Origin of the sequence: Haloquadratum walsbyi C23, from assembly GCF_000237865.1 — an archaeon.
Classification (GTDB): Archaea; Halobacteriota; Halobacteria; order Halobacteriales; family Haloferacaceae; genus Haloquadratum; species Haloquadratum walsbyi.
The window spans coordinates 2,473,826-2,935,198 of the sequence record NC_017459.1 but is presented as its reverse complement, the minus strand read 5'-3'; the positions used below and the strand labels follow the sequence as shown (position 1 = coordinate 2,935,198).

Genomic DNA, 461,373 nt, shown 5'->3' with positions numbered 1-461,373 from the left:
TATATTGGAATCAAAGTAGGAATGATAAGATAATACGAGACCGAGACAGGTGGGTATTTGTGAACTACTTGCTCAGAGTTATGTTCCGTGACTCCAGCTATCAAGATATTCTGATTGCGTTTGAGTCAGTGAATCGATGTCGACTCCCTCGGCTTCGAGTTTAATCTCCGCGACCTCACGGTCAAGTTCATCTGGGACATTATGAACACCAGCATCGTATGATGACTTATTTTCGATAAGTTCACGAACACAAACTGCTTGAATGCCGAATGACTGATCCATTACCTCAGCTGGATGACCAAGTGCAATTGGTGCTGCGAGGTTGACTAATCGTCCTTCTGCAAGCACGTTGAGACGGCGTCCGTCAGCCAGTTCATATGCTTGCACACCGTCACGAGCCTCATACGTGTCAATAGCAAGCTCTGAGAGCTCCTCGAGATTAATTTCAACGTCAAAGTGACCTGCATTTGCAAGAATAGCACCGTCACTCATCACTTCGAAATCTTCCTGTGTGATAACATCACGATTTCCAGTCGTTGTGACAAAGACATCACCACGAGTGGCTGCTTCATTCATTGGCATCACTTCATATCCTTCCATGTGTGCTTCCAGCGCCCGCCGAGGCTCGACCTCGGTCACAATCACATTCGCGTTCTGCCCAGCAGCCTTTTGTGCGACGCCTTTTCCACAGTAGCCGTAACCAGCAACGACGACATTCTTGCCAGCATACGAGAGATTCGTCGTCATTGCAATTGTGGCGAGTGCTGACTCACCGGTCCCATGGACATTATCAAACAATCGCTTCATCGGGGTATCATTGACTGCAAATACAGGATATTGAAGTTCATCATCTTCATCCATCGCTCGCAATCGATGCACTCCGGTCGTTGTTTCCTCTGCACCCCCGATAATTGTATCAAGGAGATCGGGATGATCTTCATGAATTGCATAAACCATATCCATCCCATCATCGATGGTGATTGTCGGCTCATGTGCAACGACAGCCTCAATTGCGTCATAATACGCTTCTTCATCAACACCACGTTTCGCGTATGAAGTGACGTTTTCATTCGAATCCAGTGCAGCGCTCACATCATCATGCGTTGATAATGGATTACAACCGGTAATCGCGACCTCAGCCCCGCCTAGCGCGAGCAACTCAACAAGATTCGCTGTCTTTGCTTCGACATGCATCGCCATGCCGATTGTCTCCCCAGCAAGTGGCTTTGTTTCGGCAAACCGTGCCCGCAATTCCTGCAGAATTGGCATATGTTGCAGCGTCCACTCCATCTTCCGACGTCCCTCTGTTCGTGTGCTTTCAACATCGACATCAGTGTCAGCGTCAAGTTGTGCACTGAGAGGGGAATACGCGCTCATGTCTTAATTATAGATGAGAATAGTCAAAACGCTACCGACCGAGGATTAATTTTGCATTTAATGCTGGAGAAAATAAAGAAAACAGCGAGAGTTCGATGGGTCACCTACTTTGTGACTTAACCGCACATGCTCGCTTACTATTCTAGCTGTTTGACATATTGATGAACCACGCATTCATCTTCAGAAAGTGTAAACTGTACCATTCCACATCGGGTCAATTTCTACAGACAACTGAACGTATTCGGTAGTGATTATCATCGACACGACCTCGTGATTGAACCGTTCCACAGTTTCTGAGAACAACTCTGTAAGTCTATTTTGGATAATAATACCTTGTGGCAACACTTCAAGTATCACACAATGCGATATATTTGATCTATAATAATATAATCTTGATGTAAAAAGAATCACGACATTCGTTGGATAAGTGACTGAGCTTGTGTTTCTGCAGTCTCGACGACTGCATCAACATCAATCGTCTGTATTTCTCGATTCTGCATCAATACAGTCCCATCACAGACGGTATGTTTGACATCACTTCCGCGAGCCGCGTATGCAAGATGACTGATGATATTATGCGTTGGTGTAAGATGTGGGGAGTCCAAATCAACGACAATAAGATCAGCAACAGCCCCTTCTTTTATCTGCCCGCCAGGGAGTCCAAGTGCATCTGCACCACCTGCTGTTGCCATGTGAATTGCTTGTGCGGCTGGAACTGCAGCAGCATCATCAGCCCCAATTTTCCCGAGCATCGCAGCATCGCGAAGTTCATCAAACATATCAAGATCGTTATTTGACGCAGCCCCGTCTGTTCCGAGTGCAACAGTCACCCCAGCGTCAAGTAGTGCAGGAATGGGTGCGATTCCAGATGCGAGTTTCATATTTGAGGCTGGACAGTGAACGAGAGACGCGCCTGCTTCTGCAAGTTGATCGATTTCATCCGTTTCAAGATGAACGCCATGAGCAAGGAAATCTGATGAAGAGAGCATGTCAAGTCCTGAAGCATATGTCAATGGTCGTTTATTATGATTATCTACAATTGGATCGACCTCAGACCGTGTTTCATTCGCATGATAATGAATTGGAATATTATCCTGCCGTGCTTCGCTGACAGCCTCCTGAAGATATTCCTCTCCCACAGTAGTCAATGAGTGTGGCATGAATGCTGTTTGAATTCGATCATCAGCAGCCCCATCATATGCTTGTGCAACCTCAAGACCCTTATTGAGATCATTACGAGCAGCCTCATCGTCTTTGCCTGCAGTTACAATGCCATGACCGACTCGAGCACGCACACCAGCGTTCTTAATGGCTGCAACAACCTCAGGTACGTGAAAATACATATCTGCAAAGGCTGTGGTTCCTGATCTAATCATCTCGACGATTGCAAGTTCTGTCCCAGCACGAACGCCTGTAGGCGTCATTTCAGCCTCTGCAGGCCAAATGTCCTCGCGTAACCACGCTTGAAGCGGCTTGTCATCAGCGTATCCTCGAAGTAACGTCATCGCAGCATGTGTGTGCGCATTGACTAACCCAGGCATCACAACACATCCTGCTGCATCAAGTGTCTGGATTATCTCATCGTCAGCGTCTCTTTGCTGTGCTGAAACGGGATCTTCATCGATATTAGTAATCTTACCAGTTATACAATTAACACGTATATTGGCTTCGATAATCCCAGGATCCTGTCCTAATTGGAGTACATGTCCTCCAGTTATAATAAGTGTCTCAGTCGTCATATATTATTCTTATACTACCCCGATTATCAGTCCACGGACATCGAGATGATTGAACTATCGATATATTATATCACGATATCTTATAGATGGATTCGATTTGGCTGAAAAGAAAGGTTCGAAGCCGGTTGATAACAGAGATAACTGAGTAGAGAAAGTTCATTTCAGATAAATCCACTCAGGCGTTTGGTCCTGTTCTGCATCCGAGTTACACAGCAAGAACGAAAGTGCTAGGTTTCAGGCTAGTGAGGCTCTGATTATGCGCATTGCCGTCCCGAATAAGGGCCGTTTACACGATCCCAGTGTCACCTTGCTTGAACGAGCTGGACTCCATGTTGAGGGGGCAGCAGAAAGAAAGCTGTATGCCGATACTGTTGATCCTGACGTCCGGTTGCTCTTCGCTCGTGCTGCGGACATTCCACAGTATGTGCGCGATGGGGCTGCCGCCGTCGGTATCACTGGCCGTGATCAGGTCATTGAGTCCGGGTGTGACCTTATCGAACTTGTTGATCTTGAATTCGGTCGGTGTCAACTTGTATTAGCTGCTCCTGAAGACGGAGCATTGAGTAGCCCTGCAGATGTCGCAGGTGGGAGTGTCGCAACAGAATTCCCGCGAGTGACGCGTCAGTATTTGAAAGATAATGCAGTTGACGCTGAGATTGTTGAAGTGACAGGAGCGACTGAGTTAACCCCGCACGTTGAGATGGCAGACGCTATTGTTGATATAACCTCAACAGGAACGACGCTTCGTATGAATGGACTCACAGTTATTGATGAGGTACTTGAGTCTTCAGTCCGACTTTATGCACATCCAGAGCGGGTTGACGACTCAAAAGTCGAACAATTAGTTACGGCATTTAATTCAGTGCTTGCTGCTGAAGGAAAGCGATATCTAATGATGAACGCTCCACAAGATCGACTTGATGCAGTGCGTGAGGTTATCCCTGGGCTTGGGGGTCCAACAGTAATGGATGTCGCTGGCGAAGATACTGTTGCAGTTCACGTTGTGGTAGATGAACGCGATGTCTTCGAAATTGTGAGTAAACTCAAGACTGTCGGAGCATCTGGCATCCTTGTCACCGAGATTGAGCGATTGGTTGAATAATCTTGAGCATATAGAGCCGCTTTCTGATACAGTGTGATACCAATAGTACACGATCCAATGATGCTGACGACGCTATATCTTAATCTTACCTGCTCTCTTGATCGCTCCATCAAGAGAGGGGCTTAGCGCCCGCGAATACTCCATTTGTAGGGTTTATCTTAAGATGTTTTTTACCCTGGAAGGCTTCCAATAAGGGCGAAAATACCGAAAAGAACTGCAGCAAGAATAACACTGACCACAAAATGAATGAGTGTAATATATGCACTCATCGTAATTGATCGCTCATAGAATGTCCGAATAACTGCCCAATCAAGTATGATAGCTGATATAAGTCCGATAAATGAGTTAATATCGAACGTTGTCACAATAACAGCAATAAGTGCTGGAACAGCCCCAATAACGAACGCATTTCGTATTGGGACGTCCCCAAGAACGTTCCGTGCGGCAATATGTCCGGTGATGCTAAGAAACAATGCAAACGATGCGACTGTGCCGGCGATTCGAATTGGACTGGCGGTTACCTGCAGAGTCGAGATCACAAACGCCCCGAATCCATCTAATTGAATAGGCAGTGCTACCACTTTCGATGTTATCGTGATCAATTGAGAACACAATTGAGTAATCGATATGGATATTGCCTGCTTCAACAGAGACCAAACAGCTAAGATGATATTCATTGATACTCGCTAAGATGAGAATCACAATGATAGATAATTCGATGTTTTGAAGCATTGAATCTCACAGACAACATCAATACTAACAATGTAAATGAAAAGCATCATAAGGATAATAACAGATATCATAAATACACTGTCATAAGTTGATTAGAATCCAATCGAATAGACACTTGTATTAACCAGCTAAACCGAGTTCGTCCAATCGGGAGAGAATAACATCAACAGCCTCACGTGCATCATCAGGCTCTTTTCCACCCGTAATCACGAGTTTTCCCGATCCGAATAATAATGCCACAACAGCTGGGTTATCAAGTCGGTATACAAGCCCGGGAAACTGTTCTGGCTCATATTCAATATTCTCTAATCCAAGTCCAATAGCGATTGCATTAAGATTCAAATCTTCTCCAAGATCTGCAGATGTCACAATGTTTTGTACGGTGATGTCTGGATTGTCGGAGACAGGAATCCGGAGGTCACGAAGTTTGTCAAACACAATATGGAGACTTTCACGGACGTCAGTAGTTGACTTTGCCCCGGTGCAGACAATCTTCCCAGATCGAAAAATAAGAGCAGCAGACTTCGGCTTTTGTGTTCGATAGACTAATCCTGGAAACTGTTCTGGGTCATAATCTGCCCCCTCAAGATCCATTGCCACACTCTGAAGATCAAGTTCTTGCCCGATTCCCGTCGAGGCAACAACATTTTCAATATTGATTGTATCCTTCGGATCAGTCATCACTGATTTAAAAATCGTATTTAAGGATTAAAAAGATTGGTGAGAGGTTCAGACTCTACCACATGCGTCATAATTAATCCTTTGAGTCATGCGGTATCGAGGTAATCGGCAAATATTCTTTAACCACCGAAGAAATAGCTGCCGGGAGGGCTGGAATAATTGATTCATTCGATGACCGGACAGTTTGATCACCAACCCGTAATGCAAGGAGTCGAGCTTCCCCTCCAGTATTACTAAAATGATATAAGTATCGACGGCGGCATTCGTCAATCGCTAATACAGCTACCATAGATATCTCCTCACCAGCTGACACATCAACAGTTGTTAAGATGCTAACCTCTCCAGCCGGGCTGACGCAATGTGAATTACATGTCGGGCATTCCCCTGGATGATGTTGACGACCAAGATATTGATATGATTCGCCACAATCATAACATTGGATTATTTCTGAAGCGGTACTCACGGACTTGTCACCTCCTCTGCGGCTTCAAGTATCTCTCGGTATCGATTCCGTATTGTCACCTCACTCACATCAGCTGCGTTGGATATCTCAGACTGTGTCAGTCTGTCATTGCAAAGTTGTCCCGCTGCATATAGGGCACTTGCGGCAATTCCGACAGGATGTTTTCCACTATGCACGCCTTTCTCTGTTGCTTGTTGGGTAAGCGCCCGAGCGCGACGTTCGGTTTCGTCATTGCACTCAATCGCGGATGCAAATCGACCAATATATTCAATTGGATTAGTCGGTGGAATCTGCAAATCGAGTTCCCGTATAATATATCGATATGTCCGCTTTATTTCGAGTGCTGGAACTCGACTAACTGAAGCGAGTTCATCAATACTCCGTGCAACCCCATCAATGCGCGAGGCGGCATATAGAACTGCTGTTGCGACCCCCTCTATTGACCGACCGGGCAGCAAATCCGCATCAAGCGCGCGACGATAAATCATACTTGCCGTTTCACGTGTTGTTTCATGAATGCCTAATGCTGAGGACATCCGATCGATCTCACCAAGAGCGTGCTTCAGATTCCGATCCTTCGAATCTTGCGTTCGAATCCGCTCATTCCATGTCCGTAGTCGCTTAAGCTTGCGTCGTTTCTCTGCAGAGACCGACTGTCCATATGCGTCTTTATTCTGCCAGCCAATATTTGTTGAGAGCCCTTTATCATGCATCAGCGCTGTTGTTGGCGCCCCAACACGTGATTTTTGATTACGCTCCTTGGCGTTGAACCCCCGCCATTCGGGCCCCCGATCAATCTCATCTTCAGTGATAACAAGTCCACACGCCGAACAAATCGTCTCAGGACTATCGGCACTTGCGACGGTATCACCACCACACTCCGGACAAACAATCTGTTCGTCTATTACTTTTGCACTCGTCGAATTAAACTCATCTTCTACTTGAGTGATAGCCACTTCTGTGTCACCTGTTCGTCTCGTCATTGTGGGCTTTGTCGACACATCACCCTCGTTACTGCGCTCATCGTTATTATCTTGCTCGGTGTCGGCTGTCTCCTCCTCAGTATCGCTGCTCGTCCCAGTTTCTGTCTGATTCGTGACTGGCGCGTTATTTGTATACATTTGAATATCCTCCACCGGAGTAAATCTTTGAAACTACTAAAAATTTCTGTAGCGGCTAAAAGTAACCAATTCTAGTTACATAATGTCACGACCGATTGAGACACCTGTCGCGGACCGAACGATAATCACGTCTGATACACACAAGGAAGTATGTACTATCTCGAACTCGTTGGAGAAGCGAGTGATGAGACTCTTGGCATCGCTGAGGCTGAGCATGCAGCCGCTTCAGCGGTTACCCGCGTAGGTCCTGGACTTGCAATAGCAGATGAAATTAGACATAATCGCGTTCAGAAGCTTGGATATACTCATCATATCTCCACCCTCATTGGACAGACTGATGCAACTCAAGAAAGCGCTATTACTCTGCTACAAGCGGCATTTTCTGATGATAAATGTGGCAATGACAGACATAAAGAACACGTGACTGGACCTGAGATGACCTCTACACGTGATCAGTCCCTTCCGACAGTCGCCGTTTGTGCAAGAAACGTCCGGTCAACGGCTCATATCAGCACCACCTCAATTGAACGTGCACTTGGTAATGTGCTTGTTAATCATGGGTACGATATTGATCTTGAGGATCCAACATACGAACTTCGAGCCTGCTTTGCTGATGACATCTGTCTGCTTGGCTGGGCAGTTGACAGCCCCATGACTAACTTTGATTCCCGTTCTCCAACAAACCGTCCGTTTTTCCAACCAGGAAGCATGGCGCCGAGAGACGCTCGTGCATGCGTCAATCTCGCTGCTGGTCCAACACTTCCTGACGCAACGGTGCTTGATCCGATGGTTGGAACAGGTGGGATGCTCATTGAGGCTGGTCTAATCGGAGCTACTGTCATTGGATCTGATGTACAATCAAAGATGGCAGTCGGTGCGGCGGAGAATCTTGAGCGGTGTCTTTCGACACAACCGTGGCATATATTCAAATCAGATGCAACTGAACTCCCAATCTTGAATGAAACCATCGATGCTGTTATTTTCGATGCACCTTACGGCCGTCAATCAAAGATTGCAGCCGATAGACTCAGTGATCTTGTCGCTGGCGCGCTCGCAGAAGCAATTCGAGTTGCTCCACGATGTGTAATTATTGGTGATCGGTCATACGATGACATCGCGACCGTGGTAGGATGGACGGTTACAGCACGATTTGAACGTCGTGTTCATCGATCACTTACTCGACATGTTCACGTACTCAGACGTGCCAACACAGACGATAACTCTGAATATGATATCGGAGATATCAATTATTGATTGTTTTTTCGTGCAACAATTGATTCACCTGCACGCACTTTCTGACCATCTGTAATAAGAAGATCATCAGCAGTATATCCTGGCGGGAGTACCACGTCAACACGTGATCCAAAATCGATGTGTCCAATCCGCTGTGCGCGATCGATTGACATTCCATTATCAATATATGGATGGATCCGTCGTGCAACAGCACCAGCAATAAGTGATATTTCAGCGGGTCCATCTGAGGTCGTGACTGCAATATCAACGCGCTCATTTCTTGTTGAGTCTTTCATGAATGCTGGACGGTGAGCCCCCTCCCGATGCGTGCACTGTGTAACCTCTCCATCGATTGGTGCGCGTGCAACGTGGACATCGGTCACATTCAAGAAAATACCAATTCGAATCTGCTCGCCTTCCTCTCGAATAACAGTTATACGACCCTCGGCGGGAGCCACAATACCCGGACCAGAGGGTTGTCGAGATGGATCACGGAAAAACCATAAAATGGCACCACCAATCAGTAATGCGACTGCACCAACAGGTGGGATAATGACACCAATTACACCCGCAAATATGAATACTGGAATGGCATATCGACGAACACCAGGGGCAAATCGATTCGAGAGTACTGATAAAATTAACACGGTAATCAAATTATACTCGATTTCCTGACGTCTGAGCCTCGGATATCTCTGCTGTTTCATCAAGCGTTGACTGTCCACTTGCCCATGCAGTCAAAAGATGAGTCAGATGTAGTCTGTCTTCACCACCCTCAGCAAGGTCACGATCAACAGCGCCGGCTAATCGATGAAGCCGGATGACATTTGCAGTTCCGTATGTCTCAGGGTAGGTGTTCGCAACAGAAAGCAGCTCTCTGAGAAGTTCCTGTCCGTTGAATCCCTCATCGTCAAGCAGGGTGGTTATTTGATCGCGAGCGTCACTGATGTCTTGAGCGGCAGCAGTATCAAGAATTTCTTGGAACGTGTCCTCATAACCAACGTCCGCAATCGCCTCTTGAGCAGCATCTGTTGTGATTGCTCCGTCACCTTCGATTGCAGCGTGCTGTGCTGCTAAGATTGCATATCGAAGGTCACCATCGGCTTTTGAGGCAATGAGTGTCACTGCCATTTCATCAGTTTCAACCCCCTCAGCAGCGGCGATATCAGTTACAACCGATTCAATCTCATCAGCTGTCGGTGCCCGAATAGGAACTGGAAAGCATCGTGAGCGGATTGGCGGAATAAGCGTTGTCGGTTGACGAGTGGCAATAATAAACTGGGTATTTTTATGATACCGCTCCATAACACGACGAAGTGCTTGCTGGAAATCTTCACGAATTGTCTCAGCGTTATCCAGCAGGACGGTCTTATATGTACCGGAGGCTGGTTGGTACGACGCGAGTTCTTGCATTACATGTGATATCATGTCTCGCTTTGACCAGTCACGCTTGTACTTATTCCCTTTATTCCCACGACGATATTGCTTTGAGAAGGCAGTTTGTCCCTGAAGAAACCGTTCAAACCGCGGATCCTCTCGAATTTGCTTTTTATTTCGATTAAAGAAATCTGCAACATTGATCTCAATCAGATCGGCGTCTGGGTCTGTATGCACCTCATGTGTGAATGCTCGAACAGCTGCTGTCTTCCCGACACCTGGTGGTCCCTGAATAATGAGATTCATTGGCTCATCAGTTATTTGGGTTAGTCGGTCTCGGGCACTTGCCTGCGGTAATTCAGTGAGTGCGGGCGCATGACGCTCTATCCACAACGGTGCCTGCATCATCTATCTATTTGCGACCATCAGGTATGAAACCCGCTATTCTCCGCGCACTCGATACCACACACGCTCTCCAATTGCGTGATCTAACTCAGATTTATTTATCGTGTTAATATCAATGTCAACATCAAGCCGACCTAAGAACAAATCACGGACCGCCATAGTCACTGTCAATTTCTGATTTTCCTCCGTTCCTTGCATTGGTTTCACAGTAACGATACAGTGTCCATCTTGTGTTTCAATTGCGACAATCGTGCCGACAGACCACCGGTCAGTATCATGTGAGGGTGGCTGTGCGTGAATCCGATCATATTCCATGCTGAAATATAATTGCTGGTGCTGGTATAAGCAGCAATAAGAACATTTGTTATCTTATATCGTAATATGAACCTGACACCTGACGATCGACTCCTAACCCCTGAGTTCGTATTCTAGCACTCTCAACTACAACTCCACGTACGGACGTGGATATACCGACACCCATCGTCTGGTGAACTGCCTCAGGGTCTAATGACCGCGACGCGATTTGCAAATTAATTCTCAATTCTGGAGGCAAGCGGTCTCTATTCGTGATTCTCAGGGAGCGTGAGACGGTGAATATGTGGTTTATATGTGAGCGGTGAAAATTGCTATACTAAGATTTCTACCGGCTGATTTTGGACCCCGGTAAGTCAGAAGAAGAAGATTCTAGCAGAGTGATAGTAATCCTCAAACGCTATCAAATCGCTGTGCACTTGGTGCACAGCTATCTTAGTCCGTTATTTTCTTGCTACGTCTTAGTTTTCAAAGGTTCTCTAAGCCATTAAGTCCTGAGGCATTTTTCTGCGTGGATTAAATTCATTAACCTGAGTAAGCAGCGATTCGACACGGGTTTACTTCGGCAGCAAATAATAAGTATAACTAATGCGTGCGACGTTCCTCGGGACTGGTGGAGCCGTACCGACAACAGAACGGGGACCAAGTGCATTTTTCGTTGAACGCAATGGTGAGCGACTGTTATTTGACTGTGGTGAGGGCACACAGCGACAGATGATGCGATTTGGGACTGGATTCAGTCTTTCACATATCTTTGTGACTCATCTTCATGGTGATCATATCCTCGGAATTCCTGGTCTCATCCAAACACTTGATTTTAATGACCGAACAGATGCACTTGCAATTCATGGACCTCCTGGGTCAAAGCCACATCTACGCCACTTGGTCGAAACTGCCGGCTACCGACCTGGGTATCCAATCAATATCCGCGAGATCCGACCGGGAACCGTAGCTGTTGATACAGAGGAATACATAATTCGTAGCTTTGAAACATCACACCGCGGTGTCACATCAATTGGATATGCACTCATTGAATCGGATCGTAAGGGTCGATTTAATCGTGACCGAGCAGAATCGCTTGGTGTTCCTGTTGGTCCGAAATTTGGTCGGTTACATGACGGCGAGTCTGTTAAATTAGCTGATGGAAGTATTGTTCATCCTGAACAGGTTGTCGGTGATTCGCGACCAGGTCGCCGAGTCGTCTACACTGGGGACACACGTCCGACTGAAACGACTGTTGAGGCTGCGAATAATGCAGATTTGCTTGTTCATGATGCGACCTTTGCCGCCGACCGGGCATCTCGAGCTAAACAGACAGGTCACTCAACAGCACAGGAGGCAGCGCAAATTGCAACGCGTGCAGATGCACGACGACTTGCACTTACACATGTCTCATCACGGTATGCTGGTGACGTTACGCCACTTGAATCGGATGCAACAGCTGCATTTGATGGACAGCAGGCGTTCGTTCCTGATGATGGGTATACACTTGATATTCCTTTTCCCGATGCTGACGATAATCATCTGTCCGATAATATACCATGACTAACTTTGAGCGTTCACTCTCGTCTGTGAGCCAAGTTACACTCAAAATTCTGAAGTTTCTGGTTTTATGACGGATTTACAAGGATTAAGAGGGCTCCAATGAAATGTGAGCTCTACACAGATATTAATGAATTTGTTTCGATCTGTTGATACATACAGCATGAACTGACACTCATATCAAAGCTATAAATAATTGTGTGCACGTCGACTCATATTTTATCAAATCGGTTTTGAGGAAGGGTTAATATATCAGCGGACCAGCGGTGATTAGTTTTTGCTGTCGTGATCAGCGTGGCATATATATCTGCACACGATGAATTGTACTTGTGAACGACCGGACGAGCGCACTCGACTCACTCGTCTTCGGCGTGGATATCCAAAGCGGCGATGTCCGCGGCGATGCGCCTTCATACGCTGTCGTTGCTTTCGATGGCGAGCATGTTGACCGCGATGTTGTTTCATATCGAAAACTATCTCGGCTTATTGACCGTGAGGAACCAGCTATTATCGCAACCGACAATATGTATGAGTTGGCGGCCGATAAGGATGAATTGGTTCACTTCTTGCGGTCATTACCCGCTGAGACAACGCTCGTGCAGGTAACCGGTGCGGAACGACCTGAGCCTCTTTCTCGTGTCGCTTCGCGCCATGGTGTTACATACGGCAAAAAGCCAATGAAAGAGGCTGAAGCGGCAGCTCGTCTTGCAGCCGCAAACGTCGGTCAGGAGGTTTCAGCATTTGGTGATACAACAACGGTGAAAGTTTCCCGTGGACGTTCCACCGGAAAAGGCGGTTGGAGCCAGGATCGATATACGCGCCGGATTCATGGTTCTGTCAAGCGGCGCTCTCGTGAGGTTCAAAACCGACTTCAACAGGCAAATCTTGAGTTTGAGTCTGAAATAACAGAAAAATACGGTGGGTATGCAAACGCTGTTTTTACTGTTTCAGCTCCGCCTGAGGAAATTCCCGTTTCCGCTGGGCGGTCTGGTGACACGCGCATTGAGATTGAACGAGAGCGTCAAGATGGAATTGAATTTGACCCACTTGCTGAGCGTCGTGATCCTGTCGTCGTTGGGATTGACCCTGGAACAACGACTGCTGCTGCAGTTGTCGGACTTGATGGGACAATATTTGATGTGTATTCATCACGAACAGCTGACACTGCTGCGGTGATTGAGTGGCTTATTGAACGTGGTCGTCCAATTGTTGTTGCTGCGGATGTTACACCAATGCCTGAGACTGTTGAGAAATTCCGGCGTAGCTTCGATGCTGCGGCGTGGACACCGGCAACCGACCTTCCAGTAGATGAAAAACTTCATCGTACGCGGGATGCCGTCTATGATGATGATCATCAACGAGATGCTCTTGCTGCGGCATTATTTGCAGCTGATAACCATGCTGATCAGTTTGAACGCGTTATACAGAAGACACCACGCGATGTTGATCGTGGTGAAGTAATCGCCCGTGTTGTTGCTGGTAAAGAGTCTGTTGAGGCTGTATTGCGTGATCTTGATGAGGATGATACGACTGATGACGATGAAACCGATCACGAAACGCGTGAACTCACTGAAGAAGAACGCGAAATCAAGCGCCTTCGCCGACGCGTTGACCGGCTTGAGTCACATGTTGAGAGTCTTGAGGACACAATTGATGAGCGAGATGCGACAATTGAGTCATATGAAGAAGAGCTTTCAGAAGCAAAGCGTGAGGAGCGACGACAAGCTCGAGAGCGCCGTGAGGTCAAGCGACTTGAGCGTGAGAATAACCGTCTCGAACGCCGTGTTGAAACAGTAGAATCAGAAAAAGACGACCTCAATCAAAAATTACGACGTCTCAAGCATCTTTGGAAACTTGATCATTCGAACTTTAGTGATGTTGATACCGATGGTGATCTTGTGCCGGTGAAAATCATTGAACAATTCACTACTGATGCAGTCATTCGGACCGATGAACAGTATGGGCTTGCGTCAGGTGACGTTGTGTACCTTCGTGATGCATCTGGTGCTGGTCAGTCAACTGCTGAGCGGTTAGTGGCGACCGACCCACGCATTGTGCTTCGCTCCGGTGGCAACCTTTCTGAAGTAGCTGATCGTGTGCTCTTCGAAAATGAAGTCCCAGTTGCGCCTGTGGATGATGTTGCGATTCAAGAGGTTGATGAACTTGCTGTTGCTCGTGAATCAGATATTGAAACGGCAATTGAGGATTGGGAGCGCCGTGCAGCAGAACGTCGTCGCGAGCGAAAAGCATCAATGGTCGATCAGATTATCTCTGAACACCGCGCAGAAACACAAACACAGAGCGGTCAGTAGTGTCTCTCCGATATCTGTCAGCAAGAGGGTTATATCACTCTGAGGAATCTATTTAATTTAATCTTTCCAATATATACTAACCTGTGACACTTTTCGAAGAGAGACTTAATTGAATACGGGTGCTAATCCCCCGTTCTCAGGGAACGAGCGAAGCGAGTGAGTAGGGCGGGGATACAGCACCGTTATCAGTTATCAGTTATTCATACAGTTTAATCGATACAGATATTCTCCTGCTTGTCATAATTAATAATACGATACTTCCTATGCTTCTGACGGTGTTCAAGCGCAACAAAAAGCGCGCACTGTCGATTGTGGGCGAGTATCCACAGGTAGGAGTGGTTCACTTCGAACCGCCCCTGAAGGGAAATCGCCTGCAGAGTCTGGAATCCCTGTGCCCACGCTGGGTATACATTCCGACGCAGAAACAGGAAGTGTCCTCAACAAGCGAGGGGCGAGCAGTCCCGAGCGCAGTAGAGCAGAGTAATTGACTTCTGATACACTAACCCTCATTTTTATTTGACGAGGTGACACCGAGCACACGCAACTGAACTCATTGGGGTTACGTCCCGAGGCAGCCGCCTTGAGCTGTCTGTATATTGAGAATCAACCCCGTGGATTCTGCGTTAAATCTGCAGTATGCGTCAGGAGAGCAGAATACCTCAGGGTTCGCCTAATCTTAATGCAAGTTAGCGCTTGATGCTGGCATCTGTCCCACTTGTTTCAACTCGGTGTGGAGCATCTGGCTGCCCAATCACATAGTAGCATATGAATCCAATAAATGGCAGAATAAATGTGATAATTGTCCAAGTAAGTGCTGCATCACTTTCTCGACCATTCGCATCAAGATACACCCATCCAGGGAGAATAACATGTGCAACCAGGAAATACAGCGCGAATAGACTAAAGTATAGAAGTGATCGAAGATCAGTGGTGGTTGTCCATAGCACAATGAGTGGGAGGAATGCGGCGAACACCATCACACCAAGCACAACCATTGGTGACCGAGTTGTTGCCATGAGTTATCATTTTAAACTTCAACATATTCGGAGTTACGATACTATGTGCCAATGATATGTGAGGGAACGTGCATTGATGCTCGACCCCGAGATGCGTCAGTGATACTGGTTAATAATCAATATCGGCATCAGAACGCATATATCGATATCACAACACCGAATATGTATGGATACGGACGCATACGAGTCAATTACACGAAATACCGCTGAGGTGGTCACAAACGAAGAGATACACGCACTTGCGGAATCGCCAGAGAATAGGCGCGCGTACGTCGGATATGAACCATCTGGTGTTCTCCACGTTGGACATATGCTCACAGCGAACAAGCTTATTGAATTACAATCAATTGGGTTTGATATTATTGTTCTTCTTGCGGATGTTCATGCTTATCTCAACGGGAAGGGAACATTTGCAGAGATCCGAGAGACTGCATCGCAGATGCGTGAACAGTTTATTGCATATGGACTCGACTCAAATCAGACTGAATTTATCTTAGGATCATCATTCCAATTTGATGAAGAATACATCTTAGATCTTCATGCTCTTGAGGCCGAAACCTCGCTTGCACGCTCAAATCGAGCAATGGCAGCAATCAAAGGCGATGAGACAGCAACAGTTGCACATGCAGTCTATCCATTGATGCAAGCGCTTGATATCGTGTATTTGGATGTTGATCTCGCGATTGGTGGAACCGAACAACGGAAAGTGCACATGCTAGCTCGTGATACGCTTCCAAGTATTGATGCAGACGCTCCGGCGTGTCTTCATACCCCACTTATTGCAGATTTGACGACTGGCATTGGTAAAATGTCCTCCTCGTCTGGTGTTTCAATTTCGATAGAGGACGATACAACGACACTCACAAAAAAGATTGAAAGCGCATACTGTCCACCTACCGCCACTCCTGACCCATCTAGTGAGGGCGAGTCAAGATATAATCCCGTGCTCCAGTTGTTCGAATATCACGTATTCCCGCGATTCGACGATGTGGTCATCGAGCGCCAAGAAAAGCACGGTGGAGACCTCAGTTATGAAACATATGATTCGCTTGAAGTAGATCTTGAATCTGGTGATCTTCATCCTGCAGATGCAAAAGAAGCGCTTGCCGCATATCTTGATACACTCATTGAGCCTGGTCGGGCAAAAGTACGCGACGAGCGAAAGTGAACTCCCCCGACAACAGCAACGCCGAAGGCGGGGCTTCCAAGGAAAGTTCCTCCAAATTCTGATTGTATTCCAACTTGGAGAGAGCTATTCATTGTAAGGCATTCACAGCCCTCGCTAAGTTCTCTTTCTCAAACATTTATTTGAGAGATTGAGCTTACCTGTCCAAATTGTGTAGCAAAACGGCAAGAACAGATGGTGTTGCCGTCTGCTCTAGTGGTGAATGGTTTCTACATGAGACAATTAGTGCATATCAGACTACAAAATCAATATTAATATTATGATTGTTGGGCGTATCCCCCCCTTACTCGTTCGTTTCACTCATTGGTTGCGGAACAGACCTTGCCATCCAGTAATAAAACCGCTGTGATATCGCGTCTCACTTTGCTGTGGTTTGATTCTCAATTCTCGAGTTCACACAGCGATTCAAGACATTGATATTTGTCTGGAATTGCTAATCTCGCATAGTTTAAACCGAGCCGTACCAAACTACAGGATATGAGCGACGACGAAAATAGGGGGAGTCATGACCTCCGAATGCCTGACGACGACGAGGTATTCGCCGTCGTCACCAACATGCTTGGGGCGAATCGCGTTACCGTTCGCTGTGCTGACGGCAATGAACGGACAGCTCGAATTCCCGGTCGAATGCAAAAGCGAATCTGGATCCGTGAGGACGACGTAGTGCTTGTTGAACCATGGGACTGGCAAGATGAGAAAGGCGATATTACATGGCGGTATGAGAAATCTGAAGCGGATCAGCTTCGTGAAGAGGGTCGTATCCGGTGACCGACCACGATCATGACAATAATCATGAAAATAGTGGTCATCGCAGTGATATAGATAACGCTGAAGATGAGGATGAGGATGAGGCTGAGGCTGAGGCTGATATTGAGAGTACGGATGCAGAGATGAGCAAGATTAATGCTGAGACGACCGATTCAGACTCAGGATTTGTAGCCCCTGATGTGGTTGATACTCCTGGTAATGAATGGGCAGAAATTGACGTTAGCGATACGGAGGCAGACCGTATTGCTCGCCGTCGAGACCGCGAATTTAGCACCTTTCGCGAACGTCTCACCGATGCAGACCAATTCAAAGTTGAGCAGTCTGTATTTGACGATGCAACATTCGCTGCAATTTATAAACTCGTGCAAGACGATCATATCGCTGCTTTTGGCGGACCAATCTCAACAGGCAAAGAAGCAAACGTCTATGAGGCACGTGGAACGGACACTGCTGATGTTGCTGTCAAAATATATCGGATTAACGCATCAAACTTTCAACAAATGCGGAGTTATCTTGAGGGTGATCCCAGATTCGACGGACTCGGGCAGGATAAAAAAGCAATCGTGCTTGCATGGACTCAAAAAGAGTTCGCTAACCTCCGGCGGGCGATGCGGGCAGGTGTTCGTGTTCCTGAGCCAATTGCTGTGGAGCGGAATGTTCTTGTCATGGAACTTGTTGGACTCGTTGAAGAGCGTGCTCGCCGGCTCGCCGAGGTAGACATCGAAAACCCACAGACCGCATATGAAGTCGTTCAGGAATATATGCAGCGACTCTACAGTGCTGGGCTTATTCACGGGGATCTTTCTGAATATAATATGATTATCCACAATGGTGAACTTGTTGTCATTGATCTTGGTCAAGCAGTGACAGTTCATCATCCAAACGCTGAGATGTTCCTTCGCCGCGACTGCAAAAACGTTGCCACATTCTTTTCTCGACAGGGAATTGACACTGACCCAGCAGCGCTTATTGAGACCGTTACTGAACCGGATCCGGATCCCTCGGGGACACTAGCCCAGTCTGAGCACTCAGTTCAGTCCACGGATGAGGAGTCTTAGTCGCCTGCTTAGTATAACGCCAACATTTGACGAAGATAGCATAATACAAACATATATTAATGACTCAGTGATTATACACAATAACACGGGTTTTCAATCATGTCCGTTGTGATGAGCAGTGCAACCATCACCGAGGGTAACAAAGGTTAAATGGATGCCTGCCGAATCAGTCTGTAGTATCCCGTGATAGTTTCTTTCCCCACGTGACACTCATTAATCCACTCAGCTATGGTAGATGTAAATCAACATACACTCGTTCCAGAACACACACTCGTTGATGAAGACGATATCGAGGCGATATTAACAGAGTACGATATTCGCCGTGCTGATCTTCCAAAGATACAGCGCCGCGACCCAGCACTGCCAGATAATGCAGAACCAGGCGATGTTGTCAAGATCGTACGCGACTCACGAACAACCGACCGAGCCGTTTCATACCGATTGGTGATTGAATGAATCGAGAAGACCGCCGAACTGTCTCACGAGAGTACTTTTCAGAGGATCGACTTGCTGAACACCACTTCCGTTCGTTCAATAACTTCCTTGAACGAGGAATGCAGGATGTTGTCACCGAGAAAGAACGCATTGAGACCGATATCGGTGATAAGGAAGGAGAAGAACCAGTTTTCGTCGAACTTGGTGATGTTCGGATTGAAACGCCTCGCGTCCGCGAGGCTGATGGGTCCGAAGAACTGCTCTTCCCACAAGAAGCACGACTTCGGAATATTACCTATGCCGCACCGGTCTTCATGGAAATGTCAATTGTCCGTGGCGGCGAAGAAGAACAAGAAGTCGTTGTTGACACTACCGAAACGAAGGTCGGTCGGATGCCGATCATGGTCGGGTCAACAAAATGCAACATCGCTGGGCTGACTGATGAGGAACTCATTGATATCGGTGAGGACCCTGTTGATCCGGGTGGTTACTTCATTGTCAATGGGTCTGAACGTGTATTGATGACTTCTGAGGATCTCGCACCAAATAAGATCCTTGCAGAGTATGATAGCAAATATGGAGATGAAATCCAGGTTGCAAAGACGTTCTCACAGCGGCGTGGATACCGCGCGCTTGTCCTATGTGAGCGAAATCGCGAAGGATTACTTGAGGTCTCATTCCCATCCGTTTCCGGCAGCGTTGAGTTTGTGACGCTTGTCCGTGCGCTTGGGCTTGAATCTGATGAGGAGATTGTCCATCGTGTTTCTGATGATCCTGAGATTGTGAAATTTATGCTGGAAAATCTCGAAGAGGCATCAGTTCAAACTGAGGAAGAGGCGATTGAAACACTTGGAAAACGCGTTGCAAGTGGACAAGGTAAAAACTACCAATTAAAGCGAGCGAATTACGTCATTGATCGCTATCTCCTCCCACATCTTCATGAAGACGGCATTGAAGAAGAAGCTGTCCGAATAAACAAAGCATATTATCTTTGCCGAATGGCTGAGGCGTGTTTTGAACTTGCACTTGACCGTCGTGAATCAGATGATAAAGATCACTATGCGAATAAACGACTGAAGGTTTCTGGTGACCTCATGAAAGATCTATTCCGGACAGCATTGAACAAGCTTGCTCGTGACGTGAAGTATCAGCTGGAGCGAGCAAACATGCGAAACCGTCAGCTCACGGTTAGTACAGTTGTTCGATCAGATGTTCTTACTGAACGGCTTGAACATCCGATTGCAACTGGTAACTGGGTTGGCGGACGGTCTGGTGTTTCACAGCTTGTTGATCGGACAGATTATATGGGTGTGTTATCACATCTCCGCCGACTTCGAAGTCCACTTTCCCGAAGTCAACCCCACTTTGAGGCACGTGATCTACATGCCACCCAGTGGGGACGCATTTGTCCATCAGAAACACCTGAGGGACCGAACTGTGGACTCGTGAAGAACTTTGCACAAGCGATGGAACTCTCACAGAATGTTGAGGATGAGCAATCACTGAAACGAGAGCTTTCCTCAATGGGCGTTGATATCTTCCATACAAGCACGAGTACCGATGACACGGATACGCGGAGTCCAGCGGATGATTAATGAATCCGTGACGTGAAGCAATCTCAATTTCATATAATATATGAATACGCAGGACACTTGCACCCGTGCACGCGATTGAAAACTCAAAACCAAGATTAAATCTACTCTCAACCATGTATAGGTCCCTAAGTTGCTGTTGATATCATTTAATCCAGCCTCATCTAGCCCAGTCCACTCGAAGTATCGTTCAAAATAAACATACCACAACTAAATCCAACAATATCATAACTCATGGCTCAGACCCCAAAACAACGAGAAGCAAAAGTATACGTCAACGGTAGTCTTGTCGGAACGCATGAAAGTCCTGAGACACTTGCAGACAATATTCGCGAAGCACGTCGTCGTGGTGAAGTTAGCGACATGGTCAATGTCTCAGTGAAAGAGCGGACTCGCGAGGTCATTATAAACGCAGATGCTGGTCGTGCACGACGACCACTGATTGTTGTTGAAGATGGCAATCCGCGTCTCGGCGATAACGAGATCGATGCGGTCAAAAGCGGCGATCTGAGCTTTGAAGATCTCGTTAATCGCGGATATATTGAATTTATCGACGCTGAGGAGGAAGAAGACATCTACGTTGCCGTTGATGAAAATGAATTAGAGGAAGCACACACGCATCTTGAGATTGACCCACAGCTCATCTTCGGCATTGGTGCTGGAATGATTCCATATCCCGAGCACAATGCTTCGCCGCGGATTACGATGGGTGCAGGGATGATGAAACAATCGCTCGGACTCCCGGCTGCGAATTACCGCATCCGCCCTGATACACGACAGCATCTCTTACATTATCCGCAGTTGTCAATGGTGAAGACCCAGACAACAGAACAAATTGGCTTTGACGAACGACCAGCAGCACAGAACTTCGTGGTTGCGGTCATGTCATATGAAGGATTCAATATTGAGGATGCGCTTGTAATGAATCAAGGTTCTGTCGACCGCGCGATGGCTCGTTCGCACTTCTTCAGAACATATGAGGGTGAGGAGCGACGGTACCCTGGTGGACAAGAAGACCGATTTGAGATTCCAAGCCAAGATGTTCGTGGCGCACGCGGCGAGAATGCATATACACACCTCGATGAGGATGGATTGGTTAATCCTGAAACGCGTGTTGATGAAAACTCAGTGCTTCTCGGTAAGACATCTCCACCTCGGTTTCTTGAAGAGCCCGACGACATGGGCGGACTCTCTCCGCAAAAACGACGCGAGACATCAGTCACGATGCGCTCTGGTGAGTCTGGTGTTGTTGACACGGTCACACTGATGGAAGGCGAAGATGGGTCCAAACTTGCAAAAGTATCAGTCCGCGATCAGCGCGTTCCTGAGTTAGGTGATAAGTTTGCATCACGACATGGACAAAAGGGCGTTGTCGGTCATCTTGCACCACAAGAGGACATGCCGTTCACCGAAGAGGGCGTTGTTCCCGATCTCGTCCTCAATCCACATGCGCTCCCTTCGCGAATGACAGTTGGGCACGTTCTTGAGATGCTTGGCGGAAAGGTCGGATCGCTTCAAGGACGTCGTGTCGATGGAACAGCCTTCCAGGGAGAAGATGAAGAAGACCTCCGAGAGGGACTTGAGGAATACGGATTTAATTCCTCCGGAAAAGAGGTCATGTATTCCGGCATTACCGGTGAGAAGATCGATGCGGAGATTTTCGTTGGGACAATCTTCTATCATAAGCTGTATCATATGGTAAGTAACAAGCTCCATGCGCGATCGCGTGGTCCAGTACAAGTGCTTACCCGCCAGCCAACTGAAGGACGTGCTCGCGAAGGTGGACTTCGGCTTGGTGAAATGGAACGTGACACAGTGATTGGTCATGGGGCAGCAATGGTATTGCAGGAACGTCTTCTCGATTCATCAGATAAAGAAGAGGTCTATGTATCCGCGGATACCGGAATGGTTGCCGTTGAGGACCGTGGTCAACGACGGATATACGATCCTGTTACAGGCGATGAAGATGATATTCATGAAATTGAGATTAGCTATGCATTCAAACTACTCTTAGATGAAATGATTGCTCTTGGCATCAGACCGCGACTTGATCTCCAAGATGCAGTATAATACCGTATCCAAATCAAAACACCGTCTACCGTAACGAACGAGTTTCCGACTCAATAATATACGAACGCAAACACGAACACAAACGCAAACACGAACACATTCAACATATATCATGTCAACGCAAACTCCAAAAGAAATCGGCGCTATTCAGTTCGGATTGATGGACCCAGAAACGTATCGCGACATGTCCGCGACAAAGGTGATTACTGCAGACACCTACGATGACGACGGCTACCCGATTGATATGGGATTAATGGACCCTCGACTTGGTGTCATTGATCCTGGACTTGAGTGTAAGACCTGTGGGTCGCACTCAGGATCCTGCAATGGTCATTTCGGACATATCGAACTAGCTGCTCCAGTCATTCATGTTGGATTTACGAAGCTTATTCGCCGATTGCTTCGCTCAACATGTCGTAGCTGTGGGCATCTTGCGCTCACCGAAAACGAACGCGAGGAGTTTCGGGAAGGACTCCAGCGAAATGAAGAGCTTGGTGAGGATTGGACAGATGTGCTTAAATCAGCCGTTCGACAGGCACGAAAGACAAATGTCTGTCCAAGTTGCGGTGAGACGCAACACGATATTAAACACGAAAAGCCAACCACATACTATGAAGTTCAGGACGTTCTTGCGGGAGATTATCCAGAAAAGATTGCTTCAGCGATGCAGCCGGATCCTGACGATGATAGCGACAGCGGTCTCTCACCGAATTCGCTGGCCGACGCTACAGGGATCAATGTCGAGCGCATCAATAATATCCTCTCTGGGGAATTCCGTCCGGTTGGAGAAGATCGCAAGGAACTCGAGAGTGCACTCGATATTGACCTGACAGAAGAGGATATGAACAAGCTCATGGCCTCTGACATTCGGGATTGGTTTGAGAGTATCCCAGATGAAGATATCAGAACGCTCGGTATCGATCCAAGCCGAGCTCGTCCGGAATGGATGGTCATGACTGTCCTTCCGGTTCCACCGGTGACAGCTCGACCGTCGATCACACTCGACAATGGACAGCGGTCTGAAGATGACTTAACACACAAACTTGTTGATATTATCAGGATCAATCAGCGATTTATGGAAAATCGTGAGGCAGGTGCTCCACAGCTTATTATTGAGGATCTGTGGGAGCTGCTTCAGTACCATGTGACAACGTTCATCGATAATGAAATCTCGGGAACACCGCCTGCCCGACATCGGTCTGGTCGACCACTCAAGACACTCAGTCAGCGGCTGAAAGGAAAGGAAGGTCGATTCCGTGGCTCACTCTCAGGAAAGCGAGTGAACTTCTCAGCGCGAACAGTTATTTCACCGGATCCAACACTCTCACTTAATGAGGTCGGTGTCCCAGAGCGTGTTGCTCGTGAAATGACACAAACGATGAATGTCACAGCGCGGAATGTTGATCGTGCACAACAGTACGTTCGAAACGGTCCGGAGGGACATCCTGGTGCAAATTATGTCAAGCGACCGGATGGACGACGACTCAAAGTCACGGAGAAAAATTGTGAAGAGCTTGCAGAAAAGATCGATGCTGGCTGGGAGGTAAACCGACATCTCATTGATGGGGATATTGTAATCTTCAATCGGCAGCCATCACTCCATCGGATGTCGATTATGGCACATGAAGTTGTTGTCATGCCATATAAGACATTCCGACTCAATACGGTTGTGTGTCCGCCATATAATGCTGATTTCGATGGCGATGAGATGAATATGCACGCATTGCAGACTGAAGAGTCGCGTGCGGAGGCACGGGTATTGATGCGTGTGCAAGAACAACTCCTGAGCCCTCGATTCGGTGAAAATATCATTGGAGCAATTCAGGATCATATTTCAGGAACATATCTTCTCACGAACGGAAACCCACAATTTAGTGAAACCCAAGCGCTTGATCTTCTCCGAGCAACAAGCATTGATAACCTTCCACCGGCTGCAGGTCAAACCGAAGATGGAAGCCCATATTGGAGTGGTCGACAGCTGTTCAGTGAACTACTTCCGGATAACCTGAATCTTGAGTTCACCTCTGCTGCAGGTGATACCGTTGAGATTGTTGATGGTGAACTTATCGCTGGCACAATTGATGAAAACGCTGTTGGCGCTTTCGGTGGTGAGGTTGTGGATACACTTGCGAAAGTTCACTCGAAGACGCGGGCTCGTGTGTTTGTCAATGAGGTTGCCTCATTAGCAATGCGGGCAATCATGCACTTTGGCTTCTCGATTGGCATTGATGATGAATCGATTCCACCAGCCGCAAATGAGCAGGTTGATGAGGCGATTGAAGGTGCGTATGACCAAGTCAATGAATTCATTGATGTGTACGAAGATGGTGAGCTCGAGTCGCTCCCAGGACGGACGGTTGATGAAACGCTCGAAATGAAGATTATGCAGCAACTTGGAAAGGCACGTGATTCTGCTGGTGAAATCGCTGAGGATCACTTTGAAGATGACAATCCCGCTGTCGTGATGGCACGATCTGGCGCTCGTGGGTCGATGTTGAACCTCACACAGATGGCTGGGTGTGTTGGTCAGCAGGCGGTTCGTGGCGAGCGAATCAATCGTGGATATGAAGGTCGAACACTCAGCCATTATCAGCCTGATGATCTCTCAGCAGAAGCGCATGGATTTGTTGAAAACAGTTATCGTGGTGGATTGACACCGCGAGAGTTTTTCTTCCATGCAATGGGTGGTCGTGAAGGACTTGTCGATACAGCTGTTCGAACATCAAAGTCTGGATATCTCCAGCGACGGCTCATTAATGCTCTTTCAGAGTTAGAGGCACAGTATGATGGCACAGTTCGAGATACATCCGGTAATGTCGTTCAATTTGAGTTCGGTGAAGATGGAACATCCCCAGTGAAGGTCTCTTCAAACAAAGACACACCAATCGATGTCGAGAGTGTTGCGGACCGTATTCTTGAGTCAGAGTTTGAGTCTGATGAGGAGAAAGCACAGTTCCTTGGTCGGCAGGAACGACCAACGAACATTTCAGAATATGCCGGTCCAGGGCTTGATAAGGCGCGGAATCTCGGGGTGGAATCTGATGACTGAAACGATTACTGATGCTTCTGAGTACGAGCATATAACGGATGATATCGCTGCAATCGTTGATGATTATAACCTCCCGGAGAGTCTCCAACATCGCATTTATGAGACAATCGAAGAACGTGGAGAGGTTCCAACGGAAAAGGTCGACGACATTGCACAGGCGATTGCCTCCCGGTATGAAGATTCTCGTGTCGACGCTCATGACCCGGTCGGAACGGTTTCAGCCCAATCGATCGGAGAGCCTGGGACACAAATGTCAATTGAAGCTGATGAATCGATTGTGATTCGTCGTGATGGTGAGACAGAACTGACTGAGATTGGTTCATTTGTTGATACCATCCTCACTGCTGATAATCAAGAGACTCGGATCACTGATGGGCATGAGATTGCACTTGCTCCAAACGGTCTTGAAGTTCCAAGTCTTGACACTGATGAGCAAATTAGATGGAAGCACATCGAGGCTGTAAGTCGGCATGCAAGCCCAGATGAAATTCTCTTGATTGAACTCGAGTCAGGACGGTCAATCCGGGCGACAAAAGCGCATTCATTTGTTACTCGTCGCGATGGGGATGTTCTCCCGGTTGCAGGAGAAACGCTTGTTATGGGCGATGTGCTCCCGACAGTCGGCTCATATGATCACGCAAGTGGTTCTATCTCGGTTCCCCTCCAATCGCAGTCTGTCGCTGCTGATGGCGGTACAGTCGAACCGAATACAAATATAACTGCGAACGCTGAGAGAGACAGTACCTCAATAACATCTGCTGGAATCATTGGGTCAGCAACGTGGGAACGCATCAGTTCTATTGAGACTGTTGCTCCAGAGTATGAGTATGTCTATGATCTTTCGGTAAGTGGACTTGAAACGTTCACAACTGGTGAGGGAGTTGTGACACATAATACAATGAACACGTTCCACTATGCTGGTGTTGCGGAGATTGACGTCACGCAGGGACTCCCACGACTTATCGAACTCGTCGATGCCAGAAAAACACCAGATACACCGACGATGACAGTATATCTCGAAGAGGAATACGCGAATGAACGACCGCGTGCGCATGAGGTAGTCTGGCAGATGGAAGCGACGAAAATCCTTGCATTAGGTGATATCTCGACGAATGTTGCTGATATGCTTGTGCAAGTTGATCTGAACGCGGAAACACTGAATGAGCGCTGGCCAACTATCGGTGATGCCGATCTTATTGCCGAAGAGGTTCAAGATATAATCGAGAATAATCTTGGTGTCTCAACACGACGAGAGAAAATGCTCATTGAATTCGGTCCCAGTGAACCAAGCTATCGACGACTCCTCCAACTTGTCGAGGAGCTTCGTGATATCGTATTCAAGGGTCTTGAGGATATCTCTCGAGTTGTTATTCGGAAAGAAGATAATGAACGGACAAACGGTGAGGAATTTGTCCTTTATACTGAAGGATCAGCTCTGGGTGACGTCTTACCAATCGAGGGTGTTGATGCCTCACGCACAACGAGTAACAATATCCACGAGGTCCATCGCAATCTCGGTATTGAAGCAGCCCGTGAGTCAATCATTAATGAAACAATGGAGACGCTCCGCGAACAGGGACTTGATGATGTGAACGTTCGACATCTGATGCTTGTTGCAGATATCATGACAAACCGCGGTGAGATTGAGTCTATTGGTCGACATGGTATCTCTGGATCGAAAGACTCCGTCCTTGCCCGTGCGGCATTCGAGGTTACAGTGAATCATCTTCTTGATGCAGCTGTTCATGGTGAGGAAGACGATCTTGAAGGCGTTATTGAGAATGTGATTGTTGGAAAGCCAGTTGCCATCGGCACCGGCGATGTTGATCTCCGCATGGGTTCGATTGATGCTGATAGCGGTCGTAGTGCCAATTCAGGCGGACCTCCAGAACTCTCCGACGATTGATGAACTGACGAGTGATAGTTCAAATATTAGATACACTATAACAATTAAAATACGGTAGTTTTATTTCAACTGCTTCACGTAGTCTGGTTTGGAATCATATCGTCCATCACGAGTATTATATAGTAAATATAAATCTAAATCACACCCTATAATAAATGCGAATTACACTTTCTGATGAGGCACGACAGTATATTGCATATTTTGAGTCAGCAACGGATGCAACCGTTCGCGACTGTTTACTCTTTGATGAGCGGGTTGTTCTCCTTATCGCCGCTGGGGAGATGGGAACAGCAATCGGTCCGGGCGGTAAACATGTCCGTGCAGTTGAAGATGATATCGGAACGACCGTTGAACTTGTCGAGGATGCTGAAACAGCACGCGCATTCGTTGAAAACGCATTGGCACCCGCAGCCGTTCGTCATGTGACGATTTCAGAACAAGGTGGTGAGTGTGTTGCATATGTTGAGATTCCGGACCCAGATCGTGGTATTGCAATTGGTGCAGATGGGAAAAATATTCACACCGCACGAAAACTGGTACGTCGGCATTATGAGATTGATGATATCCAACTCACATAATCTAATCTGATCTAATGGGAATGCAAGTGAATTTTCCCAGCTCTGTGTGGTATCACGTTTGTCAATTTTGGGACGGATAATGACATCTTCCTCACCCTGAAGAGCGAGGTTTCACTCTTGTATTTTCCATAACTTACTCGACTCAGAATACCCGAGACAGCTTCATAAAACCGTTCAGGGTGTAATGCCCGTCGCTGTGTCCGTTTCGTTATCTCTGAAAAGGGATACTTAAGTATCTTCATCGGGTATTTAACGACACTATGGCAAACGGCAAGTATGCTGCGCGGAAACTTAAACAAGACCGGCAGCAGCGGCGATGGTCTGACTCAGAGTATGCGCGTCGTGAGCGCGGTCTTGGTGCAAAATCTGATCCACTTGAAGGAGCGCCACAAGGTCGTGGCATTGTTCTTGAGAAGGTCGGAATTGAGGCAAAACAACCAAATTCAGCAATCCGAAAGTGTGTTCGGGTTCAATTGATTAAAAACGGTAAGCAAGTGACTGCATTCTGCCCAGGTGATGGAGCGATTTCGTTTATTGATGAACATGATGAGGTCACAATTGCTGGTATTGGTGGTGCAAAGGGTCGAGCGATGGGTGACCTTTCTGGTGTCAATTATAAAGTTGAAAAGGTAAATGGCGTCTCGCTTATCGAATTGGTCCGCGGGAACGCAGAGAAACCGGTGCGATAAGATGTCTGAATCCGATACTGACCCCGACATTGATGATGATGCTCATAACAACGGTGATAACGACGTTGATGTCGCCGTAGATGAAAGTGAATCAGCAGAAACAACCACTGATACCGATACTGCAAGCGCTAATGCAAAATTATTCGGTGAGTGGGACGTCTCTGAAATTGAGTATGAAGACCCCTCAACACAGCGATATATTACGGTGACTCCGATTGCACATACGATGGGTCGACATGCTGCAAAACAGTTTGAGAAATCAAAAATTAGTGTTGTCGAGCGGCTTATTAACCGATTGATGCAGACTGAGGACAACACCGGTCATAAACAAAAGACGATGAATATCGTTGAAGATGCATTTGACACCATTCATAGCCGGACTGAGGAAAATCCTGTACAAGTCCTTGTTCGCGGTGTTGAGAATGCAGCTCCACGTGAAGAGACCGTTCGTCTGAAGTATGGTGGTATATCAGTCCCACAGGCTGTTGATGTTGCTCCTCAGCGTCGGGTTGATCAAGCTCTGAAGTTTATTGCAGATGGCACCCAACGTGGGTCATATAAATCAGCGCAAAGTGCTGCTGATTCGCTTGCACAGGTGATTATTGGTGCAGCAAACTATGATGTCCAGTCATATGCTGTCGGGCAGAAAGAAGAGTCAGAACGCGTCGCCGAGGCGGCTCGGTAATCTTCCTTTATTTCAATTCCAAATTCTGCGCGTTCGCTTGCCCTTGTCGACACACGATCTTCGCAGGATCACACATTGAATAGTTCCCGGCGCTGGTGGAGCGATGGTTATATTATGCGTGCTTAATCAGAAGCCGGACCGAATTGGAACTGAGATTGAGACCGCGACTGGGACTGTGACTGTGGTGTCAGTGTTTTGTTTGAATCGATTCTTTGTCCGCACTTTTGTTCCTCATCAGCAGTTTTAGATTTGCCGAGTCCAGACTCACCCAGAGCATACGCCCGAGTTGCATCCACGAGTGCACTTCGATATTCACTGGTCGTTGGATTTGCCTCAAGTGATCGGAAATGTTGCGTGAATGCTTTCATATCAATCGTCGGAGCATCATCCGCTGCTGCGTGGGCAAGATCGTATAACCGGTGATCGGCGCTGATAAGATCATGACGCTCAACAAGCGCAAGCGCAAATGCTGCATTAACAGCGGTAATCTCTGGGTCTGCATCGACAGTGACACGTCGTGAGTTTGACCGTGGCGATAGCGCTGGTGCAGATGCTGAAGCAACTGCTCGCGCTAACTCAGACTCAAGAAAGTCAATAAGCTTCGTTGGTGCGGTCACTGCAAGTGTGATATCATCAGCATAGATATCCTTCATGTGATTCGCAATCTGATAGCAATGTGCGATCTTATGTCGTTCGATTGACTCACCGGCAAGAGCAAGATACAGTGCCTCTTCAGTTGCTAGGTGATGTGAGACATGTCCTTCCTCGTTCCGAGCCATATGTGCTAGTTCATGAACCACTAATTCGCGGGCCATCGCACTTGTTGCTGCCTTCTGTGAGATATTCAATACATGGCGGTCTTCGTAATGAGCCGCCCAGGTCCGCTCATCTGGGTTTTCGCGCACATCAACGTACACTGGGCTGTTAAGATCATACTCTGTTTCAAAGAGTTCCGCTGCGCCAAGAAACGGTTCCGCTGGGGCTGCTCCGCGGACTCGCACATCCATGTTTATTATTATCACGGTGTGACCGAGTAAAAGTGTTACAGATTGTGGATTCCAGTTTGTTCTATAGTTTTCGTATCGGTATCATATATCCATCTGTTTTGTCCAATCATCTCGAGTGAACTACCCCTCCCAATTCACTTTCTCTTAGTTCGCTTATTAAGAAAGTGATATGTCGCTTCAAGAGGTGAACGGCGAATCGAACATAATACCGATAGGTCAATATTCACTGTGTGATGTATAATAGATTGAGCGCTAGCTCTGTTGGTTTCTCTTAGGTTCATTCTTACATAAAATCGCAGATGTTCGCCTTTGAACCGGTCTAAACGCTACGCGTGTCATACATAGCACTTGTCATATCATCAAAACACTACCCTTTTGCCCCTCCTGCCGATACAGACTGCTATAATGGGCCGACGAAAGAAGATCGTCCAAGAGTGTGAGCAACTGATGGACGCACCGGGGCAGATCCGGAATATCGCCATCGCTGCTCACGTTGATCACGGTAAGACGACCCTGACTGATAATCTCCTTGCTGGGGCGGGGATGATCGCCGATGAGGGTGAGGCGACCCGATTGATGATGGACACTGAAGAGGATGAACAGGAACGTGGAATTACAATCGACGCAGCAAATGTGTCGATGACACATACGTATGAGGATACCAATCATCTCATCAATCTTATCGATACCCCTGGCCACGTTGACTTTGGTGGCGATGTCACTCGAGCGATGCGTGCTGTTGACGGTGCGCTCGTCGTTGTTGATGCGGTTGAAGGAGCGATGCCACAAACAGAAACTGTGGTTCGACAGGCACTTCGAGAGGGTGTGAAGCCTGCACTATTTATCAATAAGGTTGATCGTCTCATCTCTGAGCTTCAAGAAGGCCCACAGGAGATGCAAGAGCGACTACAGACTGTTATTGCCGATGTGAATGAACTGATTCGTGGCATGACAGAAAACCGCGATGATATCAACGACTGGACGGTTTCAGTCGAAGATGGGACTGTTGCCTTTGGGTCAGCACTATACAAATGGGGCGTTTCTGCGCCGTCAATGATTGAAACTGGTATAGGATTCCCAGAAATCATTGAAATGGAGCAAAACGATAAGCGAAAACAACTCCATGAAGAGACGCCGTTATCAGATGTTGTGCTTGATATGGTTGCTGAGCACTTCCCAGATCCACTTGATGCACAACCGCGACGTATCCCCCGTGTCTGGCGAGGTGATGACAGCTCAAATCTCGCAACACAGATGCGCGATGTCACAGATGATGGAGATGTTGTGTTCATGGTAACTGATATTTCGATGGATCCACATGCCGGTGAGATTGCCACTGGGCGGCTATTCAGTGGAACGCTCGAGAAGGGGCAAGAACTCTATGTCTCTGGGACAGTTGGGACAAATCGCGTTCAATCAGTTGGAATCTTTATGGGTGGTGAACGAGAGGAGCTCGATCGGGGAGTTCCTGCAGGAAATATTGCAGCCGTGACCGGACTTCGTGATGCAATTGCTGGTTCAACGGTCTCATCAGTCGAGATGACGCCGTTCGAGTCGATTGAACACATCTCTGAGCCGGTCATTACAAAGTCTGTTGAGGCAACGAATATGGATGATCTGCCAAAACTCATTCAAACGCTCCAACAGGTCGCTAAAGAAGACCCAACAATTCGTGTTGAGATTAATGAAGATACAGGTGAACATCTTATTAGCGGACAGGGTGAGCTACATCTTGAAGTGATCACAAAACGTATTCAGTCAAATCAAGGAATTCCTGTCCAGACAGGTGAACCGATTGTTGTTTATCGAGAGTCACCACAGAATGCATCCCGTGAGGTCGAAGGTGTTTCGCCAAATCGTCATAATAAATTCTATATTACTGTTGAACAACTCAGCAACGACATTGTTGATGCGATTCAACTTGGTGAGGTTTCAATGGATATGCCTGAACTGGAGCGACGCGAGGCGCTTCAAGAAGCCGGCATGGACAAAGACACCTCTCAAGAAGTCGAACATATTCATGGGACAAATATACTCATTGACGATACAAAGGGAATTCAGCATCTCAATGAGACAATGGAACTCGTTATTGAGGGACTTGAGGAGGCACTTGATGATGGACCGCTGGCAGCAGAACCAACGCAGGGTGCACTGCTCCGTTTGCATGATGCAAAGTTACATGAAGACACAATCCACCGTGGTCCAGCGCAAGTGATTCCAGCGATTCGTGATGCTGTTCACAGGGCACTCATCGACGGTGATATTAAGTTACTTGAACCAATTCAGGACGTCCGTATTGACGTTCCCTCTGCACATATGGGATCAGCCTCTGGTGAGATTCAAGGACGACGTGGTCGTGTCGATGATATGTTCCAGGAAGGTGATCTAATGGTCATCGAGGGGATTGCTCCAGTCGGAGAAATGATTGGATTCTCCTCCGATATTCGTTCAGCAACGGAAGGTCGTGCCTCATGGAATACCGAAAATGCTGGATTCCGTGTACTTTCAGATACGCTTCAGCGTGAGAAGATCATGGAGATACGCGAGCGCAAGGGGATGAAACTCGAACTTCCAGGTTCTGTCGATCAGTTCTAAACTACCATCGTGTGAGTATCTATTCTATATACTCACTCACTCGACTCTACTCGCTTATTACAGGAAAAAACGCGCTCTGAGATATTGATCATATGACATCAGTGTCATTATCGAATATAATTTTAATTGTGATATCCATCCACAGTCGCAATCGAAAACATAAGACAGCTCAATGGCAGATGTGCTGCACCGTTGGGATGAGATATAGCACTCACATTTTCATACTATGATTGGGATACACGGCATCGACGAAGACTTATATCACCTCGTATCTTGAACGTGAGGTATGCGTACGGGCACAGTATCTGAATCTCAATGCGTCGACGCGAAACTAGACTATTCTCTTATCCCGTCACGCACAGCACTGACACGAAGTTCACTGTCGGAGGTGCCCTGGCAGTGACATCGCCCGAACGGAGACCACCGGACAATCATGACGCTGATACAACTAAGAGCGAAGGTAAGAGCGAAAACGAGCATAATCAAAATGACATGACATCAGATGGTGATACCATCCCAGCACCAGTTGATGATCCAGCCAGCGAAATCGAAATCGAGCCTGATGGTGGAAACAATCCACAGCCACACACGGTGCGACTTGAACTCACTGATGAACCTGGGCAACTGCTCGCTGCACTTCAACCAATCGCCGAGAATGGCGGCAATCTATTGTCAATATTTCATGAGCGAGGCAACCTCACGCCCCGGGGGCGCATTCCAGTCGAAGTTGATCTTGAGTGTCCTCCCGATCGGTTTGATATCATTGTTGATGCGCTCCGTGCTGAGGATGTCAATGTTATCCAAGCAGGTGCAGAACGTTATGCGGAGGAGGTTATTGTGATGCTTATTGGTGATCTTGTTGAAACAGATCTATCGGATACACTTGAACGTATTGAGAAGTGTGGGTCAGTATCGGTGGCAGATGTTGCATTGAGTGCACCGGAAGGACGCGATGATGTCTCAAGTGCGCGCTTGCGGTTAGCAACTCGCGCTGGAAGGACAGCAGATGCAATCGCTGCGGTGCGTGATGTTGTTGCAGACAAACAGCTTCATATTATTGAACCTCTCACTGAGGAGGCAATCTAGTATGGCTGATCCTCAGTCCCGAACGACAGGCAAGCGACTTGCTGTTGTTGGCGCCGGCGCTGTTGGTGGTGCTGTTGTTGATCTCGCTTCAGAATATGGACATACAATCACAGCATTTGCCGATTCGACTTCTGCAGCTATCGACCCAAACGGAATCGATACAGATGCTGTTCTTACACGAAAGGATGAGACAGGAACAGTTGGGGAGTCAGATTCGAGTGTTGCAGTTGATGCGACATATGACGTCCTTATTGAGGCGACTCCAACAACGCTTGGAGACGCACAACCAGGGTTCTCACACCTTCGGACGGCGCTTGAACGCGACCGGGACGTAGTGCTTGCAAATAAGGGACCGGTAGCAGAGCGATACGCAGATGTCCAGCAAGTACTTCGCGATAGCGACGGTTCACTCCGGTTTGAAGCAACGGTTGGCGGTGCCATTCCGGTCCTCTCAACACTTGAAGATATCTCCCCAGCACAAGTTACTGCTGTCCGTGGTGTTCTCAATGGGACAGCGAACTTTATTCTCTCACGCATGGCAACTGAAGGGATCAATTATGAGCACGTTCTTGCAGAGGCACAAGATCTTGGGGTCGCAGAGGCTGACCCGGCTTTCGACGTTGAGGGGACAGATGCAGCATTGAAGTGTGTTATCTTGGCAAACGTCCTTTCAACAGATAATCGTGAGTATACACTCGCAGATGCAACAGTCGATGGAATTACAAATATTCCTGGAAGCGCGCTTGAGCTAGCCGCTGAGGAAGGTCGAACAATCCGGCTTGTTGGTGAAGCAACGCCAACAGGCGTTCATGTCGGACCACGGCTTATTCCACAGAATACCGCGTTAGCTGTGACCGGAACGCGAAATATTGTTCAATTGGAAACAACGAACGCAGGTCAATTAAATCTGAGTGGTCGTGGTGCGGGTGGTCCTGAGACAGCATCAGCTATTCTTGCGGATGTCAGTCGGTTATAAGTTCATTCTCGATCTCAGTGTTATACATAGAGTTTTATACATGACAGATATCGATAGATTACGACAGACCACCGGATATCGGCTCAGAATCTCTCCGTCACATCAAAACCGGCGGCGACAGATATATATTTGATCTCTGTTTGAACAGTGCACTCACAGGGAACTCATCTATATGGAGCAGACACTGTCTTGCGGTTCTCTGTGGCAGGGAGTGACATGAAAAACCGCGATACGCCGGCGCGCTGACCCGTGTACGTATCGAAATCGTTTTAGGTCTTTCAAGCTAATCTAGCCGTTACAGAGCGCCTTTGTGCGCACTATACACCTATGAGTGACAAACCGCATCAAAATTTGGCTATTATTGGTCACGTTGACCATGGAAAGAGCACGCTCGTTGGGCGACTCCTGTTTGAGACAGGATCTGTACCAGAGCATGTTATTGAACAACATCGCGAGGAAGCTGAAGAAAAGGGTAAGGGTGGATTCGAGTTTGCTTACGTGATGGATAATCTTGCTGAGGAGCGAGAGCGTGGTGTCACGATTGACATCGCTCATCAAGAATTTGACACTGAGGATTATTACTTCACGATCGTCGATTGCCCAGGGCACCGCGACTTCGTGAAGAACATGATCACTGGCGCATCCCAGGCTGATAACGCTGTTCTCGTCGTCGCAGCGGATGACGGCGTTGCACCGCAGACACGAGAGCATGTGTTCCTTGCACGAACTCTTGGGATTAATGAACTCATCATTGGCGTCAACAAGATGGATATTGTTGACTATAGCGAAGAGACATACGAGGATGTTAAGACCGAGGTTGACAAGCTCCTGAAGCAAGTTCAATTCAACGCTAACGATGCGAAATATATCCCTATTTCCGCATTTGAAGGCGACAACGTCGCTGAGTCCTCAGATAACACATCGTGGTTCGACGGTCCATCACTGCTTGAAGCACTCAATAATCTGCCAGAACCACAACCACCGACCGATGCACCACTTCGACTCCCAATCCAAGATGTCTATACCATCTCTGGTATCGGAACGGTACCTGTCGGTCGTGTTGAGACTGGCACTGTCAGCCCTGGTGATGATGTCTCATTCCAGCCTTCAGACGTTGGCGGCGAGGTCAAGACCGTTGAGATGCATCATGAGGAGGTCGATCAGGCTGGTCCTGGTGACAATGTTGGATTTAATGTTCGTGGTATTGGTAAGGATGACATTCGGCGTGGTGATGTCTGTGGTCCATCATCAAACGCACCAACCGTTGCTGAAACGTTCAAAGCACAAGTTGTTGTGATGCAGCATCCTTCGGTGATTACTGCTGGATATACACCGGTCTTCCATGCACATACCGCACAGGTTGCCTGCACAATCGAATCAATCGATCAGAAGCTTGACCCCGCCTCTGGTGAGGTTGCTGAAGAAGACCCAGACTTCATTAAATCAGGCGATGCTGCTGTCGTGACGGTTCGACCACAAAAGCCACTTAGTATCGAGCCGTCTAATGAAATTCCTGAACTCGGGTCCTTCGCAGTTCGTGATATGGGACAAACCATCGCGGCTGGAAAGGTCCTTGAGGTCGACGAGCGATAAATGCAGCAGGCACGCGTTCGTCTCGCTGGCACGAGTCCAGACGACCTCGACGACATCTGTGATGACGTTCGTGATATCGCAGACACAACAGGAGTCAATCTTAGCGGACCAATCCCGCTTCCAACAAAGACACTTGAAATCCCAACCCGAAAATCGCCCGACGGTGAAGGAACGGCTACGTGGGAGCACTGGGAGATGCGTGTCCACAAACGGCTTATTGATATAGATGCCGACGAACGCGCTCTACGGCAACTGATGCGAATTCAGGTGCCAAATGATGTCAGCATCGAGATTGTCCTCGAAGACTAATAGTTGATCATATCTGAGGGCTGATGACTCTGTTATGCACATAATATGACTTGTGACCTGTGACCTCTGATCTCTGACAATAATTGTGACTGGTCTATTCCTCAATTGTAAGCAGTATCTCACGTATCGATACCGTTTGCTCACACTCGACTACTTTCAGCAAGAAACGAAATCGAGAGTCGTATAATCGTTGAATGATCAACGAGTGTCGCTTCTCAATACAGCATCGCTATCTGTGTGATTGAGTGATGAGTAATATAAAACAGAAGCTACAAATGAACTGATATCTAGTTATTCACTGAAGGGCTCGTAGATCAGTGGTAGATCGCTTCCTTCGCAAGGAAGAGGCCCCGGGTTCGAATCCCGGCGAGTCCACTCTGATTATATCCGCTGCTTTCAGGTATTTTATAGATCTTAATTTCACTGAGTATGCGGTCACCGGAACTGCGGAGAATTCGTGACGATTTGCGATGGAAGTCATCGCTGACATTGATTCGCGTTTTATGACCTGGGACACATAAGATGCGGATACAACAAGGTGTGGTGACGATGGGTCACAAGGCGATCTATGTCAAGCTTAGACTCAACAAAACATTCCCGAAAACATCAATGCAATGTGGAAGAACGGGGTTCAATTCTCGAAGTGAGTTCCTTTACTATGCTGCCCAGAGCACAGTAAAGCATCTAAATTCTCATATAACGACCGAGAGCAAATCATAGCAAGCGAACACGACTTGCGTTCAGGCAAAATTGAATTAGTGTCCTGTGAGAGAGTCATCGAGATGATGAATGTTCTATGTAGAGTGAGGAATCCTACCAGACACTGTGAGACAGGCAAGTGCAAGACTGTCATCAGCGTCTCCTATCACCGACACGGATAATCACGGCGGTAAAGACTCGCACTAATCACTATCAGAGAGCAGATCAGGAGCAATACCTCTGTTAGATGAACTGTATATATCAGTGCTGGTATGCACATCTGAGTTATATCAGTGCTTCAGGTGAAAGGAGGGTCAATTCATTCTATATATAAACAAAATAATTACCCAACGTAAAATGAATATATGTGCGGAGTTTATGTTCGATAATGATAGACAAATCACGGCGTGGATTTCTTGCAGGTGTTGGTGCTGCTGCGACAACCAGCCTTGCAGGGTGTGCTGGGATCGGGTCAGGATCACAAACGCTCACTATGATTGACTGGGGATATGTCTACAACGACGGGGTCATTGAGGAATTTGAAGATCGACATGGAGTGACAGTTGAGCGGCAAGCCGCACAGGGGTCTGCAGAGACACTTGCCGCATTGCGTGCTGGGAGAGCTGATTATGATTTGGTCCCACTCGGAAATTATGCAGTAAAACCAGCGATGGATGAGGGATACATCCAACCGCTTGATATCGATCAAATCCCTGCATATGATGATATCTTTGACTTCTTGAAGAAGCCATATTTTGAAACTGACGGTGATATTTATGGGTCCCCACGAAGTTTCGGACAGACGCCACTCGCGGTAAACGTGGATCTCGTAGAGACTGAAATCACTGCATTGGCTGATCTTTGGTCAGATTCACTTAACGGGGTTTCAGGTGGTCGTGACGACGCACGGCTACAAGTTCTCTACCGAAATGCAGCTTTTGACACGCCGCTCAATCCAAGCTCTGCATCTGAGATTGATTTTGATGCTCTACAATCAGATTTAATCGAGCGTCTTGAAGTAACCGGTGGATTATGGAATAACGGTGGTGAATCCGAGAGCTTGCTTCGTAATGAGGAGGTTGGTGTCCAACCGGTATGGAATTATGTTATTCAGACGATGCAGGATGATGGGCTTCCAGTCGAACGCGTTTATCCAAGCGAGGGCACAAAAGCATGGTTCATTCAGCATACGATTCACGCGGAAGCTGAGAATCCAGAACTTGCACACACATTCATTCAGGAGTGGCACACGATGATGGGATATCGCTCGCTCATGGAGCCAAACAATATTGCTGTTCCGAACGATCAGGTCTTCTCTGAACAAGATGTCACCCGGGAATCATACGGACTTGATAATCCTGATCGATTTATTTATGAAGAGCCAAAGCCGCCTGAACTGATTAAACAATACGCTAACACGTGGAGCCAGGCGAAGACGGAGGCGAACTAAGTGTGGCTGCACTCAAAGCGATTGGACTCATAAAGTCATTTGAATCGACACGAGCAGTTGATAAGATTGATCTCACTGTTGAATCAGGAGAATTTTTTGCACTTATTGGTCCCTCCGGATGCGGAAAAACAACCACACTTCGGTTATTAGCTGGATTGACAGCGCCTGATGCAGGAACAGTACATCTTGACGATACGGTGATAACGAACCAACCAGCTCGGACACGCGATACAAATATGGTATTTCAGGATCTGGTGCTATTCCCACATTTCACAGTCGCAGAAAACGTTGGGTATGCTCTTGCCCGAAAAGGAATTGACAATCCAGAGCGGCAATCGCGTGTCACGAAAGCTTTGGAGTTGGTCAATCTCGGTGGATTTGGCGACCGAGATCCAGCATCGCTTTCAGGTGGACAACAACAGCGAGTTGCACTTGCGCGTGCGCTTGTAAATGACCCTGCTATATTGTTATTAGATGAACCACTCGCATCGCTGGATAAGTCACTACGAGAGAGTCTTCAATCAGAATTTCGACAGATCCAACGTGAGTCAGAAACGACATTTCTGTATGTAACACACAACCAGACAAGCGCAATCAGCATGGCTGATCGCATAGCAGTCATGCAGGACGGGGCGATTGTTGATGTTGGTTCGCCGCGTCGGTTGTACACTCGCCCAGCAACTCGATTCGTTGCTACATTCCTTGGGGATGCAACAATTCTTCGCGGAACAGTCATTCAGTGTGATATGGCAGAATCAACAGTCACTGTTGACACACCGATCGGAATGATTACTCCAGCGATGAACACTGTCAATCCAGATGTTGGAGAGACTGTAACCATTGCATTACGACCCGACGCATTCACCATTGCCGACGAGGGAATCAACGGGACAGTAATTACAAGTGCGTATAAAGGATTTTACGAGGAAGCGACAATTGAACTAGCCGACAGTATCGAAGTGACGATACGAACAGATGCACATATTGAGCCACACGACACACAGATGAATACAATCGACTCTATAAAGTCAAATGCACAAATACCCAAACCACCGTCCGAAATAAAAGCGACTGTAACTTCGAGTGCATCTAGGACAACAGCAGGCGAACCATCTGCCGGAACGGATGAAGAAACGCCGCTCAATCTCAATGCGGGACTCCAAGTCGGCGACTCTGTCACACTTCAGATCGATGGCGGTGTATTAGTTGTCGAGAATAATTATAATCGCGAATCTACAGATGGTGACGGTGATAATGGCGTTCTTGACCGAAATAAAAATACGAATCCCATCGCAGGGAATCAAGAACCAGACTTGAATTCATAGTCGTGAGTACAACAGATATTGGCGACGATGATAGTGATACGAATAATAACTCTGCGGGATCAGAGACAACTTCTCCTGTATCAACCCGGCACAGTGACCAAACTTCTCAGTGGTATGATCGAAATCGCAGTGAACTTATCGCAAGTAGTCCGACCGCATTAGCTATTATTCTTGGTGTCGTGCCGCTCATTTTACTCTTTATTGAGAGCATTGGACCGAGCCTCACGATAGCAAATTATGCCACAGCAATGGAACCACTGTATCGACAGACACTCATATACTCACTCGGCATTGGAGTTGTTGTCACAGCAACCTGTATTACTATCGCATATCCAGTAACATATTGGTTGACACAGCGTTGTCCCCGGCGATACCGACTTCTTGGGCTTCTTTCAGTTACCCTTCCGCTCTGGTTAAATTATGTTGTGTTGAATTATACATGGGTATGGATTCTCGCACGAGGAGGATTACTTAATACGGTTCTTACCGGAGTTGGAATTATCTCGACTCCAACTGAGATGCTGTATACCGAGGTCTCAATGTTTCTTGGATTTGTGTATATTTATCTTCCATATGTCATACTAACACTGTTTGTCTCGATGGAACAATTCGATTATCGATTGATTGAGGTTGCCCGTGATCTTGGCGCTACGAACATACGGGTTCTCTGGGACGTGGTTATCCCACAAACATATTCGGGTGCTCTCGCCGGGGCATTAATTGTCTATGCACGAATTGCTGGCGCGTATGCAACACCAGAAATTCTCGGTGGACCAGGCGATGTAATGATTGCAACACTCATCGTTGATGCATTTCAGACATACTTTGAGTATGGTTTTGCAGCAGCGTTGTCATTTATTTTCCTTACAATTGTAGTCGCCGGTATCTTACTTGGCGTTTCGATCCCACAAATCCGAACGGAATTACGACAGTGGTAACCAGCAGCTAATAATGATTATCAACGAAATATCAATTAGTTACCAAATACACAGACAACCAGGCGAATGAAACAATCAATGCAAAGATATCTGATTCACCGATCACATCCGAGTCAATGATTGAACCTGATCGTATCGATAATTTCCGCCGATTACTCAAGTATGGAGCAGGAAGACTTCCAGGCGTAGTTGTTATATTAACGGTTTTATTTCTCTACATACCGGTTTTTGTTGTTGCTTATCTCTCTGTTTCACCAAGCGGACAACCGACAATTCCAATTGAAGAATTCTCATTACAATGGTATATTGATGTTCTGACAGATCAGCGGTTTCTTCGCGCACTCATGACAAGCATTGGACTTGGGGTATTCTCCGCGATTGGTGGGACAATTTTTGGGCTTGCTGGAGCATATAGCTTGACGTGGAGTGATCTCTCACGACCGATACAGCAAGCTATTGGTGTCATTATTTCATTGCCGCTGTTTGTCCCGACGGTTGTCCTTGCATTTGGAATCGGAGTCACTGCTGGTCATATCGGAATTGGTTTTGGTCTTGTGCCTGTTGCTGTTGGACACTTATTTTGGGTACTTCCATTCACGACATTCTTGATTGCTGCCCGATACGCTGAATTAGATATACAATTACAAGCGGCAGCACGTGACCTCGGGGCAACTGAGTGGACCGTATTCCGGACAGTCACACTACCACTTCTTCGTCCGGCGATTATTGCAAGTGCACTTTTCGCGTTTGCACTCTCATTCAATGAGTTTCTCATCACGTTCTTCCTTGCTGGTTCTGGGATAACGACAGTCCCACTCGAGATCTTCGGGAAAGTTCGAGTTGGGGCTGTTGCATTCCTCAATGCAGCCAGTGTGCTTGTGCTTGCTGTTAGTGCGGTACTTGCGGGCGTTGCCTCAACGTTCCGCCGACCAATCTGAAGCGATTACCGATATATTCTAAATGAAAAAACAGCGCGAGTTCCCCGCCCCACCGTGGGCGGGGTGAAGCGCGTCACTCTGGCACGTGTTCTATCTCTTCGATATACCGTCTAATCACTTCCTCCGACACCGCACCTGTCGTTCCCACGCACTACCAAACCGTCCAGAATCCGCCACCCCAGAAATACGCCTCCCGAATCTCGCGATACCGCTCCAGCAACTGCTTACTCGCGTGCGGTTTGAATTGCCGGGCAATATCTGTTGGACTGTGTTTTGAGTCTGTTTGCACGAACAGGTGTACGTGGTCGTCTTCGTCTGCAATCTCCAACGCCAGAGTCTCGTGCCCGGAGTGGTCGGCAGTCTCATCAATTGACATCCTCCTCCGCGTTCACGCGGAGGAATCCCACGGCACCGCACCGTTTGGGTTGGGATATTACGGTTTGCAGTCCACCACCTCTATCCGAGGTTGGAATCCTCGGGAGAGGTCATGAAGGTAGACTCCAGGCTGTGCCAACCAGCCGGTACTCCTATCCCCACCCAAATCGGGTGCAGACTCAGAGTTACTTTCTGTGTGATTGATGTCGAGACGGATGTTCTCGGCCCCATTTACATCAGCGTTGAACGCATCCCCGTCGCCGTCGTCGTCGCCGTCGTCGTGTTCTTCACACACGTACAAGCCACGCTCAACACGCTGACTCTCGTCTTTTCTCCCACAGACACAACACGTGTTGCTCGTGTCACGCTCTGACACTTCTCCGACTTCGATTCCCTCGACCTTCGCCTTGTATTCGAGGATGTTCGAGAACCTGTCGAACGCCCACCCGTGCAAGTCGAGATTTCCGTGCTTCCCCCAGTTCTTCGAGTTACCGTTACCGTTATTATCTTCGCGGACACCAGCGAGTTTTCCGATGTTAATGCGCCCAACACTGTTCTCGATACATCGCTCAACGATGTGTGTCGCCAAGGAGTGGAAGAAGTGGGTTCGGCGCTCCGACCACTTCGCATGGAGTCGAGTGGATTCCTCACCACCAGAGTCATCACACTTGGCGATTTCTTTTGGGAAGTAGTAGCCATCTTGTTTGAGGCGATTGCCGGGGTAGAGGTCGGCTTCCTCGGTACTGTACGCAACAGCGGCAAAGTTACAGATGCCGAGGTCGATACCAGCAGTCTCGTTGCCGGGCGCGGTGGGTGTCTCGATTTCGTGCTTGCAGACGATGTGAAGTTCCCACCGCTGTTTGGCCTTGTCGTAGACGGATCTGACCTGTTGTACGTTTTCGACGGTAACACTGGACCGGGTTTTGTATTCGACAAGGATGTATTCCCACGCTTTTGCGTGTTGTTTGTGATTCGCGCCTTTTGAGAGTCGAACACGGTTGTTCTTGGTGTCGTGTTTGATGCCGTTCTGCTTCCACGTTACTGTTGAACGAGGGTGTTCTTCGTGGACGCGGCGACCCTGTTGGTCGTAGTAGTTTTTTTTGCGGTAGCCGGGCGGATTCGCTCGAGTGTCAGACTTCCTCTTGCCGTACCACGAGTTGAAGGCTTCAGCGAGTTCCTCCAGAACGCGCTGACTGGATTGACTGTGCAATCCCTTGTAGTTGTTGTGAGTCTTCAACTCGTATTTAAGATCGCCGTGGTCAGGTATCTCGCCCGTGGCTTCCCACTCTTGTCGAGAGTGGTAGTTGGCGACATTCCAGAGTTTCGATGCACTCCACCCATGCCTGTCAAGCGATCCCTCTACCTGTGCGTGATTGAGGATTTTCACTCGATGGGTTCGGTGGACTTCTAACATTCTGAACGTCTGTATAATAATTTATACTCGCTTCAGAATTAAACTTTGGTGTTTGAGAACGGTGGAATATCCCGTCCAGCCATCGGCGGTGGTTGCGGAGGAGTTGTCGGATTCATCCCGCGCCTGAAGACCTGTCTCTTACCCATAAGTTTGTGGAGTCGTAACCGGACGTTTCAGACGCTCTCAGAGGTATTTTGAACTCAAAAAACCGAGGCGAGAAGCGATTCAGACAATGATATCGGCTGTGGGGATTACAGAACGCCGGTAATCGACTCCACTACAATTGTTCCAAAGAGATGCTGAAACTGTAGATACCGGGGATTTCAGTCGTGCTCGCCGATCCCGTTCCGCTAAAATCCTGACTCGAGTTGTGGGTAAGAGACAGGCCTGAAGACGCGGGTATTCTCCTCGAAATTCTATAACTCCCTCACATTCACATCTCCTTCCACTACGTCAAGAACCGGGTGTCGATACTTGGAACACCAGACAAAATCATACTATACTTACAGGAACTAGCCGAATATGAATGACTTCGGTACCTCTTTATCCCTCGTGCCTACACTTATGCCAGTCTGAAATGATTATCAGAATATGTGTGAAGAAGCCACGAAAACCATTCAAACGCGCCTTCACATAGCGTCTGGTGAACAATCGTGGCTTCACGATGCCCGCTTCACGCGAGATATTCAACCAAACCATCCGCCTCAAACAGCAAGGGTACAACTGCACCGAGATACAAAAACAGGTTGACCACGATGAATTCCTGCGGAGTAATAAGTGCGCGGTCGTCGGCAAAGTCCTCCAAACATGGGACTCCCACCAATCCCTCCTCGAGTGGTGGTGCGAACAAGACGACCCTGATGCCGGAGGCAGCAAGCCGACGCCACCGAGTGCGGACAAATCCGGTGTGTACCCATTCATGATGGCGCACACGGAAAGCTACCGCCTCACTGTTGAGGACGACACGAACCGCGTCCAGTTCCGCATTACCCCGAAATCATGAGGGTGAAGGGTCATCTGCGAGGTGAGTCGGATGCGATGGACGAACTTTGAGACGCCCTCACGTCGGATGAGGTGGATGTGGGGCAGGTCGAACTCCTGTGCCGCGATAGCGTGTACTCCCTACACGTCACGGTCACACGCGAGTTCGACGTGCCCGAACTTGACACCGTTGATACTGTGGTTGGCGTAGACATCAACGAGCGCAACGTCGCGCTCACCGCCCTCGACCGCGAGACAATGCAGACGAAGGGCACACTCGTCCTCGATTACGGACAACTCAAACAGGAACGCCAATGCTACCATATTATTACCACTCGCTGTCAGGAACACGGTAAGACGAACATCCACCGGAAACTCGGTGACGAGGAAGAGCGATTCACCTGTGCTCTACCCGTTCAAATTAATGCAATCACCGATATTGATGCTCTAAGTTATCTATTGATTCGAACACTGATACCAAGTCGTCATAGAGCCAGCCACAAGATGCTAGTCCACACACGTATAATAGGTCATACGACTGCGGCTGCGGTTGCTGCAATCGATGAAAGGATAATAAAAAACACGACAAACGCTTTTATCTGATTACTTCGATCATCTGCGTCTGGTCCAATCCCAAAGAATGGTAATATTCCAATCGCTCCAAACCCACCACTTGTCATCACTAAGAGTAACCCAATCCATCCGAACTCAAATGTTACCATCAATATATCATAGTAATTGTAAGAATAAAAAACCCATATCGAGTTTTAATCAAATCATTATCAATATTATCGTGAGACACGAAAATGTGTATGATAACATAGACCAGCAGAAGGCGAACTCTTGAAACACGGCAGCAAATTCACAAATCGTTTGAGACTGTGGTTACTTTATTCGATATATGAGTCAGGAGACACTGACTGGAACTAATCTCTCCGAACTTCGTGAAGAGTACGATGAAAAAGTAAATGAGATACTCCCAAATATGGCACAGGATAGCGATGGGTGGCCAATCCATCTGAATCATTGCTTCGGTCGTGTTGTGCTTGATAATACATTTGAAGACGAATGGTACGACCATGTTGACGGACGCCCTGCTTATGAAAATCTCTCTGAGAAAGAACTTCACAAAGCAATTGATATCGCAGATATCATGATTGAAGAAGGAAAGCCAACTGTCGAAAAACTGAATAAAAACTCACTTCGATGGCGTGATAAACTATAGGTATGCATTATTACAGCTGATAATCATGGGAGAGACCCTAATCTTCAGCAAAAATATCGGTGAAAACTATGTGTCTTAATTTTAGGAACGATTTGATCCTAAAACCTGCCCTTCAGGGCAGAAAGATACCGATACTCAATTACATATATCATGAATGTTTCTCAGCGTCGTATTGTCATGTTCGGTATTGCTCTCTTAGTTGTGTTTAGCGGTTGCGCTGAAGTCAATGATAGCATAGCACCAACAGAGTCACCAGCGTCTTCAGTGAACGGATCATTCACAGAGACGGCATCCACGCCTGAGTTTAATCTCAGTGCTGCGTCTGGCACACGTGTTACTGTTGTCGAGGTTATTGATGGCGATACAATCAATATACAATATGAAAACGGCACGGTAGAGACAGTTCGACTTCTTGGTGTCGACACACCAGAGACAGCAGTAACCCAGACAACCCCTGATGAGTGGCAAAGCGTCCCAACATCAGCGGATGGTCGAGATTGGTTAGCTAGCTGGGGCACTCAGGCATCAGCGTATACGACCGACCGCCTCGCGAATGAGGAGATTATTATTATATTTGACCCAGTTTCAGACCGCCGAGGATATTATGATCGACTCCTCGCGTATGTATATTACTCACCATCAGCAACGACTTCATTCAATATGCGACTTCTTGAAAATGGATATGCCCGACACTACGAGAGTGAATTTTCGCGTACGAAGGAATATAAAAAAACCGCACAACAGGCACGCGATACTGCGACCGGTGTTTGGGGCGACAATATCTCATCACCTGAACAGACAAGCGCAGTATCACATCCTATTGATATTTTGACTGTGCATGAAGATGCAAGTGGTAATGAATATGACAATCTCGATGATGAGTATGTTTTATTCAAAAACACTGGGACTAGTCGGATCCAATTGAACGGTTGGACAATCAGTGATAAGGCAGGTAATCTGTACTCATTCCCGGCAGGAGTAATAATTAATCCAGGAGAGAGCATGACGCTCTATACTGGAAGTGGGTCAAACTCAGACACCGAACTATACTGGGGCAAGCGTGAGCCAGTTTGGGACAATGATGGCGATACCGTGATTATAACCAATCATGACGGTGAGACAGTCACTACGTACAGTTACTAATAACACATGAGTATCACATGTTTATTTGACAATTTTGAATTTGAATAAAGCAGATCACTCAATGATCATAAGTAATCTCAAATAGTAATCAGCAATCAATTATGACCGATTCAAAATTCGATACATTTGATCATGAAATGCATATGCAAGAGGCATTGAAACTCGCACGTGAGTCTGCTGCACGTGGTGATGAGCCGTTTGGGTCCGTTCTCGTTCGAGATGATACGGTTGTGATGCGTGAATCAAACCGTGAAATAACAGAATCTGATATCCGACGTCATCCTGAACTCCACCTTGCATACCGTGCTTGTCAGGCATATGACTCCGATGAGCGCGCTGAAATGGTTATGTATACAACTACCGAACCCTGTCCGATGTGTGCCGGTGGTATGGTAACGGCTGGGTTTGACTCCACCGTCTACAGCGTTGGGAGTGATGAGATTGCAGAGTTTACTGGCAATGAACCCCCTGTTCGCTCCGCAAATATTCTTGATGGAATCACTGAAATCACTGGACCGTTATTGAATGATGAGGGCCGTCAAGTTCACGAGGAATACAACTGGTAGTCTGTCTCGAATTAAATCTAAAGTCAGCAGTTTCAACCCGGAGCCCCAATCGTTGAGTCCTGACGCCCAGTCGGAACGGAAAGGTGGGGAGGAAGCCGACAGGACTCTCCACCGATTCATTTTTTCTAGGGGTCTGTTGTCCCAATCAGTGATATCGTCGCACAAGTCGGCGGTATTACGGGCCGCAGTAGCCCGTCGCCTGAACGGTGGGGGCGAAGACCCAGAAGATCGGTCGGCACAGGTGAGGATCAACCTTCCTCCCTGGCGACAGTTGACGCCGAGTCCTATATCAAAGCCCCTTCCTCAACGAGCGAACCCGTCAGGGTGAGCGAAGTACTGTGGGGGTCGGTTACGAGTTCCCATATGAATATTTGCTCTGTGTACCATCGAATATTCGCTTTCTTCCCTGATATTAGCTAATGTGAACGATATACTCGGGATCATAACAGAAGTCAGGGGTTCGCATTTGATCTCAGGATACCCGAGTCAGATATTAGTGAAGCGTCACTGTGAAAATTTGATTGAAAATTCTCTCAGTGGTCCTAAAGAACACAGTCTTACGTCATTCAAATGCTGTTAGATACATATTTGTGTACTATACGTCTCATACATACAGCGTATTGAGATTGCTTACCCCAGTACATTTAGTTTCAGTAGTAGGTCAGTCGTATGAATGTTTAAACTCCCAGTGATATCGACAGGAATTACAAGTTGCCCATTCAACAATGTCGAATGCCTCTGGATGACGCTGACCATGCATCATGTCATCGCGACAGACTGGACAGGTAAGACCTCTTAATTCTAGCTCAGAAAACTCATCTGCATCGAATGACGCAACACACCGCGGACAGTCAATATCATCGTATGCGTTGTGCTGGAGAATATCACTCTCACATCGTGGACAAGCTACAGTTGCGGGTGGACGCTTTGCCCATCCATCATCACCATCGTGAGTTGTCGTTGCGGTATCGACAGCTGATAATCGAAACTTATTCGGACCATTTCCGCTCCGTAATGGGGCGACAATTGCCTCACCCGCTCGTCGCATTCCATTATAAATTGACTCCAACGTATCTATCACTGTAATTAAAAATATACGCTCCTGAGTCATAACAGTTATTCTATATTCAGCTATACACAGTATCTTGACCTACACAGGTGGGTGTTCGACCGATTTACTAATATCCGATATCCTCGAAAGCAAAGAAGGTCAAATTATCCCGCTCGTGAAATTCTCAAAGCACAATATGATCAAGACATCTTAAGTCTATGATAGAGTAGCGAAGGACAATATATTGAATGTGATCTATCCGTTTTTAAAGACCGTTGCGATGCGTCCGACGTTGAACTAAGTGGGGTGGGGGGAGAACATTTGTTGGCGAAACTTGGAGTATACTTCTAAAGGAAGCAGCGAGAGTTCCACGGGTCACCTCACCCGACCCGTGGTCGTTTACTCCTTCTCTTTGAGATTCTACCCTTAACAAGAATGATATCGTATGTGGTACAAACCCTATATCCTAATTCACCGGCGTGATGCGATTGAATCCTTTATATCTGGATACAAGAGGATCGTATCAGATTATCTTTGAGACGATGCAGCAGTCGCTATCTTCAACAGTGTCTCGAAACTATCTCATCTCAATGACAGTGCGTGGAATTATCTTCGACGTTGATGGGACGGTAGTACGGGGTGCAGAACCACTGCCTGGTGCAATACGTGGAGTGACAGCTGTTGCTGACCGTGGACTTCAGCGATTGTTTGTCTCAAACAACCCAACAAAGCCACCAACAGCGTATGAAACCCGACTTGAGAGCGCTGGGATTTCTGTCGATGCAACAGAGGTGTTGACCGCTGGTACAGTGACAAAACAATATCTCATCGAGTATCATAGCAATGATACTATCGCTGTCGTTGGAGAAACGGGTCTTCTTGAATTACTTGCTGCTGATGGATTATCAGTCACAGATATTCAGACATATGATAGCGAAACAAAAAGTCCACCTGACGTTCTTATTGCGTCAATTGATCGCTCATTTGACTATAATACACTCTGTCTGTGTCTCGATATCCTTGCGGATGAATCTGTGACATTTCTTGGAACCGACCCAGACGTTGTTATCCCCGCTGCGGAGGGGGATGTGCCCGGGTCTGGGGCTGTCATTGATGCAATTTCGAATGTTACTGGTCGCGAGCCAGTTGCTGTCCTCGGGAAACCAAGTCAGATTGCCCGTAAAATGGCGATTGATCGACTAGGACTTCCCTCAGATGATATCCTTGTTGTTGGTGACCGACTTGATACTGACATTGCCCTCGGTAATGGGGCTGGAATGCAAACAGTACTTGTTGAGACTGGGGTTACTGATATTTCAGATGTTGAAAACTCTCCAATCAATCCAGATCATATTATTCCGTCGCTTGGTGAACTTGATTCCGTGTTGGAATTACTCAAATAATAGACTCTCTCAACTGAGTCCGACTCTGATTCTGACATCTTGATAGCTTACAATCAGCAGATGTCACTGACCACATCCGTCTCAAAACGACCACTAAAAAGTGTGAATTACAGTGTCATAATTGACATCCTCCTCTGCGCTCACGCAGAGGAGGATGTCAAATCGAGACGAATGTTCTCCGTCACATTCACGTCCGCATTGGACGCACCGTTATGTTCTTCGCACACATATAAGCCGTATTCAACACGCTGATTCTCATCTGTTTTTCCACACACGCAACACGTCTCTTGATTCGGACTTAGGGTCGGAACAGTCGTCCCTCACGGGAAGGCGGGTGTATTCGCCTCGAATCTCTATAATAAATACTCAAAGGATAAATGTCTCATCTCCATCAAGCACATGCACTGTTGCATCAGTATCACCCGAACCGACCTCCTCAACGAGTTCATTAATATCGATTTCAATTGGACCGAACGTGTCATAATGCATTGGGAACACATGATCGACATCTAACCATTCCGCAGCGATCGCAGCCTGTGTTGGTCCCATCGTAAAATGATCACCTGTTGGGAGTGCGGCCGCGTCTGGTTCGAGATACGTACCAATCACATCTTTCATTTCTGACATTAATCCAGTGTCACCAGCATGATAGAAACTTGTCGAATCAGTATCTGCCGTCCGTGTTGGTTTGTTATCGCTAATAATATATCCAGTTGGAACACCGATACTGTATTCATAATCGGTTTCTAACCCATTTGTGTGGTCAGCACGGTGCATTGTCACGTACGCATCACCACACTCAACAGTTCCCCCGATATTCATTCCGATACTCTCAGTAAATCCAACTTCTGATTCCATGTAGCCAGTCATCTCTGGAACACCGACAACAGTCGTATTAGTGAATACGTCGGCATCGCCGATATGATCAGCATGTGCATGTGTTAATAGGACATAATCTGGCGTTTTGATGTCCGTCGGCTTACGCTCTGTGTGGGGATTTGAGAAAAATGGGTCAATTAGGAATGTCGTCCCATCAACATCAACATGCCATGTAGAATGACCATGCCAGGTGAGTTCCATCGTCATCAATTATCACTATCTATAGACCGATACTAAAAGATGTGTTTCATCACGAATAAACGCGGATACCTCGGGGCTTTGATCTGACCCTGAGGCAGTTGACACTATACGTTAGCACATAAGTCCAAGTCCTAATCGAATATTAAATACCTATTATACGCTGAACAGGCGCAATACCACGCCGTCACAGTAAGAGATTCCGAACGTTTCTGTTGGAAAGCGGCGTGTATATCAGCGTCGGCGCATCGGTTGTGCCCCCGATGTAGCCGAGTGCCCGAAAAGTGGCGGTTCGAGTGCGAGTATCCGCCTACGCTGGAAACAGAATATGCCCCATGTGGGAATCAAATAACAAGCATCGAGCTATCGTCACCGATGCAAGTAACTCCAAGTCCGGTGAAAGTGACACCAACCGAAGCGCTTGTGACACAACCAACACAGGGACTTCGCCTCGGTTGAGGATAGGAGTACCGGGGGCGGAGATTTGGCACTCCCAAGAGACTGCCCAGTGCCGGCCACACACCGATTCCAACGGTGGACTGGCTTGGTATTGGGAGTCTGCAAACCCAAACCTGAAACTCCCAACGCTCGGGATTCCTTCCGGCTTCAGGCGGAGGAGGATGTCAAGTAGAGACCGAAGGGAAAGAAGCATTTCGTTTCAATACAAGCAACTTGATATGCATCGAGTCAGATTTCAGGACCCAGCGGGATCTACCCGAGACGGCACGTGGCACGGAGATCACGTGACCTTCGGAGATCAAACATATGACACCAATACTGTGAGCATCCTTCCGCCAAGCAATCCAACAAAAATCGTTTGTGTTGGATTAAATTATGCTGATCATGCCAAAGAACGAAATAAAGATATTCCGGACCGACCATTATTATTCTTGAAGCCTCCGAATACGCTGGCAGGACACGGCGACACAGTCACATTACCAGCGAATAAAGATCGGATTGATCACGAGGCGGAATTAGCAGTTATCATAGGTACCCAGGCACGAAACGTTTCTGCCGATGATGCGATGGAGTACGTTGCTGGATTCACTTGTCTCAATGATCTTTCGAACCGCGATGATCAAGACCGTGAGCAAAACTGGGTCCGCGGCAAAGGATTTGATAACGCTGCCCCAATGGGTCCGGTGTTAGCAACGCCAGATGAGGTGCCAGACGATGCAACCGTTGAGTTACGAGTAAATGGCGAGATACGACAGTCCTCGACGCGAACTGAACTCATTTTTTCTATTCCCGAGTTGATTGAAGAGATTACCACATATATGACGCTTGAACCTGGCGATGTCATCTCGACAGGAACAACCAGTGGCGTTGCAGCGCTTGTCGATGGTGATCATATTGATATCACAATTGAGGGGATTGGAACGCTTACACATGATGTCCGAATCCCATGACTGAGTCACGGGTAATGAATGTATTTTATGACAATAATAAATATAGTATTTTCTGCACTTATCTGAAAACTCTCGGAACAAGAATAAGTCTACAGGCGGAGCAGGGCGAGTGCCTCGGGGCTTGTCCCCGAGTACTTCACAGCATCCACCGTGGCGTTTGAGCCGCTGTCGAGGAGGATCTGAGAGAAATCCTGACGGACTGAGACGCCGATTGGGATTGCCGATCGGGCTATAGGGGCTGCTCAAACCGGGTCAACTCGTCGTCGGCATACCCGGTTGCTCGGGATGAGACTCTCAACTCCCGATGATAAAGCAATTTTCACCGCTTTGCCCTGTCCATCTTGTCGGGACGACTTATGGGTAAGAGACAGGTCTTTACACGCGGGAGGATGTCAAATATGTATCTCTAGAGCTGTGTGTACTTTATTATCCTACACATCTCGTATTCAGACACAATAGCTAAGTTTAGGCTCACCTAATCTCTTGGCGTGGAACTGACTCGACGCGATGTAATTGCTGCACTGACAGCTGCTGGCATTAGTGTTGGAGCCGGTGCTATGTCGATTGAACTGACTGACTTTGGCGGTTCATCCGGTAAGTCAGCATCGAATACCGTATCACCGGTGACAAATCAAGGTAGTACAGCCACTGAGGGGCTTAGTGAAGCAGTCATTGATTTACTTGATGCGGTTGCAGCCGTCATATATCCAAGCACTGTTGAGAATCGGCGTGAGTTTGTTGCACGATATACACAAGCACGGACAGCTAATCGCCCAGCATATCGCGAGGGGATGGTCGATGCAGCAGTTGAACTTGACGCGGTTGCCCGTGATTGGTATGATACCCCATATGCCGCAGTAAGTTCATCGACTGCAGATACGCTTCTTGATAATCTTGGAGTCGACACAGCCGACCCAATCGATGATGGAACAATCTCTGAACAGATTCGATTTTATCTTATTGATGATCTTCTGTATGCACTTTATACGACACCGACAGGAGGGAGTCTTGTTGGTATTGAGAATCCCGTAGGACACCCTGGTGGTATCAAAAGCTATCAACGTCCTGGAATAAACACCGATTCAAATCAACAATCAAATGAATAGCCCAGCAGCCACATCTGCGATATCAAATAACGATAGTGACGATAATGCACAAGATCGGACACCAAGTGAGCAAGCCGACGTCTGTATTGTCGGTGCAGGACCAGCGGGTGCACTCATTGCATATCGGCTTGCAAATCAAGATTTGGACGTTGTGATTCTCGAGGCAGGTCCGGAGTTCTCAGATGCAGACCGTCTCACTCAACAAGAGCAACATATTCGACCAGGAATGAGTGACCCATGGAAAATGGGTGGCCAACGTGACGCGTACACGACAGCAGGACGCGGCTATCCATTGAATGCAGCGCGTGTGAAAGGTGTTGGAGGGTCGACTCTCCACTGGCAGGGAATGGTTATGCGACTACATGAACGAGACTTCGAGATGAAGAGTCGATATGACGTTGGGGTGGATTGGCCGATTGATTACACTGATCTCCGCCCATATTATGCTGCTGCGGAGTCAGCACTTGGCGTTGCTGGTGCAATGGACAATCCGTATGCGCCGCCGCGTGAGACATCACATCCGCTTCCAGCATTTCCACCCTCTCACTCGGATTCACTTTTTGCCCCAGCCTGTGAGACACTTGGAATTGACATGCACTCAGTGCCAAATGCTCGAAATTCAGAACGATATGATGGACGAGCAGCATGTCAGGGATATGGAACGTGTAAACCGGTCTGTCCGTCAGGTGCAAAATATACTGCTGAGTCTCATATTCAAAAAGCACGATCAGCAGGCGCTCATATTATTGATCAAGCCCCGGTTCAGCGACTTGTGCATGGTGATACCGGTAAGGCAGTTAAAAAAGCAGTCTATATGACCCCAGACGGAACTGAGTATCACCAGTCTGCACAGCGATTTGTCCTTGCTTGTGGTGGTGTTGAGAACGCACGACTGCTGCTATTATCGCAATCTGATCAGCACCCGGATGGACTCGCTAATACGTCTGGCGCTGTTGGTCGATTCTTCACAGATCATCTTTTCGCTGGAGTTGGTGGTCAGCTTGATGAACCAACACGACAGAATCACGTTGGGTTCAATACGAGTGAGTGTCATCAATTTTATGACGATACGTCTCCGGTCGAGGGAATTAAACTTGAATTCCTCAACTATGCAGGTCCATCACCTGTCAATAAAGCACTTACAGCCGATACGTGGGGTGATGAACTACTTGAACAGTTGCAGGCATCATACGGGAACCACATTGCTGTTGGTGGGCTCGTTGAACAGTTACCTCACGCATCGAATCGGATTACACTGAATCACTCAGAGACTGATACTCATGGAAATCCCGTTCCACACGTTGAGTGGTCAATCGATGAACGAACCAGCCGTGCAATCCGTCGGGCGAATAATATCCAGCGACGAATTCTTGAAACACTCGGGGCATCGATTGAATGGACTGTTGGACCAGACTCAACAGGACCAGCGTATCATCAAATGGGGACGACGCGGATGGGCACAAATCCGAATCAAAGTGTTGTTAACGCTGACTGCCGCACCCATGAGTTGTCAAATCTCTGGGTTGTTGGCTCCTCAGTGTTCCCGACAGGCGGTGCGATGAATCCCACTCTGACAATCGCAGCATTGTCATTACGAGCAGCCGATGCCATTTTTGACACATTGTAATAGCTCTCAATAACCTGTGAGGGCGGGTTTCCCCATATACTGTTCGACTACTTCTTCTGATACCGCCCTATCGTTCCTAGCTAGTACCCCACCCTCTGGAATCCGCCATCCCAGAAATATAACCTTTGAATCTCAGGATTCCGCTCCAGCAAGTGTGTGATATAGCATAAGATCACGCTGACCGGGATGCGTCGGTGAACATCGCATAGCATGAGAAGGCAAAACCCGACAGTAAGAACCAATCTACTATACTCACAAACCCCACATATAGGCACACTTGGTGCGTCTGTCTAGGTTGAGGGGTGTAAGCCGCCCACTCTTATTCCGATCGCTTGCTGAGTAGTGTTAATACATGGCTGAGGGAATAACAAAAGCCTCGGGCTACCCCATCCGGTGTTGGTTATATCACTGATCGACTATATCAACAAAATGAATATTGAACAACATCGCATCCGCTGATAGATATAGAAGACACTTGGAAGTGTAGAGATGCTCAAGCGCTAGGATAAAGTCCGGTGGGCAACAGCATTTAGATATGCAACCGAGAGATCTCTCCGCGCACGAGCCATATGTCCCTGGGCGAGGGACGAAAGAGGTGGCTCGTGAGCTTGAGGTTGATCCCGATTCGCTGATCAAACTCTCTTCAAATGAAAATCCGCATGGACCAAGCCCAGCCGCTGTTGATGCGATTGCGGATACCGCGGAGACTGTTAATACATACCCAAAGAGTTCACACACTGACCTTACAGCACGGATTGCAGATTATTGGGGACTCTCTCCTGAACAAATCTGGTTAAGTCCCGGGGCTGATGGGGCGATTGATTACTTATCACGAGCGTTTTTGACCCCTGGTGATACAATGCTTATCTCCGACCCGGGCTTTTCATACTATCCAATGTCAGCACGGTATCACCACGGGAGTATCAGAACATATCCGGTTTCAAAGGAGCAAGACTTCCAACAGCGCGCAAGCGATATTCTCACACAATATGATGATGAGCGGCTACTATATGTCACAACGCCGCATAATCCATCGGGATCAGAGCTACCGATTCCGGAGATTACTGCACTAGCTGAGGGCGTTGACGACCAGACGCTCATTGTCATTGATGAAGCATACGGGGAATACAGCAATAATCCATCAGCAATCAAGCTTATTCAGGAGTATGATAATATCGCCGTTCTTCGAACATTTTCAAAGGCATATGGACTTGCTGGATTACGAATTGGTTATGCAGCAGTCCCCGAATCGTGGGCTGATGCGTACGCGCGAATAAATACACCATTTGCTGCGAACAAGACTGCCTGTCAAGCCGCACTTGCTGCAATTGAAGATCAATCACACGTTGAGCACTCGATTGAAACTGCTCGATGGGCACGTGAGCACTACCGTGAGGAACTTGATGCCCGAACATGGCCATCTGGTGGGAACTTTGTCTTATGTGAAGTTGGTGATGGAAATGCTGTTGCTGAAGCTGCGAAACAGGAAGGTGTCATTATTCGTGACACAACAAGTTTCGGACTGCCAGAATGCGTCCGGATTTCGTGTGGGACACGCGAGCAAACTAAAAGAGCCGTCGATATCATCTCAGCGGTCATCGAAGACGTTGAAACAGCAGCGACGGCTACCGAGTCAGGTGTCGAAACGGAGGTAGGGCGACCATGACACAGTCACGCCTCGCGGTCACGGGGACGCCTGGCACTGGTAAGACAACTGCTACTGAGCACGCTGATACGTCTGTCACGCACCTAAATGATATTATCCATGAGAGCGAGGCAGAATTCACGACAGCACGTGATCAAGAACGCGATTCACTTGTGGTTGATCTTGAGGCAGTTAGCACGTGGCTTGGTGATTGGGATGGTATCATTGAATCACATCTGGCTCATTATTTTGATGTTGATGGCGTTGTTGTCCTCCGATGTCACCCTGAAGAGCTTGAATGCCGCCTCCGGGAGTCCAATGAGTCAGCAGCATCAATAAAGGAGAATCTTGAAAGTGAGGCACTTGATCTCATCCTTTCAGAAGCTGTCCATCATCATGGCAAAGAGCATGTCTGGGAGATAGATACGACTAACCGGTCACCTGATGAAGTCGCCGATGAAATAATGGATATATATAATGGGGACCGGTCTCCACGTGTCGGCATTATCGATTTTACTCCTGCATTATAATCAGAGAGATAATAATCAGCTGTCCTAAATACAACTCATACTTGTGATGCTCCCATGACACTTGATCAATACCGTGCAGTTGCAGACAGATTGCTTGACCCATTCGTTGACGTTGTCGATCGACTTGGGGTATCACCAAACGGTGTCAGCCTTATTGCGTTTGGATTTGCTGTTGGTGCTGGCGGAGCGTTCGGAATCGCGACCGCAACTACATATGTTCTCGGTGCTGTATGTGTATTCTGGAATGGATGGCTTGATCTTGTTGATGGAGCGCTTGCACGCGAGCGCGGGGTCTCCTCGGAGGATGGTGATCTTCTTGATCATGTGCTTGATCGGTATGCGGATATTGCGATGCTTATCGGACTTGCTGCTGGTTCCGACGCTTACGCACTCGGATTCGTGGCAGTCACCGGTGTCTTGATGACATCATATCTTGGAACCCAAATCCAAGCCGTCGGATTAGGTCGTGAATATGGGGGACTTGTTGGGCGAGCGGATCGACTTGCGTTGATCGGGATTACAGGTGTGCTTGCTGCTGTGACAACACTCCCAACCGTACCAACATATTATCTTAATCTCAGTGTTGTTGGCTGGCTATTGCTTTTCTTTGCGATTGTCGGTCATTTGACGGCTATCCAGCGATTTTACCGTGCATGGAGTGACCTCTAGACTCTGTTGAAACCGCTTTGGCGTATCGTTTATATCCTTCCCTTGATTATCACCGTGATATGCCTCAGTGCGAGATGTGTGGTAGTGACCAATCGTCACTAACGACAGTTAAAGTCGAAGGGGCCGAACTCGAACTCTGCGGTGATTGCAAGGAGTTCGGGACCGAGGTCCGCACTGAGTCGAGTTCATCTACCTCGACAAAGTACTCAACATCAAGTTCAAACTCTGATGAGTCGAGCACAAATTCGACTGGGAGTACGACCTCATCGGCCTCACAAAGCGGCGGGTCTCCACGCCGCGATATGTTCGACAATATGGATGAGATTGCCGCGGACTATGATAACCGGATACGCCAAGCTCGTGAGTCACGAAGTCTGAGCCAAGAAGATCTTGCCGACTCATTAAATGAGAAAGCAAGTCTGATTCGGAAGCTTGAACGAAGTGATATTCTTCCATCCGATGACGTCCGTGAGAAACTAGAACGACGGCTTGATATCTCACTTGTTGAAGGAACAGACACCGACGAAGATGAGTGGTCAGGTGGCTCTTCAACAACAACGACTCTTGGTGATGTAGTCAAACGAAAGGATTGAATGCTCAGATAAGATCACGCTGGATAGCACAAAATCAGTAGTCGTATATCGTCTTATCTCGGTGTATAATAATCAACAATGAGTTGATCAAATGTCTCACTCAGATGTGAATCTATTTTATCTTCCGCTGTAGAGTGTATACTATGTTTATCTTAATCAATCTCAAGGCATACCCGTGTGACCCACTCGAAATCGCGAACGCAGCTCGAGATGTTGCTGATGATTCCGGAGTTCGTGTTGCCGTATCACCACAGGCAGCCGATATTGCGCGTGTCTCGGATACCGGTGTCGAGACATGGGCACAGCATGTTAGCCCAAATAACTACGGGAGTTACACTGGTAGTACACTTGCGGAGGCTGTTGCAAACGCCGGAGCAACTGGAACACTAATCAATCACTCCGAGCGGCGACTCACACTTGCTGATATTGATACAGCCGTCAACGCAGCATCGCGTGTTGATCTTGATACGTGCGTCTGTGCGAACAACCCAGCACAGATTGGGGCAGTGACAGCACTTAGTCCAGACAGCGTCGCTGTTGAACCACCAGCGCTCATTGGTGGAGATGCATCCGTTGCAACAGCTGATCCGGATATTGTCTCCAATGCTGTTGAGTCAACAAATAGTATTGATAAAACAGTTGATGTCTACTGTGGAGCCGGAATATCTGCTGGTAATGATGTTATCGCTGCTCGTGATCTCGGTGCAAGTGGTATTCTGCTTGCATCTGGGGTTGCAAAGGCAGATAATCCTCGAAAAGCACTTGAAGACCTCGTAGCTCCCATATAACCACGAGAGAAGCAATAGATGAATCGTTGAATCCAACTGAATCTCGCAGCATCATACTAACATCATGAGAACTTCTTTTAGATGCTCGATATAGAGATGAAACAATCACATGAGTCTCACTGAATGACTGTTGGACAGTTTCAGTTTCAACTTTATTTAGTCATGTTCAGTGCCAAATTCCCCTAATGATACTTGTCCACTGCTATATGACCGATGTGGGTATTCATTAATATCTTTGGTGTTATTATCGTCTTGAGCGTCGTCAACTGGCGCAGTTGGGACGCATGAACGGTCACTATCCCATTCGCGTGCATCGAGTTGTGCTTGGTCGGCGGCAGCGAATGAAAGATTTGAGACCCGAACACCGATTTTTCGGGCAGCCTCCTCTTCGAATTCTGAAAGGAGTTCACAGGCGACATCAATGACAAGATCTGCATCCTCAATTGGACCCGATAATGACCGCTCTCGGGTGCGCACTTCATATGGAGGAATAACAATCTTGATTCCAATCGTTTGATATAGCGCACCCCGTTGATTAGCTCTTGCCGCAACATCAACTGCGAGTCCACTGATAGCATCACGTTTCTGTGCCTCATCCTCAGTCGCCGCTGCAAAGGCTGACTCTCGCGAAAGACTCTGTGGCTTCCCTGTTGGTGTTACCTCACGATTATCATTACCCATCGCACGCTTCGATAACGTTTCTGCACGTGAATCAAGAACTTCTGTCAAGCGCTTTCGATCTGCCGTCGCAAGGTCCCCAGCTGTTCGAACCTCTAACTCGCTCAGTCGATCCGCCGTTACGGGACCAACACCATGGATAGACTCAACAGGAAGTGGACTCAAAAATGATGCGACAGAGCCCGGCTCAATAACGACGAGCCCATCAGGCTTCTGATGATCAGATGCAATTTTTGCTGCTGACATATTCGGAGCAACACCAACGCTTACTGGAACGCCCACCGTCCGCATAATCCGCTGTTTGACATACCGTGCGTATCCCTCTGCAAGCGTTCGGTCACCGCTCTCAGTTTGCTGCCAGGCTGTCCGGTCGGTAATGTCGAGATACGCCTCGTCAATACTTACCTCGCGGACTACATCTGCGCAATCATGTAGAATATCTTTAACTTCTGCTGCCACCGATTGATAGAAATCAAGATCAACTGATCGATAATATCCGGATGGATTTGACTCTGTGTCGGTATCATCGGCACCATTAGGCTCATCAACATCTGCACGCGGTAGTCGTTCAAGCGCGTGAGATATCGGTTGTGCGCTTTCAATACCGTATTCACGCGCTTCGTAACTTGCTGTTGCAACGGCGCCAAATGTCTCTCCTGGTTCATACCCCATCCCGATAACAACAGGGACATCCCTCAACGCTGGTTCACGAAGACGCTCACAGGACGCATAAAAACAGTCCATATCGACGTGGAGAATAATCTGATCAGGCGTGTTTGTAGAATTATCAGTACCAGGGAGCGTTTCACCACGCATTAGCAGTTCTATCCAGATATAGCATGATATATTTGCTCAGATTGATTATAGTTTGTAGTCTTTTTGCTCAATGGCGTATGCTCGACATTCTGTCCATAGTATACGACGAAACCCGAATAAAACTATCGCTATTCTGAACTACTGGTGATATCATATGCTGAGCAGGCGCAATACCACGACCCAACTCGGTGGCAACCTTCGACGGGTCACGCGAAAGCGTATTTGAATCCCGAAGAAACGCGCAACCTGAATATCCCCTTCGGAGAATCCTCGCGCTTTAGCGCCGGGAGGATATCGAAAGTTGAAACGTTTATGACTCGATGACCGATAGCATCATACTCCCACCGAAATCATCAATCATATGGACGTTAGTATCTCACGTTCACGGGTTCGCGGACGAGTTCGTGCACCTCCATCGAAAAGTTATACACATCGGGCTATCCTTGCCGCAGGATATGGCGATAGTGCAACTATTATTGACCCATTAATCAGTGCAGACACACAAGCAACAATGCGTGCAATTGAGGCATTTGGTGGGACTGTTGAGCATGTAGATGAAGATCACATTGAGATCACTGGATTTAATGGGCGCCCAAGAACCCCAACAGATATTATCAACTGTGAAAACTCAGGTACAACGACACGACTTGTTGCTGCCTGCGGTGCGCTTGCGGATGGGTTGTGTGTCCTTACTGGTGATGAATCCCTTCGGTCACGTCCACATGGTCCGCTGCTTGAGGCTATTGAAACGCTCGATGGGCGTGGAGAGTCAACCAGACGGAATGGACAAGCGCCACTCATCGTCGGCGATGCATTTCAGGGTGGCTCAGTTGCCATTCCTGGCGACATCTCATCACAGTATATCACTGCGTTATTAATGGCAGGTGCTGTGACCGCGGATGGCATCGATATCACTCTTGAGACCGAGCTAAAATCTGCCCCATACGTTGATATTACGATTGAATTGCTATCAGCGTTCGATGTGACAGTTGAGCGAACTGCTGATGGATTTGCGGTTCCTGGTGGGCAGTCATACACACCGACTGATGGCACCTATGTGGTTCCCGGTGATTTTTCATCAATATCATATCTACTAGCTGCTGGTGCTGTCGCCGCCACAACAGATGGTGCTGTTATTATTGAAGGCGCTCACCAAAGCGCACAGGGTGATAGTGCAATTGTTGAGATTATTCAATCAATGGGTGGACAAGTTGCATGGGATCGTAACGCTGGTGAACTTACTGTTCCAGCAGCGTCGTTAACTGGAATTACCGTTGATGTTGGCAATATGCCAGACCTTCTCCCGACGATTGCGACACTTGGTGCCATTGCTGACGGCGACACGGTAATTAATAATTGCGAACATGTTCGATATAAAGAGACAGACCGCGTCAGTGCAATGGCAACCGAACTTGGCGCGATGGGAGCTTCAGTAACAGAAAAACAGGATCGATTGACTATCCATGGTGGTGAAACGACGCTTTCTGGAACGCACGTTGAGGGACATGGAGACCACCGAATTGTCATGTCACTGGCGATTGCTGCGCTCGCCGCAGAGGGTGAGACGACAATCAGCGATAGCGAAGATGTTGATGTATCATTTCCATCATTTTTTGAATCATTATCAGCCCTTGGAGCTAGCGTCCAAGTACATAAATAGGCCCAATTCAAGACATGTCATTTACTCATTGACTATATCATAAATTGATAAATGGGTGAAACACCCCATGGTCAATACCTGTGGTATTCGCCTCGACGATCTATAAAGATATTATATATAACACTTTTTGAGGTGCAGTAAGCCTGAGAGAGTTTTCGGGACCAGTCTCAGCACATCATCAAACCGTGCATGCAATCTTAGGCTGGTTCGCTCAGGGAGTACCTCCAATGTATATATGCACGGGAATCAAACCAATGTGTAATGAATGGCAACCGATTTGGCCGTATGTTTCAGGTCACAACGTATGGCGAAAGCCATGGAGATGCGATGGGTGTGACCGTCTCCGGCTGTCCGGCTGGTCTCGAACTTGAAGAAGCAGATATCCAAGCTGAACTTGACCGTCGAAAACCAGGGCAGTCGATGATTACTACCTCACGGGGTGAGCCTGATGCAGTCGAGATTAACTCTGGGGTGCAGGACGGATATACAACAGGAACACCGATTGGGATGGTTATTGAAAACAAAGACGCTCGGTCTGGAAAATACGAACCATATGTCACCGCCCCTCGACCAAGTCATGGTGACTTTACGTACTCAGCGAAGTTCGGGACGCGAAACTGGGGCGGTGGTGGTCGATCATCAGCTCGTGAAACGGTTAATTGGGTTGCTGCCGGCGCGATCGCACAAAAGATTCTCACAGAATATGGAATAAAAGCAAAAGCACATGTCAACCAAATTGGAGACATCAAAGCACCACCGGTAACGTTCGAGGAGATGCTTGAGCACACCGAAGAAAACGAGGTTCGATGTGCACACCCAGAAACTGCTGAAAGAATGCGTGAGCGAATTGATGAGTATCAGACTGAAGGTGATTCAATTGGTGGAGCAATTTACTTTGAGGCTCGTGGAGTCCCTGCAGGACTTGGCGCACCTCGATTTGATTCGCTCCCTGCTCGTCTCGGAAAGGCAATGTTTTCCGTTCCAGCAACTACGAGCGTTGAGTATGGTCTTGGACATGAAGCACGTGAGTGGCGTGGATCAAACCGAAATGAAGACTGGGAATTTGACGAAGACGGCAACCCGATACCGGAAGGAAACACACACGGCGGATTACAGGGCGGTATCACGACTGGGCAACCAATCTATGGCGAGGCAACATGGCACGCGCCAACGTCAATCCCAAAAGAGCAACAAACTGTTGACTGGGAAACAGGCGAGCAAAAAGACATTCAGGTTGTTGGACGGCACGATCCTGTACTTCCACCACGAGCTGTCCCAGTCGTTGAAGCTATGTTGAACATTACAATCCTTGATTTCATGCTTCTTGATGGTCAGATTAACCCCGACCGACTTGATGATAACCCAGGACAATATGAAACTGAATATCATCCATCAAGTCCTCAAACGAATTAATTCTATCTTAGAGCCGACCTCTCCTCTATAGCAGGTCACGAAATGCAAGGCGAATATCTCAGAAAGTAACTCCAGCGGAAGTCATACAGATTTTAATTTGCTGCATGTGAGAAACGTGTAATTACTGTGAAGTACCTCGGGGTCAAGCCCCGAGGCTTCACCGTTTGGGGTCTGCACAGCACCCGCAGGCGAATTTAATTCCCTCCGACCTTCCCCGTGAGGGGTCGGCTGGAATTAACACCCGAACTCAGCGAGGAGTCCGTGGAGGTTGGCGGCTTCACTCCGCGCCCGTTGAAACCCCCGTCGCACCATCATAGTAGCGGATTTTGAGAGGGGCCACATTTCCAAACTGTCAAACGACCAGCGAAGGAAATGAGGTCTTCACTTCCATACTTTGATGGGTTGTTTCTGGTCGTTGTCACCGTGTGAAACGCTAGAAATAGTTAAATTTGTGGCATATAGTGACGGCATTCACCCTCGGGGTCAAGCCCCGAGGCACTCTGCCTGTTAATCTGTAGAGATGATTGGAGTCATTTGTCCGTATCCATAGATAAATATGAAATTACTACACAGTTCACCGGGTTCAATTTCTGTTTGGCTATGTGTCAGATTAGATTATCGCACGTTCATCCTCCCTGTGTCTCATTGTTATAGTGTAGTCCAACTGGTAATTCCAACAGTATAATCCAATATCGAAATAGAAGTGAAGCAGATATGAGGAAATTTCTCATCCTCTCGTCTGTTGATTTCATCATCATTTTTCCTTGGTAATGTATAGCAAAGCATTTAATCAATTCATGCTCCAATATTAATTACTGGTCCACGTGGGCCGTGAGCTTAAATTATGACTGACGACGAACTTATCTGGCGAATCGCAGGTGGCTCCGGCGATGGAATCGCCTCGACAAGTCAGAATTTCGCGAAGGCCCTGATGCGCGCAGGGTTGCATGTATTCACACACCGTCATTATCCGTCACGAATTCGTGGTGGTCATACGTATACAGAGGTACGTGTCTCTGCGGACTCTGTGACATCACGTGGCGATGGATATAATTTCCTGTTGGCACTTGGCGATTCATTCGCTCGGAACCCACAGGAAGATGCATACTATGGTGTCGAAGAAATCAAACCTCTCTCAGAAAACCTCGATGATCTCGATGAAGGAGGTGTGATTGTCTATGATACGGGGTTGCTCGACCCTGATGACATCCCTAATTTCGACGAACGCATCGATGCAAACAACTGGCATGTTTATGATATTAATCTCCGAGAGATTGCCCGTGAACATGGGCGTGAGGTAATGCGTAACACAGCAGGCGTTGCAATCACATGCGCGATTGCTGACATTGACCCAGGTATTATCAAAGATATGATGGCTGACGCAATGCCTGATAAAATCTTTGAGCCAAACATGGACGTCTTTGATGACGCATATGAGACCGTTACTTCAGAATTTGATGCTACTGCCCCAGATATTTCAGTCCCAACAGGGAATCATGATGAAGAGCAGGTTCTCGTTTCAGGGTCAGACGCAATCGCGTACGGTGCGATTGATGAGGGTTGTCGGTTCATCTCTGGATACCCGATGACGCCATGGACAGAGGTTTTCACCATTATGTCACAGAACCTCCCAGAGATTGGAGGCGTTTCAGAGCAGGTTGAAGATGAGATTGCCGCAGCAGCGCTCGCAATCGGTGCATCGCATGCTGGAGTCAAAGCAATGTCAGGGTCCTCTGGTGGTGGCTTTGCATTGATGTCTGAGCCGCTCGGACTCGCTGAGATGACTGAAACACCGGTCGTACTGATTGAAGCTATGCGAGCGGGTCCATCGACAGGCATGCCAACAAAGCCAGAGCAAGGTGATCTTGAACACGTGTTATACACCTCACAAGGAGACTCACATCGTGTTGTTTTCGCCCCTGCTGATTCTGAGGAGGCATATCATCAAACGCGGCGTGCGTTCGAGATTGCATATGAGTATCAAATCCCTTCGATTATCCTCTACGATCAGAAAAATGGAGGAGAACTACAGAATATTCCAGCCACTGTCTTCGATGAAGAACCAAATCCAGACCTTGGGTCAACACTTACAGAGGCGGAATTAGAGGATGCATCTCATGATCCGTCTGGGAAATATAACCGTTTCCAGCATGCTGGCGAAAATGGAGTCAGCCCGCGGTCACTCCCTGGACAGGAAGGTGGTCGATTCCTCGCAACAGGGAATGAACATATGCCTGCAGGTCATATTTCAGAAGATCCGGATAATCGAGTCAACCAGGTTGACCGTCGGATGGAGAAACTCGAAGCCATTCGTGATGATCTCGAAACTGATGGACAGACCCGAAACACCCAGTACGGTCCGTCGGAAGCACAGTATGGTATTTTGACATTTGGATCTCAACAAGGAACAGTCAGAGAAGCAATCGATGAACTTGATACCGAAGGCTACCATGTCAAGATGCTCGGTGTTTCTGAGCTTGCTCCATATCCGGTTAAAGAGGTGTCATCATTCATTGAGAGCGTTGATGAAGTGCTAGTCGTTGAGATGAACGCCTCCGCACAATTCCGTGGACTGACTCAAAAAGAGCTTGGTCGGTATGGTGATAAACTTTCGAGTCTGCTTAAGTATAATGGTAACCCGTTTGAACCCGCGGAAATAGTCGATGGGTTCATTAATAGTATTGTCGAAGACCGGACTCTCAATGGTAACGAGACTAAATATATTCCAGCAGCGAGTGATTAATTATGAGTGCATTTAGTGCAATTGGCGAAGAGCAGGAGCATGACCGTAGTGAATATACCCCTGGGCTTGAGCCCCAAGCTACATGGTGTCCTGGGTGTGGCGACTTTGGCGTTCTTAAAGCGCTCAAAGGTGCTGCCGCAGAACTTGGGCTAGCACCTGAGGAAATGCTTGTCTGTACAGGAATCGGTTGCTCAGGCAAATTGAATAGTTACTTCGAGAGCTATGGATTCCATACAATCCATGGACGATCGTTACCGGTTGCTCGAGCGGCAAAAGTGGCAAATGATGGTCTTACAGTCGTTGCTGCAGGCGGTGATGGTGATGGATACGGTATTGGCGGTAACCACTTCATGCACACCGCCCGTGAGAACCATGATATGACGTATATTGTGTTCAATAACGAGATCTTTGGCTTGACAAAAGGGCAGACATCTCCAACATCACCAAAGGGACATAAATCGAAAACACAACCACATGGGTCTGCGAAGGATCCAATCCGTCCGCTGTCGATGGCTCTGAACGCAGGTGCATCATATGTTGCTCGAACTGCCGCAGTCAATCCAAATCAAGCTCGGGATATTATTGTTGAAGCAATTGAACACGATGGGTTCTCGCATATTGACTTTCTGACACAGTGCCCAACGTGGAATAAGGATGCAAAGCAGTATGTCCCATATATCGATATTAATGATTCCGATGAGTATGATGTCGATACAACGGACCGTTCAACAGCCTCACAATTGATGTTTGAGACTGAAAATGCACTTCACGAGGGGACTGTCCTCACTGGTCGATACTACGTCGATAATAATCGTCCATCATATCAACAGGAGAAAAAGCGGACCGGAGAAATACCTGAAGAACCACTTGCAGAGAAATACTTTGATGACGAGTATGAATGGGACCGAGTATACGATACTTTCCTCGATAAACACAAATAACCCACCGTCTGTTGTTCAGATAGCCTGATGTTGGTTTTTTGATTCGGAAGTTATTTTTTTCACCAACCAAAATATGAACGTATGGAAGTTACCTCAACAGAGGGTCGTATCCTTGATGTTCTCGAGGACGATGCGCAAGCATCGTATGCGGAAATTGCTAAACGAGCAGATGTTTCAAAACCAACAGTTCGGAAGTATATCCGAAAAATGGAAGAAGAAGGCGTAATCGTTGGATATTCAGCAGACGTTGACCCGAAGAAACTCTCTGAAACTTCAATTGCAGTCGTTGGTCTTGACGTCGCTTCAGAGCGATATGTCGAAGTCACACGAACCCTGCGGAATCTTGAGTCGATTGAGTCACTATATACATCCTCAGGCGATCATATGTTGATAGCAGAGGTCCGAGCACCAGACGGTGACGCGCTTGGAGATGTGATCTCTGAATCGGTTCTTGATGTTGATGGTGTTACTGCAGCGCATCCATCATTCCTTCAGGAGCGACTCAAATAACCGCACAGAGAGTAATCACATCCATCGATGTATCACATATAGAAGATGCACGCTCACGTGCGACCCTCTTACTCTCGGTTTGGTATCGAAAAGATATCTTGAGCCTACCCTCGCAGGAGTTACTGAAAACAACAGTATGAGAAAAATAATCCTACATATATTCATTTGATTTATATTTGCATAATTATGTTATACTAATTGATTCGTATATACACCTAATTTGAGAGTTCCTACTTGGAGACAACATCACATCGCACACTTATTCCAATTCACCCCGAGGACTTTCTTATCGCTGTAACATAACTTGAATTAGTATATCTCGGTTTACTCACAGAGTTCCCTACATATACATACACAAAAGTAAAATATGAATGCGAATACAGACACAGATTCAGATTCAAACGACGATTCCAGTATGAGCACAGAACTCACGCCAGAACCAGATTTCACAGATCTTGATACATATCTTGATGAGGCAGGCGCTGATGGTTATCTAGTTGACGCGGATGGATCAAGTTCCACACAGCGGTACCTCTCCGGATTTGACGCACCTGATCCATTCATCACGATTTATACACCTGAAAAAACAGCACTTCTGGTTTCCGCGCTTGAGTATGGCAGAGCACAGGCAGAAAGCCGAGCAGATAGTGTGTCGCGGCTCGCAGATTATGATTATCGGTCAATCGTAAGCGAATATAATGCAACGACCGCCAAAGCACGTGTGACTGCCAAGTGGCTTCAAGAACACGATGTAAAATGCGTTGTGACTCCAGAGCGCTTTCCACTTGGACCTGCTGATACACTACGTGAGCACGACCTCTCAGTTAGTGCTGAGGCTGATGATATAGTCACCACAATTCGTGCACAAAAAACGGAGACAGAAATTGAGCATATCCGAGATGCACAAGCGGCAAATGAGGCAGCGATGGAAACCGCAGCGAAGCTGATTAATTCAGCGACTGTCGATGATGAAATCCTGTATTACGATGATGAAATACTCACCAGTGAACGAATCAAACAGGCAATCGAAACAACATTGCTGCAGCATGAGTGTGCGCTTGATGAGACAATTGTTGCATGTGGTTCAGATGCTGCTGATCCACATAATCGTGGTCATGGACCCATTTATGCTGATGAACCAATTGTTGTCGACATTTTCCCACGATCAAAACAAACGCATTATCATGCGGATATGACCCGAACATTTCTGAGAGGAACGCCTGATGAGACGCTCAGCAACTGGTTCGAACTCACTCAAAACGCACTCACAACAGCAATCGACGCGATTGAACCTGGTGTCACTGGGCAATATATTCACGATATTGTCTGTGATATATATGAGAATGCTGGAATATCGACACTTCGGTCTGACCCTACTGCAGAGACTGGCTTTATTCACTCAACGGGTCATGGTGTTGGATTAGATGTGCATGAACTTCCGCGCGTCAGTCCCGATGGAGGCAAGCTCAAACCAGGACATGTGATTACTGTGGAACCAGGGATATACGATCCAACTGTCGGGGGACTTCGAATTGAGAATCTTGTTGTCGTTACTGACTCCGGCGTGGAGAACTTAACGACATATCCAATCACACCACTTGGAACGTAGTAATTCCAGTTGTCATATTTGCGTCAGTTTGATGTCGACCCTCATTTCACCGTGTGGCTGAGAATGAATGATTATATTTGGCCATCAATGAATTCATATCGGTTTGTATCGACTGAGTTTTATTTTGCTATCATGACTTTCCTGATCGAATTGACCTATCGAACTGTTTTTCACAGCAACGATGCATAGTTAATGACAATGGAGGTACTCGTGGTCGGTGCTGGTGAGATGGGCCGCTGGATAGCCCGAACGCTTCTCCAGTCCTTTGACATCGCCTTTGTCGACCGTGATGATGCAATCGCAGTAGCAGCGGCTGAAACAATCCAGCGAGACGCTGATCATGCTTCACATAACAGAACCGTTCAGGCTGTTACGGGCGATATAAACGCGACCTTTTCAATTGTCTGTCTTGCTGTTCCAATCACTGCAATTGAGCCCGCGATTATTAATTATGCAGACCGAGCGGAGCAGGCAATATTTGATATTACCGGAGTGATGCAGACTCCAGTTGAGATGATGCAGGCACATTGTGAACATCTTGAACGTCATAGTCTGCACCCACTGTTCGCAGCTACAAACGCGCCGGGAAATGTTGCTTTCGTCCCTGATTCTCCCGGTCCGATTACAAATAGGATTGTTGATACAGTTATTGAAGCAGGAAACCATGTCTTTAGAACCACGCCGAATGAACATGATATGGCGATGCAGACAGTCCAGGCAAGTGCACATGCGGCTGTGCTTGCATATGCTCTTGCCGCTGCGGATGTTCGCGATGAGTTCGCAACGCCCGTTTCGCGTGCGCTTGATGATATTGTCGCGACTGTGACTGATGGGTCCCCCCGTGTATATCAAGAGATACAAACAACGTTTCGGGGCGCTGATGAGGTCGCATCAGCCGCTCGTCAGATTGCTGATGCCGATCCTGAGACATTTAATCAATTATACACTGAGGCAGGCGAACACACATGATTGACCGCGAAGCTGTCCGGACGAATGCGAAATATCTCCGTAATGTCCGTCCTATTGATCCAAATGAGATTTATGAATATATTGAGGATCAACCACATCCAGCAGTTGTTCGTGAAACGCTTCGTCAAGAGGCATTTGAACTTGGATTAAGAGAGCGAGCTGATGGAACATTCGTGCCTGCTTCGACAGACCCGATACCGGATCCAATGTGGCAACCAGATATGCTTCCTCGTCGGTATGATGAGGTTATTGCTGATCATCTTGTGGAGCGATTTGGTTCTGAATGGTACCGTGGTGACTCTGGCGCGATGCTACGGTCAACAATCCGCCGACTCAAAAGAGATTATTATCAGCAAAACCCTGTCGAATATGATCAGACTGTCGCACTTGGATATGCGATCTATCATTTTTCCGATTATTATGCGGCAATTGGATACGTTCTTGATGATTTACTTGAGCAGGGATGTCTCTCACAGACACTCCGAATTCTTGATGTCGGGGCAGGAGTTGGTGGTCCAGCAGCTGGCATTCACGACTATCTTCCAGAGAGTAGCCTTGTCGAGTATCATGGTGTTGAGCCATCCGCAGGAGTCGATCTCCTCACAGATATCCTCGCAGAGACCCGACGAAACTTCCGAACAACAATTCATCACGAGTCTGCGGAATCATTTGATCCTACCTGTATTGGGTCCGCAGACAATGAGCGTCCATTTGATGTGATTCTCTTTGGAAACGTCCTGAGTGAACTCGATGACCCATACATCGTCGCCAGACGGTATTTATCTGCAGTTGCTACTGATGGGTCATTCATTGGACTTGCTCCGGCTGATAAACACACCAGTATCCACCTTCGAGCAATCGAGCGAATGCTGACAGGTGACCCACTGACAGAACCAATCCTAGAGGATGAGGGGCAGATTCTATCTGAGCGAGCGGGCAATTTAACACCAGCTGCGACGCCTGATGATGAAATAGACGCAACGATTTATGCTCCGACACTTCGGTTATGGTCTGGGAAAACCCCATCAGACCGCGGGTGGTCATTTGACCGTCGATCAAGGGTTACGGCGCCACCAACGCAACAGCAACTTGATGATGCACCACGGGTGATGAATAAGTCTGAAACAACGGCAGCCGGACAGATGGATCGAGATTCAGAGACTGCTGGTGATGGTAGGTTCCGTAATGAAACTGTCCAGTTCTCATATACAATTATTAGGCGAGATGGAACTGCCCGAGCGCCTGTCTCTGCTAACCCTCGACGGCATGCTGCGATGGAGACAATGGAGACCCACGTCACAAACCGAATTGACCTTATAGCAGTAAAACTGAGCCATGATCTTACTACATCGCCCACAGAGAACTCAAATCAATATAGACGTGGACACGGCTCCTCAAACCTACAAACTTCGTATGATACTAATCCTGTCTTCAAAATCGGTGACGGGAGTCAAACAACCGATCATTATGCAGTTGTAACCGTTAAGGACACGCTCACAGAACCACTCTTGACTGCGGAATATGGTGCTATACTTGCCTTTGAGAATGTCCTTTGTCTTTGGAACGATGATGAGGATGCATACAATCTTGTTGTTGACGATGAATCAGTAATTGATATCATCGCATAACCAACCGGTATTGCATGTTTCTCGGTTATATCATACCGATTAATACACGATACAGAACTGTGATTCCACTCAACATTCATAGGTCAAAGCTAAAATGCGTGGATTCTCAGGCTGTGATGCACTATTGATACCCAGATATAGCATATATTGAGTTATAGACCACAGTCAAGCACAGTGTGCGGTACATCTTTTCACTCGCCGCACAGAGTATAGTTATGAGCGAATCCCTTTCGGTCCTTTTGACGAACGATGACGGTATTGATGCCGTTGGCATTCAAGCGTTATACCAAGCGTTCGATGATATTGCTGAGGTTACTGTTGTTGCCCCAACAGATGATCAAAGTGCGGTTGGTCGGCAACTGTCCTCAGATGTTACAATCCATGAACACGATTGGGGGTACGGAATCGATGGCACCCCAGCTGACTGTGTTGTTGCTGGCGTAGAAGCGCTTTGTCCAGATGTTGACCTCGTCATTGCTGGATGTAATAAGGGTGCTAACATCGGTGCATATGTTCTTGGTCGGTCCGGAACTGTCAGTGCAGCTGTTGAATCGACGTTCTTCGACGTTCCCGCAATGGCGGTGTCGATGTACATTCCGGGCGGTGGCGATACTCCGTGGCATAAACAGGCAACGGAGGTATCAGCATTTGCTGATGCAAGTCGAGCAGCCACATATCTTGCTCGACATGCATTCGATGCCGGCGTGTTCGAACAGGCTGATTATCTCAATATTAACGCTCCAGTAGCAGCAAATGAGCCGGCAACACTTGAAGTCACGCGTCCCTCCAGAGTTTATGACATGACAGCTGAACATGATGGCAACGGAACAGTAACTTTGCATGACCGTGTTTGGGAACGGATGCGAACCGATGATATTCCTGACCCGAGCGGCACAGACCGTCGCGCTGTTGTTGATGGACATATTTCAGTATCACCACTGGCAGCCCCACACACAACAGAACATCATGAAGCGCTTGATGCACTTGCATCGACATATCTCGACTCAATCTAGACGAAAAGCAGCGCGAGTTCCCCGCCTCACCGTGGGCGGGGGTGAAGCGCGTGCGCTCGGCTACGTCCCTGTTTTGAACCATCGGGACGCCCTACAATAATTTGGAGACGACCTCTGTTACGGTGGCACCGACGATGTGTTCGGGTGTTACCGGTTCCACGCGAGTCTCGCTAGAGACGAGCGCGGGTGGAATCAAATTTGCTATCGGTCGTTCCGCTGGCTTCCTGCTAGAGACCACAGCGAAGTCACGGATCACCACGCCCATGATACTTCACTATACAACGTATATACCTAGACACCACAAGACTGGTTCACTCAAGATTACTCAAACTCTCAACCAGGTAATGATAACTTTTGTTTCTATCGAGCAGGCTCCGTCTCGTTGGTTGTGTATCACGTTTTCGCTGCGTAATGCATATAAATAAAATCGCGTACAAGCTTTCCGGCGAGGCTTGCTGTCTGCCCATCATCACGGTCAGTGACCTCAACAATATCAAACCCAACTGCTGAGCTTGCAGCGGCTCGAACAGTTTCTCTTGCATCCTGTGGTGTAATCCCACCGGGTTCAGGCGTTCCAGTCCCAGGTGCAAATCCTGGGTCGACTGCATCAATATCCACACTGATATAACTCGATCGATCACCAATCCACGTAGTTACATCGAACCCTGCGGTAAGATCAGTTGGCGATACGATAGTTACATCTGCGGCTGTTGCACGTTCCCACTCGGTCTCCGTGCCGGTTCGAGCACCAATGATTAGTATCTCCTCGATTGTATCTATTTTAGATATATGATGGGTTACGGTCGCGTGACTGTTTGTGTTCCCATCATATGTCTGGCGTAGATCGAGATGTGCATCAAGACAAACGAACACATCTGGCATTACCGCATCAACGCCTGCGCGGGTGATAGTATGTTCTCCGCCAAGTAACACCGGGAGGGCATCATCACGGATGATAGCAGTAAGTTCACCATTGAGCCATTCAAGATACTCTGTTGCATCATCCCATGCACGTACATTCCCTTGATCAATAACGCCGCACGCAGAAAAGTGCAGGTCGGTCCGTCGGTCATAGTCGTCAAACGGACGAGCGAACTGTCGAATACGGTCGGGACCAAATCGGGTGCCCGGAAGAAATGATGTTGAAACATCCAACGGCGCTCCAATGATGACATACTCAGCAGCGTCACGATCAATGGACTCTCTGGTCCCAGGAAACATTACAACGTGTGTGATTAGACGATCTTTCGCTGCCCTTCGTATTCGAGATACTCTATTTCATCATCAGGTGACATGTCCTGGTCTTCAGGGACTCGCATTGTGAATGTCTGATAATTATCAAGATCCATTATTTGTGCATCAGAACCGGTGACTGAGACAACCTGTCCTTGCTTGCGCTCAATGATTGGAACCCATACCTTCGCATCAACCGGTTGTGAGAGTGACCGCTTCCGATCATCAAAAACACCATTCCCTTCAACTCGAGCCTTTGCACTCCCATGCTTACCAGGCTTTGCCGTGCTATATGAGTTGATCTCACACGGAGATTCATCCATCATTACGTAACTGCCTTCTTGCAGTTCGCGAACCTGCTTCTGCTCTCTCGGCATAACTTACGATACTTGTCTAGTTGGTATAAACGGTTTGGAAACAGCACCAAAATAATATTAGGTCAGTGCTTGTTTAGATATATCGATTAAACGATATTTATGCATTTGATATATATCTATATCGATATATCAGGCACAGCTAATATGAAACATGACATTTCTAATCACGACCGCGGCGTTCTCGCATACTCTGTCGTGTAAATTGTGGCTTTGTCTGTACGCCACGCTTTGATCGAAATGACCGGTATAACGCAATGATCACAGGAAGGGTTAGCACCGCTGCAACAGTCGCTGGAAGTACACTTGATTGGTCGAATGCATAGAGAATAGCTGTCGAAAGCGCACCGACGGCGACAAATAATCCATATACAATCCGCCTTGCAAGTCGGTCGATCACATTGCTTTGATCCTGTAGTCGAACATCGACAGATAGATTATCTCGCTCAATTCTATCAAGTACCCCGTTGAGTTTCGGTGGTACCTCAACGAGCGCACGTGCTGTGTCTTGTGTCTGCGTGCCTGCATCTGCAAGGAGTTTTCGCGCTGTCTCCTCATAATATCCTTCTGACTCAATATAGTCAGTTGCAACAGAGATAAAATCAAACTCTGGGTCAAGCGTTACACAAACACCCTCAACAACTGTTGCCACACGAAGAACCAATGCAAGATTACGTGGAAGTCTTAGCGGGAATTCATATATTGTCGACTCGACCTGATCGACAATCTGTTGCACACGATATTGCTCAATATCTTCACCCCGGGCATCAGCAATTGCTAGTTGCATAACATTTCCCATTACCTCCCGGTCTGCTTCTGGCGAAAGTGTTCCCATCTCAATGAGCGCATCCAGAATTCCATCAATATCTTGATTCGCAACAGCAACATAGAAATCGATGATTTTTTCTTGAATAAACGGACCGACAGTCCCAGACATCCCGAAGTCATAAAAGATGACCGTACCTGTTTCAGTCACTGCTAAATTCCCCGGATGTGGGTCTGCATGGAATACTCCATCTCCAATAATCATTTGTAAATACACTTCTTGAAGTGTCTCAGCTAATCTTGTGCGGTTGAGTCCCATCTCATCCAGTTCTTCAATATTATTAATTTTCGTCCCTGGAAGATACTCCATAGTCAGGACTCGGGATCCTGAGCGTGATTCAATTGCCTCAGGAATTCGAATATCATCGACTGACCTGAAATTCGACCGAATCTGCTGTAAAATCCGACGTTCACGGTCGTAGTCCATTTCTTGACGAATCGTTTTTGCAAATTCATCGGCAAGATTTTCAAGTGAAAATGCCCGTCCTTGTCCAATAAATCGTCTCACAATCGGCAATGACCATCTGACAACCCGGAGGTCTGCTTCAACGAGCGTTTCAATTCCTGGACGTCGGATCTTCACCGCGACGGGATCATCATCGTAGGTAGCTGTGTATACCTGACCGAGACTCGCACCACTAATTGGCTCACGATCAAAATCATCATATATCTCGTCGACCGGACCAAGCTCATCCTCAATAACAACTTTTGATTCCGCCCATGGCGCTGGTGGCACATCATCTTGAAGACTTGAGAGAACCTCAATATACTCCGCAGGAAGTACGTCTGGGCGGGTCGATAGTAATTGTCCAAGTTTGATGAATGTCGGACCCAGCGTCAGTAATGATTCAAGTAAGATCTCAGCTCGTGCTGTCTGTGTTTCGGCGTTGACACTTCGTGTGCCACCGAATAATAAATATTTCCGCTTGTCGCGGGCATATGCAATAATCAGCGGGAAAAACTGTCGAATAACGACAAGGAACCGCCAGTATGCTCGAAGATTCACCGCCGTGACCACTCCATCACGCCTTAGGCGCCCTCAGGAGACGAGATAGGAATCGTCTGATCTGGAGCCGCGTCTCGCTTAGGTAGTGTAATCTCCAGGACTCCACGATCCATTTCTGCAGACGCACCAGAACCTGTCGCATCAGGCGGGAGCGGAAGGTCAACATCTAGAAATAGTGACCGCTCTTCACGGATATAGCGGAAGTCCTCATCTGATGGGAGGTCCTTTTCACGTCGCGCCTCAACAGAGAGCCGTCCTCGGTCGACGCTGAGCGTTGTCGTATCGGCTGTCACGCCTGGGAGATCAAGGACGACAAGATATGCGTCCGCAGATTCTAATAAATCAGCGAAAACTGCGGACGGAAGCTCCTGCAATGCATCCCGCAATGGTGACATACATATGTTCAGCATCGGGAGGTCGAAAAAGCCCGCGGTTGACGGCGACGTGATAGTGTAACTCTCATCTGTTTTATCATATGGTATGCATAATTGAAATATTGTATATCTTTCATATAACGATGAGTGTAATAGGAATTATTGATCTACAGACATTATCGAAATTGAATCCGATAAGCCGGGAGAAACTTTTCTACGCGCATACCAAAATGGTAGTTATGGATAGCACTGACGCCACTGACGCCGGGGACGCCTCTGATCCTGATCGCCGGTCGTCGGGATTCAAAAATCGAACTAAACTTGCAGAAGCCCGTCGTCAGCTATTAGGAGATATCAGTCCTCATGAGCGGATTGATAATTTATCACTCGGACAAGCGGACAGCCGTGTGCTTGCAGAACCTATTACTGCACCACGAGCAGTCCCAGGTTATGAACGTGCTGCGATGGATGGGTGGGCTGTTCAGGCTCATGACACATTCGGTGCTGGTGATCGCTCACCGAAGGTACTTCAGGTCGCTGATGATACAGCCGAATCAGTCCCAGATACACCAGTCGGTCCCAATGAAGCAGTTCGTGTGCACACTGGAAGTGCACTTCCAGATGGGGCAAATGCAGTCGTAATGATTGAACAGGTAACACAAGTCGGGACTGAAATTGAGGTATTCGATGCAGTCACCGAGCGTGAGAATGTTGCACCTATTGGTGAGGATGTTGCAGAATCACAATCACTGTATAATCCAGGTCATCAACTTCGACCCTCTGATCTTGGATTGTTGAAATCAGTTGGACATGATCGTGTTCAAGTGTATGAACGCCCGACTGTTGGAGTCATTCCGACCGGTGAGGAACTTGTTCAATCTAATCCAGGTCCTGGTGAGGTTGTTGAGACAAATGGGCTGACTGTTTCTCATCTTGCTAACCGATGGGGTGGTATTGCAACATATCGGAACGTCGTCACAGATGATCCGGCGGCGCTTCGCGCGGCTATCCAGCGGGACCTAACAAAGGATGTTGTTGTAACGACGGGTGGATCCTCAGTGGGGTCAAGAGATCTTGTCCCAGAAATCATCGATACCCTTGGATCAGTGCTTGTCCATGGCGTAGCGCTCAAGCCTGGTCATCCGGTTGCACTTGGGATTATTGAGGACACTCCGGTGATCATATTACCTGGATACCCTGTTGCAGCAATCGTCAATGCAGTACAATTCCTTCGCCCGATTCTAAAGTATATTGGACATCTCCCGTGTAATTCGCCTCCAACAACAACGGCTCAACTTTCACAGAAAATTCCTAGCGAGCCAGGAGTGCGAACATTCGCACGGGTTCGAACAGAGACCACGACTGCTGCTGATTCCGATATCGATACTGACGCTTACATCGACACTAATATCGATACTAATGATGTCATCTCAACAATAGCAAAACCGACACGAGCGTCTGGGTCAGGAGTACTTTCATCAGTCGCGCTTGCAGACGGCTGGGTAATCGTTCCTGAATCGCGCGAGGGACTTGATGCCGGTGAGACCGTGTCCGTCGAGCAGTGGGAGTGGTCAACATGACCGACCGACGAGAGTTTCGTGATCTCGTTTCTCCAGACGTTGCTCATGAAATTATTCATGATCTGCCAATAGCATCGCCGCCTGAAACTGTCTCGTTGACGTCAGCCCGTGGTCGTGTGCTCGCAGAACGCATTGATGCTGATATTGATGTTCCAGGATTTGACCGAGCAAGTATGGACGGATACGCTGTCCGTGGTCGGGATACTTTCGGTGCTGATGAGGCCGCTCCAGTTGACCTCGATCGCATTGGAGCCGTTCATGCTGGGGCAACACCAGATATCACCGTCGATTCAGGAGAGGCTGCAGAAATATCAACAGGTGCAGTGATGCCGTCAGGTGCTGATGCTGTTGTCATCGTTGAACGAACACAAGAGCATGATGATGGAGCGACAGTGCGTGTGCATGATGCGGTCGCGCCAGGTGATAATGTAATGATTGCCGGGACTGATGTTGCTGCCGGAACACGGGCATTGGGACCGGGGACACGACTCACGCCACGAGAAATTGGACTTCTCTCAGCACTTGGTGTTGAGTCGGTTCCTGTCCGTGGTCGCCCGACCGTTGGGATTGTTTCGACGGGTGATGAACTCGTCAGACCAGGGTCAACACTCGATACCACCCGTGGTCAAATATATGATGTCAACAGTTACACTATTGCTGCGGGTGTTGAGGAGGCAGGTGGTGAGGCAAAATTGTATCCACACACTGGTGATGATTATGATGAGATGGAACAGCTGCTCATTGAGGCAGCCGATGAATGTGATCTTGTATTATCTTCTGGGTCGACATCGGCATCAGCAGTCGATGTGATTTATCGTGTTATTGAATCACGTGGAGATCTTCGACTCCATGGCGTTGCGGTCAAACCAGGGAAACCGATGCTTGTGGGTGAACTTGACGGCAGCGCCTATATTGGTCTTCCAGGATATCCTGTTTCAGCACTCACAATATTCCGGTTGTTCGTTGCCCCTGCAATCCGATCAGTTGCTGGGCAGCCGAACCCACAAACGGCGACACTCACTGGGAAGATGGCTGTCGAGGAGCGATATGCAGAAGGACGATTGCGATTGATGCCTGTCGGAACTGTCAGCAATACAGTGGGTGAAACGCTTGTATATCCTGTTGACAAAGGGTCGGGTGCGACAACATCACTTGTTGAGGCTGACGGGGTTGTTGCTGTTGACCCTGATACGGAGTATCTCGCCACAGGGGAGTCTGTAACTGTTGAGCTATTCTCTCCAGATGTTCGACCGCCAACACTCCTTGGTATCGGCGAGGATGATCCTGTTTTCTCGCGTATACTTGATACATTATCGAACCCCCGATATCTCGCTATCGGTAGTCGTGAGGGTAGACGCCGACTCCGCAATGATGTTCCAGACATTGCTGTTGTTGCTGGACCAAGTGACCGGTCTCTTGATACCATTTCGCTCGGTTCGTGGAAAAGAGAATGGGGACTTCTCGTCCCAACAGGAAATCCTGCTAATATCGACGAACTATCGGATATTATCGAACTGAATCAGCAATTCGTTAATCGTCGAACTGACTCGGGACTTCGACGTGAACTTGATGCAACCATCGACTCACTCGCAGACGACCGTAACGTCTCTCGACGAAAACTCACACAGTCAATTCAGGGGTATGAACGAGGGGCAAAAGGTGTTGAAAGCCCTGCACGAGCCATCATACAGGGAAACGCAGATACCGGATTAGGACTCCGTATAACGGCGACTGAGCGTGATCTCGAATTCATTTCGCTTGGTACACAGCAAGTAAGCGTTGAGGCTAACCCAAATCGTATTGAAAAATCAGGCGTTGAAGAGCTATCGGATCATCTTGACTCTGATACGGTGAATATCGACTCATATCACGGGTATGAGCATTAATCAATTAAATATAATTTTCACAATATCTATAAGTTATTCTCTTAAATATTATTTCGTTACCGGATAGAGTCCTGGTATTATTTTTATGCTTATGTCATGCTACGTTATATTATATCGAGTGAGTCCACGCGGTAGTCACCAAGTACACAACGACCACGCTGTTCCGGTGAATGTCGCTCAACATGCAGACCCGCAAGTCCAGCATTCCATGCAGCTCCAACATCACTTGGTGCATCGCCAGCAAGCACTCCAGTTGTAGGTGTCGATGGGTCTTGTCCAAGCGATTCAATAGCATGATAAACTGGACCCGGGTCAGGCTTCCATCCTAATTCAGACGTGCAGGTTACGAAAGAATCGAACCAATCCTCAATATCGAGATAATCAACCACCGGTTGAGCGAGGAATGACTGACAATGCGTCACAACTCCAACGGGTACATTCGCCGCATGTAATTCATTGAGAAGAACTGCTGCATCCTCATGAAGATATGTTGCCTCTGCCCGGGCGATTGGGTCTTCGACCTCGTGTAGAGCCGGCCAGAACGTATCTGGATCTATCCCTAAAGCTTGGATCTGCGCATTTCGTGGATCACCAAGACCGTGCCAGAGTTGCGCAGCGTCCGTATCACTAAATGACACCCCAAGTTGATTGCCGACACGGTCAAAAACAGAACGAGTATATTCCCATTCAACATCAACAATTGTCCCATCAAAATCGAAGAGCCAGAAATCATAGTCGGTGGCAACAATATGCGATTCAGGCTTTTCTGTTGCTGTATACGTCGACATATCTTGCTTCACCTCTTTATTATCTCCAGCAATCTCAATTTGTGTTTTACTCATTGGTGAGTAGAGAAGACATCTATATACTCTTTTGAATGCAATTTAATACGCCTCATCGAACCGTGCTGCAAGATCCGTATCGTTTTTAGTAATACCACCGGCATCATGTGTTGTTAAACGAACCTCAACCTCAGCGTATCGAAGAATAATCTCTGGATGATGAAACGCATCCTCAGCGATCTCACCAACCGTTGATACAAATTCAACACCAGGAAGATACGCATCAAAATCATATATTCGAACAATCTCATCATTATCGTGCTCCCACTCTGACGGTAAAGCGGTCTCAATTTCCTCATCAGATAGTAATCCGCTCATGTAATAATATTATATAGACGTTCCCACCTGAATAATCGTTCGGCTAACTACTACTCAATCTATACATGATTCGAGACAACTCGCACATAGCATCCAAAGTGAACAGTTCAAAAGATGACATATGACATATGAAATATGAACGGATAGCTATCAGCCGAACCCATTTAACCGGCGTGGACGGCGGTTAGACTATTTTCTGGTCTACGTGTGCATCTACCTGAACGAATACTCAATGGATTGACTTCCATCCTAAGATAATCAGCCGAATGCTGCATAGTAATGCGGTTCAGTCTCGCTAGCTCACCCATCGGAGACCTTTTCTGCGATATGATTCGGCACCTCATCAGGAAGATCATCACCGGAAATATCACCCCGCTCAGCTGCCCGTGGAATATCATCAGGGCGGTCAGGCTGTGGTGTATCGCCGCCAAAGTTGGGGTCAAAGAGCGTCATTGCGGTTTGAATCGTTGTCCAATCATCCTCAGCAGCCGCATCTCGGAGACTCTTTGTCGGTGCGGCAAGTAACTGATTGATCAATGTATCTGCCATTGATGAGACTGTTTCACGCTGATTATCCGTTAATGTACCCTGTTTCTCCAGTTTTTCAAGCGCTGTTTCAACTTCGCGTCGCTTGACATGTTCTGCAGCCTCATACATTTCACTGATCGCTTCATCAGCTCGTTGTCGCTTGTATGATTCAAGGAGGCGGTCAAACTCCTCATCAATCATCGCATCAACCTCTCGCGCAGCAGCCTGTCGAGATGCCTCCGTTTCCTTTGTAATTGATTCGAGGGCATCGATATCTTGAACAATAGCGTTTTCAATATCGGCAGTCGCTGGATGCACGTTTCGTGGCTGTGCGAGATCGATTATAAACGTCTCACCAGCACCATCGATGTCTGTGGGCTCAATAAGATACTTTCCGTAGCCTGTTGCAGTCATAATAATCGACGCCTCAGTGATTACCTCTGTAAGAGAATCAAGCGATACCGCATAAGCTGGACTGTTAATCGTTTCAGCAATAGACTCAGCGTTTTCGATGGTTCGATTTGCAATAACAACCTCAGAGATGTTCGTCGATGCAAGTGACTCAGCAACCAATGAGCCCATCTCACCAGCACCAATGACGAGTGCTTTTCGACCATTGAGTCCAACTGATTGCCCAGCAAGTCGAACGGCTGCAGATCCGATTGAGACCGCACCCTCATTAATTGAAGTTTCACTTCGTGCTCGCTCACCAACATGAATAGCCTTTGTTACGCCAGCCTCCAGCATAGGACCCAGTGCGCCAATTCCACGAGCTACCTCAATGGCACGTTTGAATTGACCAAGAATCTGATCCTCACCCAAGACAAGCGACTCAAGTCCAGTTGCTACCCGGAGTAAGTGCCGAAGACTCTCTTCATGAGACATGTCAACAACAGCACCATCGCGCACATCGGGTGCGAAACTCGCGAGTGCGCGTCGACCTGCAACTGCGCCATCGGCAACAACATAAGCTTCTGATCGATTACATGTTTGAATAGCGAATGATTCGGTGATTCCATCACGCGTGAGAAGAGTCTCCATGATTGTTCGACTATCCCGTTCACCTGCCAATTCAATCTCTTCAACGCTTGCACGATTGTGGGAAACTCGTACGCCACAGATAACCCCTGTATTCATCGCTCACCTCCCATTGTATTGCGTATCACGCGCGTTGCCTCTTGTCGTGCGTTATTTTCCCCCGTACGTAAACCCTTCCAAACGTCTGGATCGCGGACGACCGAGCGAATCGCATCACGGCGTTCCGATGGACTACACTCACGTCCGCGAAGTTCGGCACGAAGATCGGCAGTGAGGGTTGCCATTGCACCCGCGGATTCAATATCAGTCTCTATCTGTTCTCGAAGATACTTTGCGAGCGCCGGACTTCGACCACCGGTCGAAACAGCAACCTGAATAGGACCGTCTTCAACAGTTGCCGGAGTCATAACCTCATACGCTGTTGACAATGCGCGATTCTCCTTTGAATTCGCTTTTGACCGGTCGGCACGGTTGAGAAGGAGCTCATTATCGTGTGCAATATCTGCAATACTATTATTGAGTTCATCATTGCCTGTCGCAGCGATAATCAGTGTTGGATCCGCTCGTGTAACCCATTCATGGACATCCGATGGTGATGGTGCCGCACGAACTAGGCTTGCAGTACCAAAGCTATCTTTAGAAAATGTCGGGCTGATGACTATAACGTGCGCTTCAGAGCTAAATCGGCGTGCCTTCCGTGCACCGACAGGACCGCCACCAAAGATCATGACTTTTTCCTCAGTAAAGTCGTGGTATAATGGGATCATTCCGTTGTATATTTCTTTGCTATATTCCCTCGATAATCATCATCGAATTACACCACTCTTTTTGAATCATGTATATATGTATATCTGTATACCTGACACGCTATGAGACTGTATTCGCAGTTGCGCGCTCATCAAGTCGAATACCCGTTTTCTTCAAAATCTGCGTTGAGAAGAGTGAATCCCAATCATCATCAGCAACGTCCCAATGCTCATTCATTATTTCATAGATCATTTGGATTCGCCTCTCACTTTCCTCAACCGAGCGACCATGCGTCATCGCAAAGAAATTATACGACCAGACATCCTCATGTCGTGGTCGATGATAACAATGTGTCACAAACGGAAGTGAGGCAACTGCCGGACCAATCGTTTCAACTTGAGCATCAGGAACATCCCAGACTGTCATCCCATTTTCAGTGTATCCAAGTGAGTAATGATTCGGAACGACGCCGACTCGTCGAATTTTGCCTTCGAGATTAAATCGAGCAATTGTCTCAATTACCCATGATGGGTCCGCCTCAATCGCGTCAGCAACATCATGATACGGTGTTTCACTGATCGGTAATCCTCCCTGAATTTCAACGATTAGATCACGCTCTGGGGGTGTTAGCGTTTGTCGATTTATTGGTTCCGGCGTTGGACCAATGTCTGAGCAATCGATATCACCATCTGCAATCGGACCATCAAGAAGGAACTTTGCCTCGACACGGAATTCTTGCTGTTTCGGCATATTATATGTCTCCTGTCCCGTTTCTTGTTCAATCTCGTTGAGAACTGTCTCAACTCGATCAGCATCCGCGACGCTAACAACAAACCACATATTAAGATGTGGATGTTCACGTTCGTAATTATGCGCGACTTCACGGTGGTCATTCACTGCCTCAACAACCGAATCAAACCGATTCTTAGGGGCATGCATTGCAACCAATGTTGCTGTTCCTCCGATTTCTTCTGCATTCACCAGCGCACCAAAACGGCTTAGGACATCATTATGATTCAGCGTCCGGATCCGATTCAAAAGTTCCTCTGGTGTGATATCGACACCACGATCTTTTAATGCGGTTGCAGCCGATTCAAACGGTCGATTGACGACTGGAAATCCACCTTGAAATGCATTAATCACAGCACGATCGACTGTTGATAAGGTATCACTATCGGTCTCATTACTCGTTTCGCCATTTCCAGTGGTGCTGGTGGAGTTATTCCCCTGTGTCTTTGTCATATATGGCTCTCAGTATTCAGCGAGGATAAACGCATATACATCGGTTAGTAATTTAAATAAAAAATAGGTCAAAAATGATACACCGTAACAATCAAAATCTATCCTAATATATAATCAAAGATATAATACAATCGCACCTATGGAACTGTTGTGACATTTTTTATATATTCAATCGACTCAAGATCGTCTGCGATAGCCGCTTGTGTCGGTCCGGCTTCATAATAAAACACAAGATCAAATGTTCCCTTGCGAAGGAGCTGTTGACATTCCCACACAAATGACTCATCATCAATAGTCAGTCCTTGAAATTGATTCGATGCAAACTCTGAGGAGTCATTCCCAGCATAGATATATGTTTCTCCCTTTCCGATATGACTTGCAAGACACTCATTAATACTTACAGTGAGCTCCTGCATCTCAAGATCCTCTTCGCCAGTGAGATCTGTGTGTACAACTGTCCCAACAAGATCGATATCTCCAGGCTCGATAAGAGCCATTGTCCGTTGATAGAGATCTTTATCGACAGAATCGGTCATAAGCATATGTATGAGCCGGTAAAACAAGTATCACTCGCACTTCAGCGGCACTCTGACATCAATGATACTACTAGGGAATTGTCATCTAGATCTATATTCGATTTTGCTATCATTAATGCTCTCCGTAAATATATTAAATATTTGATCAATCTCATAATGCTCTTTTGAGAGGGATAAAACAGAAGAGACATACAAACCAGCATCATTGTATATGAGTATGTTTCGGCGTGTCCGTGGTGTTATACAGCGCGCCTATGGGCGAGCGCTCCAACGTCAAATCACAGAAGGACCGACGCACGTTGCCATTATCCAAGATGGGAATCGTCGCTATGCTAGAGAACAGGGTAACGATGCACATGAGGGGCATCGCGAAGGTGCACAGACAACAGAACGTGTTCTTGAGTGGTGTGAAGAACTTGGAATCGAAGAATTGACTCTGTATGCATTTTCAACAGAAAATTTCACTCGCCCAGATGCGGAACTACAGCCACTTTTTGATCTCATTGAGTCGAAACTATACGAGTTTGCTGACGCCGAACGGACACACGAAAACTCCGTCCGAATTGGTGCGATTGGTGATATTGATCGACTTCCACAGCGGGTCCAAAGCGCTGTTGAGTACGCTGAATCACAGACTGCTGCATACGATGACTTTCGGCTTAATATTGCGTTGGCGTATGGTGGTCGATCTGAACTCCTCCGTGCTGCTCGTAGTGTTGCACACGATGTCGATGCTGGTGAACTTGATCCATCCACAGTTGATGCTGAGACGGTTGAGTGTCGGCTCTCAAGACATACAACCCGTGACGTTGATTTGATTGTTCGAACAGGTGGTGATGAACGAACATCGAACTTCCTTCCGTGGCATGCAAATGGAAACGAGGCAGCTGTGTACTTCTGTGCGCCATACTGGCCGGAATTCTCAAAAATAGACTTCCTGCGGGGTCTTCGTACATATGAGTCACGAGAGGAATCATGGCGTCAATCACGCACCAAGCGTGCTGTTGCACTCGTCAGGGCTGTTGCTAAAACTGAGATTGAGGATGCACGGCAAGTTGCGGGTCGACTCCGAGAGCAACTTTCCCCAACAGGTGCTCGAGAAGTATCTGCTGAGCTCTCCCGACAACACGACTCACCAACTGACTCGGTTGATAGTGCCGACTGATATGTAATCCGATCAGAGACCTACTCGACTGCATCATTGTCCAAACCGTCGCTGACGATTCTGGTAATCAATCACTGCGCGGACGTAATCTCGGCGGCGGAAATCCCGCCAATTTACATCCGTAAAATACAATTCCGAATAGACCGATTGCCAAATAAGGAAATCAGAAAGCCGTTCAGCTCCCGTTTTGATGACTAAATCCGGTTCATCAGCAAAAACAAGTCGATCTTCAATTGTATCAGCATCAACTGTATCTGGGTCAATCGATCCTTCATCAACTGCTTCAGCAATCTGGCGGACGGCTGCTGCAAATTCACGCTTCCCACCCAATCCAATGTTGACTTGTATCGGTGCATCCGCTGGTTCAGTATTACTAGGCTGGCGGACAACAATCGATCGTGGGGTGGTGAGATCGCGAAATTCACGGGCAAGCGTTGGGACTACTGCCTCATCTAACACACTCACTGAAATTGTTACTCGTGTTGCACCATATTCGAATGCCCAATTAAGAAATTGCGAGAGCGTCTGATATGCGCCCTGTTCAAGTAAATCTCGTTCAGTGATGACCACAGCCACATGTGCTGGTGGCTTTGCGTCATGAAATCGATGACGTAATACGAGATACCAATCGTAAATGCCCACATATACACCAGTGATACTGGATAATATATGTCTCCGGGTTTGTCTTAATCTATATTGCCTTTCGGTGAGGCTGACTATATTCTATCTGTAGATAACAATCGCATGACGTGCGAAAACCCGTGTCGGGACCATTAAGTATATGTCGCCGATAGCGGCGTACGTGCAACCTACGCTCCGGCGGGCTGGTGGATTTGCCCTTATTGGGACCTTGGCGGTCACCGCTCCGGTGCTTGGTCAGGCTGCATTCGCACCCTTCGCCGCTGTTGGTATCATGGCTGCATTCCTGATCACCGACGGTCCAATTTTTGAATTATTCGCCCGCCCCGGCGATAGGCAGGATGGTCGACTAAATGGGCTTGCAGGATTTGCTCTTGCAGCCGCTGGACTCGCGATTTTATCAACAGAACTTGGACTTCCAGTTGAGTTGTTTGTTGCATCGGTTCTTATTCTTGCATATGGAAACCTCGGAAAACGACTCATCGCAGAGACGTCTGATGAACCATTTGTCGGGACTGCTGGATTTGTTATCACTGGGACACTGGCTGGCATTGCTGGACAATTTACGACAGCGACAATCATTGAATCTCAAGTCGTAATCCCCCGATATGTCTTCCTTGCGACTGCTGGGGCGCTTGTCGCAGCATTACTTCGTGAAATGCTTTTTGAACGTGATGATCCGCTTGTAATGCTTGCGAGTGGACTTTTATTATGGCTCTTTGCGTATCTTGGGAGTGGGGTTGAAGCAATTGAGCTTAGCGTGGCACTTGCTGTCACAGCCGCTCTTGGGTTTATCTCATATGCGCTTGGGACCGCATCTGTAGCCGGCATGCTCTCTGGAGTCCTTCTCAGTCTGCTTGTCATCGTCCTTGGTGGATTCGGATGGTTCGCTGTGGTTATTAGCTTCTTCAGTCTTGGCGCACTGTCGACAAAATATCGATATGATGAGAAGAAACAACGAGGCATTGCAGAGGAAAACGAAGGCGCACGCGGGACGGGAAATGTTCTTGGAAACGCTGCCGTTGCCCTGATTTGTGTCATCTGCTTCGCAGCAAGTGAGTCAATCCCTATTGACCCGGTGTTATTTCAATATGCTTTCGCTGGCTCAATCGCTGCCGCACTCAGTGATACACTCTCATCAGAACTTGGTGGATTATATGATAATCCACGACTAATTACAACATTTACACCGGTGCCTCCAGGGACTGACGGTGGGGTAACATGGCAAGGAGAGATATTCGGTATTCTTGGTGGGCTCATTATTGGAATTGTTGCATTTGCGTTGTTTCCATCAGTGGATGCTACTGGGAGTATAGCAATTGGAATCGCTGGGTTTCTTGGCATGACAGCTGATAGCATTCTTGGAGCGACGATTGAGGGTGACAAAGTTGGCAATGAGACAGTTAATTTAGCTGCAACGTTCATCGGTGCAATCCTGAGTGTCGGTAGCGCGATTACCTTACTGTGAACACATACCGTTCTAGTCATCCTACAGATTATCCACGGCTTATATCACTTCAACAGTATCTTTACTCACCGTCACCACACTTACTTCGGACCGTTGTCAGAACACAGAAGCTTGGTAATTGTCTTGTCTCAACCACGCAGGCAGCAGATGCTGTTGGATATGCACTTTGGCTCACCAGTACCGAGCAGACCGATCCTAGGACATCCGATCTTATTGAGGAATCAAAATATTATTCTGATGAAGATGATAAAGTACACACTGATAATATAAATATATCAAATACCGATGCGACAGCGAACGCACACCTTGCCGAGTTAGTTATCCATCCTACCTACCGACGGCAGAGGCGTGGATTTCAATTATTGAATGCGGTTTTCACCCGACTTAATTCTGGAACTCGACTTACACTCAATGTTGCTGTCAATAATAGCCCGGCACGAGCGTTGTATGAAACTGCCGGATTCAATCCAGTCTGTCGCCATGAGGGGTTTTATCAAATCGAGACAAATAATCAAACCACTGAGTTGGATGCAATCACATATGCGAAGATGATTCAGCAACTGTAATGAACATCCCAGATAGCAGCACTAAGAATTACCAGTGAACTACCCTGCTCTACTGCGCTCGGAAGCTCGCCCCTCGCTTGCTGAGGACAGGGCTTCCTGTTTCTGCGTCGGAATGTATACCAAATGTGGGCACGGGATTCCAGACTCCGCAGGCGATTTCCCTTCAGGGGCGGTTCGGAGTGAACCACTCCTACCTGTGGATACTCGCCCACAATCGACAGTGCGCGCTTTTTGTTGCGCTTGGACACTGTCAGAAGCGTAGGAAGTATCGTATCATTAATTATGCCAAGAGGAGAATATCTGTATCGATTGAACTGTATGAATAACTGATGACGGTGCTGTATCCCCGCCCTACTCACTCGCTTCGCTCGTTTCTTGAGGACGGGGGATTAGCACCCGTATTCAGCTCAGTAGCTCATCTGCTGTCCGCAATTGCAGACCAACTGGTCGCTTCACGAACTCATCTGTTGATGCAGCGATAATCTGCTCAACACCGCGCTGTGAGGCGATATCAAGCAGTGGCTGCGTGATATCTCCATCGGCGATGACACCGTGTGGAACAGCATCGGCTGTCTTAACGGCATCAACAGCGGTTGCAACTGGTGCTTCCGTGAGCGTTGTATACTCTTCATCAACAAGCCGAACGCACCCTGTGTCTCCACCAACGACTGTGCGTGCGTGATCGCGTAACGAACTGGGCTCTTCGGATTCCCCCGCTGAGTTATCCTGAGCACCGTTGTCAGACTTTGATGCTTCCTCAGACATATCCGGTTGCCCCTCGACACTGCTTTGGACATCAGTAACGGAGTTTTTATTAGTATTTGATTGTGTCTTCTCAGGTGAATAATTCACATCCGTCTCTGTCTCTGTCTCTGGTTCTGTCTCTCGTTCTGACTTATCCACGGATTGATTAGGTGACTGGGATGATTGTGCTTCTGATGAAATGGTATTTACACTGTCTAAGTTGTTTGAATCTACTGCTGAATCAGTTGTGACAGATTCTGATTGAACCTGGGAGCTATTATTTGCTGTTGAAATATGTTGATTGGTGGTACGTTGCTCGACATCATCTGAGTGTGTTTCAGTTGCTGATTGATCGTTTGTGATTACATCTGGCGATTGGTCTCTATGTGCATTATCAACGCCTGATGTGTCCGTATGATATTCTGCTGCCGATATGGCTTTAGAACGCACTTTTCCTTCACCATCAGTGACTGTTGTTTGGGATGATGATTCGTCAGTATCGCTGGATTCAGTATTGAGACCAATATCTGCATTAGTGGCGCTACCAACATCAGGCTCATTATCTACCCTACGGTTGGGATCAATCTCCACTGCGTCAATTGAGATTTTCTCTCGGAGTGCATCAAATACAGCTGCGCGTTTGAGATCCTCTACAGATTTGTTTTCGGGGGCGAATGCAACATAATCAACATCGCCGACTTGGCTTAATTCACGAAGAATGAGATCACCACCACGGTCGCCGTCAAAGAAAGCTGTCGTCGTTCGATTGTGTGTCAACTTGGCTATCGACTCTGGGATATTGGTCCCCTCGACTCCAACTGCATTCTTGATCCCATACTGAAGAAGTGTCAGTACGTCGGCACGTCCCTCAACGATAATAACTGCATCAGAATCAGCAACATGCGGACCAGCAGGGAGACCGCCGTATTCATCAATTTCTCCGATTCGAACACTTTCTTTAACCTCCTCAAGAATCTCTGAAGAAGTCATCACACTTTCATCAAATGACTCAACAAGAAGCTCTTTTGCTCGTTCAACGACTTCACGACGTTTGGCTTGCCGGACATCCTCAATGTTAGTAACTTCAACAGTCGCATCACATGGTCCAACCCGAGTAATTGTCTCGAGCGAGGCAGCAAGAATTGCTGTTTGAACACGATCAAGACTACTGGCGATTGTAACCTCGCCAAAAGATTGACCATTCTGTGAATCAATGTCGGCATCAATTCGCCCGACTTTTGAGGACTGCTGAAGATCACGAAGATCGAGTTCGTCGCCCAGCAATCCCTCTGTTTGACCAAAGATCGCTCCCACAACGTCAGAGCGCTCAACGATTCCGTCTGCAGTAATCGCGGCGTGGATGAGATATTTATCTGAGTCGTTCATGATAATTCCCCCTGCGGGGTGAATGATGATATGATGATGTCACATCTCTGTGACGTATTTAGATACGGCTTGCTCGCGGCAAATACTTGTCGTATATCGTACACCACAGTGTCACCACGGTATTGTTAGGGGACCTCATCATAGCAATCGACGACAGCAATGAATTAGGTATCAATATTTCGCCGCTTTTGAATAAAATATCTCTTCAACAGCGTTAATGAAAGCTTGAAGAACAACGTTTAGGTGTATCAATCAACTATTATCAGATATGACCCGAAATCAGAGGGATTATATATGGATCGGGGTTTTTGCAGTGCTTGTCACATTCGCCATCCCATGGTTTCTATGGGGAAACACCGTCACGTTCGGAGGTCTTCCAGTGTGGTTATGGTGGCATATCGGATGGATGTGTATTGCAGCGGTTGCATTTGCCGCTTTTACCCGCAACGCATGGGACCGTGGTATGGATGTTCCAATAACAGGTGTTGATGATGGCATGGAGGACCGAGCAGATGGCTGAATCGGCAATTGGCATTGAACTAGGCGTTGTTGCTGCATATCTCGTTCTTGCTCTTAGTGTTGGGATTGTTGGATACCGATTAACGGGCAGCGATGCTGAAGATTATTATCTTGCCAGTCGTTCGCTTGGAACAATCGTACTGCTTTTTACCACCTTTGCGACTCTTCTCTCGGCGTTTACATTCTTTGGTGGTCCAAATCTCACATATGGTGCTGGTCCTGAATGGATACTTGTCATGGGGCTAATGGATGGCATCCTCTTTGCAATCCTTTGGTATGTCATTGGATATCGGCAATGGCTTGTTGGTGAACGCCATGGCTATGTAACACTCGGCGAGATGCTTGGCGATCGCTTCGCCTCAGCGCGATTGCGATATCTTGTTGCCGGTGTGTCATTATTTTGGCTGTTCCCATATATCATGTTACAACAGATGGGTGCAGGCGAGGCACTTGTTGGACTCACTAGTGGCGCAGTGCCATATTGGGCGGGTGCAGCACTGATAACCGTTTTTATGATTATCTATGTCGCCGCGTCGGGACTTCGTGGGGTTGCATGGACCGATACCCTTCAGGGTATATTTATGCTTGGTATCATCTGGATTGCTGTTGCATGGGTGCTGTCAAGTGCAGGCGGCATGGATTCGGTTTCGACTGCGCTTGCAACATCAAATCCAGAGTTTCTCTCACTTGGTGGTGGATTATATTCCCCACAATGGATGATTTCAACAGCAGTGACAATTGCCTTTGGCGTCACAATGTTTCCACAGATCAATCAGCGATTCTTTGTCGCTAAAAGTGCTACAGTGCTAAAGCGCTCATTCACGCTATGCCGATCCTTGTCTTATTACTCTTTGTTCCTGCGTTTCTCCTTGGGTCATGGGCCGCTGGATTGGGAATTTCTGTCCCATCAGGATCAAATGTTATTCCTGTATTATTAACTGAATATACCCCAGCATGGTTTGCTGCACTCGTCGTTGCCGGTGCTATGGCAGCGATGATGTCATCATCAGACTCGATGCTCCTCTCTGGGTCATCATATCTTACTCGTGATATTTATCGACCCCTCATCAACCCAACAGCATCAACGAGTCGGGAAGGATGGATTGGAAGATTTGGAGTTGCTGGATTTGCACTTGCAACATTTGCTGCCAGTCTGTTCCGCCCGGGGACCTTGTTGAAATCGGCGATACAGCATTTGGTGGGTTCGCACAACTGACGCTCCCAGTATTAATTGCACTATATTGGTCACAAACAACACGACAGGGAATGTTTGCTGGAATTGCTGGTTCTCAAGTATTCTATCTCTTACATGTATTTATTCCATCGACCACCATCGCTGGCGTCACGGTGTTTGGATCAACATATTTAACCTGGGACTTTGCGCTGTATGGAATCGTTCTTTCGCTTGTATTGACTGTCGGTGTTTCTCTTATTACAACCGCTGGAGCCGATGAACAGACCGAGGCGTTCGCCGTTGGGTCACGGTCACAGTCACGCGCAGATTAAACCCGTATGTTCATTTCAGCCATCACACTCAAAAGCCAATTTGATGCATCTGTGCATGGATGGTATCAAACTCATGTTTAATATAAACGATATGAGTATCCTGAGATGTGGACATGGATGCTGCCATTGGGTGATTTCGCCACAGATTAATAACAGTAATATACGATATATGTAGTATAAATTTATCTCAACTAATCGAACACCAACAATGGTAACACCATCTCCATTCTATCAAGTTGTATGCAGACACACGTGGTCCCCGTTGGATTTGATTACGATCGGCTCATTGCACCGCTGATACGAGATCAAGTAGATGTTGACCGCGTTATTCTGCTTGAGGGCGCGGTGGGCAGTGAATCAAACGTTGAGTATTCTCAAAATCTCTCTAAAAAACTTGAGAAGGATTTCAAGAATTTACTAGGTGCTGATACGAATCGTGTCGTCGTTGCGGATGTATACGATTATGACGCTGCATTTGAGCAGGCATATGATCTCATCAATGATCAACTCGACATTGCGAAAGATGCAGAGGTATGGGTGAACGTCTCAGCAATGCCCCGTCCGGTCTCATTTGCGTATGCTACGGCTGCTCATTCAATTATGGTTGAACGCCAAGCCGATAGAGATCGGATTCATACGTACTATACGGCCCCTGAAAAGTATCTTGAGACGGAACTCGCTGAGGAAGTGCGTGCTGCGAAAGAACTTCTTGGGGATATTCTTGATAGTAGTAACGCCACAGAATTTGATCAGCGTATTCGCGAGCGACACCAGACAGCTGCTGATCTCATTGAAGAATTTGATGAACGGGGGACGACAATCGGCGCTAAGCCTGTGGATGGTGGACATATCATTGAACTTCCAGTCGCTTCATTTCGGAACGTCAAACCATTCGAAAAGATCATTTTGTTTGAACTCGGTGAATACGGAGAGTTTGATTCGGTCTCAGAACTTGCTGAGATGCTCGCGCGTGACATGAATGAGGAATATACTGACTCATTCCGCTCGAAGGTGATATATAATGTCGATCGTCTTGGTCCCGGTGGAAAAGGATATATCGAACAGGAGGACCGTGGAAAATCATATCGAACCCGACTTTCACATATTGGCCAACTTTGGGTACGAGCACACGCTGAGGATGATGATGTCCTTGCACAGCAAGTTCAAGCAGAAACTGATACCTATCAAAATTAATGATGATATTTCACTTCTACCAATAAGCCTAATAATTAAATCGCATCGTCAGATTGTGAGATGTGCCAGTAGCCACCAATCGAAACACCAGTTTCTATTTATTCCTAATAACTGATGTACCCATATTTTCGCTTCCAGTGACACATGGTATGAGCATATATCCTCCTCAGTCATTGCTATCAATTATTCTCCATGAGACAATCATGAACGAGTTTTGATCTTATAGATACGCGTTGAGAGTGCAAAGAACGTTGCAATAAATGTGAGCGTAATCGCGCCGGCAGCTGCAAGGTGGAGTGCAGTTGAGTTTCCGACAGTGGTTGTGTCTGCCACCGGAATTGCGGTATGATGCGGGTCGCCAACAATCGGTATGAGATAATCGACAATATCGTTGAATCCATACCATATAAGCGCAACACCCACAGCCCGAATAGGAAAGTCTGCAATCCGATGTAGCACAAACGCTTCGATAACCATTCCGAGATGACTAATAAATAAAAATAGATACAGTGGCGTCCATGTAACAGATAAGAATGCATCCGCAAACACAGTAAGTACATACGGTGTCCATAGCCCAAGCTTCCAACAGCCAAAAAAGGCAAGAGCGGCAAGATATTCATTCGTTTTTCCACGCCACCACGTAAAAAACGCGAGCGCGATGAATAATGTTGCAAGTGGGCTATCAGGGACAAATGGCCACATGATGACCGGCTCGCTTGCGAACTGCCATGTGATGAGTGGATCAGTTTGCGGGATGGGATGAAACCCATAATACCAAAACCCAAACAATGTCCCAAGCACGTTGATAATAATTATTGCTGGAACCAATCGGAGTCCAAGATTCTCAAGCCATCTCGGCACCGGCGAGAGCCACCGCGGAAGTCGGTCTGCACTCGGCAGTCCCTGACCGGATGTAAGTCGATGAAGTGCATCGGATATAGACATATATTACACTGTGAGTTATCGCCGAGATACAAGATTGATAACACCGCACAGGTGGTGATACCAATACACAATTTCTCATGGGAAGCTTCATCGAATAAATCTCCCGCATTGCCACCAGTCAAGAATGAAAACGAATCTAATGTTCATACTAGAATAAATCCGACCGCTTGTATACTGAGACCATTTTATAATACGGTCACTGATATCGTCTAAACGCCGCGTGCGCGCACGAGTGAATCGGTTTAAGTGTGTTCGGGTATAATTAAACATATGTCCGAGAAGACCGATCTGTCTGAATTACGCCGCGGTACGGAATTAGTGAAACGTGGGTTCGCACGGATGCAAAAAGGCGGCGTGATTATGGATGTCGTTGACGCCGAACAAGCACGGATTGCAGAAGACGCAGGTGCAGTCGCTGTGATGGCGCTTGAATCTGTTCCAGCAGACATTCGAAAGCGTGGCGGTGTTGCTCGGATGCCTGATCCAGACATTGTCCCTGAAATCATCGATGAAGTTTCAATTCCGGCGATGGGGAAGTCCCGAATCGGACACACAAAAGAGGCAGAAATCCTCGAATCTCTTGGCGTCGATATGATCGACGAAAGTGAGGTTCTTACCCCTGCTGATGACCGGTATCACATAGATAAGCGCCACTTTACCGCACCATTTGTTTGTGGCGCACGAAATCTTCAAGAAGCACTTCGTCGGATTGACGAAGGGGCAGCAATGATTCGGACAAAGGGTGAAGCTGGAACCGGCGATGTGAATCAAGCAGTTCATCATCAACGAAACATCAAGAGCTCAATCCGTGAACTCATTGGAAAAAGTTACGAAGAGCGTGAAAGATGGGCACGTGATCATGAGGCACCTGCAGAACTTGTTCATGAAACCGCTGAGATGGGTCGTCTCCCGGTCGTGAATTTCGCGGCTGGCGGCATTGCAACTCCAGCCGACGCTGCATTAATGATGCATCATGGCTGCGATGGGATTTTCGTTGGATCGGGTGTTTTCGGCGCTGAAAATCCACGTGCGATGGGTCGAGCAATTGTTGAAGCTGTAAACAATTGGGATGATCCTGATGAACTCGCTCAGATTGCATCCAACCCTGGTAAAGGCATGAAAGGCGAAGCTAACGCTGATCTATCTGAGGGCGAGAAACTGCAGACTCGCGGCGTGTAAACAGCCGGTTTTGTTAATTTTCGGCAAGTAAGCGTTTTTGACCTATTTGACGGCTATCGGAATGATAAACCTCTTTTTGACTTACAGTTAATCGCTGGATTTGGTGCAAGGATCTTTCATATTTATCTCCAGAATAAACGATCATGAATTGAGTAACCCGTGGCTTTTACAATCGCTTCAACATATATCAACAGCGCTCCACGCAGAGCGAGTTCGTGGAATGAGGATGGGTAGCTTACAAAGCGCTCCGATCTAGACAGGCTTACATTCCGAACGAATGGTAGGGTTTGCGAGTCAAGAAATCAACTGAGTCATCCAGAGGTCAGGTGATCCTAAAAATCTCGATGTTACCTTTAGAATAATGTCGCACCGGCACTTACACATGTCTGGTATGCGCGGGCTTCAACATCAGCTGTCTCAAATGCATCAATCATCGCCGCAGCAACAGCACGACGTCTTTCTGCCTTGCATACGGCAAGAATCGCGGGACCTGCTCCCGAGACGGTAACACCTGTTGCTCCAGCAGTTAGTGCTGCCTCACGAACAGTATCGTATCCAGTGACCAATTCTGCTCGCGCTGGCGTCACAACGTGCTCATCCATTCCTGCTCCGACCAACGCTGGATTGCTTTGACACATTCCAACGGTGAGCGTTGCTGCGGACCCGACTGTATGAACTGCTTCCTCCATCGTTATCGAGTCTGGGACAACTCGACGAGCATCCCGCGTCGAGACGGCAATTTCTGGAAGACATGCAACAAGAGGGATCGTGGTATCAACGGTTGTGACCGTGCTATTTCGAGCGATAGTAAATCCACCAAGTAGTGCTGGTGCGACATTATCAACATGTGCTTCGCCAGAAACAATCGCTTCGCCCTCAGCAGCGATTGGAACGAGTTCTGTCCGCGATAGTCCGCGGTCGTATAATCCATTAAGTGCAACAGCCGCGGCTGCTGCACTGGCGGCTGATGATCCAAGCCCCGAAGACGGTCGAACACCCTTGTCAATTTGAATCTGTGCAGGAGCATCAAGTGCCTCTGCGACAGCACCAACAACATTTGAATGTGGATCTTCCGGAATATATTGGCTTCCAACCCCAGTTACCTCAATCGTTGTCTTATCGGCGCGCTCAACGCGGACAATGTCAGCGGGACGATCAAGTGCAACGCCAAAAACGTCAAACCCACTACCAAGGTTTGCACTTGTCGCAGGCGCCCTGACCGTCTCCATACGCATCAGATTGCCAAACTGCGGGTAAAAAGGTAGCGAACGAGTACCCAACAAGTGAATTATACCGACTTGCTTAGATTTATCTCCTGAAGAACGTAGCTTAGGCTGTATTCGTCAGATAATATATCTAGAGATATTGATCCTATTCCTCCGAGAATTATGTCATATACAATATCTGATATACAACATGCAATATATACTGCAGTCATACATCCGCACACATTGCTTATTCAAGCGGAACACACTTGATGGACAATTGAATAGTGAGTATCATGATTGGTGTCGTCGGGGGCGGCATTGCTGGATTAGCTGCGGCATATCGGCTTCAACAAGCGGGACATGAAGTGCAGGTATTCGAAGCCACAGAAACGGTTGGTGGGCTTGCAGCTGTGTATGAAACAGCCGGTGACGATATTGAGCGATTCTACCATCACCTCTCAAAGTCCGAAGAAACAATCGTTGCACTCGCTGAAGAGCTGGGACTGGGGGATCGTGTTGAATGGCGTATCGGAACAAATGGATATTACGTCGATGGAACTGCACATCCACTCAATACTCCCTTAGACATTATTACATATCCACATCTAAGTCTGTACGACACTTTCAGACTTGGATTGTTGACTCTTGGCGTTGATATTCGCGATGGCATTCCAGATCTTGACGCATATGACGATCTTGCGGCGTATGAGCACATGACTGTCCGAGAGTTTGTCGAGAAACATACCACCACGGGCGTGTATGAGAGCTTCGTCGATCCATTGCTTGATGGGAAATACGGTGATCGAAAACATGACGTTTCAGCTGCATGGTTCCTTGGGCGTGTTCGATTCCGTGGTGAGCGTGATCCGTTGCGGGGAGAGGTGCTTGGTTACTTCGATGGTGGTTTTGGTGTATTGCTTGATGCGCTTATTGATGCTGTCGGTCGTGAGAATATCATGACAAATGCCTCTGTGACTGACATCACCATTGACTCAGAGACGAACGCTGTGAGTTCACTCACAGTGACCGATACTACAGGGTCGAAAGACGATACAGACACAATGTATTCAGTTGATTCGGCTATTGTAGCGACAATGCCAAATGTATTAGAATCACTCACAGGCTATACATGCGATATTGATTTCCAGGGAGCTGTCTGTGGACTTATGAGCATGGATGAGTCCGTATTAGATACATATTGGCTTAATATCGCACACGATGCGCCATTTGGGGCTCTTATTGAACATACGAACTTTGTTGATCCTGAAAGATATGGCGGTGATCATTTGATGTATATCGCCGCATACGTTCAGGACCAAACAGAGGACCTCTGGCAGGCTGATGACGAAAGTGTACAAAAACAATGGCTCACAGAAATTGAATCGATGTTTCCGGAGTTCAGTCGAGAAAATATTAATGATATTCGTATCTCACGGAATCCTCGTGCAGCACCGATATATGAACGTGGCTATCTTGATTTAGTTATTCCGTATGATATTGGAGAGACAGTCGGTGACGGGATTTATTACGCTGGGATGGCTTCGGCAGCACAGTATCCGGAGCGTTCGCTCAATGGCGGGGTTGTTGCTGGATACGAAGCAGCCGACCGTATTATTAAAACATTCGATAACGGTGAGAATACAACTCAGAGTAGCACTGATATTGATGATACACGAAATACAAACCCAATGCAGTCATCAACTGTGCGACCAGATGGTGGCTCATAATATCAAATTGCTATTATGAAGAGCCACAGACTGTGCGATGTAGCACGGCAACTATTTATTTAATGATTAATAATTTATCATATAGAAACACAGCTGATTGAGCGGTGGCGAGTGAGTTGGATTCCGTCTGCTGCTTAGGCTACTCACAGGTAAACAAAGCAGATACTGCCTACTCTAACGTTATTCGACGTATAGAAGCTGTGGGTCAAACCATCGTTCCTTCAGGATGGGGGAAGACCTCAAGCTTCAGTTATCTCATCGGTGTCAGTATCAACATCTTGGAGTCCAGGTGCATCTTCAACATTAATAGTATCTGGCTCTGTTTGACTACCGACAGTAAGTTCGCCAGACTCAGTTTCAACGTATACGTCGTCCGCAAATCCACCCTCGGCATGTGGATGTTCTGGGTTATTAAGCCGTCCTGGCGTTGATGATGCTGCAATGATATTTTGTGTTTTGAAATCACCAAGTGGACTTGCGATGTCGATATTATATCTATTAAAGAACTCCTCATACCGCTCATAATGCGTTTCAAGTTCTTCCGCAGGGAATTCCATCATTTCTGTCCATCCATGATTATAAAAGTCGAAATTCGCTTGAATATGCGTGATTTCCCGGGCTTCTGCCTCAGTAAATCCTTCCTCAAGTGCACAGACATACGTTTCAAATGTGCAATCAAAAAATGTCTCAAGATGTGGCTCTCGTTCCTCGCGGTACTCAGGGTCGGCTTTCTTCCCAAAAATACTGACATGAAGATCCACGAGTTTTTCTGTCGCGATATCACCAATAATAGGCATCGTGAGTGCCTTCTTTGCGGCGAAATGTCGAATATTCTGACGAATTTTCATCAACCCTGGATTAGTTTGAGCGAACTTCAAGTATCCGATTGTATATGTATATTACACCACTCATACATGTGATTGTAATCAATCTACAGGCGGAACAAGGCGAGTGCCTCGAGGCTTTGATTTGACCTCGAGGCAGTTCACGGCTGCCATACAAACGGTTCATATGAAGAGATCTGAATTGCAGATATTATGTTATAGGTTGGTGTGTGTATTAATATCGTTGTTAAGACCTGGGCACTCCTGATAGCAATTCACTTTTAATCCCGACGCAAACACTCTACATATGACCCAGTCGTACGTGATTATCGGTGACGGGGTTGCGGGGAGCTCCGCCGCTGAGACACTTCGTGGGGAGGCACCTGATGCTGATATCACCGTTCTCACCGATGAAGGCGAGTCGTTATATAATAGAATTCTAATCAAGGAGTATGCAAAAGGAAAGCTCCCAGCGGCGCCAATCTCAATTCACGATGTGTCTTGGTATGATGATCGTGATATTAATCTCGAATTGAATACCCTTGTCGTTGATATTGATGTTACTGAGCATACAATTGAGACACATCATGGCGACGTGTATGACTGGGATAAGCTCCTTCTCGCGACAGGTGGGACGCCGACACAACTGCCGGTTGAGAACGCTGACGCAAATGGAGTCCATCACTTCTGGACATTCCAAGATGCTCGAGACATCAAATCAAACATTGAGTCTGCGGACAGTTCCGTTATTGTTGGAGCAGGATTACTCGGGATTGACCTCGCAGCTATCACTGCCGCACAGGACGTCGAAGGAAAGTACTTGATGCGCGGGGATTGCTGGTGGCGATATGCGCTTTCCGAGCAGGGTGCATCAATTATTCATGATGCGCTTCGTGAACGTGGCGTTGAGCCCGTGTTCCAGTCAGGAGTTGATCACTTTGAGGTCGATGAGACTGGTCATGTAACTACAGCCGTTGACCCAAATGGTGACCAGTATGATGCTGACTTCGTTGGTATTGCGATTGGGTTGAATTTCAATACTGAGATTCTCCAAAATACCCCAATCGAGTGTGATGATGGGATTATTGTCGATGAATATATGCAGACAAGTCACGAGGATGTATTCGCTGCAGGCGATATCACACAGTTTTATGACCGGATACTTGGAGAACGTGGGCAGAATGGCGCATGGGGGTCGGCAAAAGAGCAAGGATCGATTGCAGCAAAAAACATGATTGAGTATAATTCAGAACCATTTGAGTGGGTCTCATCATACTCGATTACTCACTTTGATTTCCCATTCCTCTCATTTGGACATCCAACCCTTGGTGATGATACTGCCGAGGCAAAACACTCCGACACTGAATGGCGACGATTAGCATTTAAAGATGGGCGTATTGTCGGTGGCGTTCTTATCGGTGACCTCTCACCACAATCGAAATATAAACAACTGATGCGAGAACGTCGCGTTGTCTCTGGTCAGCGTGATATATTGATGCAGGAAGAATTCGAATTAGACGATCTTGAGCCAATAGAAACAGTTATCGAGTGAGTGAACTGCCTCGGGATTAGCCGTCATGATATCCGGATTACAATTCTGTGAAGTACCCGACGCATAGTGGCATCGGGAACTCGCGCTGCTTTCCGTTTAGGTCCAGATACGACTCAGCGCTCGTTTAATACGTGAGGACGGTTCGGATAATGATCAAGAGGATAGATTCGACCACGATAATATAAAATAGACATAATCTTCAAGATGCATCTGAATCTAGATTCATATATTTTTATCTGATAGAAATAATATCTATGACTAACAGACTTTATACGAAGTCATGAAGTAAAGCTGGACCGATGCAATTTTTGATGACTGTCCAGTAGCATAGTTAAGATCAATATAATTATGACCAATAGTATATACAGTTTACATTCGAAAAAAAAGAGCAAAACTGCTCACTCGCGTGTCCGAACTGATGGCGGAGCACCAGGTGGTGACGCGGATATGACGCTTGCATTTGAGTTAGAAGCGTTACGCGCGCTTGCAGATCCGAATTCTGTATTTAATGATGCGCGGCAGTGGACAGAATACGTTGGCGTTGTGAGTGAGAAGCCAACATATGTTGTTACAAACTTCACCCGGAAACATCGGGTGAGACAGGATTTCTTCTCAGGACCACGTGGAGTCGAGGCAAGTCTTGAGAATGTCAAACAACAATTTGAAACAGCCCGTCACGTTCTCGTCAGTAATGACCAGACCGATGCTGATGTTGCTGAAAGTGTTGATTGGGAATTCCTCCCGCTCGACAATGCAGCGTCCGCTGCCGGGTGGGAACTAGCTGAGGCTACAGAGACAGATGATCCGTTTGAGTCGAACGAACGTGATGACTGGCCCTAGTCACTCTCATTCTTAATGGCTATCTCGATTGTGTCTCTGATTGGTCTTACTACTATCCTGAATGTAATTATCTCAGCTTCAGATATACATGTGTATACTATGAATTATATATCCTCTTCGTTGATTTTGACCAGACAAATATTCGTCTTTACAGAACGAAAGCATTAATCGAATACCGTTCTAGGGTCTCATCGATGAGTCACCAGTTGCCTGATGTTCAGGCAAGTCGTCCCGATGTCACCGTCGGGTTGAGTCAGGTCGGAGTCACAGACGTTGATAAACTCGTGAAGATCGAGCGCGATGGAGAAACCCCACTTGTATTAATGGCTGAATTCGAGGTGTTTGTTGACCTCCCAAGTGGTCGGAAAGGAATCGATATGAGCCGAAATATGCAAGTAATTGATGAGACGCTTGAGGCGGCTGTCTCAGGGTCTGTTTCTCGCGTTGAGGATATGTGCGGTGATGTTGCAGAGCGACTATTGGAAAAACACGAATATACAACAACTGCAACAGTCGAGATGACCGCAGATCTAGTTATGCATGAAGATACGCCAGCAAGTGAACTTCCAACACAAAATACAATCTCGATACTTGCCAGCGCGACTGCGACTGATGAGGGAACACGCGAAGAAATTGGAGCAGAGGTAATCGGAATGACAGTATGTCCATGCTCTCAAGGAATGTCTGCATCCAGAGCTCGTGATGTGATGCATGATCTCGATATTGAGGATGAGACAATTGAGACGTTTCTTGAGCAGGTCCCGCAACCGGGGCACTCACAGCGAGGACATGCAACACTTACAGTTACAGCAGATGGATCACCAGATGTTGATTTGATTGAACTCGCTGATATCGCTCGCGATGCAATGTCTGCGCGGATCTATAACCTTGCAAAACGTCCGGACGAAGACTATATGACATATCATGCGCATGCCGATGCAAAGTTTGTTGAAGACTGTGTTCGCTCAATGGCTGAACAGGTTGTCAATTCATTTGACCATCTCGCTGATGACGCTGTTGTTCGAATGAAACAATCAAATGATGAATCAATTCATCAGCACAATGCACATGCCGAACGTGAGGTTACACTTGAACAATTGCGAGCAGAGGTTAGTGCATCGTGATATTCTCTTCAAAATAAACGACGGAGTCTCCCACACGCGGAGACTTTCTGGATTGTGAGATTGAGAATTTTACAGTTCAAAAAGGAACGCTGGTATTGCCACGCCACTATACCGTACCTACTGTCGAGAGACGGGGATTCGGGGTTATTTTCTGCGTCCTGCACCTCATTCGGCTGATGTATAGGCGGTTCGGGGCGACTGCCTCAGGGCTTGACCCTGGGTGAGTTCACGAGGTGGCTTCCACGACGAAAGAAAGAATCTCAATCTGTCTCATTGAAACAGGGCGTAGAAACCGCCTCGGTCAGCATTCAGCATCATAAAAACAGTTTTAACCGATATACAGGCGCTGTGCCCCAGGTTAACCCCAGTGCAAACGCCACCCAGCGTGGAGGTATGGCGGTCGCAGTCCCGGTACAAAGCGCTGTTAGTGATTCCAATCGATGAGATCCGGTAGCAACTCTTTCACTCTGTGAGCATTGACACCGCGTTCATTATTTCATCCGGCGTAGTTGCAGTCTCGACTTTTGACCCACGGGTGAGACGGGCTGAATCGTGTTGGATATCCGAGACACTAGGTATAACAATCGCTTCGTGATCAGCAATGCGCAGCGCGGCACGATGAAGATCTGACCCTACCCCAGCACCTATTCTCACAACGAGCATTGGTCGTGTTACCCGTGCTGTGGCTGCTCCATACCCAGCGACTTGGACACCCAACCGGTCACGAGCACCCGCAAATGCTGCCAGTGCATTTGTTGCAACTGTACTATATCGCTTAGTATCGCTTACAACTGCAAGCTCAAACAGTGCTTCTGCCATCTCAACGGTCGCATCAAGTGGTCGAAGTGGGCAATCAAGCAATCCGGGACCAGTTGTCAGACCATCTCGAAACGCTCCATTAGCGTCAGGATCATAGAGTGCATCTATTGCCGCATCAGCAACAGCACTCGCAATTGACATGGGAGTATCACTGAGCGCATCTACATCTGGTCCAAGCACTTGATGTGCGGTGACGAATGCATTGATGATGCGAGCATGGTCTTCTAATAATAGCACAGGCTTAGAAGAGTCAATATCGGCTATTTCTGTGATGACTGTCGCATCATCAGCTATGCTAGCGTTATCTGATTCTCTGTCATACTTAGCATGAAGAACAATTCCATTATCAATAATAAACGCTGACTCAAGCGTCGCGAGTGCACGACGACTATATTCATACGCTGCTTTGTCATCGGTATATGCACCGAGTGTCAATAGTGCATCTGCCATGAGTGCGTTTGATCCTGCGTACGCTGTTAAGTCACGACGAGTGTCGGCGGTTGTCTCTGATGCCTCTGTTACCGACTCATTCTCCGACCGCGGAACAGTGCTTTTTCCGAATGCTTCACCATTCCATAGTTGATCAATAAGAAATTGCTGTGTGCCGTATGCGGGATCAAGCAGTGTTTCCTCACCCGTATAGAGATACCCATTTACGAATGCGCGAATAAGCGCAGCGTTTGTATCAAGAATTTTCTCTTTATGCGGTGTCGACCAATCGCGGCTGTTAGCGTATCGGTAGAATCCGCCTATATCATGGTCATATAATGACTCCGCAATCACACGAAGTGTCTCAATTGCTTGGCTTTGTTTTCGTTTAAGGGCGAACTCAATCGTCCGCGGAAGTGGGAACTTTGCATTATCTCCCCACCCCGCAAATCGATCATCCCATTTTGACTCAAGTTGCCCGACAAGATGTGACTCGATACGCTCATCGACCGTTCCTGTTGGCGTTGGATTATCTGTGAGCGCCTGTGGGACTCGGCCGGCATCAGCACCCCTTTCAGCCCAGACAGACCGAACGGAGTCAATGACTTGTCGCATCCCATCAGGTCCAAGATATGCCGCACCTGTGAGTAACTTTCCTGTTGGCGTGCAGAAGACAGTCGATGGGAATCCACCCATATTATATCGCTCACGGACCCGTGGATGACGATCGATATCGACACGGATCGGAATAAATCCATCATTAATATTAGCGGCGATACGTGGTTCAGCATATGTTTCAATATCCATCTCACGACAACTATTACACCAAGTTGCTGTCAATGAGAGAAGTATTGGTGTATCACTTGCCTGCGCTTCGGTAAACGCTTCATCACCCCACTGACGCCACTCGATGCGGGTCGGATCCTCAATCACAATACGATATCAGTGATGACGCATCCTAAGAGCTTCGAGGGTAAATGATAAATATAATTACATGTCATAACGGCAACTGAGATTAATACTGACACAAGGTCTATCAACGCTGATTGAGTATATGTTATATGAAGACTCGATGGGTGATCGTAGGGCTATTATCGATTCCACTCGTTGATACACTGCTTCTTGTGCCGATTGCGACAGCCATCGGTCTCCTCACAACAGTGCTTATTGTTGTCCTAACTGGTCTTTTTGGAATGGTGCTTGTTCGTGCTGAGGGTCGGACCACAATACAACGAATTCAACAGAAGATTGCACGAGGAACGCTTCCGACAAATGAACTAATCGATGGGGGGTTACTCATCGCTGCTGGTGCATTTTTATTGACACCCGGGATTGTCACTGATATAATCGGATTCGCAAGTGCAATTCCGGTAACACGATACCCGATTCGAATTCTCACAAAACGATATATCGTCACTCCGATACTTGATCGGCGAACAAATGACTTCGTATCCGGCAATATATATATAGATGGTTTTCCAGATGAGGATACAGTAAACCTTGATCCTGAAGAATATGGGCGTCCTGACGAGGACCGATAGCGACCCCAACTTCTGGAAATAATATCGTTGCCGACCCCGATACAGTGTAGTGATCTTGATACGATTGCAAAACCTCTGAAAGGAAACGCTTAAACACATCATCACGCTAGCAATATGTGCGCTTAACCGGGGGCCAATAGCTCAGTCAGGTTGAGCGCTCGGCTGATAACCGGGAGGTCCACGGTTCAAATCCGTGTTGGCCCACCTCCTTTTCAACTGGGCATTCCCCAGTTGAAGTCTGGGGCCATAACTCCCCAGCCAACTAATTTCGGTGTATACTAACGATTGATCTGATCGTATGCTCTCTTACTCGAATAATGGCCGATACACACTGTCATCTATGATGCTCTAATTAAAATCGAGTAATTCAGGAATGATCAGCAACAAACAGTACGTAGTGAGTATAAGGATGAATACTGACAGTACATCAGATAGCAATCCGGACGATACTGTTGATGGCTCTGATAGTGGTGCTGATGACAACACTGGAAGAACAATCAATACAACTGATAATGATGATTCAAATCTATTCAAACTGACACGAAGCAAATTATTATTAGGACTCGTATTATTGAGTGGCATTGCCGGGTCAGGACTCGCACGACGGGCTCTCGGTGAAGCAGGATACAGCAATCTCGGAGTCCTTATTTTCGTTTTTGGATACGCTGGAATGGTATTTGCGGTCTGGTTTGGCTGGATACGTCCGCTTGACATCACAGGACCAACCGGGCGATAAGATTGCTCTTCAGAACGGAAGTTTAATGCGCAGGTCACATAGAAAATCTGATTAACGATGTTCCCTCTACAAGTTGTCGATAGTTTCCTGCTCAACTACAACATCGGACAGGCACTATTACTCGGGTTTGTGCTTGCTACTGTTGGTGCACTTCCATTGAAATCTCAACGATTAATCGCAGCGAATACCACTCTTTTCGGTCTTATTTTTATTCTTACACCACAGGCACTTGTCCCGATACATTATCTTTTCTTGGGTATTGCACTGCTGCTTGTCGGTCCATTATTATATACAACCGCGAGTGAGTGACAAAATCGTATCAATTAGTTATTATAATCACCCGACTGCTTTCGGCTCTTCTGTCTGAAACGACTAATTAATGTGGATAACGCTTTGTTACTCGGTCTCTCCAGCCGCTCCATGAGGGGCTGGTCTTTTCGCAATCTTGGCTGAATGATTCTCTAAATCAGGGTTTTTAACAGCTGTGGATATAATATAATGATATGACGCAACCGCGGGTCCCAAGTGGAGGTGGTGAAATGATTGAGCTCACTTGTGGTGAGACAACTGCTGTCCGCAAACTTGACCTTGGAATGCGTGAGTTTGAGTGTGACTGTGGGACACAGCACGCTGTTGTGATGGATGTCCACCCTCCAGAACGGTTTCTTCCAGAGTTCCTTGTTGAGGTGCTCCGAGAGGCAGTAGAGACGACTAGCGAGGAGATGCCGGAGTTTGGGACCGCTCATCTTCTTGGGATTGTACTTGAGGAGTTTCCTGACCACGTTGCCGTTGTTGATGTGAGCGATGATGGTGAAGTCGGTGCAGGGATTGTCTGGGTTACTGATTTTGATTCTCGACGATTACATGAACTGATTATTGAACTCGTAATTGAATTAATGGATCACGCTGTGAGTCATGGTGAGGACCCTGTTGCAGCACAGTTTGAATCACAGATGCATGAATTTGATATTGATGAGTTTGTTGAGCAATATCGCAACCAGCGTGAATTTTCTGAGGCTGATGTAATGCAATAACTATGCTTGATCACAGAAGATCTATTATCTAATGATTTCTGTGCGTATGTGCTTACGAATTTCGTAATTCGACTTCGTATCTCGTAGCATTTCGCCGGGCTTATTACGATGTGCGGACTGTACCGCAGTGATGACTGACGAGGACGCAAATGACAATATGAGGGTCGATACCAATAGCGCTGACTCCACATCAGCCGACCGAACGATCCTGCTTATCGGCAGTGGTCCAATCCAAATCGGGCAGGCGGCTGAGTTCGATTACTCCGGCGCACAGGCCTGTCGAGCGCTTCAAGAGGAGGGCGCACGGGTTGTCCTCGTCAACTCAAATCCTGCAACAATCATGACAGACCCGGAGATGGCTGATCGGGTATACATCGAACCAATTACGACTGAGGCGATTGCTGAGATTATTCGTTCCGAGCAGCCAGACGGTGTAATTGCCGGACTTGGTGGGCAGACTGGATTAAATGTCACAGCAGAACTTGCAGAGGAAGGTGTTCTTGAAACACACAATGTCGAGATTATGGGAACACCGCTTGAGACGATATATGCAACAGAAGATCGCGATCTGTTCCGTCAACGGATGGAGCGCATCGGACAGCCGGTACCTCAGTCGACCACTATCTCACTGACAGAAGACGAGGCTGTGCAATCGCTTACCGAGGCAGATCTCAAAGATCGAGTACATGAGGCTGTTGAGACAGTTGGCGGGCTTCCAGTTATTGCTCGGACTACATACACCCTTGGCGGATCTGGCTCAGGTGTTGTTGCTGAGATGAATGAGCTGATCGAGCGTGTCCGCAAGGGCTTACGGCTCTCTCGCAACAGTGAAGTATTAATCACCGAGTCAATTGCGGGATGGGTAGAACTTGAGTATGAAGTAATGCGTGATGCTGACGATTCGACTATTATTATCTGCAACATGGAGAATCTTGATCCGATGGGGATTCATACTGGTGAATCAATTGTGGTGACTCCATCCCAGGTTATTCCTGATGAAGGACATCAAGCAATGCGTGATGCTGCACTCGATGTTATCCGTGAACTTGGCATTCAAGGTGGTTGTAATATTCAATTCGCATGGCATGACGACGGGACTCCTGGGGGAGAGTATCGTGTTGTTGAGGTGAATCCTCGAGTCTCTCGGTCCTCAGCACTTGCCTCGAAAGCAACTGGATACCCGATTGCTCGTGTCACGGCAAAAGTCGCACTCGGGAAGCGACTCCATGAAATTAACAATGAGATAACCGGTGAGACGACCGCTGCGTTCGAACCTGCAATCGACTATATCGTTACAAAGGTTCCGCGCTGGCCTAAGGATAAATTTGATAATGTCGACTTTGAGCTCTCAACAGCTATGAAATCTACCGGTGAGGCAATGGCCATCGGTCGAACATTTGAGGAATCATTGTTGAAAGCATTACGCTCATCTGAGTACGACCCAGCAGCCAATCTTGAGACTCTCAGTGATGAAACGCTCAAATCTGAGTATCTCAGTAGACCAACGCCAGATCGTGCGTATGCAATCTTTGAAGCCTTCGATCGTGAGTATACTGTCGATACGGTCGCTGAGCTTACCGGTATCAAACAGTGGTATCTCAAACGATTCCAGCGCGTGCCAACTGCACTGAAAACCGCAGAGGAAGGTGAACTGACAGCCGCTGCAACAACTGGTGTTACAAACACCGAAATTGCGGAGACAACAGAAAAGACGATTGACGTGGTTGAGAAAACTGTTCCTGGTCGAACGTATAAACAAGTCGATACTTGCGCTGGCGAGTTCGCTGCACAAACACCATATTATTATTCTTCCAGAAAGCCTGAATTTACCTCTGGTTCTGGACCGTATGAAGGCGCTGCAGCAGCAGGAGAACTTCGCGTTGACCGTGATATTGAAAGTGTTGTCGTCGTCGGTGGTGGTCCGATTAGAATCGGGCAGGGCGTGGAATTCGATTACTGCTCAGTCCATGCAGTGCGTGCTCTTAGGGAACTTGGAATCGATGCACACGTCATCAATAATAATCCAGAGACTGTCTCAACAGATTATGATACCTCTGATGGGCTCTTTTTTGAGCCAATTACTGCTGAAGAGGTTGCGGATGTCGCTGAAGCAACCAACGCTGATGGTGTGATGGTGCAGTTTGGTGGGCAAACATCAGTTAATATTGGACATCCACTTGAAGCTGAACTTGACCGTCGTGGACTTGACTGTGATATTCTTGGCACAAGCGTCGATGCAATGGATCTTGCTGAGGATCGTGATCGGTTTAACCGTCTGATGAGCAGTCTCGATATCAAACAACCAGTCGGTGGATCAGCAACAAGTGAGTCTGAAGCGCTTACGCTTGCGAATGATCTTGGATATCCTGTACTCGTCCGCCCCTCATATGTGCTTGGAGGGCGCGCGATGGATGTTGTCCACTCTGATGTAGAATTACAGGAGTACATCGAAGAGGCAGTCCGCGTTTCACCTGATAAACCTATTCTTATTGATCAATTTCTTGCTGATGCAATTGAACTTGATGTAGACGCTGTTGCTGATGGTGAGCGTACGATCATTGGCGGTGTGATGGAGCATGTCGAAAGCGCCGGTGTCCACTCGGGGGACTCTGCATGTATGATCCCCCCGCGGTCACTGAGTGCTGAGACAATGGCTCGTGTTCGCACTGTTACAGAGGATATCGCTACTGCACTGGACACAGTTGGACTCTTAAATGTCCAACTGGCTATCAAAGACGATGAGGTGTATGTTCTCGAAGCAAACCCGCGATCGTCACGCACCGTGCCATTTGTCTCAAAAGCAACAGGTGTTCCAATCGCAAAACTCGCAGCGAAGGTAATGGCTGGTGAATCGCTGACCACATTAGATGTTACCGAACAAATTCCAGCAGAAACCAGTGTTAAAGAAGTTGTCTTACCGTTTGATCGATTACCAGGGTCAGACCCACGACTTGGTCCTGAGATGAAATCAACGGGGGAGGTCATGGGAACCGCTGCAACCTTTGGCAAAGCCTATGACAAAGCACAACATTCAGTTGGAAAGCCAATTCCATCCTCAGGGACCGCTTGGGTCGATCTCTCAGATGAAGAGTTCCCCGCCCCGGATAGTAATGATGGCGCTGCGCTCCGAGATGGTTATGACGCGTGTTTTGAACTCGTGACATTCTCCGAGGATGATGATGTGGACACTCTTATCAATGCACTTCGACAGGGCGAAATTGATATTGTCATTTCCCGCGATCGCGATCCGCTTGAAGTCTGCGTTGAAGAGGAAATCACATACTTCTCAACAACCGCATCAGCCTTTGCCGCACTTGAAGCGATTGACAGCAAAAATGACCCAATAGATATCGACCCGGTCTCCGATCGACCAACATTGAAAAATAACTGGGGTTGAGTTATTCACTGTGAATCAAAAGCAGCGCGAGTTCCTCGCCCCACCGTGGGCGGGGGTGAAACGCGTGCGCTCGGCTACGCGCCTGTTCCGAGCTATCGGGACGCCGTATACCAGTCTGGAACCCACGTTACCGGTCTCGCAAAACCCACGCACCCACTATTGGGTGAGACGCGGTGCGCCGGGCCTGTGTCGCGCCCACGCGAGGGGCGGACACCCACGGACACACCCATCACGGCAGCAACAGACGACATTTGTTGGGGTGGTACCGACGGTGTGTTCGGGTGTTACCAGTTCTACGTGAGTCTCACCAGAGACGAGCGCAGGCGGAATTAAACTCGCCATCGGTCGTTCCGCTAGCTTCCCGCCAGAGACCACAGCAAAACTACGAACCACCACGCCCGTGGTAGTTCATGGGTAGTATGACTCAACAGATATTCCACGGTCTCAACTACAAATTATCGTGAGAGTATTTATTTTACTGATATTTCATTGATGTGAATCAGTCATTCACTGCAAAGTGAGTTATACGCCATATCAATCGCACTACCACCATTTGTATCGAGATCAAGACCGACTTCCGTCGCATAGACTGCCGCTGCCGCTTCAACGGAGATAGCGAGCTGACGTTGTCGTTCGTTGATCTCAGCAACCGCCTCACGTTTCTCATATCCAGCAGTAACAAGTACATCAAGTAACTGCTCGAATGCCGATTGCTCTCGAAGGATTGATTCGTCGGGTTCGTAAGACTCAGGAATTGATACTGTTGCTGGGTCGAACTCTGCAATAACTTTATCATCAGACTGAGAAAGTAATCCGCGACTGGCAGCGATAGTAATTAATCGCTGGACTTGGTCGGGTGAAAACCAACTCCGATCAAGTGAAAGTGCAACGACGAATGCACCTTCGCCAAGACGGGTTGTTCCACGTTGTTTAAATGGGACAGCAACGGCAATTTCAAGACTCATAGCTATACACATACTGCATATGCAGACAATATAATCTATTGGACCCGACAAGTGTGTCCCGCATATACATACAATGCGAGCCATTCAAGTGCTCATCGAGAGAGTCTATTAATATGAAAGATCAAGGACGATCAACACGGAAACGAACTGGTGGACGACTTCATGATGTAAGTAAAAAGAAGCGACACCAACTTGGGCGTGAGCCTGCAGAGACAACAGTCGATGACCCCCGATTTCAAGTTATCGACGCTCGTGGGTCTGACGACAAACTCCGTGCACTTTCAACAAATATTGCACAAGTTGCAGATAGTGGTGAAGTGACTACAGAGGAAATTGAAAATGTTGTTGATAATCCTGCAAATGTTAATTATATCCGACGAAATATTATCACGAAGGGAGCAATTATCGAAACCTCTGCAGGGCAGGCACGTGTGACATCCCGACCAGGACAAACTGGTCAAGTCAGCGCTGTCCTTCTTGAAGATAGCTAACGTATCAGACTGTATTCCAACTTTAAAATAATTCTACAGGTTTCGAGGCAGAATGCCTCAGGGCTCTAATCTGATTCCGAGAAGGTCGATCCGACGCTTAGACGTGTTCTGGTTGTTCGACGTACTCTTCAATTGCTTCCGTTGAGACGGTTCCCGCAGTCCTGATGTATCACGAACGAACGCAGAACCCACCACCCCACAGATACTTCTCGAAGAGCGACTTGTGCTGTTCCCACTGCTCATCCGTCGTGGATGAGGACGTTACCTTCGGGGTAGCGTTGGACGGTCCGATGCCCCACGAAGGAATCTTTGCGCTTCAGGGCAGGGAAGGTCTCATGGTGTTGGTGCTGCTTTTTGTAGTGCAGTCTCAGCAATATTTCCACCATAATCTGCACTTCGAGATACCGAGTCAACAATCAGTCCAAGTAACTGTGCGCGGGCAGGGTCAAGTCCTCTGAGTAATTCATCGATTTGTCGTGCGCGCTCATCAATTTGCTGTACCGACTCACGCGCATCATTCGCCAGATCGGTTACTTTGTTATTATCAGCAGTAAACAGTGCGTCCATCGCAGCATCAACAATCGATTGCGCCTCATCACACAGTTCCATAAGCGAATCAATTACATCTTCGGGGACTTGCTCATTGAATTTCAATGTTAAGTGGCCTATTTTTGTTGCATGGTCAGCAATACGCTCTAACTGCCGAGCAGCCGACTGATAATCAAAACACATCTCTCTTTCCAGACCTAATTCTTCTGCCGCTTTCGGTGTTCGAAGCGTCGATCGAAAAATCCGAGAGACAACCATCCAAAGGCGATCAACATCATCATCTCGTTGGATAATATCACGAGCCATATCAGTATCGAGTGTTGCAATTGCGTCGATTGCGTCCCCAAGCATTGATAACGCGATTAATCGCATTCGTGTGACAGCATTGTGAATAGATAGTTCAGAGGAGTCAAGTAGGTCTCGCACAACGATTCGGTCACGGGTCTCTTCAAGCACCTCTAAGCCAACAAGACTCTGTGTTGCTTCTCTGATCGTTCGGCGTTGTGTTGTTGTAATTCGACTACTAGTGAGTGAAATAATGTCGAATCCACTAACATACATCGTCATCACTGCTCGTGTGAGTTCCTCACCAGCAAGATCAGTTACATCGAGACTCCCGCGCGTTCGCTCTTCATCAGTCGTTGGGGCTAAGAGCAATGAATCACCTTCCGGATAGAATTCAACGACACTCCCAGCAGAGATATCATTACTATTTGCCCATTCTTTTGGAATTGAGACTGTGAATGTTGAACCACCAGTGACCTGGACCTTTCGGGTCTCTACCATATCTGTTAATTTCTCCATGCCACAATAAATCTGATCATATATATATACTATTATGGTGAGATATGATTTGAGTTCACACGATCGAATTACTACTTGTATTTATACAAAATATATATCTGAACAGGACATTTGACTTATGTCGATATGTCACTGGCAATAATTAATTGATTATATTAAATTCCCCACATCAATTGATTACACTTCCTGAGATCATCAATATGATGACACACAAATACCATATATAGGTTCAACCTACACCGTCGAAGCCAATATGAGATATATAATAGCCTGAAGACTACTGTCGGTATATTAGTAAGTGTCACATATACCCATACATTGATATACATTGGTATATATATCTAGTAGCATGCCGCGAGAATCATATCAAGAATCAATCTCGAAGCTACGTGAGGATGTCCTGTATATGAGTGAATTAGTTTCTGAGAACCTCCGATCAGGACTTGACGCGCTTGAACAGAAAGATGATGAACTCGCAATGGAGGTCATTGCACGTGATGATGATATCAACACAATGTATCTTGAACTTGAACAGCAATGTGTTGATCTTATTGCACTCCAACAACCGGTCGCGTCTGACCTTCGAACTATCGCGGCTTCGTTTAAAATTATCACTGATCTTGAACGAATCGGTGATCTCGCAACAAATCTCGCAGAGTATGCATCAGCCGCAGACTGTGATGTCTTTCCGGAGGTCGATATTCAACATATCGGAGACGAGACGCTTGAAATGTTAACACACGCAATGCAAGCATATGCGGATGAGGATCCAGGACGCTGTCAGACTGTTGCGACGCATGATGATAATGTTGATGACTTGTGTGAGGCTGCAAGCTCAACAGTCGTTCAAGCCCTTATAAATCGAAATGTCACCGGTGATGCCGCCTTTGACGCGGAGTCATATATCCAGGACGTTTCGCGATTGCTTCTGTCCATTCGTGATCTCGAACGGGTCGGCGACCACGGGGTTAATATTGCTGCCCGATCACTGTATATGACTGAGAACGATGACAGCCTACTATATTAATCCCAATATATTGGGTATCTATCATATCCTCTGATCTTATGTTATTACCGCTATATTACTAGATTCGAGGAGAGTACCTGCGGCTTTCGCCGTCTCCGGCAATCTGTGAGTTCTGGTGTGCAAATGAGACCAGCGATCTTGGTAACGCAGGATGAATCAAGCAATCTGCAATCATTCCACCTTCGACTGATTGCCCGAGATTTCAATCCATCATTTTAATTACAGGCAACCCTTGTATGAGTAAGAACCAGGCAAGAACAAAGTGATTCCCGATCAATCTAACAATGACGGCCTGCTCACCCCGGAGCAATCAAATAATACTCGGAACCAGTTGATGACCGCCCGATTTTCACAGAATTGGTCGCGGAGTTGACCGCTGTGAGCTAAGTTAAAATAACTCCAAGTCATTGACACCCATTCAACCCCCACCGGACAAAACCAACCACAAAGGTTGAACGTGGTCGAATATAGGAGTATCGGGGGCTAAGATGTGGCACTCTCAGCAGTCCGTACTCGCCTGAGACCACGAGCATCCCGGCTGATTCTCACCATCTGGACATGTGATGGGAGTGCAAACTTGAAATCCCCACCGTTCACGCTGAGGAGAATCTTAATAATATTGGTTGGTTAATACATATGCTATATTCAACTAATGGTTGACACTCAAGTACATGATGGATACCGAATTGCGGAGTTGCTTGCGTCTGAGGTAACCGGACATGAGGAAGCATTAGCACCACTGTCCGTTGTTGATGCTAACCCTGATGTTACCCCAACTGAAGATGGTACAGTCACATATCGCATCTCACATGCCGCTGTTAACAACCATATTGCAACTGTATACGCTCATCTTGAGCACGTACGTGTTGTAATCAGGGCTGCAGCGACGGTTGCTGCTGAGACCGCTGCGGACACTGAAATATATGTCTGCTCAAACATAGATACACAGCCGTCAGAACAAATAGATATGATCATAAACGATGGTGCTGAGGTCAAACGATTTCTTCCAGTACTTGAGTCTCTCACAGCGGCCATCACAGCAGAGATTGGTGACAGTACGGGGTGAATCGCCTCGGTGTCAAGCCCCGAAGCTTCCTATTTTTACGACGCGCTTTGCGGACACGCAAGTGGTGTCCCCAGGGAGCGCAGTCTCCACAGACGTTGATTCGGGTCATCCCAGTCCTAACTCAGAAAAGCTGCGTTGGAGGACATTCATCGCCGCGTTCAACTCACGATCACACTCAAACCCACGTTCGGACACGAGTGTTCCCTGACCCAGATGGGTTTCGCCGTCTCCACACCGCACGATGCACACTCTTTGGTCGTCCCTTGTGGTTCAACTTGAACGACGTGCGTACCGTACAGATCAGCCTTGTATTCGAGGATGTTCGAGAAGCTGTCGAACGCCCACGCGTGCAAGTCAAGATTGCCGGGCTTACCACAGTTCTTCGAGTTGTCGTTGTCGCCTCACGAACACCAGCGAGTTTCCCACTGTTGATTCGACCTACCTCTTGCTTGACACATCGTCCAACGATGTGCTTGACTAAGGAGTGAGAGAAATGGGTTCGACGCTCTGACCACTTCGCGTGCAATCGAGTTGCTTCTTGGCCGCCTGAATCGTCAGATTTGGCGATTTTCTTTTCGGGAAGTAGTATCCGTCCTGCTTCAATCGATTACCGGGGTAGAGGTCGGTTTCCTCGGTACTCTACGCGATGGCGGCGAAGTTGCAGATACCGAGGTCAACACCTGCCGTCTCGTCACCTGGGGTGTCGGGTGTCTCCACTTCGTGTTTACATACTAACTGCAGTTCCCAGCGCCCTTTCGCCTCGTCGTAGATAGCGCGAACCTATTGCAGATTCTCGACTGTGACGCCGGGACGCGTTTCGTATTCGACAAGGATGTATTCCCATGCTTGGGGGTGTTCCTTATCATTCGCACCTTTCGAGAGACGCACTCGCCCGTTGTTGGTGTCGTGACGAATTCCCTTCTGCTTCCACGTCACCGTGCTACGCGGGTGTTCTCCTTGTTCTTTATAATTAGTCGTAATTAGGGGCATGGTATATTCTTGAGTGAGTCTATGTGCTTGTACGCTCCCCAACAGGGTTGAACCGCCCACGCACTCTCAGCAGTGTACTGGAATCCTTCCTCGATCAATATGTGCTAACTAATTACATCTAAATTTGAACGCTTTGGTTACAACGAATATACGGCTACGACTGTATCACCGCCCTACTTTGCTACTCGATTGCTTTGTTCCCTGTGTTGCTCAAAAAAAGTTAGCGCGTGAACTACCCTGCCCTACCGCGCTCGGGGCTCCCCGCTCCTCGCTTGGTGAGGACAGGGCTTCCTGCTTCCATGTCGGAACTTGTCCCCGACGTGGACACAGCGGTTCCAGACTCCGCAGGCGATTTCCCTTCACAGGCAGTTCGGAGTGTCACACTCCTACCAGATGAGATGGACACTCGGCCACAACCGACGGTGCGCGCTTCTTATTCCGCTTGAGCACCGTTACCGTTAGAGACGTGGTGAGCATCGCACTACCAGATTCAACCGTGTGGGTAGTAAATGTACGGATGAACGCGCAACCAAACTATGCGGCGCTGTATCCCCTCCTCACGCCCTCACTCTGTTCGGACGTTGAGGAAGGGGGCTTAGCGCCTCAAATCAGCTAATTCCCAAAAATATCAGATGGAATACAGTTAAATCCGCAAACCATAAAGTATAATGTTAAATCATGAATTTAAAAGATTATGCCGAGCGAAGGTGCAGACAAAAAGCAACGTATAGCTAACCGACGAACATACCTGAAGGGACTTGGCGCAGCAGGGACAGTGCTTCTTGCGGGGTGTAGTGGTAGCGGTGGTGGCAGTGGTGGTGACGACGCAGCCAGCGAAACTGAAAGCGGCAGTGGTGACGGCGATAGCGAGGCTACTGACGGCGGAACGATGGGTGGTGATGGCGGAACACTCACTATCGGTGCTTTGCAACCGTTCACTGGTGGATTTGACTGGATTGCATCGAACACAAAGCCAGCATATAATCTTGCGTTCTCTGAGATAGAGGAGGCTGGGATTCTCGGTGGAATGTCTCTTGAGGCGAATGAACAGGACTCAGCCACCGATCCACAACAGGCATTGAGCGGTCTTCAGACACTTGACTCGGCAGGCGTTCCAGCGGTAATCGGTCCTTCAAGTTCGGTTATGCCGAATCTTATCCAGCCAATACAAAACAACGAAGTGCCAGTCAATACCGTCATGGCAGGAACCATCCAACTTGATGACACCGGAGGTGAGTGGTTGTGGCGCTCAGTTCCAAGCGACGCTGTTGGTGGTGCTGCTGCAGGGAAGTACGCATATGAAGACCTCAATCATGAAAAGATGGCACTCGCGTACAAGAATGATAAAGGCTCACAGAGTTTCTCCGCATCGGTTGGAGAAGCATTCAAATCTCTTGGTGGATCGATTGTTGGTGAGGTTCCGCTTCCAATAAATGCGAGTGATTACCGGAGCGAGATCCAAGAACTTCAGCAGATGGACGTAGATTTCGTTCAGATGACTGCTGCAACCGAGGTGAGTGGATTATTCATGAAGAATTATGATGAGCTAGGGGCGAAAGAGGACTTTAATCTCGCACTTGGAAATGACGTCCTCACACAAGGTTTCATCGAGACAACCGGTGCTGATGTTATGGAAGGAATGATTGGGCAAGCACCTGCCGCAGGCCCTGCAAATGATCAGTTTGCGGCATCCTTTGAGGAGATGCACGGCGAACCGCCGGGAACATTCTCTGCAGCAGCATATGACGCTGCAAATCTATTTGCATTGGCGTTCCAGTCAGCCGGAGAAGTGTCTCGTAGTGTCATTCCAGAACACCTACCAAAAATCGCAACACCACCAGGTACAGAGGTGACGACATTTGCCGAGGGGAAGGAAGCGCTGGATAACGGCGATGAAATAAATTACACTGGGGCATCGAACCCACAGAACTTTGATGAGAATGGAAATGTCGTTGGACCATTTAATGTTGTCCAAGCACAGGATGGCGAGTGGAATCCAGTGACGACATACGAAGCGTCGGTATTACAGGACGTCTACTAAATCCGCGAGAGACCACCTGTATTGACGTCTGATTTATATTTACTAACAGAATGATGAATTCAGTAGCACATATCCAACACAGTTGTATAACGTCCGTAGGTGTAAGATAAAAATGGGACTTGTTTCGCTTCAACTTCTTGTCCTTGTTGCCAATATCGCAGGCATTTATTCAATCCTGGCTATCGGGATGAATATGCACTGGGGTGACACTGGCTTATTGAATTTTGCTCATGCAGGATTTTTTGCGATTGGTGCATACACATCTGCTATTTTGACGACACCGGCCTCCGATTCTGGCTTGCTTGCCAACCGGATCATTGGGTTTGACTTTCCAATCGCTGTCGGAATGATAACTGCAACAGTCCTTGCTGGAGTAGCGGGCGTACTCATCGGTGCCACAAGCGTCCGATTAGATGGCGACTACCTCGCGATTGTAACCCTTGCAGGAGCCGAAATCCTCCGGCTTGGGATTTCAAATGAAGGATGGCTCACAAGTGGTCAGCAGACGTTGAAGAATATCCCACGACCACTTGAAGGGGCGCTGCCAAGTATGCTTCCATATGGATTTTATTACTTTCTACTTGTGCTTGCTGTCCTGATAGCGTGTTATCTTACCTTTCGTTACCTTGCAAAGAGCCCATTCGGGCGGGTTCTCCACGCAATTCGTGAAGATGAGGACGTCCCAAAAGCACTTGGACGCAATACCATGCAATTTAAACTCAAATCATTTGGACTTGGTGCTGCCGTAGCAGGGCTTGCTGGGTCATTATGGGCACACTTTATATTTGCATTACAGCCGACGATGTTTACACCTGACCTCACGTTTTCTGTTTGGGCTGCAGTCATCATTGGTGGTGCCGGCAGCTATCTCGGTGCAATTACTGGAATGACGGTCATTACGCTTATTCGACAAGTGACCAGGTTCATTCCGAGTGACGTCCCCCTTGGTAGCAAACTTCCGTATATCCGACTCATAATTATCGGTGCACTGCTTGTGCTTATTCTATATTATCGACCAGAGGGGCTATTGGGGAATAAAGAGCGTGCGCTTGCTGGTATGGAGGAAAACTGAGATGGTTGCATTCGATCCGCAATTGCTCTGGAATGGGGTTGTTGTCGGGAGTCTCATTGCCCTCGCAGCGTTGGGATTAACGCTTCTTTTTGGACTTCTTAATTTTATCAATATCGCATATGGAGAGTACTTAGCGTGGGGAGCATACATTGCACTCGGTGCAAAGTGGGCTGACGTTCCGTTTATTCTCGCGATCGTCCTTGGAGCGATTGGTGCGGGCTTAATTGCCGTTATCACCGACCGCATTGTCTTCAAGCAGTTTTCAGACCGCGATCCGGTTGTTTTGCTTGTTGTCTCGATTGGTGTAGCATTTATGCTGCGTAATTTGATACGGGTTGTGTATGGCGGCAGTACACATTTCTATAATGTCGGTGGAGAAGCACCAGTTGTCTTGGGAATCCGGGTGTTACCCGCACAAGTCATTATTGTCACATTGAGTATAGTTATTCTCGCAATTGTCTTCTTGATACTCAATGAGACACGTATTGGAATCGCGATGCGGGCAGCATCAGATGACACAGATTTGGCTCGCATTCGAGGAATTGATACAAAACGGTTAGTTATTTATGTCTCGCTCATTGGCGGTGTCATTGCAGGTATTGCAGGGGTCATGCTGGGGATTGATTCAAATATCAACCCAACAATGGGCTTTTTATTCCTTATTCCTATCTTTGCAGCCGTCATTCTTGGTGGGATCGGTGATCCAGTTGGGGCTGTTGTTGGAGGATATGCTCTGGGTATTGGACAGAATTTGAGTATTATATTCATTCCAAGCGAATACACACCAGCATTTGCACTACTTATATTGATAATTGGACTTCTTACCCGTCCGAGTGGGCTATTTGGAGAGGCAACACGATGAGTCAATCACCAATTCTTGAAGCCGAAGACGTGACGAAGACGTTTGGTGGATTGGTTGCTGTTGATGATGTCTCCGTGAGCGTTGAGTCGGGAGAGATAACTGGGCTCATTGGTCCAAACGGTGCTGGAAAGTCGACATTATTTAATTTGATGAGTGGCTTCTATCAGGTTGATGACGGAGTAATTCAATTTGATGGGACAGATGTCACAACCCTTCGACCTGAAAAACGTGCAAAGCGTGGTCTTATCCGAACATTCCAACTCACACGTGAACTTTCTGGAATGACCGTTATGGATAATATGCTTCTTGGAGCACAAGACAACCCAGGTGAGAGTGTGGTGTCGCTTCTCACAGACCCACGAGGAGTCAGTGATTTTGAACAAACTCATCAACAGCGAGCAGAAGAGCTACTCAGGTATATCGAATTATGGGACCTCCGTGATGAATACGCAGGAAATCTTTCAGGCGGACAGCGTAAACTACTCGAACTTGGTCGATCACTTATGTCAGATCCGGATTTACTCTTACTTGATGAGCCTATGGCGGGAGTAAATCCTGACCTTACAGATCATCTGCTCGATAGAATAATATCGCTTCGCGATGATCAAGAGATGACATTCCTCATTGTTGAGCACGATATTCAGACAATTATGTCGATTTCTGATACGGTCATTGGTATGCATAATGGACAGATCCTAACTGTTGGGAATCCTGATGAGGTACGACAGGATGAGGAGTTACTTGAAGCGTATCTCGGAGGTGGGGTAATATGACGCTGCTTGATGTCTCAGGATTAAAAAGCGGGTACGGAGAATTCATTGTCATCCACGATGTTGATTTGTCTATTGAACGAGATGAAATGGTGACGATTATCGGTCCCAATGGTGCAGGAAAATCAACATTATTGAAAAGTATTGTCGGTCTTACTGATATCAAGACGGGGAAAATTTTGCTTAACGATATTGATGTCACTGATGTACCGCCTGAGGAGAAGATCTATAATGGAATCTGTTATGTTCCACAAGTCGACAATGTATTTCCAAATCTGACTATTCTTGAGAATCTCAAAATGGGTGCATGGGCACTCGATTCTACCGATGACACATTCGAAGATCGGGTCGAAGAAGTGTATAAGCGATTCCCAGTCCTTGAGGAGCGACCACAGCAAAAGGCACGAACCCTCTCAGGAGGACAACAGCAGATGGTCGCAATGGGTGCTGCACTCATGCTTGACCCGAATCTTCTCATTCTCGATGAACCCTCTGCAGGTCTTGCTCCACAGCTTGTTGATGACGTATTTGAGAAGATTGTTGAAATAAATGAACAATCAGAAACAGCCGTGTTAATGGTTGAACAAAATGCAAGACGCGCTCTTGAGGAATCAGACAGAGGTGTCGTCTTAGACCTGGGCGAAACCAAGATGCGAGGAGCTGGAACGGAACTGCTCGAGTCTGATGAGGCCCAGGAATTATACCTTGGTACCTGATTGAGGACACGCTAGGAGATAGCAGTGAAATCAATATCCGTTCATATCTTATAACGCTAATCTAGAAGCATACCCACAGCTCGCTCTCCTTTTTTATCGTGTAATTGTTATTAGAGGAGTTGTATAAAGACAGTATATATGGAAGTCCGGGTGCGAGAATCGAACCCGCGTCTCAGCCTCCACAAGGCTGAAGGATAACCACTACCCTAACCCGGACACAACGTGTATGATATAGTATTTTTGTTGAATTCAAATACGTTACGACTTGAGTGTGAATTGTCCCGAGAGTTACATACACAACCGAGCCCCCCGCTCTTTTTACCCGTGCAGATACAGTCCGTTGCCAAGATTCGGATTATCGACGTATTTTTTGACTATACAGCACAACCTAGAAACAACTGTGGCTATCACTGATAAGGTATATCTCAAGAATCACAGGCAGATTGTCTCACAATTAGATACATCAATTCCGAAAGGGGCGTTTAAAGGAGCAACAATTGATGTACTATACTCAGGAGATGGGATCACGAAGCTTGACGATGCAACCCGCGATCGGCTGCTCGACTTTGCGGAGGACTTCCTCGACCCTGAGCAACCGGAGGATCTCTACACTGGATATCCAGAAAGACAATTCATGACGTATTTACTTGAACTTCGTTCACAGGGGCTTCATCCAGATGCAATTGTGGATGTCATAGGTGATGAGTATTTTCTGTATGCATATCCTGGTGATATACTTTCATTTTTAGATAATGCAGTTCGGACCATTGAGGCTGCTGAAACGCTTGCTGGTGTTGAGGAGAACACGAAGATGGAACAGAAACTTCACGAAGCCCGGGTTGCGCTCTCGTCGTAACTCAATCTTGCGATTGTAACTGTCGATGATATCATCGTGATATGTCTAAAATCATGCCTGACTGCTTGAACAAATGGTACAAGTAACTCTAAGTCTGGCGACGTCTACTGAATTCCCAAAGGTAAGACCAATTCCGAGAGTCCGGACATGAGAGAAGAGAATCGAGAGATTACACTCCCAGCAGTCCCAGTCCCGGTCCCACCCGCCACGGTCGGTGAGTCTCACGCGGATTCTGACAATTAGAGTTCAGTGAGACAACAGACCTGCAATCTCCAATACTCACGCTAGGATTCCTTTGTGTTCACGCTGAAGAGGATATCAATAGTTTTATAGAACAATTATTCCAGTCTGAATGACTGACTGTCCGTCTCTGATCGTTCCAGATCTTCAAGATGAATGATTTCTTCTTCTTCATCGAGCTGATCTTGAAGATGATTGAGATACTGTTTGTGCTCTTCAAGTTGTTCACGAAGATGTTCAGCCTCTAACTCAAGCCGCTCGTGCTCCCGGACAAACCCCTTTGGGACTGTTACCGTTGGAGGGAAAGAATCTGCTGTATCACCGTTGCCCGCTCGAAGCTCTTCAATCTCATGTTCAGGAACGACTTGCACAGCACCTTCGTGTGCAACAAGTGTATCGACGTACTCACGAAAGACAGCAGAGAGTGAAATGTCTCGCTCTTCGGCAATTTCACGAAGTGTTTCAAAGACGTCTTCATTCACCCGAAACGAAATTGTCTTATTTTTATTTTTATCCGTATTTGCACTGCCCATCTGTATATTACTACAATTCAGGCAATTTACTTAATAATTCGTCGGACGCGTGTCTGCTGTATCACTGCTGTCATTATGACTGAGGAGAAAATAACCCATCATAATAAGGGGGATTAATACAACCAGAAATCAGCGCTTGTATCATACATCTGTATAGGCAGTACAAGGCGATTACCTCGGGGCTTGACCCCGGTGTGCGTTCACAAATTACTCTAGGTTATCAGGATGTGTGATGAGTGTAAGGAATTAATTAACTGTCTTTGTTCTCACAACGACTATTATACTAGCTGAGTTTGACAAGGGTGAGGGAGTTCACAGATTTTGTGCTGTACCCTCAGTCGATGCGGTATTGAGTTCGTCAGTAGATTCATCAAGACTCTCAACCGCAGAGACAGTTGACTCGATATACTGATCAATAGGGATTTCATACTCATCATTCGCCATTCGAGCATATTCGTTCCCTTCATCCTCGAACGCAGCAATCCGATCAAGTGTCCGTTCAGCCGTCTCAACGACCCAACGGTCTCGTGTTGTTGCATCAACAACTGTGATTGATTCCGGGCGAACAGAAACATTTGTTGTCCCATCATCAGTCTCAAAGGTACGCGGTTTTCCACTAACAGCAACATATGCTGGAGGGGTAAGCTCACGAAGCTCTTGTGCTGCTTCGGGTTGGTACTGACCAGCATACACAAAAAATGTTCCTGTCGGATCAACAATTCGACCACGCCAATACTCGTTATCCTCACCAACGTCTTCAGTTTCGGTGAGTGTCCCAATAAGGAAGACCCGATTTGCCTTCGCACCGGTTGGGAATAACAGATATACCGGCGCTCGCTCGTCATCGGATTCTTTGAAGCTAAAGCCAGCGTCATTAAATTCCGTCGCAAACGCACGCTTTGCAACTTCACGTGTCGGGATATCTTCAGTGCTCATTTTAGATCGACCTCGCTTTGATCAGGACCGCTTCTGGATCAGCTGGATTAGTGAGATGATCAACGGTATCTGCAAGGAGATATCGACCCAGTTCTGGTCCGGATATACGATAGTATGCACCGATAAGATCCTGGCGAATCTCTTCGACAACGACCGATGTATCGAGTGCGTCCCGAGCCATTTGTTGTGCTTCAGAAAGTGTGATACCGCTTAATTTTTCGGTCATCTCCCGAGTGAAAATGACTTCAGTGACTGTTTCACCATCGTCAATGACCCCCTTAATCCGGAGGTCAAACTCGCCATCCACAGTTCCATGTTCAGAACATCGCCCATTCTGAAGAACGCGAGTACATCCATCGGTCGGACACCGCTTAATCAGCCCACTACCAGACTGGATATCAATGAGCGCTCCCTCAATCGTCGTTGCACTGTCACCGACTGTAATATCCGTGTCAAGCTTCTCAATGTCGGTTGTTCGATTGAGCTTCACCGAATAATCGCCTTGGTATTCATCCGTAACAACATTTTCAAGCTCATAAACAGCACCTTCTTCAATCGCTGGGAGGTCCGATGTCTCAAAGGCAACAAATTTTGTGCGTCCAGATTCATCACCAATCAGACCAACCTGTGCAATTGCTTCGTTTTGTGGTTCCCAGAGTTCGACAACTTTTGCAGTGACATCAATCCATTGTTCATCCTCATCAATTGATGCCAGTGGGATCTCCTCATTCCCATCAGATCCACTCAATTCATCGCGGTCGATGTCAGCCTCGTCAAGATAACTGTTGATGACCGAGCGACGGGCCTCGTCGGCTGGAACACTATATTCCTCTACGAGCGTGTTGAGACGATCACGGACCGTCGTCTCATCGATGTCTAACTCCTCAGAGAACTGTTCTGCAATCTCCGCTGCGTGCGTTTGCAGGTCTGTCATAATATCACTTGCCTCCGTCCTGTTTTTCGTTGGGAGACATCAATAAATTGGCTCTCCGTGAATAATAAACTGTCGTGAGCATGGTGAAAGTGAAATTTAGCTAGTATAAATATCCGAGAGATATTTTTTAACGTCGAAAAGACATGATTGTTGAGTATCGGTCTGTCAAGTTGCATACGCGCAAAGGAGTTCGTGGAATAGGTTATCATACCAGGCGAAAAGCACCAGTCCTGAGCTAGTTAGGTCTTATTTTGACGGGGTAAACTCACAGTTGTTCATGATGTTTTTCTGAGGAGTATATGATATGTACATTGTTTCTGGGCTAAAACACACAAGTGATTCTCACGATTCTTATATGATGGACAAGCAGTCTACATTCGTGTCATAAATAGAATATATCGTATATTCACCCCTATGATCACCAATGAGATTATATTTATCTATCATTGATACTGTTTCAATGGACGAACGGCTCAAGTCGTTCCTCCGAGAGCAATTTCGTGAGGCCGGTCGAGAGTATGCTCGTGCACGAGACGCGTATCAATCAGGTCGTAAAAGTGCCGAGACTGAGGACGACACAAATGAGGGAACGAACGGTGAAAATAGTGAACAGACGATTGCATCCGAGCAAGAAATAACAGATAACTCGAAGCCAGATATATCCACACCAGTCTCAGCGTTACCATGTAACGAGACAGGACAAGCCCGGATTGTCTGTCGACGTGACGCGGAGAAGCGTGCTGTTAGGATTGATACTGAGGCTCATCCAGCCTGTTTTGAGTCCGGACATCCTGATTGTGAGGGGTGCGTTCGAGATATCCGCAGTGGGATTGTTGAAACATGGTAACACGGTAACGATGGCAGTATCAGACAGTACCTCGTCAACTGTTGTCGATGTTGTTGGCGTTGTCCTTGCTGGTGGGATTGGATCACGATTATATCCCGCAAGCCGGGGACATCGACCAAAGCAGTTTCTCTCACTTTTCGGCGATCGATCATTTCTCACGCGGACAGTCGACCGACTGCGCGGAGTCACTGACACAATTCTCATACTCACCAGAGATGCATTTGCTGAAACGGTCAGAGAACAGGTCTCAGACGTAACGGTAATAACCGAGCCAGTCGGGCGAGACACAGGACCAGCAGCTCTGTATGCAACACATTATGTTGAAGAAACATATGGTGATGATGCAGTCGTGCTTCTCGCACCAAGTGACCACGTTGTTGGGGCAGCATTTGACACTGCCGTGAGACGCATGAGCGCTGTTGCTATGAACACCAATCGTCTTGTCACCCTTGGCGTTGCTCCAACCCGACCGGAAACAGGATATGGATATATCGAACCAGCAGCAACAATCAATTCTATCAACGGTCTCAATGATGACGCGGTCTCGTGGAAATCTATTCAGTCATTCCATGAGAAACCAGAGATAGAAACAGCAAAGAAGTATATTGAGGCAGGACATTATTGGAATGCTGGAATATTCGCGTGGCGACCCGCAGTCTTCAATACTGTTGCAGCTGACTCACCACTAGCACCGTTACAGACTGCCCTCCAGAATAATACGAGTGAGTCAGTCGCTGATGTATTTGCTGCAAGCGACTCACAAAGTGTTGATCGAGCCATCTTTGAACAATCTGAGGCAACTGCAGTTATTCCGACTGACATGATGTGGGACGATATCGGCACATGGGATGCTTTTGACCGACTTGCTACACAGGATGAATTAATTACTGAAAATATCAATACACAAACCGCATCAGCGGAAGACGAACACTCTGACACGACGACACGTGAGGAGACCGTTACCGTTGGTGACGTTGAGGTAGAAATGATTGATTCAACAGATAATATTATTGTGGGCAACGGTAGTCATATATCAACAGTTGGTGTCTCGGGACTCATTATTGTCACATGGAATGACCGAACACTTGTTGTGAATAAAGACGATGCTCAGTCGGTGAGAGAGCTTGTCTCAAGACTTCGTGAGAGCGGATTGTTCTGAAATAGTCGTATCGATTGGAAAAAGATATTATTTTGACAAAATGAGAAATTGAGATATTATGAAGATGTTGTATCGGACTCATGATATGTATTCATTTTGAGATGATTATGTTCTCGACCCCCAGAGCGCCGAACTTGTATTGTTCCATCACTGGTGACACCAACCAACAGCCATTGCTTGACTTCCCTTCCGCGAACGGCGTCACCAGCAGCATCAGCCACCGCTTTCATCAACTCAGGAGCAGTTCGTGTCACCTTCACACCCTCAGCATCACATGCATCATAGACCTTCTTCGGGACATCATAGAGATCAGTTCCAGCCGCAATCGAGATCTGCACAGGTGCAGTAAGTGCCTCAGCGAATGCAACAGTATTGCGCGCTTTATCGACATTCTCGCGCGCACTTGACTCGACACTTGAGACATTTGCTCGAGATGTGCCGAGGGCAGCAGCAATCCGGGACTGTTGGTATCCACGTTCACGCAACGTGAGTACCTCTGCTTGTCGTCGCGTGAGAACACTTACATCAGGATTGAATCCAATTTCTGCAAGAATCGCATCGACATCAAGTTCTTCAGTATTGGTTTCTTCTGCACTTGAGTGTGAATCCATACCGTGATGAGAGGTGTTCTCTTCGTTCATATTGAGGTTTTCATCATCTGTCATATATTATAATTCTACAAACGCTCCTAATTCATTACCCATGTGAGAAAATATATCAACAAAGTATCATAGTTAGTCGATAGTATATTGATATACAGTACACTGCATTTATTATGCAACGGTGATATTACTCGTATCCGCAAGAATATCACGATCAGCAGCCATGTGAATACGATTTATCCTCCCCAGAAGTTATCACGACTTCCAAGCGCAGTTGATTGGTCTGACCCAGAATTGTTGATTTCACTGTCATTGTCTGTAGTTGATTCATCATCATGATCTGCGGTGCTATCGGTCTCATCAGCCGTTTCGCTATCGTCGTCGACTGGGAGTCGTTCAACGATTTTCTTTGCTGTTGCATGATTTGACTTCACCCGATCGATTCGAACAATAGCTCGTGATGTCGGAAGTAACCCATCGATAAGGATAATAAACCCATCATCAGTCCGTCCGACACCTGCTCCGCTTTCATGAATATCATCAACATCAACGACTACCTCTTCACCAGGCTTGACGGGCTGAGCTTTTAGATCCTGAATCGGCTGATCATAGCTACTACACCACTCAGCTCCGCCGCGGTCGCCGTAATATTGACATCCCATTCCACTGATGCGCTCGGAATATCTGGGGCAGTCGTCTGCAAGCGGACACTCAGACATACGAGAGTGTACACTTGCCCAGTCTAAAGAACTTGCGAGGGGGTATCGATATAGACAATACTTTTTATTATCTTAGGATAGCTCTGTGTATGAGCATATCAACTGATCAGTACGTTCCAGAGTTTGCGATTATTGTTGGTGTTTTCTTCGGTCTGGCTACTGTTGTTTCGGGCATTATCCTTCGATGGGGACTCACTGCGACGATTTGCGTATGTGCAGTTAGTTCATATCCTTTCATCGCGTTTGGAGTAGTTCGTGACACAAATCCAACTGCAACAATTCGACCGCGATGGGTATTATTGATTGGAACAGTGATCGGAATGCTTGGAGCGGTTGGAACGTTTCATGCCATGCTTGGAGGACAGGACTCAGTTACTGCGACGGTCAGCTCGCTATTTATTGGATTTATACTCGTTTCACCACCAGCAGGGTATGCAGTTCACCATGGTGTAAATATTAATCCATTCACACCACAGGTGACGGCTGGAGGTTGTCTTATCATTGGTGTTGGATGCGTGTTTGCAGGGCTTTTTTCACTACCGTTGATTGGTGTACTTCTCGGCACCGGAATCGGGATTAGTGGCGCATTATATGCGACTGCTCGCGGTCTTACACTAACACAGCAGACAAAACAACGAGTGGCAATTATCAGTGGTGTCATTGGTCTCACAATTGCATTCATCGGTACTGCTGGAAGCGAATATATCAGTAGTAACGGAACGGTCAATGGTGGTGAATGGCTCTTTGTCGGGGCAACATTAGCACTTGCACCGAGTCTTTATATCGCATTGACTGGTGGTCAAACCACCCAACAGACATGCTCATGGCCATTCAAAAGACAATGAATGATTGAATCTTTGTCCAGACCGAGAAGAGCGTGGGAAATATCAATAAAAGAGCATACAGGGACTATGCGAGTGGCGTCCGCTCAACAACTGTTCCATCAACGGTTGGATACTGTTCAACAATCTCACCACCATCAACGTCGCCATCCTCAATCATTTCCTCAAGCAGCCACCATGCAATTTCAACATGATCTGATTTGACAGTATAAAATTCATCTGGGACTCCAAGCGAATCAAATCGCTTTGGAGCAACCCATGTTTTCCCATAAACAATCGTACCGTCGTCCGTAATCTCATCAAACGGTCGACGAACGGTTTGTGCCATTCGTTTGAGACGGTTTCGATGCTGTGCGGCGTCTTTAAATACAGAGGTACAGAAATATACTTGCTCATGATTTCCCATGGTATCAAGAATAGCCTCTTTTGACCCCTCAACGGCAGACATATGTCCGTCTTGAAGTTCATACCCCTTCTGCTGCATCCGACGATAATTCCCGTCTGACATCTCAAATTCATTCACATTGCAAAACTCAGCAGCACCCTCATCAAGGAATTCAAGAAACTCTGGCTCTGCGCGAATTCCTGGAATCTCAAATGCAGGGGTGAGCCCCTCCTCCCGTGCAATATAGAGAATGTCTTCCCACTCAGTGTCGTGAAGATTACCCCACTGTTCATAAGGTGGATGGAATCGGATCTCATCAAGTCCGGCTGATGCGAGTGCGCGCATATTTTCTCGCCCACCGGTGATTCCAGTATATAAATGCGTATGATGATCTGAGCCAAATTCGTCCTTCAGAAGTGATAGATAGCGGGTTGTCTTTGCTAATGCCTCCTGTGGTTCACCACCAGTAATTGACGTACCGAGCGCATCCATACGGTGTGCTTCCGCGATAATATCGGAGTCGGATTCAACAAGCCGCTCATTGGCGTACACGTCGGTAACGTTTTTTCGGTTTTCACCCAAGGGGCAATAAAAACAGTCACGCTGATCACAGTAACCGTAGACGAAAAGTACCATTTTGCCGCCTTTTGCGCACTGTTCGCACCCCTTCGAAATCATATACTATTATTATCCGATGAAGCCTCAAAAGTCGTGCTACTTGCGATGGAGTGGGTAATTGATTGATTTCAATATTATGTAGATTGATTCTGAAGAATACATTCGGCAAAAAACACGTTCTATATAACCACTTCCTATCGCCTACCAACACTAGATTGGATTTTTTATCTCAAGAAAGAGGAATTCAGTATCAAGATTTAATCAATGTGAGAAATAGAGAACTTCCAGCCCCGAAAACAGATATATGCTTAGGATATACTATTGAATGATGCTCCTGGTCCTCTGTGTTGATCTTGATGACGATCTGGGCCGGAAAACCGGTCTCCAAACGCCTGTTATTGGTCGTGAGACCATCGAACGTGCAGCGGTCGATCTTGCAACAGCAGATCCAGAGGACTCAGATGTGAATGTGTTATTTCAGGGTATCCATCAGTATGACAAGCTTAGCCATGATCAAGCGGTTGATGAGGACATTGCTGTCGCTGCTGTAACCGGTGTTGATGGGGGAGATGTCGAGGCGAATCGTGTTATCGGTGAAGAAGTCGACCGCGTGCTTGCCGGACTCTCAACTGGAGAGAATATTAATGCAATTGTGATTACCGATGGTGCACAGGATGAATCGATACTTCCAGTCATTCGCTCTCGGGTTCCCATCGATAGTGTCAGACGCGTCGTGGTGCGGCAGGCACAGGATCTTGAATCAATTTATTATACGATGAAACAAGTGCTCGCGGACTCTGAAACTCGGGGAACTATTCTTGTTCCACTCGGTATTTTGCTTCTCATCTATCCATTCGTAACAATTGCAAGTCTCTTTGATGTCCCCGGTGCAGTTGTACTGGGGATCATCTCAGGGCTCTTGGGACTATATACGCTTTCGCGGGGACTTGGGATTGAGGATGTGCTTGATGATATAGTTGCTCGGACACGGGACATTCTATATGAAGGGCGTGTGACGTTCATTACATATGTTGCTGCGATTGCGCTCATTATTGTTGGTGGGTTTCGTGGGTATGCACTCTTAGAACTTGTCCGGAAAGCCAGTCCCGAGATAACCCTCGTGCTTGGAGCGGCAGCATTCATCCATGGATCAGTTCAGTGGTTCGCAGCCGCAGGGGTGACATCGAGCCTTGGACAAGTAACAGATGAATATCTCTCCGACCGTTTCCGGTGGCGATATCTGAACGCTCCATTCTATGTCGGTGCCATTTCTATTGTACTGTATGTGGTCTCTGGATTTTTCCTACCACAGGGTGCTGCTGCCGGGCAGTCCTTTTCACTCACACAACTTGCCGTTGGGTTGACCGCAGGGACACTACTTGGTGTGTTCAGTACGCTGGCATTCGCTGTTGCTGAATCTCGGTTTCCGACGACGGCGTCAAGCTCAGACCCCCCGCGAGGATGAAATAAGTATCAATTGAAGGGGAAAGATTTGATTGACATTACCGCTAAGATTGAAGATTCAGCGCTCACGGATGACGACAAATTCAGCCAAATCACGAAGATATCCAAGCGATTCAGTATCATCAATATTCGCGGCAGCAAGTGCATCGAGTGCCTGTTGTGACTCATTATGCGCTCGCTCATTCGCCTCCGTATCACTGAGCGCGGTTACCTGGATTAACGATGGGCGGTCCATTGCTGCATCTTGTCCTGTTGGTTTGCCAAGATCAGTCGCGTCTGCGGTCGCATCAAGAACATCATCGCGAATTTGAAATGCAACACCAACGCGTTCTGCATACTCACCAAATAGATCAATGGTGAAGGGATCGGCTCCACCAGCAACAGCTCCAACTTCTGCGGACGCTCGAAAGAGTGCTCCTGTCTTTCGCCGAGCGAGTTGCATGTATTCTGCTTCATTTGTTGGTCGTGCCACAAGCTCTGTTGCTTCACCCTCACCGAGTTCAACCATCGACTCAGCAACAATCTCTGTTGCATGTTCATCAGCGGCAAGAAGAGCAAATGCCTCACCAAGCAGTCCATCAGAAGCAATCAGTGCTGGTCCATGCCCAAACGCTGACCATGCACTTTCTGTACCACGACGAACATCTGACCGGTCAATAATATCATCAACAACGAGTGATGCATTATGAACTAATTCAACGGCAACAGCAAAATCGACCGCATCTTCAGGGGCACCACCGCAGGCTTCACATGCAAGGATCGTCACCGCTGGCCGAACACGTTTTCCGCCCGACAGCGCAACGTGAGCAACCTCATCTGACAGCACCGCGGGATCAATCGCATCGACGACCGATTCTAGTCGGTCCTCGACCATTGATACCCGCCGTTCCAGATACTCCATTAATTTTCAGTCTTATCGGCGAGCTAAAATGGGTTCCGACTGTCCTAAAAACACGTAGTCAAGAGTAACATATAAAAATATCATCAGTCTGTACTCATCTGCTCATCATCTGTCTGTGTATTTGTCGTCGACTCTTCAGGGAGCGAGATGAGATTCTCACGACCCAATCGAAGCTTATCGACCCGGTTCTCCTCAGCCATCACGGAGAGAACCTGTGATACTTTTGCATCCGACCACCCAGTTTTATCAACAATCGATGCCTGCCGCATCCGTCCTCCGTTACGTGAGAGCAACTGTTCAATACGCTCTTCATCAGAGAGTAACGCGGGATCTGTCGAGATATCTGGCATTGAGTCCTCTGTCGATTGTGTCTCTGATTCTGACTCAGTTGTCGTCGACGAATCAGTGGTATCAGTATCTATTGTATCGTCCTGAACTGATGATGTCTCAGTGCCAGAGAGTGATGATCCTGTGTCAGTCGATTCTGCGTCATCTATCGGGGACGTATCACTATTTGAATCTGAACTCGAGGCTGAAGGCGATGTCGATGTCGATGATGGTGCTGAGGATACTGAATCATCAGAAATGCCTGATGAGGAGGCGTCTGTGTGCTCTGATACCGATGAGTCCTCTTCAGGGGTATCGATTTTATCCTTGTTCTCACTTTCAGCATCGGTGGCAACTGCTGGAGGAGAGTCAGGTCCCGGCGATGGAGGAGTATCATCAGCTGTTCCGCCAGGATCCCCATTATCGGTCCGGTATCGACGGCTACCATAGAGAATCCCAATTATTCCAAGTAATCCAAGAACTGCTCCAGCAACCAACGCTGTCGGAAACGAGTCTTCTTCAACCGGGGAATATCTAATCTCAAGTCCTGAGTCCCCCTCAAAGTCAGATGGCTGCGTGAGGACGACTGCACTCTCTCGCTGTTGAACAGGGATGCTCGTTCGAGAAACTGTATATCGGTTGGGTGGACGAATAACGATTTGTTGATTTGCGGTGACAACTGACATCCATGTTCGCTGAACGTCTGCTTCATCGGTCGGAATTTTGAATACATCCCCGATTAACAGTGTTTCATTTTGTCCCTCCTGAGCAAAATTTGACCAACGAAACGAAAGGGCAAGCGTGCCGCGATTATCCTCAACGCTCCCATGATAGCTTACATTTCGAATTTGCATTCGTCGATCGGTTGCTGCAGTTGCTTCTGTCTGCAGCGTCTTGAACAGTGTAATCTGTGGTCCAATATCGATATTATCTCGCTCATACTGACGTGCCATTTGCTTGAATGCGCGCGTCTCATTTGGATTTGTGAGTGCATACTGCGTTTCAATCCGCCAGAAAGCACTCTGATCAGCACGGATAGAAATAGTAATTGTTGTTTGAGATTCTGGCTGTGACGTCGGATTTGACGTATCAATCTGTGCATGCGATGACGCTGCATCGACATCTGATAGCTCAGATGCGTCGGTCGTGAGCGAAGTTCTGGGTACAGGTGCAGGTACAGATGCGGGTGCGTGTGTGGGTGAGAGTGGGTCAAAAGTTGAGGCTGATTCGAGAAATAAAGGCGAGGCTGATGTCGGTGCTGGCTGGGTGAGCGCCGCGGGAGTAGCGCTAGCACCTGCACCTGCAACGGTGGCAACAGCAAGGAGGAGGACGATTAATAACGCGGACATCCGCATGTGATGCGGATTGCACGTGGAACGCTCAAAACCCTTTCTATCGGGTTTTCCGAATCTCAAGATACAGATGTTTGAGTGAAACGCTAATGATAGTGTTTTTATTAATACCTAATATATGTGGTTGCATGCGTGCTGTCTCTATCTTTCTTGCTGTCATCCTCGTCATTGCGACCGTCGCTGGGGCAGTTCCAGTCGCATCAATCGGTGATGCACAACTGAGTGATGGGAGTACCTCACAAGTGAATCAGGGAGGAAGTGGACCGATTCTGTCAATGCTCGGCATTTCACCAGTCGAGGTGCAACGGGCTGCTTTGCAGACAACATATGTTGAACTTGGTCGCGGACTTGAGTTCGCCTCAACAGCGACTGAGACACGAATTCAAACGGAAACAACACTAAATCGGATTCAATCAGCATCAACACCATCTATGCGTCAACAGCGGTTATTACAGGCGCTTAGTGAGACTGAACAGCGTACGGTTGTGCTTCGCTCACAACAACGAACACAAATCTCAGCATATGGGAGTGAGAATATCACGACTGAACAACTCCTCGCTCGCCTTGCTGCGATTGATTCTGAGTCACGTGCGCTAATCACGCGATTATCACGACTGAAATCAGCTGCGGACTCAATAGAGGGGTTTAGTATCCCTGCGTCTCGATTCGAGACGCTTCAAATTGAATTACAGACACTGACCAGCCCGGTCCGTGAACATGCTACAGATGTAATCACAGGAGCAACTGAGAGAAGTCGGTTCGTTATTCAATCAGGACCACAAAGTGTTGTAATTGGAACTATCATTGATGATACATATATACGGGAGGCATATCGTGGTCGACTGAGAGGCGGTGACATTGGAATGGCGTTGAATATAACGACCCCGACGAACGTAACCACCAATGCCTATCCAACAATCACGTCATTGCGTCGTGAGAGGACAGTTACAGCATCGGATGGGTCGATTGCTCGTGTGAACATTGATCATGACCGTGGTCGTCTTATAAGTTTTATTGACACGAGTAGCGCACGGATATTCAAAGAGGTTCAATATCGACCACTCACGCAGACATCAACACGACGGTCAATTTCAGCAGTAAAAGATGGACTTCGACTTACAGCACATCCAACGTATCCTGGTGGACCAGTTCGATTCCAACTCAACAGTACTGCCACAGAGCAGTCAGTTGATGCACCGTTGACTCTTGGTCCACCGAGTGGTGAAAGCACGATTGTTGGAGAGACAGGTTCTGATGGGTCGCTGTGGACGCTTGCTCCTGACGGTACTTATCAGGTGACTGCTATTGATCGAAGTTCTGTTGTATTAGTCTCTGTCGACCCATCATTCCCGCCGTTGATATACGGCATTGTTGGCAATAGCACTCGTGAGAATAGCACTCAAACAGGCGTCAACGGGAGCAATAACGATATTCGAGTGTCAACTAATGACTAACTACTGACGGTATTATCTGTTTTTAGCTAATTGAATCGTATTGGATTGGACGTTGATGGCTCGCATGAGTTAACTTAGCCTCGATCAATTACGCTGACTCGATTGGGATACATTCTAAACGATATTGAAAGCGAACGTTCATCAGCAACATCGACAGCAAATAGTCCGTGAGTGTCTCGTGAACTCATTGTCGACTGCAAATCGAGCATCAGCCGCAATAACTGGCATTGCACTGCTGCTTGTCGTCAGTGTTACTCTTGCTAGTGTTGTCGCAGTTGGAAGTGACCAGCTTCAGGTAATACCTTCGTCATATGCGTGTCAAGATACCACTGCTTCAACTGGCGGTCGCACTGATAATTCAGTTTCATCGAGCCTACCAGCACATCAAGCATCGAATGTTGCATTATCACTCACCGTGTCTGAGACAATGATAGCGCTTACACACGAGGCTGGACCATCACTGCGCCTTGCAATGGTGGATATGCACATTAGTGTCAATCAAGAGCCACTCTTACATCAGCCGCCAATCCCATTTTTTGCTGCGAAGGGCTTCCGCAGCGGACCGTATGGACCATTCAACAGCGCAAGCGATGGCATATGGTCAGTTGGCGAGCAAGGGGCAATCCGAATCGCTGGAACAAATAGTCCTCAACCGCTGCCGGGTCGATTCATTGATATAACCATCCGCTATCGTGGTTGCGTTATCGGAGAAATTGGTGCAACAATCCGACGATAAGTGCTATCGATACGTCAGAAATACGTTAATATTGTAATAAGAATAGATAAGAGATAAAAACATCAGTCTCAATCATCTTCAGTATTCAATCGGTAGTTGGTGCGGCTGCTGGGTCACTCACTTGCTGCTGGGATGGTGTGTCAACTGTATCATCTGCTGTCGGTGCACAAGCAATTGTTGTAATTGCTTGCGGAGTTCCAGGATATGCTTGTTGGACATGATGTTCAATATCAACAAACCCTGCGGTTTCAAACATCTCTTGTGCTTCTGTTTCATCATAGAATAGCATAATTGCATCAGCAAGTTGTTGGAAAATCCATGAATCAGGATAATCTGGACCAACAACAAGAACACGGTTGCCAGGTTTGACCACACGCCGGAACTCACAGAGTGCATCGACCGGATTTGGCCAATACTCGATTGAGCCTGATGACCAAATCACATCAAAGCTGTTGTCCGCGAATGGCAGTCGCTCAGCATCACCACGATAGAATTTAACATCATCAGCCCGACCGAACTTGCTGAATGCCTTTTCCATTTGATGAATGCTCTGATCAAGTCCATGAATATCCTGACTGTATCGAAGCAGCCCTTCAGTTGCAAATCCGGTCCCACATCCAACGTCAAGAACGCGGTCGGTCGGGTCAATATCGAGTTCCTTGAGCGCCTCATCACGCATTTCTGCATTCCAAATAAATGGATTAATGCGGTCATACACCTTCGAGAGATATTTATAAAATAGCCGCGCGTTCTCCTTGTCCTCAAGTATTCCCATTAACCCAATTTTCGCACGCCATAATCATAATCTTACGGATTCTATATATATAACCAAGACGAATGGTCTCAATATACTAGCTTAACATCTAATCCAGCCCCCAGCGTCAATTATTATTCCTCTCACAAGATATTACATCATTTGATGGCTCTTACTACCATTCCGCAAACACCTTATATGCCGCTTACGGAATATTTTATTGATACGAGTATGCCGAGACCAGAGGTTCTCGAACGAATTAAAACAGCCGAGGATGAGGCAGCAGAAATTATCGACGAGGCCGAAAGTGAGCGTGAGGAACGGCTTGCGGCTGCGAGAGAGAAGGCTGAGACGATTCGTGAAGAGGCACAACAAGAGGCTGATGAATACGAATCCAAACGGCTCTCGGAAGCCCGCGAGGAAATTGAAACTGAGCGCGAGCAAATTATTGAGGATGGAAAAACAGCACGAGAGCAATTGATTGAATCTGCAGAGGACCGGATTGATCAAGCCGTTGAGTATACAGTCGACCAGTTCGAAGAGGAAGTATATGCTCAGACCTGAGCAGATGAGTAGAGTCTCAATGACTGGCTCCAAGCAGGTACTGGAGACAGTCGTTGAAACGACACACGATCTTAATCTGTTTCATATCACTGATTACGACGGATCATGGGACGGATTTGATCCTGGTAGATCGACTCAAGGCGCAGAAACAACTGCGGACCAGCTTGTGACGGTTCGTTCATTAAAAAATATCCTCGACATTGATGAAGAGGATGCCGGACCAACTCGAATCGTTACTGAAGAGGCACTCACAGATGAACTCGAATCAATCCGAGCGACCGTCAATCAACTCGATGATCGACGACAGGAATTAACTCAGGAACTCCGAGAAATTGAAGATCGGATTGAATCTGTAGAGCCATTTATTGAACTTGGAATTGATCTAGACCTGCTTACAGGGTATGACACACTGCAGGTAGCTATCGGCCGTGGTGACCGACAAGCAATTGAACAAGCAATCGTTGATGCTGATTCACTCACTGCATATAAAATCTTTCCGAGTAGTGATATTTTGGCTATCTTTGCTCGCCCGGCAGATGCTGCAAGTGACACAGCACTTACTGATGCACTTGTGGGCGCTGAGTTTGTCTCAGTTGATCTACCATCGTCAATAGACGACATAAACGGGGACGCAAACACAGCATCAGCATCCGAGAATCCCGCTGGTTTTGATGATGATGAGCAGTTATCACCGAAGGAGTACAAAAATACCCTCGACGAAAAACGTCAGCAGTTGGAGGCAGAGCTTGAAAACGTCGAAAAAGAATTAGAAGCTGAGCGTGATGAAACTGCTGGATTCCTGCTTGCTGCAGAAGAAAAGTTGGCGATTGATGCTCAAAAGTCAGAGGCACCATTATCGTTTGCAACAACCAAGAATGCGTTTATTGCTGAGGGGTGGATACCTAGCTCACGTTATAGCGAACTGAAACAAGCGCTCACGGAGACTGTTGGGGATCATGTCCAAATTGATGAAATCGAGCGTGCAACGTTCTCTGCAAGCGGAGATGACCATGTACGCGAGGATGTTCCCGCAGAGAGTGGTGGCGACGCAGGCGCACCCGCACCAACAGCCGCGGATGGGGGAGATGTCGATACAGACGCTCGTGCTGACGGAGGGACGGCGGTTGTCATGGATGATGATGAGCCACCAACAGTACAGGATAATCCGGGCGCAGTCAAGCCATTCGAAATTCTCGTTCAAGCGGTCAATCGACCAGGTTATTATGAGTTTGACCCGACAATTATTCTCTTTTTGACATTCCCGGCATTCTTTGGATTCATGATCGGGGATCTTGGATATGGGTTAATTTACACCGGAATTGGGTACTATCTGTATACTAGCTTTACAGATCGTCCAGCGTTCCGCAGTATGGGTGGGATAACGATTGCCGCAGGTGTTTTTACGATCATATTTGGCATTCTATATGGAGAGATATTTGGACTACATCTGATTGCAACGTATCTCTGGGAAGGACTCGTTGGGCTCTCACATGCTCCAATCGAAAAGGGTCTCTCACCAGCTGGTATTGAGTGGGCTCGTGGATGGCTTGTTGTGAGCGTGCTCGTGGGAGTCGCTCATCTCAATATCGCATGGATCTTTGGGTTCTTTGAAGATCGTAATCTCCATGATCTCAAACATGCATTTACTGAGAATGGGTCATGGCTTTTGATGATGAACGGGTTCTGGATTTGGGTATTCAGTGATGCACTCCGTCCAGTCGCTCCAGCATTTATTTACACGACATTCTCGGCTGAAGGCGTGCTCCCGCTTGGATTCAATGGATTCCCTGCAATGGAGCTATTTACACTGCCAGGGGTGGGACCGATTACGATTCCGCTTGCGATATTTATTTTAGGACTTGTTCTTCTTGCGGTTGGTGAACCAGTTGAAGCCATTGAGTTTCTCAATGTGCTTGTAAATGTACTATCATACACGCGACTCGCTGCAGTGCTACTCGCAAAAGCGGCGATGGCATTTACAGTAAATCTTCTGTTCTTTGGTGTTTATGTCACCGGGGGCGGTAATGAAGCAGAGTGGCACTTCGGTCTCGATAAAATGCCACAGGTTGGAGAGGTCTATCATGGGCACGAAGTCACCGATATTATGTTTGGAGGACTTATTCATGGTGATGCTGCAACGATTCTGATTGGAATGATCGTTCTCATACTCGGTCATGTACTTGTTCTTGCGCTTGGCGTGACAAGTGCAGGACTACAGGCAGTTCGTCTTGAGTATGTGGAATTCTTCAATAAGTTCTTTGAGGGCGGAGGACGCGAGTATAATCCATTTGGATACGAACGAAAGTTCACGACTGAAGATTAGAATTATACTGATTCCCTTCGTTGGATTATATTTTTGCTCTCATCAATATATGTGATAACTCGAAAAAGTTTATTTATCTTGTCACTATATTGAGTATAATGACTCCATTTTGCAACGCTTACAGTCGGTGCATTTGAGAAGCTTTATGAGATTTGTCTGTCCATCTACGGACGTTCGGAAACGACAATACAGTCGTAATTTAATACAATGATTGGACTACTACAGCAGGCTCAAGAAACCGCACCAGCTATTGAACCGTCCGCCGCCGCCGCAATTGCACTCGGTCTTGCCGCTCTCGGCGCAGGTTATGCAGAGCGTGGGATTGGCGCCGCTGCGATGGGCGCTATCGCAGAGGATGACAGTCTCTTTGTTAACGGACTTATTCTCACCGTCCTTCCAGAGACGATTCTCATTCTCGCACTTGTCGGGTTCTTCCTGATATAATACCTCTCGTTGGTTTTATCAATGAGTTTGGACACTGTCGTCGAAGACATTCGAGACGAAGCGCAAGCGCGCGCCAGCGAAATTCAAGCAGACGCAGATGAACGCGCAGAGAAAATCATTGAAGAAGCAGAAGCTGATGCAGAGGATATCCTTGAAGAGCGAAAAGATGAGGTCGAAGAGCAAATTGAGCGCGAGCGTGAGCAAGCACTCTCAAGTGCAAATCTTGAGGCAAAACAAAACCGCTTAGAAGCACGGCGTGATGTTCTTGATGATGTTCTTAATCGTGTTGAGGATGAACTCGCATCGCTATCGAACGCAAAACGAGAGGAATTAACCAAACCATTAGTAACCGCAGCAATCACCGAATTCGATGATGATGAGACAGTCAAGCTTTACGCTCGCGCTGATGATGCTGATCTGCTTAATTCACTGCTGGAGGAGCACGAAAAAGCGGAGTATGCCGGTGAGTACGACTGTCTTGGGGGGGTTGTTGCTGAGGGACAGCAATCTCGCGTTCGAGTGAATAACACATTCGATTCAATTCTCGATGCTGTCTGGGAGGAAACACTCGGAGATGTCAGCGAACAACTATTTGATCAATGAGTGTATCAGGTTCTAATCCGGAGTACGTGACAGCACGGGTCAAAGCACGAGAAAGCGCATTATATGACGATGAGGAGTACCGGAAATTGGTTCGGATGACGCCAGCAGAAATTGCACGTCTGATGGAAGAGTCCGATTATGAACGGGAAATCAATGCGCTTGGGTCTCGATATTCCGGTGTCGATCTTATCGAGTACGCGCTAAATCAAAACCTCGCAAGACAGTTTGATGATTTACTCCGGTGGGCAAATGGTCGCCTGTATGATCTTATTGCACGGTATTTGAGGAAGTTTGACGCGTGGAATGTCAAGACGGTTATCCGTGGGATCTACTCAGGAACGGAGTCAGATACTGTCAATGATGATTTAATCCGAGCTGGTGAGTTTAGTGATGAACTTCTTGATACTCTCCTTGACGCTGGAAGTATTGAGGAAGCCGTCGAGCGGTTATCAGCAGCAGGAACAATCTATGGATCGGAACTTGAGTCGGCGTATGACGATTATGATGAGAGTGGAGTGCTCATACCGCTTGAGAATGCTGTCGATCGAACATACTACGAACAGTTACTTGCTGACCTCACAGTTGATGAGGCAACAGCGCAATACCGAGAATTCCTTGAAGCTGAAATTGACTTTCGAAACGCCCAAAATGCGTTCAGGCTCGCACAAAGCGGTGCAGATATAGACCCTGGAGCGTACTACATCGATGGCGGATCACTGTTCACTGCGACTGAGCTTGCGACATTCGCACAGAATCGAAATGAGCTTATCGAAGCAATTCGTGAGTCTCGCTACGGTGATGACCTTTCTGAGGCACTCAATCAAATTGAGACCGCAGACAGCCTTATTCAGTTCGAACGCGCACTTGATAATGCCTTGTTAGAATACTCCGATACGCTCGGAACAGTACATCCATTATCGGTTACCCCTGTTATATCATATATTCTTGCCAAAGAGCGAGAGGTCGATAACATTCGTGCAATTGCCCGCGGACGTGAAGCAGGGTTAAGTGACGATGAGATTAAGAAGGAGTTCATGTAGCGATGAGCCAGGAGATTGCAGTCGTCGGCAGTCCAGAGTTCACAACAGGGTTTCGACTTGCCGGGGTCCGAAAGTTCGAAACTGTCCCAGACGAAAACAAAGATGAACAGCTTGATCAGGCCGTGAGGTCGGCACTCGGTGATGATGATGTTGGAATCATTGTGATGCATAATGATGATCTTGAACATCTGTCTCGCACCGTCCGCGAAGATGTCGAAACAAGCATCGAACCGACGCTTGTGACTCTTGGCGGTGGAGCAGGTGCTGGCGGCCTTCGTGATCAAATCAAACGAGCCATTGGAATTGACCTGATGGAAGAAGACGAATCATAACGTAATTCAACATAATTTATCTTATGAGCCAGACAGAACAAGCAGTTCGTGAGGATGGCGTTATCAGAAGTGTCAGCGGTCCTGTCGTGACCGCACGTGGACTCGATGCCCGAATGAACGATGTTGTCTATGTAGGTGATGAGGGACTCATGGGCGAGGTCATCGAGATTGAAGATAATGTCACAACAGTACAAGTATATGAAGAGACGTCTGGAATCGGTCCCGACGAGCCAGTCAGAAACACGGGTGAGCCACTCAGTGTTGACCTCGGTCCGGGATTACTTGACACGATTTATGATGGCGTTCAACGCCCACTTGACATTCTTGAGGATAAGATGGGAAGTCCTTATCTTGACCGAGGTGTCGATGCTCCAGGAATCGAACTTGATACCGAATGGGAATTTGAACCAACTGTTAGCGAAGGAGATACTGTCGAATCCGGCGATGAAGTTGGTATTGTCGAAGAGACAGTAACGATTGACCACAAAGTACTCCTCCCGCCAGATTATGAGGGTGGTGAGGTAACTACTGTCAAGTCTGGTGAATTCACCGTTGAGGAGACCGTTGTTGAGCTTTCGAGTGGTGAATCGGTCCAGATGCGACAAGAGTGGCCAGTCCGAGAGCCTCGACCGACCGTTGAGAAGAAAACACCGCGCGAGCCGCTCGTCTCTGGACAGCGGATTCTTGATGGATTATTCCCAATCGCAAAGGGTGGAACAGCAGCAATCCCAGGACCGTTTGGATCTGGAAAAACAGTCACACAACATCAACTGGCGAAGTATGCCGATGCGGATATCATCATTTATGTTGGATGTGGCGAGCGCGGAAATGAGATGACAGAAGTCATCGATGATTTCCCCGAGCTTGAGGATCCATCGACTGGGAATCCGCTTATGGCACGAACATCGCTCATTGCAAACACCTCGAATATGCCGGTCGCTGCGCGTGAATCTTGTGTATACACAGGAATAACAATCGCAGAGTTCTACCGTGACATGGGGTACGATGTTGCGTTGATGGCTGATTCCACATCACGGTGGGCTGAAGCAATGCGTGAGATCTCCTCGCGACTTGAGGAAATGCCTGGTGAAGAGGGATATCCTGCATATCTTGCTGCACGATTAGCGCAGTTTTATGAGCGAGCGGGCTATTTCAAGAACGTCAATGGGACCGAGGGATCGGTTTCAGCAATCGGTGCTGTGTCTCCACCCGGAGGGGACTTCTCAGAGCCAGTCACACAGAATACACTTCGAATTGTCAAGACATTCTGGGCACTGGATGCTGACCTTGCTGAACGTCGGCATTTCCCATCAATTAATTGGGATGAATCATACTCATTGTATAAGGAACAACTTGACCCGTGGTTCCAAGAGAACGTTGAGGATGACTGGCCGGAGGAGCGACAGTGGGCTGTAGACGTACTTGATGAGGAAAGTGAACTACAGGAAATTGTTCAACTTGTCGGGAAAGATGCATTACCAGACGACCAGCAACTGACACTTGAGGTCGCACGGTATCTGCGCGAATCATATCTTCAACAGAATGCCTTCCATCCAGTTGATACATACTGCTCTCCAGAGAAGACATATCTTACCGTGACAGCAATCCATCAATTCAACGATGAGGCATTCGAGGCACTTGATGCTGGGGTGCCGGTTGATGAGATCATTAGCATCGACGCAGCACCGCGATTAAATCGGATTGGTGTCCAAGATGATTACGAGGAATACATCGCGACACTCAAAGAAGACATCGCCACACAATTACAGGAGCTTTACTGAGATGAAAGAATATCAAACCGTCACTGAGATTAGTGGTCCGCTAATATACGCTGAAGTCGATGAGCCAATTGGCTATGACGAGATTGTTGAGATTGAGACGCCAAATGGTGATATCAAGCGAGGACAGGTACTTGAGTCTGAGGATGGGCTTGTTGCTATTCAGGTTTTTGAGGGGACATCAGGGATTGATACGAATGCGTCGGTGCGTTTCTCTGGTGAGACGCTCAAGATGAAAGTCACCGAGGACCTGTTGGGTCGAGTGCTCGATGGGTCAGGACAACCAATTGATGGTGGTCCGGAGATCCTTGCTGATGAACGTCGAGAGATTGTCGGTGCTGCAATCAATCCATATGCTCGAGAGTATCCCGAAGAGTTTATTCAAACGGGTGTTGCTGCCGTTGATGGTATGAACACACTCGTTCGTGGGCAAAAATTACCGATCTTCTCTGGGTCGGGATTACCACATAATGAATTGGCACTACAGATTGCCCGACAGGCAACAGTGCCTGAGGAAGAGAATGCAGACGATAACGAAGATGATGGTTCAGAATTTGCTGTGATCTTTGGGGCAATGGGAATTACTGCAGAAGAAGCAAACGAGTTCATGGAGGACTTCGAGCGCACCGGTGCGCTTGAACGCTCAGTTGTGTTTATGAATCTTGCAGATGACCCAGCTGTTGAACGGACTGTCACTCCCCGGATGGTCTTGACAACTGCAGAGTATCTTGCATTTGAGAAAGACTATCATGTGCTTGTTATTCTGACTGATATGACGAATTACTGTGAGGCTCTTCGTGAAATCGGTGCTGCGCGCGAGGAAGTTCCTGGACGACGTGGATATCCCGGATATATGTATACTGATCTGGCAACACTATATGAGCGCGCTGGACGTATTGAAGGACGCGAAGGGTCTGTAACACAGATCCCAATTCTCACGATGCCAGGAGATGATGATACCCATCCGATCCCGGATCTGACTGGATACATTACAGAGGGACAGATCTATGTTGACCGTGATCTGAACAGTCAAGGAGTTCAACCACCTGTTAATGTCCTTCCAAGTCTGTCACGGTTAATGGACGATGGAATTGGTGAGGGGTTAACCCGTGAGGATCACGCGGATGTCTCTGATCAGATGTATGCTGCATACGCTGAGGGTGAAGACCTTCGTGATCTGGTGAATATTGTTGGGCGTGAGGCACTCTCGGACCGAGATAATAAGTATCTCGACTTTGCTGATCGGTTTGAGACCGAATTTATTGATCAAGGATTTGAAGTCAATCGATCAATTAATGAAACACTTGAGATTGGATGGGATCTGCTATCGATGCTTCCGAAAGACGAACTCAATCGGGTTGATGAAGATCTCATTGAGAAATATTATCGCGAAGAAAGCGCTGGGGAAACAGCAGAGATCGCCGCAGAATAACTATAATACGTTCTTTGTACTCTTTTGTTCTGTCTACGAGATTCGGGTTAATATAATTTTTCTGATCATCAACGTAGTGAATGCACCAAACGTTGTGAAAAGCGAAAAACACTATATGGTATACCCTAGGTGCCAGACGGTGAGTATCACTCGATCAGGTAATAATATATCCATCACCAAATCAACTGTAAGAGGACGCTCGTTGTTTAATATATAAATTCAAAACCTTTAGCATCTCTGTGCACAATTATATTGTATAAATGGCTGAGGACGTCAAACCAACTCGAAAGAATCTGATGGCGATCGATGATCGGATTCAGCTTTCCGAGCGCGGTCACGATACGCTTGAGCAGAAGCGTGATGGACTGATCATGGAATTCATGGATATTCTTGATCAAGCGCAGGATGTCCGCTCAGATCTGAATGCCAATTATGAAACTGCGCAGCAAAAACTGAATATGGCACGGGCAATGGAGGGTGATGTTGCCGTTCGAGGTGCTGCTGCTGCATTGAAAGAACATCCTGAGATTACGACTCGATCGAAAAATATCATGGGAGTTGTCGTCCCGCAAATTGAATCATCGCGTGTCAAAAAGTCGCTAGATCAGCGTGGATATGGGCTTCTCGGATCATCTGCACGGATTGATGAAGCCGCAGATGCATATGAGGAGTTAATAGAAACGATCATTCTCGCCGCAGAGGTCGAAACGGCGATGAAGAAGATGCTTAAAGAAATTGAGACTACAAAACGTCGGGTCAATGCGTTAGAGTTCAAACTCCTACCAGACCTCTATGAGAATAAGGAGTATATCGAGCAAAAACTCGAAGAACAAGAGCGTGAAGAGATTTTCAGACTGAAGAAAATCAAGAATAAAAAGGAAGCTGAAGAGGAAGAAGAAGATGAAGAGGAAGATGAGTCTGAAATGACTGATGAAACTGTTGTCCAAACGCCTGCAGATGACTGATGACAACCTGAATACTATCTTATAATATTATATCAAGCATCTCATAGACCGACACTTGTCATACTGGTACGTCATAGAATACAAGGCGAATACCCGGTCTTCAGTCCTGTCTCTTACTCACAACTCGAGTCAGGATTTTAGCGGAACGGGATCGGCGAGCACGACTGAAATCCTCGGTATCTACAGGTTCAACACCTCTTTGGAACAATTATACTGGCATTGATTACCGGCGTTCTATACCCCTCCACAGCCGATATCACTGTTTGAATCGCCTCTCTCTTCGATTTTCTGCGTTCAAAATACCTCTGACAGCGTCTGACACGTCCGGTTACGATTCCACGAACTTATGGGTAAGAGACAGGTCTTCAGTCGTGAGAGGATGTTCCATATGGAAGGGTCAATCTGACGCCACATAAACAAAATCTTGTACTAACAACGCTCTTATGAAGTACGTTGTTGGTGGCGAGCAGTCGGGCGATTTTTTGTATTTCCCTACGTCGCCTGAGCTTCCCAGAACGAGAGTGAGACAGGGTGAAAGAACCGATCTACCGAATTTACTCAGTTCGGAGAGTCATCACCAACAATCTGCTTCACAAAAGCGACTAACAAAAGGTGGCAGTCGGTCGAACTCAATATGGTCTGAAGTCAGGGTCAAGGACACCGAGTCAGTGTATACAGCCCTCACCCATTATACTGTTGTGGGTTAGAGAAAGAGGTCACTGGCAAGCCTCACCCTCACCGAGGGAACCGCGTGACGCGGTGAGCGAAGTGAGGTGAGGTCGTTGACCCGTGTAGAACAGATGATAGTGTTATATTCCGGTCGCATATCGGAGAATCCCAGCAATACCACCAAACGCATTGTGTAATTGCTCACCCTTCTCAAAGTCAGTCGAGATGAACTTTGTCTCGGTTCCGCGTTGTTCAGCAATACTCATTAGATATTCGATGACATCCTCGCGTTCGGTCTTCTCAGATGCACTTCCACAGTCACTACAAGTATGCTCAGGATCATCATGTCGACGATCAATAACTTCGTACTCCTCATGACCATCGGGGCACTCATACACAACAACATCAGACCGAAGATCCTCAGAGAGTAAGAGTCGGTCAACGGCACCCATCATTAGATTCTTTCGCGTCGGTTCAAACCCATATGTTGCTTCCTCACCGCCATGGAGCTTCTCAAAGAACTCTTCCATTTCGGCTTTATCTTTCATTACCTCCTGATCAGCAAGGACATCTTGGGCAGAGTCAACAAGATCGTGTAAACCCGATTCATCTGTATATGAAACATCGAATTTTCCGACAACAACATCTCCAAGTTCATGATGCAGATAATCCCCATCAAGGAATTCATCCTTCGTTGGTGAGGGACCACCAACCAGCACACCATCTATCTCGTGTCGCTTGGGCACAAACAGGTCATTTGCCATCCCGGCGACTTCTTGATAGAAATTATCGATTGCCTCAAGTCGAAGTCGGGCAAACCGTTGTGCAGACTGACCACCTTTTCGTTGCTTCCCTGGAACAAGCGAAGATGCTGATTTAACTGGCTCAACACGTTTTCCTTTTAACCATCCTACATTTGCCTCTCGACGGTCAAGGACAATCAGCCCGAACAGACCCTTATCTGCGAGCATGTCTTCAAGTGGGTCTGTGAGAAAGTCGGAGTCACAATGATATCTGAACGATTGGACTGGCTCAGGTGGACTTTCAAGCGATCGCGTTACCATCGTCGTTTGTCCGCCACCTGTGCTAACAGCGCCAGAAAAGAGGACAATACCATTGTCTGGCGGATATGTATCGTAATATCGGAGTCGATCTTTAATTGAAGTGAGTGCGTCTTGGACGTTTGTCCGTGTTTGTTTTGACTTAATATTTGACGCCTCCGAGTGTTCTTGTGTGATGTGAGCAACAACATCAGAGACCTGTCTATCAGGTGGGATATAGATAGTAACGAGTTGCGTACCAGACCCCTCGTACTCTCTAAGTTCCTCAATAACTTTTCGGAACTCGTATTTACGGCGGTCGTTGCTCACGTCTTCGGCGTCGGTACTCATTGTTTATATTTCTATATTCGACGGTAAGTATGCTGCGACTACAGGAGATAAGAGGGGTATACAGCAATAAAGCGGTTTCGAGAAACAAAACGGGAACTTCTTTTAGTGGCTCTTATGAATCGAGAGTATGGCAACTGATGATACCGATTCTGGGGTGCCGCTCTGGTGGCTGCTCATGTTCTTAGTTATTGCGCTCGGTGCGGGTGCAGCGACTATCTTTTTTGTTGGCGGGTCGCTAATTACCTGAGTTGATATATCGTCTCAACAGTTATTAGTCGCGTCAATAACGATACTCGGTTCAATAAGACGACAACGATAGTGGGTATGTGAGAATATAAAATGTCTGATACTTTCTAGAATACTACGGTTACGATTCTCAGTCAATAATAGTAATACCATGTATGATATGCTATGTTACATTGACTGAGGTGCCTCAACCCCGACGATATCAAGCGCATTCGCAACAGTGTGTCGAGCAGCACGAACAAGGCTCACCCTAGCCGCAGTCATGATTTCACTTTCCGCGTTCAACACCGAGCACTCACGGTAGAATGTATTAAATTGTTCAGCAAATGAACGAGCAAACGTTGCAATGACATGTGGCTCAAGATCCGCTGCTGCTGATTCGACAACTGCGGGGAATCGAGCGATCTCTTGAAGGAGCGCACGTTCGGCATCCGTCCGAAGCATTGTGATATCAGGTATTGAATCGGACGTGAGAGCATCAATATCGAGATCTGTGTTTGAGTTAACCTCTGTCTCAATGCCACAACAGCGTGCATGGACATACTGGATATATGGTGCAGATTGTGCCTCAAAATCAAGTGCGCGATCCCACTCGAATGTGATTCCTTTGGTTGGTTGCTTTGAGACAATATCGTATCGGACGGCACCAACGCCGACCTGCCGGGCAATACGGTCAATATCATCGCTAGAGAGAGAGTCATCGCGAACACGTGATCCTAGTCTATCATGTACTTCCTCGCGGGCACGAGCGATTGCCTCATCGAGTAAGTCATCAAGATCAACACCAGTTCCCTTGCGAGTTGACATACCACCTTCTGGAAGGTTAACCCATGAATAAAACGGCTGTCTGAGCTGATCGGTGTCATTTCCAAGGATCTGAAGCGTTGCATCAAGTTGCTCAGCTTGGAGTTTGTGATCCTCACCAAGAATGGTCACTGAAGCGTCATAATTGTCAAATTTCCACTCATGATGGGCAAGATCACGTGTTGTATACAATGTCGTTCCATCGGAACGAAGAAAGACGAGATTTTTTTCAATATCGTATGCACTGAGGTCGATCTGCCATGCATCGTCCTCATAAACCGCACAATCAGCGGATTTAAGACGCTCAACCACAGCATCAGCATCTCCATTCTGAATAAACCGTGTTTCTTTGATAAATTCATCAAATATTGCTGAAAGACGGTCAAATGATTGTTGCATTCCGTCAATGACCTGGTCTACGACAGTTTGAACACGCTCATACGTTTCAGTATTGCCTGCCTCAAGACCATTGATAATTGATGCAATCTCGTCCTCAGCAGATTCGACGGCATCAGCATCAGCATTCTCAAGGAATTCATTCCCTCGACGATAATACCGAACAAGATCATAATCAGGACGATCACGCTCTGGGTCGGGAAGTGAATCAGCATCAAATTTCTCATATGCCCAGGTAAATACACCGACCTGACGACCAGCGTCATTGAGATAGTAATGTCGGTCAACAGTGTCACCATTGTATTCGAGTAATCGAGCAACGGCGTCCCCAAAGATTGTATTCCGTCCACGTCCAACATGAACTGGTCCTGTTGGGTTCGCACTCGTATGCTCGACAACAACAGACTGACCCGTATTGGGGAGGTGTCCGTATTCAGGATCCTGAGCAGCGGTAAGGGTATCCATATAGTATGCATCGTTGACGTGAAAATTGATGTACGGACCACGCGTATCTACATGGTCAATATACTCATATGTCTGAGAATCAGGCTCAAGATCAATAGCAGCAGCAATATCATCTGCCACGCGTGGCGGTGAGTCCTTGGCAGATCTTGCAAGACGAAATGCAACGCTTGAGGCAAGCGTCGCTGGGACATCCTCAGGTGGTGTCTCCACCCCCAAGTCATCGGTCGGGAGTGCAAGTGTCTGCAATGCAGACTCAACGGCGTGTTCCACCTCCGACCGAAAGGGTCTGAACATATCTCACATTTATGAAGGGTAACTAAATGCCTTTCCGAACAAGCCAGACGTATACCTACTACATAATTGTGATACTGTCTGACAGTGAATGTACCCTGTGATCAGATAATTCAACGCACTTTGTCTTCTACCCGATTCTAGAACTTCCTGGTTCACTAACGCGCTATCCATTCACCCTCCCTCAGCGAGCGAACCGACTATCTGATGAGCGAAGTGTAGTAAAATAAACTCCCGTGGGCAGGCGTCATCACGACACACCGCTTATGAATCGCCTCGGGATCATATCAACATCAAGATCAAAGCCCTGAGGCTTCCCGTTTCTGCGACGCGCTTTGCAGATACTGATAGTGATTAGTGCAAGTCTTTACCGCCGTGATTATCCGTGTCGGTGATAGGAGCCGCTGAACCCGCGTCATTCGACACCGCCAGTGAAATTATTCGAACTAATCACTATGAATGAGTATCCATAGGCAGCGCAGCCTCCACGGACGTGTCTTCGGGTCACTCCCATAGTTCAGAAAAACCGCGCTCTAGGGCGTTCAACGACGCGTTCGCATCACGGTCATACTCGGACCTACACGACGGACAGGGCGTAGCTGTACGCTTGGCGATGGACATCAATGTGGTATTGCAGTCTCTCCGCTACCTCTTGTGTCGGGTAAGTGTGGTAGCGGTGAGTATACTCCATCGCTCTTTAATAGGGAGTAGTGTGTCTATCTAATGATTTGCACTGTGGGTTGTCGGATTCACCCCCGAGGTCGACCCTCGAGGCATTCTCCTTGTACGTCTGTAAATACTGTCAGAGAAGCAGGTAATCCGACATGATGCGAGAGCATATCGAAGCCCCTCAAGTTCAAGAACGCAGCGTGAATCGCTGAGGAGAGTGAGATGATTCGTTCATTCCACACCAGTTGTTGATAATGTGATTCTCTTTATTCGAAACAGAACACCGAAGGGAATATTCCAGATTAAGTGCACGTGGCTTCGGATATGACCAATGATTGTATTGATAAGTACTGATGTAGACTGCACATACAAATATATTAATACATATCGATTCTGGAAAGCATTCCATGTCCGTTATTCTTAACATGCATCAAAGACTAATTACGATGATGGCAGAATCGACGACAGCCGTTGGTCATGATGAACTCGCGGCACTGAAATTCGTTGCCCTAGAGGGGGCACACTCAGAGCCGATTAAAATCTCTTGTTCAGAGCTCAGCGACCGACTCGATGCATCGAGTCAAACCGCATCACGTCGACTTCAGCGGCTTGAAGCAGCAGGATATCTTGATCGTGACGTCGTCACAGATGGACAGTGGGTTTCGTTGACAAAGGCGGGCGAGACAGCGCTACATAAGGAGTATACACAATATCAGGAAATATTTGGGGACAACTCCTCAGTTGTTGAACTCACCGGAACGGTCACAAGCGGAATGGGCGAAGGGCGTCACTATATTTCATTGTCCGGGTATATGAAACAATTCCGCGAACGACTTGGCTATGAGCCATTCCCTGGAACACTCAATATTGATCTTGATGATGATAGTACACGAACACGAGTGGCTGTGTCATCCCTTACAGGAATTCAGATCGATGGATGGGAGGACGACGAGCGGACGTTTGGTCCAGCAACGTGCTATCCGGCTGAAATTATACTTGCTGAACAAACCGCAGAAGCTGCACATATCATCGTCCCAGAACGGACGCATCACGATGAAACGCAACTTGAAGTTATTGCGCCGGAGCGGCTTCGAGACAGCCTCGAACTTACCGATGGGCAGCGTATCACGGTGCAACTGAAGCCGAAAGAATGAGATTGTTACACTTTAACAACGCACAGACTATGATAGATAATAAATGAATACTCATACAGAAACGATACCTAGCCGACGATTTCACGTATATGGATACGAACGCCGATATTAACCCAAGTACCGCTAATATGGATACAACAACTGATAGATATATTGAATCGAGCGAAACTGTCACCGCTGCGGTAACAGCATTTCGTGATGGCGACCCGGTACTTGTACATGATTTTACAGATCGGGAGGGCGAGACTGATATTATTTATCCTGCCCGTGCTATTGATTCAGATGCCATTGCTCGACTTCGTAATGATGCTGGAGGACTTATTTGCACTGCAGTGTCTGATACTGTTGCAACAACGCTTGAGTTACCATTTTTGGAGGATGTAATTGAACACCCTACGACGGCGGATCATGATCTTGGATATGATAGCCGATCCTCATTTTCACTGCCGGTAAATCATCGCGAAACATTCACCGGTATCACCGACGATGATCGGGCGCAAACGATTCATCGTCTTGGAACCGTTGCCGAAGCAGCAGATGCCGGTGAATATACTGCTGAGGATTTTGCAGCTGAATTTCGAACGCCTGGACACGTCAACGTTCTTCGGGGGGCGCCAAAATTATTGACAGATCGAAGAGGTCATACGGAATTAGGACTTGCACTTGCCGATGCGGCCGACTGTGCACCAGCGGTTGTTGTTTGTGAAATGTTGGATGATGCGACTGGGAATGCAACAGCGCCCACAGATGCACAGACATACGCTGAAAAAAATGATATCGTATTTATCGATGGGGCTGCAGTGGTTACAGAACTAGGCTAATATCTTTATGATAGAATATAGCCGCTAACGTCTGTCATTGTCACACTCTCTGTTGTTAACCCAGCAGTATCAGTACTCATTGATTAAGATACAATCTCAGGATGAGATCGATAATCGACTCAGAAAGGAAGTGAGTGCTGATCTATAGGTATACGCTGAACAGGCGCAATTCCACGCCGCCACAGTGAGAGATTCCGAACGGGTTTTTTGACAGCGATGTATATACTAGTGTCAGCACATCGGTTGTGGTCCCGATGTAGCCGAGTGCCCGACAGGTGGCGATTCGAGTGTGAGTGTCCGCCCCACGCTGGAAACAGGGTGTTCCCCATGTGGGGAATCAAACAATAAGCATCGGGCTCTCGTCAATAATGCAAGTAACTCCGAGTCCGGTGACAGTGACAGTGACCGAAGCTCCTGTGGCACAACCAACACAGGGACTTCGCCTCGGGTGAGGAGAGGAGTACCGGGGGCTTGGCACTTTCTGGAGATTGCCCAGTGACCGGTCACACATCGATTCCAACGGTGGACTGGCTTGGTATTAGTATTGAGAGTCTGCAAACCCAAACCCAAACCCAAACCCAGAGCCAAAGCTGACACTCCCAACCCAGCGAAGCGGTGCGGTGCCGTAGGATTCCTTCCGCCTTTATTGATTCAACGAACTTCTGGACGAACCGATTCACTAATTCAATGCAAGAGAACTATCCTGACTGATGCACGTCTAATTAAATACCCAGTTTTTCTGTGAACTATAGGCGGAGGAGGATGTCAATAAGATAGATTGGATGATATAGTAGTTCAAAATTTGTTGTCGCGTACTCTTTATACGTCAGGCCGTAAACGACGCCATATGGAATTTGACGAGATGGACGTCGAGACGATTTGGCAGGACGGTTCGTTTGTCGATTGGGACGATGCAACGGTGCATGTTCTCACGCACGGACTTCACTATGGAACGGGTGTTTTTGAGGGTGTGCGGTGTTATGATACACAAAATGGACCTGCAATCTTCCGATGGGATGAGCATCTTGAACGATTGTATCAGTCAGCACAGCCATATGATATGGAAATCCCATACACACGAGAAGAACTAACGACAGCAACATTAGAATTACTACGTCGTGAGAAACTAGAATCATGTTATATTCGCCCGGTCGCATTTTATGGGTATGGATCACTCGGCGTAAGTCCGGGAGATAATCCAGTTGATGTAGCGATCGCTGCATGGCCGTGGGGGGCATATCTTGGTGAGGAAGCGCTCACAAAGGGTGTCGAGGTTATGATTTCGTCATGGCGAAAGCATGCATCAAGTCAGATTCCGACAAATGCAAAGACAACCGGCTTATATGTCAATTCATTACTTGCTGGTGAGGAAGCACGGCGAAACGGATACACTGAGGCAATTGTACTTAATAAGGAAGGCAATGTTGCTGAGGGTCCTGGAGAAAATATCTTCATGATTCGCGATGGTGAAATATACACACCTGGACTTTCAGAAAGTATTCTTGATGGAATCACTCGTAATACTGTTATCGAACTTGCTCGAGACCGAGGATACACTGTCCATGACCGTGCAACAATATCACGCGGTGAACTCAACACTGCTGATGAATTGTTTTTCACCGGGACTGCTGCTGAAGTGACACCAATTCGAAAGGTCGATAATGTTGAAATTGGGGATGGAAGCAGAGGTCCAGTGACAGAGGAACTTCAACAGGCATTCTTCGATCTTATTGATCGAGAAACAAGCGCGCATGAAGAGTGGTTTACATATCTCTGAATCGCACTCATCGGATATTTAGATTGTCTTAAGACTCCATCGGAGTCATGTATCAAACGCTCGGGGACTCGTAGTTATGTCTAGGAAAATGAACACGAGCACGCAGTGCGTTACAAATGGGGTATAGTCTAGTAAAATAACGGACGTCTTTAGTTCTGAACCGAGGAATCAGTCTTAGCTTTATGATATCATTAATTGTCTGATGAATCAATATTTTCTGTAGTGCTAAAATTGGCTCCTGTAGCGGATCCAGTGCTTGCATTGCGATCCTCATCTGCGAATCCAGCCGATAATGTCCGTGTTAATGCTTCCTCAACGGTCTCATCGGTCTCAGTGATATCCGAGGTTTCAACTTCAATAATAAATCCAGTGGTAATATTCGGTGCGGTTGGCATAAATAGGACCTCTCGACCATCTACTGTTGTTTTTCCTGTCTTGAATGCTGTCATCCGCATTCCAGGCCATGTCTCAACCTTGACAGGCGTTTGGAGCTCTTCGGTCCCACTCAGTGCTGTTTCAACAGCAAGTTTTGACGCATTGTAGAGCACCCGGATGAGTGGGACACGGTTCATTGCCGCATCAAGATAGTTTTCAATCAGTCGTCCGGCTGTTGTTCGCATTAAATACCCAACAGAGAAAATCAACAGCACAAAGACAATGATAGCAGCAAAAAATCCAAACGGCTCCTGCAGTCGACGGACAAATGGCAGGCTCACAATTCGCGAGTAGAGATAGTTGACCACTGATAAGATAACCAATAGAGGGACAACAACGACAAGCCCACTCGCGAAATCACGTCTCCAAGAAGACATTGATTATTATAAATTTCACTCGCAAAGATATAAAATGACTCTTATTTATTCTACTGGAATGGATTAATCTATCAAAGTCAGTTACAAACTATCATATCCAACTCAGTCATTCTGTTTATTTTATTCAATATGAGACCCATGAATCGTCAAAATTATTCGCTGAGAATTTGAATCTTTGAAACACTTATATTAAGACATGATGACGAGGAATATCCATTATATCTAATTTTGAGTGGATACGCCCGATAGACTACGACAGTTAATATCTAAGCTAACACATAAGTTATTGTCTAACGTGGAACTAATTCAAACCACTAACACAGACGGTAACACCATCCGTTCTTGTCGTTTCGCTACTGTTCAGACAGGCACGCTCAAACTCCCAAACAAACCGTTTGAGAAAGAGAGTCTAGTGAGGACTGTGGACACCCCACAACGAATAAGTCTCTCTGCTGGTGAATTTCGTCAGACTCTGAAGGAAACTTCGCTGGAACCCCCGTGCTTGACAAAGCTGTCTCTGACAGTTGAATAAGCCGGGGTCGCTCATTAAGATGATCTTATTCAGGTCTATATACTCGTGTATTAATCACCGATATGGAGTCAAATCGATACATCATATATGCTCACATATCGTTGCTGCTATTATCAACTCTATATAATCCATGGATATGATCATCGAAGTAGTCGCCACTGCAGTATGGACCATGCTCCCAGCATACGTTCCGAATAACGTAGCAGTCCTGGCTGGCGGTGGGACGCCAATTGATGGCGGACGAACACTCGGTGGTCGGCGGATACTTGGTGATGGAAAAACATGGCGCGGAACAGGTTTCGGAACGCTCGCTGGAGTGGCAGTCGCGCTCGGATTAAATACAATACTTCCGATTCTTACACGTGTGGGTGCTGATCTCACACCATTTTCACTTGAGGCGGCTGTAGGGCTTGCATTCGGAGCGATGTTCGGTGATATCGTTGCCTCATTTTTTAAGCGTCGGAGTGGTCGACGGCGAGGGGTACCATTTCCAGTAATTGATCAACTTGATTTCGTTGTCGGAGGAATTTTATGCGCGGTTATTTTGGCACCACGCTGGGTCATTGCGACATTTACACCTCCTGTCGTGATTGCTGTGTTCATTCTGACGCCGATATTACATCTTGGAACAAATGCTGGAGCGTATGTGCTTGGATTCAAGAAGGAGCCGTACTAGTCAGATATCCCAATCCCATATTTCGACGAATGTCATGTGACTTGTCTTGCACAGCGTGAAGCACTCGAGGTCACGCCACATCCAACCTCCGGGTCTCGACCATTAGCGCCTATAAATATCACAATATCTTAATATCACAGCCATGAACACAGTATGTTTCAATATCGTTGACAAACTCCGTTCATTGCACGTGCTACATTCGATCAATGTGAACCGCCTGATTTAATTTACTGGGCAGTAGGGTTGTACCAACGACTCAGATTATGACAATACCACAATCACCAACAACGGAGGATATTGTCGCTGCACTTCGAAATGCTGATGCTGTCCAGTATGGTGAATTTGAACTCTCACACGGAGGAACTTCAGCGTATTATATCGACAAGTACCTGTTTGAGACTGACCCAAAATGTCTCCAGATAATCGCATCTGCATTCGCCGACCGAATTAATGAAACGACTCTTGCAGGTGTTGCATTGGGTGCTGTCCCGCTTGTTGCGGTAACAAGTACTGTTGCAGGACAGCCGTATGTTGTTGTTCGAAAGAAAACAAAAAAGTACGGAACGGGTAATCGAATTGAAGGGAGATTGAACGAAGATGAAGAGGTTGTTGTGCTTGAAGATATCGCAACAACCGGAACAAGTGCAGTTGAAGCCGTGAATGCACTTCGAGATGTAGGAGCGACTGTTGAACGTGTATTCGTCGTTGTTGATAGACAAGAGGGTGCACGTGAGCAACTCGAATCAAATAATGTTGAAATGGAGGCGCTTGTTACAGCTACTGATCTTCTTGTAGATGACAAAAATGTATGATGCCGATCAGACACTGCTGAGATGCAAAACCTGAGATAATCATAACGAGAAGTAGACACGTTTGTGTGTATTTTGAGTCCTAGATGTATCGTTGTATTCATACAGATGTGCCTATGGAAACAAAAACATGAATCGAGCGGAGAAAGCAACATTACAATTACAGGCTGTAGCTGTCCTCCGGATGCTGAAAGAAACACGAACATATGATGAGCTCGCTGAATTAACGGGGTTACCATCTGGCGATCTAAGTCGATATGTAAATGGGCATGTTCTTCCGGGCACGAACCGTGCAAGTCAGCTCGTCGATGATGTTGGACAGGAAGCACTCGCTGCTGAATTGCATGCACGAGTTGAATTTGATGATGAGGGCTATGTCGATAACTCGGGTGTTGTATTTGATCAGTCGTTTCTCAATCTTGTTGCTCCTGTCGCTGCAGATACGTTTGCATTTGAGCGCCCAGACGTTGTATTGACAGCTGCGACAGATGGGATTACACTTGGTGCGGCGATGGCGAGTTATTTCGACTCTCGCATTGCATACGCCAAAAAATCAAAAGAGACTGCCGTTGAGGAGTTTATCGAATCTCGTCAGCGTCTTGCATCGGGTATCGAGTTAACATATTATCTTCCCACATGCGCAGTTAATACCGGTGAGTCAGTTCTTGTCGTTGATGATTTAATCCGCTCAGGGGAAACACAGGAGGTATTACTTGACATTGTCGGACAAGCGGATGCAGAAGTCACAGGCGTGTTCGCACTCATCGCTGTCGGGACAAAAGGAATCAAGAAAGCACGCACACAGACGGATGTCCCTGTTGGGGCATTATCAGAGTTTGATACTCGTTGATTCAAACATCAGATCACGAGATGTGATGAGCAATAGAAATATTTATATCGTTTGTTAAGTTCATGCTCAAACGTGTATTATGGGACTTTCTGAGACGGTCAATGACTATTTCGATATACAAGAACATGGGTCATCTATCCGAACCGAGATTCTTGCAGGGGTGACAACATTTCTGACGATGTCATATATCGTTATTGTGAATCCATCTGTGTTAACCGATCAACCAGGGATTCCAGGAGCAGATGGTATTGCAATTTCCGGGATGGCACCCGGCGAGGTTCAATCAATGTTAGCGGTGGTGACAATCATCGCTGCAGCAACAGCAACATTCATCATGGCGATATATGCAAATCGACCATTTGCACAGGCGCCAGGGCTTGGATTAAACGCATTTTTTGCGTTTACTGTCGTCGGAGCGCTTGGTATCCCATGGCAGACAGCGCTGGCAGCCGTTGTTGTTGAGGGGATTATCTTTATTATACTTACTGCGGTCGGTGCTCGTGAATATATTATCCGAGCGTTTCCAGAACCGGTGAAGTTCGCTGTTGGAACGGGAATTGGGCTATTTTTAACAATTATTGGACTGCAAGCAATGGGGATTGTCGTTGATGATAGTGCAACACTCATTACACTTGGCTCAGTTGCGTCAGATCCAGTAGCCTTTCTTTCAGTCCTTGGACTATTTATTACGCTTGCGCTTTATGCACGCGGGATTCCCGGATCGATTATTATCGGGATTGTCCTGACAACACTGGGTGGATGGGCACTCACCACCTTCGGACCGTTCACCCCTGATGCTGGTCTTGTTGCTGGATCAACAGCCGTCTCATATGATATTACTCCACTTGCAGGGGCATTCATATCTGGACTTGGTGACGTCGAAGCATTTTCATTTGCGCTTATTATATTTACATTCTTTTTTGTGGATTTCTTCGACACTGCTGGAACACTCGTTGGGGTGGGGCAGGCAGGTGATTTTCTTGATGATACAGGGAATTTTCCAGACATTGACCGTCCGCTCATGGCAGATGCAATTGGAACGACCGTCGGTGGGATGCTTGGAACATCGACAGTGACAACATATATTGAATCCGCTTCAGGAGTGAAAGAGGGTGGTTCAACTGGGCTTACTGCATTAACGATTGCAACGTTGTTTGTTGGATCATTGCTTTTGATCCCGCTCGCAGCCGCAATTCCGATTTATGCATCACATATTGCGTTAGTGGTGATTGGAATCGTCATGTTACAGAATGTCATTGATATTGAATGGGATGATATTACACATACAATTCCTGCAGGAATGACAATCTTGGTGATGCCATTTACCTACTCAATTGCGTATGGAATCGCTGCTGGTATTGTGTCATATCCGATTGTTAAACTCGCTGCCGGAGAGGTCTCTGATGTGCGTATCGGTCATTGGGCATTAGCCGCTGCATTTGTCGTGTATTTCTTTGTTCGGACAAGTGGCATACTCACTGGGCAAATATAGATAACCAAGCGATTGCGTGGTATCATATTATATCATATCATATCATATCATAAGCGCAATAAAACCGTAGCTGAGAGTATTCATTTAGTCAATATTAGTGAGCGTATCGCAAAAGATTCAGTAGGGAGTACATTCACCACGTGATGTGCTCACCGCGTTTCGCTCACGGGCTTATTTGATCCGATTGATAACTGTGCTTCTCATTATCATTTTAGTTACCCCATCAATTACATCAGCAATTACATATGATGCATCCGCACAACCGGCGCTTGAGAAGGGAACAATCACAAAGCCTGCGAATGGCTCGACCGTTATCAGCGCCCAGGGATACACATTCCGTGGGAATACAAATGAGAAGAAACCAGCCCGATTAGTTGCTGTCGATGAACGCGGTGATCTCAAATGGACACATACTGACAATATCGGTGGGAGTGCATGGTTCTATGATGTTGACCCACTCCCAAATGGCAATCTTCTGGTGTCATCGCCACGTGCAGGTGAAACAGTTGTATTCGAATTCAATCGAACAACAAAAACACGTGTTTGGCAGAAGCGATTTGCAATGGAAGATACCCACGATATTGATTATCTCGGTGAGAACCGCTTCGTGATTGCAAATATGCGTGAGTGGAATGAGTCAGCAGATGCGAGTGATGATCGGGTTGTCATTTATAATCGGTCCACGGATGCAATCACATGGCAGTGGAAATTTCGGAATCATTTCTCAGCAGAGACAGACGGTGGATACAGTAAAGATTGGACACATGTCAACGATGTCGATCCAATCGGCGAGGATCGATTATTACTCTCACCACGAAACTTCGATCAAGTAATTGTCGTTGATATTGAAACAAAACAAATCGTCGAACGGCTTGGTCGTGATGGCGCACACGAGATTCTACAGGAGCAACACAATCCTGATTGGTTGATGAGTGATACTGGAACCCCTACGATTCTCGTTGCAGATAGTGAAAACGACCGTGTTGTCGAGTACGCAAAACTGGATAACGAGTGGACACGAACCTGGACTGTTGGGACAAATACGCTCACATGGCCGCGAGATGCCGATAGACTCCCAAACGGAAATACGCTCATTGTTGATACATTAAATCACCGAGTGATTGAGGTCACACCGATGGGTGAGGTTGTTTGGGAGTATTATGCGACATGGGGACCCTACGATGCCGAACGAGTAGTACATGGCGATGAATCGAACGGACCAACAATGCGCGATATAAACGCATCTGGGAACTATCCAATCACAGGAAGTGCGAATCTAACGACTGTAAGTAATAACGGTGTTGGTGTCGCCGATTGGGTACGAACAACATCCGCGGGAACACCACTTGCAGAGCCAGCGAGTGCAATCGCAACACAATGGGCGCATGTCACGCCATGGATCCGTCCTGTCTGGATGACCGGATGGGATCTTCTATTTGCGCTGGGTTCGTTGATCATTGTGATGATGTGGCTGATTGGTGAAGTTATTACTGCCCGACAGAGGCTCCTCGCTACATTCCGAGATCTTTGGAATAATATGGGAATATAGAGGCGAGTGCTTTCGATGAAAGATGGGTGACTGAGCCCGACCCAGGGGTGGGGTAAGTTGATCTGATATTATTTGTCATGACTCGATATCACTGGATTCGGTTGTCGTGTTGATAACTGGAATGTATCCATCGATGAAAATAATCCATAGAGCAACAACGATAGGGATGAGTTCAATCACACCAGTGATACTCGTTGCATAATCAATCCAATATTGAATCACAGGGTCATCGGGTGTTGGGCGCTGTGGAAGAACTGGCCAAAAATAGTTCGTGAGGAATTTTGGGTATGCGACAATCAAATCAGCAATGATATGACTTCCATATCCAGGAAGTATCGGGATTAAAAATCGAAGTCGTGAGACTGAGATGAGTAATATACTAATGCCACAGAATGTGAGCACTGAGTGACCGACCGTGTGACCGGTGATTGACACACCGATTGCAAACATTGGTTTATCGATAATATCCGGAAGAAACGTGGCAAGAAGACATAATCGAAGAGCAGTCGTCTCATACTCTAATGTTCGACCACTAATCAATCCAAGCGCGAGATGTCCAAGCGGAGTCATACTACCGCCATGGTTGAATTATGACCTTCCAGACACATTGCTGTGTGGATTTCAGACACACAAAACGACTGATTACAGAGTGAATTATTCCACCCTCCTACGATCGGGGTTCTCTGCCCCTCGCTTGTTGAGACTAGAGCTTTCTGTTTTTATGAGTTGCTCGGAGTGTCCCACCCCTACTATTCCACAATCAACGGTGTGCGCTTGGTGTCACGTTTAAATATTGTCGCGGACATTGCGAGCGTCGTATTATTCTGCTCAACCGCGCGGGTAGTAACCGTGGAGAACGTGCAACATGCCAGATTGTCAATGCACTCGACGACGTGACTCGGTATGCATCGATCAATCCGCTTCAGTCATCAATAAACCGGTGTTCATCCGACATAGGTGACAGTCAGGAGAATAGTGTTCGTACTGCTACTACATGTGCAAACCCGGTGTAAATACATTATACGTGTATATGATTAATGAATTATGCGCACTAGTGTGTCTATATTTGGACAGGGACAGCCGGTAATCGGATGAGATTAGTTTGGTGAATTAGTTCGAATCGCATGAGAATGAGTGATTGGACTCCTGAGTCAGCTACCCACGACTATAGTAGCTCACAGAAGAAGTGGGTGCTTGAGTAGACATGCATCAGTCAGAATAGTTCTCTCGCATCGACTGAGTGAATTAGTTCACCCAGAAGTTTGTTGAATCACTATCCTTCCCGGTTCGCTGGAACACCGAATCGTCAATAACGATGTAACCATCTTGTGACCACCGGTTTCCACCATGTTTTTGCAGTCCCTCTAACCGCTCGTGGTTGAGCTGGTCTTCGTCCCAGTCGTACTCAGTGAGAAACTTGTTGAGTGCTCGGTCACTTCCGGCTGGAAGGACTTCTCGTGCGATCCCGGTAACGATCTTGCTGCGACCAGCAGCAAGACCTGTCACGTACGTTTTGGCGTGGCGAGTCCGGTGATATGAGAGTGACTCGAACTCATCAAGTGGATCGGTGCATGACAGAAAATCCGTAATCGGAAACATCAGCCGTCGTTGGTTACCATATTTCGATACTAGTTAAACGTGCAGAGCCGAATCATTAGTACTGAATTACTGTAAACTGACAGCGGAGGGTACAATAACGTATGGCAAGCAAGGTGAAACTAAAGAGGCTCTAACTGTTGAAGTTGTCTGACCAGCGTATTGCTATCGACTGACCGAGCAAGCGGTGGAGATCATATAGCCCTCCGCAAGAATCTGACAGGGAATCAGGAAGATTAGTCCCCGAACAGCCGAGAGAAGAACCCGTCCGAGTCGTCCGTATCCGATGCGTCTTCTGTGGTGGCTGACTGCTTAGTATCCGTGCCGGTTTCGGCCGCGCCGTTTAGAAGTTCGCTGACAGAGTACCCGATCCACTCAGCGAATTCCTCGGGTGCACCGATATAGACGCTTGTGGACGATTTCTCGGACATGAATCGTTTGGGGAGGCGCTTCTCATAGTCGTACACCTCGTACTCCTCACGGTCGAAGTCAGCTGTGATGGCATTCGGCTCCGACTCGAACGTGACACGACCGCCTTGGATATCCCGCTGCCACTTCAACCGCCCCGTGTCGTACGTTTTCTCGGCCGGTTCGTCAGCGGGGAAGTACTCGGGTTGCTCTCGACCGGCCTCATCGTAGAATTCGCGGATAATACGGCGAACGTCTTCGATCGTGCCGTTCCCGTCAGTCCACGGCTGCTCGGTGAGCATTTGGCGGGCAACGTAACTGAAGATCGGGTTCTGTCGTTCCAGCACCTCCGAGAGGTCTTGTTGCGCTTCGCGGAAACCCGGATCCTCCGGGTTCGAAGGGAAGGAAACGTCCATACTCAGTATTTTCATTCGGTTCCGGAACTCCGATTTCGGGAGTGCGTCGTTGGTCGTGAAAATGAGGCACGGCTGATCGACGCTGGTGGGTGTCCAGTCACCCCAGTAGTTTCGGATCGGGCTCCACCGCTGGATTTTCTCCTTTTCGGCGTCAATGATGGCGTACGGGAAGCACGTGTCCCACTCGCGGACACCGCGAACTTCCTTGACGCCAACATCGTCCGCGTCCACGCCAGAAATGACTGTGTTGTCGGAGACGAGCCGCAGGATGTACTCGGTGAGTTTGTCCTTCCCCGCGTCACTTTTGCCTTCGATGTAGAGGTGCTGCAGAACGTTGTCAAGCGTCCGAGACGGTGACGACAACGCCTCGGCGTACTGGTTGGCGAACGGGGCCCAGAACCCGTAGAGGAATGCCTCATACATCTGCGCCATCACTGCGGTTTCGGATTGCGTGTGACCGTGGTTTTGGACGGTTTCGATGTAGTCTTCGATGGTTTCGAGGCAGTGATCCAGGACTTCAGGGGTCGGCTCGTCGGTAGCGACGAGAATCATTTCGTCGTCCTCACCGATCACGACTTGCTCGGCCTCCGGAAGGACGGACATCGTCGGGATAGCGGTCGATTCCTTCACCTGATTGTTGTACGCGCTCAGCGGCGCGGTGATGCTGTGATCCTCGACGGTCGCGCCGCGGTCACGGAGCCCGACCCCGAACTCGTCAGCAGTGTCTTTGTCCACCTTGCTGGTTCCCATGCGTATCTTCTCGTCGGGCGCACGGACTCGCGGGCGGTCGAGCCCGTCCGTCAGCCCTGTTTCGTGATCCGATTCGACGAGCCCAACGTCTGGTGACTCGTCGTCGTCCGCAGCGTCGGTCGAATCGTCTTCATCTGTTGGCTCGTCCGGCTCGACAACATTACGGTCGGCGTTCTCGGGTTCTTCGACGAACGCAACCGTCTCCTCAGCCTCCTCTGGGTCGTCGACGACGGCAGTGACCTGATCGGCGACATCTTTCAGGTCCTCGACGGCATCCTGATTCAGGGCAGCAGTATCGCTCACGTCGAGATCGCCGGCACCAACCCAGTACTCGATGCGGTTCTCCTTCTCTTCCGGTGAATCGGCATCTTCCAGTGCCTCGACAAGCCCTTCGAGGAGCGTCTGGTCGCTGTACCCCTCACGGTACTCGTCGATGAACCGCTCGAACTCCTCGTCCAGTTCGGTTCCGACATCGGTTGTGATGATGGATATCTGGTTCGTGTGGTACTCCCAGGAGTTCCGCGAGAGGTTGGCTGACCCTTGGACGAGTTTCACTGTGTCATCCGGCATCACGATTCGGTAAATCTTCGAGTGGACTGTCTTCCGGTTCTTTAGTCGAATCGTGAGTCTATCATCCTGTCGCAGTCGGACAAGCGACCTCGCCGTCGAGACTTCATTCACCTGGTCGGCGTAGTCTTCTGCATTCCCGATGAGCACGTCAAGTGAGCCGATGTCGTATTCGGTCAGCATCTTCACCATCAGGTCGGGTGTCTCCGCGTACGTCACGGCGTCCACGTGACGAGCGCCTGCGAACAAATCGAGAAAGTCAGCCCGCGCTTTCACCATTACCAGGCGGTATTCCGCAGCACCAGATCCATAGAACTCCGGCATATCCGCGAACCTGTCAAACGAGATATTCGCAGTCAATTCGTCCATATACACAGCAGCGGTCTAACATGAATAAAACCGTGCCGTAGAGCGGTAGTGGAGACTACATCATCGGCGCTTGGAGACACTTCGCCAGCGGCGCACACAACACGGCGCTTGACGATGACCAGTCCTTTTTGTGTTATTTGGGTGGTTGAGTCAGTCGATACGGAGGGAGACAGTCGAGGAACTTACTCTCCAGAACCTTACTGACGCTGGAGCTGTTCGACTCTTAGAACTGGCAAACGAGGGAGTGTACGACACTAACGATATGCCCGAACGATGGCACGGATTTTTCGAACAGATGGAACAATGAATTTGAAGGAAATGCCACGCGAGTAAGTCAACTATCGCGCGCGCTGGAAGCACCTATCAGCCTCTACTTTTCTATCTGGGCAACCATGTTCAATAATCGGACTTTTATACGGAGGAAACCCGCGTGCAACAAGCGAATGTGTTCATGACCTCGAAATCTCATCCGGTATTGGCTATTCATCGGTTATAAGATCTGAAGGCAGAGAATACGGCCGAATACAATCCGTACGTGCCGCGTATGGGTTGGGGCGGATTCGAACCGCCGACCTGCTCCGTGTGAAGGAGCCGTCATAACCGGGCTAGACCACCAACCCACTTAAGCAAAATATTGAATCTTGAGACTTAAACGTTCGTTTTGACTCCGTGTGATCAAAAATCTACTATCACTGCATTAATCGGATTGGTAAATGCCAGACGTGATCACTGACCACCGAACAGAGTATTCAGCAAAAAACTGAATTCAAAGAGCGAAATCGTTACTCACCAGCGAGCGTTTGTTGTGCGTATGTCTCAATATTTGTACTCTCACACATTGTTACCCCTCGCGCTTCATCAACTAATACAGGAACACCACGCTGTCCGCTGACGCGACGAACCTCATCTCGCTCAGAATGAAGCGCATCGACCCAAATAGTGGTGTACTCCACACCAGCGTCTGTGAGTGCATCATGCACGGTTTCACAGTATGGACACCCATCAAGTGCATAGAGCGTAATGGTCATGTTTGGATTAGTGATTATATCCTGAAGAAGATTGATATCAATCTGAAACTCGTATGAGATTACCGTATGATATCGTTTGCTCATTGTTGGCGTGCGCCGCATCCGATATCTTTCGGCTCACAGCGGAGGCGTGCCGGGGACTGAAATACTCTCACGCGTATATTTATATATGAGCATTTCAGGGTTATGTGAGATTGGTGAAAACCGAGAAGCGGCACACGTGTGTCAGCGTTGTGGTGGAACTGTATGCGATAATCATTATGCTGATGAACTCGGGGTTTGTGTTAATTGCGCAGATCAATCCGGGCAGGGAGATATCGGTGGGGGCGAACCAGGTCACACTCACAAAAATCAAGATGACGTCCCACAGTTCCGATAAATAACCCTCGTATCAGTTCGCCGAGTGTGACTTGCATACTCTCACGATAGACTTTTTATTATCTATCAGCTCATGTGCCTATTGAGTATTAACCGATAGACGAAACATCAGGTGTCCTAGCCGTTATATGTCGATTCAAGAAGCTTGAAGCAGGTCATTCATCTCAAGCGGTATCCCGAAATTGATTGAGTTGTTGTTTCAGTCGCTTGGCGGCAACGCCTGCAGTATCTGCGAACTGTTCTCCATTATCATCACCAGCAAAAATAATACCACGCGAGGAGTTTATGAGTCCAACATCATCAACAAGCCCGTATGTCACGGCTGCCTCCGGGTCTCCATCCTGAGCACCAATCCCAGGAACGAGGAAAGGAAGATCTGGAACGTATTCACGAAGTGATTCAAGTTCTTCAGGAGCAGTCGCACCCACGACAAGTCCAACATTCCCATGAGTATTCCATCCTTCTGCAAGCGCAGCGATTCGTTCATAGACGGTTTCTCCAGTGACAAGTTCAAGATCCTGAAGATCTGCACCTCCCGGATTTGACGTTCGACAAAGAATAAACACCCCCTTGTTCTCACGATCAAGGAATGGCTGAAGTGAGTCTCGACCCATATAGGGATTTACCGTAATCGCGTCCGCTTTGTTAAGAAGCTCTGCGTACTGTCGTGTCGTATTGCCGATATCGGCTCGTTTTGCGTCGAGCAACACAGGGACATCTTTGCCATGTGCATATGCGATAGTCTCACGCAGTGCGCGCCATCCTGAAGGATCCTCATAAAAGGCGGTATTAGGCTTATAACAGACCGTATGCTCGTGTGTTGCATCGATGATACGACGATTAAATGCCCACCGTGGAAGGTCAGCCGTCTGAAGATGCGCAGGAATACGATTGGGGTCTGAGTCAAGCCCAACCGAAATAACACTATTGATGCGACTGATTCGCGTTGCCACGCGGTCAAAGAATGGACGGTTAGTGTCGGTGGAGTTCATGTATATAAATGAATGTTCCAACTGAATAGAAGCTTATCATCGGCTAACACTCGAAGAATGTATAGAAACGAGATATGATATACTGCTGAATAATGAGACTAAGAGTCGGATTCAAGTTTAGTTTTGATGTCTTCCACGGTGTTGAACCATTATGACGTCTTTCTCACTCGTCCATCCGAAATGAGAGATCAAGACTGGGGGCGCTATGAGTGAGTGAGCCCATTGAGATGATATCAACGCCAGTCTCAGCGTATGCATCGACTGCATCAACTGTTATTCCACCGCTTGCCTCGGTTAATATGTCATCTGGAACACATATCACGCCCTCTCGAACGGTCGCCGGGTTAAGATTATCAAATAACACAATATCAGCACCAGCCTCTGCTGCTTGCACTGCCATCTCTGGGGTTTCAACTTCAACCTCCAATTTTGTCACAAATGATTTACGTTCACGAAATCGAGTAATCGCCTCAGTAAGTCCTAACTCGGCAATATGATTGTCTTTGATCATCACTAATCCAGAGAGGGTAAGTCGATGTGTATCACCACCGCCAGCGACGACTGCACGCTTCTCGATACCACGAAGCCCTGGTGTTGTTTTTCGAGTCGCAGCAATACGCGTTTGTCCGGTTTGAGTCACGTTCTCAACCGCGTGCACTGCCCGGCGTGTTCGCGTCGCGACGCCTGATGCATGACCAACAAGATTGACCGCAAGACGTTCGCTCCGAAGAACAGCCTGTGCGTCCCCAGACGCCTCAAGTATAGTTGTCCCGGGATCAACGCAATCGCCGGTGCCAACGACTGGTGTGACAGCAACACCAAGATATTCAAATACGGAAGTAGCAGCATCAAGCCCGGCAATGACACCAGATTCGGTTGCAATGAGCTTACCTGTTGTCTCTCCAGGGACATCGTTCGTCACATCACGATGACCAATGTCTTCACCGAGCCACCGCTCAATGGTCTCAGTCGTCAGCAATTGTCTCACCCACTGTTGATTCTGCTGTCTTCGTATCGACAATCTGGTGACATCCAGCAGAGGGAGCTTCGCTTGCAGCCCGTGTAATCAATAGTCCACAGATAGTCGCATTACGAAGTTCATATAGCGACTGTGAGACACGTGTCCGCGTATATGCATCAACCTCACCTTTCAGTCGTCGGAGCGTTGATCGGGCTTCCGATAGACCTGCGTCCGTCCGTTCAATACCGACAGCTGTTTCCATCGTATTTCGAAGCCGACGATATTTTCCATCAACAAATGAGGACGGTAGTGCTGGGTCACGGTCAAGCGGTGACGACGTTTCAATTGATGTTATATCATCAATCCCGACCTGTGCTGCTTGCTGACCGGCAGCGCGTCCCCACACAAGTCCTTCGAGAAGGCTTGTTGATGCGAGACGATTCGCACCGTGGACGCCTGTTCGTGCACATTCACCGGCAGCATACAGTCTATCGAGCGTCGTTTCTCCATTGGTATTGACAGCAATTCCGCCACAAAGATAATGCTCCGCAGGGGCAACTGGAATGCCCAGCTCAAGATCGATCTTACGATCATTACATCGACTTGTAAGCCCAGGGAAGGCACGATTGAAATCTGGATCAACGGGCGTCACGTCAACTCGAACCTCACCTGTGCGCTCGCGCTCGGCAGCAACGCCTCGGGCAACAATATCTCGAGGGGCGAGTTCAGCGTCTGGATGAATATCCGGCATAAATCGATCACCGGTGGCATTTCGAAGAACGGCTCCCTCCCCACGGACAGCCTCACTTACAAGAAATGGCTCGGGACCAGGGTATGCAGTCGGATGGAATTGAACGTACTGCATATCAGCAATTCGTGCACCAGCGAGGGCAGCCATCGCAATTCCGTCGCCGGTTGCACCCCCAGGATTCGTGCTCGTTTCATAACATGCACCAATGCCGCCTGTTGCGATGATAGTTGCACCACCAAAGACGGACGTGACAGAATCATCACGTAGAACTGAGACCCCATGCACACGCCCTTCATGTGTCAGGAGTTCAAGCGCCATCGCATCATCAACGAATTCGATGCGATTGTCTGATTTCAGCTGAGCGAGAAATGGACGAAGAATATGCTCGCCGGTGGTGGTATCGACATGGAGGATTCGCCGTTCTGAGTGTGCAGCCTCACGACCACGGTCATATGCATCGAGTGGCGCTGTCGGAGTAGCCCCATCAAATGGTATTTCAAGCGTGTTGATGAGGATATCATCAACAACATCACGTGCGTTATTCACAAGAGCATCAACAGCTTCCGGCTGAGCTTCACCGGCACTTGCCTCGATGATATCCTTTCGGAATGATTCTGGGTCATTCCCAGTGACAGCAATACCTCCTTGTGCCCAATCAGTTGAGGCATCGCTCGGCTCGGTTGCTTTTGTGACAACTGTGACTGATGCACCATTTCGAGCGGCTGTGAGTGCTGCTGCACATCCTGCAATACCGGAGCCAATCACCAGAACATCTGTTTGGTTTGAAAAACTCATGTTTCGAAATATATTATAATTCAAGCATTCGATCAAGTGCTGTTGCTGCCCGATCCCGCTCTTGTGGCGCCACCTCAACGGCATTGTGAACCTCGCCGTCTGCGAGTGACTCAAGTAACCATGTCAAGTAATTTGGGTCGATCTGTCGCATGGCATTGCAGTCCATACATGCATCTCCACAAAGTGGGACTACCTCAACATCGGGATGCCATCGTTGGAGGTGATTCGCGAGGTGAACCTCCGTTCCAATTGCCCACGTTTCTCCGGGCTCAGCGTTTGCAATCGTATCGCATATTTGACTTGTTGAACCAACAACGTCAGCAGCACGGACAACGTCGCGTCGACATTCAGGATGAACAACGACGTTCGCATCGTGACTTTCCCGAATTGATTTGATATGTTTAACACGGAAGCGTTCATGAACCTGACAATAGCCATCCCAGAGAATAATCTCAGCATCGGAAACATCACTCGCATCCGGGCCTGCAGGATCCCACGGATCCCACTCAGCGACTGCATCTGTCCCAGTTGGTGAATCAACATCATATCCTAATTCTGCGGCTGTGTTTCGTCCAAGGAATTTATCTGGAAGGAATAAAACAGCATCTCCGCGCTCAAACGCCCAATTGAATGCATCACTCGCATTTGAAGAGGTACAAACAAGTCCGCCTTGTTCAGCGCAAAATGCCTTTAGATCGGCGTATGAGTTCATATACGTCACTGGAATGATATTGCGATTATCAGTCGCATTCTCAATTTGCTCCCAGGCGGCATCGACTTGAAGTGCTTCAGCCATCCCTGCCATTGGACAGGAAGCCTCCATTGAAGGAAGTAGAACGGTTTGATCAGGGTCTGTAATAATATCTGCACTTTCAGCCATAAATGTGACACCTGCAAATACAACATATGAAGCGTCAGACTCGGCTGCTCGCTTTGATAACTCATATGAGTCCCCAATAAAATCTGCATGCTCGACAATTTCTCGGCGCTGATAATTATGTCCAAGAATAATAACATCATCACCGAGCTCTCCAAGCGCTGCTGTGATCCGATCAGTGCGTTCTGACTCTGTGAGAGTGCGATACGACTCTGGTAGCTGCTCAAGATTATCGTATTTGAACAAGCTGAGGTCTGATTCAAATCCTGCGGTTTCTAATTCTGCCATCGTATTTATTATTTAGACGTAATTGCACTTCATGGTGCTATACTGAAAAAGATTTTTCTTCAAAGCGTGATTGGAATATAGTATCTCTACTTACAGTATTCATACAAAATAATATATGTATAGATTCGTATTGACGATTATAATCATTGTATCTGAGCTAGAAAGAAATCAACGTATGATACGTGATTTCTGATGATCTTTATAATTCGAGGATTGAGGATGTTAATTAATACTTGTATGATAGAAAAAGACACATCCGACCTCTCCCAGCGTTATTGAGACGATCGCAATCAGAATCCTAGCCTTCATACCGGCGTGTGCTTGCAAACGTTAATCTAAACGGGTACAAAAAGTCGGGTATGCCAGACCCAATGACACTCGCCAATTCGGTCCAGACAGGCGAACGCCGGTTACATGAGCTCACGGATATAGACGATGTCGATGCAGATACTGCAGCTGCTGCACGGCGACTCATCGTTGAAGAGCAGGCAGATATAGCGCTTGATGCGGTATCTGACTATGGATTCCCCGCTGCAGAGGCAACAGCGAATATCGAGAACATGATTGGAACAATTGACATCCCTATTGGTGTTGCCGGGCCTGTCATAGTAAATGGTGGGGCACTCACCGGCAAGCGGTACTTACCGCTTGCAACAACAGAAGGAGCGCTCCTTGCAAGTGTTAATCGTGGGTGCACTGTTCTCTCAGCTGCTGGTGGGGCAGTTGCCCGTGTAATGAAATCTGGAATGTCTCGGGCTCCAGTATTTCGAGTTGATAACGTTGTGACTGCGAAGGCATTGGTTGAATGGGTTCGTGATAATATTGATTCACTTCGAGATGCAGCAGAGGAGACAACAAATCACGGTGAGCTTGAATCGGTTACACCATACGCTGTTGGACGGTCAGTGTATCTTCGATTCCGATATGACACAAAAGACGCAATGGGCATGAACATGGCAACTATCGCCACTGAGGCAGCCTGTGAGGTTGTTGAGAAAGAGACTGACGCTGAGCTTATTGCGCTCTCAGGAAATCTTTGCACTGATAAAAAACCCGCCGCGATCAACGCTGTCGAAGGACGGGGACGAACGGTGACCGCTGATGTGACAATTCCGCGAGAGACTGTTGTAGATCGTCTACACACAACACCAAGCGCGGTTGCTGAGTTGAACACTCGAAAAAACCTGATTGGGTCTGCAAAAGCAGGAAGTCTTGGATTCAACGCACATGTTGCGAACGTTGTTGCTGCGATGTTTATTGCGACCGGACAGGATGAAGCACAAGTTGTTGAAGGGGCGAATGCGATTACAACCGCGGAGGTCAGGGAGAATGATCTCTATATGTCGGTGTCAATTGCCTCACTTGAAGTCGGGACAGTCGGTGGCGGAACCACTCTTCCAGCACAAGCAGAAGCACTCGATATGCTTGGAATTCGAGGCGGAGGAACACCGCCAGGATCAAACGCTGATGGTCTTGCTGAATGTATCGCGACAGGAGCGCTTGCGGGCGAACTCTCATTATTGTCAGCGCTTGCATCAAGAAATCTCTCGACTGCACATGCAGACCTGGGTCGAGAATAGCTGCCAGAGTGACGTATTCAGCTATCTCTACAGACGGGACAAGGCGAGTGCCTCTGGAATTATCCCTGAGGTAGTTCACTTTTGTCTCTGTTTCTATCTCTATCGAAGTTGGCTATAAGAGGCGATACGTGCCATGAGACTCTGTGAGATTGCCTTGACGGATGAGTTTTTCAAGAAGTTCGCGAGCCGCGTCAGTCGGGACACCACGGTCCGTTGCATATGAAATAATATCTTCTTCGGTAGGGGCATCCTGTGATGAGATTGCAGAACGGATGATTTCGGGGCGACTTTGTCGGGTTGCATCATCTGATTGGGCTGCGTTTTCAACCGCGTCAGGATTGATTCCGACACCAGAAAGATACTCATTATCACTCACCTGCTGGCTATCATCAGCCAGTGTCCGTTCCATCTTTGCGACATGTGCTGTATCGGCAAATGCTGCACTGTTTCCATCACGTTTGGCGAGTAATGCTGATCGTGCCTGCCGAGCAGCCTCCCGGTCAGATTCCTCAACAAAGTGCCGGAGCTTCTTTGTCTGATGAGTGCGCCCACATCGTGGGCAGGTTGCTGATTCTGCCGTGTGTGCATCGCTTAATAACCACATTGCACTGCAATCAGTACAACCAACGACAGCATACATATGATATACTCATTCGCGATATGATTGAATTTTCCGCTCTATGCGATTGGAGTGATTCTTCACTATGTGTCAAATAACATTAACTAGACACGATTGTGATGTGCATCTGTTGGGTATAGTATTGTATGGATACGGCCGTCACTATTTATTAGACGATATGTCGTGCACCCCATTGGACGATTGTGGCGCTGACTCGAACAATGGTCGCTCTCGAGTGGGAGTGACTGTAGTATGATGAAAAATTAACTATCAGTGAGTGGATCAAATCGAGCGATATCATCGGTGAAGCAAAGTTCCATCCGTTGTTTAATTGTGAGACTGTCAGTTGCTTCAATACCCGGGAGCAGTCCGGTCGAGAGATGAAACTGTGATAGTTGTGATGTATCGCTAATCCAAGCAATGCGTGCTGTCTGTGGATCATACTGACCAATAGTGCCGAGGGCTGCTTGGATTGCATGTCGCTCAGAAGGCATCACAAGTGGAAGGTGAGCTTTTGACACTGATGCACTTGTCAATGCATTCGTATATGTTTGCTCAAAATCAAGTTCGCTGACAACATTAGCGGTCGTAATATCTGCTAATCCGATACCTTGCCCGTTACCATGAGTTGTCTCAGTTAATCCAAGTACAACAATTCGACTAATTGCTGGTGTATCAGGGTTATCAGCATTCAGCACTCGATATCGTCCAACAACATTTGTGTCCATTCCTGCACCTGAGATGTCTTTGCCAATTTTTTCGATAATAAGAACATCAAGATCATCAAATGGGAGTGTCGGAAGGTATGATTCCGCACGGGTGAGAAGAGATGTTTCAGCCTCTGGGAGCTTATCTGCTGGAATCCCATCGATATGAGCGGTTTGTTCGTGAAAATTTTCAACGATACCAATACCACCGATCACCCTTACAGTATCACAAATTATCTCAAGAGCACGTTCAATCGTATCGACGTATCCGTTCGTCAGTGCCGTCTCATGAAACGTGCGTGCACCTGCTTGTTTGCCAAGACCAACAGTAAGCATCTTAGATAATCCACTTTCAATGTAACCGGTGAAGTTGGTATGTGGTTTTATCCGATTAATTACGATGATTCCATCTGCATCAATTGCAGACTGTGCAAATGAAATATTGTGACCACGCGTTGTCTCACCTAGGACGGTTGTTTCCATTCCTGCGTCAATCGAGCATCCAAGTGTTTCCTCGTTCAGACCAATTTCTTCAAGTGTCTGTCGCTGTCCTGCTGGTGTTGCCCCACCATGACTGCCCATTGCCGGAATCACAACCGGATTATACCCGCGACTAATGAGTTCATCGATGGTAACTTGAGCAACTGTCTGAATGTCATGAATACCACGACTTCCGAGACCAACAGCGATTGTCCCACCAGCGGGGACAGATGACAGTGGTCCGGAAAGATTATTAACAGCATATTGAGTCGCTTTGATAATATCGCTTTCAACAGGCGTTTCAGGATGGGATTCGACTGTCGCGAAACTCGGTATTTCGCGGGTTGGAAGCGCAGCCTCAACAGTCTCTGCATCAGGAAATGACAGTGTGATATCCTGTGGTTGAGTTTGGTCTGTATCTGACTCCGTATCCATCACTACACGTTAAGATCCGAAATCGAATAAAACCGCGTGCGGATTTGCTATTTATTAAACTTGGCTATAAAATAAGTAACTGATCATGAAGCCAATTCATCGATGTTTCTCACAACGGCATCGGCAAACTCAGAGGTCGCAAGTTTTCTACCGTCCTCAATCTGGCGATGTAGGTCATAGGTGACATCACCGTCGAGAATTGTTTGCTCAACGGCGTCGCGAACGAGTTCGCCAGCGTCTTTCCATCCCATATACTCAAACATAATACGTCCAGAAAGGATAATAGCGGTCGGATTGACTTTGTCCTGACCCGCGTATTTTGGTGCTGAACCATGTACTGGCTCAGCGAGACAAAGTCCATCGCCGAAGTTTCCACCAGGTGCAATTCCGAGTCCGCCAATCTGTGCCCCAGCAGCATCAGACATATAATCACCGTTGAGATTCATTGTTGCAATGACATCATATTGATCAGTCCGGGTAAGTAACTGCTGAAGCATATTATCTGCGATTCGATCTTTGATTAGAAGCGTATCTGCAGGTTGCTCACCATCATATTCATCCCATAATTCATCCTCGGTAATAGTAATATCACCGTATTCTTCTTCAGCAACTTCATATCCCCAATCGCGGAATGCACCCTCTGTGAATTTCATAATATTACCCTTATGTACAAGAGTGACGGAAGGACGATTATTCTCAAGCGCGTAATCGATTGCCTGACGGACTAATCGTTTTGTCCCAAATTCAGTAATTGGCTTAATTCCAATCCCGATTGGTCCATCATGCATTACCTCATCGTAATCCATTTGATTTTCAAGGAAGTCTCGCACCTCATCTGCACCTGCAGTCCCGGCTTCCCATTCGATACCAGCATAGACATCCTCGGTGTTTTCACGGAATGTCACCATATCCATCGCACTGGGATTTTTCACTGGTGACGGGACCCCGCTAAGATGATATGTCGGACGAACGTTCGCGTATAAATCAAGCTCCTGTCGAAGTGCAACATTCAGTGAGCGAAATCCAGCTCCAACAGGCGTCGTGAGTGGTCCTTTAATTGCAATACGATGATCGCGAATTGCTGAAACAGTGTCTTCCGGGAGGTTCTCACCATACCGCTCGCGAGCGGACTCACCAGCATATACTCGAAGCCACTCAATTGAACGACCAGTCGCTTCTGCGGCGGCTTCAAGCACTTGCTGTGCTGCAGGTCCGACGTCCGTTCCAATTCCATCGCCATGAATGATTGGGATGATTGGAGTATCGGGGATATCTAATTCACCGGTCTCCGCGTTGGTGACAGTTATTCTCTCGCCCGCCTCAGGGGCTGTAATCTGCTCGTAGCTCATAGAACGTGCATCTTTTTTTTGAAACCGAGCGTAAATCACTGCCGTTTCGTATCTCTGATCACGTCTTATGCGTCTGCAAGTTGGACACATGTATCTCAGCACTTGATTTATAAAGTCTATAATACACTAGCGACAGCCGACAATGAGTGTATGTAGCCTGATCCAAATGCAGTTGATGTCGTAAGCTGTATGATGCAATAGCCAACTATTAGTATCATATGGCTGAATCAATTCTTGTCTATTCCGACTACGTATGTCCATTCTGTTATCTGGGTCGACGCGCATTGAGTATATACCAAACCGAACGTGAGGATTCTCTTCAGATCGAATGGCACCCGTTTGATCTCCGAGCACAACAGCGACATGCAGATGGATCAATCGATCATGACGCTGCAAATCAAAAAGGTGAGCAGTATTACCAACAGGCGAGAGAGAACGTGAGACAACTTCAGGATCAATATGACGCCACCGAGATGTGTCAAGAATTAGCAACGGATGTCGACTCACGACCCGCACAACTTGTTTCTGTGAATATTCAGCAAGCAGACGCATACTCATATGACTCATGGCTTGCATTCGATACGGCAGTGCTCGCGGCGTTGTGGGAGGACGACCGTGATATTGAGGAAACAGCTGTGCTCACCGATATCGCATCAGAAATTGATGTTGGTATCGATACTGACTGGATAGAGACAATACTTAGTGATAAAGGTCGCTATGATGCGCTTGACGAGCAATTTCGTGCAGCACAAAACGCAGGCATCACCGGTGTCCCCACATTTGTGAATAAAACCGATGGTAATGCCGTACGAGGCGCTGTTCCTCCGGCACAATTGCGTCGCCTCATGGATAACTAAAAATTAAAATCTATACTCAGGCACTAATCATAACTAATATTTTTGATATAAGAGCGGTAGCCGGTTTCACCAGACTCGGAGTTACTTATGTTGATGATTGCCCGTCGCTTGTTATTTGATTCTCCGAAGGGTACACCCTGCATCCAGTCTCGGTGGACACTCACACACGAATTATCGATCTTCCGGCATGCGACTGCACTGTGGTCGTAACTAGCATGTCAACATATCAGTACACGATATCAAAAAAGCTCGAAATTCCCCGTCTTCGTCTGACGGCGCGCATCCACGATGTAAACGGCGCTGGATTGCGCCTATTCAACAATAACTGATATTATCAGCGCCGACCGGGAGTCGTCTCGGAATCGGTGTTCTGAGTGCTTCGGGGAGTTGACCGCTGAGTAGACCTCGATTGCGGTGACTGCTGTGACTGTGTTGGTGGTGCCCGATTTGATTGCGTTCGTGCATTTGTTTTTGATTGTGAACTACGAGACTGTGATTTTGATCGAGAATTACTTGCCATTTGAGCCCCCCGTGAAACAGCATCAACGATGAGTTTGTACACAAGAGTAATCAAACCCGAAATGAGAGAAACAATACCCACAACAGTCAGAATGACACCAAATCCAGAAAGCAATGTCGTGTTTATCCCTCTCAGCGGTAGAGTGAAATTGACACCGACAGCATAGCCAAGTGTACCAGCGAGGATTCCAATTCCAAACGCAGCCGATATACCGCTTATAGCTATTATAAAGATCCCGAAAAGCGTCAGTCGAACAGCATAGCTTAATCCTTCGTTCAAATCAATCCCCTGCATACTAGCAAATACGACTGGCATATCTTAAATACGCGTCAGACATATCAGATATAATAAATATAATACTTATTTGAACTGCTACGGATTAGGTGAGCCAGGGAATCCTTGCTGTGCTGGGTTTAAATCCCATATCAATCTGCAGCAGGAGGTGATTGATCAGGGTGAACCCACTTGGATTCGTTTCGATGTTGTACTGTTTTTTCTGCTGTCACACTGTGGAAACAATCACGTCGCCAATCGTATGCAGTGAGCTGATTGCCATACACACATCCAGTATCAAGACCAATTGCACACTCACGATAAACGGGTGCTGCAAGCGGTGTATGACCGAAAAAGATCCGATCCGACCCATCATACCTTTCCCACCAGAACGGACGGTCATAGCCGGATGAGAGCGATCGAAACGTCTGTAATTCATATGTTGTATGCTCAGAAAGTTCCTTTCGCGGGTCAACACCACCATGGACAACAAGCGTGTCTTGCCATGAAATTCCAACTGGTCGTGATCTAATCCATGAAAGGTCGTCTGATGATAACACTGGAAGCGACTTTTCGCCACGAAGGAGTTTTTCCTCGTTATTACCGCGAATGGTAAACATATTTTCTGCATGTCGAACGTGCTCAAGCACGCCCTTGCTGTCTGGACCCTTTCGAACGAGATCACCGACAAACACAACAAGATCGGTATCAGTCACATCAAGTGTAGAAAGGAGTTGATTGAGTTCATCGTGACAGCCGTGAACATCACCAATAATATAGATGTCATCCCATGCGGTTACATCAAGTCGCTTGTGTTCGACAGTGTCTGCAAACTGTGGCACTGTTATCTTAATTGGCATTTGTCAGTGTGTTTGTTAAACAATTGCTAAGATACATTGTGTGAGATATATAGACATGGGATAGTACGATGATTTATCCGGAACCTCTTTGAGACGCTCACTCAATAATATAGTATGGCTAGCGCCTCGCTTGCGGAAGAAACACGCTCAAAGTATCGGAAAGCTGGACAGGTACTTCAGCAAGTGCTTGATGAAGCTGCAACAAAGGTTGAACCAGGTACCACACATCTTGAAGTGGCTAAATTTGCTGAATCACGGATCAGGGAACTCGCAGATGGATGTGCATTTCCAGCAAACATTAGCGTCAATGAAGAGGCATCCCACGCAACCCCGGGTGCTGATGATGAAGCTGTGTTTGATGATGAACTGGTGTGTCTTGATTGTGGAGTTCACGTTGATGGATATATTGCTGATGCTGCAGTGACAATTGACCTCTCTGGAACACCAACACTCGTTGAAGCTGCTGAAGAGGCACTGGATGCTGCACTTGAGATAATTGCACCAGGTGTCGAAACAAGTACTGTTGGCACAGAAATTGAAGAGGTTATTCGTGGATATGGATACACGCCAGTTTTGAATCTCTCAGGTCATGGCGTTGGACAGTGGGATGCACACACCAGTCCAAATGTTCCAAATCGCGGCACCGAACGTGGGATTGAGTTCGAAGTTGGTGATGTTGTGGCGATTGAGCCATTTGCAACGACTGGTCGAGGAAAGGTCTCAGAGGGGACCAATGCAGAGATTTACAGTCTTGAACATGATCGATCCGTTCGCAATCGAGCAGCAAGACAGGTTCTCCAGCAGGTGACAGACGAATACAAAACATTGCCATTCGCTACACGATGGCTTGAGTCTGATCGTGCAGAAATGGCTGTGCGACGATTGGAACAGCGTGGTGTACTCCATGGATATCCAGTATTAAAAGAAGATGATGGTGAACTCGTTAGTCAAGCAGAACATACCGTTATTATCACCGAAGACGGGTGTGAAGTTATTACAGCATAATCAATGGAGCAAGTGTTTGCTCCCTGGCGCATTGAGTGGGTTGAGCGTGACGAAACAGAGTCAATCGATGGGTGTCCATTCTGCGTTCTTCCTGCTCGTAAGCCAACACGTGATCGTGAAAGCCGGATTGTTGCTCGAAGTCAGCACAGCTTTGTTCTTTTGAATAATTATCCATATAATCCAGGGCATGTAATGGTAATACCGGATCACCACACTGGGTCGTGGGATGCACTGAACGATACCGAGTTACTGGATCATGCGCGGACAAAGACGGCGACAATCAACGCGATTCAGAGTGCGTTTGACCCAGATGGTATCAATACCGGAGAGAATCTTGGCGGTGACGCTGCAGGTGGTTCAATTGATGATCATCTGCATACACACCTTGTACCACGCTGGCGTGGCGATACAAATATGATGCCTATTATTAACGGTACAAAGGTCATTGTCGAAGCATTAGATGATACGTACGACCGGCTTCATGATGCGTTTACCACACTCCAGCCGGCTGTTGATACGTCCCACCAGATGACAGATACGGAGAATAAACAACAGGAGACGAGGAACATGGGCAATAATGCAGATAATACGTCAGCAATGCAGCAGGATGCTGATGCAGAGGCGTCAAATCAAGCAGTCACACTTCGGTTTGATTCTCATGAAATATCCTCGTGATTATCGATTAATTTAGCTTTCTGTGCTTGTCAATCGGGATCAAACCTTATTGCATCCCTTTCGCACAGTTCGTGAATCGTATGTGATGATGTGAACCTCCTCACAACAGACCTACTCAGCCGTCTGCGACGGATTCCTCGCAGCAGGCCTTCCAGGAAGGGGTCCTTCAGATTCTGACCAGATTCAAGATCCGAGAGACTTATTCGCTGTGGGGTGTCCACGACCCGCTTTAGACACTCTCTCTCGAACGGTTTGTTTGAAATTTGAACTGCCTGTCTGAAGTGGCAAAACGACAAGAATGGATGATGTTACGGCCTACGTTATGATTTGAGTGATTTCCACGTTAGACAGCTAATTGTATATCAGACTACAAAATTAATATTATGACTGTCGTATTCCCTCCCTACTCATTCGTTTTACTCACTTCTTGAAGAAGAGGTCTTGTCATCAATCTGTGATAAATGTATATGAGATGACGGCGAACTAATTCGACCGAAGCATCTTAACACATCGCTCCAGTATTTAGTTTAATGAGCGACGACCGCCAGACCGTCGTTCGACGAGTCGGAGCAGTCATCCTTGTCGTAAATCTAGTCCTAGTAATTGCAAAGAGTGGGGTATGGTTAATCACCGGTAGTCTGGCAGTTGGCTCAGAAGCGATTAATAGTCTTACTGATAGCGCATATAGTCTTGTTATCCTAACGGGGTTATATCTCACGACACAGCCACCAGATTTCAAACATCCGCATGGACATGAGCGAATTGAGCCGTTCGTCTCATTATTTGTCGCTGCTGGTATTTTCATTGCTGGAGGTGCCGTGTTATGGAATGCAGCTGAAGCGATTCAAGCAGGGACATATGGTATTAAAACAGATCTCACCGCCGTTGGCGTGCTGATTGGGACCGCGGTCGTAAAATATGGTTTGTATCGATATTGCTGTCATGTCGGAAGCGAGCACCACTCGCCTGCGGTCACCGCTGCTGCTCTTGATAATCGAAACGATATTCTCACCGCGAGTGCAGCGCTCATTGGCGTGCTTGGCTCGTCGATTGGCGCCCCCGTTCTTGATCCGATTGCTGCTATTGTTGTCTCAGTTGGAATCTTTTATACTGGCTATGAAATTGTCCGCGACAATATCAGTTATCTTGTTGGGGCTGCCCCTCCAGAGACGCTTCGACGTGAAATTCTTGAAGAAGCACTGACGCATCCAGATGTTCGTGGCGCACATGATGTTGTTGCTCATTATGTTGGTCCTGAGGTAGATGTGAGCCTTCACATTGAGGTTGAAGGGAATTTAACGCTTACAGAGGCACACAATATTGAGTCTGCAGTTGTTGAATCCGTTGAAGACCTGCGGTCCGTTGATGATGCGTTTGTTCATGTTGACCCTCGTGAACTTGATGAATGGAAAGATGACCCTGATGCTAATCGCCTTGTCAAGGAACCACGAGTTAGCGATGATCGTGGATGAAACGCCAGCGATGTTATCGAAATTTCACAACGAACATTCCGAGGCGATTTATTTCCAGCAGACGTACTGTATTAATGACACCGGTATGATATTTAAGATTGAAAGAATCCCCGAATAGATCAATCATAATAAACATCCGGTGCGTCTTCAAGAATCTCTACACCCGCTGAGGCACCAATTCGTTCAGCCCCAGCATCAAGCATTGACTTCGCTGTTTCATATGAACTAATTCCACCACTTGCCTTTACCGGAAGGTATGATGAAAGAACTTCGACATCTGCAGTTGTCGCACCACCATTAGCGAACCCGGTTGAAGTTTTTATAAAATCAGCATCGGCATCAACAGCGACTTTGCAGGCACGACGTTTCTCATCATCGTTAAGAAGCGTTGTCTCAATAATTACCTTGACAGGAATGGGAACCGCCGCAACAACTTCTGCAATATCATGGGTCACGGTCTCGGTTGCGCTCGTCTTTAGTCGACCAATATTGAGGACAACATCAATTTCATCAGCACCAGCCTGCCATGCAGTCACAGCCTCTTCTCGCTTTGCGATAGAAGCGTGCTGCCCATGTGGAAATCCAATAACACTGACCAGCGTCACACCAGAATCTGTGACCATATCAGTGTCACCTGCAGCATCAAGATAACATGGCGGAATACAGGCATTCATTCCATACGCGGCTGCGTCCGAAAGTACATCAGTAACCTCATCCATGGTCGTTGTTGGTCCGAGAACGGTGTGATCAATCCGTGCTGCAAGCTCCTCGATATTCATACTAATAGCCTACATCCCACTAATAAAAAAACCGACCGGGCATCCACGAAGGCGTATTTAGGCGCCGGAAGATGCCAAAGGACCCCATTGACATCCTCCTCCGGGTTCACGCGGAGGAATCCCGAGCGTTGGGAGTGTCAGGTTTCACGCTCCCACCGAACAACCAGCCAGTGCGAATCTGAAGGGTTGTTCGCGGTCTGAGGCGGGTGCGGGTGGGACTGCTGGCGGTGCCAAGCCGCCGGTACTCCTATTCTCGACCATATACGGCGTCCAAGCGTTATTTTTGCCGCAGGGACGCCGGCAGGCGTTAGCAAACTCGGAGTTACTTTCTGTGGTGTTTTCAAGCAGTCGGGCACAGCATCGGTTCATCATAGGAACCGACCGTTCACCAGACTGGTTCCGATGATTGTCTTATTGCTTGGGGCGGACAGGCCGCCATCGTAGGACTGGCGGGAATCGCTCTGTTTCCAACCGATTCCTGTTTTATTGCGTGATTGCCTGTCAGTTAAATGTATGTATTTTTAAATTTGAATCAAGCGACGACAGTAGGACTTTGGAGGGCGTGACGGCGCGTATCCACGGCCTGAAGACCGTGGTATTGCGCCTGCTCAGCATATAATAAGACGGACTTCACGCATTCCATAGATAGTGTGGGGGTGCATCTCAGTAAGGGAAGCTTACGAGTATATTTAAATTTCAAGAGTAAATCCCTGTTTTCGGACCGAGGAAATGCCAAATGTTCAACCGTGTTTTTGACCCGAATCTTCGATACCGTTTTGTCGCCGGATAGCCCAGTGCGTGGGTATGGTCATTTTTCCTGATGGGTTTGCATTGCCAGCAATTCCATATCTATTGACAATTATATTCGCTAGCGGTGTTGTTGCGTATGCTGCTATTCGTCAGCGTCCAACCGTCACATCATCCCGAGTATTAGCGTTAGCCCCGTGGATGGCGCTTGGTGCAGCGCTTCATGTTCAGTACGTTCTCAATGCACTCCCACCTGCGATACGACCACTTGCTGGAACACCGGCTGTATATGCCATCGTTACTATCGCCGCTATCGGAACATGGGTTAGCCTTGATTTGCTGGTTACATCTGCGTATATCGCTCAAATATTAGCTGGCGTGGGTGCTGTTGCAGCATTGATTGCAATTGCTGGCGTCATTGCAATCAACCCAACATCATTGCGCGTGACTGTATCAATTATTGGTATTGGAGTATCAGTCATTCTCAGCGGTGGTGTCTGGGTTATGCTCACGCGAATCGTCCCAAAGACGCAATTAACAGCACCGATGGGGACATTTGCAGTGTTTGGTCACACGCTAGATGGTGTTTCGACAACCATTGGCATTGACCTGCTTGGATTCGGAGAACGAACACCATTGTCAGCGCTTATCATTGAATTTGCTTCTGGACTTCCAACCGACGCGATTATTGGATCTGGATGGCTATTTGTTGTTGTTAAATTACTGATTGCAAGCGTTGTTGTGTGGGTATTCGCAGACATCGCTGATACCGCCCCGGCGCAGTCAAATATACTCCTTGCTATTATCTCAGCAGTTGGGTTTGGTCCAGGAGTTCATAATCTATTGTTGTTTTCTGTCGCTGGATAGGATGCTATTATCGATATCCGAGCGCTTCAAGTTGGTCCTCAAGTTCTTCAGCGAACTCGTTTGAATATTGCTCGGCAAATTCATCATACTCATCGATTGAGTTGATTGAAATCTCACTCGTTTTATGATCACTTGCCACGGCATCGATTACAGTTGGGGTATCAATCTGTCCCATATCCTCTCGCTCAAACTGCCCTGTTATCAGGGTTTCATATGCATCCTCACCCCATCGTGCTTGCTTTAAAATAGTTCCATCAGAGCGCTGTGAGTAAATAATGTCCGCACGTTTCGTGTATGGATCCGCTGTCTCACAGATTCGGGCTGCCTCGCGTTGCATACCGGCAGGAATCGGCAGTTGAGTCGCTACCGTTACCCCATCTTTAGCACATATTGCGTGTTGTGGGTCAATATCACTGTCATTATTATCTGCGACGACTGACCGGATTAATCGTGGAATTCCAGCTAATTCAGCGAGGTCTGAAATAACTGTTCCGCCAATTGATGCGGTAGATGCTGATGTATTTGTTGTCCGTGGCAGTCGGACAAACAATGGAACATGATATAGTAGTTCGTGCGTACCAATTCGATGACTGATGGCGGGTGGCTCGTTTGAGAGTGCTGTTTCTGCACCAAATGCTTCTCCATGGTCACTTGTGAAAATAATAAGCGTGTTATCAAGTGTCCCCCGATCACGAAGCGTTTCGACGAGTTGCTCAAAGATTGCATCAACTTGTCTAACTGCGCCATAATAAATTGTTTCGAGAAGTTTGGCGAATCCTAATGAGACGTTTCCGCTCAAAAACTCCCAATGCCATTTGAATCCCATCTCGGATTGAATCTGGCGGATACGTTCATCACTCCATATATCATACGCTGGCTGTGGTTCATACGGACGGTGTGTGTCCATCAAATTGAGACATGCAGCCCATGGGGTTGTCTGGTCAGCACTCCAGGACAGTAACTGATCAGCATACCAGAAACCATTTGGCCAATCGCCGAGCGAACCATTTGTCTCATACTTCGTATCAAACGTTTCTGGCGACCCGACAGCTGTGGTAAATGCGTTATCAAGCCCAGTTTGATGATCAATGAGAAATGGGTTGTCGGTGAAAAGTGATGTCTGATACCCATCAGCAGCAAGCTCTTCGAAAATCGTCTGATGAGGCGCAAGTCGTGTATCGATATCGAATTGTGCAGCCGCAGTAGACGATCCAGTGAAAAGACTCGCATGACTTGGTAATGTCCAGTTACTATGACTTCGTGCTTGTGTATATGTCGTCGCTTCAGTACTAAACGCTGAAAGAAATGGCGTCGTCTCACGACGTCCTCCAAATGCAGAAACACTCTTAGCGCGAAGACTATCAGCAATAACAACAAGGACGTTTGGTGTCGTGGACATGCGTTTGATAGCACTGCCCAATATTTATTTACCAGCAAACCCGGTCGACACAAATGTAATATATTTCATACATTATTGTGTTTACATCGCCTCTCTTCTGTCCATCATTACACCAATGAATCGACACAGGTTGTGTGACACATTGAAATCTCGCTGTTCGCTTCAGACAAACTCGGGATATGATACCGCGTGATTAGCCGAACCATCACCATTACCATCACCATCAGCATACATTGCACGCATCACTGAAAGGTCGGCAATCGCCTCGGCACCATCTGGACTTACTGATTTATCGGTGAGTAGGCAATCAGCAAAGTACTCAAATACCGCTGTCATCTCATCATGAAGCGTGAATTGTGTGTGCTCAAACGTTCCTTCAATATCACCTGCGGCGACAGTAAGCGAACACTGACCACGAAATATACCCTGGAGATCAAGACTCCCCTGGGTGCCAATGATTTTCATTCCACTTCCGTGTTGACCTCGCTGTGTCGTATTAGCAACCAATTGCACACCGTCTGGAAAGCTGAGAATCGCAGCAGCTCGATCATCAGGGACAGCCTCAAATCCTGGCGTATCTGCGAGTGTGACAGCACTCACAGCGATTGGATCTGCATCAAGGAGAAACCGAGCGGTATTAATCGTGTATACACCGAGATCCATGATCGCGGTTCCATATCCTGTTTGTGCGGGATCTAATCGCCACTGGTTGGTGTCAGGATGCATCTTGAGTAGTGGCTGTGTATGATGTGACTGTATAACCGTGACATCGCCAATATCACCCTGATCAATTAATTCTCGGGCGTATCTGACAAGTGGATGCATCTGCACACGGTAGGCAATCATCAATGGGACATTTGCCTGTTGACAATGGGTTCGGAGTTTATTTCCACGCTCAACGTTCGCCTCAATCGGCTTTTCACATAGCACTGCTTTCTCTTGAGCAGCCGCAATCCTAGCATATGGTAAGTGTGCAGCGTTTGGTGTTGCGATGTACACCGCATCATATAGATCGGTATCGATGATGTTGTTGTTGGCTGGTTTATCGGATTCATTTCCTGATGATGATGATGTTGAGCCGATGAGATTGTGTTGTTCACCGGTGTCAGTCTCAAGAGAAAGAAACTGCTCACTCGTCATAGTGGTATCAGCACCATATCGACGGGCTAACTCCTGAGTATCCGTGTTGATGTTCTCCTCAGCAACAAGCGTCGTCACTGTTGCATTATCTGCCGCGGTGAGTGCTGGTAGTGCCATTTCTGTTGCCCACCAACCGAGCCCGATAACTGCATATCGAACTGTTTCCGTAGTCTCGATCTGTCGCGTGTGCGACTCAATCGCTGACAGCGTTGAGCGGACCATCTTTCGATAATTAACGCAGCGAAATAATATACTCACTGGTGAGGTGATATACACGTATCTGCTAAAATGACGTTATTATTAGTTGAACAGGCGCAATACGATGCCGTTTAACATCTGTCTCTTACCCACAACTCGAGTCAGGATTTTAGCGGAACGGGATCGGGATCGGCGAGCATGACTGAAATTCTCGGTATCTACAGTTCCAGCATCTCTTTGGAATAATTGTAGTGGCGTTGATTACCGGCGTTCTGTCACCCCCACAGCCGATATCACTGTCTGAATCGCTTCTCGCCTCGATTTTTTGCGTTCAAAATATCTCTGAGAGCGTCTGAAATGTCCGGTTACGACTCCACGAACTTATGGGTAAAAGACAGCGTTTAACATGTGGATGCGCGCCGTCAAACGGGAACGGGGACGGGAAAATTTTCGAGCTTTCTTGTTCTACAATATCGTGCACTGATATGTCGACACGCTGGTTACGATCCCAGTGCAACCGCATACTCGACAATTAGTGCTTCGAGTGTGAGTGTCCACCGAGACTGGACACAGGATGTGCCCTTCGGGGAATCAAATAACAGGCGACGAGCAATCATCAAGATAAGTAACTCTGAATCTGGTGAATCCGAGTGCCGACCACTGACCACCGCTCCTGTGGGGAAACTAACACAGGAACGCGTTCTCGGCTGAGGATAGGAGTACCAGGGGATAAGATGTGGCACTCTCAAGAGGCTGTCCCTTGTCTGACTGCACATCGATTCACACGATGTGTCGGCTTGGCAGTCTATGAACCTGCAGCTAAAATTCCCAACTCAGCGGTGCGGTACCGTGGGAGTCCCGTAGTGCTTCTAAAAACTTATTGAAGAATTCAATTCAAAATCTTGTCGTAGAGTAGCTGCTAATACTGTTGCGTAGGACCGATGGTTCAAAATGCTTCACGGAGTATTGCAAGACGCGGGAGGATGTCAATTTTCACTCAGTGTGGATATATATCCAATAACAACGAAGGAAAGCAACCACAGGGATCACGTGGTTTTTCACTGCAACGCGAGAGTCAGTGTATATGCCGAAACAACCACATCTTCTGATCGAGTCTGGTGACATCAACGAGATCGCACTGATCCCTGGAGATCCTGGTCGGGTCAATCGAATTGCCGAACACTGTGAGAATGTCAGATCAGTCGCCGAAAACCGTGAATATACGATTGTCAATGCGACATATAACGATGTTCCAGTAACAATTTGCTCGACAGGAATCGGTGGACCATCAGCTGCGATTGCTGTTGAGGAACTAGCCCGTGTTGGTGTTGAAACGGTCATTCGCGTTGGAACAATCGGAGCGCTACAGTCAGATATCGAGATTGGCGATATGATTGTCGCAACCGCTGCCGCCAAAGAAGAAGGGACCTCAAAGCGATACGAAGACCCAGTGCTTCCAGCAGTCCCTCATTTTGACACCGTCCGCGCACTCACTGATGCAGCAGAGGAACATACTGACGCTGTTCCTGTCCACGTTGGACCAATCGTCACCGATGATGCATTCTATAATGAAACGGATACATATGTTGAGGCATGGGAGGAAGCAAATCTTCTTGCCATTGAAATGGAAGCAGCAGCGGTCTTTACAATAGCACGTCGGCACGGACTTGCAGCAGGGGCGATTTGCACTGTCGATGGTAATCTTGTCACTGGGACACAGAAAGGGGCCGACTCTGAGACAGAACTTCCAATGAAAGCGCAAAATAATGTCGAGCGAGCAATTGAAATCACACTTACGGCTGTTGTCGATATATATACATAAACGGTATTGAAAATAAGAATAAAAATAGCGTGTGAACCCTGGTTTCGTTCTCTCATCATGCCCTCAATCGCCTATTTTATGAGAAGTGCACGTAAGCAACTGACAATCGTATATGCTCGGATTCGACGATTCGGACGTCGTGAAGTGAGCGCCCTTCAGCGGTGGCTTCAGTATACTGATAATTTACTCCATGTATCAGTTGTTTTATTAATTCCGATTCTTATTGCATTTGTAACATATATCTCAAATCAGTTACCGATACTCTCGTTTTTATTATTTCCACCACTCGCTGCAGGGACCTATACGTTATTTTCGGACCCCGAAGGTCGTTATGCAAGCCCTGTACGATTTGTTAGTAGTCTCAGCGTTGGGGCGTTGTGTGGGTTGATTGCCGCAGTCATTACCCAAGTCATTTACGGAGAATCGAGGAGAAAGCCTCGCGCTTCAGCGCGGGGAGGATGTCAAAACGGAAGTGGTGGAGCGATCGTACGACCAGAAAGTGCTGCACTCGCCATTTTCTTAACCGGAATAATCACGTGGCTTGCGCGGATTGAAGCGCCCTCAGCGTTTTCGACAGTGCTATTAACGCTCATTACAGGAGAGGTTGACCCAGTTGTATATGTACTGAGCATTATGTTCGCATCGATACTCATTGCGCTAGTTTTTGTTATCTGGCGAAACGAATTTTATGAACAACGTGCGCAGTATCTCTATGAAACTGTCCAAGCGGACAATCACGTACTCATTCCAGTGCGAGGAGATGATAATAAACAAACTGCACTCTTTGGATCTCAACTCGCTGCTGCACACGAAACTGGGAAAGTAGTCCTTCTTGATATTGTCTCAGGAGGTGATTCGGGATCCGACGCAGCAACAATCAATAACGATAGCACTGAGATGCAGCACCAAAGTAAACAGGAGAATGCTCAGCGGTAGCGCCAGACGTCAATCGATGCCACCGAATCATCGTTCAATATAATTCAATCAGATATGAGAGATAACAATAATATCGAATCAGATGTCACGACCGAAATAGATGATCTAAAGCCGAGCAGAGAAAACATAAATATTGGCGCACACCGAGCAGAGTGATATAAAGGACGTATTTGAAACAAAGCAGGCGGCTGAGACAGTCGACTGTCTAAAGCAATATGTAAGAATGATTGAAACGCAGGTGGGCGTTCCCTGCGACATGGTCGTTGCAACTGGCGACCCAGTATCAGCAACCACACGGAACGTCGAAACCGCTAATTGTGACCTTGTTGTCACGTCATATGAGGAGGATAATGGTCATCTCTCGGCATATGTCCAAGGTATATTCAATCAGCCAGTCGATACAATATCGTTCCGATCAGAGACAGCAGTGATGAATTGGCAGCGGATACTGGTGCTTGTCGTTCGGGATGGAGATACTGCACATGGAATGATTGATTTTGCAACACGACTCGCTGGTAATGGAGGGATGGTGTCAGTGACAACATGCATCTCAGATGAAACCGAACGTCGCCGTGCTGAGACACGACTTGATCAAGTAATTGAAACTGTTACTGTAGATGTAGATATTGAGACGCGCGTCGCGCGCTCCTCGGTAGAGGAATTTATCTCAGCAAACGCTGATAGTTATAATCTCGTTGTTCTTGGGTCAAGTGGCGACCGATCAGTTGCATCTCGATTTATTTCACCACCAACATTTGAACGTATCAGTAAAATTGAGACCGACGTTGCAGTATTCGACCCTGGTCGGGAGTAGGTTTACAGGCGGTATAAGACGACTACCACAGGACTTGAACCCTGGGTGAGTTCACTCTGCGAGAACGATAATGTAAATAAGATAATCAATAAAACGTAAACGCTTCGGGAATAATACTACAGTATCATATGCCCACAACAGAGCCCAATAGCGAGTCGAATGAGTTCAATACTGTCGAGGATGATGCTGATAGAAAGACCATCTCAATTACATGGCGATTATTCGCCGATGTTGCCGAGATTGCGGGGACGCGTGAGAAATCAATTGATATACACACGAACGCTACCATTGAGGATGCAATTGATGAGCTTCTTAATGACCGACCTGCATTGGCTAATCGCGTTCTTCTCGATGCAGGAATGAAAACAGAGACAGAACTTGCGACTGAAATAAATCTCCTACGGAACGGGTCTGATGCGAACCGTGATGATCAGCTGACAGATGGTGATGAACTCGCGTTGTTCCCCCCAGTGACCGGTGGATGAACTATGAACACAGACATATCACACAAATATTATATCGGAGAAAATCAAGATGTCGACAGATTCAGAACAGATATACGACAAGTATAACGGATGTGATGAGCGCGGGTTGTCCACAGTGATATTCGTTTATTCCTGTGGTCGAGGTCGTGCAACAAAAAGTGTCTGAACAATGCTGAATGGATCATATACAGATTGGTGACACTGGCAGTAGACATCATTTTCAGCATTGAATTTCGCAGATCCCTCGCTTTTGTATTGTGGAACACAACAAAAGTGTGTACACTTATTCAGCCAAGCGACAAATCCTTCATCAGTTGATGCTTCAAGCCACGCATCCTGACCAGTGGCTTCCTCGATTTCTTTCGATTTAATTACCTGAATCGGGATGATATTTTCAGCATCCTCAGACCGCCACCGTCCAGTCGCTGGCTTTCCAAGCCCGGCACGGCCGATGCCGTTGGACCATGACTCATAGTCGGTGAAATCATCAACATGAAGCTTATCGCCTTCAGAGTAAGTCTCACTCATCCAGTCATACCCAGGATTTGAACCGACACGGAAGTAATTATCAGAGTCATACTGTGGGTTAATACCAGCATAGGATTCAACACCACAGTATTGGAACCATTCTGTTGAGTACGTCACACCAGATCCTTTGAAGTCGTCAGTCTCAGCAATCTGGATACTAATCCCCCCCTGTTTTTCTGTTTTAATTTCAGGCCAAACACCTTTCAAAAATCCCTCAGAATCGACTTCAATCGGAATTTGAGGCATCCCACGAGGTGCTGGACCATCAGTATTCTCAATTGCATACGCCTGCGTCGTCCCTCCACCAGCACCTGGCGATGTTGTTGCAGAATTAACTGCGGCAGCCCCTGTCGCGCCAACGCCAGCGAGCGCCGCTCCACCGACAACGCCCTTCACGAATCGACGACGACCGGAATCTGCTGGGTATTTATCACGCTCACTCATAATTTGAACTTCGCTCCACTGGTAAAAAGCGTAACGAAACAACCGATTGCTGAGTAGACACCAAACTCATAACAATAATCGTGATATTTTTATCAATGAGTAAATAAAATACAGGGATTTTTACTCGGTCCATGGTATATCAGTGGTATGGACTTACACAGCAGGGGGGTCAAACAAGATATCCAGGAGCTAGGTGCGCTTCTCGGTGATGTCTTAGCCGATCAGACCTCTGATGCAGCTTTTGAGACAGTTGAGGATATTCGCACGGCAGCAATCGATTATCGAAATGGAAAATTAGCAACTCGCAATCAGCTTGATCAACTATTAGATGAACTTGACTCAGAGCGAGAGAGCACTGTTGCAAGGGCATTTACCACATATTTTGAACTTGTGAATCTCGCTGAAGAACGCGAACGAGCTCGCGTTGTCCGTGAAGGCGCCCAAGCAGAAGATCTCGATGATGGACTTATCGCAACTGTTGAGTCGCTGATAGATGCTGATGCCGATTCTGAGACAGTACAGCGCGTTCTTGATGAAGTTCTTATCGAGCCAACATTTACCGCACACCCAACGGAAGCCCGGCGAAAGACAGTCAAAGCAAAACTTCGCTCAATTGCGAATAAACTCGAAGAACTCGACGAGCAACGCATCACCAATCGGGAACATGATCAAATTTGGCGAAAGGTTGATGCGGAGATTACAAGTCTCTGGCAGACGTCACAGGTTCGCGGACGGCGTCCAGAGCCCCAAGATGAAGCGCGAAATGTCCAGTGGTATCTCGAATCAATTCTATTTGACGTTGTTGGTGAAGTGTACGCTGAGTTTGAGGATATCATTGGGTCAGAGTACCCCGATGTTAGTGTACCAAAATTATTCGAATTCCGCTCATGGGCTGGATCTGATCGTGACGGAAATCCATTTGTCACACCAGAAGTCACAACAGATACTCTTGAGCGCCAGCGAGGAGTTGTTCTAGAGAAATATAGCCAGGCGCTTAAGCGGTTGTCTGGTGTCTTGAGCCAAGATGCTGATCGCGTCGATATCAGCACCCAGCTCAAACGATCATTAAAAACCGATTATGAACGACTCCCAGGCGTCACAGCAGAGACTGAAGAGCGCTATCCTGGTGAGCCATATCGACAAAAATTGAAACTGATGCGTGAGCAACTTCGCCGGATTGATGATGTCCGTCCAGACGGATACAGCGATCCTGAGGCATTCCTTTCGGATCTTGAAGTAATTGATCAGAGTCTTCGCAAAAATGGTGGCGAGGTTGTTGCGGATGAATATGTTGAGCCATTAATGAGACAGGTGGATACATTCGGATTTACACTTGCAAGTCTCGATCTCCGTGATCATCAAAAAAATCATACTGAAGCTGTTCATGAAGTATTCATAAACTCAGGGATTGAGTATGATAGCTATGATGAAGCCGATCGCATCGAAATATTGACAGAGGCAATTCTCCAGACAGAACCAGTCGTTGATCTTGAGGATCCCGGAGATGTTTCTGATACCGCAAGGCGTGTACTTCGGCGATTTTCAATGCTTGGTGAGTGGCAGCGAGAATTCGGTGTTGGTGCAATCGACACATACTGTATCTCAATGACTGAAAACCCAAGTCATGTTCTCGAAGTTCTTTTCTTAGCTGATCAGGCTGGTGTTGTTTCGCTTCCAGACCACTGTGGACTTGATATTGTCCCACTATTAGAGACAGAGTCTGCGCTGAATGGAGCCCGCGAGATTATGGGGACGCTGTTTGAAAATGATGCATATGCGGCTGCATTGAGTGCACGCGACAATGTCCAAGAGATTATGCTTGGATATTCTGATTCAAATAAGGAGAATGGCTTTCTTGCTGCAAACTGGGATTTATACAAGAATCAACGCCGTCTTGCACAGATTTGTGATGACTTTGATGTGACAATGCGATTATTCCATGGTCGTGGCGGGTCGATATCACGTGGTGGTGGACCAATGAATGAGGCGATGTTAGCCTTGCCAAATGAGACGGTCACAGGACAGATCAAATTCACAGAACAGGGAGAGGCTATTGCAGAGAAGTATGCAAATCCACTGATCGCTGAACGTAATCTTGAGCAGATGCTCAATGCACAGGTACGTGCCCGTCATAACGCTATTCGCGAGCCAACAGAGGATGTTCCGAGCGCGTGGATTGATGCAATGGAGGAAATGGCTTCTGCCGCTCGAAAGCAATATTATGATCTGTTGAACACTGATGGATTTATTACATACTTTGGACAGGCAACGCCAATCGGTGTTATCGAGGATTTAAATCTTGGCTCGCGACCAGCATCGCGGTCAGGTGAGCGAACTGTCGAAGACCTGCGTGCAATCCCATGGGTGTTTTCTTGGACACAGTCTCGATGTATCATCACTGGATGGTACGCACTCGGTGGCGGGATTCAATCATATCTCGACAATGGAGGGGATATCACAACGCTCAAATCAATGTATACTGATTGGCCATTCTTCAGAACAACACTTGATAACGCTGCACTTGCGCTTGCACGGACCGATTTGGACATAGCAGAGCACTATGCGTCGCTTGCAGACCCTGAACTTCGAGAGGATTTCTTCCCACATCTCCGCACAGAATGTAACCGATCACGTGAGCTTGTCTGTGAGGTTTCCGGTCGAGACTCGCTGCTTGAGCGTGAATGGCTTGATCAGAGCCTTCAACGACGGAACCCATATGTTGATCCGCTGAATCTACTTCAGACACATCTGCTGGAGCAGACACATCGAACTGATGAGGAGGAACGAACGCTCCGGTTGACGGTGAAAGGAATTGCAGCAGGGATGAAAAATACTGGATAATCTTGATGAGTAACTAACAACCAAGACCGAGCCGAGAGAGAATCGACTCTGCAGGACAGATATTCGTGAAACTACTTTGTAGTAGGTTAACTCCAGCAAATGCAGTTAACAGATATATCCAACTGGTGATGAACCACCCACCCAAGAGTCCAGCGAGAACAACAATACCAGCCATTCGACGAACATTTGATTCGCACTTTGTAGCCATGATAGTGTTTCTATTGTACAATACTATCTCAGTAAATAAAACCCCATCGACAGCACGATAATCGTCATACATCATGACTCTTGAATCTAAAACACGAGTATCGATAGAACGATTTCTTCAGTAATTATCTTGATTAATTCTCACATTTTTAATTTTATTAAATATGATATACATGTGTATTTATCGCATAGAATTAGTTGCTCCGAAACGGTTTTGAGGTGCCCTCGCACACACTCAGTATGCCGAAGGAACCTGAGACGGAGTACGACCCCTCACTGGGTCGAAAATTTATTTTTGTGACCGGTGGAGTAATGTCTGGATTGGGCAAAGGAATCACAGCCGCAAGCACCGGACGATTACTCTCAAATGCTGGATTTGACGTTACCGCAGTAAAAATCGACCCATATCTCAATGTTGATGCAGGGACAATGAATCCGTATCAACATGGTGAGGTGTATGTGCTCAAAGATGGTGGCGAAGTTGATCTTGATTTAGGAAACTACGAGCGATTCCTCGGTGAGGATATGACCTCTGATCACAATGTCACAACTGGGAAGACATACAAACATGTCATTGAGAAGGAACGGTCAGGCGATTACCTCGGGAAGACAGTTCAGATTATTCCGCACATCACAGATGATATCAAACGACGGATTCGAGAAGCAGCAGCAGGGACTGATGTGTGTATCGTTGAAGTTGGTGGGACTGTCGGAGATATCGAGGGAATGCCGTATCTTGAGGCACTTCGACAATTCGCACATGAGGAAGCGAGTGAGAATATCCTTTTCACACATGTGACGCTTGTACCATACTCAAAGAATGGAGAGCAGAAAACAAAACCAACACAACACTCAGTAAAAGAACTTCGTTCAATCGGTCTCCAACCCGATATACTGGTTGGACGATGTTCAGATAGACTTGAACCGGCAACAAAAGAGAAAATCGCGCTATTCTGTGATGTTCCAACGACAGCAGTATTCTCGAATCCTGATGTTGACGATATTTATCATGTTCCGCTCGTGATTGAGGAGGAGGGACTGGATCAGCATGTCATGGAACGACTTAATCTCGCTGAGGAAGCAATAATAACAACAGACCGAACTAACACGTGGCGTGAGCTTGTTACCCGTGAACGAACAAGCAATGTTGATGTTGCACTTGTTGGCAAATATGATCTTGAAGACGCATATATGTCCGTCCATGAGGCACTGAAGCACGCTGGGATTGAAACACAGACCGAAGTGACCGTTCAGTGGGTTGATTCTGATGAGATGCTTGATCATCATGAGGATCGCCTCCGAGAAGCAGATGGCGTTGTTGTTCCTGGAGGCTTTGGGTCTCGTGGAATTGCGGGTAAACTCAAAGCGATTGAATACTGTCGAGAGCACAATGTGCCGTTCTTGGGACTTTGTTTAGGATTTCAGATGGCAGTCGTTGAGCATGCACAGAATGTGCTTGGATTCGCCGATGCACACTCCGCGGAATTACAGCCTGAAACACCACATCCAGTGATTGATATTCTCCCTGAGCAGTATGACGTTGAGACAATGGGCGGAACAATGCGATTAGGTGCACATGAGACAAATATTGATCCGAACACACTTGCAGCAGCGGTCTATAACGGCACTGTCTGCACTGAGCGGCATCGACACCGATATGAAGTCAATCCTGAGTATATCGATAAATTAGAAGCAGGCGCACTTTCATTCTCGGGGCAAGCAGATAATCGAATGGAAATTCTTGAGCGAAGCGATCATCCGTTTTTCCTTGGAACACAGTTTCACCCTGAATTCCGGTCGCGACCTGACCGTGCAAGTCCACCATTCGTGAGTTTCTTAAAGTCAGTTGATTCAACACTTGATGCTCGCTCGCTCAATGTCTCCACGAGTGAGGAGGTGCAGATCTGATGGTTGATGTATCCGTATTCATTGATGAGGCTATTGCAGAGATTGATGCAGCGATTGGCGAGGATAATGCTGTCATTGCGCTTTCTGGTGGTGTAGATTCGTCAGTCTCAGCCGCACTTGCATATAAAGCGATTGGTGACCAACTCACACCTGTCTATGTTGATACAGGGCTGATGCGGAAAGGAGAGACCAAACAGGTGAAAGACACCTTTGCATATATGGATTCACTTCGCGTTGTTGATGCACAAGATCGATTTTTCGAATCACTTGCTGGTGTCACCGATCCAGAAGAGAAACGACACGTCATTGGTGAGCAGTTTATTCGTGAGTTTGAACAAGAAGCACATGCTGCAAATGCTGATTATCTCGTTCAAGGAACAATCTACCCTGACCGGATTGAGTCAGAAGGGAATATTAAATCACATCATAATGTTGGTGGATTACCAGATGTCGTTGATTTTGAGGGAATTGTTGAGCCAGTTCGTGAGTTATACAAAGATGAAGTCCGAGAAGTCGCCCGTGAACTTGATCTCGATGAACTCGTTTCTGAGCGAATGCCATTTCCTGGACCGGGACTCGCAATCCGTGTCATCGATGAGGTGACTCCTGAAAAAGTTGCGGTTGCGCGTGAGGCATGTCACATTGTCGAATCAGAGACTGCTGAATTCGACCCTTGGCAAGCATTCGCTGCAGTCGTTGGGAAAGCAACGGGAGTGAAAGGTGACAATCGCGTCCATGGGTGGATTGTCTCAGTGCGTGCTGTCGAGTCTCGTGATGGGATGACAGCTCGGGCACAGGAACTTCCATGGGAAGCCCTCCAACGAATTCAATCACGGATCACCGGTGAAAATGATGATGTTGCCCGAGTTCTTTATGATATAACACACAAGCCCCCAGCAACAATTGAATACGAGTAAGTATTGTAATGAAAATAAAACTGAACGGTAACCTCAGGTATACTTAAACAGTCTTCGATTATCAAGTACGCATTGAATGATTAATGAGAACCGTATGTGCAGGCGGTATAAGACGACTGCCTCGGGGTGAGTTCACAAAATACTGCTACTGTCGAAGAGAAAGTCAATGACATGCACTGACCAACTCGGTACAAATAAGATGCAAGTAGCTAAGTCTGTATACCTTATATATACCAATTGTATGAGTGACAAACGGTATCAATCCCACGCACAACCCGAATCAAATCAAAATTAGAATTCGTATTCATATTAATATTAATATTGAAATTGGAGCTCACGTCGACGGAGAGAATTGCTGGTGTGACCACGCTAGATATCATATGATTAGACAATCGACATGAATAACGATGAATCACAGATGTTTCTAATAGCCGGACCGGATGAAAATGATCTTGCAGCGGAGTTAAACGATTGTGGAGTTGACATTATAGAGATTAATGAAATAGTGACATATGAGTCACTTGAGGCGGCGGGACTTTCGGCTGCTGATACGCTTGTTCTGACGACGATGGATGATGCATCAGCCATTCCAGTCGCGAAAGAGCAGAATCCTGCGGTACGAGTTGTTGCGTATACCTCTGACTCATTGCCTGAGTTTGCTCGCGGACAGACAGACCTAGCGATTGACCCAGCATTACTTAATACAACTGTCGTCGCTGAGGAGTTGGCTGGATTATAGTTATGATGCAAGACAGAATATCATCGTCGGCGATATTATACTGTATCAGTGTTTATTTTCAACAGTCACAATGTCGATAAGTGATCTGTATGCTGAGGCGATTGCGTCGCTTGATCCAGCCGCTGGTAACATTGAAACCGCAGAATTACATGTTTCTGAGGACGTCCTGCTCAAGGCATTCGCACTTGGACCAGGCGCAAGCGTAGACCCACATGAACATGAAAAGAGTACAAATGTATTTCATATTCTTGACGGGACAGTGGTTGTCACGCAGGATGATGAAGAGACGACTGTTGATGCACCTGGCGTTGTGTATAATGACCGTGGTGTTGTCCATGGTGCCCGTAATGAAACAGACACAGTAGCGATACTTACCGCAAGTCTCTGCCCACTACCGTAGGTAATTTTGGATATGTGGAACCCGAGGAGAAAGCTTCGCCAATGCCGGGAAAATTTCAACATGGGTTTGTCCTGAGTATTTGATCAAGCGTTCCATGTGTGTCGGTGAACACGGCTTCACCCGTCTCAATACAGTTTCATCGGGTACAGAAGTCGATTCCCGAAGTCAGTATACATAGTAATACATCTCTCATACGGCATTATTGTCGTATATCGCCGATGACGAAAGCAACAATCGGCTTGACACAGTATATTGACACAGAATGAGTCTTGGTCGCGTCCGCGTCACCACTAGCGGTCGCATCCACTTTGGATTCGTGAATCTCAGTCTTGCACATGATCGTCTCTATGGCGGGATTGGTCTTAGCGTATGTGAACCCACAACGAGTGTAATTGCAGAGCCAATTGATAATAGTTGCAATCCACCGACAGTTAGATGTTCACACCCAAGTGCACGTGAATATGCAGCACGCGCGCTTAATACACTAGATCTCGACAGTGTTTCAGTGAGTGTTGAATCAGCACTTCCCCAGCATGCAGGACTCGGGAGTGGAACACAACTCGCACTTGCAACACTTACTGCGGTCGCAAATGCATACGATCAACCACCACAGCCAAGAGAGAACGCTCCAGCGCTTGGTCGCGGAGGACGCTCTGGGGTCGGAGTTGGGACATTTGAAATTGGCGGATTTGTTATAGACGGTGGACATCCGACGGCGCGATTCACGACCGATCGACCAACCGATGGAAGTTGGACGGTCCCGCCGGTTATGACTCACAAACAGATTCCAGACAACTGGCGGTTTTTGTTATTAACCCCTGACGTTGAACCGGGACGGAGTGGGACTGAGGAAGAAGCAAGTATGCGTAGTGTGGTTACACAAGCAGCTCCTGATATTGCAGACCGCGTTTCTGGGACAGTAATGCGGCAGCTTCTTCCAGCCATCGCTAATGAGAATGCCGAGCAGTTTGGAACCGCAATCGAAACAATTGGGCGATTAAATGGAAGATGGTACACCGATGAACAAGGAGGTGTATATCGACCGCCAGCGGGTGAACTCGTTGCTTCGCTTGATGCATCATCATCATGTTACGGGGCTGGACAATCATCCTGGGGTCCAACAGTATATGGAATCACCGATATCGAACATGCTGATGCTGCTCGTCGTGCTGGTCAGTACGCGCTTGATGCCGCTGACGTTGATGGAACTGTACGTATCGTTCAAGGGCAGAACCATGGGGTAACTGTTGAGCAGTTGGAATAATAAGCGAACACGCTCTTGCCTAACTGAGCGAAACACCGATCAGATTTGCGATATTGTCACTGGTTGGCGTGCAAGATGGATGGCACAAGTTTAGCACAGGTTCTTTATCTCAAATCATCCTATACGAATCGTGCCCTCTAAGCGAGATCTCATCGGTGATAGCCCTCCAAACAATGGTCTCCGCTGGTCACATTTTCAGTGGAATCGTATTAGTGCGTTCTTCGTTGGCGTTGTTGCAATGAGTTTGTATTTTTCGATGGACTCAGTGGTTGATGCAAGCCAGATCCCTTCGTGGGGTTATGAAATCTTGGCAGTCATTCCGATTGGACTTATTTGATATGGTCTCAGTAGATCCAGTTGGCAAGAGATTCTCAAGGCAGTTGTTGGTATTGCGGTTGGAGGTATGCTTGGAATATATGTTTTTTATCAGCGATATGCAACAAGGTAGAACTGCTTCATTCAGAGATCAAGGTTGCTGAGTGTCATCTCTGCATCTTGCACAGTTCGATCTCCCAGCTTCGAGACAGATACCGCTGTTTCACTATCTCCGGTAAGAGCCTGATGATATTCCTCACTAGGAAAAGATCGAATCTGTCGGAGAGCTATTCGGGTAATCGCTTGTAGGACACATGTATGAGAGATGGTTTATTTTCGTGTCAGAGACCTAAACTACGATTCGTGAATATATTCATCTTGAAATAACACCACCTCAAGGGAAGAAAAATAGGGTCTATGGGCTACTGTCCACGTAGGCGAGTCAAGAGGGTCGGTATGAAAGCGTAACCGCAGACGAGGAGGGTGATGACGAATAGAGGAAACCCCAGTCCACTCTCATCGGCAATAATCAGTCCCGTTGCGAGAATTGAGATTGCCATAGCGACGAGTGCTGTGCGGATTGATCGGAGGTGTGCGTGGAGGTTAATCTCCTCGTCAGTCATACGTGCGACATATGCGTGTTTGATATGACCCTTCTGAACGAGTATTGGAACGGTAGTTTGAGCTACACGTAGAAAACTACGGCACCTTCTCCGAACTAACGCCATCCTGATTCGAGGTAAACAGGCTCTACAAGTGATACTCCAAATCTTCTACAGAGACTGTAGCTTATGGACAGTTCAATAGTTTCAGACACTCCTCCTCACATCTACGAAGGGAGTTGCTCAGCAAATTGTATCAGCTTATTATTCGTTGGGGGGGTATCGTATCGCTATGACTGTGGATCTTCGACAGGCAATCAATGGAAACGCCCTCTGTCACCCCTCATCGTCGGCGTAGCACTTCTTGTGGACCCGATTTTGGGCTTCTCACAACTGCTTCCTGATGGGGTGTTTAGCCTGATTCTTGGAATCGTCCTTCTCGTTGGTAGTGCCTTCGTGTACTGGTCTAAAACAAGCTCAAACAGTTGATACACAGATGAACTCTCAGGACTACTTTCCAACAGGAAGGCAGAACGTCGTGAGACGGGCTGTAAAACACTCTGAGCGTAATCATCATAACCCGCACCCGCAATCATCGAAGTGAGAAATGCCCATGCTCATAGAGAGGATCAGTTCTCGGTTACTATCCACGGACTATGCTGAGTGGCATCACCCACGAGTTGCGAGGAAGCTTGTAATCGTCCTTGCACCGCTTCTTGTCCTCGGTGGATTCAGTATCGGCCTGGTTGCCCAGCACTCTGCGGTGCTTGACACGATTCCATCACTTCTCTTGGGATTCATAGCCCTAATTCTTGGACTCATCACTCTCGCCTTCTTTGACTCGATACTGGAGAAAGAGTCCTGATTCATCGCCATCGGAAATAAGACGCCTCGTTGCGAGAACTAAACCCGCCACAGGTTTGGGTGTCGTACAGATTGAGCGGAGATGTACGTGGAGCGTGATCTGTGTATCAGATATGACGGTTACGGTGCAGTATATGTAAAGATTCCACTGTTCCTCCCTGAGTTGGCAATGCTGGAAGTCGGGTCGTGATTTTCTTGACCCCGTCTCACGCAGAGAGTAAAGAAACACGTGATTCATCTGATGCATACTCAGACAACAAAGCATACTATACTCTACTAATTGTCGAACGACATATTATGCTGGATAATACTATATCTATGTGTGATTTCAAGCTCTTAGAAACCAAGATATTAATGTAATTCTATGTTATTCTGCACAGCGGTACATTTATACGTGTGTCAGATACATAATTATAGTATATGACAGATCTTGAGGAAGCACTGACCGAGTTGTGCGATTGCGAGTACCCAGCCAGCATAGACGACATCGCAAATAGGTGTGAGAATGTGACAATCGAATTGCAGGACGGCTCTGAAACGACACTTGGGGAGATGCTTGATCTCCTCGATGACCCTCCTGACACGTTTGAGTCGAGTGATGACCTCTATTATACCCTGATGTCTCTTGCACCACAGGGGAGTGTTGGGAGAGCAAACTACGACGATCGAGGTTCAACTCACAACGCCAGAGAACAACAGTCATTTTAAATCACTCATCTGCCAGCGTTTGAGTCTATACTACCTGACCCATTTCTCTCTGTCTGCGTGGCAAGACGACATATTGAGTCACCAGAGTAGTAATAGTAGTGTCGTCACCGACATCAAACAGCTATGTCGTCAGATCGCGGACAGCGATGAGGAAGTAAGTGGGGAAGCAGAGGATACACTCGAACTACTGGATGATCGCGAGATGGATGACTGGGCAGAGAACCAGTTACAAACGATACATCGGGGACGCCGTAGGTATGGAACGAACGGCACGATTCGAAGGCTAGACCACAAACTCACTGAGGAGATTGAATTAGTTGATCCAGAACCCGTCATTGAGGCAGATGTCGCACTCGCAGGACAGCTAGATGAGAACTCATCTACTGATTAATTGTGGGATTCTGATACTATATATACGCAATAGAAATGGAAATTGTCAGTACGATGGGAACTGAGTCGCTAGGGCGGGAGTTAGACCTGCACCCGCCAGTTGGTGATTTGGTTGAGAATGCCGAAACCCCAATTGATACTAACTTCACTAGCGAGAGGATGGTGACGACATATCTTAGAGACGACAGTCCTGCATTCACTCTGTACCGCACAGGCTCGTTCCAAATCCGAGGGGCAAAGACTGAAGCCGATCTTGAAGAAGCTGAGTCTCAGTTACGAACGCTTCTTTCTGACGTTGGTGTTGAGATGCCTGAGTATGAGTTTCATCACGTAACTTCTGTTTTCGTCGGAACACTTGATTTAGACGTGAATTTGAACGCTCTCACAATCGCTCTTGGGCTGGGACAAACCGAGTACGAGCCAGAGCAGTTCCTGTGCATAAACCTCCACAGTTTGCGGTCACACTCCTCATTTTCTCAACTGGGAAGGCAATCGTTGGAGGCACGACAAAACGCAAGGAAGCAAAATCAGCCCTCCAGCACGTAGAAAATGAGCTAACGGCTTTCGATGAAATGTGAGCAGACTCGTAGCTCATAACCAATCTTCAGCTTCATACTGCTTCACGTCAGTAATGAAACTCTCCTTGGTGAGACTTTTGACTGCTGTTTCATCTCCATCGACACACAGAGAATTAGAGAAGTCAAACTCACTGTCAATCTCAATATTCTCAGCACATTCAACCGTACTGACAGTTGCTTGCTTGAATGAGGACTTGTATCGAACGAACCAGCGTCTGTCGGGTGGGGTAATGTCGTGGTCTTCGTCGGGATTGAACTTTGGCACGCTACTCCAATCTACGTCTTCACGCTCTTCCTCTGGGGTATCATATTCAATTGCTTTTTTAAGGAGGAACTCTGCTGCTGTGTCTGCCTCAGGGTATTCATCAGACCTCTCTAACGGATTCTCGGCATTCTCTGGAGGGTTTTCGTATATATTTCCCGCATCTGTATACCCCTCTGCCCGTTGTCTGACGATGGTAATCAGCTCTTCTTCATCAACGACATACTCTTCAGCGACTTCCTCGGCAATCAGCTCTACTGCATCGGGATCTGCCACATCGATTCCTCGGTTATGACCGATGTCCATCGTTTTGGTGGCGAACTTCTCATAATCAGGCATATCACCGCATACCTATTCGACGGTTATATACATTTTCTCGGTCGGTGACCACAGTGGCATCTGCTTCTGACGACGGGCGAAGCAAGACGTAAATTAACCACCCTCGGTAGGATTTAACGATGGATTGGTGGAGACGACTGTTCGATGCAGACTGGCTGATACCGATGATACTCGGGTTCGTCGGTGGCATAGCGTGGATAGCTTTCGCATTTCGGGCTGGGTGGGGGGTCGGTTGGTTCGAACAAAACGCAGTCACAGTTTCTTTCGGGTTGGTCAGAGTGAACCTGCTTCAGCTTGGGCTTGGGTGTACGTGCTTGGTTATCTCAGGATTTCTTGCAGTCGGGTATTTTTGCGGAGATCCGTACGAATATGTTCCGTAGCGAACAGAGCGAGCGATGATTGGATAGAGCGGGACACGACTCCGATAGAAGACGCCTGAACGACCCATCGTACTGCTATTCGAGTTGGTCAGATAGACGGCAGAAATAGCAGGAAAGACGCTACTCCTCCGATGAGAAGCATAGCGACGAGGATACGGCTCGCAAGGGGGCTCAGTTCCTCATCAGGGATTGCCTCAGGCTCATAGACTCCAGCGAGGATTGTACCGCTCAGACAGGTCAGCGTGATGCTTGCGACACCCCACGCCACCGAGAACAACCCTGATTCGGTGAGAGCTGTCTGTCCCATCCAGAGGCTCATCACGAGCATCGAGAGGGCGAGTCCTGAGCGACGGTTCATACTCTCATCCTTTTTCGGTTACGCATATTATCGCTGACGCTGAGGAATTAATGATGTACACTCTGGTTGGCGTGTGTTCAAGATTCCCTCTGCTCTCAACCCTACCACGAGCCCGTTCCATTACTGTGGCTTCGGCTCCGAATCGGGGATAGTTTTATTATCTGTGTTTCCTGTGTATCTATTATCAAAATGGAACGAAAAACTGAACAGATTGGTATTGAATCGCTTATCAAACACACAAACAACGAGTTTGATTCCATCGCAGAAATATACGTCTGCCACCTCGTCTCAGCGTCGGATGTGGATCAGCTAGTTATCACCGTGCATACAGGCGAAGCAGAGTCATTTGAGCAGTTTGTTACCGTTGCTTCAGCTGAGAAAGTAATGATTGATGTAGGCGAAGCAGACCCACTCACATTACCGTATGATGTGATTGCTACCGTGGATGGACCAGGGCATATGCAGGATACTGAGGGCACGAGTGTCTATGTGGCTGAGAACGTAGAGGGAGCGAAGTCACGAGAGTTGGAAGATGGCTTACGAATGCTTCGACAGAAATTGGCTGGCGTGTGTCCATCCTGTGATGACGAGATAGAGACGTTCCGTGACCACTACAGGGACAGTCAGGAGTGCCGAGAAGCAGAGCGAGTGTGAGGCTGTATTCGTCTGAGTGTCGATTCTGAGATTGCGAGGTGTCTGAGACAAACGCGACGTTGGTTGGTGTGTCAGACTATCTCAGTGAGCAGGTGAGAACTGGATTTTATCAGAGACACAATTATTCACTACGATATGCCACAGATTGCACTCGCAGGTATATCCATCTCTATTGCGGTCTTGATTGGATTCAGCATCTCGATCGTAGTGAGTCCTGACCCAACGGGTATAATCCCTATTGCAGGAACAATTATTCTCGGTGCTGTGTTGAGCCCGATTTGGTATCGTGGATTTCAGCGGATGACTGCTTGAGAAAGTCCTCTCCCGTATGCGACAGAGGACACCCACAATTATTTGACTCTAGAATTGTCAACGTATATCACCTGTGAGACGCCATTCAGCATTCGGACTGGCATTCGTTCTGATGAGTCTTGTCTGGGGACAGACTGCGGTGTTTCAGTCAGATTCAGAGCTTGTCTTCCTGCTTACGGGTGGTTCTGCTGTCGGGCTTGCGTGTCTTGGCGGGGCAATTATCTCTGGGCTAGTCACACCACGGTCGATTCCTGATGATGAACTCAGCCCCCTCGCAACTCGTCTCCTCGTTGTGTTTGCGAGCATCGGTCTATTTGCTATCCTGCTCATATATGCCCTCGTTTTAATACCTATTTCCGTGTGATTCTGAACTTGTCATATGAGACGATTGGATTGTATATCAGAGGATTCGAGAGAACGGATGACCTGTTCTTATTCAATTCAGGGGAGTCACATTCGTGATCCCGTGCGTGGGGTTGAAGACCACGCTATTGAGGTTTTGTCTCCCTCACCAGTTCGGTTCTCCCTTCCACTTTCACCGTGCTTTCCTGAGAGATTTATATATGGACTGATGTGTATCAAATTAACGTAGGACTCAGCCACAACACGTCCTTGCTCCAGTTCACTCCATTCCTATGTCCAATACATCGTCAACACTCGGCTCGTGCCCGTTCTGTGACTCAGTGATTCCAGCGAGAGCAGCTCTTCTTGAGTATGAGGTTGCGGGTGAACAGCGATTGTTCGCTGAGTGTGACGAGTGCGACGAACCTGTCCAGCCACAGTAGCTGTGGAGTTTGAAGTGAGTTTATGACAACGTTCCGTAACTTTCCCTGAACGGTTTGTACATAGCGGTCGCAGACGTATATATGGCGGATCTCGACACACCTGTTTCGAGTCTCCCTTCCCGACCGCTTGAGATGGAACAAGCACTCGCTCAACTCGAAGACAGCGGACGGTTTGAGGCAATTATTCACAGCGAGAGAACGATAGAAATTGAGAAGCAATTCGTGTATGTGTACGATCTCGTCTTCATCACCGAGGGGAGCGTCTCTGCGGTCGTCTATATCGAAGACGACGAAACGTGGTATCGTGTTTTCAAAGAAGACCGTTCGGATACTGAGTTGACTGACGCCTACGATGCCGCCCGTGAGATTAGAGACGAAGAGTCATTGTTTGAGCGTCACTCTCTGACGATTGAGGAAGCTGTGTTCACTGAGGACACCCCGAGCAAGAAAGAGACATCTGGCTACGAGAAGGGAGACTCGTTTGAGTGCCCTGTCTGCGGTGATACGCACACGGTCAAGTTTGAGGAAGATGAGTTGATGAAAGACCACTCGACCGATGTTTCACAGCTGTATGTTGAGTGTCCTGAAGCACGCAATGACGAACTCATCATAGAGTTCCAGGCAAGGACACCGAGCTGAGAATCACTATCGCTCTATTGCGAGGGTAATAAAGATTGGTTAGACAACATCCAACGCTCGGACCCCCACTCCCACGATACTCGTCGAATGCATCGAAGTCGATGATAATTCCTTTCGGGTCGCAGGTTGTCCCTCCGTGTGCGATACAGACCGTCATGTCGTCCACGGCGTAGACGAGCGTGAACAGTTCTTGAGTTGCTTCGTTGATGAAGAGCGTACCAGAATACGGTTTGTGCCTGGCAGTCATGATCGGCGTGACTGAAGGAATGTGTTCTCAATCCCACGCATCTTTAGCATTGGTGTGGCTTTTTCCTATTTCCTGTGCGAGTCACTGTAGCTCGGTATATGGGTTTTGTTCCCGCTGTTTCCACGTTTGTATGAGTGATTGAAAGATCTCATATGAGTTGACTCCCTTCTGTTTCCGAAGCATCATTGTTTTTCTCCGCATCACCGAATCCCGCAGGATTCTCTCGGCTCTATTATTCGTTGAGTCTACCCCTGGATGGACGACAAAGGTGAGCCAATCACCCAACCCACCTTCGATTGTCTGAAGCGCCTCACAAGCCTTGTTTGACTCTGCTCCCTCCGCAACAAGAGTTTCCAATCGCCTTCGTGCCTCGTGCTGAACAATTATCTGCTGGAGAGGAGATGGGCTGGTTTTGAGAAATCGATTCAATCCGTCGTGTACTTTTTGAAGCTCTTCGTAAAGTAACTGAGCCTCTGCGTCTTCACCGGAGATATTCTCTTTCTCTCGAAGGAGATGTGCCCAACACCGCTGTAATCGTGAGTGATACGCTGAATAGACAGTCCAACCGTCGCAAACGATAATCCCATCAAACTCATCTCCGAGGATTTCTTCCAGTACAACACTACCTCGGCTGTCTCTGAGTGCATAGAGAGTTTCGTTATCAGTTGTGAATCCCCAGAGCCAATAGTCATCTCCGTCTACAGGAAATTGAGTTTCATCGATATATTACATCAGATGTTTGTATCTCTTCACAGACGGATTCATACTCTGACTGTGCGGCTGTAAAAAGATAGTCGCAAATATGTTGTACTGATACTGGTGATATATCGAAGTTGTATAACTGGTTGAATACATTCGACACATCTCTGTATGAGAGTCGATATTCGTAGTAGAACAGAACAGCTTGGGCGATAGCATTCGTTCCAAACCCACTTACAGACGAACAGTAAGGGTGCTCTCCTTGGTTTTTCGTTCCACAGGAGGTATACTTGTACCCATACCGCGTATACTCAATTGTACCAGTAATAGAAGGCATATCTCTCACACGAGTAGATGAATAGTAGGAATTATCCAACTGATGTCCACACTCACTACACTCGCTTCTTGTAACCGCGATTGGCTGATCTACCAGGAAAGGTTCTAATTGGTCGTACTCCAATTCTGTCTCTGATTTTGTGGTCCTCTCGACAGCCAGCTTATTCACTTTGGCTTTTGTTACGGTATCATTGAGCCATGCTGGTCCATCGTCAGGAGTCTCTTCTTCCCACGCCCAAGCTTCATATATGTGTATATCAATGGTTCCGTGTTCTCGAAGGCGTATCCGCTCCGAAGCCGCGATAGCGTCTTCTTCACCCTCCGCTGGGTCAAGTCTCCGAGCGGCTTTCAACGCTGCCTGACGTGGAGCCTTCCCAGTGAATACGCTGGTTTCCTCTCCGTTCTCCCTAAGTGCGAATCGGCGTCTGTCGTCGACCATAGTCCACCGTCGTACCACAAGCTGAAGAAACTCCAATCTACCCCTCCCATCACAACACGTAGATTGGTTCCCTGCTACGCTCGGAGCCACCCATGACGAATCATATTAATCATACAACCCGTCTGCGTATAAAATCGCCTCTAACTGACGTTTTCTCCTCTCAGCCTTCGGAGCTATCCTAACGAGTTTATCAGAGGTTGCCGAACTGGTCAGAGAAGTCCTCGGCAAGCTTTCCAGACAGCTCTTCCGCTAACTCCTCGGGTGCTTTAATTGCGTACACAAAGTCAAAATAGTGTCCTGAAGCCGAGTCTCAAACTCGTCTGTGCGGGCTGAAATGAATTTGATGTGCTCGTACGCCTCTGTTATGTCGTCGGCTATGTCATCAATTAATCTGATATGTTGTTTCAGCACGATTCCAGGTGATACGGATTCGATTTTCCCAATCCGCTCGAACACGCTTGAGTCGTGGTCAATGCGGATAATCGTCGTAGCGGACTCCTGCTTGTGTAAGCCGTAGTCGTCGTAGTCTATTTTGATCTCGATCACGGGTCGTGCTCCCCAGCGGGAGTGTTTGAATTTCTGTCAGTCATTGTTGTTTGGGTTTGTGGAAGGGGTTGATTCGACGGTCGATACAGGGAGATAATTCACTCATCAGCTGATGTGAGGCGGGAGATGGGGGAAGCCGTATGTCTTTATTTCGGCGTTTTGAGCAAGGAAAGTTCGCCCTTCTTGCGTGAGTCCGTGGGGGTCAGTCGGTAATAATTCAACATAGACTGCTCGCACAACAGCATCGCCACGCTGTACGTACTCGTAGCGAGAATTGAAGTCGTATGCTGTCAAATTCGAGTAGCGGTTCTCAGCGACGTTTTGTTTTTGATAATAACCTCATCGCACCTTTCTGAGAGCATTGGGTGACAACGACCTCTAATTCTTGTACTTTATCGGGTAAAATATCATATTTCTGATACACAAGTTTTAGAGACTCAATCAGATCCTAAATTGATTATCCGTTACCACACTCGGTCGGTAGACGGCGTATCGGATACTGACAGTCGTTGTGGCTACTGGAATGGGACGGAACGAAACAGCTCAGTGCGGTTGTATAGCTCTGCTTTGAGTGACATGTCCCTAATGACTGCGGTTATGACTCGAAAGAATGCTTGACGGGAACGGGACGGAAGTGATAGCTTTTCAAAACGAAAGCGAGGATCAAGACACTCAGATGAATTCTCTGAGTCAACATTCACTCCAATTGTATTTGATTTGACTCCATTCGACTCATATCGACGTTAGTCACTTCAAAGCGTGCCCCGCCTTCGGAACTTTCTGTGATGGATATCTCCCACCCGTGGGCTTCGGCGACCCGTTTGACGATTGAGAGTCCAAATCCAGTGCCCTGCTCGGTCGTCGTATAGCCCGCATCAAATATATCGTCTTGCTTACTCTCAGGGATTCCGGTTCCGTCGTCTGCAACATAGAACCCGTCCGCAAGCTCACCAACAGTGATTGTCACATTCTCACTCTTATCGCCATTATAATCATCCTGAGTCCGTGCATGCTCGATTGCATTCCGCATCAGATTCTCAAATAACTGTGCAAGGCGATTTAGATCTGCTTTGATTGTAACAGTCTGGGTGGCACTAATATCGAGATGGATTGTTGCATCGGTCGTCTCAACATTCTGCCAACAGTTCTGAGACAACTCAGCGAGATGCACTGATTCGACACTCCCAATTTGCTCACCTGCACGGGCTAACGTGAGAAGATCTTCTATTAGTTCGTCCATCCGAGTCAATCTTGTCGATTCTGCCACTCTCACAGTCCTCACGAAGAAGCCCCAAGTTCCCCTGTGCAACAGAGAGTGGATTCCGCAAATCGTGGCTCACAACGCTTGCAAACTCATCCAGTTGTTTGTTCTGTCGTTGGAGCTCTCGTCTGTCCTCAACATACTGTGTGATATCTTGTGCCACCGCCATCACATATCTGATTTCTGTTCCATCGCCGTCCACAGGTGTTACCTGAACTCGGTATCGCTCACCGTCGTATTCCTGTTCGGCAGTCACGGTCTCCCCGTTGAACGCCCGTTCGTAGTGGTTACATGCTTCATCTGCAAGTTCATCGGGGAACACGTCGTGTGGGCTGTGACCCTCAATATCCGCAGGCGACAAATCAGATCGCTCCAAGGCTTCACCACGGGCACGAATATACTCGAGACTATCGTCAATTAGATACACCGCTCCATCTGGAAAGTTCTCTGCCAGCGTCTGATATTGCTGTTTCAGCTTTACCAGTTCTTGTTTTTGAGCTTGAATATCAGTGATATCACAAACTGCCCCTCGAATTTTGGTGATATCATCGCCATCGTCATCATATATAGCCTCACCAGTCATAGATACCCACTTTTGTTCGTCCTCAGCGGTCATCAGTCGGACGTCAAGTTCGCATGCTTTACCCTGTGTGCGACACTTCTCAACCGCTTGCTGAATTGTCGCCTGATCATCAGGATGATACAACTCCATTACAGTCTCAATTGATGGCTCGAACTCCCCAGCGGGGTCAAGATCGTGGATTGCGTATGCTCCCTGCGTCCAAGATACCTCGCCAGTTTCAACGTCAGCCTCCCACCCGCCGACAGTAGCCAATTGTTCGGTGTGTCGTAGCAGGTCGCGGTTCCGCTCAAGAGTTTCCTCACGGTCTCTTCGGTCAGTAATGTCTGTGTAGATAGCAAACCCGCCTGCCCCGTCGTCGTAGACGGCGTTTTGAATAAGGAATTTACGCAGACCATCGGCGGTCTCACGGATAACCTCTCTTGATTCGAGACGACCACCTGATCGGACATGTTGATTAATCGCTTCGGCTTCATCGATTCGGTCATCAGGGACGATGTGAGTGTCAAGGGAGTCACCAACGATGCTCTCACTTTCGTACCCAAACACACCCTCGAAAGCCGAATTCACTTGAGTGACGATTGGCTCACTGTTTTTATATTGCACTTCCACAATAGGTTGTGAGAGGCGGTCGAAAAGGGTGCGAAATCGCTGTTGTTCTTTCTGAACTCGTCGTTGAGCTTGTGATTGTTCGACAGCGTTCGTGATTCGATGAGCTAACAGTTCGTACTGCTCAGTTCCAGACGATTTCTGTAGATAATCAGTCACTCCAGCAGAGATGGCTTCACTGGCGACTTTTTCCGAGCCTTTGCCAGTAAACAGGATGAACGGTAGCTCAGGATAGTTGTCACGCACACTCTTGAGAAACTCAATCCCATCCTGAATGGGCATATCGTAGTCAGAAATCACGCAATCAAACGTCGAATGAGCAAGGTGAGTGAGCCCATCGCTTGCACTTGCGACGGTCTCGGTATCGAATCGGTCATTTTCCCGTTCAAGAAATGTCGTCGCCATCTCAGCGAACTCTAAGTCGTCATCAGCGTGGAGGACACGGATTGTGTCCGTGCGTTCCTCTCGCGGAGTCATGTCTCCGATTTTTTATTTCGAGCATAAGAATCCTTAGTGTAAATCTAATCATAGTGACTATTGATTTGAAGCCGTGTGTACATAATTCGTATTGTCTCGATTCGGACTACACCGGTGGGAGAAATGTGCTTATGTCTCAAATCTCTCCTCACTGAGATACCTCATAAGACTGTGCTGGTCTCAGAATATCTGTATAACAACGAATTGAGACTGTTGTACTTTATCAGTAGAGTCTCGCTCCCCTAATACACAAATATTAATAAACCAATTAGACCCTGAATTCATTAGCCTACAACTACCTTCACACGCCAATCCAACACGCCTCACTCTTCGACAGGACGCAACTGAATTAAGTGTCACAATTGAGTAGATAGAAATTATAATGCAATTCTGTGACGAGTGCGGTTCTATGATGAAGAAGGTGGATGGCGTGATGGTGTGTTCGAGTTGTGGTTACGAAGCGGAGCAAGAGGGCGGTGTTGAGGAGTTTATCAGCACGACTGAACAGACTGGTGACGAACTAATTGAGACTTCTGAAGATGCGAATTTCGAGGGCAAACCTACTGCCAAGGACGTGACCTGCGACGACTGTGGGAACGGTAAAGCGTGGTACACAATCAAGCAGACGGGTTCAGCTGACGAACCACCTACTCGATTCTTTAAGTGTACTGAGTGCGGGAATCGGTGGCGAGAGTATAATTAACGCTCTGTTTATATTTCTCAAAACATACGTTTGAATCTTCAAACTGACACAGGAGGGGATCGTATTTGATACGAATTACTTACACTTATACGGTTCTCGCATTTAAAGAATCGAGTTGACGGTTCATCAGCCGATCCTGTCTGTTTGATTGTGTACCGCGCAACGGTATGTTCACACTCGTCACAGATCACATTATTATCAGTGGGCTTTCCCTCAAATTCTGCTCCTTCTTCTGTCTCAATTATATCCTCATCCGTTTGTTTTTGAGTGCTAACGAAATTCCCGATTGCACTATCTTGATCGGTCTGATACCCACAACTCCCACAGACCATTTGCTCATTACGCTTTTTCATCATTGAACCACATTCATCGCAAAATTGCATTTATATCACTCTCAATGATATAACGAGGATGTCTCACTTAGGTCAATCGCCGTGGTGTGTCGGTCGACGGTGATAATATGATTTTGATGAAACCAAATCCAATTATCCATGTAGTCAAATTTCAGTATCACTTAGATAGTTACCACACTTACTGACTGAGTGTCTCATATACTGATACTCCGCTGATACTTGATCATAATTCTGCTGCGTAGACAGATGTTCTGTATATACACTTACAATGTCCAATCAGGTTAATTCTCACTTAGCCGTCCGAGCTGTCACGTTTCGTCAATAGCGAGTGGATATATACTCTGTTTTGACCTGTTGAACCGCACGTTCATTTGTGAGCATACCATTATATCAATTATGACAGATACCGACGTAACGGAGATTCCAATGACAGTTATCAGCGGTCCCCTTGGCGCCGGGAAAACAACGCTTGTTAATCGACTATTAAATAATCCTGGTGAGAGACAGATTGCTGTTATTGTGAATGATATGGGCGAAATTAATATTGATGCAGCGTTGCTTCAAGAGGAGACAGACGAGGGAATCGTTGATCTCTCAAATGGATGTATCTGTTGTCGGCTACAAGACGATCTTGTCACTGAAGCAACACGATTAGCGGATGAACGATCGTTTGATTATCTAGTTATTGAGGCATCAGGAATTAGTGAGCCAATTCCAATCGCAAAGACGCTGACGACTGGGACTGAGAATGGAAGTCTTGATGATCGATTTTGTGTCGACACAACTGTCTCAGTGATTGATACATATGGATTTTGGAAGGCATTTGATGCAGAAGAATCGATTCCTGATGCTGCACCAAATCCAAACCGACCATTATCAGAAGTGTTAATTGATCAAATTGAATTCTGTGATGTCTTATTATTGAATAAGTGCGATATGGTGCCCGACACGGAGCTTGATATGATTGAGGACTCTATTCGAGAACTGCAGCCAAGAGCAGCAATACACCGTACAACATACTCTGAAATTAGCCCTGAGATGGTGCTCGACACTGGGCGATTCGATTTTAATGAAGCACGCCGACAACAGGGCTGGAAGCAAGCGTTGTCCACACACACGGCAGAATCAGGAGACAGCCAAGATAGTAATCACGATGCGAGCGCTGGAGACAATTATGGGCATACTCACGACCATGGAGAGTCAGCAGCCGCTGCACATAATGTTGAATCGTTTGTCTATCGTCAGCAGAAGCCATTTAATCCGGAGCAATTTGATTCCTGGCTGAGTGAATGGAACGGAGATATTATTCGTATGAAAGGGTTCGCATGGATTAGCACCCGTCCTGAGACTGTACTTGGGGTTAGCCAGGCTGGATCAGCAGTCCAGGCTGGACCAATTGGTGAGTGGGGGCAAGACGATCCAGCAACACGACTTGTGATTATCGGGCAACAACTCGATATTACTCAGATTACCGTTGATTTGGACGATTGTGTCGCTGATGATCCAAATAAACACTCACAAAAGTCACAAGATGATCCATTCCCGCGTGAGTCTTAAGAGTGATTGACAACACAAGACGTCAAACACGTCAAACACTTGTATGCACGTTCCATTTCGAATCTGAAAATCATATTGTCAATAATTTCAGTGATTCGCAAGGTCACTCAGACGATCACAGAACCACGCAATCAGATTATCGTGTTCAGACACCATAGCCAACGTCTTCACGGAGTTCGTCCCATGAGTCATGAAATCCATACGTTGATTCTGATTCTGCTTCCATCGCCATCTGATACGTCTCATCATATGAAAGAAGCTGTGTCCACCCATCGTGATATCGATAGCTGCAGTATTGACACATATATTATATCCGTGTTGGTAGGAATAATAAGTTGTTACGCTGCATAGGTCAACTGCCTCGGGGTCATATCAAAGCCCCGAGATATTTGTCTTGCTTCTTGATCGACTGAGGTTTATTCGAACGAATAGATGCGAATCCGATATAGTGTCATTAGGTAAAATGCGGAAAACAAACGCCAAATAAAAATTTGCTTGATTTCGGATATCGACACTACTCGACTAACTGAGAAAGCTAGACTATGGTTCGAGTAGAACCTTTGTCACGCCCTCTTCGCGATTATCGAATCGCTCATACATTTCAGGGGCTTCCTCAAGTCCAACTCGATGTGAAACAACCCAACTAGGATCAGCACGTCCCTCGATGATCAGGTCACGAAGTTCACGGTTATACTCTTTAACATTACATTGTCCTGTCCCCAGTGCTTGTCCTTTTTCGAACAGAAGACCAAAGTCTATTCCGAGTCGTCCCTGTGCAGCCATCTCACTTGGCGCCCCCGGATCCTCAGGAACATATAGTCCTGGGATACCGAGTTGCCCTGTTGGTTTAACAGTTCTAATGAGATTATTGATAACAACAGCTGGATTCTCACGCGCAGGATCATATGCAGAATCTCCCTCCTTATCTGGGTCAACTGCTTGATACCCGACTGCGTCGACACCCTTGTCAACGCCTCCACCATGAATATCTTTTATTTGCTCAACTGGGTTGCCTTCTTCAAAATTAATTGCAGTCGCATCACAATGCTCTTCAGCGAGTTCAAGCCGACTTGGGACACGATCAACGGTATATATCTCTGCAGCACCCTTGATTTTGGCACTATATGCTGCCATCAATCCAACCGGACCGGCACCATAGATAGCAATGGAGTCACCAGGCTGAATATCTGCGAGTTCGGTACCGTGCCATCCAGTTGGGAAGATGTCTGCTAGGAGCGAGAAAGCATCTTCATGTTCATCGCCATCGGGGAGTTGAAGCGCATTAAAATCGGCATACGGAATTCGAAGCTTCTCAGCCTGTCCTCCCGTATATGGTCCCATTGCGACATAACCATATGCACCACCTGCGAATCCAGGATTAACATTTGTACAGAACCCGGTATATCCTTCTTCGCAGTTCTCACAAAATCCACAAGCTACATTGAATGGAGCGACAACACGATCTCCTTCTTCAAGTCCTGAGACTGCGTCACCAACCTCAGTGACAATTCCCATATTTTCATGACCGAAGACAATACCCGGGTCCGCTGCTGTCCGTCCTTCGTACATATGAAGATCCGAACCACAGATACAGGTTGTTGTAATGTCGATAATGACGTCGTTCGGGTGTTCTATCTCTGGTTCATCTACTGACTCAATTGCAACGTCTTTCTCGCCTTGATATACAACTGCTTCCATTGACATGATTAGATTCCTCCATTGACATATTTGTGCGTGTGAGCGACGGTACGATGCGTTGTTATATTATTTGTATCCAACATGTACATTTAGGAGAATGCATTGAACAGTATTAATCATTTTTATTAATTTATATTATAATTATGCTCGTAGTTAATGTTCACTTTAGCTTCCTTAATTTAGCTTTCACCATGATGATAGCACATCTAACTCGGAGATTCTCTTATTTGATGATCTGAAATGTCATAGACGACTGAGAATCAATGAACGGCGAGTTAAGATAACGTTTTAGTTAATATCTGATTCTGACGTGACTGAATAAAGACACCTCATGCGTGTAAGAAATAATTGATAGACACTCCTCAGAGCTTCTTGAGGAAGGGCGATGAGTCCGTTTTGGACACATCACATACATAAATTACAGCCGGAGCCGAAATAATAAAACCGGTGTCCTGAGTCTAATCACTGTAGTGTCGCAGAGGCATACTGGTTATGATCTCAGCGACCGTTATCAATTGTTGGTACTGTGATTTTCTTCATTCGAAGTTGTAGCGCAACGCGTAGCCAGGCGTTCCAGAGCAAATAAGTGTGGCTTCAGAGAGAAACGGTGTTCAGGATGCCGCTGATTAGTATGTGAGCAGTGATAATTACCGTTTATTGACTCGGTTAAGATATGTTTTCAGCAGTGACGCTGACTGACTAATACGGACCTACCCACCAAGATATAACCGACCAATTTCGTCATTATTGAGCAGTTCTGTACCCGTACCGGTGAATTTAATCTCTCCAGATGCAAGGACAAATCCACGGTCAGCAACTGATAATCCTTTTTGTGCGTTCTGTTCGACAAGCAGTATAGTTGTTCCAAGATTATTGAGTTGTCTGATTCGGTCAAACACATCCTCAATAAACCGTGGCTCAAGTCCGATAGAGGGTTCATCGAGCATCATTATCTCTGGGTCAACCATCAGCGCTCGAGCAAGCTCAAGCAACCGTCGTTGTCCTCCAGAAAGCGTTCCTGCATTTTGATTACGAATATCACCAAGAATCGGAAACTCATCATAGAGTTCCTCAGCACGGCGAGCAGCCTGGCTATCATCATCAAACACATACCCACCCATCAACATATTCTCATGCACGGTCATTTGTGGAAATACACTCGCATCCTGAAGCACATAGCTCATTCCAGCCATTAGATTCTCTTGGGGTGAGCGACCTGTGATGTTATTTTCATTAACTCTGATTGTGCCTGACTTTACATCAGCAAACCCATAGATACTCTTCATGAGTGTTGATTTTCCCGATCCGTTTGGTCCGATCAAACATGCGATCTGTCCATTTTCCACACCGATATTTATATCATGAAGAACGGTTGTGTTACCGTATCCAGCAACCACATCGCGCATTTCTAAAAAGGCTGTCTCGCTCGATTGTGGATCAGAGTGAGTGCTTATATTTGACTCTGCTGGCATAATTACTCCCTCCCAAGATATGCATCAAGTACGCGTTGATTGTTCTGTATTTCATCAGGTGTCCCTTCAGCAATACGTTCGCCATGAGCAAGAACATAGATTCTATCGGCGACTTCCATGACAAAATCCATATTATGTTCGATGAGGAATATCGTCGCTTCTTCATCCTCATTAGCCGCGCGAATATATTCGATGAGATTTTCAAGCATTGAAGGATTGATACCACCGGCTGGCTCATCCATTAATAAAAGATCTGGCTCAGCCATCAACTCCATAATAAACTCAGTGAGCTTTTGTTGACCAAAGCTCAGCTGACCAGCACGAGTCTCAGCCAATCCACCAAGATCAACATATTCAAGTAATTCATCAGAACGCGAAATAAGCGATTCATTAGGGCGTCGGAGAAGCTGTCCAATATCTGTATCGCCCTCTTGTGCTGCCAATAACAGATTCTTACGAACACTCATTGCATCAAAGATGCGCGTCTCCTGAAACATCCGCCCAATTCCAGCCCTAGCAATCTTATATTCAGGCCAACTCGTGACATCTTGATTCTGAAGATAAATCCGACCATCATCAGCACTGAGCGTCCCGGTAATACAATTAAATAAGGTAGACTTCCCGGCTCCATTCGGTCCAATGAGACCAACAATTTCTCCCTCACGCACTTCAATATTGACAGCATCGACAGCAGTGAGTCCACCAAATCGTTTTGTAACATCATCAGTCCGAAGCACCGGCTCACTATCCTGCTGATTCAGTGATGACCGAGCGCTATTTTTTATTACATCACTCATCACTTGCCACCTCTGCGTTATCATTACTATCGGTGGCAGCCATACCACCACGTTCGTAATATTTCATTTCACTTGCATACTCTTTGAGTGTTCCAGTGATTCCATCGGGGAATCCAATGACAGTGCCGATAACAACGAGCCCAAGTAAGACGAGCTGCCAGCCAACAAATGCGGTTTCAACATACTCGATGACGACATGAAGCCCAAATGCACCGATAATCGGTCCGGTAACCGTTCCAGACCCACCAATCAATGCCATTGCAATCAGTTCCACATTCCATGCAGCGTTGTATGCTGTCTGTGGATTGATGAATGTATTAAACAGACTGTATCCTCCGCCGGCAAGTCCGGTAAAGAATGCAGATAATACCCAAGCAGCCGTTTTGTAGTATGTTGTATTGAACCCCATTGCGGTTGCTTTTTTTTCATCATCACGAATCGCATTGAGGACAAACCCAAAGCGGGTATTCGAGAGATAATAAACAAGAGCCGCTTCAGCGACCAATACAGTGAAAAAGAAGTAATAAAAAACAGTCCCGGACGGTGTTTGAAGTAAGATCTTTCCACTTGCACCACCAGTGATATCAAGAATTCGTGATACCTGTTGCGTCGCCAAGAGCACGCCCAATGTTGCAATAGCAAAGTAATGCCCTCGAAGACGAAGAACAGCAGCACCAATAAGCACAGCAGACCCAACAGCAACTCCTGCAGCAGCCATCATCGCAATGGGAAGTATAATGCTGAAATCCTTTGTGAGAATAGCTGTTGTATACGCTCCAATTCCGAAGAACGCCATATTACCGAAACTTGGGTAACCTGTCTGTCCACCAATAATGTCCCAGGACAATGCCAAGATTGCAAACAGGAACATCTCAGAGATAACGGTCATATAATAGCCTTGGTTGAGTCCCAGAATCGGTGGTAACGCTCCGATAACAGTGCCAATTACTAACAGCGTCCACGCATGGTCATCACAAAAGCTGAAAAGTTGATCAATAAGACCGGGTGAAATAAGCGAGCGGAACAATCCACTCTCATCAGATTCACTTGCACTCATTATGCGGTCTCCTCACCGAATAATCCGGTTGGTTTCACAATGAGTAGCACAATGAGCAGACTGAAACTCACAGCAAGCGTCCATTGAGAAGAGACAAGTCCAGCGGTGAGTTCCTCAACCGTCCCGAGCATCAGACCGCCGATAAATACACCGGGAATCGAACCGACGCCGCCAAAGACAACGATGACAAAGCTCTTGAGTGTGTATATAAGCCCCATTTGTGGTTGAATGTTCAAGATTGTCGCAATGAATGCGCCAGCACCGCTAGCAATAGCCGAGGAGATCCCGAACGTCACTGCACGTGTATGCTCAACATCGATACCAACGAGTGCTGCTGCCTCAGGATTTTGTGATACAGCACGGATTGCACGACCAGTTCGCGTCCGCTGAAGAAATACGTATAACGCGACGGTTAGTCCGATTGCACCAATAAATGATATGAGTTTCATCTTTGGAATAACGATTCCGGCAACACTCAGCGATGGGTCGGTGAACAGTATCTGAATCGCTCGGGGATTTGCCGACCATGCTTGGATGGCGAGCTGTTGAATCGCAATGCTAATACCAAATGTAACTAACAGCGTGAGAAAAATGTCTGTTCCAATGACACGCGCGACAAGAATACGCTGAAGCGCATAGCCAATAACAAAGACAATTCCAATAACAAGGGGGATGGTTACTAAAAACAATGTTACTGATCCTTCAGCATCACCAGTGAGGAAATTCAAGATCCAGTATGAACTGTATCCACCAAGCATCACCATCTCCCCATGTGCAAGATTGATAATATCAACAACTCCCCAAATAAGCGCGAATCCAACAGCAACCGCAGTGAACAACGCACCGACGAGAAGTCCATTGACCACAAACTGCGTTATTGCCATCAATTTAGCGCTCGTTCCAATCAGGCATTGGATAGGTTGGTGAGGACTGTGCAACGTTTTCAGGGTACGTGATCTGTAATCCTGGCTCTGGTTGCCACTGATAGATAAGCATATTCTTATCAATTACACCGGTGTCATCGAATGCAACGGTGCCATATACTGTTGAAAACTCAGCCTGACGGATTTGATCTCGGACTGAGGTTGGGTTTATTTCGTCGACATTTTGGAATGCATTAACAAAGGTTATAATTACGGCTTCACCAGCGGCGCTGTGGTAATCAGGAGCGTACTCATAGTTACTCTCGATTGCGGAAACAAAGTCTCCTGTCGCGCCGTAAACCGGATCCTCAAAATCAGCGTTTATTGCCCAGGAGGAGGGACCATACATATAGTTTCCATTTGCACCGACCTCGTCTTTGAATGAATCATTAAGACTACCAACAGTCCCCATTGCAGCATCAACGTTTAGCCCTTGAGTTTCCATTTGGCTAGCGAGAATGATATTGTGTTTTTGATGTGCACAAAGAAGTAAGATATCGGCATCATTACTTTTTACTCGGCTCAGATTTGTCGAGAGATCGGATGTGCCTGTTGGGAATGTCTGGTCAACGACCAACTCCAGATCAGTGTTTGCGATTTTATTTCGTGCGCCCTCTGCTGTGGATTGACTGAATGTGTCATCCTCCGCAAGGATTGCGATGGACTCTGGTGTTGGATCCTGTGCGAGACACATGTCCATGTAGCTTTTTGCGTACTTATTTGCTGTCGGCAGAAGACCAAAGATCCATTCGTTCCCTTGAGCAAAGATTTCTGGGCTTGCACCACCGCCCTCAACCATTGGCTTTTGATTTTGTGCGGCAACTGCACTCGCTGGAAGTGTCACTGTGCTTGAATATGGACCCAAGAGATAATCCACATTTTCACGATCAATAAGTTCCTGATAGATACTTTTTGAGGTCGACGCGTCAGTCCCATCATCTCGGAGGATCATCTCCAGTTCATAGGTATTTCCATCGCCAGCCTCGATACCACCATTATCATTGATCCGCTGGATTGTCAGTTCATAGGCGTCCTTGTATAGTTTCCCAAGATCAGCGTTCTCGCCAGTCAGACTCATTGAACCACCAAGGGTAATGGTCTCGACTCCGTCGGAACTTCCGGTTGTTCCACCATTGGCAGTTGTGTCTCCGCCATCATCGGCATTGGTACTCGTTCCATCACCACCACCACCGCCACCAGCGCATCCAGCAAGTCCGGTAAGTCCAACTGCACCTGTACTTCCTGCTATCTTGAGGAATGTCCGCCGATTGGTATTTTCTGTCATAAATCAAATGGTCTACCCAGTCAATACGAGACCTATAATAGGTAAATCTATAACGGTTATAAATGTTGATAATTGATGATAAGGGTACTCTGAAAGTATCTCCACTGATATCTCCGTCTGCATCTTCAATTCAGGATCGTAGGAGGTAGAATTATGATGGATTATCTCGTTAAATATATTATATGGACGAAAGCGAGTACGAACATCTCACTACATCATTAACACCGCATGAGTCCACTGGGGGAGTGACAACGTATCGGAACACTGTTAGTATTTCCTGTCCAGCATGTGGTGATCCATTCGATGACTTGGTAATCTGTGAGGACGACTATAATAGTCTTGAGCTTACTATGTTACTTGATCTATGCATCACAACACACGATGACGAAGTGCTATTATTTACACATAAACACTGATACACAAGTAGGAGATATTGATCCGATATTATCAATAATAATATATGTAGACAGTATCACTTTATCGTTATTTATTAACTGCAATTAAGCGACATTTGACGAGGACTAACTGTCAGAAAAATGAAATTTTCTCTGATTTTATTCGTTTGGAGGGAGCCCTTCATCATCAATAATATCTCCAGCGTCATCAATCGTGACCACGCCGCGGTTATTAATCGCATATGGGTCAATTCCCTGCTCCTCGAGGAATTGCTTATACAGTCGCTCAGCAGTCTCAGCATCTTTCTGTCTCTCTGAGGCGCGGTCACAGAGTCCGATAAGATCCTCTGGGACAGCATTCTCATGCACAATCCAGTGGTTGATCAGATCTGAGAGTCGCCGAATTGGCGATGTAAAATGTCCATAAATGTCAAAATTTAATGCATAATGACCACCAAAGGGATCGTTCATATACTTTGCCCGGGGCATTACCTTGAGCACTGCTCGTTGAATCTTATCAAGCGCACGAGGTTTTGAATTCTCAAGTGCACTATTCACTGCCTTTCGTGGTTCATCCCATGCGGTTGATGAAATCTCAACCCCATCAAGTTCTGTAATTTCGCGAAGAGCTTCATCCCATTGCGTCGGCGTTGGTTGTGGGTGGACACGATACATTGCTTCAACGCCTCGATTCCACATTAATTCATGTGTAACCGCTTTATTGGCTTTTAACATGCATTCTTCGATTATCGTGTGTGCGCGATCCCGACTTGGATTTAATACCAATGATCCGTCTGCTTTACGTTGTTCATGTAATTGATCAGCAAGCTCATATGCGAGTTTATTTTCAGCATGTAACTCAGCGTTAGAGTCCTCAAGATGGGTTTCACACTCGGTATAAGTTAATCGAGCATCAGAATGTATAACTGACTTATAAATATCAAGTTCTTCAAATGAAAGTGTTTCTTTTGAAATTTCCATCTCAACAGTATGTGCCAGTCGATCTTTTTCTGGGACAAGTGAGCACACTGTCTCTGCCAGCACCGGTGGGAGCATATGAATCGTGTACGCTGGTAGATACACTGTATTTCCTCGTTCAACAGCCTCAGTCCACATCTCAGAGTCCGGATGGACATAATGACTGACATCAGCAATGTGAACCCATAGGGTGTAGGTTTCATCATTCTCGCGGATGCTGAGTGCATCATCAAAATCTTGTGCATCAACAGGATCCGTTGTCCACGTCGTCAACTCACGAAGATCTGTTCGTGAGTCAAGTTCATCCTGTATTTCTTCATTGACGTCCTCAGTCCGCGCTTTTGCTTCCTGACGAACAGCAGGTGGAAACGCATCACGAATGCCGAACTCCTCAAAGAGCTCCTCTCGTTTCTCTTGCAGTCGGCGGGCAAGGTCGACAGAGATCTCGACAGGACCCTGCCCAGCGGCTGTCCCTGCCTCCGACTGTGATTGTTGTGCATTATTGGACATAATGATAGTATTCGGGACGCACAGATAGTCGTGTCGCACGCGCAGATTCAGTCCCCTTACTCAATTGCAGGGATGATACTCATATATTATCCTGATAGAGTCCAACAGGCTGATCTCGCCCATCTGGGAGCAGAAGATGGAATGACTCTTGATATATTTTCTATAATACCATATTCTTTCTCGGAGCCAATAGAGTGGGTTAGTCGATATTACGACTCAGATTGTGAATTCGAATCAGGAGCAGACTCACTATTGCATCGTTCCTCAATGACTCCAAAATATTGTGTAAAAAACTCGAATTCAGACTCAGACTCGGACTCGGACTCGGACTCGGGCTCTGGTGATATACTTTCCTCAATATCAATCAACATCGACTCAAGTCCATCTCGGGGTTGATGACACAAATCCCGATAACAACCCTTGCATAGATATTCAAACTCTTTTCCATGTCGCTCCCATCGATTGCCTTGTTTATCATATTCACGCGCTTGCTTGCGCTCAACAGATGTTCCACAGGCGACACAAGTAACCGTCGTTTGTTTTTTACTGTTCCGGGAGCCCCACATACCCCTCAGGATGAACCGCCTACACTTATTTTTTAGTTTTAGCAGTCGTTTCACCAGTGGACGATATCGACACATACCAGTGTCGGGTCACTTATTTGCTGGGATGTCTTTCCGCACGACAATGCAAGTCAAATCGAGACATCATCTCCGTACAGATGAAATTGATACACTTACAGCGGAAATTGAACACACTACTGGCGTGGCGCTCGATGCAGATGCATATGAACTCGTTGAACTTGATGGAGTATCGTATAATGTTGTGTTAGCGGATGATAACCTCGATATCGTCAGGTTTGATGATGAGCCATTTCTGACTGTACAGGGAGCGAATCGATATAATCCAACCCGGTCGGTCGTTACGGTCGATGCTGGGGCAATCTCATTTGTGAGTAATGGGGCTGACGTGATGCGACCAGGAATTGTCGACGCTGAGACAGCAATTGATGCCGGTGACTTTGTCTTGATTGTGGAAGAAACTCATAATAAAGTCCTTGCTATCGGTCGGGCACTCGTTGATGGGGATGAGCTGATCGGTGATAGTGGTAAAGTCGTTGAATCAATCCATCATGTCGGCGACGATCTCTACTCATTTAGTGTTTGAGTAGGCGATATTGCCTCGCTATCACGAACAAGAAAGTTGTTACTACCGGATACATCAAATATTATGAAAATCGCTGATTTACAGGCGAAATAGGGCGGAATAGGGCGGGTGTTTCGGGGCTTTGAGATGACCCCAGAGTACTCGATGTATCAAGATCGGATTATGATGCCATCCCAGCAGGTCAAAAATGTCCCATTATATGATACAAGGAGAGTACCCGCATTTTCAGCTGCGGGAGGATATTAATGGATGGTAATCAGTGCTGATATGAATTCATCAATTGAATCCCAATGTGTGCATCAAGACCGTATGAAGATAATTGTCCACTCCAACTGAGCAATCTTTCCTCATACTATTTTATTAGTGACTATTATTGGAACCCAATCCGCCCATCCTGTCGTCCGCCAGTAAGGCGATTCTGCGTTCCGCCCTTGAATTCCTCCTGCATGTCCTCATAATAGTTCATGAGGTCATCAGTGATTGTTGCTCGCACGGATTCCATTGCTTTACGGAAGTGACGCATCTCAATCTCCTGTGCGTCACCATCCTCACGAAGCGCTTCAATTGCGGCTTCACGCGCGATCGACTCAAGATCAGATCCAACGTAGCCATCGGTTATTTCTGCAATCTCTCTGAGACTCACATCTGGCGCAAGTGGTGAGTTACGAGTGTGGATCTTGAGAATCTGCTCACGACCTTCCTCGCCAGGCTGACCAATAAGCACCAATCGGTCGAATCGACCTGAACGGATGAGTGCTGGATCAATCATATCCGGTCGATTCGTTGCAGCAACGACCATTACATTTCCATTTTCTTCAAGCCCATCAAGCTCTGTCAATAGCTGATTGACAACTCGTTCAGAGACATTATTTCCTGTTCCACCGCCTCGGCTTGGGGCAAGGCTATCGAGTTCGTCAAAGAAGATAACAGTCGGACTAACCTGTCGTGCTTTTCGGAATGTCTGTCTAATCGCCTTCTCTGACTCACCGACCCACTTTGAGAGTAGTTGTGGACCTCGCACTGAAATAAAGTTTGCATTCGTCTCATTAGCGACAGCCTTCGCAATGAGCGTCTTTCCGGTTCCTGGCGGTCCATATAATAGGACTCCTTTGGGCGCGTCGATACCCATCCGTTCAAACCGACCACGAGATGTGATTGGCCACTCAACGCTTTCTTTTACCTTCTGAGTTGGACCCTCAAGTCCGCCAACATCATCCCACGAGACCTTTGGCAGCTCAACAAGCACCTCACGCATCGCAGAGGGCTCAACATCAGAAAGCGCATCGTTGAAGTCGGCGCGCTTGACGATCATCCGATCAATAAGGCTTGGCGGAACATCTTCTTCATCGAGGTCGATTTCTGGTAGGTAACGCCGTAGCGCCTTCATTGCTGCTTCCTTTGTCAGTGACTCAATATCAGCGCCGACAAAGCCATGAGTCTCATCTGCAAGATAATCTAGTGAGACATCATCGGAAAGCGGCATGCCGCGGGTGTGAATCTGGAGGATTTCCTTCCGACCAACCTCATCAGGTACGCCAATTTCAATCTCGCGGTCAAATCGTCCTGGGCGACGCAGTGCAGGATCAACACTGTCGACACGATTTGTTGCGCCAATGACAATGACCTGCCCACGGGTTTCAAGCCCATCCATCATCGTTAACAGTTGTGCAACAACTCGGCGCTCAACCTCTCCAGTAACATCTTCGCGTTTTGGCGCGATTGAATCGAGTTCATCAATAAAGATAATTGATGGTGATTCCTCAGTCGCATCCTCAAATATCTCACGGAGTTGCTGTTCAGACTCACCGTAATATTTCGATATGATTTCTGGACCTGCAATTGAGAAGAAACTTGCAGATGTTTCATTGGCGACAGCCTTTGCAAGAAGCGTCTTACCTGTCCCTGGTGGACCATGAAGTAAAACACCCTGTGGTGGCTCAATTCCCAATTTCTTGAAAATCTGTGGGTGTTTCATCGGCAATTCAACCATCTCGCGAACGCGCTGAATCTCGTTTTGGAGTCCACCGATATCTTCATACGTTATTCCACCACCGGTTTTCTCAAATCCTGAGATCGGCTCTTCGCGGAGCTCAACTTCTGTATCTTCAGTCACCAGACAGACGCCATCCGGTTCTGTATTGACTGCAATGAGTGGGATTGCTTGACCGGGTGAGCGCATGAATGGATGATTTGTCGATGACATCACAGGAACGATATCACGCTCAACAACCGGACGCTTCAGAATTTGTCGTTTAACCATCCCAGCAGCATCCGAGCCAAACTGGACGCTTGCCTCTTCAGGCGGTGCTAGTACGAGTTTTTCAGCTTTTGTTGTTTCAGCTTTCCGTATGGTAACGCGTTCGCCGATACTCACATCAGCGTTTTGTCTCGTAAAGCCGTCGACACGAACAGTGTCAGTGTTCCAGTCTTGTCTGTCGGCGCGCCATACCTTCGCTGCAGTAGTATCTGCGCCTTCAATCTCGATAATATCGCCTGGTGAGAGTTTAAGATGGAGTAGCGTGTCCGGGTCAAGACGGGCGATACCGCGCCCTGAGTCATTTGGGTACGCTTTCGCCACTTCAAGTTGGACTTCGTTCATAATTGGAATCGCGGGGGTGCCTCCCGCCACATTTCAGGTCCTGAAATAAGTCTCTTTTCGATTTAATCAATGACTTACTCAGACTGTGGCACTGTACCACAAATTCAGTTCGGCAGATACAAATCCCTGACGCCCGCGGCAGCGAATCGTCTCGTAGTATTCTTCTTGTATTCTGTGAACATGCGAATCGATTGTAAATGGTCGTCTGTCAGATAACCCAGGATCACGCGAAAGTCCCGAAGCACCCGATCTGACTCACCTGCAAGGCTATCATCACTAATGATATCATAAATGCGCGAGCATATGTGGTTACAGGCGGAGAGAACAATTATGTCGCTACTCGTATTTGATGGTCGAATGGGTGCAAGTGGGGATATGATTCTTGCTGCTCTCATTTCTGCCGGCGCTTCAGCAGATGCACTTAGCCCTGTCGAAGATGCTCTTGGGATTCAATATGTTGTCAATACTGAAACGAAAGCTGGTATACTTGCTACACGGGTTCACATTGTATCTGATCCTGAGAGCACATCTGCACAATCAAATAAGCAATCAACTGAAGCTGATAGCGCTCATCAGGAGATGACCGCGAGTGATGCACACGAGGATGATAAATCACAGAGTGACGATTCACACATCCACGACACTGCGGAGAATGATAGTAATACCCATACTCATGCTCAAAATAATAGACAGCAAGACACAGACCAGAATAAACCCACTCATGAGCACGTTCATGCTGACGGGCATGATCACAGTCACGATGAGTCGGTGCCAATCGAGGGTCACGGTCCAGCGCGTACCTATAGAGAGGTGATTGAGATTGTTGAGCGAATGGGACTCAATGCAGATGTTGAATCAACAGCAATAGAAATTTTCACTCGGCTTGGTACCGCTGAGGCAGCAGTGCATGGGACATCGCTTTCGACGACACAATTTCATGAAGTCGGCACAGATGACGCAATTGCTGACATTGTAGGAGCAGCACTCTTGCTTGCAGATATGGACGTCGATCGTGTATGTGTAACACCAGTATCAACCGGAAGCGGAGAGATTACGATGTCACATGGTTCATTTTCGGTTCCACCACCTGCGGTTGTTGAAATTGCAGAAGAGGCAACATGGTCGCTTCGTGGTGGTCCAGTTAATGCTGAACTTCTGACACCGACGGGCGCCGCAATTTTAGCACATATTGCTGAAGGTGTACAAACGCTTCCAACGCTTACTATAGCAGCGACAGGCTATGGTGCTGGTGGATACGATTTTGAAGAGTATCCAAATGTTCTCCGCGTGCTTATTGGAGAAGTACCGACACCGATGGGACTTGAAGCTAGCATGAACACTGATACTATTGAGGCGAACAACACAGATAGACCGCAGCCTGATTTAGAAACAGACAGGCTCACACTTGATCGTGAATCAATTGTCGTATTAGAGACGAATCTTGATGATGCGACCCCTGAGGTGCTTGGGAGTCTTCAAGAAACGCTGACTGATGTCGGTGCACGTGATGTGACGATTGTCCCAACATCGATGAAGAAGTCACGACCTGGGCATTTAATCAAAGTTATTACAAAACCAGATGACGCATCAAGTGTTGCTCAACGACTTGCAGTTGAGACTGGTACACTAGGTATTCGTGAACATCCTGCACGGCATCGCTGGCGTGCTAACCGGACGTCTGAGACTGTTACGCTGACAATCAATAATAATAGTTATGAAATTGCAGTCAAGATTGGGCGCGATGCTGATGGGGTAATATATGATTACAGCGCAGAGTATGATGATGCACTTGCGGTTGCAACAACGACAGATCACCCTGTACGTGAGATCCGCCGTCGGGCAGAAGCCGCTGCTAGGTCAATAATAACCTCAGATTCGTGATCTCTTCACTATCTATAGCCGGTGGGCTTGCTTTCGTCGATATTTGTTTTATTCAAACGACATTTTTAGATGTTGTCGGATAGCCTATATCATCTGATGAACATCATAGACATATCTAATTTCGTATAAACGCAGCCTTCATAAAGAATAACTAATAGTTGCTTACGTCGATTTGAAACCAGGCATAGTGTTTTACTCGTCATGAATGATATTGTCAGCTGTTCATAACAATTGAATGTGAATTGCCTCATAGTGATTACTTCGAATAGTTTCACCGGCGGTGTCGAATGACGCGGGTTCAGCGGCTCCTATCACCGACACGGATGATCACGGCGGTAAATACTCGCACTAATCACTATCAGGGTCAAGCCTCGTGGCATTCGCCTTGTTCAAGTTATAAAAGATAAACATAAGAAATTGAGACAGAGTTTCAATCCCTATTGGATGAATGATATTTCTAGTCTGATTCTGTGTGTGTATCACTATCGTCGCGATGGCGCGAAAGCGCCTCTGTGAGTGTGAGCTCCCCAATGGCAACACGACGGGCAAGTTTCGCGTCAATCGTTCGATTTTCCCGAGCCATCTGACGCGATCGATCTTTTATTCGTTGGATTTCACCGGCTGTTGGTTCAAGCGTTCGCGTTTCAATGACCTCACCGCTTCGTCGGGCAATATTGACTGCCGCGAGTATATCGCCCATCCCACGTGCGCCTGCTCCGAGATACGGTGTTGTCCCTGCTTCGTCAACGAGCTCAACGGCAACATCCTCAAGATCGTTAACTAACTGTGCACCCTGGAGTCGGGCACCATTGCCAACTCGAACAATCGGGTCAGAGTCGTCAACATCTGTCAGTTCAGATTTAATGGTTCCAACAGCCTCTGAAAGTGGGACCTGGAATGCACCAATAATTTCATCACCGACAAGAATGGCAATTCCAGGGCTTGAACCAGGGTCGACACCTACAACTGTACGCCCATCATCACCGCCACGGAGTATTGAGACTGCTGACTCAACTGCACGACGTGCTTCTGACCCGGCAACAACAACACTCTCCGCATCTGGAGGGAGTGAGATTGTATCACTGGGTGTTCGAATGACAACTCGTGTGCCTGGCGGAGGATCTGCCCCTGATTCGATTGTGGTGAATCGCACATCTCGGTCTCGCAGTTCGCCGACGACATCATGATATAACTCAAAATCGTCGGTGGCGACGACAATCACATATTATACATAGCACCGACTACGGATATTAGTTATCAGTGTTGAGTGTTATTCTGATATGCTCTATCGAAAATCACGTATTCAATGATACAATAATATCAAACAATCCCAATATACTCTGCTCATCAACCGATCACGAGTATTACGGCAGTGCGAGGAGAAAGCCCCGCCGTTTAGTAGTTCACAGAAGAACTGGGTGGTTAACTAGACATGCACCGGTCAGAGTAGTTCTCTCGTATCGAATTAGTGAATCAGCTCACCCAGAAGTTTGTTGAATCACTACACGGCGGGGATGAATCCGACAACCCCTACGTGAACCACGTTCGACGTGTCGAACAGATGGTTTAACTGACGAGATGCCGTATCAATACATAACCGAGGCGGTCTGCCCGCCCCACTAATCGGACAATATCGGGATTCCCCGATTTCATGCAGAAAGCACCCCTTTCTGTTGTGGAACTCAGGGTGCAGTAAGAAGTACCTCCGAATCCCATGCTGGGATAGGAGTAACGGCTGGTTGGCACAGCCAGGAGCCGTCATCGAGACGGCTACAAATCTTGAACATCCCAATCCAGCGGCGCGGTGCCGTGGGAATCTTCACCCTTCAGGGCGGAGAGGATGTCAAAAAGATACAATGCGAGTTATTCCTATAATTAAATCATAGGATTTTCCTTGAGACACCCAGCAGTGCTGAAGATTCTCGAGATTATTCAAATCGAGGGGTTTTTCGCTTGAGGTCTCTCACTCACCGGCGTGTCACGATTACTCTCGACAGGATGTCAATCACTTGATTCCCTTCTCGGTGGGGGATTTGAGCGCGGAACCGTCACGCAAGTTTATGGACCTCCTGCTGCAGGGAAAACAAACATCATGCTTTCAGCGGCTCTTCATACTGCAGCAACTGATAGCATGGCTGTATATGTCGATACTGAGGGTATTTCATCAGATCGGTTTCGACAGATTGCAGACGGTGTTGTCGATGACTCATCCTCGGTGGATCGTGACTCACTCACCTCGCAGGTGATCATGTCTGATGCGCATGATTTTGAGGCACAAGCAACGGCAGTCCGTGACACTGCGGAGTTTGCCAATCGCGCTGATCTCATTATTCTCGACAGTGCCACTGGATTCTATCGACTTCAACGAACACTTGGGGGGACACTTGAAAATAATATTGGGACAGATGGAGCCTCATCAGAGAATACAGAACGCACTGAAACTGCAGATGGTGGTGACACGCTCCGCCGGCTTACCAGCCAAATTACACATCTTCTTTCGCTTGCTCGGAAACACAATCTTGCAGTTGTCATCACAAATCAAGTCTTCACAGACCCTGACACCGACAGGGTTCGCCCACTTGGCGGATATACCCTTGAGCACTGGACAGGAGCAGTTCTGAGACTTGAGCGGTTTCGCGGTGGGAAGCGACGAGCAACGCTTGAAAAGCATCGATCAAAGCCGACCGGTGAATCTGCGACATTCGTGATCACCGATACTGGCGTAGCAGATCATGAGTCGATATCATAGTGACTGTCATTTGGGTTGGTATCTGAGCTAAAATGAGACACGTAGCGGGTAGCTGATATTACTTTCTGAGAAGAATCGCTATTTGACATCCTCCCGCGCCTGAAGACTTGTCTCTTACCCACAAATCGAGTCAGGGTTTTAGCGGAACGGGGTCGGCGAGCGCAACTGAAATCCTTGGTATCTACAGTTCCAACGCCTCTTTGGAACAATTGTAGTGGAGTTGATTACCGGCGTTTTGTAACCCTCGCAGCCGATATCACTGTCTAAATCACTTCTCGCCTCGATCTTTTGAGTTCAAATACCTCTGAAAGCGTCTGAAATGTCCGGTTACGACTCCACAAACTTGTGGGTAAGAGACAGGCCTGAAGACGCGAGTATTCTCCTTGTATTCTATCACGCAGGCAGTTCTGAAATCACGCTACTATATTGTAACGATGATGATAATTCTCACTGAGGAATCAAATGATAATCCACAAGACCTGGATATCTCAAGAGGGCGAACTTTACTGGGTTCAAGCGCCGGATAATATCAAAGTTCGCCCAGCTTTCGAATCAACTGCCCACGGTATCGTTCATCAGCATTGACACCTTTCATTTCAAGCACATTCCGTTCAAGTTTGTCAAGTGCAACATAGAATGCGTTTTCAGCACCATATCCTTCACCGCTCCCTGCAACTTGTCCAAGACTCGTTCGAAGTCGAATCTGACACTGCATGAGTGGCGTTCCTCGAAGTTTCTCTTTATGTTCATGCAGCCGGACATGCGCATGAAGGACTTGCATCTGCTGATACTTATCCACAACAGCAGTAATTGATTCAACAATCTCTGTTCGGGTGAGCGTTTCAAGTAGTCCAATGTTCGTGATTTGAACATCCATCGACTCCTCTTCGGTGAATGTGAGTGCTCTGAGCACATCGGTCTTCGTGAGAACTCCCTCAATTGTTGTGTCACCGGCAGCAGGCGTCACCACAACTCCTGAGATATCATTATCGAACATTCGCTTAACAGCATCACTGACCGGCTCGTTTGGCTGGGCAGTGATGACTGGTGCAGACATGAGGTCATAGACAGGAAGATCAAGCATACGGTCAAGATCGCCGCTACGGTCCCCACGACCTTGTCGGTCATCATCACGAACAACAAAGTCGATAATATCGTGTGTGGTGAGAATTCCCGTAAGTGAATTTGATTCATCCTGTTCAACAACAGGAACGCGAGATATGCTATGTTCGCGGAGTTTGTTGATTGCCTCTCCAAGGGGTGACTGCTCAGCTACATCTACAACGTCATCTGTAAAGATATCTTCAACAGAGATTGCATCAAGATTCTCAAGCACTGCTTCTAAGATGTCCTCGCCTGTAACAATCCCATAGAGTTGATTACCCTCAAAGACAGGAGCAACATTAACATCACCTTCAACAAGCATCCGAGCTGCTTCACGTATATCCTCATGTCGGTCTAATTTCGGTGCTGATTTTGTCACAACATCAACCTTTGTATCATCACCCATTCGTGATCGGACGAGTTGCTTTTCACCAACGACACCGGTATACCCTCCCTCTTTAGTGACGATTATGCCATTTGGTCGTTCACGATCAAAGATAGACCGAATTTTGCCTAACCGCTTGTCAGCACGAACTTCGACATAATCAGGAGTGGCAATATTAGTGATATCCATAGCGGTTTAGCCTTCCACTCACTATTTTACTTACCCGTCATATTGAAACTTCGCTCTGCTTTTTTCTAATGCGGATGATAATCATCGGAGCACATAGTAGAGAAACCTATAATTATGTATATTCATATACAGGATATCTCTTTATGATGAATTATCTGTCCGAGTATTCTCGAACTGTTCAGCAGGGAGACGAAGTTCTTTCAATCCAGGAAGTTGCTCAATATTGAATACGACTTGGAGATCGTTCGTTACAGGCTGACCGATGCAAGAAAGCCGAATACCCTGATCACGCATCCCTTGGGTGAGAATTGTGTTGACACTCATCTCAACAGCTCCATCAATGACAGCGACCGCACAGTTCGCGCATGCACCACCTCGACAGGCATACGGCCACGAGAATCCATACCGCTCAGCAGCCTCAAGTAATGATTCGCGAGGTTCAACAACAAAAATTCCATGAGCATCGATATCAAGCTCAACCGCATCAGCTTTTGCAAAGAGATCCGGATCTGTGATTTCCCAGCCATAATCAGCGAGAACTCTGTAGTCAAGATATTCAACCGTTGGTCCAAGTGTCTCAGTCTTATCTGTCTTATCGGCGGAAGCAGAAACAGATGATGAAGACGATTGTGATTCTACATCGGCATCCTGAGCAGTATTATTGTGATGATTGATTCCGGTAGCTGGTTCAAATTCACCCGCTGGGGCGCCGGAATCGATGTGGTCATAAGCGCGACGGACCTGTTTGAATTCTGCAAGTGATCCGCCATGGTCAGGGTGAGCCTCTTTGACTCGCGTACGATATGCTTGAAGAATTGTCTCTTCATCGGCACTTGCGGTTATGCCAAGTATATCATAGACTGATACCACAATTATTGCTCTGTGGTCAGACTGATTAGTTTCTTCCTTCTGATTGGTTGGATTGATGAATTGTCGACATCCGCCCCCTGAAGGACGAGGAGGATGTCAAATATGCATACAGCTATGAAACTACGGTCATATCTCGAACGCAGAACCATTGACAGTTGATAACACGATTCTATATATAATGATATATCTGATCTGTGAAGCGCCTTTGGACATTCTCTTCGATATTCTGTAAAATGAGATATAGAGATTGAGAAAAGTATCTGGATGAGATTTAGGCTTTTCAGAATGCACACAGTAGTTTGAATAAGATGCCACAAGTCGGGTAAGTTCTGAAACGCTCGTTAGTTTCAATTATTCGAATAATCGCACTTTGAGCCACCCAGCCAGTGTGGGAGCATGCTGATTTCAGAGTCGAATAGAATTGATATCTTCGTAATAATAAGAGGCAATGAAGCTTCTATAAAGTACTATTGTGGGCAATATAGGACACATACAAGAAGTTAATTTGGTGACCAGTTTGAACTCAACTGTGTCAGCTAACCCGATGATGAGACTTGGATTCATTTGTGTTCAAAACGCGGGGCGTAGTCAGATGTCAGCGGCATTCGCTAAGCGCGAGCGCGGGCATCGAGATCTTAAAGATAGCGTTGATATCATTACAGGAGGCACCGACCCAGCCGATAGTGTACATGAAGAGGTCGTGACAGTAATGGATGAGGTTGATATCGACCTCTCCGGTCAAGCACCGCGAGAGGTATCAACAACAGAACTTGAATCGTGTGATATTGTGGCGACGATGGGTTGTTCAACGCTCGATATTGATGATGCGAAGGCTGATATTCGTGATTGGTCGCTTGATGATCCGCATAATAAAACCATTGAAGAGGTTCGCGCAATTCGAGATGAAATTGAAAATCGAGTGAAAACCCTTTTTGATCAAGCTGAGACGCAAATCACGCAGTAAAACACCTCAAATTACTACATTATATACTCAGCGTATCCGTACTGTAGAGTCGATATAGTAAAAAAGCCAGTACCCTGATTGACTTTCTTCTTATCCTGCCTAAGATTAGATCTCTGCTAGCATTGCTAATTCAAGACTTGATAAGTCGAATCACTGTCAATTAGTAGTGATAAAAATAAGTGGGTTGGGGCAGATTTGAACTGCCGACCTCCTCCATGTCAAGGAGGTGTCATAACCAGACTAGACCACCAACCCATTTGGTGAGGTTTGATTGCATAAAATCATATTTTTAGAACGTAATTGAAGGTTTCGTTTTGAGAGTCATAGACTGCGATCATAAGTGACTTCGATATGCTTATACTAATGAACTGATTTGTACATTACAATACGAAGACGTACACTGGTGACCACAATGACACTTCAAGATTATATTGAGCGGGCGACCAATGGGGTCGATTTATCACATGAAACCTCCCGGAAAGCAGCAAAACTTCTTTTCGAAGATGCAACTGAAGCACAGATTGGTGCTTTGTTGACGGCGCTTCGAGCGAAAGGTGAAACTGAGACCGAGATCGCTGGTTTTGCACGTGGAATGCGTGATGCAGCTCGCACCATTACTCCTGACCGCACACCGCTTGTTGATACCTGTGGAACTGGGGGTGATGACTATGATACAATCAATATATCAACAACAAGTGCAATCGTTGCCGCTGGTGCCGGGGCAGCAGTCGCAAAACATGGAAACTACTCTGTATCATCGCTATCTGGAAGTGCGGACGTGCTGTCAGTTGCTGGTGCGGATGTCAAGGCGGAACCTCCTGCTGTTGAAGCAGCGATTGAACGCGATGGAATTGGGTTTATGCTCGCCCCTGTATTCCATCCAGCGATGAAAGCTGTTATTGGACCACGAAAAGAGCTAGGAATGCGAACAATATTCAATATTCTTGGTCCACTTACAAACCCCGCTGGGGCAGATGCACAGGTAATCGGCGTTTACGATCCTGAACTTGTTCCTGTGCTTGGACGGGCTCTCACGCAACTCCCTGTTGAGCGTGCACTCGTTGTTCATGGGAGTGGAATGGATGAGATTGCACTTCATGATACAACGACTGTTGCAGAGGTTATTGGAGATAATGTTGATGGATACACACTTTCAGCATCATCTATTGGACTTGACTCTGCACCGGTTGAAGCCGTCGCGGGGGGAACACCCGAAGAGAATGCAGCAGATCTTCGTGGAATTGTCACCGGTGAGATCACCGGTCCAAAACGAGATATTATTCTTGCGAATGCAGGAGCAGCCATCTACGTTGCTGGACTCGCAGACGATATCGAAACCGGAGTTGAACAAGCTGCAACAGCAATCGACACCGGCGACGCTAAAGCCACCTTTGAGACGTTATGTGAACCGAATTCGGCTTCAACGGAGCAAAAATGATGTCTCGAACCCGTGTGAAAATCTGCGGTATCACGACTAAAAACGACCTTGCGGCAGTTTCCGCTGCTGGTGCAGATGCAGCCGGGATTATTACCGATGTTACTGTTGAGACGCCACGATCAGTGACAGTTGAGCGCGCAACGCAACTTGTTGCTACTGCTTCACCATTTCTCAGTACAGTTCTTGTGACGATGCCCAATTGTGTTGCTGATGCAATCGATATTACGGGGCGTGTGCAACCGGATGTAATTCAAATTCATGGTGAATACGATGCCAGTGAACTCAAACAAATAAACGAATCAGTCACAGCAGATGTTATTGCTGTTGTTGATGCTGAGATGCCATCGCGTGCTCGTTCGGTTGCATCAGTAGTTGATGCTATATTGATAGACTCTGTGGACACCGATGGGGCAGGTGGAACAGGGCATACGCATGATTGGACTACAACCGCCGAGATTGCCACTATGCTTGACTCGCCAGTCATTCTTGCCGGTGGACTCACGCCGTCAAATGTCAAATCAGCCGTTCAAACTGTTGCTCCGTTTGGCGTTGATGTCGCAAGTGGCGTTGAGGATACTGGTGGAAGCAAAGACCACGATGCTGTGGCAGCGTTCATCAATCGTGCGACTCGCGTTGATATTGATACGAATAATGAGACTGAGAGGTCAATAGAGACAACCAACACAACCGATAGCTCAACAGAAGATTCTATAAGCGCAACTACGCCAGAGCGAAACAAATGACTGATTCGACACCACTCTCAAAATCTCGATCAGCGTTTGTTTCTGAGCTCACAGAGAGCTTGGATTCGACTTCAGAGCCTCTCATTGCACACATAACTGCATCACTTCCGACGGTAACGCCGCTCACCGCATATACAGCCCTCGCAGCCCAGAGTGAGTATGGATTTTTACTCGAAAGTGCTGAAAAAACGCCGTCAAGCGATCCTGATGGAGCGTTTGCCCCTGATTATGCAACTGCGGACCGTCACGCGCGATTTTCGTTTGTCGGCTATGACCCTGATGCAGTCATCACTGTCTCTCCCGATGAAGTCGAGTCGAAAACACTTGGGGGACGCGCAGCGAAGTATATCACAACCAACGATGATAATAATAGTAGCGGTGATGTGCTTGATCATCTCCGTACAGCAATGCCGAAATTCCCTTGTGTCGGGTTTCCAGATGATGACCGACATCGGCTTCGCGGTGGACTTGTTGGGTTTCTTGCGTATGAGGCAGTGTATGATATCTGGCTGAATGAGGTCGGTGTCGATCGCCCTGACACACAGACTCCTGATGCGGAATTTGTCCTTACAACAAAAACGATCTCCATTGATCATACCGACAAATCAGTATCACTAGTTCTCACGCCGATTGTTGCACCTGATGATGATCCTGGTGTTATTTATGATGAGCTTGTCGCTGAAGCGGCAGATATCCGAGAAACGCTCGCAGCCGCTACTCAACCTGACCCTGGTGAGTTTCTCCAGATCAACAGCGCTGCGGGCTCACAGGCTGAATATGAAACAGCAGTTCGTACCGCAAAACAACGTGTTCTTGATGGTGATATCTATCAAGGCGTTATCTCTCGTGTTCGTGAGCAATATGGCGAGATTGATCCACTTGGCTTGTATGCGTCACTCCGCGAAGTGAATCCATCACCGTATATGTATTTACTCAGACATGATGACAGACATATCGTTGGTGCCAGTCCTGAGACACTTGTGTCCGTTCAGGATGATCGAATTGTTTCAAATCCAATTGCGGGTACCTGCTCACGTGGGAGCAGCCCTGTCGAGGACCGGCGACTTGCAGGCGAGATGCTTGCAGATGGAAAAGAGCGAGCTGAACATACGATGTTGGTTGATCTCGCTCGAAACGATGTCAGGCGTGTTGCTGACCCAGGAAGTGTCCGTGTTGAGGAGTTCATGAACGTCCTAAAATATAGTCATGTTCAGCATATCGAGTCAACCGTCACTGGGACACTCGCGTCTGATGCTGATGCGTTTGATGCAACACGAGCGACATTCCCAGCGGGAACACTCACCGGAGCCCCAAAGATTCGTGCGATGGAGATTGTCGATGAACTTGAAACAGCACCACGTGGAGTCTATGGCGGAGGGGTTGGGTATTATTCGTGGTCTGGAGATGCGGACTTTGCAATTGTCATTCGAACCGCGACAATTGAAGACAACGAAACAACTCGCTCAGGTACTCATCAAACTGAGTCAAGTGCTGAAACCGCGCCTTCGACTGTTCGTGTCAGGGCTGGCGCTGGGATTGTTGCTGACAGCGACCCGGCATCTGAGTATCATGAGACTGAGCAAAAAATGGATGGTGTTCTGTCAGCACTTGAGCAGATCACAACGAAACCAACAGAGGTGACACAAACACAGACCACACAAACAGACGTAGACGGAGACAGAAATGAAGAGACAAATGAGCACGCAGGTGATGAAGTAAAATCACAATCATCGCAGACGGAGGAAGTATCCCGATGACACTTTCAGTACTTGTAATAGATAATTTTGATTCATTTACGTACAATCTCGTCGAATATCTTTCTGAACAGCGAATCAATAACGAACCACTTGATGTTCATGTTCGGAAAAACACCGCCTCACTCAAGCAAATTGAGACAATTGATCCTGATGCAATCGTCATCAGCCCCGGTCCAGGGCATCCAAAAAATGCTCGTGATGTTGGGGTCACGAATGACGTGTTAACCACGATATCACAGATTGTACCAACGCTTGGAGTATGCCTTGGACTTGAAGCGGCGGTGTACGCATACGGGGGTAATGTCGGTCGTGCACCTGCACCAGTCCATGGAAAATCGTCAACCATCGCTCACGACGGATATGGGATTTTTGACGGGCTTGACAAGACATTTGAAGCCGGTCGATATCACTCGTTAATCGCTACAGATGTGCCTGAGTGTTTTGAGATATCAGCAGCAACGAGAGTCAGTGGTACCCTAAAAGCAACAGATGACTCACCTCAGAGTATCACAACGCGAGAGGACCCAGACACAGATGCAGACTCGAATGATGATGTCGATGATGACCTCATTATGGGAATTAGACATCGCGAATATCCAATCGAAGCGGTACAATTCCATCCTGAATCGGTTTTGACTGGTGTTGGGCATGATCTCATCAAAAACTTTCTTAATAGATGCGGACGTGTTGATGATGACAACTGTGACAACAGCAGTGACGCTCAAAAGAAACCCACAACTACACCGTCTGATTGAGAAATTTGTTAGGCTCTCTCAATCGCCAGTTTGATACTTCATAATACGATGAATTAACTCAGGTAATTGCCGAGGCTCCATATTTCTACGACGCGCCTTACAAAATGCAAATAGACTGTCACGCAGTTAGATGTATTTCAAAAGTGATTCACAGACATACAGAGCGCAGCCTCCGCAGACATTGGTTCTATCATACAGATACAGGGAGGATACCCGGTGTTCAGGCCTGTCTTTTTTACATAAACCCACAGCAGGTAGTACGTCGCATCAAGCTTATGCGTAGCACTGTTTCGCTCCCACTCAGGGTTACTCCGGTACGTCTTAAACGGCGTATCTGTCGTATCTTCAGGGAAGACATATTCAGTACTCATACCTTCTCTACTAGCGCGATACGGTGAGTACTTCGGGACCTGTTCGAAGTGTTTCACAAAGTTGCTCATAAATGATGAGCGCGTGAGCCGTCGCAACCTTGTGTCGTGAGTTCATACAATGATTATGGGTTATGCTTGTCCTGTCTGTGAGGCCCCACAACAAGATGCAGCACATCTCGCAGATCATCTTGCATTCACAGCTATAGTTCATCATGACGATCATGAGTCTTGGCTTGAGGAACATGTTGGTGATTGGGGACAATATGGTACTGATGACTTAGCTGAGATTGTTGTCGAATTAGCCACCTCAGTCAAATACGATCAGGTGTTTGAAGACACAGTCCACAGACAACACGGTCGACAAATGCATGATAACAGTCACCATACCACTTCGGCAGGAGACGAGGTTGAGATTGGCACCATGACTGAAACTATGGAAACCCAGATGGATGAAGAAACACAAACCGTCATTAACGAAGCGCGTAAGCTGACAGCTCAGATGATTCATACCGAAGACGAGGGTGGGGATGATACTAATGATCAAAAAACAGATGCACGCGAGAGATTAACAAATAAAAGTGATGACTCAGCAGATTCTACTGAATGATTAATCGAACGCTCACAAAGCAAGTACCATGACTGACGTTGATGCCAATTTCAGCGTCGGTACTAACAGCTATTATCAATATTACACACATAGACAGACCGACATATAATGAATGAAGATCACACAGCAGAGGCGAGGACAGACGAGTTAGACATCATTGGTGAACTTGCACCGAGGTCAACAACAACAGTTCATGAGCGGTTTGATTCGCTCGGATCGACTGCACAAACCGTAGTCAGAGAGATTGCGACTGCAATGGGATTTAATCGTGAGGAATATAATGAGCGTATCACGAGTGAGGTTGTCGAGGCGGCACGAGAGACTCTCTTTGCGGAGCAACTAGCTGTAAGGGTTGGATCACGAGACGAATTTACTGAATGGGTTGATTCACACCCTGCTGTTGAGGTTGAACAGATGGGAAGTCCTAATGTCGATCGCGTTGCATGGCACTATGCGCCGTTCAGTGATCATGTTATTGCTGCCACATTCCAGAACGAACAGGCGGCTGCGGTCAGCACCCTTCGCCGACACAGTTTTGGTGAGATTTATCGACCGGTCATTGAGGATGAACCCTCAGCCGATACTGATTCTCAACAATAACCGAGAATCATCCATGGTAACAATCTTGTCTTGCAGTTTTGAGAGACTAGAAGTGTGACAACTCGAAGAACCACCCCCGTGGAGACGGTGCTCTCTATTTGCATCGTCAGGTATATTCAATGCAATGGATATGAGGCGCGTCATAGAAACAGGAAACTCCACTCTCAAGCAGCTAGCGTCAACTGGCGAGTAGGGTGAGATAATCCAGTTTTGTCTCGCTGCGCTACAGGTAAGATTAGCCTGTAAGAGTTAACCCCACAGCATTCAGATACACATGCGATGAATGAGGATGGGCGCCGACATGAGTCACTTTCAGCGCCAGAATGGCCTATTCGTGAATCTATAACCGAATATGAGACCGGCTGGTATACCGGCGGATATGATCGCGTTGAGCAGCCAGATGGAAGCATAAAAAAATATTATTGGGCTGAACTGGCTACAGCCGTCGTTATCGTTGCTATTGCGGATGATTCAATAATCTTCGTTGAACAGTATCGTCCGACTATTCGGGAAACACATCTTGAACTCCCAGCAGGTGTTGTTGAGACTAATGAGTCGTTCACCAGTGCCGGTAAACGAGAACTCCGCGAGGAGACAGGATTTGAAGCAAATAATCTACTACTCTTACAAGACCTATGGTGCTCAACAGGTATGCTCAGACATCGGCGAGGATTCGTGCTCGCGACAGATCTTAGACCAGTTGAACAGACACTTGATGATAATGAATTTCTTTCAGTCCATTCCGTGCCGGTTGCTGATGCCATCGAAGTTGCTCGTGGCGGACCAACAAATGATGCCACAGTGGAGGGCATACTACTCGCGAGCGAAGAAGGGCTCCTCTGAAACGGTATTTTGAGCCAACATTGAATCATCCATTACCACTAATCACTGTATGCAAAAAACAGACAATGCGAGTGAGCGCGGCGGGGATACGGTATCATCATCATCATCAGCTATCATATACTGATCATTCAAGCCAATTATCAGGCTGTGACGCGTATTTAAATGAAAAATAGCGCGAGTTCCCCGCCCCACCGTGCGCGAGGTAGTTCACCATCCACACCGCTGTTGTATAGGATGTATTCTAGTTTTACTTAGGCAACATTGAATCCCTTATCTCGAAGAAAGTCCTCAACGCGACCGGTATGGTTGCCTTGGAGTTCAATTGAGCCATCTTCAATTGTTCCGCCACAGGCAAACTTTGATTTCAAATCTGACGACAGACTATCCATATCGACGTCTTTCGGATCGAATCCCTCAATTATCGTTACTTCCTTTCCATAGCGGCGCTCGTCAACGCGGATATTAATCTCCTGAGAATCTTTTGCGACGTCCTCGCAAACGCAAAGCTCGTTAGGGAGTCCACATGTTGAGCAGACGTTGCCACTCATCTGTTCCACATTTTGCCCGATTTAGTTATAACACTGTCGTACTTTTGAACTCTCAAGGAACGCCAACTCTTGGTCGCGATGTCATGCTTTGCCATTCCGTGGACGTAATATACAATCAAATAATAAGTAGCTTACCGTTGCTAGTCGTTATTGAATAGATCATATGCTCATTATCTCACTCTACAAGTTGTGCAAGGCGAGTGCCTGGGGCTTGACCCCCGGGGTGCTTCACAATTCTAAATCATGTCCTCACTCATCATCTGGCGGCTTAATTTCTCGAAATTGAGCTATACGCCGGCGAACTGGAGTACCAGTGCGAACAAGAAAGTCCGCAGCAGTAATTGCTGTTGTTGCTGTCGGTGGTGAGACACCATCTCCATACTTACTACGTTCATACGCCTGCTCTATCTGCTGAAGTGCTGCCTCACGATCAGCTGAAAGCGAAAGTGCAGCCCGATATGTGCGAAGCGTCTCATTTGGACGGCGTGGTCGATGTGTGTATGCAAGTACTGCCATTGCGCGCTGATATGCGTATGCTACTGAGCTATCCGGATCGGATTTAGATTTAGATTTGGATTTGGATTTGGATTTGCCCTCAGAGACCCCTCGGATACCAGCGAATCTACGCTTATGCTGTCGGATTGATTGCAGCCACTGAGACTGCGCCATAACAAGCCGTCTGGAGCACTGGATTGTATGTGACTGTCGCATCGCTGCCCCCATACCAATAATTCCGATAGCTATGACGGCAAGAAGCCGACGTATTCGGACTGTCGGGAGGAACTGATCGATAACTGATGGTGATGATGACCCAAGTGGATCACCAGTTCGAGCACTGATTCCTGGCGTTTGAGCCATTGAACCCGCTGAATTATTATTTATATCTGTTCCCTGTGGTGTCGTTGTTGACCGTTCAGTTGGTGCTGAAGTCGTCCCAGTAGCGTCGGTTGAAGCACCATTCTCTGGTGTCATGGCGCTGGAGCCTGGTGTTGGTGTTGGAGTTGATTCATTGAGGTCAATACCTGCTGTGTCTTGCTGGCGTGCTTCTGAGAGCCGCGCACTCTCAGTTGACTGCCTCTCAGCCGCAGGCGTCGGATCAAATCGGACCCAGCCAGTGTCAGGAAAGTATACCTCGACCCATGCATGTGAGTTGAGCCCCCGAACAACATGTGTGTTCGAATCAATCCGTTGTCCTGGCGTGTATCCAGTGACAAATCGCGTCGGAATTCCCTGTGTTCGAAGCATTACAGCCATTGTGCTTGCGTAATAAACACAGTATCCTGCGTCCATTTCAAACAAAAACGATTCAGCAACGTTTCCATCTGGCTTTGATACCGAAAGTGAATATTGTTTATTTGATTCAAGATACCGCTCAACCGCAATTGCAGCATCATAGGGTGTATCAGCACTGGCGTTCGAAATAATCTGGTTCGTACGCTGGGTGACTCGATTACTCGTGTCAGCGGGCACTTCACGATAGGTCTCATCAATTTCCGCTGGATATGCTGTTCCCGCCCGTCGCAACTGCGCAGGCGTCCATAGTGGTAGACGACTTGTGACAGTATATTCTGTGTTTGCACTGAGTGATGTTTGCGGAATCAATCCACCCTGTGTAGTGACTGTTGCCTGTGAGGCTGCTGACCCCTCGATTGTAATTGGCTTCCACGCCGCTGGGAGAATCGAAATTGATTGTTGTGTTTTTATTGTCTGTTGAACGGACTGTGATGACCCAGGCGGAAGTGAGAGCTGTCCTTGATATGGCTGTGTCTCACCGGTTCGAACCCATCCATCACCTGTATATCGATTGTAAGCCCCTGTCCGCCAATATGACGGACGAGAACTTTCAACAGTGAAACGGACTTGTGGTGAAAGATCAATACTCCCTAAAACCTCAATTCGTTGGTCAGCAGTTGTTAGACTCGCATCAACAGTTTGTGGGGTTTTCTCAGGGACTAATGGTGAACTTCCACTGCCAGGGACAGCAGAAACCGATGTTGATAAAACAATGATAACTGCAAGAAGGACAATTACGGCGTCAAGTTGGTTTATATCGCCATCATATTGAGTGAGTGTTGCTGCTGCGACTGTGAGAAGAAACCCGACAACGCCAGTGAGTGCTGTAAGGAGACCGGCATCACCGGTGAGAATAACAAGTCCGAGTATAACACCACCCGCTGTTGCACTGAGCACGTACCGACCAGCACTCAAGAGTGCCCATGAAAGAAATACCGGGGCTGGGACAACAGCAATCGCCCATGCACCAGCTCGAACAAAGCGTAGTATCGAAAGGCCAGTGAACAGTGCAGCGGTGTCTGCAAGTAATCGTTGTGTTGTGAGTAGCTGTTGTTGTGCCTGTGAGAGTGTATAAATATATGTGATCAATCCAATGAGTAAGAGACCAATTGTCAGGATAAATGCAGACCGAGTACGCCCAATAGTCCCGATCATCACGCCAAGAACGCCGGCAAGGACAACAACGAATAAAAATGGGGTTCGCCAGCCTGTGACGGTCGCGATGTCTGCAAGGACACTCACATATGACCACGTGACCGCTATAATACCGATAGCAGCGAGTATACTCGGGCGAGACGCCATTTTGCTAACTTCATTTATACGATATGATATGTATGAGCGATTCATGTATATCTCTCTTCTGTTGCTGAGTCATCTGAGTGTGCATCGGTACTAACAGTGATATTATCGTCGTAATTGCGTTTCAGGGTCTGTTCTTCACGATCAGCGATCATACTCACAGTGTCGCCATCTTGAGATTCGAGATTATGGATACTAAGTAAGTCTCCAAAATCAACAGTTCGCTCGCCGAAGTAGACGATGACTGATTCTGCACGTACTGTCACATGTATGTCTGCATTCGCTATGTTATCCTCAAGTGGGTTTACTGGAAGTGAGAACTCTGCAAGGCGTTCAAGAATTGCGTCTTCACTCCCAGCAACAGCAGTTGCGTTCCCGGTCGGTGTTTGTAGCTGAACGCCAGCTCCCTGATCAAGAGCCTCAATACATATACTCGCTGCTGCCGTTGCCGCAGCATCAACAAATTCAATTGAGGTATCACTATGTTGTTCAATGTTAACAGCAACTGTGAGTGAGTCAAGTTGGGTATCCTGATCCGCTGCACTCCCGAAGTCACGGGTAAAAAGGTCGTCATGCCGTGCTGAAGACTTCCAGTGGACATCGCGAAGTGCATCTCCACGGGTGTATTCTCGAAGTCCCTCAAATGATCCTCGCTTGGGTCCCGCTGTCGGGGAAGTGGTGTTACGAAGTGCATTAGCGGCTACCGGCGTGAGTGAGCATATTTGCGGAAAAACAGTCACTGAATCTGTATTATCAATCATAAAGACACGCTCGAAAAGACCTAATCGATCACGAAGTCGAACAGTAACTGGACCGATTGTATGACACCCGCGGTCGCGGCGGGTCAACTCATACTCAACACTGGTCCCATCTGCGACTGTTTCGATAACCGGTGTTCCTGTAAGACCAGATGGAATGGTATCTACCGCTCTTACCGGGACTGGACGGTCAGCTTTAATTTTCAAGCTAATCTGTGCTTTCGTGCCGGGCTCTGCCGGTGATGGGAGCGTCCGCTCAACGGATGGTTCTGAAACCCGCCATATATCAATAATCGAGGCGAATAATGCGATAAATCCAGGAATGACAACGGCATCGAGTGCCCGCGGACCATACATAATGCCGGCACTCAGTGCAACGAGACAAACAAGTGTGAACATATAACCGCGACGTGTCGGGCGCATCAATTGTTATATTTTATATTATTATGATATTTTCGTACTGTATATTCCAACAGTGATCATCTGAGACAACATGTCCTGAATGAACTGAGGCATTCATCTATTATGACGCTGTATCGTAATGAAGTGATAGTTTGATATCAACATGTTTAGCCATATGATCGAGTGTTTCTCTTATTATATCAGTGTAGTGTCACTCAATTGGAACTTCATCAAGCGCATTATCGACAACGTGCGCGCTATCGACCGTGTCAGCTGTCTGAATTCGATGCGACCATGTTGGGTGGATTTCAGCGTGTATATCATCTGGAATGACAAAATCACGACCTTCGAAAACAGCACGAGCCTGTGCAACACGAACAAGCGCAATCGCCCCCCGCGGACTCACCCCCAAGCGAGCATTATCGCGGGTGTATCCTGCTAGTTGAGCAACATATGAGCGAACGGATTCACTTACAGTCGTCGCAGCTACTGTCTCTCTTGCGCGATTGACATCTTCAACAGTTGCAACTGCCTCAAGTGATTCTATCGGGTGGTGTCCAGCAACCCGTCCTAATAATTCGGTCTCTTCAGCCTCATTTGGATAGCCGAGCTGAATTTGTTTTGTAAATCGATCAACCTCGGCTACAGGAAGGTCATATGTCTGTGTTGGTTCAATATCATTCTGCGTTGCAATAACAGTAAACGGATCTGGAACAGGATGTGTTTCACCATCAACTGTCACCTGCTGTTCAGCCATCACTTCAAGCAGGGCTGCTTGTGTTTTTGGCGGTGCACGATTAATCTCATCGCCAAGGACAACATTTGCAAATACCGGACCGGGTTGAAATTCAAATACTTGTTGTTGCTGGTCAAAGACGTTGACACCTGTGACATCCGGTGGGAGTAAGTCAGGAGTAAATTGAACGCGGTTAAATGAGCATTCGAGTGAAGTCGCAATTGACCGCGCAAGCATTGTCTTTCCGACTCCCGGGACATCTTCAAGCAGAAGATGTCCACGGGCGAGCATGGTGATTAAAATATCCTCTGCAGCGTTTCGATGACCAACGATAACACGCTCAACATTGTCAATAATGCGTGTTGTTAATGCTGCAACCTCATCAACAGCAAGCGGGTCACGGTCCGTGGAAGACACTCGTGAGTCGATATCGATTGTGTCTGTCTCCGCGCTTGTGTCTGTGTCGGTGTTAGCGTTAGTATCGGTCATTGTACAAGGGCGTGTCAAAGCAATGGTTCATGAATAGACCCCGAGCATATTTCATAACTACTGGCATGAGTTCAGATAGAGCATATCCAGATTTGGATGGTCATATTGTGGATTGACCGAGACAGATGTATCGGTCAAGTGCGATATGGTTTGATACGTCGACACATACATATATCGACCGTATACACCTAATTCTACTGGAGAATTATTCTCCGAGTAAAAGATGAAGTGGTAATCAAAAATGGAGAAATCACAGTATACATGCACCGTTGTCAAGATCAAATCGTAATTACTCCTCAGACAAATCCCATCTCTTTAGAGTCATGAGAATATCAAGAGTAAATAACACAAAACCAATCAAGGTGGTTATGCGACCACATGCTGATCCGGATCTGTATTGTCGGAATTAAGATCGATATAATATATGCTCAGTGAGGATGACAACAGGCACCGATACTGACGTCGACGCTGGCACTGATCTCGAGCCACAACCTGAGGGACCGCCAGAGAAGATGCTCACACGACGGACAGAATTAACACCAATGCTGTCACAGTATCTTGATTGCTGTGAGGCTCACCCAGATGCTCTTGTATTATTTCAGGTTGGTGACTTCTATGAGGCATTCTGTGAGGCCGCAACAACAGTCGCTCAAGTGTGTGAGGTAACTCTAACACAGCGTGAGGACTCAACAGGGACCTATCGGATGGCGGGTGTCCCTATCGATAATGCTACATCATATATTGAAGCGTTATTATCGGCTGACTTTCGAGTCGCTATCGCTGAGCAAGTTGAAGAGGCTGAGGCGACAAGTGGACTTGTTGATCGGGCAGTAACAAATATCATTACACCGGGCACTGTCACCAATGGTGACCTCCTTACCGATGCAGCGGCAACGTACCTTGGCGCTGTGAGTATAACCGACTCAGATGGTGACGCCTCGGAGATGACTGGAGCAATCGCAACAGTCGATGTCTCGACAGGTGCGTGCCGTGTAACTAGCGTTGAACATGATCAAATCTATGAAGAGTTAAGCCGACTCAGACCAGCGGAGTTACTTATTGGTCCTGAAGTTGACACGAAAACGATTGAGTCTTCATCGCTTCCTTTTGAGACGATGCAGACAACACATAACTCGGGGGCGTTTGAGCTTGCAGCAGCGACTCAGACACTCGAAGCGTATGTTGATGAACCAACAGCATTCCTTTCATCTGCTGAGCGGCGAGCAGTCGGGGCAGTTCTCGATTACGCTGAGTATACACAAGGTGACTGTGGACCACTTGAGTACGTCTCACGAATTAGACGATATAAAACAGATACTGCTCTCCGAGTTGATGCGACCGCAATACAAAGTCTAGAGCTTTTTGACTCCCGGCAACCGTATGGTGAGACACTCATTGAGACCATCGATGAAACGTCATCAGCGCTTGGCCGCCGGACGCTTGAATCGTGGCTTCGACGACCACTCGCAGATCATGAAGCAATCAAGACACGTCATGATGCTGTTGCTGCACTTGCTGAGAATCCGCTTGTTGTTGAGACACTTACAGAAAAATTGTCACACATATATGATCTCGAACGTCTCACCGCTCGGACTGCGCGTGAGCAAGCGGATGCGCGTGACATGCGGTCACTGTTGCAGAGCCTTGACAGCATTCCAGAGATTAAATCAGCACTCATAGAGGTACTCACAGAGACAGAGCTGCCGGCTGAAACACTCGAACAGTTACAGGCTGAGCTTGATTCGCTTGACGATATCCGGACACTCATCGATACAGCAGTCTGCTCGGACCCACCACAAACAGTGACTGATGGTGATGTTATTGCTAAGGGATTTAATGACGATCTTGATGATATACGGGAAAGAGAGGAGGCTGGACGTGAGTGGGTAAGTGAGCTTGAGACCCGCGAACGTGAGCGAACTGGGATTGATTCACTAGAAGTTGGGTATACAGAGGTACATGGATACTATATTGAGGTCACAAATCCAAATCTCGACCACGTCCCTAATGAATATACTCGTCGACAAACACTGAAAAACGCTGAGCGGTTCTATACACCCGCATTAAAACGCCGTGAAGATGAGATTATCGCCGCATCAAACCGAGCAGATAAACTTGAATATGAACTGTTCTGTGATATTCGCGCAGAGGTCGCAGCAGAAACAAGTCGGTTGCAAGCAGTAGCAGACGCAATCGGACGTCTCGATGCGCTCGTTTCATTCGCGACTATTGCGATATCACATGCATATGTCCGCCCAGAAATAACCGCAGATACACTTGACATTGAGGCAGGTCGTCATCCCGTTGTTGAGCAGACACAAGCAGAGTTCGTGCCAAATGGAATTACCTTCGAAAAAGGTCATATCGCGATGATTACCGGACCAAATATGAGTGGTAAATCAACATATATGCGACAGATAGCACATATCTGTATTCTTGCACAAGCAGGGTCATTCGTTCCTGCAGATGCCGCTCAAATTCCAGTTCTCGATCGGATATTTACACGAATAGGGGCATCTGATGATATTTCTGGCGGTGAGTCAACGTTTATGCGAGAAATGTCTGAGATGACGGACATACTGCATAATGCAACTGAATCATCGCTTATTCTCCTTGATGAGGTGGGGCGCGGAACTTCAACAACGGATGGACGTGCGATTGCACGCGCAACGGTAGAGTTCATTCATAATGAAATCGGTGCTCGGACACTATTTACAACACACTATCATGATCTAACAACTGTGACAGGATCGCTTCCATCAGCATTCAATTTACATTTTAAAGTCCATCGTGAGACGCACCCCGACAATGATGCCTCAGTAACATTTCTTCACCGGGTTACGTCAGGAGCAGCCGACTCCTCATACGGTGTTGAAGTTGCCAAACTTGCTGGTGTTCCTACTCCAGTCGTTGAACAGGCACAACGATATATCCATACCGAGGGTGAAAATTACACCGAGATATCTGAGCAGGGCACACATCATCATGATGACCTAACTCATGCTGAGATGGTTTCTGTGGACCACGACAATCAGCAAAATCAAGCCTCGGATGATGACGAGATTGCCAGAAGTCCTAGAGGCGCAGATACAAACACAGACGCAGGTATTAATCAATCCGATGCATCAGCAAACATAGATGTGCTCAAATCGCTACGCGATATTGATATTGCTCGGATGACACCGCTCGAAGCGCTGAATATGCTCGAGAATTTACAGAGACGACTAGATGAGTAATCAAGGGGACACAGAGAGCAGTAAGACAACCATCTGCCGTCTCGATGATGAAATGATTGCAGCAGTCGCCGCAGCGGAAGTCATTACTCGACCAGCAGACGTTGTTGCCGAGTTGATCGAAAATGCACTCGACGCCGGCGCAGACCGAATTGATATATCAGTAACTGGCGATGGGACCGATCAACTCGTTGTTCGTGATAACGGTCAGGGAATGTCAAAGCAGGATGCTATCCTTGCAGTGCAGCGACATACAACGAGTAAGATCAACGCAACAAAACAGGCAGCCGGTGAAATCACACCAACAACACAAGACGGTATTATTCCACCAGTTGAGACACTTGGATTTCGCGGTGAAGCCCTTGCAAGTATCGCAACTGTGGGCACTCTTGAAATTGAAACAAATAATGGAGGTCCATGTGGGACAATGATCAAGACAAATGGTCCGACCGCTGAGAGTGTTGAACCAACTGGACGGGCATGTGGAACAACTATTACCGTTGATAATCTGTTTGAAGCAGTTCCAGCCAGACAAGAAGCGCTTGCCTCATCGCAAGCAGAATTCGCGCGGATTAGTAAACTCGTCTCGCACTATGCATTATTGCACCCTATGACTGCGATATCGCTCCAGCATGATGGAAACGACGTCCTCTCTACATCTGGAGATGGATACACGTCTGCATTGCTTGGCGTGTATGATCGTGAGATAGCAGCACAAAGTACAACCATTGAATCTACACAGACCATTGATATAGACACTAAATCCAGTCAAATCACGCAGACTGCCACGATTGAAATCAATGGCGTGCTTGTTCATCCAACAGTCACACGTGCAAACCGCAATGCGGTCTCGATAGCGATTGACGGACGACCAGTCAATAATGAGACGCTTATTACGGCGATTATGAATGGCTATAGTGACCTCCTCCCAGGTGGGCAACATCCAATCGCGGCAGTGACAGTTTCACTTCCAGGGTCACTGACCGATCACAATGTCCATCCACGAAAACAGACGGTGCGAATTCAAACCGCTGATTTGATTGCAGATATGATTGAGACAAGTGTTAGTGACGCGTTATCAACAGTTGATCAGCGCCAGATAGACACTCTCTCGACAGAACTCGATGTATCGCTTGAAGCACTCACTGATGCTGATCAGACCTCTTCGGCTGCTGTCGCGGACGCGGATGTTCTTGGGCAATTTCAGGAATTATATCTTCTATGTTCCCTTGATGATACGCTTCTTATTGTCGACCAACACGCTGCTCATGAGCGGATAACATATGAGCGACTCTGTGCAACTGTTGATGAGACGCTTCCGACTGTCACGATTGACCCACCGGTTACCGTTTCACTTACGCCAGGACAGTATTCGACACTGGATTGCATCACAGACCAGCTTATGACATACGGCTATGAGTATACGAAACGTGATGATGCTCAGAATACACACAAAGCAATCAATGTGCATTCGGTTCCGGCGCCGCTTGGACAGCCAGCAGCTCCCGTGAGTATTCGTGATGCAATTGACGCACTGCAAAATGATGACACGCCCTCAGTAGCTCATGAACGAACTGACACACTCGCCGAACTTGCCTGTCACCAATCACTCCGTGCCGGTGAGATATTAGACTCGCCTGCGGCTGATGAGCTTCTGAACCAACTTGGGGCATGTGAAAATCCATATGCCTGTCCACACGGACGTCCAGTAGTGCTCACCGTTGATGAGATGGATCTCGTCCGTGCATTTGGACGCCGTAATACTCGAAGAGACTAATGGAATTATATTGTCCTACATTGAGTAACCCAATTGTCTGGGACCGTTTTGTCTGCTGAGTCACGAGCTGGAAAATACTCTCCAGATTGATTATACAAATTATGAGATGAATTCGCAGTTACTTACCAGTTCTTGCAATCTCCACAAATATATGTGGTGTCGTTTTTGCCTTGCTGTTGTGCCCGCCAGCGTTGTGTGACAACGTCCCCACACTGAGGGCATGAAATCCCATTTGGATCACATCGAAGCGTTGCCACAGCTGGAGAGATATCATCTCGTGTCTCAGACTCAGTAGTAGTAGTATCAGCCGACGTCGCAACAGCAGTTGCTGTCGAGTCAGTTGTGGTATGATCTTCAGTACGCGTATCATCTGTCGGTGTTGTCTCATCACCTGTATCGTTAGGCTCGGAATTCGAATCGGAACCAATCTCGGTGTTTGCATCATTGTCACTATCAGAGACATCATCAGCCACTCCTGCATCAATGAATTCATCAAGAGAACGATCCCGTGTCACTACATGATTATCTGAGAGAATATGGTATATCTGTTTGCACTGATTTGGAAGCCATTTTTCAATGAACGGGTGTGTATTTATCTTGCATATAAGAAGATGTGTGTAGCTTTGTTGTATACGTGCAATAATGAACAGGTGATATCAACACACAAGTAGTCTGAAAACACAGCATGGATATGGTTACGGTTATTGACTTTATCGTTGAACTCTTTACCAGTATCATCACCCTGATTATTACATTCATTACTGACGTCTTCCTTGGAGTTGATCCGCTTACTGCCATTTTATTCCTTGTCGGTTCCGCATTGACAACCGTTGCTGTTGGCTATTTCGGTCTTCTCGCCGCTGGGTCGGCACTCAATTTGCTGACTGGATGGGGAGCGAGCGCTCGTGAGGAGACATCAGCGGATCCAGACGCGCGATCGAGTGATAACATGGGCAAAGCCCGATAGAGAGTGAATACCGATTGTATTGTGTTATCTTTTGCAGAAGATCAGGGCTCACCCCTCGCAGGAAGGATATCAATGAGCCTGCTCAAACGCAGTTGCAGCCAATTCAATTGCCTGTTCCGGCGTTGGACCAATCGGTGACCCGATAATAATTCCATCTGTCTGTTCAAGTACATCTGCTATCTGGTCGGTTACTGCTGTTAGGTCACCAGCGATACAGAATGCGTCAATCATCTTAGGTGTCACAGCCTCAAATGCCTCTGAGAAGTCACCTGCACCAATCTTTTTACCAATCGATTTAGCAAGCGATGCATCAATATTATGTCGGTCAAGCACGGGCGGAGCAGCCCCAGCAGTAATATACGCAACCGGTGGGCGGGCAGCCTCACGAGCCGCTTCTGCATCATCTGCGACACTGACGCTGGCGTATGCTAATAACTCGAACTCATCGTATTCTGATGGTCGATCCTCAATGCCCTCAGCGACCCGGTCGCTTGCCCACGCAAGATCGGCAGGATGCGATCCATTGAATAACAATCCATCAGCATGTTTTCCAGACATTCGACACATATGCGGACCCTCACCACCAATATAGACCGGGATTTCACCAGGAACAGAGAAATTCAATCCAGCATCGTTCGCTTCAAATGTCCCCTCGTGTGTGATACGTTCGCCTGCCCAGAGATCTTCGGCTGATTTGAATGCCTCAAGAACTGACCGCAGACCACGCTCATCTGTCAAACCAAGGTTTTGTAATGTTGAAGGGTCGCCAGGACCAATCCCAAAGAGTGCACGCCCATTGGTTAGTTCAGCGACTGTTGCTGTTTTCGATGCTAACGTAACAGGATGAAGTTCGTATGGATTTGCAACACCCGGACCAATATGAAGCGTGTCCGTTTGTCCAGCTAGCCGCGCTAACGCTGCGAATGGATCCCGATTGTTATAATGACAGGAAATAAATGCTCCATCATATCCAGCGTCCTCGGCTATCACTCCACGATCAACGACCGTTGGAATAGGGACCTCAGGTGTTAATTCGACACCAAGTGTCGGTCGGTCCGGAGCGATATCACGCATATGACCACCCCCGGACAGCCTGGCGCACAAAGTCTGTATCGACATCTCGAAAGTGAGCATCACTACTTCCATGATCGCCCCACTCGAAGTCACGAATAACAACGACAGGTGTTCCATCATCACCCTCGCCTGTGAGAAGATTTGACGCAGCAGCAAGCTCGTCAACGACGTTCTCGACGGTTGCACTCAGCTCACGACCGTCTCGGTCTGTTTCCCCGCGCCAATCACGAGCTGGTGGAAGCCCTGCCCACCCGAGTGCAACACCGCGCTGTCCATGACGAAACGGTCGCCCGCATGTATCGGTAACGATAATCCGATTAGCTGGTAATCCCTCATGAAGACGCTGAGCACTCTCTGTCGGCGATTTCGGCAGTAATAATAAGTCTGCGTCAGGAACGTTTGACCGATCAATCCCTGCGTTGACTCCGATGTGACCAAACCGTGTCTCAGTAAGGAGGAATGGTGATTCAAGAATAACTTCAACACTCTCTTCAAGAACAGCCTGGGTGAATCGCGGATCTATGTCTGAATCAAGCGCCGTTGTGAGTTCTCTAGCACGTGGACCCGGTGAAAAACGGTCGAGATTCGCAGTCCGTCCCTCAGCTTTTGAAACAATCGTTGAAGCAACACAAATAATATCGTCTGATCTGAGATCAACCTGTTCAGTAATCAACGCTGCGAGGTCATCGCCCTGATTCACCTCTGGAAGATTACTAACTGCAAACAATTCCATACAATGACAAGGGTATCGCTCAGTGAAAAACAAGTAGGTGTTGGCTAGCGTATCCGGTTTCGATGGATGATGAGATCATGAGCACAAACTAGTCTATCGGACAGTTGTTATCTACGTATATTTTCTCGCGTCTATCAATTGGATAGTATATAAATAGCTAGGAGAGAAACGTGGATTCTTATTTATCAAGTGTAATCTATCGATGGTGGCCATGATGACAGTTACCCCCACTGAGCCCCTTGTGATGTGGTATTTTATCTGAGCCACCATCCGAACTCATTGAGACGTATCTTTATGTACGATACAGACACAATACAATATGGCTTTCAGACCGTGATACGTGCCGTCGCATCTGGGGGTCTCCGAACATTTTTACTGCAATATGAATTATATATACAAGTGACAACCCGAAACGGAGTGAGTTTCAATGGTGTCTGAGATTGATCCTGAGACAGTCAAACACCAACTGGAGAATAACAGTCATGCTGCTGAGCGACTGCAGATCATCGATATTCGCTCACAAGTGCAGTTTGAGCAAGGACACCTCCCTGAGGCAATTAATATTCCTTTAGATAAGTTGCCACATCGCATCGAGGAAATCGAGTGGAGTCAGCACATCGTCGTTGCATGTCCGATTGGACAATCATCGATTCAAGCAGCACGTCTGATTCAAAGTTATGAGGATGTCCCTCACGATGCAAGAATTCAGAGTATGGCTGGTGGATATGATGCATGGGAATACGAACTCGTTCAAGAAAGTTGATCGCAGGTCAAATCGCCGTCCGTTGAATTAAAAATAAAATAGCATATCTCATCCCATATTGATAAAAAGACAACCTGGCGCCAATATAGAATTAAACCACCCTTGTCAAAATGTCGAAGTCGTTTTTTGACTTCATATATCGTGAGTCACGCAAACATCTGATGCTAACATGCTATATAGATGACTGATGCTTGATATACGTATGCAATATGAATAACTAGTTTCCTGGCGAAGTCACCGTTGATACGTTATGATTGAAATCCCATCGGAATGTTATAATACAATTCTCGCGCAATCATACTCACACACCACTGAGATTTGCGGTGTCCTCTCTGGGATATATCATGACTCTGAAAGCGTAGTCACGGCTGTATACCCAGCGACAAATGCTGCTGAAACGCCGCGTACGCGGTATGAAATTGACCCTGAGGAACTTATGACAATCTTTGATATGATTCATGACACCGGTCGGGAGGTAATTGGATTCTATCATAGTCATCCAGACGGTCCATTAACCCCAAGTGAGACTGATAGTGCGCAGGCGACGTGGAGTGGGCATTCATATGCAATCTGTTGTTATGATGATGCTCAGCGTGAATACGGACACAGCATGAATAAATATCCCAGTGATACTGCACCGGTCAAGCCAATGTCAGTAGATTCCTGCCCGGTGGGAGCAAACTGGTATACATATAATACTAATACCGATACGAATGATGAGACCGACACTGATCGACAGTCAACCAAGGACACTCACTACCACCCAATATCAACAGACACTGACCACACTCACCATCTTGGGTCATGGCGATGGGATGGCAATCAGTTCCATGAAGAAAGCGTCATTATTACGTAACAAATTTTAAGAGATCATCACGTCGTTGATCGCTGAATATTGCTTGAAGTGCTTCTTCAAGCGGTTCGATTGACCCCCGCTTTGCGCTGATTGGAGCAATTGTATCTTGCCATTGTTGCCATGGTGGGTATAAGCCAAGGCGATCACAGAGATCATCAAGTTGATTATCTTTATTCTCAACCTTGTCGATCTTATTTACCGCAACCACAGTCGGTAGATCAAGTTCCCAGAGAAAACTAAACAACTCGATGTCATGGGGAATCTCATCAGGTCCGGAATGTCGGTCGATGATCTCAACAGCACTTTTTCCATCAATGACAAGAACCGCAGCAAGGATTGATTCGGCGTTTGATTCGATATACCGGACGATATCGGTCTTGATCTGCTCGCGCTGACTACTTTCGACTCCGGACATGAACCCAAATCCAGGAAGGTCGGTGAACATGAACGATTCAGAAGCCCAATCATAATGATTTGGTGATCGTGTCACGCCAGGTTTTCTCCCGGTTGTGAATCCAGTGTGACCAGTTAGTTCACGCATTAATGTTGATTTACCAACGTTTGACCGACCGAGAAGAACAACCTCATCACAATCTGGGCGAGTTTCAAACATACTGTATATATTATGAGTACGGGGACGGCGATTAATGACTCCCAACAGGAATCAGTCTCTGAGATATCAATACTTCGGGTAATACATACTATGTGAAGGATATGAATAGTATTTCCGCACCGCTTTAATCTGCTTCAACTGCAAAAATAATGGAAATCTTCTCATATGCTTCTGTGACTACACAGTTCATACGGTTTACCCAGGTGACATCCTTGCGACTGGTAATTAATGCCTTTGTGAGTTCAGATAACAAAAATAAGACTACGAAATATCAAGAATACAGTTCAATCAACATCTTCATTCTTACGTTCACGTGTGATACCGACACGTCCCGTATTATCATCAAGATTGAGCTCAATCCCGGCTGATTGGAGCCATACAGAAGACATCCCATTGTTGTGAAGTAGCACTTCTGGAAGGTCTGTGGGTTCATCGATATCAGTTCCCAAGCGCATTGAATCAACAACACCGACTGAAAGAGACGCGTCAGTCGCTGCTTGGTAGTGGTCTCGATATGATGTGCCGTGATAATCGACCCTGAACGCTGGATGTCTGACAACAATCGCGTTTGTCCCCCCGCCACGGCCAGGGGCAAGCACAATATCTCCCTCTCGAGCGAATAGCCGTTCGATTGCTGTGGGTGTGATAAGCGCAAGATCAGCCATCACCACTGCAAGTTCACTGAATGGAGTCTCTGTATCAGATAACCGATTTAGACAGCTATTGACCGCAGGCGTCAGCGCTCGATCATCAGCCGTTACAACAATCTGATTGGATTGTATTTGATTTTGCGCGGTATCAACTGTAATATCAATATATTCCTTATCGCCATCTCTCTCTTGAGTACTCGTCTCGTTATCAGGATCATCATCGTCTCTAAGAATTCTCATAATAGCCTCAGGGGTAACACTCAGTGTATGTGTCGGCGACTGTGACACGTAATTATCACTTGCAGCATTGTGTTCTGTTGTATCCGCATGAGTCGACGTAGATGTTGATACCGCTTCAGTACTCACCCCGGTCGAATCTATGATTGTCTCTTGATCTCGTTGATCTGCTTGATCTCGTTGCTCTCTTGCTTGCATCACCGTCTCTGTCGGTATAAGAAGCTCAACAGTATGCCCATTACTCTGTAGTGTGGAAATAACATCATACAGCATTGCCTGTGCAAATGCAGTTCGTTCAGATGCTGTGAGTATCGAGTCAAGCCGTGTCTTCGGTGAAACATCTGTATATGGAACAATGACGTGCATCAGTACTCACTACAACTCATGCTGATGGAAATACCGTATCGTTCTCAAAAATTAAATTATCTTGACTGCATCGAGTGTTATCTCCAATAATTATCATTTATTATAATTTATCCTCTGTCCGTTGTTGCCGACGCCAATACACAATCCCACTCGCACCCCCGATGACGACAATTCCAGAAAGAGCATATAGCACGTATTGAAACATTTGATTCGATTGTTGGGCTTGTTTCGCCGCTTCCTCTGCTTCTGATGCGAGTCGGGTTGCAAGTGCAAACTCCCCACCATTGTACGCATCAATTGCATTCTGGATTGTTTGTTTGGCTCGGTCTGAATCGACAGTTGAGACGGTTTCGCGTGCTGTAGTAAGCTCTTCGCGTGCTGATGCACTCTGCTCTGTGCTGTGTGTTGCTGTCCAAATGTCAATAACGCTTGATGATCCACCGGTTCGTGTTTGTGTCAGCGAAACCACTCGGAATGATTGTTTTGGATCATATGAGAATGACTCAATACGAGGAATTGTTCCAGCAACTCTGACACTGACTCGATTGGTTCCATCTACTGCTGCGATACGCGTCCCAGTAAGTCGCTGACCATCATATGATTGCTGGTCAATCTGTGCACCAGTCTGGTCATATTGGATAATCGTCCATGTTACATCGACGAGCGCTGTTGATCCTGTGAGTGTCCATGACTCGAGTGGTGGCTCTTCATACAGATCTGTAAGCGTCACAGAAACTGTGTGCTGTGTCCCAACGCGTTCATCGCGTACCATATCGGCTGTGTCGACAGCAACCGCACTTGTGGGTGTCACGATTGCAGTAACAGCACAGAATACAACAAAGAGAATACCAACCACAGTAGCAATGTATTTACTGTAGTTACTGAGGCTATCCAACATGCGGGAGTCCCTCAAAATAATGATTCAAGCTCATCTTCATCGTCATTGACAAGTTCATTAAGATTTTCCTCGCTTTCATTTCGAATCGAATCAATGTTTTCTTTGGCTTCATTCGCAATTTGCTGAAGCTCATTAATTCGGTCAATCTTATAAACACCTGAAAGCAGAATCACGGACGCAACTTTACCTGAATCCATGAGCGGATAGTCTCCGCCTCGGACCTCCATACTATCTGTTTGTCCCTCAACCCATTTTCGCCCACGCTCGATCCCTTTTCGATTTAGATATTGTGGTGGTCCAGCAACGACAAGAAGTGCCCGTTCGGTGCCGTCAAGTTCGGCTGGCAGTGTTAACCGACCAAGAGCGGCTTTTCGAACGAGCGACGTAACTCGATTTGTTGTGCTTGCTGTGTCAAGATCATCAGCAGTCGATTGTCCTGTAAGTCGTGAGAGTAATCCACCACTAGAAGAGTTTTCAACATTTTCAGATGCATATCCAACGGTTGAGACACCACCACTTGAGAGTGTATTTATAATCTCAGAAGAGTCAACAACGCTTTCTGCGACCTCGCTATCATCACCTACTTCACCGGCACCGAAAAGCACCCCAAAGCGGGTTGCGATAGCCTCATTAATTTCCTCATATCCTCTCTGAACAGATTCTCCCGTTTTCTGCCATGCGTCATTATCGAATACAAGAAGATTATCAACTTCACGGACAAACGTCTGAAACGATCGTGCAGCATTAAGGGTATAGATACCGCCTTCTTCGCTTCCAGGAAGCACACCTAATCCATAGACAGGCTCACTATGAATCTGCTTGAGGCGATTTGCCAACACAGGTGCGCCTCCACTACCGGTTCCACCGCCGAGTCCAGCGACAATCAAGAATGCATCAATCTCATGTACAGGAACATCATTGAGCGCATTCTGTATCTCATCGATATTTTCCTCAGCGATTTCTCGACCAAGATCTGGGTCAGCTCCGACGCCATGACCTTTGACACTCAATTGTCCGATAAGGATTTGTTTCGATGATGGAATATGATTAAGTCCCATGAGATCGGCCTCTGCTGTATTAACAGCAACGGCTGAGCGGACAATGTCTGACCCATGACGCTGATCATACTCGACGAATTTATCAACGATTTTTCCACCCGCCTGTCCGAAGCCGATCATTGCAAGCTTCATTTATTAGCCCCCCTTCGCCATTAGATGTAATCAAGAGTGAACGCCCGAATAAAGCTTGTGAAAGGTAATTTATCATATATGTCGTGACCGCGAATATTGGATACTGAGCCCCTGAGAAGATATTTTTTCATAAATACCGATTGGGTCGGATATGTTAATTACCGAATGAATGTCTGACACGTCTATCAACGTTTTTTATACAATAACACGATAGGATAGACATGAAAATATCAGAAATGGACCGACACGGGAGCCAATATGCCTTGAGGAGTATCTGCGATCATGAGGTATGCGTTGTTTTTTGAAATATGACAATATCTCATGGTTGCACCCTTTCCCCACTGCGTGCCCACTACGTTATGCTGATTCGCAAAATATGAGTTTGAATAGAAACTAAGATTGAAATATATTTGCGGGTTGTTCACGCAGGAACACGCGTGTCGTCTTGTTTATCCTCACCGCTGAGATATGCTTCGAGCGTTGTCAGATCGTCCAAACTTTTCTCGAAAGCATCAATATCGTTCTCATCAGTCACATTATCAAACTGTAATGATCGGTATTGGTCAACACCTATTGGAAAGCCCGGAATCACATCACCAACTGTAAGACCAATTTTAGCAAGTGACATTGGAACCGGTACAATTGTCGTTGAGCGACCATCTGCGGTGTGAATCGTTTTCGCAATTTCTGCGAGTGTCAACCGTTCAGGTCCACCAATCTCGTATATTTCACCATGATGTGTATCTGCATCAATTGCATCAGCAAGCATTGGCACGAGGTCATTGACCCAAATTGGCTGGAATCGTGTTTTCCCACCACCAGGGAGAGCGCTAACATACGGTGGCGCAAGGAGTTTTGTGAATGAGACAAATTCACCACCGTCGCCAAACACGACCGAAGGTCGAAAGATTGTGAATTCAAGATCTGTGTCGGACTCGGTGACAGCGGTCTCAGCACGTCCTTTCGCCTGAATGTATGCCGTTGATCCGTCAGGATCTGCTCCAAGCGCACTGATCTGAATAAGATGTGAGACACCATTCGCCTCTGCAGCGCGGACGACGTTCTCAGTCCCCCGTCGATGAATCACATCATGCATTTTATCACCACCACTCGGCTTGAACAATGGCGACAGCGCAACAAGATTATATACGGCGTCAATATCGGCAAATGACCCACTCAATGAGTCATATGCAGTAACATCACCCATTTTCGTGTCAACATCCGCCGGGAGTTCTGAGTTGTCTGGACTTCGTGACACTGCTGTTACGTTATGACCACGGTTGGAGAGTTCTGCACAAAGTCGGGTGCCAATAAAGCCACTCCCACCAATGACGAGTACATCCATGCCAATATATCGTCATCGGACACAAACCTAAAATTAACTACTACACACGCGTTACTCTCAATGATCCATATCGTAGCCTGCTGATTAATATACCGCTATTGCCGGGGAATACCGTCCAATTCAGGTTATATTTCATAACCTGATACGACGCTGGAGAATTCGTATGTAACTCGGTAACCCCAGGATAATATATGCACGCGTCGCCGAGCATATATACAAGAATGTCGACGCTTATTACATTGGAGGGGCTTGATGGGAGCGGAAAGTCCACCGTTTGTGAATCATTACAAAGTGCACTCCCTGAAGTAACATTCACGCGTGAACCGACTGACTCCTGGTATGGTGATCTCGTTACCGAGTCAATGCATGATGACAGCGCAGACTCACTTGCCGAGTTATTCTTATTTACTGCAGACCACGCTGCTCATCTCAACCGCGTTATTCGACCGTCACTCGCGTCTGGTACAGCTGTTATTTCTGATCGATATGCTGATTCACGATTTGCATACCAAGCTGCAGCACTTGCAGACAGCCGCATTGATGCACCGCTCGAATATATTCAATCAATACATGAACCATTCTCTCGACGCCCTGATGCAACGGTGTATTTAGATATCGACCCAGAGACTGGAGTCAACCGTGCTGGGGCGACGAATAAATTCGAACGTGTACAATATCTTGAGCGAGTCGCAACGCAATATGAGCGACTTATTACTGCTGAGCCCACGCGATTCTATCGGGTCGACGCATCTCAGTCCATTGCTGATGTTAAAAAACGCGTCAAAACTATTGTTGGGACAATGCTCGGTGATGAAGTATCAACTGAATCATAAGCAATGATATCGCTTATTGCGTGTCTGGGAGATCATACTCCTCAGGCGCAGGGACATAGAGTGTATCGATAGTGAATCCAAGTGCAAACGGTAATCCAATCATCACGCCAGTCGCCGTTGTTGCATCACCAAGATTGACACCAATTCCAAGGATACCAGTAAAAAGTAATGTTAGTATAAGCAATACGAACGGAATTAATAGAAATGAAAAGATGACATACCCCAACTGTGTTTTTAATCGAATACGAAAATAACGGGTCAACACCGCAGCTACAAGCGTGTGGATGGTTAGGACTGCAATGAAGAGGATAACCCCAACAACCGAGATCATATATTCATCTATAGAGGGGGTGATGACTTGAGCATAGTGTTCTATTACTGAGTTACTTCCTGTACTATCTTGATACTATATTTATAACTCTCATTTGGTGCAATGGACAGATTTCGGTACCTCAGCCCGAAGGATTCCACTGTTGACAACTCCCACTCGGTAATTCTGCAATCGAATACGTAGAGTGAGTACCCTACCCTACTCAGCCGCTGACGGAGCTTCCGTAAACCCAGGGCTTCCTATTTTTATGATCTGTTTTCCATCTACGACCTCTGATGCGCCGAGGTCCTGAACAGAGGGAGTGTAGTCTCCACATGTACAGGCGTTGTGGCTTCGGACTCTCCACAGTCCTCATTTTCAAAATCATGAAACAAAATATTGATTCCTGCGTTTGCATTTCTATCAATCAGCAGTCATCAGATAATCTTCTATATATTCACATTCATAATATTGCAACTTTGGATCTTGTTCCATTACTGGCGAGCAGTGAAGAGATCGCCTTCAATCATCGTTGGAGATTTTTTTTATCCGACTTTGCACTCAATAACGACATGATGTTTCTTGAGACAACGGATTCACTCCTTGTTGACGAGAAGCAAAGTTGCTTATCTGCCGATTAAAGTATAATATGATAAACATAATCTAGAGTGTTCTGGTGACGTCAAGAGTCGACAAGATTCTGTTTGCTCTGTATGATTGACACGCAGAAATATTATTTATACTCACATTGTACAGATTGCGTATGGATATCATTATTATTGGTGCAGGTAGGGTTGGTCTCCGGACTGCACGTGTGCTTCGTGAGGAAGGACACGATATTACAATCATCGAGGTCGATCATGAAAACGCAGCACAAACCCGCGGGGCAGGCTTTGATGTTGTTCGCGGCGATGGTGTACGCGAGTCGGTACTCATTGATGCTGGTGTTGAGTCTGCTGATGCTATTGGCGCATTAACTAATGATTTAACTGTAAACTTCGCAGCCTGCTCAATTGCAAAACATCATCAAACATGGACCGTTCTTCGTGTTAATAAAGATCATCGCGAGGAAGTATATCAAACATATACTGAGGGGGTAGATAAGGTCCTATATCCAGAACGGCTTGGAGCTATTGGCGCAAAGAACGCGTTACTAGGTGGGTCAGTGCGGGCAATCGCGGATATTGCTCAGCGACTTCAAATAGTCTTAATGACAGTAACTTCCAAATCACCAATGCGCGGATACACAATCGAGGAGGTTGCACTTCCTGCGCAGGCGCGTGTGCTTGCATTTGGAAAAGCAGATGACCCAATGCGGTTGCCACTGTCTGATGATTCACTTGAGACTGGTGATCGACTTGCAGTTCTTGTAGACTTTGATGTACTTGAAGAAGTGAGACAATTAATTGTTGGTGAACGACTCGCTCCTAACCGTAATGTTGGCTAAGAAATCGTGTCACACAACATGGTACAGTGATTAATTATCACAATATTTATATGATGAACACCGAATGACGAGCGGCTTTTGTTCATTCAAAACAAGCAATATAATATGAGTGATATACGTGAACGGACTGACCGCGCCGTTGCACTGCATGATTCGATTGAGTCAGATGGAGATGACGATGTATATGCAGTAACGACAACCGTTTTTGATGGTGATATTAGTATTGAGACAGCAGATGGTGCTGCTATATTCTCAGTCGTCATAACTGTTCCAATGATTGATGCAGTCGTCGACGGTCATGTCGCACCTCCCGTTCAGAAAGGCTGGGTTGACACATTTGGTCGTCGTATGGCTGATGCTGAAAGCGCAACACGAGGGCACGAAACGCTTGATATTAAAACGACACGCAAAGATGATACCGCAGTCGTTGAGACGACATTCACTGATATTGACCCATCACGAGGGGTTGATGATGCTGTTTCACTCGTTGAATTTGCTGAGGGGACGTATGTTGAAGGTGTGATTCCTGGATATGATTATACCGACCCAGTCACGCAACTCATCCAACGAGCATCTGATGCTGCTGGTGGAAAAAAAGGCGGAACGCCGCTTTGATATCTTCCCTACAGTAAAATCGTGAGGACTCCTTCGCAAGACAGTGCGTCAATCGTGTGTCCCTGGTATCGGACTTATACGCCACGCTGACGTACGGGGGATTTCCTTCGCACTTTCGCAATATACGCATCTATCCTCTGTGAGTAATGTCTATTAATGAGTAAGAAGCAAAATTGAGAGTTATCAATAATTTTTTATCACCCATTTTCATGTAACTCAGCTGTGAATATAATAGGTGACATTTGGGTGTGAATCGCCTCATGGTCATATCAAAACCCCGGGACATTCTCCTTGCACTGTATAAATGTCTAGAATATATCCCAGGTGCGTTTTCTTAGCAATGTCAATATAATAGACTTGAGCACAAACACCTTTGATGACAGACGCTGAGATTCTGATGTGCGTTTTGTTCAGGTGCTGGTCCCAGCTGGGACACGTGATGCTGTTGTTGAGGTCATTACTGATGAAAACATTGAGTATGCTATTACTGATGAAACAGGCACTGATGAATATGAGGCTATCATCACGTTCCCTCTTCCAACAGCGGCTGTTGAGCCAGTTTTGGATCAGCTTCGAACAGTAGGCATCGATACAGATGCAACGACAGTTGTCCTTGAGGCTGAAACAGTAGTTTCAGACAAATTCAATGAGCTTGATGAGGCGTATAGCAATGACAGTGATGATACAACTGATGGCGACCGGATTGCCCGCGATGAATTGCTCGCTCGTGCCAATGAACTTGCTCCAGGGATTGGACCATTTATTTTGATGACAATCGTCAGCGCCATAGTTGCTACAGCCGGACTCCTACTTGACTCACCGGCAGTAGTGGTCGGATCGATGGTCATTGCACCACTTATTGGACCGGCGATGTCAACAAGTGTTGGTACTGTTGTCGATGATACCTCATTGGTCGCTCGTGGTGTCAAACTGCAGATCCTTGGAGGCGTTCTCGCCATTGTATCGGCTGCTGGGTTTGCATTCATGCTTCGAACGGTGCAGATTGTTCCTCTTAGTGCGGTTGAAGTGTTCGAAATCGGCGAGGTGAGTCAACGACTTGCACCTGATGTTCTCTCGCTAGTGATTGCACTTGGTGCAGGTGCAGCAGGTGCTGTATCGCTTGCCTCTGGCGTTTCAACTGCACTTGTTGGCGTGATGATTGCCGCCGCACTTGTCCCGCCAACAGCAGTCGTCGGTATTGGACTTGCATGGGGAACCCCACGGGTTGTCGCTGGGTCAGCCATTCTCGTTTTGGTAAACTTTATCGCAATAAATCTTGTTGCACTCATTGCATTGTGGCAACTTGGATATCGACCACAGTCATGGTTTCGCACATCAGAGGCGCGTTCAACAACCTTGACGCGCATTGCGGTTTTAACCGTCGCGTTAATTATACTCTCCTCGGCACTTGCTGGTTTTACATACAGCAGCGCACAAACAGCCGCCTTCGAAGAGCAGACCAATGCTGCAATTAACGCTGAATTACCACCAGAGGCAATAATGCTTGACCTCACCGTCACATACAGCGGATTCCCTGCCAGAACGCCACAGCAGGTTATTGTGACTGTTGGGTATCCCTCCACGACTGAGCCTCCTGCTATTGCCGATGCAATTGACGCGCGGATTGAATCAATTGCGCCAGTCACACCGTATATCGGTGCAAAAATCCCATTTATCGATCAGAACCGTAGTCACCCCAGGGCAATGTCACCTGCTGATGCTGAATCACCTACGAGGGAATCAAGCAATACACATTCAACGAGAGCAATCACCGTCGAACTCAGATACATTCCTGTCGAACGAACATGATCATTAGTTAGTATCAACGATATATAAAGGTCAAAGACAGTGATATTAGAAGTGAACCGCCCCACCCGACTCCGCTATCGCTCCGGTGAGGGTGGGGCTTCCGTGTTCTCGCATCGGACTTTCTACTTCTGTGACGGCATTTGCAAGCGGTACGTCCGGATGACGCGTACCCACAGTGCTACCAGTCTCCATAGACGTTCTGAGTCGGACTGTCCCAGCCCTATTTAATAGTGACAATGATAACTCAGGCTGACCGTGGTTAGTATCCCACTCCAAGTCAGTCTGATGAATACTGCTCGTCACAATTTAACGAGAAAACATGCTACTCATGCCTTGGCAAGATAATGCACGGCGGTATCCCCTGCTTATTCGTTCGTTTTACTCACTCCTTGAGGAAGGGGGCCAAGCCTCGTAATTATTAAAAAGTTTGAGTTTGACTGCAAACTGAGACACAATGTATGAATTATGCCTGTCGAGACGGGGGGATATCGGGTTCCCATCCAGCAGCATCAACGGTCGTCGTGAGGACAGTGTCAATCCCCTCATCATATTTAATACTCATTTGACAGTCAGCAGCGATTGCTTCTGATCGATCGCTTTTGTTGTTCACGGTTAACACTGGTATTTCGCGCTCACGGAATCGTTCTATGACATCATCACGAAGCGCCAGTTGGTCTGCTAGTGGATACCCGCAGGCTTCACTAGCATCTGTCATGAAGAGTATAATATCCGCCAGATGTTCAATTGCGCTGACTGCTTGTCGTTCAATATCATTCCGTTCGGTCGCTGGTCGGTCTAACAATCCAGGTGTATCGACAATCTGGTATCGAATTCGATTCCGCTCAAAATGTCCAACATGAATACCAGTTGTGGTGAATGGATAGTGTGCAATCTTATTATCAGCGCGAGTAATAGCATTAACAAACGATGATTTTCCAACGTTCGGATACCCAGCAACGACGATTGCAGGTTCATCGGGACGGATATCGGGAAGGTTTTTTACTGCATCACGAGCCGAGCCAATCTGATCGAGATCATCTGCAATATCTTCGACGAGGTCTGCCATCCGAGCAAAGGCTTGTTTTCTGTGTTTCCGCGCTGTCTTCGATTCGGTTTTTCGTAATTTCGATTGATACTCTCGTCGGAGTGTCCCAATTTGTCGACTTGTCCATGTCACACGAGAGAGACTTTGACGAAGTGCGTCGACATCGACGATAGCATCGGCAAGTTCATAATAAAATGGATCAACAGATTCGAAATCAGGCCACTGCGTGACGACATTCTCGAGGTTATCAGAGAGAATAGCTGAGGCTGTCTGTAACATCGACTGCTGAGCTTTTAGACCTGATTTCGCCCGTCCAGACCGAGCAGCCCGCGAGAAGGCTTTATCAATAAGTTCCGACGAGCGTGGAGTTGTCGGAAGAGACTCAAAAATCATGGTATATAAAAAATGTCGTCGAGCAATAAAAACACGTTCGTCTCAGGGAGAAGTACGGAAATCCTATGATCTATAGGTGGAGCAGGGCGAGAACCCCGACCCTTGAGGTGAGGTTGTTCACGTTACCGGATGGTGCTAATACTGTTGGCTATAGTCACACGAAGGATTTCAGCACCCCGGGGTGCCGGAAATCTCCACGTAGTTATAGCCAACAGTATAACAACACCGATATTAGCACGAGTGCAAGCATCAACACAAGCTCAAACAATGTAATATTTAACTGCTCAGAATTTCCTCACATTCACGCAGACAGGAGAATCAAAGCGCATAACATATCGATTATATGATTAGATTAACACTTAATATATTACTAATAAATGATCTATTAATTTCCATCGCGATTGAGATATTCAGACTGCACTTCCACGACTGCAGCAGAATCTGTACAGTCCGCATATCGATCTAACGGTTCAGCATTGAGTTCAAGAAATGTCTTCCCCCAAGTAAACTTTGCAAGAATTTGACGTGCATACTCTGGATAATCAAAAATCCACAGGGCAGCAGCAATCGCCTCAACCGTCGTCAACTGCATTGGCTGCCCAAAATTGATTGGATTGGCGGCGACAAGATATGGAAGTGCTCGATGAACGCCGGGGAGTGTAAACTGTGCTTCACCAGCAGATTCCCATGAGCAATCAAGCGCAACAAGAGTATCCACAGCGTCATCCGCAGGTGAAAGAGCACGATCGGCGTGCGGATTGAGCACAACCCCATATGGTGTTGTACGATCTGAGTTGTGCAGTGTTGCAAGGTCAAACCGTTCGAGCTTTCGTGCGGTACATTTTGCGGGGTCATCGTCGCCTTCATACCGGATATGCAGTTGGTATGATGACTCTGAAGAGGAATTAGACGCTTGATATTGACGATTACCTGAAGACATGTATCATCTTTTTATTGTAGACTCTGTGATGCATTTATTATCCTGTATACTCCAATATAGATTCGAATATCGACCGCAACAAACGTATCATAGATTATGTGTGCATATTAAAAACTTATTCGTAAGTGGTTACTCACGCTTTCCAGCACCAACCGCTGCCTCGCCAACTGGGTCATGTCCCTCAATTACATTTAGACCGTTCATGTATGGTTGAAGTGGTTCTGGAATGGTAATTGTGCCATCATCATTCTGATAATACTCCATAATTGCAACCATTACACGAGGAACAGCAACCCCTGAGCCATTCAGTGTATGGAGATATGAGGCTGATTCATGTCGTTCAGGTCGATATCGAAGTCCTGCTCGCCGTGATTGAAATGCACCGAAGTTTGACACAGATGATACCTCAAGCCACCGACCACCAATGTCTGGACCGGTCGCCATATCGTCACCTGGTGCCCAGACTTCAATATCGTATTTTTTCCGCTGTGTGAAGCCCAAATCACCTGTACACATCTCAAGAATCCGATATGGTAGTCCAAGCCGTTGGAGCACAACCTCGGCTTCCGTAAGCAGTCCATCAAATCGCTCAGCGCTATCTTCCGGGCGAACAAAATTCACTAATTCGACCTTATTAAATTGATGAACACGAACAATACCACGGGTCTCGGTTCCATGCTCTCCTGCTTCCCGACGGAAGTTTGGGGTGTATGCCTGTATTTTCACCGGTAGATCATCGTCTAACAAAATCTCATCACGATACATGTTCGTGACTGGGACTTCAGCCGTTGGACAGAGCCATAAATCATCATTATCCCACGGTTCATCATTTGTCTCACCAATACGGTAAGCATCCTCGGTGAATTTTGGGAACTGTCCGGTTCCAACCATTGATTGTGAATTGACCGGGATTGGCGGGAAAACATCCTGATATCCTTGTTCACGGTGAATATCAAGCATGAATTGCACAAGAGCATGCTCAAGTCGGGCACCATCGCCTTTCGCGAAATAGAACCCACCGCCTGTCACTTTGGCGCCTCGCTCGAAATCAAGTATTTCTAATTCTTCGCCAAGATCATAATGCGGAATAACAGTATCAGGCAGCGAGCGGAGCGAATCAAATCCCTCACGCCGCCGCTCAACGTTTTCCGATTCATCTGTTCCAACTGGAACCGCATCATCTGGCACTTGTGGGATCTTGAGCATTGCCGTATCGAGTTCAGATTTTAATTTGTCGGCTTCGCGCTCGATCTCCTCAAGTTCATCTTTTAATTCTTGTGACTGCGTGATTGCTTCTGATGCGGCGTCTTCATCACCAGCAGCTTTTAGTTTGCCAATCTTCGACGAAATTTGATTTCGCTCATGTCGGAGTTCATCCCCGCGAGCTTTACGTTCGCGCCATTCTTGATCAAGAGTGAGAATCTGATCAAGATTGACGTCTGTCACCCCTTTTTCATCAAGGGCTCCCCGGATTGCATCAGGGTTTTCACGAAGCAGTTGCCGATCAATCATAGCTGGCGATTCTTGTGGATACGGCAAAACCGTGTCGCATCGGGAGCTAATCGACGATGGGTAATCTCAAGAGTGAAGCAGATGTAATCATATACTTGATGTATCGGTGAAACATCTCCGGTTCGAATATAACGGACCCTATTTTGCATATTATCGAGTAATTGTACGTGCCTCAGACTAGTTGAGACTAGCGAGGGTATGAGTGAAAAGGTATATTTATTACCTTCGGTAGCTCACAACCTGTACATTTTTGCTAATACGAGTTGGCATACAATTATGGATATCGGTGATATTGCCACGGTAGACACTGCTGATGACATTTACTATATGGATACTGGGATGTATGAGACGCCAGGATATGGGTCAGTATATATTATCGATGCAGACCAGCCCGCGATTGTCGATACAGGTATTGGAACAAATTATGAACGCATTATTGATGCGCTTGGTCGTGTTGATATTGACACCAACTCGCTTGCGCATTTATTTGTGACACATGCCCATCTTGATCACGCGGGGGGAGCAGGATTTTTACTTGCTGATTGCCCAAATGCAACAGTTCACACTCATGAGCGTGCTGCACCGCACCTTTCAGACCCAACACAGCTCATTGAAGGAACAAGAGCAGCCGTCGGTGAACAATGGCAGTACTACGTTGAGCCTAATCCTGCTCCTGCGTCTCGAATTAATGCGCTTACCGACGGAGATACGGTTCATCTCGGAGATCGATCACTCACAGCAGTCGCTGCACCGGGGCACGCACTCCATCAAATGATGTTCTATGATACAACCGAAGACACACTATTTACCGGTGATGCTGCCGGAATTTATATTCCTATGCAGGATCGTGTCCAGCAGACCTCACCACCATCACAGTTCAATCTTGAGACATGTCTTGATGATGTACGTGCGATCGATTCGATGGCACCTGAGACATTATGTTTTGGACACTTTGGTCCGCGGGTATATGATGATGAATTATTGTCTTCATACAAACGTGCGCTTGTCGAGTGGGTTGAAGCTGTCCGACAGAAACGAGGCGAAGCCAATTCAGATGAAGATGTAATTCAATACTTCAGCGATAATGCCGAGCTTATCGATGTGTGGGGTGCAGAAAAAGCACGAGCTGAAGCGCGATTGAATGTTCGTGGTGTTCTTGCATACCTGGACTGGCAAGCAGCACAAACAGACTGAGTTATTGTCATTTGATGAGTCATTGCCTCACTCAGAAATCATATTTAGCCAAAAGAGAGGGCGCTAAGCCCCCTTCCTCAAGCAGCAACCGAAGGGAGCGAGTACGGAGGGTATACAGCGCCCACACGAGGCACAACTATGCCGGTTCGTATGCTTAACATACGCCAATTTCTACAGTTAGATACACCATATGAACTACAGCCCACGCTTCCGGTTGTTCCCGACGACGGAGCAACGCGGAGTGATGGACTGGCAACGGAACACCGTGCGACAACTATACAACCACGCGCTCACCGAATTTGAACAAATACCCTAGGACACAGGTACGCTTCGCCAGCGCGTCTGGATGGTAATGATTCGAGACATGCTCCCTGCGCTCAAAGACTGGTGACCCGACCTCAAACAAGTCTACTCGACGGTCTTGCAGAAGGCGGTCGAGCGAATCCGAGACAACATTCAAAACCTCGGGAAACTCAAAGCCAAAGACTACGACGTTGTGTCGGTGAACTGAAAGCGTCCACAAGATTTCAGGAATCTCACGTATCGACAGTCGGGCTTCGAACTCGATAAAAAGAGTGACACAAACGTCGAGGCGTTCTCATCCTCAAGAAACTCAAAAGCAAAACCCGCCAAATCCCGATTCGCTTACATCGAGACCTTCCAGATCATGAGTCAATCAAAGAAGTCACACTCAAAAAGGACTCCACTGGCGCGTGATACGCCGGCTTCTGCATCGAGACGGAGACGCCGAATAAACCCGCCGTCGAAGATATCGACTCAGATGAGACAGTAGGACTTGACATCGGCGTCCTCAGCTTCATCCACGACTCGGATAGGCGTTCCGTCGGGAGAGTTGACTTGTCCGACGAGCGAGAACGACTCGACCGCGAGCAACGCTCGCTCTCGCGGAAGGAATATTACTCGAACAACTGGGAGAACCAACGACGATGTGTAGCGAATGTTCACGCGCAGATGTCGAACAAGAAACACGACTTCAAGTATCAAGTACAAACTCGCGCACTTCTACACCACGGAGTATGACGCCGTGTTCGTCGAAAACCTCATCATGAAAGGGATGCTCGAATCCTCGGAGAACGCGCGGAACAAGACCGAGGTTGGCTGGCGCGACTTCATCACGATTCTCGACCATCACGGTGAGAAGAACGGATGTCACGTCGTGCAGGTTGACCCGCGTGGGACGAGCAGGGAATGCGCGTTGTGTGGCGTTGAAACGCACAAGCCGCTGTGGGTGCGCGAGCATTCGTGTCCGACATGTGGGTTCGAAGTTGATAGAGATTGGAACGCGGCTCTCGACGTCCTCAACAGAGGACTCGCCAAACTAGGAGTGGTTCACTCCGAAGCAACGTCCTCAGAGCCGCACGGCGATTCTGATGTGCGAATGAGAGCTTCGTTCTCGTTAACGCCTGTGGAGGCTGCGACCACTGTGTCTACTGACGGTGGCGACTCATTGTCTATCGTCGTGGATGCAAGTCGCGTCGTAGAAGCAGGAAGCCCCGCCCTCACGGAAGCAACGCGAAGCGTTGCTGAGTAGGGCGGGGTAGTTCACGAGTATCTTAAGATTATTTATTCACTAATCAGGTAGATTCATCATATATTGACCTCACCCCGAGTCAAGCCTCGGGGTATTCGCCTTGTCTTCTGATAAATTATCTTAGAAGATGAAAAAGACCTACTCAACCGACTAAAAACCCATCGACACCATCGCGAGCACGGATAAGGAGTGTACTCGATTCAGTAAGAAGCACTGTCCGCTGTTGTTCAAGTAAGCGGGCGCTATCTGATGTTGTGGATCCAGCAGTCATTGACACTCGATACGCACCGGGACCACGTAGGAAGTCTGAGACACGCTTTGTTGAACCCTGGTCAAGTCGTGCACTCGCCGTAGCGACGACACGGCCATCTTGATGTGCACGGACAGTGACTTGACGTTGGGAGCGCTCATTGCGCATCCGTAGGTCAGCTGTTGCATCTGACCATCCATCGAGATCAATCCCCTCTGTAGAAATCATAAGCGGAACTGTTGTGGGTCGTGTCCCGTCGAATACAGATTCCCAACGATCGCTTTCTGATTTGATTGTAATTCGAATTTGTCGAAGTGGTGGGATTGTTGGGAACTGGAGCACTGTGCCTGGGGGAGGGTGGTAATCGTATTCAAGCACACGACGGTTGTCGGCATCAACCATCACAATGACTTGACGAGACGTTGATGTTACATTGGCAATTTTGAGTGAATATCCTGTTAATGCGCCTGCTTGTGGCCACTGCACATCTCCGAGTGGCGCTGTGCTCCCTCCACGTCCAATATACCCACAATCTGGTGTACAATAGACAGGTTGTCGAATTCGAATTGACGGTCCGACTGTCACTGTGAGATCGTCATGAACAGCATCAACATGAAGCAACCCACGTTTTTGTTGTCCATCAGCTGTCGAGACACGCACAGTGTATACTCCTGAGCGAGCAATACTGGTAGGAATTTGACGTTTACGCGCACGCCCACTTGGAGCGACTGTCACGCTTTCAGCAAGCACCTCCGTCTGTGCTATCGTTGATTCATCCATCGTATTCTTCGATGTGACAGTGCGCTTATTCGTGCGTGAATTTTGCTGAGTAATAACGACCGTCACGTAGCGGAGCGTTGACCCGGCGGCGCGAACAAAGATATTAACTGGTGAATCAACGTTTGCGGCTGGATCCTGAGCCCGATACACCTGTGTTGATTTAACTCCGTCAGTTGTTGCTGTCTCAGGCACCACAGCCGCCTCAGTTGATTCTTCGCTTGTTAACTCATCAGAGTTATTATCTGCTGTATTATCAAAGCTACCACATCCACTGAGAGCTGCTGTCCCGACAGTAGTGAGGGCTGCTATGACTGTCCGTCGTGTGGGCACATCATATATTTACATCGCATACTCATGAACAGTTCGTCACACACCCACATGAGAGTCGGGTTTGTGAATCGCCTTGGGTTATAGTGTTCCTGAAAAATTATTGAGGAATTCAATCCAAAATCTTGTCATAGAGTAGCTGCTGATACTGTTGTGTAAAACCGATGATTCAAAATGTTTCACGGAGTATCAAAGACCCGATACTTCCTGTTTCGACGACGTGCTTTCTATCCACGACATCAGAACACCCGATGATCTAAATCTCTCATTCATACCCTCAATGGACGGACAACGCGGGCGGATAGGGTATATTGGTGATCAACATTTGTAGGCAATGCTGATATATCGAATCATCTGATATGTATCATAATGAGTCACCATTGCCCGAACCCAGAAGTGTACAAACAGGGTCGTGGAAGGGATGCGTATAATCAACTAATACAAGAAATCTGTAATGAAAAACACACACAACATGAGCCACATAAGCCGACACGAGTGTGGATTGATGAAAATAACACACCCGATGGTGTTGTCAGTTCACTTAATATCATTCTCAACACTGGTGGGTGCACACTGCGCGGGTATGTTGCTGAATCCGTTGATGACGGGAGTGTTAATCATGATGTCATAATGAACCAGATTGACCTCTGTCTTGAGCATGAAACAGCAGCTATTGATGAGCCTGCTGACTTAGTGAAAATATACACATCGGGATCATTCCTTGATGAGCATGAGGTATCCATGAAGTTTCGAGTCGCAATCACTGAGACGTTTGCTGACCGGGATCGGATTGTCATTGAATCATCTCCTGACTTTGTGAATCGAGAAAAGCTCAGGACATTCACTGAACTTGGTCTCGCAACAGATGTTGCGATTAGGGTTGAGACAACGACTGACCGCATCAGGCATGACCGTATAAATGAGTAGTTTGATTTCACCGATTTTCAGGATGCCTGCGCTGAGGTGTGCCATGCTAATGATATGACTCCCTCGGATGTGGGTGTTGGCGTCAAGGGGTGTCCACTACTGAAACCACCGTTCCTCACGGAATCTGAGGCTGTTGATGACATGGTTGAATCGGTCCGACAATGTGCAAACATCAACGGTTGTCACACTGTGTCGATGAATTCAGCCGACGTCCAGCGATATACAGTGGTTGATACGTTATTTTCTGAAGATGGGTACCGACCACCGTGGCTATGATCTGTCAGTAAGGTACTTGAGTTAACGTCTGATGTTGATGCAATCGTCGTTTTTGATCCCGTTGGGAACGGGCACGATTTTGACGACGGTCCTCATAACTGTGGCGAGTGTGATGAGCGTGTCCAAACTGCGATTAAAGATTATAACCGCCGACAGGATCCAAGCGTATTCAAACAAGTCGAGTGTGATTGTCAAATTAAATGGTCATACGTATTAGAAGCAGAGTCAAGTTATGCCCAACCGCTAACGCGATAGCAATATGAATTCAAAATATCTTGAGCGCATCGATTGAATGCTCTAATCACCAAGGGTACGCTAATCAGTCGTTTATATCCCGGAATATTGATAAGATTCTCTCCAATCTAGCTCAGCCAAACGCCTGTAGGATCCCTTTTCCGTCGGTGCTCCGTCCTAACTCAGGAAGTGTGGCGCGTTCAGGATGTGGCATTAATACAGCGACGGTATCATAATTTCCAGTAATACCAGCAACATTACCGCGAGAGCCATTTGGATTTGCATCATCGGTGATATTACCACTCGAATCACAGTATCGAAAGAGGATTTGATTGTCATTTTTGAGCATTTCATATTCACTTTCTGTAATCTCAAATCGACCCTCGCCGTGTGCGATTGGGATTTCAATGACAGTGCCCGTTTCATATGCCTCTGTCCACGGAGTAGTAGCGTTTTCAACACGAAGATGCACTGTCTCACACTGGAACCGGGCACGGTCATTTGTGGTAAACGCCCCAGGGGTAAGCCCAGACTCACATCCAACTTGTGCGCCATTGCAGACACCAAGAACAGGAATCCCACGTTCGGCGGCTGCTTGGATATCGTTAACAATTGGGGAATGAGCTGCCATTGCGCCTGCACGAAGATAATCACCGTATGAAAACCCACCAGGAAGAATAATTCCATCAAGATTCTCAACAGAGTCATTCAGTCCGTCCTCGTGCCAAACACGCGTAGCATCAATACCAATATGCTGAAGAGCGTGGACCGCATCACGATCGCAGTTTGACCCACCAAACTGTACGACAACAACGGTCATTGCTGTGATCCCGATGGGACAGTGTGTTGCTCAACGGTGACTTCATAGTCGTGAATTGTTGGATTTGCCAGGAGACGTTCCGCCATCTCGTCTGCTCGTGTTGCGGCTTTCTCTGCGGAGTCAGCCTCAATATCAACCTCAAATCGATCTGCAGAGCGGAGTGCTTCAACCTCGAATCCAAGTCGCTCAAGAGCACGCCGTGTTGTTTCGGCTTCTGGATCAAGGACACCAGATTTGAGCCGTACCGTGACTGTTGCTGTGTACATCTTCATTGATAATCATTGGATGAGCATAGATAAAAATCGTTTTGAACTCGATGTATATACAGATCTATGTACATTCAGATGTGACAACGCAGGAGCGCTACGCCTCAGTTAATAATGAAATCCTCCACGGGTATTTCACTTTTGAGGTTTCATTAATCGACTCGAACTGCCAGACAGACACGTTTTTTCCCGGGGACGAATATACATATATTGATGGAACTGCGACCGCAGGCTCACATACAAATCTGTGTTGTTTCAATACGTAGAGGTGTAGACGGTGACAGGTGAATTGACAGAGATCACCGTTGTTGGTGATGATAAGACTGGAATTGTTGCAAATATTACGACATTACTCTTCGAGCGTGGGATTAATATCGTTGATATCGACCAGGCTATTCGCGAAGGGATGTTTCGTATGACACTTCGTGCGGATATAGATGAGATGGTTTGTACTGAATCAACGCTTCGGGAGACACTGACCGAACTCGGTGATGATCTTGAAGTTGATATCCAAATCCGATTTCCAACGGATCGTGAAACCAAGCGAATTGCTGTTTTTGTCACGAAGGAAAGTCATTGTCTCCAGGCACTATTAGAAGCCCATGCGACAGGTGAGCTTGACGCTGAGCTTTCAGTCGTTATTGGAAATCATGGTAATCTCGAACCGCTTGTGACGCAGTATGAAATCCCATTTGTCGATATCGGTGATGATAGTGGAATTCCAGATGAAGATCAGATGCTTTCTGTTCTCGATGAATATCAGATCGATCTTGCCGTTCTTGCGCGATATATGCGCATTCTTAGTCCAAAAATTGTGTTTCGGTATGAAGACCGAATCATCAATGTTCACCCATCACTTCTCCCATCATTTCCAGGGGCTGCTGCCTACCGACAGGCAAAAGAAGAGGGCGTCCGCATTGCTGGGGTGACTGCGCATTATGTCACAACTGATCTCGATCAGGGACCAATTATTACTCAACGAGCATTTGATGTGCCCGATGATGCCGATGTAGAGACAATCCGCAATCGGGGACAGCCGCTTGAGGCTGATGCATTATTAGAGGCTATTGAATTGCATCTGAATAATACTATCTCTGTTCACCGTGGTCGTACAGGACTTCACTCTGGCACTGATTCATCTGAATACCAACTTGGTCTACCGAAAGATATCGAGGCAATTCAACCGGATGATCCAATCGACACTCATGAGAGTGATACTGATACGACATCAGAACCGGCCTCAGATGTCGTCGATGACTGATAGCCCTGAAGAGCAAGGATTCTCGCGGTATTGTACCGCTGGATTAGGATGGGTATGGTTTATACACGCCTCGATGACGACTACTGGCTATGCCGACCAGCGGTTCAGAGGTACTTCTTATTATCTGCACCCTATTTCGATTCGGAATCAGATACCTTTCGGTTAAAACGAGTGAATCCCGATGTTATCCGATTGAGAGGACTTGGTAGACCGTCTCAATTATGATTAACCACGACTTCAAGTTATCTAAAACATCAGTTTGACATGTCGAATGTAATTCATGTGGAGGTTGTCAGATTCATCCCGGCGTCAACGCGTGATGCTTTTTTTCGTACTTCCGTAACCATATCTTAGCATTGAGATGACGTATCTCACTTCATCCGACTCGCTTACCGTCTGCGTGGTCTGTCAGTTGAACGCCTAAGTGTAAAGAGTACAGCAGATGTTCCACAAGTCACTCGATCCGTAGTGCGTCAATTAGATTGACGCTTGGTGTGAGTTATTATATCAAAATCACATTATATTTCATCTACACAGCGCTCTGAGTAGTTGCTATTAAAATTCCTGTACATTCTCGATAGCCATCTCTATTGACGGGGCATCAAACCATTGTGCATCTACGTATGCATTTGTCCCAGCCGCATACAGGTCTGAAATAGTATTGATGAACGGCTGTGGCAATGGCGTTGGTGAGCGGTCACAGTGCCCCCGCCAGTCAGCTACATCTTGTATCTTCGCTTGACGCTTCGCGTCGGTGACGGCGGAGACCCACTCGGGGTCGATTTGTTTGTATTGCTGTCGAATGACCTCTTTCGAGACCTCTTGATCATTATATCCGAATCGATTCTCATCAAATGTCCCAACAACATCCGCGAGAATAATTTCACCGTCGTGATATAAACATTCGATTTTTCCATCTTCATGAACAAATCCACGCTTCTCTGCTTCGCGTGTTATGATCCGATTCACACTCACTGCAAGCTCTTCTAATGTGTCTATACTCGCAGCCCCAGCAATCCGCTCGGCTTCCTCTCGGTCGAGATACCGGTCCTGTTCCTCATACTTTGTTGAGAATTCAATAACCGGCTTAGGAAGCTCAACAGGATTTGACGGCCATGCGTCAGCATCGATATCATACTCCTGTGGTGATTTTCGATCACGAAGACTTGATCCAATAGGTACGGAATTGCGAAAGACGACCTCAAGTGGGATTAAATAGTTTTGACCGCCAGCTTCGTGATATGATTCATAGTCGTATGCTCCATCGTCATATGGAAGCGCTGGAACCTGTGTCAGTTTGATTGCCATCTCTGTCGGTGCTGTTGAGCATGCATCGAGACTGCATGGGTCTGTAGTGATATGATCAGATTCATCCGATGATTGATTATCTATGGTGGTCGTTTCAGCTTTTGACGGTCGCACAACACCGATATAATGCGTTGAGATTCCATTTTCTTCGAGTAATTCGAAATTATATGCCCCCATTGTACACAGTGAGGTACCTTTATGCGGAATCTGATCCGGCATTGCTCCCCAATCAAATACAGAGTATTGATCGGTGAACACGAACCGTCCACGACCATAACCTGTTGTCGTCGGTTCTGTTTCAACAAGAAACTCCTTGACACTCGTCATACGCTCATGGGTGATAGCCGTGAGTAAGAAGCCTTCCAAATTGAATTTAGTCTCGTTGCATTATCTCAGAATTGGTGACATGTGACTCAAGACCTGACCTCGTGGGGAACGCCAGTGGTTTGTGATATGATGCACTCACTCTTGACATTCTAATCAATCGACGGCGATACAACACAGTCTGAGCGGTCATTACTAACTCTCTGAGCATGCCGGATGAAAATCTGAAAATAGTCTGAAAACATATAGCCCGAGTCAATACAGTCAGAACACCATTTATGAATTACTTACTACACAGGTTTGATTGCACAGGCAATGTCAGAAACCGCCGATATCGGCTCCTTTTTAGATACCGATACGCTGTATATTGCTATGGATGCGGATGAGGCGGTGTCTGATGAGATATCTGAATCAACATTAGATCTTGAGTTCTCGACTTCCCCAACGACCGATCAGTCATTCGAGAACGCTCTTGCCGCTGCCCGCGCTGGTGATCGGCTCAGCATCGATGATGGAATTGAACTAATAACGACAGGAACAGATTCTCCGGGAATTGATACAGCACGAAAAGAGAAAGTGCTTGAAATCGCCAATCGACGACGCGCTGAGCGTGTTGGTGATGCGGTCACGTTCGTTGCGAACCTCAATAACAATGTGACGACTGCATGTAATACCGGATGTTTATTCTGTAATTTCAAAGATAGTGCCCATCAATTCGAATTAAACTCAGATGTTAACCATGGTGGATTCACAAAAACACCAGCAGTCTCTCAAGCAACTGTTGCTGCAGCCGTTGATCGTGGGATATCGGAGGTGACATCTGTTTCTGGATTACATCCCGCATTTGCGCTCAATGCTGAACATCGAGAAATCCTTGCCGAGTATGATAACCCTGCGCGAACGGTGAATTACAAACCACCAGAGCAGTACACGACAGATCCAGGAACATATGTTGAGCAACTTCGTGCGATGTCTGTTGGTGATGTTCATCTTCATTCAATTACTCCTGAAGAGGCTCATCACGCTCGTCGTGGTACCGATTGGTCTTATGAGCAAATCTATACCGAACTTCGGAAAGCAGGGCTTGATTCTGCACCGGGAACCGCCGCAGAAATCCTTGTTGATGAAGTACGAGATGTGATTTGTCCGGGAAAGATGTCAAGTTCAGAGTGGGAAGCCGCGATAGAAGGTGCGATTAAGGCTGGGTTGGATGTTACAGCAACAATCATGTATGGGCATGTAGAAAACGCTGCTCATCAAATCACTCATCTAAAACGAGTTCGCGAACTTCAAGATCGCACCGGTGGAATTACTGAATTTGTCCCGTTATCGTTTGTCCACCAGAACACACCACTGTACAAGCGTGGTGTTGTCTCTGGCGGAGCAAGCGATGCTGAGGATGAGCTGATGATCGCTGTTTCGCGATTATTCCTCGACAATATTGATAACATTCAATCATCATGGGTAAAATTCGGCGATGAAAAGGCACTAAAACTGCTAAATTGTGGTGCAAATGATTTTATGGGTACGATTCTTTCTGAGGAGATCACAACACGTGCGGGCGGGACACACGGTGAATTCCGCTCTGTTGCTGATTATGTTGAATTAATCTCTGCGATTGGTCGAACGCCTGTTGAACGGTCAACAGATTATACCAGACGGCATGAGTTGAATCCGGATGCTGAGGTCTCTGGACCGATGCTTGGTCCACAAGCCGATGGCACGCCACTACTCGGTCCTGATGATAATGGATTGACCCCCTCAAGCATTGTCGCTGATGACTAGTCGGTGGCATGCTCTCTTCCCCGGCTTCTGAAACGAATAGTCTATACCCACCCATTAATATATTTATTCATGTCTGATCCTGTGAATCGAAAGCGCGTTTTGGAGACTCTGTTGTCAGAATGAGACTTATATCGGTGTTTGCTCCTGATTATGAAGATCTATTGATAAAATAAATACATTTACTTACGGTCATTAATCTGATTTATCCACGATGATGGTCACAACTCACGTGGCTGCAGGATTGCTACTTGCAGTCTCTGTTGCCACCTTTGCACCTGACTTTGCCATACCCGCTGCCATCGGTGCGATTATTGGTGGGATTCTGCCTGATATTGACTTTTTCATCGGAGCACACCGGCGGACATTACACTTTCCAGTGTATTACACGGTCGCAGGAGGGAGTGTTGGACTCATAACAATAATGACTCCAAGCTCACTCACTGTTGGTATTACCGTTGGATTACTGACGGCTGGAATACATTCACTCTCAGATTGGTTTGGTGCTGGTGAAGAACTCCGTCCATGGGAGCGTACATCTCAGCGTGCAGTGTATATCCACCCACGACAACAATGGCTTCGACCACAGTATGTTATCCGATATGATGGGGCACCTGAGGATCTTGCACTGACGTTTGCCCTTGCGGTGCCTGCAGCACTCACCTTCGATGGGTGGCTCCGTGCGATTGTAATTATTGGTATTGTGATTGCTGGTGGATATACGATAACACGAAAGTATATTCCACGATGGCTTGAGCTATAGACTATCTGGAGACATTATCGATGTACGCTGAGGATATTAGTTAATCTGCGGATTCACCGGCGCTAATCGAGTGATTGGTATTAAGCGGTCCATCTCGACAGGCAACACTACGATATCGTTGTCCATGAACTCCATCAGACTCAATTGCATCAGTGATATATTCTGTGAGCCACCCACCATCGGCGGGGTGTCCAGTGAATCCCTCTCGTCGAATCTGTTTTGGAAGATATCTATCATACACCGGGAGTCGCTCATGAAGTGGAACACCAGCACTGCTCGCAATGTCTGTGAGCTCGCTGAGTGCTGGCCAAGCGTAGTCTGGATTGATGTAGTCCTCTGTCACTGGTGAAACACCACCGAGGTCATCAACACCACAATCAAGTAATTCACGAGTTGGTGAGAGGTTTGGGGGGACTTGGACCGAGATAGACTTCGGAAGGCAGACACGAGCCATTGCAACCACCCGGCGCATCGTCGAAACCGACGGTTGTTCAAAATCCGACCGTTCGTTCGGGACAACATTTTGAATAATAACTTCTTGAATATGGTCATATCGCTCATGCAATTCACGAATGGCAAGCAGACTTTCAGCACGATCACGCCACTCTTCACCAATCCCAACGAGCAACCCTGTGGTGAATGGAATACCAGCCTTACCTGCAGCACGAATCGTATTTAATCGTTGTCCTGGAGTCTTGCGCCGCGTGCCTGCGTGTGCATCGACGTCTGCGGTGGTCTCTAACATAACACCCATACTTGCATTGACCGGTGCGAGTTGCTCAAACTCGGTCAGTGTAAGATCCCCTGGGTTTGAATGTGGGAGAAGTCCCTCTTCAAGTGCAATATGACAACACATATTGAGGTATTCGATTATGTCATCAAACCCCCAGACATCCAGTTGTGCATGAATCGCCTCATATCGGTCATCTGGGCGGTCACCAAAAGTAAAGAGTGCTTCAGTGCAACCAGCGTCTGCACCGACTTGAACACGATGGCGAACTTCTTGCGGTGACAGAAGCGTTGCCTCCCCAGGAATGTCATAGTATGTGCAATAACTGCAGGTGTATCGACATGCGGTTGTAAGTGGAATAAAAACATTACGTGAGAAAGTGAGCGCCGCTGCCGAGTTGACATCAGCTGGAGTCGCAGAGAGAAGCCGATTGATACTGGTAGATGGTATCGTAAAGTCAATATCATACTCGGCTGCCGCAGGGAACATCGTAGCAATTGTTGCAGGTCGGTCATAAAAAGAGTTTGACTCTCGGACAGTCGTGCCGTGAATGTAAAGGATATTACATTAAATTATATCAAAATCACACTTTCGAGAATAACTGAAAGTTGAATATACAATCATCAATTCGTCCTCAGGAATCGGTCTCCTTCCATCAGTCACCGCGTGAATTAGAGTTTGTCCGCTTGAACGGAGGTGATGTTTCGTCTGGATTTACCAACTCATCTAGCCAGTATCCGATGTGGTACCCGATGTGGTCACTGTTTGTCGAAGAATCGATTGTAATCGTTGCATTTGTATAATATTCAACCGCTGGGTCAGCATCCGTGGAACTACCATACACTCTCTTTTTTGAGACGGTCTCTCCAGAGAATTCATCGCTACAACCACGATATCTGCATCATGAGGACTGTCAAGCTCTTTGATACTCAGATTTGCTGGCACCTTTCCACGGGCATTGCTGAAATGGTCCACTGTCGGTTTGACCTGTTCATCGATCTCTGTCGAATCGATTGTGTCGAAATTCGATGTATTAATGTGAACTTTTAAACTATCATTTTCCCATAGGATTGCTCTCATGCTTGCATTCGGTTGTGCAGTAAGATTTGCAATCCCTGTTACATTCATTATCGCTAAGGGCGTCTCACCATGCTCCAATCCAAAAATATGTCCGAATTCATGTTTTAGTGTTGCTCGTGTGGAAGCATTGGTATACCCGGTTTCAATCTGCAGTCGTTCTGTATAAACAGTGTCTGTTTGTTCAATCAGCGGTGCACAACCGATATGATCCTCATTAACCTCCACTCCACAACGTCCAATGTTGCTGATAAATGAAACAGTAAGATCTGGCGACGAAGCATCAGGTTTCAGTTTGATGGTGGTCCACCAATCTGTGTGTTGTTTCCTAGTCTGTGTCCAATAACTTATGGCCTCTCGAACGAGTGTATTGTATGAGCGGTTTGTCGGGTTATCGATACCAATGATAATCGGCTTTTCTCCAAATGGGTTATCTGGGACGGGTGTTGGTGTTGGTGTGGGTGTTGTGACTAGAGTGGTTGTCGGCGGTTGTGAAGAAGTTGGGGCAGGGGTGGTTGGTGGAGTCGATGTCGATATGGACTTTTGCCCTCCACACCCTGCTAGTAAGATTAGCACAACGAAGATGACTGCCAATCTTATAGTATATTGTTTCTGTCGAAATTATAATACGCTTCCATGGATATATCAGTGGTTTGGACTATCACTCACATTGTATTGATTCGCCATTGTGAACCGCTCCGAGGTCAAGCCCTGGATCAATCGTCTTGGTGGCCTGTACACAAGCAGCGCTGCGACGTATCCTGTTTGGATCGACTTCGATTATGCGCACCATGACTGCGGCTATAGTTTATTCTATATTAAGTGGTTTTCGGCGTTGAATGCCACATTGCGAAGATTCAAAGAGAAAGCCCTCTGCGTTAGCATTGGGATGGATCGGATAATAAAGACGCACCCACGCGTTCTATGATATCAGACAGCATACTGAGGCACGCAAAGCAGAGGAAAGTTAGAGTTGAGCTGGTTGGGGTCTCGTAGATAAAAAGTAACTCTACGTCGAGTGTTCTATACACCTACTGTGGTTGAGTTGAGTCGATGACACGGTCTATGAGATACAAGCGGATACCCCACCCCAAACACACCACCCCTCTCTTCAGAAACCCGACGCAGTACTCACAAACCACAATTGAGAGTCCGATGGTCTCGGTCAGGGTGTCTCTGAATACACACGAACGGAGTGCTGTCCTGCAAAAGAATCCTCACGCTTCAGCGCAGAGAGGGTGTCAAGTATATATTACTTCGGCATTACTGTCGTCACTATTTTATTATTATCCTGTAATACTACTAATAAATGAGTAGTGATGCTCAAACACGCAATGAGCAGGGTTCGAGTAATCCACAACTTCCACCGTATCCAGACGCGCTTGGTCATCCGCTCACTCACTCAATTCGAACAATGCACAAACCATTGATGTTCCGTGATAATCTGTGCAAACATCACGACGTGTCTCGGAGCTACTTTTTCGGAGCTGGTGATATCTATAATCTGAGCCATCCAAAACTCTTCAAGCACGTATTGATTGATAATAGAGAGTCCTTCGGAAAGTCTGACGATTTTCGTATCGCGTTTGGCGAGGGACTCGTAGCTTCCGAAGGAGGTCAATGGCAGCAACAACGACAGATTCTACAGCCGCTCTTTACACAGAATAAAATCGATTCATACATTTCCGGAATGACGGAGCAGATTCACCGTCGAGCAGATAGCTGGGAGTCAGGAATGACAATCGATCTGCAGCGTGAGATGCGACGTCTGACGCTTGATACACTCTTTGCGACGTTATTTGGTCGGAAACTTGCTCTCGAAGGCGATTCCGATATTCATAACGCTGCAGTACAACTGCACGACTGGTTTACCCCAACTTCGTACCCGCTTCCAGAGTGGGTTCCGACACCAGCGCGCCGTCGATTCAAACGCGGACGATCGAAACTGCGGACAATCGCCGGTGAGTTACTGTCGAAAAAAGCTAGTGCCATGACAGATAATTCCAGTAATCCTGATGATCTCCTTTCAACATTAGTGAATCTCAGAGAGCAAACTGATGATAATGCCATGCTCACAGATAAACAACTCCGTGACCAAATTGTCACGCTTATTTTTGCCGGTCATGATACAACAGCCTCGACGCTGGCTTTAGCATTATATGAGCTTTCTCGGGATGAAGATCTACAGTCCTGTTTCCACGACGAGATTGATAATATTGAAACGCCAATCGATAGGGTAACGCTCAATTCGCTTCCGGTAACCGATCAGATTGTTACTGAGACTCTGCGTATGTATCCAGCGGTGTACGTTATCCCCAGAATAGCAGAGCGTGAAATGACTATGATGGATTACCGAATCCCGAATCAATCACAGGTTTGGCTTGGTGTTCGTCAAGTGCAAACTGATGAGCGATTCTATGAGTCTCCGGATACATTTGATCCCTCACGATGGGAAGAAGGAATTAAGCAATCAATTCCGGACTTCGCATTCGCTCCTTTTGGGGGTGGACCACGGTTCTGTATCGGTCGACAATTCGCGTTGACTGAGGCTAAACTTGCACTAGCGATTATTGGACGCAAATACACATTACATCGGATTGATCACAGTGATTACCCACCAGAATCACAAAATCACTCAAATACTCCCGATCCACCACTTACAGCCGATATGACACTTCGGCTGACACCGGGGACTGAGTTTTATTTATCTGAACGGTGACCATCTGGCAATAATAGCAGATAATAAATTTATCTATGAATTCGACAAACAAGTATCACTCAGACGTTATTTGGCTGAGTAAAATCGTTGAATGGGGAAATCAATACACAACTTCGACACTCCTCTCAGCCGTTCTGACGGTTGGGTGGATTCCAATAGTGACCACAATCATTGCAGTGGATGTCGGGGAGGCAGATCGAATGTTCCTCATCGGTCAGTCGCTAGCCTGCTTGATGGTGATCATTGGTCCATTTGATGTTTGGTACTTTGATCAAAAGTTACTTCCGAGATTTTTTCAACATGCAGATCGGCGCTTAACTCCGACTGATGACCCGACGTTGGCTAAACTTTCACGAAAATATGATCGATACTATGCCCGCTATTGGTGGGTAAATGTAGCTATCTGGGTCATCCTTGTATTAGGCGTTTTTATCGTCAGTCAGTCCTATTTTCAGACTCAGGGCATAACTACCATTGTCGAACAGGGGGCATATTTAGTATTCTTTATCTATTGGTTGGTGATTGCTGGTTTGCGAACGCATGCTGCATTAATCACTGTCTTGGCTATCAAGTCATTTGCAGAGGAGGCAGAATTAGATATTGAACCGCTACATCCAGATGGATTAGGCGGATTAAGTACTGTTGGGGAATTAGCAATCCAAGTGACGGTCATTATGTCTCTGGGATCATTTGCCCTTCCGCTATCCTTTGAGTTAGCCTCAGAGGTTGCATTTGGATACTTTGTCTATATTGGTGTCTTTCTTTTTATACTCAATCTAATAGTCCTTTTTGCGTATCCAACTTACAAGATGAATCGACGGGCACAACAGGTCCGTGAGCAAGCCTTAAGAAAACATAAAGAACGAATCCGCGACTTGGAGCAAAAGTTAGCAATCCCAGAGAATCAAGATGATGTAGACGCAGAGAATCACCAATTGTTGCAAATGGAAATCCAGCGAGCAAGACAAGAATTTAGGGATAATCAAAATGTGCAATTATATCCCCTTTCGATGAGCATCATTGCCAGATTGGTTAGCTCTATTATCCTCCCAGTGTTATTCATATTCTTTGATATATTTATCTCAGATTTAATTTCGGTGTAATGATGAAAATCGCTCTGGTGTAACACACGAGCTGCTCATTAGCTTAAAAATAGACTCTTAGATATCATCGATGACAAGCGAATGTAGCGACCTTTGGATAATTGTCCACAGAACACGCGTCAAATGCGGGGGATGGGATTTGAACCCATGAACCCCTACGGGAGCGGATCTTAAGTCCGCCGCTTTTGTCCTAGCTCAGCCACCCCCGCGCCGGTACCCACAATTCATCTCTATCGTATTTGATAGATCTAATATTAAATTGCTCAACCGGTATTATGAATTTTATTGTCTGGCAGATATTGGTTTCGCTTCAGTGCTAAGAATTATATCTCATTGACATTGCTGATTATCATAATCTCAGTCTTTGACATCCTCCGGCGCCTGAAAACCGGGATTCTGCTTATATTCTATAATTATGCAAAGTATCGATTTATATGATGATTCAACCCAATGAGTTCAACATGAGTTCACGTGCGAGTCTTACTACCAATCGACACTCAGTGTGCCATCACCGTGTGGATCTGGCGCCACCTCTTCATCAGTGCGGCGATCAACGATATGAATAACTCCAGCATCCTTTTTAGCCGGACACACCTCAGCAGCACGAATATTTTCATCTAGTTCATCTTCACCAATGAAGAATGACTTTGGGTTGGCCAGCCCAGATGCAATATCCATTTCCCAATTGTCTGCAACTTCCGCACATCGACCTGCACCAAAACATTTGTTCGCTTCAAATATTATTTTGTATGGCTTTTCCGCAACTGGTGGCGCATCTGCTGATGACCCGACATCGCTCGCGCTCAGAGAGTCATCTGTGTCATCGTCATTGTCATTGTCATTTGTGCTCGTGTTAGTATCACTCATATGAATAAATATGTCAACGGTGCTCTTTGGGATGTCGGTTCTGTGCGTCTAGATAACAGCAGGAGCTACGCACAAATGATAATTGGACTATCGCTCAATATTGAGAGCCTCGATTTCAATATCTTGCATCGGTTTATCATCGCGATCAGTTGGGACAGACGCAATATCTTCAATTGTATCCATTCCCTCAACGACATGTCCGAAGACTGCATGTTTACCGTTAAGATGCGGTTGTGAGTCAAGTGTAATAAAAAACTGCGAGCCATTGGTATTTGGTCCACGGTTTGCCATCGAAAGAATTCCAGCGCCATCGTGGTTTAGATCCTCATGAAATTCATCATCGAATGTATAGCCTGGACCACCACGACCTGTTCCCTCTGGATCACCGCCTTGAATCATAAACTCTGGAATGATGCGATGGAAAATTGTCCCCTCATACAGTGAGTCTGTTCGCGTCTCACCGGTATCTGGGTCACTCCACTCTTTCTCACCCGTTGCAAGTCCAAGGAAGTTCTCAACTGTCTGTGGAGCACGCTGCTCAAACAGTTCAAGAGTAATATCACCGCGTGTCGTTTCAAGAGTAATAAGCGGATTTTGCTCATTAGCGACGTCAGGGTCAATAGCCATATGTAAAAATTGAGCGTCTGATACTAAATGGTGTCTTTCATGATGCGATATTAAACGTTCTCACAGCGTCATCTCCCGAGTAAATATTATATCTACTATATGATATGATAATTATAACTATATTTATTTTCTCCGTAGTTCAAGATGCTAAAGTCAACTTATGGTTGGGAGTAGCATTACAACCGAATCATTATTTTTGGATATACTACGAGTTTTAGAATGCTTGGAGATCTTCAAGGACAGCTGCTGCCGAACCAGATTCGATACTCTCATGAGCCATTTTGAGTCCTGTTTCAATTGTCTCTGTATCATCTCGAGCGTAAATCCGGAAGGCAGCATTGAGCGCGACCGCGTCAACGAAGTAATCTGTTCGATTACCAGAAATGATCTCACGAGTTAATTTTGCAGAGTCACCGGCAACATCGTCAGGATTGACCTCAAGATCCTCATACTCAAAGTCCATTCCGTACTCGGGCGTCTCGATTTCATAATCAATAAATTCACCATCAGTCCATTCACCGACTTTTGTGTATCCAGGGCGGATATCATCATATCCTTCCATTCCTTGGAACATGAGGACCCGATGTGGGTGCTGTGTTTCCATCCTCTTGAATGTATCAACCATCTTCTTTGCGAATGCAAGGTGATAGAACGATCCTAAATGGACATCAGCCTTCGCAGGATTCATGATTGTCTCAATTGTATTAAAGAACGTCCGAACGCCCATTTTATCACGACGGTCGTTGATTGCATTAATATGCGGTGCGAATGCAGGCTGATAATAAAACCCAAATCCAGTCTCATCTACCATTGCTGCGCTTTCGACTGGCTCAATTTCAGTCTGTATGCCGAGTTCATCAAGTACGTGTTTGTATGCGTCCTGCTTCTGTGTTGGTACACGATCACCTGAATGAACAACAACAGGTGTCCCGGCGCCAGCAGCAACAATTCCAGCAGCTGCACCAAGGATTGCGGTATCACCTTTTCCGTCATAGTTCGCACCACAATCAACTGGGTCGGCATCCGGAACTGCAGTGATGACATCCTCGGCAACAACATCAGCGTACGCAGAAAGCTCCTGAGCAACATTGTGTTTCCAGCGATTTGCAAGCCAAAAAGCCCCAAGCGTTGTTTGATCAGGCTCATTGGCAAGAATACGTCGAATTGCGTCTGTAGCCTGCTCACGAGACATGTCCTCTGCAGACTTGACTCCTGATCCAACGACTTCTGTCATGAGACGCTTGAGTGGCCACTCACCAAATTCAGACTCGACGGCTTCGGACGCTTTCGCCATATAGATTCAATGTGCGTGGACAACAAAAGTGACCCGTTCAGATTTTATTATATGAGATCCCAACAGTATGAGAAGCTGTTACCACAGCTTATTCATAAAGCAGTCATATAACTGTGTGTTTGACATCCCCCTGCGCCTGAAAACGCGGGACTCCCACGGTACCGCACCGCTGAGTTAGGAACTTCAGGTGCAGGTTCATAAACTGCCAAGCCAACACACCGTGTGAATCGATGTGCAGTCAGGCAAGGGACAGCCTCTTGAGAGTGCCACATCTTACCCCAGGTACTCCTATCCTCAGCCGATAACGCGTTCCTGTGTTAGTTTCCCCACAGGAGCGGTGGTCAGTGGTCGGCACTCGGATTCACCAGATTCAGAGTTACTTATCTTGATGATTGCTCGTCGCCTGTTATTTGATTCTCTAAAGGACATGTCCTGTTTTCAGTCTCGGTGGACACTCACACTCGAACCACCAATTTTCGGGTATGCGGCTACACTGGGGTTGTAACCAGCGTGCCGACATATCAATACACAATATTGTAGAACAAGAAAGGTCAAAAATTCCCCCGTCCCCGTCTCCGTCTCCGTCTGACGGCGCGTATCCACGCCGTAAACGACGTGGGATTGCGCCTGTTCAACCTATACCAGCCGGTGGCAATTGGAATTTCCTGATTCAATATTAAATACGCGGATCCTCAGTTTATACTATCTCATGATGATACAGAAAAATCAGACACGCAGATCAGTCAGTTCTACTGAATCATTTCGCGAACGCAATCAGACTCCGAGGTACTCCATTTGTTCTCCTTGCAGGCTCACTTCGAAATATGTAGGTTATCCGGGTGTGTATAGATCATAATGAGTGAGACCGGCTTAGAAACGACATGGGGGCGCGATCTTAATATTGAACTTGACACAATTGACGCTGTGCTCATTGATGAATATCAAAGTGGGTTTCCAATCATGGAACGACCGTTTCGAGCTGTCGGTCAAGAACTCGATATTTCCGAAACAAATGCACTTACTCGGGTTCGTCAACTTCGTGAAACAGGTATCTTTCGACGATTCGGCGCTGTTTTGAACCCGCCTGTCATTGGGAGTTCAACGTTGGCAGCCGTTTCAGCGCCAGAAGATCGCTTTGATGATATTGCTACTATCATCAACGAATATCGACAGGTGAATCACAATTATCGCCGCGATCACGACTGGAATATGTGGTTCGTCGTCACTGCAAGCGCTCGTGAGAAACGCGATGATATACTTGACTCAATCGAGACAAAAACGGGGTGTGACGTTCTGAAGGTACCAATGTTGACTGATTACTATATCGATCTTGAATTCCCCGTCGTTAATACGGATACATTTGCGCGAGAAAGTGTCTCAGAAACAGATGTATCGGCGACACGAATTTCTGAAGAGGCAACCGGCGGGCTCTCAAGACTTGAGGCTGAGTTACTTGTTGAGATTCAGGATGGATTCCCACTTTCTGTAACTCCATATCATGATATTGCAACTGCGGTCGAATCGGACGTCGATGCGGCAGCCGTTGTTGACGCTGTTGATCGACTCCGTTCCGATGGGTGTATCAAACGTGTAGGATGCGTTGTGAATCATATTGTAACTGGGTTTGATGCGAACTGTATGGTTGTCTGGAATGTGCCAGATAATAAACTTGACACGTATGGAGAGACGGTTGGTGAATTCCCATATGTAACACTCTGTTATCATCGACCACGACGTCCAGAGCAAGGATGGTCGTATAATCTCTTTACGATGATTCATGGGCGCGAAAGTAGCGCTGTTGACTCAAAAATTGATAATTTAGCAGCTGAGCATCTTCCCTTTGAACATGAACGTCTCTATTCGACAGAAACACTGAAGCAGACCGGTGCTCGATATGATGAACTTGTAGGTACTGCTGAAAGGTGACTGCAGACGATAATACAGTTCTCTCAGTATCAAATTAGGTAATAAAGTCGCTTACCTGAGCGGGCTGTGAACTACCCCGCCCTGCTCGGCCTGATGGCCTCGCTGAGGGCGGGGCTTCCTGCTTCTACGACGTACTTTGCAGATATAGGTGTATCCACAGGAAGTGCAGTCTCCACAGGCGTTGACGAATCGCGGGGCGATTCGTTCGCACACCAGAACTCGGAGATTTCTGGGGACGTTTCTTCGGAGTGTCCCACTCCTAGTTGCTCGACGGGGTGATTCCGTGGGACAACGCACGCTTCTTGTCGCGTTCAAACGCGATCCCTGTCCGTCAGCCTCGCACGGAGCAACTCGTTCCGAATGGAACGACGAGCGAATCGAAGCCGACAGGTCGGAATGCCCATCTTACTCTTTTGTCCGGCGTCCGACAATATAAGTGGTTACATAGGTCTGTGAGTCTGCCGACGCACAGTGTACAGCCAGATGATGACGGCGCTGTATCCCCTCCCCTCCCTACTGTGCTCCGTGTCCGTTCGCGCGGACTGCGGTGCTCCTTGAGGGAGGGGGCTTAGCGCCTGTACTCAGCTAAATGAAAAACAGCGCGTGTTCCGTCTCTTCGATATACCGTTTAATCACTTCCTCCGACACCACACCTGTCGTTCCCACGGAGTGGCTAACCATCCAGAATCCGCCACCCTAAAAATACGCCTCCTGAACCTCGGGATACCGCTCCAGCAACTGCTTACCCGAGCACGAGTTGAACTGCCGAGTAATATCTGCTGGACTGTGTTTTGGGTCGCACCGGACGAACAGGTGTACGTGGTTGTCTTCGTCTGTAATCTCCCACGCTAGAATCTTGTCCCCGAAGTGGTCGGCAGTCTCACCAAACGACTCCCTCACATTCACATCTCCTTCCAGTACGCCCAGAGCCGGGTGTCGATGCTTAGGACACCAGACGAAACTCGATGGTAACGAATCGAATTACCGGACTCACAAAACCTAGCCACAGGTTCGGTCGGTGTGTCTGTCTGTGTTGGAGCGCGTAAGCCACCCCCCCATCCCGGTTGCTTGCCGAGCAGGGAGTGCTAGCGCACGGCTGAGGAACCAATAAAAGCCTCGGGACTTATAATGATTCAACAAACTTCTGGGTGAACTGATTCACTTATTCGATGCGAGAGAACTATTCTGACTGATGCACGTTTAGTTAAGCACCTGGTTCTTCTGTGAACTACTATACGCGGAGACGATTCACTGATATCTGTTCGGTTGTTTCTGTGCTGTGGGATCCATCTCGAATCAACTGTGAAAGTTCATCAAGAGAACGGTGATACGTAGTATAGCAAACGCCCTGCTCCAATCATACCGGTTTTTGCAAGTGCCCCGCCGCGAAGTGCTCCACGTTTTGCATAAAACCCACTTTTGTGTATGCCTGCGTTAAGATAATGCCGTGTTGACGTTGATATTGGTGTTCGACGCCCCTCAACTTGGGTTGCCCCCTCGCGAATTGCATCCAAGATTACATCCGCAGTTAGCGTTGATCGAGTGATCTCTGGGATCTCAATTTCGGTGTATGCACGCCCCACATATCCAACTTTATGTGCATCACTTCCGGCAACGCCCGGATATCCATTCACTTCTGCATACTGACGTGCTCGGCGATTTTTGCGCCCTGTAAATACCCAGGAATTGTACACCTCAATCGCATCTGGGTCAACTTGTTGAAGGCGGCGCTTGCGAACTCCGTGTCGACTACGCTGAAATGGATGTGGAACGATTGCAACGCCGCCGCGATCACGGACCCAACTCACGGTTTTAGTCATTGGGGCTCGACGTGGCGGAAGCGATGTAACACCAATAGCGAGTAAATGTCCATCAGCCGTCGATACCTCGACACCAGGGATTCCAATAAGTCCATATCGTGGAGCGAGATCAGCCGCTCGTAATGATTCATGAAGAACGTCATGATCAGTCACGATAATAGCGTCTAACCCAATTTCAGCTGCCTGCTCAAGAAGTAACTCAGCCGGATCGTCGGCATCATAGGATGCTGCTGAGTGGACATGTGGATCAATAGTGACCGTGAGCGTCACAAGAGCCTCTATACGCTAGGGAGATAAAAAGTACTCTGGAAGCTGGGAGATCCTATCATAGTCGTTAGGATCGCTGTGAGAGTGAGAGGGCGTTCGCAATTCGTGTTCCAGTGTCATACCCGTTCCATAGCGCCTTATTCACCCTTCCCTCACCGACAATCCAATCGCCAGCAACATATAGACCAGCACTTTCTGCGACTCGGGCAGCACGGTTATCAATTCCATTTTCTGGAAGTGCATATCGCCATCCCTGATCATCAATCCAATCCGGATTCTCATATCGCTCATCATCAAGTAAGGCTGCAACATGAGAGGCGGTGTCCGCCCCAGCAACGTCAACAGGATCATCATACCGGTTTGTTGACCACTCAGGACTCATCTGTGCTATAAACAGACTTTCGCCAGCAGGCACATGACCGTCTTTACATTCTTCCCGCGAAAGCCACCCGACCGGGTGTTCTTTATCAACATTGACAAGTCCATACCATGGATATGATTCCATGAATGGATAATGAAGCACAACTGTTCGGATGGTGCGGTACTCCACATCCGCAGCAGCTGACATAAGCGTCTCCAATCGGGTATCCTGCCATGCTGTTGCCTCAAGTAGTGTCACTGTTTGTGGCGCAGGTGGCGTCAGTAACAATGCATCGAAAGGACCATAATCTGCATTATCAGTATCGGTGAGGGTCCATGCTTTCTCAACACGGGATATATCTGCTACCCGTGTTCGATGGTTGATATTTACATCAGTTTCTGCGAAAAGCCGCTTAGCTAGCTGAGTCATTCCTTCAGTCCATGTCCACTTATGCTCGTCTCGACTATCACCCTCGGTGATTTCACCTGTTTCATCGAATGTCCAGACTGGTTCATCAATATCAACAAGTTCCTCAGTTCCAAGAGTTGGAATTAATTCAGCTGTCCGTGGGTCGGCATCTTTGATGTAGTTTGCACCGTGGTCATACCGACATCCATTCTTTCGACGCGTTGCAGCACGACCACAGACACCACCGCTTTTTTCAAGCACCGTCACAGTCGCATCACTGTCACACAATGCGTATGCAGCCCCAGCACCGGCTGGACCTGCCCCGATAATACCGACATTAAAAGATGATTCCATCTCATCTGATGTTGCCTCCGTTAGCTTAGCACTATTTTGAGAAGACTGAGACATAATATATCAACGGGTCCAGCATGCTTGATTGTGATGGATGCATCCAATATATAGATGCATATAGATACAATGAGAATTCTCCAGGGTTTGTATGTGACTTTGAGGTTGAATCCAACACATTGTGAAGATTGCCATCCTCCTCCAGGTATACCGACGACGAGTTGACCCGGGAGCAGCCCCTGTGACCCAATCGGCAACCCTGGTCGGCGTCTAGTCCGTCAGGATTTGTCTCAGATCCTCTCCAACAGCGGCTAAAAAGCCACGCTGGGATACTGTGGACTTATGAGGAAATGACAGCCTCTTATGGGTTGGTATCTGGTCTGAAGGAGATCAACTTATGAAGATTGCAAATCAAGAACTAGAATCAGTGCGTCTTCACCGTCATTATAGTATCGTGGCACACGCCGTGAGACCTCAAATCCAACCGCCTCATATAGTGATTGCGCAGGTGTATTGCCCGCTCGTACCTCTAATTTCACTGTTACCGCACCCGTTGTCGCAAGTTGCCTAATTGCAGTCCATAGAAGAGTTTGTCCAATACCGTTTCGTCGTGCAGATGGAGAAACAGCAAGATCCTTGATATGCCCACGGTCGCGACCATGATTTGGCATTATATCGCCAATGACATATCCATGGATTTTTGCTGTCTCAGTGGCTGTTGCAGCCAAGAATACGGGGTCATCAAGTGCAGAAGTAAATGCCTGATATGGCCAAGGGTTCTCAAAGGATGCACGTTCGATCCGGAGTATCTCAAGAAGATCTGCACGCTCGACTGCACGGATAGTTATTTCATCAGCCTGAGAGGCCCCGTCAACCGGATCAATCACATGATTATGTTAATGCTATAGAACAAAAAGCCGCCGGCTTATCGAACAGATGACAGTGTAAGCCTCGTTTTAGTCGTCTGCAGGCGCAGCACCACCGGTATTATTTTCATACTGCTCCTTCGTAAGTCGCAGTTTCCCACCTGCACTTAGAATGCGGCGTTCGCGCTCCGAGGCATTGAGCGTCGCAGTTGCCTCCCACTCATCATTGATGCGGATTGTGAACTCAGTCTCACCAGTGTCAACAGCCTCAGCAACATTCGTGACAACTTCAACATCATCGCCCTGACTGATCTGTTCGTACGTTTCCGTATCAATCTGCAGTGGCAGAATCCCAAAATTAAATAGATTTGCTTTGTGAATACGTGCGAATGATTGTGCAAGGACGGTCTCAATACCAAGATATTGTGGACACATTGCTGCATGCTCACGTGAGGATCCTTGTCCATAGTTCTCACCAGCAACAAGGACACCACTGTCAGCCTCAATCGCACGCTGTGCAAAGGTTTCATCCACACGCGAGAGGGTGAACTCAGAGAGTTTTTGAATATTTGACCGGAATTTGAGAATGTCAGAAGTTGCCGGGATGATATGGTCTGTTGTGATATTGTCTTGCATCTTCAAGAGCGTCTCACCAGCAATATCCGGACCAAGCGGTTCACCAATTGGCGCATCACCAATATTCGGACCCTTGATGAGGTCATCATCAATGGCTTCACCTGGGTTTATGATATCACTCTTTGAGCCATCATAGGAGTCAGGAAGCTCCATTCCTGGCGGCTCAAGATCACCAAGTTCCTCAGCAAGGTCCCGCGGGTCAATAATTTCGCCTTTGATTGCAGCGGCTGCGGCTACTTCTGGCGAACAAAGATATACAGAATCATTTTCAATGCCAGAGCGTCCCTCGAAATTCCGATTAAATGTTCGAAGTGAGACGGAATCAGATGCTGGTACATGACCAATACCAATGCAGGCACCGCATGTAGCTTCTGAGAAGTTGACGCCAGCAGCCATCATTTCAGCAGTCCAACCTTCTCGGGCAAGCAGCTCAGATGCCTGTTTTGAACCTGGCGCTACAATCATCTCAGTGCCCATATTGATTTCGCGATCTTCAACCATCTTTGCCGCTGGGAGAATATCGCCATACCCACCGTTTGTACATGAACCAACAATGACTTGCTCAACAGATTCACCTGCGACTTCACTGACGGGTACAACATTGTCCGGCATGGATGGTGTTGCAATAAGTGGCTCAAGCTCTGAGAGATCAAGTACGACCTCATCAGCGTATTCGGCGTCTTCATCGGGCTCAAGTTCGACATATTCACTCTCGCGTCCTTGTCGTGAGAGGTATTCATATGTCTGATCATCCGTTGGGAAGATGGACGATGTCGCACCAAGTTCAGTCCCCATATTAGTGATTGTCGTCCGCTCAGGGACCGTCAGCGTCTCGACGCCGGGACCAGTGTATTCGAACACCTTCCCGACACCACCCTTCACTGACAATCGACGAAGCATCTCAAGAATCACGTCTTTTGCTGTTGCCCATTCTGGGAGTTCACCCTCAAGACGAACATTCACCACTTCTGGCATTTCAACGTAATATGCTCCACCACCCATGGCAACGGAGATATCGAGTCCGCCCGCTCCGATTGCGAGTTGTCCAAGCCCGCCGGGCGTTGGGGTGTGAGAATCAGACCCAAGAAGTGTCTTTCCAGGCGCTGCAAAGTTTTCTTTATGTACGTTATGACAGATTCCATTCCCTGGTCGAGAGAAATATGCACCGTATGTTCCTGCTGCTGAGCGGAGGAAACGATGATCGTCGGTATTTTTAAAATCGAACTGATAAGTCTGGTGATCACAATACTGTGCCGCGAGTTCTGTTTGAATCTCGTCAAGATCAAGCGCCTCAAATTGGAGCCAGACCATCGTACCAGTCGTGTCTTGTGTCAGGACCTGGTCAATATCAATTCCGATTTCTTCGCCAGGTTCGAGATTCCCTTCGACAAGATGATCATCAAGAATCTTTTCAGTGAGTGTTTGTCCCATAACACCGAATAATCGGCGACCGATGAGTATAAATCCCGTGTGTTTGCCCACACAAATATGATTCTCATACACATATTAAGTATTAAAATGCAGTACTGCACTAACTATGAATAGTATTCATACTCTCCAACCAGTAGAACTGGGTAACCACATTTAATTAAATGGACCAGTTTGTATGGCAAATTTGATATTCTCCTCTACATGAACGCGGGGGAATCCTAAGGTTGGGATATTAACATCTGCAGTCTATCACTTGTTCTCTCAATCAAAATCCGTCGGACAGGTCATGAAAGGAGACACCGGGCTGTACTAACAGCTGGTACCCCTATTTTTACCCGGACGGGATCACACTCGGAGTTCCTTCTACCGTTGAGCTCAATATGATTCACCCTGCGTTACCGAAGTCGTTGATTTCACTCACATCAGAATATAGGGACGAATAAAGATGCGGGTATTCTCCTTGATTTTGTATAATATACTAAATGCGCTTATAGGTAGTGTCTTATGTATTAATTGTATATGATAACTGTATGTTTCGTGCTGGTGAGTTTACAGCAACACATGTTACTCCAACCGACACTGAGCAAGTGCAGCCAAATGGTGTTGATCTCCGTATCGGCGATATCCTCATACAGCAAGCTCCGGGTCGGATTGGGACTGATCATAAAGATATTGGAGTGCGTGAGTCACTTACTACCTCAAAGGATGTGTTCACTCTTGATCCAGGCGGGTACATCGTAACATACGCTGAGCGGATTGCGGTTCCTGAGGGACATGTCGGTTTTGTGTATCCACGCTCGTCATTACTTCGAAACTCGTGTATGCTCAACACCGCTGTTTGGGACGCTGGATACGAGGGTCGTGGTGAGGGACTTCTTCAGGCTCATTGTTCAATTGAACTCGAACGCGGTGCGCGAATTGCACAGTTTGTACTTGCGGAGGCTGCACACGATTCGGTGTACGATGGGAACTATCAGCGCGAGCGAATCCATGATAATGAGTAATTTTTTGTTATTATCCCCGCGAATACCGGTTACCCAAAGGCACATGTATACGTGACTGTAAATAAAATTAACCGATGTCACGGAGTCCTTCTCTCCCGGAACGCCCGCGTCTAGACCTTGACCCCGAGATGTCAGACGCAGAGCGACTTTCAGCAATCCGCAAGCATTACGAGCGGCTTCTTACAGTTAATGAGGAGCTTGATGAGCGACTGACTGACGCAACTGAGACACAGTCTGAACTTCAATCAGAGGTAGATAAACTCAAACGGAGGAATGAGACGCTTAAAACGTCTTCATTATATCTTGCAAGTGTTGAAGAGCTCACTGATAATGGTGAGGTGGTCATTAAGCAACATGGAAATAATCAAGAAGTACTCACAGAACTTTCATCGCGTCTCGATGGTGATCTTGAGGCTGGTGACCGTGTTGCAATTAATGATTCATTCGCAATCCAACAAGTGCTTGATGATGAGACTGATGCGCGAGCACAAGCAATGGAGATTGACGCCTCACCACAAGTAACATATACAGATATCGGCGGAATAGACGATCAGGTCCGCGAAGTTCGTGAAGCAGTTGAAGATCCGCTTACGAATCCTGCATTATTTGAAGAAGTCGGTGTGGAACCACCATCGGGCGTGTTATTGCATGGACCGCCGGGAACTGGAAAGACAATGCTTGCAAAGGCTGTCGCCAATGAAACAGATGCGACATTCATCAAGATGGCTGGTTCAGAATTAGTTCGGAAATTCATCGGAGAAGGATCGCGTCTTGTCCGCGACCTCTTTGATCTCGCTGCTGAACGTGAGCCCGCAGTTATCTTTATTGATGAGATCGATGCTGTTGCTTCAAAACGAACAGACTCAAAAACATCCGGAGATGCTGAAGTTCAACGAACGATGATGCAATTGCTCTCGGAGATGGATGGCTTCGATGAGCGAGGAGAGATCCGGATCATTGCAGCAACAAATCGATTCGATATGCTTGATGAGGCGATTCTTCGTCCTGGACGGTTTGATAGACTTATTGAGGTGCCAAAACCAGGTCATGAAGGTCGTGAACAGATTCTTGAAATCCATACTCGTGATATGAATGTTGCCGATGATGTCGACTTCGGTGAACTCGTGTCGGATATCGATGAGTATTCTGGGGCAGACCTTGCCTCACTGGCAACCGAGGCAGGAATGTTTGCCATTCGTGATGATCGTACTGAGGTCCGTCGGTGTGACTTTGATGATGCTCATGAGAAGCTTGAAGACTCGGATACACAGACGACAATTCCAGGACCGACGACCTATCAATACTAACCCAACTGAGATCAAATTCCGCGCGGACTCTTAATTTCGATTATATGCTGAATCCTTCTCAGGAAATCTCGAATCTTTTTCTTGCTTATTCTCGGGAAACGTCACGAGAATCGTAATCCATTATATGACGTGTCATCGATATGAATATGTGAAGACAATTTTTATTATTCGTGGCGCTGGACATGCGTCGACAGCAATGGCGTCATATGACGCTGCACTCGCTGCAGCAAATATTCACAATTATAATCTAACGACTGTTTCTTCTGTTATTCCAGCCGAGGCGATTGTTGAAGTCGTTGAAACTGCTCCAGATCTTGGTCCAGTTGGAAGCCAATTAACTGTTGTTGAAGCACGTATGACAACTGCTGAGACCGGACAAGTTGCTGCAGGACTTGGCTGGACAACTGGCGCTGGTCCTGGTCTTTTTTATGAAGCGACTGGGACAGATCCTGAAAGCGTCCGTCAAACAATCGACGATGGTCTTTCGAGTGGTGCAACACTCCGTGATTGGTCGTTCACTGATCGTCGTGTGATAACTGAAACAGCAGAAAGAAACCCAGATGCTGGCGAGTACACAACTGTTGTTGTTATTGCTGCGTACGGAGAGAGCGAGTCATTATTTTGAGATTAGCTAATAATAGCTTGTATTCAGTAACGAGTAATATATTATGCTGAAGCCGGTAATTCGATACTATGTATGACTTTGCGGTAGTGGGTGTTGGTCCAGCCGGAGCCCGCTTCGCTCGTGAGGCTGCTGCTACGGGTTATGACGTCATCGCATTCGAGAAAGGGACAATTGGAACACCACTTGCCTGTTCTGGACACGTAAGTACAGATATTTGGGAGTATGTGCCGGATGGGGCGGTTACGGACCTCAGACAGAATACGATCCACGGGGCTCGATTTCACGTTGGGGGTCCGCAGACTGACCCACACCCGTTCTATAAACGTGAGGCAGTATCAAATGTTATCGATCGGGTTGATCTTGATCGAACACTTGCCACAGCAGCAAGAAGCTGTGGAGCCGATATTCGAGAAGAGCATACCGTGACAAATATCGACGAGAGACACGATAGAGTCACTCTCACCGTCTCTCACAGTGGGGATAAAGAGACATTCCGTGCACGGATGGTTGCTGGATGTGATGGTCCTGTCTCGCGTGTTCGTCGACAAGCAGGGCTTCCTGAACCAGACGAACTACTGCATGGTGTCCTTGCGTTTGATTCGACACCTGATACTGCGGACTTTGTCGACGTTCATCTGACTGCCCCAGAGTTCTTTGCATGGCGGATTCCTCGAGGTGAAGCGGGCGTCGAATATGGACTTGCAGCACCACCAAATGAGTCGGTATCAGCCCTTTTTGATCGATTGACAGACGCGTATGATGTTGAAACAGAGCAATTTTGTTCAGGAGCAATCCCGATTGGACCACCAAGTCGGGTTCACACTCGCCGTGTATTTTTGATTGGTGACGCCGCAGCACAGACAAAGCCATTCACTGGTGGTGGAATTCTATATGGAATGACGGCAGCAGACGCTGCTGTTGCAACGATTGACCCAGACGACCCGGCAACACTCCGCGATTATGATAGAGCCTGGCGAGAAGAATTAGCGAATGAGATCGAACTCGGACATTTGATCCGGCGAGCATATTCACTTCCACCTACGGTTCAGCGAGCCGGTCTTCGCGCGCTCTCTGGTGAGATTGCTGTGCACATGGATAGACCGACATCACTGTTTTCACGGGATCAGCTCTGGGCACTTGTCGGTCGATAAAATCATATTGGACCCCAGGATAACCCCTATGATATTCGCCGTGACAGCTTGTTACATTTCACTGAGATATGCTGGCTAATCATCTGAGTTAGCACTAAGATGGATTGACATCGGTATCCTCCTTGGCGTGAACGCGGAGGAATCCTGAACGTGAGTGGTGGAGATTTCAAGTATGCAGTCCCACCGAATCGCAACACGGTGAAAATCCGTCCGGGGTTCACGGACCATGGCGAGTAGGGTTGGACTGCTGGGAATGCCACATCTCAGCCCCCGGTGCTCCTATCCTCAGTCATCTTTAGACTCCCGGAGTTGTTTGTGTCGCAGTGAGTCTGGCAGACTTCAGCGGAGTTGGAATTACTTTTTGATGTTTACAGCAGTCAGACACAGCATCGATTCAGTATCGGAACCGACCATTCACCTGACTGGGTCCGATTATTATCTCATTGCTTGGGGCGAGCAGGTCGCCATCGTCGGACTAATACGAATCACTCTGTTCCTAGTCTGGGTCCTACGTATAACCAGGATTGCCTGTGCGTTTAAGTGACGGATCATAGAATCTCAGAGTAGCTTTGGCAGCGTCGATTGAATTAGAGTTGTCGAATTATCCTGCGTGTTACCGAGACTGTTGTTCTCGTCTGCAGACCAGAACTCACAGATTTCTGTGAAGGAGTAAAGTCGTAGGGGTTCTCCGCAAATCTGTATGATTGCTAATTGGCAGTCAGTATGTTGATTACATGTTTGTTTCGGCACTTGGCTCAGGATATGTTGGAATCCGAGCAGAAGTTGCACTCCCCTCAACAAAAGGAAGTGTTGTTGGAGTCGCTTCGATAGGATGGCTATCATTTGCTGTAATGGTTATGTCACCTTCATCGGTGAGTGTTGTGTTGAAGTTAATAAGTGCAAGCGCAATCGGTGTTTCAATCGATGGACTTTCGACGACACTTGTAATCGTCCCAACCGCGTCCCCGTCGGCGGTGACTGTCGAATCTACCTCAGCCATCTGATTCAATCGGAGACCAACAAGTCGCTTGCTTGGTTGTCCACGGTTCTCAACTTTTGAGACAATCTCCTGTCCAATATAGCACCCTTTTTCAAAATCGAGCGCATTCCGAATCCCGAGGACATTTGGAATCTGATCAGCAAGCTCTGTATTGAAGCGTGGTGTTCCGGCCTCAACAGCAAGCGTATTCCATACCTGATACCCGAATGGAACACCATTTAATCCATATGTCAATAATGTTTCGAGGATACGATCAGCAACATCAGCACTGCAAACGACCTGATAATTTTCCTCGCCAAGAGGGTTGTCACCAGCGATGACTGTGACACCCTCATCGCCCATTGATCCACGTACAAAGGTCAGTGATGGCTCGGGAGCCCCAGCGCCATTGAGCACACTTGCAACCTTTTCAGTTGACTGTGGACCATGCACACCGAAAACAGCGAACTCTTCAGAGGCGACGTTCACCCGAACATCTTTAATAAAGACTCGATCAGCCCATTGCTCAGCAAGATCCGCTGCGACATCTGGTGGTGTGAGACAGAGGAGTCGCTTATTAGCATTATACACATAAATATCGGTTTTAATTCGCCCGTTTGGGTCGAGTAAGAGTGCATATACACCCTGTCCATCAATTGTTGGTACTTGATTTGAAAGTGTGTCATCAACAAATTCGATTCGGTCATCTCCTTCAACGGTAATGACGCCATATCCTCGCTCAATTACCCCAGCACCTTTTCGAACCGCAAGTGCTGTTCGGTCGGGTCGTCCATAATCGCGAACGACTTGGCGCCCCCCGCGCTCCTCAAAAGTCGCACCGTGGTCGTCGTGTATCTCTGTCGCAACTGTCATAATTATATATCTATTCTGAACATAGAAAACATTCCCTCGTCTATGCCTATCATCATGCTCAATCTGCTATGTCGGACAAATACAAGTAAAAAAGTGAAATTGGTGTAGTCGGCTGATTATCGAATCCGGTCTAAGCGAGAGTCACAATCCAAATCTCTCGCGAAGTGTATCGACAAAGCTTCTATTAGTGTTGGTTTCTGCGTCTGGATCAGGAATAACGCGATCTGCAACACGTATCACGACGCGATCATCTCCATTCTCGACGCGAATGAGATCATCTGATTTGAGTGCTGCGAGCGCATCTTCAATCGTGTCAATATCAGCTTCGACAGCTGCGCGGATTTCAAAAACAGTCATCCCTTCATCAGCACGGTCAGCGAGTGCATCGAGAACAGCTACTTCGACATCTGGACGGTCTCTAAACTCGCGCCGCGCTCTCATATACACGTATTCAGTCGCATTGGTTTTACACGTTTCGAGGCTCCGCGCACATTATTTCGATTGAAATAAATGCTAATGTTATTATATACCGTGCGAATGCACAGAAAATATTATATCCTATAATGAGATCTATCATAATATACCGTCTGCCACCTGTCAGACAGAGGCATAGATTTTTTGCGCCCAGCGTCAGAACGGCGACTAATGGGACTTACATGTCGGTTCCTTGGTCACGCCTTCGGCGACTCCGAGATTGAGCATACCCGCGAGGAACGCGGCAACGAGGTTGTTGCCACGGTGAAGAAGCTAAAAACGTGTAAAAGATGCAATATTGAACAAGTCATCAGCCAGAATAAAGAAGTTACGTCTATTCGACCGACTGAGACTGCCGAAGCAACTGAAAATTCTGAGGATACTAAGACTAGTACATCTTCGGATGGATGGGAAAGTGCTCCAGATCACAAGCACATCCGTGCTGATGACTCAACGGAGACAACCCAGGACGATTCGTCTGTCAGTGATGCTGTTATACTTGATAATGAATCAACAGATAGGGATAAAACGCAATGGCCTGCAGATTCAAAAGAATCAATAGCAGTTGAACAACAAAACGAATCCGCACAAGAGCAACGCGATGACACCGGTGCAGAAATTCTCACGTCTACTTCTGATACTGATACTGATACTGATACAGATATTGATGCTGATACCGATGTAACTAGAACCCCGTCAACAATGTCTAACGCAGAAAGAGACAAAAATATCTCATCAACCCGTGCGCGAAAAGAATGGCCTACAAGTGGACGCGATGCTGTCGATGGAGCGAGCCCGATATCTTCGACGTCATGGCCAGATCCAGCAGGCGAAGATAGAGGGTATACTGCACAACCAGACACCGATAGTGTGTCAATTGAGTTCAGTGGTGAAGGACTGACGCCACGAATTGAGAAGCGAGCGAGCAACAACGAGACATCAGCACCTGTCAATGAGAAAGTAAACGCGCGTGATGAAACAGATGGGCAGACGCACAATGAGAGCGAGACGCAGTCATTTACTCGTGCGTCAGAAGTAGACAGACCAAGATCAACGGTTCCGGATTCTCATGTCGAATTATACTGTCCACATTGTGATCATTCTCATCCAGCAGATATTTCATCAATGCGTGCTGGTGATATTTGCCCAGAATGTCGAAGTGGATACATTCATGAGAGAAAGCGTTAATCGATTCACAGAGCTTCAACCGCAGGTTTTCTCACTTCCAAATGAAAACTGCGAATTATGCACTTTTTAACCGATTATATATATCTTCATATGGACAGCGTCATAGGTTGGCGCTCGTTCACAGATGAGAATATTTTCTCAGCATACATACATAGGTCAACTCAACATTCCCACTGGCACATGGCAATATGAGATCACCTCAGTGGCGACACTCGGACTCTGGATTCTCTGTGTATATGTTCTTGATGTAATGACGAAACAAGTAAACCGTCTCCTGTCAAATCCCGACCTATGAAGGAGTACAAGATGCGTCGAGGGGAAACGCTTGCTGATCGCATCCCAGAGATGAAAACAACCATCGAGTCATACTTTGGGTCGATTACTGACACGGAGTCATACAATGGAAGTGACCTCTACGTCGTGGATGACCCAGATAATCCGGTTTTCCAACGAATTGTTGCTGGTGGGGTCTCATACAGTAATAAAAAAGATACAATTGCTGTCGATTTTGTCGAATGTGATCCAAGCGAACTGGACCCTGATGATCTTGCTGCGGCGGGTGATGCTGTTGATATCAAAAATACGTTTTTGAAAGAGGCAACTGGGCGGGACGCCAAGTCTCGTCGTGAGTCGATGAAGCGCGCTGTTGAGGACGATGCCCCTGATTATTAATCAAATAACGAATTAACTAGCGTCAATAGCTGATTGTGTCTATCATCATAATATTGTAATATGTGATACGGTCAAACAATACTGAGTTTCGCAATTACATGTATGATAATATGACACCAGATTCAAGCCAGAGAGCAATCACTAAGCTCATAAAGAGACTAATGAAACAACAGGTTGAGTTTCCATCACGAGGAATACGATTAGTCAGCAAGGAACGGTATCTCAGTCAATCTGAATCCATCTAACTAAGTGATGGGACACCTCCACATCAAATAATGTCCTACTACGTGGGCGTTGATCTTGGCGCGACCAACGTCCGTGCGGTTGTCGCCGGTGAGGACGGATCGGTATACGGTCGCAGCGATGACACGACGCCGGGTGGACCAACAGGTATTGCAGTTACAGAAGCAGTTCTCGGTGTTGTTCGCGAAGCGTGTGCCGATGCAACTATTGCCCCTGATTCAGTTTCAGCGGCTGGAATCGGTGCAATCGGTCCACTTGATCTTGCCGCCGGCGCTGTTGAAAATCCTGCAAATCTTCCGGACACAATTGATCAGATTCCACTTACAGGTCCATTATCAGTGTTACTCGATACGAAACAGGTATTTCTTCATAACGATACAAACGCAGGGGTAATTGGTGAACGCTTCTATGCTGATCGAAATCCAGATGACATGGTATATCTCACGATTTCATCAGGGATCGGAGCGGGGGTGTGTGTCGATGGAAGTGTTCTCACGGGGTGGGACGGGAACGCGGGCGAAATTGGACATATGACCGTTGACCCACAGGGTCGATTAACCTGTGGTTGCGGACACGATGGTCACTGGGAAGCATACTGTTCGGGAAATAGTATTCCTCGATATGCAAAGCAATTGTATGAAACAAATCCGATTGAGACAGCCATTCCAATTGATGATCCAGCGCTCTCCGCGGTTGATATCTTTCAATATGCACCTGATGATGAATTCGCATCGTATGTGCTTGACCGACTCGCACACTGGAATGCAATGGGCGTTGCAAATATTGTTCACGCATACGCACCATTAGTTATCTATGTTGGCGGTGCCGTTGCATTAAATAATCCTGCTGCAGTGTTGCAACCAATCCGTAATCAAATGGATGAAATGGTGATGTCAAATGTGCCAGAAATAAAGCTCACAACACTTGGGGATGAAGTCGTTGTTCGTGGCGCACTCGCGAGTGCATTAACTGCTGGCACCGGGGATCGGTCCCAGATGTGAGTATCTGACGTCCGCAGAAATCTAATATCAATCGAGAGCCCAGCCGCCCTGATCTATATCTAACTCAATTTTGAGCACGTAATCAATCATGACATACTTTTCTACAGGGTCTCCGAACGTGGGTCCAACCGCAAGTTTCCATATCATCGCCCTCAAAGGAACGGTGATGAGCGAATCCGATCAAACACAAACTGAGTCACTTCGTCACCGTATTGAAAATTGGATGGTTGGTCAAATGCCAATTATACAGATGCATGGCGGTGAAAGTGTTGTCCGGAAGGCTGATCCTGAGACCGGCGAAGTAGTTGTTGAACTCGGTGGCGCATGTGCAGGCTGTGGGATATCAAATCTCACTGCTGAGAACATTAAGTCAGATCTGATAATGGACTTTGATCATGTTGAGGATGTCCGGGTAAAAGTCCCAAGCTCCGGTGACCATGGCAATAGCACAGTTGAGGGTGGTCGTGGCGGAGAATTACAGTATGGTGGTGGTGAAACGGGACACTTCTGAGTCGATTACTTCACTTTGAGTATCGGTCTTAACTGACCAGTTACGTGATAATGACACAGAAACAAACAAACGTGCAGATAGCCATATGGACCGATATAGATCAGCACATAATCTGATCACCCGATGATTGATAATAGCATAATACAGTTTGAGGCAAGTATTCACAAAAAATCTGAATCAGATATGTACATACTATCGCCACGATTAAACGAGAAATTATCGTAAATGATCCATCAGATTCAGAACAGTAATTACGATCAATCGAGGTGATGTAGGTATATCTCTGCCACACGCGTCGAATCAAGAGGAGTTCGCATTTGAGCTTGCACTTTGTTCATATCTTGAAACAACGACAGAGTGGGTACTCAGTCGACAGCTTGGCGCTGCTGCTGTGAATCCTGGTCGTCGCATTATTGATATCTGTGGCGTTGTTCCAGGTTCAAGCTTTGATACCCGTTCGATGATTACTGATGAGCGGATTCCTGAGCGAGCAATTGCAGGTCCGGCTGGAGTAGGAACATCTGTCCGGCGGTCTGATTCGGTTGATGCATCACCACAAACAACAAAAGCCGTCATTGAGCAGGCTCTCGCTGCAGATTTTTTTGCTATTGAGCATCATAACGGATATGAGCATATTAGACAGACAACAAGATATCCCACAGAATGGTTTGATCGGATTATCGGGATTGAAAACAAGCCAGATCTCAAGCGACCAGGAGAGCTCACTCGTCAATTGCAGGTAGATATCTCACTCGGACTTTTTGATGCGGTGATTCTTGCAACAAAGACACACGTAACGCGCGCTCATCTAAATCGGATTCCTGACGCAGTCGGCGTCTGGCAATTTAGCCCAGACACAGACAACCGCACAATTATTAGACAACCAGCAGAGCTTGCAACGGGGACGCCTGGGATTGAGCTTGGCTCTGATCAATCAGACCATACTGAAATCCATCCTGTAAGCAGTAAAGAGAAAACGCGTGCGCGTCGTCGAATTGCCGAGCGAGCATATGGCAAGGGGTGGCGAAATTACACCCTTCCATCATGTGCACACGCCGAGACACAACCGGATGGGCGACCGTACTGTACAGAATTTGACTGTGTAATCAATCCTGCACAGAGTTGTGATACTGAGTGCCCAGCACATACACACGCAGAGCCACCACAATATAATAAAGCCAAAGTGCGTGATGCACGTTCGCCATGGAATCATGACCCACTTGGCGCTCGATATAGACAATCAGGGCTTGATCGATTCAAATAATTTATATGGACACATCACAATCGATATTCTTCGCCATCAATAGCGAGTGGATCTTCAAATGCTTCATCAGCCGGATAATAATGACCAGTATGCACAAACCTTGTTTTGTCCGCATCAAGTGCCTCTGCAAGGTCGCATGCCCCTTCCCGGGTCATATGTTTAGTTCCAAACGTTCGGGGGACCCCATCCTTATTATGATGTTTTCCACCGAGCGGATGATGCTCACACATTGAGGCAGGGACAATAGCATCTGCGAGGAATAGATCTGGATTGGACAACGCATCCTGTGACTCAGATGGAACTCCGTAGCTTGTATCCCCGGAGAGAGACAGCTTTGTATTGGTCACGGGGTCTTCAATGACGACTCCATAACAGTATAATGGGGGATGATCAACAGGAACAAGTTGAATGTCGAGACCACAGATCTCAAACACTTCAAACGGAGAATGTGGATTGACTGTGACTTGATCAAGATAACTATATTTTCGGGCCACAGTCTCAGCAACACTTTCAGTTGTCTGTGGGTCAGTTTCATTTGCTGCATGTATCGGCAGGTCATCACAAAGCCGATACGCGTTTCCAAGTCCATCAAGATGATCAAAATGAATATGAGTGATTATACCGGCATCCGGAAAGGAAACGTTACGCTGAAGAAACTGCTGTCGAAAATCCGGACTAAAGTCAATAAGAATTGACTCATTGCGGCGAGGGTTTTCAATATGAACAGAAAACCGGGTTCGCTCGATATCGCGCTGTCGAGCGTGCTCGCAGGTGTTGCAATCGCATCCAACAGTCGGCGTCCCAGTTGTATCGCCCGTTCCAAGTAATGTGACCAACATTATAACTTAGATTAGTGATTGTGGTCGTGGTCGTGGTCATGGTCGGTCTCAGCTGTATCCGTTTTGCCACTCCCATCACCTGCAACTAATTGATCACCATCAGACATCATATTCATATTCTTCAGATTATCACGCTCTTCAAAGTCTTCAACTGCATTGATAATATCGCGTTGCGTGAGCGTTGTTCGCTCTTCTGTGAGCGCTTCAAGTACAGCTTCACGAAGCACCATCCGAAGGTCTGATCCAGTGAGACCATCGGTCCGTTCTGCGATTGAGACTGGATCAAATTCGGTGATATCCATCCGGTCTGTGATAATCTTGAGAATGTCAGCCCGCATATTTCGGTCGGGTTTCGGAAAGTTGACAATCTCGTCAAATCGTCGCCACGCTGCTGCATCAAGTTGGTCCGGATGATTTGTCGCACCAATTAAAATGACCTCGTCGCGAATCAACGATATGTCATCGATGCTTTTGAGCAGCGTATTAACTGCACGCTTGAGCGCTGCATGTTCATCTGAACGACGTGTTTTCGCAACCGAGTCAAATTCATCGATAAACAGAATGCATGGTGAGAGACGTTTTGCTACCTCAAACGTTTTTTCAACATTTTTTGCGGTCTCACCAAGATACTGACTTGTAATCATCGAGAGTTTAACCTCAACGAATGGGAGTCCTAACTCGTGTGCAAGTGCTCGGGAAACGGTTGTTTTTCCTGTTCCTGGCGGTCCGACGAAGAGTATCTTCCCAATCTCACGGAGCCCGATATTTGCGAGATATTCGCGATGTTCGATTGCCTTCATCAATTTCTTAATCTCACCTTCTTGATCTCCAGTTAGCACAAGATCATTGAGTGTCATCTCAATTTCTTCAGGCGCTCTGACTTGGACAAGATCAAGCATCTCTGCGTCTTCGTCCTCATCATCGTCGAAGTACTGCTCAAGGAGACTATCAATCCAGACACGGTCAGCATGGATTGGACGCGTGCGTTCGTGTGCCTCCGCATATGTTATATCAATGTCGTCGTGATCCTCAACGGCAGCCGCAATCGTTGCGTTTGTTTGCAATCGCTCGTGGTCTGCTCGCTCTATATACCACTCAATTGCCATATCTGGTTGGGTTAATGAAATACGACCAGAGAAGTCCTCTTGTTGAGTAAACAAGAGATCAGAGACTGCATCCCAAGGATGCTCAACGCCAGTCGCTTTCCGCGCAACGGTGTTTGTCACAACAAGCGGTCGTTCAATACCGACGGGCATGTCTGTCGCATCATCAGGAGCGTCCGCAGATGGCTCTGAAGCTGAACCCGCAGTGGCGCCGGTATCGGAGTTGCTGTCGCTGTCGCTATCGTCACTTCGCTCCGTCCAGAACACTCTTCGGTACCGTGGGGGGAGATCGTTTTCATCTCGATCGCGGTCCTCGGTGTAAAGATGCGCTGTAAGGAGAAACTCGATAATTTCGAGAGCCCGATCACTCATCCCAGTTATGTAACCGTCACACTTGTATAAGCGCGTCGAAAGAGCAAATTACCCCACCCGCCGGCGCTCAGAGCACCTCACCCCTTGCTTATGAGAGTAGTGCTTCCTGTTTCTACAGGCAGACAAGGCGTATGCCGGGGCTTTGATGTGACGCTGAGGTACTTCACATCCGAATTGCATCCGACATGGACACAGCAGTTCCAGACTCCGCAAACGGCTTCCAATCATACCCGGTTCGGACCGTTTCTCATACCGGATAGATACGTAGCCCCGTAATTACGCGCGTGCGCTTCCTGTTTGCGTTTGAACACTCTCAGAGATATGAAGAACCTCGCATTACATTGTTTGACCGCGAGAGTAGTAACCGTGGAATAAAAATGCACATGTGATTTGTGTGGGCGCCGTATTTTATGGCTGCTCGCACTTTGCCGCTTGGTAAGATGACTTAGCGTCCTCAATTAAATTACACCTAGATTGAACACACTCTTGTTTTCATAGACTCGTAGTATCTATGATGATGAGACGACATAATCCGCTGTCTACTTCCATTTCATCCACATCATATTCATTATCTCTCTCAATGGCCTCAAATTCAAGCGCTGATACCGATATCGATACAACAGATAAGGCGAGCGCTGACGTCGATACCAGTCCCCAGTCATCGACAGAACAAGCCCGAGAGACTGAGTCAACACAAAATCACGGACTCACCATTGGAACAATATGTGTCCTCGCAGGTGGATTAATCATGATGTGGATCGTTTCGAATATGCCATTTCCCCAGCCCGCATTCGACTCCATACAGTGGTATGCTCTTTTTGCGTTTGTTATTATCTACTGGGCAATCGCCATTCGATGGATTCACACACAAAATTTCAAACCAGTTACAAAGTAACTCATGTCTTGATACTATCTCCTCAAACCGTGAATCATTTATCTGGATGAATAAATTTAATTGCATCTTTAACCTCATCGCGACCACCAATGACAGTCACCTGATCACCATGTTCGAGGGTAAGGTCGGCTTCAGGAACACGAATATTACCGTCCCGCTTGATTAATGCAATGAGTGAGTCTGGAGGTAATTCTGGACCAATGTCGCGAATTGGTCGTCCAATAAGATCTTCAGATGTGACCTCAATCTCTTGGATATCCCCAGAATAACCAATCTCACCCATCCAGTCCATCATTGCTGGTCGTTCAATGTAGTTATCCAGTGCTTGTGCAGTTGCAATCGACGTCGAAATATTCCGAACGCCCAGATCTTCGAATGCTTCTGCATTATCAGGGTTGTTTACCCGTGCAAGGATTGTCTCAGGGTCAAACTTTGAGCGCGCGAGTTGTGAGACTAGTAAATTAACATCATCATCACCGGTCGCACCCACAACAATCCGAGCGTTATCACCGCCGGCTGACGCGAGTACATCAGTATCGGTCCCATCGCCATGATGGACTGCCAAACCCTCATTTCGACCAACTTCAACGACTTCCTGTGATTGTTCAATGAGCACTACATTCTCTCCACGGTTTTCAAGACGGTCAGCAAGCGCACGGCCAACTGTCCCGCCTCCGACAACAAGTACACGCATAGGTATGATATCAAGATACTCTGCAATTTGTCTGGCGAAACCACCCTCAGCAACAACGGTGATGAGAATAACCAAAAATACTGTCCCAACAAGTATATTTGCTGCTTGATCCATCCCGGCATTTCGAAGTTCAATGGCAAACAGAGTCGCTACCGATGCTGGAATAATTCCCCGTGGACCAACAAAGCTCATGAATAATTGCTCGCCGCTGGTGAATCGATCCCCACGTGTCGAGATGAATACAAGTAATGGTCGTAGAACAAGCGCAACAATGGCAGTAATCCCAAGTCCAGGAAGACCAATCATCCTGAGAATCTCGAACTCTAAAAGTGCAGCAAGTGCAATAAAAACGAATGAGAGGACAATGAGTGTGATGTCTCCTTTAAATGCTGAAATCTCCTCTTCATATGGGATATCGATGTTTCCAAGAATGATACCTGCAGTCGCGACAGCGGCAATTCCAGCCTCTGTGGCGATGAAATCTGCTGCCCCATATGCAACCAAAGCGCCTGCTAATACGAGTAATCGCGCATTTTGGGGCGCATTTCCGGGTGAAAGGTCAATATATTGAAGCCCATACACTAACAATGTAGCCACAATCGCGCCAATTAATAGTCCAATCCCAAGTCGCTCGGTGAATAGCTGTAGCAATGCGCCTGGTTGTGTTACACCAGCGGTAATCGCTTCAAATATTACAATAGCAAGAATTGCCGCTGTAACGTCATTAACGATTCCCTCTGTCTCAAGAGCAGCCTCTACACGGTCACGAACCGGAACAACCTCAAGAATCGGCGTGACGACAGTTGGTCCGGTTGCGACTAAAAGTGCGCCCACAAGAAAGGCAACGTTCCAGCTTGTTGAGAGGAGAAAACGAACCGTAATGGCTGTGCCGATAAGCGCAATACCAGCGCCGATTGTGACCAGTTTGAGTGTTGCTGTCGGGGCTTCTCGAAGCTTCTGTATTCGAAGATGGAATGCTCCTTCAAAAACAATGATTGCAACTGAAAGTCCAACAATAGCGCTTAGTGCACTTCCGAATGAATCCGGTCCGACAACCCCGAGTACCTCAGGTCCTAAGATGATTCCCGCAGTAATAAGAAAGACGACGCTTGGGACCTGGAATCGGTCTGAGAGAATCTGTGCAATGACCCCAATCCCAATGATTGCAGCCACAACAGCAATAAGATTACCACCAGCGCCTGCCATTACATCACCTTCATATATTTAAATGGCATTTCCGGACATTCATAAGCCCACATATTATCTCCTGCGCTACTTGAGATATTCTTCATTTGATGCAACCTGCGGTTTGATATTGATTGATGCTTAGATGAATGCATTATTCGACTCGAAGCGTAGGCTTATCAGCGACAGCTGCTGCCTCGATAAAGTTGTCATCTCCAAGTAGTCCCCGAGCGGCTCGTTTCCCCCACTCAACAGCTGGTTGGGTAAATGTCGGCACTGATGCAAGTTCGCCATAGCATATACATGCCGCTTCAAACTCATAGAGTAATGCTCCCAGGCTCTGTGCGTCGATAGCATTGATCTCAACACGGATTGTCGGAATATCAGCATCAACAAGGCTTGCTTCTGTTGCTTCGAACTCAGCGTCGAGGAGCGACCCAAGATCTGATCCACCAAGATATGATAGTCCATCCAAATCAGTCGAGGGGATTGTGCATGATGGACGATTGCGTGGTCGCATGAGGGTGATGACTTTATTATGCGGTCCTGCACGATATAGTTGCAATTGTGAATGTTGGTCTGTTGCACCGAGTGCTCGGATAGGTGTCTGTCCACGATTATCTTTCCCGAGACTTTCAGCCCATAATTGTGCAAACCACTCAGCAAATGTCTCAAGATTCTCAGCATATGGCATCATTACATTCGTTCGTGCCCCTCGGGTTGCAAGCGCGTAGGTGGTTGCACCATACGCATATGCCGGTGTTTCAAATAATGACCCGCTAAGTTCGGCTGCAGCGTCCGCAGCACCAGTGATTAATTCATTGATCTGGATTCCTTTGAGCGCTGCGACAACAAGCCCAACAGTTGATAGTACAGAGAATCGCCCAGGAACCCCCTCTGGGACTGACAATGCGGGAAGAGATTCTGACTTGGCGAGTTGTCGAAGATTTCCGTCGGTGCCTGTCGTCACAATCGTTCGATCCGTCCAGTCAACACCAGCCTTTGTCATCGCCTCACGAACAACAAGAAAGTTTGAGAGTGTCTCTGCTGTTGTTCCTGATCGTGAAACAACATTGAGCACGGTCTCTGAGAGGGGTATTGATTCAAGTATACGTGAGACTGACGCCGGATCAACATTATCAAGTACGTACACCGACGGGGCAGTGTCATCACCAAGTGCGTCAACGAGCGTTGCAGCACCAAGCGCACTTCCACCAATCCCAACAATGAGAATAGCAGTTGGATCCTCAAATGACGCGACGGCATCGTGAATTGTAGTTGTATCAACCGTCTCAGGAAGATTCAATGCTGCGTAGCCGGGCTCATTATTCCGACGTCCCCGCTCAATCCGCTCGTGTGCTGTCGCAACCCGCTCATCAAGCCGCTCAAGTCCGTCCTGTGTAACGCCAGGTGTTGCATCGAACACCGTACCAAGATCAACCTGCATACCGGATTGAGTGGTGTCCGCTGAGAAAAAAGTAAGTATTATGATTGTCTGATTGGTGATATGTAATAGAGATAATATAAACGGTGGATGAAAGCCGACTCATATCTATCTATGTCCGTATGTGGTCCACTCCTGATTCGTTCAACACTGTATGTGATCTACAAATGAGCAAGGTGAGTGTCTTGGGGCTTGTCACGAGTTATTCTACAGGTTAATTCTCTGTCAGTAACCGACGAACCATCCAAACAGTCAGTGCGTATGATGAGATAATTCACCGGATAAAAGAGTCAGGGCATCAATATAAATTACTTCATAAATAAACCCTCAATTATTCCTCTTAATTATATGTAAACGATATGGAAAATCAACCTCAAAGAGTTAAGATGATATTATCTCAAAATCTAGCGTACAGTATTGATTGGTGATGAAAACCTACTGGTGAGTAGGAATTTTCCAATTGTATAGCCAATATGGTCAGAATTTATGCTATATCGAATAAGAGATATAGACGGTTAATAATATTCAAATACAGATAATGGCTACTGGATATGATGGTCTTCTGGGTGCGTTCCCGTATGCATTCCGCGCGAGCACATCGCGATTGTTTAAATTATATGTGCTCATCAGTGGCGTCGCGACAGCATTCATTGCACTTTTTATTATTGTTGCACTCGTTGTCTTGATTGGGCGGACAGCAAGTATTCAAGGAGGGTCTCTTACGCTCTCACGAGCATTTTATGTTGTTGTTGGGTTGCTCATCATCCTCCCAGCCGTCGCACCGACACTTGCCATTGCTCGACGCCACCGTCGTGGACTGACAGCTTCGAAACGACTCGAAGCTGCTGTTGCTGTGGCTGGATTTGGATTTTTAGTATCATTGTATTTAGGCGTTGTCGCCTCAATGCCGGCAACGTTCAGTCTTGATGATGAAACGGTCACTCGTCCACCAGCAACCGGAACTGGAGAGTTTGAACCACTTGTTGCTGGATTGTACGCAATTCCAATTGAATTCTCTTGGGTCGTTCCATTAATTGGCGCCGGGTGCATCGCAGGTGCGTATTTACTATTTCGATAACTCGAATAAAACACGCACTGAACATTGTGTTCACAGCCAATATCTGTAGAACGCAATTTGACATCCTCTCGGCGCGAAAACGCGAGGATCTCTTCTTGTACTTCCACAACAAACCAAATCTCTATTCTTACTTTTATCGAAACCACAAAACATCTCAGGAGTCAATATATTAATATGCCTGAATCGGCTGACGCAAACCCAACACGACACGACTCAACGTTTCTTGTGACAGCCACAGATGCATCATCGACTGTTCTTAGAGATGTGGAATCTGGGCAGGTATATTCACTGGAGGATGCTGTTGATGCTGATCGATTAAGTATCATTGATGGAACTGTCGAATCTAAGCCGCCGCTACACGTGGTATATGAACTTACAGAGATAACAGCAACACGGACAGTTGACATTGAAACAAGCATAGAACCCCCAACAGCAAACACAAAACAGATTGCTGCGAATCAGGCTGTTGGGGAAATCACGCGTAAGCCCCGCGCTGGTGCTGGGGAAATCCATATTATTACGATCCCTGAGAAAAACTCCACTGAAGCGGTTGCAGATATTCTTGATGATAAGGTAACGCTGTGCGAACGAGCGGCACGATTAGAGGGTAATCGTATTGAGATCCGCTCAGCCCCCGGTGTTGTCGCTGTTCGGTATATGCCATGATACGCCTCGCTGGCATGATACCCTACCGTCATGGTGATCTCTACCGACCTGCGAGGGCGAATTCCCCGACCCATCGGCTTCGGGGGCGAAGGGATGAGGGGTGAAGCCCGACACTCGACCTAGTGTTCCGTCTCCTCGATATACTGTTCAACCACTTCCTCCGACGTCGCTTCCGTCGCGTCGTTCCCACGGAGTATCCGACCGTCCAGAATCCACCACCCCAGAAATACACCTCCCGAATCTCGGGGTGCCGCTCCAGCAGGTGCTTGCCAGAGTCCCACTTGAACTGCCGAGCAAGGAGTGCTAGCGCACAGCTGAGGGAACCAACAAAAGCCTTGGATCACCGCGCCCGAGGCTATTGACTCACCGATTGCAATCTCAAATAGTTAGATAACTTAATATATCCGCTATGTCACAACCGCGTTGAACATTGACCCCCTATTTGTATGGATTGCTGTAACACGCCCACTTGCCACATCGAACAGTCGTCACTGGACGGTATCATTATACTCAATATGAACACGAGTCAGATCGTCCTCTCGATTCTTTATAAAAAGGTTTATTCGCTGTGACTCTCGACGGCAGATATGGCTGAATTCACTGTACCGGAAGTTGATTATACCCGGTACTCAAACTACCAGCTTGTAGCCATTCCGCTCATAATCTTAGCGGTGGCATTGCTTATTATCGCTGGCTGGTACGTGTTAACCGGATCTCCAGTAACACAGGGTATTGCGTTTACGGGTGGTACAGAAATCACAGTCGAGACAGATGGTGCAACAACAACACAGATTGTCGAAGCGTTTAGTGTTGAACCAGAATCCGTGCAAGCAGTCCCAACGGCGAATACATATATCGTCACATTTCAATCAAATGGGAATAGCGGAGTGGCGGTGACAGATTTGACACGACAAGCAGAACAAGCAGGCTTTGCGGTTCAGTCTGCATATGAGGTATCACCGAGTTTCGGTGCAACGACACAAACGCTCGCACTCGGTGGTGTTGGCGTTGCCTTCTTCGGAATGAGTGTGCTTGTATTTTTGATGTTTCGCGTATTCGTCCCGTCTATTGCGGTTGTTGTCTCTGCATTCTCAGATATTGTTATCTCGGTTGCGTTGATGAATGTTCTGGGAATTGAACTTTCGCTTGGAACTGTCGCAGCGTTGTTGATGATAATCGGGTATTCTGTCGACTCAGATATACTCTTGAACAATCATGTCCTTCGACGCTCTGGTGATTTTTATGAATCGACGTATCGTGCGATGCGAACTGGTGTGACAATGACCCTTACCTCAATTATTGCAATGTCAGTCATGGCAGCAGTCGCGACAGCGTTCGGTATTCAACTTCTTGCTGCAATTGGCACTGTTCTCGTTTTTGGACTTATTGCTGACTTAATGAATACGTATCTGTTAAATCTGAGTCTCCTTCGCTGGTATAAATTCAAGGGGGTCGCTCGATGATTGATTTTCGAGAGAACTGGCGTATTATTCTATTAGTGGTTGTGGTTATTGTCTCACTTTTTGCCCTTGTGTCGCCGACACTTTCGAGTGGTCCTAATAGTAATAGTGCTGTTGTACAGCAGTCTTCACAGACGAATCTGCAGTATGGACTTGAACTTGCTGGTGGAACGCGAGTTCGTGCGCCACTTGTTGGAGTGACCGCTGAGGAGGTTGAGTTTGAGCCAGCAAACGCGCGTGAAGTTGAACAGAGGATTGCTACTGCAATTGACGGTGCAGGACCAGCAGACGTTATTGCTCGACCAGTCACAGAGACAACAGGGACTGTCGAAGTGACTGTCGAAGGAGTGAGCACTACCGAACTTCAGTCCATACTCGAATCAACTGGATATACAGCATCAACGGTTCGGACAGGCGTCACGGAAACGACACGACAGGAAGTAGTCCGGATTCTTGAAAACAAAATCAACGAAGCAGGACTTTCTGGCGGAACAGTTCAGGAAGTCACCACTGCTGGCGGTGGTCACTTCATACTTATTGAGGTCCCAAATGAAGATGCTGCGTCTGTTCGGAGTCTCGTCAGTGAACGAGGAACCGTTGTAGTGCAAGCGCACTATCCACAGGATAATACATATACCCAACAGACTGTATTGCAACAGGACAATTTCCAGAGTATTGGATCTGCGCAGGAGGGACAGTCTGGAGGCGCATATGTCCCTGTCACGGTCCGGGAATCGGCCGCTAATGAATTTCAGCAAGCAACTGTCGACACCACCCTTGCGCGACCCGGTGGTACCCGGTGCACATATAGTCGAGATCAAAATAGCACTGAGCCATGTTTACTGCTTGTCGTGAATGGTGAGGTCACGAACTCTTTCGGAATGGCTCCGAGACTTGCTGATAGCCTTCGAGGTGGATCATGGGCACAAGACCCAGTTTTCCAGCTTCAAACAGCAAATGTATCGGAAGCACAAGAGGTTGCAATCAATCTCCGTGCTGGTGCATTGCCAGCAAAGCTGGATTTGACTGGGGATGATGGCGGAACAACATCATTCATTTCGCCCAGTCAAGGAGAAAATTTCAGAACTGATTCATTATTGGCTGGTCTCGTCGCTGTCTTTGCTGTCAGTGGCGTTGTCTTCCTTCGTTACCGTGATGCTCGTGTAGCATTACCGATGATTGTGACTGCGCTTTCTGAGGTATTAATCCTACTTGGGTTTGCCGCTGGGATCGGGTATCCTCTTGACCTTTCCGTCATTGCTGGATTTATTACGGTTATCGGAACCGGCGTTGACGATCTTGTGATTATTGCTGATGAGGTGCTTGCAGAGGGTGGGGTGTCCTCCCGTCGTGTCTTCCAGTCACGATTTCGACGCGCCTTCTGGGTGATTGGTGCGGCTGCAGCAACAACTATAATTGCAATGTCACCGCTTGCAATTCTATCACTTGGAGACTTACAGGGATTCGCTATCTTCACCATCTTGGGAGTGCTTGTTGGTGTCCTCATAACTCGACCCGCATATGGTGATATTCTTCGAGCACTCACCACAGGCAATTTATAGTATTCACGCAGATTCCATACAATATAATCAAGATGAACTAGCTTACTCTACGTGAATTATTTTTCCCTACTCAATTGTTTGTGACGGCTTCGTTGATAAAAAGCGTCTTACGCTTGAATTTAGATCCTCGGGTGCTTCCGATGTGGTGGATATAGCGCGGTCGTAGAAACAGGACACCTATCCGCAAGGAATCCGCGCCAGCGGCTGTGTGGAGTGTGATCGTTCAGAACTCAGAGATCAGAGAGAGAAGATTGTTCAATCGATTCAACGATATCATCTACCGTTGCCCACGAACGCCTTGCACATGCTGGGACTTTCCCATTTGTGCGAATGTATCGCCGAAGAAACGCTCGCGTTTTTTGATCACTTGGATAGCCACTTCCAATTGGTCCGATTGTTTCATACTCTTTTGCAAGCGCTGTGATTTGTTCATCCCGGCGCGCCTTCGCAATAACAGAGGCAGCAGCAACGAGTGGGTCATCTTCATCTGCGCCATGTCGGGCTTCAATGCTACAGTGATTGAGAGCGATAGTATCAATTCCGTTACATTCATCAATAAGTCCCGATTCGAGACGTGTTGCAAAGCGTGACTCAGAAACATCACTCGCATCAGCGACAATTGTGCCATTGAATGCAGCAACCCCATCGAGATCCGCAATGGCTGCAATATGTCCATTGAGCGTTAGTGTGTTCATATCTGTCCGAGGGCCGTCAATCTGGGTAACGGGGATGACTGCGGTCCCAATATCAATGGCAGTGTGTGACTCAAGCGTCTCTCGGAGACGCTTACGCGTCGAAGCGTTAAGCCGCTTTGAGTCATCAATGTCATCTGGAATGACAGATGGTGACGCATGAACTGCTGCACAAATCATCGGTCCAAGCACTGGTCCTTTTCCCGCCTCATCAGATCCAATGCGGGGACCCATTCGATTGACGGTATCCACTGAATCGGTCATGTATATACAATCTTGTATTGAATATATGATTATACCTGTGTTATACGCTGTTCGACATTTCACGTTTCATATTACACATTTCTTATGATTTTATATATCAAATGAAGGATTAACTGCTCAATTCGTCATCGAATGGTGGATATTCACTCCGATGCTGAGTGAGATATTGGATGTGACGATGCGTCCACAGTTCGGAAGTATGCGTCATCCTCAAACGACTCAGACTCGGACTCAGCATAGACACCGAGGACATCAAGATCAGTTACCGTTGCTCCAGTGTCAAGTAATCCCGCGAGGCTTGGCTCGGTTCGACCATCATCTCCGGATATGAGTTCTTTGACATACAATCCACCAGCACCGTGTATCTCGACGGTTGCATGTGTTGGATCATCGAGTGTCCCATCAACATCGTATACCGTTCGGGTTCGAGTTATGGCGGCGCGACGATGATCAACTCGGTTCGGTGTATACTGCTCGATTGTCGTATCTGTAAGTGTTGTTAGTGCTGTATCAAAATCGGTGACATTAATTGGTGCATCAAAAACGACGGCTGCACGATAGCGTTTTGATGCCTCAATTTCTTTCACCCGCTCAACCATCTCATAATTCGCAAGTCGAAGATTCTCAACCTCAACTGCACCATCCGCGAATGCGTTGATATCTCCTTCGAGTCGGTCGATATCAATATTTCGACGCCGTGGTTCGAATACCTCAATGACAAATGGACGACCGGTCCCAATCATCAACGCATCAACATCTTCGCGACCAGCACCATGAAATGTTGAATCGGTCCCATCCATCACATCACAGACAACAGGTGCTGTCAATTCTTCAACGCTATCGTCATATAAATATCCAGACCCACCACATGTTTCACAGGCGATGCTCCCTTGATATCCGGAGCCATCACAGGCGCTACAGGGCCATTCTGTCTGCGGAATTCCACGCGTAAGCTTGCGATATCGCCCATAAACAAATGCAGAGTGAATATCGACATTAACACTATCAGCCTCAAGATCGATGGTAAATTGAATATCTGGTCGACCAAATTCAACTGTCGTATCGGTACGTTGACCGACTCGCTTACCAACTTCGCGATTATACTCTGATTTGAATAACTCACCAGCGTCACTTTGGAGTCCGATACTTTCTCGAAGTAGCGTCTCATTCTCTTCGATGAGTGGCGGCGTCTTTGTGCCAACTTGATATGTGTTGAATTCAGTATCACTTACCGCAGTCGCACAACGCTGCCCCCACGAGTCAAACTGGTCGTCAGCGCAGGCACCCTCACAGACCCAGCATGCTGTTGTGTCAATCGATTCATATGGTGTGTCATCGACAAGTGAAACTGTAATGCGGAGACTCTTACCGCGCTCTGTATTTGTTAGCCCGAAACTTCGGTCGGCAAAGACTCGACCAAGACACGCATCACAGAGTGGATCCTGTGTAGCAAGTGCGCGGACATTTTCGAGAATACTCATGAATATATGTGTCTCTCCAATGGGAGGTGTTTTTCTCTTCTGTTGTCCACGAGTTTAAATCCATATTGCGGTCGAATCAGTTGGTGCATATATCCACTCACGAAATTTGATGATCATCGCCCAACACCAACATCAGTCACGCGATACCAATATATCGACAAGAGAACCGCCTGAAAGTCGAATCTATGTGAACTCCCCCGATCCTTAGCCGTCGGAGACAATTTTCGTGAGGACGGGCATGGGGGTTCGGGCTTCAAGCGACGGTTAATTTAAATTCCAACTGTACTTCAAATTGGAGAGACTTCTTTATTATGGGGTGTCCACAGCCCCACTAGACTCTTTCTTCAAACATCTTTGCTGAGAGGTTGAGTTTACCTGTCCAAACTGTGGCGAGACGACAAGAACGGATGGTGTTACCGTCTGTTCTAGCGGTTTGAATGATTTCCACGTTAGACGCTTTTAAACATGCCAGAATCGAATACCAATATTATTATTATCGGGTGTATCCCCTCGCTACTCGTTCGCTTCACTCATTTCTTGAGGAAGGGGTCCTGCCCTTGACTATGATCAAATAGGATAATAAATATCAGTTACTGATCAATCATCATCACTCGTGATGGGATCAGTCTCTTCATCACTGAATCCCTCAGATTGTTCAATTCGGCGACGCGCCTCGGGGTCGAATTTTGTCTCGATATCCTGATATCGCGAGACGAATGAAAGTTCATGATGACTCTCGGTTGGATGCTCAAGATATCGGTCCTCAAGTTCGAACTGTCCAGTCTCATCTGCCTCGGCTAGTTTCTTGAAATCTTCATAAACGGCATGTGCACCAGAGTGTAATCCGGCAAGTGTAATGAAGATGTATTTGTATCCAAGATCACCAAGTTCTTCGAAGGTAAGTGGGTCATCTTCTTCGGACCATGCAAATGACGATGAGTAATTGAACGCAAGTTTGAGATCTGGATGTGTCTCATGAATCGTTTCAGCGTAGTTGACAGCATCCTCACGGCTTGGATTTGGCATCTCAGGCCACACAAGATCAACACCAGCATCTGCATACATCCGTCCACGTTCAAGATGTTCTTCCCAGTCACCATTTGCTGAACCGTAGGCGTCTGTTCGAGCAATAACGACTGTATCCTCAGACTGTTTTGCATCAACAGCCGCGGTAAACCGCGCTTCAGCCTTTTCGCGTGAGATAATTTGTTTGCCAGCAATATGTCCACAGCGTTTTGGCGTTGTTTGATCTTCGATATGAACAGCAGCCACACCTGCTTTTTCATATTCACGAACCGCACGACGGACATTATGTATGCCACCATATCCGGTGTCACAGTCAGCAATGATTGGAAGGTTTGTCGCCTCAGCCATTCGTTTTGCGTTCTCAACCATTTCAGTCATTGTGACCATCTCAAGATCGGGAAACCCGAATTGTCCCAACACTGTCGAGTATCCAGACATATACGCAGCATCGTGACCGGTCATCTCCGCAATTCGAGCATCAAGTGCATGATACATCCCAGGAGCGAAGACAAAATCCTGGTTATTTAGCTGATTGCGGAACTTTTCACCCTGTGGGTTGTCAATATCGCGATTAAAGACATTATCGTCGAGTTCTGTTGGATTCATTGCGTTGTCCTCATCATCATCATTTTGTATGATATACAAAAAGTTAATGATTTATAATGATAATATTCGTTATTCGAATAAGTCAGATAATAACTCCTAAGTTGGTATGATGTTACATGTCACACATACACTCGTTACTGGACAAGTATATATTATGACCAGCCCGCTGTTAGTATTATAGTCACATCTGACAGGTATCACCTGAGATAGAACATCTTGCTGTATTGATAAATAGACTAACCATTCAGGTAGCGAATAGTTTCCAATTTTAACTGGCAGCATAACCTATCAAGGTATTAGCATGTGTACGCTATCCACATTGTTATGATCACTTTATAATAAAAATCGGTTTCAACAAGCATTAATCGGCGCAGGAACGGATTATATTCATGCCTGCGATTGAGATCGACGCCCTTGAGAAGTCATATGGAGATGTCAAAGCCCTATCTGGCGTCGATCTAACCGTCCCAGAGGGATCGTTTTTCGGATTGCTTGGTCCAAATGGGGCTGGGAAAACGACATTCATTAATATTTTAGTTGGTCTTGTTCGCGCCACTGGTGGGACCGCAAAGGTGTTTGGACATGATGTTGAATCTGAATACCAAGCAGCTCGTGATTGCATCGGGCTTGCCCCACAGGAGTTCAACGTTGACCGATTTTTTCCAATCCGAGAGGTGCTTGCACATAAAGCAGGATATCATGGAATCAGTAAAGAACGTGCACGTAATCGAGCCGCAGAGGTACTCAAGCGCGTGGGAATATATGAAAAGCGTAATACGCGATTTGACTGGCTTTCAGGTGGTATGAAGCGACGATTTGTGCTCGCCCGTGCGCTTATTACCAACCCAGATCTACTGATTCTCGATGAACCAACGGCTGGTGTCGATGTGCAACTCCGACGCGAACTCTGGGAAACAATCACTAAATTAAATGAGGGTGGAACGACAATTTTGTTGACAACACATTATATAGAGGAAGCCGAGCGTCTGTGTGATGAGGTTGCAATTCTTGACTCTGGGCGTGTCATTGATGTTGCAAGTCCAGAGACATTAATGAACCGGGGAACAGATGATATTGTCGTCAAACTTCGTGATTCACCGACGGCTATTCCAGATTTGACCAGTAATGATGATCGTATTGTCACTGTCAATCTCGATGGACGCCGGATAGTAATCACAGCACACCGTGGGGGGCTTGTTGCTCCTGAGATCGTAAGGAAACTCGATGCAAGTGGGCATGAGATTATTGATTTGGAGATCAAGCGCACGTCACTTGAGGAAGTATTCGTCGAGATGACACGCAGCGACGAACGTGAATCAACGGAGATGACTACGCCGTGAGCATGTCCACAGATATTGATCTTACCGGATTTATTACATTACTTCGCCGAGAAACACTCAGATTTATTCGTCGACCACGAAATACATTTATTCCACCCTTTATTACAAATATATTATACTTTTCTGTGTTTGGCGTTGTTCTTGGTGAACGGATTAACCTGATTGCTGGTGTTCCCTATATTTTATTTATTCTGCCTGGGTTGGTCGTTCTCGGTGCTATTTCGAACGCATTTGAGAATGCCTCATTCTCTATTTTTCATGGTCGATGGAATCGGTATATTGAGGAGGCAATTACATCACCACTCTCATACCGAAGCATGGTGATCGCGTATGTCCTCTCTTCTGCTCTTCGTGGAGTGATTGTTGGGATACTCGTTGCACTTATTGGAGCATTCTTTACCGCTGTTGGCGTTGCACAGCCGGTTTATCTTGCTGCATTTGGGATTGTCATATCACTGTTATTTGCCGCGTTAGGCGTTGCCGGGGGATTATGGGCTGATGATTTTGATGATCTAACGATGATGAATCAGTTTATTCTTCGCCCACTGGTATTCTTTGGTGGCGTTTTTTACTCACTCAACGAACTTCCATTGATACTGCAACAGGTATCTTTGCTGAATCCAATGATATACATGGTCAATGGCGTTCGATTTGGATTTCTTGGCGTAAGTGAAGTTGACCCGACACAATCATTAATCGTTCTTGTGGGACTGACCGGTATTGTTGTTATTGGAGATATTGTTTTGTTTCGTCGTGGATATGGACTCACCGAGTGAGGGTTATTATATCTTTATACAGAGATATTCACTGAGGTCTCGTATTTCCTCACAGAGGGCATCATATATACATTTCAGATTTTGTATGTGACCGCAAGATACTGGATGGTAGGTCATCATGATTTTCGTTTGGATGATATTACTCTTCATGCCGACAAGTGTTGCAGACTCAGTAGCACTGCCTGGGATAATTTAACTTACTGACTATTGAGAGATGAACGTAGCATGAGCCGTAATAATGACTCGTCTGCAGGGTCAACAAATACGTTCTATATTGTTGCCGTCGCTGCAGCGGTTGTGGTAAGTGCAGTTCTTGCCCCCGTCGCTTACGACTATGCGCAGTCCGCTCAGTCTGAGGGGACCGTTTCTGTAATCACAGTCTCAGGAGTAATCACTGGATCAAAGGTCGATACTCTTTCTGAAGACCTTCGAGAAGCGCGAATAAACGACTCGATTAAATCGGTTGTTTTGAAAGTCGATAGCGGTGGTGGCGCAGTTGCCCCGAGCGAACGATTATATCTTGAGGTGCTTCGCACTGCAAAGGAGATACCTGTTGTTGCCTCTGTTCAAGGAGTTAGTGCCTCTGGAGCATATTATGGAATATTACCAGCGAATGAGACATTTATGCTCTCGTCCGGGCAGGTCGGGAGTGTTGGGGTGATTGGTGCCGGTGGGACAGCACCTGTGCCAGATCGGATTATCCGAACAGGTCCAGATAAGGCACAACCAACAACCGAACAACGACGTCAGCAAGTTGAATCACTTAAACGACAGTTTGTCAACCGTGTAGTTGAACATCGTGGTGAAAATATTACACTTTCGCGAGAGGAAATAGCGAATGCAAAGACATACCTTGGTCCTCGTGCTGCCGAAAATGGGTTAATCGATCAACTCGGGACACTCTCAGTTGCAATTGATCATGCTGCTGAGATGGCTGGAATGGAGGACTATGATATCGTACGGAAGGAGCCACCACGTGGTGGTCTTATTTTCTTTGCAACAACTGTTGATGGGCAGAAAATGATATATAAACAACAGACATCAAACGATGCAATGGCAATCCCGGTGACACAACCGTTAGCAATCAATGAAATTCCATATCATGACCCGGGGATGGGGGTGGATGCCAATGCAAGTGCGTGAGCTCACTGCTCCAGCTGCGGTTTTTGCCCTCATTGTCACAGTGGTTCTCATCGGTGCATTAGTCATACCATTTGTGAGTGGTGGGACGACGCCTGAGGTGACAAATCTCGCCGCAGGACAGACGAACACAGACAGTGTCCAGATTACACCAAATACTGAAGAGGGGAATATCGCCGTTGATGGACCAGGTCCAGGTGAGTCGAAAACAGTCTTGATTGATAAAGCGCATTCGAATCGACTCTCTGATGAAAAGCTTTCAACGCTGACGAACGCCCTTGTCAAGAGTGGTCACACAGTTCAGATTCTCTCTCGCGAGCAGGCTCGTGGACCAGCATGGAATGAATCACTCCGAAGTGCAGATGCAGTTGTCATTGCGAACCCAACACAACCATACAAATCGGGACAATTGGCTGGTCTTGAGAAGTTTGCAGACGCTGGCGGTCGTGTGACATTACTTGCAGATCCCGCAGCCATCAGCGTTGGCGGTGGTTTGTTAGGGCTCTCGATTCAGGAGTCTTCTGCACAGTATACTGGTCTTGCATCCAGCTTTGGATTTGCTGCACAGTCTGGGTATCTCTATAATATGCATGAGTACCAGAATAACTTCAAGAGTATTTATGCGACGACTCCAGCTGAGAGCAGAAATCCCCTTTCTCAGGGGATTGACCGTGTTGTTCTCCGAGAAGCAGTTGCGATTTCGACAGCCTCTGCAGAACCCGCACTCAATACAGTTGATCGAACTGTTCGTGAACCAACACGGCGTGAGGCAACTTACACGGTCGCAGCAACGTCAGGAAATGTTGCTATCGTCGGTGACACTGACTTTATGATGCCGACGAATGTGTACGTCGCACATAATGAAGTGTTACTCGGTAATCTTGCGACATTCCTTGTAAGTGGAAATAAGCGACCTGGTGCCCCCGCGACGCCGGACTCCAATGGAGCTCAAAACGCTGGAGCAAGCACTGGTGGTGCAATCCCAACAGCCCCAACAGCACCAACTGCACCTAGACCTGGTGACGGTCCAAGTCCATCACCGGTGCCAGAATCGATAATAGCCCCAAGTGAGTAGTCGAGTGTGAATCGCCTCGGGGTCACATCAACATCAAAATCAAAGCCCCGAGGCTTCCCGTTTCTACGACGCGCTTTGCAGATACTGAATGGGTATCTGTAGGCAGCGCAGCCTCCATGAACGTGTCTCGGGTCATCCTACCCTTAGTTCAGAAAAACCGCATTCTAAGATCTTCAACGACGCGTTCGCATCACGGTCATACTCGAACCCACACGACGGACAGGAGGGTTCCCGAACTTAGACGATCTTGCTGGTGGTGCAGGGCGACTTGATATCCTTTGTCGATGCGTGACAAGCGCACTTGTTTGTTCACACGGTATTCGCGAGGACGTCCGCGTCCATCTTGTCCTCAATAATCAATTCACCGTCCAGTTTGATGGTGCTAATCTTAAGCGACTTAATCCGGATGAACGAAGCACAGCAGCATTAATACGCACTGCGCTTGAAAACCGTGAGAAAGCAATTGGTCATATGCCTGCTGAAAGTACACCTGGGGTCTCAATTCGACGCATGGGTTTTGCTGAGACGGTGAACAGACTGAAAACTGAGACGACACCAATCCAATTACACGAAACAGGCACACCAATTGTTGATATTGATCCACCAGATGACCCTCTGTTTGTACTTTCAGATCATCACTCATTGACTAATGACGAGATTGAACAACTCGGCGATATTGCCGAACACCAAATTCGACTTGGACCGATGATACTGCATGCTGATCATGCAATTACCATTGCTCACAACTATCTAGATACGAACGGATATAACCAGTACTAATATGGACAATTCACCTCTGTCACAATACCTGCCTGCAGTACACGAAACAACAGGAGACCAGCAGACGAGTTGGTTACCCCAGCCAGATGATCGGTTTGCGGTCACGCTCTGTGGTGTGAGTGTTGACGCAGAAACACGGTGTGCGCATTGGACAGGTCCAAGCGATGTTATTGCGCTACGATTTGGGTGCTGTGAAGTCTTTTCCCCATGTTATCGCTGTCATCTTGCAGTCGTTGCTCATGCACAAACGACGCAATTATTATCTTCAGTAAGATCACCTAATGATCGTAATGATCTCTGCCATACAGAGAACGGTGAGTGTCAGCCACCACATGAGGAGAAGATACGGTCACAGGTTGACCCGTGGCCGGCAGAGCGACTTGACGACCCTGCAGTATTGTGTGGCGTCTGTCGGACAACATTATCTGCACGAACATATCTCGATACTGGAGTCATGTGTCCAATCTGCGGAGCAGCGTTCAATCCTGGGTGTCGTCAACATCATGCGCTATATTTTGAAACAGACGTCGAATGTAGCCAATCATGATGCACGCTAATTCAATACTGAGTGCTGGCGACAACTCAGAGTCTCATGTGATGATTGCTATCCTCATATAGATTAAGTCGTCATTTCCTCACAATATGATGAAGAGCATCGCAGTAGTGTATGCAACTCCAGCAATAGTCAATGCACTCAGACTCGTGACAGCTGCTCTAAGAGAACGATCAGTGGTGAGTACAGCAATAATGCGTCGATAGCCAGCAGTGGTGGTATCTATTGGCTCACTCATTCGCTCATCACAAAACTTTGTTGTAGTACTTACCCCACTCCATACTCCGATGCTAATAGCTAACGGGACGATAGTAAAGCCAAGTCGATGGGCATCAGCCATCGTTGGTGGTTGAAAGCTGAGCATTACAAGCGCATAGCCTGCTGCAATCAGCGCTCGTCGGTCGACATACGCACGGACAGATCGCTGTGTCACTTTGGCAAATGCACTGACTCCGAGCCAAATAAACACAATTTCAATAAAGAGCACACCAAGAAGATTCAGCGTCGGGTGAGACGCGAATGTGAAGCGCGTGAGTTCAATATGCCACCCAATCAGCGATGTAATCGGAGCAAATAGCGGTGGTGGCGTAGCCATGAAGACATCTCCAAATGGGTGTGTTATCGTCCCAATCGCGATTGCAGCGCCAATCTGATTTGCTGTCAACACCGTCTGTCGACAGGTGATCCCCCCAAGAAGTCCGATGATAATAAAAAAAATAGCGGCGACGGCACTTGCACTCACGCCAGCCGTAATATAGAATCCAATGACAACACTACCTCCAATCACACCAGCAAGGATCAGTGACTGTTCTCTGTATAACGATAGTATATATATAATAAGATTACTCCCAGTGTTCGTGGTTATTTTGATATTAGAAGTTGAGTGACTCGTATGATATATGAAATTTGCACTTCCCCATGCAATCAGTGCCGCCGTAATACCAATCGGTAGTGAGTGAGTGACAGTTCGGTGCACACTATTTGCGACTCCCCAGAATGCACCCCATCCGATTGGTGCTCCTGAGGCGATAGCAAGAGCATATGTAATGATGGCATATCCGACATCAAGATCAGGAAGAAACGCCGCAATCGCAGCAAGGAGTCCGACTGATCGAATCTGCACATCTGTGGCTCCCGTCTGAGATGAGAGACCAACAGCAAGTGCAAATGCCAGGAACTCATGACCAATAAACATTAATTAATTAACGCGAGATGTGTCTGCGGCGAAAATATGTCTTCTTATTTTATTAATTCAATCTACATCGTTTGAGATCATCCTCGGTCTCAAGACGGAAAGAATCCGACAACACCGTGTACCACCAGATGGGAGTTTCAGGTTTGCAGACTGCCAAACTCACATACCGTCCGAATCGACGTATAGCCGGTCGTTGGCAGCCTCCGAAGAATGCTGTCCCACGGTACTCCTATTCTCGACCGGTATGTGGTGTCCAGGTATTGTTTGTGTCATCGGGACGTCAGCAGGCGTCACCACTCGGAGTTACTTACCTTAGCGTTAGATGCCCGATGATTGCTTTTGATTCCCCACGTCGGGGATAATCTCGTTGTCGGGATGACTGGACATTTGAGCCAACAGCTCTCAGATACTCGGCTTTATTGGGCTGATACCCGATGCGCCGACACCACAAAATGCACGATGGCACAGCAAAAATATTCGGAGTTTACCTGGCGATGGCGCATATCCATGCCGTGATCGGCGTGATATTGCGCCTGTTCAAGATATAATCGAATGATATGTTTTCTTAAAAGCTACATCTGAGCGCTGAGACACCCGTATCGGTTACAAATAAAGTATGTCTCGATAGCATTCAATTCACAAGCGATATGAGGGGAATATCACACGGCTTGACCCCGAGGCAGTCCACGACCGGCTGATATTTTTCAATATTGACCTCAAAGTAGTGATATGCACGGAACTGCCGTTGATCATATAAAATATTACATTCCGACAGACGGGCGAGTCGATGCAGTCAAATTTTATCACGATGGACTCGGGTTTGCAATTGAAGGCATGGCTGCATATGAATCAGATGAGAAACCATTCTTTTCGGTACGAATCAGTCCCGGGTCAGTGTTACATCTTGAACCTGACCCAAAATTTAGTAAGCCAGACCGGACAGCTGCGGATCATGTTGCAATTCGCGTTGCAGAGTCGATTGATGTGATTGAAACGATGCTTACAGACGCAGATATTGACATTGATCGACGATTAACCCCACGAGGAGCAACTGGGGTTGCACCTGCGGTCTATGTGACTGATCCGTTCGGATATCGAGTTGAGATTAAATCCGAGCAACAATCGAATTAAGCGATGCATATTATCCGGAGTATCTCGATAATTCCTGATATATTCGTGTTCGCATCGAACTGTTTTTTACCTCGTTCATCTGTCCTGTAATCACCAATGCCCTCTGGATACTCGCACTCATACTCATTTCTCTCTCGACTTATCTCAGGTATACGTCGCATTTCCGGACGCCGTGGTGGGATTGCAGTTATGCTAGCGGGAATTAGTATTTTTGTATTCTCAGTTGTGCTTGCTGCTGCAGTGGCCCCTAATGTCGGTGTTGCAGCAGATGACCGTCGAGTGACAATTGTTGGGTCACAAGGAGGTGGTCCGGGGCTCCACGATGATGGTTCAGTGTATCAACTTGATGGGCGCTCCGTTGCCTGGCGACTTGCTGATGCTGATAGTTACTTTGATGTCACAAAATTGCCGACTGGCACCGTTCTTGCGGGATACATGAACGGTGAGACAACCCCCTGTGGACCATATGATGAACCATGTGCGCGCACAGGCTTTCGGGTTATTAATCCGCCAGAAATAACCGCAGATAGCTCACCGACTGTCACTGATGAGTATTCATTTCCTGTTCGGACTCGGGTAAACAGTGAAGTACATGATGTTGAGCGACTTGGACCTAATGAATATGTGTTTACCGATATGGATGCTGAGCGAATCGCTATTGTTGATAATGGAACAATAACCTGGGAGTGGTATGCAAACGAAACATATGATGCACCACCAGATCCGACACGAACAGACTGGCTACATATTAACGATATTGATGTCATTGATTCAGACCGATTTCTTGTCTCTGTCCGGAATGCACATCAACTTGTTATTATTGAGCGCGGTCATGGCGTCGTTGAGGTGATTAATAAAGATGAATCTGGGAATGGAAAGGGCGACCCATCGGTACTTCGTCAACAGCACAATCCACAGTGGCTTGGGAATGGAACCGTCCTTGTTGCTGACAGTCATAATGATCGTATTGTCGAACTTCACCGCGGGGCTGATGATAGCTGGGAGGTCACGTGGTCCATCGCTGCAGCTGAGGGGGTTCCATTTAGTTGGCCACGCGATGCAGACCGGTTATCGAACGGAAATACATTGATCACTGACTCGCTGAACAAGCGAATTGTCGAAATCAATAATAGTGGTGTTGCTGTTTGGAGTTACCAAACGCAGAAAGTCCCATATGAGGCTGATCGCCTACCAGCTGGTGAGCGTGTTGGTGGGGTTGCATATACCAATGCTAATAATATCGATACTGCAGCGAGTACAGCAACAGGTCGAAATATTCCAATCCTATCCTTACTATTAATCGGGATTCAAACTGGCATCCAAACCCCATTTTGGTTTACTGAAATCCATGTTGCGACAGGTGTACTCGCGCTCATAAGCATCATATGCGGTAGTGGATTAGTACTAAAGAACAGATGAGCATACACAATCACCTATATCCTGCGTGATATAAATCCGACATAATCCTGATGTTGACAATTGTAGGCGTCTAATCTAAATTTAGTTTCAAATTCCAACGACACCCTGATCGAATTTTCATATGATTAACCCTCGTGAACAACCCTGAGCTCAAGCGCTGTCTTTTACGCATAAGTCGTCCCGAAGATATGGGCGGGGCGAAACAGTAAAAATTGTTTCATCGTCGGGAGTTGGAGTCCCATCCCAAGCAACTGGGTATGCCGACAACGAGATGACCCGGTTTGAGCAGCCCCTGTGGCCCAATCGGCAATCCTGATCGGCGTCTCAATCCGTCAGGATTTGTCTCAAATCCTCCTCAACAGCGGTTAAAACGCCACGTTGGGATGCTGTGGACTTATGGGTAAAACACAGTCGTTCACAGCCGGGAGGATGTCACAAATAGTCTATCCTGTCATAATTGAATAATAATGAGTAGAACCCACGAAAATAAGACGCGCAGCTCTGCTCTTTGCCTGAAGACACGCCCGTGGAGACTGTGATCGCGACGGACACCGCTGTTTCCAGCGTGCGTCTGCAAGTCACGTTGTGAAGTACCTCAGAGACAACCCTTGAGCCACTCGCCTTGATATCTGTAGAAACGGGAAGCCTCGGAGCTTTAGAGCTCTCCGTGAAACATTTTGGACCATCGGTCCTACGCAACAATATCAGCGGCTACTCTATGACAAGATTTTGAATTGAACTCCTCAATAAGTTTTCAGGAGCGCTATGACCCCGAGGCAGTTCAGTTGAGCGTCGAGTATCATCAAAATATAATCTCATCATTCTTGAGCCTTCATGACCGAGTGTTACTGTGACGACCGAGGATTCCGCATCAGACACACTAGCGTGGCAGACGAAAGAAAGCGAGATTGAGTATAGCTGTCCAGGATTTGATGTCCGCCGAGACGATGTTATACTTCCTGATGGAACACATACACAGTTCCATTCTGTTGAAGAGCCACCAGCGGTGGTTATTCTTCCATTTACCTCCAGTGATGACGTTATTCTCATTGAGGAGTGGCGACAGGCTGTCGGACGAGTGAACAGAGGACTGCCGGCAGGGACGGTTGAATCTGGAGACACCGCGCTGTTAGATGCCGCTACGCGTGAATTGAGTGAAGAGACTGGATATGAAGCTGGGTCAATGTCGAAACTATTCCAGACTGAACCAGCGAATGGACTTCTTGATGCTGTTCATCATTATTTTGTTGCACACGATTGTGAGCGAACTATGAGTCAGCAGCTTGATGAAAATGAGAGTATCTGCGTTAGTACGACTGAATACAAGGAAATAAAAACTGCTGTTCGTCAAGGGGAAATTAAGGATGGCCGAGCTGTCACAGCTGTTAGCCAGTATGAGCTTCAATCGTAATAATTGGTTCGTTGAGTCATGATACGTCGTTACATCGAGAAGAAATAGTGCGAGCAAATTGCCTCGAGGTCGTATTAAACTCCCGCGGTATTCGCCTGTTCAATCAATAGCCCAGGTAGATGTTTCACTCTGCTCACTCACCCAGAGGCAATTCGTTCCTTGTGAGTGGAGTTCTGTTTGATGATGGTATCAGGTGACATCTTATACTGTCTCCACCTATCTAGGAGATTGAATATAATGTTCACCCAAAGCACGTGGATTCGTTTTCATCACGTGTGAGACATTGATGCTGGTATATCATATCAGTCGGATATCAGTCAGTGTGCAATATCGGGGAAATGTTTTGATGCCAGCAGTATAATATATATTGTGACTTCATCGTCCGACCCAAGCCCAGCTGATGCAGATGGGTTGACCGGACCATCTGGCACTTCTGTGGCATTTGGGATACTCTGGTCGCTCATCGTTGCAGGTGGTGTCGCTATTATCGGTATCATCATCGGTGCTGTACTTGTTGCTGCTGCAGCTATCGGTTTGCAGACGGCTGCAATCACGATTACACCACTATTGCAGATTGTCCTCTCGCTTGCACTTGCGACTGGAGTCGGGTTTGGTGGTGTTGCCCTTGCATATCTGTGGTATCGAGGATCTGGCATTCGCTATATCGGATTCCAGATTCCATCGCTTCGCGATATCGCATTTTCATTTGGTGGATACATCGCTTCGCTGGCATTACTGATTACCGCAGCCGCAATCATCTCAACAATTGGTGCTGAGACGGCTCCAAACACCGCCGCCCAAGCCGGTATGGAAAATCCAGAAATTCTGTTATTGCTTATCCCAGCATCATTCCTTCTTATCGCTCCTGGCGAAGAGCTACTGTATCGAGGTATCGTACAGAATCGACTTTGTGAGACGCTGCCAGTACCAATTGCGATTATACTTGCAAGTCTTATTTTCGCCTCAATTCATTATTTCTCACTGGCTGGTGCACCACAAGCTCGACTTGTGAGTATTTCAATCCTCGTTCTTCCAACACTTGTGTTCGGGACGGTGTATGAACTGACAGATAATCTCGTTGTCCCGGTGTTAGTCCATGGTGCATACAACGCAACGCTGTTTTCACTACTCTATATTACGATCAAATTTGGAAGTCGTCTTGCGCAGACACCAGGAATAGTGTAGCGGAAGTAACATAAATCAGGGAGTCAGTAATATTCGTATGAACATTGCTACGATTTTACTCCAGTTTTCCTTCGAAGCGTTTGCCGGGCTCATAAGTGCTGTGAGCACGCTTATACTGCTTGGATTATTCATCGCTGTTGCCGGTTTTGTATATAAGAGTGTTCGCGGTGATGGAATACAGTGGCCAAATGATACCACAGACGGAAATGCATCTGCGGGTCAAGACTCTGGTGGGTATTCGTGGGGAGATGATGAGATGACCACAAATAAAAATAACAGTGATAAATCAACAACAGAAGGAGTTTCTCGTAGTGATAGTGATGATGACGAGTGGGAGTACTATTAATCGCAATTAATCTAGAACCGATCAGCCGGCATGAACTGAGGACGTTGATTCGGAGTATTCCACCCCTAACTACCTCAAATCATGAAATGAGATATTTCCGCCGCATTCAGTATTTTCGAGATGGACCCCTCGACTTCAGGGAGCGAACAGGGTGAGCGAGGAAGTCAGGGAGGAAACCGACATATCACGATATAAGTGGAATATTGACCGGCGAGATTCATTAGCGTATTGCTGACGGCTGATTGCCGGAAGTCCAGATCAAAGCCGCATCATCAAGAACTGAGACGGGGAGCGCCGAGGGAGTAGTGCGCGATAATTCACTATTCAATATACTCCCAGATGTGGACAGAACCGAATCGCTCGATAATATATCCACTGAAAATAAATACTCATATATGAGCGCTCATATGCATATTTCACACGTATCTGAGTTAGATAATCACCATGTGAGAGTTGACCCCACTATTACGACGCAGCATGGTGTGGCTTGATTCACTCTCTTGTTACCGAATTCACACGTCTGAAAGCGCAGTCTTCGTTTTACATATTTACATGAGTTATCTATGACCGAATATTTTGAGATTCATCATCGAGATTGACCTGCTCGATACGGCGACCTTCGCCTTACTGAATCAGTTCAAACGCCAGCCTGTGCTGATGATATCGTCGTTGACGCTGGGAGTCTCTGGACCCATAATCGAGAAATTTCCGATATTAATACCAGTGTTGACTCAGTCACAATCCTCCCACACCGCGCGTTTCCGGCGGGAACAGATAAGCGGGTACAAGACTCATTTGCCGCTGCCGAGGCGTCGTCTGACGCTGTAAGTAGCGTAAACGACCACAGGTCGGGTAACCCGTGGCTTTTCTAATTCCCTCAGCCTACGTCTTAGACCACGCCTTCGTCAGGCACTAATATATGTATATTCGTCATGCACATCAACGGTTGGAACCATTGAAACGGACGATCGTGCGGTCTTTGTCGTCCCTGATGGACACTGGACGGCGCTGACAGACGAAATTGTATATTCATAACGAGCCATCGATGCCCTTTCACAGAGTTACAAGACGGATGCCACGGGGCTTTGATATATGATCCCGAGGCAGTCTGCGTGCTCATGCTGAACAACGTCGTCGGCTTTGTCGGCTTGACCAGCAGATGACTATACGTCATGAATTCGCAACTGCACTGGAAATTCAAGATGCAGTCGTTACTGGGGAGATCTTCTTGTGACAGCAAATCGATAGGTATTGATAATTAATTTGATATAAACCGCTTGTATATCGGTACCGGTATATCATCGCCACACGAATCATTCGTCCGTGCCCACTCGTCGCCTTCCCGCTGAAATTGCTCGCGGGTTGCGAGATGTCGCTCCACTTCTAATTGGTATCATTCCGTTTGGTCTTGTTGCTGGGGCTGCCGCAGTCGAAGCTGGGTTGCGCCCATTACAGGCAATTGGACTCTCAGTTGTTGTTTTTGCTGGTGCTTCGCAACTCGCTGTGATTGATTTACTTGGACAGAACGCGGCTCTTAGTATTGTTGTCATTACTGGCGTTGTGATCAATCTTCGAATCCTTATGTATTCAGCATCAATTGCTCCCTCATTTCAGTCATTTCGTCCCCGCTGGAAGGCAATCACTGCGTACGTTTTAACCGATCAGGCATATGCACTCTCAATCTCGCGATACGCCGAAAAAGAACTCTCAAAGACAGAACGGCGTCGGTATTATCTTACTGTTGCACTTACACTGTGGATTGTATGGCAGATTTGTACCATTGTCGGCATTATCATTGGTGCTCGGGTCCCTGACGAGTGGGGGCTTGGGTTTGCTGTCCCGCTTGTGTTTCTTTCATTACTTGTTCCTGCTGCGGCTTCTCGTCCAGCAATCGCAGCAGCAGTTGTTGGTGGGGTTGTTTCGACCGTTGGAACTATCTATAATTTTCCTCTCAATCTAGGGCTTATCACTGGTGGTGCCACAGGTGTGGTTGCTGGCGTTGTCGTTGATACGTATACTAATACACCAGGACAATCCTCATCGGAGACTAATCATTAATGCCAACCGAATATACTTCTCTTGCAGTCTGGATTGTTATCCTTGCGTTAGGTGTAGCGACATTCACAATCCGTATTTCGTTTATCTCACTGTTTGGATTATTAGAGAATGTTCCTGACCGAGTCACTCGAGGATTACAATTTGTCCCACCTGCGGTTTTTGCTGCATTAGCTGCTCCTGCATTCATCGCACCAAGTGGGCATATTGAATTTATTGGGAATGAACAACTTATTGCTGGTATTACTGCGACTGCTATTGCATGGTATGTTGATGATGTGTTTGCAACAATTATCGCGGGGATGCTAACGCTATGGATCCTCAGATTTGGAATTTGATATATAGATATCAAATCTTGATTGAATCTGAGCCTCCACTGTATTTTATTTTGGTATTCTACAAACAATCGAGGCGAGTGTCTCAGGGCTTAGATGTTGATACAACCCCGAGAGGGTGAATCCTCGTGGGCTTGTCCTTGTCTCTAAGATACTTTACTGTGATCTGCTGAGAGTAATGGTTGATACGCTCGAGCGGTTGTTGCTCGCAGTAACTAATTAACATCAGATGGCAACTGATATTCGAGTTGATACGCAATTACAACCAAGAGATGTCATCTATCTCGTCATCGCTTGATAATCCATACGTTCATCTCAAAGCATTTGGCGGCGCGTTCGTCATTATTGCACTCATCTTTGTTGCGGCTGCAGTTGCTGTCTCTCTTGGTGGTGTCGCAGTCAGCGTCATAGGCATTGGACAAGAGACTGCACTTGGACTTGCACTGATGAGTGCATTCCAGTTTATTGGCTTTGGTGTTGTTGGAGTTGTATATGCATATCTTACAGACCAACTCAATCGAATTGGATTAACACGACCAACGAGTCGAGATTTTGTATGGATAATTGGTGGATTACTTGCACTGATTGGACTATTTGCTGGAATTAATCTACTCTTCGGAGTCCTTGGGATTGAAACTGCTGATAGTGCAATCATCGACCAGGGGCAGAACAGCCCAGTGTATTTTCTGTATCTAATTCCGGTAACCATTTTCTTGGTTGGACCCGCAGAAGAGCTTATTTTTCGAGGTCTCATTCAGACCCAGTTTCGTGATGCATATGGATCCATATTTGCTGTTGTTGCGGCGAGCACCGTCTTTGCGGCAGTTCATTTCAGTTCATACAGCGGTGGTGATATCTTTGCACTACTTGCAACGCTCATTACGATTCTTGCACTTGGTGCAACACTTGGACTGCTATATGAACGAACACGGACGCTATTAGTTCCCGCTGTTGTTCATGGGCTATTCAATACGGTTCAGTTTGTAATGGCATACATCTCAGTTGTTAATGGTAGTATCTGAGAGCCTCCGAGTGTGACAGAGGAATGAAATAAAAAGTAAATACCCACATATCAGCTCGGGTATAATAAAACCGTACTGAGGGGTGCAATTTGTATTAGCTAAATTGGAGGACAAGATCCCTTGCTCAAGAGGTGAGTGAAACGAACAAGTAGCGAGGGGATACACCTGACAGACTACAACAATTAATATCTAAGATAACAGACAAGTTATTCTCTAACGTGGAACTAGTTCAAACCACTAACACAGACGGCAACACCATTCGTTCTTGCCGTTTCGCCACTGCTCAGACAAGGACGCTCAATCTCTTGGATAAGATGTTTGAGAAAGAGAGTCTAGAGCAGTCCGTGGACGCCCCATAATAAATAACTCTCTGCTCGTGAATCTGGTCAGATTTCAAAGAAACTTCGCTGGAAGCCCCGTCTTCACCGGGGCTGTCTCTGACGGCTAAGTACCTCGGGGTCGTTCATTTACATGACTCTTGTTGAATTAATCACGCGGGATTTTTTCGTGCGAGCTCAGAACCACAGATTGGACAACGCTCGCGATTCTCTTCGAACTCTCGTCCGCATCCCTGGCATTGATAAATCCAGTTGCGAGCCTCTTTGATACCATCTCGCGCAATAATATTCACCGTGACATCAACGTGATCAGCAACATTCTGCATTGCATAATCATCGGTAACAAGAACAGCATCAAGTTCGAACGCAGTTGCGAGGAGTCGGACATCGGTGTCTGAAAGGGTTTCAGCATCTCCTGTTTCACGTGCTGCACGCTTGATAGTGTCGACAGTGCCGCCTGCAGGGATATGGATATGCATCCCTGACCCTTCATCGGCATCAAACCGATATGCTGCTTCATCTTCAAGTTCTTCGCGAACCATCGGAATTGATGCCGTGTCGTCTGTCGTATGATACTCGTGGATGAACGCCGACGAATCAAGAACCTGCATCGGAAAGCGCCTATATCTAATTACCGCTGGACAACGATGTAGTCTTCGACGGACTGAACGAGATTGACCGGCACTCGAATTCGTCCCTGTTCGTCCACGTCGAATTGAAGCTGATCAGTGAGGATTTCACTATGTGGCGATACTAGTAGATCATTTAATGCGCCTGAGTCTATATCCATTTCAACATTGTATAGCGATCCGAGTTGCGTCCCATCGGAACCCATCACAGCCTTTCCTGAGAGGTTTTTCGCTAGCTGCTCACTCATGTTCGCTCATATCGCACCGTGTCATATAAACATCAGGGGTTGACTGCGACGGCGAATACCCTACGCTGGCATCTGATGACGATGGACTTAATTATAATCCAGTAGTAGATTGTACATAGAATTTCTCGGGGTGATTATTTATGTCTGATACCGACGCTGACGCCGATACAGATGCTGTTTCGACTACTGAGACAAGTATGAATGCGGACGCAAATGCAAATGCGGATGGAGATACTCTTCGGACGCCAATCGTCGCTGTTCTTGGGCATGTTGATCACGGTAAGACGACACTTCTTGATACAGTCCGTGGCTCTGCTGTGAGTGAAGGCGAAGCAGGAGCGATTACACAGCATATCGGTGCAACAGCGGTCCCGCTTGAAACAGTATCAGAGATGGCTGGTGAGCTTGTTGATCCGGCTGATTTTGATCTTCCTGGACTACTATTCATTGATACGCCCGGGCATCACTCATTCACCACACTTCGATCACGTGGAGGTGCACTCGCAGATATTGCAGTCGTCGTTGTTGATGTGAATGATGGATTTCAGCCACAGACGATTGAAGCCTTAGATATTCTCCAGCGAACAGGCACCCCGTTTGTCGTTGCAGCAAATAAAGTTGATACAACTCCGGGATGGACTCCGACAGATGGGTCACCAATCCAGCCGACATACGAATCACAACCGAGCGCTGCCCGTGACCGGCTTGATGAACGACTGTATGAACTTATTGGTGATCTTTCTGATGAGGGGTTTTCAGGCGATCTCTATTGGCGTGTACAGAACTTTACGAAAAATGTCGGTGTTGTCCCATTATCAGCAATTACGAGTGAAGGGGTTCCAGATCTGCTTGCAGTATTAATGGGGCTTTCACAGCGATATATGCGCGAGCAGATGGCGATTGACATCACTGGACCTGGCGCAGGGACGATTCTCGAAGTGAAAGACGAGCGTGGATTTGGAGCGACTGTTGATGTCGTCCTATATGATGGGAGTGTTCGACCGGATGATATTATTATCGTCGGTGGGACCGATGGACCAATCGTGACTGATGTTCGTGCATTATTACAGCCACGACCAAATGCTGAAATTCGCACTGAAAATCGATTTGATCGTGTTGAGATAGCGCAGGCTGCGGCTGGGGTTAAGATCGCAGCTCCAGATCTTGACAATGCAATGGCGGGAGCTCCCCTTCGTGTTGTCCGCAATCGAGACCGGGCAAACGTTGTGAGTGAAGTTGAAGCTGAGCTTGCGGATATTGCAGTAGAGACCGCTGAAGAGGGTGTTGTCGTCAAAGCCGATACACTTGGGAGTCTTGAAGCAATGGCAAATGCATTAAAAGAAGCTGATGTCCCAATCCTTCGCGCGGAGGTTGGTGACGTTGCTCCCCGAGATATTGCTATCGCATCGACAGCCAATGAAGAACGAAATCAAACCGTCCTTGGATTCAGTGTTGATGTTCTCTCAAATGCGAGTGATGAACTTGAAGAAAGTAATGTTCGTCTGTTTACTGATGACGTTATATATCAACTTGTTGATGAGTATAAGTCGTATGTTGATGAGCAAGAGCGCGCACAACAAGAGACTGTGCTAGATAAAATTGTGCGTCCTTGTCGGTTTCGGATACTCGAAGACCACGTATTCAGACAGTCAAGCCCTGCTGTTGTTGGTGTTGAAGTTCTGTCTGGCACATTAAAGAATAACCAGTATATCATTAAATGGAATGGCAATGAACCAGCGCGCATCGGTGAACTCTCTGGGATTCAAGAGCAAGGAGAAGATGTCTCCTCGGCGCGAGCGGGGACTCGTGTTTCGATTGCTATCGACGGTCCGACTGTAGGTCGACAAATTGAGGAAGGCGATGAACTATGGGTTGAATTGCCTGAAAAACACGCCAAAATACTTGAACAGGAACTAATTGATGAGATTCCAGCAGATGAACTTGAGGCATTAACAAGCTATCTAGACTCTCACCGTAAGCGCGATCCTTTCTGGGGAAAGTGACCCGCCTCAGGCTTACTGAAACGCTTTCACGCACTCATCGATTTAATCCTTACAGACTAACCCCCCGTCCTCAAGAAACAACCAAACGAGCGAAGTGAGTGAGTAGCGCAGTACAGCAGGGATACAGCCGTAAGTTATATTATGAGCAGGCGCAATACCACGGACATGTGGATGCCTGTCGAGAAATTTATAACCACTGCTTGTACAGGCGGTCAAGGCAACTGCCCCAGGGCTTGACCCGGAGTGGGTTCACGAACTGCGCAACACGGACGAGTACCTGTCGTACACCGCGATGCAGGGTCTGCTGCTCGATATAAAATATTGGTTGGACGACCACAACGATGTGTACTCGAGAGTGTTACAGATGATTGCCCGCTACGTCAGCGATGATCTTGATCGCTAAAAAAAGAAAAACACGGGCGCAAAGCTGGGATACTCAATTGGAAGTCACCGCGAGAGTATTGCAGCCTTATCTACAGGATGGCAGTTTATCGGCCGTCCAAGCGAACCCTGACTCATCAGTTGATTGCATGACAACCAATACGCTGACAACCTGTGATTATGGGTAATCATGAGGGATTATAATCTTATCTATTTTTACAATATCAATATATTCGGCGAGAATTATTGAAAGTATTAAACTGTAGCACAATCTTCAGTGAATTGACCCAAAATCAAACCTTGGGACACTCGCCTTGTACCACCTGCACAAGAATAAAATTGGGCTAGCAGGTTCTACTCTGTAATATCAGATAATAGACACTATCACATGTTTATCAAAAATATTATGCGAAAATTTAGTAATGAAACGTGAGTATCTTAAATTGGTGCAAAGAACCTATGAGTACAAGAGAGCCAATAGGAAATATTGCGTTTAATTTACTCATTAGATCACGATACGATCTTCTCATCATTATCCTTCCGGTTCCGCTTATAGTTGGTTTTCTTGTTTCAGTTATGACAGCGGTGCCGGTTTCTGTCGGAGTAGGCACTGGAGGAGTGCCCTCCGCACTATTACTTGGGTATGGACTCTTCATCGATGACCCAAGTGCATAGTTTCCATCTTCAGGGCGGCGAGGATGTCAGTCCTGCATTGTTTTTCTGAACCACCTCGAGGTCAGGTCCCGAGGCTTCACGTGGCTCTCGGACATTCCCACGATACCATCGGTCTGATAACCCCGAACGGCGTTGTAAGTAGAATATTCTTAAAAAGCGAGTTTGAATCTCACAGAGGGTAGATCAATGCATCAGCTTGGATTGAAACAAACTATCTGTAAGCATATATATCAGCACTTCACCGAGCAGTCGGGGTTATGTCATCGCCAACGGTATTCATAACCTGAAACGCGGCTGAAGCAGCTAGTCCACGAGCAACTTCATCTCGATCTTCGTCTGTAAGTCCGGACTCAAGATCATCCTCATCAGGGGTGAAGCCTGCACTGACAGGACGACCTGCAGGCGGTTGGACAGCAACCGTGGCCTGTGGACCGTCTGTTCCATATGATAATTCTGACCCAACAGCATAGCCCTCTGGAAGATACATCTCGGTTTGAGCGACGATTCCCGCAACAGCACGCCGAAGCGTCTGTACCTGCGACATTGAAATGTCGGAATCGGTTGGTTGACCTGCGTCAACAACACCCGGCGCACCAGCATACGGGTTGTTTCCATTCATCGATATAGTAGTTATTATATGAAGGGTCAATTCATAAAGTCGTCGCCATGTGTAAGCATTGCCAACAAGAATCTGAATATCACCATCTCAATGATATGAAAATAATATAAGAATAACATTAACGCGTCTTAATGTGAGATTATTAGTCGTCGTTTGTCGTCGGCGCTGGCTCCTCGCCATCGGAATCAGACTTCGAGTTAGTATTGGTATTAGCGGTAGTTTGATTCATATTCGTATCTGTGCTGGTGTCTGTCTCGGTGATTGAATCGGCTGTGGTGTTATCACGGTCTGCCCGTGGACCCGCAATATCTACATCTGGAAGATGATCTCGAAGATATTGTCCAGTATATGATGTATCAGTCCTTGCGATTGATTCAGGCGTTCCAACCGCGACAATATCGCCACCATTTTCTCCACCCTCGGGACCGAGATCAACGATCGTATCAGCATTTTTGATCAGGTCAAGTTCATGCTCAACAACGATGACAGTATTTCCATTATCTGTCAGTCGCTGGAGCACCGAAATGAGCTTTCGCTCATCCTCCTTGTGAAGCCCAGTTGTTGGTTCATCAAGTAAATATAATGTATCACCTGTTTGTCTTTTTCCAAGTTCTTCTGCAAGCTTAACTCGTTGTGCCTCACCGCCTGAGAGCGTTGTTGATGGCTGTCCAAGCGTCATATATCCGAGCCCGACGTCTTCAAGTAATTGGAGGCGACGTCGGATCTGGCTATTTGCTGAAAAGAACTCAAGTGCTTCAGAGACCTCCATTTCAAGCACATCAGCAATCGTTCTTTCCTTATATGTGACATCAAGTGTTTTATTATTGTATCGTGCACCGTCACACGTCTCACATGGGACATATACGTCCGAAAGGAAATTCATATCAATTTTCACTGTCCCCTGCCCACCACAAGTCTCACATCGACCACCTTTGACATTAAATGAGAATCGACCTTTTGCATATCCTCGCTGTTTTGATAGCTTTGTTTCTGCAAATAACTCACGCACATAATCAAAGACTCCAGTATATGTTGCTGGATTCGACCGTGGTGTCCGCCCGATTGGTGACTGGTCGATGAGTCGTACTGTTTCGATTTCATCCGTTCCCTCAATCGCATCGTGCTCTCCAGGGTCAACTGAGGTATTATCATTCATCTCTCGAGCAAGGCCCTTATATAGGATATCATGCATGAGTGTTGATTTTCCTGATCCTGAAACACCAGTGATTGCTGTGAATTGCCCGATTGGGAGCTGTACGTCGATATTTTTGAGATTGTGCTGACAGGCACCACGGATGGTTAATGCAGTATCTGATTCACGTCGATCCTCTGGAACAGGGATTTGACGTTGACCGGAAAGATAATCGCCAGTGATTGAGTCTTCAGCCTCACATACTGTTTCAAAATCACCATGGACAACAACCTCACCACCTTGACTACCAGGACCAGGACCCATATCAATAATCGAGTCCGCACGTCGCATTGTTTCCTCATCATGTTCAACGACAAGAAGCGTGTTTCCAAGATCACGAAGCCCCTCAAGTGTATTCAAAAGTCGATCATTATCGCGTTGATGTAGTCCAATCGACGGCTCATCAAGCACATATAACACACCGACAAGTCCGGATCCAACCTGTGTTGCAAGACGGATCCGCTGGCTTTCACCTCCAGAAAGTGTTGATGCCTCACGGTCGAGGGTGAGATACTCTAATCCAACTTCTTGCATGAACCTCAGACGTGAACGAATTTCTTTGAGGATCTCTGATGCAATTGTCTCTTCGCGTTCACTAAGTTCTGACTCAAGTCCTTCAAAATGGGTGAGCGCGTCACCAATACTCATCTGATTAACCTCAGTAATGGCTGTCTCACCAACAAGAACATGTCGCGATTGCTTTTTTAGCCGTGTCCCATCACAAGCAGGGCATGTTGTTACTGCCATATACTCTTCAATATGCTCTCGTGTTGAATCAGAGTCTGTCTCAACATGTCTGCGCTCAAGATTTGGAATAACACCCTCGAAACGTTTTGTTTTCCGACGGGTTCCATTCCGTGTTTGACGTTCGAATACCACCTCGGTATCAGTCCCATAGAGAAATTGCCGTTGTATATCTGAATCAAGATCAGCGAATGATGTTTTGACGCTCACATCAAAGTGAGAGGCAACAGCATCGATGCGAGTCCGATAGTATGAGCGGTCATAAGACCATGCCTCAAAGACATCCGTAAGTGGTTTTGACGGGTCACGAACAACAAGATCCTCATCAACCTCCTTTGTTTGACCAAGCCCCTCGCACTCCGGACATGCTCCATACGGACTATTGAATGAGAATGACCGTGTTTCGATTTCGACAAACTGGATATCAGAATTCGGATTTCCCAACTCCTCAGAGAACTCAACAATAAGCCGATTATCGCTGTCACCACCAAGGGCTCCCGTTGAGCGCGCGTTCGAGGCAAACGGCACGTCAGCAGGAGGATCAGGGATAATTACTTTTAGAACACCACCAGCCTCATCAAGTGCTGTTTCGACTGAATCGGTGATTCGAGCTGTTGCCTCTGGGTCGATTTTTATCCGGTCAACAATGACATCAATCGTGTGATCATAGTTTTTGTCCAGCGACGGTGTTTCCCTGGTAAGATCATATGTTTTACCATCAACCTCAACCCGGGCGTATCCATCAGCAACAAGCTCATCAAATCGATCTGCGAATGTTCCCTTCTCATCACGAGCAATCGGTGCAGCGACCTTTGCACGCGTGCCAACTGGTAAGCTCATGAGTTGCTCAACCATCTCCTGGGCAGATTGCTCACCGACCACCTCACCGGTAAGAGGATCATATTGTACACCTACCCGGGCATACAATAATCGAAGGTAGTCATGGAGTTCAGTGACCGTTCCAACGGTCGACCGTGGATTATTTGCTGCATTTTTTTGATCAATTGAAATTGCTGGTGATAATCCCTCGACAGATTCGACCTGTGGCTTGTCCATTTGCCCAAGGAAATTTCGAGCATACGCCGATAGTGACTCAATATATCGTCGTTGACCCTCTGCATATACTGTCTCAAAAGCAAGAGATGACTTTCCTGAACCGGAAAGACCAGTGACGACAGTAAATGATTCCCGTGGAATCTGGACGTCGAGGTCGTCGAGATTATGCTCCTCAGCCCCGCGAACCTCGATAAAGTCCGTACTCATCTATGCGCCGATATGACGAGCGTAGGGGAAAGCGTGTCGGGTGATGTCAGAATAGTATAAATACCAGAACTCAATAGTAGAAGCTTTGATGTCAAAAGTCACAATATGAGTTGCTCGAATACTCCTGAATGCAAGAGTTGAATTCCCCCTATCGAATGCATAATCGGTAACTGAGAGCCAAATTAAAAAATCCTGTGTCGACTCTTGAGCAATCGTGAAGTACCTCGGGGTCAAGCCCCGAGGCTTCACCGTTTGGGGTCTGCACAGCACCCGCAGGCGAATTTAATTCCCTCCGACCTTCCCCGTGAGGGGTCGGCTGGAATTAACACCCGAACTCCGCGAGGAGTCCGTGGAGGTCGGCGGCTTCACTCCGCGCCCGTTGAAACCCCTGTCGCACCACCATAGTAGCGGATTTTGAGAGGGCCACATTTCCAAACTGTCAAACGACCAGCGAAGGAAATGAGGTCTTCATTTCCATACTTTGATGGGTTGTTTCTGGTGGTTATCGCCGTGTAAAACGCTAGAAATAGTTAAATTTGTGGCATATAGCGACGGCATTCACCCTCGGGGTCAAGCCCCGAGGCACTCTGCCTGTTAATCTGTAGATATTGATCCTCCAGTTGAAATAGACGAGTACGATTGCTGTCCTGGTTATGATTGGGATGGATATGCTGACAACGCTATAATCCATAGGACCAATATAAATATATCCCTACGATCAGCACAATCCGCTGGCAAGTGTGGAGAGATAGTGGTCAGCATGTGAATCAAATATCATTCATTATTCAGATCGGACAGGAAAACAGATTAATTTTATTTCGGCAGATCAAATAGAACAATGGTAACGATATTTCTCAACAGGTCAGATTAATCCAATATATCAATATGATATTGAATTATATTTTTTGTCGGGCGATCGCAACGCCAGTCGGTGCAATGATTAATTGATCATCACCTTTCTGGACCATATCACCGTCAACCTCTTCAATTACTCGACGCAGGTCGTCAACGATACGCTCCATTGTATTATCACTCGTTGTATGTCGTGTAATATCAGCAATAACGAGATCGCCATCGTATACAGCGTCTTTAATATCGATAATATCCTGTTGCCCACCGATTTTTGCAAATCGAACACGGACATCAGCATCACCACGGACTGTCTCGAAGTCATCAAGATCGAGTTCAACGTATTCATTTGGTGTATCCGTCTCTCCACCGATGATTTTGTTCATTATTCCCATGTTTGCTACAAACAAAACAATGCTGTTAGTTCTTGCGTCAGACATATTTCAGTTGGCTTGCAAGATATTTATATCAAATAATTGACTTATAGAGCTGTCGCGTTCTGAGTTCATAAAGCCCGGCGAAATTCTCTCCCAACGAACTGCTGGGTAAGAATCCTATGGGAGTTCACTCATCGAACAGTTGTCAGTGACATCCGTGTTGAGCCAAGAGAAATAGCAGTTCAAGGAAAGAAACGATGAATGATCGCGGCACAGGCGACAGCCGTCGCTGGTGGGTGACGGCTGTCGCCGGAAAGTGAAGGTTGATTAGCCGAATGAATCCAGCGTCTCATTCCAGAAGGTGCGAACTTTCTGGATAGCACGCGCCACGCCACCCTTGACTGGGTGGCGTTGGCGAAACCATACGACCAGCATATATCCAATCAATGCACAGAACAGCTCGAATAACACGCCGTTCAGCGATTTCGAGTGAAAGTTCTCGATGTTGAGGTACTGTTTCCACTCTCGGAAGAGGATCTCAATTACTGTCCGTAGTGTGTAGATGTTGATCACGTCGATTGGATCGTACTCTGACGACGCCAGCGTCGTCAGGTACTCAATCTCCTCTCCATCGGGCGTTTCCAGCACAATCCTGCGGAACTCTTCGCCAGTCTCAGCTAACTCAATTCGTTCATCACGAACCCGTGCCCGTCGTGTTGATTCCTCATCTGAGTGAGTCGGTTGAGCGGCGTTGTTCCCTGAGACGGTGACCTCGAACTCTTCGAGTGTCTCAATGAGTTCAAATCGAGCGTCTGAGTACATCAGTGTGACAAAATCATTGTCACTGTGCTTGATCTCACAGAACCGTAGATATCGCGTGTATGCGCGGTCAAAGACCCAGATTACCGAGTCGAGGTCTGTAATGATCAAGGAAACTTTTGCAGATCGAGGAACTTCTGACACCAGTCTTTCGCAAAACTAATTCGCTGTGTCACTTGATCAAATACGTCCCTGACGAGTTCGTGGAACTCGTCTTCGTCCTCGACGATGATTGGAGCCGTCGTCCACTTGAGGTATTTCCAGACCTGCTCGATTGGGTTGAGATGCGGTGATCCTGATGGAAGGAAGATGAGATCGATTCCAAGTTGATGCGCACGCTTGCGCGTGTATTCACAGACGTGTGAACCGTGCTTGTCCAAGACGAGCAGAATCCGCTGACCCGGATTCTGCTCGCGAACCGCTTCTAACACCTCGCAAATCCGTTCTTTCTTCTCGGTTTCTTTCCAGCGAACCATACTCTCCCCATTCAGTGCGTAGAATCCAACCGCCGACTCTTCTGTCTTGACTAATGGCCGTTCCACGTGTGGATCGTCTACGTACCAGACCCGGCGGGAATTATCGTACGGCTGTGGCTGTGACGCATCGAAAAACCCGAGAACAGTCCCACCATCTGTACAAACATCGTCGTCAACAGTCCACCCTTCTTCGTCGTCTCCTTCCTCTCTGTTGTGAGGGGTCTCATCCTCGTCGAGCGCGTCGCCGACGCGCTCGTCGAGTATTTCCTCGGGATTCTCCGGTCGATATGGACGCTTCGGACGGGGTTTTGCGTAGGATAAGCCCAGTTCACGGAGAACTTTCCCAAGGTAATCCGGATGATATTCGACATCGAACTCCTCTTTGAGGAGATGCTGAATCTCCTGTGATTTCCACGGTTGACCGTCTCGAAGCATCTCTAACAGCTCTTCTTGTTCGTCTTCGTCGAGTTTCGGGGGCCGACCGCCCCCGAAACTCGGCATCAGTCCCTCAAGCCCACCTTCGTTCCAGGCGTCCGCCCACCGCCTCCCGGTCGCTGCCGACCGTCCTTCCCGGTCGGCAGCTTCCGCAATCAAATCGCCGTAATAGAGGTTCTTCAGAAACCCGAGCCGCTCTTTCCGACGATCATCTGTGGCTTCACGAAGGAGTTCATCGATTTTCTTTTCTGAGAGATGATGCGTAATCTCTTTTCGACGCCCTCCAGTCATTGCTCTGTAATCGAACGTGACCAACAAAGGTTTTCTCACTCATTAAAAGACCTCGACATCTTCCTTGAGGAGATCGAACTGCGGGCTTTCGTGGGTGTCGCCCTCTGTAACAGTAGCGTCGAGTGGATGTTTATTTTCTCCATCCACACGTGCTGCGCAGTGAAGTTCGAGACCACCATCGTCTGTGTCGATCTTGTAGACGTTGTCGTCGTCTCCGACGAACTCGTCTGAGACGACAACAGAGCGCGTAAGTTCGAGGTTTGTGGCATCAACAGCGACGACATCTCGTGTCATCCACTCCAGTCGTTTTCGTTGAACTCCACGTTGATGATACAACTGTGGTGTGTGCAGTACTTCGAAGAGGAGCTGAACGACCGCGCAGTAGTCGCGGTCGTTCGTGAGTTCTGAAAACCGTGATTTAGGCATGTGTTCGAGTGAGTCGTCGACAATGGTCTTATCCTCAAGTTCAGCGAGTGAGCTGGAGGGGTCAAGACCTTCACGAACAGCCGTCTTGACGTGGTTTGTAAAGTCGTGTTTGTCGGAATGGAGCCCAATCTTGAACTCATCGGCAATCGACTCGCTGTCGACTTCGTCGAGCAGCGAGTACAGTTCGTCAGCGACGAGATCAGTAGAATTGATATTAGAGGCGTCCGTTACGTCTTCTGACGGCCTGTTTGCTGAATCAAATTGCACAGACATTACGGGCCGTCACTAACGGCTCACGCCGTTTTTATATACTCAGAACGCGATAGTATAGAGAGCATATAAGCGACTCATACATGATTTTTGAATCATAAAAACGCTCGAGCGTCAATCAAAGAGAGCATATGAATGTGAACTGACTCGGTACTTAGATGTGATCTCGAGGTGATTCATTCACCATGACGTGTTAAGCAGTGTCTCAACCCTTGGATCTCGACCGGCTCAGAATTATCTGGGGAATAAATAACTTGCTGACCTTTCTTCATGTATGGAACTTTATTTTCCAATGCTGCGGGAATATTGACGCTATTAATCGCGTCCTCATCACCAAGATTGAGAATTAATTTTGTATTCACCTGTTTGAATACCGATTCTGCGATATCCTGTGGATCCTGTGTAATTAAGAATAATCCAAGGCGCTCTTTTCGACCTTGTTTTGCTGCTTCAGTGAATTTGCTGATTACTTTCCGGGCTTGAACCGTATCTGCATCGGTCAAGAAATTATGTGCTTCATCCATCCCAATCAGCAATGGCGTCTCATTAATCCGATCAGAATACGGATTATTCGACAGTTTATCATCAACGAGAAGACTTGACACTGCAAGGACGACCATTTCTTTCACTCGTGTGCTTGAGAGGTGATATGTGGGAATCACGGAGAGTCCGCCAGGACGGACAAGTTGATGATCTAATTCGGTAATTGGTCGCGCCGACTGGTCAAAAATATTGTCAGGAACGCCCCAGACGCGTCGTTTGACCGCATCAAACGTTGCCTCATGGACACGTCCTGACTCATCAAGTTCCTCACGAAGCGCTGGATTCTCAAGGAATGTCTTGAATCCGGCATATGTCCCAGAGTTACCGTATTCATTAAAGAAACGATTTAATAGATGTCGAAGGGCAGGATATTGGTTCTCGTTGAGTCGGCTCCCGGCGACAAGCCATGGACGAGTCCGAACCATAGAGAATGGAATCGTGAATCGGACCTGCTCAGCGCGGTGGGTATCTCCGCTGTATGTTACTCCATCTTCTTTGGGCACAAGCGCAATGGTATCATTATGCCCCCCATGACTAATCTCCTCGCGTTCATATCGTCGTATCGTCTCAGAGTCGAGCGCTGGATTGTCATCATGCATCTGAGCATACTCATCTTGTGGGTCAAATTGCACCACCGCAAGTCGGGATGAACGTCCATCATCCATCTCATATGTTCGGTCTTCAGCGAGGAGTTGCCGCAATACATTCTTACTTGCATGTGTCTTTCCTGACCCGGTTCCACCTGCGACAAGTGTGTGTCTGAATATTAGTGGATCACCGCTAGTGTAGTCATCATTAAGTCGATAATCAATTGTCGGAGGGCTTGCAGCCGTTTCAACACGCTCACCGCCAACTGATAAATGTCCAAGAAACACACCATCGCGCGGGATATTCAACCCTGTCTTTATTTGTTTAGCATCTGTTGCCGCTCGCACAATCGCACCGGGCTTTGGAACGCGATCAACCATACGCCGGGTAAGGGTTGCTATATTATCACTGACATCGTCATGAGTATCCGTAGTATTGGTAGTTTCATTAAATAGAATTGCCAACGGTCGGAGAGTGGCGACAAATTTGTAATCACGTTCTGTGAATTCATCACGACGCATCGCCCGTCGGGCGTGAATTTCCGTTGCATCATCGGTATGAAACTCCTGTGCATACTCAACAGCGGCAATCCGGCAGAAAAGCATTTCACCATCAGGATACGGCACTAACAAATATGTCCCAATTCGGATGCGGTCACGGTTATCTGCAGTGACATACGCTCGAAGCTGCGTCTCATCATCGTCCTCTGCGATTCGAAGTCCCTGTGAGACAGCAATTGTTCCAAGACCCACATTCTGTTTAACCGGTGTTATATCATACGAATCAAATGTGGGTGATTCTGTATTGCTGGTGCTTTCTTCTTGTGATTTCTCAATATGAGTATTCATCCCGATATCTGCGTCAGTTTTCTGCCCCGGCTCCGATGCTGGCGACTCCCTCGCAGCATTAATTATGCGTTCATCCTCGGGGGAGTTCATGTCCTCTTCATCGGCTTCTGTTTCCGAGTCTACATCCGAAGGATCAAAATCACCGAGGTCCATTCTATTTCATTCCAGCATGCCGGACGACTAAAGTATCTCGCCATTGCGGGTTGCTCCGCGGTTCTTTTGCCTCCTGGCTCGAAGGAGTAACAGAGAGATGATATTCGTTCGTGGACTTGGTGGGGGAACGGGGTTGACTGGGACAATCTTCGAACGCGGCGAGGATGCACCATCATACAAAGGCGCACCTGATGGAGATGCACCGTACGTGTGGGTTTGTGACGAATTTTATGAGGTCGAAAGCGGGGGGATCGAGACGACGATTAATGATACGACAATCCGGATTGCATTTGAGTCGCCGATGCCACGTGGGTTTGAAACTCGTGATCAAGCCGTTGAAGCCGCCAAAGCACACGTTCGAACACAACTAGCTCGAATCGGTGTTCCAAGATCTGATGTTCGAATTAAAGTGTTCAGATCAGATCCAGATACCGGGCATGAAACAGAACTAGAGCGAACATAATCACAGATATAAATTCAAATGATGAATCAGGATTCAGCAGTGATATCCTCGAGAGTTAGTTATATTCGGTGTCTCCCCAGCGGACATCATCATAGCGTTTTATTTCATCAGCATCAAGTGACTCTGAAAACTGCCTTCGGAGTGACGTCTTTTCATCAGCACTGATTCGGGCTAATTCGTCTGCTTTCGCAATCGCGGCTGGTGGTCCGCGGCGCGCCGCAACTTCGCTTACAATTTGTTGCGTCACAGCACTTCGTGTCGTATCATCACGAGCGAACGCATATGGCATCTCAAGTCGGTAGAGAATGTCATATTGTGGTTCATAGATGACGCAAAAGCAGGTCTCATAGCAGAGCGGGTCAAGATGCCGGTCCAACCCATATGCATCACCATCAGCAGCAACAGTTGCATTGGCACCACTCCGCGATATAAACCAACTTGTAAATGTTATTTCATCCGTGTGTCGTTCTTCTACACCACTTTTCTGACCGCTAGTCGCATCGTCATCTCGTCGCTCAAGTAGTTGTGTAAAAAACGCTGTATCGTCTGTCCATGGGACCTCAATGTTACGATCACGAAGTGTTCCAACCAGCCGTTTGGATGCTGGATTTTTAATGAATCCACAAAGCGGAACATCGCGCTTGACGAATGACTCAACAAGTCGAAGATAGTTCTCGACAATTGATCGTGGCTTCGTCTCTGTTGAAAGCGTCTTGAATGTAGTGTTACGATCTTGCCAATTGAGTAATTCAACCGGATATAACGGTCCATCCAGTATTAGTAGCTCAGAGACAGCCTCAGCATGTTCAAGCGCGTGTGAACTCTCAGCAAGATAAAGTGCGAGTGCATGCACGACACCCTCGCTATAACGGTCGACCCGTGGAGCTTGCATAATCCGCCACCGACAGTAACCTGCATCAAGTGATTGCCATGGCTCATCAAGTGACACAACCGTATCGGCTAAGTGTGTTGTTGCAACAATGCTTCGGTGACGATGAAGATCAAGATTTGATGGAACGGCTGCAAGAGCCGCTTGCGCAAGGTCAAGAACCAGTCCATTCTTGAACGTTGTCGGGTTGATTGTTCCAGCATCAAGCCCATGAACGGTCTCAAAGGGTGTCTCAGCGAGAGCAATATCATCAATGGCTGCCACCCGAAGTCGTTGTTCAGAGATCGGTTCACACACAGCGCGACCCGTCGTATCGACAAGCGGATCAAGAAAGTTCTCCCAGATATTCGCAGCGAGATCAGTATGGTCTGTGTCGTCCACGTGTTGTGCTAAGTATGCAGCAATGTTGGCAATACCATCGACGTGGACAGGGTCAAGGGTCACAATTCAAATATAGATTGCAATCGACAAAAGCGCAGCCCCTGATATGTAGCGTCTGGTATCAGTATCTTCTTGCGTTAATTGTTGAGTATTAATTGAACGTATTTATCTCATAATTTCCTTGATTAATCGCGTGCTTTGAATTTCTGTTTATAACCCGAACCCCACAATTGAGCATGAGCGAAGTGAGTAAGAAAGGTAATACCGAGTGATATCATAAATATAAATGTGACACTCACCGCGGTCGGATTTGACCTCGATGAGACGCTCGCTATTCCGACACGTGATCGGGCAACGATCCTTGCGGAGGCAGTTGCGAGCGTTGGCGCCCCACAAATTACTCGAGAAGCGTATCTTGAGGCCCACGGACGTCATCTGACGAGCGAAACACGTACGCCAATATTTGCGGATCTACTTGCTGGTCGTGAGACCGATGTCGACGCGAAAGCACTCGCAGATGCATATCGGCGCGAGATCGCCGACGCACTTGTCCCGCTCAATGGAATTAAACCATTCCTGCAAACGCTTACAACAGAATATAATGTTGGTCTCCTTACAAATGGACCACAGTTAGCACAACGGCACAAACTTCAGACACTCAGTTTGACGCAATCATTTGATGTTGCTCTGGTAACTGGTGAGTTGTCTGCTGGAAAGCCAGATCCTGCTGCATTCAAGGCGCTCACCGATGCACTCGATGTAACAGCAGGTGAGACTGCATATGTCGGTGATGATATTGATGCCGATATAATGGGCGCGGCTAACGCTGGATTAATTCCGATTCAAGTGACATATGATGGTGGTCCAGCACCCGCATCTGAGGCTGCTGTGCATATTCCGCGTCAAAAACTTTGTTCTCGGCTTCCAACAGTTCTTAAAGAGTATTAATCGATTTTACAGAACACATAGACGATGCCCTGAAGCTTAGATGTGACCCCAAGATGGTTCATTCCACCAACCGTGCGGAACGACAAACTACAGTCAGACAGATAAGACAACCAGGTACGACAAGATAGTTCAATTTATCTAGTAATTACGTCGACATCGCGTTTATCCAATATTTCTTGATCATCGTGCGTTTGGCAGTGATGTTGAACTACGTTTAGTCAATGCTGTCTGTGACCCTCGTGATTTGATAATATTAAGCGCAGTCATGAGGTCTGATCGAGAAATAAGTCCAACGAGTTCAGTATTCTCGATAACCGGGAGTCGACCGATATCATTTTCTTGCATTCGTTGCATTGCATCCATTGCATCTGCATCAGGATTGATTGTCGTCACATCAGGTGTCATTACATCACTGACACGGTATGCCTCACGTTCCACTTCCTCTACTGAGCGCGCATCATCTAGCGTCACAACGCCAACAAGACCACCATTATCAACAACAGGGTAACCAGTATGTCGTTCAGTGAACATCCGCTCAAGTAATGTTGCGACTGATACGTTCTGCTCAACAACGTCGAGATCCGATCGCTCAGTCATGATATCACCAACAGTGACCCCATCGAAAGCAGCTTTCATAACCGTCTGTTGTGCCTCTGAGGAAGCACCAATGTAAATGAAAAAGGCAAGCGCAACAAGGAACAGATTCGCAAACAAGCCAACAATACCAAGTAAGAATGCGAATACTTTCCCTACTTCTGCGGCGATTTGTGTTGCACGTGCGTGTGACCGGGTTCGCGCAAGTAATGCTCTGAGGACACGACCACCATCCAGGGGAAATCCTGGGAGCATGTTGAATACAGCCAACAGTACATTTGTCAACGCGAGATATCCGATCACGAACTTTGCTGGTTCGAGTGATCCCGGCAGTGGTACTGTAATAAACCCAATATATGCAATCACTCCGATTCCAACACTCACAATCGGTCCTGCAACGGCAATGATGAGTGACTCTTGCCATCGCTCGGGCATCTCGGTGAAACTTGCAACCCCTCCGAAAAGCCATAATGTGATTGAATCAATGGTATATCCATAATACATCGCGACCAGTGAGTGACCGAATTCGTGTAAAAGAACACAAATAAATAGTCCAATAGCCGTCGCAGCACCAAGGATCCACTGTGTTGATCCGGTCGTAAGTGGGTCAGCGACAATCGCTGATCCGAAGACATCGTTCACAATACCGGTGAGTTGTGCAATATCATTGCCAATAAGCCAGGCAAATAATGGAAGAATAAGCAGAAATGTGATATCAAGTTTGATTGGGATGCCAAATGCACTGCCGATTCGGATGCCTCGCATGAACCCATATAATTTGCGCTGGGTTTTAGGAGTTTGCAGGCGCTAAGCCCCCGCGCATAAGAAGCAATATCCGCAGACGCGAAGTACTATCAACTATTAGATAAACGCTAATTCGTCTGGCGATATCAGACGAACGGCTAAAATACCCCGTCAACATAATAATATTGTGTCTCGACAGGTTAGTCGCGTCGACACCTTATTTCTCCACGAGAGGGGAGAAGACTTCGCTGTCGTTGTCAGACGTGATGGTGGGCGCGTTTTCCAGGGAACACTTGAATTAAAGCAAACGAGCGCTGGTCCTCGTCCAGCAAAATTCCGCGTCAAACGTGGTGATAGTGAAGAACCGCAGGACCCGAGCAGCTTCGTTGATATCGCCCGTGAAGCGTCTCGTATCCGAATCTCACAGCAAACATCACCTCCAAACCGAACTGCACTTTCGGAGTTGCTTGATGGATATCAACTCGATGCACTTGTCGTACGTACATGTCGTTATTGTGCATCGAATGGTCGATATTCGCCAATCACCGATGAGACTGCAATTGCGACCGATCGAGAATATATTTGTCCTGATTGTGCGAAGCGTGAACTTGAACGCGAACTCGATTTCTCGACGGGCACAGGTCGCCTGACTGGAGCCGCACAACAGAGACTTGAAGAACTTCTCATCGAAACACAGGATCTCGATCGAATTACTGATCTTCTTTCAGGTGGTCTCGACCCTGATCTCACTCGATTTGATACCGTTAGTGCAACGACTGATGAGGTTGATCTCGTTGAAACAACGACGCTTGATCTTCATCCTAAACTCCAAGAGCTTCTTGAAGCTCGATTTGATACACTTCTTCCAGTACAGTCACTCGCCGTGAATAATGGTCTATTTGATGGTCATGATCAGCTTGTCGTAAGTGCAACTGCAACTGGAAAAACACTTATTGGTGAACTTGCCGGCGTCAACCGTGTTCTTACTGAGGGTGGGAAACTCCTGTTTCTCGTGCCACTAGTTGCTCTTGCAAATCAAAAACATGAGGACTTCACTGAGCGATATGGAGATTTGATTGATATAACAATTCGGGTCGGTGCCTCACGTATCGCTGATGATACTAATCGATTCGACCCGGATGCAGACATTATTGTTGGAACATATGAAGGCATCGACCATGCACTTCGAACCGATAAAGATCTTGGGGATATTGGAACGATCGTCATTGATGAGGTTCATACGCTGAAAGAAGGCGAACGGGGTCACCGACTTGATGGACTCATCAGCCGACTCAAATATTACTGTGCGACACGTGCTAATCATCGTCGTGGGTATGATGGTGCACAGTCAATCTATCTTTCCGCGACCGTTGGGAACCCTGAAACCCTTGCAGAACGTCTTCAAACAACATTAATTGAATTTGAAGAACGCCCAATTCCAATTGACCGACATGTCACATTTGCTGACGGTCGGGAAAAAGTCGATATCACGAATAAGCTTGTCCGCCGTGAGTTTGATACAAAATCATCGAAAGGGTACCGTGGACAGACAATAGTTTTCACTAATTCACGACGTCGGTGTCATGAAATCTCGCGAAAGCTTTCGTATTCATCAGCACCATATCATGCTGGACTAGATTATAACCAACGAAAACGTGTTGAACGAGACTTTGGCGATCAGGATCTTGCTGCTGTTGTCACGACCGCAGCGCTCGCGGCTGGCGTTGACTTTCCGGCTTCACAGGTGGTCTTTGATTCGCTCGCGATGGGTATCGAATGGCTCTCAGTACAAGAATTTGAGCAAATGCTTGGTCGCGCTGGTCGCCCCGACTATCATGATGAAGGAACAGTATATCTACTTGTTGAGCCTGATGGAGCATATCACAATTCGATGGATCGAACCGAGGATGAAGTCGCGTTCACACTGCTAAAAGGTGAGATGGAAGACGTAATGACAATATATGATGAGTCTGCTGCTGCTGAGGAGACACTTGCGAATGTCGTTGTTGCTGGTAAACATGCAAAACAGCTAAATGAACGAATGATTGGTGAAGTGCCGACAAAACGCGCTGTTGGAAAACTTTTAGAGTGGGAATTTATCGATGGACTCACTCCAACCCCGCTTGGACGCGCTGTCTGTCGCCATTTTCTCTCACCACAAGACGCGTTCATGTTACTTGACCAGATTCGCAATAATGTCGACCCGTATGAGATTATTGCAACAATGGAGCTCGAAGATAATGAGTGAGTATTTCATCGAACTGCCATTGATTATGCAATCCAATAGAATATATTCGTAGGACTGTTGACTGTGTCCTGCCTATTCGTTCGCTCTCGACTCACTTCTTGAGGAAAGAGTCTCCATCTCGGAAATATTGAACACGCGGAATATGAAGCTTTCATATTTTTATGATCCAGATGTTGAGTTCAATATTTCTCTGTATATACCTATGAATGGTTTCAACCCTGCATTTTATGAGTCAAATGCTGATTGAACATATAATTAACTTTGACTCACTCCGACTGATTATTTTGACGGACCGATATTTTTTCATCCTAAATATCGCGTTATGTCTCAGCATTTATATACTCGAAGTACGAATTCTCACTGTATGCGAATGATCGGTCCTGAACAATTAGATAGTGCCGTATTACAACTGACGCAATCGGATGTGCTTTCACAGGTACAAAATGATGTGTTGCTGAGTTCCTCACTCTGGGTGAATATTGCTCTTGCTGGGCTATCGATTCTTCTATTTGTATACATGGGGCGAAACATCACCAGTGGGCGTGCCAGACTTATCTGGGGCGCAACATTGATGATTCCACTTGTCTCAATCTCAAGTTATCTTGGGTTGGCGTCTGGACTCACAGTTGGATTTATTGAAATGCCGGCTGGTCACGCACTTGCTGGTCAGGAAGTTATGAGCCAATGGGGTCGATATCTCACATGGGCGCTTTCAACGCCGATGATTCTCCTCGCGCTTGGAGTCCTTGCAGATGTTGATCGTGGAAGCTTATTCACGGTTATTGCGGCTGATATTGGAATGTGCGTTACCGGACTTGGCGCTGCGCTTATTACTTCATCATATCTCTTCCGTTGGGCATTTTACATCATCAGCTGTACGTTCTTCGTTGTTGTGCTGTTTGCACTGCTGTTTGAGTGGCCAGTCTCAGCCGCCGCAGCAGGCACTGATGATATTTTCTCGACACTTCGTCTACTAACGGTTGTTTTATGGATCGGATATCCAGTTATTTGGGCTGCCGGAGTCGAAGGATTTGCACTTATTCAGTCAGTTGGACTTACTTCTTGGGGCTATTCTGGACTTGATATCCTCGCGAAGTATGCGTTCTCGTTCTTACTATTACGATGGGTGGCTGATAATGAACCAACTGTGTCATCACCTGCAAGTAATACCGCAGAGAGTGGAGCGGTTGCTGATGACTGATAGATATTAACGAGATACGATACTGAGCTCAGACTCACGTGTACTGACAAATAATTAATATTCTTTCTATTCTAAAATGCGCAGGCGTTAATCTTAAAATCTCTATAATTACATTTGCCATCCAATGAGGCGAAATTGGTACTCGCCAGTTTAATTGATCCTATTTTAATCTGATCTATGCCCTTAATCAGAAGATAATACCTGATACCCACCCAACAAATGAGTAATATGCGTTGGATTACGTTTCTACTTATCCATGGGAAAGTGGGGGCTTGATTTCGAGACAATTTACAACATGTAGAAAAATGAATGTTTTAGGGTGTGAAATCCCCCGGAGGTACTCTGCTATCGCTCCGGTGAGGACGGGGCTTCCGTGCTTTCACATTAGATTGTCTGCTTCTATGACGGTACTTGCAAGCAATACGTCCCAATAACTCTTGATCGCAGCGGTTCCAGTCTCCACAGACGTCGTGATTCGGACTGTCCCAGCCCTACGCAATAGTGATGAGATGGAATCAGACCGACCACAGTTATTATGATGGCTCAGACCAGCACAACGAGTAGTACTCGTCACGATTCACTGCAGGGGGACGTGATAATTATTTTTTACCGGGTTTGGCGTACGGCTGTATTCCCTTCTCCTCCCTATTCGTCAGCAAAGCTGACTCCTTGCGGAAGGGGATTTAGCCTGTGAGAGTTAATTCTGAGATACTTCATCATATATCGCTACGAAATCAATTGCTTACCGACACTCACTGCTGATTTGCATTACCGACCCTCACTTGCGTCATCGGATTTGACATCAGTAGTAGCGTCGGCTGACTCAACATCTTCAGCCTCAAGGAAGCCGTGATATGGACAGACATATTCATCACGAATTAATTGCTCATCAACAATATCTAGTCCAAGCTCATCGATTTCTCCCGCGATACGATTCAGATCATCATGTGACTGCCCAATGGCATTTACATATATATTCCGCTTTCCTGTCATAATTTCACGGACTGCTGTTACGCCATGAATATCACGAGCACGGTTTGCAAGCATATCGCGTTTAGGGACAGGTGCTGTACAGATAATTTTTGTATACAGCGGATATCCAGCCAAGTCATAATCAATATCAATATAATATCCTCGGACAATCCCGCTTGCCTCAAGCTTGTTTAATCGTGTTCTGATTGTACTGGGTGATAACCCGAGTTCTTCACCGATATCACGAGAAGAGACTCCACGTGCATCACGCTGGAGATGATAAAGAATCTGCTTGTCAACTGAATCAAGCTCGCCGTCCTTCATTACGGTGTCCTGCTAGCCTGCAGCAATGTGAGTCTTTTTTCCTCGATAATATATCCTTCTGGTGTCTTTTCAAAAATACGCATATATAAACGCTTAAACACGGTATATTGAATGTTTCGACCACTTCATCAGTTTCAGTAATTAAATCTTGATACTTTTTGAAATCCTGTCATATAACTAATACACCAGAGTCATTATCCAAGTCCGCTGAAGTCTGCGGGACTCTCCGAGGCAGAGACAACTCCGGGAGCCACAATATGACTGAGGATAGGAGTGCCGGGGCTGAGATGTGATACTCCCAGCAGTCCAACTCTCCCCGCGACAGTCCGCGAACCCCACACGGATTCTTACCGCAATGGGATTGGGGCTGAAAACCTGAAATATCCACCATTCACGCTCACGCTCAGGATTCCTCCGCGTTTAGTACTCCGTGAAACATTTTTAACCATCGGTCCTACGCAACAATATCAGCAGCCACTTTATGACAATATTTTGAATTGAATTCCTCAATAAGTTTTCAGGAGCACCATTACGCGGAGGAGGATGTCAATAGTAGCGAAGCTCACAATCTGTCGACGGAGACCGAGTAATATTCGTCGGAGACGTGTTTTTGACATCCTCCCCGCCCTAAAGGGCTGTCTCTTACCCACAAATCGAGTCAGGATTTTAGCGGAACGGGATCGGCAAGCACGACTGAAATCCTCGGTATCTACAGTTTCAGCATCTCTTTGGAACAATTGTAGTGGAGTTGATTACCGGCGTTCTGTAACCCCCACAGCCGATATCACTGTCTAAATCGCTTCTCGCCTCAATTTTCTGAGTTCAAATATCTCTGAGAGCGTCTGAAATGTCCGTTTACGACTGCACGAATTTATGGGTAAGAGACAGCCCTGAAGGCGGGGTTTTAGCCTTGAGACTTCCATAAACTGGGGGCTATGTGCTTTTTGATGGTTGAGACACTCAGAGGCAGTATGCAGAAATCCAATCATGACACTCTATCGGAGACGCCTGATGAATCAACGAGTGATATCCTTGTTATGGGTGAGACATTGATTGATTTTATTCCTGACCGTCCAGGGACGTTATCAACGGTTGAGACGTTTCATCGCCGTGCTGGTGGTGCTCCAGCAAACGTTGCGGTCCGACTCGCTGAATTGGATTTATCACCATGGTTTTGGACACGTATCGGCGATGATGAATTTGGTTCATTTCTTCATCAAACACTCACTGATAATGGACTGACAGATCGATTTATGATCCGTGATGACAGGAGGTCAACTGCACTTGCATTCGTCAGTCATGATCATGATGCTGATCGTCAATTCAATTTTTATCGAACCAAGACTGCAGATATCAAATTTGATGAGATGACAATCCCTGATTCAATCTTAAAAGACGTTTCGTGGGTTATTTTTGGGGGCATCTGTCTTTCAGATGACTCTGCGCGAGCAGCAATGTTCGATGTTGCTGAGCGAGCGCAGGAGAACGATTGCACCGTTATTTTTGATCCGAACGCGCGTCCTGAACTGTGGGACAGTCCGGATGAGTTCGCTAGAGTATGTAGAGACGCGTGCAACATTGCTGATATAGTAAAAGCAACACCTGAAGATCTTACAGCTGCCGAGTTTGATTATAATGATACTACATGTTTGCTAGATGCGCTTGTCGACCTCGGACCGCATACAGTATTCATTACACGTGGGAAGACAGGAGCAGTTGCCCGAGCAACAGACGATGCACCGTGGGGAGTTGCTGAGGTTGCACATGAGGGATACTCGGTCAATGTTGTTGATACAACTGGTGCAGGTGATGCGTTTCTTGCAGGTGCAGTTTGTGGTCTCATAGATGAATGCACGCTTTCTGAGACACTCTCATTTGCGAATGCAACAGCAGCGATCACGACAACCAAACAAGGAGCAATAGATGCGAGTGTCTCCCGCAAAGCGATTGAACAGATACGCACGAACTGATATTCTTTTCTGGCTGATGTGGTTGTGACATCCTCCCCGCGGTAAACGGCTGTCTCTTATCCACAAATCGAGTCAGGATTTTAGCGGAACAGGATCGGCGAGCACGACTGAAATCCTCGGCATCTACAGTTTCAACACCTCTTTGGAACAATTGTAGTGGAGTTGATTACCGGCGTTCTATAACCCCCACAGCCGATATCACTGTCTGAGTCGCTTCTCGCCTCGATTTTTTGCGTTCAAAATACCTCTGAGAGCGTCTGAAACGCCCGGTTACGACTCCACTTATGTGTAAGGGACAGTCCTTTAGCGCGGAGTTTTAGCGCCTGTCTTACCAATAATATTGGATTGGTTCAACGTATAATTGCGCTGGAATATATTTATACAGCACTAAGAGACTGCCACAGGGGTATTAGCTGCTGGATATGTAGAGTATATGATTCAATTATCATCTCATATGACCGCTTGTGAGATACATTGACAACGCCAGACAACGCTCTTGTGTACGGCAGTACAACTTTTCTTCAGGTTAATGATACATCGTGGGCTCATTTGTCAGTCATGCTATAGCGAGGTCACATTACAAACTGCCCGTAATACTGCCGTTCAAACGAAAGCCAAGGATGCAACCGCTGATTCAGATCAATTTATGTGTCCATTTTGTGGTAGTCACTCACTAACATCATAATTGGTTAATAGTCTGCAGACGCTGAGGCTCATAGTTGAGAAACCGTCGAAGGTGTGTTATATACAAAAGATAATACAATCACTCACCAATACACAGTGAACTCGCTTCGGGTCAAGCCCTAAGATAGTCGTCTTGTACCACAGTACAGAAGTTTTATACGCTCTATCCATCGTAATGGTATTGAAACGATCTCATCTGATATGATATATAGCGTATTAAATCAGCGTTCGCGGCGACAAATAGAGGTGTGAGGTAATAAATGGATATTGAAGGTCAACTTGAGTGTTTGTTTTCTGCACAGGTACAGGAGAGCAATGGACAATCAGTCATTGAAATCCCAGCGAATGAGATTACCCTCGGCGATATCAACACCGAAACTACATATCGAGTAGCGCTTCTCTCGGACTCACCAGTGGATGGCGATGAGAATAAGTCTACAAGCACTGAGTACGCGACTGCGACAACATCAGATACCATTCCAATACAGTCCAACAGCTCTTCAAACTCAGATGTATCAATATCATCATCCGCTACGCAATCATCTGTCTCATCATCTACAGAGGCGCGAGTGGACAGTGCATCTGGTCATAACGCGAATACAGACCGGCCGGACCCGCCGGTTGATGAAGGCGAACAGCGAATTGTTACAATCGAAGATACTGGTGACTATGGTGATGGATTAACGCGGGTTGAGCGCGGGTTTGTCGTCATTGTCCCCGATGCAACAGAGGGTGACCGGGTTGCGATTGAAATCACATCTGTCAAAGAAACAGTCGCTTTTGCCGACGTTGTTGAACGATTTGACGAGGAAGGGTAGTCATTATCGACTCAATCTTTTCGCTTATCGAATGATCCATGACCAACTGAGCAAAGAAGTGCAGCCAACTCCTCACTATCGCTAAACCTTGTTGCGCTGTTCAATAAGACTACGCTCAACAGAAGACAATCGATTGAACTGATTTTCTCTGATGGCTCTTACCGAAGACAGCGAAACAAAAATATCTGGATTCTGTCAGAACGTGTCGTGCAAGATGCACAGCGCGTATCCACCATTCTCTGCTGATTGAATAGTAACGGATGCTGAGCGGTCGATACAACTCAAGAACGGTGTGACAGAGCAACCCAAATTTATTTTGTGGCCTTCTTCCATCTATTCACATGGGACTCTTGGGAAGTGATACTTACCCGTGTACCGTCTGTGGCGGAGAGGTAGATGATAAGGCAGAAAATGGTAGATGCCCCAATTGTGACGCGGCATTCCACGGGAAATGCTTGCAAAACATCGGGAACATGAAAAAAGAAAATAATATAATCCTATCAGATACCGTGAAAGGAAAATGTCCGAACTGTGGTAACGTCGCTGAATGGTAATATTCGCGCATAACTGAAAGAATCCTCGTCTTATCTCGCTGTATTTCGCTGTTCAGCGATATCGACACTCGCAGAGGTCACAGTGTCGACCGAACCACGAGTTGCAGCACCTGAGGCAACAGGACGCTGATCCCAATCTGCGACCACATTGTGAACGTTGTCGGATAGGTGCGGGTCGCCCGCACTTCACTCAACTGTCGTTCCTTCGTCTCCATCGCGTCTGCATCGGCGACGCGGGATGATCGCAGTTCGCTTTACAGAACGAACGAGGCCACAATCGGAACTGTGTCAATGACGATGACGCCGACAAGACTCTGCCGTTTAATCGGCCACGTCGGCGCACCCTGCAAGGACTGCCACGGCTCTGCGTCTGCCCGTGTATCCGTGAATTCAGACGAGTAAGGCTGGTCGGTCTCGCGAGCCTCACGCTGGTTCTTCTCAATCTGTTGTTTCTTGCCCTTCTCCATTTTCCGGTGCATGCGAAGGAAGGAGTGGTACAGCCAGAACGCGGTTAATCCAATATACCCGACAAGCGGTCCGATATAAAATGCTCCCCATGTGAGAGCGGCGATTGGTGATGAGAGGCTAGTCTCTGAGAGACGGACGACTCCCTCCGCGTAGAACCGATAGGCGACGTACATCCCCGCAACAAACAGAATCACATTCACACGCATCGCAAACCGCCCTAAATCACGGAACCCCCCGTGTTCGTCCGGATGGAACGGCTGATACTGTAAGATATCTCGCCGGAGAAGTTCGACGAAGTAGTAAATCAATACGAACACGTCGTAGAACACAGCCAGGACGAACAGCGTCACGAGGTTGTAGGCCACATAGGAGGTTGCTTCCCACGGCTGGAAGGAGGTGAGTATAAACGGTAGCAAGAGCGGGCCAAGCGCGACCACCAGTGCAAACATGACCGACCGGGGGAACTCGACAGGACCAACCTCGTACGATTGCTCAAGCGTTTCGGTCATCTCCTTGTAGAACTCGTCGTACGCCGCTCGCTCGACGATGCTCGTCTCACCCAATCGACTCAAGAGGTGTTCTGTCTTAATCACCAATCCGTCGTACACTAGATGCCCGGCGATGAGGACGAACAGGAAGTAGCCGGCCTGCACCGTCATGGCCGGTTTGCCTGCCGAACCGGACACCAATAGAACATCGTAGAGCGTGTATACGGTGCCGATTCCGAGCGGAATAGCCGTTCCGAAGAACACTGTACTTCGGTGAAGTTGCGACCCGTACAGTGGACTCGAGACGATGCGGTAGATAAGATACAGCCAGACTGTGCCAATTAGAGCAGCCGGAACAAGGAGCCCGATTGTTATCAAGTTCGGCGTTCCAATGGAGACTGACAGTCGCCCATCTCTAATAAACCCGAACGCGAGTGTCGGAACATATACTGTCAACACGACCAGTAGAACAATCGGGAGGTTCCGGAGAACCAGTCGGGTGATGCCGGAGGTGACCTCGAGTGCCGGTTTATTGGGGAGTGATGCATCTGAGGCCTTATCTAATGGGAGGACGGCGCAAGCACGGTAGAACGGTCCTGTCTCGCTAGTCCACCGCTTGTAGTGTGATTGCTGAGCCGACTTCGACTCATCATCGCCCATACCGTGGATGAGCAACCGCAACCTCTTATAAGTTGGATGGAAATATGGCTGTCGTAGGTATGCAGTCACATCGTAGTGCGGGGACTTGGTGGAGGGCACCCATTGATACTGATTAGTGCAAGTCTTTACCGCCGTGATTATCCGTGTCGGTGATCGGAGCCGCTGAACCCGCGTCATTCGACACTCCCGGTGAAACTATTCGAACTAATCACTATGAGTCATGGGAGTGATGTCCAGGGTGAAGAGCGTCACTATTATGCTGAACTCGTGCTCTATATTCAGCACTCCGCTTATTCACATTTCACACTTCATACAGTTGTTTCATCAAATTAGGTAAGAGCCTCTCTGATAATCTAATCTCATGTATCTGAGATGATGTCCACAATAGATTTCACATCAAAATATACGTGTACTGGCTTTGCACAAACCCACTAGATTCTTACTCGTCTGTGCATTATTGACGATGATGTCTAATCTTACGCTGTACGAACTTAGCGGCTGTCCATACTGTGCAAAGGTTATCGATAAACTCGATGAACTCGGATTAGAGTATGATTCCGTTTCGGTTCCGCGGGCACACAGTGAACGGACGGAAGTCGAATCGATCAGTAATCAAACCGGAGTTCCCGTGCTTGTTGACGAAGCCAATGATGTCTCAGGAATGCCAGAAAGCGATGATATCGTTACATATCTTGAAAAGACGTATGCAAACTGATGTCATTGGTTTTGGCATCGATACTCCGCTGATGCCACTGGATTGATACTTGTAATCATCACACTGAATACAACCTGTTTCCTTTAGATTATGCTTCAGTCGGTTTTTGTGATCGCTCACGGATGAGATCGCGAATTGCTGCTGGGTCATCAACAGCATCAAGCTCTGCACAACTGACAAGGGCGGTCCCTTTGACCGCATCCCGTTTTGCATCAGTTTCAGTGAAATAGACAGCACGCGTTTGTGTGACCTCACCCAATGAGGACATAATTCGCGCACGCTTTTTTGCACTTTTCGTGAATGAAGAATGACCCGTGAGTAATGACATCACTCCACGGCGATTGTCATCATCTTCTCCAACGGCTTTGAATGGGGCCCGAGCAGTTGGATGCACGGTAAATCCAGCACGAGTGAGAATATGTACAACATGCTCGTCATCAGCATCAGGATCCGGGTCATCAGGTGTTGGCTCAGAGTCACGGACCGACTCTGCACCCTCCATCACCTCGAGAGGACTTGAAAATGGCTCATCAAATACCTCTTCGAGTTGAATTGCAATCTCAATACTTGCATTCATCCCATCTTCATATTTTGATACAGTCCGTCGTGAGACACCAAGCTCGGTCGCCAATCGTCCAAGACTCCATCCTCGCTCTTCGCGCTCATCTGCAAGAAGGTCGCCATCGATATTGACATATAACCCACCAGGTGCTGCATAGATCAGTGGTGGGACGCCCTCAACAAAGAGATCCATTGCAGTATCAGGACTCAATACCGGAACACCATGTCTAAAATAGACAACATTTGGCTTAAGATCTTCATCGCGCGTCCGGACCCCAATGACGAGCGGTGTTGCATCCAGATATCCACCAAGTCGACGCATCTCTGCACCTGTCATTCTATCAAGTGCATCGACGTTTCCAAGAATCTTTAATAACACAAGGTCCTCACCTCGCCGTGCGGCAACATCGAAACTCTTTGGCCGAATCGCACAGCGGTCGCTCACCAGAAACCCGGCATCCTCTAACATCGCCGTGATATTTCCGACTAGTGCGGACCGTGACATATCTTAAAATGGGTCATTCAGCGTATATATGTGTTGTGCACATATAAGACGCCATTGTCGTTTAATTCGTGTCGTATTAACCATATTACTGTTACTTACTATGTTGTAGTAATGCAAGAAACTCTTAGAGCGAGTATAGCTCAGTGCTTTTATCTGGCTACTGAATAGCTATCTGTACACATTCGTCTGAATCTCTTTCATATACGACTCTCTTTATCTCATGTGTTCTCAGAAATCGTATCATCAGTAGTATTATTATGATATCGCTCACCTGTAGCAGTCAGTACCTGCGGAAGATTGGGTGTAGCGTCGACAGAGTGACGAATTGACACCTGTGATCAGAGAGGATCGAAACGACGGGTATTCGCTTCTACAGATGAGCGTTATGATATTTCTGATCATATAACCGACAGTGGTTAATTCGATAGCTAAATACAACATATAATGACGGTCATCGGTATCGATGATACTGACTCTCGTAACCGTGGGATGTGTACAACATACCTCGCAACCCGGATTGCGACAGCAATTGAACATGCTGGCGGCACTGTCGAACGCCGCCTTTTAATCCGCTTGAATCCAGCAGTCGAGCATAAAACCCGGGGGAACGCAGCAATTGCGCTTCATACCGATATTGACCCCACAGATGCAGTTGAGATATCAACGCAATTCATCGACTCACTTGCAATAAGTGATGATCCAAATACAAGTCCTGGGGTAGTCATTACCGATACTTGTACTCCACATTCAGTTGCTGATTCGGTCATTGACTTCTGTTGGGATGCAATTCGCGAATTTCACACAATAGCCGACACAGTCGATCTTATCGAGCAGGTTGGGTATCATCATCAGGGATGGGATGGCGGTCGTGGGCGGATTGGGGCGCTTGCTGCTGTTGGAGCATGGGCTGCTCTGACAGAGTGGACAATTGAACACATCGCATATCGTCAGTTTAATCGCTGCGGAACCGACCGTGATGTCGATGAGAAATCGGTATTCGAGGCTGCCAAAAGGCAATATCCAGCAGTGTGGGATACAGTCGACCGTGAGGAAGATGATGCTGTCTGCGTCCCAAATGCGCCAGGACCAATCCTCTATGGTATTCGTGGTGATGACGTTGCAGCGGTCAAAACCGTTGCGGCAGAAATCGATAGCGAACCAGTTGAACGATCATCGACATTTATTACGAATCAGGGAACGGATATCCATCTTCGTCCAGGGACAATTGGCTCATTACGAGATAATCGTGCATATCGCGTGACTGGTACTGTGATTACAGACCCGGAGACACGTCCAGGCGGGCATGTATTTGTAACTCTTGGGAAGAGAGAAACAACCGAAGAGGACCATATCGAAGAAACAAGTAGTAAAGAAAGTGCCGTGCTCACAGATACGCATCATCTGCGAACAAAACCATCGAATCCAGATATCACCGATCAGAATGTATCATCAACTATCACATGCGTTGCATTCGAACCAACGAAGCGCTTCCGCCAATGGGTCCGCAAACTTCGCGTTGGTGACATTATTACTGCCTGTGGAGAGGTGTCAAATGGAACGCTCAAATTGGAGAAATTCGCTATTCGTTCACTCACTAGAACAACTAAGACAACACCAATCTGCCCCGGATGCAATCGGACTATGAAGAGTGCTGGCCGGAATCAAGGATACCGATGTCGTGACTGTGGTACGTCATCTCCAACTCAAAATAAAAAGTCGCTTGATCGAGTATTATCACTGAAATGGTATGAAGTTCCTCCGTGTGCTCGTCGACATATTGCTCAACCGCTCATTCGTGGTGACTTTGATGCCCCAATTATGCCTGAGCGATAGCACTAAAATCCTACATGATAGAAAAAGTGGAAGTTCACTTGTGGGGCAGCACACCTGTCCTGTATCCCTGAAGACACCTTGACTGAGACCACCGGAGCCTCGGTCGTGGTTTATTTGAATAGTTTCACTGACGGTGTCGAATGACGCGGATTCAGCGGTTCCAATCACCGAAACGAATAATCACGGTGGTAGAGACTTGCACTAATGACTATGAGTTAACCACGGTGGGTGAGTAGAACACTCGATGCAGGATTACTCTTTGAGAGTCAAGATCCTAATCCAACTCCACTTCTCATTTGCTGTGCATACCTCAGTATGCTGTCTCGTATTATAGAACCCATGAGCGGCGTGTTGATTGGCGGATCCATCCACGCGCTAACGCACGGAACTCTCTTTGAGTCTGGATAAGTATGCAATCTTATATTGGAAACAGGCAAAAAATCTGCTCTCAGTGCGATTGCAACCGATACTTCGGGTAAATTCGTATATTCACGATGAAGAGCATTGGAAGAAATATCAATGAGTGTCACTCATCGACAATTAGAATATCAGTATTGGCTCGTCGGTCAGCATACGAACCGCTTGCTGGCGGCTTAATATCAATGCGCAATGTTCCAGTTTGTTGATTTGCGCGTATCCGAGGGTTGATATTAAGAGTCGCGGACCCATCAGGTCCAGTTGTAGCGGTTATCACACCATCAATTCGAGCACTTCCTGCCTTGATAATGACTATGGCTGCTTCAACAGGTGCTCCATCCGGTTCAACAACAGTCAATTCAATTGTATGTTCGCCCGGGGATAATACCTCCTCAGATGGTTGAACATCAAGTTCAGTCACACCAAGCCCTTGCACCCCTGAAAGCATATTAAGCATAACGCTTAGTGTTGCAACCCCAACGACGAGTGCAATGACAAGTCGAATTGGGAGCCCCTCAATTGCACGATCGTCATCGACGAAGCGCCGGATATTTTCAAACATACCACTGATGGTAACCTCTCATTGGATAAACACTCGTCCGGATATTCATACAGGACTGCAGAAACAGACATACGCATGTCGAAGTATTTCAGCGTTATTGGGCAAGAGGATACCGACGATACCGACGATACCGAGGCTACTGGACCAATCGGTCATCTTGGAACGTATCGTGCACGAGATGGGAGTATGGGTGCTCATGTCGGCATCGATTTTGATCGACCCCATGCAACTCTTATTGTCGGTAAACGCGGCTATGGAAAATCCTATACACTTGGTGTGCTGATAGAAGAAGCTGCTCGCACTCACGGTATCACACCAGTTGTCATCGATCCTATGGGCGTCTTTGACACTGTAACCAGCGATTCAGACGGTGATCCGGTACCAGCACAGATTGAGAGAACACCGAAGATACGAACCGGTGCCGTTTCACCCGCTCACTGGCCAGCACTCCTGGGTTCAGACCCTAATAGTCCTCCTGGAACGTTAATTTGGGATGCAGCAGCCGCTATGGAGACACTTTCGGCAATGATCGACTATATTACTGATTCGATGGTTGCTGACCATGTCCAACGCGCTGCATTGAATCGACTTCAACGAGCAATGACATGGGACGTGTTTGACCCAGCAGGAGTCGATGCTGAGACACTTTCTGGAGATGCAGCGACTATTTTTGATTGTCACAATCTTGCGGATGCAGCGATGAATGCATTCGTTGCTGGTGTCGCAGGAGAGTTATACACTGCGCGTCTTTCTGAGCAGATTGATACACTTCCATGGCTGTTTATCGATGAAGCACACGTTTATTTCAACGGTGTCGCAGCTGATATACTACAAACACTACTCACCCGTGGGCGTGCGCCAGGTGTTTCGATCGTTATTGCGACACAACGACCCAGCGCGCTTCCCGCTGTTGCCACTTCACAGTCTGATATCCGAATTGTCCATCGATTGACTGCTGGGTCAGATGTTCGTGCACTCGCCGCTTCGGATCCAGTTTATCTGGATGCTGACCTCGCCTCAATAATGCCGAATCGCCCCGGTGAGGTGCTTGTTATTGACGATACTGCTGAGACTGTTCACCACATTCGAATTCGAAAACGAGATACACCACATGGTGGTGCTAGTCCACGAATTAGTGATTAATCATTATATTAATGGTTGGCATTTTTATTATGATGATCTCGAACTAGCACCGTTCACAACCACATACCAGTATTTCGCTGTATACTCTTTGATTGTATTATAGAAAGCACGTGATATGTCACTTACAAATCTGTGAATGTATGAACCGAAATAATCGAATATCCTGCTATTTGAATAATATTGATGCAACGACAAGGTGCATTGCTGCTCGTTGGCGCTGGAGGAATCATAGGAGCGGCAACTCGATATTTGATATCTAACGCTCTTCCGGGGATAAGCGGGACGCTGATGGTCAACGTGCTCGGTGCATTCATGCTCGCAGTGGCAACTACGACACTTCAGACATCTCGGGCACAATTATTTGTCATGACAGGTATTCTCTCCTCATTCACAACATATAGCACATTTGCAGCACAAACAGTAGCAGCTAGTCCCCTGATTGGAATTCTCAATATTGGTTCAAATTATCTGCTTGGCATTACCGCTGCAATATGTGGACTGCTTGTTGGGAGACGGCTAGCATGATCAACTTACTCTTGATTTGGAGTATCTCAACGATTAGCGTTGAATATCTCCAAACGCTTCCCATGCCGGTGCTTGTTGGAGTCGGTGGTGGTATTGGTGCAATCTGTCGATTCAGTGTTGATATGATATTTGATGATGGACGTCAGAGTCTAATCACGATTAATATTGTCGGGAGTACTGCCCTCGGGATTGTTATTTCAGTGCCACTTACTCCGCCTGCGGTTGCAATATTTGGGACAGGTGTTTGTGGTGCGTTCACAACATTTTCATCACATGTTGTGAGTATCGTCGATACTATCGAAACTGGTAATTATTCACGCGCCGGTATCGATGTCACAGTCACACTTCTTGCGTCACTCACTGGGGTTGGAGTTGGTCAAGCAATCGGTCGTATCATCTATTGACACGCATTTGTGAAGTCTAATATTTTGATCATAAAATAACCCGAAATCGTAGGTTCACATTGACATCCTCTTCCGCGTATAGTAGCTCATAGAAGAAGTGGGTGCTTGACATGCATCAGTCAGAATAGTTCTCTCGCATCGACTGAGTGAATCAGTTCACCCAGAAGTTTGTTGAATCACTAAACGCGGAGGAATCCTGAGCGTGAGTGTGAATGGTGGAGATTTCAGGTTTGCAGTTCCGCCGAACCCCGGCACGGTGAGAATCCATGTGGGGTTCACGGACTGTCGCGGGCGGGACTGCTGGGAGTGCCACATCTCAGCCCCCGATACTTTTATTCTCCGCCGTGTTCGGACTCCCAAAGTTGTTTTTGCCTTGGGGAGTCCGGCAGACTTCAACGGATTCGGAGTTACTTTCTGTGCTGGTTTCAAGCAGTCGGGCACTGCATCGATTCATGAGAGGAACCGACCGTTCACCTGACTGGTTCTGATTATTGTCTGATTGCTTGGGGCGGACAGGCCGCCACCGTCAGACTGGCGAGAATCGCTCCGTTCCCAGCCTGATTCTTAGTTATATGTCGAATCGCCTGTCAATTTAAGTTACGGATTATCAAGTCTCAGAGTGGCTCTCGTAGCGGAGATTGACTCCGAGTTGTCGGATTTATCCTGCGGCTGAGCCGCAGGTATTCTCCTTGATTCTGTATAACTGATGCAAACCGACTATTCACGGTGCATGTACAACCACAACATGACTTCACAAGAGACGAATCGGATCAGTGAAATCACACGTCATGATTTGGGTACATCAAGATACTATGTTTTTGATATGAGCTGTAGTCCTGATCGAAATTCAAAAAAGTGGAACGCCCGAGGCGGGATTTGAACCCGCGTCACGACCGTGACAGGGTCATATGATCGGCCACTACACCACCCGGGCTTCAATATTTCATATCGTGGTTACGTAATTAAGACTTACCATCTGAGTCGATTACTCGAACGCTGAACGAATTGCCTTCACTTTCGAGATGCGGTCATAGTGAGACCGAATCGCCAGGCAGAGAATACTCAACTGCAGTTTCGATGTGGAATGCAATTATAGACTACAGTTCAGCTTGGACAGACATATCATCACCAATTAGCATAGCCCAGCGTCCATCTTCGCGACCTCGATCAAACATGTTGATCTCAGACAGAAACAGTGCTGATGAATCATCAATTGTATTATGTCAATCCAGCGGTATGAAATCCTATTGTATTCACTTGCGCTCATCCGGATGAAAACTCATTGATAGACCACTACAATCATGAGCACACACCCACCAAACATCCTGCAGATTCGCTCGAATCATTTAACCTTCGGCACTGGATAACGATTATATGAAACACGTAAAGGTCCCTCAGGACCGTATTGGCGTACTCATCGGTGAAGGTGGGGAGACGATGCGTGAAATCGAACAGCAGGCTGAAGTCCGACTTAATATTGATTCTGAAACGGGATCGGTCGCGATTGATGATGTAGGTGATCCCGTACGTGGAATGCTCGCACCGGATATCGTCCGCGCAATTGGTCGTGGATTCACACCAACGGCTGCGCTCTCAATCCTTGATGATGAGATGCGAACGTTCGAACTGATCGATCTTGATGCTCATACCCGAAATAAAAATGATCTTCAACGACAGAAAGGTCGATTAATCGGTGAGAATGGTCGAACAAGAGAATTGATGGAAGAACTGACGGGTGCAGAGGTTGTAATTAGAGGCACAACACTCGGTGTGATTGGTCAACCCGAGGAGGTTGAAGCAGTTCGACGTGCGACTGGAATGCTTCTTGATGGCGCTCCACATGGGACGGTGTATGCCTTCCTTGAACGGAAACACAATGAACTCACACGTGGGTTCAATGTGCAGCAATCCGGGTGAATACTAGGATAGCGCCTTTCCCCCGAATCAAATCTACAGATTGAATATATCGAATATCTCGGGGCTTGATCAAAAACAACTCATTCAAATCAATACTTCTCAGGTTATAAAAATCGACGTTTCAGCTATGTGTATTTGATTATGTTAATCAATCCATTGATGAGTTATATGTCGTTGTGAGATATGATCGAAGTCGACTAATTGAGTTGGCATCGGAGGTCCACACTCCAACCCATTCGTTCTGTTTGAGATCAATCGAATATGCAATGAGTGCTGCACCAGCGATTTGTGTGTCTGCTGGCGGGTCAAAAATCACAAACCATCCACGTTGGAGTTCAGATGCATCATCAGCATGAACAGTCAGATGCCATGATGTCGGCATATCTAATTGACCGGTACCATAGACATGGATTGATAAGTCAGTTTGCACAAGTTCGTCATACGCTCGACGCGTTCCTCGTTCGTGAGTGAGCCGTGAAAGCCGCTGAAATCCAGCATGTAGCTCACCCACACCGACCTCGGCTGCCAGCGACTCAATGTATCGCGATATTTCAATAAGCAACAACTTTCCTTTTGATGCTGCCGGATATCCACGAACATGAAATTTAATCCGCTCAAGATCACGGATCACGGCAGGTGTTTCAATATCCGCAAGTGACCGAACACCGGTTGTGTAAATATCTGCATTGACCGCAAGAATCGCATCTCGCAAATCGCTGAATCTCGACTCAGCAACAATGTGACCGTCTCGATGAAGTTGTATTACATCTTCTTCAGCAAGGGCTCGATTGACCATCTCAATATCTACTGGCTGATTGCTAAAGAGCCCATCAAGCATTCGCGTGACCGTCGGAGGCTGGTCGCTGTTAATCACTGCAAGTGAGTGATCATCACTTGCAGTTGCGAACTCTTCAACAAAATCCCGCAATCGCATCTGAATTAGACAAGAATATCATTAGGCTTAGTTATTATGTCTTAAACCAGCACGCGATGATTGTATCAAGCCAATATATATCGGTATATAAGTGGCGGTTCTATGGTAACTAATGCCACGTCATGATACCTGTTCGTCGTCATTCAATTCTGAGAGCGTGAGATTTTTATAGAATCACAAACAATCATCGGGTGAATATGTCTCAGCGAATGCAACAGGGTCAACCGATGATTATTCTGGGAGATGATTCCCAGCGCACGCAGGGCAAAGACGCACAATCGATGAATATCTCGGCGGGTAAGGCCGTCGCAGAGTCCGTTCGGACGACGCTTGGTCCGAAAGGGATGGATAAGATGCTTGTCGACTCCGGTGGTGATGTTGTCGTCACAAATGACGGTGTAACTATTCTCAAAGAGATGGACATCGACCACCCAGCGGCAAATATGATTGTCGAAGTGTCTGAGACACAAGAAGATGAGGTAGGCGATGGAACGACGAGTGCTGTGGTCATTGCTGGTGAGCTTCTTGATCAAGCCGAGGAACTTATTGATCAAGATGTTCATGCAACCACAATTGCACAAGGATTCCGACAGGCTGCAGAAAAAGCAAAAGAACAGCTTGATGAGGACGCAATCGAGGTCTCCGAAGAGGATTATGATACTCTCTTAGAAATTGCTGAAACTGCAATGACAGGGAAAGGTGCTGAGTCCTCACGAGATCTGCTGTCGGAATTAGTTGTTGACTCTGTTCTTTCTGTTGCTGATGATGATTCAATCGATATTGATAACGTTTCGATTGAGAAGGTTGTCGGTGGATCCATCAGCAATTCTGAACTTGTTGAAGGTGTTATTGTTGATAAAGAGCGTGTGCATGAAAATATGCCATATATGGCTGATGACGCCAATGTTGCGCTCTTCGATGGTGCGCTTGAAGTTCGAGAAACCGAAATTGATGCAGAAGTTAATGTAACTGATCCAGATCAGCTGCAAGAATTCCTTGATCAAGAGGAAGCACAGTTGCAAGAAATGGTTGATCAGTTCGTTGATGTTGGCGCTGATGTTGTCTTTGTTGGCGATGGTATTGATGATATGGCGCAACATTACCTCGCTGAAGAAGGTATCCTTGCAGTCCGACGAGCAAAATCATCAGATCTTGATAGACTTGCCCGAGCGACGGACGCTACTGTTGTCGGCTCAGTCGATGATATTGAAGCTGATGACCTTGGATATGCCGGCTCTGTCGCACAGAAGGATATCGGCGGCGATGAACGACTCTTCGTTGAGGATGTCGATGATGCACGATCAGTGACACTCATTCTTCGAGGGGGCACTGAACACGTTGTCGACGAACTTGAGCGTGCTATTGATGACTCTCTAGGTGTCGTTCGAACGACGCTCGAACATGGGCAAGTATTGCCCGGCGGTGGTGCTTCCGAGACTGAATTATCACTTCACCTTCGAGAGTTCGCTGATTCTGTTGGTGGTCGTGAACAACTTGCTGTTGAAGCATTTGCTGAGGCGCTTGACGTCATCCCGCGCACGCTTGCAGAGAATGCAGGACTTGATCCGATTGATTCGCTTGTTGACCTGCGAAAAACGCATGACGAAGGCGAAATTACATCCGGTCTTAACGCATATACCGGCGAAGTCATTGACATGGAAGAAGATGGCGTTGTCGAGCCTCTTCGCGTAAAGACACAAGCAATTGAGTCAGCGACTGAGGCAGCTGTAATGATCCTCCGTATTGATGATGTCATTGCTGCTGGTGATCTGAAGGGTGGCGGCACGGACGATGATGATGACGCCCCTGCAGGTGGTCCTGGTGGTCCAGGCGGCGCCGGTGGCATGGGCGGTATGGGTGGCATGGGCGGTATGGGCGGCGCAATGTAATCACTGTATTACATAAGGACATACCATATCATACTGACATCTGTATCATATACTCACATCACTGCTGTGACAACACACATACAAATATAACCCATATTGCAGTCTGACTCCACCTCAGACTATTGGTTCGGAGTCAAATTCGATCGACACTTGCACTGCACTGTGATGATTTATTCTCATTTCAGCGATCTGAATCGCTTCTATGAGTCTATTTGCGGACACGAGTCATCTATCGTGATTATTTTCTTGGATATTATCGGTCTGTGTGAGCTGAATACGGGTGCTAATCCCCCGTCCTCAAGAACTGTCTTTTACCCATAAGTTCGTGGAGTCGTAACCGGACATTTCAGACGCTCTCAGAGATATTTTGAACGCAGCAAATCAAGGCGAGAAGCGACTCAGACAGTGATATCGGCTGTGGGGGTGACAGAACGCCGGTAATCAACTCCACTACAATTGTTCCAAAGAGATCCTGAAACTGTAGATACCGAGGATTTCAGTCGTGCTCGGCGATCCCATTCCGCTGAAATCCTGACTCGATTTGTGGGTAAGAGACAGTCCTTAAGAAACGAGCGAAGCGAGTAAGTAGGGCGGGGATACAGCACCGTCATCAGTTATTCATACAGTTCAATCGATACAGGTATTCTCCTCATAATTAATAGTACGATACTTCCTACACTTCTGACGGTGTTCAAACGCAAGAAAAAGCGTGCACTGTCGATTGTGGGCGAGTATCCACAGGTAGGAGTAGTTCACTCCGAACCGCCCGTGAAGGGAAATCGCCTGCGGAGTCTGGAATCCCTGTGCCCACGTTGGGTATACATTCCGACGTAGAAACAGGAAGCCCTATGCTCAACAAGCGAGAGGCGAGCAACCTCAAGCGTAGTAGGGCAGGGTAGTTCAATTGAGTGAACCCCTGTGTTAGTATGTGAAGTACCTCGGGGTCAAGCCCCGAGGCTTCACCGTTTGGGGTCTGCACGGCACCCGCAGGCGAATTTAATTCCCTCCGACCTTCCCCGTGAGGGGTCGGCTGGAATTAACACCCGAACTCCGCGAGGAGTCCGTGGAGGTCGGCGGCTTCACTCCGCCCGTTGAAACCCCCGTCGCACCACCATAGTAGCGGATTTTGAGAGGGGCTACATTTCCAAACTGTCAAACGACCAGCGAAGGAAATGAGGTCTTCATTTCCATACTTTGATGGGTTGTTTCTGGTCGTTGTCACCGTGTGAAACGCTAGAAATAGTTAAATTTGTGGCATATAGTGACGGCATTCACCCTCGGGGTCAAGCCCCGAGGCACTCTGCCTGTTAATCTGTAGAACAGGGAAATCTTGTACCAATTATTCAATAGCATTTATGTGAATATTTTTATAAGTGATATCTGCGAGTGGTACGGCTGCGGCTTCGGCTGCGGATTAACCGTTAAGATATGTTATGACTGCGACGACGGGCGCGACGGGATTCGAACCCGCGACCGTCGGATTAGAAGTCCGACGCTCTGTCCAACTGAGCTACGCGCCCACATTGAACAATATTTAGTCAATGGTAAAATGCATATGGATTCACAGCCGACACAGGATCGATATTATAATTCTGATCTCTTCCGATTGAACCTGGGGGCACTACTGCGGTCATGACCTTCTTATTAAGCTACTCTACTGGAAGAAACTCCGGGGCTTGACCCCGGAGCAGTTCACTCTGGGCTATAGCGGACTTGAGATACTTTTTTTGTAGCCCGCATATTGATCTACTATGACACTCATTTAATGCCCGCGAGCGCAACGTGTAAGTCTCGGTGTCGTGAATCGAGGCATAATGAGGGTTATCGGCACTGTTGGACTTCCTGGAAGTGGAAAGAGCGAGGCTGCTGCTGTTGCACGTAGGCTTGATATTCCGGTCGTCACGATGGGTGATGTAATTCGTGAGGTTTGTCGAAACCGAGGGCATGATCCTGCAGAACATCATGGGACTGTTGCAAAGTCACTTCGCGAGAAAGAAGGACCTGCAGCGATTGCTGAGCGATCACTTCCAATTATTAAAACGAAACTTGAATCAAGTGAGACAGTGCTCGTTGATGGACTTCGCTCTGATATTGAACTTGACTGCTTTCGTGATGCCTTCGGTGATGATTTTATTCTTGTGAGCATTGAAGCACCGTTTAAATCACGTGTAAAGCGTCTCGATAAACGTGGTCGTGATGAGACAGATCTTGATGAAACAGCACTACAGAAACGTGAAGAGCGTGAGCTCGGATTCGGGATGGGTGAAGCGATGGACCGCGCAGACGTCGTAATTGAAAATACTGAGTCACTCTCAAAGTTTCATGAGACAATCCAATACTTTCTCACCCAACGGACTGTTGACACAACTGAGCATGCTGATAGCAGTCAGCATTAACATACACAATGAACTGTACGATGAGTCAAACAGCCAAGTATCAAATCAATAATAACAATAGAGATAACTATAATCATAATGATATACAGCGTTGAGATTCAGATTACCACCCCGGTGCATGATACGGAGATAACAGATCGTGTTGAGGATGCAGTTCAAAATCTATTCCCAAACGTTACATTTGAACAGCATCCAGGCGAGATTATTGGTGAGACGCACTCACTAGAGGAATTCGCCGTATTATTGCATGAACAGGAGATTCTTGACACTGCTCGTCGAGAGTTCTTCAAACACGCCAATGATGAGTCATTTCGATTCTCAATCAAAAAGCAGGCAGCATTCAAAGGGATCATTAATTTTGCTGTCGGGAATCCAGACGAACTTGGCGATATTGAGGTGACCGTTATTGTTCATGAGCCAGATGTTGAGAGCTACATTGATCATACTGTTCCTCCGACTGAAGACGGACAGCCACAGCCCGTTGATGCTGAGTAAGCTTACGTTGAGTAAAGCGCACCGTGGGGGTGGAAATTCCCGATATGCGTCATGATCACATCAATAGCGGTCAGTAGGAGCGGTCATTACAGCAGAAGCACGCCAAGCGCGGCAGTGATGAAAATAATCTTTAATACTGTATTGACGATGATTACCTTCGAGCCAAAGGTTGGTCCCCAGATCCCATATTGGAATGGAATGGAGCGTTTGAATGTTGAGACCGCAAATGAGACGATTCCACCGAGAAGCATCGTTGCAACGGCTGTTTGTGCAGTGAATGTCGGACCCACCATCGGGGCGACTGTTGCTGCGCCAGCTGTTGTGTCAAATGCAAAAACCGCAACAACAGGGAGAGCTGCACCAGGAAGCCCGAGTACTGCCGTTAGTGGCTCTGCAATCGCTGTTAGTGCCTGAAGATTCTGTGTCTCGATCACGATTGTAATTAACACATATACAATTGCCAGCCGGGGGACGATACGTCGAGTCTTTGCAAATGTTTGCTCTCCAGCTGCGCGGAGTATGGTCCGCAATGACCGACTATCGTCAGTCGTTACAGGACCGCCGTCAGACCGCGGGGTAGTATTGCTTGTGGATCGAGTATCTGACTTTCTTGTCTTCCCTCCTGTCTCTACCTCTGCCTTCGTCAATGCATCAGAATCAGTGGTTGTCGTATGTTCTTGTTGTTGCTGCTTGCTAAGTGGTTCAGTCGAACGTAGAAGAATGGCTCCAGCAAGCACGCCCACAATCGAAATACCAAGTGCAATAGCAGCCCGCGCACCAACATAGAGGACGCCGACCCGTGCTCCAAGAATTGGAATCAAAACCGGCGCATAGAACGTGAAAATGTGCTGGACAAATCCAAAGAATGTATTTATTGTTACAGCAATCAGTGTCTCGATATCTGAAAGTCGCCCTGACTCCCTGAAGTCTGCAAGCATCCCGTAGCCGGCCGTCGTCGAGGCAGCAGTCGTTATAATTGCCGTTCCAACTTCGTCAGGGAGATTCGCAGGGCGGGTAAGATACTTTGAGATGACTGCGATGCGTTCGACAAGTCCGAACTCAACAGCAACATTTGCAAGAAAGACACCAACGGTTACGAACACTGCAATTCGAGCAACCCGTGGGATGACATCTACAAGGATTGGCCAGAAAGAATCAATCAGCGCCAGTACGTTCACATTAGCACATGTTGTCCCAAGCGACAAATTGGCATCGGTATTGAATATGACATATTTGATATTGATAAGATATGCATAATCGCACTATTTAGGATTGTGCGGATTTGGCAATGTGATTTGACTCTGTGTATATAGATACGATCAAAATCATACGTCATAATTCGTTGGAGCAACCCATCAATTAATCATAAATAGAGGGTGCTCAATCAGACTGAGATGGGGAATGAGAGTGTGACTGTGACTGTGACTGTGTCTGTGATTGGGTTTGGGTTTTCGTTTGTGTTTGTTTGTCACGAGATTGAATCGCGCGAAGTGAATACCATGATTTCAGAGATAGCACTGTTGAGAGTACTCGTTCTCGAAGTAGCGTCCACTGTGTCCGAACCTGTGGATAGCGGTGTGTAATCACTGCTGTGATTGAGTCGCCTCCGAGGATCAAGAACCCACCAAAGATTACTACAAATCCTATGATTGTGAGTGTCGAGATTGACTCATTAAGAATGATCCATCCGCCAAGTGCTGAGACAACGGGGGTAAGATAGAACAGTAGATTTGCGCGGGTTGCCCCTACCGTGTCAATCAGTGCAAAGTAACTAAGATATGCAATAGCGCCGGAGCCGATACCAACATATAATAATGCAATTACTGCTGTTGGTGTCACCGAGATAGCAGCCATTGACTCGCCTGTCATAACAGCGAGAAGGTGTGTCACAACAGCAGCAATCGGGACACCCCAAACAGTTCGTGCAGCGCTTGACATTGTCGGTGTTGACCACCGGATCACAACAGCACCAAGTGCGCTCACAACCGCAGCACCGAATATAATTGGTAATCCAATCGTTCCGACAAACGCGCTTGGGTCTGGATTCGCCACTAGCCCAACGCCAATGAGCCCTGCAACAATCCCGATGATTCCGCGTCGTGTGATTGGTTCATCCGATAATGCAAATGCCGCGAATACTGGTGTTAAAATCGGATTGAGACTCATGATAATCGCAGCAACACCACTTGTGATATATTGTTGACCAATGAATATTAGCGCATTCGTCAGTCCAATAACGAACACGCCAGTCGCGAGTATTGCAATAATATCACCTCGAGTACGTGGTCGAAGCTGCTCAAAGGATAATTTATGTGCTGCGTATCCAGCTAATACAAGCGCTCCAATATCAAACCGTATCGCAACGAATGTGAGCGGCGGGAAATATGGGAGTCCAGCTTTCGCACCAACGAATGTACCGCCGAACAACACAGCCGAGGCGATGAATAACCCAAATGCTCGTCGGGCACTCATGATCGTTCACCACCAAATCGTTGAATCCAATGCTTATCCACAATGTATATTAGACCCACATACACCTAATATAATTGATAAAAAATTGCATGCTCCATCGTCGTATCCCGGTGTGTGTATTGAGTGCAGCGTGAAATGATTGCACGCGGCGAAGAGCGTATGTCGTGGGATATGATTCAATACAGTATGGATGAAGCCTTATCAGAGATTGAGTTCCTCTCGCGATCAGCGAATCGCGTGCTTGTTCTTGAATGTCTTGCAGAGGATCGATATACACGAGGTGAACTCGGTGAAGAAATCGGTGCATCACAAGCGACCCTTGGGCGAATTCTTGAAGATTTCACAGAGCGATCATGGATACGACATGATGGGACTGAGTATGTTGCAACAGCAACAGGACGATTAGTTGCTGGTAGCGTGACTGACCTTCTTGAAAGTCTTGAAACAGAGACTAAACTTCGAGAAATTATTGATTATCTTCCAACGCATGCAATGGACTTTGATCTTGAACATCTTTCAGATGCAACAATCACTGTTCCGACACAAACGCGTCCGAGTGCTCCACTCAGGGAAGTCCTTGCTGTTATGGAGGATGCAACACACCTCCGGGTGTTTTCGCATGCATTCAATGAGCAGAGTATCGAGATTGTTGAACGAAGGGTTCGAACCGGTGCACAAACGTTTGAGGCCGTTCTCTCTGAATCCGCGATTACTGCAATTGCTGATAATCAAACGCTATGGGAACAATTACAGTCACTTGCGAGTGCTGATGACGGTCGTCTTCGTGTTCGAGCTGATGGTGTTCCTCTTGCAGCTACACTCACAAACGACACGGTTGTGTTTTTACTCCGTGATGGTCGCGGGCTTGTTCAAGCATCACTTGCAAGCAGCAATGACCGTGTCTATCAGTGGGCTGTTGAGACACACGATCATTACTGGCGAACAGCAGCGTCTTTCGACCCAGAACAATATGATGCCACTATCTCCTGAGCAGTCCGACTTGCACCTATTATCATTATCTGATTCGACATTGCGCCCGAGGCTCCTCTTCTATCTCATTAACATATCCCACACGCTTCCCCAGATCGAAAAGCTCAGATATATTACTAGTTTGCAATATGGTCACCGTTTATACCCGAAATAACACCTAGCTGACCAGTTGACATGGAATGCTATTGTGCTCGTTGGAGTTCGGATAATAAAATCACAGCACCAACAACTTACAAACTACTGAAAGAGTGTCCCATCAATAATCGCTGATGCGATTGCTTCTGAGTCAACTTCCTGTCGGGTCGTGCGACCGACAACTGGAGGGGAAACGTCATACGCGGTGAGATCGGCTTCACCACCATCGCTGAGAATGAACTTCGGATATGATGATGTATGGAAGCCTTCGATGAGAATAAACTGATATCCATTTGTCTTGAGATCCGAAACAATAGCCTCAAGCATATCAGCTTCATTCTCGGTGTCAGCCTTTCCATTCGTTGATATCTGAAACGAAAGCGATGGCGTCACGCCAACGACGGTCTCGGCACCAGCCTGTCGATGTCGATATGTATCTTTCCCTGGAGTATCTGGCTCTATATCATGATGTATCGATTTGATTGTTCCAACCTGACCAACTGTGCTAAGATGATCAATGAGTGATTCAAGAAATGTTGTTTTTCCACTATCACTTGGTCCAACAACACAAAGCGGCTGTCGCTTCATTTCTGCAGGTGATCTCGACATGTATCTATCTTTATTTGCTAATCACGTGATTTACTTGTGGCATGCGACCAGATATACTCAGTTTATATTATACAGATATATTTCAATATAATACTTGTATCGACCAGTAAAATATCATCGAACATTATTTTTAATCAGTGTATTATACAATCAGACCAATAATTTAAATATGAAGCGGATAATAATATATCATATTCGTATGTCCCGACAGGTATGATCTTGGATTCTTCCCAGTAACTATCATAAAGATTTATTACAAATCCGTGTCTCAAGTGAAATACGATGAAAGACGCCGTATCTGTACGTGCGTGACATCGCTCACTCACATCAATATATTCACAGTATCGCTCGCCAATCATTCATACAACAAATCTGATGTCAATGTTGCCATCAGATCCGATGTAAATCAAAAAATAACAGATACAATGACAGAATACCACCAAACGCGACCGACAGACGAAATCGAACCGATGATTCCAATGATCAGCGACGAAGAGACACAGTCAATACCAACACCAACGCGTGACGGTGGTCGGTACGAACGACCACCAGAAACCGACTATGCAACGTCGTACACACGTGATGTTGAGTCGATACTTCCTGGCGTTGCTGAGTTTTAGATAGTATCAATAATCTGATTACTGCTGTTTATAGAATACAAGAATTACAAGAAGAATACCCGCGTCTTCGGGCACGGGAGGATGTCAATCATTGATTCATCATGAGAGACCAATAGGCACGTTTTTACATTCTAGCATAATAATCTCTGAATAAATGAATGCAAGACGGTTTGCAGTCGCCCTGTTTGGGCTTGCAGTGTTCAGTGTGATCGGATTTCTCGCGTATGAATTTATTGCGCCACTGACTATTGCCGTCTTTTTATACTACTCGACCCGAAAATACTATACTCTCTTAGAACGGTTTCGACTTCCTGCTAGTATCCGTGCTGCCATTGCGCTTGGTTCACTTGCAATTCCGCTCATATTCTTGGTCAGTTATGCAGGGGTTTTACTCGTGCTTGAAGCGCGTGCATTTATCGATGAATATGATCTTATTTCGGTCGCAGCAGAAAATGTTTCGTGGTTTGGAAGTGTCAGCCGTGTTCCTGAATTTACAGTGCAGGGATTATATAATGCATATCAATCAGGGCAACTAACACCGCTTATTGACTTTGCAACAGCTCATGCGAGTGTCCTCACGAGTATGATCTCACAATTTACGCTGAATCTATTCATTATCACTATTGTTACATATTATCTACTCGTTGATGGCGACAAAATCGGCGCATGGCTTCTTCGATTCGACGATGAGGCAATCATTCGTGAATATCTTGAGGCAGCTGATCGAGAACTTGAGTCGGTTCTTTTCGGCAATCTGTTGAATGTATTATCAATTTCACTCATTGCTATTGGCGTGTTCAATGTGTATAATGTGTTCGTGCCTAGTCCTGCTGAGGTGCCATATCCAGCTTTAGCTGGTGGGCTTACTGGTATTGCAAGTCTGATTCCTGTTGTGGGGATGAAAATCGTCTATTTCCCGTTGACGATTCTCAGTGCGGTCCCGATTCTCCTTGGTGGTAATCCGTCTAATTTGACATATATCGCTGGATTACTTGTTATTGCCATCGTTGTAATTGATACGATTCCGGATATCGTGCTTCGGCCCCTGTTGAGTGGTGATGAAACACATGTTGGGTTGCTAATGTTGGCATATACACTCGGTCCAGTCGTACTTGGATTCTATGGACTCTTTTTCGCACCAATCTTGCTTGTGATTGGACTAACATTCGCGAACACGGCACTTCCACGGCTCCTCAATACAGCAAACAATGCAGACACAACCCCGTCGCCCTCAGGCGTTAATCCAACAAGTAATAGCGATGAGAGCCTAAGCAGTCCGGCTGCGAACGACTGATACTATGACCGTTGAGACGATTGCAGACAGGCATCTACATCATATGATACCAATCAGCTCAATTAAATCAATCAGGATTATATTCTGGGAGCGGAACAAGTGTCAGTGGTCGTGGTGTCTGCTCAATCAGCGAGTGTGAGACGCTCCCAAATATCACACGCTCAGTGCGTGAGTGACGCCGAAGTGCGGTTACAATCTGATCTGCGTCAATAGCGTCAGCTTCTCGAAGTAATTCTTCTGTTGGCGATGCCTCACGATTGAATTGTGTTGTTGATACAGGGATATCTGTTTCCTCAAAGCGGTCATTAAACACTTCAAGTGCAGTCTCGCCATCCCGTCGCTCTTCGATATCAGAGCTTGTCATAACATGTATTACAGTGAGTGTTGCATCACTGCCAAGCGTACCCTCAAGATGATCGCAGATAACCTGACTTGCCTGCTCGCTATCTGTCCCAATCAGATATGTTGTCATGAAACAGGTCGGTATGAGTAATGAATGATACTGTAGGTTTCGGTATACGCGCTATATATCCGCTTCAGAGACCGAATTTCATGCCGTCGCCATGTTTATTACGTTCAGACAACAGGAAAATGTATGGTAACAATCGCCTCAGCAGAAGAGTTTGGCACAACAGAATCGGCGCCCGCGGACATTGACTCAACAATGGTTTCACATGTTACTGAGTCGCTTGATGCTGAGATAATGACGCTTGATATGTATGAAGGTGCTACATCCGGTCAATTGTATGTTGCAGCAACGGACGGATATGAGTGTGTCACAGTCGATTCAACCGGACTATCGGTAACACATATTGAGACACCGACAGAATCGCTGACGGAACTATTTCGGATTGAGCCCGATCCAGGCGAAACCATTTCTGATGCCGTTGATACTCTCAGCTTTGCTGGCGATTAATTGTTCTTATTGATTTTGGAAATATCAATTAGATGTATCGATTGTTGTCTCTCTTCCAATCAAGACGTTCTCAATTCTTGTCTCGATATAGGACATATTCACAGCGTTACAAGGCGGATGCCACGGGGTCTGACCGAGGCAGTTCATATCGGACATCAGCATATAATCTTATTTTTTCTGCGTATTCAGACGCCCTCAGCACAATCAAATCACGATTGATATGATTCACATATTGAATATACGACAATGACATCGCCACATACCTCTGATACAGCTGATACTATCGGGTTACAATCAGCATCCACCGGCGGTACCGACGCTAATGAGTCACCAGTCAGTGTATATGAGTCGGTCATGATGACAAGTCGCCGGCTCACAACCGCATTAAAACGGGGGATAATCGCGCCTGTTGCCAAACATCACTTCGCGACAGACCGCGGATATCCGGTTACGCAGGAATTACCTGATCATACTGAATCATATCAGTTTCGAAGTCATGATTTTGAGGCTCTTGTCCGCCCAGACGAACGACAAGTTTGCAATGAGATGTACGATGGTCGTGTGATCACCCCAAGCATGCTTCTTCGTAATCCATCAGTTGCTGCTACATTACTTGAACGCGCTGAGACACTTTGGGAGAGCACATTTGGTACGCATCAGCCAGCACGTACGCAAACTGATCATCCTGGACCATTTCCGTTTCAAGAAATCTCTCCAGCAGCTGTTGCAAATTCATTTGAAACACAATACAACACGATCTGTGAATCACAGTCGCTTGCGGTTGCGATCAAAGCGATTCGAGAAGAAATGGTTTCGATTGTCGCTGACCTCTTCGAAACAAGCGAATCTGAGTTACATACGCCTGGCGGAACAGACCTGTCTGCGCTTGCTCATGCGGATTCTCTTACTGTTCCATATAGTGATGACTCAATCGCTGTTTTATCTCCGATAACGACTGGAATCCAATCAAACACGCCGACGCGTGGTGTCATTATCGGTTGCGATGATACACCTGTTGGTCTTTTCGCACATGTGACTGATGTCACAGCGCTTGACCCAACACAGGAGACAACACATACAGCGATTCGCGATGCAATGGGATTTGATCGTGAACTTGATCCATATGTTGATCATGACCGACTTGATGCTGTCCCCGGAGAGCGAATCCGACTCCAAGGTGATTTGCGCGTTGAACGTACTGATGACCTCGATGGATTCCCAAAAGAAATTGCTAGAACAACTCGCCGCCGGGAAAACCGCCGGCTTATTGATGAGTATCTCGAATCGACGACACTCCCAGCTGAGCATATATGGGGGCAGAATGATTCCATAACAATCAATGCAACACTCACCACAACGGTGTCTGAGACGGGTGGTGTGATACTTGAACCAGTAACTGCTGATAGAGATCTTGAACTGCTCTCATACGTTGAATTATTACTTGCGCTCGATCATGGACCGGGTGTCGTCTATACTGAGTATGATGACGTCCCATATATTCGCAACCCTCGCCGCCCTGGTGGACTCGCGGGCACACAACGACTCTCTGTTGCGATCGAAACCGCTCGTGAGGAGGCGAGTCGGTCACTTGAAGCACTGCTTGAGACTCAGCGTGAAGATATTGAAGCGACGGCTCGTGACCGCGCGAGTGATGCCCGCGTTGGAATTGATATACCAAAACAAGTGAACCTCCCTGTTGACAACCATCTTACGTTTATTGAAGCCGGATATGCCCCCGCTGTTGAGACGGAACCGGTTCCTGTGGCAGTTCCATCTGAGACGACACTGCACATCGTTCATGATGAACACAATACTGTCACCGTGCAGGTTTCACCCGGTGTCTATCGATTCAGCCTTCTTCCGAGAGGGCTCCAACCACCTGTCGATCGCCCAACATGGCCATCTCCGTAAGTCGTTTTGTCGATTGTCACTGCCGAGCAAAGAGACAGGACTTCAGTCGTGAGAAGAGGTCAAGACTGCTATTCAGGATAATTATATCAGTAGCGAGGTGAGAGTTCAGTGGTTTCTGCTATGTGAAGAATACCAGTATCAAAACTATATTTATTATTCATTAATGAGAATTCATATGCGTATTATCATTCATGGCGGTGCTGGGGACAGTCCGGAAGCCCCAGCGCAACGCCAATCAATTCTCGATGAGACTGCCACGCATGCCGTTAGCTCTGATACCCCAATTGATGCGGTTGAGACAGCGCTTCGAGAGCTTGAGAGTGTTGATCAGTTCAACGCTGGAAGTAGTGGAGCCGTGCAGACCGATGGTGTTCCACGCACCGACGCGGGCATGATGCGAAGTAGTCAAGATATTGGTGCTGCGTGCGCGATGACCGGTGTTGAACATGCAATTTCGGCTGCTCGAGTTGTTTGTGAAGAAACGCCACATGTTCTCCTGGCGGGTGAACAAGCGGTTGCGTTAGCCGCCGACTATGGGGTCAGGACAGACGTCGACCTATGGAGCGATGCCGATCGAACCCGATGGGACGCTGCTGATATCCCAAGCGGTGGTTCGCAGGATACTCTCGAGTGGGTTGCCGACCGCTTTGGTGGATACGATACAGTTGGCGCGGTTGCACATGACGGCAATCAATACGCTGCTGGCACATCAACACGTGGACGATGGTTTGCATTGGCTGGACGCGTCGGTGATGTTCCACAAGTCGGATCTGGATTTTACTGTTCACCAGACGGCGGTGCAAGTGCAACGGGTGCTGGTGAGGATATCGCACGTGTCACATTGAGTCGAATCGCCGTTAATCATCTTATGAGTGGTCATACGGCGGATGAAGCTGCTACAGCAGCACTTGAGACATTCATCGATACAACAGCGTCTGAAGCAGGATTGATCGTAATGGGGGCTGAAACGGTCGGAATAGCTACGAACGCACATACGATGCAGACCAGTGTTGCACAGCGGTAATCACCATATCTCAGCTGATATAAACTCATATTGTTCTAAGACAACCGTAATTGTTTTGTGCTCCTCCACGCATGACTCACTGTAGCGTGAGGATGCATGCACACCATTGACACGGGTAGTAAAGACACGGCGGTATAGCTACTGATGAACACAAACACGAGTTCTGTATCGACTGCAACGGCTGCCTCGGACGGTGGACGCTCTATCAACAGTATCGGGATTGTCAGTTTTGAGCGAAAGTGGGACACAGCAACCACTATCAGAGCAACGCTCACTGAGGAGTTCTCAACCGTTGATCTCATCGAGTATGATGGGGATGTGTTTGAGCGCCACTGGGGTGAATATGACTGCCTTCTCGGGTTGATGGCCAGTGGTATTGTGATGCGAAAAAGTGCCAATTTACTCGCAGATGCGTCTGCCCCTTCACAGCCGACTGTTGTCACCGATGAAGAGCTCACATGGGCAATTCCCATACTTGGCGGTGAGGATGGTGCAAATCAGGTTGCCACAGCACTTGAGCAAATGGGGGCGGTCCCAGCAGTGACAAGTGGGTCAGTTACCAATCGCAATGACGCACAGTCAACAGCGCTTAAATCGCATGTCGATAGCGAGACGGAAATGACCGCTACTCAATTAGATATTCGGACAGATGCATCATCAATCATCGCTCCGGAGGGACCAGCAGTGGTATTGGTTGATGATGAAACAGCGGTCACAACGACAAATACAACGACCGCTATCCTTGGCGTAGCAGCCGCGGATACAGCGACACCTGAGATAATTGATACCGCGTGGACAACGATTCTTGCAGACCACGATACGGTAACAATTGATGATGTTGCAGTTATTGCAACACTTGATCCGACTGATGCGCTCACCACCGCAGCGAAAGAGATGGGTCTCGCAGTTGCTTGCGTCGACGCGGATCCTCCCGCGGTTGACGCGGACGCAGTTACGGACGCGGAAGTAGCAGTCACACAGTTGGATACATCAATAGAATCAATCACAACCACAACTATGACGACGACCACAGCCACATCAGAAACACAAACAATGAACGGTGATACTGCAGTTACGGTAGCTCTGGCAATCATATCGGAGGATGCACAATGAGCACAACCGCTGAGACGACATCCGACGCTGGAACATTGTATGTTGTCGGCATCGGACCTGGACTCCCAGAAGCAATGACACAGCAAGCAAAAACGGTTATTGAGACAGCTGATTGTGTTATTGTTTCAAACCTTTATCAGGAATTTCTCCGCGCTGATGGGACACTTCCAGAAACAACAGCAGATATTGATGATGGGAAATACACACGACCAGACGGAACCGAACAGGAGCTTCTTCGCTCCTCAATGGGATCACAGGTTGAACTTGCAATAGAGGCATTCGAGCGTGTACGGGAAGGACAGGATATTGCACATGTCTCTGGTGGCGATCCAAACGTCTACGGCAAATCGGATTTGTTGTTCACGATGGCACGTGCAGAGGAGGCAACAGATGTCCCTATTGAGGTCATCCCCGGTGTTACCGCAGCGCTCGGTGGAGCCGCGAATCTGGGAGCTCCATTGAGCAATGACTTCTGTACGGTCTCACTTTCAGACAAGTGGCGTGGATGGGCTGAAATCGAAGAGAAACTCCGTGCAGCAGCGATTGCAGGCTTCATTATTGTTCTATACAACTGTTGGCGTGACTATGAGCGTGCGATTGAGGTAATTCGTGAAGAGCGTGCTGATGACGTCCCGGTGGCGATATTCAACGATGCCGGTCGTGAGACAGCAGGCCGAAATCTCGATGATGAAACACACACGATATGCCAACTCGATGAGGCGACAACACATGATGACAAAGTCGGTGGTATGGGAACATCGATTCTTGTTGGAAATCATGAGACGACAGTATGGCGAAATGACACCCGAGCATTTCTTGTTACACCCCGTGGTGGACGCGATGTTGAGGACTTCTGAAACAACCAATAATAAAAATTGCATATAATACCAATGAGTACTGACGACACAGCAGACACGAAAGACACGGCAGAATCGAGTTCAGATCAAAACCCAACTCCGCAAGTAGAACCCGCTGATGTAGCGACAGAATCGACGTGTGGTGCATCACAGACACAAGCTGGCGCTGAATCGACAACAGCGTCTGACTCAACATCACAGTGTGGTGGGTCGACGGATGCATCTGCATCCGCATCGTCCAGCAGTAGTTCTTCGTGTGGAGCAACGTCAACAGATGAAGATGATACATCTGAGAATGTTGGTGCCACGGTTGATGATTTTGAAGCGGACCCTGGGCGACTTCTTGCCGTTGGACTTGGTCCTGGGCAGCCGGAGGGAATGACAGCTCGTGCACGTTCAGCACTTGGATCTGCTGAGCACATTGTTGGCTATACCACGTATATTGACCTCCTTCCGGATGAGATTACTGAAGATGCAGACGATATCTATGATACCCCAATGTGTGGAGAGGTGTCACGAACTGAGGAGGCAATTGACCGGGCACTTGCTGGAAATGATGTTGCGATTGTCGGCTCAGGCGATCCGAATGTCTACGCACTTGCGGGACTTGCACTTGAGATTCTTGAATCAAAGGGTGGCACAGCTTCAATGGTTGAGTTTGAAGTTGTTCCAGGCGTGCCAGCAGCACAATCATGTGCAGCACGTGTTGGAGCCCCTCTCGTCAATGACACTGTTTCGGTTTCGTTGTCAGACCATCTTACATCGATGGAGACAATCGAATCACGACTTCATGCTGTTGCTGCCGAAGGATTCACAATCACTATATACAATCCATGGAGTCGAAAACGGCGTGAGAACTTCGAAACTTGTTGTGAGATTCTTCTTGAGCATCGTGATCCAGACACTCCCGTTGGAGTTGTTCACGGTGCTGGTCGGGATGATGAGCAAAGTAAGATTATCGAACTTGGTGAACTTGAGTCACTCGGAGAGACTGATCTTATTGACATGACAACGACAATTATCGTTGGAAATGAAGAGACGTACGTCTGGGATGATCGCATGGTCACACCACGTGGATACGAGACAAAATATGACTATTAAATATTTATTAGAGTATACCTGTCAAATATCAATCAATATACTATCTAAGCCACCTATGATACTACTAACAGCATACGGATCCATACCAAACGATGCTCAGAGCGCGACTCGTATCTCCAGTGTTTCTACGCACAATCGACACGCACTCAGGGGAGTCCAATGAGTCTTGAAATCACCGCTCCTGCGAATCTACTTGATCCATCTCCGGAAACAGCGTATTTTTGGGGTCGTGTTGTTGGTGATGGGGCGATTGCAGATAACCGAATCCGGATTCGAACAAGCGATGAAACAGCTGCCCATCGACTTGCTGCTATTGCTGAGCCTGAGCAAACACGCGATGGAAGCGATGAAACTGAACAGAAACAGGACGGAATAACCCATCATGTTCGCGAACGGGAGTACCTCCATGATACGTCCATCACTCGTCGCGAAAACGAATATATGGTTACAGTAACCGGTGATATTACTGCTGATGCGGCATCGAAACTTGGACTGCCAACCCCAATGGGAGCATTTGAGAAGGTAGAATCGAATGCTACATCGAACGCTACATCGAACGCTACATCGAACGCTACATCGAACGCTACATCGAACGCTGAGACTGATATTACCACCACATCTCATCCAGATTATGATTTTGCGGACCTAACTGAGTACACACAGCCGTTACTTCGTGGACTCTTCGAGGGGTGTGGGACAATCTGTTATAAGCAATCTGCTGGAGCAGTTGGACTCTCATTTGTCCATGACAAGCGGATACTTAAACGGATTAATGATCTGCTCGGGAATCTATCCGTACCAACACCGACAAGCGACCCGGCTCCGGCTTCAAGTAGCGGTCATTGGTTCAGCCTTGACGATGACGCTGCTCCTGCTGTTGGTCGTCAACTCTACGCTGATACAGACTCAACGGGTCTATTCGCACCAAGTCGCCGTCGTAAACTGCTCGGCTGTCTTGACCGAATTGATAATGAGTAATCAGAACATCAAAACCTCAATCTCTCCATCACCGCAGTCAGCAACTGCAGCAAGATTTGACGATGAGGCAGTGCTGCTTATCGGTCATGGCTCTCGTCGTGAAAAGTCGAATGAGCAGGTCGAGACCCTCGCTGCTGATCTTGAAGCCCGTCTTGACGTGCCGACTGATGCCGCATTTCTCGAACTTGCGACTCCAGCGATTGAGGAAGCAATCGACACGCTTGCGGCTTCAGTCAGTGCAATTTCTGTTGTACATCTCTCGTTATTTGCTGCGAGCCATGTCAAAAATGATGTTCCACTGGCGCTTGAGCAAGCCCGTACAGATTATCCTGAATTAACGATTAACAACGGAGCGCATCTTGGCGTTCATCCGGCACTCATTGACTTATTGGATGACCGCGCTGCAGCAGTCGAATCAACGCTTGAGGTTGATAGACACACAGACGATGTTGCAGTCGTTCTGTGTGCTCGTGGCTCGAGTGATCCGGATTCAAACGGAGACGTTCACAAACTTGCTCGGTTGTTGTATGAAGGACGGGAATTTGATGATGTCGCAGCTACATTCATTGGAGTGACAGACCCAGTACTTGATGAGACACTTCATCGTGTTGCAAAAACGCGTCCAGATGCAATCGTTGTTCTGCCATATATGCTTGGTGATGGCGTCCTGACTGGTCGAATTCGTGAAGGTGCCGACTCATTTGATGAAGAATATCCATATCTCTCAGCCGCCGCTGGCGATCCACTTGGGACGGACTCACGACTTCTTGATGTTCTTTCAGACCGATGGCAGGAAGCTCGCACTGATAGTGTTGAGATGTCCTGTGATACGTGTAAATACAAAGTTGACCTCGAGGGGTATGCTGAAGATGTTGGTGGTGCACGGGCGACATTACGAGCGCTTATTCATCAAGAAACACACGCCGATCGCGATGATGTAGACTCGGATCCGGATACGCACGATGCCCCCGCAAAGCATGTTACCGTCTGTATGAATCAGACGTGCGCTGCGGATGGTGCTGCGAGCGTTCTTGAACAGTTACGACAGTCTGCCCGCGATTCTGATACCTGTGATGTCCGCATTACACGGAGCTCCTGTCTTGGTCGGTGTGGTGATGGTCCTATGGTTGCTGTTTACCCTGATGGCGTCTGGTATGGCAGTGTCGATGATGAAGGAGCAACCGAGATTGTCTCCTCACATCTTGATCGGGATCGAATCGTCAGTGACTATGTTGATCAGACACTATAATTATTATACAGACAATGACTTGCCACGAAATTGAAGCACTCAAACTTGGATTGATGAACGTTCTTGGTACCACTGATGAAAGCGCCCGACAGCACGCATACGCAGAGCTTGAGGGTGCGCTTGAGGGACCAATTGAAGCACTTGCTGAGGCTGAGGACCTCTCAGCCGTTCAGCGGCATCTTGATGCAGCACTCGTTGATCTTGAAGAAACAGTTGCAACGACTGAAAAAAGCGACCCTGAGTATGATTACCTCCGCGGACGACTCATTGCTGTCCGCGATGCCGAACAGTCAATTCAACGACTCAGTATGCAGGGAGAGTCGGTGCTTAATGGGTTTGCTGAGACGCATGACTTACTGCATGAGACTTTCCCAGTCGACGAATGATGTAATGTTGAATTATCTCAGACCTCTTAGGTGATCAACTGTCCTCGTTTGGTCTTTGAGAAACGCTCTTGTGAAGCGGATTGTTGGTGATGACTCTCCGAACTGAGTAAATTCGGTAGATCGGTTCTTTCACCCTGTCTCACTCTCGTTCTGGGAAGCTCAGGCGCCGTAGAGAAATACAAAAATCGCCCGACTGCTCGCCACCAACAATGTACTTCATAAGAGCGTTGAGAAATAAATAATCGGATTGATTCTATGATACCGGTCTTATTACAAAATGTAAATAAGGCAATCAATTGCGATTTATATGCGGAGCAGGGTGAGAGCCCCCGACCACAAGAGTCGGGATTATTCACACTGGTATCATTGTTACGCTGAATATTTTCTCTCTGAATTAGTAATATTGTCAGCGAATGAGCTGACAGCGATGCCAACCTTATCAAGAAACATCTGAAAAGCATGACCTGTCGGGAATGATCGAATATCAAATTTATCGGAAGATGCGTTCTGCTGTAACATTTCAACAGTTGGATTGATGCTGATCATCTCATCTTGTGTTCCGTAGATAAGTTGTGTTGGGATGTTTGTATTGTATAAGGCGGTTGTTGTTTCAACAACTGACCCATCATCAATTGATTGTGGTGGGGCAAGTGCAGATACAAACTCAACGCAGGTGCTTGTTGTTGCAACGCCAATTGCGAGCGCAGCACCGAAACTATATCCAAATAATCCACACTGATCATATCGATTATGTGCCCACTCGAGAGCGTTAGCAACGTCAGCGTACTCACCGTGACCGTGGTCCCACGACCCATATGTAATCCGTAGGCAATCAATCTCCGGAGGGAGTTGGTCACTCACAACTTGGAGTCGTCTATCACTACTATGACCACCATGCTGTGGGTGTGGTGGACATGCAATCACACAACTATCGATTGTATACTTAGCTTTGCTCTCCCTCGTATCCAGGTGCCCACGGGCGTCTCGTCCACCGTTAAAATGAACAGTGTGACTCACAATTAGTTATTCATACGAGAGAATTTAAACAGCCTCACACCAAATAAAACGACATGGGAATCCTCTCACGCGCATCGTATGTCGTCCGTTCGAAACTGAACTCGCTGCTCAATCGCGCCGAGGATCCAACGGAAACGCTCGAATACTCATATGAGCAGATGCGCGACGAACTGCAGGAAGTCAAACAGGGGATCGCCGATCTGACAACACAAAAAAAGCGCCTTGAAATGCAGAAACGACGGCTTGAAGAAAACGTTGAAAAGCACAATGAACAGGCGCGAGAAGCTGTTCGTCAAGATCGTGAAGACCTGGCTCGACAGGCCCTCGAGAAGAAACAGGCAAAAATGTCACAAATCGAGGATCTTGAAGCGCAAGTCTCCGAACTCCAATCGACACAGGATGATCTTGTTGAGCAGAAAAATGAGCTACAAAACCGTATCGAGGAGTTCCGCACGAAGAAAGAGACAATGAAAGCGCGGTATGAAGCCGCTGAAGCATCATCGCGCGTCTCAGAGGCAATGACAGGTGTGGGCGACGAAATGAACGACGTCAGTCGGGCAATCGATCGTGCAGAACAAGAGACTGACGAAATGGAAGCTAGATCAGAAGCAATGGATGAACTTGCTGATACTGGTGCATTTGATGAAGCCATTTCTGATAAAGATAAAATTGACCGCGAACTGTCTTCGGGGCGGACTGACGCTGCTGTTGACAGCGAACTGGCAACATTAAAATCAGATGTTGATGGAGGGACTGAAGAGACGAGTAGCACCACCGCTGAAAGTGAAGGCGAGAATAAAACTAATTCCGAATCAGAAACATCTGTTTCCGACCCAGCTGTTGAGACAGAGTTAGAAGAATTGCGTGATGACGAAAATAACTGATTCTGAATTCAACGCTCCAATCGATAATGGCAGGATATGTGTCGTATGAGGCGACCATCCTGGCGCTTTCATCTGACTCCATGGTGTGCTCACGCGACAGTTTTATACTCCAATTGTTATGATAGATAAAGAACGCTAGACGGTATCCGCCGCTGTTATCGACATAATCGAATCAACATAGCGTCGGATGCAGTATGCTGCTGGATATGGAAAAACAGATGACAGATACTATTGACGCAGTTGAGAGGGCGCTTACATCGGAGCAGAAAGAGACGTTCGATGCGCGGGTTGCTCGCGAAGCCGCGAGAATTAAACATGACATCCGCAATGGACAGTTCGATTCAGACCATGTTGCAGTTGGACTCGAATTAGAGGCATATATTGTTGATTCAAAGACACAACTTGCCCCCGCGCCAGAAACAGTATTTGAACTTAATGGGTGTAGTCCTGAATTAGGCGTCCATAATGTTGAATTTCACACGACACCGGATGCCATTGGGGCTGAATCGGATAATGGAGGAAGTGGATTTCGTCGCCAGGCAAGTGAATTACATCATATCCGTGACTCAATCCGTTCTCACATTGACGATGTCGACCGCACACTCGTGTATGATTCATTATGGACTATCCCACCTGAAACGGGGACTGATGCATACCTTCGAGCGGGCACGACAGAACACGGTATATTCTTCGCAGAGAATGTCCGCCCTATTCCTCGATATATTGCATTGAATGAGGTGATTCGTGAGCGAAGTGGTGGGACAGTCGAACTTGGTCTCCCAGGGCTTGACACTGCTCCCTCAATGTTAGTCGAGTCACTCGCCACGTCAATTCAGCCACATCTTCAAATACCAGATCCACGCGATGCCGCGGCGTATCTGAATGCTGCAACTCGAACAATGGGACCACTTCTCTCACTCACAGCAAACTCACCATTTCTCCCGGCTGACTGTTATGCAGGTGTCAGTGCTGAGGTTGCGGCTGACCGACTCGCGCGAACGCCGCATGAACTCCGTATCCCGATTTTCGAACGTGCAGTCGATACAGGTGCTGAAAAATGCCGGGTCCCAGCGGATGCAGACGACATTTTCGACGTAATCGATCGAATTGTGACGGATCCAACGCTTGTTGCCTCATCAACGCTTGAAACACCCATTCCAGCGTCCGACGCTGATCCATGTGATCTGTCCGTTTTTCCGACAAAGCGTGGCACTTACTGGCGATGGGTCCGCCCGGTCTTTTGTGGACAGACACCTCGAGGTGGGGCAGAAACAACCGCTGTGCCGACAGATCACACTGGTCACACAAACCATGCATCAGTGCGTATTGAGTATCGCCCACTTCCGACTCAACCAACAATCCGTGATACGATTGGAGTACAAGCACTCGTTACTGGTGTACTGCATGGGGCTGTTACTACCAATCACCCACTTGAGACGCTCACATGGGATGATGCTGAGGAATCATTTTATGCTGCTGTTGCGGATGGTCCGACGGCGACACTCGCCTGGGTTGATGATAGTGGAACACATCAAATAGATCAAGACGCAATTTATGCCGATTTGTTTTCACTCGCACGTCGCGGACTCTCCGCACTCGATGTTTCTGATGAGACAATCGAGTGGGCACTGACACCAATTGAATCCCGTCGGGATGGACCATATCAGACCCCAAGTGAATGGAAACGCGACCGCGTCGAACAAGCAGTGTCCGCTGGAACCCCGCTTCCTGCTGCGATTACACAGATGCAGACAGCATATGTTGAGTACGCCCAAGAAGGCATTCCATTCGCCGAATGGTCATAACAAATCCCAGACTCAGAATCAATAATCAAATACGCTCCCATGTGACATGGAATTTTTATTATCCCTCAGATCTCACTGATTCATGAATCACACCGTCCACCTCACTTTACCGGAGTTATTTCTTGAGAAAGTGAAACATGTGTGACTGACGTGGAATCGAGGAACATAGATTCTCCGTTTAATTTCGGATAAATTCATACAGAATATATATATATTATAGAGTTGAGACTCGAATCGTCCAAAATTCATCGACTGCATCTTCAAGTGCTGATTTTGGCTCACCTGTTGCATCAACTGTTTCTCGCCGACCTGCGAGATCACTGAATGCACCTAACACTGTTTTTTCTCCAAGGACCACTACTTCACTTGTCTGTATCTGACTATTTTCTGTAAGATGTGTCTCGATTGCCTCATGCGCGTGTTCAAGATGATCCTCAATCTGTTGATCACGACGACGTTCAAACCGTGCTTGTGAGAATCCACCTTTCGAGTGTGCGTCCATTACATCGGTGGTAACATCTGTTACGTGTGTGAGTGTTGACCCATCATAGACACCAAGTGCAAAAATATCAGACCGAACGACTGCGACAGTTACCGGTTCTGCTGGGGCAACCCATTGTGGCTCGATACGAAATGTTGTCCCCCATTCAACAAATGGAGTCGGCGGAGCTGTCAACTCAATCGCAACGGCAATCATTCCAGCATCATCAATACAGACAAGACATGGTGCAAGGCGCTGCACGAGTGCACTCCGTTCGTCAAGCAATCTCCGTATCTCATCAGGCACTGTTTCAGTGACCATTGCAGTCAATGCACCTTCCGGACCGGTCTCAACAGAGCGGATTCGATCAAGTATGTTTTTTCGACGCGCACCCCGGATGTCCTGAGTCGTGCGAACTGAGAGTTCATTTCGCTCCGTCTGTGACTCTGAGAGTCGTTCAACACGCTCTTCGAGCCCTTCAATTCGATCCTGAAGTTGATTAACCTCCCGCTCGGCCTCTTGACGCTCGCGAACGGCGTCTGTCCGACGCTCTTCCTCCGCTGCGAGCTGACGCTCAAGGTGATGTTTTTCCTCTTTAAGATCTGCGATCTGAGCCTTTAATTCGGCACGGCCGAGCAGTTCATCGAGCATACACCAACTGAGTATGATAGGAGATTGTTTGAGTGTATGGATTTATTTCTCATCACTCAAGATTCACTCCGTGCGCCTGCTCATGCTTGCTTCATAGAGAAGGGATTGAAAATCAAATTGCAACTGAGAACAAGTCTTAGCTATTCTAACTTCCCCCTCCCGAGGAGCATCAAGACAACTACATAAAAAGACAGGATTGTGTTTATATATTGAATATATAGTTATTCTTATGTAACGGCAGCATCATCGCCGAATCGATAGCCAGCGTACTGTAATAACTCTCTAGCTCGGTCAGATTTGGCTACTAACACATTACGCTCAGCGGGAAGATCGCCATCATTGATCGACTGCGGGACTGAAAGTGTCCCAGTAGGAACGGATGTATCACCGAGCACAGGAAGGTGTCCAGTGTCAATTTTCATAACAAGCGGAGCATCAACACGGATGACACCGTCATCTCCGTATAATTGTGCGTTCATTCGCTCATGATCATCTTGCTGGATAGCAGGAAGATCTCTGTTCGTCGGTTCAACATAAAGTTTCCCGAGATAATAACTGCCGGAGAATGATTCAAACATCTGTGCGAGAGTTTCTCACACATGAATGATAATAACTCTTTTTCCTAGCAGGCTATCTTGGCTGAGATTACGGAATCCCGAGGAGAAAGTCCTGTGCGTTAGCGCAGGGATGAACCCGATACTCATCCGCCGTCCGCCGCGGATAGGGAAGTTGGCTTCATGGGGCATTGGACCGTCCAACGCTGCGCCCCGAAAGAACCCTCGCGCTTCAGCGCGGGGAGGATGTCAATCCGTTTCGTTTGTCGCTGCTGTCATTGACCATACAGCGATGAGACCGAGTGCAGCAGCTGGTACAAGCGGAAGGATAAGCAATGAGACGAGATATGGAATCCCGACTGCTGCAAGAATGCTCGGCTGGATGTAGATGATTCCTGGGATGATAATAAGACAGAGCAAGAGACTCCCGACGAGAGTCCACCCATGAATTCCAAATCCAACATCAGATTGTGCTTGTTCTTCCGTATCAGTATTCACTATCCGGGATTACAACCACCTTCCCAAAGCCCTCACGATTCTCTAGCAATTCATGCGCATGAGCAATATCGCTCATAGGCAATGTCTCACGAATATGCGGTTTAAGTGTTCCATCCCAGACCAGATCTAATACTTCCTCAGCTTGCCCGGGTGTTGCCATCGTTGATCCGATAATCTGGAGTTGATTCCAGAAAATCCGATTCAGATTGGCATCAGGATTTGGACCTGTCGTCGCTCCACATGTAATTAATCGCCCACCCTTTCGAAGACTTTTCAATGATCCTTCATACGTTGCTTCACCAACATGATCAATAACGATGTCAACACCACGACCATCCGTTATTTGATATATTTCGTCAGCAAATGATGTATTCTCATAATTAATCAAATGCTCAGCGCCGTAGTCAGCAGCATGCTCAAGTTTTCGCTCCGTTGATGCTGTTGCTGATACCGTTGCACCGGCATGACTGGCAATTTGCACGGCTGCATGTCCAACGCCACCGGAAGCGCCATGAATAAGCACATGTTCACCAGTTCGAAGTTCTGCACGATCGATGAGCATCCGCCAGGCTGTTTGAAACACCAATGAAGTTGAGCCGGCAATCTCCCATGGTACATGATCAGGAACAGGAACAAGATTTGCAGCGGGCACTGCGGTATATTCTGAGTGGACTCCCCGGACGTGTTCACCGATAAGATGATAATCTGCGGCAAGTGTTGGATCTCCTTTTCGGGTGAATTCATCGGTATCACCCGCCACACCAGCAATGAGCGCTACGTGATCACCAGGGTCAAATCGCGTGACGTCTGCACCAGTTTCGCTGACAACTCCTGCCATATCACTCCCAGGTATATGTGGCATCTCGACATCGATTCCTGGTAGCCCACGTCGTGTCCATACATCAAGATGATTAACCGATGCGGCTTTTACATCAACGAGCACTTCATCCCGTTCGATGGTTGGATTCGGAAATTCACCATACTCAATGACATCACGATCACCATGTGCAGCGAATTGAACGGCTTCCATATTACCTGATATAAACTGCCTGCACAAAACATTCTCTATTAATTATCATGAAGTAAAGAATATCATTATCAATGATACAATCCGACAGTATCATACCTTTTGTAATTATATGAATCCGTAATGCTCGACTCCGACCATTCACTGGACACTATTGTCGGTAAACGGCAATCGTTTCTCGAGTCATTAGAAAAAAATTCAAAAGACAAGTGTGAACTTGAGACGGATCTTGATATATCTCGATCGACTGTCGATCGTGGGATTCGTGAACTTTCGAACGCTGGACTCGTTACTTCGACAAATAGTGACTATCAATTGACGCTTGCTGGTCGGACGGCGCTCACAGCAGCACAACAGTACCACAGACGGTTGCAAGAGATTGATTCTGGCCGTGACCTCCTTTCAACGCTTCCAAGTGGTATCGACATTGCTGATGTTTTTCTCGATGGCGCTTCGTATGCCCAAGCATCCCCTGAGATTCCAGATCGGATAATCAGATATCTTTTTGACAGTATCGAATCCGCAGATGTGTTTCGAGGCGTTTCACCTGTTGCGCTTGCAGGATATCTAGATGAATTTTACGCTGTGACAACCGCGAATGGAACAATCGTGAAGCATGTTGTCGATGAAGATGTTGTTGAGACACTACTCGCAGCGCCTGAACTCCGCTCAGGATTTATTAAACAGGCACAACATGACCATGTAAGCCTGCTGAGCGGAGATATTTCATTTAATTATGGGCTCTGGATTGTTGATGATATTGAGGCGGGAATTGTGTTCTATACCGACACCGGTGTTCGTGGCATTATTATCAATGATAGCGATGCTGCAATACAGTGGGCACACAACCAGTGGGAATCGGTAATGGCTGATGCAACGTCAATTCACCAATCCACCCCTCAGGTGGCTAACTCAGAGATCAGTGGCGACTCTCGAATGGAGAATACTGTTAGTTCAACCGAGGATATCGATGTTGACTCGAATCTTGAGACCAACAGCAACACCGAAACCACTGATGAAATCGGTGCACAGACAGAACAGACTGCTGAATCTGATTCCGCATCTCCACATGAAGATCAAACTACACAAGCCGATACGGAGACATCGGAGTTTCAAGATAACTCAGGATCGTAAGTGCTGTTTATGAACTGCACATTCAATCCGCTCACACCATTGCGTATTCGTGAAGTGTTTATTCGCAGAAATAAATGAGCAGTTATGTATCGAGATACCATACCAAGAGCCACTTTCCAGTCACACATACGCACAGACGGTTCCGGAATGGATGCGAATTCTGATACGGATCATACTCACACCGAAGGACACACAGAAAACACGAATCATGGTCATCATCACGGTGCCGATGGGGATGATGATCATGACCACAATCACACCCACCATGCACACGATGTTGGAACACTTGGTGTTGCAATCTTCACCGTCTCATCATCTCGTTCCCTCACCGATGATGCCGCGGGTGATGCTATTGTAGCAGCATTTGAGTCTGCAGGTCACACAATCATCACTCGTGAAATTGTCGATGATGATGTTCACCGGATTCAATCAGTCGTTGAGACAGCCGTTTCGGACGCAGACACTGATATCGTCGTGACGACAGGCGGAACTGGAATTACCCCAGATGATGTTACAATTGAGGCTGTTAGCGATCAATATGATAAATCACTTCCTGGGTTTGGCGAATTATTCCGTCGCAGATCTGAAGCTGAAATTGGGACTCGTGTTCTTGGGACACGGGCAACAGCAGGAATCATCGATACTGTTCCGGTTTTTTGTCTCCCTGGAAGTGAAAATGCCGCAACATTGGGCAGTACCGAACTCATCGTGCCTGAGGCACCACATCTCGCAGGGCTTGCAACGCGCGATGAGACGTGAGTCTCAGCTAGTGTATTAATTATCCCGCCGTATCATGCGTGTGCTTTTAATGCGTTTACAGAGTAGCTTGTATCATGAGCAAGCAGACACACCGTGAGGACGGGGCAGACACCGATTCTCCGTTCTCAACGGAGAAGGACCCGGACCTTCCAAGTACGGATGTGACAGAAGGTGCAGATCGAGCCCCGCACCGAGCAATGTTTCGTGCGATGGGCTTTGATGATACAGATTTATCCTCGCCGATGGTTGGCATTGCCAATCCAGCGGCTGATATCACTCCCTGTAATGTCCATCTTGATGATGTTGCTGATGCAGCGATTGAGGGTGTTGAAGATGCTGGTGGTATGCCAATTGAATTTGGGACAATCACGATTTCTGATGCCATTTCAATGGGAACTGAGGGAATGAAAGCGTCCCTCATCTCGCGTGAGGTAATTGCTGATTCTGTTGAGCTTGTTGCCTTTGGTGAACGAATGGATGCCCTCGTGACAGTCGCCGGTTGTGATAAAAATCTCCCAGGGATGATGATTGCTTCAATTCGAACTGACCTTCCGTCGGTATTCCTGTATGGTGGCTCAATCATGCCTGGTGAGCACGATGGTCGTGATGTGACCATTCAAAATGTGTTTGAAGGCGTTGGAACATACGCTGAGGGTGATATGAGCGCAGACGAACTTGATGAACTTGAGCGGCATGCATGCCCTGGTGCTGGGTCATGTGGCGGCATGTTTACCGCAAACACAATGGCATCAATTTCAGAGGCGCTTGGGATGGCACCGCTTGGCTCTGCTGGTGCACCAGCGGAATCAACAGAACGATATGATATTGCTCGCCGTGCTGGTGAAGCCGTTCTTGATGCTGTGGCAAATGACCGTCGTCCATCGGACATTCTATCGAAAAAGTCCTTTGAGAATGCAATTGCACTGCAGGTCGCAATTGGCGGATCAACGAATGCTGTTCTTCATCTGCTTGCACTTGCGGCCGAAGCAGGCGTTGATCTCACGATTGCGGAATTCGATGCAATCTCACGTCGTACTCCAAAGATCGCTGATCTCCAACCCGGCGGAACAAAAACAATGAACGATCTGCATGAGATTGGTGGGGTTCCAATTGTCATTCGACGACTTCTTGATGCTGGTCTCTTCCACGGTGATGCACTGACTGTTACCGGGCGGACAATCGCTGAGGAACTTGCGGAACTTGATCTACCAGCCGATAGTGAAATTGAGAATGAAAATAACAATGACTATGACTTTCTTTATTCTGTTGATGATCCATATCAGACAGAGGGTGCAATTAAGATTCTCACCGGGAATCTTGCCCCAGAGGGTGGTGTGCTGAAAGTCACCGGTGATGATGCATTCCATCATAGTGGACCCGCACGCATCTTTGAAACTGAAGAGGACGCAATGCAGTATGTCCAAACCGGACATATTGAATCTGGAGACGTCATTGTTATTCGTAATGAAGGACCACAGGGAGGTCCGGGAATGCGTGAGATGCTCGGTGTAACGGCTGCTGTTGTCGGGCAGGGACATGAAGATGATGTTGCACTTTTGACTGACGGTCGATTCTCCGGTGCGACTCGTGGTCCGATGGTTGGTCACGTTGCACCTGAAGCAGTTGTTGGTGGTCCAATTGCGCTGCTTGAGGATGGCGATGAGATTACAGTTGATATTCCAGAACGAGAACTAAGTGTTGCACTTTCAGATGCAGAGCTTGCTGAGCGTCGTGAGGCGTGGGATGGCGCTGACCGTCGATATGATACGGGTGTGCTTGCAAAATACGGCAGTGAATTCGGATCGGCAGCAAATGGCGCGGTGACGAACCCTGGAGCAAAAACTGACACGCAGTCACTGGAATAGTCGATACTCGACGCTACGCTTCACGACTTGTGTTCTTCTCTTGTTCATATAATGACCTCTTCTCACGGCTGAAGCTATGGGCTTTTGCCTTGCTTCGCTGTAATTATAATTGATTGACATAAGTATCGTTATATCGTTATATCGTTAGAAGAGACAGAAACAGAGATGATTGAGGACAACATATATGACAAATATTAGTGTTCGTCGTCTCACGGGGACAATAGGGTAAAAAACGTATCACTGGGCGTCTGGATTGCCCATTGATGAGAGCTTGAGCTTATTTTAATCTTAATCCTGTTTCATCGGCTCAGAATGCTTGACATCCTCGTCCAAACTCCGACGCTAACTCGAAGTGCTTGGATGCATCAGGTGAATAAAATAGCCGTGGTTTGAGTATCTATGCTGCGTTCTTGACCGCCCCGACAAGTTCGTCATAATCTGGTTCCGTTGTTGGGTCGTCGGCTTCCCATGTGTATGAAACGGTGCCATCCTCATCAAGAATAAACACCGCACGATTTGAAACACCGAGAAGTCCAAGATCACCCAGATCAATCTCGGTATCATAAGCGTCGATTGCCTCTCGACCCATATCGCTCACGAGGTCAAATGAAAGGTCATGCTCTTCGCGGAATGCATTCAGCGAGAATGCTGAATCTGCGCTAATGCCGTATACCGTTGCACCGGCTTCTTCGAATTCACTGAGATGCTCCTCAAGAGCGACCATTTCATTTGAGCACGGCGGGGTGAATGCACCCGGGAAAAACGCAAGAACGACTGGTCCGTCGCCAAGTGCGTCATCAAGCGCAAACGATTCGACATCGCCGTTTGCAATAGTCGCCTCAAAACTCGGGGCAGTCTCGTCTGGTGATGGTTCAGCAGCCATTGGTATTATGCTCCAATATTCTATTTGATACCAGTAATTGAAAGCGTGGCGATACAGGCACGCATCGTTGGTATATTCGATTAATTTATCAAAATAATCATTCACGTCTGAGACAATAGCGAACGCTGATCCGTGTCACTCGACTGTTCAGTATCAACTCATTGCTCGAAACTATGCTATTCTTCACTTCGGTCAATCTGTGTTTGATAATGATAATGATACGACTTGTTGTCGCTCAGCCCCACAAGTTGAACAAATGTGTTTAAATCGTATCTCAGCATCCATGTGCATGACTTGCCAGCTCTTTTCAATATATTTATTCTCACACCATGGACAGGTATCTTCGAGTTGATCATATCGTGATCTGAGCGTCTCGATTGGCGACTGACTCGTGAGCGACATCATGTTTTATACTGTGGTTTATATGAATGAATAATCATGCAAATTTCTCTGGGTGTATATATGTCAAACTCAGCGCAAGATACACACCAGTCGTGTCGATGTCGATGTAAAACCGATCATGGTCATAACTGAATGATGAAGAGAATATATTCGATAATTAGTGAGTCCAAGTTGTCGGATTGCGGAAACCCTTTGTTCTTCACCCGAGCACTCGTGAGCATGTACGTAGGTGGTTTCGTGTGACGATGGAGGATCGACTTGAGAAACTCCGGAAACGGCGTGAGCGCGCGCTCAAGGGTGGTGGACAGGACCGAATTGATGCACAACATCAAAAAGGAAAGATGACCGCTCGTGAGCGAATTAATTATTTTTTCGACGAGGGAACATTTAATGAGATTGATCAATTTCGAACTCATCGAAGTCATAAATTCGGCATGGAAGAAAAACAGCCCCCTGGCGATGGAGTTGTCACGGGGTATGGTGATGTCGATGGTCGAAAAACATTCGTCTTTGCGCATGATTTCACTGTTTTTGGTGGGTCACTTGGTGAGGTATTCGCTGAAAAAGTCTCAAAAGTGATGGATAAAGCCGTTGAGGTTGGTGCCCCAATCGTTGGGCTCAATGATTCTGCCGGCGCACGAATTCAAGAGGGTGTGCAATCACTCGGTGGCTTCGGTGAGATCTTCCGACAGAATACCGAGGCATCTGGCGTTGTTCCACAGATCTCAGCCATCATGGGTCCCTGTGCTGGTGGTGCTGTGTATTCGCCAGCAATTACTGATTTCACATTTATGATTGAGGACACAAGTCATATGTTCATCACTGGTCCAGATGTCATCGAAACTGTCACCGGCGAGGAGGTGACATTTGAAGAACTTGGTGGAGCTATTACGCATGCATCGACGTCTGGTGTTGCTCATTTCGCGTGTGAATCTGAGGAAGCTGCACTTGATGATATCCGCCGATTACTCTCATATATTCCATCGAATAATGTTGAGAATCCTCCTCGAGTCGAACCCTGGGATGACCCCGATCGCAGTGATGAATCATTAAATAATGTTGTCCCAGATGAACCACGGAAGCCATATGATATCCATGACGTTATTAATGGGATTATTGACGAGGGGTCATTTTTTGAGGTTCATGAGGACTTCGCACAGAATGTTGTCATCGGATTTTCTCGACTTGATGGACATGCGATTGGGGTTGTTGCAAATCAACCACGTGTAAACGCCGGAACACTCAATATTGAGGCATCTGAGAAAGCAGCACGATTTGTGCGCTTCTGTGATGCATTTAATATCCCAATATTGACATTCGTCGATGTGCCCGGATTCTTACCCGGTACTGATCAAGAGCATAATGGAATCATCCGTCATGGAGCGAAGCTACTGTATGCATACTCAGAAGCAACTGTTCCGCTTGCAACCGTGATTACGCGGAAAGCATACGGCGGCGCGTATGACGTGATGGCGTCAAAACACCTTGGCGCCGATGTTAATTATGCATGGCCAACCGCTGAAATCGCCGTGATGGGACCACAGGGGGCAGTCAATATCCTCTATGACGATGAACTCGAAGCCGCAGATGACCCAGAAGCTCGCCGTGATGAATTAATCGAAGAATATCGTGAAGAATTCGCAAATCCATACACTGCCGCTGATCGTGGATTTATTGATAGTGTTCTCAAACCGACTGAGACGCGACGACGATTAATCGATGATATGGATATGCTACGATCAAAACGTAGCTCACTCCCTGAGAAAAAACATGGAAATCTCCCAATTTAATACTCATGTCTGCACCGTCAACTACGGATATTGAATATACTGTCTCGATCCCCGATGACGCGACAGCAGATGAAGCTGCTGCGATTGTTGCTGCGATAACCGCACATATTAATGATCGCGAACGAGCTGCGGCGATTGCCCTTGCAACTGCGGCTGAGAAGTCTGAGGACGATGAGACACGGGATGGAGACCGATGGGCATTCGCTGGTCGGATTAACTCATTATCAGGACGCCGTCTTCAGCGTGTCAGTGATAGACTTCCTCGCGATGATTGGAGTGCGGCTGGACGGATAGGCCGATGAAAATCACAAATTGATATCTCGGTCAGTTTCAGCCGTTCACTGCCGATTCCGTATGCAAGCCTGTTGTTGCCAACACTCAATAGCTAGATGAAAGCAACATCCCATGGCTTCCATGTGATCTTAGGACGATTCGCGTGAAATGGCTTGGATGAATGCACAAAGCCATGATCATGAGCTAACGGTCAATAAATCAGGTTCCTATCGATCACGACTTCCACCTTACTACCGCAGGAGAGTCCTCAATACGACTGCTTCTGATCGCTATTGCTATTGCTATTGCTACTATTATTATCCGTAGTATGTTAATAATTCACGCGGATGCCGATGGTGGCGTGTTACTTCCTTTCTTACGCGTGATATATCCCGCAATTCGGTTTCGGACACCTTTTGATTCGACATTCGTTAGCGTCTCAACGCTTTCTTTATTCGTCTCAAAATCCGTGTTGAAGGCTTGTGGATACTCCTCAAGAAGGAGGGTTCCAAGCTGTTTGACATACTTTGGTTTAATCGCCATGGATAAATTTCTCCCACAAACCACTAAAACGATTCGTTCCTATCCACTCACTAATCAAAGACAGGAATTGTCCCCGGTTCATCGAGTTGCGAGCGCCATTCTGTCGCAGCATCTAATTGTGCGAATGCTGCTCGTTCTCGTGGACCACCACACCGGTCGACTGTCTCTGCAAAATATCGGAGACGATCAAGTAACGTATCGGTATCGTAGCTTGGCACAGTTAATCGAGAGGCAGCAACAGTTGCATCGATGACCGCTGCGAACCCTCTGTTGATTGTTGGGACTGTGCGATCAATCACGCCTGTTTCAATGGGTTGTATTGCCCAGCGCTCCCATTGCGTGCCACCGCGTTTGCCTTGCTCAAGATGCTCGACGGTCACCTCTGCCCATGCGTGTGCAGTATCAAGTACTGGTTCATCTACTTCATAGATTGTTGTTGCTGCTGCAACAAACGCTCGTGGGTCTGAGACAAACTGAACCACACCACCTCCTTCTCGGTGGAAATTACGACGTGTACGTGTATTTCCCCACGTTGTTGCTGTGATAATACTTTTATCGCCAGTCTCAGATTCTGCTGCTGATTCCACGGCGGCTGATCCTGACTCATACGACCCGGCGGTGTTTCGTTCTGACTCTTTATTCTGCTTATCAGACCCATCCTTAGATTTATGAGTAGAGTTCGAATCCGGGTCAGGTGCGTGCAACCCTAATGCAGCAGCGTTCCAGCGGTCATTTGGACCATATGTCGTCACAATTGATTCTGTCACACCACGAAGACCGACCGGCCATACTGTCGACATCTCTGTCATATCGTTACCCCGTTTTCCTGTTCGAGCGTGACGAATGTGGCAGCTACAAGTAAATCCGCCGTTGTTCCCGGGTTAATCCCAGCCTCGACAAAGGACTCATCCAGCTTCGCAATCGCCTCCGGATTGCCACGAGCTGCTTGCGCCCGCTGCTTTACCTCAGCTGCAACATCACTGCCATGCTCTGTTCGCACCAACGTATCTTCATCTTGTGCAAGCCGGGTAACAAACGCACGTGAAATCCGGTTCGGAAGCGGTCCACTGTCTGCAGCAATTGCTGTTGCTGTTTCGAATGTTCGCTCAAACCCGGTTGTCCACTCAGTGGCATTACCATCGTCTATACTCGCACTCATCACATCATACAGCGTCATGTCACGATCACGAAGTGTTGGAATAGCATCAGTCCCACGGCGAACATCAAGTGCAGCCATCCCTTCAGGTGGGTCCTCAACCGCTACATCAACATACTCGAATCCCCGATAGAAATCAGCCGCATCAGCAACTGTCGTTGATTCAACAACAGAACGAACGCCTGCGGATGTGAATGCCGTGTCCTCAACTCCGGCTGCCCGGACAAGCGGTATTAGAAGTAATAAACAGCCAAACTGTGTATTCCCACCAGCCTGATTGCTCATCCCGGCGACTGCCCGCTCAAATGCAGTTCCAACAGCCGACCCTTCGGCTGCTTGACGCAGTCCCTCACCGGCGCCGATTGCTCCGGCAAAGAAGTGCTCCATCCGTAACTCCGAAAGATCGTGATCGCGGTCAACATTTCCTGGCTTCGGAGCCGACCCAACATCGAGTAATAATGCAAGTTGCGCATTCGCTGCGGAATCCCGCTCAATTGTCTGACTCATATTTCACCTTCTGTCGAATTACCGGTGTTAGTATGCTTGAGTGCTTCACGTGACTCCGTCATTGCTGTATGTGAGAACGTTGCATATCAGTATTTGATGTTTCAAATATATCCTCTGCAGCACAGCGGACTTGCCGGCGAACATGTCGATTGGTGCTTGGACGACCGATACTGACTGCATCTGCACCGTATCCATAGTACTCGCGAACGCTTTCATGCCCACGAACTCCGTTATTCGCGATAATGAACAATTCAGGAGCAGCCGTTGCAATCTGTTTGATTGACACCTCCGTATCCATTGCATCGACATGGATAATCTCTCCACCAGCGTCGGCAATCGTCCGTGCTATTGCTGTGAGATCAACACCATCGATTCCAGAACGAACTTTCACACTGACCATTGCGCCACCAGCGCGACCTGCTTTGATAAGTTCACGAAGCTGACTCTCATTATCCTGAAGCAACGTCTCACCAGCGCCGACCGTGCACATCTCATCTTGTCGGCAATGAGCATTGATCTCCAGAATCGCATTGTATTTCGCACAGTGTCTTCCAACTACTCGCACCGGTTCCGGTGTCGTACTTCGGACGTTGACGCCAGGTGTTATTGCGACATCTGCGAGTGCATCAAGTTCGGTCGTAATAAATGCAATTGGATCTGATGGAAGGAATTCACACCGCCCTCTATCAACAAGCTGACGTGCTGCATCTCGTGTGACTGTATCCAGTGAGATACCGCCAATAAAGGCTGCACCAGCATCGGATGCTCCATTTTCTGCCCATGTTGCGTCCGCCTCACCGCTAAGACTTGCAAGTGCAACTCGTGGTGTGAACATTATGATATTTTCTTGAATGCTGTTTGAACAGCCTGTAGGACACGTTTAGCGTCAGTATCAGTATCTAGCTCTATATCGGTTCTGACAACTGGTCGGTCAAGCGTCGTCTGGTCGGCTGTATCAAGAATAAATGCATCAGCGAATGGATATGCCTCAGCAACACCTGCTGTTGAGGGTTCGAATCCAACCGCTTTCATCAGTGATGCTGCTGGTCCTGAAAACACCCTATCATTGATGAATGGAGAGATAGCAACAACCGAAGTGTCCTCCAGTGCACTTTCGAATTTATCCATTGCAATCATCGGACCAATGCTTGTGACTGGATTTGATGGTCCAATCACAACCGGCTCAGTGAGTGCAGTTTTCACCGATTGTGTCGGTGTTGCTGCATCCACACCACGAAACTCAACGTCTAGGACGGGCGGTTCTGCCCGATTATGTACCCAATATTCCTGAAAATGCATTATCTCAGCCGCTGTCTCAGCGGTTTCACTTTCATTCTCCGTCGTTTGCTTTTCGGTCGTTTCAGATTCCGCGCCAACTTCTGTATGTATTAATGTCGACACGGGATCATCACTCATCGGTATCAGATTGATATCAACTTCGAACGCATCTGCAAGTATCTCGATGACTTCGGTGAGGCGCTTTCCTTCATCAAGTAATGATGTTCGGAGAAGATGGACAGCCCGGTCACGGTCACCAATCTCCATAAATTCAGCTACGCCTGAGAATCGCCGCCAGCGTGAAATCTCTCGACCACTTGTCTGTTCATCTGCGCTTAGATATCGGGGGTCATCAGCAAGTCCTGCCTTATTCGCGAGCTTAGCGATTTCTGTATGTGTCTCGGTGGTATCGTCTTCAATTCCCCACCATCTATCGGTATTGAGAACCCCGCCTTCAGAGAATAATACCGTATCGACATCTGGACACACAAGATGACCTGCAAGTTCGACATCATCACCGGTGTTCGCGATGACTGTCGTCGCTGCGGGATCAAAAACGGCTGGTGCTCCCTGCAAGAGCTTCGGTGTGCCGGTCCCGCCAGCGAGGAAAGTAACCATATTGATACTATGAGTAGCAGTGGTTTCAATATTCTCTCAACGGCTATCGTATCCTATGCTCAGCCGTTTTTATACCTACCACAGATATGTGATATTCTCTTTGTTCGCTGCTCAAACCTTAGCATGTCGTCATGGAGGCATTATATGTGTCGTATGATAACTAATTTGATGATGTTACTCAAGTGAATACAGCCACATGAATATAATCACAGTTACTCTCTCAGTACGCATATGACAACAATCAAAGACAGCGTGCATGATCATATTGAGATACAGGGTGTCGCAGCAGCACTGCTTGATACACCCCCGATTCAACGGCTTCGTCGAGTGACACAACTCGGAACTGTTCATCTTGTCTATCCAGCCGCTAATCATACTCGATTTGAGCACTCTCTTGGGGTATATCATCTCATGAACCGTGCGCTCTCACATCTCGATCTCGACGGACCCCGAGCTGAACGCCTTCGTGCCGCAGCATTACTTCATGATGTTGGACATAGTCCATACAGTCATAATCTCGAACCTGTCATACACCGCTACACAGGCAAGTATCATGATGATGTCACTAACCTCTTAGTTGACAGTGCTGTTGGTGACACACTCTCTGATCGTGGGTACGACCCAGAACGGATTGCAGCACTTATTCGCGGAGATGGCAAATATGGTCAACTCATTTCTGGTGAGTTAGATGTTGATCGAATGGACTATTTAGTTCGAGATGCGCATCACACCGGTGTTCCATATGGCACCATCGATCACGAGCGGCTTATCCGTGCACTGACATTCGTTGATGATGAGTTAGTGCTTGCTGCAGGAAATGTTCAGACTGCTGAATCACTACTTCTTGCTCGTGCGCTCATGAATCCAACAGTCTACCGCCACCACGTAGCACGTATTTCAAAAACAATGCTTCGCCGGGCAGCTGAACAGTTAATCACTACCGATACAACAGCAATCACAGCTTCGCAGTTACGCCGAATGGATGATCACGACCTCCATGTTGCACTCCGTTCAACAAAAGCAACAACTCATATTGCTTCACGGCTTGATACTCGTGATCTGTATAAGCGTGCTGTCTGGGCTGAACTCGATACGGTCCCTGAGTCGATTATTAACGCAGATCATGATACAATCCGGTCTTTTGAGCGGACGGTCGCCGACCGTGTAGGACTTGACTCAGAGGAAGTGATTATTGATATTCCTGGACACCCATCAATGACAGAGTCCTCCTCGCGGGTAGTTGTCAGTGGTGAGGTGCGACGACTCGCTGATCAATCACCGCTTGTCTCAGCGCTTCGTACAGCACAAAAACAACAATGGCGACTTGGAGTATACGTCCCTGCGACAGCAACAGATCGTGCCGGGATCGACGCTGTTGAGACAATGGGGCTCGACATTTCAGGAGCACCCGTCTCCGATATCCAACACAAGACAGTCACAGCAACTCTCGATGAATTCAGCGACTGATATCTTTATTTTAGCCTGCACTCAATGCCAGTGAATCGTTTGAGCCTTATTTATTTGACTCACAGACTCAATATAAAGAAGTGATTTGATTCAAGCTACCGAAGGGAACTTCTTTGGGATTCAATCGTTATTGCGTTCACAATCTGTGATTATATGATCTCTATTGCTCTGAGACGCATGCCAAGTTGCCTCAGAGACAATCCTATATTTCAAATTATCCCACTGTCGTATTTTGATTAAGTCTTCAGATCGAGGTATTCAAACCGCCAGCAAAATAATCCGCAATAGATAGTCGATGTTCGTCGAGGGAACGTTGCTTTATGGGCGGCGGTTCGATCCTGTTGAGGGTCGGATTATCATTGAAAATGGAGAGATAGTGACAATTGAGGAAGTAGCAGTGGACTCGACGGATATCGTTCTTCCGGCGTTTATTAACGCACACACACATCTCGGGGATTCAATTGCAAAAGAAGCCGGTGCAGGATTATCGCTCGATGCACTTGTTGCTCCACCGGATGGGCTTAAACATCGACTTCTTGATTCAGCAACTCAAGATGAAATTGTTGCTGCGATGCGGCGGTCACTCCGATTGATGACAGCATCCGGAACAGCCGCATGCATTGAGTTTCGCGAAGGTGGTGTCGACGGTGTCGAAGCTATCCGAAAAGCAGGTTCGGATCTCCCAATCGAGACAGTTGTATTAGGTCGTGAGTCAGAAGCGGCAATGCATACCGCCGACGGATTTGGTGCATCAGGCGCTCGCGATGGTGAATTCGAACAGATCCGTTCAGCTACCCTTGATGCGAATAAATTGTTTGGAATTCATGCTGGTGAGCGCGATGCAGATGATATCACACCTGCATTCAATCTTGACCCAGACTTCCTCGTTCATATGGTCTATCCCAATACAGATCATCTCACTCGACTTGCTACTGAGCAGATTCCAACTGTCGTGTGTCCGCGGTCAAACCTCGTGACTGGTGTTGGTGTGCCTCCAATTAGTGATCTTGCCGAGCGGACAACACTCGCGCTTGGGACTGATAATGCAATGTTGAACGCTCCCTCAATGTTTCGCGAAATGGCGTATACTGCGAAACTTGCAGATGTCTCTGCGCGGACAATCCTAGAAATGGCGACAATCAACGGTGCTGAGATTGCCAATCTCGATTACGGACTCATCGAACCAGGTCGTGAGGCAAAGCTGCTCGTCTTAGATGGAGATTCAGACAATCTTGCAGGTGCACAAGATATTGTCCGTGCTGTAGTCCGTCGGGCTGACCGTGCGGACGTCAGCGAGGTCATTACCTAATTTATGATGATATTATGACATTAAGACTGAAGCTACGACTAAGATGAGCGTCAAGCGAATCTAGAAAATAGCGTTAATCCAATTCTCTCAATATGACAGGAATCACAGGCGCGCGGACGATCGCTCATATATGAGAATAATCGATGATGCGAGGGGAGGGATTTGAACCCACGGACTCCTACGAGAGCGGATCTTGAGTCCGCCGCCTTTTCCAGACTCGGCCACCCTCGCTCTACATACACAGAAATGTCCTCACATTTGTTTAACCCTCCGATTATTTTTGGCGACACTCCGATATCCTATCGTATACTGTGAACCCACCCCGGGGTCAAGCCCTGAGGCAGTCGCCTCGAACCGCCTGTACATTCTATCCGGAGACTGAGCAGCTACCACATCGGTCCTCGCAGTGCGAGTTGATGAGACCAGTCGACGCCTGCGAAGTATTATATCATCTCCAGTTGACATCAGCGATATGACGCTGACACGTCGACAGGCGCTTCTTGCCACTGGGACTACTCTGACAGCTCTGTTGAGTGGATGTGGGGCAACACAACAGGAGTTTACATTCAGTGCGACACCTGGACGTATCACTCAACAAGGATTGAGCGATGCCGGATATAATCCAGATCAGCAAGAGGAGATCATTCAACAACGAACTGTCGAAGCGGCTGGGCAAGAACGCGACGTCACGGTAACAAATCATCTCCGGACATATACGCGGTCGATTTCACAACGTGGTGTCTCACGCGAGCTTATTGCCGCAGTATTTACCTCACCGTCAATTTCGATTGTTGGACAGCAGTTCAATCCACTCGCTGATCTTGAACTTAGCGGATTACTTGAGCGTACGCAAGGTCGATTCAGCGATTATGGCGCTCCACAACTGCAAGAACTAACTCGACGTGGTGAATTCTCGATTCAGTCACTCTCGACGGAGGCGACCGTTGGCGTGTTCTCAGCAGTTACTGCGGGGACGCCGGCAATCGATATTGAGGTGCTAATCAGTCGCTTCGAACACGATGGTGATTATATTATTCTTCGTGGTGGTTATCCGCAGTCAGTCACTGAGACCGAACGACAACGTGTCCGAACGCTTTTTGAGAATATTGCTCATAACTCCTCAGAGTAACTGTTGAATTGGGAGCATATACACCTATGTCGTATAGCTGAATTCACGCCATTGAGCGCGTTGGATTCGATGTCTCATAGAATTGCCCATGGAATCCATATGGGACACGATGTGGAAGTACTGCCCGTGCTTGTTCAGTCATTGTTTCTGCATCAAGACAAAGCAGCACTGACCGCTCATCATACCCATCAGTCGCGAGTGATAATAACACTCCGTCGTCTTCTGCTGTCGGTTCTGGTGCTGGGACAAATAATGCTTCACCTGGGTGTAACCCATCCTCAGACCACCGCTGGGCAGTTGTCTGCTCGACATCAACCTTCGCAATAGCTGTTGGAAGTCCACCGGCATCAGTAGCCGCGAGATATGCATACTGATATGAACGTGCATTATACGCATCATAATTGATTGTTGGAAACTCGACCGGTCCGCGGAATAACCGCTCTCGCTCTGCAGTTCCACCCTCAAGCGGTAATCGATACCGCACAAAGTCACCTTCCGGAAGGTCCGGATCCTCACTACGAAGATTTTCGACTGTTAAATCGGTGATTGCAGTAATATCATCGAACCGCACACAATCAACAACAATCGATTCAGATTCGGATTCGGATTCGGATTCCGCTTCACTTTTGCTTTCCTCGTATGCATTTGCAAAGTGATAGATCAGGAATGGATCCGCGGATACGGCGGCCGTTCGCTCACCAGTCGTTCGATCAATAATATGAAACTGTGATTGACAATCTCGTGAGGCGAACGCATCAAGGAATGTCCCCCCTCGAGCAGTATCAAACAGGAGCTTACGGAAATTCACTCCAAAGCTTGACTCGGGAATGACTGCATACTGCTCGGTGAGTGCAAACGCATGAATGTATGGTGGATGTTCATCAAACTGTAATCGACTAATTGGCTTCGGTGAATTCCCTTCTGATCGCCGAAATAAGGTATATGCACATTCTGACCCGAATGTCGCACCCATTCCCCACTGTGTATTGCCCTCAAAGTGTGTGTGTCCAAGTGTAATATCACTCTCTAATCCAGTGGTGAGATCACGTCGGTCAGTTGTTTCGAGTGTTTTCGGGTCGATTTCAAGCCCAACTGGGCTTTCTGTGACAGCATATAATTTTTTATTCATGCGTGTGACTCCAATTGAGGGATTATCTTGGAGTCCGCCGGCAAGAGCCTGATACAGTCGTCGCAATGCTGAACCACTTGCAGGTGTTCCTGGAAGTGACCGCCGGACTCGGTCATCCTCACGGGCGGCTTTGAAGTCCTCACTTCGAACAAATCGATTACTGTATCGTGCTGTTCCGTCGGTGATCTTTATCTGACGTAACATGGCGAGTGCGTCAAACCAGTGTTCAAGCGCTGTCTCACCAACTTCAAACTGTCCCGGACCATTTCCGATGAATGTTCCATCAAGCCATGTCGGGAATTCACCTTGAACGTTCAGATCAACGTCACGACACTCTTCGCGTTGTGTCTGTATTCCCTTCTGCCAGGTATTTTCCATATATCGTTCATATGTGGGTGACAGTATTCAATCCGTGGCAATATGCAATATCACAGACTCAGTGTATACAAAAAGAGTCGACTCGTCAACTTCGCTACGTCAATCCTGATCAGAAGCCTAATTATATCTCTCATGTTCTGTCGTTAGCTGTTTTTGAGACTCTCAAAGGTGTATATTCGCAGAGAAACATATATATTGAATTCTCACTCAAGTTGTTCAGCATATTCCATATCTCGCGTTGATGCTTCTGGATGTGCGTCATCAAGTTTAATCCGCCACCCATGGAGTGTCGTCGGGTCATCAATTGCATCTTCGAGTGTTTGTCGAACATCATCGAGATCAACACCATAGAAATCTGTTGGCACTCCCTTGAGATACTGAAGCGCGGTATGAAATAATGACCGCATCCCGTCGTCATTGGTAAAATCAAAATGCTTGTACGCTCCAGCAGCGACTTGAACCATGCCATGAAGAAATGCGCTTTCGACTGTCCCCCGACCGTAATTGTACCACTCTGCTTCAAAACAATCATGTGACTCATGAAACTCACCAGAATTATACAACCGAACGCCATGAATTACTGCGCGCCGAAGCGTTCCATGTTCCCATCCATTCGATGTCAGTCCACTGTCAGTCCACCCGGTCGGATTCGTTCCGATTGGTGGGCTAATGCTGTCATCACGGGTGTGTTCTGTCATATTCTCACCGTATATCCGTGTCCTCACTCATAATCATGAAACAGTCAGTGCAATACTATGCTGTCTTTTCCACTTTTGATAGTGATATTGGTACCGACATACTACCGATTGAATCCTCATGTGTATATTCACTCACTCACTGACAAATCCTAAGTTCTTTTCCCTAGAGAATACGATTTGTCTCAGTTTAATCCGATGTTGAGATATGTTTGTGCTCGATTCTTACAATCAGTATTATTATCAAAAAGCGGTGTCGTTGGTTGATATATAATTATTAATCACAGACTATATGCTCAAACGCTGATAAAGTGATTTGAGCGTCTCGCACATAGAGTCAATAATGCGTATATACGAGCTTGGGGATGGGGTACCAGAAACTGCGGTTGTCGGATCCGTCCACGGTGATGAGCCGTGCGGGGAGCGTGCTATTGAACGGCTTGTTTCGAGTGATCCGACAGTAAAACGACCAATTAAGCTTATTGTGGCGAATGAAAAGGCGCTCGAATCAGGTGTTCGCTATCTTGATGAGGATCTTAATCGTGCATTCCCAGGTGATCCCGATGCTGACACGCATGAGAGGCAACTTGCTCATAATCTTGTTCGTGAACTGCGAGGAACGACTGTGCTCTCATTACATTCGACGCAATCATACGCTGAGCCGTTTGCGCTTGTTGATGAAATTGATGCTGTTTCGCGGGCAATTTGTCCATATCTCCCGATGGAGCATCTTGTCGAGACCGGTCCGTTTTCTGATGGACGTCTTATTGAGCACGCACACACGATCGAGGTTGAATGCGGGCTTCAAGGCTCCGAGCGAGCAATCACAAACGCATACTGGATAACGCGAGCGTTTCTCTCAGCGACTGGTGCACTACCAGCGCCAATTGAAGGTGATGTTGAGCCACCGTTGTCACTTCATCGGCGTGATGATGATGATGTGACCGTGTTTCATATGCTTGATCAAATCCCAAAGCAACCTGCTGAGACATATGAGGTTTTTGTCGATAATTTCGAGCGCGTTGCGCCTGGCGACCAATTCGCAGCGGCTGATGGCGAACGATACAATGCTGATACTGAGTTCTACCCGGTTTTACTCTCCGCGTATGGATATGAAGATGTGTTTGGATATGCTGCTGATTGTCTTGGAACACTTGCTTAAATGGATATCATCCGATTAATCTCGGAATCAAATCACGTGGTGAGCATTAATCACAGGTGATTGACAACAAACATGATCACAACCGATAGATGATCTCAATTTGATGTTGTATCTGGCGGTTTGAACTCAACGAGCGTCAATTCTCGATCAAGTTGACAGTGTTCGTGTGGAGGGTCACCATGGACAGTCTCAATTTGATATTCAGTGTCGAACTCTGTCCCATCAGGAACGCAGTACTCATGACTTGGACATTCTGTATGCGGACATGAACCAGGAAGTTCTGCCTTTCCTCCTGCGTATGCCTCTCTTGTCGCAACATTTGCAACGACTGACGTTGGTTCAACCTCGACAGCCCGAACACCGGTATCATGGACAGCGCAATCGAGCAACTGTCCGTCATCGCGGACATCCGTGATCTCATATCTCACGCCCTCAGTGAGATTGAGACATTGTTTTCGATATGGGCACCCCTCACAGGCAACTGATTCACCCTCATACACAAACTCTGTTCCCGTGCTTGCCAGACGATCGCCAATAAGTGTAACATGAGACATATGCAATAATTAATATTAGCTCTATCCTTAACAGTAATTGCACTGACTCGTAATCTACTCTTAGGGCCTTTATTTCACTCAAGACTTACTAGGACGTTTGCCCTAATGAATCTCATTCATCGCTTGGATCAACCTACAGCCTGTGGCGTGATTTTGTGTTATCAATCGAAGGAACACTTATGTGTGCCCATTACTGACACACTAATAGTCTCGGTCGATCGGTTGAGTGACCCACACGTCTACACCGTCTGTCGATCCCCGACGTTCTGTCGTTTATCGTTGTCATGTTGCCAATCAGGTCTTTAGGTGTTCCGTGTGGAGTGATACCGCATATCATATATATCCCGTCGCTCCCCCGAGGCCACAAACAATGAACGGTAACAGAGCAACCCTTGAAACACTGAGTAGCCAGTATAAAGACTCGGTGCCATCAGACCTTCGTGACGCGAAGCGTTTCGATTGGTACCTTGATGAACTATACAATGACCCACGAATCGCTCGGAATGCCCACCAACGGGTCGCAGACATGTTTGATCATTACGGCACCGAATATGACGAAGACGCCGGTGTCGTTGAGTATTGCATGGCATCTGAGGACCCACTTCATGACGGCGAGAACACATTCTATGGACGAGAGGTTCATGAGTCGATTCATGAATTTGTCAATAAGGTAAAATCGGGCGCTCGACGACTTGGTCCTGAAAAGCGTATTAAGCTTCTGCTCGGTCCTGTTGGCTCTGGGAAGTCTCATTTCGACTGGATGGTTCGACGATATTTTGAAGCGTACACTGCCAGTGATGCTGGTCGGATGTACACATTCCGCTGGAAAAATCTCATGGATGTCATCCCAGATCAGGATCCTGCTGATGACACCGTTCAGTCACCGATGAACCAGGACCCACTCGTCTTACTTCCACAGGAGCAACGCGATATTGTCCTTGATCGTCTCAACGATGAGCTTGATGCGCCATATACGATTCAAAATGGACAATCACTCGATCCGGCTTCTGAATTCTATATGGATAAGCTCCTTGCGCACTATAACGATGATCTTGAAGCAGTCCTGCAGAATCATGTTGAGATTATACGCCTTGTTGCATCTGAGAACAAGCGTCAGTGTGTCGAGACATTCGAGCCAAAGGACAAGAAGAATCAAGATGAGACAGAACTCACTGGAGATGTTAATTACTCAAAACTTGCTGTCTACGGTGAGTCTGATCCTCGTGCATTCGATTATTCGGGAGCATTCTGTAACGCTAACCGTGGACTCTTCTCCGGAGAGGAACTTCTGAAGCTTCAGCGAGAATTCCTCTATGACTTCTTACATGCATCACAAGAGCAGACAATCAAGCCAAAGAACAACCCCCGAATCGATATTGATGAGGTGATTGTTGGGCGGACAAATATGCCGGAGTACCGCGAGAAGAAAGGCGATGAAAAAATGGAAGCGTTCAATGACCGAACAAAGCGCGTTGATTTCCCATACGTCTTAGAGTATGACGAGGAATCAGAAATCTATCGGAAGATGCTCCGGAATGCGGACGTTCCGGATATGCATATTGAGCCGCATGCACTCGAGATGGCAGGGCTCTTTGGTGTGTTGACCCGATTAGCCGAACCTGACACGAATGCGTCGCTTGTACAAAAGGCAAAAGCGTACAACGGAGAGCTTGATGATGGCGACGATGTTGACGTCCGGAAACTACGGGAAAATGCAGAGGAATCCACCGACATTGGTGAAGGAATGGATGGTGTCTCTGCACGGTTCATCGGTGATGAGATTGCAGAGGCAATCATGGATGCAACACACCGTGATCGAACGTATCTATCGCCTCTTTCGGTCTTTTCACACTTTGAGACCAATCTTGAGAATCATGGGTCAATTCCAGAGGAGAATCTTGATCAGTATCACCGCTATCTTGAGATGGTGCGTGAGGAATACCGCGAGCGCGCTATCGAAGATGTCCGTCATGCACTTGCATACGATCTTGATGAGATTCAGCGTCAAGGCGAGAAATACATGGACCATGTGATGGCTTATATCGATGATGCAACTGTTGAAGATGCTCTCACAGGTCGCGAACAGGACCCAGATGAGACGTTCCTCCGCTCAGTTGAAGAAAAACTTGACATTCCTGAGGATCGAAAAGATGATTTCCGACAGGAGGTCTCAAACTGGGTTTCACGTCGTGCTCGTGAAGGGACATCGTTTGACCCGCATGATAATGACCGCCTTCGTCGTGCACTTGAGCGAAAACTCTGGGAGGATAAAAAGCACAATATCAATTTCTCAGCACTCGTTAGTGCAAACGAACTTGATGATGATGAGCGAAATGCATGGATTGAGGCACTCGTTGATCGCGGATATTCACAAGCAGGCGCACAGGAAGTCTTAGAATTCGCCGGCGCTGAGGTCGCAAAGAGCGAGCTTGAGGCTTAAGCCGTGTCCATGTGCCCGTATCGTTCGTTTTCAAATATGCTTGCGTTTCTGTCTGCTTCCATAACGGGCACACAGACAGATTTCATGACTCAGTGTGTCGATACCGATATTGATCCTAATACTGATATTGATACTCACACTCACAGACTGACGCAACAGCGACCGTCTCAACGGGCAGTGGACCCGGCTTTGCGTTTGAGTAAGACTGATACGCTCGTCATTGCCATTGCTGCTGCCGCTTCAACTTCAGCTTCAATACTTTCACACCGAATCACAATCTCGATACCGACAATCACCACCACAGTGTCAATCACTCACCAAGACTCGATAATCGATGAGAATGAATAATTACATTACTGACGCCGACGACCGACTTCAGGGCACGTACGAGAAGCCAATGACGCTTGGCGAGTACGTCGATGCCGCCTTTGAGCGCCCGTCAATTGCTTCGCATGCATCGAAATACCTTGTCGAGGCAATTGAGTCGATGGGTACTCGAACGGTCTTTGAAGAGGGAGAGACCCGCAACCGGTACCGATTCTTTGATGACCCAGCGAATGACGGTGAACACGCCGTCTTAGGCAATACGAAGGTCTTGAATCGGTTTGTCGATGACCTTCGAACAATTGCTGCTGAGCGTGGAAAATCAGAGAAGATACTCTGGTTTGATGGTCCAACAGCAACTGGAAAGTCTGAATTGAAACGCTGCTTGATTGATGGGCTTCGTGCGTATTCAAAAACTGATGAAGGGCGACGCTATACTGTTGAATGGAACGTTGCTGCAGCAACCGATACTCGTGGGCTTTCCTACGGTGATGAGACAACAACCGCAGAGCGCGATGATGATTGGTATGAAAGCCCTGTGCAGGCGCATCCACTCTCAACATTCCCTCGATCAGTTCGTCGGGAATTACTTATGGAACTCAATGACCGTGCTGAGGACCATATCCCGATTGCTGTCGATGAAGAGCTTGACCCATTCTCAAGAGAGGCATATGAGTATCTTGAGGAGACCTACCGCCGTGATGGTATTGAGGAGTTATTCAGTGCAATCATTGATCCCGATCATCTTCGGATAAAGAACTACGTCGTTGATGTTGGACAAGGTGTGGGTGTACTTCATTCTGAGGATGATGGGTCACCGAAGGAACGACTCGTTGGCTCGTGGATGCCAAGCATGCTTCAGGAACTCGACTCTCGTGGTCGAAAGAATCCACAGGCGTTCAGCTATGATGGTGTGCTTTCACAGGGTAACGGTCTACTCACAATCGTTGAGGACGCTGCCCAGCATGCAGACCTATTACAGAAACTGTTGAATGTCCCAGATGAAGGGCATGTAAAACTCGATAAGGGAATTGGGATGGATATCGATACACAACTGCTCATTATCTCAAATCCTGATCTCGATGCTGAATTAGATAAATATGCAGACCGAAATGGTCAGGATCCGCTCAAAGCACTCAAACGCCGACTTGATCGGCATGAATTCCGTTATCTGACGAATGTTGCACTTGAGGCTGAATTGATCCGACGCGAACTCACCGATGAAACGGCTGTCTGGAATGCAAGTGATGAGAGTGATCTTCGTGAGCGGATTCGTGCCCCACTCACACTTGAGGTACGCCGTGGACCCGGCGAAATCACTGATCGTGAACTTGCACCACACACAGTTGAAGCAGCAGCAACGTATAGCGTTGTCACGCGACTTGAACCCGATGACCTCCCACGAGGGTATGATCTTGTTGATAAGGCACTGTTGTACGAGTTTGGTCATTTACAGGAGGGTGACACCCGGACGAAGATTGATGAGTTTGATTTCACCGCTGATGATGAGGGCTCACACGGTATTCCTGTCACCTACACTCGTGATATTATTGCCGACCTGCTTCATGAGACAACCGACCGTCACCATCCTGAACTCGATGTTGGTGACGTAGTCATGCCTACAGACGTACTTGATTCGATGGTTGAAGGACTTCGTGAGGCACCAGTATTCTCACGCAGTGAGCGGACGGAATATGAAGAGCGCATTTCGACCGTCCGCGATCACGTTCGCTCAGAACAAGAAACTGATGTGCTTGAGGCAGTACTGTCAGAACACTCTGTTGAGCGTGAGACTGTTGAATCATACGTCGAACATGTCTATGCATGGAATGACGACGGTCGTGTTGAGACTGATCGCGGTCCAGTCGACCCTGACCCACTCCTTATGAAACTCTTTGAGACTGAGCAACTCGGTCGATTTGATGAATCCGATTATACTGGTACCACCCCGACGAATGTAGTCGAATCATTCCGTCGTGAAAAGATAATCACAGCATTAAATCGATATGCATGGGAGAATCGTGATGCAGGATTCCAGATTGGGAATGTTGACCTCTCTGAGATTCCTGTGATTCGGGCAGTACTCGATCGATATGACTGGGATGATGTCAAGCGACTGTATGAGGACTTTAATCCTGCACAGTGGGAGGACCCGCCAGCAAACACTGAGACTGCTCGGGTCAAAGACCGAACAATCGACGTGCTCTGTCAACGCGGATACACACCTGCCTCCGCAGAGCTTACGAGTCGTGCGGTAATGCGGGAGGTGCGTCAACGATGGGACTAAGAGAAGATCTTGAACGATTCCGAGAAGTTGGTGAGGACCGTCGACAGGACCTTGAGTCATTCATTCGATATGGTGATTTAAGCAACTCTGATGCGGATAATATCGAAATTCCGATCAAAGTTGTTGATCTTCCAGAATTCGAATATGATCAACTTGACCGTGGCGGTGTTGGGCAAGGACAGGGTGACACACCTGATGTTGGTCAACCAGTCGGTCAACCAGAGCCTGGTGAGGCAGACGGCGATGGTGATGAAGACGGAGATGAAGAGGGTGAGCCTGGTGATGGCAGTGATGACCACGGCTACTATGAAATGGATCCCGAAGAGTTCGCGACTGAACTTGATGAAGCACTTGGACTTGATCTTGAGCCGAAAGGCAAGGAAGTTGTCGAGGAGATTGAGGGTGATTTCACCGATGTCACTCGGACGGGACCAAACAGCACACTTGATTTTGAGCGACTGTTCAAACAGGGGCTCAAGCGCAAGTTGGCAATGGATTTCGATGAGTCATTTGTCCGTGAAGCAATGCGTGTCGCGGATCAGACGCCTGAATCGGTATATCGATGGTGCCGTGAGCAGAATGTCCTTGTTTCATTTTCATGGATTGAAGCTGAATGGGAAGATATCCCCGATGACGAGCGTGGACGATGGGCAGACTTTGAAGAACTCGAAGCAAATGTTGAGCATACTCCAGTCGGGCAGCGCATTCGCCGGAATGGACTCAAAGAGATCCCACTTCGCAAGGATGATGAGCGATACAGACAGCCCGAGATTGAAGAAACCCGACAAAAGAACGTTGTCGTGGTTAATATCCGAGATGTTTCTGGGTCAATGCGAGAAACGAAACGTGAGCTAGTTGAACGGACATTCACCCCGCTCGATTGGTATCTCACAGGGACGTACGATAACGCCGAATTCGTTTATATCGCTCATGACGCTGAGGCATGGGAAGTCGAACGCGAGGACTTCTTTGGAATCCGCTCCGGTGGGGGAACACGAATCTCAAGTGCATATGAACTTGCAAAGGAGATTCTCGAAGATGAGTATCCATGGTCGGAGTGGAATCGATATGTCTTCGCTGCGGGTGACTCCGAGAATGCAGCTAACGACACAACACAGAATGTCGTTCCGCTCATGGAGTCAATCCCAGCAAATCAACATGCATACGTTGAGACACAACCAGGTGGCACAGCAATCAATGCAACACATGCCGAAGAAGTCGACCGCGCCCTTGGTGATGACGGCAATGTCGTTGTTGTCTCGGTAACCGGTCCTGAGGATGTTACCGGTGCAATTGAATCGATCCTGAGCACTGACTCAGAGACAAATTAGATTAATGAATATGAGAATACGAATGAGACTGAAACGCAAGCGTCTCAACGCGAGTACCTTGGTTAATTCGCGTGGTATGAGTTACGTCTATAATTGTAATTGTGATTGCGATTATACCTATGATTATGTCAGTACTTCTCGTACCCCTTGGTATCATAGCTATCTAGGCGATACGATTACTACTGACACCGACACCGACAGTATCACACAGGAGTTGATGATTCAAAATGAGTAGTCGACCAATCCGTTTCCGTCGTCGCGCACAGGCTGAGGCTGACCAGCTTGAGGAGCCAGCAACTGAAGCTGCTGCCCTCGCAAAGAAACTTGGACTTGATCCATATCCAGTAAACTACTGGATTGTTGGTCATGACGAAATGAACCAACTCATCGCGTATGGTGGGTTCCAGCGTCGATATCCACACTGGCGATGGGGCATGACGTATGACCGTCAACAGAAACAAGATCAATTTGGAATGGGTAAGGCATTTGAAATTGTCAATAATGATGACCCAAGTCATGCCTTTCTTCAGGAGTCAAACTCTCTTGCCGACCAGAAAGCGGTCATTACCCATGTTGAGGGGCATGCAGATTTCTTCAAGAATAATAACTGGTTCAGCCGGTTTTCTGGTGATCAGGAACTCGATGCCGCTGCAATGCTTGAACGTCATGGTGAAACAATCCAGGGCTACGTTGATGACCCCGATATCGACCGTGATGATGTTGAGCGATTTATCGATGCTGTCCTGTGTCTTGAGGATACCATAGACCAACACCGCCCTGTTGATGTCGACCCCGACACTGAGCGGACACAACCGACAGATCTCCGTGACCAACTTGATCAGCTCGATCTCTCTGATGACGTCCAACAGCAGGTATTCGATCAGGAGTGGCTTGATGAACTTGCTGAATCAGAGGCTGCCTCTGCATCGATTGATCATCCACGGACCGATGTGCTTGGATTCCTCCGCGATCATGCAACGACATATGATCATGAAGAGGATGAAGCCGTCTCAATGGAATCGTGGCAACTCGATATTCTTGACACACTTCGTCGGGAGGCGTATTATTTCGCACCACAGAAGATGACGAAGGTCATGAATGAGGGGTGGGCAAGTATTGTTGAGTCATTGATGATGAGCGATGAGGGCTTTGCGGATGCTGATGAGTTCATTACATACGCAGATCATCAATCACGTGTTCTTGGCTCACCTGGATTGAATCCATATAAACTCGGTAAGGAGCTCTGGGAATACGTCGAAAACTCCGCAAATCGTCGCGAAGTCGCTGATAAGTTACTTCGTGTCGAGGGGATTACCTGGCAGAACTTCCATGCAGAAATTGACTTTGAGCACGTTCGTGCATTATTAGAGCCCGATCCACGGATCGACGCAATCAGCAGTGATACAGTCGAACAGCTGACATCACTCCCGGGTGATGACCCACGGATTGACTGGGAAATGCTTGATCGAGCGCTATCAAATCCAGAAACAATCAATATCGATCGATATCCATGGAAGGTGCTGACCTATGAGGGACTTGCAGAGCGACACTTCTCGCTTGTCCAGCCACAACATCGCGGCTTCCTTGAGCAAATTCGGCGATCAGAACTACAGGAGCATGCGCGATATCTCTTTGATGATACCCGATATGACACTGTTGAAGATGCAATCGATGATGTTGATAAGACTGCTGGATGGGACCGCATGCGTGAGGTTCGTGAGAGTCATAATGATGTGACGTTCATTGATGAATTCCTCACACAGGAGTTTGTCAGTGAGAATAACTACTTCACGTATGAGTATACACAGACAACCGAGGACTACCGTGTTGCCTCAACAGATTATCAAGATGTCAAACAGAAGTTGCTCCTGCAATTCACGAACTTCGGCAAACCGACGATTGCCGTCTTTGATGACAACTTCAAAAATCGCGGTGAGTTATTATTAGGACATCGGTACAACGGAATTGCATTGGATATCCAACAGGCGACTGCAGTTCTTGAGCGTATGCATGACCTATGGGGTCGTCCGGTTAATCTCATGACGATTACCAAGACCTATGAAGAGCATGAGGTTGAGGTGGCACGTCGACGGAATCGCGAACCGGAGCCAACGGAGACAGGCGTCCGACTGCGATATGATGGGCATGAAGTAACTCGCAGTGAACTTGATAAAGACCTCACAGACCGTATCCGTGCGGCTGATATCGATTATGATACTAAACCTGACGAGTGGCTTGCGTGAGTGATTAGCGAACAGAGTGAGAGACTGAGAGCGTAAGTATTGAGATACGGTCAATACTATTTTCGGTTTCAGAAAGCCTTGTAACTCAGTGTGATTATATGCTGAGCAGGCGCAATACCACGGCCTTTAGTGATTCAACAAACTTCTTGATGAACTAATTCACTAAGTCGATGCGAGAGAACTATTCTGACTGATGCATGTCTACTCAAGCACCCACTTCTTCTGTGAGCTACTACAGGTCGTGGATACGCGCCGTCACGCCCTACAAAATCCTACTATCGTCGCTCGATTTAAATTTCAAAATACATATATTTAACTGACAGGCAATCACGCAATAAAACAGGAATCGGTTGGGAACAGAGCGATTCCCGCCAGTCCTACGATGGCGGCCTGTCCGCCCCAAGCAATAAGACAATCATCGGAACCAGTCTGGTGAACGGTCGGTTCCGATAATGAACCGATGCTGTGCCCGACTGCTTGAAAACACCACAGAAAGTAACTCTGAGTTTGCTAACGCCTGCCGGCGTCCCTGCGGCAAAAACAACGCTTGGACGCCGTATATGGTCGAGAATAGGAGTACCGGCGGCTTGGCACCGCCAGCAGTCCCACCCGCCCCCGCACCCGCCTCAGACCGCGAACAACCTTTCAGATTCGCACTGGCTGGTTGTTCGGTGGGAGTGTTGAACCTGAAACTCCCAACGCTCGGGATTCCTCCGCGTGAACGCGGAGGAGGATGTCAATTTGGGATGGTTTCGATTTCTTCGATCACATCATCAAGCATCTGGAAGTAGTCCGGACGCGGCACCTGATATGGATCTCGATACTCAATTTTTCCCTGTGTAAATCGCTCTGCAATATCGTGCGCACTGGTAAGTGCGGTTTGACGTGTTTCATATGACTTGGTGATGGCTTCAATCTCTGGTTCAAGTGTCAAAATCACATGCCATGTATCAGTTTGTATCTGTGATGCGCCTGGTCGCGAGGCTTGTGATCCATTTGTCACATAAATTGTCGGCAGACACATTGCTGGGATGTCATTCCGCTCAGAGAATATATCCGGTCGAAATACTAAGATTCGCTTACCACCCGGCTCGTTATTCCAGATCTGCCATCCTATCGGCGGATCCGTTGCTCCATCCGACTGGCTGGCTTCGATGTCCTCAGCGTGTCCCTTTGGGTCTGTCTCAGTTGTTGATTCATGATCGCTCATACGATTTATTAATCACGCGGATGTTTTCTTCTTCCGTTTAAACTCGTGTGTATGCCTGCATTATATCGAATAATCTCATGATAAAATTAATATAATTCTATTCGTCCTATCATTCCCTTCGAGTTTGACTCTTCAGCGCTAAAAGTAAGTTCAAGAAGAATGCTCGGTAGGGGATTCGAACCCCTGTCGTCGGCTCGAAAGGCCAACATGATTGGCCGGACTACACCAACCGAGCGTCCAATCTAATGTGATAAGCAGATTTGTTTAAACGTTCCGTTACCGGTCGGACGGACGAGCTGTGTCTCGATACTGTCCCTGATAATTCATGATTCCAACTGCGACGTGACCGTATTATTTCATTATAAACTGCGATATGCTCAGATAAAATTGCTATTACTGTTTGAGACACGAGACACCCACCAATGATTCGTGATCAAATTATATCTCGTTAGCCTCTTGTCTCAGTTGGCAAGATAATCGATATGCAAGAGCTTGGAGTGCTCACTACCAGGCGTATACACAGCAAACATGTAATGGACCGAATGAGATTAATTATGTCATGAATCGGAAAGCAATTGCTAGAATAGTCATCTCGGTTTTATTAATCGGTGGCGTGCTTTCATTGGGAGTTCACTATGATGTTCAAGAAGACAGTTATGACCCATATCCCGACACGGAGGATCTCAAAGTATCTCCTGAGGAGTATATCGACAGACAGGTGTTTGTCTTCGGGACAGTTGAGGAATTAAGCGAGGAGCAAAATACTGCGACCATACGTATCGAGACTGATAATGGACCATTCACAGCCGATATAGAGCGATTTAGCACTCAGAGAGGTGTGCAATCAGGTGGAGTCGTCCAAGTGTATGGCACATTCCAGGGAGAGTATCTTATCCAAGCAGACAATGTTCGAGTGGTAAATCCAGCCGGATCCTCGAATATCTACAAATATGTGGTTTCAATTGTGGCTGTTATTCTAATTATGATACTGTTTTTCCGATATTGGAGTCTCAATCTTCAGACGCTCGGCTTTGAGGTGAAGTAGCGATGGCGGTTTTACTCACGCATGTACTCGTTCCGTACATCATCCTAACAGTGGCAAGTTGGCAATTCAACTGGCTTACCGACCGCTGGATTGTGATTGGTATGGCAGGAGCTGCAATTCCGGATCTCATCAAAATTGAGATAATTGTAGATGCTGGCGTCGTCGAAACACTACTTGGCGTACCGTTCAAATACGCTCCAATTAGTTCACTTGGCGGGGCGTTGCTCATAGCCGGAGCGATTACCGTCTTCTTCGAGAGACAGCGACGACAAATATTCTCATTTTTGTCTCTTTGGTGCGTTCAGTTCACTCGTTGTCGATGGGTTGCGGGTGTTTGCTGATGGTCGCTCTGGATTCTGGCTTTATCCGTTCAGTTGGTGGCGTCCACTGACTCCAAGTTTGTATATCACATCCGATGTTCGCGTGCTTGTCACAGCAATCTTAATCAGCGCTGTCGTGTTCGCGCTTGATCGGTGGAAACACGCGGATAATCTATTCGAGAAACTAACATGAATCAAATATGTGCCCCATCTCACACGTTACCCTATATCCAAGTATAAAAAATGTCTTACCGTATTCAGAAGTGGTCCGCTCGTCATCTTTTATATCTCACAGTAAATCACAAAATCGATAGGTTACGTATTCGATAATCGACGTATCTCTATTCGCGTATTATCGAAATTATCGATATAATATATAAATGCAGCACTTCACTCATTAGTGAGTAGTAATTTATGATCCTGAAAGCCACAAATTACACACGTAAGGACTATATCCCCACCATTCAGAAATGATGCTGGCTATGAGTCAGTCTTACAATCGAGGCCTCGTCGAGGATTTCGGCCGATGGCGAGAGTTCTCAGCCGGCATGTGGGCCTGGGTATTCCACAAGTTCACGGGTTGGGTCCTCGTGGGCTATCTGTTCACGCATATTGCCGTTCTCTCAACAGCGTTACAGAGCCCTGAAGCATACACAACAACGATTCAGTCGCTCGAGAGTCTGTTAATCGTCCGATTACTTGAGGTCGGTCTCCTTGCAGTTTCCGTCTTTCATATTCTCAACGGACTTCGACTTCTTTTCGTTGACCTTGGCGTCGGGATTAGCGGGCAAGATCAGAGTTTTTACGCATCGTTAATTCTTACCGGTGCGATTGTGATTGCAAGCGTGCCGACATTCCTTGCAGGGGTGTTTGGATAATGGCAGAACACTACTCTTCATTCAAACGCGGCGGTCGTCGATGGCTGTGGCAGCGCATCACGGCGGCATTCCTCGTGGTGGTATTAGCATTTCATTTCTTCTTACTTCACTTTGTCCACCATGCTGATGAGGTTACCTTCGCGATGTCACAGGGGCGAATGCAGGAATTGACGTATTTCTCGTTGATGATCCTCTTTCTTGTCACTGCAACATTCCATGGCGTCAACGGCGTTTATAATGCGCTGATTAACCAGGGCCTCTCAGGCACCCGGCGAAAAGCAACAAAGGTCGTTCTTGGCGTAGCCAGTATCGTCTTGATTGTACAGGGCGTCCGAACCGCAATTGCGTGGGCTGGCGGGATACCAATCTAACCACGTCGAATCAGATTCAATCCAACAGATTATGTGTGTTTGGCACTCACAAGATAACTGAGATACTATCACCGAAACCGATAGATTCAATCAGCAGAATCCGACAAACACATTACATCTCTCGATATCGTATTAATCGCAATCGCAACCGTAATCACCATTACCGTCACCAATGAGCACACAACTCCCACAACAAACCGAAGATGAAACGACCACCAGCGAGGTTGAAAAAGAGTCTTCCCCACCGCAAGCACCACTCACAGATCCACTTAGTGAGATCGAGACTGATACAGAACACGATGACTCACACGAGGATGAGGATACATACGTCCTGAAGGTTTTCCGCTATGATCCTGAGATTGCAGCGAAACAAGAACCTCGATTTGATGACTTCCATGTCCCCTATCATAAGGGCATGACTGTTCTTGATGCGCTGATGTACGCTCGGGATAATTATGATTCCAGTCTCACCTTCCGGCATTCTTGTCGACAGGCAATCTGTGGATCCGACGCAATGTTCGTCAATGGGAAACAACGACTGTGTTGTAAGACGCAATTATCGGATCTTGAAGAGCCAGTTCGCGTCGAACCCCTTCCACATCAGGATGTCGTCAAGGATCTTGTCGTCGATATGGAGCACTTCTATGACCAAATGGAGTCGGTCGAACCATACTTCCAGACTGATGACCTTCCAGAGGGCGAACTTGAAGAACAACGTCAATCACGACAAAATCGCGAGAAAGTCAAGATGTCAACGCGCTGTATCTGGTGTGGTGCGTGTATGTCTTCATGTAATGTGGCTGCCGGTAATAACGATTATCTCGGTCCTGCTGCAATCAATAAGGCATATCGATTCACTATGGACGAACGAGAGGGTGATGAAATGAAACAAGAGCGACTTGAGATTATTGAACGAGAAAATGGCGTCTGGCGGTGTCAAACGCAGTTCTCCTGTACTGATGTCTGTCCAAAAGATATTCCACTGACCGAACATATTCAGGAGCTCAAACGTGAGGCTGTCAAAAACAATCTTAAATTTTGGTGAAACATTAAAGTCAAGTCCGAACATTGTAAAAATTGCTTATAATAATTTAGATATCCATGCACGAACACGATGTCATTGTGGTGGGCGCAGGAGGCGCAGGACTCCGCGCAGCCATCGCAGCACAAGAAGAAGGAGCCGACGTGGCGATTGTCTCAAAACTCCATCCGGTGCGAAGCCATACTGGCGCCGCAGAAGGTGGAATCAACGCTGCCCTTCGTGAGGGTGATTCCTGGGAGGATCACGCCTACGATACCATGAAGGGCTCTGATTATCTTGGGGATGCACCAGCAATCGAAACACTGGCGCAAGATAGCCCCGAAGAAGTCATTCAACTCGAACACTGGGGGATGGCGTTTTCACGCGATGATGATGGTCGCGTCAGCCAACGTCCATTCGGTGGGTTATCATTCCCACGAACAACATATGCAGGTGCCGAAACCGGTCATCAATTGCTTCATACGATGTATGAGCAGTTAGTCAAGCGCGGAATCGAGGTCTATGATGAATGGCATGTGCTTGATCTTGCGGTAACTGATGATGAACGCCCTGAGGATCGCCGCTGTCATGGCGTCGTTGGATATGATATTCAGTCCGGTTCGATTGAGGGCTTCCAAGCAAGAAACGGTGTGATTCTTGCAACCGGTGGTCTTGGACAGGTATATGATCATACAACGAATGCAGTCGCCAATACTGGCGATGGTGTTGCAATGGCTTACCGTGCTGGTGCACCGCTTGAAGATATGGAATTCATCCAGTTCCACCCAACGACATTGCCGTCTACGGGTGTGCTCATTACTGAAGGTGTTCGTGGTGAAGGCGGTATCCTGTATAATGATGAGGGTGAGCGGTTCATGTACGAACATGGATACGCTAATAATGATGGTGAACTCGCATCCCGCGATGTTGTTTCTCGAGCGGAATTAACAGAGGTCAATGAGGGTCGTGGGATTGAGGACGAATATGTCCATCTTGATATGCGTCATCTTGGTGAGGATCGAATCACCGACCGACTTGAGAATATTATCCATCTTTCAGCCGACTTCGAGGGTGTGAATCCACTTGAAGAACCGATGCCAGTCAAGCCTGGTCAGCATTATGCAATGGGTGGCATCGAGACTGATGAGAACGGTGAAACCTGTATTACAGGTCTGTACGCTGCTGGTGAGTGTGCTTGTGCATCTGTGCATGGATCAAATCGACTCGGTGGAAATGCGCTTCCAGAACTCATTGTTTTCGGAGCACGCGCTGGTCATCACGCTGCTGGTCGTGATTTGGGCAGAGCAGAGATTCCGACCGGCAAACGCGGTGATTGGGAACCCGGCGCAGTTGATACCCCTGTTGAACCAGGATCGGTCCGTCCATCTGGGGATGCTGTGGCTGACGGTGGAACTGCTGCAGCGTCTACTGCAGCACAATCCCCGACAGGACTCGTTGAGCGCGCAACTGAGGAGGCACGAACCCACGTTGATTCACTTCTTGCAAATGATGACGGTCGCAATCACTCGGAAATCCGTGATGCCGTTCAATCAACGATGACGGAGAATGTGAACGTCTTCCGAGAGGAAGAAAGTCTCAAACAAGCGGTTGAGGACATCCGTAATGCACGGCGTGCATATCAGAACGTTGGGGTTGCCGATCAATCACGCACGTTCAACACTGATCTCTTGCACACGATTGAAACGCGGAATATTATCGACCTTGCAGAGGCAATCACGCTTGGTGCGCTTGCTCGCGATGAATTCCGTGGCGCTCATTGGCGAAAACAACATCAAGAACGCGATGACCAAAGTTGGCTGAAACATACCCTTCTCTCATGGAATGATGGGTCACCAGAACTGTGGTATAAACCTGTGATTCTTGAAGGCGAATCGAAGAAATACGAACCGAAGATTCGAAGCTACTGAATCCGGCGGCTTTACACTATATTTTCGGAGTTAAATTTGCATTTTGACTTTGATTTTGGTTTATACTCATATTTAAGCCGATAATTGCTATTATATTGTAAATCAGTCCTGAGCCGTGCGTCGACTCATGATGACCCACACCAGACATTATCCGATAACATTAGACTTACTCTGTTGATTGTTGATGAGTATATGTATGCGAGGTCGACACTAGTTGCGCCGCTGTGTGTCTCCATGATCATATCTCGTTATCTGCACTCGTTAGCTATCGACTGTCAACTATTGAGTAATTCGATAAATAGCTAAATCTGAGCCCACATGATGAGATAACTCGGGAATCTCTGTTGAATATTCTATTGTGTTCGATCCATGTTGCGGGGTTGATGAAGTGCTATACAGTGAATGGTTCATGACTGGTTTGAGTTGAGCACTTCGACAATCGTCGTCAGCGAGTTTTATTATCGTCGAAAATAAACACAAAAATATACCAATGCAGCACGCGTTTAATACTGAATCAACACCGTCACTTGAAACGCCGTCAGTGCCTTCAGAACTGACCTCTCCTAGAGCGAAACTTGTGTATCTATTTTTATCAGCGAACGGTGAGACAACGCTCTCAGAGCTTCAATCAGCACTTGATATGCAGAAGCTCTCGTTGTATAGCATTCTCTCAACACTACGCGAACGTGAGTTGATTAATCAACAGGCTGAGCGATACGCTGTCGACAATTAACGACGCTTGCGTACAACTTCTTTCCCATCATCTTAGGAAAAATCTCGACACGTGGTGTGTCACCGATCGCGGGTTATCGTCTCACCAGGCTCGGTTCGTGCTTCACAACTAAGCGTCACACCTGGTGACAGACTCGTATTGATTCCAGTCTTGACGCCCTCCCCACAGACAACACCGAATTTTCGCCGTCCTGTTGATATCCGCTCACCCTTCACCGTCTGTTTGATATCAGCATCATCATGACGGAGATTTGCAACCGTCGTTCCAGCCCCGAAGTTCACGTTACATCCAAGAATACTGTCGCCAACATATGATAGATGCCCAACAGATGTCTCCGAACGAAGGACACTATTTTTAATCTCAACAGCATGACCGATGTGGGCACCCGGTCCAATCACAGTCGCCCCCCGGATGTATGCATTCGGACCAACTGTTGCACCACTGGCGATGTAGACAGGACCGTCAATGACGACTCCCGGCTCAATTGTCGCGCCAGATTCAACAACAACACTTCCTCGGAGGTCTGCATCTGGACTGACATCACCCTCAAATCGGGGACGACACTCACTCAATTTCCATTCGTTTGCTTCGAGATATTCCCATGGACGACCAACATCCAGCCATCGGTCAATATCCACTGGAGTGACCGAGACTGACTCACAGGTTTGTTGCAGTGTATCAGTGAGCTCGTATTCATCACGTTCGCTTGGATCGACGTCAAGCCATCCCCGTGCCGCTTCAGGGAATGCGTATGCCCCAGCGTTAATTCGGTTCGACGGCGGATTCGCAGGCTTCTCAACAACACCGCTTACGCGCTTAGACATATCCGATTCACTCTCATTATCCTCAGTGATCTCAAGCACTCCATACGCGCTTGGATTCTCGACACGAACAGTCCCAATCGATGGTGCAGATGCATAGAGTGACTCCAGTGAAGAGACATCATACAGATTGTCGCCATTGAGGACGACAAATGGGTCTTCAGTCAGTTCTGCTTTTGCAGCCCGAACTGCATCTGCTGTTCCGCGTTGTTCTGTCTGTGTTGCATATGCGACGGGAGTGTCCTGATATGATTCTCCAAAGTATTCTTTCACCGACTCTGCTTCATACCCAATAACAAAGATGAGACGTGATGCCCCGGCATTGATTGCTGCTTGTGCTGTATGCGCTGCAATCGGTTCACCGACAACAGGAAGCATCGGTTTTGCGGTTGACTCAGTGAGCGGTCGCATTCGTGTCCCCTTGCCGGCAGCGAGAATGACTGTTTGCATGTATAAACGCGGTATCGGGATTGAAATAGTGATTCGGGTTTATGATCTGGTGTTACCACCGAACTGATACAGCCAAAATAATGCATCTGATAGTAATGTGTGTGATTATATTATTGTGCACATAATTACCAATCACCATTCCAAGCTCGACCAATACACCTCGTGTTTCAGAAGCGTGCTTTCGCAATATCTCCAAAACTTCGCTCAAATTGCGGTGGTCGAACGAGAAATGCTGGTCACCCGACCTGGACAGTCATGGACTGTATCGGTTGAGAGATTACTTTCTCCGGTTCTGGTTTCGGTACGTTGCGTCAAACCAGGGAACTCTCGAACAGAGTCGGACAGAGCCGGTCCGGGCATTGATGTAAAAACGAAACCTGCTCGACAGGATAGGACCGGTAAGCATTATACTCCTATTGATATGGTGTTGTCCCGGGACGACGAAGTCTCCACGCTCTTGTTTGTCTCGCAGTCTAGAAGAGATGTTGCCACAATTCAGTCGGTTGTGCGTCGTTCAATTCTGCATTTGTCTGCATCTGTCTGAGTTCGGCAATACACCGCTTGGCGACCAGCGGATACACGTCCGTCGGTGTGAACGATCTATCGAGCGTCATCAGTTCCTGCCAATGCTCAGCCCAAATGTCCTCAACGACGCGCTGATAGAGGTCCTCATTAAGATGAAGACCAAACTCACGTCCCTCCTCAACAACAAGCGTCCGAGCCTGCTTTCGGATTCAGGCTGATGTACAGTATGTAGCGACGACGTATTCCGCCCCGGAGTCAGCGTCTGCAGGTCGCTGATCAAACTGCTCGCGATTACGTTCTTGAAACGCCTCCCTGACGAGTTTTACGCGGCGATCCCGAGTTGGACTTCGGATAACTATTCCTTCAACCTGGACATCATCTGCCAGCGACGAGGTGGGGAACGTGTATGTCGTTGGGTCGAAGTCGCCGCCAGACTGCTTGAGGATTGGTGCTGGGACAAAGGACATATCAATTGGAGCCTCATCAACGCGAAGTTGCTCAAAAATTGCCCATGCTGTCTCATGATCGAGAAACCCCTCATGTGTCTCTTCGTATGGATTTCCCGACGGTACCATTGTATTAACATTGGCATGTGGGAGGATATCGAATCCCACCAACGCGGGAAGTTCGTTTGTGTCAAACCCATAATCAAGTGTCGAATACACGAGATTCTCGGCATAGATGATCAGTGGTCCGTCGAATGTGTCGTGTAGGTGTCGGAGAGGAGCCGTCTTAACACTCTCACGGAGACACCGTACTGCACGATGAAGTGCGCCATCAATATCGGCGAGGGCATCGCGATGACTACCGCGGATTGTCTTTCGCGTTCCAAAGACGAGGCTGCCATCTCCGGTAGCGGTTTCAATGACCGCCTCTGGGTACTGTACTGCGTAGCGCTCATCATACAGTGTAAACCGGAACGAGCTTCCATCGACTTTCTCAATGAGTGTGAGTGACTCGGCATCAAAAAAGTCCGACGGGACAACCGGATGATCGTAACGCGGCACCTTCGGGTATATTTTCATGATCGTATGATTCACCTCAACGGACACAACTCGACGGGATGGCACTGTATCTTGAATCGGGGATTGAGTTCTTCACAGTTGATCTATGCGGACCGGACAACCGCCTCGTCGCAATCCGGCATGACCGCCAGATAGCCAACTACCGACTTATCGAACTGTTGCAAGCGTCTGTATATCCACCCAGCAAGAAATTCCCTTGGCATTAATCTAATCTGGAAACAATCGCTTCTGATATCAAGACAACAGAAGACGATATCGATGATATCCTGTCCGAACGAACGCCGTTGTTGATATTAACCGTCGTTTTAAATCTCACTCAACCGTCACACTCTTCGCCAGATTTCGTGGCTTATCGATTGAGCGATTCATTCGGTCAGCCATATGATATGCAACAAGTTGGAGTTGCGTATTTGCAAGTACTGGCGCTATTCTTGGATGGGTCTGTGGAATCTCAAGAGTGTGATTAGCGTATCGTCTCACCTCTGATTGCCCGTCAGTCACTGCAACCACCGGGGCATCGCGTGCTTGGACCTCTTTGATATTGCTGATTGTCTTTTGAGCGCGCTCTCCATCGCCGGTTACAACCGCGAATATCGGCGTCCGCTGTGTAACAAGCGCAAGTGGACCATGTTTGAGTTCGCCGGCTGCGAATCCCTCGGCATGTTCATACGTGATTTCTTTGAACTTGAGTGCCCCCTCGAGTGCAACAGGTCGGTGAAGTCCACGACCAATGAAGAAGTACGCATCATAATCGAGATATTCCTCAACGACTGATTTTGCGGTTGAATTATCGATAACTGATTGCAGTTGATTGGGGAGATCACGAAGCGCCGGGATCAGCTCACGCGTTGACTCCGACGTTCTCTTTGTACCGCTCGCACAGAGTCGTTCGACAAGGAGATTCCCGGTTGCGAGTTGTGATGAGAACGTCTTCGTTGCGGCGACGCCAATCTCTGGACCAGCACGGATGTACACCACATGATCACACTCACGAGCAGCAGTGCTTCCGACAACATTAGTCACTGCGAGTGTTGATGCCCCACGACGCTGTGCCTTCCGAAGTGCACTGAGCGTATCTGCTGTCTCCCCGCTCTGTGTGATCCCGATAAGGAGTGAATCAGAATCGAATGGGGCTGGTGCTGTAACATACTCACTTGCGAGATACGCCTGTGCAGGCACACCGTGCGCCCTGAACAGTCGTGCTACGTACAATGCGGCGTGATACGACGTCCCGCATGCGACCAATTGAACACTCCCTGGCGAATCAATATCAGATAATTCCTCGAGCGACACGGAGCCACTCAATTCGTTGACGCGACCGCGGAGGCACTGACGGAGTGATGCCGGTTGCTCATGGATTTCCTTCGCCATGAAGTGGTCATACCCACTCTTTGCCGTTTGGTCGGCACTCCACTCAACGGTCGTTACTGACGGGTCAACAGACGTTCCATCGCTTTCAGTTACCTCGACACCTGATGGTCGCAGCGTTGCGAACTGACCGTCCTCAAGATAAATCACATCACGTGTGTATTCAAGAAATGCAGGCACGTCACTGGCAAGAAAGGCTGCGTCCTCATCAACGCCGATGACGAGTGGCGAGCCATCTCGTGTTGCAAAGATTGCATCATGATCCTCAAAGACGACTGCAAGTGCGTAACTCCCCGTAATCCGCTCGACAGCGCGGCGAAACGCTGTCTGTGGATCGGCGCCGCCATCCCGGAATTTGCTGATAAGATGCGGCACAACCTCTGTGTCAGTCTCACTGACGAATTCAACACCATCGGCCTCAAGTTCATCTCGAATCGACTGGTAGTTCTCAATAATGCCGTTGTGGACAACAGCAACGTCTCCGGTTCCATCGGTATGTGGATGTGCATTGGCGTCCGTCGGTGGACCGTGTGTACTCCACCGGGTGTGACCAATCCCAGCAGGTCCATCAAGCGTGTCTGAGCGTGCTGTAACTTGCTTTTGGAGTCGGTCAATCTCGCCCTCGCGTTTTGCAACCTCAATTCCCCCATCAGCAACAGCAATCCCTGCGGAATCATAGCCGCGATAGTCGAGATTCGCCAGTCCATTCATCAATACTTCACGCGTTCCACCATCCGGATTAACACAGCCAATGATTCCACACATTATCGTAGCACCTCCGCCTCGTTTGGAATGTTTCCATCAATATGAGCATTTGATTGAATCGTTGCCGCAGACCCGACGAGTGACCCAGATGCAACTGTCACACCACCACCGACCGTCGCTCGGTCAGCAATAACCCCGCCGAGGTCGCAGTCCTCGTGTACTTTTGTATCAATACGAATATCGGCTGGTCCCCCAGCAATAATGACTCCCGGACCAAGGTGGACACCCTGCCCAAGAACTGTATCAATGAGTGTCGCGTTCTGCCCAACTCGTGTGTCACTGTCAACGAGTACGTTCGTCAGTACTGCACCCGCTCCGATCGTTGTGTTCTCACCGACAGCGACCCCGGGTCCAAGAACAGCCTGTGGTCCAACGACAGTGTCTGCACTGACGATAACGGGTGGGCGGAGTGTTGCATCCTCGTGAATCGTTGCTGTCTGATCAGAGAACACGCCGGGTGATTGCTCGGTCGTCTCATCACCAATCCGGTCTTGATCGAACAAGGTCTGCATGACCGAAAGAAGGTCCCATGGATATGTTGCGTCCTGCCAGGGACTCTCGGTTACAACGCCACGGACAGCACTCTCATCCGTGGTGAGGTCACGAATTGTCTCTGGAAGTGAAAGACGTCCCTGTTCTTGGAATGTCCGCTCAAGTGCAGCAAAGATCGACGGTCCGAATACATACACGCCAGCATTGAGCAATCGATATTCATCATCAGCTGGCTGTTCAATGAACTCTGTGATGCGGTTGTCATTCAATTCAACAGCGCCGTACTGTGAGGCTTTCTCACTCTCGACAACGCCAAGCGTCGCCGTATCGGTCGCTGTATGTGAGGAAGAAACAGTCTCAATCATTTCTTCGGTGACAATTTGATCGCCGTTAAGGACGAGAAAATCAGTTTCAATTGTTTCATCTGCTTGAAGAAGTGCATGCCCACTCCCGAGTTGTGTGTGTTGGATATGATACGTAATCGGTCGGTTGCGGTATGTCGACCCAAAGTGATTCTGAACCCGCGCACGTTGATATCCAACAACGAGGTGAATCTCACTGATACCAGCCTCAACAAGACTATTGAGTACGTGTTCGAGAATTGGAATATCACCAGCCGGTAACATTGGCTTTGGTCTGTGGGTTGTAAGTGGGCGGAGTCGGGTTCCCTCGCCCGCTGCAAGAATCACAGCGGTATCAATTGTCATACATCATCTCACTCAGAGCAGTCACATGAATTTTGTTTTCACGCATTTTGATAATCACGTTTATTGACGACAGCCAATTCGTTGTTGAGCTATCCCTACGAATCAGTTCATACTCGTGGTTCTATCACTCGTCTCAGGGATATCGGTATCAGACGTAGCATCTGCACGTCTCTCGGTGAGATACTCCCAGATTTCAGTGCATCCCGCGCCATCCTCAATCTCACTCAGGTGTGTTCTGTCATCGTGCTCTGCGGTCATCACATGGCTATTCAATGACTGGTAACTTAATTCTATTGCTGCATTTACTCAGAATCTGAGTCACTACTGATTATCGTAGATGATCCGTGATTTTGACTCTGGTCTGTCATCGTCCCCTACTGATAGTTGCTCACCACAAATACAATTCTTTGAATCGCCTCGACTGTGACACAGATTCAAATAATATGTTTAAGATAAAATATCCATATCAGTGTTATTGTGATTCGATACTCTGACACACTATGCATAGCATCCTGTCACCACCGACTGAGAAACATCGACAACAGTACGTATCTGAAACACAATCTCTCGCATAATGACTGTGGCATCGCCTCATAGAGGGGCGCGAACAGAATTCAGCAGATCACTTACCACATATGAATGACTCTCACCAGCCATCAGAGCTTCTCGATGCGTTTGAACTGACTGAGTATGAAGAACAGGCTCTCCGGTCGCTTATTGAACTTGGTCGCAGCACTGCTCCGAGTCTCTCAGAAGCGACAGGGATCCCAAAAGCCCGAGTCTATGGTGTTCTTGATAGTCTTTCCGATGAAGGCTTCATCAAAATAATCCCTGGGCGTCCAAAGGAATATGAGGCGAAGCCACCAGCAGAGCTTCTTGATCAAGCAATCGAGAACGAACGACAGGAATATGCCTCATTCAAAAAGCAGATTGAGGATATCGAAGAAGAGTTCGTTGAGACACTCGCGCCGATATATGAACGTGGACGAGATGAAATCTCAACAACCGAAGAGTTGTTCCACGTTGTCGATGTCGGAGAACCGAGTGAACGCGAGACGCGCTCAATCTATCGTGATGCGACGAACTGCGTTCATGTCATTACAAAGAGTTTTGAGTACTTTGACGCGGTTGAGCCAGCAGCCACCGACGCGCTTGAGCGTGGCTGTGAGATACGCGTGCTCTTTCTTGATCCAGAATTACTTGAGGAATCAAATCAAGCACATCAACAACGGATGCGTCAGCATCTCAATTCGTCATATCCAGCAATCGAGTATCGATTTAGTGCAAAGCGACTCCCATGGCGGGGGACGGTCGTCGATCCTAGCTTATCATATGACTCTGGAGCTGCTGTTTTGCTTGTTGAAGAAGAAGATATTCCATTGCACAATCGACAGGCGGCTATCACCGATAATGCGTCATTTGTCGCCGGATTAGAGCGATATTTTGATCTTATTTGGCAGTATGACACAGTGGATGACCACCCAAACCCATAGCCTGCGAATCATCAGTCATGTGAGCGGAATCGGTGACACCTGAAGCTCTATCACTCGGTGTTTTTCGTCTGCAGCAATCGCCTGATTGATGACTCGACTGTATGTTGTGGCTCCCAGTTGAGTTGCTCACGTGCTTTTGAGATATCGACCTCAAACCGATCAACGAGTGTCTCACCACTTCGTGGGTTTTCAACAAGAGTGACGTCTACGTCTGTGTCAATTTCTTCTTGCGCGCTTTGTCGAACCGTCTCGGCGACCGTCATGATTCCTGGGTCTTCCTTTGAGGCGATTTCGTACTTTTCGATGCCTGTTTCATCCCGGTTGAGTTGTTCCTGTAATCGCTCAGCACTTCGAACATATGCCCGGGCAACATCATCAACATGAATGTAGTTCCGTGATTGTGTTCCTGGCTCGTACACTGTCAATGGCTTCTCGTCGAATACTCTGTTAACGAAGAAATTGATGACCGTTCCTTTTGAGACGCGTTGTCCATTGATTGTATGCTCCCCATATAGATTCGATTTGAGAAATAGATGTGCTGGGAAGGTATCCGCTGCAAACTCCTCGACAAGACGCTCGCCAATGAGTTTTGTTCGTCCATACCAGTTCATTGGATCACGACCGTCATCAACACTGATTGGGAATGATTCTGGGTCACCAAGCACAGCCATACTGAATGGGAATGCAAGCGCTGCGCCGGTTTTTCGACAGAGCCACGCCACGTTCGTCGTGCCGGTAACATTCACCTCGTACGCAAGGTCAGCGTTCGTCTCACAGTCATCGACGCCGCTCACTGCTGCGAGATGTAACACGATATCCGACCCGGTGAGCGCATCCTCCAGTGCAGACCGATTTCGAATATCGACATGTACGACGTCCGTCTCACCGACCTCGCGTACGTCACCAAGATAGAAATTATCGATGGCGGTGAGCGTCCACTCCGGGTGTGCCTCTTGAAGTAATCTAACTACCCGACTTCCGATGTATCCTGCTGCACCGGTTATTGCGACGTGCAGTGAGTTACTTTGTTCTGTTGTCATAATCTCTGCTCCGCTGTGATTGTCCGTGATTCCATCTCTGTAAACTGCGTTGCAAGTTCTGTAATACCCTCTCGAAGAGTATATTTTGGTTGGTATTTTGTTTCACCGAGTCGGTCAAAATTCACGTGATACGACGGTCCAGGATGTTCATCCCGGAGATATGTTATTTCGAGTGTTTGATCAAGTTCCTCGCGGACGGCTTGCGCAATTGTCTCAATCTGGAAGTTTTGCGTGCTCGCTCCAACGTTATAGCAAAATTGTGACCATTGCTGTGGATTACATGCAGCATGTGCGTACGCCCGTGCTGCATCATGCACATGGATGAATGGTCGCCAGTTGCTTCCATCGCCATACACAGTCAACGGACGGTCCGTCAGCGCACGGAACACGAAGTGATTCACAACAAGATTGAATCGAACGCCTGGTGCATAACCGTAATTCGTACTCATCCGTAATGCAGTCCCGTCGAAATTGTACGTATCGACTGCATCCCGTAGAAGGGACTCCGCTTTGAGTTTTGATTCAGCATATGGATTGAGCGGGTCTGGGTCAGTGTGTTCAGTAATTTCTGTCTCGGCAGCGCGCCCGTACACGTTACACGATGAGGCAAACACGACATTTTTGACACCAAACTTTCCTGCTGCACGAAGCACGTTTTCTGTGCCGTCATAATTGATTGCGAACGTTTCCTCACGACGATCATGTGTGCTTGCCGCTCCAGTTATCGCTGCGAGATGAATGATTGTTTCAGCACCACGAACTGCGTTTTCAACATCGCCATACTGTTGGATATCTCCACGGATGAATGATAATTTATCAGTCGATCCCAGCCCTGTTGCAAAAAGATTCTGTGGGGAACTCGAAGCAAAACTATCGAATACAGTGACATGGCTCACAGAGTCATTTTCAAGCAACTGTGGAATCAGCGCGCTTCCGATATACCCGCATCCTCCCGTGACGAGCACATGCCCTGCGCTTGCGCTGTTCGTGGTCACTCCGCTTCCTCCGCTAATCGGTCCTCAAGCACGCTAGGAAGGAATCGATCTTCATGTGATTTGATACGCTCTGTGCAATCTGTAAGCGTTTCAAACACCTCGCGAATTCCCTCTTCAAATGTCACAGACTGACCGCCAATCAGATTCGCATATCGGTCATTTTCAATCTCCATTTTGTGTGTCTCGTCCTCATCCCGTGGGTTTTCGAAGTGTTCAACATCGGTATTGAACCCGAATTCTGTAGCGACATCAGCAATGGTCGTTCCCATCTCAACGATTGAGATTGGTCGCGTCACCTGATTGTAAACAACATGATCATCTGGTCGTTCATCAGACTCAGTGACTGCTAACCGAGTCAGCCCCTCGACAGCATCCTCAAGCGAGATGAATGGCTTCCGCTGTTTTCCTTTTCCATACACCGTAATTGGGTATCCGGCAACCGCTTGTGCGGCAAATCGATGTGCAACGACACCAAAGTAATAATCGAAATCAAACCGAGTCATGAGTCTATCGTCCACTCTGGTTTCTTTTGTTCCAGCTCCATACGTGATTGCAGTGCGAACATCACTAATCGGGATATCGAACTGACTGTGTGCAAGACGAAGATTAGCAGCGTCGTGGCTTTTCGTCATGTGGTACCAGGATCCCGCCATCGCTGGGAATGGAACCTCATCACGACTGTCTTGATGTTCCATCACTGTGCCACCCTCTGGGATTGGGAACTCGGGAGCGCCATAGACACCTGTTGTGGTCGTTTCAATAAGATGTGTGTCGACAAGGTCGTTTTCATGCAAGCCAAACACGAGATTCCGCGTTGCCTGCATATTATTTTGCTGTGTATAATTCGCCCGCTCACCATTAATCTGTGAATACGGCGCGGACGGTTGTGCCGCAGTATGCACAATCACCTGTGGTTCGTGGATTTGGCACAATTCATCCACAAATGAACGATCAGTGAGGTCGCCTTGGACGAATGAAAGATTTCTCAGCCCATGAACTTCCTGAGCGGCGGTGAGTCGGGTTTCCATTGAGGCGATTGGTGTTGCTGACACAGACCCAACTTCGGAAACCCACTCTCGACGAGCGAGATTATCGACAAGAAGCACGCGATCGTCTGTCTCTGATGCAATCCGAAGCCCAGTCGGCCAGCCAAGATATCCGTCGCCGCCAGTGACAATGATCGACATTAGTTACTCAAACTCTGAGTAACAACGCTCGCATTAAAATATTGTGTAATCGATAACGGCGCTGGATACATGTCATAACGCTCGCGATACTGGCTATGGGTTTGGGTGGCAACAAACATTTATAATCGTCGTTCCTGTCGCTGTATTAAGGAGACAAGCCACCTACGGACACAGCAATAATTTTTCAGAGAAGTATATTATATAGAGCAAGGAGAAAGCCCGGCGCTTCAGGGCTGTCTTTTACTCATAAGTTCATGGAGTCGTAACCGGACGTGTCAGACGCTCTCAGAAGTATTTTGAACGCAGAAAATCGAGGTGAGAAGCGATTCAGACAGTGATATCGGCTGTGGGGGTGACAAAACGCCGGTAATCAACTCCACTACAATTGTTCCAAAGAGGTGTTGAAACTGTGGATACCGAGGATTTCAGTCGTGCTCGCCGATTCCGATCCCGTTCCGCTAAAATCCTGACTCGATTTGTGGGTAAGAGACAGACCTCAAGGGCGGGGTTCTCGCCCTGCTCCGTCTATAGAGTAGGGTATAAAAATTGACCTTCTACTCCACAGTAGATGGGTTTTACACCCCGCCAACGTATCTACTCGTATGAGTGAGACTAAACGAGACGAGCGAGGCCGGTATACCCCGGAACACACCGAGGAAGAGGTACTCGATGCTGTTCAAGCGCACGAACCGGCGGGCACGAGCGAAGTGGCTGAGGAACTCGGGATCAAGCGCCCGAGCGCTGACTACCGGCTTCGCCAGCTCGAAGAAGACGAGAAGGTAACGAAGGACATGATCGGGAACTCCCTCGCTTGGAGCGTCACGGAGGAAGCATGAGCACCGATTCGAGCGCGAACCACAGCGACACCCCGAGCGCGAAGATCACCCTCACGCAGAACGACGACGGCTGGTGGACCGCACGCGACGAGAGGCGCGGGCTGACGACGCAGGGCGAGACCCGTGACGACGCCCTCGACAATCTCGACGACGTCATCGACGCCGTGGAGAACGACCGTGGCGACCAGCCCACCGATGAGGAGCTCCGAGAGGCGGGCATCGACCCCGAGGACAACACTACCGGCGAGCTCCCGGACATTCTCAAGTAGCGACCAGCATGGTCACGCGAGATTTCAGCAGGTACGAGGTGGCGAAAGTACTCGTCAACACGGAGAGAAACCTCAGCAGTCAGGTTCCACAGAACCAGTCTGAGTCGGTTCTACCCTATGTTGTAGGGTCCATAAGACTATACATATGGAGGCGATGACATAGATTGACGGATGGCGTCCTACGCTACCGTCGAAGATTAGAGGAATGTCGAAGATGGCTATGTTGTCGGTGTGACCATCCGGCAGACGGAGGCTAAAAAATACCCGAACGGGCGGGACTACGGTCTACGCCTCGGAGGAGTCGGCGGCGATACCATCCTCCGTTATAATAATGCTCACGAACGGACGAAAGGTAACGAGCGTCATACTGGGAACGATGTTGAAGTAATTCAGTTCCCTGGAATGCTGACGCTCTACGAGCGCTTCAAGCGTGAAGTTGAAAAAATAACGCCCGTTCCGATAGACTGGTCGGAGTAGGACGCTTCCAGGAAGAACACACCATGCCCACGCTCAAAGTCACCATCGGCGAACGTGACCGCCTCGATCAACGCACACGTAGTCGTATCAAAGCCGCTCAGGAGGGTGAAGATCTTGATGACGCCCAACCGATACTGAACTTAGCCGGCTCCTCAGTCCGAAGAACTTGGAGTTGTTAGAGGTAATATCCAAACATGAACCTGAAAGCATCCGCGAAGCCGCCGAACTGGTAGACCGGGACTACAAGCAGGTTCATCGAAACCTCTCTGAACTTGACGATATCGGTGTTATCGAGTTCAAAGCTGACGGGTCAGGCACCGCCAAGAAACCGAAACTGAAGTATGACGGTCTCGAAATTGACATCTCTTTTGCGAGATCGAGTGAGAATGTTGGCACGGCAGCGCCGTAACGTAGTTTAGACTACTGCAGTCTGGACTACGACAGCTGAGAATATGCGATCAGCCTGCCGACGGATTAAGACAGGTGATGTGTGATAGTGCCGGACGCGGTCATTCCCGCTGCCAGGCGTGGCAGCCGACTCGGCGAGCTGACGGCAGACCGACCAACGGGCTGGTCACTGTTGTCAGGTACGAAGCGGCCCAGATTGTCGACCGGTTCGGCGACGCCTTCGCGGGGGTCCCGATCGTGCCGTGTCCGTCCATCAGACGTACGCTAACCACGAGTTCAGTCTTATTCCGGACACACTAACGCTTCAGTGAACGGCGAGGATTCTACCGCAGCGATGTCCCTATCATTG

405 protein-coding genes, 10 tRNA genes and 23 pseudogenes are annotated in these 461,373 nt (G+C 47.4%); 247 read left to right on the top strand and 191 right to left on the bottom strand.

The features are described 5' to 3' along the window. Positions 1 to 78 precede the first annotated feature (78 nt). On the bottom strand, positions 79 to 1,377 hold the full coding sequence (locus HQRW_RS13225) for an adenosylhomocysteinase (protein ID WP_014556988.1): 1,299 nt from the start codon (positions 1,375 to 1,377) through the stop codon (positions 79 to 81). Positions 1,378 to 1,784: 407 nt separating this feature from the next. Beyond that, positions 1,785 to 3,116 (bottom strand): amidohydrolase, encoded by a 1,332-nt coding sequence (locus HQRW_RS13220; protein ID WP_014556987.1) that lies wholly within the window; start codon positions 3,114 to 3,116, stop codon positions 1,785 to 1,787. Between the two features lie 256 nt (positions 3,117 to 3,372). On the opposite strand from HQRW_RS13220, the gene hisG reads away from it, so the two are divergent. Further along, a complete protein-coding gene (gene hisG / locus HQRW_RS13215) occupies positions 3,373 to 4,218 on the top strand; it encodes an ATP phosphoribosyltransferase (protein WP_011572606.1) in 846 nt (281 codons plus the stop codon). A 170-nt stretch (positions 4,219 to 4,388) separates the two neighbouring features. On the opposite strand, the gene HQRW_RS13210 is transcribed toward hisG, so the two are convergent. The 4 genes from HQRW_RS13210 to HQRW_RS13195 all read right to left on the bottom strand — a co-directional run bounded on the left by HQRW_RS13210 (position 4,389) and on the right by HQRW_RS13195 (position 7,077). After that, positions 4,389 to 4,757, bottom strand: coding sequence for a DUF7473 family protein (locus HQRW_RS13210; RefSeq protein ID WP_014556986.1), 369 nt, complete (start codon positions 4,755 to 4,757; stop codon positions 4,389 to 4,391). Positions 4,758 to 5,070: 313 nt separating this feature from the next. Then, positions 5,071 to 5,631: a TATA-box-binding protein gene (locus tag HQRW_RS13205; RefSeq protein WP_011572604.1), complete on the bottom strand. Its 561-nt coding sequence runs from the start codon at positions 5,629 to 5,631 to the stop codon at positions 5,071 to 5,073. Between the two features lie 73 nt (positions 5,632 to 5,704). After that, positions 5,705 to 6,094: a hypothetical protein gene (locus HQRW_RS13200; RefSeq protein WP_014556985.1), complete on the bottom strand. Its 390-nt coding sequence runs from the start codon at positions 6,092 to 6,094 to the stop codon at positions 5,705 to 5,707. After that, the gene (locus HQRW_RS13195) at positions 6,091 to 7,077 is read right to left on the bottom strand and encodes a transcription initiation factor IIB (RefSeq protein WP_049892352.1); all 987 of its coding nucleotides are present in this window, start codon (positions 7,075 to 7,077) and stop codon (positions 6,091 to 6,093) included. The genes HQRW_RS13200 and HQRW_RS13195 overlap by 4 nt, the downstream gene beginning before the upstream one ends. A gap of 288 nt (positions 7,078 to 7,365) precedes the next feature. Between HQRW_RS13195 and HQRW_RS13190 the strand changes: the two genes are divergently transcribed. After that, complete coding sequence (locus HQRW_RS13190; RefSeq protein ID WP_014556983.1) at positions 7,366 to 8,469, top strand: RNA methyltransferase; 1,104 nt, start codon at positions 7,366 to 7,368, stop codon at positions 8,467 to 8,469. Here the strand turns inward: HQRW_RS13190 and HQRW_RS13185 are convergent. Genes HQRW_RS13185 through HQRW_RS13175 form a run of 3 tightly spaced genes read right to left on the bottom strand, consistent with a single transcriptional unit; the run spans position 8,463 to position 10,545 of the window. After that, the gene (locus HQRW_RS13185) at positions 8,463 to 9,095 is read right to left on the bottom strand and encodes a protein sorting system archaetidylserine decarboxylase (protein ID WP_014556982.1); all 633 of its coding nucleotides are present in this window, start codon (positions 9,093 to 9,095) and stop codon (positions 8,463 to 8,465) included. The two genes, HQRW_RS13190 and HQRW_RS13185, sit on opposite strands and share 7 nt — an antisense overlap. A gap of 10 nt (positions 9,096 to 9,105) precedes the next feature. After that, a complete protein-coding gene (locus HQRW_RS13180) occupies positions 9,106 to 10,230 on the bottom strand; it encodes an AAA family ATPase (protein ID WP_011572599.1) in 1,125 nt (374 codons plus the stop codon). A gap of 36 nt (positions 10,231 to 10,266) precedes the next feature. Further along, the gene (locus tag HQRW_RS13175) at positions 10,267 to 10,545 is read right to left on the bottom strand and encodes a DUF7861 family protein (protein WP_014556981.1); all 279 of its coding nucleotides are present in this window, start codon (positions 10,543 to 10,545) and stop codon (positions 10,267 to 10,269) included. A gap of 585 nt (positions 10,546 to 11,130) precedes the next feature. Here HQRW_RS13175 and rnz point away from each other — a divergent pair. Both rnz and HQRW_RS13165 read left to right on the top strand, forming a co-directional pair. Next, on the top strand, positions 11,131 to 12,087 hold the full coding sequence (rnz, locus tag HQRW_RS13170; RefSeq protein WP_014556980.1) for a ribonuclease Z: 957 nt from the start codon (positions 11,131 to 11,133) through the stop codon (positions 12,085 to 12,087). A 326-nt stretch (positions 12,088 to 12,413) separates the two neighbouring features. Then, positions 12,414 to 14,396: a DUF460 domain-containing protein gene (locus HQRW_RS13165; RefSeq protein ID WP_014556979.1), complete on the top strand. Its 1,983-nt coding sequence runs from the start codon at positions 12,414 to 12,416 to the stop codon at positions 14,394 to 14,396. 686 nt (positions 14,397 to 15,082) lie between these two features. Here the strand turns inward: HQRW_RS13165 and HQRW_RS13155 are convergent. Beyond that, on the bottom strand, positions 15,083 to 15,412 hold the full coding sequence (locus HQRW_RS13155; protein ID WP_014556978.1) for a PLDc N-terminal domain-containing protein: 330 nt from the start codon (positions 15,410 to 15,412) through the stop codon (positions 15,083 to 15,085). A gap of 166 nt (positions 15,413 to 15,578) precedes the next feature. Between HQRW_RS13155 and HQRW_RS13150 the strand changes: the two genes are divergently transcribed. From HQRW_RS13150 to HQRW_RS13100, 11 genes are all read left to right on the top strand, one after another. Further along, positions 15,579 to 16,580, top strand: a complete 1,002-nt coding sequence (locus tag HQRW_RS13150; protein WP_014556977.1) for a tyrosine--tRNA ligase — start codon at positions 15,579 to 15,581, stop codon at positions 16,578 to 16,580. A 495-nt stretch (positions 16,581 to 17,075) separates the two neighbouring features. Continuing rightward, positions 17,076 to 17,366, top strand: coding sequence for a translation initiation factor eIF-1A (eif1A, locus tag HQRW_RS13145; RefSeq protein WP_011572593.1), 291 nt, complete (start codon positions 17,076 to 17,078; stop codon positions 17,364 to 17,366). 122 nt (positions 17,367 to 17,488) lie between these two features. Continuing rightward, a complete protein-coding gene (gene rio1 / locus HQRW_RS13140) occupies positions 17,489 to 18,424 on the top strand; it encodes a serine/threonine-protein kinase Rio1 (protein ID WP_048067091.1) in 936 nt (311 codons plus the stop codon). A gap of 228 nt (positions 18,425 to 18,652) precedes the next feature. Further along, entirely contained in the window at positions 18,653 to 18,880 is a 228-nt protein-coding gene (locus HQRW_RS13135) for a DNA-directed RNA polymerase subunit H (protein WP_011572591.1), read from the top strand. After that, complete coding sequence (locus HQRW_RS13130; RefSeq protein WP_014556975.1) at positions 18,877 to 20,454, top strand: DNA-directed RNA polymerase subunit B''; 1,578 nt, start codon at positions 18,877 to 18,879, stop codon at positions 20,452 to 20,454. Before HQRW_RS13135 ends, HQRW_RS13130 begins: the two co-directional genes overlap by 4 nt. 231 nt (positions 20,455 to 20,685) lie before the next feature. Then, on the top strand, positions 20,686 to 22,521 hold the full coding sequence (gene rpoB / locus HQRW_RS13125; RefSeq protein ID WP_014556974.1) for a DNA-directed RNA polymerase subunit B: 1,836 nt from the start codon (positions 20,686 to 20,688) through the stop codon (positions 22,519 to 22,521). Positions 22,522 to 22,633: 112 nt separating this feature from the next. After that, positions 22,634 to 25,570 carry a DNA-directed RNA polymerase subunit A' gene (locus tag HQRW_RS13120; protein ID WP_014556973.1) on the top strand — a complete coding sequence of 979 codons (2,937 nt, stop codon included), beginning with the start codon at positions 22,634 to 22,636 and terminating at the stop codon, positions 25,568 to 25,570. Then, the gene (rpoA2, locus tag HQRW_RS17055; RefSeq protein ID WP_394324565.1) at positions 25,458 to 27,476 is read left to right on the top strand and encodes a DNA-directed RNA polymerase subunit A''; all 2,019 of its coding nucleotides are present in this window, start codon (positions 25,458 to 25,460) and stop codon (positions 27,474 to 27,476) included. Before HQRW_RS13120 ends, rpoA2 begins: the two co-directional genes overlap by 113 nt. Before the next feature lie 155 nt (positions 27,477 to 27,631). Beyond that, positions 27,632 to 28,054 carry a NusA-like transcription termination signal-binding factor gene (locus HQRW_RS13110; protein ID WP_011572586.1) on the top strand — a complete coding sequence of 141 codons (423 nt, stop codon included), beginning with the start codon at positions 27,632 to 27,634 and terminating at the stop codon, positions 28,052 to 28,054. Between the two features lie 260 nt (positions 28,055 to 28,314). Further along, positions 28,315 to 28,743 carry a 30S ribosomal protein S12 gene (locus HQRW_RS13105; RefSeq protein ID WP_011572585.1) on the top strand — a complete coding sequence of 143 codons (429 nt, stop codon included), beginning with the start codon at positions 28,315 to 28,317 and terminating at the stop codon, positions 28,741 to 28,743. A gap of 1 nt (position 28,744) precedes the next feature. After that, the gene (locus tag HQRW_RS13100; RefSeq protein WP_014556971.1) at positions 28,745 to 29,428 is read left to right on the top strand and encodes a 30S ribosomal protein S7; all 684 of its coding nucleotides are present in this window, start codon (positions 28,745 to 28,747) and stop codon (positions 29,426 to 29,428) included. A gap of 122 nt (positions 29,429 to 29,550) precedes the next feature. On the opposite strand, the gene HQRW_RS13095 is transcribed toward HQRW_RS13100, so the two are convergent. Then, positions 29,551 to 30,435: a DUF5781 family protein gene (locus tag HQRW_RS13095; protein WP_014556970.1), complete on the bottom strand. Its 885-nt coding sequence runs from the start codon at positions 30,433 to 30,435 to the stop codon at positions 29,551 to 29,553. Positions 30,436 to 30,840: 405 nt separating this feature from the next. Between HQRW_RS13095 and HQRW_RS13090 the strand changes: the two genes are divergently transcribed. The 10 genes from HQRW_RS13090 (at position 30,841) to HQRW_RS13045 (ending at position 42,344) form a co-directional block, all read left to right on the top strand. Beyond that, complete coding sequence (locus HQRW_RS13090) at positions 30,841 to 33,030, top strand: elongation factor EF-2 (RefSeq protein WP_014556969.1); 2,190 nt, start codon at positions 30,841 to 30,843, stop codon at positions 33,028 to 33,030. Positions 33,031 to 33,522: 492 nt separating this feature from the next. Next, positions 33,523 to 34,116: an amino acid-binding protein gene (locus tag HQRW_RS13085; RefSeq protein WP_049892350.1), complete on the top strand. Its 594-nt coding sequence runs from the start codon at positions 33,523 to 33,525 to the stop codon at positions 34,114 to 34,116. Position 34,117: 1 nt separating this feature from the next. After that, positions 34,118 to 35,092 carry a homoserine dehydrogenase gene (locus HQRW_RS13080; protein ID WP_014556967.1) on the top strand — a complete coding sequence of 325 codons (975 nt, stop codon included), beginning with the start codon at positions 34,118 to 34,120 and terminating at the stop codon, positions 35,090 to 35,092. 327 nt (positions 35,093 to 35,419) lie between these two features. Then, entirely contained in the window at positions 35,420 to 36,685 is a 1,266-nt protein-coding gene (tuf, locus tag HQRW_RS13075) for a translation elongation factor EF-1 subunit alpha (protein ID WP_011572579.1), read from the top strand. Next, positions 36,686 to 36,994: a 30S ribosomal protein S10 gene (gene rpsJ / locus HQRW_RS13070; RefSeq protein WP_011572578.1), complete on the top strand. Its 309-nt coding sequence runs from the start codon at positions 36,686 to 36,688 to the stop codon at positions 36,992 to 36,994. It abuts the gene before it with no gap. 303 nt (positions 36,995 to 37,297) lie between these two features. Further along, positions 37,298 to 37,369: transfer RNA gene (locus HQRW_RS13065), tRNA-Ala, on the top strand. A 712-nt stretch (positions 37,370 to 38,081) separates the two neighbouring features. Continuing rightward, a complete protein-coding gene (locus tag HQRW_RS13060) occupies positions 38,082 to 39,143 on the top strand; it encodes an ABC transporter substrate-binding protein (protein ID WP_014556966.1) in 1,062 nt (353 codons plus the stop codon). 2 nt (positions 39,144 to 39,145) lie between these two features. After that, on the top strand, positions 39,146 to 40,468 hold the full coding sequence (locus tag HQRW_RS13055) for an ABC transporter ATP-binding protein (RefSeq protein ID WP_014556965.1): 1,323 nt from the start codon (positions 39,146 to 39,148) through the stop codon (positions 40,466 to 40,468). 2 nt (positions 40,469 to 40,470) lie between these two features. After that, positions 40,471 to 41,406, top strand: a complete 936-nt coding sequence (locus HQRW_RS13050; protein WP_014556964.1) for an ABC transporter permease — start codon at positions 40,471 to 40,473, stop codon at positions 41,404 to 41,406. A 116-nt stretch (positions 41,407 to 41,522) separates the two neighbouring features. Beyond that, the gene (locus HQRW_RS13045; protein ID WP_014556963.1) at positions 41,523 to 42,344 is read left to right on the top strand and encodes an ABC transporter permease; all 822 of its coding nucleotides are present in this window, start codon (positions 41,523 to 41,525) and stop codon (positions 42,342 to 42,344) included. 73 nt (positions 42,345 to 42,417) lie between these two features. Here the strand turns inward: HQRW_RS13045 and tnpA (HQRW_RS13040) are convergent. The 3 genes and pseudogenes from tnpA (HQRW_RS13040) to HQRW_RS15715 all read right to left on the bottom strand — a co-directional run. Then, positions 42,418 to 42,723 (bottom strand): annotated as a pseudogene (gene tnpA, locus HQRW_RS13040) (IS200/IS605 family transposase); the annotation flags it as partial. A gap of 54 nt (positions 42,724 to 42,777) precedes the next feature. Beyond that, positions 42,778 to 44,133: an RNA-guided endonuclease InsQ/TnpB family protein gene (locus tag HQRW_RS13035; RefSeq protein WP_014556962.1), complete on the bottom strand. Its 1,356-nt coding sequence runs from the start codon at positions 44,131 to 44,133 to the stop codon at positions 42,778 to 42,780. Positions 44,134 to 44,552: 419 nt separating this feature from the next. After that, positions 44,553 to 44,680: pseudogene (locus HQRW_RS15715) on the bottom strand (IS200/IS605 family transposase); the annotation flags it as partial. 44 nt (positions 44,681 to 44,724) lie between these two features. Between HQRW_RS15715 and HQRW_RS17050 the strand changes: the two are divergent. Beyond that, positions 44,725 to 45,516 (top strand): annotated as a pseudogene (locus HQRW_RS17050) (RNA-guided endonuclease TnpB family protein); the annotation flags it as partial. Positions 45,517 to 45,644: 128 nt separating this feature from the next. Here the strand turns inward: HQRW_RS17050 and HQRW_RS13025 are convergent. Continuing rightward, a complete protein-coding gene (locus HQRW_RS13025) occupies positions 45,645 to 45,836 on the bottom strand; it encodes a hypothetical protein (protein ID WP_011572571.1) in 192 nt (63 codons plus the stop codon). Between the two features lie 179 nt (positions 45,837 to 46,015). Between HQRW_RS13025 and HQRW_RS13020 the strand changes: the two genes are divergently transcribed. From HQRW_RS13020 to HQRW_RS13010, 3 genes are all read left to right on the top strand, one after another. Continuing rightward, the gene (locus HQRW_RS13020) at positions 46,016 to 46,339 is read left to right on the top strand and encodes a hypothetical protein (protein WP_014556961.1); all 324 of its coding nucleotides are present in this window, start codon (positions 46,016 to 46,018) and stop codon (positions 46,337 to 46,339) included. 150 nt (positions 46,340 to 46,489) lie between these two features. Continuing rightward, positions 46,490 to 47,482, top strand: a complete 993-nt coding sequence (locus HQRW_RS13015; RefSeq protein ID WP_014556960.1) for a lamin tail domain-containing protein — start codon at positions 46,490 to 46,492, stop codon at positions 47,480 to 47,482. Between the two features lie 101 nt (positions 47,483 to 47,583). Beyond that, a complete protein-coding gene (locus HQRW_RS13010; protein ID WP_014556959.1) occupies positions 47,584 to 48,048 on the top strand; it encodes a nucleoside deaminase in 465 nt (154 codons plus the stop codon). 661 nt (positions 48,049 to 48,709) lie between these two features. On the opposite strand, the gene HQRW_RS13005 is transcribed toward HQRW_RS13010, so the two are convergent. Further along, on the bottom strand, positions 48,710 to 49,159 hold the full coding sequence (locus HQRW_RS13005) for a hypothetical protein (RefSeq protein ID WP_014556958.1): 450 nt from the start codon (positions 49,157 to 49,159) through the stop codon (positions 48,710 to 48,712). A gap of 530 nt (positions 49,160 to 49,689) precedes the next feature. Between HQRW_RS13005 and HQRW_RS13000 the strand changes: the two genes are divergently transcribed. Further along, complete coding sequence (locus tag HQRW_RS13000) at positions 49,690 to 50,502, top strand: HAD-IIA family hydrolase (RefSeq protein ID WP_014556957.1); 813 nt, start codon at positions 49,690 to 49,692, stop codon at positions 50,500 to 50,502. 143 nt (positions 50,503 to 50,645) lie between these two features. Here the strand turns inward: HQRW_RS13000 and HQRW_RS16610 are convergent. After that, positions 50,646 to 50,789: pseudogene (locus HQRW_RS16610) on the bottom strand (RNA-guided endonuclease InsQ/TnpB family protein); the annotation flags it as partial. Between the two features lie 79 nt (positions 50,790 to 50,868). Next, positions 50,869 to 51,582 carry a metal-dependent hydrolase gene (locus HQRW_RS12995; RefSeq protein ID WP_014556956.1) on the bottom strand — a complete coding sequence of 238 codons (714 nt, stop codon included), beginning with the start codon at positions 51,580 to 51,582 and terminating at the stop codon, positions 50,869 to 50,871. 270 nt (positions 51,583 to 51,852) lie between these two features. Between HQRW_RS12995 and HQRW_RS15955 the strand changes: the two genes are divergently transcribed. The 9 genes from HQRW_RS15955 (at position 51,853) to tpiA (ending at position 59,946) form a co-directional block, all read left to right on the top strand. After that, positions 51,853 to 52,038: a hypothetical protein gene (locus HQRW_RS15955; RefSeq protein WP_158307767.1), complete on the top strand. Its 186-nt coding sequence runs from the start codon at positions 51,853 to 51,855 to the stop codon at positions 52,036 to 52,038. Positions 52,039 to 52,256: 218 nt separating this feature from the next. Further along, positions 52,257 to 52,988: a fumarylacetoacetate hydrolase family protein gene (locus HQRW_RS12990; RefSeq protein WP_014556955.1), complete on the top strand. Its 732-nt coding sequence runs from the start codon at positions 52,257 to 52,259 to the stop codon at positions 52,986 to 52,988. A gap of 488 nt (positions 52,989 to 53,476) precedes the next feature. Beyond that, on the top strand, positions 53,477 to 54,094 hold the full coding sequence (locus tag HQRW_RS12985) for a twin-arginine translocation signal domain-containing protein (RefSeq protein WP_014556954.1): 618 nt from the start codon (positions 53,477 to 53,479) through the stop codon (positions 54,092 to 54,094). Further along, a complete protein-coding gene (locus HQRW_RS12980) occupies positions 54,087 to 55,721 on the top strand; it encodes a GMC family oxidoreductase (protein WP_014556953.1) in 1,635 nt (544 codons plus the stop codon). The genes HQRW_RS12985 and HQRW_RS12980 overlap by 8 nt, the downstream gene beginning before the upstream one ends. Positions 55,722 to 56,256: 535 nt before the next feature. Beyond that, a complete protein-coding gene (gene hisC, locus HQRW_RS12975; RefSeq protein WP_014556952.1) occupies positions 56,257 to 57,387 on the top strand; it encodes a histidinol-phosphate transaminase in 1,131 nt (376 codons plus the stop codon). After that, on the top strand, positions 57,384 to 57,896 hold the full coding sequence (locus HQRW_RS12970; protein WP_014556951.1) for an adenylate kinase family protein: 513 nt from the start codon (positions 57,384 to 57,386) through the stop codon (positions 57,894 to 57,896). Before hisC ends, HQRW_RS12970 begins: the two co-directional genes overlap by 4 nt. A gap of 54 nt (positions 57,897 to 57,950) precedes the next feature. Then, positions 57,951 to 58,565 carry a CDP-alcohol phosphatidyltransferase family protein gene (locus HQRW_RS12965; protein WP_014556950.1) on the top strand — a complete coding sequence of 205 codons (615 nt, stop codon included), beginning with the start codon at positions 57,951 to 57,953 and terminating at the stop codon, positions 58,563 to 58,565. Between the two features lie 59 nt (positions 58,566 to 58,624). Next, the gene (locus HQRW_RS12960; protein WP_011572556.1) at positions 58,625 to 59,158 is read left to right on the top strand and encodes a multiprotein bridging factor aMBF1; all 534 of its coding nucleotides are present in this window, start codon (positions 58,625 to 58,627) and stop codon (positions 59,156 to 59,158) included. A 143-nt stretch (positions 59,159 to 59,301) separates the two neighbouring features. After that, positions 59,302 to 59,946: a triose-phosphate isomerase gene (gene tpiA, locus HQRW_RS12955; protein ID WP_014556949.1), complete on the top strand. Its 645-nt coding sequence runs from the start codon at positions 59,302 to 59,304 to the stop codon at positions 59,944 to 59,946. A gap of 156 nt (positions 59,947 to 60,102) precedes the next feature. Here tpiA and HQRW_RS12950 read toward each other — a convergent pair whose 3' ends face one another. Further along, entirely contained in the window at positions 60,103 to 61,440 is a 1,338-nt protein-coding gene (locus HQRW_RS12950) for a DNA polymerase Y family protein (protein WP_014556948.1), read from the bottom strand. A 361-nt stretch (positions 61,441 to 61,801) separates the two neighbouring features. On the opposite strand from HQRW_RS12950, the gene aroA reads away from it, so the two are divergent. The 9 genes from aroA to surE all read left to right on the top strand — a co-directional run bounded on the left by aroA (position 61,802) and on the right by surE (position 73,926). Continuing rightward, entirely contained in the window at positions 61,802 to 63,100 is a 1,299-nt protein-coding gene (aroA, locus tag HQRW_RS12945) for a 3-phosphoshikimate 1-carboxyvinyltransferase (RefSeq protein WP_014556947.1), read from the top strand. A gap of 261 nt (positions 63,101 to 63,361) precedes the next feature. Continuing rightward, a complete protein-coding gene (gene aroC / locus HQRW_RS12940; protein ID WP_014556946.1) occupies positions 63,362 to 64,513 on the top strand; it encodes a chorismate synthase in 1,152 nt (383 codons plus the stop codon). A gap of 844 nt (positions 64,514 to 65,357) precedes the next feature. Then, positions 65,358 to 67,256: a 2-oxoacid:acceptor oxidoreductase subunit alpha gene (locus HQRW_RS12935; protein WP_014556945.1), complete on the top strand. Its 1,899-nt coding sequence runs from the start codon at positions 65,358 to 65,360 to the stop codon at positions 67,254 to 67,256. 2 nt (positions 67,257 to 67,258) lie between these two features. Then, the gene (locus HQRW_RS12930; protein WP_011572550.1) at positions 67,259 to 68,197 is read left to right on the top strand and encodes a thiamine pyrophosphate-dependent enzyme; all 939 of its coding nucleotides are present in this window, start codon (positions 67,259 to 67,261) and stop codon (positions 68,195 to 68,197) included. An 81-nt stretch (positions 68,198 to 68,278) separates the two neighbouring features. After that, complete coding sequence (lrpA1, locus tag HQRW_RS12925) at positions 68,279 to 68,707, top strand: HTH-type transcriptional regulator LrpA1 (protein ID WP_011572549.1); 429 nt, start codon at positions 68,279 to 68,281, stop codon at positions 68,705 to 68,707. A 415-nt stretch (positions 68,708 to 69,122) separates the two neighbouring features. Continuing rightward, entirely contained in the window at positions 69,123 to 70,316 is a 1,194-nt protein-coding gene (locus tag HQRW_RS12920; protein ID WP_014556944.1) for a M24 family metallopeptidase, read from the top strand. Positions 70,317 to 70,514: 198 nt separating this feature from the next. Beyond that, entirely contained in the window at positions 70,515 to 71,285 is a 771-nt protein-coding gene (locus HQRW_RS12915; RefSeq protein ID WP_014556943.1) for a prephenate dehydrogenase/arogenate dehydrogenase family protein, read from the top strand. Next, a complete protein-coding gene (locus HQRW_RS12910; RefSeq protein ID WP_014556942.1) occupies positions 71,282 to 72,913 on the top strand; it encodes an S-adenosylmethionine-dependent methyltransferase in 1,632 nt (543 codons plus the stop codon). The genes HQRW_RS12915 and HQRW_RS12910 overlap by 4 nt, the downstream gene beginning before the upstream one ends. 215 nt (positions 72,914 to 73,128) lie before the next feature. Beyond that, positions 73,129 to 73,926: a 5'/3'-nucleotidase SurE gene (gene surE / locus HQRW_RS12905; protein WP_011572545.1), complete on the top strand. Its 798-nt coding sequence runs from the start codon at positions 73,129 to 73,131 to the stop codon at positions 73,924 to 73,926. 393 nt (positions 73,927 to 74,319) lie between these two features. On the opposite strand, the gene speB is transcribed toward surE, so the two are convergent. The 4 genes from speB to HQRW_RS12885 all read right to left on the bottom strand — a co-directional run bounded on the left by speB (position 74,320) and on the right by HQRW_RS12885 (position 77,759). After that, entirely contained in the window at positions 74,320 to 75,147 is an 828-nt protein-coding gene (speB, locus tag HQRW_RS12900) for an agmatinase (RefSeq protein WP_014556941.1), read from the bottom strand. A gap of 14 nt (positions 75,148 to 75,161) precedes the next feature. Next, a complete protein-coding gene (locus tag HQRW_RS12895; protein WP_011572543.1) occupies positions 75,162 to 75,536 on the bottom strand; it encodes a translation initiation factor IF-5A in 375 nt (124 codons plus the stop codon). Between the two features lie 160 nt (positions 75,537 to 75,696). Further along, complete coding sequence (locus tag HQRW_RS12890) at positions 75,697 to 77,376, bottom strand: AarF/UbiB family protein (protein WP_049892149.1); 1,680 nt, start codon at positions 77,374 to 77,376, stop codon at positions 75,697 to 75,699. Between the two features lie 11 nt (positions 77,377 to 77,387). Next, positions 77,388 to 77,759, bottom strand: a complete 372-nt coding sequence (locus HQRW_RS12885) for an Hsp20/alpha crystallin family protein (protein ID WP_048066848.1) — start codon at positions 77,757 to 77,759, stop codon at positions 77,388 to 77,390. A 209-nt stretch (positions 77,760 to 77,968) separates the two neighbouring features. Between HQRW_RS12885 and HQRW_RS12880 the strand changes: the two genes are divergently transcribed. Beyond that, entirely contained in the window at positions 77,969 to 79,318 is a 1,350-nt protein-coding gene (locus HQRW_RS12880; protein WP_014556939.1) for a molybdopterin molybdotransferase MoeA, read from the top strand. Further along, complete coding sequence (locus tag HQRW_RS12875; RefSeq protein WP_014556938.1) at positions 79,315 to 81,204, top strand: molybdopterin biosynthesis protein; 1,890 nt, start codon at positions 79,315 to 79,317, stop codon at positions 81,202 to 81,204. The genes HQRW_RS12880 and HQRW_RS12875 overlap by 4 nt, the downstream gene beginning before the upstream one ends. A 104-nt stretch (positions 81,205 to 81,308) precedes the next feature. Here HQRW_RS12875 and HQRW_RS12870 read toward each other — a convergent pair whose 3' ends face one another. The 6 genes from HQRW_RS12870 to HQRW_RS12845 all read right to left on the bottom strand — a co-directional run bounded on the left by HQRW_RS12870 (position 81,309) and on the right by HQRW_RS12845 (position 86,455). Next, positions 81,309 to 81,953: an HAD family hydrolase gene (locus tag HQRW_RS12870; RefSeq protein ID WP_048067087.1), complete on the bottom strand. Its 645-nt coding sequence runs from the start codon at positions 81,951 to 81,953 to the stop codon at positions 81,309 to 81,311. Between the two features lie 135 nt (positions 81,954 to 82,088). Continuing rightward, entirely contained in the window at positions 82,089 to 82,364 is a 276-nt protein-coding gene (locus HQRW_RS12865; protein WP_011572537.1) for a 4a-hydroxytetrahydrobiopterin dehydratase, read from the bottom strand. Positions 82,365 to 82,664: 300 nt separating this feature from the next. Continuing rightward, a complete protein-coding gene (gene hemA / locus HQRW_RS12860; protein WP_014556936.1) occupies positions 82,665 to 84,029 on the bottom strand; it encodes a glutamyl-tRNA reductase in 1,365 nt (454 codons plus the stop codon). Further along, positions 84,026 to 84,697: a precorrin-2 dehydrogenase/sirohydrochlorin ferrochelatase family protein gene (locus HQRW_RS12855; protein WP_011572534.1), complete on the bottom strand. Its 672-nt coding sequence runs from the start codon at positions 84,695 to 84,697 to the stop codon at positions 84,026 to 84,028. The genes hemA and HQRW_RS12855 overlap by 4 nt, the downstream gene beginning before the upstream one ends. A gap of 100 nt (positions 84,698 to 84,797) precedes the next feature. Further along, positions 84,798 to 85,919: a siroheme decarboxylase subunit beta gene (gene ahbB / locus HQRW_RS12850; RefSeq protein WP_014556935.1), complete on the bottom strand. Its 1,122-nt coding sequence runs from the start codon at positions 85,917 to 85,919 to the stop codon at positions 84,798 to 84,800. Positions 85,920 to 86,056: 137 nt separating this feature from the next. Beyond that, positions 86,057 to 86,455, bottom strand: coding sequence for a DUF5778 family protein (locus tag HQRW_RS12845; protein WP_014556934.1), 399 nt, complete (start codon positions 86,453 to 86,455; stop codon positions 86,057 to 86,059). Between the two features lie 217 nt (positions 86,456 to 86,672). On the opposite strand from HQRW_RS12845, the gene uppS reads away from it, so the two are divergent. Beyond that, positions 86,673 to 87,620, top strand: coding sequence for a polyprenyl diphosphate synthase (uppS, locus tag HQRW_RS12840; protein ID WP_049892146.1), 948 nt, complete (start codon positions 86,673 to 86,675; stop codon positions 87,618 to 87,620). 33 nt (positions 87,621 to 87,653) lie between these two features. Here uppS and HQRW_RS12835 read toward each other — a convergent pair whose 3' ends face one another. Then, positions 87,654 to 88,262, bottom strand: a complete 609-nt coding sequence (locus HQRW_RS12835) for an undecaprenyl diphosphate synthase family protein (protein WP_014556932.1) — start codon at positions 88,260 to 88,262, stop codon at positions 87,654 to 87,656. Between the two features lie 160 nt (positions 88,263 to 88,422). On the opposite strand from HQRW_RS12835, the gene HQRW_RS12830 reads away from it, so the two are divergent. Together HQRW_RS12830 and HQRW_RS12825 are read left to right on the top strand one after the other, a co-directional pair. Next, complete coding sequence (locus HQRW_RS12830) at positions 88,423 to 89,727, top strand: DUF92 domain-containing protein (protein WP_173252925.1); 1,305 nt, start codon at positions 88,423 to 88,425, stop codon at positions 89,725 to 89,727. Then, on the top strand, positions 89,724 to 90,293 hold the full coding sequence (locus HQRW_RS12825; protein WP_014556931.1) for a GNAT family N-acetyltransferase: 570 nt from the start codon (positions 89,724 to 89,726) through the stop codon (positions 90,291 to 90,293). The genes HQRW_RS12830 and HQRW_RS12825 overlap by 4 nt, the downstream gene beginning before the upstream one ends. A 402-nt stretch (positions 90,294 to 90,695) precedes the next feature. On the opposite strand, the gene dnaG is transcribed toward HQRW_RS12825, so the two are convergent. Then, positions 90,696 to 92,423: a DNA primase DnaG gene (gene dnaG / locus HQRW_RS12820; protein WP_014556930.1), complete on the bottom strand. Its 1,728-nt coding sequence runs from the start codon at positions 92,421 to 92,423 to the stop codon at positions 90,696 to 90,698. A gap of 268 nt (positions 92,424 to 92,691) precedes the next feature. Here dnaG and HQRW_RS12815 point away from each other — a divergent pair, with 268 nt between their 5' ends. The 4 genes and pseudogenes from HQRW_RS12815 (at position 92,692) to HQRW_RS12805 (ending at position 95,642) form a co-directional block, all read left to right on the top strand. Then, positions 92,692 to 92,943: a DUF3311 domain-containing protein gene (locus tag HQRW_RS12815; protein WP_014556929.1), complete on the top strand. Its 252-nt coding sequence runs from the start codon at positions 92,692 to 92,694 to the stop codon at positions 92,941 to 92,943. Further along, positions 92,912 to 94,158, top strand: a pseudogene (locus HQRW_RS12810) (sodium:solute symporter family protein). Before HQRW_RS12815 ends, HQRW_RS12810 begins: the two are co-directional and overlap by 32 nt. Before the next feature lie 50 nt (positions 94,159 to 94,208). Beyond that, positions 94,209 to 94,448, top strand: coding sequence for a hypothetical protein (locus HQRW_RS17045; protein WP_394324564.1), 240 nt, complete (start codon positions 94,209 to 94,211; stop codon positions 94,446 to 94,448). Positions 94,449 to 94,688: 240 nt separating this feature from the next. Further along, a complete protein-coding gene (locus tag HQRW_RS12805) occupies positions 94,689 to 95,642 on the top strand; it encodes an HFX_2341 family transcriptional regulator (protein WP_011572524.1) in 954 nt (317 codons plus the stop codon). Between the two features lie 201 nt (positions 95,643 to 95,843). Here the strand turns inward: HQRW_RS12805 and HQRW_RS12800 are convergent, their stop codons facing one another. Next, complete coding sequence (locus tag HQRW_RS12800) at positions 95,844 to 96,587, bottom strand: DUF1405 domain-containing protein (protein ID WP_014556927.1); 744 nt, start codon at positions 96,585 to 96,587, stop codon at positions 95,844 to 95,846. Between the two features lie 270 nt (positions 96,588 to 96,857). On the opposite strand from HQRW_RS12800, the gene pdxS reads away from it, so the two are divergent. Next, on the top strand, positions 96,858 to 97,766 hold the full coding sequence (gene pdxS, locus HQRW_RS12795) for a pyridoxal 5'-phosphate synthase lyase subunit PdxS (RefSeq protein WP_014556926.1): 909 nt from the start codon (positions 96,858 to 96,860) through the stop codon (positions 97,764 to 97,766). 353 nt (positions 97,767 to 98,119) lie between these two features. Here pdxS and HQRW_RS12790 read toward each other — a convergent pair whose 3' ends face one another. Then, positions 98,120 to 98,995, bottom strand: a complete 876-nt coding sequence (locus HQRW_RS12790; protein ID WP_014556925.1) for a homoserine kinase — start codon at positions 98,993 to 98,995, stop codon at positions 98,120 to 98,122. Between the two features lie 272 nt (positions 98,996 to 99,267). On the opposite strand from HQRW_RS12790, the gene HQRW_RS12785 reads away from it, so the two are divergent. Further along, the gene (locus tag HQRW_RS12785; protein ID WP_014556924.1) at positions 99,268 to 100,701 is read left to right on the top strand and encodes an NAD(P)/FAD-dependent oxidoreductase; all 1,434 of its coding nucleotides are present in this window, start codon (positions 99,268 to 99,270) and stop codon (positions 100,699 to 100,701) included. 239 nt (positions 100,702 to 100,940) lie between these two features. Here the strand turns inward: HQRW_RS12785 and HQRW_RS12780 are convergent, their stop codons facing one another. Next, a complete protein-coding gene (locus HQRW_RS12780) occupies positions 100,941 to 101,549 on the bottom strand; it encodes a DUF6149 family protein (protein WP_014556923.1) in 609 nt (202 codons plus the stop codon). A gap of 283 nt (positions 101,550 to 101,832) precedes the next feature. On the opposite strand from HQRW_RS12780, the gene HQRW_RS12775 reads away from it, so the two are divergent. From HQRW_RS12775 to mptA, 3 genes are all read left to right on the top strand, one after another. Then, a complete protein-coding gene (locus tag HQRW_RS12775; RefSeq protein WP_011572518.1) occupies positions 101,833 to 103,077 on the top strand; it encodes an NAD(P)/FAD-dependent oxidoreductase in 1,245 nt (414 codons plus the stop codon). 447 nt (positions 103,078 to 103,524) lie between these two features. After that, entirely contained in the window at positions 103,525 to 103,917 is a 393-nt protein-coding gene (locus HQRW_RS12770; protein ID WP_048067086.1) for a DUF7124 domain-containing protein, read from the top strand. A 194-nt stretch (positions 103,918 to 104,111) separates the two neighbouring features. After that, entirely contained in the window at positions 104,112 to 105,041 is a 930-nt protein-coding gene (gene mptA, locus HQRW_RS12765; protein WP_014556921.1) for a GTP cyclohydrolase MptA, read from the top strand. A gap of 462 nt (positions 105,042 to 105,503) precedes the next feature. Here mptA and HQRW_RS12760 read toward each other — a convergent pair whose 3' ends face one another. Beyond that, positions 105,504 to 107,222 carry a DUF255 domain-containing protein gene (locus tag HQRW_RS12760; RefSeq protein ID WP_014556920.1) on the bottom strand — a complete coding sequence of 573 codons (1,719 nt, stop codon included), beginning with the start codon at positions 107,220 to 107,222 and terminating at the stop codon, positions 105,504 to 105,506. 128 nt (positions 107,223 to 107,350) lie between these two features. Here HQRW_RS12760 and HQRW_RS12755 point away from each other — a divergent pair, with 128 nt between their 5' ends. The 6 genes from HQRW_RS12755 (at position 107,351) to carB (ending at position 112,997) form a co-directional block, all read left to right on the top strand. Beyond that, positions 107,351 to 107,830 carry an FxsA family protein gene (locus HQRW_RS12755; protein WP_014556919.1) on the top strand — a complete coding sequence of 160 codons (480 nt, stop codon included), beginning with the start codon at positions 107,351 to 107,353 and terminating at the stop codon, positions 107,828 to 107,830. A 130-nt stretch (positions 107,831 to 107,960) separates the two neighbouring features. Beyond that, positions 107,961 to 108,034 (top strand) — tRNA-Ile (locus tag HQRW_RS12750). Between the two features lie 331 nt (positions 108,035 to 108,365). Further along, on the top strand, positions 108,366 to 108,566 hold the full coding sequence (locus tag HQRW_RS12745) for a hypothetical protein (protein WP_049892349.1): 201 nt from the start codon (positions 108,366 to 108,368) through the stop codon (positions 108,564 to 108,566). A 57-nt stretch (positions 108,567 to 108,623) separates the two neighbouring features. Next, positions 108,624 to 108,875, top strand: a complete 252-nt coding sequence (locus HQRW_RS12740; protein ID WP_011572512.1) for a hypothetical protein — start codon at positions 108,624 to 108,626, stop codon at positions 108,873 to 108,875. Between the two features lie 194 nt (positions 108,876 to 109,069). After that, positions 109,070 to 109,600 (top strand): DUF5815 family protein, encoded by a 531-nt coding sequence (locus HQRW_RS12735; protein WP_014556917.1) that lies wholly within the window; start codon positions 109,070 to 109,072, stop codon positions 109,598 to 109,600. Between the two features lie 130 nt (positions 109,601 to 109,730). Next, positions 109,731 to 112,997, top strand: coding sequence for a carbamoyl-phosphate synthase large subunit (carB, locus tag HQRW_RS12730; protein WP_014556916.1), 3,267 nt, complete (start codon positions 109,731 to 109,733; stop codon positions 112,995 to 112,997). A gap of 503 nt (positions 112,998 to 113,500) precedes the next feature. Here the strand turns inward: carB and HQRW_RS12725 are convergent. Next, positions 113,501 to 113,962 carry a DUF2240 family protein gene (locus tag HQRW_RS12725; protein WP_014556915.1) on the bottom strand — a complete coding sequence of 154 codons (462 nt, stop codon included), beginning with the start codon at positions 113,960 to 113,962 and terminating at the stop codon, positions 113,501 to 113,503. 113 nt (positions 113,963 to 114,075) lie between these two features. On the opposite strand from HQRW_RS12725, the gene HQRW_RS12720 reads away from it, so the two are divergent. Continuing rightward, positions 114,076 to 114,453 (top strand): 30S ribosomal protein S8e, encoded by a 378-nt coding sequence (locus tag HQRW_RS12720; protein ID WP_011572508.1) that lies wholly within the window; start codon positions 114,076 to 114,078, stop codon positions 114,451 to 114,453. Between the two features lie 333 nt (positions 114,454 to 114,786). Here HQRW_RS12720 and HQRW_RS12715 read toward each other — a convergent pair whose 3' ends face one another. After that, positions 114,787 to 115,788, bottom strand: a complete 1,002-nt coding sequence (locus HQRW_RS12715; protein ID WP_011572507.1) for a phosphate uptake regulator PhoU — start codon at positions 115,786 to 115,788, stop codon at positions 114,787 to 114,789. A 367-nt stretch (positions 115,789 to 116,155) separates the two neighbouring features. Here HQRW_RS12715 and phoU point away from each other — a divergent pair, with 367 nt between their 5' ends. Together phoU and HQRW_RS12705 are read left to right on the top strand one after the other, a co-directional pair. Further along, positions 116,156 to 116,833, top strand: a complete 678-nt coding sequence (gene phoU / locus HQRW_RS12710; RefSeq protein WP_014556914.1) for a phosphate signaling complex protein PhoU — start codon at positions 116,156 to 116,158, stop codon at positions 116,831 to 116,833. Positions 116,834 to 117,485: 652 nt separating this feature from the next. After that, positions 117,486 to 117,899, top strand: coding sequence for a hypothetical protein (locus tag HQRW_RS12705; protein WP_014556913.1), 414 nt, complete (start codon positions 117,486 to 117,488; stop codon positions 117,897 to 117,899). Positions 117,900 to 117,911: 12 nt separating this feature from the next. Here the strand turns inward: HQRW_RS12705 and HQRW_RS17040 are convergent. Beyond that, a pseudogene (locus HQRW_RS17040) lies at positions 117,912 to 118,222 on the bottom strand (zinc ribbon domain-containing protein); the annotation flags it as partial. Here HQRW_RS17040 and HQRW_RS17035 point away from each other — a divergent pair. Next, positions 118,184 to 118,387 carry a hypothetical protein gene (locus tag HQRW_RS17035; protein ID WP_162470314.1) on the top strand — a complete coding sequence of 68 codons (204 nt, stop codon included), beginning with the start codon at positions 118,184 to 118,186 and terminating at the stop codon, positions 118,385 to 118,387. The pseudogene HQRW_RS17040 and the gene HQRW_RS17035 sit on opposite strands and share 39 nt — an antisense overlap. Here HQRW_RS17035 and HQRW_RS17030 read toward each other — a convergent pair. The 3 genes and pseudogenes from HQRW_RS17030 to HQRW_RS15950 form a co-directional block, all read right to left on the bottom strand. Further along, positions 118,366 to 118,425, bottom strand: a pseudogene (locus HQRW_RS17030) (hypothetical protein); the annotation flags it as partial. The gene HQRW_RS17035 and the pseudogene HQRW_RS17030 sit on opposite strands and share 22 nt — an antisense overlap. Positions 118,426 to 118,679: 254 nt before the next feature. Further along, positions 118,680 to 118,889, bottom strand: a complete 210-nt coding sequence (locus tag HQRW_RS17025; protein WP_049892142.1) for a hypothetical protein — start codon at positions 118,887 to 118,889, stop codon at positions 118,680 to 118,682. Between the two features lie 232 nt (positions 118,890 to 119,121). Next, entirely contained in the window at positions 119,122 to 119,271 is a 150-nt protein-coding gene (locus HQRW_RS15950) for a hypothetical protein (protein ID WP_158307766.1), read from the bottom strand. A 312-nt stretch (positions 119,272 to 119,583) separates the two neighbouring features. Here HQRW_RS15950 and HQRW_RS12695 point away from each other — a divergent pair, with 312 nt between their 5' ends. The 5 genes from HQRW_RS12695 to HQRW_RS12675 all read left to right on the top strand — a co-directional run bounded on the left by HQRW_RS12695 (position 119,584) and on the right by HQRW_RS12675 (position 124,350). Next, positions 119,584 to 120,930: an ABC transporter substrate-binding protein gene (locus HQRW_RS12695; RefSeq protein WP_014556912.1), complete on the top strand. Its 1,347-nt coding sequence runs from the start codon at positions 119,584 to 119,586 to the stop codon at positions 120,928 to 120,930. A 112-nt stretch (positions 120,931 to 121,042) separates the two neighbouring features. Beyond that, positions 121,043 to 122,002: a branched-chain amino acid ABC transporter permease gene (locus tag HQRW_RS12690; RefSeq protein WP_014556911.1), complete on the top strand. Its 960-nt coding sequence runs from the start codon at positions 121,043 to 121,045 to the stop codon at positions 122,000 to 122,002. Position 122,003: 1 nt separating this feature from the next. Beyond that, the gene (locus tag HQRW_RS12685) at positions 122,004 to 122,864 is read left to right on the top strand and encodes a branched-chain amino acid ABC transporter permease (protein WP_014556910.1); all 861 of its coding nucleotides are present in this window, start codon (positions 122,004 to 122,006) and stop codon (positions 122,862 to 122,864) included. Beyond that, positions 122,861 to 123,637, top strand: a complete 777-nt coding sequence (locus HQRW_RS12680; RefSeq protein WP_011572501.1) for an ABC transporter ATP-binding protein — start codon at positions 122,861 to 122,863, stop codon at positions 123,635 to 123,637. The genes HQRW_RS12685 and HQRW_RS12680 overlap by 4 nt, the downstream gene beginning before the upstream one ends. Then, the gene (locus tag HQRW_RS12675; protein ID WP_014556909.1) at positions 123,634 to 124,350 is read left to right on the top strand and encodes an ABC transporter ATP-binding protein; all 717 of its coding nucleotides are present in this window, start codon (positions 123,634 to 123,636) and stop codon (positions 124,348 to 124,350) included. Before HQRW_RS12680 ends, HQRW_RS12675 begins: the two co-directional genes overlap by 4 nt. Before the next feature lie 144 nt (positions 124,351 to 124,494). On the opposite strand, the gene HQRW_RS12670 is transcribed toward HQRW_RS12675, so the two are convergent. Continuing rightward, positions 124,495 to 124,566: transfer RNA gene (locus HQRW_RS12670), tRNA-His, on the bottom strand. Positions 124,567 to 124,750: 184 nt separating this feature from the next. Here HQRW_RS12670 and HQRW_RS12665 point away from each other — a divergent pair. After that, positions 124,751 to 125,206: a DUF5814 domain-containing protein gene (locus tag HQRW_RS12665; RefSeq protein WP_011572468.1), complete on the top strand. Its 456-nt coding sequence runs from the start codon at positions 124,751 to 124,753 to the stop codon at positions 125,204 to 125,206. 338 nt (positions 125,207 to 125,544) lie between these two features. Here HQRW_RS12665 and HQRW_RS12660 read toward each other — a convergent pair whose 3' ends face one another. The 3 genes from HQRW_RS12660 to HQRW_RS12650 form a co-directional block, all read right to left on the bottom strand. Next, positions 125,545 to 125,979 (bottom strand): ribbon-helix-helix protein, CopG family, encoded by a 435-nt coding sequence (locus HQRW_RS12660; protein WP_011572467.1) that lies wholly within the window; start codon positions 125,977 to 125,979, stop codon positions 125,545 to 125,547. A 312-nt stretch (positions 125,980 to 126,291) separates the two neighbouring features. After that, positions 126,292 to 126,915, bottom strand: a complete 624-nt coding sequence (locus HQRW_RS12655; protein ID WP_011572466.1) for an RPA family protein — start codon at positions 126,913 to 126,915, stop codon at positions 126,292 to 126,294. 1 nt (position 126,916) lies between these two features. Continuing rightward, entirely contained in the window at positions 126,917 to 127,849 is a 933-nt protein-coding gene (locus tag HQRW_RS12650; protein WP_011572465.1) for a replication protein A, read from the bottom strand. A gap of 460 nt (positions 127,850 to 128,309) precedes the next feature. Here HQRW_RS12650 and HQRW_RS12645 point away from each other — a divergent pair, with 460 nt between their 5' ends. Then, entirely contained in the window at positions 128,310 to 128,696 is a 387-nt protein-coding gene (locus HQRW_RS12645) for a DUF7091 family protein (protein WP_065757414.1), read from the top strand. Positions 128,697 to 128,706: 10 nt separating this feature from the next. Continuing rightward, complete coding sequence (locus HQRW_RS12640) at positions 128,707 to 129,855, top strand: mannose-1-phosphate guanylyltransferase (protein WP_014556907.1); 1,149 nt, start codon at positions 128,707 to 128,709, stop codon at positions 129,853 to 129,855. A gap of 56 nt (positions 129,856 to 129,911) precedes the next feature. Here HQRW_RS12640 and HQRW_RS12635 read toward each other — a convergent pair whose 3' ends face one another. Next, positions 129,912 to 130,466 (bottom strand): Tfx family DNA-binding protein, encoded by a 555-nt coding sequence (locus tag HQRW_RS12635; protein WP_014556906.1) that lies wholly within the window; start codon positions 130,464 to 130,466, stop codon positions 129,912 to 129,914. A 227-nt stretch (positions 130,467 to 130,693) separates the two neighbouring features. After that, positions 130,694 to 131,176 (bottom strand): TRAM domain-containing protein, encoded by a 483-nt coding sequence (locus HQRW_RS12630; protein WP_014556905.1) that lies wholly within the window; start codon positions 131,174 to 131,176, stop codon positions 130,694 to 130,696. Positions 131,177 to 131,265: 89 nt separating this feature from the next. Here HQRW_RS12630 and HQRW_RS12625 point away from each other — a divergent pair, with 89 nt between their 5' ends. Continuing rightward, positions 131,266 to 132,021, top strand: coding sequence for a hypothetical protein (locus HQRW_RS12625; RefSeq protein WP_014556904.1), 756 nt, complete (start codon positions 131,266 to 131,268; stop codon positions 132,019 to 132,021). A 64-nt stretch (positions 132,022 to 132,085) separates the two neighbouring features. On the opposite strand, the gene HQRW_RS12620 is transcribed toward HQRW_RS12625, so the two are convergent. Further along, positions 132,086 to 133,081, bottom strand: coding sequence for a radical SAM protein (locus HQRW_RS12620; protein WP_014556903.1), 996 nt, complete (start codon positions 133,079 to 133,081; stop codon positions 132,086 to 132,088). A 268-nt stretch (positions 133,082 to 133,349) separates the two neighbouring features. On the opposite strand from HQRW_RS12620, the gene HQRW_RS12615 reads away from it, so the two are divergent. After that, the gene (locus tag HQRW_RS12615) at positions 133,350 to 134,486 is read left to right on the top strand and encodes a DUF373 family protein (protein ID WP_014556902.1); all 1,137 of its coding nucleotides are present in this window, start codon (positions 133,350 to 133,352) and stop codon (positions 134,484 to 134,486) included. A 57-nt stretch (positions 134,487 to 134,543) separates the two neighbouring features. On the opposite strand, the gene HQRW_RS12610 is transcribed toward HQRW_RS12615, so the two are convergent. Then, positions 134,544 to 135,386, bottom strand: coding sequence for a polyprenyl synthetase family protein (locus tag HQRW_RS12610; RefSeq protein ID WP_014556901.1), 843 nt, complete (start codon positions 135,384 to 135,386; stop codon positions 134,544 to 134,546). A gap of 83 nt (positions 135,387 to 135,469) precedes the next feature. Next, positions 135,470 to 137,068: a helix-turn-helix transcriptional regulator gene (locus HQRW_RS12605; RefSeq protein ID WP_014556900.1), complete on the bottom strand. Its 1,599-nt coding sequence runs from the start codon at positions 137,066 to 137,068 to the stop codon at positions 135,470 to 135,472. 125 nt (positions 137,069 to 137,193) lie between these two features. Here HQRW_RS12605 and HQRW_RS12600 point away from each other — a divergent pair, with 125 nt between their 5' ends. Further along, positions 137,194 to 138,519, top strand: coding sequence for a DUF7094 domain-containing protein (locus tag HQRW_RS12600; protein ID WP_014556899.1), 1,326 nt, complete (start codon positions 137,194 to 137,196; stop codon positions 138,517 to 138,519). Between the two features lie 178 nt (positions 138,520 to 138,697). After that, positions 138,698 to 139,255 (top strand): hypothetical protein, encoded by a 558-nt coding sequence (locus HQRW_RS12595; protein WP_014556898.1) that lies wholly within the window; start codon positions 138,698 to 138,700, stop codon positions 139,253 to 139,255. 85 nt (positions 139,256 to 139,340) lie between these two features. Here the strand turns inward: HQRW_RS12595 and HQRW_RS12590 are convergent, their stop codons facing one another. Continuing rightward, a complete protein-coding gene (locus HQRW_RS12590; protein ID WP_014556897.1) occupies positions 139,341 to 140,030 on the bottom strand; it encodes a methyltransferase domain-containing protein in 690 nt (229 codons plus the stop codon). A 210-nt stretch (positions 140,031 to 140,240) separates the two neighbouring features. On the opposite strand from HQRW_RS12590, the gene ahaH reads away from it, so the two are divergent. The 9 genes from ahaH (at position 140,241) to HQRW_RS12545 (ending at position 149,490) form a co-directional block, all read left to right on the top strand. Continuing rightward, positions 140,241 to 140,573, top strand: a complete 333-nt coding sequence (gene ahaH / locus HQRW_RS12585) for an ATP synthase archaeal subunit H (RefSeq protein WP_011572452.1) — start codon at positions 140,241 to 140,243, stop codon at positions 140,571 to 140,573. After that, positions 140,560 to 142,896, top strand: a complete 2,337-nt coding sequence (locus HQRW_RS12580; protein ID WP_014556896.1) for a V-type ATP synthase subunit I — start codon at positions 140,560 to 140,562, stop codon at positions 142,894 to 142,896. The genes ahaH and HQRW_RS12580 overlap by 14 nt, the downstream gene beginning before the upstream one ends. Positions 142,897 to 143,103: 207 nt before the next feature. Beyond that, positions 143,104 to 143,340, top strand: a complete 237-nt coding sequence (locus tag HQRW_RS12575) for a hypothetical protein (RefSeq protein ID WP_011572450.1) — start codon at positions 143,104 to 143,106, stop codon at positions 143,338 to 143,340. 21 nt (positions 143,341 to 143,361) lie between these two features. Next, positions 143,362 to 143,943, top strand: a complete 582-nt coding sequence (locus HQRW_RS12570) for a V-type ATP synthase subunit E (protein ID WP_011572449.1) — start codon at positions 143,362 to 143,364, stop codon at positions 143,941 to 143,943. Beyond that, on the top strand, positions 143,940 to 144,983 hold the full coding sequence (locus HQRW_RS12565) for a V-type ATP synthase subunit C (RefSeq protein WP_014556895.1): 1,044 nt from the start codon (positions 143,940 to 143,942) through the stop codon (positions 144,981 to 144,983). The genes HQRW_RS12570 and HQRW_RS12565 overlap by 4 nt, the downstream gene beginning before the upstream one ends. Before the next feature lie 2 nt (positions 144,984 to 144,985). Next, positions 144,986 to 145,315, top strand: coding sequence for a V-type ATP synthase subunit F (locus HQRW_RS12560; RefSeq protein WP_014556894.1), 330 nt, complete (start codon positions 144,986 to 144,988; stop codon positions 145,313 to 145,315). Between the two features lie 23 nt (positions 145,316 to 145,338). Next, complete coding sequence (locus HQRW_RS12555) at positions 145,339 to 147,096, top strand: ATP synthase subunit A (protein WP_014556893.1); 1,758 nt, start codon at positions 145,339 to 145,341, stop codon at positions 147,094 to 147,096. Position 147,097: 1 nt separating this feature from the next. Continuing rightward, a complete protein-coding gene (locus HQRW_RS12550; RefSeq protein ID WP_014556892.1) occupies positions 147,098 to 148,525 on the top strand; it encodes an ATP synthase subunit B in 1,428 nt (475 codons plus the stop codon). A gap of 260 nt (positions 148,526 to 148,785) precedes the next feature. After that, positions 148,786 to 149,490 carry a V-type ATP synthase subunit D gene (locus HQRW_RS12545; RefSeq protein ID WP_014556891.1) on the top strand — a complete coding sequence of 235 codons (705 nt, stop codon included), beginning with the start codon at positions 148,786 to 148,788 and terminating at the stop codon, positions 149,488 to 149,490. Positions 149,491 to 150,299: 809 nt separating this feature from the next. On the opposite strand, the gene prf1 is transcribed toward HQRW_RS12545, so the two are convergent. The 3 genes and pseudogenes from prf1 to HQRW_RS15690 form a co-directional block, all read right to left on the bottom strand. After that, positions 150,300 to 151,550: a peptide chain release factor aRF-1 gene (gene prf1 / locus HQRW_RS12540; RefSeq protein WP_011572443.1), complete on the bottom strand. Its 1,251-nt coding sequence runs from the start codon at positions 151,548 to 151,550 to the stop codon at positions 150,300 to 150,302. Between the two features lie 414 nt (positions 151,551 to 151,964). Continuing rightward, a complete protein-coding gene (gene argS / locus HQRW_RS12535; RefSeq protein ID WP_014556890.1) occupies positions 151,965 to 153,755 on the bottom strand; it encodes an arginine--tRNA ligase in 1,791 nt (596 codons plus the stop codon). Positions 153,756 to 154,347: 592 nt separating this feature from the next. Beyond that, positions 154,348 to 154,443: pseudogene (locus HQRW_RS15690) on the bottom strand (hypothetical protein); the annotation flags it as partial. A gap of 427 nt (positions 154,444 to 154,870) precedes the next feature. Between HQRW_RS15690 and HQRW_RS12530 the strand changes: the two are divergent. From HQRW_RS12530 to HQRW_RS12520, 3 genes are all read left to right on the top strand, one after another. After that, a complete protein-coding gene (locus HQRW_RS12530) occupies positions 154,871 to 155,575 on the top strand; it encodes a DUF120 domain-containing protein (RefSeq protein ID WP_011572439.1) in 705 nt (234 codons plus the stop codon). A gap of 128 nt (positions 155,576 to 155,703) precedes the next feature. Continuing rightward, complete coding sequence (gene ribB, locus HQRW_RS12525; protein ID WP_049892347.1) at positions 155,704 to 156,396, top strand: 3,4-dihydroxy-2-butanone-4-phosphate synthase; 693 nt, start codon at positions 155,704 to 155,706, stop codon at positions 156,394 to 156,396. Positions 156,397 to 157,243: 847 nt separating this feature from the next. Further along, a complete protein-coding gene (locus HQRW_RS12520; protein WP_011572437.1) occupies positions 157,244 to 158,173 on the top strand; it encodes a branched-chain amino acid transaminase in 930 nt (309 codons plus the stop codon). A 191-nt stretch (positions 158,174 to 158,364) separates the two neighbouring features. Here HQRW_RS12520 and HQRW_RS12515 read toward each other — a convergent pair whose 3' ends face one another. Continuing rightward, complete coding sequence (locus HQRW_RS12515; RefSeq protein ID WP_014556887.1) at positions 158,365 to 158,985, bottom strand: DUF502 domain-containing protein; 621 nt, start codon at positions 158,983 to 158,985, stop codon at positions 158,365 to 158,367. A 668-nt stretch (positions 158,986 to 159,653) separates the two neighbouring features. Between HQRW_RS12515 and HQRW_RS12510 the strand changes: the two genes are divergently transcribed. The 5 genes from HQRW_RS12510 (at position 159,654) to HQRW_RS12490 (ending at position 164,893) form a co-directional block, all read left to right on the top strand. After that, a complete protein-coding gene (locus tag HQRW_RS12510) occupies positions 159,654 to 160,193 on the top strand; it encodes a CDP-2,3-bis-(O-geranylgeranyl)-sn-glycerol synthase (RefSeq protein ID WP_049892345.1) in 540 nt (179 codons plus the stop codon). A gap of 263 nt (positions 160,194 to 160,456) precedes the next feature. Further along, the gene (gene pyrE / locus HQRW_RS12505) at positions 160,457 to 161,005 is read left to right on the top strand and encodes an orotate phosphoribosyltransferase (protein ID WP_014556885.1); all 549 of its coding nucleotides are present in this window, start codon (positions 160,457 to 160,459) and stop codon (positions 161,003 to 161,005) included. A 127-nt stretch (positions 161,006 to 161,132) separates the two neighbouring features. Further along, positions 161,133 to 161,852, top strand: coding sequence for a phosphoribosyltransferase family protein (locus HQRW_RS12500; protein WP_014556884.1), 720 nt, complete (start codon positions 161,133 to 161,135; stop codon positions 161,850 to 161,852). 79 nt (positions 161,853 to 161,931) lie between these two features. Beyond that, positions 161,932 to 163,344 (top strand): NCS2 family permease, encoded by a 1,413-nt coding sequence (locus HQRW_RS12495; RefSeq protein WP_014556883.1) that lies wholly within the window; start codon positions 161,932 to 161,934, stop codon positions 163,342 to 163,344. Between the two features lie 145 nt (positions 163,345 to 163,489). Continuing rightward, on the top strand, positions 163,490 to 164,893 hold the full coding sequence (locus HQRW_RS12490) for an aryl-sulfate sulfotransferase (protein WP_014556882.1): 1,404 nt from the start codon (positions 163,490 to 163,492) through the stop codon (positions 164,891 to 164,893). A gap of 75 nt (positions 164,894 to 164,968) precedes the next feature. Here the strand turns inward: HQRW_RS12490 and HQRW_RS12485 are convergent, their stop codons facing one another. The 3 genes and pseudogenes from HQRW_RS12485 to HQRW_RS12475 all read right to left on the bottom strand — a co-directional run bounded on the left by HQRW_RS12485 (position 164,969) and on the right by HQRW_RS12475 (position 168,999). Further along, positions 164,969 to 165,463 (bottom strand): metal-dependent hydrolase, encoded by a 495-nt coding sequence (locus HQRW_RS12485; protein WP_014556881.1) that lies wholly within the window; start codon positions 165,461 to 165,463, stop codon positions 164,969 to 164,971. Positions 165,464 to 166,168: 705 nt separating this feature from the next. Continuing rightward, positions 166,169 to 166,492, bottom strand: a pseudogene (locus tag HQRW_RS12480) (transposase); the annotation flags it as partial. Between the two features lie 233 nt (positions 166,493 to 166,725). After that, the gene (locus HQRW_RS12475) at positions 166,726 to 168,999 is read right to left on the bottom strand and encodes a phospholipase D-like domain-containing protein (protein WP_014556880.1); all 2,274 of its coding nucleotides are present in this window, start codon (positions 168,997 to 168,999) and stop codon (positions 166,726 to 166,728) included. 145 nt (positions 169,000 to 169,144) lie between these two features. Between HQRW_RS12475 and HQRW_RS15945 the strand changes: the two genes are divergently transcribed. After that, complete coding sequence (locus tag HQRW_RS15945; protein WP_158307765.1) at positions 169,145 to 169,306, top strand: nucleoside triphosphate pyrophosphohydrolase family protein; 162 nt, start codon at positions 169,145 to 169,147, stop codon at positions 169,304 to 169,306. A 238-nt stretch (positions 169,307 to 169,544) separates the two neighbouring features. Here the strand turns inward: HQRW_RS15945 and HQRW_RS12470 are convergent. Together HQRW_RS12470 and HQRW_RS12465 are read right to left on the bottom strand one after the other, a co-directional pair. Continuing rightward, a tRNA-Val gene (locus tag HQRW_RS12470) sits at positions 169,545 to 169,619 on the bottom strand. Between the two features lie 162 nt (positions 169,620 to 169,781). Continuing rightward, positions 169,782 to 170,027 carry a glutaredoxin family protein gene (locus tag HQRW_RS12465; protein ID WP_014556879.1) on the bottom strand — a complete coding sequence of 82 codons (246 nt, stop codon included), beginning with the start codon at positions 170,025 to 170,027 and terminating at the stop codon, positions 169,782 to 169,784. Positions 170,028 to 170,196: 169 nt separating this feature from the next. On the opposite strand from HQRW_RS12465, the gene HQRW_RS12460 reads away from it, so the two are divergent. Continuing rightward, positions 170,197 to 170,406 (top strand): hypothetical protein, encoded by a 210-nt coding sequence (locus tag HQRW_RS12460; protein WP_014556878.1) that lies wholly within the window; start codon positions 170,197 to 170,199, stop codon positions 170,404 to 170,406. Between the two features lie 163 nt (positions 170,407 to 170,569). Here HQRW_RS12460 and pyrF read toward each other — a convergent pair whose 3' ends face one another. The 4 genes from pyrF to nadA all read right to left on the bottom strand — a co-directional run bounded on the left by pyrF (position 170,570) and on the right by nadA (position 175,069). Beyond that, complete coding sequence (pyrF, locus tag HQRW_RS12455; RefSeq protein ID WP_011572423.1) at positions 170,570 to 171,397, bottom strand: orotidine-5'-phosphate decarboxylase; 828 nt, start codon at positions 171,395 to 171,397, stop codon at positions 170,570 to 170,572. A gap of 163 nt (positions 171,398 to 171,560) precedes the next feature. Then, positions 171,561 to 172,376 (bottom strand): carboxylating nicotinate-nucleotide diphosphorylase, encoded by an 816-nt coding sequence (gene nadC / locus HQRW_RS12450; RefSeq protein WP_014556877.1) that lies wholly within the window; start codon positions 172,374 to 172,376, stop codon positions 171,561 to 171,563. Beyond that, positions 172,363 to 173,904 carry an L-aspartate oxidase gene (locus tag HQRW_RS12445; RefSeq protein ID WP_014556876.1) on the bottom strand — a complete coding sequence of 514 codons (1,542 nt, stop codon included), beginning with the start codon at positions 173,902 to 173,904 and terminating at the stop codon, positions 172,363 to 172,365. The genes nadC and HQRW_RS12445 overlap by 14 nt, the downstream gene beginning before the upstream one ends. A gap of 13 nt (positions 173,905 to 173,917) precedes the next feature. Next, positions 173,918 to 175,069, bottom strand: a complete 1,152-nt coding sequence (nadA, locus tag HQRW_RS12440) for a quinolinate synthase NadA (protein WP_014556875.1) — start codon at positions 175,067 to 175,069, stop codon at positions 173,918 to 173,920. Positions 175,070 to 175,428: 359 nt separating this feature from the next. Between nadA and hmgA the strand changes: the two genes are divergently transcribed. Further along, positions 175,429 to 176,649: a hydroxymethylglutaryl-CoA reductase (NADPH) gene (gene hmgA, locus HQRW_RS12435; RefSeq protein ID WP_014556874.1), complete on the top strand. Its 1,221-nt coding sequence runs from the start codon at positions 175,429 to 175,431 to the stop codon at positions 176,647 to 176,649. A gap of 112 nt (positions 176,650 to 176,761) precedes the next feature. Here the strand turns inward: hmgA and HQRW_RS12430 are convergent, their stop codons facing one another. The 3 genes from HQRW_RS12430 to icd form a co-directional block, all read right to left on the bottom strand. After that, complete coding sequence (locus HQRW_RS12430) at positions 176,762 to 177,289, bottom strand: DUF5817 domain-containing protein (protein WP_014556873.1); 528 nt, start codon at positions 177,287 to 177,289, stop codon at positions 176,762 to 176,764. 242 nt (positions 177,290 to 177,531) lie between these two features. Further along, positions 177,532 to 178,890, bottom strand: a complete 1,359-nt coding sequence (locus tag HQRW_RS12425) for a nickel pincer cofactor-dependent isomerase, group 22 (protein ID WP_014556872.1) — start codon at positions 178,888 to 178,890, stop codon at positions 177,532 to 177,534. Positions 178,891 to 178,973: 83 nt separating this feature from the next. Beyond that, positions 178,974 to 180,239 (bottom strand): isocitrate dehydrogenase (NADP(+)), encoded by a 1,266-nt coding sequence (gene icd / locus HQRW_RS12420; RefSeq protein WP_014556871.1) that lies wholly within the window; start codon positions 180,237 to 180,239, stop codon positions 178,974 to 178,976. 218 nt (positions 180,240 to 180,457) lie between these two features. Between icd and HQRW_RS12415 the strand changes: the two genes are divergently transcribed. Next, a complete protein-coding gene (locus tag HQRW_RS12415) occupies positions 180,458 to 181,096 on the top strand; it encodes a DsbA family oxidoreductase (RefSeq protein ID WP_014556870.1) in 639 nt (212 codons plus the stop codon). A gap of 334 nt (positions 181,097 to 181,430) precedes the next feature. Here HQRW_RS12415 and HQRW_RS12410 read toward each other — a convergent pair whose 3' ends face one another. Then, positions 181,431 to 181,931, bottom strand: a complete 501-nt coding sequence (locus HQRW_RS12410; protein WP_014556869.1) for a hypothetical protein — start codon at positions 181,929 to 181,931, stop codon at positions 181,431 to 181,433. A gap of 110 nt (positions 181,932 to 182,041) precedes the next feature. Then, entirely contained in the window at positions 182,042 to 182,749 is a 708-nt protein-coding gene (locus HQRW_RS12405) for a metallophosphoesterase (RefSeq protein ID WP_197535315.1), read from the bottom strand. Between the two features lie 114 nt (positions 182,750 to 182,863). Between HQRW_RS12405 and map the strand changes: the two genes are divergently transcribed. From map to HQRW_RS12390, 3 genes and pseudogenes are all read left to right on the top strand, one after another. Beyond that, positions 182,864 to 183,754: a type II methionyl aminopeptidase gene (map, locus tag HQRW_RS12400; protein WP_014556867.1), complete on the top strand. Its 891-nt coding sequence runs from the start codon at positions 182,864 to 182,866 to the stop codon at positions 183,752 to 183,754. A 3-nt stretch (positions 183,755 to 183,757) separates the two neighbouring features. After that, positions 183,758 to 184,267 (top strand): annotated as a pseudogene (locus HQRW_RS12395) (HIT family protein); the annotation flags it as partial. A gap of 692 nt (positions 184,268 to 184,959) precedes the next feature. Further along, on the top strand, positions 184,960 to 185,901 hold the full coding sequence (locus tag HQRW_RS12390) for a cation diffusion facilitator family transporter (RefSeq protein WP_011572411.1): 942 nt from the start codon (positions 184,960 to 184,962) through the stop codon (positions 185,899 to 185,901). Between the two features lie 119 nt (positions 185,902 to 186,020). Here the strand turns inward: HQRW_RS12390 and deoC are convergent, their stop codons facing one another. Continuing rightward, on the bottom strand, positions 186,021 to 186,680 hold the full coding sequence (deoC, locus tag HQRW_RS12385) for a deoxyribose-phosphate aldolase (RefSeq protein WP_014556865.1): 660 nt from the start codon (positions 186,678 to 186,680) through the stop codon (positions 186,021 to 186,023). Between the two features lie 804 nt (positions 186,681 to 187,484). Between deoC and HQRW_RS12380 the strand changes: the two genes are divergently transcribed. Continuing rightward, a complete protein-coding gene (locus HQRW_RS12380; protein ID WP_014556864.1) occupies positions 187,485 to 188,294 on the top strand; it encodes a DUF63 family protein in 810 nt (269 codons plus the stop codon). 7 nt (positions 188,295 to 188,301) lie between these two features. On the opposite strand, the gene HQRW_RS12375 is transcribed toward HQRW_RS12380, so the two are convergent. The 3 genes from HQRW_RS12375 to HQRW_RS15940 all read right to left on the bottom strand — a co-directional run bounded on the left by HQRW_RS12375 (position 188,302) and on the right by HQRW_RS15940 (position 191,699). Continuing rightward, the gene (locus HQRW_RS12375) at positions 188,302 to 189,693 is read right to left on the bottom strand and encodes a sulfatase-like hydrolase/transferase (protein ID WP_014556863.1); all 1,392 of its coding nucleotides are present in this window, start codon (positions 189,691 to 189,693) and stop codon (positions 188,302 to 188,304) included. Positions 189,694 to 189,855: 162 nt separating this feature from the next. Continuing rightward, positions 189,856 to 191,055 (bottom strand): Gfo/Idh/MocA family protein, encoded by a 1,200-nt coding sequence (locus HQRW_RS12370; RefSeq protein WP_014556862.1) that lies wholly within the window; start codon positions 191,053 to 191,055, stop codon positions 189,856 to 189,858. Between the two features lie 476 nt (positions 191,056 to 191,531). Next, the gene (locus HQRW_RS15940) at positions 191,532 to 191,699 is read right to left on the bottom strand and encodes a hypothetical protein (RefSeq protein WP_158307764.1); all 168 of its coding nucleotides are present in this window, start codon (positions 191,697 to 191,699) and stop codon (positions 191,532 to 191,534) included. A 416-nt stretch (positions 191,700 to 192,115) separates the two neighbouring features. Here HQRW_RS15940 and HQRW_RS12360 point away from each other — a divergent pair, with 416 nt between their 5' ends. The 3 genes and pseudogenes from HQRW_RS12360 (at position 192,116) to HQRW_RS12350 (ending at position 195,088) form a co-directional block, all read left to right on the top strand. Next, complete coding sequence (locus HQRW_RS12360) at positions 192,116 to 192,853, top strand: nucleoside phosphorylase (RefSeq protein WP_014556861.1); 738 nt, start codon at positions 192,116 to 192,118, stop codon at positions 192,851 to 192,853. A gap of 57 nt (positions 192,854 to 192,910) precedes the next feature. Continuing rightward, positions 192,911 to 194,603, top strand: a pseudogene (locus HQRW_RS12355) (HPP family protein). Between the two features lie 128 nt (positions 194,604 to 194,731). Then, complete coding sequence (locus HQRW_RS12350; protein WP_014556859.1) at positions 194,732 to 195,088, top strand: ubiquitin-like small modifier protein 1; 357 nt, start codon at positions 194,732 to 194,734, stop codon at positions 195,086 to 195,088. A gap of 126 nt (positions 195,089 to 195,214) precedes the next feature. Here the strand turns inward: HQRW_RS12350 and HQRW_RS12345 are convergent, their stop codons facing one another. Continuing rightward, entirely contained in the window at positions 195,215 to 196,060 is an 846-nt protein-coding gene (locus HQRW_RS12345; RefSeq protein WP_014556858.1) for a Rieske (2Fe-2S) protein, read from the bottom strand. Positions 196,061 to 196,207: 147 nt separating this feature from the next. Between HQRW_RS12345 and ppc the strand changes: the two genes are divergently transcribed. After that, positions 196,208 to 198,901, top strand: a complete 2,694-nt coding sequence (ppc, locus tag HQRW_RS12340) for a phosphoenolpyruvate carboxylase (RefSeq protein WP_014556857.1) — start codon at positions 196,208 to 196,210, stop codon at positions 198,899 to 198,901. A gap of 13 nt (positions 198,902 to 198,914) precedes the next feature. On the opposite strand, the gene HQRW_RS12335 is transcribed toward ppc, so the two are convergent. Further along, positions 198,915 to 199,109, bottom strand: coding sequence for a YgaP-like transmembrane domain (locus HQRW_RS12335; RefSeq protein WP_014556856.1), 195 nt, complete (start codon positions 199,107 to 199,109; stop codon positions 198,915 to 198,917). A 239-nt stretch (positions 199,110 to 199,348) separates the two neighbouring features. Here HQRW_RS12335 and HQRW_RS12330 point away from each other — a divergent pair, with 239 nt between their 5' ends. From HQRW_RS12330 to HQRW_RS16595, 6 genes are all read left to right on the top strand, one after another. Next, positions 199,349 to 201,016: a CTP synthase gene (locus HQRW_RS12330; protein ID WP_014556855.1), complete on the top strand. Its 1,668-nt coding sequence runs from the start codon at positions 199,349 to 199,351 to the stop codon at positions 201,014 to 201,016. Continuing rightward, the gene (gene guaA / locus HQRW_RS12325; RefSeq protein ID WP_014556854.1) at positions 201,016 to 201,933 is read left to right on the top strand and encodes a glutamine-hydrolyzing GMP synthase; all 918 of its coding nucleotides are present in this window, start codon (positions 201,016 to 201,018) and stop codon (positions 201,931 to 201,933) included. The genes HQRW_RS12330 and guaA overlap by 1 nt, the downstream gene beginning before the upstream one ends. 397 nt (positions 201,934 to 202,330) lie before the next feature. Beyond that, a complete protein-coding gene (locus HQRW_RS12320) occupies positions 202,331 to 202,672 on the top strand; it encodes a DUF7126 family protein (RefSeq protein ID WP_014556853.1) in 342 nt (113 codons plus the stop codon). A gap of 70 nt (positions 202,673 to 202,742) precedes the next feature. After that, positions 202,743 to 203,072, top strand: coding sequence for a cupin domain-containing protein (locus HQRW_RS12315; protein WP_011572397.1), 330 nt, complete (start codon positions 202,743 to 202,745; stop codon positions 203,070 to 203,072). A 262-nt stretch (positions 203,073 to 203,334) separates the two neighbouring features. Beyond that, entirely contained in the window at positions 203,335 to 204,336 is a 1,002-nt protein-coding gene (locus tag HQRW_RS12310) for a beta-ribofuranosylaminobenzene 5'-phosphate synthase family protein (RefSeq protein WP_014556852.1), read from the top strand. 130 nt (positions 204,337 to 204,466) lie between these two features. Next, the gene (locus tag HQRW_RS16595; RefSeq protein WP_231852352.1) at positions 204,467 to 204,673 is read left to right on the top strand and encodes a hypothetical protein; all 207 of its coding nucleotides are present in this window, start codon (positions 204,467 to 204,469) and stop codon (positions 204,671 to 204,673) included. A 400-nt stretch (positions 204,674 to 205,073) separates the two neighbouring features. Here HQRW_RS16595 and HQRW_RS12305 read toward each other — a convergent pair whose 3' ends face one another. Further along, positions 205,074 to 205,274, bottom strand: coding sequence for a hypothetical protein (locus HQRW_RS12305; RefSeq protein ID WP_049892128.1), 201 nt, complete (start codon positions 205,272 to 205,274; stop codon positions 205,074 to 205,076). Positions 205,275 to 205,866: 592 nt separating this feature from the next. Here HQRW_RS12305 and HQRW_RS12300 point away from each other — a divergent pair. The 4 genes from HQRW_RS12300 to HQRW_RS17020 all read left to right on the top strand — a co-directional run bounded on the left by HQRW_RS12300 (position 205,867) and on the right by HQRW_RS17020 (position 207,793). Further along, positions 205,867 to 206,118, top strand: coding sequence for a hypothetical protein (locus tag HQRW_RS12300; protein WP_231852351.1), 252 nt, complete (start codon positions 205,867 to 205,869; stop codon positions 206,116 to 206,118). A 419-nt stretch (positions 206,119 to 206,537) separates the two neighbouring features. After that, the gene (locus tag HQRW_RS12295; protein WP_014556848.1) at positions 206,538 to 206,825 is read left to right on the top strand and encodes a DUF5789 family protein; all 288 of its coding nucleotides are present in this window, start codon (positions 206,538 to 206,540) and stop codon (positions 206,823 to 206,825) included. Between the two features lie 73 nt (positions 206,826 to 206,898). Further along, a complete protein-coding gene (locus tag HQRW_RS12290; protein WP_049892126.1) occupies positions 206,899 to 207,216 on the top strand; it encodes a hypothetical protein in 318 nt (105 codons plus the stop codon). Between the two features lie 433 nt (positions 207,217 to 207,649). Continuing rightward, positions 207,650 to 207,793 carry a hypothetical protein gene (locus HQRW_RS17020; protein WP_077260090.1) on the top strand — a complete coding sequence of 48 codons (144 nt, stop codon included), beginning with the start codon at positions 207,650 to 207,652 and terminating at the stop codon, positions 207,791 to 207,793. Between the two features lie 13 nt (positions 207,794 to 207,806). Here HQRW_RS17020 and HQRW_RS12280 read toward each other — a convergent pair whose 3' ends face one another. Next, the gene (locus tag HQRW_RS12280) at positions 207,807 to 208,394 is read right to left on the bottom strand and encodes a hypothetical protein (protein ID WP_014556846.1); all 588 of its coding nucleotides are present in this window, start codon (positions 208,392 to 208,394) and stop codon (positions 207,807 to 207,809) included. 119 nt (positions 208,395 to 208,513) lie between these two features. Between HQRW_RS12280 and HQRW_RS12275 the strand changes: the two genes are divergently transcribed. Next, on the top strand, positions 208,514 to 208,774 hold the full coding sequence (locus tag HQRW_RS12275) for a hypothetical protein (protein ID WP_049892122.1): 261 nt from the start codon (positions 208,514 to 208,516) through the stop codon (positions 208,772 to 208,774). Between the two features lie 88 nt (positions 208,775 to 208,862). Here the strand turns inward: HQRW_RS12275 and HQRW_RS12270 are convergent, their stop codons facing one another. Then, on the bottom strand, positions 208,863 to 209,132 hold the full coding sequence (locus HQRW_RS12270; protein WP_014556845.1) for a hypothetical protein: 270 nt from the start codon (positions 209,130 to 209,132) through the stop codon (positions 208,863 to 208,865). A 189-nt stretch (positions 209,133 to 209,321) separates the two neighbouring features. On the opposite strand from HQRW_RS12270, the gene HQRW_RS12265 reads away from it, so the two are divergent. The 5 genes from HQRW_RS12265 to HQRW_RS12255 all read left to right on the top strand — a co-directional run bounded on the left by HQRW_RS12265 (position 209,322) and on the right by HQRW_RS12255 (position 211,522). Then, on the top strand, positions 209,322 to 209,786 hold the full coding sequence (locus HQRW_RS12265) for a hypothetical protein (RefSeq protein WP_014556844.1): 465 nt from the start codon (positions 209,322 to 209,324) through the stop codon (positions 209,784 to 209,786). Between the two features lie 135 nt (positions 209,787 to 209,921). After that, entirely contained in the window at positions 209,922 to 210,098 is a 177-nt protein-coding gene (locus tag HQRW_RS16165) for a hypothetical protein (protein WP_014556843.1), read from the top strand. A 112-nt stretch (positions 210,099 to 210,210) separates the two neighbouring features. Further along, a complete protein-coding gene (locus tag HQRW_RS12260; protein ID WP_149031561.1) occupies positions 210,211 to 210,462 on the top strand; it encodes a hypothetical protein in 252 nt (83 codons plus the stop codon). A 271-nt stretch (positions 210,463 to 210,733) separates the two neighbouring features. After that, positions 210,734 to 210,883 (top strand): DUF7837 family putative zinc-binding protein, encoded by a 150-nt coding sequence (locus HQRW_RS17180; protein WP_014556841.1) that lies wholly within the window; start codon positions 210,734 to 210,736, stop codon positions 210,881 to 210,883. Positions 210,884 to 210,964: 81 nt separating this feature from the next. Beyond that, positions 210,965 to 211,522: a hypothetical protein gene (locus HQRW_RS12255; RefSeq protein WP_014556840.1), complete on the top strand. Its 558-nt coding sequence runs from the start codon at positions 210,965 to 210,967 to the stop codon at positions 211,520 to 211,522. A gap of 328 nt (positions 211,523 to 211,850) precedes the next feature. On the opposite strand, the gene HQRW_RS12250 is transcribed toward HQRW_RS12255, so the two are convergent. The 6 genes and pseudogenes from HQRW_RS12250 to HQRW_RS12235 form a co-directional block, all read right to left on the bottom strand. Next, positions 211,851 to 212,492, bottom strand: a complete 642-nt coding sequence (locus HQRW_RS12250) for an IS66 family transposase (RefSeq protein WP_077260089.1) — start codon at positions 212,490 to 212,492, stop codon at positions 211,851 to 211,853. Positions 212,493 to 212,952: 460 nt separating this feature from the next. After that, positions 212,953 to 213,243 (bottom strand): annotated as a pseudogene (locus HQRW_RS16585) (non-histone chromosomal MC1 family protein); the annotation flags it as partial. 249 nt (positions 213,244 to 213,492) lie between these two features. Then, positions 213,493 to 213,789 (bottom strand): hypothetical protein, encoded by a 297-nt coding sequence (locus HQRW_RS12240; protein WP_049892119.1) that lies wholly within the window; start codon positions 213,787 to 213,789, stop codon positions 213,493 to 213,495. A 105-nt stretch (positions 213,790 to 213,894) separates the two neighbouring features. Then, positions 213,895 to 214,083, bottom strand: a complete 189-nt coding sequence (locus tag HQRW_RS15680; protein ID WP_149031560.1) for a hypothetical protein — start codon at positions 214,081 to 214,083, stop codon at positions 213,895 to 213,897. A 403-nt stretch (positions 214,084 to 214,486) separates the two neighbouring features. After that, positions 214,487 to 215,029 (bottom strand): sensor histidine kinase, encoded by a 543-nt coding sequence (locus HQRW_RS16580; protein ID WP_231852349.1) that lies wholly within the window; start codon positions 215,027 to 215,029, stop codon positions 214,487 to 214,489. Then, a complete protein-coding gene (locus tag HQRW_RS12235) occupies positions 214,983 to 216,716 on the bottom strand; it encodes a PAS domain S-box protein (protein ID WP_231852348.1) in 1,734 nt (577 codons plus the stop codon). Before HQRW_RS12235 ends, HQRW_RS16580 begins: the two co-directional genes overlap by 47 nt. Positions 216,717 to 217,098: 382 nt before the next feature. On the opposite strand from HQRW_RS12235, the gene HQRW_RS12230 reads away from it, so the two are divergent. Beyond that, positions 217,099 to 217,419 carry a transcription factor S gene (locus HQRW_RS12230; RefSeq protein WP_014556836.1) on the top strand — a complete coding sequence of 107 codons (321 nt, stop codon included), beginning with the start codon at positions 217,099 to 217,101 and terminating at the stop codon, positions 217,417 to 217,419. Between the two features lie 38 nt (positions 217,420 to 217,457). Here HQRW_RS12230 and HQRW_RS12225 read toward each other — a convergent pair whose 3' ends face one another. Continuing rightward, complete coding sequence (locus HQRW_RS12225; RefSeq protein ID WP_049892116.1) at positions 217,458 to 217,802, bottom strand: RPA12/RPB9/RPC11 RNA polymerase family protein; 345 nt, start codon at positions 217,800 to 217,802, stop codon at positions 217,458 to 217,460. A 366-nt stretch (positions 217,803 to 218,168) separates the two neighbouring features. Here HQRW_RS12225 and HQRW_RS12220 point away from each other — a divergent pair, with 366 nt between their 5' ends. Continuing rightward, positions 218,169 to 219,329, top strand: coding sequence for a CobW family GTP-binding protein (locus HQRW_RS12220; protein WP_014556835.1), 1,161 nt, complete (start codon positions 218,169 to 218,171; stop codon positions 219,327 to 219,329). A gap of 145 nt (positions 219,330 to 219,474) precedes the next feature. Here HQRW_RS12220 and HQRW_RS16160 read toward each other — a convergent pair whose 3' ends face one another. The 7 genes from HQRW_RS16160 to HQRW_RS12190 all read right to left on the bottom strand — a co-directional run bounded on the left by HQRW_RS16160 (position 219,475) and on the right by HQRW_RS12190 (position 226,561). Then, complete coding sequence (locus HQRW_RS16160; protein ID WP_011572393.1) at positions 219,475 to 219,633, bottom strand: hypothetical protein; 159 nt, start codon at positions 219,631 to 219,633, stop codon at positions 219,475 to 219,477. A 236-nt stretch (positions 219,634 to 219,869) separates the two neighbouring features. Further along, positions 219,870 to 221,027, bottom strand: a complete 1,158-nt coding sequence (locus HQRW_RS12215) for an alcohol dehydrogenase catalytic domain-containing protein (protein WP_049892114.1) — start codon at positions 221,025 to 221,027, stop codon at positions 219,870 to 219,872. Positions 221,028 to 221,737: 710 nt separating this feature from the next. Beyond that, positions 221,738 to 222,499 (bottom strand): ABC transporter ATP-binding protein, encoded by a 762-nt coding sequence (locus tag HQRW_RS12210; protein ID WP_014556833.1) that lies wholly within the window; start codon positions 222,497 to 222,499, stop codon positions 221,738 to 221,740. A 2-nt stretch (positions 222,500 to 222,501) separates the two neighbouring features. Further along, the gene (locus HQRW_RS12205; RefSeq protein ID WP_014556832.1) at positions 222,502 to 223,296 is read right to left on the bottom strand and encodes an ABC transporter ATP-binding protein; all 795 of its coding nucleotides are present in this window, start codon (positions 223,294 to 223,296) and stop codon (positions 222,502 to 222,504) included. Continuing rightward, a complete protein-coding gene (locus HQRW_RS12200; RefSeq protein ID WP_014556831.1) occupies positions 223,289 to 224,353 on the bottom strand; it encodes a branched-chain amino acid ABC transporter permease in 1,065 nt (354 codons plus the stop codon). Before HQRW_RS12200 ends, HQRW_RS12205 begins: the two co-directional genes overlap by 8 nt. Next, the gene (locus HQRW_RS12195; protein WP_014556830.1) at positions 224,353 to 225,237 is read right to left on the bottom strand and encodes a branched-chain amino acid ABC transporter permease; all 885 of its coding nucleotides are present in this window, start codon (positions 225,235 to 225,237) and stop codon (positions 224,353 to 224,355) included. The genes HQRW_RS12200 and HQRW_RS12195 overlap by 1 nt, the downstream gene beginning before the upstream one ends. A gap of 4 nt (positions 225,238 to 225,241) precedes the next feature. After that, the gene (locus HQRW_RS12190) at positions 225,242 to 226,561 is read right to left on the bottom strand and encodes an amino acid ABC transporter substrate-binding protein (RefSeq protein WP_014556829.1); all 1,320 of its coding nucleotides are present in this window, start codon (positions 226,559 to 226,561) and stop codon (positions 225,242 to 225,244) included. 182 nt (positions 226,562 to 226,743) lie between these two features. On the opposite strand from HQRW_RS12190, the gene HQRW_RS12185 reads away from it, so the two are divergent. After that, the gene (locus HQRW_RS12185; RefSeq protein ID WP_014556828.1) at positions 226,744 to 226,977 is read left to right on the top strand and encodes a DUF7385 family protein; all 234 of its coding nucleotides are present in this window, start codon (positions 226,744 to 226,746) and stop codon (positions 226,975 to 226,977) included. A 138-nt stretch (positions 226,978 to 227,115) separates the two neighbouring features. Here the strand turns inward: HQRW_RS12185 and HQRW_RS12180 are convergent, their stop codons facing one another. Together HQRW_RS12180 and HQRW_RS12175 are read right to left on the bottom strand one after the other, a co-directional pair. Further along, entirely contained in the window at positions 227,116 to 228,444 is a 1,329-nt protein-coding gene (locus tag HQRW_RS12180; protein ID WP_011572385.1) for an RNB domain-containing ribonuclease, read from the bottom strand. A gap of 209 nt (positions 228,445 to 228,653) precedes the next feature. Next, the gene (locus HQRW_RS12175) at positions 228,654 to 229,010 is read right to left on the bottom strand and encodes a DUF7562 family protein (RefSeq protein WP_014556827.1); all 357 of its coding nucleotides are present in this window, start codon (positions 229,008 to 229,010) and stop codon (positions 228,654 to 228,656) included. A gap of 121 nt (positions 229,011 to 229,131) precedes the next feature. Here HQRW_RS12175 and HQRW_RS12170 point away from each other — a divergent pair, with 121 nt between their 5' ends. Next, on the top strand, positions 229,132 to 229,611 hold the full coding sequence (locus HQRW_RS12170) for an RNA-binding protein (protein WP_011572383.1): 480 nt from the start codon (positions 229,132 to 229,134) through the stop codon (positions 229,609 to 229,611). A gap of 370 nt (positions 229,612 to 229,981) precedes the next feature. On the opposite strand, the gene HQRW_RS12165 is transcribed toward HQRW_RS12170, so the two are convergent. Then, positions 229,982 to 232,210 (bottom strand): CDC48 family AAA ATPase, encoded by a 2,229-nt coding sequence (locus tag HQRW_RS12165; RefSeq protein ID WP_011572382.1) that lies wholly within the window; start codon positions 232,208 to 232,210, stop codon positions 229,982 to 229,984. 330 nt (positions 232,211 to 232,540) lie between these two features. Between HQRW_RS12165 and larC the strand changes: the two genes are divergently transcribed. Then, positions 232,541 to 234,091 carry a nickel pincer cofactor biosynthesis protein LarC gene (gene larC, locus HQRW_RS12160; protein ID WP_014556826.1) on the top strand — a complete coding sequence of 517 codons (1,551 nt, stop codon included), beginning with the start codon at positions 232,541 to 232,543 and terminating at the stop codon, positions 234,089 to 234,091. Positions 234,092 to 234,548: 457 nt separating this feature from the next. Here larC and HQRW_RS12155 read toward each other — a convergent pair whose 3' ends face one another. After that, complete coding sequence (locus HQRW_RS12155) at positions 234,549 to 235,313, bottom strand: hypothetical protein (protein ID WP_014556825.1); 765 nt, start codon at positions 235,311 to 235,313, stop codon at positions 234,549 to 234,551. A 753-nt stretch (positions 235,314 to 236,066) separates the two neighbouring features. Between HQRW_RS12155 and HQRW_RS12150 the strand changes: the two genes are divergently transcribed. Beyond that, on the top strand, positions 236,067 to 236,840 hold the full coding sequence (locus tag HQRW_RS12150) for an AAA family ATPase (RefSeq protein ID WP_014556824.1): 774 nt from the start codon (positions 236,067 to 236,069) through the stop codon (positions 236,838 to 236,840). A gap of 529 nt (positions 236,841 to 237,369) precedes the next feature. Here the strand turns inward: HQRW_RS12150 and HQRW_RS12145 are convergent. Continuing rightward, entirely contained in the window at positions 237,370 to 238,518 is a 1,149-nt protein-coding gene (locus tag HQRW_RS12145; RefSeq protein ID WP_014556823.1) for a CBS domain-containing protein, read from the bottom strand. A 141-nt stretch (positions 238,519 to 238,659) separates the two neighbouring features. Continuing rightward, positions 238,660 to 239,388 (bottom strand): ferredoxin Fer, encoded by a 729-nt coding sequence (fer, locus tag HQRW_RS12140; protein ID WP_014556822.1) that lies wholly within the window; start codon positions 239,386 to 239,388, stop codon positions 238,660 to 238,662. 544 nt (positions 239,389 to 239,932) lie between these two features. Here fer and HQRW_RS12135 point away from each other — a divergent pair. Continuing rightward, positions 239,933 to 240,352, top strand: coding sequence for an arsenate-mycothiol transferase ArsC (locus HQRW_RS12135; protein ID WP_394324578.1), 420 nt, complete (start codon positions 239,933 to 239,935; stop codon positions 240,350 to 240,352). Between the two features lie 180 nt (positions 240,353 to 240,532). Here the strand turns inward: HQRW_RS12135 and HQRW_RS12130 are convergent. Further along, positions 240,533 to 240,607: transfer RNA gene (locus HQRW_RS12130), tRNA-Val, on the bottom strand. A 157-nt stretch (positions 240,608 to 240,764) separates the two neighbouring features. Here HQRW_RS12130 and trpD point away from each other — a divergent pair. The 7 genes from trpD (at position 240,765) to HQRW_RS12090 (ending at position 247,466) form a co-directional block, all read left to right on the top strand. Further along, complete coding sequence (gene trpD, locus HQRW_RS12125) at positions 240,765 to 241,790, top strand: anthranilate phosphoribosyltransferase (protein ID WP_014556820.1); 1,026 nt, start codon at positions 240,765 to 240,767, stop codon at positions 241,788 to 241,790. After that, positions 241,787 to 242,533 (top strand): phosphoribosylanthranilate isomerase, encoded by a 747-nt coding sequence (locus HQRW_RS12120; protein ID WP_011572374.1) that lies wholly within the window; start codon positions 241,787 to 241,789, stop codon positions 242,531 to 242,533. Before trpD ends, HQRW_RS12120 begins: the two co-directional genes overlap by 4 nt. Then, a complete protein-coding gene (gene trpE, locus HQRW_RS12115; protein WP_014556819.1) occupies positions 242,530 to 244,290 on the top strand; it encodes an anthranilate synthase component I in 1,761 nt (586 codons plus the stop codon). The genes HQRW_RS12120 and trpE overlap by 4 nt, the downstream gene beginning before the upstream one ends. Continuing rightward, a complete protein-coding gene (locus HQRW_RS12110; protein ID WP_014556818.1) occupies positions 244,287 to 245,045 on the top strand; it encodes an aminodeoxychorismate/anthranilate synthase component II in 759 nt (252 codons plus the stop codon). Before trpE ends, HQRW_RS12110 begins: the two co-directional genes overlap by 4 nt. A gap of 489 nt (positions 245,046 to 245,534) precedes the next feature. Then, a complete protein-coding gene (locus HQRW_RS12100) occupies positions 245,535 to 246,023 on the top strand; it encodes a DUF5810 domain-containing protein (RefSeq protein WP_231852346.1) in 489 nt (162 codons plus the stop codon). Between the two features lie 108 nt (positions 246,024 to 246,131). After that, positions 246,132 to 246,623, top strand: a complete 492-nt coding sequence (locus tag HQRW_RS12095) for a DUF5809 family protein (RefSeq protein WP_014556816.1) — start codon at positions 246,132 to 246,134, stop codon at positions 246,621 to 246,623. A gap of 279 nt (positions 246,624 to 246,902) precedes the next feature. After that, positions 246,903 to 247,466 carry an NUDIX hydrolase gene (locus tag HQRW_RS12090; protein ID WP_014556815.1) on the top strand — a complete coding sequence of 188 codons (564 nt, stop codon included), beginning with the start codon at positions 246,903 to 246,905 and terminating at the stop codon, positions 247,464 to 247,466. 251 nt (positions 247,467 to 247,717) lie between these two features. On the opposite strand, the gene yciH is transcribed toward HQRW_RS12090, so the two are convergent. From yciH to HQRW_RS12070, 4 genes are all read right to left on the bottom strand, one after another. Next, positions 247,718 to 248,014, bottom strand: a complete 297-nt coding sequence (gene yciH, locus HQRW_RS12085) for a stress response translation initiation inhibitor YciH (protein WP_011572368.1) — start codon at positions 248,012 to 248,014, stop codon at positions 247,718 to 247,720. Between the two features lie 249 nt (positions 248,015 to 248,263). Beyond that, positions 248,264 to 250,609 (bottom strand): DUF3488 and transglutaminase-like domain-containing protein, encoded by a 2,346-nt coding sequence (locus tag HQRW_RS12080; RefSeq protein WP_231852344.1) that lies wholly within the window; start codon positions 250,607 to 250,609, stop codon positions 248,264 to 248,266. Between the two features lie 41 nt (positions 250,610 to 250,650). Then, positions 250,651 to 251,763 (bottom strand): DUF58 domain-containing protein, encoded by a 1,113-nt coding sequence (locus tag HQRW_RS12075; protein ID WP_231852341.1) that lies wholly within the window; start codon positions 251,761 to 251,763, stop codon positions 250,651 to 250,653. Between the two features lie 214 nt (positions 251,764 to 251,977). Continuing rightward, entirely contained in the window at positions 251,978 to 252,991 is a 1,014-nt protein-coding gene (locus HQRW_RS12070; protein WP_014556812.1) for an AAA family ATPase, read from the bottom strand. A gap of 437 nt (positions 252,992 to 253,428) precedes the next feature. Here HQRW_RS12070 and mutS point away from each other — a divergent pair, with 437 nt between their 5' ends. Both mutS and mutL read left to right on the top strand, forming a co-directional pair. Continuing rightward, positions 253,429 to 256,227: a DNA mismatch repair protein MutS gene (mutS, locus tag HQRW_RS12065; protein ID WP_014556811.1), complete on the top strand. Its 2,799-nt coding sequence runs from the start codon at positions 253,429 to 253,431 to the stop codon at positions 256,225 to 256,227. After that, on the top strand, positions 256,220 to 258,001 hold the full coding sequence (gene mutL, locus HQRW_RS12060) for a DNA mismatch repair endonuclease MutL (protein ID WP_014556810.1): 1,782 nt from the start codon (positions 256,220 to 256,222) through the stop codon (positions 257,999 to 258,001). The genes mutS and mutL overlap by 8 nt, the downstream gene beginning before the upstream one ends. Positions 258,002 to 258,123: 122 nt before the next feature. Here mutL and HQRW_RS12055 read toward each other — a convergent pair whose 3' ends face one another. Then, positions 258,124 to 258,516 carry a DUF7573 domain-containing protein gene (locus HQRW_RS12055; RefSeq protein WP_014556809.1) on the bottom strand — a complete coding sequence of 131 codons (393 nt, stop codon included), beginning with the start codon at positions 258,514 to 258,516 and terminating at the stop codon, positions 258,124 to 258,126. 170 nt (positions 258,517 to 258,686) lie between these two features. Between HQRW_RS12055 and HQRW_RS12050 the strand changes: the two genes are divergently transcribed. Beyond that, on the top strand, positions 258,687 to 258,968 hold the full coding sequence (locus tag HQRW_RS12050; protein ID WP_231852340.1) for a hypothetical protein: 282 nt from the start codon (positions 258,687 to 258,689) through the stop codon (positions 258,966 to 258,968). 69 nt (positions 258,969 to 259,037) lie between these two features. Here the strand turns inward: HQRW_RS12050 and HQRW_RS12045 are convergent, their stop codons facing one another. Together HQRW_RS12045 and HQRW_RS12040 are read right to left on the bottom strand one after the other, a co-directional pair. After that, complete coding sequence (locus HQRW_RS12045) at positions 259,038 to 260,042, bottom strand: 5,10-methylenetetrahydromethanopterin reductase (protein ID WP_014556807.1); 1,005 nt, start codon at positions 260,040 to 260,042, stop codon at positions 259,038 to 259,040. Then, a complete protein-coding gene (locus HQRW_RS12040) occupies positions 260,035 to 260,775 on the bottom strand; it encodes a coenzyme F420-0:L-glutamate ligase (RefSeq protein ID WP_014556806.1) in 741 nt (246 codons plus the stop codon). The genes HQRW_RS12045 and HQRW_RS12040 overlap by 8 nt, the downstream gene beginning before the upstream one ends. A gap of 427 nt (positions 260,776 to 261,202) precedes the next feature. Here HQRW_RS12040 and HQRW_RS12035 point away from each other — a divergent pair, with 427 nt between their 5' ends. After that, positions 261,203 to 261,538 carry a rhodanese-like domain-containing protein gene (locus HQRW_RS12035; RefSeq protein WP_014556805.1) on the top strand — a complete coding sequence of 112 codons (336 nt, stop codon included), beginning with the start codon at positions 261,203 to 261,205 and terminating at the stop codon, positions 261,536 to 261,538. A 250-nt stretch (positions 261,539 to 261,788) separates the two neighbouring features. After that, a complete protein-coding gene (locus HQRW_RS12030; protein ID WP_014556804.1) occupies positions 261,789 to 262,394 on the top strand; it encodes a M67 family metallopeptidase in 606 nt (201 codons plus the stop codon). Here HQRW_RS12030 and engB read toward each other — a convergent pair. The 5 genes from engB to HQRW_RS12005 form a co-directional block, all read right to left on the bottom strand. Further along, positions 262,387 to 263,007, bottom strand: a complete 621-nt coding sequence (gene engB / locus HQRW_RS12025; protein ID WP_014556803.1) for a GTP-binding protein EngB — start codon at positions 263,005 to 263,007, stop codon at positions 262,387 to 262,389. The genes HQRW_RS12030 and engB overlap by 8 nt on opposite strands. A 284-nt stretch (positions 263,008 to 263,291) precedes the next feature. Beyond that, the gene (gene cofC / locus HQRW_RS12020) at positions 263,292 to 264,260 is read right to left on the bottom strand and encodes a 2-phospho-L-lactate guanylyltransferase (RefSeq protein ID WP_014556802.1); all 969 of its coding nucleotides are present in this window, start codon (positions 264,258 to 264,260) and stop codon (positions 263,292 to 263,294) included. A 100-nt stretch (positions 264,261 to 264,360) separates the two neighbouring features. Continuing rightward, the gene (locus tag HQRW_RS12015; RefSeq protein WP_014556801.1) at positions 264,361 to 265,158 is read right to left on the bottom strand and encodes a hypothetical protein; all 798 of its coding nucleotides are present in this window, start codon (positions 265,156 to 265,158) and stop codon (positions 264,361 to 264,363) included. Positions 265,159 to 265,169: 11 nt separating this feature from the next. Continuing rightward, positions 265,170 to 266,348, bottom strand: coding sequence for a tubulin/FtsZ family protein (locus tag HQRW_RS12010; RefSeq protein WP_014556800.1), 1,179 nt, complete (start codon positions 266,346 to 266,348; stop codon positions 265,170 to 265,172). A 421-nt stretch (positions 266,349 to 266,769) separates the two neighbouring features. Then, positions 266,770 to 267,693, bottom strand: coding sequence for a complex I NDUFA9 subunit family protein (locus HQRW_RS12005; protein ID WP_014556799.1), 924 nt, complete (start codon positions 267,691 to 267,693; stop codon positions 266,770 to 266,772). Between the two features lie 191 nt (positions 267,694 to 267,884). On the opposite strand from HQRW_RS12005, the gene tmk reads away from it, so the two are divergent. Next, positions 267,885 to 268,526: a dTMP kinase gene (gene tmk / locus HQRW_RS12000; RefSeq protein WP_014556798.1), complete on the top strand. Its 642-nt coding sequence runs from the start codon at positions 267,885 to 267,887 to the stop codon at positions 268,524 to 268,526. Positions 268,527 to 268,539: 13 nt separating this feature from the next. Here tmk and HQRW_RS11995 read toward each other — a convergent pair whose 3' ends face one another. Beyond that, positions 268,540 to 268,857, bottom strand: coding sequence for a hypothetical protein (locus HQRW_RS11995; protein WP_014556797.1), 318 nt, complete (start codon positions 268,855 to 268,857; stop codon positions 268,540 to 268,542). Between the two features lie 742 nt (positions 268,858 to 269,599). On the opposite strand from HQRW_RS11995, the gene HQRW_RS11985 reads away from it, so the two are divergent. From HQRW_RS11985 to HQRW_RS11975, 3 genes are all read left to right on the top strand, one after another. Further along, a complete protein-coding gene (locus HQRW_RS11985; protein WP_011572349.1) occupies positions 269,600 to 270,283 on the top strand; it encodes a potassium channel family protein in 684 nt (227 codons plus the stop codon). Between the two features lie 105 nt (positions 270,284 to 270,388). Continuing rightward, positions 270,389 to 270,898: a DUF5813 family protein gene (locus tag HQRW_RS11980; protein WP_011572348.1), complete on the top strand. Its 510-nt coding sequence runs from the start codon at positions 270,389 to 270,391 to the stop codon at positions 270,896 to 270,898. Between the two features lie 399 nt (positions 270,899 to 271,297). After that, positions 271,298 to 272,707, top strand: coding sequence for a TIGR00341 family protein (locus HQRW_RS11975; RefSeq protein ID WP_014556796.1), 1,410 nt, complete (start codon positions 271,298 to 271,300; stop codon positions 272,705 to 272,707). Between the two features lie 463 nt (positions 272,708 to 273,170). Here the strand turns inward: HQRW_RS11975 and HQRW_RS11970 are convergent, their stop codons facing one another. From HQRW_RS11970 to serS, 3 genes are all read right to left on the bottom strand, one after another. Beyond that, entirely contained in the window at positions 273,171 to 274,145 is a 975-nt protein-coding gene (locus HQRW_RS11970; RefSeq protein WP_014556795.1) for an NOG1 family protein, read from the bottom strand. Between the two features lie 385 nt (positions 274,146 to 274,530). Beyond that, positions 274,531 to 275,085 (bottom strand): DUF367 family protein, encoded by a 555-nt coding sequence (locus tag HQRW_RS11965; protein WP_014556794.1) that lies wholly within the window; start codon positions 275,083 to 275,085, stop codon positions 274,531 to 274,533. Between the two features lie 129 nt (positions 275,086 to 275,214). Continuing rightward, entirely contained in the window at positions 275,215 to 276,597 is a 1,383-nt protein-coding gene (gene serS / locus HQRW_RS11960; protein WP_014556793.1) for a serine--tRNA ligase, read from the bottom strand. 276 nt (positions 276,598 to 276,873) lie between these two features. Between serS and HQRW_RS11955 the strand changes: the two genes are divergently transcribed. The 3 genes and pseudogenes from HQRW_RS11955 (at position 276,874) to HQRW_RS11950 (ending at position 279,343) form a co-directional block, all read left to right on the top strand. Next, positions 276,874 to 277,791: an MBL fold metallo-hydrolase gene (locus HQRW_RS11955; RefSeq protein WP_014556792.1), complete on the top strand. Its 918-nt coding sequence runs from the start codon at positions 276,874 to 276,876 to the stop codon at positions 277,789 to 277,791. Between the two features lie 138 nt (positions 277,792 to 277,929). Beyond that, the gene (locus tag HQRW_RS16575; RefSeq protein ID WP_231852339.1) at positions 277,930 to 278,094 is read left to right on the top strand and encodes a hypothetical protein; all 165 of its coding nucleotides are present in this window, start codon (positions 277,930 to 277,932) and stop codon (positions 278,092 to 278,094) included. Then, positions 278,036 to 279,343 (top strand): annotated as a pseudogene (locus HQRW_RS11950) (RNA-guided endonuclease InsQ/TnpB family protein). The gene HQRW_RS16575 and the pseudogene HQRW_RS11950 overlap by 59 nt, the downstream one beginning before the upstream one ends. Before the next feature lie 142 nt (positions 279,344 to 279,485). Here HQRW_RS11950 and HQRW_RS11945 read toward each other — a convergent pair. Then, positions 279,486 to 280,703 carry a hypothetical protein gene (locus HQRW_RS11945; RefSeq protein ID WP_014556790.1) on the bottom strand — a complete coding sequence of 406 codons (1,218 nt, stop codon included), beginning with the start codon at positions 280,701 to 280,703 and terminating at the stop codon, positions 279,486 to 279,488. 366 nt (positions 280,704 to 281,069) lie between these two features. Here HQRW_RS11945 and HQRW_RS11940 point away from each other — a divergent pair. Further along, positions 281,070 to 282,158, top strand: a pseudogene (locus HQRW_RS11940) (archaeosine biosynthesis radical SAM protein RaSEA). A gap of 112 nt (positions 282,159 to 282,270) precedes the next feature. Here HQRW_RS11940 and purQ read toward each other — a convergent pair. Together purQ and purS are read right to left on the bottom strand one after the other, a co-directional pair. Then, complete coding sequence (gene purQ / locus HQRW_RS11935; protein WP_014556788.1) at positions 282,271 to 282,957, bottom strand: phosphoribosylformylglycinamidine synthase I; 687 nt, start codon at positions 282,955 to 282,957, stop codon at positions 282,271 to 282,273. Further along, entirely contained in the window at positions 282,954 to 283,229 is a 276-nt protein-coding gene (purS, locus tag HQRW_RS11930) for a phosphoribosylformylglycinamidine synthase subunit PurS (RefSeq protein ID WP_014556787.1), read from the bottom strand. The genes purQ and purS overlap by 4 nt, the downstream gene beginning before the upstream one ends. Positions 283,230 to 283,500: 271 nt before the next feature. Here purS and HQRW_RS11920 point away from each other — a divergent pair, with 271 nt between their 5' ends. After that, a complete protein-coding gene (locus tag HQRW_RS11920) occupies positions 283,501 to 284,484 on the top strand; it encodes a formyltetrahydrofolate deformylase (protein ID WP_014556786.1) in 984 nt (327 codons plus the stop codon). 555 nt (positions 284,485 to 285,039) lie between these two features. Here HQRW_RS11920 and HQRW_RS11915 read toward each other — a convergent pair. Then, positions 285,040 to 286,119 carry a phosphoribosylaminoimidazolesuccinocarboxamide synthase gene (locus HQRW_RS11915; protein ID WP_014556785.1) on the bottom strand — a complete coding sequence of 360 codons (1,080 nt, stop codon included), beginning with the start codon at positions 286,117 to 286,119 and terminating at the stop codon, positions 285,040 to 285,042. 369 nt (positions 286,120 to 286,488) lie between these two features. On the opposite strand from HQRW_RS11915, the gene cofH reads away from it, so the two are divergent. Beyond that, complete coding sequence (gene cofH, locus HQRW_RS11910) at positions 286,489 to 287,901, top strand: 7,8-didemethyl-8-hydroxy-5-deazariboflavin synthase subunit CofH (protein ID WP_014556784.1); 1,413 nt, start codon at positions 286,489 to 286,491, stop codon at positions 287,899 to 287,901. 211 nt (positions 287,902 to 288,112) lie between these two features. Continuing rightward, on the top strand, positions 288,113 to 288,661 hold the full coding sequence (locus tag HQRW_RS11905; RefSeq protein WP_011572333.1) for a membrane protein: 549 nt from the start codon (positions 288,113 to 288,115) through the stop codon (positions 288,659 to 288,661). Positions 288,662 to 288,701: 40 nt separating this feature from the next. On the opposite strand, the gene cofG is transcribed toward HQRW_RS11905, so the two are convergent. Then, on the bottom strand, positions 288,702 to 289,880 hold the full coding sequence (gene cofG / locus HQRW_RS11900) for a 7,8-didemethyl-8-hydroxy-5-deazariboflavin synthase subunit CofG (RefSeq protein WP_014556783.1): 1,179 nt from the start codon (positions 289,878 to 289,880) through the stop codon (positions 288,702 to 288,704). A gap of 237 nt (positions 289,881 to 290,117) precedes the next feature. After that, a complete protein-coding gene (locus HQRW_RS11895; RefSeq protein ID WP_149031559.1) occupies positions 290,118 to 291,044 on the bottom strand; it encodes a zinc metalloprotease in 927 nt (308 codons plus the stop codon). Between the two features lie 733 nt (positions 291,045 to 291,777). On the opposite strand from HQRW_RS11895, the gene HQRW_RS11890 reads away from it, so the two are divergent. Next, positions 291,778 to 293,187, top strand: coding sequence for a cytochrome P450 (locus HQRW_RS11890; protein ID WP_014556782.1), 1,410 nt, complete (start codon positions 291,778 to 291,780; stop codon positions 293,185 to 293,187). Between the two features lie 35 nt (positions 293,188 to 293,222). Further along, the gene (locus HQRW_RS11885; protein WP_014556781.1) at positions 293,223 to 294,290 is read left to right on the top strand and encodes a bZIP transcription factor; all 1,068 of its coding nucleotides are present in this window, start codon (positions 293,223 to 293,225) and stop codon (positions 294,288 to 294,290) included. 124 nt (positions 294,291 to 294,414) lie between these two features. Here HQRW_RS11885 and HQRW_RS11880 read toward each other — a convergent pair. The 4 genes from HQRW_RS11880 to HQRW_RS11865 form a co-directional block, all read right to left on the bottom strand. Beyond that, positions 294,415 to 294,499: transfer RNA gene (locus HQRW_RS11880), tRNA-Leu, on the bottom strand. 274 nt (positions 294,500 to 294,773) lie between these two features. Continuing rightward, positions 294,774 to 295,157, bottom strand: a complete 384-nt coding sequence (locus HQRW_RS11875; RefSeq protein ID WP_011572331.1) for a ferredoxin — start codon at positions 295,155 to 295,157, stop codon at positions 294,774 to 294,776. Positions 295,158 to 295,244: 87 nt separating this feature from the next. Next, positions 295,245 to 295,784, bottom strand: a complete 540-nt coding sequence (locus HQRW_RS11870; RefSeq protein ID WP_014556780.1) for a peptidylprolyl isomerase — start codon at positions 295,782 to 295,784, stop codon at positions 295,245 to 295,247. 214 nt (positions 295,785 to 295,998) lie between these two features. Continuing rightward, the gene (locus HQRW_RS11865; RefSeq protein ID WP_014556779.1) at positions 295,999 to 297,078 is read right to left on the bottom strand and encodes an anthranilate phosphoribosyltransferase; all 1,080 of its coding nucleotides are present in this window, start codon (positions 297,076 to 297,078) and stop codon (positions 295,999 to 296,001) included. Between the two features lie 855 nt (positions 297,079 to 297,933). On the opposite strand from HQRW_RS11865, the gene ahbB (HQRW_RS11860) reads away from it, so the two are divergent. After that, the gene (ahbB, locus tag HQRW_RS11860; RefSeq protein WP_014556778.1) at positions 297,934 to 299,004 is read left to right on the top strand and encodes a siroheme decarboxylase subunit beta; all 1,071 of its coding nucleotides are present in this window, start codon (positions 297,934 to 297,936) and stop codon (positions 299,002 to 299,004) included. Positions 299,005 to 299,075: 71 nt separating this feature from the next. Here ahbB (HQRW_RS11860) and HQRW_RS17015 read toward each other — a convergent pair. From HQRW_RS17015 to HQRW_RS11835, 6 genes and pseudogenes are all read right to left on the bottom strand, one after another. Further along, positions 299,076 to 299,276 (bottom strand): annotated as a pseudogene (locus HQRW_RS17015) (hypothetical protein); the annotation flags it as partial. Between the two features lie 313 nt (positions 299,277 to 299,589). Then, positions 299,590 to 299,964: pseudogene (gene tnpA, locus HQRW_RS15315) on the bottom strand (IS200/IS605 family transposase); the annotation flags it as partial. 353 nt (positions 299,965 to 300,317) lie between these two features. Beyond that, on the bottom strand, positions 300,318 to 301,094 hold the full coding sequence (locus HQRW_RS11850; RefSeq protein ID WP_014556777.1) for a PHP-associated domain-containing protein: 777 nt from the start codon (positions 301,092 to 301,094) through the stop codon (positions 300,318 to 300,320). Between the two features lie 64 nt (positions 301,095 to 301,158). Next, positions 301,159 to 302,214, bottom strand: a complete 1,056-nt coding sequence (locus HQRW_RS11845; RefSeq protein WP_049892337.1) for an NAD(P)/FAD-dependent oxidoreductase — start codon at positions 302,212 to 302,214, stop codon at positions 301,159 to 301,161. Positions 302,215 to 302,603: 389 nt separating this feature from the next. Continuing rightward, positions 302,604 to 303,095: a ribosomal protein S18-alanine N-acetyltransferase gene (rimI, locus tag HQRW_RS11840; RefSeq protein ID WP_014556775.1), complete on the bottom strand. Its 492-nt coding sequence runs from the start codon at positions 303,093 to 303,095 to the stop codon at positions 302,604 to 302,606. 69 nt (positions 303,096 to 303,164) lie between these two features. After that, a complete protein-coding gene (locus HQRW_RS11835) occupies positions 303,165 to 305,141 on the bottom strand; it encodes an aconitate hydratase (RefSeq protein WP_014556774.1) in 1,977 nt (658 codons plus the stop codon). A 530-nt stretch (positions 305,142 to 305,671) separates the two neighbouring features. Between HQRW_RS11835 and HQRW_RS11830 the strand changes: the two genes are divergently transcribed. From HQRW_RS11830 to HQRW_RS11815, 4 genes are all read left to right on the top strand, one after another. Beyond that, on the top strand, positions 305,672 to 306,145 hold the full coding sequence (locus HQRW_RS11830) for a deoxyuridine 5'-triphosphate nucleotidohydrolase (RefSeq protein WP_014556773.1): 474 nt from the start codon (positions 305,672 to 305,674) through the stop codon (positions 306,143 to 306,145). Positions 306,146 to 306,219: 74 nt separating this feature from the next. Then, complete coding sequence (pan2, locus tag HQRW_RS11825) at positions 306,220 to 307,452, top strand: proteasome-activating nucleotidase Pan2 (RefSeq protein WP_014556772.1); 1,233 nt, start codon at positions 306,220 to 306,222, stop codon at positions 307,450 to 307,452. A gap of 148 nt (positions 307,453 to 307,600) precedes the next feature. Continuing rightward, positions 307,601 to 308,077 carry a pyruvoyl-dependent arginine decarboxylase gene (locus HQRW_RS11820; protein ID WP_020936616.1) on the top strand — a complete coding sequence of 159 codons (477 nt, stop codon included), beginning with the start codon at positions 307,601 to 307,603 and terminating at the stop codon, positions 308,075 to 308,077. Between the two features lie 68 nt (positions 308,078 to 308,145). Then, positions 308,146 to 309,228 (top strand): geranylgeranyl reductase family protein, encoded by a 1,083-nt coding sequence (locus HQRW_RS11815; protein WP_014556770.1) that lies wholly within the window; start codon positions 308,146 to 308,148, stop codon positions 309,226 to 309,228. Positions 309,229 to 309,958: 730 nt separating this feature from the next. Here HQRW_RS11815 and ygfZ read toward each other — a convergent pair. Next, positions 309,959 to 311,080, bottom strand: a complete 1,122-nt coding sequence (ygfZ, locus tag HQRW_RS11810; protein WP_014556769.1) for a CAF17-like 4Fe-4S cluster assembly/insertion protein YgfZ — start codon at positions 311,078 to 311,080, stop codon at positions 309,959 to 309,961. Between the two features lie 141 nt (positions 311,081 to 311,221). Next, positions 311,222 to 311,521 carry a DUF6432 family protein gene (locus tag HQRW_RS11805; RefSeq protein ID WP_011572318.1) on the bottom strand — a complete coding sequence of 100 codons (300 nt, stop codon included), beginning with the start codon at positions 311,519 to 311,521 and terminating at the stop codon, positions 311,222 to 311,224. A gap of 204 nt (positions 311,522 to 311,725) precedes the next feature. Between HQRW_RS11805 and HQRW_RS11800 the strand changes: the two genes are divergently transcribed. The 5 genes from HQRW_RS11800 (at position 311,726) to HQRW_RS11780 (ending at position 316,433) form a co-directional block, all read left to right on the top strand. Further along, positions 311,726 to 312,742, top strand: coding sequence for a DUF7093 family protein (locus HQRW_RS11800; protein WP_014556768.1), 1,017 nt, complete (start codon positions 311,726 to 311,728; stop codon positions 312,740 to 312,742). 291 nt (positions 312,743 to 313,033) lie between these two features. Beyond that, a complete protein-coding gene (locus HQRW_RS11795; RefSeq protein WP_011572316.1) occupies positions 313,034 to 313,414 on the top strand; it encodes a DUF5611 family protein in 381 nt (126 codons plus the stop codon). A gap of 275 nt (positions 313,415 to 313,689) precedes the next feature. Next, positions 313,690 to 314,658, top strand: coding sequence for an ROK family protein (locus HQRW_RS11790; RefSeq protein WP_011572315.1), 969 nt, complete (start codon positions 313,690 to 313,692; stop codon positions 314,656 to 314,658). Between the two features lie 166 nt (positions 314,659 to 314,824). Further along, positions 314,825 to 315,169: a NifU family protein gene (locus tag HQRW_RS11785; protein ID WP_014556767.1), complete on the top strand. Its 345-nt coding sequence runs from the start codon at positions 314,825 to 314,827 to the stop codon at positions 315,167 to 315,169. A gap of 283 nt (positions 315,170 to 315,452) precedes the next feature. Beyond that, complete coding sequence (locus HQRW_RS11780; RefSeq protein ID WP_394324577.1) at positions 315,453 to 316,433, top strand: DUF5787 family protein; 981 nt, start codon at positions 315,453 to 315,455, stop codon at positions 316,431 to 316,433. Positions 316,434 to 316,447: 14 nt separating this feature from the next. On the opposite strand, the gene HQRW_RS11775 is transcribed toward HQRW_RS11780, so the two are convergent. Next, on the bottom strand, positions 316,448 to 317,272 hold the full coding sequence (locus tag HQRW_RS11775; RefSeq protein WP_014556765.1) for an MBL fold metallo-hydrolase: 825 nt from the start codon (positions 317,270 to 317,272) through the stop codon (positions 316,448 to 316,450). 11 nt (positions 317,273 to 317,283) lie between these two features. Continuing rightward, positions 317,284 to 318,747, bottom strand: a complete 1,464-nt coding sequence (locus HQRW_RS11770; protein WP_014556764.1) for an ATP-binding protein — start codon at positions 318,745 to 318,747, stop codon at positions 317,284 to 317,286. Between the two features lie 580 nt (positions 318,748 to 319,327). Here HQRW_RS11770 and HQRW_RS11765 point away from each other — a divergent pair. Next, a complete protein-coding gene (locus HQRW_RS11765) occupies positions 319,328 to 319,642 on the top strand; it encodes a hypothetical protein (protein ID WP_231852338.1) in 315 nt (104 codons plus the stop codon). A gap of 34 nt (positions 319,643 to 319,676) precedes the next feature. On the opposite strand, the gene HQRW_RS11760 is transcribed toward HQRW_RS11765, so the two are convergent. Continuing rightward, the gene (locus HQRW_RS11760) at positions 319,677 to 321,542 is read right to left on the bottom strand and encodes a cation:proton antiporter domain-containing protein (protein WP_011572309.1); all 1,866 of its coding nucleotides are present in this window, start codon (positions 321,540 to 321,542) and stop codon (positions 319,677 to 319,679) included. 133 nt (positions 321,543 to 321,675) lie between these two features. Further along, on the bottom strand, positions 321,676 to 322,968 hold the full coding sequence (locus HQRW_RS11755) for a hypothetical protein (protein WP_014556762.1): 1,293 nt from the start codon (positions 322,966 to 322,968) through the stop codon (positions 321,676 to 321,678). A 535-nt stretch (positions 322,969 to 323,503) separates the two neighbouring features. Between HQRW_RS11755 and HQRW_RS11750 the strand changes: the two genes are divergently transcribed. Next, positions 323,504 to 324,043, top strand: a complete 540-nt coding sequence (locus tag HQRW_RS11750) for a hypothetical protein (RefSeq protein ID WP_011572307.1) — start codon at positions 323,504 to 323,506, stop codon at positions 324,041 to 324,043. 174 nt (positions 324,044 to 324,217) lie between these two features. Next, positions 324,218 to 324,709: a DUF5812 family protein gene (locus HQRW_RS11745; RefSeq protein WP_014556761.1), complete on the top strand. Its 492-nt coding sequence runs from the start codon at positions 324,218 to 324,220 to the stop codon at positions 324,707 to 324,709. A gap of 119 nt (positions 324,710 to 324,828) precedes the next feature. Here the strand turns inward: HQRW_RS11745 and HQRW_RS11740 are convergent. After that, positions 324,829 to 325,007, bottom strand: a pseudogene (locus tag HQRW_RS11740) (transposase); the annotation flags it as partial. A 289-nt stretch (positions 325,008 to 325,296) separates the two neighbouring features. Here HQRW_RS11740 and secF point away from each other — a divergent pair. Further along, positions 325,297 to 326,172 carry a protein translocase subunit SecF gene (gene secF / locus HQRW_RS11735; protein ID WP_014556760.1) on the top strand — a complete coding sequence of 292 codons (876 nt, stop codon included), beginning with the start codon at positions 325,297 to 325,299 and terminating at the stop codon, positions 326,170 to 326,172. Beyond that, complete coding sequence (locus HQRW_RS11730; RefSeq protein ID WP_014556759.1) at positions 326,169 to 327,731, top strand: preprotein translocase subunit SecD; 1,563 nt, start codon at positions 326,169 to 326,171, stop codon at positions 327,729 to 327,731. The genes secF and HQRW_RS11730 overlap by 4 nt, the downstream gene beginning before the upstream one ends. A 230-nt stretch (positions 327,732 to 327,961) precedes the next feature. On the opposite strand, the gene rnhB is transcribed toward HQRW_RS11730, so the two are convergent. From rnhB to aceA, 3 genes are all read right to left on the bottom strand, one after another. Further along, complete coding sequence (rnhB, locus tag HQRW_RS11725) at positions 327,962 to 328,687, bottom strand: ribonuclease HII (protein WP_394324563.1); 726 nt, start codon at positions 328,685 to 328,687, stop codon at positions 327,962 to 327,964. Positions 328,688 to 328,830: 143 nt separating this feature from the next. Continuing rightward, a complete protein-coding gene (locus HQRW_RS11720; RefSeq protein WP_014556757.1) occupies positions 328,831 to 330,168 on the bottom strand; it encodes a tRNA pseudouridine(54/55) synthase Pus10 in 1,338 nt (445 codons plus the stop codon). Between the two features lie 597 nt (positions 330,169 to 330,765). Beyond that, entirely contained in the window at positions 330,766 to 331,800 is a 1,035-nt protein-coding gene (gene aceA, locus HQRW_RS11715) for an isocitrate lyase (RefSeq protein ID WP_014556756.1), read from the bottom strand. Between the two features lie 389 nt (positions 331,801 to 332,189). Here aceA and HQRW_RS11710 point away from each other — a divergent pair, with 389 nt between their 5' ends. The 4 genes from HQRW_RS11710 to HQRW_RS11695 all read left to right on the top strand — a co-directional run bounded on the left by HQRW_RS11710 (position 332,190) and on the right by HQRW_RS11695 (position 336,131). Next, positions 332,190 to 333,140, top strand: coding sequence for an ABC transporter ATP-binding protein (locus HQRW_RS11710; RefSeq protein WP_014556755.1), 951 nt, complete (start codon positions 332,190 to 332,192; stop codon positions 333,138 to 333,140). 2 nt (positions 333,141 to 333,142) lie between these two features. Further along, positions 333,143 to 333,916 (top strand): ABC transporter permease, encoded by a 774-nt coding sequence (locus tag HQRW_RS11705; protein WP_014556754.1) that lies wholly within the window; start codon positions 333,143 to 333,145, stop codon positions 333,914 to 333,916. A gap of 225 nt (positions 333,917 to 334,141) precedes the next feature. Then, on the top strand, positions 334,142 to 335,059 hold the full coding sequence (locus tag HQRW_RS11700) for a S49 family peptidase (protein ID WP_014556753.1): 918 nt from the start codon (positions 334,142 to 334,144) through the stop codon (positions 335,057 to 335,059). Then, a complete protein-coding gene (locus tag HQRW_RS11695) occupies positions 335,046 to 336,131 on the top strand; it encodes a hypothetical protein (protein WP_065757391.1) in 1,086 nt (361 codons plus the stop codon). Before HQRW_RS11700 ends, HQRW_RS11695 begins: the two co-directional genes overlap by 14 nt. Positions 336,132 to 336,153: 22 nt before the next feature. Here HQRW_RS11695 and HQRW_RS17010 read toward each other — a convergent pair. Further along, positions 336,154 to 336,368: pseudogene (locus HQRW_RS17010) on the bottom strand (RNA-guided endonuclease TnpB family protein); the annotation flags it as partial. On the opposite strand from HQRW_RS17010, the gene trmY reads away from it, so the two are divergent. Beyond that, complete coding sequence (gene trmY, locus HQRW_RS11690) at positions 336,321 to 336,911, top strand: tRNA (pseudouridine(54)-N(1))-methyltransferase TrmY (RefSeq protein ID WP_049892078.1); 591 nt, start codon at positions 336,321 to 336,323, stop codon at positions 336,909 to 336,911. The pseudogene HQRW_RS17010 and the gene trmY sit on opposite strands and share 48 nt — an antisense overlap. 1 nt (position 336,912) lies before the next feature. Next, positions 336,913 to 337,458 (top strand): CHY zinc finger protein, encoded by a 546-nt coding sequence (locus tag HQRW_RS11685; RefSeq protein ID WP_014556751.1) that lies wholly within the window; start codon positions 336,913 to 336,915, stop codon positions 337,456 to 337,458. An 88-nt stretch (positions 337,459 to 337,546) separates the two neighbouring features. Here HQRW_RS11685 and HQRW_RS11680 read toward each other — a convergent pair whose 3' ends face one another. Further along, a complete protein-coding gene (locus HQRW_RS11680; RefSeq protein ID WP_014556750.1) occupies positions 337,547 to 338,659 on the bottom strand; it encodes a metal-dependent hydrolase in 1,113 nt (370 codons plus the stop codon). Positions 338,660 to 339,388: 729 nt separating this feature from the next. Between HQRW_RS11680 and HQRW_RS11675 the strand changes: the two genes are divergently transcribed. The 8 genes from HQRW_RS11675 to HQRW_RS11635 all read left to right on the top strand — a co-directional run bounded on the left by HQRW_RS11675 (position 339,389) and on the right by HQRW_RS11635 (position 347,563). After that, entirely contained in the window at positions 339,389 to 339,790 is a 402-nt protein-coding gene (locus tag HQRW_RS11675) for a VOC family protein (RefSeq protein ID WP_014556749.1), read from the top strand. A 96-nt stretch (positions 339,791 to 339,886) separates the two neighbouring features. Then, on the top strand, positions 339,887 to 341,209 hold the full coding sequence (locus tag HQRW_RS11670) for an NHL repeat-containing protein (protein ID WP_014556748.1): 1,323 nt from the start codon (positions 339,887 to 339,889) through the stop codon (positions 341,207 to 341,209). 850 nt (positions 341,210 to 342,059) lie between these two features. Continuing rightward, complete coding sequence (locus HQRW_RS11665) at positions 342,060 to 342,620, top strand: NUDIX hydrolase (RefSeq protein ID WP_014556747.1); 561 nt, start codon at positions 342,060 to 342,062, stop codon at positions 342,618 to 342,620. Between the two features lie 369 nt (positions 342,621 to 342,989). After that, on the top strand, positions 342,990 to 343,805 hold the full coding sequence (locus HQRW_RS11660; protein WP_014556746.1) for a CPBP family intramembrane glutamic endopeptidase: 816 nt from the start codon (positions 342,990 to 342,992) through the stop codon (positions 343,803 to 343,805). 37 nt (positions 343,806 to 343,842) lie between these two features. Next, the gene (locus HQRW_RS11655; RefSeq protein WP_011572289.1) at positions 343,843 to 344,151 is read left to right on the top strand and encodes a hypothetical protein; all 309 of its coding nucleotides are present in this window, start codon (positions 343,843 to 343,845) and stop codon (positions 344,149 to 344,151) included. A 1,323-nt stretch (positions 344,152 to 345,474) separates the two neighbouring features. Continuing rightward, the gene (locus HQRW_RS11645; protein WP_014556745.1) at positions 345,475 to 346,209 is read left to right on the top strand and encodes an AzlC family ABC transporter permease; all 735 of its coding nucleotides are present in this window, start codon (positions 345,475 to 345,477) and stop codon (positions 346,207 to 346,209) included. Then, entirely contained in the window at positions 346,209 to 346,544 is a 336-nt protein-coding gene (locus tag HQRW_RS11640; protein ID WP_011572287.1) for an AzlD domain-containing protein, read from the top strand. The genes HQRW_RS11645 and HQRW_RS11640 overlap by 1 nt, the downstream gene beginning before the upstream one ends. Before the next feature lie 269 nt (positions 346,545 to 346,813). Further along, positions 346,814 to 347,563: a CPBP family intramembrane glutamic endopeptidase gene (locus tag HQRW_RS11635; protein WP_014556744.1), complete on the top strand. Its 750-nt coding sequence runs from the start codon at positions 346,814 to 346,816 to the stop codon at positions 347,561 to 347,563. Between the two features lie 490 nt (positions 347,564 to 348,053). Here HQRW_RS11635 and HQRW_RS11630 read toward each other — a convergent pair whose 3' ends face one another. Both HQRW_RS11630 and HQRW_RS11625 read right to left on the bottom strand, forming a co-directional pair. After that, entirely contained in the window at positions 348,054 to 348,512 is a 459-nt protein-coding gene (locus HQRW_RS11630) for an NOB1 family endonuclease (protein WP_011572284.1), read from the bottom strand. A gap of 20 nt (positions 348,513 to 348,532) precedes the next feature. Continuing rightward, positions 348,533 to 348,778, bottom strand: coding sequence for a PRC-barrel domain-containing protein (locus tag HQRW_RS11625; protein ID WP_014556743.1), 246 nt, complete (start codon positions 348,776 to 348,778; stop codon positions 348,533 to 348,535). Between the two features lie 197 nt (positions 348,779 to 348,975). Here HQRW_RS11625 and infB point away from each other — a divergent pair, with 197 nt between their 5' ends. Then, positions 348,976 to 350,781 carry a translation initiation factor IF-2 gene (gene infB, locus HQRW_RS11620; RefSeq protein WP_173362471.1) on the top strand — a complete coding sequence of 602 codons (1,806 nt, stop codon included), beginning with the start codon at positions 348,976 to 348,978 and terminating at the stop codon, positions 350,779 to 350,781. 840 nt (positions 350,782 to 351,621) lie between these two features. Further along, entirely contained in the window at positions 351,622 to 351,837 is a 216-nt protein-coding gene (locus tag HQRW_RS11615; protein WP_014556741.1) for a hypothetical protein, read from the top strand. A 238-nt stretch (positions 351,838 to 352,075) separates the two neighbouring features. Here the strand turns inward: HQRW_RS11615 and HQRW_RS11610 are convergent, their stop codons facing one another. Then, positions 352,076 to 352,456 (bottom strand): DUF5811 family protein, encoded by a 381-nt coding sequence (locus HQRW_RS11610; protein WP_011572281.1) that lies wholly within the window; start codon positions 352,454 to 352,456, stop codon positions 352,076 to 352,078. Positions 352,457 to 352,598: 142 nt separating this feature from the next. Further along, a complete protein-coding gene (gene uvrA, locus HQRW_RS11605) occupies positions 352,599 to 355,655 on the bottom strand; it encodes an excinuclease ABC subunit UvrA (RefSeq protein WP_014556740.1) in 3,057 nt (1,018 codons plus the stop codon). 252 nt (positions 355,656 to 355,907) lie between these two features. Here uvrA and HQRW_RS15935 point away from each other — a divergent pair, with 252 nt between their 5' ends. Beyond that, positions 355,908 to 356,060 (top strand): hypothetical protein, encoded by a 153-nt coding sequence (locus HQRW_RS15935; RefSeq protein WP_158307763.1) that lies wholly within the window; start codon positions 355,908 to 355,910, stop codon positions 356,058 to 356,060. A gap of 491 nt (positions 356,061 to 356,551) precedes the next feature. Here the strand turns inward: HQRW_RS15935 and HQRW_RS11600 are convergent, their stop codons facing one another. From HQRW_RS11600 to HQRW_RS11580, 5 genes and pseudogenes are all read right to left on the bottom strand, one after another. Then, positions 356,552 to 356,899 (bottom strand): cell division protein SepF, encoded by a 348-nt coding sequence (locus HQRW_RS11600; protein ID WP_011572279.1) that lies wholly within the window; start codon positions 356,897 to 356,899, stop codon positions 356,552 to 356,554. A 309-nt stretch (positions 356,900 to 357,208) separates the two neighbouring features. Next, positions 357,209 to 357,808: pseudogene (locus HQRW_RS11595) on the bottom strand (IS4 family transposase); the annotation flags it as partial. Beyond that, on the bottom strand, positions 357,808 to 358,902 hold the full coding sequence (locus HQRW_RS11590) for an IS630-like element ISHwa7 family transposase (RefSeq protein ID WP_014556739.1): 1,095 nt from the start codon (positions 358,900 to 358,902) through the stop codon (positions 357,808 to 357,810). The pseudogene HQRW_RS11595 and the gene HQRW_RS11590, both read right to left, overlap by 1 nt. Positions 358,903 to 358,947: 45 nt before the next feature. Next, a pseudogene (locus tag HQRW_RS15670) lies at positions 358,948 to 359,601 on the bottom strand (IS4 family transposase); the annotation flags it as partial. Positions 359,602 to 359,774: 173 nt separating this feature from the next. Next, positions 359,775 to 361,730 carry an ATP-binding protein gene (locus HQRW_RS11580; protein ID WP_014556737.1) on the bottom strand — a complete coding sequence of 652 codons (1,956 nt, stop codon included), beginning with the start codon at positions 361,728 to 361,730 and terminating at the stop codon, positions 359,775 to 359,777. 97 nt (positions 361,731 to 361,827) lie between these two features. Here HQRW_RS11580 and HQRW_RS11575 point away from each other — a divergent pair, with 97 nt between their 5' ends. Beyond that, complete coding sequence (locus tag HQRW_RS11575) at positions 361,828 to 362,193, top strand: DUF7113 family protein (protein ID WP_014556736.1); 366 nt, start codon at positions 361,828 to 361,830, stop codon at positions 362,191 to 362,193. Between the two features lie 55 nt (positions 362,194 to 362,248). On the opposite strand, the gene HQRW_RS11570 is transcribed toward HQRW_RS11575, so the two are convergent. Continuing rightward, positions 362,249 to 363,526, bottom strand: a complete 1,278-nt coding sequence (locus HQRW_RS11570; RefSeq protein WP_014556735.1) for a DNA double-strand break repair nuclease NurA — start codon at positions 363,524 to 363,526, stop codon at positions 362,249 to 362,251. 225 nt (positions 363,527 to 363,751) lie between these two features. Here HQRW_RS11570 and HQRW_RS11565 point away from each other — a divergent pair, with 225 nt between their 5' ends. Then, positions 363,752 to 364,411: an HAD family hydrolase gene (locus tag HQRW_RS11565; protein WP_014556734.1), complete on the top strand. Its 660-nt coding sequence runs from the start codon at positions 363,752 to 363,754 to the stop codon at positions 364,409 to 364,411. 180 nt (positions 364,412 to 364,591) lie between these two features. Here HQRW_RS11565 and HQRW_RS11560 read toward each other — a convergent pair whose 3' ends face one another. Beyond that, positions 364,592 to 365,770 carry a CBS domain-containing protein gene (locus HQRW_RS11560; protein WP_014556733.1) on the bottom strand — a complete coding sequence of 393 codons (1,179 nt, stop codon included), beginning with the start codon at positions 365,768 to 365,770 and terminating at the stop codon, positions 364,592 to 364,594. Between the two features lie 166 nt (positions 365,771 to 365,936). On the opposite strand from HQRW_RS11560, the gene HQRW_RS11555 reads away from it, so the two are divergent. Both HQRW_RS11555 and HQRW_RS11550 read left to right on the top strand, forming a co-directional pair. Next, positions 365,937 to 367,997 (top strand): DEAD/DEAH box helicase, encoded by a 2,061-nt coding sequence (locus tag HQRW_RS11555; RefSeq protein WP_014556732.1) that lies wholly within the window; start codon positions 365,937 to 365,939, stop codon positions 367,995 to 367,997. 364 nt (positions 367,998 to 368,361) lie between these two features. Then, on the top strand, positions 368,362 to 369,198 hold the full coding sequence (locus HQRW_RS11550) for a bacteriorhodopsin (RefSeq protein WP_048066819.1): 837 nt from the start codon (positions 368,362 to 368,364) through the stop codon (positions 369,196 to 369,198). Positions 369,199 to 369,966: 768 nt separating this feature from the next. On the opposite strand, the gene HQRW_RS11545 is transcribed toward HQRW_RS11550, so the two are convergent. Next, positions 369,967 to 370,494 carry an Lrp/AsnC family transcriptional regulator gene (locus HQRW_RS11545; protein WP_011572271.1) on the bottom strand — a complete coding sequence of 176 codons (528 nt, stop codon included), beginning with the start codon at positions 370,492 to 370,494 and terminating at the stop codon, positions 369,967 to 369,969. Positions 370,495 to 371,465: 971 nt separating this feature from the next. On the opposite strand from HQRW_RS11545, the gene HQRW_RS11540 reads away from it, so the two are divergent. Together HQRW_RS11540 and HQRW_RS11535 are read left to right on the top strand one after the other, a co-directional pair. After that, on the top strand, positions 371,466 to 372,464 hold the full coding sequence (locus tag HQRW_RS11540) for a carbohydrate kinase family protein (protein ID WP_014556731.1): 999 nt from the start codon (positions 371,466 to 371,468) through the stop codon (positions 372,462 to 372,464). Positions 372,465 to 373,408: 944 nt separating this feature from the next. Beyond that, positions 373,409 to 373,966 (top strand): TRAM domain-containing protein, encoded by a 558-nt coding sequence (locus HQRW_RS11535; protein WP_014556729.1) that lies wholly within the window; start codon positions 373,409 to 373,411, stop codon positions 373,964 to 373,966. 808 nt (positions 373,967 to 374,774) lie between these two features. Here HQRW_RS11535 and HQRW_RS11525 read toward each other — a convergent pair. Beyond that, positions 374,775 to 376,136, bottom strand: coding sequence for a hypothetical protein (locus HQRW_RS11525; protein ID WP_049892070.1), 1,362 nt, complete (start codon positions 376,134 to 376,136; stop codon positions 374,775 to 374,777). A gap of 466 nt (positions 376,137 to 376,602) precedes the next feature. Between HQRW_RS11525 and HQRW_RS11520 the strand changes: the two genes are divergently transcribed. Further along, a complete protein-coding gene (locus tag HQRW_RS11520) occupies positions 376,603 to 376,851 on the top strand; it encodes a glutaredoxin family protein (protein ID WP_014556727.1) in 249 nt (82 codons plus the stop codon). 88 nt (positions 376,852 to 376,939) lie between these two features. Here the strand turns inward: HQRW_RS11520 and HQRW_RS11515 are convergent, their stop codons facing one another. After that, the gene (locus HQRW_RS11515; protein WP_011572266.1) at positions 376,940 to 377,917 is read right to left on the bottom strand and encodes a transcriptional regulator; all 978 of its coding nucleotides are present in this window, start codon (positions 377,915 to 377,917) and stop codon (positions 376,940 to 376,942) included. A 444-nt stretch (positions 377,918 to 378,361) separates the two neighbouring features. Between HQRW_RS11515 and HQRW_RS11510 the strand changes: the two genes are divergently transcribed. Next, entirely contained in the window at positions 378,362 to 379,750 is a 1,389-nt protein-coding gene (locus HQRW_RS11510) for a tRNA(Ile)(2)-agmatinylcytidine synthase (RefSeq protein ID WP_014556726.1), read from the top strand. A gap of 526 nt (positions 379,751 to 380,276) precedes the next feature. Here the strand turns inward: HQRW_RS11510 and HQRW_RS11505 are convergent. After that, positions 380,277 to 380,729, bottom strand: coding sequence for a DUF7382 domain-containing protein (locus tag HQRW_RS11505; RefSeq protein WP_011572264.1), 453 nt, complete (start codon positions 380,727 to 380,729; stop codon positions 380,277 to 380,279). 75 nt (positions 380,730 to 380,804) lie between these two features. On the opposite strand from HQRW_RS11505, the gene HQRW_RS11500 reads away from it, so the two are divergent. From HQRW_RS11500 to HQRW_RS11490, 3 genes are all read left to right on the top strand, one after another. Next, positions 380,805 to 381,872 (top strand): ATP-binding protein, encoded by a 1,068-nt coding sequence (locus HQRW_RS11500; RefSeq protein ID WP_014556725.1) that lies wholly within the window; start codon positions 380,805 to 380,807, stop codon positions 381,870 to 381,872. Positions 381,873 to 382,055: 183 nt separating this feature from the next. After that, entirely contained in the window at positions 382,056 to 382,397 is a 342-nt protein-coding gene (locus tag HQRW_RS11495; RefSeq protein ID WP_014556724.1) for a fluoride efflux transporter FluC, read from the top strand. Continuing rightward, positions 382,394 to 382,801, top strand: coding sequence for a CrcB family protein (locus tag HQRW_RS11490; protein ID WP_049892069.1), 408 nt, complete (start codon positions 382,394 to 382,396; stop codon positions 382,799 to 382,801). Before HQRW_RS11495 ends, HQRW_RS11490 begins: the two co-directional genes overlap by 4 nt. Positions 382,802 to 383,662: 861 nt before the next feature. Here the strand turns inward: HQRW_RS11490 and HQRW_RS11485 are convergent. Further along, a tRNA-Asp gene (locus tag HQRW_RS11485) sits at positions 383,663 to 383,735 on the bottom strand. 440 nt (positions 383,736 to 384,175) lie between these two features. On the opposite strand from HQRW_RS11485, the gene HQRW_RS11480 reads away from it, so the two are divergent. After that, positions 384,176 to 384,718, top strand: a complete 543-nt coding sequence (locus HQRW_RS11480) for a KH domain-containing protein (protein WP_011572260.1) — start codon at positions 384,176 to 384,178, stop codon at positions 384,716 to 384,718. Between the two features lie 148 nt (positions 384,719 to 384,866). Here the strand turns inward: HQRW_RS11480 and HQRW_RS11475 are convergent, their stop codons facing one another. Next, positions 384,867 to 385,652 (bottom strand): DICT sensory domain-containing protein, encoded by a 786-nt coding sequence (locus HQRW_RS11475; RefSeq protein WP_014556722.1) that lies wholly within the window; start codon positions 385,650 to 385,652, stop codon positions 384,867 to 384,869. A gap of 227 nt (positions 385,653 to 385,879) precedes the next feature. Here HQRW_RS11475 and thsA point away from each other — a divergent pair, with 227 nt between their 5' ends. Next, the gene (gene thsA, locus HQRW_RS11470) at positions 385,880 to 387,541 is read left to right on the top strand and encodes a thermosome subunit alpha (RefSeq protein ID WP_049892323.1); all 1,662 of its coding nucleotides are present in this window, start codon (positions 385,880 to 385,882) and stop codon (positions 387,539 to 387,541) included. A 1,446-nt stretch (positions 387,542 to 388,987) separates the two neighbouring features. On the opposite strand, the gene HQRW_RS11465 is transcribed toward thsA, so the two are convergent. Then, a tRNA-Arg gene (locus HQRW_RS11465) sits at positions 388,988 to 389,061 on the bottom strand. Between the two features lie 294 nt (positions 389,062 to 389,355). On the opposite strand from HQRW_RS11465, the gene HQRW_RS11460 reads away from it, so the two are divergent. Further along, positions 389,356 to 389,937 carry an AAA family ATPase gene (locus tag HQRW_RS11460; protein ID WP_014556720.1) on the top strand — a complete coding sequence of 194 codons (582 nt, stop codon included), beginning with the start codon at positions 389,356 to 389,358 and terminating at the stop codon, positions 389,935 to 389,937. 78 nt (positions 389,938 to 390,015) lie between these two features. Beyond that, positions 390,016 to 390,432: an RNA-binding domain-containing protein gene (locus HQRW_RS11455; protein WP_011572256.1), complete on the top strand. Its 417-nt coding sequence runs from the start codon at positions 390,016 to 390,018 to the stop codon at positions 390,430 to 390,432. Positions 390,433 to 390,518: 86 nt separating this feature from the next. On the opposite strand, the gene HQRW_RS11450 is transcribed toward HQRW_RS11455, so the two are convergent. Both HQRW_RS11450 and HQRW_RS11445 read right to left on the bottom strand, forming a co-directional pair. Beyond that, entirely contained in the window at positions 390,519 to 391,610 is a 1,092-nt protein-coding gene (locus HQRW_RS11450) for a nucleoside recognition protein (protein ID WP_014556719.1), read from the bottom strand. Positions 391,611 to 391,812: 202 nt separating this feature from the next. After that, on the bottom strand, positions 391,813 to 392,904 hold the full coding sequence (locus tag HQRW_RS11445; protein WP_014556718.1) for a DMT family transporter: 1,092 nt from the start codon (positions 392,902 to 392,904) through the stop codon (positions 391,813 to 391,815). A gap of 186 nt (positions 392,905 to 393,090) precedes the next feature. Between HQRW_RS11445 and HQRW_RS11440 the strand changes: the two genes are divergently transcribed. Continuing rightward, complete coding sequence (locus tag HQRW_RS11440) at positions 393,091 to 393,894, top strand: helix-turn-helix transcriptional regulator (protein ID WP_014556717.1); 804 nt, start codon at positions 393,091 to 393,093, stop codon at positions 393,892 to 393,894. Positions 393,895 to 394,131: 237 nt separating this feature from the next. Here the strand turns inward: HQRW_RS11440 and mobB are convergent, their stop codons facing one another. After that, positions 394,132 to 394,638, bottom strand: a complete 507-nt coding sequence (gene mobB / locus HQRW_RS11435; RefSeq protein ID WP_014556716.1) for a molybdopterin-guanine dinucleotide biosynthesis protein B — start codon at positions 394,636 to 394,638, stop codon at positions 394,132 to 394,134. Between the two features lie 425 nt (positions 394,639 to 395,063). On the opposite strand from mobB, the gene HQRW_RS15665 reads away from it, so the two are divergent. Both HQRW_RS15665 and HQRW_RS11425 read left to right on the top strand, forming a co-directional pair. Beyond that, a complete protein-coding gene (locus HQRW_RS15665; protein WP_149031558.1) occupies positions 395,064 to 395,258 on the top strand; it encodes a hypothetical protein in 195 nt (64 codons plus the stop codon). A gap of 154 nt (positions 395,259 to 395,412) precedes the next feature. Beyond that, complete coding sequence (locus HQRW_RS11425) at positions 395,413 to 396,552, top strand: AI-2E family transporter (protein ID WP_014556714.1); 1,140 nt, start codon at positions 395,413 to 395,415, stop codon at positions 396,550 to 396,552. A 67-nt stretch (positions 396,553 to 396,619) separates the two neighbouring features. Here the strand turns inward: HQRW_RS11425 and HQRW_RS11420 are convergent, their stop codons facing one another. Beyond that, positions 396,620 to 397,024: a universal stress protein gene (locus HQRW_RS11420; RefSeq protein ID WP_011572249.1), complete on the bottom strand. Its 405-nt coding sequence runs from the start codon at positions 397,022 to 397,024 to the stop codon at positions 396,620 to 396,622. A 123-nt stretch (positions 397,025 to 397,147) separates the two neighbouring features. Between HQRW_RS11420 and HQRW_RS11415 the strand changes: the two genes are divergently transcribed. The 9 genes from HQRW_RS11415 (at position 397,148) to HQRW_RS11375 (ending at position 406,087) form a co-directional block, all read left to right on the top strand. Next, positions 397,148 to 397,468 carry a hypothetical protein gene (locus tag HQRW_RS11415; RefSeq protein WP_014556713.1) on the top strand — a complete coding sequence of 107 codons (321 nt, stop codon included), beginning with the start codon at positions 397,148 to 397,150 and terminating at the stop codon, positions 397,466 to 397,468. Positions 397,469 to 397,714: 246 nt separating this feature from the next. Then, entirely contained in the window at positions 397,715 to 399,379 is a 1,665-nt protein-coding gene (locus tag HQRW_RS11410) for a hypothetical protein (RefSeq protein WP_014556712.1), read from the top strand. A 175-nt stretch (positions 399,380 to 399,554) separates the two neighbouring features. Beyond that, entirely contained in the window at positions 399,555 to 400,403 is an 849-nt protein-coding gene (locus tag HQRW_RS11405; protein ID WP_011572246.1) for an isoaspartyl peptidase/L-asparaginase, read from the top strand. Positions 400,404 to 400,547: 144 nt separating this feature from the next. Further along, positions 400,548 to 401,516, top strand: a complete 969-nt coding sequence (locus HQRW_RS11400) for a cobalamin biosynthesis protein CbiG (protein ID WP_014556711.1) — start codon at positions 400,548 to 400,550, stop codon at positions 401,514 to 401,516. Continuing rightward, positions 401,513 to 402,373 carry a precorrin-3B C(17)-methyltransferase gene (locus HQRW_RS11395; protein ID WP_014556710.1) on the top strand — a complete coding sequence of 287 codons (861 nt, stop codon included), beginning with the start codon at positions 401,513 to 401,515 and terminating at the stop codon, positions 402,371 to 402,373. Before HQRW_RS11400 ends, HQRW_RS11395 begins: the two co-directional genes overlap by 4 nt. 33 nt (positions 402,374 to 402,406) lie before the next feature. Further along, positions 402,407 to 403,474, top strand: coding sequence for a precorrin-3B C(17)-methyltransferase (cobJ, locus tag HQRW_RS11390; RefSeq protein ID WP_014556709.1), 1,068 nt, complete (start codon positions 402,407 to 402,409; stop codon positions 403,472 to 403,474). A 159-nt stretch (positions 403,475 to 403,633) separates the two neighbouring features. Next, entirely contained in the window at positions 403,634 to 404,452 is an 819-nt protein-coding gene (locus HQRW_RS11385; protein ID WP_014556708.1) for a hypothetical protein, read from the top strand. Then, positions 404,445 to 405,701 (top strand): CbiX/SirB N-terminal domain-containing protein, encoded by a 1,257-nt coding sequence (locus tag HQRW_RS11380; protein ID WP_014556707.1) that lies wholly within the window; start codon positions 404,445 to 404,447, stop codon positions 405,699 to 405,701. The genes HQRW_RS11385 and HQRW_RS11380 overlap by 8 nt, the downstream gene beginning before the upstream one ends. Before the next feature lie 14 nt (positions 405,702 to 405,715). Continuing rightward, positions 405,716 to 406,087 (top strand): DUF3209 family protein, encoded by a 372-nt coding sequence (locus HQRW_RS11375; protein WP_011572240.1) that lies wholly within the window; start codon positions 405,716 to 405,718, stop codon positions 406,085 to 406,087. Between the two features lie 369 nt (positions 406,088 to 406,456). On the opposite strand, the gene HQRW_RS11370 is transcribed toward HQRW_RS11375, so the two are convergent. Further along, on the bottom strand, positions 406,457 to 407,104 hold the full coding sequence (locus HQRW_RS11370) for a dienelactone hydrolase family protein (protein ID WP_014556706.1): 648 nt from the start codon (positions 407,102 to 407,104) through the stop codon (positions 406,457 to 406,459). 53 nt (positions 407,105 to 407,157) lie between these two features. Between HQRW_RS11370 and HQRW_RS11365 the strand changes: the two genes are divergently transcribed. Next, positions 407,158 to 407,988, top strand: a complete 831-nt coding sequence (locus tag HQRW_RS11365; RefSeq protein ID WP_011572238.1) for a PspA/IM30 family protein — start codon at positions 407,158 to 407,160, stop codon at positions 407,986 to 407,988. Between the two features lie 194 nt (positions 407,989 to 408,182). Continuing rightward, the gene (locus tag HQRW_RS11360) at positions 408,183 to 409,793 is read left to right on the top strand and encodes a hypothetical protein (RefSeq protein ID WP_049892063.1); all 1,611 of its coding nucleotides are present in this window, start codon (positions 408,183 to 408,185) and stop codon (positions 409,791 to 409,793) included. A 214-nt stretch (positions 409,794 to 410,007) separates the two neighbouring features. Here the strand turns inward: HQRW_RS11360 and HQRW_RS11355 are convergent, their stop codons facing one another. The 4 genes from HQRW_RS11355 to HQRW_RS11340 form a co-directional block, all read right to left on the bottom strand. Continuing rightward, on the bottom strand, positions 410,008 to 410,925 hold the full coding sequence (locus HQRW_RS11355) for a Vms1/Ankzf1 family peptidyl-tRNA hydrolase (RefSeq protein ID WP_014556704.1): 918 nt from the start codon (positions 410,923 to 410,925) through the stop codon (positions 410,008 to 410,010). Between the two features lie 227 nt (positions 410,926 to 411,152). Beyond that, positions 411,153 to 411,503, bottom strand: a complete 351-nt coding sequence (locus tag HQRW_RS11350; protein ID WP_011572235.1) for a DUF5802 family protein — start codon at positions 411,501 to 411,503, stop codon at positions 411,153 to 411,155. 225 nt (positions 411,504 to 411,728) lie between these two features. Next, the gene (locus HQRW_RS11345; RefSeq protein ID WP_014556703.1) at positions 411,729 to 411,977 is read right to left on the bottom strand and encodes a hypothetical protein; all 249 of its coding nucleotides are present in this window, start codon (positions 411,975 to 411,977) and stop codon (positions 411,729 to 411,731) included. After that, the gene (locus tag HQRW_RS11340; RefSeq protein WP_014556702.1) at positions 411,967 to 413,007 is read right to left on the bottom strand and encodes a zinc-binding dehydrogenase; all 1,041 of its coding nucleotides are present in this window, start codon (positions 413,005 to 413,007) and stop codon (positions 411,967 to 411,969) included. The genes HQRW_RS11345 and HQRW_RS11340 overlap by 11 nt, the downstream gene beginning before the upstream one ends. Positions 413,008 to 413,127: 120 nt before the next feature. Between HQRW_RS11340 and HQRW_RS11335 the strand changes: the two genes are divergently transcribed. The 3 genes from HQRW_RS11335 (at position 413,128) to ilvD (ending at position 416,762) form a co-directional block, all read left to right on the top strand. Continuing rightward, positions 413,128 to 414,138 carry a helix-turn-helix transcriptional regulator gene (locus HQRW_RS11335; RefSeq protein WP_014556701.1) on the top strand — a complete coding sequence of 337 codons (1,011 nt, stop codon included), beginning with the start codon at positions 413,128 to 413,130 and terminating at the stop codon, positions 414,136 to 414,138. 147 nt (positions 414,139 to 414,285) lie between these two features. Beyond that, entirely contained in the window at positions 414,286 to 414,897 is a 612-nt protein-coding gene (locus HQRW_RS11330; RefSeq protein WP_014556700.1) for a MogA/MoaB family molybdenum cofactor biosynthesis protein, read from the top strand. A gap of 74 nt (positions 414,898 to 414,971) precedes the next feature. Next, on the top strand, positions 414,972 to 416,762 hold the full coding sequence (gene ilvD, locus HQRW_RS11325; RefSeq protein ID WP_014556699.1) for a dihydroxy-acid dehydratase: 1,791 nt from the start codon (positions 414,972 to 414,974) through the stop codon (positions 416,760 to 416,762). 397 nt (positions 416,763 to 417,159) lie between these two features. Here the strand turns inward: ilvD and HQRW_RS11320 are convergent, their stop codons facing one another. Beyond that, positions 417,160 to 417,645 (bottom strand): redoxin domain-containing protein, encoded by a 486-nt coding sequence (locus HQRW_RS11320; protein WP_014556698.1) that lies wholly within the window; start codon positions 417,643 to 417,645, stop codon positions 417,160 to 417,162. Between the two features lie 647 nt (positions 417,646 to 418,292). Between HQRW_RS11320 and HQRW_RS11310 the strand changes: the two genes are divergently transcribed. Together HQRW_RS11310 and HQRW_RS11305 are read left to right on the top strand one after the other, a co-directional pair. Beyond that, complete coding sequence (locus HQRW_RS11310) at positions 418,293 to 419,837, top strand: carboxyl transferase domain-containing protein (protein WP_049892058.1); 1,545 nt, start codon at positions 418,293 to 418,295, stop codon at positions 419,835 to 419,837. A gap of 5 nt (positions 419,838 to 419,842) precedes the next feature. After that, positions 419,843 to 420,139, top strand: a complete 297-nt coding sequence (locus tag HQRW_RS11305; RefSeq protein ID WP_014556695.1) for a hypothetical protein — start codon at positions 419,843 to 419,845, stop codon at positions 420,137 to 420,139. A 310-nt stretch (positions 420,140 to 420,449) separates the two neighbouring features. On the opposite strand, the gene HQRW_RS11300 is transcribed toward HQRW_RS11305, so the two are convergent. Genes HQRW_RS11300 through cofD form a run of 5 tightly spaced genes read right to left on the bottom strand, consistent with a single transcriptional unit; the run spans position 420,450 to position 424,212 of the window. Continuing rightward, positions 420,450 to 420,653, bottom strand: a complete 204-nt coding sequence (locus tag HQRW_RS11300) for a 30S ribosomal protein S17e (protein ID WP_011572225.1) — start codon at positions 420,651 to 420,653, stop codon at positions 420,450 to 420,452. Positions 420,654 to 420,703: 50 nt separating this feature from the next. After that, on the bottom strand, positions 420,704 to 421,462 hold the full coding sequence (locus HQRW_RS11295; protein WP_014556694.1) for a DUF447 domain-containing protein: 759 nt from the start codon (positions 421,460 to 421,462) through the stop codon (positions 420,704 to 420,706). Beyond that, positions 421,459 to 422,316 (bottom strand): triphosphoribosyl-dephospho-CoA synthase, encoded by an 858-nt coding sequence (locus tag HQRW_RS11290; protein WP_014556693.1) that lies wholly within the window; start codon positions 422,314 to 422,316, stop codon positions 421,459 to 421,461. The genes HQRW_RS11295 and HQRW_RS11290 overlap by 4 nt, the downstream gene beginning before the upstream one ends. A 58-nt stretch (positions 422,317 to 422,374) precedes the next feature. Next, positions 422,375 to 423,151 (bottom strand): tRNA-dihydrouridine synthase, encoded by a 777-nt coding sequence (locus tag HQRW_RS11285; RefSeq protein WP_014556692.1) that lies wholly within the window; start codon positions 423,149 to 423,151, stop codon positions 422,375 to 422,377. Beyond that, positions 423,151 to 424,212, bottom strand: coding sequence for a 2-phospho-L-lactate transferase (gene cofD, locus HQRW_RS11280; protein ID WP_014556691.1), 1,062 nt, complete (start codon positions 424,210 to 424,212; stop codon positions 423,151 to 423,153). The genes HQRW_RS11285 and cofD overlap by 1 nt, the downstream gene beginning before the upstream one ends. Positions 424,213 to 424,443: 231 nt before the next feature. On the opposite strand from cofD, the gene HQRW_RS11275 reads away from it, so the two are divergent. Continuing rightward, entirely contained in the window at positions 424,444 to 425,679 is a 1,236-nt protein-coding gene (locus HQRW_RS11275) for an HD domain-containing protein (protein ID WP_014556690.1), read from the top strand. A 295-nt stretch (positions 425,680 to 425,974) separates the two neighbouring features. Next, positions 425,975 to 426,988 carry an amidohydrolase family protein gene (locus HQRW_RS11270; protein WP_014556689.1) on the top strand — a complete coding sequence of 338 codons (1,014 nt, stop codon included), beginning with the start codon at positions 425,975 to 425,977 and terminating at the stop codon, positions 426,986 to 426,988. A 147-nt stretch (positions 426,989 to 427,135) separates the two neighbouring features. Here the strand turns inward: HQRW_RS11270 and HQRW_RS11265 are convergent. Next, positions 427,136 to 427,219: transfer RNA gene (locus HQRW_RS11265), tRNA-Leu, on the bottom strand. Between the two features lie 241 nt (positions 427,220 to 427,460). Here HQRW_RS11265 and HQRW_RS11260 point away from each other — a divergent pair. Further along, entirely contained in the window at positions 427,461 to 428,117 is a 657-nt protein-coding gene (locus HQRW_RS11260; protein WP_014556688.1) for a DUF6517 family protein, read from the top strand. A 43-nt stretch (positions 428,118 to 428,160) separates the two neighbouring features. On the opposite strand, the gene HQRW_RS11255 is transcribed toward HQRW_RS11260, so the two are convergent. Both HQRW_RS11255 and HQRW_RS11250 read right to left on the bottom strand, forming a co-directional pair. Next, positions 428,161 to 429,624, bottom strand: coding sequence for a carotenoid oxygenase family protein (locus HQRW_RS11255; protein WP_014556687.1), 1,464 nt, complete (start codon positions 429,622 to 429,624; stop codon positions 428,161 to 428,163). Positions 429,625 to 429,827: 203 nt separating this feature from the next. Further along, positions 429,828 to 430,322, bottom strand: coding sequence for a DUF309 domain-containing protein (locus HQRW_RS11250; RefSeq protein WP_014556686.1), 495 nt, complete (start codon positions 430,320 to 430,322; stop codon positions 429,828 to 429,830). 340 nt (positions 430,323 to 430,662) lie between these two features. Here HQRW_RS11250 and HQRW_RS11245 point away from each other — a divergent pair, with 340 nt between their 5' ends. Continuing rightward, complete coding sequence (locus HQRW_RS11245; RefSeq protein ID WP_011572214.1) at positions 430,663 to 431,481, top strand: M14 family metallopeptidase; 819 nt, start codon at positions 430,663 to 430,665, stop codon at positions 431,479 to 431,481. 95 nt (positions 431,482 to 431,576) lie between these two features. Here the strand turns inward: HQRW_RS11245 and HQRW_RS11240 are convergent, their stop codons facing one another. Then, on the bottom strand, positions 431,577 to 432,035 hold the full coding sequence (locus tag HQRW_RS11240) for a UPF0179 family protein (protein WP_014556685.1): 459 nt from the start codon (positions 432,033 to 432,035) through the stop codon (positions 431,577 to 431,579). Between the two features lie 370 nt (positions 432,036 to 432,405). Between HQRW_RS11240 and HQRW_RS11235 the strand changes: the two genes are divergently transcribed. Continuing rightward, positions 432,406 to 434,475, top strand: coding sequence for a PrkA family serine protein kinase (locus tag HQRW_RS11235; protein ID WP_011572212.1), 2,070 nt, complete (start codon positions 432,406 to 432,408; stop codon positions 434,473 to 434,475). Positions 434,476 to 434,642: 167 nt separating this feature from the next. Here the strand turns inward: HQRW_RS11235 and HQRW_RS16750 are convergent, their stop codons facing one another. Beyond that, on the bottom strand, positions 434,643 to 434,777 hold the full coding sequence (locus HQRW_RS16750; RefSeq protein WP_269448463.1) for a hypothetical protein: 135 nt from the start codon (positions 434,775 to 434,777) through the stop codon (positions 434,643 to 434,645). 32 nt (positions 434,778 to 434,809) lie between these two features. On the opposite strand from HQRW_RS16750, the gene HQRW_RS11225 reads away from it, so the two are divergent. The 3 genes from HQRW_RS11225 (at position 434,810) to HQRW_RS11215 (ending at position 440,660) form a co-directional block, all read left to right on the top strand. Further along, the gene (locus HQRW_RS11225; protein WP_014556684.1) at positions 434,810 to 437,086 is read left to right on the top strand and encodes a PrkA family serine protein kinase; all 2,277 of its coding nucleotides are present in this window, start codon (positions 434,810 to 434,812) and stop codon (positions 437,084 to 437,086) included. Beyond that, positions 437,077 to 438,417, top strand: a complete 1,341-nt coding sequence (locus HQRW_RS11220; RefSeq protein ID WP_014556683.1) for a YeaH/YhbH family protein — start codon at positions 437,077 to 437,079, stop codon at positions 438,415 to 438,417. Before HQRW_RS11225 ends, HQRW_RS11220 begins: the two co-directional genes overlap by 10 nt. Positions 438,418 to 438,644: 227 nt before the next feature. Then, positions 438,645 to 440,660: a SpoVR family protein gene (locus HQRW_RS11215; protein ID WP_014556682.1), complete on the top strand. Its 2,016-nt coding sequence runs from the start codon at positions 438,645 to 438,647 to the stop codon at positions 440,658 to 440,660. A gap of 736 nt (positions 440,661 to 441,396) precedes the next feature. Here the strand turns inward: HQRW_RS11215 and HQRW_RS11210 are convergent. Together HQRW_RS11210 and HQRW_RS11205 are read right to left on the bottom strand one after the other, a co-directional pair. Further along, positions 441,397 to 441,870, bottom strand: coding sequence for a DUF5820 family protein (locus tag HQRW_RS11210; protein ID WP_014556681.1), 474 nt, complete (start codon positions 441,868 to 441,870; stop codon positions 441,397 to 441,399). Between the two features lie 160 nt (positions 441,871 to 442,030). Continuing rightward, positions 442,031 to 442,105 (bottom strand) — tRNA-Glu (locus tag HQRW_RS11205). Positions 442,106 to 442,429: 324 nt separating this feature from the next. Here HQRW_RS11205 and HQRW_RS11200 point away from each other — a divergent pair. The 7 genes from HQRW_RS11200 to HQRW_RS11170 all read left to right on the top strand — a co-directional run bounded on the left by HQRW_RS11200 (position 442,430) and on the right by HQRW_RS11170 (position 448,166). Beyond that, positions 442,430 to 442,915 (top strand): hypothetical protein, encoded by a 486-nt coding sequence (locus HQRW_RS11200; RefSeq protein WP_014556680.1) that lies wholly within the window; start codon positions 442,430 to 442,432, stop codon positions 442,913 to 442,915. A gap of 2 nt (positions 442,916 to 442,917) precedes the next feature. Next, complete coding sequence (locus HQRW_RS11195; RefSeq protein ID WP_231852337.1) at positions 442,918 to 443,256, top strand: hypothetical protein; 339 nt, start codon at positions 442,918 to 442,920, stop codon at positions 443,254 to 443,256. A 461-nt stretch (positions 443,257 to 443,717) separates the two neighbouring features. Next, entirely contained in the window at positions 443,718 to 444,113 is a 396-nt protein-coding gene (gene sdhC, locus HQRW_RS11190; RefSeq protein ID WP_011572206.1) for a succinate dehydrogenase, cytochrome b556 subunit, read from the top strand. After that, on the top strand, positions 444,113 to 444,484 hold the full coding sequence (locus tag HQRW_RS11185; protein WP_014556678.1) for a succinate dehydrogenase hydrophobic membrane anchor subunit: 372 nt from the start codon (positions 444,113 to 444,115) through the stop codon (positions 444,482 to 444,484). Before sdhC ends, HQRW_RS11185 begins: the two co-directional genes overlap by 1 nt. Before the next feature lie 172 nt (positions 444,485 to 444,656). Beyond that, positions 444,657 to 445,529 (top strand): succinate dehydrogenase/fumarate reductase iron-sulfur subunit, encoded by an 873-nt coding sequence (locus HQRW_RS11180; RefSeq protein WP_011572204.1) that lies wholly within the window; start codon positions 444,657 to 444,659, stop codon positions 445,527 to 445,529. 56 nt (positions 445,530 to 445,585) lie between these two features. Then, complete coding sequence (locus tag HQRW_RS11175) at positions 445,586 to 447,433, top strand: FAD-binding protein (RefSeq protein WP_014556677.1); 1,848 nt, start codon at positions 445,586 to 445,588, stop codon at positions 447,431 to 447,433. Between the two features lie 490 nt (positions 447,434 to 447,923). Next, positions 447,924 to 448,166 carry a TrmB family transcriptional regulator gene (locus HQRW_RS11170; protein ID WP_014556676.1) on the top strand — a complete coding sequence of 81 codons (243 nt, stop codon included), beginning with the start codon at positions 447,924 to 447,926 and terminating at the stop codon, positions 448,164 to 448,166. Between the two features lie 59 nt (positions 448,167 to 448,225). Here the strand turns inward: HQRW_RS11170 and glmU are convergent, their stop codons facing one another. The 5 genes and pseudogenes from glmU to HQRW_RS16155 form a co-directional block, all read right to left on the bottom strand. Then, on the bottom strand, positions 448,226 to 449,437 hold the full coding sequence (glmU, locus tag HQRW_RS11165) for a bifunctional sugar-1-phosphate nucleotidylyltransferase/acetyltransferase (RefSeq protein WP_014556675.1): 1,212 nt from the start codon (positions 449,435 to 449,437) through the stop codon (positions 448,226 to 448,228). A 473-nt stretch (positions 449,438 to 449,910) separates the two neighbouring features. Next, positions 449,911 to 450,987, bottom strand: a pseudogene (locus HQRW_RS11160) (RNA ligase family protein). A 312-nt stretch (positions 450,988 to 451,299) separates the two neighbouring features. Further along, complete coding sequence (gene glmS, locus HQRW_RS11155; protein WP_014556673.1) at positions 451,300 to 453,120, bottom strand: glutamine--fructose-6-phosphate transaminase (isomerizing); 1,821 nt, start codon at positions 453,118 to 453,120, stop codon at positions 451,300 to 451,302. Next, positions 453,120 to 454,319 carry a sugar phosphate nucleotidyltransferase gene (locus HQRW_RS11150; RefSeq protein ID WP_014556672.1) on the bottom strand — a complete coding sequence of 400 codons (1,200 nt, stop codon included), beginning with the start codon at positions 454,317 to 454,319 and terminating at the stop codon, positions 453,120 to 453,122. Before HQRW_RS11150 ends, glmS begins: the two co-directional genes overlap by 1 nt. A 102-nt stretch (positions 454,320 to 454,421) precedes the next feature. Next, positions 454,422 to 454,577 carry a hypothetical protein gene (locus HQRW_RS16155; protein ID WP_014556671.1) on the bottom strand — a complete coding sequence of 52 codons (156 nt, stop codon included), beginning with the start codon at positions 454,575 to 454,577 and terminating at the stop codon, positions 454,422 to 454,424. 377 nt (positions 454,578 to 454,954) lie between these two features. Here HQRW_RS16155 and HQRW_RS11145 point away from each other — a divergent pair, with 377 nt between their 5' ends. Continuing rightward, complete coding sequence (locus HQRW_RS11145) at positions 454,955 to 455,812, top strand: TrmB family transcriptional regulator (RefSeq protein WP_014556670.1); 858 nt, start codon at positions 454,955 to 454,957, stop codon at positions 455,810 to 455,812. A gap of 50 nt (positions 455,813 to 455,862) precedes the next feature. Here HQRW_RS11145 and HQRW_RS11140 read toward each other — a convergent pair whose 3' ends face one another. The 3 genes from HQRW_RS11140 to HQRW_RS11130 are packed head-to-tail and all read right to left on the bottom strand — an operon-like array spanning position 455,863 to position 459,034. Further along, positions 455,863 to 456,852, bottom strand: a complete 990-nt coding sequence (locus HQRW_RS11140) for an NAD-dependent epimerase/dehydratase family protein (protein WP_014556669.1) — start codon at positions 456,850 to 456,852, stop codon at positions 455,863 to 455,865. Continuing rightward, complete coding sequence (locus HQRW_RS11135) at positions 456,849 to 457,847, bottom strand: NAD-dependent epimerase/dehydratase family protein (RefSeq protein WP_014556668.1); 999 nt, start codon at positions 457,845 to 457,847, stop codon at positions 456,849 to 456,851. Before HQRW_RS11135 ends, HQRW_RS11140 begins: the two co-directional genes overlap by 4 nt. Beyond that, the gene (locus HQRW_RS11130; RefSeq protein ID WP_014556667.1) at positions 457,844 to 459,034 is read right to left on the bottom strand and encodes an NAD-dependent epimerase/dehydratase family protein; all 1,191 of its coding nucleotides are present in this window, start codon (positions 459,032 to 459,034) and stop codon (positions 457,844 to 457,846) included. The genes HQRW_RS11135 and HQRW_RS11130 overlap by 4 nt, the downstream gene beginning before the upstream one ends. Before the next feature lie 602 nt (positions 459,035 to 459,636). On the opposite strand from HQRW_RS11130, the gene HQRW_RS11125 reads away from it, so the two are divergent. From HQRW_RS11125 to HQRW_RS17005, 4 genes and pseudogenes are all read left to right on the top strand, one after another. Then, on the top strand, positions 459,637 to 459,870 hold the full coding sequence (locus tag HQRW_RS11125; RefSeq protein WP_014556666.1) for a winged helix-turn-helix transcriptional regulator: 234 nt from the start codon (positions 459,637 to 459,639) through the stop codon (positions 459,868 to 459,870). After that, positions 459,867 to 460,139 (top strand): type II toxin-antitoxin system HicB family antitoxin, encoded by a 273-nt coding sequence (locus tag HQRW_RS11120; protein ID WP_014556665.1) that lies wholly within the window; start codon positions 459,867 to 459,869, stop codon positions 460,137 to 460,139. Before HQRW_RS11125 ends, HQRW_RS11120 begins: the two co-directional genes overlap by 4 nt. Positions 460,140 to 460,310: 171 nt before the next feature. Next, positions 460,311 to 460,616, top strand: a pseudogene (locus HQRW_RS16565) (toxin-antitoxin system TumE family protein). A 23-nt stretch (positions 460,617 to 460,639) separates the two neighbouring features. Continuing rightward, positions 460,640 to 461,025: pseudogene (locus HQRW_RS17005) on the top strand (HVO_A0114 family putative DNA-binding protein). Positions 461,026 to 461,373 lie beyond the last annotated feature (348 nt).

Bases quoted from the DNA above. Each gene is read 5' to 3' on its own strand.
- HQRW_RS12260 (WP_149031561.1), top strand. From the start codon at position 210,211: ATGAGTCTTGTCTGGGGACAGACTGCGGTGTTTCAGTCAGATTCAGAG.
- HQRW_RS11410 (WP_014556712.1), top strand. From the start codon at position 397,715: ATGACATCGCCACATACCTCTGATACAGCTGATACTATCGGGTTACAA.
- HQRW_RS12215 (WP_049892114.1), bottom strand. From the start codon at position 221,027: ATGGAAGCAGTTGTATATCAAGGCGAGAAAGACGTTGCAATTGAGTCA.
- HQRW_RS12095 (WP_014556816.1), top strand. From the start codon at position 246,132: ATGAATGAAGATCACACAGCAGAGGCGAGGACAGACGAGTTAGACATC.
- HQRW_RS11710 (WP_014556755.1), top strand. From the start codon at position 332,190: ATGCCTGCGATTGAGATCGACGCCCTTGAGAAGTCATATGGAGATGTC.
- HQRW_RS13105 (WP_011572585.1), top strand. From the start codon at position 28,315: ATGGCAAACGGCAAGTATGCTGCGCGGAAACTTAAACAAGACCGGCAG.
- HQRW_RS11350 (WP_011572235.1), bottom strand. From the start codon at position 411,503: ATGTTTGAATCATTCTCCGGCAGTTATTATCTCGGGAAACTTTATGTT.
- HQRW_RS12910 (WP_014556942.1), top strand. From the start codon at position 71,282: ATGATTGACCGCGAAGCTGTCCGGACGAATGCGAAATATCTCCGTAAT.
- HQRW_RS12555 (WP_014556893.1), top strand. From the start codon at position 145,339: ATGAGCCAGACAGAACAAGCAGTTCGTGAGGATGGCGTTATCAGAAGT.
- HQRW_RS12545 (WP_014556891.1), top strand. From the start codon at position 148,786: ATGGCTGAGGACGTCAAACCAACTCGAAAGAATCTGATGGCGATCGAT.
- HQRW_RS11210 (WP_014556681.1), bottom strand. From the start codon at position 441,870: ATGAGCGATCATGAATCAACAACTGAGACAGACCCAAAGGGACACGCT.
- HQRW_RS13005 (WP_014556958.1), bottom strand. From the start codon at position 49,159: ATGACTCAGGAGCGTATATTTTTAATTACAGTGATAGATACGTTGGAG.
- lrpA1 (WP_011572549.1), top strand. From the start codon at position 68,279: ATGGAAGTTACCTCAACAGAGGGTCGTATCCTTGATGTTCTCGAGGAC.
- prf1 (WP_011572443.1), bottom strand. From the start codon at position 151,550: ATGAGTACCGACGCCGAAGACGTGAGCAACGACCGCCGTAAATACGAG.
- HQRW_RS12865 (WP_011572537.1), bottom strand. From the start codon at position 82,364: ATGAGCGGATTACTATCTGATGAGGAAATTGAGACCGCTTTACCGTCA.
- HQRW_RS12570 (WP_011572449.1), top strand. From the start codon at position 143,362: ATGAGTTTGGACACTGTCGTCGAAGACATTCGAGACGAAGCGCAAGCG.
- HQRW_RS11720 (WP_014556757.1), bottom strand. From the start codon at position 330,168: ATGAGTATTCTCGAAAATGTCCGCGCACTTGCTACACAGGATCCACTC.
- larC (WP_014556826.1), top strand. From the start codon at position 232,541: ATGTCGCTACTCGTATTTGATGGTCGAATGGGTGCAAGTGGGGATATG.
- HQRW_RS12305 (WP_049892128.1), bottom strand. From the start codon at position 205,274: ATGACTGACGAGGAGATTAACCTCCACGCACACCTCCGATCAATCCGC.
- HQRW_RS12660 (WP_011572467.1), bottom strand. From the start codon at position 125,979: ATGGGCAGTGCAAATACGGATAAAAATAAAAATAAGACAATTTCGTTT.
- HQRW_RS11985 (WP_011572349.1), top strand. From the start codon at position 269,600: ATGGATATCATTATTATTGGTGCAGGTAGGGTTGGTCTCCGGACTGCA.
- secF (WP_014556760.1), top strand. From the start codon at position 325,297: ATGGCTGAATTCACTGTACCGGAAGTTGATTATACCCGGTACTCAAAC.
- HQRW_RS12600 (WP_014556899.1), top strand. From the start codon at position 137,194: ATGCGTGCTGTCTCTATCTTTCTTGCTGTCATCCTCGTCATTGCGACC.
- tmk (WP_014556798.1), top strand. From the start codon at position 267,885: ATGCACGCGTCGCCGAGCATATATACAAGAATGTCGACGCTTATTACA.
- HQRW_RS12590 (WP_014556897.1), bottom strand. From the start codon at position 140,030: ATGGGAATACTTGAGGACAAGGAGAACGCGCGGCTATTTTATAAATAT.
- HQRW_RS11185 (WP_014556678.1), top strand. From the start codon at position 444,113: ATGGCAGAACACTACTCTTCATTCAAACGCGGCGGTCGTCGATGGCTG.
- serS (WP_014556793.1), bottom strand. From the start codon at position 276,597: ATGATTGATCGGCAACTGCTTCGTGAAAACCCTGATGCAATCCGGGGA.
- HQRW_RS11275 (WP_014556690.1), top strand. From the start codon at position 424,444: ATGACAACAATCAAAGACAGCGTGCATGATCATATTGAGATACAGGGT.
- HQRW_RS12230 (WP_014556836.1), top strand. From the start codon at position 217,099: ATGCAATTCTGTGACGAGTGCGGTTCTATGATGAAGAAGGTGGATGGC.
- HQRW_RS12650 (WP_011572465.1), bottom strand. From the start codon at position 127,849: ATGACAGACCTGCAAACGCACGCAGCGGAGATTGCAGAACAGTTCTCT.
- thsA (WP_049892323.1), top strand. From the start codon at position 385,880: ATGATTATTCTGGGAGATGATTCCCAGCGCACGCAGGGCAAAGACGCA.
- HQRW_RS12815 (WP_014556929.1), top strand. From the start codon at position 92,692: ATGACCCGAAATCAGAGGGATTATATATGGATCGGGGTTTTTGCAGTG.
- glmU (WP_014556675.1), bottom strand. From the start codon at position 449,437: ATGCAAACAGTCATTCTCGCTGCCGGCAAGGGGACACGAATGCGACCG.
- guaA (WP_014556854.1), top strand. From the start codon at position 201,016: ATGGTTGATGTATCCGTATTCATTGATGAGGCTATTGCAGAGATTGAT.
- HQRW_RS11405 (WP_011572246.1), top strand. From the start codon at position 399,555: ATGCGTATTATCATTCATGGCGGTGCTGGGGACAGTCCGGAAGCCCCA.
- HQRW_RS12345 (WP_014556858.1), bottom strand. From the start codon at position 196,060: ATGAGTGAGCGTGATAAATACCCAGCAGATTCCGGTCGTCGTCGATTC.
- HQRW_RS13205 (WP_011572604.1), bottom strand. From the start codon at position 5,631: ATGACTGATCCGAAGGATACAATCAATATTGAAAATGTTGTTGCCTCG.
- HQRW_RS11395 (WP_014556710.1), top strand. From the start codon at position 401,513: ATGAGCACAACCGCTGAGACGACATCCGACGCTGGAACATTGTATGTT.
- HQRW_RS11785 (WP_014556767.1), top strand. From the start codon at position 314,825: ATGAGCGAATCCGATCAAACACAAACTGAGTCACTTCGTCACCGTATT.
- HQRW_RS13035 (WP_014556962.1), bottom strand. From the start codon at position 44,133: ATGTTAGAAGTCCACCGAACCCATCGAGTGAAAATCCTCAATCACGCA.
- HQRW_RS12265 (WP_014556844.1), top strand. From the start codon at position 209,322: ATGGAACGAAAAACTGAACAGATTGGTATTGAATCGCTTATCAAACAC.
- HQRW_RS13150 (WP_014556977.1), top strand. From the start codon at position 15,579: ATGGATACGGACGCATACGAGTCAATTACACGAAATACCGCTGAGGTG.
- HQRW_RS12205 (WP_014556832.1), bottom strand. From the start codon at position 223,296: ATGAGTGATGTAATAAAAAATAGCGCTCGGTCATCACTGAATCAGCAG.
- HQRW_RS13110 (WP_011572586.1), top strand. From the start codon at position 27,632: ATGCGAATTACACTTTCTGATGAGGCACGACAGTATATTGCATATTTT.
- aceA (WP_014556756.1), bottom strand. From the start codon at position 331,800: ATGAATCCAACAGAACTCGACGATAATGTCTTTAATCGCGATATTGAC.
- HQRW_RS11845 (WP_049892337.1), bottom strand. From the start codon at position 302,214: ATGGAATCATCTTTTAATGTCGGTATTATCGGGGCAGGTCCAGCCGGT.
- HQRW_RS12075 (WP_231852341.1), bottom strand. From the start codon at position 251,763: ATGTTCACACTTGTTTGTCTCGTTGCACTGAGTGCCGGCATTATGTAT.
- ribB (WP_049892347.1), top strand. From the start codon at position 155,704: ATGGATACAACAACTGATAGATATATTGAATCGAGCGAAACTGTCACC.
- HQRW_RS12560 (WP_014556894.1), top strand. From the start codon at position 144,986: ATGAGCCAGGAGATTGCAGTCGTCGGCAGTCCAGAGTTCACAACAGGG.
- HQRW_RS12375 (WP_014556863.1), bottom strand. From the start codon at position 189,693: ATGTCCACGACACCAAACGTCCTTGTTGTTATTGCTGATAGTCTTCGC.
- HQRW_RS11510 (WP_014556726.1), top strand. From the start codon at position 378,362: ATGACGGTCATCGGTATCGATGATACTGACTCTCGTAACCGTGGGATG.
- cobJ (WP_014556709.1), top strand. From the start codon at position 402,407: ATGAGTACTGACGACACAGCAGACACGAAAGACACGGCAGAATCGAGT.
- HQRW_RS11590 (WP_014556739.1), bottom strand. From the start codon at position 358,902: ATGACTGGAGGGCGTCGAAAAGAGATTACGCATCATCTCTCAGAAAAG.
- HQRW_RS11290 (WP_014556693.1), bottom strand. From the start codon at position 422,316: ATGAGTCAGACAATTGAGCGGGATTCCGCAGCGAATGCGCAACTTGCA.
- HQRW_RS12090 (WP_014556815.1), top strand. From the start codon at position 246,903: ATGAATGAGGATGGGCGCCGACATGAGTCACTTTCAGCGCCAGAATGG.
- HQRW_RS11285 (WP_014556692.1), bottom strand. From the start codon at position 423,151: ATGTTCACACCACGAGTTGCACTTGCAAGTCTTAGCGGTGAGGCGGAC.
- HQRW_RS12430 (WP_014556873.1), bottom strand. From the start codon at position 177,289: ATGTATGCTGTCGTTGGTTGTACTGATTGCAGTGCAATGTGGTTATTA.
- HQRW_RS13155 (WP_014556978.1), bottom strand. From the start codon at position 15,412: ATGGCAACAACTCGGTCACCAATGGTTGTGCTTGGTGTGATGGTGTTC.
- HQRW_RS13010 (WP_014556959.1), top strand. From the start codon at position 47,584: ATGACCGATTCAAAATTCGATACATTTGATCATGAAATGCATATGCAA.
- HQRW_RS13060 (WP_014556966.1), top strand. From the start codon at position 38,082: ATGATAGACAAATCACGGCGTGGATTTCTTGCAGGTGTTGGTGCTGCT.
- HQRW_RS12515 (WP_014556887.1), bottom strand. From the start codon at position 158,985: ATGTCTTCTTGGAGACGTGATTTCGCGAGTGGGCTTGTCGTTGTTGTC.
- rio1 (WP_048067091.1), top strand. From the start codon at position 17,489: ATGAGCAAGATTAATGCTGAGACGACCGATTCAGACTCAGGATTTGTA.
- HQRW_RS12610 (WP_014556901.1), bottom strand. From the start codon at position 135,386: ATGGAGTATCTGGAACGGCGGGTATCAATGGTCGAGGACCGACTAGAA.
- cofC (WP_014556802.1), bottom strand. From the start codon at position 264,260: ATGCACGTCATTGTTCCATATACAGATGTTTCACCGAAGACACGGCTT.
- HQRW_RS17045 (WP_394324564.1), top strand. From the start codon at position 94,209: ATGTTTGCTGGAATTGCTGGTTCTCAAGTATTCTATCTCTTACATGTA.
- hmgA (WP_014556874.1), top strand. From the start codon at position 175,429: ATGCCAGACCCAATGACACTCGCCAATTCGGTCCAGACAGGCGAACGC.
- rpoB (WP_014556974.1), top strand. From the start codon at position 20,686: ATGGCTCAGACCCCAAAACAACGAGAAGCAAAAGTATACGTCAACGGT.
- HQRW_RS11600 (WP_011572279.1), bottom strand. From the start codon at position 356,899: ATGGGAATAATGAACAAAATCATCGGTGGAGAGACGGATACACCAAAT.
- ahbB (WP_014556935.1), bottom strand. From the start codon at position 85,919: ATGACAAAGACACAGGGGAATAACTCCACCAGCACCACTGGAAATGGC.
- HQRW_RS13095 (WP_014556970.1), bottom strand. From the start codon at position 30,435: ATGGATGTGCGAGTCCGCGGAGCAGCCCCAGCGGAACCGTTTCTTGGC.
- HQRW_RS11905 (WP_011572333.1), top strand. From the start codon at position 288,113: ATGATGGTCACAACTCACGTGGCTGCAGGATTGCTACTTGCAGTCTCT.
- engB (WP_014556803.1), bottom strand. From the start codon at position 263,007: ATGTTTGAAACTCGCCCAGATTGTGATGAGGTTGTTCTTCTCGGTCGG.
- HQRW_RS12740 (WP_011572512.1), top strand. From the start codon at position 108,624: ATGTTCCCTCTACAAGTTGTCGATAGTTTCCTGCTCAACTACAACATC.
- HQRW_RS13180 (WP_011572599.1), bottom strand. From the start codon at position 10,230: ATGCAGGCACCGTTGTGGATAGAGCGTCATGCGCCCGCACTCACTGAA.
- HQRW_RS11795 (WP_011572316.1), top strand. From the start codon at position 313,034: ATGAAGGAGTACAAGATGCGTCGAGGGGAAACGCTTGCTGATCGCATC.
- HQRW_RS11170 (WP_014556676.1), top strand. From the start codon at position 447,924: ATGCAGCACGCGTTTAATACTGAATCAACACCGTCACTTGAAACGCCG.
- HQRW_RS12050 (WP_231852340.1), top strand. From the start codon at position 258,687: ATGGATATGGTTACGGTTATTGACTTTATCGTTGAACTCTTTACCAGT.
- HQRW_RS11635 (WP_014556744.1), top strand. From the start codon at position 346,814: ATGTCATCTATCTCGTCATCGCTTGATAATCCATACGTTCATCTCAAA.
- HQRW_RS11830 (WP_014556773.1), top strand. From the start codon at position 305,672: ATGTTTCGTGCTGGTGAGTTTACAGCAACACATGTTACTCCAACCGAC.
- HQRW_RS12070 (WP_014556812.1), bottom strand. From the start codon at position 252,991: ATGACCGATACTAACGCTAACACCGACACAGACACAAGCGCGGAGACA.
- HQRW_RS11790 (WP_011572315.1), top strand. From the start codon at position 313,690: ATGTCCTACTACGTGGGCGTTGATCTTGGCGCGACCAACGTCCGTGCG.
- HQRW_RS12370 (WP_014556862.1), bottom strand. From the start codon at position 191,055: ATGGTCCGCTCAACGCTGTCAGCGATTGAGTCGCACACGCGACAGATC.
- HQRW_RS11245 (WP_011572214.1), top strand. From the start codon at position 430,663: ATGCGTATATACGAGCTTGGGGATGGGGTACCAGAAACTGCGGTTGTC.
- HQRW_RS11475 (WP_014556722.1), bottom strand. From the start codon at position 385,652: ATGCGATTGCGGGATTTTGTTGAAGAGTTCGCAACTGCAAGTGATGAT.
- HQRW_RS12030 (WP_014556804.1), top strand. From the start codon at position 261,789: ATGATTGAAATCCCATCGGAATGTTATAATACAATTCTCGCGCAATCA.
- HQRW_RS12785 (WP_014556924.1), top strand. From the start codon at position 99,268: ATGATTGGTGTCGTCGGGGGCGGCATTGCTGGATTAGCTGCGGCATAT.
- HQRW_RS11770 (WP_014556764.1), bottom strand. From the start codon at position 318,747: ATGAGTGATCGGGCTCTCGAAATTATCGAGTTTCTCCTTACAGCGCAT.
- HQRW_RS12035 (WP_014556805.1), top strand. From the start codon at position 261,203: ATGGTGTCTGAGATTGATCCTGAGACAGTCAAACACCAACTGGAGAAT.
- HQRW_RS11680 (WP_014556750.1), bottom strand. From the start codon at position 338,659: ATGTTTATTGGTCATGAGTTCCTGGCATTTGCACTTGCTGTTGGTCTC.
- HQRW_RS11575 (WP_014556736.1), top strand. From the start codon at position 361,828: ATGATATTCGTTCGTGGACTTGGTGGGGGAACGGGGTTGACTGGGACA.
- HQRW_RS13175 (WP_014556981.1), bottom strand. From the start codon at position 10,545: ATGGAATATGATCGGATTCACGCACAGCCACCCTCACATGATACTGAC.
- HQRW_RS12315 (WP_011572397.1), top strand. From the start codon at position 202,743: ATGTCGATAAGTGATCTGTATGCTGAGGCGATTGCGTCGCTTGATCCA.
- HQRW_RS12135 (WP_394324578.1), top strand. From the start codon at position 239,933: ATGATGAGACTTGGATTCATTTGTGTTCAAAACGCGGGGCGTAGTCAG.
- HQRW_RS11610 (WP_011572281.1), bottom strand. From the start codon at position 352,456: ATGAATGGAAACAACCCGTATGCTGGTGCGCCGGGTGTTGTTGACGCA.
- HQRW_RS11915 (WP_014556785.1), bottom strand. From the start codon at position 286,119: ATGACGAGTGTCAAGGAGTTTCTTGTTGAAACAGAACCGACGACAACA.
- HQRW_RS11675 (WP_014556749.1), top strand. From the start codon at position 339,389: ATGCACGGAACTGCCGTTGATCATATAAAATATTACATTCCGACAGAC.
- HQRW_RS12895 (WP_011572543.1), bottom strand. From the start codon at position 75,536: ATGCCGAGAGAGCAGAAGCAGGTTCGCGAACTGCAAGAAGGCAGTTAC.
- HQRW_RS13120 (WP_014556973.1), top strand. From the start codon at position 22,634: ATGTCAACGCAAACTCCAAAAGAAATCGGCGCTATTCAGTTCGGATTG.
- HQRW_RS12465 (WP_014556879.1), bottom strand. From the start codon at position 170,027: ATGACCATTACGCTCTATGCACTTGATGGGTGTCCATACTGTGAAACC.
- HQRW_RS11425 (WP_014556714.1), top strand. From the start codon at position 395,413: ATGAATGCAAGACGGTTTGCAGTCGCCCTGTTTGGGCTTGCAGTGTTC.
- HQRW_RS16165 (WP_014556843.1), top strand. From the start codon at position 209,922: ATGCCACAGATTGCACTCGCAGGTATATCCATCTCTATTGCGGTCTTG.
- HQRW_RS12805 (WP_011572524.1), top strand. From the start codon at position 94,689: ATGCAGACACACGTGGTCCCCGTTGGATTTGATTACGATCGGCTCATT.
- HQRW_RS12350 (WP_014556859.1), top strand. From the start codon at position 194,732: ATGCCCACAACAGAGCCCAATAGCGAGTCGAATGAGTTCAATACTGTC.
- deoC (WP_014556865.1), bottom strand. From the start codon at position 186,680: ATGAATATCGAGGAGCTTGCAGCACGGATTGATCACACCGTTCTCGGA.
- HQRW_RS12930 (WP_011572550.1), top strand. From the start codon at position 67,259: ATGAGTGCATTTAGTGCAATTGGCGAAGAGCAGGAGCATGACCGTAGT.
- HQRW_RS12335 (WP_014556856.1), bottom strand. From the start codon at position 199,109: ATGGCTACAAAGTGCGAATCAAATGTTCGTCGAATGGCTGGTATTGTT.
- HQRW_RS11320 (WP_014556698.1), bottom strand. From the start codon at position 417,645: ATGGCTGCTGAACCATCACCAGACGAGACTGCCCCGAGTTTTGAGGCG.
- HQRW_RS11775 (WP_014556765.1), bottom strand. From the start codon at position 317,272: ATGTTGGTCACATTACTTGGAACGGGCGATACAACTGGGACGCCGACT.
- HQRW_RS11360 (WP_049892063.1), top strand. From the start codon at position 408,183: ATGCTGCTGGATATGGAAAAACAGATGACAGATACTATTGACGCAGTT.
- HQRW_RS11415 (WP_014556713.1), top strand. From the start codon at position 397,148: ATGGTAACAATCGCCTCAGCAGAAGAGTTTGGCACAACAGAATCGGCG.
- HQRW_RS13135 (WP_011572591.1), top strand. From the start codon at position 18,653: ATGGTAGATGTAAATCAACATACACTCGTTCCAGAACACACACTCGTT.
- HQRW_RS12725 (WP_014556915.1), bottom strand. From the start codon at position 113,962: ATGAGTCTTGAAATTGCCGTTGCTGTCCCATTTAAACAACGTGGAACA.
- HQRW_RS13080 (WP_014556967.1), top strand. From the start codon at position 34,118: ATGGCTGATCCTCAGTCCCGAACGACAGGCAAGCGACTTGCTGTTGTT.
- HQRW_RS12195 (WP_014556830.1), bottom strand. From the start codon at position 225,237: ATGGCAATAACGCAGTTTGTGGTCAATGGACTTCTCGTCGGTGCGTTG.
- HQRW_RS12390 (WP_011572411.1), top strand. From the start codon at position 184,960: ATGAGCGACGACCGCCAGACCGTCGTTCGACGAGTCGGAGCAGTCATC.
- purQ (WP_014556788.1), bottom strand. From the start codon at position 282,957: ATGACCGTTGTTGTCGTACAGTTTGGTGGGTCAAACTGCGATCGTGAT.
- HQRW_RS12275 (WP_049892122.1), top strand. From the start codon at position 208,514: ATGGATTGGTGGAGACGACTGTTCGATGCAGACTGGCTGATACCGATG.
- ilvD (WP_014556699.1), top strand. From the start codon at position 414,972: ATGAGCAAGCAGACACACCGTGAGGACGGGGCAGACACCGATTCTCCG.
- HQRW_RS12170 (WP_011572383.1), top strand. From the start codon at position 229,132: ATGCAAGTCAAATCGAGACATCATCTCCGTACAGATGAAATTGATACA.
- HQRW_RS11885 (WP_014556781.1), top strand. From the start codon at position 293,223: ATGAATTCGACAAACAAGTATCACTCAGACGTTATTTGGCTGAGTAAA.
- HQRW_RS12680 (WP_011572501.1), top strand. From the start codon at position 122,861: ATGAGTCAATCACCAATTCTTGAAGCCGAAGACGTGACGAAGACGTTT.
- HQRW_RS12425 (WP_014556872.1), bottom strand. From the start codon at position 178,890: ATGGATACGGAGTCAGATACAGACCAAACTCAACCACAGGATATCACA.
- HQRW_RS11295 (WP_014556694.1), bottom strand. From the start codon at position 421,462: ATGACAGAGATGTCGACAGTATGGCCGGTCGGTCTTCGTGGTGTGACA.
- HQRW_RS11805 (WP_011572318.1), bottom strand. From the start codon at position 311,521: ATGAGAGCGCGGCGCGAGTTTAGAGACCGTCCAGATGTCGAAGTAGCT.
- yciH (WP_011572368.1), bottom strand. From the start codon at position 248,014: ATGAGTGGCAACGTCTGCTCAACATGTGGACTCCCTAACGAGCTTTGC.
- nadA (WP_014556875.1), bottom strand. From the start codon at position 175,069: ATGGCAGAATTAGAAACCGCAGGATTTGAATCAGACCTCAGCTTGTTC.
- HQRW_RS12645 (WP_065757414.1), top strand. From the start codon at position 128,310: ATGGACGAACGGCTCAAGTCGTTCCTCCGAGAGCAATTTCGTGAGGCC.
- HQRW_RS11955 (WP_014556792.1), top strand. From the start codon at position 276,874: ATGGATATCGGTGATATTGCCACGGTAGACACTGCTGATGACATTTAC.
- HQRW_RS11125 (WP_014556666.1), top strand. From the start codon at position 459,637: ATGAGTGAGACTAAACGAGACGAGCGAGGCCGGTATACCCCGGAACAC.
- HQRW_RS11235 (WP_011572212.1), top strand. From the start codon at position 432,406: ATGAACGGTAACAGAGCAACCCTTGAAACACTGAGTAGCCAGTATAAA.
- HQRW_RS12045 (WP_014556807.1), bottom strand. From the start codon at position 260,042: ATGCGTGATATCGCTCCGGACCGACCGACACTTGGTGTCGAATTAACA.
- rpoA2 (WP_394324565.1), top strand. From the start codon at position 25,458: ATGAGGAGAAAGCACAGTTCCTTGGTCGGCAGGAACGACCAACGAACA.
- HQRW_RS11560 (WP_014556733.1), bottom strand. From the start codon at position 365,770: ATGCGAGGCATCCGAATCGGCAGTGCATTTGGCATCCCAATCAAACTT.
- HQRW_RS11460 (WP_014556720.1), top strand. From the start codon at position 389,356: ATGAGGGTTATCGGCACTGTTGGACTTCCTGGAAGTGGAAAGAGCGAG.
- HQRW_RS12495 (WP_014556883.1), top strand. From the start codon at position 161,932: ATGGGACTTTCTGAGACGGTCAATGACTATTTCGATATACAAGAACAT.
- HQRW_RS12005 (WP_014556799.1), bottom strand. From the start codon at position 267,693: ATGGATGTACTCGTCATTGGTGGGAGTGGCTTTATTGGCACCCGACTT.
- HQRW_RS12300 (WP_231852351.1), top strand. From the start codon at position 205,867: ATGCTCATAGAGAGGATCAGTTCTCGGTTACTATCCACGGACTATGCT.
- HQRW_RS12360 (WP_014556861.1), top strand. From the start codon at position 192,116: ATGCCGAAACAACCACATCTTCTGATCGAGTCTGGTGACATCAACGAG.
- HQRW_RS12410 (WP_014556869.1), bottom strand. From the start codon at position 181,931: ATGCCAGTCGTATTTGCTAGTATGCAGGGGATTGATTTGAACGAAGGA.
- HQRW_RS12530 (WP_011572439.1), top strand. From the start codon at position 154,871: ATGGCAGAATCGACGACAGCCGTTGGTCATGATGAACTCGCGGCACTG.
- HQRW_RS12770 (WP_048067086.1), top strand. From the start codon at position 103,525: ATGACGCTTGCATTTGAGTTAGAAGCGTTACGCGCGCTTGCAGATCCG.
- sdhC (WP_011572206.1), top strand. From the start codon at position 443,718: ATGAGTCAGTCTTACAATCGAGGCCTCGTCGAGGATTTCGGCCGATGG.
- HQRW_RS12180 (WP_011572385.1), bottom strand. From the start codon at position 228,444: ATGTCCAATAATGCACAACAATCACAGTCGGAGGCAGGGACAGCCGCT.
- HQRW_RS16155 (WP_014556671.1), bottom strand. From the start codon at position 454,577: ATGACCGCAGAGCACGATGACAGAACACACCTGAGTGAGATTGAGGAT.
- HQRW_RS11220 (WP_014556683.1), top strand. From the start codon at position 437,077: ATGGGACTAAGAGAAGATCTTGAACGATTCCGAGAAGTTGGTGAGGAC.
- HQRW_RS12235 (WP_231852348.1), bottom strand. From the start codon at position 216,716: ATGACTCCGCGAGAGGAACGCACGGACACAATCCGTGTCCTCCACGCT.
- HQRW_RS12565 (WP_014556895.1), top strand. From the start codon at position 143,940: ATGAGTGTATCAGGTTCTAATCCGGAGTACGTGACAGCACGGGTCAAA.
- HQRW_RS12040 (WP_014556806.1), bottom strand. From the start codon at position 260,775: ATGGAATTGTTTGCAGTTAGTAATCTTCCAGAGGTGAATCAGGGCGAT.
- HQRW_RS12875 (WP_014556938.1), top strand. From the start codon at position 79,315: ATGACCGACCGACGAGAGTTTCGTGATCTCGTTTCTCCAGACGTTGCT.
- pyrF (WP_011572423.1), bottom strand. From the start codon at position 171,397: ATGAACTCCACCGACACTAACCGTCCATTCTTTGACCGCGTGGCAACG.
- HQRW_RS12145 (WP_014556823.1), bottom strand. From the start codon at position 238,518: ATGGATATCACTAATATTGCCACTCCTGATTATGTCGAAGTTCGTGCT.
- HQRW_RS12950 (WP_014556948.1), bottom strand. From the start codon at position 61,440: ATGCGTGGTGAAACGCTCCCTGGTACTGATAATTCTACAAACACGCCT.
- HQRW_RS11240 (WP_014556685.1), bottom strand. From the start codon at position 432,035: ATGTCTCATGTTACACTTATTGGCGATCGTCTGGCAAGCACGGGAACA.
- HQRW_RS12520 (WP_011572437.1), top strand. From the start codon at position 157,244: ATGGAATTTGACGAGATGGACGTCGAGACGATTTGGCAGGACGGTTCG.
- HQRW_RS11175 (WP_014556677.1), top strand. From the start codon at position 445,586: ATGCACGAACACGATGTCATTGTGGTGGGCGCAGGAGGCGCAGGACTC.
- HQRW_RS12485 (WP_014556881.1), bottom strand. From the start codon at position 165,463: ATGACTCCGCTTGGACATCTCGCGCTTGGATTGATTAGTGGTCGAACA.
- tuf (WP_011572579.1), top strand. From the start codon at position 35,420: ATGAGTGACAAACCGCATCAAAATTTGGCTATTATTGGTCACGTTGAC.
- HQRW_RS17180 (WP_014556841.1), top strand. From the start codon at position 210,734: ATGTCCAATACATCGTCAACACTCGGCTCGTGCCCGTTCTGTGACTCA.
- HQRW_RS11625 (WP_014556743.1), bottom strand. From the start codon at position 348,778: ATGAGTGAGCAGCTAGCGAAAAACCTCTCAGGAAAGGCTGTGATGGGT.
- HQRW_RS12855 (WP_011572534.1), bottom strand. From the start codon at position 84,697: ATGATCCCATTATACCACGACTTTACTGAGGAAAAAGTCATGATCTTT.
- HQRW_RS16160 (WP_011572393.1), bottom strand. From the start codon at position 219,633: ATGTGTCAATACTGCAGCTATCGATATCACGATGGGTGGACACAGCTT.
- HQRW_RS11225 (WP_014556684.1), top strand. From the start codon at position 434,810: ATGAGAATGAATAATTACATTACTGACGCCGACGACCGACTTCAGGGC.
- HQRW_RS11765 (WP_231852338.1), top strand. From the start codon at position 319,328: ATGGCCTCAAATTCAAGCGCTGATACCGATATCGATACAACAGATAAG.
- HQRW_RS13195 (WP_049892352.1), bottom strand. From the start codon at position 7,077: ATGACGAGACGAACAGGTGACACAGAAGTGGCTATCACTCAAGTAGAA.
- HQRW_RS12015 (WP_014556801.1), bottom strand. From the start codon at position 265,158: ATGTTGGATAGCCTCAGTAACTACAGTAAATACATTGCTACTGTGGTT.
- HQRW_RS12550 (WP_014556892.1), top strand. From the start codon at position 147,098: ATGAAAGAATATCAAACCGTCACTGAGATTAGTGGTCCGCTAATATAC.
- icd (WP_014556871.1), bottom strand. From the start codon at position 180,239: ATGAGCTACGAGCAGATTACAGCCCCTGAGGCGGGCGAGAGAATAACT.
- HQRW_RS12605 (WP_014556900.1), bottom strand. From the start codon at position 137,068: ATGCGGATGTCCGCGTTATTAATCGTCCTCCTCCTTGCTGTTGCCACC.
- HQRW_RS12635 (WP_014556906.1), bottom strand. From the start codon at position 130,466: ATGGATTCACACTCAAGTGCAGAAGAAACCAATACTGAAGAACTTGAT.
- uppS (WP_049892146.1), top strand. From the start codon at position 86,673: ATGTTTCGGCGTGTCCGTGGTGTTATACAGCGCGCCTATGGGCGAGCG.
- HQRW_RS13015 (WP_014556960.1), top strand. From the start codon at position 46,490: ATGAATGTTTCTCAGCGTCGTATTGTCATGTTCGGTATTGCTCTCTTA.
- HQRW_RS12405 (WP_197535315.1), bottom strand. From the start codon at position 182,749: ATGCCAATTAAGATAACAGTGCCACAGTTTGCAGACACTGTCGAACAC.
- HQRW_RS11685 (WP_014556751.1), top strand. From the start codon at position 336,913: ATGGACAATTCACCTCTGTCACAATACCTGCCTGCAGTACACGAAACA.
- HQRW_RS13045 (WP_014556963.1), top strand. From the start codon at position 41,523: ATGATTGAACCTGATCGTATCGATAATTTCCGCCGATTACTCAAGTAT.
- glmS (WP_014556673.1), bottom strand. From the start codon at position 453,120: ATGTGTGGAATCATTGGCTGTGTTAATCCGGATGGTGGAACGCGTGAA.
- HQRW_RS12790 (WP_014556925.1), bottom strand. From the start codon at position 98,995: ATGGAGACGGTCAGGGCGCCTGCGACAAGTGCAAACCTTGGTAGTGGG.
- HQRW_RS12200 (WP_014556831.1), bottom strand. From the start codon at position 224,353: ATGAGTGCAAGTGAATCTGATGAGAGTGGATTGTTCCGCTCGCTTATT.
- HQRW_RS13190 (WP_014556983.1), top strand. From the start codon at position 7,366: ATGTACTATCTCGAACTCGTTGGAGAAGCGAGTGATGAGACTCTTGGC.
- tpiA (WP_014556949.1), top strand. From the start codon at position 59,302: ATGTTTATCTTAATCAATCTCAAGGCATACCCGTGTGACCCACTCGAA.
- HQRW_RS11120 (WP_014556665.1), top strand. From the start codon at position 459,867: ATGAGCACCGATTCGAGCGCGAACCACAGCGACACCCCGAGCGCGAAG.
- cofD (WP_014556691.1), bottom strand. From the start codon at position 424,212: ATGGTTACTTTCCTCGCTGGCGGGACCGGCACACCGAAGCTCTTGCAG.
- HQRW_RS12715 (WP_011572507.1), bottom strand. From the start codon at position 115,788: ATGGTAGAGACCCGAAAGGTCCAGGTCACTGGTGGTTCAACATTCACA.
- HQRW_RS11535 (WP_014556729.1), top strand. From the start codon at position 373,409: ATGGATATTGAAGGTCAACTTGAGTGTTTGTTTTCTGCACAGGTACAG.
- HQRW_RS11670 (WP_014556748.1), top strand. From the start codon at position 339,887: ATGCCCTCTGGATACTCGCACTCATACTCATTTCTCTCTCGACTTATC.
- HQRW_RS11550 (WP_048066819.1), top strand. From the start codon at position 368,362: ATGCGAATGATCGGTCCTGAACAATTAGATAGTGCCGTATTACAACTG.
- phoU (WP_014556914.1), top strand. From the start codon at position 116,156: ATGCCGCGAGAATCATATCAAGAATCAATCTCGAAGCTACGTGAGGAT.
- HQRW_RS12500 (WP_014556884.1), top strand. From the start codon at position 161,133: ATGAATCGAGCGGAGAAAGCAACATTACAATTACAGGCTGTAGCTGTC.
- pdxS (WP_014556926.1), top strand. From the start codon at position 96,858: ATGTCCGAGAAGACCGATCTGTCTGAATTACGCCGCGGTACGGAATTA.
- HQRW_RS11180 (WP_011572204.1), top strand. From the start codon at position 444,657: ATGAGCACACAACTCCCACAACAAACCGAAGATGAAACGACCACCAGC.
- HQRW_RS12685 (WP_014556910.1), top strand. From the start codon at position 122,004: ATGGTTGCATTCGATCCGCAATTGCTCTGGAATGGGGTTGTTGTCGGG.
- rnz (WP_014556980.1), top strand. From the start codon at position 11,131: ATGCGTGCGACGTTCCTCGGGACTGGTGGAGCCGTACCGACAACAGAA.
- HQRW_RS11965 (WP_014556794.1), bottom strand. From the start codon at position 275,085: ATGTCTTCAGGTAATCGTCAATATCAAGCGTCTAATTCCTCTTCAGAG.
- HQRW_RS12915 (WP_014556943.1), top strand. From the start codon at position 70,515: ATGGAGGTACTCGTGGTCGGTGCTGGTGAGATGGGCCGCTGGATAGCC.
- HQRW_RS12755 (WP_014556919.1), top strand. From the start codon at position 107,351: ATGAAGACTCGATGGGTGATCGTAGGGCTATTATCGATTCCACTCGTT.
- HQRW_RS11750 (WP_011572307.1), top strand. From the start codon at position 323,504: ATGGCTACTGGATATGATGGTCTTCTGGGTGCGTTCCCGTATGCATTC.
- HQRW_RS12935 (WP_014556945.1), top strand. From the start codon at position 65,358: ATGACTGACGACGAACTTATCTGGCGAATCGCAGGTGGCTCCGGCGAT.
- cofG (WP_014556783.1), bottom strand. From the start codon at position 289,880: ATGTTCCCTGCGGCAGCCGAGTATGATATTGACTTTACGATACCATCT.
- eif1A (WP_011572593.1), top strand. From the start codon at position 17,076: ATGAGCGACGACGAAAATAGGGGGAGTCATGACCTCCGAATGCCTGAC.
- HQRW_RS11545 (WP_011572271.1), bottom strand. From the start codon at position 370,494: ATGAAGGACGGCGAGCTTGATTCAGTTGACAAGCAGATTCTTTATCAT.
- HQRW_RS11760 (WP_011572309.1), bottom strand. From the start codon at position 321,542: ATGGCAGGCGCTGGTGGTAATCTTATTGCTGTTGTGGCTGCAATCATT.
- HQRW_RS12185 (WP_014556828.1), top strand. From the start codon at position 226,744: ATGGACGAAAGCGAGTACGAACATCTCACTACATCATTAACACCGCAT.
- HQRW_RS11520 (WP_014556727.1), top strand. From the start codon at position 376,603: ATGTCTAATCTTACGCTGTACGAACTTAGCGGCTGTCCATACTGTGCA.
- HQRW_RS13225 (WP_014556988.1), bottom strand. From the start codon at position 1,377: ATGAGCGCGTATTCCCCTCTCAGTGCACAACTTGACGCTGACACTGAT.
- HQRW_RS12380 (WP_014556864.1), top strand. From the start codon at position 187,485: ATGGTCATTTTTCCTGATGGGTTTGCATTGCCAGCAATTCCATATCTA.
- HQRW_RS13020 (WP_014556961.1), top strand. From the start codon at position 46,016: ATGAGTCAGGAGACACTGACTGGAACTAATCTCTCCGAACTTCGTGAA.
- HQRW_RS12510 (WP_049892345.1), top strand. From the start codon at position 159,654: ATGATCATCGAAGTAGTCGCCACTGCAGTATGGACCATGCTCCCAGCA.
- HQRW_RS12460 (WP_014556878.1), top strand. From the start codon at position 170,197: ATGAGCATTTCAGGGTTATGTGAGATTGGTGAAAACCGAGAAGCGGCA.
- argS (WP_014556890.1), bottom strand. From the start codon at position 153,755: ATGTTCAGACCCTTTCGGTCGGAGGTGGAACACGCCGTTGAGTCTGCA.
- HQRW_RS12845 (WP_014556934.1), bottom strand. From the start codon at position 86,455: ATGACCGATTCTGTCGATAAAGATCTCTATCAACGGACAATGGCTCTT.
- HQRW_RS11525 (WP_049892070.1), bottom strand. From the start codon at position 376,136: ATGGGCGATGATGAGTCGAAGTCGGCTCAGCAATCACACTACAAGCGG.
- HQRW_RS11980 (WP_011572348.1), top strand. From the start codon at position 270,389: ATGAGTGATATACGTGAACGGACTGACCGCGCCGTTGCACTGCATGAT.
- HQRW_RS11375 (WP_011572240.1), top strand. From the start codon at position 405,716: ATGACTTGCCACGAAATTGAAGCACTCAAACTTGGATTGATGAACGTT.
- HQRW_RS11355 (WP_014556704.1), bottom strand. From the start codon at position 410,925: ATGCTCGATGAACTGCTCGGCCGTGCCGAATTAAAGGCTCAGATCGCA.
- ahaH (WP_011572452.1), top strand. From the start codon at position 140,241: ATGCCGAGACCAGAGGTTCTCGAACGAATTAAAACAGCCGAGGATGAG.
- HQRW_RS12320 (WP_014556853.1), top strand. From the start codon at position 202,331: ATGAATAACGATGAATCACAGATGTTTCTAATAGCCGGACCGGATGAA.
- HQRW_RS11140 (WP_014556669.1), bottom strand. From the start codon at position 456,852: ATGACAACAGAACAAAGTAACTCACTGCACGTCGCAATAACCGGTGCA.
- HQRW_RS12280 (WP_014556846.1), bottom strand. From the start codon at position 208,394: ATGCCTGATTATGAGAAGTTCGCCACCAAAACGATGGACATCGGTCAT.
- infB (WP_173362471.1), top strand. From the start codon at position 348,976: ATGAATGCGGACGCAAATGCAAATGCGGATGGAGATACTCTTCGGACG.
- pan2 (WP_014556772.1), top strand. From the start codon at position 306,220: ATGTCACGGAGTCCTTCTCTCCCGGAACGCCCGCGTCTAGACCTTGAC.
- HQRW_RS11300 (WP_011572225.1), bottom strand. From the start codon at position 420,653: ATGGCGATTAAACCAAAGTATGTCAAACAGCTTGGAACCCTCCTTCTT.
- HQRW_RS11445 (WP_014556718.1), bottom strand. From the start codon at position 392,904: ATGAGTGCCCGACGAGCATTTGGGTTATTCATCGCCTCGGCTGTGTTG.
- HQRW_RS12175 (WP_014556827.1), bottom strand. From the start codon at position 229,010: ATGTGGGGCTCCCGGAACAGTAAAAAACAAACGACGGTTACTTGTGTC.
- HQRW_RS11365 (WP_011572238.1), top strand. From the start codon at position 407,158: ATGGGAATCCTCTCACGCGCATCGTATGTCGTCCGTTCGAAACTGAAC.
- HQRW_RS12965 (WP_014556950.1), top strand. From the start codon at position 57,951: ATGACACTTGATCAATACCGTGCAGTTGCAGACAGATTGCTTGACCCA.
- HQRW_RS13100 (WP_014556971.1), top strand. From the start codon at position 28,745: ATGTCTGAATCCGATACTGACCCCGACATTGATGATGATGCTCATAAC.
- HQRW_RS12655 (WP_011572466.1), bottom strand. From the start codon at position 126,915: ATGAGCACTGAAGATATCCCGACACGTGAAGTTGCAAAGCGTGCGTTT.
- mptA (WP_014556921.1), top strand. From the start codon at position 104,112: ATGAGTCACCAGTTGCCTGATGTTCAGGCAAGTCGTCCCGATGTCACC.
- HQRW_RS12780 (WP_014556923.1), bottom strand. From the start codon at position 101,549: ATGAAAATTCGTCAGAATATTCGACATTTCGCCGCAAAGAAGGCACTC.
- HQRW_RS11195 (WP_231852337.1), top strand. From the start codon at position 442,918: ATGGCGGTTTTACTCACGCATGTACTCGTTCCGTACATCATCCTAACA.
- HQRW_RS12960 (WP_011572556.1), top strand. From the start codon at position 58,625: ATGCCTCAGTGCGAGATGTGTGGTAGTGACCAATCGTCACTAACGACA.
- HQRW_RS12080 (WP_231852344.1), bottom strand. From the start codon at position 250,609: ATGGCGTCTCGCCCGAGTATACTCGCTGCTATCGGTATTATAGCGGTC.
- HQRW_RS13025 (WP_011572571.1), bottom strand. From the start codon at position 45,836: ATGGTAACATTTGAGTTCGGATGGATTGGGTTACTCTTAGTGATGACA.
- HQRW_RS11385 (WP_014556708.1), top strand. From the start codon at position 403,634: ATGAGTCTTGAAATCACCGCTCCTGCGAATCTACTTGATCCATCTCCG.
- HQRW_RS12255 (WP_014556840.1), top strand. From the start codon at position 210,965: ATGGCGGATCTCGACACACCTGTTTCGAGTCTCCCTTCCCGACCGCTT.
- HQRW_RS12475 (WP_014556880.1), bottom strand. From the start codon at position 168,999: ATGGACGAATTGACTGCGAATATCTCGTTTGACAGGTTCGCGGATATG.
- HQRW_RS11815 (WP_014556770.1), top strand. From the start codon at position 308,146: ATGTATGACTTTGCGGTAGTGGGTGTTGGTCCAGCCGGAGCCCGCTTC.
- trpE (WP_014556819.1), top strand. From the start codon at position 242,530: ATGACTGATTCGACACCACTCTCAAAATCTCGATCAGCGTTTGTTTCT.
- HQRW_RS11515 (WP_011572266.1), bottom strand. From the start codon at position 377,917: ATGTCACGGTCCGCACTAGTCGGAAATATCACGGCGATGTTAGAGGAT.
- HQRW_RS13085 (WP_049892350.1), top strand. From the start codon at position 33,523: ATGACATCAGATGGTGATACCATCCCAGCACCAGTTGATGATCCAGCC.
- HQRW_RS11870 (WP_014556780.1), bottom strand. From the start codon at position 295,784: ATGGCTATTGACCCTGACGTCGCTAATGAGCAAAATCCGCTTATTACT.
- HQRW_RS11310 (WP_049892058.1), top strand. From the start codon at position 418,293: ATGGAGGATCGACTTGAGAAACTCCGGAAACGGCGTGAGCGCGCGCTC.
- aroA (WP_014556947.1), top strand. From the start codon at position 61,802: ATGGACGTTAGTATCTCACGTTCACGGGTTCGCGGACGAGTTCGTGCA.
- HQRW_RS11145 (WP_014556670.1), top strand. From the start codon at position 454,955: ATGAATGACTCTCACCAGCCATCAGAGCTTCTCGATGCGTTTGAACTG.
- ygfZ (WP_014556769.1), bottom strand. From the start codon at position 311,080: ATGACAGTTGCGACAGAGATACACGACGACCACGGTGCGACTTTTGAG.
- HQRW_RS12885 (WP_048066848.1), bottom strand. From the start codon at position 77,759: ATGTCACCATTGCGGGATGCATTGCAGGAGCTTCCGTCCGCAGTTTTC.
- HQRW_RS12165 (WP_011572382.1), bottom strand. From the start codon at position 232,210: ATGAACGAAGTCCAACTTGAAGTGGCGAAAGCGTACCCAAATGACTCA.
- HQRW_RS12225 (WP_049892116.1), bottom strand. From the start codon at position 217,802: ATGCAATTTTGCGATGAATGTGGTTCAATGATGAAAAAGCGTAATGAG.
- HQRW_RS11490 (WP_049892069.1), top strand. From the start codon at position 382,394: ATGATCAACTTACTCTTGATTTGGAGTATCTCAACGATTAGCGTTGAA.
- pyrE (WP_014556885.1), top strand. From the start codon at position 160,457: ATGACAATACCACAATCACCAACAACGGAGGATATTGTCGCTGCACTT.
- surE (WP_011572545.1), top strand. From the start codon at position 73,129: ATGAGCGAATCCCTTTCGGTCCTTTTGACGAACGATGACGGTATTGAT.
- hemA (WP_014556936.1), bottom strand. From the start codon at position 84,029: ATGAATACAGGGGTTATCTGTGGCGTACGAGTTTCCCACAATCGTGCA.
- uvrA (WP_014556740.1), bottom strand. From the start codon at position 355,655: ATGAGTACGGACTTTATCGAGGTTCGCGGGGCTGAGGAGCATAATCTC.
- HQRW_RS11440 (WP_014556717.1), top strand. From the start codon at position 393,091: ATGGATGAAGCCTTATCAGAGATTGAGTTCCTCTCGCGATCAGCGAAT.
- HQRW_RS11340 (WP_014556702.1), bottom strand. From the start codon at position 413,007: ATGGAAGCCGTTCAATTCGCTGCACATGGTGATCGTGATGTCATTGAG.
- HQRW_RS12690 (WP_014556911.1), top strand. From the start codon at position 121,043: ATGGGACTTGTTTCGCTTCAACTTCTTGTCCTTGTTGCCAATATCGCA.
- HQRW_RS12675 (WP_014556909.1), top strand. From the start codon at position 123,634: ATGACGCTGCTTGATGTCTCAGGATTAAAAAGCGGGTACGGAGAATTC.
- HQRW_RS17025 (WP_049892142.1), bottom strand. From the start codon at position 118,889: ATGCCCCTAATTACGACTAATTATAAAGAACAAGGAGAACACCCGCGT.
- HQRW_RS11755 (WP_014556762.1), bottom strand. From the start codon at position 322,968: ATGCAGGTTGATCTTGGTACGGTGTTCGATGCAACACCTGGCGTTACA.
- HQRW_RS13220 (WP_014556987.1), bottom strand. From the start codon at position 3,116: ATGACGACTGAGACACTTATTATAACTGGAGGACATGTACTCCAATTA.
- hisG (WP_011572606.1), top strand. From the start codon at position 3,373: ATGCGCATTGCCGTCCCGAATAAGGGCCGTTTACACGATCCCAGTGTC.
- HQRW_RS11380 (WP_014556707.1), top strand. From the start codon at position 404,445: ATGAGTAATCAGAACATCAAAACCTCAATCTCTCCATCACCGCAGTCA.
- HQRW_RS11865 (WP_014556779.1), bottom strand. From the start codon at position 297,078: ATGGCGAAAGCGTCCGAAGCCGTCGAGTCTGAATTTGGTGAGTGGCCA.
- HQRW_RS12295 (WP_014556848.1), top strand. From the start codon at position 206,538: ATGACAGATCTTGAGGAAGCACTGACCGAGTTGTGCGATTGCGAGTAC.
- HQRW_RS12695 (WP_014556912.1), top strand. From the start codon at position 119,584: ATGCCGAGCGAAGGTGCAGACAAAAAGCAACGTATAGCTAACCGACGA.
- rnhB (WP_394324563.1), bottom strand. From the start codon at position 328,687: ATGACCGATTCAGTGGATACCGTCAATCGAATGGGTCCCCGCATTGGA.
- purS (WP_014556787.1), bottom strand. From the start codon at position 283,229: ATGAAGATGTACACAGCAACAGTCACGGTACGGCTCAAATCTGGTGTC.
- HQRW_RS12720 (WP_011572508.1), top strand. From the start codon at position 114,076: ATGAAAGATCAAGGACGATCAACACGGAAACGAACTGGTGGACGACTT.
- HQRW_RS11580 (WP_014556737.1), bottom strand. From the start codon at position 361,730: ATGGACCTCGGTGATTTTGATCCTTCGGATGTAGACTCGGAAACAGAA.
- HQRW_RS11255 (WP_014556687.1), bottom strand. From the start codon at position 429,624: ATGGAAAATACCTGGCAGAAGGGAATACAGACACAACGCGAAGAGTGT.
- HQRW_RS11505 (WP_011572264.1), bottom strand. From the start codon at position 380,729: ATGTTTGAAAATATCCGGCGCTTCGTCGATGACGATCGTGCAATTGAG.
- HQRW_RS11330 (WP_014556700.1), top strand. From the start codon at position 414,286: ATGGATGCGAATTCTGATACGGATCATACTCACACCGAAGGACACACA.
- HQRW_RS12310 (WP_014556852.1), top strand. From the start codon at position 203,335: ATGAGTCTTGGTCGCGTCCGCGTCACCACTAGCGGTCGCATCCACTTT.
- HQRW_RS11250 (WP_014556686.1), bottom strand. From the start codon at position 430,322: ATGACAGAACACACCCGTGATGACAGCATTAGCCCACCAATCGGAACG.
- HQRW_RS11495 (WP_014556724.1), top strand. From the start codon at position 382,056: ATGCAACGACAAGGTGCATTGCTGCTCGTTGGCGCTGGAGGAATCATA.
- HQRW_RS12445 (WP_014556876.1), bottom strand. From the start codon at position 173,904: ATGAGTTTTTCAAACCAAACAGATGTTCTGGTGATTGGCTCCGGTATT.
- ahbB (WP_014556778.1), top strand. From the start codon at position 297,934: ATGAGTGAGACCGGCTTAGAAACGACATGGGGGCGCGATCTTAATATT.
- HQRW_RS12110 (WP_014556818.1), top strand. From the start codon at position 244,287: ATGACACTTTCAGTACTTGTAATAGATAATTTTGATTCATTTACGTAC.
- HQRW_RS11835 (WP_014556774.1), bottom strand. From the start codon at position 305,141: ATGGGACAAACACTCACTGAAAAGATTCTTGATGATCATCTTGTCGAA.
- HQRW_RS16575 (WP_231852339.1), top strand. From the start codon at position 277,930: ATGCCGGTTCGTATGCTTAACATACGCCAATTTCTACAGTTAGATACA.
- HQRW_RS16580 (WP_231852349.1), bottom strand. From the start codon at position 215,029: ATGGACGAACTAATAGAAGATCTTCTCACGTTAGCCCGTGCAGGTGAG.
- cofH (WP_014556784.1), top strand. From the start codon at position 286,489: ATGGATGCGGATGAGGCGGTGTCTGATGAGATATCTGAATCAACATTA.
- HQRW_RS11130 (WP_014556667.1), bottom strand. From the start codon at position 459,034: ATGTCGATCATTGTCACTGGCGGCGACGGATATCTTGGCTGGCCGACT.
- HQRW_RS12010 (WP_014556800.1), bottom strand. From the start codon at position 266,348: ATGAAGCTTGCAATGATCGGCTTCGGACAGGCGGGTGGAAAAATCGTT.
- HQRW_RS11890 (WP_014556782.1), top strand. From the start codon at position 291,778: ATGAGTAGTGATGCTCAAACACGCAATGAGCAGGGTTCGAGTAATCCA.
- speB (WP_014556941.1), bottom strand. From the start codon at position 75,147: ATGTTTCCTGGGACCAGAGAGTCCATTGATCGTGACGCTGCTGAGTAT.
- HQRW_RS11745 (WP_014556761.1), top strand. From the start codon at position 324,218: ATGCCTGAATCGGCTGACGCAAACCCAACACGACACGACTCAACGTTT.
- HQRW_RS12580 (WP_014556896.1), top strand. From the start codon at position 140,560: ATGCTCAGACCTGAGCAGATGAGTAGAGTCTCAATGACTGGCTCCAAG.
- trpD (WP_014556820.1), top strand. From the start codon at position 240,765: ATGACACTTCAAGATTATATTGAGCGGGCGACCAATGGGGTCGATTTA.
- mutL (WP_014556810.1), top strand. From the start codon at position 256,220: ATGAGTAATCAAGGGGACACAGAGAGCAGTAAGACAACCATCTGCCGT.
- HQRW_RS12270 (WP_014556845.1), bottom strand. From the start codon at position 209,132: ATGAACCGTCGCTCAGGACTCGCCCTCTCGATGCTCGTGATGAGCCTC.
- HQRW_RS12775 (WP_011572518.1), top strand. From the start codon at position 101,833: ATGACCCAGTCGTACGTGATTATCGGTGACGGGGTTGCGGGGAGCTCC.
- HQRW_RS11305 (WP_014556695.1), top strand. From the start codon at position 419,843: ATGTCTGCACCGTCAACTACGGATATTGAATATACTGTCTCGATCCCC.
- dnaG (WP_014556930.1), bottom strand. From the start codon at position 92,423: ATGAACGACTCAGATAAATATCTCATCCACGCCGCGATTACTGCAGAC.
- HQRW_RS11400 (WP_014556711.1), top strand. From the start codon at position 400,548: ATGAACACAAACACGAGTTCTGTATCGACTGCAACGGCTGCCTCGGAC.
- HQRW_RS11695 (WP_065757391.1), top strand. From the start codon at position 335,046: ATGCAAGTGCGTGAGCTCACTGCTCCAGCTGCGGTTTTTGCCCTCATT.
- HQRW_RS11995 (WP_014556797.1), bottom strand. From the start codon at position 268,857: ATGATCTCGGTTGTTGGGGTTATCCTCTTCATTGCAGTCCTAACCATC.
- HQRW_RS11630 (WP_011572284.1), bottom strand. From the start codon at position 348,512: ATGCAGGTTCTTGATTCGTCGGCGTTCATCCACGAGTATCATACGACA.
- HQRW_RS11260 (WP_014556688.1), top strand. From the start codon at position 427,461: ATGACGCTGACACGTCGACAGGCGCTTCTTGCCACTGGGACTACTCTG.
- HQRW_RS12980 (WP_014556953.1), top strand. From the start codon at position 54,087: ATGAATAGCCCAGCAGCCACATCTGCGATATCAAATAACGATAGTGAC.
- HQRW_RS12970 (WP_014556951.1), top strand. From the start codon at position 57,384: ATGACACAGTCACGCCTCGCGGTCACGGGGACGCCTGGCACTGGTAAG.
- HQRW_RS11335 (WP_014556701.1), top strand. From the start codon at position 413,128: ATGCTCGACTCCGACCATTCACTGGACACTATTGTCGGTAAACGGCAA.
- HQRW_RS13130 (WP_014556975.1), top strand. From the start codon at position 18,877: ATGAATCGAGAAGACCGCCGAACTGTCTCACGAGAGTACTTTTCAGAG.
- HQRW_RS12920 (WP_014556944.1), top strand. From the start codon at position 69,123: ATGAGCACAGAACTCACGCCAGAACCAGATTTCACAGATCTTGATACA.
- aroC (WP_014556946.1), top strand. From the start codon at position 63,362: ATGAATGGCAACCGATTTGGCCGTATGTTTCAGGTCACAACGTATGGC.
- HQRW_RS12100 (WP_231852346.1), top strand. From the start codon at position 245,535: ATGATTATGGGTTATGCTTGTCCTGTCTGTGAGGCCCCACAACAAGAT.
- HQRW_RS11540 (WP_014556731.1), top strand. From the start codon at position 371,466: ATGCAGAAATCCAATCATGACACTCTATCGGAGACGCCTGATGAATCA.
- HQRW_RS11800 (WP_014556768.1), top strand. From the start codon at position 311,726: ATGGGACTTACATGTCGGTTCCTTGGTCACGCCTTCGGCGACTCCGAG.
- HQRW_RS11455 (WP_011572256.1), top strand. From the start codon at position 390,016: ATGATATACAGCGTTGAGATTCAGATTACCACCCCGGTGCATGATACG.
- HQRW_RS12880 (WP_014556939.1), top strand. From the start codon at position 77,969: ATGGTAGTTATGGATAGCACTGACGCCACTGACGCCGGGGACGCCTCT.
- rpsJ (WP_011572578.1), top strand. From the start codon at position 36,686: ATGCAGCAGGCACGCGTTCGTCTCGCTGGCACGAGTCCAGACGACCTC.
- carB (WP_014556916.1), top strand. From the start codon at position 109,731: ATGACTGACGAGGACGCAAATGACAATATGAGGGTCGATACCAATAGC.
- HQRW_RS11270 (WP_014556689.1), top strand. From the start codon at position 425,975: ATGTTCGTCGAGGGAACGTTGCTTTATGGGCGGCGGTTCGATCCTGTT.
- HQRW_RS12615 (WP_014556902.1), top strand. From the start codon at position 133,350: ATGCTCCTGGTCCTCTGTGTTGATCTTGATGACGATCTGGGCCGGAAA.
- HQRW_RS12190 (WP_014556829.1), bottom strand. From the start codon at position 226,561: ATGACAGAAAATACCAATCGGCGGACATTCCTCAAGATAGCAGGAAGT.
- HQRW_RS12640 (WP_014556907.1), top strand. From the start codon at position 128,707: ATGGCAGTATCAGACAGTACCTCGTCAACTGTTGTCGATGTTGTTGGC.
- HQRW_RS12415 (WP_014556870.1), top strand. From the start codon at position 180,458: ATGGCTGAATCAATTCTTGTCTATTCCGACTACGTATGTCCATTCTGT.
- HQRW_RS13090 (WP_014556969.1), top strand. From the start codon at position 30,841: ATGGGCCGACGAAAGAAGATCGTCCAAGAGTGTGAGCAACTGATGGAC.
- HQRW_RS11730 (WP_014556759.1), top strand. From the start codon at position 326,169: ATGATTGATTTTCGAGAGAACTGGCGTATTATTCTATTAGTGGTTGTG.
- HQRW_RS12735 (WP_014556917.1), top strand. From the start codon at position 109,070: ATGACGCAACCGCGGGTCCCAAGTGGAGGTGGTGAAATGATTGAGCTC.
- mutS (WP_014556811.1), top strand. From the start codon at position 253,429: ATGACAACAGGCACCGATACTGACGTCGACGCTGGCACTGATCTCGAG.
- HQRW_RS13000 (WP_014556957.1), top strand. From the start codon at position 49,690: ATGACAGTGCGTGGAATTATCTTCGACGTTGATGGGACGGTAGTACGG.
- HQRW_RS12625 (WP_014556904.1), top strand. From the start codon at position 131,266: ATGAGCATATCAACTGATCAGTACGTTCCAGAGTTTGCGATTATTGTT.
- ppc (WP_014556857.1), top strand. From the start codon at position 196,208: ATGGACTTACACAGCAGGGGGGTCAAACAAGATATCCAGGAGCTAGGT.
- HQRW_RS11700 (WP_014556753.1), top strand. From the start codon at position 334,142: ATGAGCCGTAATAATGACTCGTCTGCAGGGTCAACAAATACGTTCTAT.
- HQRW_RS12330 (WP_014556855.1), top strand. From the start codon at position 199,349: ATGCCGAAGGAACCTGAGACGGAGTACGACCCCTCACTGGGTCGAAAA.
- HQRW_RS11875 (WP_011572331.1), bottom strand. From the start codon at position 295,157: ATGAGTGATACTAACACGAGCACAAATGACAATGACAATGACGATGAC.
- HQRW_RS11480 (WP_011572260.1), top strand. From the start codon at position 384,176: ATGAAACACGTAAAGGTCCCTCAGGACCGTATTGGCGTACTCATCGGT.
- HQRW_RS12220 (WP_014556835.1), top strand. From the start codon at position 218,169: ATGACAGATACCGACGTAACGGAGATTCCAATGACAGTTATCAGCGGT.
- map (WP_014556867.1), top strand. From the start codon at position 182,864: ATGGCTAGCGCCTCGCTTGCGGAAGAAACACGCTCAAAGTATCGGAAA.
- HQRW_RS12995 (WP_014556956.1), bottom strand. From the start codon at position 51,582: ATGGAACTCACCTGGCATGGTCATTCTACATGGCATGTTGATGTTGAT.
- HQRW_RS11200 (WP_014556680.1), top strand. From the start codon at position 442,430: ATGAATCGGAAAGCAATTGCTAGAATAGTCATCTCGGTTTTATTAATC.
- HQRW_RS12990 (WP_014556955.1), top strand. From the start codon at position 52,257: ATGCATCGAGTCAGATTTCAGGACCCAGCGGGATCTACCCGAGACGGC.
- HQRW_RS11215 (WP_014556682.1), top strand. From the start codon at position 438,645: ATGAGTAGTCGACCAATCCGTTTCCGTCGTCGCGCACAGGCTGAGGCT.
- HQRW_RS12705 (WP_014556913.1), top strand. From the start codon at position 117,486: ATGGTTGACACTCAAGTACATGATGGATACCGAATTGCGGAGTTGCTT.
- HQRW_RS12575 (WP_011572450.1), top strand. From the start codon at position 143,104: ATGATTGGACTACTACAGCAGGCTCAAGAAACCGCACCAGCTATTGAA.
- mobB (WP_014556716.1), bottom strand. From the start codon at position 394,638: ATGTCGAGATCACCTGCAGAAATGAAGCGACAGCCGCTTTGTGTTGTT.
- HQRW_RS11615 (WP_014556741.1), top strand. From the start codon at position 351,622: ATGAGTACAAGAGAGCCAATAGGAAATATTGCGTTTAATTTACTCATT.
- HQRW_RS11500 (WP_014556725.1), top strand. From the start codon at position 380,805: ATGTCGAAGTATTTCAGCGTTATTGGGCAAGAGGATACCGACGATACC.
- hisC (WP_014556952.1), top strand. From the start codon at position 56,257: ATGCAACCGAGAGATCTCTCCGCGCACGAGCCATATGTCCCTGGGCGA.
- HQRW_RS15665 (WP_149031558.1), top strand. From the start codon at position 395,064: ATGACAGAATACCACCAAACGCGACCGACAGACGAAATCGAACCGATG.
- HQRW_RS12620 (WP_014556903.1), bottom strand. From the start codon at position 133,081: ATGATTTCGAAGGGGTGCGAACAGTGCGCAAAAGGCGGCAAAATGGTA.
- HQRW_RS11420 (WP_011572249.1), bottom strand. From the start codon at position 397,024: ATGACAACATATCTGATTGGGACAGATAGCGAGCAGGCAAGTCAGGTT.
- HQRW_RS12630 (WP_014556905.1), bottom strand. From the start codon at position 131,176: ATGTCTGAGTGTCCGCTTGCAGACGACTGCCCCAGATATTCCGAGCGC.
- HQRW_RS12800 (WP_014556927.1), bottom strand. From the start codon at position 96,587: ATGTCTATATCCGATGCACTTCATCGACTTACATCCGGTCAGGGACTG.
- HQRW_RS11970 (WP_014556795.1), bottom strand. From the start codon at position 274,145: ATGATTTTTGAGTCTCTTCCGACAACTCCACGCTCGTCGGAACTTATT.
- HQRW_RS11150 (WP_014556672.1), bottom strand. From the start codon at position 454,319: ATGACAATTGATACCGCTGTGATTCTTGCAGCGGGCGAGGGAACCCGA.
- HQRW_RS11705 (WP_014556754.1), top strand. From the start codon at position 333,143: ATGTCCACAGATATTGATCTTACCGGATTTATTACATTACTTCGCCGA.
- HQRW_RS12210 (WP_014556833.1), bottom strand. From the start codon at position 222,499: ATGCCAGCAGAGTCAAATATAAGCACTCACTCTGATCCACAATCGAGC.
- HQRW_RS11655 (WP_011572289.1), top strand. From the start codon at position 343,843: ATGAACATTGCTACGATTTTACTCCAGTTTTCCTTCGAAGCGTTTGCC.
- HQRW_RS11640 (WP_011572287.1), top strand. From the start codon at position 346,209: ATGCCAACCGAATATACTTCTCTTGCAGTCTGGATTGTTATCCTTGCG.
- HQRW_RS12120 (WP_011572374.1), top strand. From the start codon at position 241,787: ATGATGTCTCGAACCCGTGTGAAAATCTGCGGTATCACGACTAAAAAC.